Here is a 461,373-nt window from a genome sequence, read left to right on the forward strand (position 1 = left end):
ATCGGTAAATTTCAGCATCTTCCGACAATTCATCAAATTTTAATCATACACAGCTTGTTTTCAAATTTAAAATGTGTCACAATTAAGAATGTAATACATACTAATTATAAGTTTAACGTGTGCAATATGCTACATTTAAATGAACTATTGTACATCGCATGGATATGTATTATGTATGATATAAACCTGAGGAGGAAATCAAATGAAATTTTTCTTGGATACTGGTAACATTGAAGAAATCAAACGTATTGAACGTTTGGGTCTGGTTGATGGTGTAACAACGAACCCTTCACTGATCGCTAAAGAAGGTCGAGTGTTCAAGGAAGTCATTCAGGAGATTTGCAGTATCGTTGAAGGTCCTGTAAGTGCTGAGGTTATTGGCTTGAAGGCTGAAGATATGCTCAAAGAAGCATATGATATCGCCAAGTGGGCACCAAACGTGGTTATCAAGCTTCCTATGACCGAAGACGGCTTGTACGCTTGTAACGAGCTGACCAAGAACGGAATCAAAACGAATGTAACACTGATTTTCTCCGCGGCTCAAGGTTTGATGGCAGCCAAAGCTGGCGCTACTTTTATCAGCCCGTTCGTAGGGCGTCTGGATGATATCGCTGTTGATGGCATGAAGCTGATTCGTGAACTGAGACAAATTTTGGACATTCATGGTCTGAAATCCGAAATCATCGCCGCATCCATCCGTAATATTAAGCATGTAGAAGATGCTGCTCTGTCTGGTGCACATATTGCCACCATTCCAGGTTCCTTGCTCCCTTCTCTGTGGAAACACCCGCTGACAGACAGCGGTATCGAACGCTTCCTGAAGGACTGGGAAACTGTACCTAAAGCTTAATTCGCTAGTCATGGCAAAACGATACTATATCAACCCAAACAGCCCGTATTTTACGGGCTGTTTTTTTATTTTGACTTTAGTGATGGCAGAACCCAAAACGCTGCACAACTTTTTTTGACAAAATAACTTGTTGTTCATATAATTGTTATAACAACTAATTAATTTCGAAGTAATTTATGTACGGGAAACAGAAAGGAGTACCTATGAATAACTTGCCTCCCGATTGTTCCATTGGGATGTTGCTCGGGATTACTCATCGCAAAATGAGTCAGCAGCTCTTGCAGCGCCTCAAACCTTATGATATTTCCCCAGAGCAATGGTCGGTTCTGTACCAAATCTATCAGGCTGAGGGTTTAAATCAGAAAGAAATTGCAGCTAAGGCCGTGAAGGACCAGCCTACCACGACTCGAATTATTGATTTGTTAGACAAGAAGGGCTGGGTACGGCGTGTGAATAGTCCACAGGATCGTCGGGCCTATCTGCTTCATTTGACTGAAGCAGGCCGACAGCTTGTGGAGAAGACTCTTCCTGTCGAACTTGATGCCAATCACGATTTTGTAAAAGGAATTTCCTCGGCCGATCTGAAGCAATTCCGCCAGACTCTTTTACAAATTCACGCCAACATGACTGAATCAGAAAAACAAGGAGAGAACGATTAATATGCAACAAGGCAAGCAACCTCTTTGGACCAAGGAATTTATCGTTCTTACGGTTTCCAATTTATTTTTGTTTCTGGAATTACAGATGATCCTATCTTCCATTCCTTCTTATGTGAAAAATACATTCCACGCTAGTTCCGTTCAGGTCAGTCTCGTTACCACCTTATTCGCTTTAAGTGCGATTGCAGCACGACTCTTTTCAGCCCGTATGTTGGAAAAAGGGCACCGCAGTACCCTGATCTTCGTGGGACTGCTGTTTGCATTGGCAGGAACGCTGGGGTACAGTGTTTCGCCGACGATTACAGTGCTTCTGCTCATGCGGATGTTATTTGGGATCGGCTTCGGTATGAGTAGTACGGCCTTTCCAACGATGGCCTCTGACGTCATCCCGCCCAAACGTCTCGGTGAAGGAATGGGTTTTTTTAGTCTGTCCACCAGTCTAGCGATGTCGATTGGGCCAACCATCGGCATTTCGATGCTGCAATACGGGAGTTTCAACCTGCTTGCCTATACGACAGCAGCTGTAATTGTTGTGATATTCCCGTTGGCTTACTGGCTGATTCGTACACTACCCAAAGGGCACATCGAACCACCTATGGTTCCTTTGGAAGAAGGGCGAAAACCGGCATTTAACCGTAAATTGTGGATTCCCGCCTTGTTGAACATGCTGATGTCTATCACATATGGTGGGTTACTCGGCTTTATGGCGCTTTACGGGGATGAAGCAAATCTGGCGCACCCGGCCTACTTTTTCCTGTTTAATGCGGTATCCGTGCTGATCGTGCGTCCCTTCTCGGGCCGTATTTACGACAAAAAAGGGGCAAAAGCACTGCTCATCCCCGGCTCCCTGTTTTTAATTGGCGGTCTGATCCTGCTTTCCTACGCACGCAGTGATGTCTTCATGTATATGTCTGCTCTTTGCTACGGTATCGGGTTTGGTGTCATGCAGCCGACCCTGCAAACCTGGATGATTCAGGTCGTGTCTCCTAAACAGAGGGGCATGGCAAATGGTATGTTTCTCAATTCCCTCGATTTTGGGGTTGCAGCTGGAGCGCTTATACTTGGCATTATCGCCAAAGCAAGTGATTATGCGTGGATGTACCGTCTTTCCTCGCTGTTTATTGTACTGTTCTTGCTGATCTATGTTATACAAATCGTCGCAAGCCGTAAGCCTAAAACGCATGTCCCTCTAGAAGGGTAAGAGGAATCAAAAACACCCGTTACCATGATTTCATGGACAACGGGTGTTTTCTCTTTATTTCACAGGAGCTTTACGTCTTAGCTTGGGAGAAAGAGGCTTTTCTCGGGCCACGCCTTTTAGCTCCTCATTTACACTCATACAGTCACTGGACTTGTCATCTGCGGGTTCATCCTGCTTGGGTCTGACCGCAAACAGCATCAGCAGAGCTGCAATGCCTCCCACTGCGGCCATCACGCCAAAGAGCAGACCATGTCCACTGCGACCCAGCAGCAATGAAACAACCGGAGGACCTAGTGACACCCCGACAAAGCGCATGCTGCTATACAACGAAGTAATGGTTCCACGCTCCTCTTTTTCAATTCCCTTCGTAATGAGAGAATCCAAACAAGGCAGTGCGAGCCCAATTCCGCCGCCCCCTAACGTAAACAGCCCGATCACCGCATAAATATTTTGGAAAAATCCGAGAATGGCAAAGCTGATCGTCAATATGGCCAAACCGCTAAAACCGATCCACTTCATGCGCTTTTTGTGCTTGCCGATGATCTTGCCTCCTACATAAGAGCACAGACAGAGGGAGATCAACGGAATGGCTAACACAAAACCTTTCCACACTCCATGGAGGTTGTAACGACTTTCTAGTATGTCAGATAAGTAAAACAGGACGCCAAAAATGACAAACATACAAATACCGCCCATAGCAAAAATAGCATAGAGCCAGCGGCCTTTTTCGCCAAGCACCTGCTTTACATTTCCCACAAACTCTCGAAACATAATCGGTTGGTTTTTACGCTTGGGCACATGGATCAGCCAAAGCACTAAAATGAGAGAAATCAGACAGAGGCCCGGAATCACCGCCAATGGCAAAAACCACAGAACAGCTCCCAACGCGGCACCGAGTATCGGGCTTAACACTTTACCAAATGTGTTGTAGGTCTCAACTACCCCTAGGTTTTTGCTGGCCTCATCCTCGTTTTCGTACAGATCACCCACAAGCGGAATGACTATAGGAAAAGCCCCTGCCGCTCCCGCACCCTGAAGTAGGCGGCCTGCAATAATAGTCCAGTATGCTGCCGAATCGTGAAGCAGCCATGCTCCCGCCGCAGAAATCCCCCCTCCAATCACAGTCAGAATCAGACAGGGAACAATCACCGCCTTACGGCCAAATCGGTCGGAGAGATAGCCCGCAATCGGTATCAGTAAAATGGCCACCACCGCATATACAGTAATCAACATGCTAATCCGAAAAGAACTTACATGTAGCTTACGTCCGATTTCCGGTAAAACAGGAATCAGCATGGAATTACCCAGCGTCATCATCAGCGGGATGGAACCTAACGCAAGCAGATTCCCTTTATTTTGTTGCATCCCGTTACCACCTTTGCAAAAGTAATAACACAGCTGTTCTGATTCGTTCAACAGTTGTTATTGTGTTTACATTGGTGGGGATTTATGCGGCTACACTTTAAATCCACCGACCCTTGCATTCAGCAGTTGCGACATATCCGCCAGTGTATGAATGGATGATGCAATTTCCTCCATGGAAGCCAGTTGCTCTTCAGCCGCGGCACTGACGCTCTGGGTTCCCCCTGCCGACTGCTCTGCTACTTCACGAATACGCTCTACTGCTTCCACCATTCGCTCGGATCCGCCGGACATCTGTTCTACAGACCGATTTACGCTGTGAATCTGTTCACTGACCTGTTGAATGGAACTTCCAATCTGACGAAATGCGGATTCTGCGGATTGCATGACCTTTACGCCAGACTGCACTTCAACCGTCCCTGTCTGCATACTGGAAGCGACATTTCCAACATGCTCCTGAATATTTTGCACAAATTGTGTGATTTCTGCTGCTGAAACCGATACCTGCTCGGCCAATCTTCTTACCTCAGAGGCTACAACTGCAAATCCTTTGCCCTGCTCTCCGGCTCTTGCCGCTTCAATCGACGCGTTAAGCGCCAGCATTCCTGTCTGCTTGGCTATTCCGGTAATGACAGCTCCGATCATGCCAATCTGTTCGGCCTGTTCACTAAGTGAACGCACAGCACGTGCAGAGCTGTCTACACTTTCGCTGACCTTCTCCATCTGACGCATAGCCTGACCTATAGATTGTTCTCCTGCTTCTGCATCTTTAGCGGCTGTATCAGATAACTCGTACACCTGCTGGCTCGTGGCTGCAATATGCTCCAGTTCGTGGGCTAGCTCTTTCACGGTATCTGTAGTTTGTGTAATATCATCGACCTGATGCTCCATACCAGCCGCTAGTTCTTCCATTACACCGGAAGTATGACGATTGGCCTGATTCATTTCCTCTGTACTTACGCTAACCCGCTCTGCAGTTACGGTTAATGTACGCGCCGTATCCTGAGCATCCACTATAATACTGCGGAACCCCTCAATAAGCTTGTTGTAGGAGCTTGCAATCATACCGATTTCGTCTTTGGACGTAATATCCAGTCGGCTACGCAAATCTCCCCCACCTTCAGACATTTCCAACAGCTGCTCATTCATATGGTGTAATGGACGAATAGAACGGATCAAAACGATGGATTGAACAATACTGTAAATAATAACGAGAAGTCCTACAATACTCGTAATCAAGGATGTATTCGTCATCGTTTGGTGCGCTTGCTGTACTTTCACCGTTACCATATCTTCTTGAGCTTTGACAAAGGCTACTACCTTGGTATCAAGTTGCTTGCGCAACACCCGTTCGTTTTCAAAATCATCGAGCAAATCAGAAAATGGCGGGAAAGCATCATCTCTTGTACTCTGATACCCCGCTTTAGTCAGTAAACGATGAACTTGATTCATATAGGTATTAATCCCCGTCTTGAGATCAGTCATCTTTTTACTAGAATCCTCATTGCCTGTTCTAAGCAGAGCTTCTGTCTCCTGTAGCAACTTTGCAACTTCACTCTGCTTGTTTCCAATCTCTCGCCCGTACTGTTCATCACGAGTTAGCAAATATGCCCGCTCATCATTAGATATACCGTTTAACAAAAATTGAAGAGACTTCGAGTTATACGCAATAGCCTCTTCACGATTCATAATATCCTTGTACTCATTCTCACTATGTACGCTTAAAATGTAATTGGTTAGCAGCATGGCCGCAATCACACTCGGAATCAGTATCGCGCTAAGAATCATTTTGGCCTTAATTGTTAAATTCATGAATCGGTCCCCCAGTTATTTCTGAATAAAATGTCCAACTTACTTTATATCGTTTTATTCGATTGTTTTTTTGAATGAAACAGAAAAAGTGTATAGATTTTTAAATATATTTGTGTCTATTCAGTGAACATATATATCTTTTTTAATATCAAAAAACAAAAAAATTCAAAATTAGGTAAATGAACTGTTCTCAGTTTGTACTCTTCTCGTACCTTCGAATTTCGGACTATTAAAAATGATATACTATGTATTGGTATGCCAAAGCCTCAAGGAGGACCTGCATGGAAAGTTTGGAACTAAAACCACTTATTCACGTACTTAACGAGTTGGAAACCCGCAGCTGCCTTATTGAGCAGCAGGGAAACATGGTCATGAATTACTATCGTGAACCTCAAATTGCTAACGAACTCTATAAAATAAATTCCTGTACCAAAAGCGTGATTTCCGCATTAGTTAGTATCGCTATGGACCAGCAGCGAGGGCCGAAACCGGAGACGCCGATCCTCGAATTCTTTCCCCAGTTGGCCACAGATAGTGATTCTCGAAAGCGTGATATCACGATTGAACATCTGCTGACGATGTCCGCGGGCTTTAACTGGACGGAATTTGGCGGGCAAAATTCTTTTCCTACCATGAGCAAAACGTCAGACTGGGTGCAATTTGTGCTTTCACAGCCATTATCGGATGTGCCAGGCATGCGAATGGAATACAATTCTGGCTGTTCCCAACTTTTGGCCACCATACTACGTCATGTTTCTGGACAAACAGTTGCTGAATTTGCCGAGCAGCAATTATTCCAACCGCTCGGTATCGAAAGCTACCATTGGGAAACCGATCCTCAAGGTACGCATACTGGAGGCTTCGGACTGCATCTCAGGCCGATAGACATGCTCAAATTCGGGCGGCTTTATCTGAACGAAGGAGGCTGGGAAGGACGGCAGATCATCCAAACAGAGACAGTCCGATATTCAACCCGTCCGTTTCTTCCTGCTGCCAAACCACAAAAAGCATTTTACGGCTGGCACTGGTGGACTTCTTCCTTTTCAGATGAAACAGAGACAGGAACTGAAACGGACTATTTTTACGCTCTCGGCTTTGGTGGGCAATATATTGTTATCGTCCCGTCGTATGACATGGTTGTTGTCGTTACCGCTGATAAATTCAAAAAGAAACGGACTCCTGTGGATATTTTCCGGCAATATATTGTACCGCTGCTACTCCAGCAAAATGAATAGAATAGATACCGAAGCTAAAAGTCTAAAAGTTGAAACTGGTGGTCTCTATCAAAATTCTGCATCAAAAAGGGCTTGCCTGTTGAATCAGGCAAGCCCTTTTTTGCATATAATCGCTACATTGTGACATATTTCATCCACTTTCTAGCGCCTTACCTAGCCCAAGTGAATAGTAAGCTCTTGCTGTCCGCTGGAATCTGGTGTAATGATTACACCCTGTTCTCCCGGCTGGCTGCTGCCTTCCTCCACTTGAACAGCCTCGTGGATACCGCGCAGGACTATCGACCATGGTTTAACAGCACCTTCAGCCTTCACCGTAATGACAGAATCATTGCGGCTGGCAGTAACCGTTAGCTCTTCTTTACCTGACGTATTCACGATAACCGTTCGAGCCTGTTGTCCCTCACCAAGCTCAAACAAATGAAGTGTCACTTGATCAGCATAATCATAATCCGGACGACTGTTCTCATGACCGATTGCCAACAGTGTGTTCGGCTTCACGAGCACAGGCAAAGTTGTAAAATCATGATGCTCGTTAACCCAACGACCACCTGACACTCTCTCATTCGTAAGTAAATTTGTCCACTGACCCTCTGGTACATAATACTGCACATTGCCTTCTTTATTAAAGATCGGGGCTACCAAAATGGAATCCCCCAGCATGTATTGCAGATCCAACGTTGCGCAGGTTGGGTCCTGCGGAAATTCCAATACCATAGCCCGCATCATCGGCAGTCCCTTTACTGAGGATTCCACAGCAGAAGGATACAGATATGGCATCAGTGAGCATTTGAGTTTCGTAAAGCTACGCACCACGTCCACCGATTCTTCGTCAAATAGCCAAGGCACGCGATAGGATTCGTTTCCGTGTAAACGGCTATGGGAGGACAATAGTCCAAATTGTACCCAGCGTTTGTACACATCCGGCGCAGCCGTTAACTCAAAGCCGCTAATATCATGGCTCCAGAAGCCGAAGCCGCTCAAACCAAGCGATAAGCCGCCTCGCAAGGATTCGGCCATCGACTCATACGTCGACGAGCAGTCTCCGCCCCAGTGAACCGGGAACTGTTGCCCCCCGGCTGTAGCGGAACGCGCAAATAACGCGGCTTCATTTTTACCCAGCTTTTCCTCCAGTACATCAAATACAGCCTTGTTATACAAATGCGTATAATAGTTATGCATCTTCATCGGATCAGACCCGTCATGATATACCACATGAGTAGGGATGCGCTCGCCAAAATCAGTTTTGAAGCAATCTACCCCCTGATCTACCAACACCTTCAGCTTATCCTGGTACCAGACGACTGCAGCCGGATTCGTGAAGTCAACCAGCCCCATCCCCGCCTGCCACATATCCCATTGCCACACGCCACCATCGGCGGTTTTGACCAGATAACCATTCTCCATACCTTCATCAAATAAAATGGATTTTTCAGCAATATACGGATTGATCCATGCACAAATTTTGAGACCCTTTGCCTTCAATCTTTGCAGCATGCCTTCCGGGTCTGGGAACATGTCTTGATCCCACTGGAAATCGCACCATTGGTATTCCTTCATCCAGAAGCAGTCAAAATGGAATACCGAGAGTGGCAGATCCCGCTCAGCCATCCCGTCCACAAAATGGTTCACTGTTGCTTCATCATAATCTGTTGTGAACGAAGTGGTCAGCCACAAACCAAAGGTCCAGGCTGGTGGTAATGCAGGCTTGCCCGTCAGCTTGGTGTAATTGTCCAATACCTCTTTAGGGTTAGCTCCACCAATAATAAAATACTCTAACGACTCGCCTGAGACGCTAAACTGAACCTTTGATACATTTTCCGATGCAATCTCATAGGATACCTTTTCCGGATGGTTGACGAACACACCATACCCTTTATTAGATAGATAAAATGGAATGTTTTTATATGCCTGCTCACTGCTAGTCCCGCCATCTTCATTCCATATATCGACCACCTGGCCATTTTTTACGAACGGAGTGAAACGCTCTCCGAGTCCGTATACATACTCACCAATGCCCAGCTCCAGCTGTTCCCGGAAAAAAGGCTGATCCTGGGGGTCTGTAATATAACCTGGTCCCCGATGTCCGCTGCCTGTGACTTTGCGATCCTCGACATAAAAGCCTACATCCCAGCTCTTCCCACGGCCGACTCGCACACTCAGATCGCCGCTTTTCAGTACCGCTGCGTCCTCATCCACCGTAATGTCCACCTCTGTTGGCAAGGTGTGAATTTCAAAATTCGGTCCCAGATGCACCCGTCCCTTATGGTGGTTCAGACGCACCTGAATGACATTCGGCATAGGCGAGCTGTAGGTCGCTTTCAGCAACGCTCCATTCAGCGTATCTCCTTTGTGCTCGATCCGGTGGGTCGCTGCATATACCGTCATGGAAGCATCGTCCGTCACGATATCACGGATTTCAGCAGGATTTTGTATTTCATAGCCCTTGCGAACCAACCAATAGCCATCTGTAAATTTCATCTGTTCCTTCCTCCGTCTCGATCTTTATATTCTTGATTCCAAATCGCTTGTTGGATTTTTTCGAAATCCTTACTATAATAATATTGATTTATGTAAGGGTTTACTTCTTTTATTTTGACGTATTGTATCAATATTTTGATGTTTTCTATATAAATCAGTTTGCAGAAGAGGAGTCATAGAATGCAAAGAGAAATGTTGCGGGAAAATCGCATTCACGGCAATCCCATGTACCCAGTCAGCGTATATCCGAGCGTAGAACAGTTGAACGGAAATAGTATACTGGAGTCTCATTGGCATGAAGAGATGGAGTTTATCGTAGTGGAGCAGGGAAGCGCCATTTTTCAGACGGATATGGTCTATACGGAGGTGAACGAAGGTGAAGCTCTTTTTGTCAACAGCGGCGAGCTTCACGCAGGTTATTTACAAAAAAGCTCTCGTTGCGTATTCTCTGCGGTGGTGTTTCACCCCGACATACTGCACAGCCGCACGCAGGATACAGTGCAGACGCAGTTTATTGACCCATTTATCAGTAAAAAGCTTGTCCCTCCCCCTCATATTCGCGGCGTGCAGCCTTGGGAGCAGGAGGTACTGACTGCATTGCGACACATTATCACCAGCCATGAGCAGAATGCACCTGCCCGTGAACTGGCGACCAAGGCGCAGCTCTATAGCATGATTGCCTGCCTGTACCCACACATGACCCCCGCTAACGGAGAAGATGTGATTATGGCGGGTCAACGCAACAAAGTTGAACGGATCAAAAAGGCGCTGGCATATATTAATAGTCATGCTCATGAGCCTATGCGTTTACGGGAGATCGCAGATGAGATTGGGATGAGTGAAGGGCATTTTTGCCGTTTTTTTAAGCAGATGGTTCAGAAAAGTCCGGTAGAATATATTAACTATCATCGGATTCAAAAGGCTTGCAGGTTGCTGGAGCAAAGTGATCGCAAAGTGGTTGATATTGCGCTGGATGTTGGTTTTGACAATCTAAGCTATTTTATTGCGACCTTTAAAAAATGGAACGGCCTGACCCCTTCGCAGTACCGTAAGCAGCACGAAGCAGATCAGGCGCTTGCTGTCCCTTATATAACAGACTAATATGCATAGGATAAATCATTTATTTTTTTTGGGCTTCATAAATACTAAAATTATTTTTCTTCCTCTTAACTTAGTAAATATGTAGCCAGCTACTCCTCCTAAAACAGAGGGAATTAACCACCCTAATCCTACATTATATAATGGAAGAAGATGAGTGAAAAAATCATTAATTACATTAATTTTTATTCCAGCAGCATTCAAGCCATCAAATAAACTAATGATAAAGGTTAATATCAAACTGCCTTGATATACTTCTGACCTGCCTTTAAATACGGGATGTAAAAAAGTTAAAAATATTAGAGAAATAGCAATAGGATATATTGCCATTAATACTGGCGTTGAAACCTTAATGAGCTGTGTTAAACCTATGTTGGCTACAAGGGTACTAAATATAGATAACATGAGAGCAACTCTTTTGTAAGAGATTTTTGGAAATAATCCATGAAAAAAGGAAGAGCAGGAAGTGATAAGCCCCACACTTGTCGTTAAACACGCTACTGTAATCATTAAGCCTAATAGAATAGAACCATAAGATCCAAAATAATAGGAGGAAACCTTGGCTAACACCTCAGCACCATTTCCTAAAATCCCCAATTTTTCAACACTAGAAGCTCCCATGTATGAAAGAGACGTATAGATAAAAGCTAAGAGTGTAACCGCAATTGCTATCGCTTTGCCACAAATGATCATCAACTCTTTTTTTGTAGCAACTCCTCTATCCTTAATTGCATTCACAATGATAATTCCAAAAATAAAGGCTACAAGAGCGTCCAAAGTTAAGTAACCCTCTTGAAAGCCTTTGAAAAAGACATTGGATGTATAACCCTCCGCAGGTTCTTGGAATTTTCCTATTGGGTGAATAATAGCTACAATCACAAGTAATCCAATGAATGTTAATTTAATGGGTGTTAGAAACTTTCCGATGACATCAATAATTTTTGTAGGATTAAGTGATAACAAACATGCAACAGCAAAAAAGAGGATAGTAAATACAAAAAGTGCGACAGGATGATCTGCATTGTTAGAAAAAAAAGGTTTTACTCCAATTTCAAATGACACACTACCGGTTCTAGGAATTGCATATAAAGGCCCGATGGCTAGATAAAGGATTGTTGTAAAAACAATGCCGAATACAGGATGTACACGACTCGCTAAAGTTTGCAAATTGCTTTTGCCCGAAAAAACAAAGGCTGTGACGGCTAGTAATGGTAAGCCAACTCCGGTAACCAAGAAACCCGCATTGGCTATCCATACATTCTTTCCGGCCATTTGCCCAAGCATAGGTGGAAAGATTAGATTCCCTGCACCAAAAAATAAGGCAAATAGCATCGATCCTATAATGATAATAAAGGACGAAGAAACACTTTTCGACATAATAAATCCTCCAACTACGAACTCACAACATTTTGTTTTTATTCGTTTTCTTTTTAATTTGTATAATACATGTTAATAGGGACGCAGCCCATTGTTGCATCCAAAGAACGGTATCTGTAATCAATAAAACAATGGCAACTATAAAGACTGCCGTATCCTCGATTTCATCCTACTTCTATCTGGATGTTAGCAATGTCTATTGAGCCTAGTGATAACCGGTGCCTTTAGGATGAGTGGGTTTCGTCTTAACTCATCGTTACACAATACTCTATATACGATCACTGTTTCAAGTAACTTTGTACTTGCAGAATGAACTTAGTGAGCTTAATGAACTATAAGGGGATTTTATACTTAGGACTTATTTCTTACAAGATGTAGATGTAGTTACACACAGCATGTTCTCATGGTTCAATCTTTCACTATTCATCCCCTAACTATTCCTCTTCAACATATTTAAAATAGTTTGAGCCCCAATTTAATCCATACAGAATCTGCTGTTTTATTCGAATCATCAACTGATTGTAATAAGCACAGGAAATCTTGGGAAAATGCCCTATGGAAGCGAGTGAATAATCCTTACAATTAATAGTACAGACAATGCAAATGACGTTGAATGCAATTTGAGCGGCTACAATTTAAAGGGGTGCTTAAACATGATGAATTTGGCAAAACGCAACTATTGGTCTCTGAGTATTTTTAACTTCGCTTATCTTTTTACATGGTCTGCCGCCATGTCTTTTTTTGTCATTTGGCTGGGACAAAGCCTGGAAATTTCAGAAACCTACACGGGATTTCTATACGCGGCTAATTCAATCGTCGCCTTGATCATGCAGCCCCTGTTCGGTTACTTATCTGACAAGCTTGGCTTGAGAAAACATCTGCTGTACATACTCTTTACAATCCTTTTGCTCGTTGGACCCTTTTTTATCTATGTATACGGTCCATTGCTTCAAACGCAGTTCGTTATTGGTGCCATTGTTGGTGCGCTATTTATCGGCCTGGTGTTTAATGCAGGTAACGGGGTCGTCGATTCGTATATGGACAAAGTTTCGCGTAAATATGGCTTTGAATACGGACGGGTTCGTATGTGGGGTTCACTCGGGTGGGCGGCGGCTACTTTTGTTGCGGGACGGGTCATCAATATCAATGTAAATCTGACCTTCTGGATTGCCTCCGTATCTGCCGTTGTTGCCATGATCTGCATCTTCCTGACTAAAGTCGAAATTTCCGGACAGGAGCAGCAGAAAACAGAATCGTTGAAGCTCATTGATGTGCTGCATCTCGTACGTACCAAAAAGTTCTGGTTTCTTATGCTATTCATGGTTGGCGTGACCCAAATTTATGAGGTATATGACCAACAGTTTGCCACATACTTCGTATCACAGTTCAGTTCCAAAGCGGAAGGAAATCAATTCCTTGGCGATTTGAGCGCTGTACAGGTTTTCCTGGAATTTGTGTTCCTTTTCGTTACCCCTTGGTTTGTGAACAAAACGACCGCCAAATGGGCATTAATTATTGCCGGGTCGATTATGTCTTTGCGTATTATCGGCTCTTCGCTGCCATTCGGTTCTATATGGGTAGCTGCGATGAAGATGATTCACTCTCTGGAGAAACCGCTTATTCTGGTAGCCATCTTCAAGTACATTACCGTTAACTTTGACCAGCGCTTGTCCTCCACCATGTACCTGCTGTATTTGTTTATGGGCTCCCTGGTGGTTTCCATTTTCTCACCCATTGTCGGACATATGTATGAAGTATTAAATTTCCCGATTACTTATGTGATTCTGGGTTCCATTGCAGGCCTATTCACCATCATATCCTGCTTTACACTAACAGCAGACAAGAAGAATGGGGAGCGGTATCTGGAGGAACGTCGTAAACAGGATCTGAAAAGAGCAGCCAAAAAAGTTGAAGCAGTTCATTCGTAATCTAATGGTTTGAGCTTAACAAAACAGCGGCAGTCTAGGACTTTTTTCTCGTCCAAGGCTGCCGCTCTTAACTCCAGTTGATTTGAAGCTTATTTTAAATCTTGAATACTGACACCGTTTGATTCATCTCTTCCGCCCTCTTGGCAAGCATGTTAGCACCTGCAGACACTTCCTGCATGGATGCAGTAGTTTCCTCGACTACGCTTGCGACTGTTTGAGTAGAATCTGCTGCACGTTCGGAGATTTCAGCAATTTTCTTCATCGATTCCACCATAGAAACGGTTCCTTCATTTACGGATCTTGCTTCTACAGCCGCAGTGTCCACCTCATCGCTCACTTCTTCAACGGCACCTACAATCTCAGAAAAAACGTTACCTACACCTTCGACAAGCATCATGCCTTCATTCAGAGATTGAACACCTTCATTCATTGAAATCACAACTTCATCTGTTCTTAAGGCAATTTCGTTAACTAGAGAAGAGATCTTGCCCGTTGCTTCACTTGCTTGTGCCGACAGATTGCGTACTTCAAAAGCAACAACCGCAAACCCTTTTCCCTGCTCTCCCGCCCTCGCAGCTTCTATACTCGCATTTAGTGAAAGCAAGTTGGTACGAGCTGCTATATCACGGATCATAGCTGTGATCTGTCTAATCTCCGCAGACTTTTCTCCTAGAATATTTACCACTTCAGCGGATTGAGTTACCTTGGTATGCACATCTCTTATTTGCGAGACAGTGGAAGACATTTGGGTTTTGCCGTTGTTTGCTTTTTCTTGTGCTTGGGTTGTGAGATTCGCCACATTCACAAAGCGATTGGTTATGTTCTCTACACTTTTAGAAACGTCTACTGTGTAATTCAGCGTTTCAGCTATATCTGCAAGCTGTGTCTGAGATCCCTCTGCGACTTGAGTGGCACTTACAGCTATCTGCTCGGTAGCGATGCTTGTCTGTTCCGCACTGGCCGTTAACTGTTCAGCCGTAGAGGCAACCAGTAAGGAATTGTCCACTACTTCCTTTAAAAGATTGCGCAGCGAATCGCACATTTCATTAAAATCGGATGCTAGTTTCCCGACCTCATCTTTTGATCTGACCTTAAGGGGTTCCACTTGCAGGTTCCCCCCGGTTACCAGCTTCATCTGTTCCGCTATCTTTAATATCGGCTTAGTGAACGATTGAGCCAGTAAAAAAGAACCGATAATGCCAAGGATCGTACATATGATAGTCAGAGAAATCATAAACAGTTTACCTGAATAGTAGGAATCACTCGATTGATTAGCTGCATCCGTGGCATACTGCTCATTAAGTAGCTTCAGTTTATTTACATCGTCTAATGCTGCCTTATAAATAGAAGAATTTCCATGAATGATCATGTAGGCCATCACTTTGTCGTTTTCTTCCATCGCAGCGGAAACCACTTTGAGATGGCGAAGATACATTGCCCACTGACCATAAAAGTTGGTGAACAGTTCTTTTTCCTCTGCCGTAGAGGCTAAACTTTGATATTCATTTACACTCTTATCCATTGAAGCTGTAGCTTTGGTTAGCTCCTCTTGATGAGTGCTGCGAACGGCAGTATCCTCTTCGAGTATCATTCGAACGGTGAGTCTATCGATTTCTGTAATCTGCTTATCCATACCTTGAAGAAGAATAACCGCAGGTAAAGACTTGTTATTTACCTTATCAGAAGCCTCCCCCATTTCCGACATCTTAATGACGCCTATAACACTTGAAAGGGAAAGTACGATAACCAGTATGAGTGCTGCACTAATTATTTTTTTCTTTAATGTTAATTTAAACATCTTTATCTTCCTCCCGTGACTGGTCTCGTGTCATCACTGCTGAGCTTTCCAGTATATGCGTATTTGGCGCAACAGCTCGGCTTTATCTATCTTTCCACTGATGTAGCTTTGGATAGATGCTCCTGTGATGGCCCCATGATCAGGTGGAAGGGTTGCTATAAACGGCAGCGTCTTTCCGCTCGACATATATGACTTGATCGATTTACTCAAAGGATCGGTAGGCACCAAGTCAATATTCTTGAACGCCGGTATTACATTGGCCTTGTTAACCAAAGACTCTTGTCCAGACTTTTCGTACACCAGCCAGTTCAAAAACTTCTTCGCTTCCTCTTGCTGCTGAGGTGTGGTAGTTTTGGAGTCGATGAATATATACTTTGTCACACCGACTGTAATCTTAGCATTGTTGGGATCATCCGTATTATCGTTTAACGGAAGAGGCAAAAAACCATATTCCCCATTTGCCGTATCATTGCTCTTTATTCCATTCCAAGCCCAGTTGCCCATAAACCAAAGCCCTACCTTGCCCTCTCCCAAGGCTTTGGCTCCATCGTCATACGTACTGTCCAAAGGCGATTGCTTATTGATGCTGTTATCCTTGAGCAGGTCTAAAGTTTGTACCCATCCAGACATTACACTGTTATGGGACATATCGATGGAGTTGTTCTGCATACCTTTAACAAACTCTGAAAAACCCCCAGGTTGAACAGAATAAGACAAAGCTAAAAGATGAGAGCCAAGAGACCAGTCCATTGGTGAAAGCATGACCGGTGCTACTCCCGACTTCTGAATTTTAGCCATTAAGGCGTTCAGATTGCTTCTACTTTTCACCGAGGAAGCATCAAAAGCCCCCCCAATTGCTTTGTCCAGCACTTTCTTATTGTAAATTAATCCGTAGCCTTCAACTGCAAATGGAAATCCCAGCACAGCATCGTTTTTCTTGACGGCATCAAGTCCATTTTCTATCGTATCTGCTACCCACTTCTCTTTGCTTAAATCAACGGCTTTATCTAAGAATGTCTGCGTGTCTCCCGGATCAAGCATCGACATGGTTGCTGCACTTCCTGAGCCGTACATCGACATCAGCTTTTGATATGCAGACGTTCCCTCTGGAGCAGTTATAATTTCTAAAGATACCTGGGGGTGCTCTTGATTGTATTGTTTTGCTACTTCTTCTAATTGAGTTTTTATTTCAGCTTTGGAATTCAAAAATGTAATCTTGGTCGTCTGCTGTGATACTGGTGTGGCTGAACAACCTATAAACATCATTAAACATACTAGAGAAATCGCAACTTTTAGCTGTATTCTCATTAACTTTCCCCCTAAAGATCTACTTTGATAAAATTTATGAATAATATTCAATGTTATCGACATTATTCTCTGGGAAGATTAGGGTTTTTTTTGTTGGTAAATATCGGAAGTTAAAAATAGTACAAACAGGTTGTTACGTTAAGTTAACAGACAAGACAACGCAACGAATTTTATCCAGTCGCGTCTTAATATGGAGGAAAATTACTTCACAACAAATTTAATCAAAAAAGGAGCAACCAGTTATGAACATAGCATACTTTGGGGTTTTTCTTGCAATCTTTTTATTTATTTCATCGTCCACTACTTATGCAGCAGAAAATCAAATCAAAGTTGACGGTGTGACTACTACATCCGATGTGAAGCCCGAAATGAAGAACAACCGTTCAATGGTACCTCTACGTGTTATTAGTGAAAGTTTGGGGGCTAGCGTCGAATGGTCCAATCCCGAGGTTATTCTCGCTAAAAGCGATATGAAAGTAAAATTAGTAATAAACAGAAGCACAGCAGAGAAAAACGGTAAAAAGATACTGCTTGATGTAAAACCATACACAAAAAATAATCGCATATATGTTCCACTTCGTTTTATTGCAGAGGCGTTTGGCTGCAATGTCAATTACAGCAACTTTGCAGTGAATGTTGATACTAAACCATTGTTCATAAACGGTGTACAAGTAAAAGCACTTCAACAGGAATACCATATGACTTTGGGCGGCGTAGTTCAGCAAATTAATGGAAATGCATATAATGAAACCATTTATAATATTTTTACAAAAAACAAAGGTGAAAAGGTCGAAGCACCTGAAAACTATTCTTGGAGCTTCACTATTGACACACCTGGATCTTATTATAAAAATGCACAATACGATTTCTTAGACCAAAAAGGGAAAAGCTTAGCTCGTTTTGATATGTATTCTTTATATCCACCTGAACTTTCAACAGAATACCCAGAGACTTTGATTCATGATGTATCGAAAGATGAGTGGTATTTATTTAACGATACCGCAAGAAAATCCATTAATCAGTTAATGGATACCGCTGGGAAGAACGGTTTTCTGAAGATTATAAGTAACACAGTTGTATAATGTGATTTTTCCTTATTACACTTTTTCGTCTTCAAAAGATATAAGGCGAATTCCCAGCTGAACATACACAGCACAGGAATTCGCCTTTATTAATCGTATATAAGCTTAACTCTTCATTTTATATAGAAAGCGGAGTGACAGTTATTGTTCCATCTGTAGTATTTCTGACTCATAGGACTGGAATGCATTTTCCATACCCATCACTACATTTTTAATCTTCATGTATCCTTTGGTATACGGCTCCGAATCACGAATTTCTTCCCACATATAGTGATATTGCTTCATATCCTTCGTTTCGCATACAACGAAATCGGTGTAGTCCTTTCCAGGCAGTGCTTCTGCATCAAAAAAACGAACTTGAACATGTTCCCTATATTTTTGGATGGTAGCCTGCAAGGCACCCGCATGTTTTCGGCGTTCTTCTCGCGGCAAAGCCAACCAGGAAGGGTAGAATTCCAATAATACAATCATCATATAACGCATATGCCTATCTCCTTTTTTGGTGAAGCTTGAATGATTTATCGTTATTGTACGCTGCTTGTCTACAATTCGCATTAACATAGGTTAATGCGGATCACTACGCAGCAAACGACTAAGTGATACAGGGGAGACGCCTATGTACGAAGCTATATGATATTGGGCAACTCGTTTGTCCAATCCGGGGTATTTGAGAAGAAAAGCATGATAACGCTCCTTAGCGGAAAGATACAATAATTCGCGCTCCCGTTCCTCTTTTCGAATATAAAGTCTTTCTACACTTTTGCGCACGAATCTTTCCCATATATGGCTTGTATCCATAAGCTCCTTTAATACGTGATATGGAATTTCAATGACAACCGAATCTTCCATTGCCTCAATCGAAAAAGTGGATGGTTCTTCTTGGATCATAGCCCCATAAGAGGTTACGTAGTCATCTTCTGGCGAAAAACCAACATTATATTCTCTGCCATCTGCTAATGTATAGAATAAACGGAATAATCCCTCTGAACAAAAATAGGCATGTTTCACAGGCTCCCCCGTTTCAATGAGAAGCGTTCCCTGCTGAACATGCTTCACACGGGTTTGCTCTATAAACCTGTGCCAATCCTGCTCTATAATCGAGGCTTGATAAGCCATTTTTTCTAATGAACGATAATAGGGATGCATCTGCTCACCGCTCCTTGACTTTTATAAAGGAATCGAAGATATTTTTTGACTTCGTAAATGAAAAACAGGGGTTACCCCTCAGGTCTGGGCAGACCTGCAGGACAACCCCCAGCGACGTATTCTATCAGACTTCCGCAGCTTCCTCTTCCACGAAAAGAGATACCTTGCGGATGCCATCCGCTCCGATCACAACAAGCCCCTGATCCGACAGACGGATTTCAGGGATAACGACCAGTGCGAGCAGTGACAGTGTCATCAGCGCGTTGTTCAGCATGCAGCCGGATTGCTGAAGCGCCCGGCTGATACTTTCGGACTGCGCAGCCACCTCTGCAAACGGAGCTGGGGACATCAGCCCGGCGATAGGCAGCGGGAAGCGCGTCTCACCCGAGGCGGATACGACCACCACGCCACCACGTAGGGCAACAGCCTGCTTCGCCGCCTGGGTCATGAGCTCGTCATCATTACCAATGACGAGCAGGTTGTGGCTATCATGCGCGACGGTCATGGCAATCGCAGCCGGCTCGGTGAAGCCGACACCTGTCACAAGTGCAACCGCGTGACTGCCACTGGCATGATGGCGCTCGAAAACGGCTATTTTGCACAAATCCTGTGCAGGATCTGCCGTGACTTCTCCATTACGGACCGGAACGGTCATTCGCACTTCCTTCGTGTCCACGTGATTTTCCGTGACACGAATCACCCGTACAGGTACATTCCCCTTCTGTACTGGAGCCGCAATGCGAAAATCTGCAGCACTCAGCTCTCGTCCCAGATGGACCGTGTCCATCACTTCCGCAGGATAAACGAAGCCGTCCCAATCGGCGACCATTTGACCGTGCTCGGCCACCAGTTGGCCCGCTGCGATGGTAGCCGTCACATTCACTTCGGCCAATCGGCCATCAAGCAAAATAATGTCGGCAATCGCACCCGGAATGATCGATCCGATGTCCCGTGCCACGCCGAAGCGCTCTGCCGTATTCAGCGTGGCCATCTGAAACGCGGTTACGGGCTTGACGCCCTGTGCAATGGCATGGCGCACGACGAAGTCCATCTGCCCTTCATGGAGCAAGGATTCTGCGCTGCGGTCATCCGTTACCAGCATCATGCGGCGCGTGTCGAGACCCATTTCCGTGCTGGCTCGGATCGTCTCGGCCACATCATGCCATGCGGAGCCTTGCCGCATCTTGGCATACATGCCGAGCCGGATACGCTCGGCTACATCCTCGGGCGTGACACACTCGTGGTCGCCCGTAATTCCTGCGGCTGCATAAACCGGCAGCCGCCAATCATCGGAGGCCCAAGTAAAATGGCCATCCGCAACCTTGCCCGCGCGTAGCGTGGCCTGAATTTCCCCGATCATCACATCGTCTCCATAGACGACACCAGGGAAATTCATGACTTCACCCAGCCCGATCATATCCGGGCCCCAGCTTAATGCCTCTGCGACTTCCGCCGGGCCGAAGGAGGCACCCGTCGTTTCCAGCTCCGGACCTGTGGACGGCACGCAAGAAGCCACCTGCATGTAAGCAGCCAGCGGTGTCGTACGTGCTTCGTCCAGCATCAGACGAAGCCCCTTTAGACCGAGTACATTGGATATTTCATGCGGGTCAAAAAAACCACCCGTCACTCCCAGCGGCAGTACAGCCTTAGCGAACTCAGTTACTGTGAGCTGCGTGCTTTCGATGTGACAATGTCCGTCCAGTAACCCCGGTGCCATATAGCGGCCATCCGCTTCAATGATTATGGTGTCTTCTCCAATCGTATGACTAACGTCCCTACCGACGTAAGCGATACGAGCACCTTGTACAGCAATAGACATGCCTGGCAGCAACTCGCCCGATACCACATTGACCAGTGTTCCTCCGCGGATCACCAGCGATGCCTTGCGCTCTCCTCTAGCTGTAGCTACCAACTCGGGTACACAGTCCGCCAGCGGCGGGCGTTGAAATACACTTTTCATGTCCATTACGTTTGTAACCTCCGTTTATGCTTCTTACCTGTTTTGCTTATTTGCTTATGTTACTGGAATACGCTCCATAATGCCAGCCAACTCTATATCTATTCAAACATCGCAAAGGTTCCTGTGGCATTTGTTCCCCAGCTGATTGCCAATGTCCTATTATAGAACACGATCACTTTCTTCCACTTTGCGGGTATACGTATCCGAATCCCGTAAACTCACAAATGGCGTAATCTCCCCTATGCTATAAATATGCAGCAGATGCATCGCTCGCGTACAGGCGGTGTAGAATAACTTACGCTCACTCTCACGCTGGTATTGTTTCGCTGATCCGTCATAAATCAGGACGGCATCGAATTCCACGCCTTTTGCCAGGTAGGCCGGAATGATATGAATCCCCTTTTCAAAAGCGGGAGTTGTTTTCTTAATTAATTTTGGCTTCACTGACAGCTGTCCTTCCAGCGCTTCGTAGGCTGCCGCGCTTTCGTCAGCATTTTTACAGATCACCGCGATGGACTCATAGCCTTCTGCCAACAATTCTGTGACATTCCCAGTTATCCGTTGATGCAACTTTTCACGCGAACGCACCTCGGTTACAAGAGGCTTCTCACCCTTACGGTTAAAGGGTACAATGTGCTCTCCCCCAGCGACCATTCCCCGGGTAAATTCCACAATCTCCTGTGTTGAGCGATAGCTGCGTGTCAGGGAAATCATCTCGGTCTGATCTGCACCATACAAGTCATACAATGGCTCTGCATCCTGAAGCACCGAGGCATGGGCATAAATGGCCTGATTAAAATCACCCAGTGCCGTCATTTTAGCCTGTGGAAATAAACGCTTGAAGAAAGCCAGTTGGAATGGGGAATAGTCCTGTGCCTCATCAATAAACACGTGACGGATGTTGCTATTGGAACGGAAGCCCAGCATCAGCTCACGTAAATATAAAAAGGGTGTCACATCCTCATACGCTAACTCCCCAGCCTGAATTCGTTCCAGGGTTTGTCGACTAATTTCACCCCAGCTGACGGGCAGCTCTGCATGATTCGCCAGTTGGCTCAACAGCGTCTCGTTCATAAACAGTTCGCTGTAGAGACGGGTCGTATCCACGAAGCGAAGCGCCTTAATCCATTTGCGCAGGGGTTTTAAGCGGTCACTGACCACCATACGCGCCAATATCTCTCTTTCACGCGTAAAATCGTCGAAGGTATCGCCCTTATTCTTGGATTTACGGCGCATGCGGTTATAGGCACGCTGATAATCCTCCGGCTCCATCAGATCCATCTGTTGATCCACCCATGGGGCGGAGCATTCTTCCTTACCAAAGCGGGCCAGCTCTTTGAGCATCCAATCCCGCAGCAGTTCCAATCGGTTCGCCAGCCGCACCGTAGAGTCGAATTCATAAAACTTGCGTGCCATTTGCTCTACTGAAACCACCTCACGTCCCTGAAAGCGGATGGGTTTAAAACGCATTCCCTCCTGTTCCAGATACGTCTTGTAGCTTGTAATCACATGTAAGAACGTCTTGGACGACTTAAAGCGGATACCCTCCATCCTGGCTTCATACCCAGGCTGTAACGACGCTGAAAGCACATATTCCAGCTGTTCAAATGGATCTTCTAACTGAAACTCCCGGCCCAAACGCCGCTCCAAATATTCCTGAAACGTGGCCTGAAGCATATTTTCCTCACCCAATTCAGGCAATACTGTCGATACATAACTGTTAAACATCGGGTTAGGCGAAAATAACACGACCTGATCTGCTCGTAAGCGATCCCGGTACTTATACAGCAAATACGCTACTCTCTGAAGCGCAGCAGAGGTTTTGCCACTTCCTGCCGCCCCCTGAACAATGAGCATCCGGCTTCGATCATCACGGATGATGCGATTCTGCTCCCTTTGGATGGTAGCGACAATACTTTTCATTTGAGCATCCGAGCTGCGGCTCAATACTGCTTGAAGAAGTTCGTCTCCAATCGTCACCCCTGTATCGAACATAAAACGGATCTGTCCATCACGGATCGAGAATTGGCGCTTGAGCGTGAGTTCCCCTTCCATCTCCCCTGCCGGGGTCTTGTATGAAGCGGGCCCCGGCATGTTATCGTAATAAAGATTGGAAATAGGCGCACGCCAGTCATAGATCAGAAATTCCTCATCTTGATTATCCAGCAGGGAGGCAATCCCCAGATAAACACGTTCCGCAGTCTGCCCTTCCTCAGCAAAATCAATGCGTGCAAAATACGGTGAATCAAGCAACTTTTTCAAACGACCTAATGCCTCTGTGGAATGCTTGTGTCTTCGTTCCCGCTCAGACAAAATCTCAGACTGCTGACGCAAACTGGTGGATGTCTCGCCCACATCATCCGCCTCACTGAAATTGATCGTTACCTCATCCCAGAAGTCTTTACGCATATCGACGACATCTCCGCGCACAGAGCCAACCTCTGTCTCTAGCTTCCGAATACGCCCGCTAATTACTGCGGTCACATCTTCTACTCTTCGTTGTTCTTCATTCCATTGCTGTTCAGTAGTCACTGGCATCGCTCCTGTTCCGTTTCCTCCTGCTCCACGCAGGGCTCCCTTGCGTACAAACTATGCTCTATTATGGACCCGGGCATACTCACGGCATCCCCCTGATCCGGGAAAATTGACTAATCCTTTGAAGCATGCTATAATGTAACAAGAAGTGTAATTCACAACTTATGCATATGGTTTTACCATAAAACAGAGCATCCTCTATTGTAGCAAGTTCAGTCCCTGTTCGCAACCAGCGGGCTTTTTTTGTGTGTTCTGGCAACGTTCTATTAACCTGTTCTGGCATACTTGAATTCATTACATAAAAAAGCGACCGTTCATCTGATTGATGAATGCGGTCGCTTTTCTTTTAGGAAATTCGCCTATCTGCTCTCTTCCACAGGATGAATATGATCGGCCAATCTGCTCAATCTCTCCAGCTGATGACCATAGTCGTACATCGCCGCAGCCACAATGGAAAGCCGCAGCATTCCCTCCTGACAATGGTCAAAACGTGTAATCGCATGCTTCATAAATTCGCCGTTCGCCTGCTGGAACAATTCACTTTCGTCCTCGTTCGGTTTTAGTTTATTTTCGAATTTCAGCAGAGCATGCTCGTGAAAACGAATCAACAGCTCCAGATGACTGTCAAAAAAAGCATCCGTTCCCTTTGGCCGTAAAGACTGGAAGTAGTGCCTTTCCACCGCATCCAGTACCTCATATCCTTTGTGTAAACTTCCAAGCATTTGTTTGTATACTACCATTTGTCTCGTCTGACTAAAATTGGAGCGTTTGAGCTTCTTCTGCTCTTCCTCGAACAAATGATATTTGTCCGACAGCGATTTAATGGCTCCCTCCAGATTTCCTTTTTCCTCTTTAAAGACAGACTCCTTAATCTCATCTGAAATGGCAGTACGCAGCAGCAAGGACATGCTGTTAAATACATTTTGAATCTGATTGATAAACTGCCTTTTCGGTTTCGGGGGAAAAACGCTAACATTGATGACAAAAGCAGACACAATCCCAATCAAAGTGAGCGCAAAGCGGGTCACCGCAAATTTCCAGTCCCCTGAGGCTTCCATGACAGAAACAACGGTCACTAGTGTCAATCCAACTGTATCAGCCATATTTATTTTCAGACATATCATAAGTACCAATACACATACCAGTCCGACTGCAATCGGCTCATTCGAAAATACCATTCCGCCCAGCAATGCCATGATTGCACCTAGTGTGCTTGTTTGGAGTTGATCCAGAAAATAACGCCACGACCTATATATCGACGGTTGCATGGCAAAAATAGCGGCTATCGCTGCCCCCACAGGCGAATGGGTGTTCAAAAGCGTGCTCAGAAAAAGGGCGAGCGTCACTGCGATTCCCGTTTTTAACACCCGTGCTCCAAAAGCCAAAGCCATCCCTCCTGCTTACCTTTCAAATTTATTCATACCGAATTACTATAATGAAAATTCAATGTAAAGTCCATGCTTTATTATTATCCAAAACAATCGGAGATCAGGAATATTTATGAAATGTACAGTTCCTGATAGAATACATATCAACAGAATTAACTTATTTGCAACAACGTCACAGGAGGAACTCATCGTGTCATGGATTAGCAAAATGTTAGAAGAGCCCCGAAAGTGGCCGCGTAATATCCGATTGTTTTTTATGGCCAATCTACTGTACCAGATGGGTACAGGAATGTTTTCTGTGCTGTACAACCTGTATATCCAAAAGCTTGGCTTTGACGATGATATGAACGGCCAAGTGGTCAGCATGCAGGCGCTAGCGACGGCGTTGCTGTTCATTCCGGTCGGATTTTTGGGGGATCGGACGAGCCGCAAAAATATGCTGGTCATCGGCGCGTTATTCAGCGGCCTGGCCTTTCTCGCCCGTACTTTTACAGATACTAGCGGAAGCATGTTGGTATTTGCCGTAATCTCAGGTGTATTCGCCGCCTTTATTCAGGTACTGGCTGTGCCTTTTTTAGCGGAAAGCATAAGCAAAGCCCAACGTTTAAAAATATTCAGCTATTACTCAGCTCTTGTACTGGCATCCCAAGTCCTGGGCAGCTTCGGGGGTGGCGTACTCGCAGATGGGCTGCAGACGTGGGGAATCACACCGCTATCCAGTCTGCGGGTTGCTCTGTTCCTTGGAGGAATGGCGACATTGACCGCTTTTATTCCTCTATTGTTCATCACAAAAACTACAGCAACCTTAGAAGCACCAGCTCCTGCCGAATCTTCATCTCAAACAGAACAAGTACATACGCCGCATAGTACACCCGATATACCTGCCTCGGAGACGCCTGCTGCTTCTTCTGATCGCCGGGTTATTGGACAATTTGTTCTGGCACAGTTTTTTCTTGGGTTAGGTTCAGGTCTGGTCATCCCGTATCTTAATTTATATTTTACGAACCGCTTCTCCGTATCGCTCAGCGCGATGAGTTTACTGATTGCACTCGGCCAGCTCATGACCATCCTCTCCATGTTGATCGGACCTACCCTCGGCAGCCGAATTGGACTGGTTAGAGCTGTAGTTGGCTTCCAACTGCTTTCGCTACCGTTCCTTCTCATTACAGGCTTTACGAACGTGCTATGGATCGCTTCCATCAGCTTTCTATTCAGGCAAGCGCTAATGAATGCAGCCAATCCGCTGCAAACCGCCATTCTCGTCGAACGTGTGTCAGATAAAAATCGTGGCATTGCCAACTCCATTCTCCAGACGACCTGGATGCTAGGCACCGCAGGTATGGGACCTGTACAAGCCTATTTGGTTACAACTTATGGCAACTACTGGGGCTATGCCATCACTTTTAGCATGACAGGTGTTTTCTATATTTTGTCCTCCCTCGTCTATTACAGAATGTTCCGAGAAAAGCGCCCGTCCGCGGGCCAGCTTTTACAAAACCCGGCAAGCCCGTAAACAAAATCATGACACAATAAAAGCCGGAGCCTCCAAGCGGACTCCCCTGGAACGTCATAGGATAAATGAGAATGGCGGAGGAGGAATGAAGGCATGCTTCGAGTTGCATTATTTACGGACACGTATACGCCTGACGTGAATGGCGCTGCTCTGACCCTGGAACGATGGATTGGCTATCTGGAGACACATGGAGTATCTACGCTCGTCTTCGCACCGGAGGCAGACCATCAACTGCCCTCTGGGCCGGGTGTAGAGCGATTTCGGAGTATTCCCTTTTTGTTGTACCGGGAATGCAGACTTGCGATCCCCAACGCCAAACAGATCAACGAGCGTCTGTCAGCCTTTTCCCCGCATCTGATTCATGTCGCTACTCCATTTAACCTTGGCCTGTATGGAACAAGCTACGCAGCCAAACATCATATTCCACTCGTCGCTTCATATCACACCCACTTTGATAAATATCTCGAATATTACAAGCTTCGCTGGCTTGAACCTGCGTTATGGAAATACATGCTCTGGTTTCATAGACATTGCGAAAGGGTATATGTCCCTTCTCAATCAACCATGGAATTGTTGCACAATAAAGGAATGGGACAGCTCGAAATCTGGAGTAGAGGCATTGATACTGACCGATTTCAACCAAAGGTGGACCGTAATGCAGTATGGAAGAAATGGGGCGTTCATGCAGATGCATTTGTTATTTTGTATGTAGGCAGGCTTGCACCGGAAAAGGGGATAGACACGTTACTGGATTCCTATCTCCAGTTACCCGACGACGTGCGCGCAGCCTCTGTGCTGGTCATTGCAGGAGATGGACCATTGTATAAGTTCAAAACTGCAGCGGATCTAGGGGTGCCGGAGCATGCAGTCCACTGGTTTGGTTTTGTGAAAGGGCCGGAATTAGCTGAACTCTACGCCGCAGCCGACGTATTTCTCTTCCCTTCCACCACGGAAACCTTCGGCAACGTCGTATTGGAGGCTATGGCGAGCGGTACACCTGTGATCGGTGCCAATGAAGGCGGGGTAAAAGATAATCTGATCCATGGAAAAACAGGGCTATTGTGTCCTGCTGGGGACGCCGCTGCCTTTGCCAAAGCTGTACACCTGTTGTACGAGGATGCCTCACTTCGCGATTCTATGTCCAGAGCTGGTAGAGCATACAGCCTGGAGCAGACATGGGACCGCATTTTTGAACGGTTACTCGAAAGCTACATGGATGCAGCGACCCTGCATCTTGACAGCCGTCCCATGACGCGAATGTAACTCTGAGAACTTCATAGCTACAGATGCTAAAGGGTGGTTAGAAAATGCTCCTTCACGCATTCTGTAACCACCCTTTATCAGCTTAACAATTCCCCCGTCTAACTACAATTGCAGATAAAAGAAGAAGAGCCTTTGCTAATACCTTAATTGTTTCAGCAGCTTGTTATGTACCCCACTCAACAAAATCACTGCGGTCAAGGCGCCGATGAACGCAAGAAGCATATCCCATTGGGTGTCCCATACATCTCCCTGTGTGCCCAAAAAGGCTTCCGCTGCCGTTCCTGTTGCCTTGGCTACAGCAAACTCAATCAGCTCGTACACAGCGCTGATCGCAAGACACACACTAACCGTGAGGAAAGTGAGCCAGCTCCCGCTTCCCAAGGCCGTTTTACGCAACAGCACTTCCCTGACAATGAGTGCAGGTACAAAACCTTGTACAAAATGCCCAAGTCGATCATAATAATTGCGCTCCAGTCCCAACGTGTCCCGAATCCAGTTGAACAATGGCATTTCGGCATAGGTATAATGTCCGCCGACAATCAGGATCAAGGCATGCAGCCAGATTAGGGTGTATACCAGATTGGTAAACCGAAATCTACGGTACAGAGCCGCCAGCAGTACAGCTCCCATAACCGCCGGGAAAACTTCCAGTACCCATGTAAAATAATCCGCCGGACGAATCAAGGACCAAATGAGAGCAAGCGCCAGCAATACAAGTAAAACAAGCGGGTAGTGATCATTTTTAGACCATGCCGTTGCCTGGTTCATCTTCATTCCTCCTCAACCCAAAGCTCTATCTTTCGTTCGTTACGATATGTTTGACACGCCCAACCTGTCCGTCTGCCAAACGCACTTTGATTCCATGCGGATGACGCGGAGAGTTGGTTAAAATATCTTTCACCGTTCCTCGCGTCAGCTTACCAGTAGGCTGATCCTTTTTAAGTACAATATCTACCTGAAGACCAGCGCGGATATCGGATCGATTCTGTCCGTTCATTGTAGCTATTCCTCCTTTGTTTTTACATTTTTTGATGATATTCAGTCACTAGTTGTAACCAAATCACCAACGATGCCATTCGTCCTGGCGGCTGTTCCCCATCCAGACTACGCACATCGTGGATACATAGCTGACGAGCAAAATAACGAATACCATCCCGCTAAACTCCACAAAATGAGTGCGTTGCAAGGAGTCTGCCCATATGGAAGATACCTGTGCATACAGTTGGGAGGGCGCAGAAACAATATCCCATGTGTTCCCTCGAAAGAAACGGCCAATATAAATGCCCAGGCTGCTCAATAAGAGTACCGCCAGCATAAACAGCCAACTAACAAGCCCACCACGTGCACGTTGTACCAACTGTCGTACGGATTCGAGTGATACAAAACCCATTGTCAGGCCAAGTACGGCTACCAGCAACATCCCCAGTACATGATTCCAAAAGTACGGATTGCCCCAGAAACGTTGCTCCCCGAGAAATGGATATCTGGCGAATACATGCAGCAAATCTGTGATCAAATAGGGTGTATTGGGATAAAAGAAAAGCCATGCCGCCCCCGTAACCCAGAGTAAAAATGTCCTCGTTCCCCGCCCCCACGAGCTATACATTACATCAAGCAGCAGCGTCAACAGCATAGGAATCCAGGCCAGCATCATATTCCACCAAATAAAAAGATAAGGGCGACCCCCTGAGGGCAGTCGCACGTTCATAATCCACAATGTACTAATTACGGAGCATAAGGCCAGTGCTAAAAAAACATAGAGTTTTACTGGATAATTTAGCGATCTTAAACGGGCATACATACGTGTCTTTCCCTCCTTGTAACCGTCCTGCCTTCCTGACGTTCCAATTTACACCTGTTCTGGACAGTGTACACCACAATGGCTTCAAGCTCAATGGAAGCGCTCCACCTCTGCATAAATGAACATAAAAAAACATCTATTCTTTGGGAATTGACTTCATCCCCGAAAAATAGATGCTTACTGTGCTTTAGACTTCACTCACAGGTAAAGGCGACATACGAATGCGGATCGTATGATCAAACGGAGTCATCCAGTTAACCAGCAATGTATGGCAATCCATCGGGAGAGTAGCTCCCCTTACCGAATTAGCCCTATGCTCTACGGTTGTTCCCAGCAGCTCAAACCACGCATTCCCAGATTCATAGCGCGCCATACCGCCAGTCCAACATTGAACCGTTTCGTTAACCAGCCTGTATTCCCCGCAAGTGAAGCGTCCTTCGCGCCCAAAAACAAAACAAATCTGTGTCATGCAATCTACTGGACCCTCTGAGCGAAAACGAAGCGTCCACACATCACCCTGACGATCCACATCGACTTGAATTTCATGCTTTTGTTCATGGGTTAATGGCCGTTTGTAATGCGGAAGCAAGTACCACGGACTGACTTCCTCCTGCGAGGTAGGCGGCAGATCTAAGGCCGCTACAGGGCCATAATAACCTTTGGCCTGTGTGCCCGACAGAGTCCAACCATGTTCGTGAGCTGTCAGCTTCTGCATGGGTACAAAACCAGGCGAGAAATACGATGCAGCCTGAACTGCCAATAATCGTGCATCTCCGTGACGCAACGATAGGAACGATGAAGCCTCGGTCATCAGCGTGGCACTGGTATCCTCCTTCCGATATCGAACGACTGGCGCGCCAAAGTCCGTATGCAGCCGGCTATGATAAATCTGCTGGTGATGGCCTGCCTCATCCATTCGGCTCAGATAGTCAGCTCTTGGGAAATCTCCGTTCAGTAGTTGGTTATAGGTGACAGGTAATGTAGCTGGCGATACTTCACGAGTTTGCAAACGCGGATCTAGTAAAAAACGCACAGCCGCATTGATAGGAGCACCGCCCGGATGATCCATGACTTGGATGGCGGCGACAGCCATCGCTTCAAATATAGCGTCCTCATCCTCTGTAGCCAGCATGGCATATGGTAGAAGATAAGAAGATAAGTTCATGATCACCCCAAAATCCTGTCTTCCTGAATACTCTGTGACCACTTCGCCATCGGGATGGACAAGGTACACCATCATGCGTAAATTACGGCGTACCGACTCTAGTAGCTCCGGTAGTTTTAATAATCGGGCAGCATGAATCAACATAATATCGCTAACAGCATTATAAATTCCGTTGCTGCGCTCCGTCCATTCGCCATCTGGCGTCCCGTCCAGCCCTTCAGCTAGCCAAGCCTCGGCCCGCACGAGCGCCTCGGGCAGTTTAAACAGCTCATGTAGAAATCCCAGCGCGGCACACAATACCCAACGGTGATTTGGCGTATGGCAACCTCCGGTCAGCATGACCGGAATCGTCCGCTCTAGAAACAAGCGGATCGCATCAGTCACCCGGCGCAGCTCCAGCCAGTCGTCACCCACCAGCAGCTGATAGACCTGAGCGTAGCCTACCACCACGAACGCTGTATCCGGTGGCGAGTGAAAATTGGTCCAGCCCGGTGAAATAGAGCCGTCCTCATGCTGCACACGCAGCATGTACTGCGCAGCCAGCTCCAGTCGGATGAGTACATCCTCATTCCGATAATATGCAGAATCCGGATTGACAATCGCTGCCGCCCAGATCGCCATTGCAGCAGGAGTACCGACCGAATGATTAGGCCAGGCAATCCCATTCTCATCATCAGTTACCCCGCCGTAATAACGGCTGTCAGCATCCAGCACCTGATGGTCCATACCTGGTTTTACCCAGGCATCGTTGATCGCTACGATTTTACTATACATTCCTCTCAACCCCTGTAATATGCATAATCGTTTATCATCTTTGCGGCTGAAGCTTCGCTATCTTACTTGTCAGCAACTCATGGCTACGTTCAATATCCTCCGGCTGACAAGCTGCTTTCAGTTCATAGACCTTAATAGGGGCCTGGCGGATAATATTCACGAAACGATCAAAGAACTCCAGATCACCGCTATGAATATAAGGGCACCAGTGATCAGATAATCCAATGGTTTCATGAATATGAACACCGAGAATATAGTCGATCATTTCATTGGCTTCCTTCGCGTTGTCGTACAGTCCCATTCGGTCCATAATCATACCGTGTCCAATGTCATACCACAGATAGACAGGTGCACCTTTCAAACGATCTATAATCGTCTTTGCCTCCTGCAAGGTAGGCATCTGATAGCAGCGTGAACGCGTTTCAATGCCAATGGCTACATCATATCCCTTGGATGCGATGCGGTCACACACCTTTTCCAGACTGTCACGGATGCGTTGCACATAATGACCACTCAGTGAATTCCGACGCTCCAGCATTTGGGCCCACAACGTTTGATAAGCACCGGAATCCCTGCCCTGCTCATGGAAGATACCCTCCAGTTCCTCACTGATATCGTATGGAAATGGAACCTCTCCGGGATGCACAACTACCGCTTTTGCTCCATAACGATGCGCATATTCCGCAGATTGCACCAGCAGCTCTATCGCACGTTGTCGCTTGTTTTCATCGTCAAACCCGAGCAGAACGGAGTCCGTGCCGTAATCCGGGTCTGGTGTATAGGGAAATGTATTATGCACACTCGATATGCCGATTTCTCCCCGCTCAATCATAGGCTCAATCGTCGTCAGCATTTCCCGGGTAATGTTATAGTTCAACTCGACCCTGCTAAAGCCCAACTGACGGATTTCCTCTACAAGTTCTCGGCCGACCGTATGCTTTTTAATATTCCAACAGGTGGAAAAGGAATATTCCCCCTTCGCCTTCATGGTCATCACCCTTTCACCGCTCCGACCATCACGCCGCTGACAAAATATCTTTGCAGCCACGGATACACTAGCAGAATTGGAACCGTTGCAAAAATGACACTTGCTGCCTTCAATCCTTCGGGCGTAATTCTCGCGCCACTGGCTCCTTCCAGCCTGGTTAGCTCGGATACCATGTTATTTTGAATCATTTGATACAGCTTGAGCTGTAACGGGAACAAATCGGGGTTTTGGATATACATCAGTGTATCCTGAAATCCGTTCCAGCGTCCCACACCGTAAAACAGGCTTAATGTCGCAAGCACAGGCAGGGACAGCGGCAGTACAATCCGAAGCAAAGTGCCGAACTGGCTGCTGCCATCAATTTCTGCTGCTTCTCCCAAACTTTCGGGAATCCCATTAAAAAAAGAAATCAGAATAATCAGATAAAACGGGCTGATCAGTCCTGGTAAAATAAGGGACCACATATTATTCAGCAAATGCAGATCGCGCACCAGAATGTATTCAGGAATGATGCCGCCGCTGAAAAACATCGTTACCACAATAATGAACATTATCGTTTTGCGGCCCTTTAAGTTTTTCTTCGTTAATGGATATGCTGCAATAATCGTCATTAACATACTCAACACTGTCGTGATCAACGTCAGCATAACCGTAAACCCGAGCGAACGGATCATGCTCATATCGGAAAAGACCTTTCCGTATGCTTTTAAATTGAACTCAACCGGGAACAAAGTAACTTCCCCGGATGTAATGGCCCGGTTTGAGCTAAAGGAAATAGACAAAATGTGAATAAACGGGGCCAAGCACAGCAGTACAGCCACAGCCACCAACACGGTGGTTACGATATCAAAGGTGCGATTTGCAGTACGTTCACTCATCAGATGTCAGCTCCTTTACATAATACTTTCATCCGTCAGTTTCTTGGAGGCATAGTTAGCACCTAATACGAAGATGAGACCAACCACAGCCTGAAAAAGGCCCACCACTGTTGCCAGCGTATATTGCCCGGATTCCATCCCGATGCGATATACAAACGTGCTAAGTACATCGGAATAATCTCGAACTGCCACATTTCCAATTACATAAGGACGATCAAAGCCAATGGTGATCATATTGCCCAAATTAATGATAAGCAGCGTAGCAATTGTCGTTTTCATGCCAGGGATCGTAATATACCAAATTCTTTTCATGCGTCCTGCACCATCTACCTCGGCAGCTTCGAACAATTCCCGGTTAATCCCGGTCAAGGCAGCGAGGTACAAAATCGTTCCCCAGCCCGCACTTTGCCACACCCCTGTCAGCAGATAGGTGAGTACCCAGTCATTTTTATCTGTCAAAAATGGAATCGCCTGAAACCCAAGCGAAGTAAGCACATTATTGATCATGCCGGACTGCGTACCAAACACCTGGTACACAATCCCGCCAATAATCACCCACGAAATAAAATGGGGAACGTACAAAATCGTTTGCGACAGTTTTTTAAACCAGACTACTTTCATTTCATAGAGCAAAATCGCCAAAATTAAAGGTGCTGGAAAAGATACCAGCAAATCAAGCAGATTCAGGACGATGGTATTACGCAGCGTTCGATAAAAATCGTCCATACGAAACACTTCTCTAAACGCATCGAACCCAATCCACTCACTCCCTGTAATTCCCTGAAAAAAGTTGAAATCCTTAAACGCGATCTGTACGCCCCACATCGGACCATATTTGAACACAATGAAGTAGGCCAAGGGCAGCACAAGCAACGCGTATAATTGCCAATATCTGCGGAAGTAAACGTTCCCTTTCATGCGCTGTCTCCTCCTTTACTTTCCGCCTTCTTACTTGCCTGTCATGGCCTTATAAGCTTCGGTACGCTCATCCAGTATCGCTTGACCGCCGCTCACCATATAATCCTTCAACGCTGCTTCGAATGTTGCATCAAACTGCGCCGGAGGCACCATCACGGATTTAACGACCATTTCGTCAAACTTATCCAGCAATGAGTTACTGTATTTGGCTTCGGATTTAATCGGATGGTCAAATTTCACTGGTGAAATTGTGTCCGTGTTGGAAATATCCATCGCCTTGCGAACATCCTCCTGGAATTGAGATGGCATGCCCAAAACAAAGGCTTCCTTGTTTTTGTTGTCGTCTCCTGCAATCTTGCCATTCGCAATAATGACCACATCACCCTGATTATAGATACGATCCTGCGCTTCTTGTGTCGGTTTCTCCTTGGCAACTGGAATTCCGTCTTTCAAGGTATAGTTCTCGCCTTCCACACCGTTTTGCATATCAAGCAGCACCTTCTCGGAAGACATCCAGTCGAGATACTTGATCGCCTCAATCGCATGCTCACTGGATTTAGGTACCATAATGTAGAGTCCATTGGATGCAAATTCTGGCTTGGCGTGTTTACCCTCACTGTTGGTATAAGGGTCCATTGGAGTCAGCTTCGCTGTGGACTGGTTAGCCAACAGATTCGGATAGGCGGAGTCATTATAATAAATGTTGTCGTAATCTTCACTGAAAAAACCGGTATTTCCGCTTTGAATATCCTGAGTCAGCTGTTTTTTGTCCTTATCCAGACCGAAGTCCTTGCTGATCAGATTCTCATTGTAAAGCTTGTTCATAAACTGAACTCCATCCTTGAATCCAGGTAGCAGGATTGGATAGTCACGGGAACCCAGTTCTTGGGTTAGCGTATATTTCTGCTCATCTGTCACTGGCTTAATAAAAGACCACAACAGCGGATCATATTGCCCAGGCTCCATCGTCATCCCCAGCGGAACGACCTTGCCGCCGGTCTTACCAGGGTCTTTTTCCTTGAACGCTTTTAGCGTGTTGTATAATTCGTCTGTCGTTTTAGGAACAGGCATGTTCAGCGCATCGAGCCAATCCTGGCGAATAAAAGAGGAATATTTCCCTAAGATGGTACGCTTGCCAGGAATCGCGAACTGCTTGCCTTCCACCTGACCGTAGCTGAGCGTATCTTCACCGAGGAATTTTTTGAGATTTGGGCCGTACTCATTCAGCAGAGGGGTCAAGTCTGTCAGTCCACCCTGCTCCGCATACCGTTCAAAGGTTCCGGAATCATAAGTGAACACGATATCAGGTACATCACCACCGCTAGCCATCAGAACATTCAGCTTGGTAACTTCTTCGGAGCGCTGAACGGGCACGTACGTCAGATCAATATCGTTGGGTTTGCCAAAGTTTTCTTTTGCATAACGGGTTAAATAGCTGTCAGTAATGGTATAGCCCTGAGGTGTATTGCCTCTGTCAAAAATTTCAACCTTCAATGAACCACCCTTGTTTCCGGTAGCGGTCGAAGCCTTGTCCGCCTCACCCGACGAGCATCCACTCAATACAACCGACAGTGCAACCGTAGCTGCAAGCAGCAGACGAAGCTTCTTCAATGTTCCTCCAGCCTTATTCTCACTCATTCCTGAACACCCCTTTGTCTGCTTTTCCCGTTCGCGCCTCTCCTAATGAAGGAGGTTATGACATTTCATGCATCGGCATGAGTCTGTCCCTTTTGGTCCGGGATGTGCCTTAGTATGACATGACCGCAGGAAAACTGACAATAAACTAGTTTCCCAATCATAAACCGGTTGATTGAAAGCGATTACCGAATATGGTAAAGCGCTTACTTTTATCAAAAATCACTATTTTCCTGTGAATAAACCATTTTCTTTGTTCGTTTCGTGTGAGCTATAGTTCCATATCACGTGATTCAAAAGTTTTTCACACGAAAAAAAGAGCATCCTCTCCCTCATCAGGGGCGCGATGCTCACACTACATTTTTCTAATTTTAATGAAATACTAACGTCACTACTCCTACTGTGAAGTCTCTGAAGGAAGGCTCATGGATAGCTTGCGTACCTTCCCTGTTTTCCCATCCTTACGGCTGCGTGATACATAAACCATCATTAACGCCCCCAAGGTTGCGCTGATCAGACACGCCAGGTTCATTAATTGCGGCCCTCCAGCGTGAAGAAGAAAGCCATTTAACAAATTGCCTACAATCCCTGCCAGCCCGGCAAACACCATATTGAACACGCTTTGTCCGGTGGCTTGCATATCCTTTTCAGTTACATGTGAAACATACTCGACCGCTGCGATATAGAAAAATCCAAATGACAATCCGTGCAATACCTGCACAGCGATCATAACGGTAGGGTCGGGAAAAGCTAATTGAATTCCCCATCGAATCATATAAGCGACTGCCCCTAACAAAAGAGTTCTCTCTAACCCAATCTTTCGAATCACTCGCGAAGCGAGCAGCATGGAGGGGACATTCGTAATGGACGCAATCAGCAGAGCAACCCCGACCAAACTCGTAAGTCCTCCCGACATCTTAAACGCCAATACAAAATAGGTGTTGAATGCGGTTAACGTCTGATTTACTAAAAAACTCCCCCCCAAAAATATTAAAAACGTCCTGTTGCGGATCAATTGACCAATGCCGTCCGAAAACGATTTGCGCAACACAAGATCTTCCTCCGTATTTTTCGGCAACGCCAGCGCCGTCAGGGCCGCAAGACTGTTCAGCACCAAAAAAGGCACCCACATCATAGTCACAGATAAAAGCGATACAAATAGCCCCCCGGCGTAACCGCCCACCGCATTGCCTATACTCGCCATAAATCGTATGCTGCCATAGGTCGTTCCTGCCTTTTTGGCCGCCACAATCGCATAGGAATCCGCAATCGGCGCCTGCGTTGCCGTAAATATGGCCATAATGGAGTACACAAGCGCCATCAGAACAAAACGCTCCGACTGATAACACACAGCCATAATTCCCGGAACCGCTACACTCAAAATGAGTACCAGCCGCATTTGACGATATTGATCCACAATAATTCCCCATATCGGCTGTACTAAAATGGATACCAGCGTACCAATCGCCATCAGAACACCAACACTGCTGCTCGTCAACCCATTCTGAACCAGCAGTAGCGTCAAATAAGGATTAAACATGCCCCCTGCCAAACCAATAAACAAATAGAAGCTTCGTAGCTTCAGCATTTGTGAGCCTACCATCTGGAAACCTCCCTGTTGTTTAGCGTACCGAGCTGCCCAGTATTGTAGCCAGTGCTCCGATGGCTCCGGCTTCATTACCTAGCCCAGCAGGTACAATAGTACAAGGAATATCCGTCCATAAGGCTACTCTTTGCCGAATTTCATCCAAATAATACGTGTTACCTTCTGCTACACCGCCACCTACAACGATCATTTCCGGGTTCAGCAGGCTGATCACATTCGTCAAAGCCATCGCCATATGCGCTAGCGCAGGCTCCAAAATCATCTGTGCTTCTACATCCCCTTCGGACGCCGCTTGCAAAACATGTCTCGCCCCTACCTCATCCCTGCTTCCTCCTGCTAGCTGGATCATGTGTGTACCTGGTATGCCAGAGGCGAGTGCTAATTTTACACTGCGTGTGATCGCCGTACCCGATGTTAAAGATTCGAACACACCGAACTCGTTCGTCCTTTTTTGTTTTGCTGCTTGCCGTGCCTGTTCCTCGCCTGCAATCCAGTAGGCCATCTCACCTGCTCCGCCTGCGGCTCCCTTATACATCTCTCCATTTAAAATAAGGCCACAACCGATACCTGTTCCTACCGTTATCATCATCACATGCCGTAATCCCCGAGCTGCCCCTAACCATTGTTCTCCCAAAGCAGCCATATTCACATCATTATCCAGCACCAAGCGACCACTGTATCGGTGTGCAACAATAGATCGTATACTTTCATGCGTACTGTTGCCATGTATACGATCTTGAACACTCCATGGAATTGCCGGGGCGTGGGTAATCGTTCCGCTATCGTTATCTACCACACCAGGGAAGCCGATACCTATGCCTTTTAACTGTGCCAGCGACAAGCCTTCCTGTTTTAGACAATGTTCCAGCTCCTCGAATAGACTCTCAAAGAAAAAATGGGCATCCTTCGTATGAATCGTCGGAAATTTATGCCTCACCACTACTTGCTGTTCCGCTGTGCCGATACAGATCAGCGTCTTCGTCCCGCCAACATCAATGCCTGCGGCCCATCCGGAAGCCTTCGGCTCATCCCTGTGTTGCTTTTGTACATACCTGTCCGCCATAGCCATCCTCCGTCATTCCGGTTCGCCATCATGCCTGCCAATACATCGGCTGTTGACGCCCTGTAGGTTCAAGATATGGACATAAGTATCGCATTTGAACACCTGTGCCGCAATAAACTAAATTCCGCCCCATAAACTGACGCGCTTTACTCCCCCCTTTTGATGAAAAAACAAAAAAGGCGAGCGCCTATAGCGCTCCCCCTGTTAATGAATCCTCCGGTTTTAATCTCAGCTTGCGATAATCTCCCGGCGTTACGCCGACTACCCGCTTAAATACCCGCCCAAAGGTAATCGAATTGGCATAACCAACCTGAGTCGCAATATGCTGAACTGTTTCGGTCGTATTACACAGCATTTGCTGGGCATGATTCATACGGAGCCGAGTCAAAAAATCGACGAATTTCATATCAAATTCTGTTTTAAATAGATGACTGGCATATTTAGGTGACACATCAAAACGTTCACTCAAATGATTTAACGATAAATCCGGATTCGTATAGTGATCCTCAATATATCGCTTCATTTCGCTAACCATAGCCCGGTAGCTTTTGGTTTCACTGGCGGCAACGTAAGTCCGATACACAGTGGTCATGTGCTCCAGCATTAGCGTATGCATCACAGCCAATGAAGAAGCAGACTCGACCTCACATTTCCATCTTTCTGCTTCCGGCCCGTTAAAATAACGATCCAGCGCCCCCGATACATCCTTCATCTCACGCATTTCCCGTTCCAGCAGCTCTTGCATCCACTGCATTACCGTTAAAATATCTCCATCCTTCAGCTTGTCTGTTTCCATCGATCCAAATAGCCCTTCCAGCTGTACACGCCAATCGTGGCTCGCCAGCCGAAAAGAACGAATCGTCTCCGAAATCAGCGGCAAATAGGAGTATAATGGAATCTCATTGGCCTGCGGAACCTGATCACTGGTCACAATATCACGCACTCCAAGCGTTAACCGGTACCGTAGGGCAGAAATGGCGGACCGATAAGAATCCTGAATATGCTCCAACTCGTGAATCTGGCCGCCTATCCCAATCGTGAGCTGTACACCCAGATGCCCATGCAGCCACTCACAGCCTGTTTGTGCCATTTCTTGCAGCTTCGCACCCAGCAAACCTTCCCCATCACCCACCTCTTTCCGCAATAAAATGGAGATTCTTTCACGACTCATCCATTCTGCCCAGCCCTGCCATCCATAGGTAGCTGCTAGTTCCTGTACCACACCAAGCAACGACAGGCTTAAACGCTGATCTTCGCCTCCATGATCCTCTAAACGCCTGCTACCGTCTACTCTCTGTGGCAGATCCAGATCGTGCAGCTCTACCACCATGACAGCGTAGACCAGAGTAACACCTCTTTTCCCGCCATCCGCAAAAGGAGAAAGATCATTCAGCCGAAGCTCTACCGTTTCAGTGCCTGTACCTTCCATAAGATCAAGGAACAGCTGCCGCCGCCGAATGAGTATATTCGCTTGCTCCTGCTGTTCATAATCGATCGTTTGCCGAATCAGACTTTGCAACGCACGATCAATCATCCACAGCTCGTCCTTGTTGTTTTCCTCACCGGGACGGCTGGGCAGTTGTTGAATACGCTGCATCATCAGCTGGATTGGCTTGTAATTTCTACGAGTCACATAAATAATGTAGATCACCGCTAATATAACAACAGCCAATCCAACTACAATCCAGACGTAAGAGATAACAGACACCCACTCGAACAACTGCCCGGCACGAATGCCACTTTCAAAACTCCACCCTAGCCGGGGGGACATCAGATGAGTCAGTCGCTGCCCGTCCTCTGCTTTTACAGCATCTTTTGTACCGGGTGCAGCTGGATAAATGGTTTGACCACTAGCATCATTAATTACCAGATAGGAAACCGCCGGATTGGTCATTTGACCAATCATTTGTTCCAACGGATACACACCGATATTGATTACCAGCAGCCCTTGTCCTCCAAATGGCAACGGGAGCCGCTTATGCATCGTAATCACGCGTTCAGACGTATGTGTTCCCGGCTCCTTCCATTCCCGCACAGGTGACCACTGCCGATCCTCCGACCGAAGAGCCTGCTCAATATACGGATAATCACCGAATGTCGAAGCATCCTGAAGTCCACTTCTCGTTAACACCGTGTGATCCTTCGTTCGATAAATATAAACGGAATGTACCAGTTCATGATTATCCTTAAGCGCGCGCAGGCTTCCAACTAGCCCATACAGCATCGTGCTGCCACTTTGCGCCTGCCCATTCAGAAAAGAACTGTAGCTCTTGTTCATCTCCGCCTCGCTTAATACGTCCATTTCTACCTTTGTCAGCGACTTCTCCACACTGTCCATCACAAATCCAGTTGTAATCCGATTCGCCTTTCCAGTTTCATTGCGCGATATTTCGTTTACAATCAGGAAGGATAAAAAAATGAGGATCGACACCGTTAACATAAAAATCGGGAAATAAGAAAACAGCAATCTCCTGTACCAGCTCTTTCGCATCATGTTCTCCCCCCCTGCCGCCTAATGCTTTCATGACCCTCTCTATAGGGCTTCGCTCAACACTAAGCACACTCGTGATGTCAGTTTTAATACGGATTTGATTATACTTTGAACCTATTCTACCAAAATCAGATGCTAAATAGATAGATTTCTTACAAATGATCTGTTATCACTTAACTCCAAAGCTCTATTTTGTTATGTATACTAACATTATGAAAACGCTCTACATATCATGAAAATAAATTTATATTATAAAAAAAGCCTATCCATCATCTACTTAAAGACGGATAAGCTTTTTACTGTTGTCTAACCTTGTATCCAATTGACCAATGAATGTACTGTCAATGTACCCGGCGCAGCTGCCACAAATGCTGATGAACCGTTGCGCAAGGCCCAAAATTCCACTGTTTTCGGAATACCGGGAGCCAGATCCAGATGATTGTCACTGAAAATACCTTCCTGCTCTGCCGATAGCCACACGTGTCTGGCAAGTACATCCGAACACAGCATGAATCTGCTGCCCCCGCTTCCCTGAATCTCTGTCACTTCAATTTTTGCCTGCGGTAAATCCATCTCTTTCGTGTCTGCAAAATAAATTTCACTGGAGGTCACCTGTTCACTATTCTGCGTTAGACGCGCGACCAGCATGTGCTCCGCACGGTTCAGACCAGTCAGCCATTTGTCGATAGGCAGTATATGTACAATTCCTGCCCCGCCTGCTGGTTGCTTTACCTTAACGTTCTCTTCATGAATAGCCTGGCTGCTACGGATATGTAAAAGCGTCAGCCGCAGCGTACCTGATATCGGCTCTAGTGTATCGTTGACCAGATGCAAGGCCTTATTCCCCTGTTCTGTATCTGTTGCACTCAACAGCACATCGGCAAAGCTACGCTTAGCCGTATATTGGAGCGCCTTCCAACGACCAAAATAGTCCATACTCGACCAGGAGGCAACGGGCCAGCAATCATTCATTTGCCAGTATAATGTTCCCATGCAATAGGGCTTGTGACGACGATGCGCCTCTATAGCTGCTTTCATTGCTTCTGCCTGTAAAATTTGGCTCATGGGAAGAAAGCTCGTAAAATCCTTTGGCTCTCGCATGTACCGCTCCATATATTCTTTAATCAGACGATTGCCCGCACCGTTCTTCTGATGTGCCAGCATCACCGCAGATTCCAGTTCCAAATCCTTCTCTTCCGCATAAGTACGAACGGACTTGTATTCAGGAAAAGACTGAAAACCGTATTCACTCATAAAACGGCCCACATGTACATGATAATTCTCAAACGGTTCAGACGCGTGCCATACACCCCAATAATGAACATCACCTGCAGTTGAAGACCGATGGGCATGCTGGTTCCGATCTCTCGTCAGGTCAATTAGCGGGGAGGAGGGCCAATATGCTGTCTGCGCAGACCAGGTGTGTACCGCCTCCGGTAGAATCCGATGAAAGAGCGTTTCATAATCATCCCACAGGCGTTCCCGTTGCTCAGGTGTGTAGTCCTTTTTCCAGCCCCAGCCTCCATTCTCTTCATAATGCGCCCACGCAGAATCGATCTCATTGTTGCCGCACCATAAGGCAATGCAGGGATGATGACGCAGCCGCTTGATATTGTCCTCGGCTTCCTGTGCCACATTGTGCATAAAATCATCATCCCCCGGGTACATGCTGCAAGCGAACATAAAATCTTGCCACACAAGCAAACCGTATTCATCACAAAGCTCATAAAATACGTCTTGTTCATAAATACCGCCACCCCACACCCGCAACATATTCATATTCGAGGCGGCTGCACTGGCAATTTCATACCGATATCGTTCCATCGTAACTTCAGTGACAAAGCTGTCATTCGGAATATGGTTAGCCCCTTTTGCAAACACTGGAATTCCGTTCAGCTCAAAATAAAAGCTCTCTCCTGCTGTATCTCGTTCACGTACAAGACGGATGGAACGCAGTCCCGTTTTTACTGATTTTTCAGCGATTACAGCTCCTTGTTCTTGTTCCACCAATTCGGCCACAAACGTATATAGATGCGGCTCCCCCAGTCCACGGCACCACCACAGCTTCGGCTTCTTCATTTCCAGCTCCAGCTCCACCGTCTGCTTCCCCTTCAGCAGCCGAACTGGCTTGGACCACACCTTCCCGTCAGCGGAAATACGCAACTCGGCATCTCTAATCTCATCTGCATTTTCGATCTCTACCACTGCCACGAGTTTAGCCCCTACCGAATTCACCTCGTCTTGTCGAATAAACAAGTCTCTCACGATCAGACCTGACCACGCCTCGATCCGGACCTCTCTCCAGATACCGCTCGTCACCAGCCTCGGTCCCCAATCCCAACCATAGTGGTAGGGAGCCTTACGTGTGAAAACGCTTACCTTTTTGTCGGACAAACCACCTATTTCGGACTGATCATTGGGTGCAGGGAGTCCATAACCTAAGCTTTCCAGCTTGGGTACATCTTCAGCAATCGGAGAACGAAAACTGATTTCCAGCCGATTTCCCCCTTGCTGAACAAATGCCTTCACATCCCTTCTCCATACCCGAAACATATTATTGGCTGACAAGACAGATTGACCATTCACTTTTACATCCGCGTATGTGTCCAAACCTTCCAACACCAACTCTACACATTGACATTGAAGCTGATCTGCATTTATCTCAAAATGGGCTTCATATATCCAATCCTGCTTATCAATCCACTGTACCTCCATCTCGTTCACACCAATAAACGGGTCAGGAATTTTGCCATGTCGTAAAAGATCGGTATGCACACAACCCGGCACTTTCGCACTAAGCCACTCATCACTTTGTGCTTCCCTAAACCTCCAGCCATCCAATCCTATCACATTAACCATCGTCACAAGCCTCCCTATAAGCATGATTGGGAACATCTGGATTCGTCAGCAACATAACAAAAATAACATTAAGCTAACAAAATAGTCAATTGTTTTTTATAACAAATGACAAAATACAAAATAAAAGTCGCCCTCTGCCCCTAAACAGGCTAAAAGCGACCTCCTTCGTCTTCACGGTGTAGGTGTCAAACACGTATCTGGACATTAACTATATGTGATTGTGTTAATGGGACGCTCACGGTCATCATTTTCCCGACTGATTCGGGGTGCATGAGCTTCTCGTACGAATAGCTCAGCGTGTAGCAACTTTTTCTCGACAGGCGAGTCCGGGTTCGTTATGCGCCACAACAACTGGTCCACTGCACGCATTCCCAGCAATTCCTTATCCACTCTCACCGTGGCATAGATCGGCATTTGTTCATTCGTATCGTCAAACCCGGTCACTCCGCAACGCCTCGGAACGTCAATTCCCTTTTCTTTCAGCACATCCACGACTTGCGCAGCAGTCACATCATTAGCACATACAAAAACCTCAGGCAATTCGTCCTCGGACAACTTTTCCATTTCTTCAGCAAGCGCTTGCGCTCCTCTGTGAAGAAGGGCTTTATTCTGCCGCAATTCTACTCCGCTCATTTCCAGCGTGGAACGACAAGCTTCCCAGCGTTCGTAGAAACTGTGAGCGTCATCAATATGACCCACAAACTGAAAGCGGGTATAGCCTCTGCACAGCAAATCCTTCATTAATTCACTCATGCATGTGCGATTATCTGTAAACACCGTATCACTTAAAAATGCAGAATCCCAATGATCTACCATGACGACCGGAATCCCCATTCGATAAATGTTCAGCAACAACGAAGTTGAAATCGTCCCTACTGTGATAATCCCTTTAATCGACTCCGGATTCAGTAGAGAAAACATATCTTCAGTCGAGGGCTCCGTTAACGTGATCATATCCATCCCCTTACGGTTCAGACGCTCGGAAATCCCTTCAAATACAGGCCCCCAGTACCTGGATTCCCTGTTCTGGTACCTAATATTCGGAAATAACACTAGCACGGTACCCGACCATTCTCTGGAATCTGTGTCCCGAGGCTCTACCCCTGTCATTTTGGGATGACTGCGAAAATAGCCCATCTGGGCAGCGAGCTTGACCAGAACCGCCCTTGTCTCTTCACTTACACCAGGTTTGCCTGATAGTGCACGCGAAACAGCGAACTTCGAAACGCCCGCCGCATCCGCAATTTCTTGCAACGTTACTTTTCCACGCATCTTCTCACCCAACCCTATTCGGAATCTTTTTCTACCCTAACCTTTCTAATACACGGGTGTACCTATAAACTGGTACCATCGTAGCATACTTTGTTTTAGATCATCAAATGATAGATTTGTACAAATCCATACCCTCCACCAAAATATGTTTGCTTAATAAAAAAACAAACCGCATAACAAACAATTATAAATTACTTGACGTGCGGTTCTTTATTTCCTACAATTTACTATTGAAAGCACTTACATTATGTAAATCATACTTATTAAGGGGGATTTGCAAATGTTCAAGAACAGGTCGGTACGACAGAGCTCCATTCTACTCCTGTCTTTGCTGCTGCTCGTTACAACGGGTTGCGCGAATGGAACAGACGGTAAGGCAGAAAAGGAAGATCCTAATGACACCAGTCCCATTACACTTACTTTCTTTGGCGGTGATTCCAGCTCTAACTGGAACAACATGAAGGATGCTGTCGGGCAGGAAATTATCAAGAAAACGGGCGTTACGCTAAATGCCGAACATGCTGTCAATGGTCGAGGCGAGGAAAAGTTTGCTTTAATGGCAGCGAGCGGAGAGTATCCAGATCTCGTGTACCCCAAAGGAGACATTGGAAAGATGGTCGATGCCGGGGCACTCATTGACTTAACCGACCTCATAGACAAATACGGCCCTAACATTAAGAAAGTGTATGGAGACTATTTTAATCGTATTAAATATAGTAGCGAAGATCCAGCCATCTACACGATCCCGACCAATTTGGGTGTGGATCACATCGCGTTTGATGCACAAGCCGGCTTCGAAATCCAGCACCAGGCACTTAAGAAGCTCGGATACCCTAAAATCCGCACCGTTCAAGATTTTGAAAAAGCACTTAAAGATTATGTCGCCAAATATCCTACCACCAATGGTCAGCGAACCATCCCCTTATCTCTCGATGCCGAGGACTGGAAAATTCAAATTACAGTGACAAACCCGGCTGTTACTGCTACAGGTGGACCCGACGATGGCGAATATTATATTGATCCTAAAACACACAAAGCCATTCTTCACTACAAGCGCCCAGAAGAACGTGAATATTTCCGTTGGTTGAACCATATGTACAATGAAGGACTGTTGGATAAGGATACTTTTGTGCAAAAAAGTGATCAGTACAAGTCCAAAATCGCCGCAGGCCGTGTCATCGGACTCATTGATCAGGAATGGAACTATCAAGATGCCGAAAATGCGCTCAAGGCAGCAGGTAAGGATGAATTCACTTACGCCCATTTTCCAGTCACTTTAAATGAGAAGTACGAGGATCATTCCCTCCAGCCCATTGGGTTTGATACGGCATCCGGGATCGGAATTACAACCTCATGCGAAAATCCGGTGCGAGCTATCAAGTTTCTGGATTTTCTGGCCTCCGACGAAGGACAAATTTTACGCAATTGGGGAATTGAAGGCCAGCATTACAACGTAGAGAATGGCAAACGAGTCATTCCGGCGGATGTGCAACAACGTAAAAACACTGATAACGCTTCTTTTAGCAGAGAGTCAGGTATCGGTTTGTACTGGATATGGGGGCCACATTATGGCGATAGCGTGAAGGACCCTTCTGGCAACTATTACACAACCAATTATCCGGAGATGATAACCGAAAATTATAGTCAAGCCGAAAAAGAGTCCCTTCAGGCATACAAAGCCCAGACGTGGAAAGACCTGTTCCCGAACGAAAAGGATTTTCCGGTAAAAGAGTGGGGGGCTGCCTACAACATGCCTGTTCCGACCAATACGAATTACAATGTCATTTATCAAAAGTCGCAGGACATTGTACGCAAACGGATTCCTGAGGCCGTACTCGCCAAGCCAGATCAGTTCGACGCTGTGTATGACCGCATGCTCCAAGAGCTGGATCAGGCGGGTGTGCCTAAGGCTGAAGAAATCTACACTGGCCTAATCCAAAATCGGCTGAAGCTGTGGTACGGCGAAAAATAAAGTTTTGCTTTTTAATGAAATATTACAGGGCTGACAGACAATGCTGTTCAGCCCTTCTACATTAACTTTACATTAAATATTGTGTTTGGTTTCTTTTTCTCTCCAAGAATTATTTTTGCCTGAAACCCGATTGACGTAAAACAATAAAATGATTGGAATCAACGCAATCCCGCCACACATCACCCAAGATATTTGAATAGGTGTTTGATCGGAAGACAAATCCATAAAATTACGGCTGATGATCCCTGTCACGATTAAACCTACGCACATGCCTAATTGTGAAATCGCTGAATCCAGAGATAGTAGTGTAGAACGATACTCATTAGAGATTCTTTTGTTCAGAAAAATTTGTTTGGCAACCGGGTACATGCCGCGCCCAATTTCATAGATCAAAAAGGTAAGCAGTACAGGATAAAATGTGTTGAACGCACCAGCTAAAATGAGCCATACCCCAATCATGCCGCAAGCATACATGAGTATATGTACATCACTGAATCGTGCGCCTAGCTTTCGAACCAGGTAACTTCCCAAAGTCATACATAGTGAATACCCTGCCTTGATAAACCCCATAATCCAAATCCCTTGATCGGAAAGACCAACCAGACGTGGCTGTTGAAATGTATTCCCCGCCGAGTTGGAAAAGCTGATAAATAAACCAATTATAAACACAATCCAGATAGACTTATTTTCAAAACCGATACGGACACTTTCTCCGATAATCGTTTTAATGCGAGTAGTAGACGTCTTTCGATGAGCAACATTCTCCTCATCCATATAAAAGAAACATAGAAAAATGCATACAATAATAGATAAAATGCTGGCCGCCCATGGAAGTGAATAGTTAAAAGTTGCGAGGAAGGCCCCCAACAGACCACAAATAAATCCCGAAATGTACTGTATACTGTTAGAGGTTGTAAAAAGAACTTCCATGGGCTTATCACTATTTTCCACAACCCATGATTCCAACGAACCTGATTGTAAACATATAGCCAGACCCCCAAAGACTTGCGCAAACACAAGCACCCCGATATGATCAGTCCAAACGAATAACACACTGTAGACTAGAAAACAACAAAGTCCCAAAATAACAGAGATTTTTCTTCCATACTTGTCTGCAATCGCCCCTGTGGGTATCTCAAACAGAAAAATACTTACAAAGAATACAACTAGTAAGAAGTTCGCACTCTGCAAAGAAAGTCCTTTAGCTAATAAAAAAAGGATGAGCGTAGTTCCCGTGATTTCACTCATAAAAAATTGAAGAAAGCTGACGGAGTAATATAGCTTATGAGGGTGCACTCTCAGGATTCCGTCGCTTGCTCTGCAGCCTCATATTCACTTCGCAAAATCCCCATCTGAATGATGTCATAATATTGCCCTTCCCTGAACAGCTTTTCCCGTAGTCGCCCTTCCTCCTTGAAGCCGCAGGCCAAATAGCAACGGTGTGCACGTTCATTGAACGCATAGACCTCCAGCTCCAGTCGATGCAGATTCAGCGTATGAAATGCAAATTTTTGTAACAGCCGGATCGCTTCCCGTCCATAACCTTTACCCAGATCACCGTCACGCCCGATCACAATTCCAAGGGTGGCGTGCCGATTCACCCAGTTGATTTTAAATAAGTCCAGTTGTCCGATATAGTCCAGGGTGTCTTTGTGCGCAATGACAAAACCTTTGATCTCGGGGTTGCCGTCAATCATCATCTGCACAAAGGATTCGCTATTCACCTGTGAATGCGGGTAGATAAACACGTCGCTTAAACCACGTGTGATTTCCGGGTCATTGACCCATTTTCGGATATCCGGTATATCTTCTTGACGGTATTCTCTCAATACAATTCGTTTTCCAATGATATGTGGCATCGTAATCTTCCCTCCAATTATGTATTGGTTTTAAGCACCTTTACGCTTCCATTACTCTCACAAACTCCAGAAAACGTGTACCTTTATAATGAAGCTCCCCACGATCACCGATCACAATCATACCGAAGACCATATCCTTCACCTCCAGCTCCATACGCTCACCCCCGTCAAACTCAAAGGTGATATAATAATATGTCGAAGCTGAAAAATCGCCTGATCCCCCACGCACTCTCGTTCGTTTATCCACAACCTTACATGAACGTTGTACCCGTTCGGCTGCTTGATTGGACAGGCCCGCTCCGATCGTTTTGACAATTCCCATAATCATTACAAAAGCAATAAGTCCAAACACCGTAAAAAAGATAACATTAAACGGTTGAAATTCTATAAAATCACTTCCCATTTGCTACATCCTTTCTACAGTAAAATGTAAATTTTCCATTCTATTGCCCATTGACAAATGGTACATCTTCGCCTCTAAAAACTCCAATACTTTTTTAACATACTTACGAAAAAAAAGTTCTTTCGCTCTTTTCCGCACCCCGCTTGGACTTATACCTAATCTGGCTCCTCTGATCCCCTCTGGACCGATTGACAAAACTATATATAGATATAAAATAGAGAATGTACTCTAAATATAGTGTAAAAAACGTATTTATGCCCGATATCTTGAAGATACAGGTATGAAAATACATGTAAATATAGAGTCAAAAATCTTAAATGGCGCAGCCAGCAAGGGATTCCATCTATAATAGATCCCAGGCAATGCCGTTTTCTTTTTTCGTTAATTGTTTAAGGAGGTTGCATACCATGCTGATTGCATATGATTCCAAGACCGGCAATGTAAAAAGATTTATAAACAAGCTCAAGCTTCCAGCGGTTCAGATCGAGGAGCAAATGACTATAGAAGAACCTTACGTACTTATTACATATACAACTGGGTTTGGGCAGATACCTGAGAGGGTATCTTCCTTTTTGAAAAAGAATGCTCAAAACCTTGTTGGTGTAGCTGCAAGCGGCAACCGTAACTGGGGTGAGAAATTTGCCAAAAGTGCGGATTTGATTGCCGATCATTATAATGTCCCCGTGATTAGTAAATTTGAATTATCTGGAACGTTCGGAGATGTAGAGCGTTTTAAACAGGAGGTGAGCCGAGTTGCGGCATATTGAATTGAACAACATGTTGATGAAACGCGATACAGACGGCTTTTTCCAATTGGAAAAAGACCAAGAGGCTGTAGCAGAGTTTATGAAGGAAGTTCAGGAACGGAGTTTGAAGTTTGCTGACACAGCCGCTCAAGTGCTGTATATGATTGAGAATGATTATTACGAAAATTTCTATAACAGCTACACGGCTGACGAAATTAATGATATTTTCCATATCACTCATAGCTATAATTTTAAATTTCCTTCCTATATGGCAGCATCCAAGTTTTATACCGACTATGCAATGAAGAGTAACGACCGTAAAGTCTATCTGGAACATTACCCTGACCGGGTTGCTGCTGTCGCGCTGCATTTAGGACGCGGTAACGTCGATACGGCACGCCTGTTGTCCCGCTCGATGATGGAGCAACGTCTCCAGCCAGCGACACCAACCTTCCTGAATGCAGGCAAAAGCCGCCGTGGGGAACTGGTATCCTGCTTCCTGCTCGAAATGGACGATTCCCTGAACTCAATCAACTATGTGCTGAACACCTGCATGCAATTGTCCAAAATCGGGGGCGGTGTTGCGGTCAACCTGTCGAAGCTGCGGTCACGCGGCGAAGCGATTAAAGGCGTAGAAGGCGCAGCAAAAGGCATTATGCCTGTGCTGAAGCTGATGGAAGACGGCTTCTCCTATGCGGATCAAATGGGGCAACGTAAAGGCTCTGGGGCAGCCTATTACAACATTTTCGGATGGGACGTGCTGGAGTTCCTGGATAGTAAAAAAATCAATGCTGACGAAAGAGTACGTCTCAAGACACTTTCTATTGGATTGCTGGTGCCAAACCGCTTTTACAAGCTGGCTCAAGATAATGAACCGCTGCATGTATTTGCTCCTTACAGTGTGTTTAAAGCCTATGGAACGCATCTGGACGACATGGATTTGGATGAAATGTACGATACGCTCCTCGCCGATGATCGGGTGAAGAAAAAAATAGCGATGAGCGCACGTGACATGCTGACGAAAATTGCCATGATTCAGTTGGAGTCTGGTTATCCATATATCATGAACAAAAGCAACGCGAATCAGGCGCATGCTCTTAAAAACGTGGGTCAAGTCAAGATGTCGAACCTATGCACGGAAATCTTCCAGTTGCAGGAAACTTCCGAAATTACAGATTACGGCCAACAGGATACCATCCGTCGGGACGTGAGCTGTAATCTGGCTTCACTGAACATTGTCAATGTGATGGAACATGGCAAAATCCGCGAATCCGTTCATGAGGGTATGATCGCGCTCACCTCGGTCAGCGATATGACCCAAGTAGCTAATGCACCAGGTGTTGCGAAAGCGAACCGTGAAATGCACTCCGTCGGTCTGGGTGTCATGAACCTGCACGGCTACCTTGCCAAGAATAAAATTGCGTATGAAAGCAATGAAGCGAAAGACTTTGTTCGTACCTTCTTCATGACGATGAACTATCATTCCATCGAAAAGAGTATGGAAATCGCGAAAGCAGCTGGACAAAGCTTTTATGGATTTGAGGAATCGGATTATGCGACAGGCGTATATTTTGACCGATATCTGAACACAGATTATCGTCCAACAACTGCACGTGTGCAAGAGCTGTTCAAGGGCATCTATGTTCCGACTTCAGCGGACTGGGACAAATTAAAAGCAGATGTGATGAAAAATGGCCTGTACCACGCCTATCGGATGGCGATTGCGCCAACTGCTAGCATTTCGTACATTCAAAATGCAACATCCAGCGTTATGCCGATTGTTGAGCAGATTGAAACCCGTACCTATGCCAATTCGACGACTTACTATCCAATGCCTTATTTGCAAAAGGATAACGTGTTCTTCTATAAATCTGCTTATCAAATGGACCAGTTCAAAGTGCTTGATCTGATTGCAGAAATCCAGCCGCACGTGGACCAAGGAATTTCGACCGTGCTTCATGTGAATAGTGACGTAACTACGCGTCAGTTAGCACGTTGCTATCTATACGCCGCACACAAAGGACTTAAATCGTTATACTACACACGTACCAAAAAGCTGTCTGTAGAAGAGTGCCTCACCTGCTCCATCTAAAGCATAAATGGTAACAAGCTGTAGTATAAAAATTAGATTTTGAATAGATATGGATGCTTTGCATTAGAAGCTGTATCCAGCGTGTGGTTCAGACCTTTACGGGACTGGACAAGACCCTCGCGGATACAGCTTCCGTATGTCAAGCATACGATGATTCGCCTGCACTATTACATTGTGTGTTTCCAGGGAATCTCGCAAGCTGAAGGGAGAATGCTAACAATGACAGGTATACAAGCTGTAAACTGGAATCGCTCGGACGATGATTTCACACTGATGTTCTGGAACCAGAACATTATGCAATTTTGGACGGATGATGAAATTCCGTTGTCTGACGATAAAATGTCCTGGGTAACCCTCAGTGATATCGAAAAAGAAGCCTACATGAAGGTGCTGGGCGGATTGACGCTACTGGATACCATTCAAGGCGGCGTGGGTATGCCGCAAATTATGGAGCATGTGGACGGACTGCAACGCAAAGCCGTACTAAGCTTTATGGCGATGATGGAACAAATTCATGCCAAGTCGTACAGTAGCATCTTTACAACGCTAGCTTCCACGGAAGAAATTGACGGTGTATTCCGCTGGGTGGAAGAAAATCCACATCTCCAAACCAAGGCAGAAACCATTCGTCAGTATTATATGAATATCCATACACCCAAAGACCTGTATCTCGCGATGGCAGCGTCGGTGCTGTTAGAAAGCTATTTATTTTATAGCGGCTTCTTCTACCCTCTTTATCTGGCGGGCCAGGGCAAGCTGACATGCAGTGGAGAAATTATCGATTTGATCCTGCGGGATGAAAGTATTCACGGTGTGTACGTAGGTGTACTGGCACAGGAGATTTATGCAGAATTGGCCGAGGAAGAACAACGTGATCTTTACCAGACGCTGGTAGGCTTGCTGCGCTACTTGCACAATAACGAGGAACAATACACCGAGCAAATTTACACCCCTATTGGACTCGTAGACGATGTGAAAATCTTTTTGCGTTACAACGCCAACAAGGCCATGATGAACCTGGGCTTTGATCCACTGTTTGAAGAAGAAGAAGTTAATCCCATTGTATTCAACGGCATCAGCACCCACACTAAGCAGCATGATTTCTTTTCTAAAAAAGGAAACGGCTATGTGCGGGCGATGAATGTAGAGCCGCTGACAGATGATGATTTTAATTTTGGCGTATAAGTACAAATACGTGAAACTGTAAACAAATAGGGTTTTAGAACTTGTCCCTAAGTTCTGAAACCCTATTGCCTAAAGAAAGTAGATAGTTTACATATTTCAGGATTTTGCAAAATCCTCATTTACATGCGTTCGCTTATATAAAACTGGTATTGCCGCTGCTATAAGGATCATACCCATAAAAGCGGGTGCGGCATGACCAAGTGATACATAGATTTGACCTCCAATGATAGGCCCAATCATTCTTGCTAAAGCCTGAATAGATTGACTACCTCCTTGAATCCTCCCTTGTTCACTAGAATCAACAGACTTGGAGAGCATCCCATTAAATGAAGGCCCAAAGATCGAATCACCAAAACCAAATATAAACATGCCAGTGATAAAAAGAGGATAGAATGAGAACAAAGCCGATGCTGCAATAAGACTATAGCCTATAATCTCCGAAACCATTCCAAGAATGGCTATCTGTTTATCACTAAGTTTTCTCAAAAGCTTTGGCATGATGAAACCTTGTGAGATAATGTCTTGGACACCCATAATTGAGAACATAAGTCCGATTAGTGCAGGCTTCCAAGCGAAAGTATCCATTGTAAATTGTGAAAAAACGGCCTGTAAAGATCCGTTGGGTATCCAAAGTAAGAACGCCGAGATAAGTAGCCTGTTTAAGTTTTTCATGGAAAGCAGGTTTGCAAGCTGTATGAATGGATTAAGTCTTACAAAAGTAATTTCTTTCAGTCTATGTTTCTTGTCAAGGCTCTCAGGCATAAAAAAGACTCCATATATAACATTCACTAAAGTTATAATTGCTCCAAAATACATGGGTACAGAATAACCAAACTTGGCAAGTAATCCGCCTAAAGTTGGGCCAATGACGGTGCCTACACCTACAACCGCACTCACCCATCCAAAGTATTTGGTTCTCTGTTCTGGAGGAATGATGTCTGCAAAATAGGCGAAGATCGTGCTTATGCTCCCACCTGTTATACCTTCTATGATGCGTCCCGCAAATAGTACCCATAGAGCTCCTCCTATGCCAAAAACCAAGTACCCGATTGCGGAACCCAAAAGGCATACTAAGAGCAATGGACGACGGCCATATTTGTCACTCAGAGCTCCAAGCACGGGGGCCGCAAAAAACACGCAGAAGGCATAAACAGAAGTCAGCAGCGTGACAACGATAGCTTGTTCTCCCGGATTGCTTATATAAGGCTGTACTAAGAATGGGACGACAGGTGCTATGATACTGAAGCCTATTCCGCAAAGAAACACAGAGATAAGACCGAATATTAAAGCGTGTTTATCTACGGTTTGTTCTGTGTTCTGTTCATGGTGTGATCTAAATTTGAACATTAAATCTCCCCTCAAAAGCTATGTTTTTATTTCCTCGGAAGCAAAAATATCGTATCACAGTTTTTCTTCCTCGGCAACAAAATAATAACAAAAAAAGGCAGCCCGTTCTCAATAGAGCCCGGCTGCCTGTGATTTGATTTTCATTATTCAGATTTATTCCGACTTAATATCTATACCGTGTTTCTTTATTTCTGCATCCAAATGCCTATTATACTTTTCCACGAAGCTAAGCATACTATCAAATTGTTCATCGGTTACCTGCTCAAACACGGCTTTATCTCGCTCTTGAAACTCTTTGTGCAGTTCCTCATGGATTTTATAAATTACTTTCCCTTGCTCCGTAAGCCGAAAATAGATTTCTTTCTTGTTATCCGGCTTCTGGTAGCTTTCGATAATGCCTTTTTTTATGAGCTTCTTAGTTATTTTACTTATGGCACCGCTAGTCATATACTGGGACTCCGCAAGTTTTGTCACGTTGGAATCTACATTTCTTTCAATGTATTCGATGCAATGGACTTCAGAAGACTTATAACCCTTAAGACTGTCTTCCATCTTATCCTTATTAAGCCAAACCATCTTGTTATATAAGTCCCTGAAACCCATTATGACCTGTTCTTCTTTGCTCATGGCCTGTCCTCCCACCCGTTGGTGCATTAACAACATAATATAATATATTTTTGTTTCTATTTCAACAAGCGTCTAAGTATGCAGTAAATAAACCTAATCTACTAAACGGCAAGCAGGGTAAAAAAGATATCACTCCCTATGCTTTATGTATGTGTATTTATTTTTCAGACGAGGACATACACGCAAAAAAACGGCCAGATCGCTAAAGTAGCGGAATCGAGCCGTTTTCCATTTCTTAAGACCGAGCCTCTGTAAACATTTGAAAGGTGACACCAAACTTGTCTGTTACATTCCCATAAGCTGGACTAAAATGGGTTTCCTGCAAAGGCATTCCCACCTGTCCTCCTTGCTGTAGAGCATCAAACATTTTTTGAGCTTGCTCCACACTATCGGTTGTAATACAGATGCTCACCTGATTCCCGCTGCTAAAAGGCGATCCGGGAAAGGTATCAGAAAACATGAGCTCTGTCTCACCCACTTTAAGGGTAGCATGTCCCACACGTTCCTTGACTTCTGCGGGAATGGGAAAATCGGGGTTTTCCGGCATTTCCCCAAAGGTTTGAATAAAAAGCAGTTGAGCATCCAATGCCTCTTTATAAAATTCAATTGCTTCTTTTGCATTTCCATCCATCGTGATGTAAGGAATCAAACGTTTGGACATCTTCAACACAGCTCCTTTAATTCGAGGTGATTAACCCAGCCATTTCTCCTGTATTATATACAAAACTTGTCAAGAAAAACAAATCTGTATTCTTAGCTTTCATGCACTTGAACGCCAAGCTGCTTTAGTTCCTTTATCGCTTCCGTAACTTTACGCTGTGGATGAAGCGCAGAGATCATCTGTGCAGTGATCGGAACGCCGTTGAAAATCTGGCCTACCACTCCTAGAGAAATCGGCAACTCATAGTAACTTTCAGCCCAATCCTGATATTCCTCCGGTGTAACTATAATTTTCCCCAGCAAAAAGGATGATCCATCGTCATATCCCTCAGGAAAGTTCGCGTTGCCCATACTCCACTCCTTATCTCCCGCTTCCCTCCACATACAAAAGGTAACGTTCTCTTTCTCCAGCGCTTCGTCTTCCAAAAGCTCCATCATATCATCAGGCACACCGTCGTACATGCCCGGCCAGACCTCATATTCATCTCTCGCATGAGGACTTACAGGGGATTCGTGGTCAAAACCCTTCAACAGTACACCTCCACGCGTCCATAGCAAATGAATCGTATCTCCAGCGCCGTTGTTCACCTCACCCAGGCACACATCAACAGACCATTCAGACTGCATACGATACGTGCGTAACCAATCTTCTGGAGACAATATAATGTCCAGCGCTGACAGCAGCAGCATTCTATCTTTTAGACCATTCGGCGTTAGCTGTGCATCAAGCATCATATTCTTCATCATTCCTCCACCTTGTCCTTGCGTACTAAGAATTCATCTGTCCCTGCCTATACTTTCAAGCTTCGCCTGCTCAATCATCTGCCGAATGAACGGTACTTTGGCTTCGGTATACGCTGCACGGTCATATTTGAATGCATAGCTTTCTAAAAAATGCCTTCTAATCGTGCTTGGCACAAATCAGAAGGCATTCTCTTGTTTAAATTAAGAATCATTCAGCAACTCCAGCCCTATTATTCGGCTTCTCAATCACGATCAGACAGGTGCTGTCTGGCAAAGGAACCCGCTGGCCCTGCTCATCCATGAACTCAACACGGCTGGACAGCGCCTCGGCATAGCCCTCTTGTAAATAGTGGCGACTCACCCGGATAATCGCTTGTGATCCAAGTGTGTTACGGATACACTCTTCATACTGTGACGGGGTAAAATAACCAAACTGCTCCTGCACTTCATGCACATAGGCTTCCGCCCCCCATGTATAGGTATATAGAAATTCCATCGCATCGTTCACTGACAAAACAGCCTCATGCTCACCCACACGCTCTATTTCAATGTGGCGGCCCGCAAAATCTTGCGCATACCGCATCAGCCATTCCATTCCATCCGGCTCCAAGAATCGAATTCGTCTGCGCTGCTCTACTGGTTCGGTCATAATACCGTCACGAATGATGATACGCCCACCGGGTGCAAGCACACGATAGGCGCTCTGCAAAGCAGCCTCCACCGTTTGTGGATTGAACCGAATTCCATCTCGTTCGATGTAGGAATAGAGCTCGTGAAGAATCGAAGAGAAGATGACCGTGTCCATACTCCCCGTTTCCACATATTCCTCCAAACGAAGCGCATCTCCTTTGATGACATCCCAACGATGGCGCTCCAATTGCTTTTTACGTTTAAGTGCCTCAATGACATTCACAGAAATATCAAGACCTAATGGCTTCGCATCTGGTCTTTCCTGTTCGATCAGATCCAGCAGCACGCCCCCGCCGGGTCCAATATCCAGTATGCGGGTTCCAGTCACGTAATCCAAAATAACCCTTTTGTAATCTACGGTCTGGTTCATATCTGTAAGATACGTTTCCTCATTGTGAAAGCGATCATAAGCATCACGCCGTAACCCGAACAGATCGAACAGCAGTAGGACTGCTTTGTCATACAGAGGCGTTTTTTCTGCCTCAATACAAAAATCGATTAGTTTCTCAGCCGCAGATGAAAATACAAAATTAAAAAATACAGTACTCGGTAGCTCCTCTTTATGCTCCACGATCACACTCAAATGAGGATTATGCTTCCGTTTCCCTTTTGCGATGTCCTGCCAAGACAGTGCGCTTAAATATTTTTCTATCATTCGTTTTTTATATACGTTAATTTTCTTGACACCACGATAGTCATAATACATCGTATTCATGAGCGATTCGAAACTGATATGGCGAACGGTTGCAGGCTGTTCTTGCCCCGTGCCATCCCTCAATGTGAGTAAGAATACCTTTACCAGTTCTTGAAGTGAAAAATCCTGTAAAGCTGATTCTACATACCAAAGTGTCCGATTCTCCAACGGAGCCAGCGCCTTCTCTACATTCAACTCCCGCTCTAGTTCTGCGTAAGCCTGTTCGAACGGCTCCCCTTCATGAATCGAAACCGACCGTAATCTTTCCAGTCGTTCCTTTACACTCCAGACTACAGGTGCGTTATCCCATGCAATCCAGCCGATTAGTTGCTCCACTTCACTGCGTACTTGGTCCCATAATGCAGGTTCTACCCCGGCGATAATACACTCGTTCAGAGCCCTTAAAACAAGCTCCAGTTCCTCAGGGCTCAACCAGCCCTTACGAGTAATTTCAAGCAGCAGTCGATTTTCCGCAAAAGGAATTTCTCCCCGTATATATTGCCCGATCAATCCATGCGTCTCAATCAGAATTCGGGTCATGCTATTGCGCGGGTAAGCAGGTGACTCCGCTTGGGCCTGTCTGACATACAGTTGGGAGGAGCCGATATTATGTACAAATAAATTAATGCCCTCATGCTGCCAGCGTAGCCGTTCGCGGACTGTGCCTCCTTTGGCTGTCTCAGACCATACCAATACATCCTCCAGTAGCTCTTTAACCCAGAATGACAATGGAAGTCCGTCCAAAATAAGCAACGTACGCTCCACGTAATCTAGTACAGGATTGGCATCCTTTAACTCACCTATGGATCGAATGCGTTCCAAATTTACAATACGCTCCTCAGCCGAAACAAGCAGCTTTAACCAAGTCGGTGTATCCCAGGCCAAATCATTTTCTTTCCTGTAATTAGCAATGGCTTTTAACGATTGCAGCATTTTCTCACCTCGTGTGATTCGGATTCGGTATGCACAAGAGACTTTGGATAAGACATTTGGATAAAACCTTTGTATATACTACACTTTACCATACATTTGTAGCTTCCATCTCGTGGAAAATATTAAACATTTGTATTAATCAACCGCTTGACATACTTTCCAAACGCATACATAACCCTCAAGTGCACTAGACAGTGCCACCTCAGACAAAACAAATGACCGTAACTTCCACATAAGGAATTACGGTCAGCCTATTTACTTCCATATACAGTTTAACGGGAAGACTCCCACTACCTCCATCTTCCGAACTTATCATTCTGCACATCGTTAACCTGTCCAAAAAATACCTGCTTGATCTATTTCTACCTGTTTGAGCTGTTCTTCAAAGCACGGATTAGGTGCAATCTCTTTTACGCGTTGCCAGCTTTCAGCCTCTTGCCGGGCATATACATGCCAATGATTCTCCTCCCAGCGAAATTGGACAATGTCCGTGCGATCCCACGACTCCGTTTTATTAGAAGGCCTTTCCTCCGTCAAGATCAAACAGTTATCCTCTATTTGATAAATGAGCCGCACGTCAGAACGTACGTAGCCTGGCACCTTTAGCGCAATATAGCCATTCAGCAGGTATTCAACCTTTTTAACGGTAAACGGATCAATCCGCTCGTTCACGAGATTTCCACCCCTTGATCAATTCGTAAATATTACGATTTAAATATAGCAGAAATCGAAGTTTTTGAAAAGAGTCCTCCTTGCCGTCCCAAAAGCAAAAAGATATCCTCCAGCCTGAAGGCTTAGAAGATATCTTATTACTCTTGTTATGCGCAGCCGAATCATAATTGCATATGATTTCTAGAAAGTTACAGTGCGGCTGTGCAATACGTCAACCACCTATAATAGATTTCGCTTAATTATCAACAGAAACGCCATCTGGTACTGGAATACCAAAATCAGGTGTTCCATCTTCCTTCCAGTTGAACGGCTGAACACGTGTATGACGATTCGGATCATACAGCGGGTCACCTGTAATTTCCTTGTAATTCCGGGCATGATATACGATTACATCGCTACCGTCAGCAGCAACCGTAAAACTGTTATGACCTGGCCCGAATTGTCCTGTTTCCTCATTCGTGCAGAATACCGGCTCAGGTGATTTCGTCCATGATTTCGGATCAAGTAAATCCGCATTCTCATCTGCTGTCAACAAGCCCATGCAATAATTGTGGTCTGTAGCGCTAGCTGAATAACTGATAAAGATCCGTCCGTTCCGTTTCAGAACCGCTGCTCCTTCATTCACCTTAAAACCGATGATTTCCCAATCATATTCAGGAGTGGAGATCATGACCTGCTCACCGCGCAGCGTCCATGGATTGCTCATTTCAGAAATATACAGATTGGAATTACCGACGATGTCAGGGTCCTTCTGAGCCCACACATAATACAGAACTCCATTATGCTGGAAGGTTGTCGCATCGAGAGCGAACGTCTCCCAACGGGTTTTGATCTGTCCTTTTTCCACCCATTCCCCTTCCAGAGGATTAGCTGAATCATTTTCCAGCACGAACATCCGATGGTCGAACAGGCCTTCCTTCGTTTCTGTTGTACGAGCTGCTGCAAAATAAATGTACCATTTGTCGTTAATATAATGAATTTCCGGTGCCCAAATGTTCGCACTTAACGGGCCCGATTCATATTTGTGCCACACTGCGACAGGCTCTGCTGTACTCAAGCCTTGAATAGTACTTGCTCGTCGAACCTCAATGCGGTCATACTCTGGCACAGATCCGGTGAAATAATAGTATCCGTCACTATGCTTGTAAATCCAAGGGTCTGCCCGTTGCTCAATGACCGGATTATTTAAGGGTACAGTTTGATTCATGGATATCCTCTCCTCTATGTGTATGTAGTTCATACAATTAATCGCTGATACGTTTTCCCCAGATGGAAATTCCCTTTTTATTCATACCCGTGAAAATTAGAGTATGGCGACCAAGCTCCCAGTCCCATGAAGGAAGCAATAACAATTCTTCCTTTGTTCCTTCGGACGTATCGCTCCAATCCATTGTTAGAGTACGCTTGCCATCAAAGCTCCAGTGACCTTCAAGAGAACCACTGGTTGCCCGCCCTCCATCTTCCAGACGGAGCGGTTCAGCTTCCACCTGGCCGTCTACTTCCTGCCTTATCACGATGCGCTCCCAGTTGCCGGATAATAGCCTTTTGGGTATATCCTGCTCCTTTTCGCCCGCATAGCGCTCCGGAGAGACGACCGGCCAGCCCTCTGCCGTCCATAATATTTTGCGTACATGCAGGTACGGCCAGCTCTTGTCCGTTTCTCCCCGCGCATGATGTACAATATAATAATCCGCACCGTCCTTCAGGACAGAATTGTGACCTGGCGCAACCCAGCCTTCTCCTTCGCTGAACCGATAACCGCCCAATACCTTGTTTCCAATCTCGTATTGAGGCAAATAGCTGGTATCTGCCATATCATGTCCATTCATGTCCACATAAGGACCTGTGATAGAATCTGAGCGGGCAACGCGAACATTGTAATCCTCAAACAAAGAATCATACGAGACGAACAAGTAGTATTTACGGAACATTGGATTGTACACAATGTAAGGCCCTTCTACAGCACCGTCCTCAGTTGCCCGATCTCTGGCAGCGATATTTTTACCATAGCCAGATTCTTTGAGCTTTCCAGTCTGGGGATCGAGCGGTGTAATATAAATTCCTCCGAAAAAAGAGCCGTATACCATCCATGGATTTCCCTCTGCATCCAGCACCGGATTGGCATCAATCGCATTCAGCTTGTCATGCTCTCCCGTTTTAACGACCAGCCCCTCATCTTTCCAAGGACCTTCCGGGGAGCTGGATGTCTGCAATCCGATCGCTGACCGTGTGCTGCCAAAGGTAGAAGCGGAGTAATACATCCGATAGGTATCACCCATCTTGATGATGTCCGGTGCCCACAGATTGGTTGCTGATGACCACGCCTCCGCTTCCTTTGGAATGCCGGGGAGTGCATACTGAACCCAGTTCCAGTGAATCAGATCAGTCGATTTGCGTACCATGACACCAGGTCTTAATTCTCCACCTGTCTTTACATCCGTCGAGTAGACATAATAGCCTTGATCTGTTTTGAGAATCGCAGGGTCATGAGCATTGTTAATCGTCCAGCGCTGTTCATCGTTAATCGTACTTTGATCATACAAGTGATCGGGAGGCGGAGCCTGCGGATACACAGGGTCCGGAGTGTTATCCCCACAGCCAGAAAGACCCAGCATGAGCAGCATAACCATAACTGTTATTCTCCTCCTTCCTTTACCCATTTCATATTGTGACTGCCTTACATCATTCATGCGTACCCTCCAAGTGTCAATTAACCTTTGACACCCGAAATAGCAACCGATTCAATAATTTGTTTCTGGAAGATCAGGAATATAATCAGTACAGGTAACAAGGCTATAATTGATGCTGCCATTATAAGCGGATAGTCCGTCTGAATGGCGTAAGTCGCATTAAAATTCGCGATAACCAGCTGCAGTGTCTGCGTTTCTGGTGAGTTCAAGTAAATAATCGGTGCCAAATAATCGTTCCAAATCCCCATGAACCATAAAATAAGCTGTGCCGCAACAGCTGGCTTAATGAGCGGGAACGTAATCGACGAATAGAGTCGGAAATAAGAGCTTCCATCAATTTTGGCAGCTTCGATAATGGCATCCGGCACACTGAGTAAATACTGCCGCAGGAAAAAGATCATAACTACATTTCCGAACAAACCCGGAACGATCAGAGGCAAAAGTGTATCGACCCAGCCAAGTTTGGAAAACATCATAAACTGTGGAATCATAACCGTTGGGTATGGAATCATCATAGATGCGATGAGTGCCAAAAACAGTTTGTTTTTATGAGGGAATCTCAGCTTAGCAAATGCAAAAGCGGCCACACTGGATGTAAAGGTACCTACAACGGTAACACTTACAGCCACAATCACGCTGTTCTTGATCCCGCTTAACAAAGGCCCTGCTTCCCAAATTTCCTTATACTTGCCAAACTGGAACACCTCTGGTATCCATACTGGTGGAAGAGCAAAGACATCCTGCTTTTCTTTCACCGAAGTGGACAGCATCCAAAGTAGCGGTGCGATCATCACAATCGCTCCAATCGCTAGTGCAATAAAGATAATGATATTGGTAACTTTCGTTTTTTGACTATGGGACATAATCAGACTCACTCCTTTCCGCGAAAATCAATCCCCATCAAAGGACGATTTTTCATTCATTTTGAATTGAATCAAAGTTACGATAAAAATGAAGATGCCGAGAATCATAGCCATCGCGGAGGCATATCCCATTTGCAGGTTTTTAAATGCCTTATCCCAAATATAAAAGACGATTGAGGCCGATGAGTATTCCGGACCCCCTGTAGGTGTCATAATGTTCATTTCAGTAAAGATTTGCGAACCACCAATGATATTAGTTACGACCAGGAAGAAAGTTACTGGTTTCACCATTGGCCATGTAATATTGCGGAACATCTGGAATCCGCTAGCTCCATCTAGCTCTGCTGCTTCATAATAAGAGCGAGATACGCTTTGCAGGGCTGCCAAATATAGCAGCATCGTATATCCGAGACCCTTCCAGACGGTCATGAGAATCAAGGCCGGTTTGACCGTATCCTTATCCATCAGCCAGTTAGGACCCTTAATACCGAATATTTCGAGGAATTGGTTCACCAAACCATAGTCTCCGTTGTATGCCCAGTTCCACATAATAGAAACGGCAGCCAACGAAGAAATAACCGGGATATAGTAAATCACACGAAATGTTGTCGTACCTGGAATCTTGCGATTCAAACCTAGTGCCAGCAGTAAAGCTAGTACAAGACCGATTGGAATACCTAACATTAAGAAAAGAGTATTGTACATTGATTTATAAAAGAGCTCATCGCTAAATAAATCTTTAAAATTGTCGAGACCAATAAAGTTCATTTGTCCCAATCCGTCCCAGTCTGTAAAAGAGCCGTATAATGAATAGACAAACGGGAATAACGTAAAGATTAGCAGACCGAGAATAGGTGGAAGAATAAATAAGTATCCATATACCTTCTCTTTGCGGTAGAGATTAGATTTGGTTATCACAGGGCTCACCTCTGTTTCTAATTTGGAATGAAGATGATGTTAGCAGCATGATATTTAGCCACTAACATCATCCTTTTTTCCTCTATTTACGCATTATTTCTGTGATTTTTTCTCTTGCTCCACCGCTTTATCCAGCAGTTTCTGCATCTTCGGTTGTTCTTGCTTCAGATAATCTGCCGCCGTAATTTTACCGTCCAGTACAGGCTGAATATCTGTGAAGAAAATATCATACCATTCTGCGTTATACGTATAGTTGCCTGGTAATGAGCGTCCATAGTCATTTACGATATCAATAAATTCCTGTTTATTGTTAGGCTTGGTTTTCGTATCTTTGGACCATTCATCAGCCATGTCCAGCAGATTCGGAATTTGTACCTTGGCATCTACCAGCTGCTTCATTCCTTCTTTAGAAGTCGTCAGATAGTTAACCAGTTCTACAGCTTCATCTGGATATTTTGTTTTAGAGGAAACACCGATACCCAGGGAACCAATCCATGTTGCCGATTTTCCAGTCGATCCGGCTGGGAACGGCAGCAAATCATATTCGAATGGCAGTTTTTCAAATGTACTCATATCCCAAGGACCTACCGGGAAGAATGCCATTTCGCCCTTCATCCAACGTTGGTATGTGTCCAATGTTTGCGATTGTTCAATACCAGGGGTGATTTTATATTTGTTTTGCATGTCAGCAAAGTACTGAAGCGCTTCCGCAAATTTCGGATCATCAACCGTTACTTTAGTTTTGCTCTCATCCAGCCAATCCGCCCCATTACTCCATACAAACGCTTGCAATGCCCACTGAACGTTAAAACCTGTACCGTATTGATCCGGCTTGCCGTCACCATTTGTATCTTTGGTTAACTCTTGGTTGACCTTGATGAACTCATCCCATGTATACGGTTTGTCTTTATCAGGCAAAGGCACGCCCGCTTTTTCGAACATCGTTTTGTTGTAGCCAAGTGCGAATGGACCCAAGTCCTTCGGCATACCGTAAATATCTCCTTGACCGGCCATTTTACCGTCATAGCGATATAAATCCACACCGTATTTCCAAATGTTATCTAGGTTTATATCCTTGTTCTTCTCAATGTAAGGGGTGAGGTTCTTCAGCACCCCACTGTTTACATAAGCTTTCACATCTCCAGGGTTAAAATAAAAAACATCTGGAAGATTATTTCCTGTGATCGCAGCTCTAAGCTTTGTAGCATATTGGTCCGCTGCTGTCACGACCATTTTAACCTTTACGCCAGGATGTTCCGCTTCAAATTTCTTAATTACTTCCTTATAAGCCTTTTGCTCATCTGTTCCACCACGGAACATGAATGTCAGTTCCTTGCTTCCATCACTACTGGAACTTCCCCCGCCACAACCAGTCAATGCAGCCATCATTAACAACAGAACAACCATTGCTATTGCAAAACCTTTTTTCTTTATCAACGCGACCCCTCCTAAATTTAAATGAAACCGCATACATTTGGTGCTAAAATAACTTCATACCACTCGGCCTAATCCTTAACTGTGCGGTACACAACCCGTTGTTGATTGCCGCTGTGATTATCATCCCTCTCATGTACCATATAATTAACATTTCTCTTTATCAATAATGAATTCGTTTACAAACAAAATATAGCATGCCCTTCCTCGGTTCGTCAATGTATTTTTCAATCTTTTTAAATAATTATAAAACATAGATTTGAGTAACATAGAAAGCAAAATTAAATCGTATTTAAGTTATTTTTTCATCTAAAACCAAATAAATAAACTTAAATACGATTTATTTATGAAATAATCTCTAATTTGGAGTCCACTTCGCCCCCCTCTTTATTTAGTAAAAAAAATTTACAAAAAAGCAGTTTACTTCTTTTTGATTTTATTTTAACATAAATCAAAGTAAATATATAAGCGCTTACATCACAATTTTTATAGAAAAGGATGGTCTATAGCTATGATTTATATTAAGGACTTAATGTCAGGATTAGATATTTTTAAAGCACTGGGTTCAGAAATCCGCATTCAAATTCTCGAATTACTTGCCTATCAGGGACAAAGTATGAATGACATTGCCAACAAACTTAATTTGAGCAACGGTACCATTACAATGCATATTCGAAAATTGGAAGAATGCGGCCTTGTCGAGATCAATACTGTGAGTGGCAAGCACGGTACCCGAAAAATGTGTTATTTGAACAAGGATAAGCTGATGGTAGACTTGCGCAGCAGAGAACAAAAAAATGTGTATGAGGTTGAGATTCGCGTAGGTCATTATAGTAACTACCAAGCGTCCCCCACTTGTGGATTGGTGACCCGAGACAGCATTATCGGCGATTTTGATGATCCACGCTATTTTGCAGATCCCGGGCGGCTGGAGTCGGAAATGATCTGGATGGCCGAAGGCTTTTTGGAATACCGCATCCCCAACTATCTGAAAGCGAATCAATCCTTTAAAGAAATTCAATTCTCCGCAGAACTGGGCTCAGAAGCACCCTGCTATTGTGAGGAATATCCCTCCGACATTTGTTTTCATATCAATGGTATCCCTATTGGGCACTGGACCAGCGCCGGAGATTTTGGTGAAGTATCCGGGGTTCTGAATCCAGATTGGTGGCCACCGCATTTAAATCAATATGGTATGCTCAAATTAATTCGCATCAATCAGCATGGCAGCTTCATTGACGGGTGTCGCATTTCCGAGGTCACAATAGATGATATTAACCTTAACTATAAAAGCGATATTACACTCCGTTTATCTGTAACCGATCAATCGGAAAACAAAGGAGGGCTCACTATTTTTGGCAAAAGATTCGGGAATTTCAGTCAGGATCTGCTTGTACGCGTACTTTACGATGTGCACGGGGAGGACAACACCAACTCCTGACACTCTACATGTAAAAAATAGGCCGAAGCCTGTATTCATTGAATACATGTCCTCGGCCTAAACATCCTGACTCTTACTTAAAGAGATATAGATCAATAAATAAAAAATGACTACTATCCCAAACACCAGCCAGCAAAAGGACAGCAAATGAAGCCTTGGTCCTGCATGTACTCCCCATCTCCAAATATCCGTAAGGAGCATCAGTGGCTGCAATAATACATCCCAGCTATTCCAGCGAGCAAATCTGCCTATATATACGCCTATGCTGGCTAGCCACAACAACACAAAAACTACAGCCCATGCGAGCCCACCTGAACAAATCCTCTTCAGCATATGGTGGATCACCAATACACAAAGGGATGTAAGAAAAAGGCCAAGCCCTGCTGCTGAAAAAGACGTAAATAAGATTAGCCAAAATTGTGTATTCAACCAGAAACGTGTATCAGGATTCACATCGTAAAAACGAAACGCATGGAGTAATTCAGTCACCAGATAAAGAGCATTCGGCAGAAAAAACAACCATACAATTGAGGATAAGAATAAAAGTATACTTCTCACTTTTGTACTTCGCAGTCTGGATAATGCCATCATTCCCAGAGTGATAAAGACCGGAACCCAGGCCAGGAATATATCCCAATACAGAAATTTTGATATATCCTCGTTCCGCTTGTGGACTGTAAATACATAATGAGTCCGAAACAGCCCAACGTAGCTACAAGCAACACCCCCAACAAGTCGGGCAGCTTGTAACCCTTCCTTCTTAACAGCAAGTTTCCATCTACCTCCTGCCTGAGTTTGCGTATATACGTCTTTTTAAGACCTATTTTATAGCGCTTTCCTATTTAGAAAGAGGCTCTTTGTCTGTTTACTCCACGTTTCGTATGTCCTCGGATACATGGTTTGTTATCGTCAAGGCATCAAAGGTAACAGAACAGCCCTCCCCCACCGGGGATTGAGCAACAACTCCGACTTTTAGCTGGGTAGGAACATTCATACCAAAATACCTCGCCAGCTTCCAATGTTGACCGTCTGATGAATAATGAAATGCAAAGCAATTTCCAGCTCGTGCCACTCGTAAATACGGATTGGGCACGTCCATCCCCCCAGAGATACAATCATCGGATGTCTCCCGTGTGACCACACTAAGAATAGATGGAGTACTTTCAAAGTATTCAAAGCACAGCTTAGCCCAATGGGTATCATCCACCATCATCATCAAACATCCTGAATCATAAGGCTGCTTCATATCAACACGAACCCTCGTCCATATTGTAAAATCACCTTGAAGCGTTGTATGCAGAAAGGGTGCGGATGATTTAGTCTCTGCGCCGGACGGATCTCTAAAGAAATCTGCCTGCGAAGGTGCAGAAATTTGCAAAGACTTGGAATCATCGAATCTCCATTCAGCCGGCTCATTGATCCAGCTCCAATCCGCCGGCAAAACTTCACCGCTAAAGCGTTCAAATACGTTCATATGGATACCATTCCTCTCTGCCAATATAGTCATATAACACATTGAAATCTGGGGCAATAATCCCCTTGATACCACTATATACGTTATTTTCCAGTCGTCAATGATGATGATGTGTCTTTAAAGTTTATAAAAAAAGACTTGCCATCCTGAAATGTTGTGCTTATAATTACACCTAACTTGATACGGTAACAAATTTCAATGACGAGAACGAGTAAGCTATACAGCGGATTTGCAGAGAGTTGGGGCAGGTGAAAGCCAACATTCCGAGGGTAGCCGAACGCCATCTCTGAGAAGCGGGCTGAACCTGAAGTAAGCTCTGCCGCCTTTCCAGCGTTAACCGGAACACGTATTGATGGATACGTGAACTGAGTGTCATTTCCTATGGAATGAAACTAGGGTGGTAACACGGGTATAAACTCGTCCCTTTTACAGGGGCGGGTTTTTTTGTTTTTCAAAAAGGAGGAAATCATCATGACAAATGTATCGACAGTAGTATCTATAACCGATTTTTTGACTCCAGCTGTACGGGAAATGCCACCTTCAGGCATCCGTAAGTTTTTCGAATATAGTACAGGCAGACAAGATATTGTATCGCTTGGTGTCGGTGAACCTGACTTTGTAACCCCTCAACATGTCAGAAAGGCCTGTATCACCGCACTGGAAAATGGTAAAACATCATACACACCGAATGCTGGTCTTCCCGAGCTTCGGGAGGAGATTGCTGGGTATCTGGAGAGTAGCTTCAGCACATCCTACAACCCGACAGATGAAATCATGGTTACCATTGGAAGCAGTGAAGCACTGGATTTGGCACTACGCGCCCTGATCACCGTAAACGATGAAATACTCATTCCGGCTCCATGTTATATTTCGTATTCGCCCATCACGTTTCTGAACGGAGGACATACCGTAACGGTTGAAACCTCTGCGGATCAGCAGTTCAAGCTAACAGCTGAGGCACTCCAAGCCAAGCTGACTCCACGATCCAAAGTGCTTATTCTCTGTTATCCGAATAATCCGACGGGTGGAGTGATGACCTATGAGGATTGGCTACCGATTGCCCGCCTGGTTGAGGAGCACAATCTTGTCGTCATATCAGATGAAATTTATGCTGAACTGACCTATGGACAGAAGCATGTAAGCTTCGCTGCTCTGCCGGGAATGAAAGAGCGCACCCTGCTCATCAGCGGCTTTTCCAAAGCATTTGCGATGACAGGCTGGAGGGTCGGCTATGTGTGTGGCCCAAGAGAGTTGATTTCAGCTATGCTGAAGATTCATCAATATACCGCCATGTGCGCTCCTATTATCGGGCAAATTGCCGCTATTGAATCCCTGCGTAACGGGCTGGAGGAAAAAGATCGTATGATGGAATCCTACAATCTGCGTAGAAAATGGTTCGTTGAAGGCCTATGTCAGACAGGACTGCCATGTCACGAACCAAACGGTGCCTTCTATGCCTTTCCTTCCATTATACACACAGGGTTAAGCTCAGAGCAGTTTGCCAAGCGGTTGCTGGAAGAAGAAGGGGTCATTACTGTACCCGGTTCCGCATTTGGCCCAGGCGGCGAGGGCTTTATCCGCTGCTCGTATGCGTCATCGCGAGAACAGTTGGGAATGGCTTTGGAACGCATTAGCGCATTCTTAAAGCGCCTGTAAATACGATTTTCCATATCGTGAAATGAAAATGAGTATTGAATGAGCACTACTGTAGCAGCTTCTGAATAAGCTTTTTCTGGTGTGCTGGCAAGCCTTCCGGCCATTCCCCTACACGGCAATAACAAATGTCGGAGATTTCGGCGCTTGGTCGGAAAGTACCCGGGATAACCCGGCCTGTGAAAATGAGATCCACTCGGTTCGGCGTCTGGCCAAACTGGGCTTGTGCTAATGAGGTGATCTCTACCTCCAGCCCGGTTTCTTCCCGGACTTCGCGCTGTAGTGCGATTTCCGGCTGCTCTAGCTCCATCCAGCCACCGGGAATCCCCCACGGCTGCTTCCGGTATACGTGCTTTAATAGTAGCACTTCCCCGGCATCATTCGTAAAAATGCCCAACACAGCAATCAAAAATTTGTGCTGCGCCCGATACACCAATGCATTTTTCAATCGAGTGAACGGCGTGTGCTTATACATGAATACAAGCCAATCCCGTGGGATTTTATTTACCAGCTTAGCCAGCATCGTACACCTCCTGTTGAAAGTTGCGGCTGGATGCAGACGAGAGAGTCCCGCATATGAGCTATCCAGCGACACTACCTTTTAATAACAATGTGAAAACCCGGGATGTCCGGTCGTCCTAATCTTTAGGATGTCCGATATTCAGAACGCTTTGCACAAAATCAGTCTTGGCCTCCGTGTACGCTTCACGATCATGCTGATTTTCCATCGCCAGCCGCCTTTTTAATACATCATATTGCTGAATCAGCTCAGGCTGTTCACGAAGTCGGTTCCGAAACAATAGCTGCCGATCCCAATGCTCATCAGATTTCAGTATGAGATGCAGATGTCCCTTTCTTTGATCCTGATCCACTTTAACCAAAAATCTTCTCCATTCCCGACCGTCCAATTCAGGCGGAACATAGTTCCAGCCTGCTGGTTGTAAAGCAGACACGATCTGTTCCAGTTGATCCCAAGATTCTAATTTTGCCATTATATCAATAATGGGCTTAGCGGAAAGATTGGGAATTGCCGTGCTTCCTATATGTTCGATTTCCATCACCTTAAACGGCAGTAATAACTCCCGCAACTGGTGAATGATCTTTAAGCCCTGCTCTGACCAGGCAGGATCAGGATTCACTATTTTTACAGGCTCCGTAGCCCACACCGGCCAATGTTCCTGGTTTTGCTCCTCATGCATTCATGATCCCCCCTAATTTCTACTCATGTATTCTCTCATTCAACTGTATCTTTTTGAATATCGTTAACACCATCTTGTAACTTACGGCTGTATAACTGAGCATTTTCCGCATCAAAACAAACAAAAATAATCTCATTCAAAGCCGCATGTTCACGTTCAAAACGTGTCACTTCCTGTATAGCAATATCCGCCGCCTTTTCTTTCGGGAAACGGTAGATGCCTGTGCTGATATTCGGAAAGGCAATGCTTCGTGCATTCAGTTTTAAAGCTAATTGGAGTGCATTATGGTAGCATTTCGCCAATAGCTCCTCTTCCCGATGGTCGCCACCATTCCACACAGGGCCGACGGTATGAATAACATATTGGGCATCCAGCTTGCCAGCTGTGGTATAAACTGCCTCTCCTACGGGACATCCACCCTGCTTGTTTCTGATACTTACACAATCTTCTAAGATAGCCGGACCGCCAGCCCTATGAATCGCGCCATCTACGCCACCGCCACCCAGCAAGCTTGTATTGGCTGCATTGACAATAATATCCGCCTTACAACGGGTAATATCCCCTTGCATCACACGTATTGTCACGTTTAATAGTTCAATTTGGGTATTCATTAATCCTCCTCCTCTCGTAAAAAACAACTTCGTTATATAACCATTTTATAGTCAGCACAAGCGATTTCTAATATATCGTCATAGGTTTTCAGCATAAAGTGCTTTAGATTTTTCCCCCGTGCACTTGCTATTGTAGCCAATAACGGCGTATCTGTGAGCTCATCAAAGCTGCTGCCCTGCGTATATTCCCGCTCAGACAGATGCAAAGCGACGTCCAATTCAATCATGTTGAAGTAGTAGACTTCTGTGAATATCAGTTCATAGGGCACAAAACCATCTGCTGCTTCCGCTGCCAGCCCCCCATTAATCTCTCCCTTCAAAACTAGCTCCTTTTTCGAATAATTCATATGCACATGGTCCAAATAGATCGCATCTCGTCCATACAATGCTCCAATCGGGGTTTGAACGGCCTTTATCTGTGGCATCCCCGCTACCTCCCTGTATCTCTATTTCCCATCCAGTAATATAAGTAAAGTTGTAACCGACTGATCCACAAAAGAGCGCGCTGGACGCGATTTCATCATTACGGTAATCCCGATTAGCAAAGAGACCATCGTATGGGCCAGAGCTCGTGCGTCCATGCTAGCCTCCAGCTCTCCTGATCTTATACCACGCTCAAGGGTTTCCTGAAAGACGGCAGAAAGATACATCTGATGTTCTCTGGTTAAAATTTCAAATTTTTCATCATGAGGGGCTAATTCTACCATCGTATTAATACAAAAGCATCCCCTATTAGGCACATCCTCGTACTCTTCTGCCACGACTCCTCCGAAAAAATTGTAAAACGCTTCTTTTACAGAAGAATGGTTTTGTAGTCTAGAGCGTACATAAGCAGCGTGGGATTGCGTATATTTGCGCAGCGCGGCTTCGAATAACTGCTTCTTGTCTCCAAAAGCAGCGTAAATGCTAGGGCGCTGAATTCCCATTTTGGAGGTTAAATCGCTTAAAGATGTAGCCTCGAATCCCTTTTCCCAAAAAATTTGCATCGCTGCATCCAACGCTTGATCTTCATCAAATTCCCGTGGTCGAACCATAGGCAGCTCCTTCTTTTCATATCGTTCAGTATATTAAGATTGTATGATCACGATAAGAAACTGTCAAATATGTACATGATGAACTCTTGACATTTCATATGTACACGAGTTATATTGACCTAAATTCATTACATACCAATCGGTATATTATACTCAACGGTATGTAAATTACAGAAAGCGACGTGGTATGTGAAAATGAAGACGTCAGAAGAAAAAGTGGTACTCCTCCCTCATCAAACGGTAGCAAATGCCGCCGAAACAGCCCCCATTCCCTCCTTGTCCCGATCTGTGGCACTCTTGTTTGCCATAGCCTGTGGGCTGGCTGTTGCTAACATTTACTATGCACAGCCATTGCTGGATGCACTGGCAAACGAATTTGGCATTACGCACTCATCGGTAGGCATGGTCATTACTATCACGCAAATTTGTTATGCATTGGGATTATTGCTGCTCGTCCCGCTTGGCGATCTTTTGAATCGACGGCGACTGATTACAGGACAAATGCTGCTATCTGTGCTGGCACTAATCGTGGTTAGCTTTGCTCCTACCCGTACAATACTGCTTATGGGAATGGCAATGGTTGGTCTGCTGGCTGTAGTCACTCAAACACTCGTGGCTTTCGCCTCTACCTTGGCTAATCCGACTGAACGTGGGCGTATCGTAGGTCTGGTGACCAGTGGAGTCGTTATCGGCATTCTGCTGGCACGAACCGTGGCCGGTGTATTAACTGATCTGGCAGGCTGGCGTTCAGTTTACCTTGTTTCTGCTATACTTACGTTGTTTATGGCTGGAGCTCTGTTGCGGGTGTTGCCAAAGAACGAACCCACAAGTGCGACACTTTCCTATCCGCAGCTGCTCCGATCGGTTATCGTACTATTTTTGCAAGAACGAATTCTGCGCATTCGTGCTGTCCTTGCATTGCTCATTTTTACGGCGTTCAGCATATTGTGGACTTCGCTTGTGTTACCTCTCAGTGCACCCCCATTGTCTCTTTCACATACTGCTATCGGGGCCTTTGGTCTGGCTGGAGTGGCCGGAGCTTTAGCAGCAGCACGAGCAGGGCGTCTTGCCGATCAGGGCTTGGGACAACGGACGACGGGTATTGCCCTAGTTTTATTGCTGCTGTCCTGGTTACCTATCCGCTACACCGAGCATTCTCTATTCGCTTTAGCTCTGGGCGTCATTCTTTTGGACTTGGCGGTACAGGCTGTACATGTCACCAACCAAAGCTTGATTTTCAATGTGCGCCCTGAGGCACGGAGCCGACTTACTGCAGGCTACATGATATTTTATTCCATTGGTAGCGCCACCGGGGCCATTGCTTCCACTCATATGTACATCTATGCCGGATGGAACGGGGTGTGTCTATTAGGAGCTGGTGTCAGTGCTCTGGCTCTCATCTTTTGGGCTTTAACTCGACGTTCAACTTGATGGAGAGACTGCTATTGATTGAATCAGAAAAAACCGCCGGGTCCACGACAATGACCGGCGGTTCTCTTCTGTCACAACAAAATCATCACTTGATTGCAATATAAATCAAAACAGGTTCATCAGGACTGCCATACACTTCAAAATCACCTGTGTATGTCCGCTCCCCTTGTCCCGTGGCAGCCCACTGCCAGATCGTCTGCCATACACGGAAGACAGAAGAGGGTTCCTGAGTTGCCTGAAAAATGGCGTAGCGTGCACCCGGAATGACAAGTTCCTGAAGGTCATCAGGAGTCTGGAAATCCTTATCCGCTTCCTTTCCGATAAAAAACGTATACTCGCCCAAAGCTCCATTTTCATAGTCAGTATAGCAACCATAGACAGAAGCATGTCCTGCTTTTTCCTTTATCCGACCAGGCACGTCCTCACTCCAAAAACGTTCCCACATGTTTGGAATGATCCCGTGAGATGTTTGTTCCTTCTGATTATTTGTACGTGCTTTCAACCCAATTAAATGGATTTCACCTCGGTACTCCTCCCGAATGGGTCCATCTATTGTAAGCCCCGTATCCTCTGAGGACCGCCATCGTTTCAAAAACGGCAGGTAATTACGCAGCATCGAAGTCGCTTCTTCTTCCTGCATCCCCTTCTCTACCAGGAAAGGCACAGACTGCTGAATCATTCCCTCCATAGTCAATTCAGGCTGTACAAATTCGCCTTCCTTGTAACAATACTTGCAATACTCATCCGTTTTATGATGTTGTGCATCCGTTCCATATTGGTCCTCATGCTCTAGCGGCATCCCGCAACTTTGACAAGCTTTATCCATCCTCGTAAATCCCCTTTCGCTAACTGATATCAGGTATGCCACCAGTATAACGAAACAAACCTGACAACTATGGGTCAGGTTTGTTTTACTTTAATCTAAGATTTCCTTTATGAATCCCGAACTTCTTCATAATTAGACGCAATACGCAGCGCCATCTTATGAATCTTGTCTCGCAAATGGGCTGGTTCCTTGACAACCACATCCGGTCCCAGGCTTAAAATAAATCCGTACGCCCATGCATCCTCGGGAAACGGGACCGAAACCGTATAGATCCCTTCCTCCTGCTCGGTCAATGCTTCTACGCCAAACCAGTCCTCCGCCAGATGCCTTGAGTTACGGTTAAATTGCAGCGTAAATGGTTGTACAGCTCTGGCTGCCTCCATTCGTCCCTCATTCCACGGCAGCACTTCATAAGAAAGATCCCTGCGAGCGAAAACAGTCTCTGTAACCACAGGGTTACTCATACGGGAGAGTTTGAATAGACGAAACTGCTCCCTATCGGGACAATACGCATATACAAACCATTGTTGTCCTTTCAGAACGAGCGTATGCGGTTCAACATTCCGTTCCGTTATGGCTCCTCCCGCATTTCGATAGGTAAAAGCGATAGTACGCGCTTGGCTCATTGCTTCTTTTACCTTTATCAATTTACCTTCCTGCGCAGCCTGATTTCCCCATCCCGAATGATCAACGATAAACTGTGAGGCATGGACACTAAATTGCTCTTTCCCAGACTCTGGTATAATACTTTCAAATTTATGAAGTAACCGCGACACATTCGGGCCGCCCAACGACGAGGACAAACTCTGCAGCCCCATTACTATATCCTTGACATCATGATCCGTCAGCATACTACGATCCAGGCGGTATCCTTCCATCAGACCAATTCCCCCATTGGCTCCCTGATAAGTCACAACCGGAATACCTGCCATACTAATCGCTTCAATATCTCTATAGATCGTCCGGATCGAAACCTCATATAAATCAGCCAGTTCCTTCGCTTGTACTCTATTTTTCTTTAGCAGCAAAATGACGATAGAAAGCAATCGGTCAATTTTCATTTTTTCAAAACCTTTCACCCTTAACTTTCACCATTAATAAAAATAGGCCATGAACTCCTCATCATATCCCTGACCGTGATATTCCAAAGCATTCTTTTCTATACCATAGGTTTCAAATCCCAACTTCCTATACAGTTTAACAGCAGCTTGATTTGTGGTCACCACACTCAGGTTAATTTGCTTCAAACCTTCCAATTTTCTACCTTGGCTGATGACTTCCAATAAAAGTTTTTCAGCGATCCCCTAACCTCGGTAGGTCGAGGGTACATAAACTCCCCAAATCGTTCCTTTATGCTGCGTTTTTATTTTTTGCTCTCTTCTAAATCCAGTCATACCAGCCAGCTGATGATCCTTTGTAAATGCGCCCAAGTATGTAATGATCTCGTTTATTTTGTATCTGCTTCACCACATCAGACAATGTAACTTGTGCAGCTTCCTCATAGGAGGTTCCAAAAGCTTCAGGGTTCATTTGCAGGGCTTCCAGTCTCAAATTCCAATACGATTCAGCGTCTGCTGGTTGTATGTTCCTGATTAAAACCATGGCTTCCCGTCCCTCCAAATGTTTTCCTTCATCTTACTCTATCTCTTATCTAAAATGAATCTGTTATTCTTCGATTAAAATAACCTCAGGTACTCTATCCAGCCGGATAGAATGCCTGAGGTTTCAATAACTCCTTACAAATTATGACTCGTAGCGCTTCAGCACAATGACCGCATTATGACCACCGAAGCCGAAAGAATTAGATAACCCAATATTTAGTGGAACCTTGCGCGCTTCGTGAGGCACATAATCCAGATCGCAAGCAGGGTCCGGGTTGTCCAGGTTTATCGTTGGCGGGATGATGCCTTCTCGCAGGGTTTGTACCAGTGCAATCGCTTCGACGCCACCCGCAGCTCCCAGCATATGACCCAGCATGGACTTATTAGCGGTAACCGGGATTTGATAGGCATAGTCTCCAAATAACTTGCGGATCGCTAGCGTCTCCCCTACATCCCCTGGCAGCGTACTCGTTGCGTGGGCACTGAGCACGTCCACTTCTTCCGGGGAGATGCGGGCTGAATGAAGGGCCGCTTTCATTGCTAGATAAGCTCCGGTTCCTTCGGGATGCGGTGCAACCATGTGATAAGCATCCGAACTGGCTCCATAACCGATGACCTCACCATAGATTTCCGCACCACGCTGAGTAGCATGTTCCAGTGACTCCAGTACCAGAATACCTGCACCTTCGCTCATGACAAAGCCGTCCCGATCCTGATCAAAAGGTCGACTTGCTATAGAAGGCTCCTCGTTACGTGTGGACAAGGCAGTCGCATTAGCGAAGCTCGCCAAGGCCAATCTAGTCACTGCCGCTTCAGCTCCCCCCGCAAAAATGACATCCGCATCTCCTGTACGAATCGTCCGAAACGCCTCTCCAATTGCTGTATTTCCAATAGAGCAAGCCGTCACGGGTGAAAGCGTAGGTCCCATCGCTCCAAACGCAATACTAATTTGAGCAGCAGCCATATTCGAGATCATCATGGGTACCAGCGTCGGGCTAACTCTACCTGGTCCACGCTGTAGCAGAACATCTACATTGTCCACCAACGTATCCAAACCGCCGACTCCCGATCCCACATAGACACCGACACGCTCCAAATCGGTGTGATCCAGTTCCAGACCGGAATCCTTGAGCGCTTGCTCTGCCGCATATAATGCAAACTGAGTAAACCGATCCATTCGTCTAGCATCTTTACGTCCCCATTGCTTTTCTGCATCAAAATCCTGTACCAGTCCAGCAATCTGTGCTTTCAAATCGGACACATCGAATGTATCAATTTTACGTATACCTGAATTGCCTTCCAGCAAATTCTTCCACAACGTGTCCACTTCATTACCCAGTGGGGAAACGACACCCATACCTGTTATCACTACTCTTTGCATAAGCTATTCATTCCTCCTGCTCGGTTACTTACTTATAATCCTCATTTTACCCTCGTCTTATCCTATTACAAGTGTTTGTTTATCCTGGTATAATGAACACTACTATAGTACACGCCTTATTTGCTCACTTTGGATATACCCATTGAATGGAGAGAAAATACCTATGAAAACGGAAGCACGTCTGGAAGCACTATCTGTTTTTCTAAAAACAAAAAGAGCCCGCCTACACCCGCATATGGTTGGTCTCCCCCAAGGATCACGTCGCAGAACTCCGGGCTTGCGCAGAGAAGAAGTCGCTCAGCTGGCAGGTGTCAGTACGACCTGGTATACCTGGCTGGAGCAAGGACGAGATATTAAGGTGTCAGCCTCCGTGTTGGATGCTATTGCTGCCGCATTGCAGTTGAACACAGACGAGCGCAAATATTTGTATGATTTGGCGCTCGAAGCCGGATCTCACAGCCTTCCTGCTCCTGCAGAGCAAGCAGTCATTTCCCCCTCTCTGCAAAAAATCGTACAAGAGCTACACTACTGCCCTGCTATTATTTCAGATCGGCGCTGTCATATTGTCGGCTGGAACGCCGCTGCTGCTCATGTTTTTATGGATTTTGCCGAGCTACCACATGAACAACGCAATATGATTGAACTGCTATTTACCAAAAAGGAGTTTAAAAGTCTAGCCGTGAATTGGGAACACTTTGTAAAGGGGTTCCTTGCAATTTTCCGCGCTTATTATGGGCAATACGTGACTGACCCCTGGTATGCACAATTTATACAAAATATGAGCCAAGCTTACCCAGAGTTTAATGAGCTTTGGAATCAGAGTGAAGTAAGCTCCGCACCGGAAGTGCTCATTGAATTTCGTCATGCCAAGGCTGGCAAAATGCTATTTGACCTGACTTCCCTTCAGGTACAAGGCAGTGTTGATCTCCGTTGCAGCATCTATACCCCCAATGCGCAAAGCTCAACGGAAAGTAAACTTCAAAAGTTAATGGAAGGCAGCTAAAGGATTTCATCCCTCCTGTTATGAAGATATCTTTTTCCGTCCATACTACATCTACGATCTGTGCAAAAATAGATGCCACCTATGTGACAGAACAAAGAGCTTCAACTGTGCTACTACCAGGAGGGAGGGAATCATCATGAAAGCCAAATCGACAAGTTCCCCGCACATACACAATCAAGCGCCACTGCCTGTACCGGTGCAATTTGATCGAAGCTGGCAGGATGAGCTGGACCAACGCCTACGCAAAGGTGGCCCTTGGGGAGATTGGAATCTGTATCAGCTGGCCATTGAGGCTGAAAAAGTCAAGCTGGTGCCGAGCTTTGATGAGCTTCAATGTCTACAGCATTTGCAAGACCTCACTCCACTACCCCATCAGCTGGATACCGCTCGGAAGGTACTGTTTCAAATGTCCGGACGTGCCATTCTTGCCGATGAAGTCGGCCTAGGCAAAACGATCGAAGCTGGAATGATCCTAAAGGAATATCTGGTTCGCGGGCTGGCTTCCAAAGTGCTTATTCTTGTACCCGCATCCCTGGTCCTACAATGGGTGCGTGAGCTGAACAGCAAATTCGGTATCCCCGCTGTCGCCCAGAAAAAAGCATATTCTTGGTCTTCCGAGGTCGTTGTGGCCTCTATGGATACCGCCAAGCGGGAGCCCCATAGTAACATCCTACTAGATACCGATTATGACCTGCTCATTATAGACGAGGCCCATAAGCTGAAAAATAAAAAGACATCCAACTACCAGTTCATTATGAAGCTGCGTAAAAAATATTGTTTGCTCCTGACAGCGACACCTGTACAAAACGATCTGTCTGAGCTGTTTAACCTGATTACACTGCTCAAGCCCGGTCAATTGGGAAGACATGGCGATTTTTCAGCCAATTTTGTTGTGGATAAACGTCTGCCCAAAAATGAAGATCAGCTCAAGGATGAGCTGTCTAAAGTCATGATCCGCAATCGTCGCGGAGAAGGCCCAGTTCAATTCACCAAACGAAATGTTTCCAACATTCACTTAGAACTTTCGCCGGAAGAGCAAGCGCTTTACGATGGGGTGACCTCTTTTGTCAAGGAGCAATACCAGGCGAATGGCGGAAATTTAAGTAGCATGCTGTCTCTCGTCACCCTTCAACGGGAAGTGTGCAGCAGCCGGGACGCTGTGTTCGTGACGCTGGTCAATTTGTCTAAAAAGATGGCCCCAGACTCTCCCCTACGCGATCGTGTCTGGGATTTGGTTGCACATATTAAAGCGATCAAGGCCAATTCCAAAGCAGAAAAAGCGCTCGAGCTTATCCGTCAGATGAACGAAAAAGTGATCATTTTTACAGAATACCGAGCCACACAGGAGTATTTGCTGAACTATTTCCGTGACCGTGGCCTATCTGCTGTTCCGTACCGAGGCGGTATGAACCGTGGGCGCAAGGATTGGATGATGGATCTGTTCCGTGGGCGCATTCAGGTCATGATTGCCACTGAAGCGGGTGGTGAAGGCATTAACCTGCAATTTTGTCACCATATGATTAACTTCGACTTACCGTGGAATCCCATGCGTGTGGAGCAGCGGATCGGACGGGTACATCGACTTGGACAGACGCATGATGTTAATATTTTTAACTTGTCCACAACTGGAACGATTGAGGAGCATATCCTGCATCTGCTGCATGAAAAGATAAATATGTTTGAGATGGTCATTGGCGGATTGGACGTTATTCTGGAGAAGTTTGAGAAGAAAGAATCGATTGAAAAAAGTTTGTATAAAATTATGCTTGAATCCAGTAGCGATGATGAAATTCGCAAAAAAATGCAAAAGCTGGGCCACTCGCTGGATTCCATCAAACAGGAAATGGAACAACTGCGCACAGACCAGCCAAACACAGAGGATTTATTAGGCTTCGCAGGCAATACGGTTCCTCCGGGCAAAGCTCGACGCAGTGTGAAGGGAGGTCGCTAGTTTGACCATGAATGCACAGCAAGTCCAGCGTTTTGTCCATACCTATCTGGAAGCTACCGGATGCAGTGTTATTGAGAGGTCGCCCCACCATGTAACCGTCAAGCTTTCTCCAGAAGCGGATAAAGCCTTAACAAACCGCCCCTACTATTGGGGATACGTGGAGCGTACTGGCGTTCCAGCGCAGACGATGTCCTTCACTTTCATCTTTGATGGGGAAGCCTATCGCACAGAACAGGAACGTTTAGCGGACCATACACCCCCAACTCCAGCATCAGGCAACGCAGCACAAGATCAGGTCATGGGGCGTTACTTCGGTCATGTACCGACGTTACCACAATTGGGACCTGGACGTATTTTGCAGGAGGAGCTTCGATATGGAAGCCGTCGGCTACATCAAATTTTTGAAGCCGCACGGGATGGAGGAAAATATGTTTATTTGTTTGAGCAGCCTGATGCTCGCCAGCTGTCTGCCCGATCTCCCGTAGTCTATGAAGCTTGGCTCAGCATCTGCTATAAGATTGAATTCGCTTGTGATTTGAAGCGTGAGGAACTTCAGTGGCTAGGTATTTCGCTCAAAAGCGGCACCATTGTAACCGATTTTGGCGCCATGCTCGAAACTCGGCAGCTCAGCCCGCTGCTGGCGGGCAATATGCATGTACAACCTGCCAAGCTATCTGTCCCTGAAGCTTCCACCTCGCTTGAAAGCTACCTCACTGAACAACTCCGTCAGCAAGATTATGGGTGGGCTGAGCAGGCGAAGGAACGATTGCGCGAAGAATTGGAGGTTATTGACCACTACTACGATGATCTAATCAAGGAGCAGAAAGAGGAAGAGGAAAAAAAAGAAGCCATATCCGAGCAGCATCAAGCCCGCCGTAAAGAAATGGTATGGCAATATGAGCCAAAGGTACTCGTATCCGCCATTAACTGCGGGATATTTCATCTGCGGTAACCGATATCTCCCGCTCCTTCGCAGGAGAGTTGCAGAGATATCGTCAGCTTGTAACATCTTGCTTCAGCCTACATCAGTTTCCGCTGCTGTAACCACAAGTTTGGTTAAGCATGTCTCCTATGTATCGACAGCAAAAAGCGAACCTGGATACGACATTTGCGCCGACAAGGTGCAGCAGTCTTTTTATCGGACAGGCTGTATGCTGGATAAAAAAAGAATGCCTCCGTCGGGCAATCAAGCCGACAGAAAGGTGGATTACATTGAATAAGAATCATTCCGGGCACTATAGCATAGGTATGATCGCAGCTGTACTGATCGGCCTGTCCGCAGTCTGTCCGTTCGCTTCCATTCATGCGGCTCCCTCAGTCGCACAAGGCAACAATTTAAACTCGGTGTCTATCTACAACGAAGGCTCGTGGGTTCCTCCATTGAACTCCACGAGTCCCGCTACTCCTTCCCCGGGTGACGTTTCAGCAAGTTTTCCTACTGAGGAGCAAGGCGTGCCCGCAGACGTAAAACAGACTGCGGACAACACGGTACAATCCCTATCGTCGCAACCCCCTTTTTCCTTGTGGAAAGATGCTGAGCTGAGCTATCATCCGCTCGGACCTGGAACCCATAGTTGGCTTGTTCAAGTAAACCGTGCAGGAGAATACATCGGCTACCTGATTATCGGATCAGACCCAAACGGCGCATATCAACTCAACGAATATGGGAATGGTCCAGGTGGACCTTATAGTATGGATGTACTTCGCCAATCTCTGGTGTCGCTCACAGAAACCGATCTTTCATCTATCGACAAGCTGCAAATCACACCTATGTATGAGGAACCGCTACTAGCCTACTGGCTGGTGCGTTCCTCTACAGGCAGCGAAATATGTGTTGATGCTGTAACTGGCGATCCGTTACCTGTAGAAGTGGCGGATGGGAGTTGGAAACATAAGCTCCAGAACAACGCATTCTCTTCATCTGTACCCTTTTTGAAAACACAGGCGCAAGCGGTTACGGTCTCGTCTGCTCCTTTCGATCCCTATGACGATCTGGGGTGGCTTCAACCCAAGCAAAAACTTTCTGTCCGTAACACAGGCCAATTTATGGATACACTGAGTATTTCGCCGCGTATTATATTTTCTGCCACAGGTATCAATTTTGCCTTTGGAGGTCCCTTATCCATTAGTGGGTATCAGTCCTGGATATCCCCAGATCATCCGTCCCAACCCAATTTATATGCGTTAACCTACCATCATGGACTTTCCCGATTTGTACCACTAAAAAAGTTATTGTCAGCTGGCGAATTTTATCGTTTGGACTCCTAGTTATTAAGAAACACGAAAAGATCGGAATGATCCCTGCAACATAAAAAGAGACCTCAAATGGCATACCCTATGCCTCTTGTGGTCTCTTTGGCGAGTTTAATGTCGCTCCCTTCGCCCTCTGCGTGTGGATTTCATCCACATTTTCAGAGCGAGAGGCAACATGCCAAACCATTTGCTCACCCACGGCTCTCTGGCTTGTTTTTGACTGCGCCGAACATCACGCGGCGTTTCCATATAGCGAACAATCCGCTGCGTAATATACGTCACCAGTTCGTCACTCTTCGCCATCCTACATGACCTCCTCCAATCTGCGCCCATCCTTTCCATTTACGTTGCTTGGAAATATCGGATTTACACGTTAGGTGCAGATACAACTAGCTTGCTCATTTTCCAAAAGGTCTAACCCTGTGGGAATAACTATGCATGGTTTCCCTTAAATGGAACATACTATCTTCAACATAACAGTTACCCCCAGGCTAATTGTCATATTTGAGGGCAGCTACGCTGCTTTAGGTTTAATGCCTGTTATGCATGGCTTTTCAGTAAATAATCAATTCGTCCACTGGAGGAATAGAATGTGCGAAAAAAAAAGTTAAACAAGATATGGCTGATAGGGCTGGGGTTGAGTCTATGCATCCTTTGCAGTGCTGTATTTGCCCCATTTACCTATACAGCTGCTCAACCCAACGATAAAAGTAACGAACCGAACAAGTATACAGATGTTCCGCCCAACGTACATTCGTCCTATCACGCTTTTGCCAAGCCCGTTGTCCTGATTGATGTAGGCCATGGCGGTGTGGATGGTGGAACAAGTCACAAAGGAATTTTGGAAAAAGATATCAATCTCGCCATTGCTCAAAAGCTGTACTTGATTTTACGCTCCCAGGGATATCCTGCTGTTCTGAATCGGGACAAGGACTACGCACTGAGTGACGACAACCGTTGGCTACAGTCCAAATCCCGTCATCTTAAAGACCTCGCCCAACGTAAAAGCTTAACAGAACAACTGCCCACCGCTTTGGTTGTAAGCCTGCATGTCAATTGGACCAAACGTGCCGAAAAACGGGGACCCATTGTGCTGTATCAGGATGAAGGCAGCAGCTATCTGTTAGCTGAACGGATTCAGCATTCATTAAACCGCTTATTTTGCATGAATAGAAAAACAGTGTACGGAAAACCCTTTTATCTTTTGAATAAAATCCAGCACCCTGCTGTCATTGTAGAAACCGGATTTATAAGTAACGAACAGGACAGAGCTATGCTTTCCGAGGATCGTGGTCAAAAAAGCATTGCAGGAGCTATTGCCGAAGGCATTATTGCCCATCTGACGGCATGGTAGTGTTGATGGCTGGGTCTCCCGTCCATCCCCATACAGCTCGCACCAAATCGCTAATGCCCACAAATTTGGCGTGCTCCTGTAGCTTGGGAACTGACGAATGAAGAGCTGCGGATGTGTACATGCCAGACACGCCCACGTGTCCAATCGTTACACAGGTGTCGTGCTCACCCAGCCAATCAACCACTTTTGTAAGTTGCCGATTCACATGGGCGAGGGTATGAACATCATCCAGAAAAACATCATTACGCACTGGTGGCATTCCCTTTTTAGCGGCAAGTTCAGGCACCACTGACCAATAATTAGTACGGCTATCGACAAAAAATAGTCCATGCTCCTTACAAACATCAAGAACTATAGACATAATGCGCTTATCTGAAGTGACCTTGGAACCCATGTGGTTGTTCATTCCTATCGCATAAGGAACATCCTTAATGGCTGCTGTCACCTTAGCGCGAACTTCTTCATCCGTCATGTTAGCCTTAATTGCTCCGGGCCCAAGCCATTCGGGCTTTCCCTGTTTTGGCTCCATTGGAAGATGGACGATGACATCATGACCGCGCTTATGTGCTTCCATTGCGTCCTGCTTGGTTGTAGGCAGGAAGGGCATCACAGCAACGGTAATCTTAACGGGCAAATTTAAAATTTGCTCAGTCCCTTTCATGTTGTTTCCCAGATCGTCAATAATGACAGCAACCATCCTTTGCGGCTCGTCCTGTTTGTCTATTGCTTCTGCAACACCAGTACTACAGACCATGAATAACATGCATACCGAAATACAGAGTACTACAGTTCTTCGCATTTTGGAGCTTGAATGGAACACAGGTGCATAAGCTGGCTCTTTCCGAGCGCGAGATTCCTTTAAAGCCTTTTTTATTATATTTCTCATGTGCAGCTTCCGTCGTGTACTCATTGCGGGTCAGCCTCCTTCTCTGTCCCTTCATTGTGTGAGTAACCTCGTCTAAATATGTATAAGGCAGATCCATGGAATACGACCTGATCTGCCTCATCGTGCGTAGAACCCTATATTCAAGCCGCTTACCAGTTCTTATTAATAAATTCATCACGGCCTGATTGGGCCCGATCTTCCTTATAGTGCTTCACCTTTTTCTTGTGGTAATCCTGATGATAATCCTCTGCCGGATAAAAAATAGAAGCTGGAAGGATCTCCGTTACAATTGGCTTATCAAAGCGTCCACTTTGTGCCAACTGCTCCTTGGAATGTTGTGCAAGCTCACGTTGCTGCTCTGTATGATAGAAAATTGCGGGTTTATACTGTGTACCCCGGTCCTGAAATTGACCTTCCCCGTCGGTAGGATCTGTTTGCGGCCAATATAATTCGAGCAGCTTTTCATAAGGAAACAGCTCAGGCTCAAACGTAATCTGCACCACCTCGTAGTGACCTGTAGTTCCTGTTTTAACCTGCTCGTAGGTCGGGTCGGGAATTGTTCCTCCAGTGTATCCTGACACAATGCCATGAATGCCCGGCTGCTCCTCAAACGGAGTCACCATACACCAGAAGCATCCACCTGCAAAAGTCGCTTTCTCCATCTTACATCCAACCTTTCAATAACTTCATCATAAAGTGCGTTATTTTCTATCATATCTTAAAAGATAACCTTATAAAAGAATTGTTTATGAACTTGAGGAGATTGCAAAAATCCCACCTAAAAGAAATCAAGTAATTTGTCAGAATCCTTTATGGAAATCCATAGTTTGCGTGAAGACAAGAAACGTGTTCAGCTTAAACTATGAGCAAATCCTCAGAAATATAAGAAAAAGGTCTCTAAAACTGCTACGAGAGCAATTCTATAGACCTTTTCTAATGGATGCGGTCGAGAGGACTCGAACCTCCACGGGGGGTTAGCCCACACGGACCTGAATCTTGTATCCGATTCGGAACCAAGCGGAATCTAAGTCAATGGAACGGAATTGAGAAACCGTCAAAACCCTTGTGAAATCAGGGTTTCTGACGGTTTTTTCGTTCAAATCCAAGCGCCGCAAGGGGCTCCCGGCAATGCCGTAAAATGCGGCCGATTTTGGACGTTTGAGAGAACTCGGAGAGAACAACGAAAACCAGCCCACTCCCTGCCATTGACAAATTAACGAAGAGGACGCTTCGGGGAGGGTTAATATGAGACACGCAACGACGATCACCGTCGCTAATCAAAAAGGCGGCACTGGCAAAACGACCACCGCCTACAATTTGGCTTACGCCTTATCCAATGAAGAAAAAAAGGTTCTGCTGGTGGATTTCGACCCGCAGGGTAATCTGACCTTATGTTTCGGCATCGAGCAACCCGACAAGTTGAACGTTAGTATGTTCAACATCATGAACGCCGTCATGGAAGATGAGCCTCTCCCCGCCCCTGACCAATACCTTCATTCCCAAGGGAACTTTGACCTCATCCCGGGCAATCCCAGCTGCGCTCAGACAAATCACATCTTGGCCGGACGACCAGCTCTGCCTTCTTGGTCAGACTGCCCGGCTCGACCATGCTGAGACCGCAGCAGCTCGCCTTATATAGCCTCCCAAAAAAGAACGTCCCTTCTGCCAACCGGCACAAGGGACGTTCTTCGTCTCATTACACAAGTATGGAATTAATGCCCCATCATCATGGCAGTATCATTTAACTGTCAATTTTGTAGAGCTTAGCGAGCCCGCCTTCTGCAGTTTCACGGTAACGGCTACTCATGTCCAAGCCTGTTTCATACATGGTCTGTACAACCAGATCAAAAGATATCTTACGGGTATTCGACAAGAAATTTGCCAGGCTCAGCGCATTGATTGCCCGCATGGCACCCACGGCATTCCGCTCGATGCAAGGAATCTGAACCAGTCCGTTAATAGGATCACAGGTCAACCCCAAATGGTGCTCCAAGGCAACCTCCGCTGCATACTCAATTTGATCAATCCCCATATCTGACATGTCTGCCAGTGCAGCCGAGGCCATAGAGCAAGCAGTGCCAACCTCCCCCTGGCAGCCGCATTGAGCACCGCTGATGGAGGCATTCTGCTTGACCAGGTTGCCAATGAGCCCGCCTACGGCCAGAGCCCGGAGGACCTTCTCGTCCGGGACCTGTTTCTTTTGCTGCATATAAAAGGAGTGCGGCCGGCATGACACCGCTGGCTCCACAGGTCGGGGCCGTTACGATTGCACCGGCGGCGGCATTTTGTTCGCTGACGGCGAACGCATATGCGCTGACGATCCTGTTCTCCCGCGTCTCCGGGCTCTCATCAATATGCCGCTGATTATACAGAAGTTGCGCCTTGCGTTCGACCTGGAGACCGCCTTCCAGAATACCGGTGACTGAAATCCCTTCGTTGACCGAACGCTTCATCGCTTCCCAAATCCCATTGAGAAAATCCCATATCTGTTTGCCTTCACACTGCTCGACGTAATCGCTTAGGCGGATATGATTCGCTTTACAAATTTTACTGATTTCTGCAAAGCTGTTCTCTGGGTAGACATCGGGCGCCAGCATCTCCTCCCGTCCCTCAATAACGATGTCCCCGCCGCCGATACTTAAAGCACGCATGGATGTGGTTTGCTGCCCGTCTTTATGAGCGATAAAATCAACGGTATTGGGATGCGGCAGAGTAAAATCTGCGTGTGGAACAAATTCAATCTCCGTTGGAACGAGTGACAGTGCTCTAATAATGGCCTTGTCTGTCATATGTCCTTTGCCTGTTTTGGCAAGGGAACCATAAATCAGTGCCTTGAATCGTTCGGCATCCTCATTTTCTGATTTGAAGATTCTGGCGGCTTTCTCCGGCCCCATGGTATGGGAGCTGGATGGTCCAACTGCCAACCTTATAGAGTTCTGTCAACGATTTCATAGCACCCTTACACCCTTTCTGACTATTAGTCATTCCTCTGAAAACGTTCCTTGATGTTCAACAGCCTCTCATGTATACCCTCTTCATCAATGGCCATGTCATACAATTGGTGCGTAAGCTGGAGACCCTGATCGTTCGCAAGGGCTTTTTTCCATGAGCGCGACACAATCGGATGAGTAAGCTGTCTTACAGAGCGGGGGGCCTGCATGATCATCTCTGCCAGCTCCCACGCACGTGGAAGAAGCTTTTCACGAGGCAGTACCTCACTAACCAGACCAAGGTCTAATGCCGCTTGAGCATTAATGTTCATCCCCGTGTATGCGTAGTATGCCGCTTTCTTGGTTCCCAGTATATTCTGAAGTGCTAAGACGATTCCATCTCCAGGCGGTACACCGCCCAGGTAATGAGCATCAAAAAACTCTGTGCCTTCAGCACAAATGGTAATATCACAAAGCGTTCCCAGTTGCCAGTGTGAGCCTGTGCCATTGATCGCCCCAATGGTGGGAATGCCGATGCAATAGATCATATTTTCAATCATTCTGAGCGATTCATGATAGAAATCCAGTTTCCGGCTATTCGGCCAATCCATGAATTTTGTTGTCCAGACTTCAGGATTGCCTATTTGCCACAAATCTCCTGTCCCTGTAAGAATCATCACCTCATTCTCAGGGTCACGGCCAACATCTGACCATACATTGCCATATGCAGTTTGAGCCGTCCAGTCAAATTGAAGCGGTCCCCCGTGAGTGTGCATACGTACTTCGAGTATGCCGTCACGGCGGGTCATGAAGAACAAGTCCTTGTACTTCTCCGAGTATTCTTCGAATCGTGTAGGTCCCGCCATATCTCTATTGAACATCTTTGCCCATTAGACGTCCTTGCATTTTTTTCAGCCGCTCCAGAGCTCCTTCTTCATCAATGGCCATGTCATACATTTGGTGGGCAAGCTGGAACCCTTGATCACTGACCAGGGCTTGTTTCCATGGACGGGATATAATGGAATGGGACAGATGTCTCGTTGAACGCGGTGCCTGCATAATCATCTCCGCAAGCTCCCATGCGCGGGGAAGAAGCTTTTCGCGGGGCAGGACTTCACTAACGATGCCCAGGTCCAATGCGGTTTGACCATTGATATTCTTGCCGGTGTATGCGTAGTATGCTGCTTTCTTGAAACCGATCATGTTCTGCAGCGTGAGTAACATTCCATCTCCGGGAGGTGTGCCTCCCAGATAATGCGGATCAAAAAAGTCCGCGTCTTCTGTACAAATGGTAATATCACAGAGAGTTGCAAGTTCACAGTGCGTTCCCGGTCCATTGATCGCTCCGATTGTCGGGATGTCAATGCAGAATATCAAGTTCTCAAGCAGTCTCAGCGATTCATGATACTGTTCGAGCTTCTTTTGCTTCGGCCAGTCCATAAATTTTGTATTCCAGACATCAGGGTCCCCTATAACCCATTTATCCCCTGTTCCAGAAATAATCATTACTTCGTTCTCAGGGTCGCGGCCAATGTCTGACCATGCATGGGACCATGCCGTATGGGCTTCCCAAGAATGCTTGTACGGTCCTCCGTCGGTATGCAGCCGTACTTCGATGATTCCGTCACGACGTGTCATTAAAAGAAAGTCTTTGTACTTCACCGAATACTCATCAAATTTTGTTGGTCCAATCATACGTCTCTCTGTCATTTCAATTCCTCCTAGTTTTGTTTAGATATTATCTATTACTTTCAAGCCAATCTCTGGCGAAAGCAGCGTAAGCCGCAGCCCCTTTATAAAGCACCTCATCCGAGAACATCGTCTTTGGATGGTGCACAGGGTAACCATAACCTTCCTCGGTATTGCCTGCGTTAAGAAACACTGAGGTACTTGGCACCGCTTGTGATACAAATGCGAAGTCTTCCGATCCCATTAATTTACCGCCGGGTATCAATTGGGTTATACCGATAAAGGAACTGGCGCCAAAGGTGTTTGCAATAGTAGTTCTCATTTGACGGTTAAGCCCGTTGTCCGTTTGCACCTCAGGACATCCCCTGGTATAGATCACCTCCACCTTTGCCTGAAAAGTTTCTCCAATACCTGCAGAAATTTCGTGGATACGGGTTTCCATTTTATCCCGCAATGTGGCGTTAAATGAACGTACGCTTCCTTTCATTCTGGCCGTATCGGGAATCACGTTGTTTGTATTTCCGCCTTCCATCACTCCAATTGTAAGAACTGCATTATCAATTGGCGAAATTTCACGGCTTATGATTCCCTGCAGCGCCAGATGAAGATGAGCAGCTACATTTAATGGGTCTACTGCGGCGCTAGGCATCGCTCCATGTGCGCCCCTTCCGCGGATGATGACTTCGAACCAATCAGAAGAAGCTGAAATCGCTTCTCCGGCCTCAGGCAATACAAATTGCCCGACAGGAATCGGCATTCCAGTCAACACGTGTAGCATCATGGCTGCATCCACTTTAGGATTTTCGAGAATCCCATTCTCAAGCATCATCTTTGCCCCGTGCAGAGTCTCTTCACCCGGCTGAAACATAAGCTTAACCGTCCCGTGAAGCTGCTCTTCGTTAGTCTTCAGGATCTTCGCAGCTCCCAAGAGCATGGAAGTATGCAAGTCGTGGCCGCATGCATGCATGTTTCCGTTCAACGACGCAAAAGAAAGATCCGTTTCCTCTTGAATGGGCAGCCCATCCATATCCGCCCGGATAAGAATCACCTTCCCGGTATGTTGTCCGCCGATCGTAACCGTTAGACCTGACTCTCCTACGGGAGTGGGCTTAAGCCCCATCGACTCTAACACCTCTTTTACGTAGGCCGTTGTCCTGGGCAAACTTAAATCAAGTTCCGGAACCGCATGAAGATGATGCCTGTACATGACCAATTTTTCCTGCAGCTGATGGGCCATACCCAAAAAGTCTCCAGCTTCTTCAATCACAATGAACATCTCCCAAAACACATATTGAATGAACGTAAGAACAGAGTGAACATCCCCCCCTTTATATTTTAAGACTTTTTAAGAACACTTTTATCGTACTTTTAAAGGTATTCGATGTCAAGAGAAAACAAGACATTTTAAGAACACTATTTTGGAGGCTGCCGGAACATTGATATATCACATTTATTGTGATATAACTCTTTTGATTGAACTGTTTATGAAAGGAATCTACCATGAAAATCAAGCTGGGTATTATCACGCCTGAGACCCATATGGACTATTTCCGTGCCATTGAAGAAGAAATGCGGTCCTTATGTCAGTTCAGGTTTCTTACAATCAGCAACTTCCGGGAAACAACAGACATCTATCTCAAAAACTTAGGTTCGGTGGATGGATTTGTGATCAGTGGCAGGATGCTTTACGAGTCAATCGATAAGGAATGCCTGGATGAAAAAGTACCTGTTCACATTTTGCAGGATGATGAAAACCTACTTTATAGGGAACTTTTCCGGCTGCTGGTTACAGAACCTGGGCTTGATATATCCAGGATCTATGTGGATTATGCGTATATAATCGAGTCCTTCAGTGAATTCCAGCAATACCTTACTCATGAGGGAAAGCCCATTGACAGCGGAGATCTGCTCGAACGGGTGGAAACAATGCTCGACAACCATATCACTCTGTGGGAAGATAAGAAAATAGACCTGTCCATCACGGCGTTCGGCCACTTTGTTCCGGAACTCAAAAAGCACGGAGTCAGATATATCTTAATCCGGCCCACTTTGGAAAACGTTAAAGAGACCATAAGCGAGATTATCAACGAAATTACCATCCTCAAGCTTAAGAGCCAGAGGGCAGTTGTTGCATGCTTATCGGCCAAAACGGCGGAGTCGCCATCTGAAGAGCAGCTTCATGAGCTGAAAGTCCTTGTCGGCAGGTTTCTGCGCAGCGTAAATCTGGCAGACACGGCCCAAATTTCAGAAGGCTTTGTCAGACTATATACCACCTACGGAAATTTCATGAAAATCACCTCTAACGCGCATAACTGCACCCTGCTGGAGTATCTGGAAGGATACATAAGCGACAAGGTGAAAATCGGGTGGGGCTCGGGGCATGAATATTTTCAAGCTAACGTCAACGCCACCAAAGCTCACAGACAGGCGGAAGCCTTTACGGGCAGCTGCAGCTTTTTTATAAACGAGGATCAGAAGGTTATCGGCCCAATGCGGAGTATGAATGTCATACAGTTCTCTGAACAGGGGGACCCGGAAATCATGGCGTTAGCCAAAACCATCGGAATAAACAACATCAATTTGCAAAAAATCATGTCCTATGCAGAAATCATGAGAACCAATAAATTATCCTCTGAGGATGTTGCTGAGTGCCTGTACATGACCGTCAGAGGTGCAAACCGTATTCTTAACAAAATTGAAGAAAGTAAATACGTACAAACGGTATTTGAAAAACGGGACAACAGTAAAGGGCGGCCCAAAAAATACTACGAGCTGTTGTTTCTGGACAAAGAAGGGCGCAAAATAAGCAGATGATACGCATTGGCAAAAAAGGCACATTTTCAAAACTGAAAACGTGCCTTTTTTGCACTTATTTACCAAGTCAAATCATTTCCTGGTCGGACGACCAGCTCTGTACATGCTGCAGGAACCGCCGCGTTGCAGGGGAAGCATATTTCATCGAGTTGACCGCGATGCCAAGGGAACGGAAGCTGTGCTCCTCCAGCTCGAGCATGGCTACATGCTCATGCTGAAACCGGGTGACCAGCTCCGGTAGGATGCTGATGCCCAGGCCTTTCTCTACCATAGCTATGATCGCATAATCATCCCCGGCGGAGAACTTGATGTTCAGCTTAATCCCGGCCTTCTCCAGTACCCGCTGCACATCATAGTCCGAGCCGGGCTTCGGAATGATGAAGTCCTCGTAGGCAATCTGGGCCTGTGGCATATAAGTGGCTTTAATCAGCAGATGGTCGGTGGAGTGAGTCGCCAGCATCCGGTCCCGCTTTACCTGCTGCTTGAGCTGCTCATTCCATTTCAGATTCTCCCGGATGGGCTGAAGAACCTGTTTCCCGTTCACCGTCAGCTTCACACCAGAACGGCTGCGCACGAGCAGCGGGAAGCCGAATTCTTGCTCCAGGCTGCTGATCGTATGGCTGATGCCGGATTACGTGAAGCCCAGCGCCTCCGCCGCCTTCGTCAGACTGCCCAGCTCCACCACGCCAGGAACACTTCATAATGAGCAATACCTTGCAAATTTCGAGTATGCAAAAAGCCCTTGAATCTCCTCGACAGGAAACTCAAGAGCTCGTTCATTGTTAAATTGGTGCGGTCGAGAGGACTCGAACCTCCACGGGGGTTAGCCCACACGGACCTGAACCGTGCGCGTCTGCCAATTCCGCCACGACCGCATATAAATTGTCGTTTATCCTCGAAATATCAATCTTTCTTAGCGACAAGATAGATCTTACCATGCTCATATCAAGATGTCAAACCTTTTATGTTCGTTAATTTCCTCTTGATAAAAAAGGAATAATAAACTAAAATAAGAACATAAGTTCCCGGTAACAAAGATTCCTTTTTCAATCGGTTATGAATTATCATCACATTTTCCTAAGGCGGTGAATGGTAATGACCTCTTTAGATACTACTCAGCATGAATGGTCTCTTGTGAAAAGTTATCTGCTCCTTACCTTTATTCAAAAAGTATTTGAGCGGGACAGCCTAATTCTTGAAGAAAGCGGTATGCTGAAAACTCCTGATCTTTATGTCGAAATGGTTAACGCAGGTGTAGATCGTACCGGAATCCTGCTGTCTGAAATAAAACATGAATTTAATAAATATCACATTCATGTTCTGGACATACAACAAAACCACTCCGGCGTTCACGCCACCTATATAAGTAAAGGCAATCAAGAGCAGTTTAGTATGGCAATGCCAGCATTCCGTAAAGAAATGTATGAGCGGATGCGAGCATATCTGGGGCTCTCGACCTCCATGCCGCATACAGCCGCCCTTCCTTTACTAGAGAAACATCGCCCCGAATTACCAAACAATTCAACTTCCAAGCCTCTACGCATCATTGAACGAAGTTTGGTTACATCCTCTTTGGCCTATAAGCGTAAAACGTCTCGCCCTGCTGCTTTTGCTGCAAGCAGAAGAGCATAATCCCCGCACAACAAACACGCAAAAGAAAAAAGCTTCCGCAGACACCAACTGTGCTCGGAAGCTCCTTTCCATAACCATCATATATCCAAATTGATCTATATTCGCTTTCACGAAGTATAAGCATATCTATTAATGATTCGCTTTATTGCAACGCCTCCTGTACACGCGTAACCCCTTGGCTCAAAGCATGTCCTCCACCCACCGCTGCGGCTACAGCAATGGTCTCCATAATTTCCTGATCACTGGCACCTTTGGACCGCGCCTCGTCCACGTGATAAAATGTGCATACTTCATTGTTGGCAAATAAGCCAATACCTAGCGCAATCAGTTGCTTGGTTTTCTCATCTAAGCTGCCGGCTTGAAAGCACTCTCCAGTAAAGCGATGATATGCATGAACTACCTCAGGCAACTGATCTTCCAAATGGCTGATTTGATCCTTATATGCATGTACTTTTTCGTCCATAACCGTCATTGACACAGCACGTCCTCTCTGTTGGATTTTCCTTCATTACTGTGTCCGATTTAGAGTTTCTGTATGCCTAATGAATCACTCAGTTATTTTTATCCAACACCCATTTAGAACCATTCCTAATCCATATCTATCGGATTGTGACGCGGCTCGCTGAACGGCTGGTATGTATAGCTGCGATCCAATTTGACCACACGTCGATTCTGGCGGCGTATAAGCACCTGTTCATCATCCCATGCCAGTACGATGCCAACAACATCGTTGGACTCCAATCCATCACGTACGACACGCACCTTTTCACCGGAGAGTCGATAAGCATCCAATTCTTCGTCCATAATCATCCTTGTCCCCTCCTTATTCACTTTTTTTAACATAACGATCATGATTCTATATGCATGAAAAAAGTTTAAAAAGAGACCTAAACGAATCATTTAGGTCTCTTCTCTCTTACTACTTATATGGATTGCCAACAGAGCGACAAATTATCCCGACTGATTTACACTGTGATCATGTTCTTTTGTATCGTTCTTCTCGTACCAGAAGTCCAGCACTTGTGCAGACAACACTCGCTGATCTACATACTCCACTTGGTGAGCAGTAAATTCTTCTTTCCAAGAGAAGGACAATTCTTCGCATAGGTTAACCAACGTCAACAACTCAGACCAGGCCACATAGCGTTTATACCAAAAAAACTGAGGATGTTCAATCATATAGGGATACAAATCGTCGAATTCCGTATGCTTACAATCCAAGGCACGCTCAAAGTGTACTTTAGCCGCTGCCAGTTTTTCCAGAAAAAACTGTTCGGTCAATTGTTCTTTCCCCATGTTGCTGCCTCCTCTCCAAAACCTTATCTATATTATAAGCGAAATTGGAGCTCATGCAAAGGTTATTATTACAAATAAGAATCAGGAGTTTTGAATTGTTACTATTCAGCAAACTCAATCTTGCCGTCAGCTAACGACGAAATTTTGACCAATGACTCTACACGAATACCTTGCTCACGGATGGTTCTCGCTCCGGCCTGAAAGCTTTTTTCCACTGCCACACCGAACCCAACCAACTCCGCTCCGGAGCGTTGAATGATTTTAACCATGCCTCGCGCCGCATCACCATTAGCGATAATATCATCAATGAACAAAACACGGTCATCTTCGTGAATATATTGACGAGACAGCATAATATCCGTAACAATGCCTTTAGTAAACGAAGGTACGCGTTCACACAGCGCGTCTGGATCAGCTAATAGGGTCTTTTTACGACGAGCAAATACCAACGGTACACCCAATTCCAATGCTGTCGCAAACCCGATGGCAATGCCTGAGGACTCCACGGTCACTACTCTGGTAATCTTCTCTTCCTGGAAACGTGCTGCGAACTCTCGTCCCATTGCCATCGTCAGTTCTGGATCAACCTGGTGATTAAGCAAACCATCCAGCTTCAGCACCTGATCTGATGCAATCACGCCTTCATTTAAAATTCGTTTCTTTAATACTTCCATTACATGACCTCCCACGGCATTCCTATGCGGTAAAAGTACCATACTTCACCCGCCGCTTTCAAGCTACAGCTTCTTTCCATGCGATCATGTGACATTTTTTTTACGTTTGTTCCAGAACCATGCGGTGATTCCTCCCACAACGATTAAAAGAATAACGACCAGCCCTATCCGATGCGTCACCTTCTCCATTAACTTCGCCACCTGCTCCCAGTGCATGCCCACCGCATGTCCAATTCCCAAAAATGTACCGCACCACAGCAAAGCTCCTGCTGATGCATAACTGATATAGCGAAAAATGCCTAGACGGGTTGTACCTGCCAGATAAGAGGATACATGTCTCAAGCCGGGGACAAAATATCCGAACAGGATTCCCCATGTACCATAACGCCCAAACCAATTTTCAGAAGAGGCAATTCTAGAAGGCGTAAGCCTCACCCATTTTCCGTATCGATGCAAAAGTGGTTTGCCCAGCAGACGCCCCAGTGTGTAGCTAAGCATCATACCCGTCATACTACCGAAAAATGTGACTGCCAATGCAGCAATGAAGTTGTAGTGCCCTTGAGACACGAGCCCGCCGAAGGCGATCATTAGCACTTCGTCGGGTATCGGCATACCCGCTACTCCAAGTGCAAGCAAGCCGAACATTGCCAAATATCCGTATTCCAGTATCCATGCAAGGATTTGACCCATAAATTACGCTCCCGTCAAGCTATTCATTAATTCACTTTAATTATTTTCAGTCTCATCCAGTCATGTCCTATTTCAGTTGAACATAGTTTGTATTATATGCTCGCTGCAGCGTTATTCAAGCAGGCAAGGAGGGACTGGGGATGAAACGTAATATTCATGTTTTTCAGATTGCTTTTACATACATCGGTACAATCGTCGGTGCCGGATTTGCTACCGGACAAGAAATTCTGCAATTTTTTACGCAATATGGTCGTTGGGCTACACTCACTATTATGCTGTCCACAATCATATTTGTATGGTTGGGTACGAAAATGATGCTGATCGCTCATGATATTTCAGCCAAATCCTACGAGGACCTGAACAAACATCTTTTTGGCGCCAATGCCGGGAAATGGATTAGCTGGTTCACACTCATCGTGCTGATTGGCGTAAACAGTGTCATGCTGGCAGGAGCCGGCTCTGTTTTTGTAGAGCATCTTCATATGCATTACCAAACCGGACTGCTTATTACACTGATTGGAACTTATTTGCTGCTAAGTAAAGGCATTAAAGCCATCTTGCACATGAACACTGTGGTTGTTCCTTTAATGATCATCATGTCTCTTCTGCTCGTTCACAGCACGCTCTCTATGCCCAATCCTCAGAGTTTTATTACGAATACAACAGATCACAGTACATTTCGAACCTTGCTCTCTCCACTGCTGTACACATCCTTCAACCTAACTATGGCCCAAGCCGTGCTTGTACCCCTTGGTAGCCAAACCTTTTCCCGAAGAACCATCCGCTGGGGCGGAGTTTTGGGAGGAATTGGTGTCGGTTTTATGCTGATGGCTGCACACTTTGCCATGTCAGCACATATGCCGGGCATTCAGCAATTTGAAATCCCTATGGGAAGCATCGCTTACCGTCTGGGTGCCTTTGTCGAAATCATATACATTCTACTCATTTTCATGGAAATCTTCAGTACCTTTGTAGCCGACATTTATGGAGTCAGTCTGCAAATTCGTCAGCATGTCCAAATTTCGCCCAAGCTCATCACACTATTCATTATGCTCACCTGTTTTTTAATCAGTCAGTTCGGTTTCAGTTCACTGTTATCTGTCCTTTATCCTATTTTCGGAATGCTCAGTCTGATGTGGGTTAGTAAACTGATCATAGCAGGACGTGGGAGACCTTTCCGTTCCTCACGTCCTCGCTCCAGCTTTCGGCATTCTGATTCCAAACCAAGTGATACCCGTCATGGTTAATGTGGAAATTTCAAATACATTTTCTTCAACTCGTTAACCGCCCGACTTAAAGAATAGCTTGATTTAGCCTTATCGCAGGCAGATCTAGCCAACTCATAACGATAGGCAGGGTCAGCAATGACCTTTTCTAATGCGTCTGCCAGTGCCCTCGGATTGTCGGGTGGCACGAGCAGACCATTGACCCCGTTCTCAATCTGCTCAGGTATTCCTCCCACTTCTGTACCTACCAATGCCAGACAACTCAACGCTGCTTCCGCAAATACCGAACCAAAGGCCTCCGCCCGAGAAGGCAAAACAAATACATCAAAGAAGGGCATAAACTCTTCTGGATGAAGGGTATATCCATAAAAAATCGTCTCATGGTATATATCGAGCTGTCGCGCCATCTCTTCAAGCTCAGGGCGAACCGGACCGTCTCCAATAATATGAAGTACAAATTCCAGATTTCTTTTTTTAAGTTCAGCACAAGCCCGCAATAAAATATCCAGTCCTTTCGCCGGAACAAGGCGGCAAACGGTTATGAGCTGTGTCACTTCATTTTCGTGCGGAATGGGCTTGAAGCGCTTCTCATCATATCCATTCGGAATGACTGCAATGTCTTGCGGATTCTGAACGTAAGGAGTTAAGTAATGCTGAAAAGAATGAGATACGGCTATCAGGCGATCCGCCTTCTGCTCCATTTCCCCGTACAGTGACACCAAGAATTGGTGTTCAGGCCCGTTCTCCTCTATTTTCCCGTTTAGGATTAACTCCTTTTCATAGGAAGAGTGAATCGTCTGTACGAGCGGGATGTCAGGAAAAACAGTTTTCATAGCAATCCCGGCAATCGGATGATGAGCATGAATGAGGTCATAGGGCTTCTGAATACGAAGCCGGGTCCACCACAAATAGTCACGGTACGTCTGAATATATTTTTGAACGATTGGATATTGTTCATATCTCGTCCAGTCAAAGGTATCAAAAGTTACTTCGTCCCTACCCTTGTTGCGAATCCGTTTAGGGATTGAAAATAGTTCCATTTCCCAACGGGGGGATGTAAATCGCTCTTGCAGATATGGAATCATGGATGAAACGCCTCCCGGTTGCTCGGGTGGGAAAAAGAGAGCCTGTAGCAATTTCATGACGTGCTTCCCCTTTCAAGCATTAAACTGCCCGGATCACAGATTGTATGTATAGGTTTCCGGATTTTCTGAAAGATGATATATTGAGAATAAATGTTAGTCACAAAAGAAAATTATAACATTTTAAATGGGATAAATCCTGTCTATTGTATCGGGACGATATCATCCGTTCAATAGATTGACTATTTTTGCAAATGGAGTCGGTGATGTTGACGTTGTTGTCCTTATCGGGAACCTTAGATTTCCCATCTCTGGCCGAGGCCGTAAGTGCAGCCTGCGGTTTGTATATTATACTCATGATGGCACTGATGTGCGTGATCATATATAGCAGACAACGAAAAAAAGCCTATATCCTTTTTTCGGTTGCCGCTATTATTATTATGACATATGAAGCCATGAATCTCTATTCAGCAGGCGGAGGCAAGATACAACTCCAAGGAATCGTGTGGAAAAATGCGCTGGAGGCGTCTGCCTTTGTGCTCATTAATGCCGCCGTATTTCAACTCTACCGGAAGCTGAAACGTGTGCAGACATGGACCTTGCTACTGCTGGGTGCGTTATTGATATTGCCGGTTATTGCCTGGACTGCAGGTTTGTTGCCCGCTTGGATCAGCGCGGCGAAACTAGTTGGGTTTACTCTGTTTTATCGAATACTGGTACTTATACTGAGCCTTGTGTTCATCACCCCACGAATCGGGCAGCCAAAAAAGTATGTAGCGGGCTTATTCATGTATTTGCTCTGGCTCGGCTATTTGTGGCTACGAAATGACATCTCAGAAGAAGCTGGCAGGTCAAACACACTCCTATATATGTCATTTTTACCATTACTGTACTACACTACGTTATTCATCATTCTGTTTGAACGAATTGTGGAGCTGCTCCAAAGAATTTATCGTTCTTCTATCACCGATGGCCTGACAGGTCTATATAACCGTAAATATTTTTCGGGACGACTACGGCGATATATGGATCAAGGAATCCGCGTGTCGGTCATTTTTTGCGATATTGACAATTTCAAAAAGCTGAATGATACGCAGGGCCATGCTCGTGCGGATGAAGTACTCAAACAGGTGGCACAGATTATGGAGGATGAACTGGATGAAATCGGACTGACCGGACGATACGGTGGCGAGGAACTGGTCGCAATGGTTGTGGATCGACGTGCCAAGGTTGGACATGTCGCAGAACGTATCCGCGAGCGGGTCGCGGAAGAAAGCATTGTCACGATCAGTGTCGGACACAGTACAGTGAAGAAGGAAATGAACCCGGATGAACTGGTCAAGCAGGCCGATCAAGCGATGTACATATCCAAAACGACAGGTAAAAACAAGGTTACAGCTTATAAAGCAGCCGAAGTGAAAAAAAGTCGGGCAGCACGCGCACAATAATTTGCAAACTGCGATTCGTTGTTGAAAGTTGAGTTTGAATAATTCTCTGTCTGGTTGTCTATACCATAAAATGACGCACAGGAATCTCTTAAGAGCCTGTGCGTCATTTATATTTAATCTGTCTATCAAACTTCTGACGTTGCAGAGGCTATATCCCGGCCGATCCATGCCAGTTCTTCACTAGTCAGCTCTCGATAGCTGCCCAGTGGAAGCTGTTCATCCAGCTTCAATGGCCCCATGGCCGTTCTTTTCAAATAGGTCACCTTTTTACCAACCGCCTCGAACATACGCTTCACTTGATGAAACTTACCCTCATGGATTACAAGCGAAATATAGGAAATGACTTCTCCATCTGCCTGGTACGGATGTTCGTGGCGAAGAATGGTCAACTGCGCGGGAAGGGTAACATACCCATCATCCAGTTCCACCCCTGCTGTAAATTGATGAATATCCTCCTCCGTGACATGACCCGACACGGTAGCCTCATACGTTTTAGGGACATGTCGCCGTGGAGAAAGTAGTTCGTGCGCTAGCTTACCGTCGTTGGTCAACAACAATAGCCCTTCTGTATCTTTGTCTAAGCGTCCTACTGGAAAAGGCTCAAAGTGTCGTTCCTCCGCATTCAGCAAATCCAGTACCGTCCGCTCCCTTGTATCTTCGGTTGCAGATATAACACCCGGTGGCTTGTGCAGCATGATGTAAATATACTCCCGAAAAACAACACGTTCGCCGTTCACTTCAATCTGATCCTGGTATGGATGAACCTGTAAGCCGCTATCCTTGATGGTACTCCCGTTAACCGTGATCATCCCTTGCTTCACCTGTCGCTTGATATCACTACGGGAGCCATATCCCATATGGGTTAAAACTTTATCCAAACGTTGCGTTTGTCTCCCTTTTCCACTCATACCGATGTCCACCTCCAGCCTGTAGGGTATTCATTTTTGAGCATGCCGTCCTGCCACTTGCCCCACCCAGCCGAATAACCATCAATGCACACGAGAGTGTAGCCTTTGGGCTGGGCTTCGTTCCGCAGTGCCATTCTCTCAACGGGGATGGACAAGGTCTCCCCTTTTAAATACCGGATGGCCTCAGCATCTGAACTGGAGAGATTGATACTTCTAACCGCCTCTGAAGGGCGTAATGCCACCGCCAGCGGGTGTGAAGGCACAAAGCGACCATTCTTGTCGGCACCCATAAACCAGCCTGGTCGCACCACCTTAAGGCCGTCCAAACGATGTGATGCCAGTGGCGACTGATAAATGCGATCTCCGTAGACCACCGTATAGCCTGTAAAGGACACCTCCAGCTGCTCCTTAACAAATTGGTGATAGGACTCCAGCACATCCTGTGGAGAGCGTGCAGCGGATTTTACATTCTCTTTGCCAGAACGGGACTTATTGCCACCCAAGCCGCGCGCAGACTTTCCTTTACCGGACTTCCCGTCCATTCCTTTTCCACTTCGTTTAGGCTCACCAGTTGCATGTCTTCCTTGACCGCTTGGCGTCTGCGCTTCCTTGACGGACAAAAACTGCTTCTTCCGTGGATACGCTGCATCTATGTTCAACGCCCTGTCATTCTTGTCCTCACGTTCAGCCAATTCCCCGGATTCAGTGTGATCTTCTGTCCCAGCGGCATGACCACCCTGGTGTTGCAACACAGCGATAAAATGGCCTTCTCCCTCTACGAGATGCGGCCAAAGACGTGCTGTTCCCCGCAGTTCGGGGTGTGCTGCCGCGACCACTTCACTCATCCATTCCGGGTGGCCTGGTGCAAAACCTGCTTCCGATGGAACAGGGACTACGTCAAAATCGGGATGAGCCTCCAGAAATTCTGCGATCATTCCTTCATTTTCTTCTGGCGCAAAGGTGCAGGTCGAATAGACAATTCTCCCTCCAGCGCTCAGCATTGAGGCCGCTACACGCAAAATGTCCCGTTGCATGACTACACATTTATCTACCGAATGCGTTTCCCATTGTTTTGCCATGTCCTCATCCTTGCGGAACATACCTTCTCCCGAGCAAGGTGCGTCAATTAGTATCTTGTCAAAAAAATGTGGAAAGGCATCGGCGATTCGATCCGGGCTTTCATTCAGTACCACGGCATTACGCACACCGTACAATTCCACATTTTTAGCCAACGCTTTAGTTCGGTCCGCGCTAATATCATTTGTCACCAATACGCCGCTTCCTTGTAGTTTGGCAGCTATTTGGGTCGATTTCCCACCCGGTGCAGCGCATAAGTCCAATACAGCTTCGTCCTGAGCTACATTGAGCAGCTCAACTGGAGACATTGCACTCGGTTCCTGTACATAGTACAGCCCCGCATGGTAGTAAGGATGTAATCCCGGCTTTGTACCGTGCGGAATGTAAAAACCCGTGCCACACCACGGAATCGGCCGCAGCTCGAACGGAGAACGTTCCTTAAAGTCCTCGACCGGAATTTTTAACGTATTGACGCGAATCCCGGCATGGGGCGTGTGGTCATAGGTGGTCATAAATGCTTCAAATTCGTCGCCGAGCAATTGCTCCATGCGCTTTACAAATGCTGTGGGGAGCTGTACACCCATAATCGTGATCATCCTGTCCTTTTAAAATAAATTTTATTGTACCATATTCAACCTGTTATTCTGCAATATCCGTGTGATTTACAAACTTTCACTACAAGCTGTAATGTTGTATAATAATGAGATTCATAGCTACATATTTTGAATTTTGATAGGAGAGATTGCATTGAACGCACAAAAATCCAACAAAAAAAAGCTTATACCTGTCATCGGCTTTTTTGTTGTGCTGGTCATTTTGCTTGGAGTGCTGCTCGCTTTAAATTCAGGCACTAAAAACAAGCTGTATGGCGTTTCCACAGCCTCGTTAAATCCTGCTACTCAAGAGCTGCTGAATGACCCGAACTATCAGCAAATCATTAAGCCGGAAGATCTACAGAGCAAAATTGACAAAAAGGAAAACTTTTTCGTCTATCATTTCGCGTCCGACTGTGTGCATTGCCGCGCTACTACTCCCAAGCTCTTGCCTTTGAGCAAGCAGGAGAACATCACGATGCACGAATTTAACCTGCGTGAGTATGAGGATGGCTGGGACAAGTATAAGATTGAGTATACCCCTACGCTCATTTATTACGAAAAAGGCGTGGAAAAGGAACGTATGGTAGGCGGGTTGAAGGAAAGTCCTTCGGACAATGGGTACACACTCGACGATTTCAAAGCCTTCTTTGAGAAATATAAAAAGAACGTAACCTCCTAGACAAACGTTCACACACCTGAAAACGATAAAGCAGCCCGATCCCCATGAAACGGATCGGGCTGCTTGCTTAGCATGTGCTTCAAACTCAAGGCGCATTCTTCGTTTCCGCCGTGACAGAGCCTGAGCCGTCAGCGGCCTGTCTTCGCCTAATTGAAGCTGCCAGCGCCTGCTGACGCTGCTCATGCTTTTCCCCACGCCGAGGACCCCTCTGCTGTGGGATGTTGACTGGAATGGACGACGATGCCTTCTCCACGGCCCGGCGCAGCCCAGGCTCGACGATTTCAATCGTCAAATCCCGATAAACCGGCGGTTGATGCTGAAGCTCTTCCGTACCGGTCATAACAGCTTCAGCAAGCTGACGGGCGCAAACGCGCGCCTCATCCACCAGCTTTGCCATATTAATGCCTAGCAACTGTGAAGGAGCATGCTCCAGTCTGTGGACCGCACTGTCCAGCATCATATGTCCACCACGATAGTTACCATTCCGAAAATGATACAGTCCTACAGCAACTTGCAGCAAACCTTTATATACAGGGTCACGGTCCAGCTTAAGCCACAGCTCTTCCAGTACCTCATGACATTCAAAGTAATCCCGATCCCGATTGAAGTATACCAAATAAGTCACGTACAGCGGTTCGTAGGAAAGGTGTGCCATTTAATACTCATCCCTGTCTTCTTCCTTGGTAGAGGCTTCTAGCATCTCCTTGACCTCATCGTGAAGCAGCTTAATTCCTTCCATGTCGTGCCGTTCCCACAGTTCATTAAATCTGCGCTGCGCATCAATCGTTTCACTGATCTTATGGTAGAAATACAGCCGATGCATGCCTGTTAGCACTTTGGATACGATATTGGCTTCATCCTCAAACTTTTTCTGCGCTTCCAATATTTCAAGACGCATGGAAGACATCTCATTATCCAATACAAAGGCTGCCTCAGCTGCCTTTTTCAACCGTGTGCGCATATTGTCAGGCAAGCTTTCACGATACTTATAGCTAAGAGAATGCTCTATGGTTGCCCAAAAATTCATAGCCAAGGTACGGATTTGAATTTCTGCGAGTACGATTTTCAGCCCCACTGCTGTCTGAACCGGATACTCCACAATCATATGAAAGCTGCGATAGCCGCTGTCTTTATAATTGGTGATATAGTCCTTTTCATACAGTACGGTCAAATCCTTACGTCTTCTGATATATTCGGCCACCCGCCGAATATCCTCTACAAATTGACACATAATGCGAATGCCTGCAATATCCTCGATTCCCGTCTCCAGCTGATCAGAAGGAACCTGTAATCTCTTCGCCTTATCGAGGATGCTTGATATTTTTTTAACCCGTCCGGTTACGAATTCGATAGGAGCGTATTCCTCGCGCTTTTTCAGCTCCGCACGCATTGTTTTGAACTTGACCTTAAGCTCTTCCACCGCCTGATCGTATGGCAGTAAAAACGTTCCCCAGTCTCTTCCGTCCATCCCCGTACCTCCTGTCTCTTCCGACAAACACTTTTTTATCTGTGATCTGCACCAACAGCCTCGGTAATGTGTCTAAAGCCGTCCTTTCGAAGCAGCTCACGTAGGCCAGCATGTATAGCTCTATTTACTTCCGGCCCTTCGTAGATCAATGCTGTATAAATTTCAATCAGACTTGCGCCTGCTTTAATTTTGTCATAGGCATCACGACTCGTGAAAATACCGCCTGATCCGATAATAGGCAGCTTGCCTTCCGTCTGGCGGTACACCCGTCCGATGACCTCTGTGGAACGGTCACGCAGCGGCTTACCACTCAGCCCTCCTGTTTCACTCGCATTTCGGTGCGTCAGACCAGCTCTGGATATTGTTGTATTGGTCGCAATAATGCCGTCTACTCCACTGGCAGCAATCGCATCTGTCATATATTCCAATTCCTCATCCGATACATCCGGCGCAATTTTAACCAGTACAGACTTGGCATTGCCATACTTTTTCGCCTGGACTCCCATCTCTGCCCGAACCGCTTCCAATAGCGACTTCAGTTCATTACCATGCTGGAGCTTTCGTAAATCCGGCGTATTCGGCGAGCTAATATTCACTACAAAGAAGTCCGCATACGGATACAGTGCGGAAATACACTTTTCATAGTCCTTATGAGCATCCTCATTGGGTGTGTTTTTATTTTTGCCGATATTAACTGCGACCGGAACAGGCCGATGTTTGAGTGCAGCCAGACGTTTGGCCATGCTCTCAGCACCCAGATTGTTAAAGCCCATCCGATTGACTAACGCCTCATCGGGAGGCAGTCGGAACAAACGGGGCCGATCATTGCCGGGCTGTCCCACAGGTGTCACCGTTCCCACTTCCATAAATCCAAACCCGATAGAAGAAAAACCAGTAACCGCTTCTGCATTTTTATCCAGTCCTGCAGCCAGTCCAATCGGGTTGGGAAAATGAATGCCAAACAGATCAACGGCAAGCTCCTCCGTTTCCTTGACTCCATACATCCCTCGCAGTGTCGCTGCTCCACCAGGAAGTGAGCCCGCATGTTTTAAACCGTCAATGACTACATGATGGGCCGTCTCTGGACTCATTTTAAAAAAAACAGGTTTCGCAATCCTTCGATACAACACGATTCATCCACTCCGTTCTATGCCCTTGCACAATCCTAAAAAAACATCTCTACAAAATAGTTTAGCTTTTTCCATACCAAAAAGAAAGTAATTTGCGAGGTGCAGTATCAGAACAATTCAGTTGTCATGGAGATGTCATTGAAAATGTATAATCAAACCATTTACAATGGACATAGTAAGACAAGACCTTAGCCCGTTAGAAAAGAGGGATTGCTGATATGAAGACCAAGCGCAAGCCGCCCAGTCTGCAAAAGAAAAAGGATGAGGTGAACAAGAAAGCGATTGTATGGACCGCCGTCAGCTTTGTTCTCCTCATCATTGTGATTATTCTGATCGTTGTTTTAGCACAAGCAGGAAATCGTTAAACACCAAGTAGCAATAGCATCAAAACGTTAATTTAGCCAGTGATAGGTTTTGCGGGGATTCGTCTGGTCATGCTGCGGCTCACTTGTAAATCGAGAACCAGGCACAAGCACTTGATCAGGCAATCCCCCGTTACCAATGACCACCTCCGTACCCGAAGGTACGAGTGCAAACAATTCCTCCACATCCTCTTTACCCATTCGGACGCAACCTAACGACTCATTTTTGCCAATACTGTCCGGCTCGTTCGTGCCATGAATGGCATAATTCGTTGCAGACAGTTGCATTCCACGACTGCCAAACTCACCGTTGGATTTGCCGTTCGGATTTACTACTTTATCGGTAATCACAAATTTCCCTTCTGGTGTTCTTTCTCCACCCAAACCGATAGGATAATTTCGAATAAGTATATTGCCACTTACCAGGGCGAGCCTGTGCTTGGATTTGTCCACCACAATTCTCAGCGGTTGCCCCAGAAAAGGCCGTCCGTGCAATGACGATGCCAGTAATGGACTGCCTCCAGCCGACGAGTCAGCGTCTAAATCTACTGCCTTCCCTGTTCCCTGTCCAGGTGAAGCAAGTAAATTACGCATAAGTGTAAAAGCCTTCTTCATCCCGTCTGTCGTACCGTACATCGTGTTAGCGGGAAAGTCTCGAGTCAGTTCATCAAGACTCTGGGGAAGACGTTGATGCTGTGAGCGAAAAGCACGCATGGAGCTATTCAGCACAGCCAATTCCTCCTGTCCAGCAGCCCATTTTAGACCTGCTTTGCGAAGATTTTCACTGTCTGACGGCTTGCAAGCACACGCAGCGGCGTCGTAAGACTGAACAGCTAATCCCCCGTTCCCTTTGTTCTGTACACTAAGTAGTGGCTTCATACCCTCTCTCCAGAGCAGCCACGAGCCCCCTTGCTCCATACCCAACACCGTAGTCTTGGACGGCAGTCGGCTAGTCTTAGCCAACAAATCAGTAAGCCCCGTTCCAGCTCCACTCCCTTTTCGAGCTTGAGCCGTAAACACACCACCAACCACACGAATCTGGGCCATCCCTTTTGGATCAGCGGTGGCCACTTTTGCAACTTCAATATTATCAATTGCTGCCTGCTCCGTTCCGGATGGCACAAATGCATTCTCATTTGAAGGTCTCGGTGAATTGGCTGAAGGAACCCATATGAGCAGTAGTACCATTAACGCAGTTAACAGGTGGCGTGTTCGAGCCGTCCTTCGCTCCTTCTCCTTGGACATCTGAACCAGTTTATCCTGATATTCCATCCATACGTCTGCCGGAATCTGTTTATGCTCGAAGGCTTCGAACACTTCTCCTGCGCGATTAAAGCAATAATTTGCTTTGCCCTCCTGACCGCTGCTCTCATACTCTTTGCCGAGTAAATACCAGGCCATTTTATTATCAGGGTGTTTTTTTACATACGATTTAAGATGAGGCGAATGGTTCATCGGATCCTCCTGATCGTGTAATCTTGCATACTTCCTATTATGTATATCGGTCAAAATAGACTCGATGGACAGCACATAAAAAAAACGTCTATCGACGTACTTTCGGAAGCCAGACCGCGCTTGGCAGAAGTTTTTCTTGCGATTATAGAATAGTTCAGCTCTGCTGAACCATTCTATAATCTAAAAAAAAACAGCACCAACAGCTTACTTTCACCGTTATACGGCGAAGGGAGCTGTCGGTGCTGTGCCTATCGAAGAAGCCTACGCTTAACCTTCTTTATTGAACGGCTCGTCTGCTACTTTAATGGAATCTGTAGGGCAACCGTCACAAGCATCCTGCATATCATCAAACAAATCATCCGAGATTGCCTTGATGCCTTGGTTTGCATCCCCTTCAAAGATCACTTCAGCCAAACCTTCATCATCATAATCATAAATGTCAGGTGCTGTAGCGCCACAGGCTCCGCAAGCAATGCATGTATCTTTTTCTACCCAAGTGTATTTAGCCATAACTTTTCTCTTCCTCCTATACAATCAAACAAACCAGCTTTTACATTCTATTCACATATTAATACAAACCCAATATTATTACAAATTATTTTCCTTTATCTTTCGTGCAAAAAATACTTATAACGTAAGCTTCTGATGCTTGCAATAATCTATCCAAAAGTTCACTCCGGAGTTGGTAGATTGTCTTTTTGCAGCGAAGTTCCGCGCAGCTTGGAGTTGCGAAGAAGTACCGAAGGATCATCTCCCAGCATCCCAGCAGTCAAAATTGCATTTTCACCAAACTTGTCACGCAGTGCATCCATCGTCTTCAATAAGCTTTCTTTCTTAGGCTGATCCTGATATTCAAATAGATCCATTTGAACGGCCGCTTCCTCCTTTGGAATGAGCTGCTGTAGCGTAATCCCCAGCAAGCGCACAGGCTTATCTTCTCCCCAATGGCGACGATACAATGCACAAGCTTCCTTATATATGTCCTCTGCACTTTCCGTAGGAGTGTTCCTGACTTGAGAACGCGTAAAGGTCTTCATATCCGGCGTCCGAATCGTCAATTGTATACCTCCTGCCAGCATACCGTGTCGTCGTAGCCGCCGGGCTACCTGATCACTAATGTTAAGGAGTATCCGTTGGGCTTCTTCCAGCTTAACCACGTCCATAGGCAGGGTAGTCGTGTGACCGATGGACTTGTTTGGCTCCCGTTCAGTGCTAACTGGAGAATGGTTAATTCCGTTAGCGGCCAATTTTAACCACGAACCCGTCACACCAAATACGCCAACCAGCATATGCTCATCGGCCTTAGCCAGTTGTCCAATGGTACGAATATTCATTTGTAGAAGCTTATCTGCCGTTTTGCGGCCCACTCCAAACAATTGACCACAAGGAAGGTTCCATAAAATATTGGGTACATCACGCAAACGTAGAACAGAGATCCCGCGTGGTTTTTTCAGATCAGAGGCCATTTTGGCCAGCAACTTGTTGGGAGCAACTCCAATTGAACAGGGCAGACCCAGCTCGTCTTCTACTCTGCGCTGGATTTCTTCAGCAATTTCCATAGGTGTTCCAAATTGTTTGGATCCAGAAATATCCAGATAGCACTCATCAATTGAAGTTGCTTCAAGCATAGGCGTATACGAATATGCAATGCTCATAAATGCTTTGGAATAACGACGATACAAGTGAAAATCAGGCTGTATTACGATGAGCTGCGGACAGATCCGGCGTGCCTGCTGAACGACCATCCCTGTTGAAATGCCCAATCGCCGGGCTTCATAAGAGCAGGTCACAATTACACCTTTGCGCAGCTCACTACTCCCTGCCACCGCGGTAGGCAGTCCCTTATATTTCTCCGGCTCCTCCGCTGCATGAACGGAACAATAAAATGCGTTCATATCCACATGCAGAATAACTCGCCCACCAGCCGGATAATAAGCATTCACATCTTTCATGCTCAACCCTTCTTTTTAACTGTAAATTACCCGTCATAGCGGGAAGATGTCTTCTGATTTTATACTTGAGATACCCTTAAATGCTATTTCTATTTTACATAAAAAATTAAGGTTTTGCGGCTAAAAATGATAATTATATATTACAATCGAAGTCATAAGTTGATATAATCGACTAACATACGAACACGACAAACTAACGCTTTCCTGTTTTTAAGCGTTAAACAACTAAATTAATATGCTTAAAAAAGCAGAGCATCAACCAATCTGAGCAATCCGCAAAGGAGGAGTCCCTCATGTCCACCGCTATTTCTATCTTTGACACAACGCTGCGAGACGGCACTCAAGGAGAAGGAATTAGCTTGTCTGCTGACGACAAACTGAAAATCGCCAAAAAACTCGATGATCTCGGTGTTCATTATATTGAAGGCGGGATTCCCGGAAGCAACAGCAAGGATATCGAATTTTTCAAACGGGTACAAGAACTGGGCCTTCGGGCAAAGATTGTCGCCTTCGGCAGCACGCGCCGCAAAGATAGCATCGCAGCACAGGATGTCAATCTGCAACGAATTCTGGAATCCGGCGCTCAGGCTGCTACACTTGTGGGTAAATCATGGGATTTTCATGTACACACCGCCTTACAGACGACACTGGAGGAAAATCTGTCTATGATTTACGACTCCATCGCCTTTTTAAAGCAAGGGGGCATGGAGGTTATTTTTGATGCCGAACATTTTTTCGACGGATATAAAAACAATCCCGAGTATGCACTCGCCGTTATGAAAAAGGCAGAAGAAGCAGGCGCGGATTGGCTCGTGATGTGCGATACAAATGGCGGTACCCTGCCGCATGAGATTCAGGAAATAGTCACTATGCTGCAAAGCCAAATAACGAGGTCACAGTTGGGTATTCACACACACAATGACTGCGAATTGGCAGTAGCAAACTCTCTAAGCGCTGTACAAGCAGGCGCAAGGCAGGTTCAGGGTACCATCAACGGCTACGGTGAACGGTGTGGTAACGCTAACCTGTGCTCCGTCATTCCTAATTTGCAGCTCAAGCTGGGCTACGACTGTCTAGATACTGAGAAGTTAAATCAACTCCACAATACAGCCCGCTTTGTGAGCGAAGTCGCCAACGTCAATATGCCTGTGAACCAGCCTTATGTGGGGAATGCAGCTTTTGCCCATAAGGGGGGCATCCACGTGTCAGCCATTCTGCGTGACTCGCGAACTTATGAGCACATCGCTCCTGAACTCGTGGGGAACAAGCAGCGGGTCTTGGTCTCCGAACTGGCCGGGCAGAGCAACGTGGTATCCAAAGCGCAAGAGCTAGGTATCACCCTTGACCCATCCAGTGATGAGGCACGTGGCGTGATTAGTCGTATCAAAGAACTAGAGCATCAGGGATACCAGTTTGAAGGCGCGGATGCTTCGCTGGAACTGCTCATTCGTGAAGCAGGTGGTGAAGTGAAGGAAATGTTCTCTTTTGAGTCCTTCAAAGTGCTGGTAGAGAAAACAGCCGGTCGCCCGGTCGTATCCGAGGCATTCTTGAAACTGAATGTCGCAGGGACGAGTGTCTATACCGCAGCTGAAGGCAACGGCCCTGTCAACGCGCTCGATAACGCACTCCGTAAGGCTCTTTCTCAATATTTCCCTGCCTTGCGGGACATGCATTTGGCTGACTACAAGGTACGTGTGCTTGACGAAAAGGATGCCACTGCCGCCAAGGTACGTGTGCTCATTGAGTCCAAAAATTACGAGGACGTCTGGAGTAACGTAGGCGTATCCGAAAATGTAATTGAAGCCAGTTGGGAAGCTCTCTTGGACAGCTTCCGTTACGCGTTGTTGGAAGCACCAACTCCAAAAAACGATCAGGCAGAGCTAACTCATCATGGATTAGTTAATCACTAAATAAGTGCTCGCATGAGCTTATAAGGTGCCTTTGGCGGTCTACTCGGCTCCCAAAGACACCTTCTTTTTTTGAAGAGTTTCTATTTTGCGTTCCATCTCCTTCTCACTGAGCATGCCGATGATGATTTCGCGGACCTGTCCATGAGGATCAACCATTACATGAGTCGGAAAAGCCACCCCTCCAAATCGTTCAAACAATGCTCCTTGCTCATCAAGTAAAATGGGAAATTGGAGATCCAAAGAGCGGGAGAACCTATGCACATCCTCCAATCGATCATAGCGAGTTACATTGATACCATACACATCCACATCATCTTTGTACTTACTATACAACTCATTCAGCATAGGCGCTTCTAATCGGCACGGATCGCACCATGAAGCCCAAAAGCTAATAACCAAAGCTTTATTGCGCGTGGCCCCTACATCGTAGGTCTTGCCGTTTAACCCCTTTAAAATCATAGAAGGAAGCCGTTGACCGAGCTTTATCTTTTTAAGTACCTCTACCGCATCTGTTTCAGCCTTTACCTCTATCTTAGCTTCAAGTCTTCCTCTACCATATTTCTCTTTTAATGGTTCAATTTTCATGGGCAGGCTTGCTGCATAAGCTGTGTTTGCAATAACTCCCCATGAAGCCCCAACCACAACCAGCATAACCATCGCTCTGATGAAAATGAATCTTTTCACAGTCTTATCACCTGTCTTTCATCTAAATGACCCTTACCTTCTCCATAGGATGCCCATACTGCTCCCACCTCTAACCTTCTAAATCTCAACAGGACGCAAAAAACAGCAAACCCACGAAAATCGCGAACTTGCTGTTTTTATGTGTATATGAATGCTATGCCTCGCACTGAATCAGGCATGACTTAAATGCGCGTAGACATCTGCCAAATTAGTCACGTTACGCTTCAACATTTCCTGAACATACGCAACCCACAGCTTAGCCGTCATTTTCGCATCCTCTAACGCATGGTGCCGCCCTTCAATCGGAATGGATTGGTAGGTCAACAATTCATCCAAACTGTAGGTTTGATGTTGCTGTGGCTCAAGCCATTTGGCAAGCATCATCGTATCCAGAACACGATGAGTCAATTGGACTTTAGATGTTTTCCATAATGCAGCATTCAAAAAGGCCTTATCATGAGCGCTAGCATGTGCTACAAGTACTCGCCCACCTACAAAGGACATAAAGTCGTGCAGTCCATTCATAAGTGGTGGAGCTTCATCCGTCATTTCCCGGGTAATCCCAGTTAGCTCAGTAATGTGCTCAGGAATCACAGTCCGTGGATTAACAAGCGTATAAAATTGCTCTTTTTCCATAATCATGTCCCCGACAACCCGAATCGCCCCGAACGATAAAATCTCATCTCCATGCTGTGCTGAAAATCCCGTTGTCTCCAGATCAAAAACGACCGTCTCCAAACGATCCAGCGGGGTCCGCAATACTTCAGAGCGCCGTTGCTCCCGGGTTAAGGAGCGAATAAACGCCATCTGCTGAGCCGTAGGAGCCCCCATTACAGATGCGATTGCAGACGGCACTCCTCCTCTTCGGAGAGCGCTCCAGAAGCCACTTCCCTGCGCTGGTTCCTTCATGACCTTCTCCCTTCCATAAATCGCAACTGCCTTTGCAACGCACGATGCAGCCGTCGTACCGTCGAAAGCGCCTCACGCAACTCATGCCAGCCTTTACCTTGTTTCAGCGGCTTTACAGCCAGGTAGCCATTGCCGACCAGCAATCCATCATTCTCCTTCACTGGCGTAGCCATTCGTAGCTGAAGCGCAATCCGAAAGGCACGCTCGCAAGCATCAAGTAAAGGCAACGGTGCCGCTTCCAGTGATGCGAGACGACTGAGCCTTTTGAAGGTGGAGGTTTCCTCTACACCATGTTGCAACGCCAAAAAACGGACTGCGTTCACCAGCGGGATGTACAACCCGTATTTCACATCAAAATCGCCCGCATGCTCACCGAAGCGCTCGGTAACGATCTGACCTAAAATATTAAGTGTCGCTTTATGCCTCACTGTGTTCCTAAGTACCGCCGAGGGTAAATCAGGATGTTTTCGGAACAACTCATAAAAACTTCGTTTCCAGTTTGCAGATAGTCGTTCATCTCCAGCGATATGCCTCATATCAGACGAGATAATCAGATAACGGATCGGCTCCCAAGCAAAATCGTCCGACCATTTTGTTAGCTGTTTTTGCCATTCAGATAATGTTTGACGCCACAACGGCTCCGAACACATTACTTTCCCCTCACATTTGGGATATCCCAAATACTCTAACATCGCAGACACTCTGCGACCAAACTCTCTAAAATACAATTCTTTGTCAGCAGATATTATGTCACTGATAATCATACCGTTATCCTGGTCACTCCACAGCGTCGATTCCGAGCGCCCCATGCTTCCGAAGGCTATAAATGCGTAAGGGACGGGAGGAGGGCCGAAGCCATCCTCAACCATCCCTTTTTCACACATTTGTACAGCTCTGGCCGCGATGCGGTCATGCATTTCATTCGCCGTTCGTAACCAGTCTGATAACGGAGCGGAGGCTTGGGAAGCCAGCAGCCATTTTTGAGAGTCGACCCTGGCCTGCCTTAGCGATTCAGGCGTATCTGCTTGATCAATCGCTTCGGCGGAACTCACCCAAGGGGCCATATTTTGCAGTTCCATACTTCCATCTCCTCCGCTCATCCATACTGATTCTTTATATTTTACATATTAGTTCACAATTCCAGAACGCTTTTCAGCCTCGGCAACCAACTTCATTTGCTCAGGATAGCCGTACGTACCGTGTTCACTGATATCCAGCCCCATCGTTTCTTCCTCTTCTGTAACGCGAATGCCCATAATTGCTTTCATCGCACCCAAAATAATGAAGGAAATGACGAACACGAAAGCCAAAGTGCCAATCAGTCCAAGCAGCTGTACTCCTAATTGGGTAAATCCACCACCATAGAATAGACCCGCTTGACCTACACCAGTTATTTTTACAAGCTCAGGAGTAGCGAAGAACCCTGTGGACACTGCGCCCCACATCCCTGCAACACCGTGCACGGAGAAAGCATATACCGGGTCGTCTACTCTTGCACGCTCGAACCATTGCGCTGTGAAGAAAGTGACGATCCCTGCAACTGCACCAATGACCAATGCCGCCCAAGGGGCTACAAAGGCACAAGAACCAGTAATAGCAACCAAAGCCGCCAGCACACCGTTTAGCATAGCAGGAATATCTGCCTTTCCGTATACCATCCAGGATACGAGCAAAGCGAAAACCCCACCTGCCGCAGCAGCAATATTGGTAGTCAAGGCCACATATCCAAAGAATCCGTCGTTCATAGCCGATACAGCACTACCCGGATTAAACCCAAACCAACCAAACCAGAGAATAATAACACCCAAGATAGAGTACACCTGATTATGACCAGGGATAATGTTCGGCTTGCCATCTTTATTGAACTTGCCCAGACGCGGTTTGAGCAGCAGTGTAGCGACGAGTGCCGCCGTAGCGCCTGTCAAATGGACTACCGTCGAACCGGCATAATCCTGCATGCCCAACTTACCAAGCCATCCGCCGCCCCACACCCAGTGAGCTACAACCGGATAGATCACGATAGAGAACAAAATACCGAAGATAATGTATACACTTAATTTTGCACGCTCTGCCATCCCCCCACATGCGATAGAAAGTGATACCGCAGCGAAAGCAAAGTGGAACAAAAACATAATTGTAATCGGAACATCCAGAGCTGAGAGAGCATCAAACGATGCAGCCGCATCCGTACCACTCATGAAGAAACCCGTCAGTCCCATAAATCCGTTTCCACCATCATTGCCAAAGCCGAATCCAAATCCAAGTGCCCAGAAGGACAAAGCCGCAACACCCGTGGTGAGAATCGTTTTACCAGCGACATGACCCGCATTCTTCATTCGTGTCGAGCCTGCCTCCAGCAATGCAAATCCCGCTTGCATAAAAAATACAAGTATAAATGCCAAGAACGTAAAGGCCGTGTTTAGCCCGGCTTGAAGTTGAATATTTGTCGGACCGTCAGCAGCAAACGCACCTACCGGAAAAGCTAATACTGTCAGCATGGCCAATAATATAACTAACCACTTTTTTCTCATGAAGCCCACTCCCTCGAATGTTAAGTTTCTTTACATTTCGTGAAATTCTTATTGTCATTATAATCAGAATACATGAAAGTTGACAAGATTTTTTTTATTATGTTAAAAAAACGCAGTCTCAAACACCCCATGTCATATTTACTAACTATAAAAGTAGCTTGTTTCTGTCCGAAAAAAGCATAACGTTTGACTGTATGGTTGGGAATCATGTAAAATATTCTTTATAAACACTCCGTATGCAAATGCTAATATTGAAGGTTGAACGAAGAGCGCGAGGTGAAGACAGATGGGGATATGAAGCTGTATCGAATTGGTGAGCTAGCCAAGGCGGCTGGTGTCAGCGAACGAACTATTGATTATTACACAAAGCTTGGTTTGATCACACCTGAAGAACGATCATTGAAAAATTATCGGCTTTATAATGATGAAACCTTAAACAGGCTTGAACGTATTAACCAAATGAAACAAGAGAAGTATAGCCTTGAGGAAATCAGACAGACACTGATTAAATGGAACTCGGTCGCGGGGGAAGAGCACGTCACTGACAAACTAACGAGTCTGGAGATGCACATGCAGCGTCTAGAACGTGAAGTCAATGAACTACAGCCTCTTTTGGGGCAACTCAAGCCCGTTCAAGCGCGCAAGTTGCTTACTGGTCTACTACCACAAAGCGCCGCTTGTATCGAAGCTCTGAAGTATCTGTTGGAGCATAGTTCTATGATGTAGATGCCCAGGCTAGTATGATGAACAATATTGGAGGGTTGCTTTATGATGGGTATGTATATATTGATTATTCTTGCGTTCGGATTATCCTTATGGGCGCAATTCCGTGTAAAAGGTACTTTTAATAAATGGTCTGATGTACCAAATGAAAATGGGTTGACCGGTTATGATGCAGCACGGCACATGCTGGATCGCAATGGTTTGCATGATGTGCCTATTGAACCAGTACCTGGTGCGTTATCTGACCATTATGATCCAATGCAAAGAGTCGTACGGCTGTCCGAGCCCGTTTATTACGAAAAATCCATTTCCGCAGTTGCCGTAGCTTGTCACGAGGTCGGTCATGCCATTCAGCATAAAGAGCATTATCCCATGTTGGCACTCCGTCACCGGATCTTTCCGATCGTAAACTTCGCTTCCGGGATTGCACCGTTTCTGCTGATTGCCGGTTTCTTATTCAGCTACACAAACCTGATTGGCCTAGGTATTATCTTTTTCTCGGCCACTGTTGCTTTTCAATTAATTACATTACCGGTTGAATTCAATGCTTCCAACCGGGCCCGAGAAATTATGGTTTCCGAAGGGTTTATCCGCAGTGATGAAGAACGGGGTATAGCCAAAGTATTAAATGCTGCAGCGTTAACTTATGTGGCCGCTGCTCTCGTTTCCTTGCTGGAACTAATCCGCTTAATCGGTATCTTTAACAGCCGGGATTAATTGCTTATGTCGCAAAAAAGGTTGTTCCTCCACCAAGTTAACGGTAGAGGAACAACCTTTTTTCTTTATCTAAAACCAATCAGCTATACTCACTGTCCTAAATCTGCTTTTGCACTTCCATTCGGAGTAGCAACACTACCTTTAAGGCCAAAATATTGCAACAAAAAAGTTCGGAATGACTTTGCAACTAATGGTAGTTTGTCATCTCTGCGATGAATCAAGCCAATAGTTCGCGTGACTTCTGGATCAACAATCGACACTCTTGCAGGTTGAAGTGGGTTGGTCTGAAACAACGCCATTTCAGGCAAAAGACTGACTCCCATACCAGCTGCAACTAATCCGCGAATCGTATCTGTCTCTTCACCTTCAAAAGCAATATCCGGCGTAAACCCTGCCTCCAGACAAGCCTGCCAGACAATCGGACGTAACGAATATCCATCTCTGAACAGGATGAATTTTTCTCCTTTAAGCTGACTCAGCGTGATGTGTTTGGCCGTAGCTAAAGGATGATTGGGCGGGAGAACAGCAAACAACTCCTCGGTCAGCACCACATCCCCCTCTACATGATCATGACGATCCGGAAAAGGAGATACAAAAGCCAAATCCACCTCACCCGCTAACACATCACGAATTAAACTCGGGTACATCCCCTGTTTAAACCTGAATTTAACATTGGGATACCGCTTTCGGAATTCAGCCACCACCGTAGGAATAAGATGAATCCCCAAACTGTGCGGAAAACCGATGCGGATTTCGCCCCCCTCAGGATCCAAAAACTCATGAACTTCCAAAACAGCTCGCTCTAGATCTTTTATAATCGTCTCAACCCGTTTGCAAAATAGTTGTCCCACTGGCGTAAGCTGCAAATTGCGACCCTTTTGCATAAAAAGATTGACTCCCAGCTCCTCTTCAAGCTGATGAATTTGCCGACTTACCGCAGATTGCGCCACATGTAGCTCCTCGGCTGCCTGAGTGACATGTTCTTTTTGCGCTACCTTCATGAAGTATTGCAACTGTCGTAATTCCACTCCGATATTCGCTCCAATCTGTTTTTCAACATCCGGAAGAAGACGTCAATCGAACATCATCCTCTTTCTTCCCCTGCTAATTTACGGTAAAACTGTCTTTAGTGACGTTTGCGTTGGCCAGTTAATCTGATCATTAATCCATAAAGGAAAAACCCACTGAGCAATCCCCCGAAGTGAGCGGTCCAGTTAATGTTCGCTACAGCGAAAGAAAACAGGATACCAAACCCAAGCAGCGTGTACAGTGTTTTGCGCGAAGCATCATCCATCAGTGACCGCTGGAACAGGGCAACGTATAGGAATGCTCCATAGATGCCATAAATCGCTCCTGAGGCTCCTACAGAGACTGTCGTTTCCGCCACCATGTTGTAATGCGCGATGGACAGTATGTTCCCTACAATACCCGTAACCAGATACAATAACACATAGCGGAAGGACCCCAGCAAACGCTCCAGCGGAGGAGCGAAGACGAGTATGGCGAAGGAATTGAACAGAAGATGATCAAACCCTGCATGTAAAAACATGGCTGATACATATCGCCACAGTTGATCAGTGAATGGCGCTTCATTGATCAAAGCTCCATATCGGATCAGCGTCAAACTATTTTCCGATCCACCCTGTACGGTGAGTACAATAAACATCACAATATTAATGAGCAAAATCAGACAGGTTACTGGGTAAAACTTCAAATAACTTTTCCAGTTCTCATAACGTAAAAAAATCAAGGCAATCCTTCCTTCATGGGTGTCTCCACCTTATTCAAATTGGACAATGTCTTTTATAAAAGATTATAATAGATTTCGGCAACGATAACCAATGCTAAAAACCAAGGAGGCTATTACATATGGCACAAGAACGTACAGGAGCTGCTACTTTTAAAGGCAATCCTTTGACACTCTTAGGTCCTGAACTGAAGGTTGGAGACCAGGCACCTGATTTCAAATTACAGAAAAACCTGCTAGAAGCAGCTACGCTCCAAGACTTTGCAGGCAAAGTCAAACTGATCAGTGTTGTTCCTTCTTTGGATACAGGCGTATGTGACGCACAGACTCGACGTTTTAACCAGGAAGCTGATTCCCTTGGGGATCAAGTCGTGGTGCTGACTGTCAGCGTCGATCTGCCTTTCGCTCAAGCTCGTTGGTGTGGTGCTGCCGGTATCGACCGCGTATTGACACTGTCCGACTATAAGGATCATTCCTTCGGCGAAGCTTATGGTGTGTTCATCAAAGAATTCCATTTGGATCATAGAGCTATTTTTGTGATTGATCAAAATGACAAAATTGCTTACGTAGAATACTTGAGCGAAATGTCCGAACACCCTGACTATGATCAAGCGATTGCAGCAGTGAAAAAACTCGTCTAAATCAAGACTGCGTATTAAAAAAGCGAGTGAAGGGTTGCCTTCCTCGCTTTTTTTGACGTTTGTCTGCCACATCACTGCTCACACATTTACAATCACTGCACGACCTTATGAGCAGACAGCTTCTTGTCAATCACAGCGAACAGTTGCAAAATGATGCGGTAATTTGCGCCCAAGTCCCCTAGCGATCCGCGTGAAGCAGAATAAATATCCACTGCACTCCGAACTGGCGAGACGGACAATATAGAAACGGTAATGTCGACAGTTCTACCGAATGCCGTTCGCTTCTCTAACGTAATCTCACCTACGGATGCTACCTCATGGAGTACCTTGTAGCCAGGAATTTTTTTCAAAATAGATGATACTTCTTCCCAAGCCTTGTCTCTCGATAAGTTATAATAGCGTGTCTTCATTTGGGGGTCCTTGACCCGGTCGCTTGTACCTTCTTGGCTGCGCACAATCCCTACCAGAGTCCTCTTCAACGACAAGACATTTCCTCCTTCACGATAATCGTTGCCATAATGCAGCACATCGGTTTTTTTGCTGCAAGCGCTTTATAAAACGTTAAACAACAAAAGTTAACCGACCATACCTGTGGTATGCGACCTTAGTACCTCATGTCTTAGTTTAACATTGTTGCATACAAAAAACACCCTGTTTCTGCACGAAGCATGAACAGAGTGTATTCGTTATCTTTGGAGTACCCGCCGATGCCGTCCGACCATAGCGTCTTCTGAACCTGCTTTAGCAGGTGGGTGACCGCAGAATAAACTTTTGAAGTCCCCTTGTCAGGAATTGACAGGGCTTTTCAGCTATTCATCCGTATAGATCTCCCTAGACATTGTCATTGGTTCAAAACAACAAATGACCGTAACGTGCATCGCAGGATGTGACCTTATTATAGCGCTTCTCACTCAGAAAGTAAATGCTAGGAGAAATATGTTTTATTTTTAGAGGTTATCACTTTTCTTGTCTTCAATGCTTGCCGTATCTTCATCTTTCTGCTTCATCTTTTCCATTTGATCCTGCATTTTGAGGAATGTTCCGTAAAAATTAAAGAAAGCGAACCAGGCAACCACGCTGCCGATGAAGAATAGGAAAAGCACCGGATATTTGACTCCGATAAATATAACAACAGCGCTGCCGAGCATGGTGGAAAATACACGGAATGGTCGAATCAGCGTCAGTAAAACCGCATTTTTAATAATTTGTCCGGTGGACATATGATAATGAGCCACCATCGAAAAGAAGTTAAACATAGACACAAGCAAAATAATAATAAGAATGAGCATAATTACGCCCACGATTTGCAAGTTGCTGAGTTGTGTCATATATACGGTATAATCCACATACATGATGACAAACAATAACGTGTAAAAGATACCCCCGATCAGACTCTGCTTATAGTTCTCTTTGTACCCTTTAAAAAAGGTACGAAACACGCCTGTATCGGTATCCCCCATTACCCATTTGCGAACCACTGTGAACATAGCCGATGTGGCTGGAAATAAAGTAAGCGGTGCCAAAACAGCCATCGCCCAATTCATTTGTAAAGATTCATTAGCCAAATTCTGATTCATTACAAGTAGTTTCAGTATGAGGCAGAACACAAAAGGCGACGAACATAACACCCATAACAAATTTGTAGCCGCCAGTCGGGTAATCCACTCGGTCAGGCGGTAAATACCACCCATAGCTCCTTTAAACTCCAATGTCAGTCTCTCCCTCCGCAAGCCTTGGCAGTTCCAAGACTCATGTTGCTATGCCTATAAATTCCGGCTCTTGGCTATATCATACCGTATTTCAGCCCTAATGCGCCAGTGAAATCAATAAGTGCCTCATTAAAGTAGATTGCTAAAAGGTTCATACATACTGATTCAATCATAACAAAAAAGCCGAAGCTTCATCTGCTTCGACTTTTCATTATTTCATTTCTTATTCGGAAGAGGAATCTTCACGTCTTGCAGGACGACGAGTTTCTCCATTGCTGCTCGGGCGCGGTTTGCGATCTCCGCTGTAGCGGCTTCCGGAATCACGGTTGTAGCCACCGCCTTCTTTGCCACGGTTGTAACCGCCATATCCACCTTTGCTTCCACTACCGCCGCTACCGCCAGAACGGTTGGAATTGTAACCACCGTTGCTGCGACCGCTGTAGTTGGAAGGCTTGCGACCGCCAGAACGCACGTCTGGTTTACGTCGTTTTGCACGGATCGGATCTTCTGGAGTCAGTTCAATCGATGCTTCTCTCTTCTCACCAGTCATCAGCTTCAGAGCTGCGGAGAGAAGTTGTACAGAATCATATTGCTCCAGCATTTGAATAGCCAAACCTTTATACTCGTTCAGCTCACCGCTTTCTACAGCCTCTAGGAGACGTTCAGCAATGATACGTTGTTTGCCTTCCAAAGCTTCAGCCAACGTTGGAAGCGGCTTACGTGGAATGCGGTGACGAGTTACACGTTCGATAAAGTGCAAATGGTCAATTTCACGAGGCGTTACGAAAGACCAAGCTTCCCCTTCTTTACCTGCACGTCCAGTACGTCCAATACGGTGAACATAGCTTTCTGGATCTTGCGGAAGGTCAAAGTTAACAACGTGAGTTACGCCGGAAACGTCCAAACCACGGGCAGCTACATCAGTCGCCACGAGCACATCGATGCTTCCGTCACGGAATTTACGCATTACAGCATCACGTTGGTTTTGAGACAAGTCACCATGCAAACCGTCTGCAGAATATCCGCGTTTTTGCAGAGCTTCAGCCAGCTCGTCTACCCGACGCTTGGTACGGCCAAATACGATAGCAAGTTCTGGGGATTCCATGTCGATCAAACGGCTCAATGCTTCGAATTTTTGACGCTCAGGAACTTCGATATAGGCCTGATCAATCAGTGGAGCACTAACTTGTTTAGGAATAACTGAAACATGCTCAGGATTTTTGAGGAATTGCTCAGCCAATCTTTTAATATTAGGAGGCATTGTAGCCGAGAAAAGCATCGTTTGACGCTCGTCTGGAACTTGCTTCAGAATGGATTGAATATCTTCCATAAAACCCATATCCAACATTTCATCTGCTTCATCCAAAACAACTGTGTTTACATCTTCCAGCTTGATGGTTTTGCGATTAATATGGTCAAGCAAGCGTCCTGGCGTACCAATAATAATTTGAGGTTTCTTTTTCAAAGCGCGAATCTGGCGTACGATATCTTGTCCACCATAGATTGGCAAAGTACGAAGACCTTTGAAACGGGAGAGTTTTTCGATTTCTTCAGCTACCTGGATAGCTAGCTCACGTGTTGGTGCCATGATCAGGGCTCTGATTTTTTCGTCGCTTCTAGAAATTTTGTTGATCAGCGGAATACCAAACGCAGCAGTTTTACCAGTACCTGTTTGGGCTTGGCCAATCATGTCTCTGCCTTGTAGTGCAATCGGGATGGATTGCGATTGAATTGGTGTTGCTTCTTCAAAACCCAGTTCTGTAATCGCCTGAATTACTTTCGGTTCAAGATCAAATTCTGCAAATGTCGTCAAATTTATTCAAACTCCTTCTTAATGGTGGATGTGGTGGACAATCCACAATGTTGTCTGTATTCTTAAGTAGCGATATTATTGTATAAGTTTTCCCCAATACAGTGACAGTTTATTTAGACCTATAACTGCATCTTTCTGTAATGAATTTGGGGAACCTATCCGATACATCTTAAACGAATTTATCCTTTTTAAAACAGTTTAAATTTTAAGTGTTTCTCTGGACATAGGTCCCTACTCAAGAATATCCACATCGCATTATAGCACAGAACAATTCATGAATACCAGCAAGTTGCTTCCCGTATAATTTAAATGAGGTGAAAATAAGTTGTTAAAAATGGTGTTAAACTGCTTAACTGTCATTCTTGGAGCCGCTGCCATTGCATGCGGTTTTAATCTGTTTCTCGTGCCACACCACTTGCTGAGCGGTGGAGTAGCTGGGCTTTCCATGTTGATCGGCTACTTCACAAAATTTGATATCAGCGCGATGTATTTTATTATCAATATCCCGATGCTTATTGCAGGCTGGTTTATTTTAGGCAAGCGTTTTATTAGTCTGAGCATTTTATCGGTTGTCGTTACAACGTGGATTTTGGCCTGGGTGCCGGTACAATCTGTCGTGTCGGATCCCCTGCTGGCCTCCGTTTTTGGTGGGGTGATGATCGGCGTTGGAGCAGGAATTTCCTTTCGGGTAGGAGGGTCTACGGGCGGTTTTGACATTATCGGGTCCATCGTCACTCGTTATCGTGACTTCCCCGTAGGAACTGTACTTGTTGGCATGAATGGACTGGTCATTCTTGCAGCAGGATATTTGAACGATGATTGGAATATTGCACTTGCCTCGATGCTATCTATTTTTGTGACTGGCAAAGTGTTGGATCAAATCTATGTCAGTCATACGAAGATCACCGTCTACATTATTACAGGGCACACCGACAGGCTACTGGAACGGATGTTGACCACACCACGCGGTGTTAGCAAAATAAAAATTGAAGGCGCATTTTCACATACCGAGAAGGACATGCTGATGACTGTCACGACACGCTACGAGCTAGTTGAATTAAAACGGATCATTAAAGAAGTGGACCCTTCAGCTTTTGTCAATATTGTGGAAACGGTTGGGGTGATGGGTTCATTTCGCCGAAGATAAGCACAAACCCAAGTGTCAAAATACAGTTTCTATGGTACACTATATGTGCGCTGTTCCCATAGTATATAAAGACCAGCTTTACCTGCTATTTCACAGGCACTTTGCTTTTCCGAATCGTATTGAATGATTCTTTTGGAATGATTCCGAGCAGGAAAGGGTGATTTTTGTGGAAATGGAAACGGTAAAACTGTCCGACATTGTCTTAAGATGGTACCCGGAAATGCTCCCTTCTCTCAAAAAGAATGAGCTGAACTCGATGATTGTGCTTCGGGACGGAATGTCCATACTCAAGCCAACGGATGCGCTAGAAATTATTCAGTACAGTATTTGCGAGCATCAAGACAATAATTATCTTCAATAAATTTCTTTACCAAGTGCCGCTTCTTCCGGTTGCTTCTACAACCGCGAAGAGAGCGGCATTATTTATGCATTTTTATGGATTCAATGAACACGGGTTGGGTTAATCATGTAAGACTGTGCCTGATGATTCCAGTATTGGTTACAAGCGTGTTGTTTTTTCGATACATAACTTTACGTATAATCAGGTAAGCGACATACATAAGGGAGAGAGTTAGGAAATGAATATGATCTGGGCAATTATGCTATTGGCGATGGGGATCGGTGGAAACGGGGATCAGTCAGCCAACGCTCCAAATGTAAAAGATACGGTGGCAACAACAATTAGCAGCGCCATGATTCAGGCTCAGCACAATAAAATGAAGGTGGATGCCTCCAATCCTCCGGTTAAAATTGACCCACAACCGACGACTCCTGCTATCAAGGGCATCTATGTCACGGCTTATAGCGCAGGCGGTTCACGTATGACCCAGCTGCTTGAACTGCTTGACAAGACAGAGCTCAATTCCATGGTTATTGATATTAAAGACGATGCAGGTTACATCACTTATCCAACGACCAATCCCGATCTGCTCAAATTGGGCAAGCCGCAAAAATTCATTCGGGATATTTCCGGTTTGATGGACCGACTGAAAAAGCATGATGTTTACCCGATTGCTCGTATTGTCGTATTTAAAGATACGGTACTGGCCAACAAAAATCCCGAGATGTCTTTCCGTAATCCTGACGGCTCTGTCTGGAAAAACGGCAAGGGAGACGGGTTCGTCAATCCCTATAATAAAGAAGTATGGAATTATAATATAGCCATCGCTAAGGAAGCAGCCAAACTTGGTTTTAAGGAAATTCAATTTGACTATGTACGTTTCCCCGAAGGCTTTGAGAAAAGAGCAGACAAGCTGAAATATACCAAATCAGATCAATCCCGCTCGGATGCAGTCGCTGAATTCGTACAATATGCCCGAAAAGAGCTTGCTCCATTAGGTGTACGAGTATCCGTAGATATTTTCGGATATGCCGCATCCGTTCCTGCTGCGGAGGGAATCGGACAGGATTTCACTAAAATCTCCGAAAATGTGGATGTCATTTCACCCATGGTTTATCCAAGTCACTACACCACAGGCTGGTTCGGCGTAAAAGACCCTGATAAGAATCCCTACCAGACAATTAAAGGCTCCATGGCCGATACACACAAAAAGCTCGATCCGACGGGCAAGCTAAAACCAATTATTCGTCCTTGGATCCAGGATTTTACTGCAAGTTGGTTAGGAAGCGGACATTATGCTAAGTATGGAAAAACTCAAGTAGAGGACCAACTTCGAGCGCTTAAGGATATGAAAGTGGATGAATATTTACTCTGGAATGCCTCAAACCGCTATTCAAGCGGAGTAACTTACAAATAATTTATCTCTCCGGACTTCTCGTTCTCTTATACAAAATTTAGAAATTATATAATTATTTCGAAGGCTGTCCCGTTGTTTGGCGAACGGGTGCAGTCTTTTTTATTACTGTTCAAATGTAGCGGTATCCCTTACAATAAATACTTACATGTTATGATATATACAAATAATCAATCCCTAGTAAATGAGGAAAACTAATATGCAATTGACACTAACAACGGGGCAGAAATGGAAGCAACTTGTCTACATTTTGCTCCCTATCCTGATTACCCAGCTTGCACTATCTGCCATGACTTTTTTCGATACGAATATGTCGGGACACTTTTCCCCTGCCGATCTGGCTGGAGTAGCCATTGGAGTAAGCCTATGGGTCCCTGTGCAAACAGGCCTTAATGGAATACTTATGGCTATCACGCCCATTGTATCTCAATTGGTAGGAGCACAGCGCAAAAATAAAGTCTCCTACTATGTCATCCAAGCACTTTGGCTCTCCCTCGCCCTGTCTATGGTCGTTATGGTTGCTGGCATTATTTTAGTCAAACCTATTTTGAACGGTATGAATTTGGAATTGAGAGTTCATAATGTGGCCCTGTACTACCTTTGTGCGATGGCCTTTGGCATTGTTCCTCTATTTGCCTACACTGTGCTCCGAAGCTTTATGGATGCATTGGGACAAACCCGCTTTACGATGTTAATCACGCTCATGTCGTTGCCCATCAATGTATTGTTGAACTATCTACTTATTTATGGAAACTGGGGTTTTCCGCGTCTAGGGGGTGTGGGCTCCGGGGTGGCAACGGCAACCACCTACTGGATCATCATGCTGGTCGCCGGTATCACTGCGCATCGCGGAAAAATATTTGCCGAATACCGAATCTTCAGCAAAATATACTGGATTGCTGCTGGTGCTTTGAAAGAGCTCATCAAGATTGGAGTACCGATTGGATTTGCAATATTTTTTGAGACTGCCGTCTTTTCAGCCGTCACTCTCTTCATGAGTAGCTATAATACAGCTACCATAGCCGCTCATCAGGCCGCCATGAACTTTGCATCTACGTTGTATATGATTCCACTCAGCATTTGTATGGCACTTACGATTTTAGTCGGCTATGAAACAGGAGCTAAACGTCCGCGAGATGCCAGAGCTTATAGTGTAATGGGTATCAGCAGCGCAGTAGGACTATCACTGATTACAGCTATTGTACTGCTTATCTGGGGTGAACAGGTCGCTCGACTTTACTCCACCGATCCGCAGGTCATTCAATTGGCACAACATTTTCTAATCTATGCGATTTTCTTTCAGATATCCGATGCTGTCGCTACCCCCACACAAGGAGCGCTACGCGGGTATAAAGATGTCAATCCAGCCTTTTTGCTCACATTCCTCTCCTATTGGGTCATTGGGCTTCCTGTAGGATATATACTGGCACGCTGGACTTCATTGGGGCCCTACGGCTACTGGATCGGTTTGATTACAGGGTTGGCAGTAGGCGCTATTTTACTTCTCTGGCGCCTAGTGAGAGTACAACGTCGTTTCACCGAAAAAAAACAACACGCAGAGGCTATTTAGCCTTTGCGTGTCTCGATTACATATGCTGCGCCTAAAGTTATTCGTTTTTTCTCCACAATAGCCACTTCGTTCAGCTTGGGAGGATATAGAAAGTGTCTCTCCACATGTTGTTCAATCTCCTCAAATGCCTGTTCTTCATTTTCAGCAGCGAGAATGACGGTCAGCGCTCCTTCCGAACTGTCCACTTCGATTTTGAATAGGTACATGTATGACTACCTCCTGATAGGACTCAAAGCTAAAAAATAGCGGATGACTCGGGTCATCCGCATAATTTTGATCTTTTCCAATATCAGAACCGATCTACTGTACGTAAAAGGCTCTCATTATTGGGACAAACGCAAGGCCAGCTCATAAAGCTCCATATTGAAATCTTTTTTGGTATTTACAACCTTATCAATATCTGTAGCTACCAACTTACCGTCGATCGTTCCGCAAGCCTTGTCAGATATGCCCTCGATCAATTGGCGAACAGCAAAGTCACCCAAACGACTCGCCAGGTTGCGGTCAAACGCTGTTGGTGTGCCGCCACGTTGGATGTGTCCAAGCACTGTAACACGAGGCTCATAATCCGGACAGTTTTCTTGGATTACCTGTGCTACATTTTCGCCTTTGCCTACGCCTTCCGCAACGATAATAATACTGTGGCGCTTGCCATGCTTGAAATTTTGTTTCATACGATCGGAAACTTCGTTCAGGTCAAATTCTACCTCAGGCACCAAAATTGTTTCTGCGCCAGAAGCCAGACCCGCATGCAGAGCAATATCACCACAATGACGTCCCATAACTTCAACAATGGAAGAACGTTCATGAGATGACATTGTATCACGCAGCTTGTTGATTGCGTCCACTACGATACTAACCGCTGTATCAAAACCAATCGTGTAGTCCGTGAAGGAAATGTCATTGTCAATCGTACCCGGAAGACACATGGTTTTAATGCCTTGCTTGGTCAGTTTGTTAGCTCCTTGGTAGGAACCGTCTCCACCAATCACGACTACGCCGTCAATCCCACGGTCACGCAAAATTTGCGCGCCTTTTTTCTGCCCTTCTTCAGTCGTAAATTCCAGGCATCTTGCAGATTGAAGTACAGTACCCCCACGTTGGATAATATCTCCGACGCTTCTCAGATCCATTGGAAAAATATCGTCGTTCAAAAGGCCTTGATAACCACGTTGAATCCCGAATACTTCCAGTCCAAAATACAATCCGCTGCGTACGACGGCGCGAACTGCCGCGTTCATCCCTTGTGAATCTCCACCACTTGTTAATACTGCAATTTTCTTAACTGCTGTCATGGTTTATGACCTCCTCAAAATAATCATATAAGCCTTCTTATCCATCGACTGTTTAATAAGAAAAATAAACGCATGAGCGGACTATTTTTCATTAAACGTCTCGAAACAGCGCGAACGTCTTGCTGCTCGCTAACTTTAGGGTCGGATAAATATAAAGCCAGCAATCCCTCGATAATCATCCGGTGAAAGGAGCTGGCAGGGACATCTGCAATATCAGCCCGCGCCCGATTCACAACGTAGGCGATCCGGTCTAGCATCATGTCGGTATCTTCATAATAATTGCAAAAGTTAAGATCTCCGCCCTTCCGGTCTTCGTCTTGATCGATTAGATAATCCAGCAAAATATGAAGACTGCACACATGTGGAAAATACGATGCATGTATTGAGGCAGCCCCCGCATCTGTCAGATGCTGGTCGCTGGCAGCAAGAAACAGCATAAAGACCCCCAGAGTTGAACCGGTAGCCGCTGCAAACTCATTCCAACGCAACTCTGGTGTACGGTCTTTATGAAGCGACCACCAGTCCAAAAGCGCTTGTTCCCGCAGCTCGGGTTTAATATGCTTGTATACTTGCAAATCCGTGTATAATCGCGCCAAATCCTGAACGTAAGGCATTGCCGCCTCATAGCCCGGAAGCCTGCTTACACAAGACTGACAGGTTGTCACCAGCCCAGTCAAATAACCGCCATCCTCCTGCTCACGACGCAACTCATAATAATTCACTGGCCTAGCCGTCGGATTAACCGCATCCAGCATAGCCTGATGCAGCAGCCTGAAATCATCCGGGTCCATGGACGTACTGCGATCACACAGGTTGTCCAGATAATCACTAATAGTCTGATACGCTACGATCAGCGGAATTAGCGTCTGTCGGGCAGACATATTGGCTGCGGCATAAACCGCCCCACCCACGCAGTGAAACGTCTTATCCGCTATGCTCGCAAGCGCCTGGCTTCGCAGCTCAGGGTCCGGAATTTGTTCGGCCTTGCTCTTCCAGTTACTCAATTCTTGTTTCGTTTCAGGGAGAATGTGCTTGTACATTCGGCTCATTAGACCTATGGGGCCTCTCGGTACTTGATAACGTCCTTGCTCAACATAACTCAAATGACGGTGCCTCCACATTGTTGTCTACGTAATTATACCTATCCAAACCATATCCATTATAATATGATCGTCCTTTTAGCACAAATGAACAACCTCACTTTTTTCTTTAAAATTCAAGAAAAATGAGCTTTTCTTACAAAAAGACTTTATACATGTAATGTTTAATTAGTCGAAAATAGGAGTTACACAAAATCTATCCTTATAAGACTTTAATCGCAAATAGTATAAATGACCTACCTATCCCTTATCCTCTGCTGGCTTCACGCCTTGGAGTCCCTCTCCCATACTTGCCTGCTTCCATTTCCCGAAAGCATAATAGAAAATGACTGCTACAGCAGAGATAGCAAAACCAACAGGAAAGCTCCACCATATAGCATCTAGACCATACTTATCGACAAATGCATAGGCCAAAGGTATACGAATGCCCCATAATGAAATAATGGTAATTAAAAGCGGTATCATTACGGAACCCGTTGATCGAACAACACCTGTAATGACATTGGTAACACCGAATATAACAAAAGACCACAAGGTGATCATATTAATCCGCATTCCCAATTCCAATGCCCCGGCCTTCAATCAGGGAAGGCTTACGACTAGCATCTGCTGCACTCATTTTCTCAACTCCTTCAATTTAAAATGTCTTATGCCTAGTTTTATTACGTATAACACCCTATTCCTGCTCAATCTTCTCATATCATAAACGTATTTACGCAAAAAAGCGCAGTTCCTTAAATTTAAGGAACTGCGCTCTCAATTCATAGTTTAACCGTAATATATAAGACATCCGTAGAAACGGAACCATTCTTACAATTCAGTTACACTTACAGTTTGATTACGTTAGCTGCTTGGGGTCCACGGTTACCTTCAGTAATTTCGAATTCAACCGCTTGACCTTCTTCCAAAGTTTTAAAGCCGTCGCCTTGGATTGCGGAGAAATGTACGAATACGTCCTCGCCACCATCCATTTGAATGAAGCCATAACCTTTTTCTGCGTTAAACCATTTAACTGTACCTTTCAAGTGAACAACCTCCTAAAAATACCGCCATCTATGGCGAATATCCATATTATACTTCATGCTTTTTCACAATGCAATTGATGTTTTTCCGGTTTTTTTGGGCTGGAATGATTTGCTTTTGCGGCGGAAACTGCGGTATCATGAACCAAAACATCTATAAAATCGGAGACATGCATATGATGAAAAAACACGAAATATACAAAAAAGACAATTGGAACATGATGACTGTCGAGGTGCAGGGCCGTTACATCGTTCTACGGGAAATATCCGATGATTGGGGCGAGGAAGCCCACACGTTTTTAAGCCGTCCGGCGCTGATGCATTGGGCTCAAAATAGGTTTCCCAAGCAGTCCTTTCAAGATAATGAGGAAGAGTGGCAGCGGATCATGAACGCTTTCAAACAGGTCTAGCCTATTCATGGTGTCCAACAGCTATCTCATCTTCATTATTCTGGCCTTCACGCTGGGCGGAGTGCTGATCATGAAGCGTGATACGATACCGACTCCTCTCAAAAAGTGGATGGCCCTCACTGCTGTAATCATGGTTTGCCTTGCCTTTTATCTCATTGTATACAGCTTATTAAATATAGGTTCCAACCCACAGTAAGGAAAATTATACTTTCGGGCGTAAGAGGTCATACTATGGCATAACAAGCCATGGTATAAGGAGGATCTGCCGTTACATGCATCCTGTAAAACCTCTTGCCCTGCTGCTTACGGTAAGCGTGGCGGTTTCTTCGTTTTGGCATCCGTCCCTTACTGCCGCAGCCCTACCCCACATTACGTTCGATCAGAGGAGGCTCTCCATGAGTGAAATTGTAAAACGCGCTGATGCGCCAGTGGAAAATACATGGAAACTGGAAGATTTGTTTCCCAACCGCAAAGCATGGGATCAAGAATACGAAGAAGTCAAACAACTAGCCAAAAAGGCTGAACAATTCCAAGGCAAGCTCAATTCAGCAGAATCGATTGGCAACTGCTTTAAATTGGAAGATGAATTGTCGCTCAAAACCGAGCGTGTATATGTGTACGCACATCTGCATCATGATGAGGATACAGCTGAACCTACATACCAGGGTCTCTCGCAAAAAGCCAAAAAATTAGGCGTTGAGGTTAGCGAGTCTCTTTCTTTTGTGACACCTGAAATTTTGGCACTGCCGGATCATCAGCTCGATGCCTTCATTGAAGATCCGAAGCTTGCAGATTATCGGTTCACCCTTCAAGAAATGAAGCGGGAAAAAGCACATGTTTTGGGCAAAACAGAAGAAGCTCTGCTCGCTCAGGTTGGCAATCTGGCTCAAGCCCCGCAAACGATTTTCGGCATGCTCAACAATGCTGATCTGAAGTTTCCAAAAATTAAGGATGAGAACGGCAAAGAGGTTGAGCTGACTCATGGCAGCTACATTCAATTTCTCGAAAGTCCGCACCGCGAAGTACGCGAACGTGCTTTTAAAGCGGTATATGACACGTATGCCAAAAATAAAAATACAATTGCTTCTACGCTAAGTGCCAATGTAAACAAAAATATTTTTTATTCACGTGTTCGCAAATACCCTTCTGTACTGGAAATGTCACTATACGGTGACAATATTCCGAAGGAAGTGTATACGAATCTCATTGACACCATTCATGAAAGCTTGCCCCTGCTCCATCGTTACATGAAGCTGCGTAAAAAGTTGTTAGGTGTGGATGAACTCCATATGTATGATTTGTTCGCTCCGCTTGTGGACGAATACAAGATGGACATTACGTATGAAGACGCCAAAAAGCAAACAAAGGAAGGCCTTAAGCCACTGGGCGCAGACTATCTGGCTTCGTTGCAAAAAGGCTATGATGAGCGCTGGATTGATGTATACGAAAATGAAAACAAACGTACGGGTGCATACAGTTGGGGAGCTTATGGTACCCACCCCTATGTGCTGCTGAACCATAAAAATAACCTGAACAGCATGTTCACACTTGCTCATGAAATGGGGCATGCGTTGCATTCGTACTATTCAGACAACGCATTGAAATATAGAGATGCACAGTACACTATTTTCCTGGCTGAAGTGGCATCCACAACCAATGAAGCGTTGCTAATGGACTACCTACTGAACAAATCAACCGATCCAAAAGAGAAAATGTACCTTCTCACCTACTATGCAGATCAATTCCGCACAACGGTATTCCGTCAAACCATGTTTGCGGAATTTGAGAAAATTGTACATGAACGCGCTGAACAGGGGGAATCCCTTACACCGCAGCTTTTATCAGAGATTTACTATGATCTGAATGTGAAATACCATGGGCCTGGCATGAAGGTAGATAAAGACATTGAAATGGAATGGGCACGAATCCCTCATTTTTATAACAGTTTTTACGTCTACAAATATGCTACTGGCTTCTCGGCAGCAACCAGTTTCTCGAAACAGATTCTGGAAGAAGGCCAGCCAGCCGTTGACCGTTACTTGGGCTTCTTGAAGAGCGGGGGCAGTGATTATTCAATCAATATTTTGAAAAAAGCTGGCGTTGACATGTCCTCTCCGCAGCCGATTCGCGAAGCGATGAGCGTATTCGAAGAAGTCATTACGGAAATGGAAAAGCTAACTGAAGGAAAGTAAAACCGTGCGCACTTAAAATCCAGCATTGAAATGATGCACGGATAAATCCCTTGTCCATGGCGGGCAAGGGATTTTATAATGTAACGGGAGGAGGTGGCATTTTGAAAACACAATGGTCTTTGATCGCAGCTCTTGTTATTGCTTTGTTAACGGCTGTATTTGCTGTTATTAATGTGAATTCGGTTCAAGTGAACCTTCTATTCAGTATGGTTAGCATTCCTTTGATTCTGCTTATTCTCGGTTGCACTCTTCTAGGTGGACTTATTGTCGGTTCTTTCGGTATTTTCCGCCAATATAGGCTTCAGAGAGAGATTAAACGTCTGACTACTCAGCTTCATACACTACAAGAAGAGCACACATCCACGGCGGAAGCAAACGCGGATGTGACCTATGACACGACTGGTTCTTCCAGCACAGGGTCTACATCCGACCAAGATATAGAGCAACCGTCCTCTAACTCTGATCGGTTGTCCAAATGAGGAGGAGCAACAAATGACGATTCAATTAAATGAGAATTATATGATGAACTTTTTAAATCAGCTACTGAACACACCCAGTCCCAGTGGGTATACACACCATGTGATGGAGCTGATTCGTAAAGAAGCGGAAAGCCTCGGAGTACAAATAGAATGGAATGCAAAAGGCGGTGCCATCTTGACTCTGGAAGGTCAGGAAATGGACCGTACGGTGGCGCTGAGCGCACATGTGGATACATTGGGCGCAATGGTGCGTTCAATTACAGCACAAGGCACCCTACGTCTGACATCCGTCGGCGGCTTCATGATGAACAGTATTGAGAACGAATACTGCCTTATTCATACCAGAAGCGGACAAACGTATACGGGCACTATTCTGTCCATCCATCCATCTGTGCACGTCTATGATGATGCACGGAGCTTTGAGCGCAAGGAGAGCCATATGGAGGTTCGCATTGATGAGCTTGTCGAGTCAAAAGAAGACGTGCTTCAGCTCGGTATTGCGGTGGGCGATTTTATTTCGTTCGATGCGCGTCCAGTCGTAACACCGAGTGGTTTTATCAAGTCACGGCATCTGGATGATAAAGCTAGTGTAGCTGCGCTGTTTGGTTTACTGGAATCTGCTGTACATGGAAACTGGAAGCCTCGACATACCGTAAAATTGCTCATTTCCAACTACGAGGAAGTGGGGCACGGAGCGGCTTACATACCTGAAGGAATCAGTGAGATGATAGCTGTCGATATGGGCTGTATGGGTGAAGATCTGAGCTGCAAGGAAACGGATGTTTCCATCTGTGCTAAAGATTCCTCCGGGCCTTACGACTATACTATGACGACTCGTCTAATTGAGCTGGCCAAAGAGCTGAATATTCCGCATGCGGTAGATATTTATCCGCACTACGGTTCGGACGCTTCGGCCGCACTAAGAGCAGGTAATAACATCCGTGCTGCGTTGATCGGCCCTGGCGTACACGCCTCCCATGCAATGGAGCGCACGCACAAACAGGCCGTGGTGAACACTGCACGTCTGCTTGCAGCTTATGTGACAGTTTAATTCGAACGATAAAAACCGACCTGTTCCACTGGAGAATAGGTCGGTGAAGGCTTAGTGAAAGGTAGATCAGCCTCTGGCAGTCTGATGGTTAATGCCTTATTCCATTTTCAATTCCTCCCCTCCATATGCAACCCATTATACCCACTGTAATTTAATATTAGAAATATATAATTCACATACCCTTAATATGAAAAACGCATTAATATTTCGATAAAAAAAGCAAGCCCCACTCTGAATGGTAACTTGCTTTTGTATTTTAAGATTTACTTTGTTCAATCTGCTCGGCTAGCTCATTCAGGTAGGTCCAGCGTTCCATTTGGTGCTCCAAATGCTGTTCGGCCTTCGCTTGCTCAGCCATGAGCTCCTGTAGTCGTGCTGAATCACTGAAAGACTCTTCCATCTGCCGCTGAATGTCGGCCAACTTCTGTTCGGCTTGTTCAATCAGCTCATCAATTTGCTCATATTCCCGCTGTTCCTTAAAGGTGAATTTAAGCTTGGTTTTACTTGTCTCCTTGACTGAATCGGAAGGACCCGCAGACTTAGGCGCGGAAGAGCGATTCGAGGAAGCCGTACTCGTCGAGACAGACGTATTCACAGAAGATTGAGCATTTTTACTGATCCATTCTGCATACTCACTATAATCGCCTACATGTACACGTACCTGTCCATCCCCTTCAAACGCCAGTATTTTGTCCACTGTTCGATCCAGGAAATAGCGATCATGAGAAACAATAAATACCACGCCCGGGAATTCATCCAGATAGTCTTCCAAAACGGAAAGGGTTTGAATATCCAGATCATTTGTTGGTTCATCCAGCAATAGCACATTCGGTGCCGACATCAGAACACGAAGCAGATACAAGCGCCGTTTTTCACCCCCGGACAGTCTGGAAATAACCGTCCATTGCGCGCTTGGTGCGAACAGGAATCGCTCCAGCATTTGTGCAGCTGTAATCGTCGAACCGTCTGCTGTACGAATCACTTCAGCTTCTTCCTTAATATATTCAATAACACGTAATGATTCGTTCATTTCCTGATGTTCCTGAGTAAAATAGCCAAGCTTCACCGTCGGTCCCAGCACAACGTTGCCGGAATCCGGTTCTATATGCTGGGCAATCATTTGGAGCAGAGTGGATTTCCCACTACCGTTAGGACCTAGGATACCAACACGATCACCAGGAACCGCAATGTAGCTCAAATCCTGTATCAGCTTACGGGAATCTGCCGATTTGGACAAATGCTCGATCTCCAAGATCTTTTTACCCAGACGTGTGGAGGCGACGGACATATCTACAGATCCAGAACGAGCTTCCGGTTGCTGATCCCTAAGCTGCTCATATCGGTCAATACGCGCTTTCTGCTTGGTGGAACGAGCCTTTGCTCCACGGCGAATCCATGCCAGTTCATTACGCAGCAGGTTCTTCCTTTTTTGTTCCGTAGACGCTTCCCGCTCCTCACGTTCTGCCTTCAGCTCCAGAAAACGGGTATAGTTAGCCTCATAACGGAAAAGGCGGCCATGATCCAGCTCCAGCATGACATTTGCAACTCTATCCAGAAAATAGCGATCATGCGTGATCATTAACAACGCACCACGTCTTTTTTGCAAATACTGCTCCAACCATTCAACGGACTCGTTATCAATATGGTTTGTAGGCTCGTCCAGAATGAGCAATTCGCAGGGTTGGATCAAAGCCGCCGCCAAGGCCACCCGCTTACGCTGCCCGCCAGATAGAACGCCCATACGAGACTCAAACTGGGTGATCCCCAGTCGGGTAAGTATATTTTTGGCCTCACTCTCTAGCTGCCATGCCTGGAACGTATCCATTTGCTGACTTGCTCGCAATAGACGGTTTTGAAGTTCCTCGCTACCGGGATTTAAATCCAACAACTCCATGGTTTCTGTATATTCCCGGACCGCTTTCATCTCAGGCTGATTGCCATGAAAAATATGCTGGAGTACCTTCATTTCAGGATCAAACTCTGGATTTTGTGCTAGATACTGAATTCGCACATCGTTGTTCACTGCAATGTTGCCATCATCTGGCGGCTCTAAGCCGGAAATTACCCGTAAAAACGTTGATTTACCGGTGCCATTTACACCGACGACTCCTATTTTGTCACGTTCATCCATACCAAAGGAAGCATCCTCAAACAACATTTTCTCGCCATAGCTTTTCGTTATATGTTCAACGGTCATAATATTCATACGGATTCCCTACTCTTCCCCAATTTTGTGATGCATCCTGTTTATTTTAACACAGACACAGCCAATGATTAAAAAAACCGTTACCTGAACGAATTCAGTACGGTTTCTTAGCAATAAGATGTCAGGATTTTTGTATTCCGGCTTTACAGCCATGCATAAATAAGTTCGCTGCTAGTTCAGCCGTCTGATCCACGTCACATTCACGGAAATCTTTATTCAATAAAATATCCATTTTTAGGCGTTCCAACATACCAATGAATGCCTTCGCATGAAACTCGGACTGCTGTACACCCTCTGACGCCAGTTTATTTTTGACCAAATCAGTATAGCCCTGAATAAATCCCCACATAAACTCCATTAGATCGGGGTCACTGTTGGGGGTCATAAAAAATAATTTAGTATGCTGCTTGCGCTTGAAATAGTAGTGCAGATGCAAATTCGCCATCCGTAGCAGTCCCTCTCCCAAAGTACGATTGATTAATGCACCTTTCATTTCGGCTAGGTATTGCTCGCAATCTCTACGTGTGACTGCTGTAAATAGCTGTTCTTTGCTTTTAAAGTACAAGTATACTGTGCCTTTGGCAACTCCTGCTTGTTCTGCAATCTCGGAAATTTTGCTTTCATAAAAGCCTTTGGTGCCAAAGACTGTGTATGCGGCGTCCAAAATAGCTTCATGTTTATCTCCGTGTATATCGCCCATCTCAGCACCTCCTTATACAAGGATTGAAACACGGTCAATTCTTATAACATTTATTTCCTTGTAACGTTCTCCAGCCCCGTGTTCAGAGTATTAAAAAAACACCTGCAAGAGCGACCAATCCTCCGAAAATAGAACTAATGCTATTCACCCGATCATTACTCATCCAACGCCAGCCTCGCACATAGACCGTCGTTTGTCCACAATGTGAGTTTACTTCTACTTCCCGTCCGCAAACCGTGCAGGAACGCATCATTTGCACCGTAGCACCAAGATAGGAATCAGCAAAGGCCCCGGCGCTACCCGATATACCTCCAACCAGTGCCCACAGCCAAAACGGCAAGCTCGGCGTTCCTATGGCATGTCCAAAGCCCCATGCACCTATGCCGATCAGTACACCCCCAGCCAAGGCCGCAGCCGTTCCCAATACAGATACTCCTCCTGAGGTTCCGGGTGCCAGCACCTTCCCGTTAAGCACCGAACGGGGTGGTCTACGACTCAGGCTGCCAAATTCCGTTGCCCACGTATCGGATGTGACCGTAGCCATGACACCGACAAAAGCCAGCTGCCACGTAACATGGGGCCATATCGCATAACCCAGGCATAACAGCATACCCAATCCCCCATTGGCCCATACTTGGCCTGCATCCCGGTTGCCGGTTTTGGCATACGATTTTTCCAGCTCAGCCTTGCGCTCCTTTTTGAACCTCGACAAGAGGGTCGACGTGATAAAGAACAAGAGCAATGTGCCGAACCAGAACAGGTTACCCGCCCCATAATATACAGTTCCCATCAGTACAGCCGCGGCAAAGCCAGATAAGGTTAAGGATTTTTTATAATATGCAGCTCCGGCCACCACAGCAGCACAAAGCAATCCGATGATCCAGTCCATGATATACCTCCGCTTTTGAAATGAATCTCCGTTTTCATGTTTCGTTCTGTATATTATTGTACAACGCTCTACGCTTATATAAAAGCCGTGTCCCATGCTTTGGCACAGGACACGGCCTTCACAATGCTTATCTACGGGAATCGCTCTTTACTTCCCAACCACCAAGAACTTCCCTTTTTTACTCCTCTTCATAGGTGCCGTTCACAAATTTATGCGATGGTGAAGCTTCCCTGACGATCACTCCCCCAGAAAAGCTCAAAGCGATCCCCGCTTGCTGTAGGCCCTACTCCTGCTGGAGTACCTGTAAAAATAATATCTCCTTCACCCAACCCATAATGAGTCGCTATATATTCAACGATGTGCTGAATAGAAAAAATCATATCCTTGACATGTCCACGCTGCACTTCCTGTCCATTTTTGAGCAAGGAAAAATCCTGCTGCTCCAGCATGTCCAATTTTTCTAAAGGCAGGAATGGTGTCACGGGAGCAGACGATTTAAAGCCTTTGGCGGCGGTCCATGGATGGCCTTTTTTCTTGAGAACACTTTGTACATCACGCAGGGTAAAATCGATGCCGAATGCAAATGCGTTCAGACACGTATCTGCGGACATGCCTGGTTCGTATTTACGTCCTACAGCTACAACCAGCTCAGTCTCAAAATGAATATCACCCTGCCCCTGCGGAAGCTCCAGCGTGGCGCCATCCAGCGGCACAACCGCATGAGACGGCTTCAAAAAAATCATCGGTTCTACGGGAACCTCATTACCCAGCTCCTCCGCATGCAGTTTATAATTGCGCCCAACACAGTAAACATTACGAATATCCACGTTCATTACGACCCTTCACCCTTCCCGCGTATGTAGTCCGATTATTAACGAATAAGTTTACGTATATAGTGCCACATCCGGTGCTTGGAAAGCAAAAAAACCTGTTCCCAGCGATCCGGCCAATTGGTGCAAATCATCAATTCAGGATGCAATGAGGACAATCTCCGCATGATACGGCGGTCATCCACCGTCCACGCCATGACAGTAATACCGCGTCCAGTGAGATCTTTCATCAAGTTTCGATCCAAACGCGGATAGCCCATAGATAAAAAAGTGCATTGTAGCTGTTCCAATTGCTTTGCCAAGTCATCTGGACGCGCATCAATAATCAATCCGGTACGGATCTCAGGAGACAGCTCCTTAGCCCGGCGTAATGCAGCACGTTCAAAAGAGGTTAATACCACCTCTCCCTCCATCCCTCTCATCACAATTTCACGGAGCACGGCTTTCTCCAGTCCCGGATACATATCTCCCGCTGTTTTAAGCTCAATATTGAGCGATACGCGGCCACGACATAAATCTAGTACTTGTGCGAGGGAAGGGATCACTTCTCCACGGTATTCTGCACTTTTCCAGCTACCAGCATCAAGTTGTTGCAATGCTTTCCAGTCCGAATCCTTTACTCGTCCTGTACCATTCGTCGTTCGCTCCAGTGTAAAATCATGAATTATCACCGGAACACCGTCCTTTGACAGCTGTACATCCAGCTCAACCCAGTGTACAAACGGCTGCTCCAACGCAAGCTTAAAGGCTGCCATCGTATTCTCGGGAGCAATCCCCGAAAAACCGCGGTGAGCCACGCACAAATGATTCATCTTGTTATGACCTCCATCCACAAAGGAGTCCCTCATACGATCGTTCCGTCAATTCCCATATAAACAATTTCTTTTCGAACTTCTATTGAGCGCTTACTGTACCATCCGTCCCGATCGAGACATTTCCCGGTGACAGTGCCGCCACTCTCTGCAAAATTTTACTGGCCTCCGTATCCTTCAATGGGATCGGTTGACCTAGCTCCGCTCGGTAAGGGGTCAGCTTCATTTCGCAAGCCCCTTTTCGGGTACAGGTTGCCTGAAATATCGCTGTATCCCAAGTGGCTGGCACCGTTGATTTAGAAAAAATAAAATTGCCTGTGCTGTATGCAATCCATTTACCTTTATATTGCTCCATCCCTTGAAGCACATGTGGATGACCGCCAATGACAAGATCAGCTCCAGCATCAATAAAAGCGTGCGATAACTCGGTTTGATGGGGTTCAAGTGCAGTAGCACGCTCCTTCCCCCAATGGGCAATGACAATCACCAGATCGGCCTGCATTCGTGCCTCACGGATGGACTTTACGATAGCGGTCGAATCATAGGCTCCTGCTACACCGGGCAGTTTGGCGCCCGCATTCCAGTTGGCTTCAGGCATGACACGTGTAGTCCCCAACAACGCAATTTTAATCCCTTTACGTTCAAAATAATGCGACGCATACGCTTCTTTTGCATTACGTCCAGCTCCAGCATGGGCAATACCTTTTTCATCCAGATATTTAAGTGTATCCAGTAATCCGCCTGTGCCCTGATCCAAAATGTGATTGTTGGCCAAATTGACAGCGTCTATCCCTGCCGCAGCCAACGCAGTTAACGCCTTGGGCGAAGATTTATACACATACGTTTTATTTAACGCACCCACACCATTCGTTGTCACGGGCGTTTCCAGATTGGCCATCGTCAGATCGTCTTTATGAAACAAGTTTCCGAGATATTGATACGGAAAATCAAACCCATTCTGCTCCAATCGCTGCTCAACTTTACCGGAAAATTGCACATCCCCTACAAAGTGAAGCGTGACTGTCGGAGAATCTGCACCGTCTGTTTTTGATTTTCTCACATCCTCCGTTCCTTCCTTATCGGCGGATAGAGTACCGTCGTATACATCCTTATTGGACGTATCGTTCTGTGCTTGCCCGTCTTTCCCCGAGGACAATTTTGCTTCTGAGGAACTGCCTTTGGGAGCATTTGTGTCAGACGTTGTCGCGGGACGATTGCTTGTGTCTGAAGCAGCAAATTGCTTTGTTTCATCGTCAGCAAATTGCTTTTCTGCATTGGAGCCTTCGTCCAGCTGTTTATTTGACAAGGCTGTAACATTTTCACTGACCGAGGGAGTAGACCGATCTTCACTAGCAGATCCTGTTTGGATTTTCTTCTCCGTTTGCGAATACACGGCATTTTCCGCAAGAGAGCCACTGTTGTCGTGTTCAAATATGTAATAATAACCGAAAAGACCCACAATCATAAGCAGTAGGACCAGATTTGTAATGATCCAAGTCTTGCCTATTTTTGGTTTTCTTGCTTTTTTGCGACCTTCATTACGCTGTGATCTGGGAGGGTACATTCTTCACTCCTTCTATGCTATTGCATTTGCATAACTTCTCTATTACTGCGAATTTTACACCTTCTCCATTATATATCAAATTTCAATATAAATAGAACCCCTCGTCTGGATTGCGAAGGGTTCATCGTCGAACATTTATACCTGTACCTTGACCACTTCCTGCTGTGTTGTTTGGACGGCATTGGAGGCCCATTCCTTAGCCTGACGGATGCAATCCGGTAAGCCAATTGCATCATAACCAGCGCCCAAAACATACACTCCCGGCATGGCAGTGCGTAACTCTTCTCGCAGATCAGCTATAGCCTGCGGGTGCCCTACTGGATATTGTGGCATGGAATTGCGAAGACGTGTAATTTCCGTGAACAACGGAGTCGCTGTAACTCCCATCATCTCTTTCAAATCCTTACGTACCAGTGCAATCAACTCATCATTCGGCAACTCTACCGTGTCTTCAGCTCCTGCTCGCCCTACATAACAGCGCAACAGCACCTTATCGTCCGGGCTGGTATGAAGCCACTTGGCAGACGTCCATGTACAAGCGGTCACGCTGCGCCCTTCTTTACGAGGAACCAGAAAACCAGAACCGTCAAAGACGTTCTCAATATCTGTTTTATCGAAGGCTAAGACCACGTTTGCTACGGAGACGTAATTAACAGCTTCCAGTGCAGCCACATTGACATGATCTCGCAATAGCGGCGCAGCAGCAAAGTTGGGAGTCGTTACAAAAATATCATCCGCCTCCAGCATCTCTCCATTGTCCAGCATAACGCGATATGGGCTGCCTTCCTTTTCCGGTGTCTTTGTGAATTCTGTAACAGCAATTCCGGTGCGTAAATCACAGTCATACAAATCATTCAGTAACGCATGCACCAAACTTTGCAAGCCTTGACGGAAGGTCAAAAAGGCGCTTTTTTTCGTACCCGTATGTGTTTCAGCTGGTTTTCGACCTGTCATCATTCCGTGAATGAGGCTCCCGTATTGCTGCTCTACCTCAGCAAATTGTGGGAAGGTCGCTTGCAAACTTAGCGTCTTCATGTTCGCAGCATAAATCCCTGCCAGCAGTGGCTCGGTTACATTTTCTAGCACTTCTTTGCCCAGTCGGCGTTCAATAAAATCACCCAACGCCTCATCTCCCGGTACACGGCGAGGAGGAATGACAAAATCCATCATAGCCCGCATTTTCCCGCCTAAAGAGATCAAGCCGCTGCGCAAAAAGGGTTTCAGCTCCGTTGGAATCCCCAGCACCAGTCCAGGGGGCATCGGATGAAGCTGTCCTTCATGCAAAATGTATGTCTTTTTAGCCTCAGGATTCGTGCTCACCAGTTCATGATCCAGCTCCAGCTCTTTTGCCAGGTCTATCATGGCCGTTTTACGGGCCAGAAAGGAATCTGGCCCCTTTTCAATTACAAAACCATCTTTATGCAGTGTTTCAATTTTTCCGCCCAGCACGGAAGCTTTCTCCACCAGCGTAATTCGAGGTGTGTAGCCAGCTTCTTTGTACATTTTTCGTGTATAAAAAGCAGTGCTAAGCCCGGTCAAGCCTCCGCCTACAATCACAATATTACGTAACCTTTGCTCCATTATGTCCTCATCCCTTTTTCCATTGGTCTATGATGACATCACTAAGCGTCTCCATATACAGTGGATCACTGTTGAGTGAATCAATACGCTGAAAACGCATATCCAATTCCTTCGCCAACGCCTGTGCTTCAATATCCAGATCGTATAACACCTCTAAGTGATCAGAAACAAAGCCAACTGGCGCAGCCAGCACATACTCCACTTGCTCCTCTTTAAGACTGTGCATGGTATCCAAAATGTCAGGTCCCAGCCATGGTTCTGCTGTACGACCCGCACTTTGCCACGTAAACTGCCAGTTGGTAATCCCCGCCTTGTCCGCAACAGCCTGCGAAGTAGCCATTAATTGCTCTACATAAGGATCACCCATAGCCAAAATCCGCTCAGGCAAGCTGTGCGCACTAAATAGAACACGAACCTCATCCCGCTTGGCTCCAGCTTCTTCAAAAAGCGCCAGCTTGGCGTTCACACGCTCAGTTAGCGTCTTAATCAGCTTTGGATGAAGATAATAGCTCTCCACAAATGATATGGCCAGATCCAGTTCCTGTGCCTTAGCCTGTGCACGCTTAATATAAGTGCCTACACTCATAACGGAATAATGCGGAGCCAGCACGACACCCACCGCTGCACGAATGCCATCTTGCACCATGGCTTCCACACCGTCCTCAATAAACGGTTTTGCATGTTTGAGTCCCTGATAACAGACAAATTCAATGTCAGGGTTGCGATTTTCCCGATTTAAGGTTTCCTGCAGGTTTTGAACCTGCCGATCCGTATTCTGCCGCAACGGAAACACACCGCCCACAATAGCTTCATAACGATCCTTTAATTCCTTTAATTGCTCCGGCGAGGGAGCATTACCGCGACGGATATGTGTATAATAGGCTTCCACCTGATCCAGACTCTCTGGCGTCCCGTAGGACATGACCAGTACACCCACTTTGGTTTTCATTAGCAGATCACCTCTTAACATTTCTAATGATTTAATTCTTTGACAAAACCGAGCTGGAATACTCATGTACATAATTAGTAAGCTCTCTTAGCTTATCTAGCGAGGCTTCAGGAAATAAACCGTGACCGAGATTGAAAATGTAACCCGGCTCCAAGACGCCTTCATCTACAATGGTTTTTGCATACTGTTTGATAACATCAATCGGCGCAGTAAGCACATAAGGATCCAGATTCCCCTGTACTCCAAAACCGTTGCCCAAGCGACGACGTCCTTCAGGTATACTGACCCGCCAGTCCAGCCCAATCACATCGGCTTTTAACCCATTCAAGTATGGGAGCAATTCACCAGAGCTTACGCCCGGGAAATAAATTTTAGGTACATCCAGATCAGATAATTCATGGAAAATACGCGTGATAGTAGGCAGCACAAAAGTTTGAAAATCATAAGGCGAGAGCGCACCTACCCAGCTATCAAACAATTGAAAAGCCTTACCGCCATTAGCGATATGAGCTCGCACGTATGTAATAACCATGTCCCCTAGCTTATCCATCAGGCGATGCCACAACTCAGGCTCTCCATACATCATCGCTTTGGTGCGAATATATCCTTTGGAGGGTCTTCCTTCTATTAAATAACTTGCAATGGTAAAAGGCGCTCCAGCGAACGTAATCAATGGCACGTTCAGTTCACGGTCTAAAATACGGATCGTTTCCAAAATATGACCCAAATCGCGTTCCACATCAATCGGACGCAACTTGTCTACGTCTGCAGCTGACCGGATCGGATTATCAATAACCGGACCAATATTTTTGACAATATCAAAATCAACCCCTAGCGAGGCTACCGGATTCATAATATCAGAATATAAAATTGCAGCGTCTACCCCAAGCTTGCGCACGGGCATCAAAGTCACTTCTGCGGCCAGCTCGGGCTGGCGGCATATTTCAAGCAACGTGTATTTTTCTTTAATTTTGCGATACTCAGGGTCATACCTTCCGGCCTGCCGCATGTACCATACGGGAATATGATCCACAGCTTGCTTGCGGCAAGCGCGGATAAAAGTATCATTGTAGGTCATGACTTCAGCCTCCAGTTCGAATCATAAATACTATATTTTATTATGCCCTTTTTCAAGAGTCGTAACAACCGCAGCTCTCGAACAAACCATGACAAACCCATGACATTTGGATAAAGTTTCAATGAAGTGTGCTATACTAGAGAAATGGCTTTTTTAAAGCTCGGGAGAAGTTATGCTTGATAAGTAGGATTTATAACAGGATGAGAATGGGCAGAAAGGAAGTGAAAGCACATTGAAAACGTGGGAGACATGGAAAATCAATCTCATTGTGCTTTGGTTCGGTCAGTTTCTGGTCAATGCGGGTATTACGATGATTACTCCGTTCCTCGCCCTGTATCTGGCTCAGGACCTTCATGTGAAGGGCGAGCACGATATTGGTCTATGGGCCGGAGTTATTTTTGCCGCTAACTTTTTGACCTCATTTATGTTCCAGCCTTTGTGGGGTAAGCTGGCTGACCGATATGGACGTAAAGTCATGCTGCTTCGTTCAGGCTTTGGTATGGCTTTGGTCATCGGATGTATGGGTTTGGTTACCCACCCGTGGCAACTGCTGGCACTTCGCCTGCTGAACGGTACGATTTCGGGTTTCAATCCGGCATCGATTTCCCTAGTGTCGGGTACCACTCCCAAAGAGCGAACCGGATTCGCTATGGGGATTATGCAATCCGGTCAGATGGCTGGCACGATTCTCGGGCCTCTGCTAGGCGGATTTTTGGCTGACTGGGTCGGATTCAGACCGATCTTTTATATTACAGGAGCTCTAATTTTTATAGCATCGCTTATCGCAATGTTTCTGGTTAAAGAAAATTTCAGCAAAACGGAAGCTGCACGCATACCGCAAATTTCAGTTCTTGCCGGATTAAAGGAGCTAAGCCATACGCCCCAGCTTCCGGCTTTGTTCACTGTAACGTTTCTGCTCCAGTTTGCCATGATTAGTACGGTATCTCTGCTGCCGTTGTATGTGCAAAAGCTGTATGGATCGGCAGAAGGAATTGCGCTGATTGCCGGGTTCGTTACGGCTATTACAGGTGTATCCAATATGGTTGCTGCACCGCTCCTTGGAAGATTGAGTGACAAGATAGGAGCGCACAAGATCTTGACCATTGCACTGCTCGGAACGGCGGTTATGCTCATTCCGCAGGCTTTTGTCAATGAAGTATGGCAACTTGTCATTATCCGTTTTTTCATGGGTGTATTTATGGGCGGTCTGCTGCCAAGCGTAAATGCGCTGATTCGCACGTATACACCGGAAGGAATGGAAAGCCGTTCTTTCGGCTTCAATACCAGTTCGCTGGCGCTCGGGAATATGCTGGGTGCTGTCATTGGCGGGGTGCTATCCGGGTTTATCGGCATCGAGGGACTGTTTATCATGTCAGGTGTCCTGTTAATCGTCAACATATTCTGGGTACGCATGAAGCTCTTTGATCGTAAGGCTACGCCTGATTTCAGGTAAGATAACCTTCGGGTAAGACAAGCCTGCCTTAAAGACAAGAACCTCCTTGTCCACGCTACCGTGGACAAGGAGGTTCTTTCTTTATATGTGGCTATACATGGGGAATGAACGCTATTTAACTCTAGCTAGCGCCAATCCATCGTAAGCTGGCAATAGCGTGCTGACCAGCCGCGGATCTGTTGCTATCGTTTCGTTAAACCGTCTCACGGCCTGGACGGCAGGGCCGTTCTTATCCGTATTCAGCGTCCGTCCACGAAGGAAACAGTTGTCTCCCGCAATAATGGCACCCGGATTCGCCAGAGCAATCGCATATTCCAGATACACCGGGTAATTTTCCTTATCTGCATCTATGAAGAAAAAATCGAAAGTTCTTCCCTCTTCCTGAAGTTCCTTCAAGCTGTCCGCTGCGGGTCCGATACGATATTCGACACGGTCACCGTAGCCGTTGTTTTCCATATGTCGTTGTGCCAGCGCTGCGTACGCCTCTTTCAGCTCCAGTGACACAATGCGACCCTTTTCTCCCAGCCCACGGGCCAGACATAATCCGCTGTAGCCGCCTAATGCGCCAATTTCCAGTACATGCTGTGCGCCAGACACTTCAATTAGAAAGGTCAATAGTTTTCCGTAAGGATGAGCAACGGATACTTCCGGCATACCTTCTTTAACGATAGCCTCCCTGATACTGCGCAGTGCTTCATCCTCTTGTACCAGCTGGTCTACATATTGTTCAGGCGTCATATTGGGTGTAATTTCCACGGTTCATCTCTCCTTCTTGCTTAATCATAACGCAGGTTGGACGTGGTGTCCTTCGTAAACTTTTTACCTTAATGATTTGTCTCTTCGAGTACAATGACCTATACTATAGGGATTGAACCAAGCTTACATGAATATGGAGACGGAGTGAATACGTTTAATGACTCAACTGCAACTAATTGCAACTGCGCCAATGGGACTTGAAGCCGTTGTGGCCCGGGAACTCAGAGAACTCGGGTACGAGGATCTGACCGTTGAAAATGGCCGCGTCGTTTTTACCGGAGATTATATAGATATCTGCCGGTGTAACCTGTGGCTTCGCACATCAGACCGCGTGCTTATAAAAATGGGTGAATTTGCTGCAACTACCTTCGATGAGCTGTTCGAGGGTACCAAAGCATTGCCTTGGCAGGATTGGATTCCTGTAGATGGTGAATTTCCCGTAGAGGGACGTTCGCACAAATCACAGCTTAGTAGCGTACCAGCCAGTCAGGGAATCGTCAAGAAGGCGATTGTAGAGAAGCTCAAGGAAACCTACCACACAGATTGGTTTGCTGAAGATGGCCCTCGTTACGTCATTGAGGTCATTCTATTAAATGATCGTGCGTTGCTGACACTTGATACGACCGGTCCAGGACTGCACAAACGCGGCTACCGTAAGCTCGTTACAGAGGCGCCTCTCAAAGAAACGATGGCTTCTGCTCTTATTCAGCTTAGTCGCTGGAGCCCTGACCGGCCCTTCTATGACCCATGCTGCGGTTCCGGTACTTTATTAGTCGAAGCTGCCATGCAAGCCTGGAACATTGCGCCAGGCCTGAGACGTACCTTTAACTCGGAAGACTGGCCTGTCATTGGTAGAGAATTATGGGATCAGGCTCGCGACGAAGCGATGGATTTGACCCGCGATGACATTCCTTTTGAAATTGCAGGTAGCGATATCGATCCAAATGCCATACAAGTTGCTGAGGCAGCTGTAAAAGCAGCAGGCTTTGCTAAAGACATCCCTCTTAAGGTGATGCCTGTAACTAAAGTCAGACTCGAAGGACAATATGGTGTGATGATTACAAACCCACCTTATGGCGAGAGACTGAGCGAGCAATCCGAGGTGGAAAAGCTGATCCGTTCACTCGCACGCACGGCAGCCGAGATGAAGACTTGGTCCTTCTTTGCCATCAGCTCCACCAAGCAATTTGAGCATTATTGGGGCCGTAAAGCAGACAAGCGCCGGAAGTTGTTTAACGGCCGGATCGAATGCCAATACTATCAGTACTTAGGCCCTCTGCCTCCGCGCCGCAAAGACACTTCGCCGTTGCAGCCTTAAATATGATGAAGCTTAGGCCAGGAAACGAACCCTCTGTTCGTTCTTCTGGCCTGATTTGTGCTGTGTTTTCTTTACTTAATCATTGAAATGCGCGAGATGAGCGCTATAATAATTAAAGGCATTTCGGTTTTAACATTACGTTAATATGTAGTTTATACTAGCCGAACATTTCTGCCGGAGGGGGTAAAGTGTTGTTTATTCGCACGTCCAGTGCAAGTCGCACTGGTAACACGTTCAGCAGAATGCTGCTGTCTCGATATTTTGGACTAGGTCTGTTTTTTGTGCTTATGATCGGCAAGCTCGTACTGATTCACTATAACTTGCATGCCCAAAATATTGATATGAATCCGCTGGATTATGTCATCGCTATTGGTTCGCTTTTACTTGTGAGCTTCTGGACCTTATGGCTGCCACGTCGCGGACGTTTGATTGCTCTTGTGGTGCTCGATATTTTGCTCACCGCGCTCATTTATTCCGACATGGTTTATTATCGGTATTTCCAGGATTTCATTACGATTCCCGTCTTACTTCAAGCCGGACAAGTTGATTCTCTGGGCGGAAGTATCGCATCCCTTATGTACTGGTGGGACATTCTCTTTTTTGCAGACTGGATTCTATTCATTCCGTATGTCATATTTGTGGCTTCCTTACGACGTCGACTTACAACGAATGATACTTATTTAGAAGCATCCCGAAGCTCCTTCACAAAGAGGTTCCTGCTTCGCTTCTCCAAAGGAGCATTGGCCTTCCTGATTGGCTATGTACTAACATTTGGGCCGATCAAATATTATACCTCCACGTGGGCAACTGGCATATTTGTCGGCAACTGGTGGTCGATGGCCTTGTACAACGTAACCGGATTGATCGGATTTCATGGTTATGACATCTACCGCTATGGTCAGGATCACCTTGGTCCCCAGCCTACATTGGCTCAAGCGGAATCCGATAAGGATAAGGAATGGTTTAATCAGCACCAAAAGTTGCTTCAGGTAAAAAATGATCTATCTGGCAAGTATAAGGGCAAAAACGTGATGGTCATTCAAGCCGAAGCGTTCATGAACTTTTTTATCGGCAAACAGATCAACGGTCAAGCGATTACACCTAACTTTGACAAACTGACGAAGGAAAGCATGTATTTCAACAACTATTTTCACCAGACTGCGCAGGGCCGTACTTCGGACGCGGACTTCTCTACACATGCTTCGCTGCATCCGCTCCCTACAGGCTCCGTGTTTATCCGTTATGCGGACCATAAATTCGATACGTTACCTTCCATTTTGAAGGATACTGGATATAGTCCCAATGCGTTTCACGTGTATGACAGCAGCTTCTGGAACCGCTACACTATGTATAAGGCAATGAACTATGACAAGTTCTACAGTAAAAAAGATTTTAAAATTGATGAGCCATTGGGCTGGTCCCTGGGAGACAAATCCTTTTTCCGTCAAACGCTCAATGATCTCACTACCGAAGTTAAGCAGCCATTCTACGCTTATATGGTCGGTATCTCGAGCCATCATCCGTACAATCTGTCACCTGACGCGGTAGATTTAGACGTTGGCGAGTTTGAAGGTACCATGTTCGGAGACTATCTAAAATCTGTCCATTATGTAGACGAAGCACTGGGCGAATTGGTAGATCAGATGAAGAAAGACGGACTGTGGGATGATACGATCCTGATGTTTTATGGAGATCATGACAATTCTATTAAAGACAAAGCACTGTATGAGAAATTCTTAGGCAAGCCACTTACGGATCTGGACATGCAGAAAATCATGAATCAGGTGCCATTACTTGTGCATCTTCCTGATGGAAGTCAGGCGGGTACGTATACAGAACCAGCAGGTCAATTGGACTTGACACCTTCCGTAATGCACCTGCTTGGGATTTCTACAAAACCATATCATTTTATGGGGAACGACCTGTTTAGTGGAAAGCCTCGTATGGTTGTGCTACGTACTGGTGCTTTCACGGATGGACGAGTGTACTACATTCCATCTGAGGACGGTACATTCTCCAAAGGGACCTGCTACAACCTGAGTACAGGCCAGCCTACAGACGTAAACGCCTGCGGACCGGGATATACCGAAGCTCTCAATCGGTTGAACATATCCGATCAGGTTATCACATACGATCTTATTCGCGAATGGGAACCACAAACAAAGAAGTAACTCCTTCTGTATCTGTATCTAATAGACTTTCTGTGGGAGGTTGCTGACATAGCATTCTCCCCGGACTCCCTTAAGGATGTCGATCGCATAACTGCCTTGTATATAACAAAAAAGCACGATCCATCAGCTTGTAGGTGCTGAGGATCGTGCTTTTTTATATGGATTGTTAGTCGACTGCGCTCGTTACCATTCACAACTGCTTAGGAACGCAACGTTTTTTTAGCCTGTTCAAGCCGTTGTACCTCTTCACCAAGCATGTCCTCCGCAACTTCTACTGAGTCGTCACCAAGGCTATCCTTCGCCTGCTGTATGGCATGTTCAGCATGAGTGCGAGATTGCTCCGCCTGTTCAATCAGGTGCTCAGCCGGATGTGACAATGCCTGAGAGACGGCATTGTGGAGCCTGTCCACCGAGTTTTGTGTTTGAGCCTCAACACTGTGATTGTCGAGATTGGAATCATATTGGGCCATGAGTCACTCCTCCTTCTGGGCAGTGTTCTACATCCATTAGCATGGATCAGAAGAAGGGGAACTATTCAAAAATTGCAAATGCTGCGTACTGGAACTATTTGATAAAGCGCGCAGCCTTCTCCAATACTTCATCCTCTGTGGCCGCACTCACATAACGTCCGTTCACATACACAAACGCCCGTTTTCCACAAGGACCGCAATACGATTTGCAGCCGATTTTGATCTCGGCATCGGGTGCCATCTTTTGCAACTTGGGCAAGATCGTTTTCAAGCGGATATGATTGCATTCATCACATACGCGAATATCATTCGCCATCTGTCATCCCTCCGAGCTCCGGCTTAGTGGTCGCCGTGATTACCTTGGGAAGGGTTAGTAATGACAAATCCTTCTTCGGGGAAGTACAAGTAATCAATTTTTACACCATCCAGCAGCGGCTGGCCGTTTTCCAAAATGACGTCAATGCCTTTATCTGTAGATACGACAGTATCTGTTTCTTTAGGCGTGTCCAAATCCAGCCCGTAATGAGCATGATCTCCATGAGCATGAGTAATAACAACGCGTAGACTCTTCCCTTGGTTCTCTTCCTTATCCAGTTCAAGCTTCAATACTTTAGCTGCGTTACGAGTAATTTTGCAGTTCATCAAACTTCATCTCCTTCATATTCATTAAATGAAATGTGGTTCATTGGATACATATCCACACCACACAACCTAGCGGGTAAAATCAACAACTCAAATAATTAGCCTCTATCCCAGAGGGAAAGAGGTACTACGGCAGCACAGCTGCGTCTGAAACATCATCATGAGCCGATAGATCACAATTATGTTCAGCATAGCAAAAGGCAATATTCCTATTGTAAAGAAAATCGTGAAAAATCGCAATCACGAAATTCATAAGCTTATCTACCGAACACGTACATGCTGTTTTTCAAGCACATCTGGATATTTTCGTTCGGCACGGGTGACAAACCAATTCATAAGCAATAGCGTCACACCAATATCGTCGATGGGCATAAACGGCATGACATCAGGTAATACCCAATAGAGCAACACAGGCACCGCAAAGAGTAATTTTTCTCCCAGCGGAATCCTTGATGAAGTAATAAATCGGGGCATACGACGAAATACATGTGACCATTGACGGAGAGATAGTAGTCTTTTCCACTTCATAGGTTGTTCACTCCATTTCCAATGCTCCTAAGTATATATACCCCATTGAAGGGACATGTAAAGAGGAACACTTATAAAAAACGTGTTCCTCCTAATACGCGCAAATGATTCGATACGTTTCAGTAGGCCGAATTTTTTACCATGACAGCACTGTTGCCATTAACATGCCCACTTCTGCTGCAATATCATCGTAATCACGCATGGGCAGCGGATTTACACCTAGACCGACTTCAACGGTAAACCCTGGTTTACCAAACCGCTGTATAAACCAATCCTTGTACCCTGCATCGCTACCACCCAACTTTACTGCCCGGTACCCTGTTGCGGCAGCTAGCCGTAAAGCCCAATCTCGGCTCTCCTTAGGCTCTAGATCCCGATAATTCCAATAGATCTCCTGTCCCTGACTGTGTATGGATAACACCATGTCGAACTGTTCGCGCTCCGTCAGATCGGCAAGCGCCTTAGACTCCGGTTCAGACAAAGGTGCAGGCCCTGGATAGTCTCGTCGAGACGGACCTGTTTTACCGCGTCTGCGCACCTCTTCTTCCCAATATGCCGGAAATTGATCGTTGAGGTCGACACCACGAATATTGGCCTTCCAACCGCGATAATCAGCACGTCCTTCATTCCACTTTTTGAGGTCATGATACAACGGATGAGTTGGGAGTATACCTTGTTGCACCAGCTCTACCCCATCTGGGTTGACCATCGGAACCACCCATAGGGATGTATGCTCCAGCAAATCCCGCGGAGAACCTCCATACACCCATTGAGTGGCCCCTACATGTTCTTCAGTCTCATCGATCCCTTGTGCATATTGCTCTATAAAACGCAGCAAACAAGGCGTCGTCAGCCATTCATTAGCATGAACAGAAGCATTGGCATGAATTTTACGCGTTCCCTGCCCAATACGTACATAAGGAATATCCTTCCCCATGACACTGGTGCCAATGCTGCCAACTTCAATAAACGGATATCTGTGGGCCAAGGCCACTAGGTCTTCCTTTAAATCTTCATATCCATACTCTCCACGTAATCGTACAATCTGATCCTGATGGTCTTCAGGAATAACAATTGTTTTTCCTTCCGTAAAATCATGCTCCGCAAGTCCTGGATTGGCTAGCCGTAACTCATCAAGCTCCACACCAAACTGCTTGGCAATCTGTCTTGCATACTCACCAGGCTGAATAACGTATTTACGATCCGTAGACGGACGAATATATAACACTTGACCACTAATCAGATAGGGTTGCGTGGCGGCCCACGGATTATCTACGATCAAAGTATCCGCCGATAGTTTAAAAGCCGAGGCGACCCGGTACAATGTATCTCCTTTTTGAACGATATATTCCCTCATCTTACTACGCCCCTTCCATCTGCCTTACTGCATGTTATGCAGACGCGGCGTGTCTTGATGTAGCGAAAAGCAAAACAGCCGACTTCTTTTGTCCCATGACAAAAAAAGTCGGCTGTCTCGTTAATCCAAATTGGTGACTTGCCAGACGACAGGCGTTTGGCGAATTTGCTCCCCGAGCCACTGTGCGGCAATACGCTGGAACAATTCAGGATCGCCGGAACAAAAAAGCTGATGTACCGGCGTTTCATCCCCAGCTTCCAACTTGCCTTTATTATACAAAATGGTACTCGTCTCACGCGCCGTTTCATCTGCCGAGCTAATGAGCTTTACTGCAGGCCCCATGACTTCTTGAATCGTTTCCTTCAAAAAAGGATAATGCGTACAACCAAGAATCAGACAATCAATCGGATACGTTTGAATAGGTCTCAATGTCTCCTCCACAACCTGCGATGTCGTCTTCGAGCGGAACAACCCTTGTTCCACCAATGGAACAAGCGCAGGACAAGCATGGCTCACCACGTCTACATAAGGAGACAATTGCTTGAGCGCAGCTGTATACGCTCCGCTTCGAATCGTACCGACAGTCCCAATCACCCCGACATGCCCGGTAGCAGTTGCGCTGATTGCAGCACGAGCCCCGGGATGGATGACTCCGATCACCGGAATGGATACCTTTTGGCTTATATAGTCCAATGCCGCGGCAGTAGCCGTGTTACAAGCAATAATAATGACTTTCGGATCAAATTGAATCAGAAAATCAACCATTTGCTCTGTAAATTTTTTAACCTCTTCCGATGGTCGGGGGCCATACGGAGTGCGCGCAGTGTCTCCAAAATAAATGATTTTTTCCCGCGGAAGCTGACGCATAACTTCTTTTACAACCGTCAAACCTCCTACACCGGAATCCAATATTGCAATCGCTTGCTGCACGTACACACCGCTTCCTTTTTTGTTCAAATATGAGTTGTTTCATCTCGGAAAGCTATCCGTTGCTACATACTTATGTCGTATTCGTGTAAAAGGTACCCCAAAAGATTACCCTAAAACGAGGAAGTGATCAATAAAAAGGCTCCATCCCAACGGGAGAAGCCACGAATTCAAACTGTATTCAGTGTTTCACCTACGTTTTACAAACCGTTACAGAGCATCTTTTTCCGTATCTTCTTGAACAGTCGCTGATGAAATACTAACCTCAGGAATAATTTCACCTTTTTTACGCCATTGCCCGATTTCATGAATGACGGCTGAGGCTGTCTCCTTAATTTTGTCAGTATACTCAATTGAGGTGTCTGAAATTTTCACCGCTAGCTCCTGTCCCTTATCACTTACGTTGCGCGCCTGATCTGTAATATTCTGACGCAGCTCACGACCTGACTTAGGGGCAAATAATAAAGCAGCAACCGAACCAACAATGCTGCCTGCCAACGCGCCTCGGATAAAACTTTTGCAGTTCTCCTTCATCATCATCTCTCCCTTATGCCCGGGCGAATGCCCATCTGTTAGTGCATTATAAGCATGGAGAGCTTGTCATGATACAGAAAACAAGCCTGAAAAGTTTTACTTTTTTTTAGAGCGGATACGATACAGGCAACAACGACCCCCATCCGCCAAACAATCCTCACGAACAACCTCGGCATCAAGCAGCTCCTCAAACATTTGCTGCTCGCATTCACAAGCCTTGCGGTAACGGCCTGCAATTTGAGAGATAGGACAATTGTATTCCACAATAGAGTAGCTACCATCCTCTTCCTCGCGCCATTCTGCCATATATCCGGAAGCATTCTGGATGCCCGAAAGCTTTTCCACACGTGAAGCCAGTGTAGTCTCCCCCTCTATATGAGGGGCGTAGCGCTTCATCATTTTACGTTTTCTACCATCAAACAGCGAGTAAACAGCTTCCATTCCCTGCTCTTCATCCAGTTCCTCTAACAGTTCCAGTAACAGATGATCATAATTACGAGGAAACTGCTCGCTTCCCTGCTCGCTCAGACTGTATAAAAACGTCGGGCGTCCCATCGCCTGTCTCACGATCGTAGCCACGATCAGACCATCCTGCTCCATCAATTTGAGATGCCTGCGCACTCCCATTTCGGTAATGCCCAATTGAGCTGCCAAGCTTCCGACGCCCACAGGTCCCTGGGTTTTTAATAATGTCATGATCATGCGCCTAGTGGGCATTTCGGGTACGATATACTTATCCGTCACTTTTGCCTTTACACTCCCTCGGGCTGGGGACCCAATTCCTTATTTAAATAATCATGTACATTAGATGCAAAAAGCTCCAGCAAACCAGGCAGCTTAGTTGTAAGCGGGTGAAGGCTTGTCCGGTCCCAATGGAAATACTCCTGTACTAAGGGTTTACGTAAGCCTACCAGCTCTACTAGCGAATGAAATACGGTATCATCCAGTACACCTTCCTCATGAATGATACCGATAATATCCTCATAGCTACTGGCGTCACGCATAATAAATCCGTCGATGATATAGCTTCCTACGTCCGTTACCGTCTCAATTGCCAGATGAAGGCAGCGCTCCTGCACTAGCCCCTGCAACAGATCACCGTTCCAGGCAGCAGATGTCTGCCGAAGTCCGGCGACAATGTCAGGAACAGCCCCTAATCGAAGCTCAATTTGTTCCCGGTTGACATAATACAAGGTCCTTCACCTCCAGTACCGCTTTAGATTTCATAATCAACTGCGATAGATACATCCTTCACTTCATTCATGTGTACAATAATTTCCTGGTGCACAGGGTGTACCTGATACGTTTGCAAATCCTCCAGTGTTTCGACAACAGCGGTAAGGGAAATATCATAAGAACGTTCCGAACGAATCACATCCGTACCTACTTCGAGTGACAGCAGCTCTTTGATTTTGCCGTTCATGCTGCGCAAAATGGATGCTGTGTGCTCAATGCTTTCGGGGGAGCGGTCTTTCAATTTGAACAAAACAATATGTTTAATCATGCGTATAGGCTCCTTATCTTAAAATGTTCTCTTGAAAATTTTATCATAACGCCCCACATACGGAAAGAAACTTTGTAATTCTAGCGATCTTTTCCACCATTTTTACCATCAGACTCCTTGTCCTTTAATAGGGCAAAAAAATTCTTGAGCTTCGGTGGGAGCGGCAGACCCATTCGTGAACAGTTTTCCGTAATAGAGATTAATTCATTGGATAAATAAAAATACGTCGCCGCCCCTTTCATGATTTCGGTACCCATCAGGAGGTCCACATGATGCGCCAAAGAAATCACCATTAGCATTAAAGCCTTTCTCGCCAGCCCCCAAAAGCCGGCTTTACTGCTTAAACCTTGCCCAGTCTTAATTGCTGCGGCGACTCCAGTCACATAATCAACAGCCATTGCAACCGTGAATAGCACCATTAGCTGATTCCAGCCGCCAAAGGCAAACGTAATAAGGGCTCCTGCGGTAGCACAAATCATACTAAACATACTCGGATTAATATTCATACCTCTCCTCCTCTCGGGGCGGTTACTGTAATATATGCAGCGACGTGGAAACCCGTAAAGTCATATGACCTGTGCATAGACATGAATTCATAGATTCATATAAAGCATGCTGCAAACTTCACATTTTCGAGCAAATACAACAAAAAGACACCTTCCAAGCCACTATATAAATGGTTGAAAAGGTGTCTTTTTTTCTTTCATGCTATTCAATTAACGATGATCATTCCAAAAATTAAGCGGAGTCATGTTATCATTCAACGGCTCGAACGAATAGCCTTCTTTCTGCAAAGCAGCCATGATTTGTGGAAGCACCTTGATCGTAGATGGCTTATCATGCATAAGAACAACTGGTGTTCTGCCTTGCTTTTTCAATCTCTTTATATCACTTAGGACAGTCTGTACAAAATGCTGTGGATTTTTAGTATAACGCCAATCATTGGAATCGATATTCCAGTCCCAAATATGATAGCCTGCACCCGTCAGTTGATCACGGTACGCTTTCTTCAAATAGGGTTTGCTGCCATAAGGTGTACGAATCAAAGAAGTGCGTTTCCCTGTAGCCTTAAATAAAATTTCGTTATCCTGATTCATTTCTGCTAATGCTGCTGCCGGGGATGCATAGATTTTCTTCACCTGATGCGTCATCCCATGGAGGCCCAAACCATGCCCTGCGTCTACCATTCTCTTCATCACTGCGCTATGTTGACGAATCTCAGGTCCCAGCATGAAGAAAGTAGCCTTCGCATTATATTTATCTAAAATATCCAGCAGCTGCGACGTATGCGCCGTTGGGCCATCATCGAAGCTCAAATAAATTGTACGGCTGGATGATGAGGCAGTTCCCTTGTTGCCTGTATTGCCGGCTTTGCCCGGTTTGACAGCTGCATACTGTTTAATTTCTGCCTCGAATGTATTCAAGAACTGAGCATCAGACAAACTAGCATTTGCGTTCTGAATTCGATACAGATTACTTGTTGGAAGCGTAATAGTGAAGCCAAACGCATCGGTCAAAGTGCGAATTGGCACCATTGTACGTCCTTCATGCTCGAACACATCCCCCTTGTTTAAATCCAGCATAAAGCTGCGATTATGTCCAGTCAGTACCAATGTATTTCCGTTGGCCGAAGTAGAAATCCCCATCTTTTGCCCTAATGTAACGATAGGAACATACAACTTATCATTTTTCATTACGGGCTGAATTGTATTCGAATCTAGTAACACATCATTGACCCCTAATAAAGGAGCCTTCGCTTGTGCACTCGCCGTATTCGTATGTATACCTAGCAAACCCAAACAACAGATTGCCATCAAACATACAGCCATCCACTTTGCATTTAAAAGCTTCATTCATTACACCATCCTGTGCTGTATTTTATAATGTGCGGGAGCTATCTCTAGCTTGTCTATGAAGTTATACAGACATGACGATATAGACATGGCAATATAGACATTCACTCAACATATAGAACATAAACGCATATGAACCGACTGAACCTGACGTCTTTTCGTTCCCCCTATATATATTACTAGATTACCAGACTATAGTAGGTAAATATAGTAAAACAATTTAAAAACAATCTCGCAATCCCCCTGCCAGAGAAGGTTACAAAGTTGTGAATAAATTGGAGACTCCTTACCCTAATTGCTCGGGTGCGATATTCTTAGTTTTCCTCTTATGCATCTCATCCAGATACAAGGTATATTTGGAATCTCCGCTATATGTAAGAAACAACCACTCAAGCGCACGGGTCATGCCAATATATAGGAGAGAGACCTCTCTTTCTTCAATCTCTTCTCTCTTAAATGGCATGTTCTCAATCGCCACAATAAAGACAGCACGAAAATCCAGACCTTTAGCACTGTCGAGAGTAGATATTTTTACTGTCTCTTCTTCTCTTATAAAATTACGTTTGGATTCACGGCTTTCAGTCATCCAAGTATAAGGTACCTGATGCTTCTCTAAGCTGCTTCTGATCTCATTAATATAAGAAAGTTTATAATTGTTCTGCACCCTATATAAGATAGCTATATCATTAAGCGGAATAGCCTTTTCTTGACGAAGAAATGTAATAGTTTCAATAATAAAATCCATCTCATCACAAATATTTCGGCATCTGCGGAAGATAGGTTCAGGTCCCTTGCGCTTTGTTGACTGTGGGGGAATAATTTCTACTCCTTCGAGTGACCCGCTTTGAACCTTGTTTTGTAGTTGTGAATGGCTGCGATAAAAGTCCCAAGCAAACCGTACAATTTGGGCGGTATTTCGATAGTTAATAGAAAGGATTTTCGATCTCCCTCGAAAATCCAAACCCGTTTCTTGTGCAAGGCTATTCTTCCTTTTAAAGATAGATTGTGCCCGATCCTCTACTAACAGTAGGGACTCCGTATCAGGATTGAGACAATGACTGACTAAACGCAACCATTCTGGTTCAAAGTCCTGTCCTTCATCAATGAGTATGGCATCGTAGATGGGAACAATAGCTTCAAATTTGTTCAATTTCTCTAATAACTCAGGTATCCCATTGTCCTTGATCCGCATATGACTACCAAGCCATTCATGAAAGTTATATACTTCAACATTTGAAGGCGCCCATTCACATTCTGTATTATCAAAATTAAATAAATCTTCTGACTCCATCATTTTTTGGTAGATCCACTGTTTAAGAGTGCGAGATAGGGGAATACCATAGCAAAGAACAAGAATTTTCCAATCAGGATGCGCTTGAGCCAGCATTTTAGCTCGACTGACAAGAACCAACGTTTTTCCACTACCTGCTACGCCACGAATAAGACGATGTCTGTCTCCCAATTGCTTAGCCATATTCTCTTGGTGGAGATCCATGGTTTTGATGTTATGAAGAGATAGTAGCAACTGATCCTGATAAGGTACAGGTTCTTTGAACTCTGCGCTAATCCGTACTTCAGGAAATAAATGAAATCGGATAGCCTGAATATCCTCATCTGTAAGCGTATAACGACGTTTGCTTTGAATCGTGAACATACCAAACAGCTTTTCCATTAATGTTTCATTTGAAAATCCATCATCATCTGTATCAATCTCATCTCTACACAACACAAAAGAAGGATCTATGACATTGTATAGTCCTAATTTAATGAAATCCTCTTGCTTCAAACGTGTAAATACCGTACCGTATCCATAGGAAAACTTTAGATAACCAGATAGACCTTGAAGTAAGTCTTTATCTTTTTTCAATTGGTCCGAAATAAGTCGGGCATTGTCCCGTGCCTGTTTGAGAGGACTTTTCACCGTTCGTGTCTCACCGGCTGAGGTATGCAGCATCCATTCGTCCTGATTAATTTGATGCAACGTGCTTTTTGTATAATCTTTTACTTCAAGAACAATGAGTCCAATATCCGGACCGATAATAACAAAATCAGGTCGTCTTCCCCGAATTTCCGGTTCATAATAAATAATGTAATCACTAGGTAAATACCTCTTTAAGGTTTCAAACAGAAGTCGTTCTCCTGCTGTCGCCTTCTTCGGTATATACTCCGGTACCATATAGGCCATGTGTCCTGTCTCTCCATTTCGTGGTTCTTCCACAGTAATGTATAGATTTCAACATCATTTTACATATATAGTATATCAAATATCTCCCAAAGAGCGAATTAAGGCTCTTCGCTATACTTGGTGGTTAATGACACGTTTGATAGGTTGGTAGAGCGATTTGACATGAAGCCTCTGCGGACATGACTACTCGCAGAAGCCGCGAAGCATAGGGACTTCGCGATGCTAACCAGCTTATTATATCCGCCCCTCCATATAAAATTGCAGTCTATTTTACCCATGCGGAATAGCGAGGAGGGCCGAATTAAAACTATATATTTCTCTCTGTAATCCTTAGAATCGTAAGAGAAGAACATATTACCTCCATTTCCATTAATAATGTCACATTTTAATATATCGACACCTTAAACTTCCATTTTTATAGGCCAAATGGACCTTATTTTCCATAAACCGGTTAAGCCCATGGGATTAAAAGAAAATCAGGAGAGGAGTCACTTGCAAACCCCCCTTCGGGTATAGTAGTATGTGTTTAAAAAAATCGGAGGGTATATGCCTAAACAACAAGATAAACATTCCATTCAGGCGTGGTCTCTGATCAATCGCAAATATTTGGGAAAAGGCGTGCGTGTCAAACGTTTTCGTAAACCAACACGCTGTCAAGTGCGCAATCGCGTTTTGCTTGCCGTTTTGATGGCTAATGACATTAAACTGTCCCAACTTGCCGAGGAGCTTTCCATTTCCTCCCGTAGTGTCAGTGCGTGGGTATATGAAGGTCGTATTCCCGGCAACACTAATCTGGAAAAGACGTGTAATACACTTGGTTATCCGCACCATATTCTATTTAATGAAGAGGTTGTCCGGCGTTCACCACTCATCTGTCAACCAGCGCCGTCCCGTTTTATGAAACGGACTGTGACTCGTTCTCCGGTTAAAAATCGGATTTTGGCGGGTCTATGCATGGTACATGATATTTCGGTGACCGATGTGAGTCATTGGATTGGCGTTCACCCCGGTACATTTCGGAAATGGTTGCATCAGGGTACCGTTCCTTCGCAAACCTTCCAGGATCAGGCGGAACAGTTTTTCCGTATTCCAAAATCCATTTTGTTTGCTGATGCCATGCTGAAAAAGTAAAAATGTCCGTAAAAGAGAAATGATTGTAATTTTCATGAAAGTCTTTGAAAGGAACGCATTACCATCTTTCATTCGCTGAGACTTTCACATCATGTAATTTCACAGAATATAAAATGCAAAAAGCACAGTCTGCCGATTCCTCGGCGTACTGTGCTTTTTAGATAACAGAGCTTTAAATACTTCTTGCTTATATTTTGTCAGCTTCTTAAGAATGGATGCTTGCCGTTTCAGTTGAACGTCCGGCTTCTTCCTTGATGGACTTCAGCTTTTTCATCACCGGGTTGCCTCCACGTCCCAAGTAGTCGTGAAGACGGCTGTATTCCTCGTACAGCTTATCATACACGGCCGCGTTCTCAGGGATCGGCTTGAAGCTCCCGTCCCGTACACGTGCCATATGACGCGCTGCTTTGACGATATCGTCGTACCCTCTATCTTCAGCTCCCGTAGCCACTGCTGCAAACATGGCCGCACCCAGCGCAGGAGTTTGGGTGGAGCTGCAACCTTAATTTCCCGTCCGGTTACGTCGGCATAAATTTGCAGCAGCAGTTGATTTTTCTGCGGCAATCAACTTCACGATACAATACGCCTACTGGCACGCCGTTATGATGGAATGCATCGATAATTTTACGTGTTCCGAACGCAGTTGCTTCCAGCAATGTACAGTACACTTCCTCTGGCTTTGTCAGCAACGTATATCCGACAATCAGTCCCGTCAAGTTGGTGTCAACCAATAGAGAACGGTTACCGTTCCACCAATCCAGCGCCAGCAACCCGGTTTCCCCCGGCTTATATCTGCAATGGAGGAGGTGACTGAAACCAGCCTCAAATGAAAAATTACAGGCGGGTCGTAACGACCCTTTATCCTTGGTTCCGCTTTTATTATAAGATTGTACGTACAACTTAGCCAGTCCTTTTTTATGTATTTTTCGATAGATTTATGTACTCATTCTCAGAAAAAACGTAGTAAAAACAGCCTATTTCTGCAATCCAGAAAACAGACTGTTCGGTATGGCGAGAGATATGCCCATCAAATATGAAGCGTTAAAGCTGTATACTTACTAACTTGTCCCTACATGTTAAGTAATAAAAACGACTGATCTCCCAGCCTAGTGTTCTCCAGGCATTGCCTGGACAGGCCCCGTAGATTCACGAACGATGAGCTCAGGCGATAGAATTAACTGACGATCTTCTTCATGGTACCCCTTCTCTTCAATCATCGACAGCATGGTATCGGCAGCACGTAACCCCAATTCTTCCTTTGGATGCCGAATTGTCGTTAGCTTGATTTCTGTTGCTGTCGCCAAAAATGAATCATCAAACCCAACCAGCGATAGATCATGGGGAATATTCAGACCCGCCGAACGTACTATATCCAGAAGTCGAACAGCCAACTCATCATTGTAGGTCACCCATCCAGTAGGACGCTCTCCCGTCTCTATCGCCAATAGCTCCGACGCACGTTGTAGCGGAATCTCATTTTTTTCTTCAGTCCGGTAAGTCGTTACTGCATTCGGATGTAATGTCACTCCATATTTACGGTGAGCGGCTACAAATCCCTTCATACGAAGAATCCCCTGCATATCATCGGTTTTGAAAAATCCGGCCAAGCGTCGGTGCCCCAGCTTAATCAGATGCTCTGCCGCCAAAAAACCACCCTTCTCATCATCTACTCGCAGACAGGGCGCATCCATTTCCTCATAACGCGCATTGATCATCAAATAAGGGATTAGGCGATTTTCCACGGTTAAATAATAGCTCAGATTGGGGTTACGCTCTCCACTTTTCGTCGGTTCAATAATAATTCCGCTCAGCGGTTGACTCAACAGCATTTCCAAGCACTGACTTTCTTGCTCAGGGTCATTACCTGTGCTTGACAGCAGCATCTTGTATCCCTGGCGACTCAATTTGGATTCAATTCCCTGTACAATGGATGGGAAAATATAATCCGAAATATAGGTTGTAATGACTCCAATAATCTTTGGATCTTCGGGCTGTTTACTGTCACGTGTCGCGACAAAGGTTCCCTTGCCCTGCATTCGAAATAGCCATCCTTCCTGCACCAGCTCACCCAGCGCCTGACGCACCGTTTGCCGACTAACGGCAAATTGTTCAGACATTTCATGCTCAGATGGAAGCTGGCTTTGTGGTTCCAGTTTGGACGAATGAATCCAGGACAAAATTTCCTGTTTAACTTGTATATATTTGGGCGCCATAATTTCCTCCGTACTCGAAATATCGTGTACCTGTTCATATTCCACGATTATAGCATACCGTTCATTTGTACATACAAATGTTGCAGGAGCAGGATATCCTCGTATTGCTGCCGGAGGTGTAAACCCATTCGCTTATCCCTTCCTTGCCACACAAGATTGGCTGAATATCTAAGGACAATTTGCGTAGATGTTGCACATTACGAACGAAGTAATTGATGTTCATTCATATACTTAAGTCCTGTATAGCGATCACGCAAGGTATGAGCGGTGCGCAATGCACGAGCGAGCTGTTCCTCCGTAACTCCCAGCTCGGCAATGGTAGATGGGCCTCCGACCTGAGCCAGCCATGCACGCATCTGCTCCGACGTAGGCAAAGCCCGATACACCTTAAAAGCCTCTACATCCTGGCTGGCTGCTAAATCCCTGTACAGGTCAGACAGCAATGCGGATGCTACGCCTACTTTGGCACCATGCAAAACTTGCTTGCGTCCCTCTGCAATAAAATCCATTTCAATTCGGTGGGAAATATGGTGCTCTCCCCCTGACGCTGGACGAGAGTGATCTATCATCAGCATCGAAATACCGGATGCAATCAGCGCATTCATCAATACCTCCACACCAGCCTTGCTGCCTGCCGCAATCTCATCGACATGCTCTACACAGGCACGCAGAGCCTCCTCAGTAATGCGATTAGCCACAGGTGAATATGGCTCGTTTCCCAAATCTCTGGATACATGCCAGTCCGCTAGTGAGGTGAACTTACCGAGCATATCGCCAAAACCTGCGGCAGTCATCGTCTGTGGCGCATTTTCCAGCACGGACAAATCAGCAAAGATCGCCTCTGGCGGAACTGCTTGGAACGTCTGCTTGCTGCCGTCCACAATCAGTGGTGCGCCTGCGGAGGTAAAACCATCCACCGAAGCAGCCGTCGGTACTGACAAGAACGGACGATTCATTTTATAACATACGAAGCGAACCAGATCATGAATCGTGCCGGAGCCTACAGCAAGTACAGCCTGACTCTTATCCGCCACACCCAGCAGCACCTTCATAATGTAGGTTTCATCAGCAATCACATCCCCTACAGCATTCGGAGGTAAGCGGACTACATCAACTGTCAAACCTGCTTCACGGATCAGCTCAGCCACTTTTGTTCCTGCCGCCACCGAAGTATGCTCATCTTCTACCAGGGTTACATGACGATAATCCTTTTGATTCAGATAAGGAGCAACAGAGTCTAGTGCTCCATCCCGTACCTCAATAAACAATTCAACCTTTCGGTGAGGATGATCAGCGTTACTAGCCTGCGCCTCTTCGTTCCACAGCTTGATCTGTTCATTCATATTCATTTCATCAGCCTCCTGAAAAAGGAATAATTTGCACAAGAATGCTCCATAATAATTAATAGATTTCGTTTGAAAACGATTACTATTTAATTGTACGCACAAGTGTGTGTCCAAGTCCAGAGAAAAAGTACAAGTTGCTTTTTAATTTATACATTCGAAAGGAACATGTTTATGAAATTTGGAACAGATATTGCCTGTGCACTTGGGTTACTGGCAGGTACAACATTTGGCAGTGGTATTGCTTTTTTGTTCGGCTGGCAAGCTTATCGGGCCCTGACTTCTGTTGCAGTCTTTGGCATTGCGGGGATTATCATTACCATTGCCGTTTTTCGCTTGCTGCATCGTAAGTCGCTTTCCACGTCTAATTCTCGATAAATGCTGTTAGTGAAACGAGTGCAACTTGTATTTTGCTAGAATACATAAAAAAACGGGTCTCTTAAGCCAATTGCATCGCTTGAGAGTACCCGTTTCTATTTTACACATATTTACTTATGAAGTCGTGTCTACCTCTGGATTAACGTCTAATTCATAATCAATTTCATCAAACCCGAATCCAAATAATTGGAGGAAATCCAGACGGTATTGTTCGAGATCGCCCAATTCAGATACATTTTCTGTAGTGATTTCGGACCAAGCTGCTTTGACAGCCTGCTGTACATCGTCTCTCATTTCCCAGTTATCCAGACGAATGCGTCCTTCTTCATCCGTTTCCACAGTGGACCCACTGTATAGCGTCTCAAACAGACGTTGTGCCTGCTCAATACAACCCTCGTGCAGTCCCTTTTCTTTCATGACCTTAAACAGCAAAGAAATATACAATGGTACGACTGGAATAGCCGAACTGGATTGTGTAACCAAAGCTTTATTCACAGAAACGTAGGCTTTCCCATGATAACGTTCCAGTTGCTTTGTTAGAGTATGTGCTGTAGCTTCCAAATCATTTTTAGCTTGGCCAATGGTTCCTTTACGATAGATAGCCTCCGTAATTTCGGGACCAATATACGAGTAAGCCAGTGTGGTTACCCCTTCAGCCAGCAGATCGGCTTCTTCCAACGCTTTTAACCACAAGGACCAATCTTCGCCACCCATTACCGTGATGGTGTTCTCAATTTCCTCCTGCGTAGCCGGTTCCAGCGTAATTTCTGATACGACACCTGTATTCGTATTCACTGTTTTATTAGAAAAAGACTGTCCGATAGGCTTGAGAACGGAATTAAAGGTTTCACCCGTATCGGGATGTGTCCGTCGCGGTGAAGCGACACTATACACAATCAGGTCTACCTTGCCCAGCTTTTCCTTTACCAGCTTCAATGTCTCCTGCTTAATTTCATGAGAAAAAGCATCTCCATTAATGCTTTCTGCTATGTAGCCAGCTGCTCTGGCCGCTCTTTCAAAGGCTACTGTATTATACCAGCCTGCTGAAGCCGTGCGCCCCTCTGATGCGGGACGTTCATAGGATACCCCTATGGTATCAGCTCCTAGACCGAAACTCGCAGCAATACGAGAAGCCAGTCCATATCCAGTAGATGCTCCGATCACAAGTACCTTTTTAGCTCCTTGTATTGATGTGCTGTCTTTAATGTAGTTGATCTGACGGTTAACATGAGCTGCGCATCCTGCAGGATGTGCAGTCGTACATATGAAACCACGAATTTTCGGTTTAATAATCATTGCAAGGGTCCCCCTACTTTGGCATTCATTTAATATGGATGGAATGGTTGTCCAGTCATAACTATATAGCAAATCAGCTTGCGGCTCAACACATAACATAGCACTTGAAGGCGGTCAAAGGAAACCGCCGTAAACACTATTCATTTTGAATCATTTTCTAACAACATCACATCTTCTCCTTGCTGTTGTCTTATTTTGATATTAACTCTTCCCCAAGAACACATTAAGTCAATAATTTCATTTGCTGTAATTCCATATTCCGTTATATAATACTCCACTTTTGGAGGCATTTGATTATACACATGTCTACCTATGATACCATCCTTTTCAAGTTCGCGAAGTTGCTGTATAAGAACCTTTTGAGAAATGCCCGGAATACTACGCTGTAATTCACTTGTCCTTTTTCTACCAGACATTAATAAACATATGATTAATGATTTCCATTTACCTCCGATGATCTCAAGTGTTGCTTCTATGCCTAAATTATATTGTTTCATAGTGTCACCTCTTCAACGCTAAAAATAACAAAGGTTATCTAATTAAATCTATAATTGCATATCTTCACTCTAAGTCCAATGCACACTTTCAAGTAACTATCTTACTTTATTGTGTGTATTTACTTTTTTTGAAGCATACAGAATAATAATAGAGCATCTACAAAGGCAAATATGTTACGTAAGAAAGGTGATTTATGATGAAAACTCTTGTGATTTTAGCTCATCCCAATATTGAAGATTCTAGAGTAAATAACAGATGGAAACGAGAATTACTTCAATATACCAATGAAATTACAATTCATGAGATCTATAAAGAGTATCCAAACTGGAGCATTGATGTTTTGAAAGAACAAAAGTTACTTGAAACACATAGTAATATCATATTCCAATTCCCTTTATATTGGTATAGTTACCCACCTTTATTAAAAAAGTGGTTTGATGATGTTTTTACTCACGGATGGGCTTATGGTTCACAAGGTTATAAGTTAAAAGGAAAGAAGCTAGGGATAGCCATGTCTATTGGCGATAAAAAAGAAAATTACTTACCTACTGGTTCCGTTTCTTTTACTGCAGATGAAGTTATAGCACCTTTTAAAGCAAGCGCAGTCCATGTTGGCGCCATAACATTACCCTTTTTCGCTGTCTTTGGAGCCTCGTTTCAAGCAAGCGACGAAGACATTAATCAGAGTGCAAAGGACTATATTAAATATATATTTCAGTATAAATAAAATAGTTATAATAGTACACGCATCTTTACCATATAAAAACAGGCTCTTGGTGGCATCCAGCCAATCCAAGAACCTGTAAATGTTAGGCAATGATGCGGTCGAGAGGACTCGAACCTCCACGGGGGGTTAGCCCACACGGACCTGAACCGTGCGCGTCTGCCAATTCCGCCACGACCGCATATTATGTACTCACACCGATATTTTCAATCACGGTAATTTAGATTATATCTTCCATAGAACATAAAATCAAGCTATTTTTATATTATATTTTCTATGAATCATTCCCGTAAATATAAGAAAATCACTGGATATCACAAACCAGATATGGTAAAATGGGTTCATCAGGAAAGGAGGTGCGTCAACATCAATAATCACATGTTGAGCGTATCCCTTACCCGGTCCGTTATTCTCTAATTTACAGAGTTGACGGAGGCGCGGGATACGGATCAAAGCTTTAATTAAGCGCCACGGGTAAAAAGACCGTCCTCGGACGGTCTTTTTTATTTCAACATCATTTATAAGATTACATACTGCACTGTGAAAGAGGAGACACGATGTCGATTAGACCCGCAAATGTGGAAGAGCTCAACGAGTTGGCAGCCATCTGGCTAGATGCTTCCATGGAAGCCCATCATTCTATTGCTCCGCAGTATTGGGCATCACAAGTTACCGAGATGGAAAACAGGTACCTTCCTCTCGCTCAAAACTACGTTATCATACAAGATGATCATAGCATTGGCGGCTTCGTTTCCATGTTGGATGGATACCTGGCGGCTCTGTTTATACGTGTTGATTCTCAAAGGAAAGGCTATGGCAAGTTGCTACTAGATTGGATCAAGAAGCAACATAATGAAATTCAATTAAAGGTATACCGGTCGAACACGAAAGCATTTAACTTTTATACTAAAAATGGTTTTACCATTCAGGCAGAATCAGTGGATGCTGAAACTGACGAGAAGGAATTTGTGATGATATGGACAAAACATGAACGATAATGAAGACCTTTAGCTATACAGTCTTCTTATTTAACCCATAGACCTCGGTATATAAAATCTCTTTAAACGGAGCAAAATCCTGTTCAGCCAGCGTACTTGGATAGCTCATAATTTGAAGCCGCAGATCAGCCTGTCCTTCTCTTAAAGGGGGCTGTACATAGTCAAAATGGTTCAGATGAAATCCCAAACGTTCGTAAAAACCAATCCTTCTCCGTGTCCATTCGTCCCCTGGTGGCTCAACCTCCAGTACTACCGGTTTACCGGACTGTGAAATAAACTTGCTCATAAGCTCTTTACCTAACCCGCCACCCCGTATAGCCGAATCTACGGCAATATGCTCTACAAACCGAAAATCTGTAAACTCCCAGCCCGCCAAAAAAACAATTGTTTGCCCTTGTTCGTCTTTTTTGGTAAGTAAACGATAACACGGATGATGAAGAAGAGCCCTCTGGGACTCGAATGTCCTGCATTCCGTTTCAGGAAAAGAAGCCTCCATAATCGCATATACTTGAGAGAATTCAAGTTCATTCATTTATACTTTCAACTCCTCTAACGTTAACTTGATGGTCTACTAATGTCATTTACATTAGGGTCCTAACCCTTTAGACCTTGTTTAATTCCATAAGCGTCAGCAATATGTGTTCCAACAGCTCTGGAATGTCTTCCATCTGATCTTCGTTAATTTGTCTGGAAAATCGGAGTTCAATCCTGTTTTGATATGTAGATGTCTTCTCTCCGTAAATCTGACTAAGCGTTTGTAAAGGCCGAAGATCGGGCTTCCAAATTTCGGTCAGTATATTTTCAATCCGGCTGCATTGTGACTCAATATCACGAATTTCCATGTAAAAACTCAGCAACAAGACACATCCCGGAATTTGATCTTTGATTTCCAAAATTTCCGCAGCCAAGTTGTTTAAATCTGCCTTTAGTTGAATCTCTGCTGTCACACTCGGGTGTTCTCTCAGTCTGAATTGGACAGCAAATTCACGTGACATCACAGACATTTCCAATCTGTCGATCCGCTGTGTAATGTCAATACGTGAATCCAAATTATCCAGATCGTAAACTGTATTTTCCATAGCCACTTTTAAATTATCAAAAACGGTCGGGTCGAACATGTATTTTTCACCTCCAATTATGGAGTATAACATAACACCTGTTACTTCCAAAATAAGATACCCCTTTTCACTAAAGCATATTAAGATGGGATTTTATAGTATACAGTAAGTTGGTCGATTCCTATGTCGAAGTTTAGTGAATATATTTGTAAAAACACATAATTGTAACAAAAAAATATATTTTTTTGATTATTATCCTTTTTATATTCCAATATATTGGAATATACTATATAATACTGGATGGGATTGGTTATACATATTCATATAAATCCCAAAATAAAAGAAGGGAAGAGATTATTAAATGAAAAAGGCAGTCTTTTCTACACTAGGTCTTGCACTTCTATTAAGCACATCCACCGCCGTTGCATCTGCTCAAGAAGCAACACCCACACTACAAAAGGAACCTATCCAGATTTCTTCATCTTCATGGTACCCCGACGTAGAGCCTAATAACTGGTTTGATGAAGTTACCAGCGAAATAACAGTAGGGGATGGAATCGATATCTATGGGAGCTTAGGAAGAAAAATTCCTGGAGGATATGCAGGCTATTATGACTTTGGCGATTATTATAAGTTTACAGCTCCTCGGTCTGGATTTTATGAATTTAACATTCAAGGAGAAATATATCCCAAAGCATGGATGATGCTTAGTGTGGCTGATAACAAAGGAAGCATCAAAAGAAGTGCAGAAGATCGTCAATACAGTTTAGGTTTAAATCTTAAAGCTGGAGAAACTTACTACTTGTTAGTAGAAGCAACCAATGCTGAGATTGGTCAATTGTTCGACTACAGAGTTACTTCCACGATCAAATAGATCAAACAGCCAATTGACAGGAGAACAAAAACGTGATCCTTTTTATAAGGGCCACGTTTTTACATCTTTGAACACCTATTATCTTACGACAAATGCAGCTATATCCTCGTAGAAGAACGGATGGTTTACGTTCATACCTCCTTCGTGCTTGTGGTTCGTTTATACTTTTTCACCTTAGAAAAATCTTCACCTTGAAACAATTTTATTATATTTAATCAATATAACTATTTCTTTTGTTGTGTATCGTATAGCTAGTGAATAATATATAAATACTAATGTAAATGAATATAAGCCCAAAGAAGAGAGGTTGTTTATTCATGAAAAAAACATTGATAGCTTCATTAGGTCTTACACTTATGCTGAGTACTACTGCCAGTGTCGCTTTAGCCGAAGAAGCAAATCCTGTACCAGTAGCAAAGGAATCAACTCTAACCTCTGTACTTGAATATAATGAACAGGAGCCAAATGATAGTTTTGAACAAGCTAACTATTTTTTTATAGGTGATGCTGTCATCGGAACCCTTGGTAAAGAGGTTCAAGGAGGCTGGGAAGCCTACGATGTATTTAAAATTAAGGCTTTTAGATCGAACGAAGTTCAGTTTATAATTGAAGGCAACAAATACCCTGATTCTTGGATGGAACTAACTCTTTACGATAGTAATGGTACACGAATTAAACGTTCAAAAAACGCCCAATATTCTTTAAATGCTAATCTTGAAAAAGGTAAGGAATACTACCTAGCTGTCGATGTACCAGGACTTCAATATGGAGGAAACGTATTTTACTATAAAATCTCTACTGAAGTTATAAGGTAGCCTAAATAAATTTATGTAACTTTCCAAATAGTTAAATTATTATTTACTGCCTGCTGTTGTGTTGGATACATACAAAAGGCGCGTACAAAAATCAAAAAACTCTAACTACACCAAGAGCCTAACCCCTTTTTTAAGGAGCTAGGCTCTTTTTTAAGATCATGCAATTGGTACACTCTGTTATTTCACATTACCCTTGTCTTATGACAAACGTGAGCTAAAGTCCTCGTAGGAGAACTGACGAATTACCTTAATGCCTTCTTCATCGTTGTAGCTGGCGATCGCTGGCAGGTTGACTCCGTTGAACATGTGGTTTTTGACCATCGTGTAATGGGCCATGTCGCAGAATACAAGCTTGTCTCCCGGCTTCAATGGCTCTTTAAAGGAATAGTCTCCAATCACATCTCCAGCCAAGCACGTAAGTCCACCAAGTCTGTAAGTATGTGCATACTCACCAGGCTTGCCTGCATCAATGATATTCGGGCGATATGGCATAGCCAGCACGTCAGGCATATGACATTCAGCCGAAGTATCCAGAATGGCAATATCCATTCCGTTTTTCATCGTATCCAATACAGTAGCAACCAGATATCCAGTATTCAAAGCAATAGCTTCGCCCGGCTCCAAATAAACCTGCACACCATATTTATCCTGGAAATATTGAATACAGCGTACCAGCGTGTCCAGATCATAGTCTTCTCTGGTAATATGGTGACCGCCGCCGAAATTGAGCCATTTCATGTTCTTAATGTATGGCCCGAATTTCTCATCCACGACTTTAATGGTACGCTCCAGCGTATCTGAATTCTGTTCACACATCGTATGAAAATGAATACCGTCCACTCCATCCAGATCCTCAGGTCTAAAGTTAGCCAGAGTCACACCCATTCTGGAGTTGTTGTAGCAAGGATCATACAACGGCGTTTCGATTTCCGAATATTCCGGATTCACCCGAATGCCGATGTCGATTTTTTTGGAAGTTACGCCTTGCACTCTGCTTTTGTAGCGTTTCAATTGATCAAAAGAGTTGAAAACAATATGGTCAACATACTCCAATAGCTCATCAAATTCACTGTCAACATAAGCAGGTGCGTATACGTGAACCTCTTTGTCCATTTTTTCGCGACCAAGTCTTGCCTCGAACAAGGAACTGGAGGTTACGCCTTTTAGGTATTTGCCAACCAGAGGAAAGGTCGAGAACATCGAAAATCCCTTAAGAGCGAGCAAAATACTGCAGCCTGTCCGCTCTTGAACAGAATTTAAAACCTCAAGGTTTTTGACAAGAAGTCTTTCGTCAACAAGATAACAAGGTGATGGAAGTCCTGTAATATCAATATTCATCGCAGACCTCAATCAAGCAACGTTGGCGTAAAGTTCTCTTGCCATGGCAATCCGTGTTTATTTAGTGCTTCCATAAATGGATCTGGATCAAATTCCTCAACGTTGTAAACCCCTGGTTTTTTCCAGATACCTTTGATGATAAGCATTGCGCCGATCATGGCAGGAACACCAGTTGTGTAAGAAATGGCTTGGGAGCCAACCTCTGCATAACATTCCTCATGATCACAAACATTGTAAACATAATACGTTTTTGGTTTTCCATCTTTCACTCCTTGGATGATGCAACCAATGTTCGTTTTGCCTTTTGTTCTTGGTCCCAAAGAAGCCGGGTCTGGCAAAATAGCTTTCAGGAATTGCAGTGGAATGATTTGTTGTCCTTCGTAATCAATAGGCTCGATCGAAGTCATGCCTACGTTTTGAAGTACATTCAAATGATTCAGATAATTGTCCGAGAAGGTCATCCAGAAGCGGATTTTTTTCACTCCTTTAATATTCACTGCAAGAGATTCCAGTTCTTCATGGTACAAAAGATATATATTTTTCGGTCCAATTTCAGGAAGATCGTATACCTTTTTCTCAGAAAGTGGCTCAGTTTCAATCCATTCTCCGTTTTCAAAGTAACGACCCTTCGCCGTAATTTCACGAATATTGATTTCCGGATTAAAATTAGTTGCAAAAGGATATCCGTGGTCCCCTGCATTCGCATCCACAATATCAATCGTATGAATTTCATCAAAGTAGTGCTTTTGAGCATAAGCTGTAAATACTCCAGTCACGCCTGGATCAAAACCACTGCCCAGCAGAGCTGTAATTCCTGCTTTTTCGAATCTTTCTTTGTAGGCCCATTGCCAGCTGTATTCAAACTTCGGCGTATCCGGCGGTTCATAGTTCGCCGTATCAACGTAATGAACACCTGTCTCAAGGCAAGCATCCATTATCGTCAAATCCTGATAAGGGAGAGCCACATTGATAACTACATCCGGTTGAAAGCTTCGAATCAAGTCAATGACCATGTCGGTGTTGTCAGCATCAAGCTGAGCCGTTTGTATCTTCGTACGACCTCCACCCAGCTTCTCTTTAAGCGCATCGCATTTCTCAACAGTTCTGCTCGCGATACAAATTTCTTCAAATACATCTGGGTTTTGGCAACATTTATGCACCACAACGCTGGCCACGCCACCGGCGCCAATAATCAATGCTTTTCCCAAAATAAATAACCTCCTTATTCCATACGCTAATCGCTAATCATTCTTGCAAACAAAATGATTATAAAGACATCCCACCAAATAATCAAGAAAAACGACAATTTGCTGTATCAAAATTCACAGGAATATGTCACAAAAACTTTACAAAACCCAAAATTAGGCATAAAAACTCCGTAAAGTGAGCAGAAAACAAACATTACCCCAACACTCCAGGGAAGTCAGCACACCCTTACCGGAAGTTTTTTTGTATATAATGCTCATAGCCCTAAAGAATTAATATTATCTTATTTCTAAACAAAAGACCACCCCTCCGCATCCTATGAAGAAGATTCATGGGGTGGTAAAATAATGGGCTGATAACGTAATGCCTCATCTACGATCTCTGCCGCACTCAAGTCACGGTCATCCCAGTAGATCATATCACTGATCCCCGGATGGGGCGTATTTTGCATCACTATGGTCAGCATACTGTCGATTTCCTCTTCTGTTCCCTCACCTCTGATGATTTTTTCCACCAACTGTATAAGCTCACTTCGTTCTAAACGGTCTAAATTTTGGAGTTCCTGGTTGGCTTGATCCAAGCTCATATATTTGCCCTCCTTTAATTGAGTATGATCGGCAATGTGTGGGCCCATCCCTTCTTCTGTAAGCGCTATATGATCTATTATGAAGCTTTAAGAAGCGTTTATGATAAATAAAGCCGCCCCCAGGACGGGAACGGCTCTATACATTAATAATGCTTGTTAAACCATGATTTTGCAAATATCGTTCGTGAATTCAACCGGATCTTGCAGCGGCAAGCCTTCGATCAACAAAGCCTGATTATACAGTAATGCCGTATAGAGGTTTACTTTCTCCTTATTCTCGGCAAAAGCTTCTTTCAAAGAGTTGAACACCGCATGATTTACGTTGATTTCCAGCACTTTATTCGCTTTAACATCGGCGTTATTAGGCATAGCGTTCAAGATTTTCTCCATCTCAATCGTCACTTCGCCGTCTGCGGATAGACATACTGGATGTGTCTTCAAGCGCTTAGAGGCTTTAACACTAGATACCTTGCCTTCCAGCAAGCCCTTCATGTACTCGAACAGCTCTTTGTTGTCGTTTTGTTCTGCTTCTGTTTCTTTCTCGTTCTCGTCAGGCTCAATGCCCAGATCGCCGCTCGATACAGATTTGAATTCTTTCTCTTTGTAGCTTAAGAGCATTTTAATAGCGAACTCATCAATATCATCGGTGAAGTACAGAATTTCGTATCCTTTATCGGCCACCATTTCGGTTTGCGGCAGTTTTTCAATACGCTCGTTGGACTCGCCGGAAGCATAATAGATATACTTCTGATCCTCTGGCATACGCGATACGTATTCGTCCAAAGTAACCTGCTTTTTCTCTGTAGAAGAGTAGAACATGAGCAGATCCTGCAGAGTTTCTTTATGTCTGCCGTAATCGTTGTAGACACCAAATTTCAATTGTCTGCCAAATGATTTGTAGAATTGATCATATTTCTCCCGGTCATTTTTGAGCAAGGTCAGTAATTGGCCTTTGATTTTGCTTTCGATATTTTTGGCAATCAGCTTCAGCTGACGGTCATGCTGCAGCATTTCTCTGGAAATGTTGAGTGACAGGCTTTCGGAGTCAACCATACCTTTGACAAAGCTAAAATAATCCGGCAGCAGGTCAGGAGATTTTTCCATAATCAGCACACCGTTGGCATACAACTCCAGCCCTTTTTCATATTCCTTGGAATAGAAATCAAACGGGATATTCTCAGGAATAAACAAAATAGCTTGGTACACTACCGCACCGTCTGCACTGACGTGGATATGCTGGAGCGGCTTGTCGTAGCCATAGCGTTTTTCCGCATAGAAATTTTGATAATCCTCGTCGGTCAGCTCGCTTTTGTTTTTTCTCCAGATAGGAACCATGCTGTTGATACGCTGCTCTTCTTCGTAATCCTCGAACTCGTTGTCGCTTCCCTCTTTCAGGCGCTTGCCTGTAATATCCATTTTAATCGGATAGCGGATAAAGTCGGAGTATTTTTTAATCAGTGCTTTTAAACGATACTCGTCCAAATATTCGTCGTAGGACTCATCTTCGGTGTTTGCCTTGATTTTCAGAACTATCTCGGTTCCGACCTCGTCCTTTTCAGCTTCCTCAATGGTATACCCGTCTGCACCTGTGGATTCCCATTTATATGCAGTATCGCTTCCCAAAGCCTTGGTAGTCACTGTAACCACATCTGCTACCATGAAAGCTGAGTAGAAACCGACACCGAATTGACCGATGATGTCATGACCATCCTTGGATTCATTTTCATTTTTGAATGCCAGCGAGCCGCTTTTAGCAATAACACCCAGGTTATTTTCTAGTTCTTCCTTGGTCATACCAATCCCGGTATCACGCAGGGTTAGCGTTCTGTTATCCTTATCGGCAGTGACTTTGATATAATAATTTTCTTTGTCAAAGACCAGTTGATCATCCGTCAATGCTTTGTAATAAATTTTGTCAATCGCATCACTTGCATTGGAGATCAGCTCTCTTAGGAAAATTTCCTTTTGCGTGTAAATCGAGTTAATCATCATTTCGAGCAGACGCTTGGACTCAGCCTGAAACTGTTTTTTCTCCATTCGGATATCTCCTTTCAGATATGAACCTATGTAAGGCCAGCAGATATGAGCTATGCAAACGATTCTACTTTGTTAGCACTCCCATCTTTCGAGTGCTAGCCTACCTTTTTTATAACATTCCTCATTTTTTATGTCAATATCTCGGTTGGCTGAGCAGTAAAATTACATTTTAGGAAATCGCTAGTGTCTAATGTGCTTAAACATCACGTTAAACATTTCGATAGAAGAGGGAAACAGCCCCTGTACATGGGGAAGCAGATTACTTCTAATCCGTAGCTCATCCTCATCCAAATGCTGTAGATCCTCATGAAAGAACCAAACAATAGGATAATCGCCGTCCTTATGTCTGCTGCCTGCATTTAAACAAACGGGACCCTGATCGTCCTCTGCTATTGCAAAAGGAATGTAGCCTGCTGACAGCAGAGGTGACCACTGATCGAGCAAATCATAAAATGCCTTTAAGCCCCGACCTACAGGCAGACGTGGAAACTCAACAAACGTACAATCGCTCCAGTATACTCCCGGAATGGATTCATTATCGAATTGTAAAGATACATAATGGTAGGACATGATAAAACTCCTTAGCAGGGGCGGCAGCTCAAAATGGTATTTTTCCTCCATCTCCCGAACTTCCTGTTCAGTAATCTGTGAAGGGAGAGGCTTCCACTTGATCCATCCCTCCTCGTCGACATTCCCATCACGCATTTCAATCGGTACATTTTCTTCCACATCCATAAAAAAGGCTTCATCCATCTGAGCAAATAGTTCCTTCATGGATGTACGAATATCCGCTTTCTTGTCCATGTCCTCACACCTCTTTCCTCTCTATTCACATTTTGCATCATGGGTTAATGCCAAATGCCCTCTATCTGAAAATAGCATTGTAATCATGTGTTACTACACTTTTTAAGTTCAGCTTATCAGAACTTGCTTTTATCACCATTTGCGGAATATTAGTATTACCAGCGCAATGGCTCATAGTTCCGCCAGATCACCCAACGCGCTGTCTCGTGAATTGGTGCGGTGCCAATGCTATATTCGTCCTTCGTGCCGCTCTGCAAATCAATCAAATGTAGCATACCGCCATACGTTCCAACCGCCAACATGCCTTCATCGGGTGTAACTGTCAGCCCTGATATCGTACTGCCGACAAAATAGCGCCAAAGTTCGGAACCCTTCCTGTCAATCAGACGGAGATAACCGTAGGCATCACCCAAAATAGATCCTTGTGTCAGCGCTGTTGCAGCGTATACTCGCATTTCTTCATTCATCATCGGCCATTCTTCCTTATTCTGAGCAAGACCCTGCTCCACCTCAGCAATCGACACTTGAATGGTGGCGCCGTTGTAGAAATGACAGGCATTGTACCAGACATCCAAATCATCTTTGGAAAATAGAGCATAATGCGGATAACTAGAATTTGGCTCCAATGTATGCACCGTCTTATCGGACAGATCCATAAGCATATGCTCACTCATCTGGCTGCCGTAAGCGATCCAGCGTCCATCCCTCGACACAGCTCCATGGGCCATATCCACAATCGTATCTTCCAGCCCTAGTTCTCTTCGTTCAGACGCCTTGGGATGGACCAAATCCACCTGATCACCAGCCAGCAAATAAACGCCGTAACCGCATACCAGCAGAAGTCGCTGTCCATCACCCAACGGAATTACTTCATCTAATATATCTTCAGGATGCTCCTCATCTCCCAAGCACTCCAAATCAGGAATGGATGCTTTTAAGTGTCCTTGTATATCCTTCCACTGAAAATGTGCGGTCTCTTCTCCTTGCAGATTTCGGTCCGGTTGACGAACAATACGAATCCCCTGTCCATCCACTAACGCAAAATAAGTCCCGTCCGGCGAACAACCTACTCGATGCAGTCCGGGGATTTGCAAGATTCTATCTTTTCCCGCCACATAGATCGTCCCACGTTCCCGAGGATTGCCCGCATGTAGAATGACTTCATTGCCTCCATTTATAAAAGCTATCGGCCTAACGGCCTGCAAAGATTCCTCGAACGCTGGTGTAAGCGGCCAAGACGCCGCCGGAATCTCTCGACGTAACTGCTCTATTTCACCCGCCTGATTCGCCTCCTGAATCATACGAAAAATATCTTTGGCCATCTTGGGGCGTTCGTCCTGCTTTGGCTCTGATTGCTCCTGCTGCCATTCACTTTCCATGCCGACTCTGACAAATTCATTCACATCTGCAGCATACCTTTTTCCTTCCTGTCGCCACTTTGCTGCCATTTCATGATTCAACCAACTCATTTGCTTCCCCCATCCAGTGTATGTATGCCCCGTTTGTTCTACAGGATTTGTTCATTCTGTTAGGTGGTTTCTCACCTTTGTCAGCACAGACCACAGGTCTATCACTGCCTTTACTTCCTCATAGTCCAGATAGGCATCGCGCTTGGCATAATATTTTACTGCTACAATCACCTTCTGAAGCGTCACTGGCTGTCCGGCAGCCTTAAGGACTTCCACAATACTTTCGAAGGTCGCCAACTCAAACCAGGTCTGAACCTGACGATCCGGCACCCACTTGGGAATAGACTCGTCCTGTTCGTTGGTTACGGCTGTACCCTCCTCTGCACATTCCTCTAGCCAATGCTCATCCCAATAATAAATCGGTGTGTGAACCGGGTCCTGATCCCATTGATCCACATTCACATATAACCAGTTATTATGCAGTTGCCCCACGCTACGCACCAATTCCTGCAATCCTTCAAATTCACGATAAGACGGGCGCTCTCTGCGACGGTAATCCTCAAGTCTTGTCTCATACCTGCTCATCTCCAACCTCCCGCTTCCTATATCAGCTAAACACTCAAAATTCGCATAACATACATTTACAACCTATAAAACCCGATATAATTACAAGCACCTCGTAAAGTGTCAAGACTACATAAGGAGATTGATCTATTCATGAAAAGAATCACCGCACTTGTTATCCTGTCCTTGCTATTACTTGTATCCCCGATCTACGCTGCTGCCCCAGCACCTATGCTGGTCTATGTGGACCAGAGTAACCACTCCTTCATCCCGCTTCGTCTCCTGAACAGCTATGAAGGGATCACATTTAACATAACGGCAGCGGACAAAAAAATAGAAATTGCGCAAGGCAATACCCGGATCACCCTATTTACCGGAAAATCCACTGCCAAAGTGAATGATCAGACGATCCGTTTGCAAAATGCTCCTTTTACCGATAATGGTTCGACCTATGTACCCTTGCAGTTCATCAGCCAATATCTAAATCTGCAAGTCTCATGGCAAAAGGAAACCTCAGCTGTACGCATTAAGCAGGGTACAACGTCCGTCACGCTTCCGGTACTTACCGGTAAGCTACCCGGAAATACTACACCCATTACGACGGCTCATAAAAGCTTTAAGGTCGGATCTCGTACCTTTTCCGCTAAGGTGGTCACTATCTCTATGCTCCATCCCAAGGTAAGCCTGGATGTGGCTCTGGCAGGCAATACAATCGGCAAAGTGGAAGACTTAAGTAGTCTCGCCAAACGTAATCAAGCGGTTGTAGCCATCAATGGTACATTCTTTGACGCCTATACCAAAAGCTCCTACAAAACGCCTTACGGCTACCTAGTCAGTCACGGAAAGATGTTGAAAAAAAGCTCCGGCGACCAACGGACGGTCTTCACCTACGATGCTAACCATTTAGCCGAGCTGGTGTCAGGTTCTGCCTTTGAACAAAGATTAAGCCAAGGTAACGTCGAAGGTGCCCTGCAAGCTGGGCCTCGTCTGGTCACAAATGGACAGGTTTCCCTAAATGTCAAAGCCGAAGGCTTCAAGGACCCTAAAATATTAACAGGCGGCGGCGCCCGCAGCGCACTCGGAATGAGTCGGGATCATAAGCTGATCCTCCTGACCACAAGCGGAGCGACTATACCGCAGCTCGCCCAAATGATGAAGCAGGCCGGCGCTTATCAGGCCATGAATCTGGACGGCGGTGCTTCCAGCGGGCTGTATTACAACGGCGCCTACCTCACCACACCCGGCCGCCAAATCAGCAATGCCATTATTGTAAAGTATCAATAGACGGATAAAGGGCTGTCTTCACGGACCTATGAGCCGTGGGGATAGCCTTTTTTTCATTTTCTCTAGCTTCGGTTGTTCCTGCTTTCACCTGTTGAGGCAGCTTGTATGGGGCGTTCGGGTTGCCTGCAACCTACAATCGAATCAGACCTGTAAAGCTATTACTGCCTTCGCTTCCTTTTTTTAAAGAAAGGTAAATACGGTTGTCTTCTCTGCTCGCCGAGCATTCATAAAGTCCGGGTTGCACAGACAGGAACGTCCCTCCCCATACACATTCAGGCTCCAGACCGCCACTTGTGGCTTCCTCTCCTGCTCCAATAAATAGGTTGCCTGAGGGAACCTTCAAAAACAGCCGCACAGTAGGCTTGTCGATATGATCTGTCATCAAAACCTCATAGGTCCCGTCGGCTCCCAGATTCAAGAAAGCTACATTTCCTTTGTTCAACTCGCCCAGCTCGTCCTCTTCGATGGACCACCAATCTGGATCATCGTCCAAACGATGCTTAAGTGCTTGCGTATCAAATAAGCAAAGAGTCGCCGTGTCTGTTGTAAATTGAAATGGACTGCTTGCCGTATGCATCATGCGATCCTCCTGATTTTGGTCAGCTAATTTCTGTTTTTCCACGTCTTACGCTATCCGTATTGAAATATACATGAGGGAAAATCTCCCTGTATGTAAAGTATAGCAATGCTTGCAGGACCAGACAACATGTTGGGCTAACACCCTTTCTGCATAAAAAGCCTTCCCTCACGATGTCGTGAAAGAAGGCAGCTTTGTGGATTTAAGCAATACTAATCTGCTGTTAGATCAGAAAAGACTTAGTAATAATTACCAGCAAAATGAACAATACCAAAATCGCTCCTGTGGATGTCCATGCTCCACCGTAACCTACTTCACCCATGTCTGAATCCCTCCTTGCGTTAAAGCATACTCTTATCGTATGAAGAAAAGCGGATAACGACAGGGCGGATTGGCAAGTTTATTTGCCATAGAGGGGCTTCTTAGAAAATGGACTGATACGTCTCGGATGGATCGCTAATCACTCGGGATGACAACTGGCTGAGAATGTCGTCCGTTCTTCGCAGTAGCCTGCTCACATCCTTGTGCTTCATCTTTTGAAGGAGAGAGGTTTCTAGCTGGGATGAAAGAAATTGAGTGGTGCCTATAAATACGACAACATCCAATCCGGGGTTGGTTTCGGTATGTAATAAGTGCAGTAGATCAGTCATAGACAGGAATCCGGGAGGGAAAAGGCTGTTGTTTTCTTTCATATATAGTGCTTTTAACATGGAGGTCAAAGCCCAGTCACATAGGATAATGCAGCATTGGACTTGATTGTGCTTATGCAGAATTTGAGCTAGTTTCATGTGGTATTGGGATAGAGTGTGGAAATCGGTTATTGATTTATGTAGGTGTTGTGAGGGTCTGGACGGTTGAGTAGGACTTAGAATAAAGCTAGAAGGAGCTTCTTTCATATCTATTCCTCCAGAGAATTTTAAGAATAGTCTTATTATACTCCAAAATAATACTTATAGATATAATTTATGCTAAATATACGATTCTTAATCTCATGTTTACCCAAGAAAATCTTGTCTACACTTTTTAGTATGAAGGGGTGTAGATAAATGCAGGACAAAGAAGTATTAAAACTAGTTGGTGCTAGAATAAGAGTGTTACGCAAAGAAAAAGGCCTCTCACAAGAAGCTCTTGGGGAAAAAGGTGGATTTCATTTTACATACATTGGACAGATCGAACGTGGAGAAAAGAATGTTTCTTTGATAAATGTAGCTAAGATCGCAAAAGCTCTAGACGTAAATTTAAATCAGTTATTTTCATATGTAAGCGAAGACCCCAAAATTGTGGAGTCTGATGAAGATATTATAGAAATTATTACAATGCTCAAAAAGTCGAGTCCAGAAAAAGTACGCTTGGCGAGGAATGTGATAAGGGAGATTACAAATTAAAAGGATTTTTCTGTTCTCAAAATTATGAAAACAAAATAAGCCCACCTGTTTCTTAAATACAGATGGGTTCTTCGACTATAATTGTCTCCACACTCCAATATGATGAGAGACAAATATTTTGCATATTAAGTAAACCCTTCTTAGTATATCTCTCGTATATTGCCCACAAGCACTTTCACGTGTGTCGAGATGATAGGAAGAAACACAATTCCTTTTATTGAATTTTTAGATAAATTAAATCAAAAAATGTTCCTCCTCTCAACAACCTTAGTTTCAGAAAGACCCTCTCTCCCTCCAAAAACATACATTGTCCCCCCCTAATTAATGGGTCATTCTGTAAACTTTTAACTTAGGCCAAAGTTGCATTCATGTGCAGCTTCTATGATTCAGAAATGATTTAAGATAATAGAATTAATCAAGAAGACAGCAATCACATTTGAAAAGGAGAGATGAATCCACTTGAGCGTATTGTCAGAAGCAATCGGATATGAAAGTCTACGATTTTTTATGGTCTCTGAGGTCTCCAAGAAAACGAAATGATTTACTCCTAAAAATGGATATAATAAAACATCATCAGTCCAGCACTGCATTTTTTCACATTTTTTTATTTCCTTTTTTTAATTTCAGCTTATTAAATTGAATACTGGAATGTTCACTCCAGAAAGAACATTCAAACCAAGACTTCTAGCGATTCCCAAATAGAAGACTGTTTTCTCACTTCTAGTCGTTATATAACAATCCATATCCAAGAACAAACTTCGCTCATCTTCAACATTATCATTTAATACTAAAATATCTGGCAGATTCTCATGATCATCGAGTAGATTTTCAATGCGATTTACATTTTTGTGGAAATTCAAATCGTTATCTATACGTAACACTAATGAAATTTCATCTTCTGAGGAAAAAGAGCTAATAAATTCATTTATAACTTTTTTCCATAATGGATAAGGATCGTGAAAATCAGGAAAGAATATAACAGAATATTTTTTCTTATTCATCTCTATTTTTGATGGTAATAGTGGTTCAAAATAAAACCTATCTATAAATCTTTTAATTTCCAAAGAAAAAAAATTACTGTTCTCTTGTATAACACTATTTGTCCAGTTCCACCAGCCTATTTCCAATAATTTATGAATTTGATCTTCTTCAAACCTAAATTTAATAACCTTAGCTGGGTTTCCTCCCACAATTGCATAACTGGGGACATCTTTTGTTACAACAGACCCAGCACCAATTACTGCTCCATCCCCTATTTTAATACCTGACAGTAAAGTAACTCCATTACCGATCCATACATCATTTCCAATGATAATTTCAAACTTCCCATTAATCTTCATATTATTAAAATCAACTTTAAAGATAGATGAGGTTGATGTCGATACAGACTTATAATCATGTAACAAATTAAGTATTGCTGTTACATGATAACCAATAGAGCAAAAATTACCTACTTGCAAATTAGCATACTCAATCCCTGGCACCATAAAAATAGTCATATCATTTATATAACTGTGTCTACCAATTACTCCAAATTTAAATCCTTGATTTTGTTTGCTATCATATACTAGTGCACGACTCTCATTAGAAGCCACCATATGATTTATATTAATCAATATATTTTCATTCCTTTCTATATAACAAACTTAAAACCAGATTTAAGTCTAACATAGATGTTCAATAATTTGCAGAGGGTGCTGTTTTACCCTTTCTACTGTCCACCTCAGGGCAATTCTCTATTACAATGCATGAAGGTAACAGCGTTACCATCAACAGTCCGAGAAATGTGCAGATTCAGGGTCACGTGAAGCTTAATGCCGGGCGGGAACTGTCACTAAGGTACTGGAACCGCAATATACTTATAAGAGGGGGCGGCAGCATGATGCTGCATGGTGAGATGAATAAAAAAGTCCATTGACTTATTAGGAAAATACAGTGAAGACGCCTGTTTTCGTATCAGACCTCCCTCCTCTGCTGGGCTTACCACTCATGGGCATAAAGGCATATGAAGCTGCCCAAACTTCATTATTAGTCAAGACATCATCTAGCTGCACTCCTACAGTAAAAATCAATTCTTCAACAGGCGCATGCATTTATGACTATGGTGTCCCAGCTATTAGCACCATTCTGGTGATAAGAAAAGCGGCTGGTGTGACGTTGCATACGGCTGGTGGCTCCGCATGTAAAGTAGCAGCAACTGTTTTACGAAACCACCGCATCGATCCCATTCGAAGTAAAGGTACATCTACCGTGAAGCCATAAGAAATTAGGATTACATCCGCTCAAACACTTGGCTGGTTAGCCATGCAAGGGTTGATTAGTGAGTTTGAGCATAAGCGAGTCAAAGAAACATGAGAATTCAAAACTTGCATTATGGAGAGAAATAAAAATTAGTAATCACGACTTTATTAGAATTTTATATTCAATTGGTGGTCCGAGGAACTCTCAATGCCATAGTAAATAGATTAGTAGCTATGAGAATAATCTCAACAAATGCTATTGAGTTGGAAAGAGAAAATGGATACACTCTTATTACTCGAAACAATCAGGTTCATCGGGAATAAATCAGGAGACTACTTGGAGAGACATATCTAAGTGATTTAATCGAGGCGACCTATGGAGTGGTAGGAGCTCGTATCGGTATGGAGTCATCGGAAAGCCTTCTGCTAGACCTAGCCAACCAGCTATTCAGAGAAGCCACCTGTAAAACCCAACCCAAAAGTTGTCCAGGTGAAACAGACCGATTGATAATTAGGGCAAATTCAGATAGATCTAGACGACGCCTAATCAACAAATTCGAGTAACCTCCTGGAGGTACGCTAAAAGCTCCTAACGTTGGTAAAGCAACTGAGGAAAAAGTTTTAAAAGATAATGGTAAAGCTGCTGGTGACTTAAACGTAGTGACAGAGGTAAAGATTATTGAAGTTAAAGCTAAAGGTGTTGTTGTTAGGTTTTATAACAAAAAACACGCCCACAAGTGGCGTGTTTTTTGTTTGAGAACCTATAACCCTTACTTCCAAATCTCATCCGCAATCTCTTTAATGAAAGCAAGCTTTTTCCACTGCTGTTCTTCTGTCAGAATATTGCCCTCTTCTGTCGAAGCAAAGCCGCATTGTGGGCTGAGGCAGATGTGGTTGATGTCGACGAATTGAGTCGCTTCCTTAATACGGTTAATGACCGTCTGCTTGTCTTCCAGTTCACCTGTTTTGGAGGAAACGAGGCCCAGTACGACCTGCTTTTGATCTTTCAGATGCTTAAGCGGTGTGAAATCACCTGCACGGTCGGTATCGAATTCGAGGTAGTAGCCGTCGATGTTGTCGATGCCGAACAGAGTTTCGGCTACAGGCTCATAGCCGCCAGAAGATGCCCAGGTGGAATGGTAGTTACCACGGCACACATGGGTTGTAACGACCAAATCGGCTGGAAGATCCTTCACCGTTTCCTGATTCACACGGGCAAACAGCTTTTTGGTATCTTCCACATTCTCACCCGCATGCTGTCTAGCTTCCCAATAGTTTTTATCACAGAGCATCCCCCATGTGCAATCATCCAATTGCAAGCTGCGGCAGCCCTCATTGTACAACGCTTGGATCACGGATTTGTAGGCTTTGGCGATATCCGTCACCAGTTCATCCAGATTGCTGTAATACGTATCGGTTGTTTCTTTATTTTCTCCGCGCAACAGCTCGGCCAGGAACTGTGCAGGTGCCGGGATTGTTTGGCGCGCGATGGCATCCTCACCTGCTGCTTGCTTCAGGAATTTGAAATCTTCAATGAAAGGATGACGAGAATGTCCGATTTTACCGGACAAACGTGCGGTTTCCGCTCTTGTTTCCACACCTTGGAATTGGTAGCCGTTCGAAAGCTGTACCTTTTCCACGCCATCCAGACCCCACATAAAATCAAGATGCCACCAGGATCGTCTGAATTCACCGTCTGTCACGGCTTGAAGTCCTACGGATTTTTGCTTTTCCACTAGCTTGATAATTTCGTTATCTTCAATCTTTCTCAGCTCATCCGCAGAGATTTCATTGTTTTGAAATTGAATTCTGGCGTCTTTAATCGCTTGCGGGCGCAAAAAGCTGCCGACCATATCGTGTCTAAAAGGGGTCACTTTACGTTGGGATGCATTATCAAGGATGCTGCTCATTAGGGTTATCTCCTTTTTCGCTTCTATAGTGAAGTTCTTGTAAGAAAGATAACATACATTTTCAGTTATAAGGTAACTCCAATAAACTATAGCTAGTTATAGCCTAAGGCTATACCCAATCTTTTATTCCCCTATCGCCTCATGCAGCGCTTCAACGTAGACGGTGGCAAGCTTGGAGAGCGCAGCGTTTTTATGGCAAATCCATCCCACATTAATAGACTCATCACATTCCAGAGGGACGGAAATAATGTCGTTACCGTTCAGATCCGCACTGATCACTCCGGTAGAAATGGTATAGCCGTTCAAACCAATGAGCAGATTAAAAAGGGTTGCTCGGTCATGGACGCGAATGCTTTTGGGATGCGATAACGTACTGAGAATCTCCTCGGAAAAGTGAAAGGAATTGTACTCCCCTTGTTCAAAGGACAAATACGGATACGGATGAAGCTGGTCAATGGTCACGATGGACTGTCGGGATAGCGGATTATTGGCACTGATAAAAATGTGCGGCTTGGCCGTAAACAGGCTGTTGAATTGCAGATTTGCATCTTTTAGCAGCTTGTTAATGACCTTGGCGTTAAATTCGTTCAGATACAGAATTCCGATCTCACTACGCAAGCTTTTGACATCCTGTATGATTTCATGGGTTTTGGTCTCTCGCAGAGCCAATTCATACTCCTCTTGACCATATTGATTCACCAGATTTACGAATGCATTTACAGCAAAAGCGTAATGCTGCGTGGACACAGCAAAATGCTGAGGTGAAGGCTTGGCATCCAGATAGCGACTTTCCAGTAGCTCCGCCTGCTCAACGACCTGACGTGCATAACCGAGAAATTCCACGCCTTCCTTGGACAAAGAAATCCCCTTATTGGTACGCTCAAAAATGGTGATATGAATTTCTTCCTCCAGATCACGAATCGCGTTCGACAGACTGGGCTGGGAAATGAACAACCGCTTCGCCGCCTCATTCATGGAGCCACGATTGGCAACCTCAATGACATATTTTAATTGTTGTAAGGTCAATGCATGATGTCCTTTCCGTTTGTGTTTCTTCTATTATATAATATACGATCACACTTCTGGGAAAGGAGTAATGGATGCTTGAATGAAATCAGACTCTCCCCCAAGGCTACAAATACAAGCACCCCCTCAAAATGGTAACATCCATTTCAAGGAGGTGCTTTTTCACGGCTGCTTTAATTAACGAATTTCACCGTTTGTGGAGATCAGCTTTTGATACCAATAGAAGCTTTGTTTACGAATACGACGCAGATCTTTTAGATCAAACTCCTCACGATCCACATAGATAAACCCATAACGCTTGCTGGAGCCCTGATGAGTACTGACAAGATCAATCGCAGACCACGGACAGAAGCCGAATACTTCTACACCGTCTGTAATAGCCAGTTGAATCTGCTCGATATGTTTCTTGAAAAAGTCAATGCGGTAAGGATCATTCACTACATCCCCTTCTTCAAGCTTGTCGAAAGCACCCAAGCCGTTCTCTGTCACGATTAAAGGCAAGTGGTAGCGAGAATAAATTTGGCGTAATGTGGTTCTAAAACCGACCGGATCAATCTCCCAACCAAACTCCGTCGTTTGCAGGTTGGGGTTGACGGAACCTCGATATGCTCCGGGTTCACCCACAATTTCATGCTGATCTCCTGTATGTGAAAAATCATTTCCGTCATCTAAACTTTCTCCTACGGTTTGAGAGGTATAATAGTTAAATGCGATAAAGTCCGGGTTCCCCTTCGCTAAAATGTCCATATCCCCTTCTTCAATGACAGGCTCATAGCCTTTCTCGACCAAATAGCTCCAGGCAATGTGATTGTAACGGCCAAATACAGCCATATCCAGATAGAGCCAGTTGCGAATGGCTGCATAGTTATCAGCCGCCAGTGTATCTTCCGGCTTGGAACTGGCTGGATAGATCACCCCGATATTCGGCGCTGGTCCAATTTTCGCGTCAGGTAGCATTTCATGGCACAATACCATCGCTTTCGCCTGCGCGACTAACATATGATGATTTTGTTGGTACAGTACCTTTTGCGGATTTTCCAGGCTTGTATCCAATGTGCCAATAGAACCGGGATGGAGAATCAGCATGTTCTGCTCATTAATGGTTAACCAATATTTCACCCTGTCTCCAAAATTCTCAAACAGTGTTTTGGCATACTGTTCGAAGGCATCAATTGTCTCCCTCTTCGACCAACCGCCTTGTTGTTCAAGAGCATAAGGCAGATCAAAATGATACATAGTAACAATCGGTTCAATCCCGTATTTAATTAGTTCGTCAATTAATGAGCTGTAAAACGCGATTCCCTTCTGATTCACTTCACCTGCACCCATGGGATAAATACGTGTCCATGCAATCGAGAAACGATATGCTTTAAAGCCCATTTCAGCCATCAGGGCTACGTCTTCTGTGAACATATGGTAATGATCACTGGTTACCTTAAAATCAGTGACCCCTTCGACGTGATTAGCCATGTCAATGACAGAAGGCCCTTTTCCATCTTCGTCCCATGCACCCTCTACTTGATAAGCGGAAGTGGAACCTCCCCAGAAAAAGTTTTCAGGAAATGCCTTCAATTGATTATGTTTCATGATATAGTCCCTCCAGTTATCGTTATATCCTTCTGATGTTCGCCATTCATGTATGTGGTAATGATGCTTGCCAGTATCACACAACCAACGTTAACAATACTTCATTTTTTTGAATCTGCTCCTGATTTGTCTCAAATACGTCCACTTTATTTTTCGTGAGTGTGACGATGACAGGCGTTACGATTTCGTATCCTGCTTCAATAATTTGCTCCCTGTCAAACTGGATTAGCAAATCGCCCCGTTTCACGCTGTCGCCTTCTTTAACCACTGGATTAAAATGCTTCCCTTTCAGCGCAACGGTATTAATTCCGATATGAATTAATATCTCTGTACCCGCATTGGAAGTCAATCCTATGGCATGTCCTGTGGGAAACAGCGAGGTTACGACTCCATCTATTGGCGCTACAACCTCACCGACAGACGGTTCAATGGCTAATCCTTTTCCCATGGCCCCTGTAGAAAATGCAGAATCATTCACTTGACTCAATGGTCTGGTCGTGCCTGTGATCGGGCTGTATATCGTTTCTTTCTTGATATCAACGGCCTTGGTTGCTGTAACAACAGGCTCTGGTTCTGCTGTTTTCACGGATTCAACTGTTTCTGGGGTCTCCTCCTTCACCTTGCTTTCATACCCAAAAATAAGGGTTAGTACGGTTGCTGCCGCGAATGAGCAGGCAATGGCAATCACGTAAACCAAGGTTGGCGTATACACTGGAATCGCAAAAATGTTGTGAAAAACATAAGCCGTCATTTTTACCCCAAAATGTCCATTGATGGCACCGCCTATAGCTCCTGCGATAATGACAATCGGAATGACACGTTTATAGCGAAGCACCAGACCATACACAATCGGCTCTGTCACACCCGCCAGCAATCCTGTAATACTCGTGGAACCGGCAAGAGTTCTAAGTGTTTTATCTTTTCTCGCCTTCAGGAAGATACCAAATGCTACCCCAATTTGAGCAAATACAGCTGCTGCAGCCATCGCCTCAATCGGATCCCCGCCAACACTGATATTTTGAATCGTGATGGGTGTAAAACCCCAGTGAAGTCCGAAGACGACCATAAAGGTCATAAAACCGCCAAGAACAATCCCTGACAAAATGCCGCTTACACCAATTAACCATGTCACACCCGAAGAAATCCAATCTCCTACCGTTGTACCGAACGGCCCAAATGCCATCGCAGATAGCGGAACCATAATCATTAAAGCCAGCATCGGAACTAAAAAAAGCTGTAAATCCTTAAGAATGATCTTCTTCAAAAACTTATCCACCAACGCGTATATGCTAATCGATATGAATATCGGGAAAACACTGGCTGAGTAGTTCATCATGACCACCGGTATTCCTAAAAACGATACATCAGAGCCCTTGTCCATCAGTCCTGTAAAGTTAGGTTCCATGAGAGCCGCACCGATCACACCAGCTACATAAGGATTCGCCTTCAGCTTTATACCGAGCGTAATCCCTAGTAAAATCGGCAAGAAGTAAAATACAGCATTCCCAGCAGCAGACAGGATCAGATAGGTATCACTTGTTGCAGACATCCAACCTAGCAAGGTCAAAACCGTTAGGAGTGCTTTTATCATTCCTGAGCCCGCCATCGCTGGAATCAATGGGGAGAAACTACCGGAAATGACTTCAAAGATTGTGGATATGACCGATGTTTTTTTACCACTGGATTCACTGGCTGCAGGGGAATTCGATCCAAAATCCCTGTTTTTCATGATTTCCGCATATACATAGGCAACATGGCTGCCAATAACAACTTGAAATTGTCCTCCGCTTTCAACAACTGTAATGATTCCCTCATGCTTCTCAAGCGCTTCTCTTTCGGCTTTTCGTGAATCCTTCAGGTCAAATCGGAGTCGTGTAGCACAATGGACAAGCCCATTGATATTTTCTTCTCCTCCAACGAGACGTACGATGTCTTCGCCCATTTTCTTATGGTCCATGTTCATTCTCCTCTTGGGCAGATTGCCTGAAAACAAAAAAATACCTAAACGAAAGGCCTGTATGATCAAAGAAAATGATCACTGCCATTCATTTAGGTATCGCCTGCTTAACCAGTAACAATCCTTATATTTAAGTTGTGAGCCTACTATAAATCACTTAGAAATCGTTTGCAAGCTTTTTTTCTAAGAACTAGCTATATCATTTCTGGAGGTTACACGCTGTATATGAATCGTCAAATACACTTTTTCGTCAATCGACATAGCACTTTCATGCTTTAACTCCAAATATTGATTGATTAATTGGGTGCATTGAAAAGCCCTCTCGTATTTATCTTTGACTTGGTCATACAAGAAATTATCCCCTGAAGCTAGTTGTTCTTGTTCATTGCTCAGCAATCGTTGGGCAAAGTACTGCAAATGAGTAATAAACCGAGAATAATTGAACGAAGTTTCATCCAGTGTAATCTGATAGTAATCGGTTACAATGTTGAAAATGTCATCAATGACCTCGGTAATCTCAACCGTTTGTTTCATTCCCTGACCATCTTGTCTTGCGTTTACAAAATGCATAGCAATAAAGCTTGCTTCATGCTCATCCATTTGGATGCCAAATTGAGCATGGATGATGTCCAACGCATTCATACCGATCATAAATTCTTTTTTGTAAAATTTTTTGATCTGCCATAACAGTGAATTTTTAAGCCCCACAGATTTTCTGTATCGAGAGATGGCAAATTGGATATGGTCAATCAGAGAAATATAGATATTGTCACTAAAAATATCTCCCATTTCCTTTTTTGCGCTGCCTACAATTTCATCCGCCACCTTTAAATACTCTACAGATGTTTCCCCAATAAGATCTATTAATTTTTGTGGAATTTTATCGGACTTTAATACAAAGGTTTTTTCTATTTTGTCCTCATCGACCCGCTGGCCATTTTTCTTTTTAAAGCCTAGACCATTCCCTATGACAACAAATTCATGACCCACCTGATTTTCGACTCGGATGACATTGTTGTTAAAAATTTGCCGGATGATCATTTATCTGCTCACCTCATTGATGTAATGACAAAGTTAGTAATAACAAAAAAAACCAAATAACGACTAAATCAATTAGTCATTATTTGGGTATCGCCTGCTTACCAGTAACAATCCCGAGAGGCACTTCACCCCTCATTCAATTACTCTTACTATACCGCTTTCAAAGCAGAATAACAATACAATCATGCTGAAAAGTCTTCCGGGAAGATCGTTTATGAACAAATCAGATAAAAATACTGAGTATCATCACGATACCAAAAGCACTGAACCCGAGAATGGTTTCCATGACTGTCCACGTTTTCAGGGTTTGAGGTACGGACAGGTTCATGTATTCTTTAACAATCCAGAAGCCGGAGTCATTCACGTGGGACAAAATGATCGAGCCTGCTCCGGTAGCCAACACCAGTAGCTCCGGGCTCACCCCCGGCATCGTGACTGCAATCGGAGCGACAATACCTGCCGCCGTCGTCATGGCTACCGTGGCGGAACCAACGGCGGCCCGGATAAGACCTGCAATCACAAAGGCCAATACAAGCGGCGACAAATGTGCATGCTGGGCAAAACCTGCAATCGCATCACCCACACCGCTGGCAGTCAAAATCTTGTTGAAACCACCGCCTGCACCGATCAGCAGGATGATAGAAGCAACCGGACCCAGGCAATCATTCGTAAATTTCAATAGCTGCTTGCTATCGAAGTTGCGTGCATAACCAAAAGAGTAAAGCGAGAACAATAAAGCAATCAGCAAAGCAATGATCGGACTGCCGATGAAATCAACGACCTGTCTGAAGCCGTTGGCTTCTGGCAAAATCAGATCTACTATCGTCGCCAGCAGCATCAAAATAACGGGCAACATAATGGTGAAGAGTGTAATGCCAAAGCCTGGCAATTCTCTTTCTTTCGTTTCCGTAAATTGCTCCATCAATTCACTCGAAGTCTCCACCTTGATACGCTTGGAAATCCAGCTTCCGTAGATCGGACCCGCAATCGTTGCGGCCGGCAATGCTACGATAAGCGCAAGGAAGATCGTTTTACCAATATTCGCGTTAAAAATACCTACGGCCAGCATCGCTGCCGGATGCGGAGGGATAAGACTATGCACAACCGCCAAGCCAGCTACAAGAGAAATCCCGATTTTAATGAGCGAAGTCCCGGTGTGCTTGGCAATAACGAATACGAGCGGGAACAACAGTACGATACCTACCTGAATGAATACTGGGATACCACAAATGACAGCGACCACCATCATGGCCCAATGGACATTTTTCTCACCGAACACCCGCACCATGGTCTTGGCAACCTGCTCCGCACCACCAGACTCAGCCATCAGCTTACCCAACATCGTACCTAGACCAAGCACAATAGCTATAAAGCCTAGCACACTGGCTACACCTTCCTGATAAGCTGTCACGATACTTTTCAGCGGCATACCTGCAATAAGACCCATGAACACGGCACCGACGATGAGCGCGACAAACGGGTTCATTTTGACCTTAGCGATCAGCAGAATCAGTCCAATAATAGAAATAAGTGCATACAATAACAAACTTGCATCATGACTGAGTCCGAATACGGAATACATGTTATAACCCCCTCATTTAAGTAAGCGCTCTCTAAGTTTGTTGAAAACAGGGGTTAACCCTGTACGTTTTCGATTTTCTCTACAGTTTCCAGCAATGTTCGTTCTCCGCCCACATTACCAGGGAACACGATATACGGAATGCCACTGAATTTGGCTTCTTCTCCGGTCAGCCACACAGGGATGCCTGCCGCAACCTGGCCGAGTACACGTGCTTTGCGGATCGCAAGCCCTTTGGTAGCCACATCACTGGAAGTAATGCCACCCTTGGCGATGATAAACTTGGGCACCGTCTCAAGCGACTGTACGATTTCGACCAGTGCACCGGATACCGTTTGACTAATTTTGAAATTAACAGATATATTATCTACCGCAATGAGTTTGCGGCTACTGTATACCACCACATTGTTGCCCGCAGCCAGTTGTGTATTGGCTTCTGCGATAACACGGCTTAATTCCTGTGTGTAGCCCTCAGAATCCAACACCCGTTCCACATCAATTTCAAGACCCACAATTTCCGGGTACGTAAGTAACTGCTCCAGCTGTTTTGTTGTTTTTTGAACATAGGAACCGACGACCACAATACCGCCGTGACCTTCCTGACCACTTGCAATCAGTCGTTCCTTTGGCAAATATTCCTGGTCAGATATCCCGGCATACGATTTCACAAAAGAAGCAGCTGTGCGGAAAATAAACGTTTTCCCTTGCTCTTCTGCTTTCAGCAGCCCCAGTGATACTACATCCATATCCGCATACGAAAGCACGTTGACGATGATTGGTACGTTATCCTTCGCTTGTAGCAATACTTCTTGCACAGCGTCTGGTCCCTTGCGAATCTGTTCCAGTGAAATAACAAGACATTCCGAGGCATGAATACGGCCTTCTGTCTTTTCTTCCACCCATGCCGCCAAATCACCGTTTTCATAGCCAAATACCTTATCCTTGGCAAACTCCGACTCATGTACGGGAATTAGCGTATCGTCCTCCACCATATAGTGGGTGTTGCCTCCAGTTACTCGCCCAGCTTCGAAAAAGGCTGGAATGATCAAATGTCCGTGGTAGCTCCGTCCACTTTGACGCGATCCTTCTTCTGCCAGTACGTCCGTTTCCAGAGGATAATACCCTCGCAGCATGGAATCACTGCGGCTGACAAAGGTAAATGATTTGCCCTTTTCGGTGGCAACAGCCTGTACGTTGCGGGCAATTTCGCGGTTAATCTGTTCTGCGGTCTGCGCATCAAGTCCGCGTGTATTGGTCAGGATATAAAAAAGCGTTTTCGGTGAATCGAATGCTTCACGAAGCAATGCTTCATCCCACTGCGTCAAAACGTCGATATCGTGAACGGTTTGTACCCCGGTCGGATCATCGTCCAATACGATAATTTTCCGCCCTCTGGCGTCATTAATCCGGCGAATTTCCTGACGCAATCCTTTGCTGTCCCATTCAGGAGGCAATTCTGCTTGGAGGGCTGACAATGAGGTATATCCTGTGTTTACATTCATGTGATCTCCACCTTATTCGTATTCTGGGTTAGCATGCTCTTCCTACTCTGCTTTACCTGTACGCCTGCGAGTTTTTCAAAATACTGGACGATTCCGCCGTGATCATCCGCCGCTTTACCATCCACTTTGAGTGCGTGGAATATTTCCAGCAGTTGGCTACTAAGCGGCAACGGTACACCGATGTCATGCGCGGTTTCCATAACGTTCGTGATGTCCTTGAGGTTAATATCAATCCGACCCCCAGCTACAAAATTCCGTTGCAAGATCAGAGGAACTTTAGCATCCAGTACCGCACTGCCTGCCAATCCACCACGAATCGCCTGCACCATTTTCTCAATATTAATGCCTGCCTTGGCTGCAAACACAAGCGCTTCGGACATGGCCGCGATATTCAGGTTCACCATGATCTGATTAGCCAGCTTTGCCGTTGCACCGCAACCGTTATCACCAACCAAGGTGACATCCTGACCCAGCACATGCAGAACATCCAAGACATGCTCAAACACTGACTCTTTACCACCAACCATGATTGCCAATGTCCCATCAATTGCTTTCGGTTCGCCACCACTGACAGGAGCATCCAGCATGTGCAGACCAGCCTCAGCGGCTTTCACCGACAGCTCTTTGGAGACGACTGGAGATATCGAGCTCATATCTACGATAGCGCTTCCAATACTAGCCCCTTTTAAAATCCCGTTCTCACCCAAAATGACTTCTTTCACATGATTGGAATTCGGCAGCATCGTAAAGATGATTTCACTGCGCTCTGCAACCTCCTTCGGGGATGACGCTGCATGTGCGCCTGATGCAACCAAAGCTGTGACGGCCTCCTGATTAATATCAAATACGGTCAGCTCATAATTCGCTTTCAAAAGATTTAACGACATCGGACGACCCATAATACCTAATCCAATAAATCCAATTTTCTTTGTCATGTTAAAGTCCCTCCATAGCTTTTCAAATTCGATTTCCTATTCATGTTTTTTAGAAAAACCCATTTGTAAACGCTTTTTATCACATGTAAGCGCTATTAATTTGTATTTACATTTGCGATTGTACACAATAAATTCATTTTTGTATACAAAAATTTAAATTTTGTATCAATTTTTTATTGAATATATAGGATAGACATTGTTTAACCTCCATCTTTTCGCTAAAGTAGACGTAGAGGTGAATGACATGCAGTACAGCAGCAATAACTCTCGAACGGCACACCAGCAATCTTATGAAACACTGCGTGATATGATCCTGAACGGAACCATCCCTCAAGGAACCAAGTTGGTCGAGGAAAAGCTTGCCACGCAGCTCGGTGTAAGCCGCACGCCTATCCGTGAATCCATCCGCAAATTGGAGCAGGAAGGGCTTATCGTCAATAAACGTGTAGTCAAGCTATCTGAAACCGATCTGCGTAACACCTTTGAGCTACGGATGCTGCTTGAAGGACATGCGGCGCGCAGCGCGGCTGCCTACTTGTCCGAGACAGAGCTGCTGGCTTTGGAGCAATGTGTGAGCATCGGGCGTTCCGGCTCGCTGGATGAGGTAATGCAAGCGAACAAAGAGTTTCATGAGATCATTATGAAGGCCAGCAATAATTCGATGATGATTGATTTATTTGATCGGATGCAATCCGTTATTTATTTATTCCGTCATACGGTCGTCTACTATCATCGTCCCTTTCTGATTGATGAGCACCAGCATATTTGTGAGGCTATCCGGGCACATGACGGCGATACAGCAGAACGACTGATGAAGGAGCATCTCCAGGCTGATCTGGACTTTTGCCTGCATCTGATCAGATAGTCCTTCGCTTCTCCATTTCTATGCCATGCCAAAAAACCGCCAAACACTCGGAATCCCTTGTGCTTAGCGGTTTTTTAGGCTCATGCTTAACTCTCTTTTTATTTGCAGAATACGTCTTTGGCAACCTGAATAGCTGAGGCTGCCCTGGGCCATCCTACATAAAAAGCAAGCTGTGTAATGACCTCAACCAGTTCTTCCTCCGAAATCCCGTTCTCCTTGGCCAGTTTCAGATGATAAGGAAGTTGATTTACATGCTCACCCGCTACCAATGCGGAGACGGTAATGAGACTCCGTTCTCTGAGAGATAGCTCACTTCTTCTCCATACATCGCCAAAAAGGACATCTTCCGTATAGCTTACAAAAGCAGGTGCAAAATTACCGATCGTTTCCCGAACACTCGATCTGATCAATTTATGCTTCATACAATCATCTGGGCAAGTCCGTTGCCAAAGGACCAATCCTCTAATTCAGTCTCTACCAGTGTCACAAATACATCCTCCGGTCTAACCTTACATTCAATGGATAAGAGTTCCGCTAACTTTTGGTAGAAACTCTTTTTTTGTTCCGTAGTTCTACCCGATCCCATTGTAATTTGGATGTACAGCAGCTTGTCTGTTCTGGATACATTCAAATAATCGGGACTATAATAAAACTCGCTTTGCTTATGAGCATGAAAAACCTGAAAGTAATCTTTTTCCGGAACCTGAAAATGTTCGATCAAAGCGTTCATGATACAGCGGCTAATCCAAGGTAACTCTTGCTCTGTGTATTGTTGTTCCATATAGCCAACTCTTACAAATGGCATGTTCATCTCTCCTATCCGTTGGGATAAAATGATTGTACTCCTCTTATTTTCATCTGTATAATTGAAAATAATTATAAATATATTCATTTTTACCGATGGAGATGAGCGTGCGTGGATCTGAAAGAATTAACTACATTTCGTACCATAATTGAAGAAGGAACGTTTTCAAAAGCTGCTGCCAAATTAAACTACGCTCAGTCTACAGTCACGAGCCAAATACAGAGGCTAGAGAAAGAGCTGGGATTTCAGCTTTTTAAAAGGGGCTGGGATGCGGAGTTAACGTCCCCAGGCAAACTATATGCCGAGGAGGTAGACGGGCTTATTCAGCATTGGAAATTTGTAATGGACCAGGCGAAGTCGCTGAAAAAGGAGGAAATTGGCACGCTCCATATCGGTGTGATTGAAACGGTGGCGGCTACCGTACTGCCCTTAGTTCTACGTCAGTTTCGAGAGCATAAACCAAATATTACATGCCATTTTACAGTTGGAAACACGGATACTCTCGCACATGCTTTGATGGACGGTACACTGGATTTTGCAATCTCTGGGGAACCTCACTCGATTCCTTCCTTACACTTTGAACCCTTGTATAATGAACACATCGCCTTTATTGTATCCCGTAATCATCCCTTCGCGGCTAAAAATGAGCTTCATCTCGAAGATCTGTACGAGTATCCGCTTATCGTCGGAGGTAAGAACTGCTTGTACCATATACGACTGGAGAAAGAGCTTTCACGCTTTCAGTCGATGCCGTTTTTTTATACTGTCAGTCAAATCTCATCGATCCCCACATTCGTAAAAACGATTCCTTCAGTTGGAGTGGTTCTATCGTCAATGCCTATGCAGGAGGAACTGGTCCCCGTCCCCCTCCAGTTATCAGACCCGAATATTCCTATTGGACTCCTACAAAACAACCATCACCAGCAGTATATGTCTTCGGCCCGAAGGCTGTTTATGCAGTTGGTTAAGGAGCTTTGTAGGATATAGCTCCAATGCAATAACTAATAATAAGCCTATATTGGCAAAGCCGACACCTTTACATAAAGAAAAAGCCGCCAAACACTCAGAAACCTGGTGTTTAGCGGCTTTACTATTTTAAAGGCCAAAGGAAATCTGTCCCTTTTATTTTTATACTCTGGTGATACCCGTTATTTCGCTTCGAGCGGTTTTTTCCACAGTCCCAGAATGAGCGCGGAAATCACGGAGCCAATCGCGACTGCAAGCAAGAACAGCAAAGCATGATTGGCAAGAGCTGCTACAAAAATTCCGCCATGTGGAGCTGGAAGATTGATTTGCCAGAACTGCGTCAGACCACCAGCAATCGCTGAACCTACAATACAAGAGGTCAGGACACGCAGAGGATCAGCAGCTGCGAATGGAATGGCTCCTTCCGTAATGAAGGACAATCCAAGTACATAGTTCGTCAAGCCAGACTTGCGCTCTTGCTCAGTAAACTTATTTTTGAAGAACGTCGAAGCTAATGCGATTGCCAGCGGAGGTACCATGCCGCCCGCCATAACAGCCGCCATCATAGCTCCGTTCGTGTTACCACTGGAAGTAAAGACACCGATCGAAAATGCATAAGCAGCTTTGTTAAAAGGTCCACCCATGTCGATCGACATCATTCCGCCTAGAATCAGACCCAAAATAACCGCATTACCTGTTCCCAAATTGTTCAGAACATTGACAAGCCACGTATTAATACCACCGAAAATCGGATCGAACAGGTAGAACATAATCGCGCCTGAAATTAGGAGTCCAAATACAGGGTATAACAAGATTGGTTTTAAACCATCCAGCGCTTTTGGCAGACCTGCAAAAGCTTTACGCAGGAAGATCACCACATAACCAGCCATGAAACCAGCTGCCAGACCGCCAAGGAAGCCTGCATTAGAGTTTACAGCCATCAGACCACCAACCATACCTGGCATCAGTGCCGGGCGGTCTCCAATGCTCATCGCGATAAATCCGGCCAGTATCGGAATCAGGAAGTGGAACGCACCGGTTCCGCCGCCAATTGTTTGTAACAGTTGGAAGAATACATTATCTTCTCCCGCTACCTGTTCAATCAAGAAGGAAATGGCTAACAAAATCCCCCCGCCTACAACGAATGGCAGCATATGAGAAATACCGTTCATTAAATCCTTGTAGATTTTGCTGCCCACGCTGCTCTTCTCCGCTTTCGACTCATCAGCGCTGCCATTACCTTCACTACGATAAATTGGGGCATCGCCGTTGAGCGCTTTGCGGATTAGTTCCTCAGATTTACGGATACCGTCGCTTACCGGTCTTTGCAATACAGGTTTACCATCAAATCTGGCCATTTCAACCTTTTTGTCAGCAGCAACGATTACACCTTTGGCACGGCGAATTTCATCCGCTGTCAGTACGTTTTGCGCACCTTCCGAGCCATTCGTTTCTACCCGGATGTTAACACCCATTTCTGTCGCTTTCTTAATGAGAGCGTCTTCAGCCATAAACGTATGTGCAATACCTGTAGGGCAAGCGGTCACTGCAACCACAAACTCGTCAGAATTCGGATTGCCAACGATAACGTCTGGCGTTTGCTGCGCTTTGGCAGCCTCTTTCTTAGCCTCTTTTGCTTTCTTGGCAGCTTCTTCTTCCGCCTGCTTGGTATCAAACAGCACAGATACTTCATCCGGTGTTTGCGTATTCATCAGCTTGTTGATGAAATCGGTATCAATTAGAAGCCGGGAAAGAGCCGCTAGTGTGCGAAGATGCGTATTTGCTGCTCCCTCTGGAGCCGCAATCATGAAGAATACTTTCGCCGGCTCACCGTCCAACGATTCGAATTCTACGCCTTTACTGCTTTTGGCGAAAACGACGGTCGCTTCATTCACGGCTTTGGTCTTGGCATGCGGCATCGCAATGCCGCCGCCAATTCCAGTGCTGGATTCTGCTTCGCGTTTGTAAATCATTTCTTTAAACAACGCCGGGTCATTAATACGTCCACTTGCTTCGAGACTGGCGATGAGTTCCTCAATCGCCCCGTCTTTTGTCGTCGCCTGCAGGTCCATGATCATCGTTTCTTTAATCATCAGGTCTGTTATTCTCATTTTTCACACTCTCCTAAGTTCGATCAGCGTGTTGACACACGCATAATAAGCTCATGATGCAGATGGATTACCGTTTTGAAATCGTGACTTGCGGCCGTAATTGTTCAATTTTCTCTCTAGTAGCCAGATCATCGGAGAACGCAGTCGCGCTTCCGGATGCCACTCCTGCACGGAATGCTTCGATCGGATCGCCATGAAGAGCCAGCGTACCCACGAATCCAGCAATCATTGAATCACCTGCGCCTACAGAATTTTTCACCGTTCCTGCTGGTACATTTGCGTGATACACTTCATCTCCCGTAATGAACAAAGCCCCTTCTCCTGCCATGGAAATCAGTACATTTTTTGCACCTGCTTCCAGCAGTTTACGACCGTAAGTGACGATCTCCTCCTTTGAATGAATCGTTACATCAAACAACTCAGCCAGCTCATGATGATTCGGCTTGATGAGCAGCGGTTTATGAACCAGTGCCTTCATCAGTGCCTCACCTGTGGTGTCGATGACGAATTCAGCCCCGGTTTGCTGGCATACGCGAATCAACCGATCATAGAAGTCTCCTCCAAGTGACGGCGGTATACTTCCTGACAAGACGACTATGTCATTTTTCTGGAGACCCGCCAGCTTTTGTACCAACGCATCGGCCTCTTGCTCACGAATCGCAGGTCCCAAACCGTTAATTTCCGTTTCATCGCCATGCTTGAGCTTAATGTTGATCCGTGTATCATCTTCGATCATTACAAAATCAGTTTTAATGGATTCTTCCCGCAATGTATCGTCGATAAACCTGCCTGTGAATCCTCCGAGAAAACCGATCGCCGTGCTGTCTGCTCCCAATTGGTTCAGTACACGTGATACATTAATCCCCTTGCCACCTGGCAGTTTCAAATCACGTTTCATCCGGTTTAAGTCACCAAGCTTCAAATCGTCAACTTCCACGATATAATCAATGGAAGGGTTCAGCGTTACTGTATATATCATTGTTATCCCTCGATTATCTTAGTTTTCTGAGCGATGGATCGGCGTGAGCGTTCAGGCACCGATTCGGTAATCAGGATAGCTTCCTTGAGCTCAAACAGTTTGGCGAAGGTTACTTCTCCAATTTTGCTGGAATCGGCCAACACATACGTTTTGCCGGACAGCTGGTGGGCACGCCGCTTTATCAGCGCTTCTTCAGGATCAGGAGTCGTATACCCCATTTCCACATCCACCCCGTTCGTTCCCAGAAAGCACTTGTCGAATCGAAAATTGTCCAAATTTTGTAGGGCAATACTCCCGATTACGGCTTTGGTATGAATTTTCATCATCCCTCCCAGTAGATAGCTTCTGATTCGTTTGCTTACCAGTGCTTCTACGTGGGACAGACCATTCGTCACGACCGTCACGTCTTTAGCTTCAATGTAAGGAATCATCGCCATCGTTGTTGTTCCCGCATCCAGATAAATACATTCGCCATCCAAAATTTCTTTGGCTGCCATACGGGCGACTACGCTTTTTTGTTGAACGTTTTTGAATGTTTTTTCTTCTATGCCAGGTTCCTGACTTTTCTGATTCAGCAAGGTTGCCCCACCATGAATCCGCTTTAGCAACTGACGGCCTTCAAGATCTATCAAATCACGCCGAATCGTTGACTCAGAAGCTCCCAACAGATCAGCCAATTCCTGCAACTTTACAACACCACATTCTTGTAAGCGCTGTATTATTAACTTGTATCTTTCTTCCGTCAGCATCTTCATTCCCCCAACTGTTCATATCGTACCACAAACTTGATAAAAAACAATCATTTTTCTCCAAAAAAATTCAAAAAAATTCATACCCGCTTCATTTTTTTACAAAATGGTGAATTCCCGCTCCAATCTACATGATTGCGTTTACATTTTAAAGAAAATTCATCTACTTTTATGTAAATTCATTCTTCTTACATAGGAATTCAGCAATAAACGTTCAAAAACGTTCTGATGCTTCCATCAGCACCCATTTTACCATTAAGCGCACAAATCGTCCCAACCTTCTCTACTCAGAAAAAAGCTAAACACCGGGAACTCTCCCCTCTGTGTTTAGCCAATCGAGACGCTTAGCGTTCAGCCCTTAACGATTCCAATGACGAAACCGTCATACCCCTTGCTCCCCACGGTTTGGATAGCTGTAGCTGTAATTCTTGATTCCTCAGCCAGCATATCATAAAACTTTCTTACTCCCTGCACACGAGGGTCTGTGCTATAAGCTCGAACCACTTCTCCTTCACGGATAACATTATCACCGATAATAACGGTGCCAGGATGCGAGAAGCGAAGTGCCCATTCCAGATAAAATGGATTATTGGGTTTATCCGCATCGATAAAAATAAGATCAAAGGGGCCAACGCCCTCCTCTTTCATCTGTACTAACTGCTCTAAAGCGTCTCCCTCCCGAAGTTCCACCATTTCATCCAACTGAGCCAACGATATATTCGACCGGGCAATTTTAGCATGGATCGGATTGGCTTCCAGTGTTAATATTTCTCCATCCTTCGGCAACGCCCTTCCCAACCAGATTGTACTGTAGCCTCCCAAAGTACCAATCTCCAGCACACGTCGCGCTCCCTGCATTTGAGCAAGGATATTTAATAGCTTTCCCTGATTGGGGGAGACATCATGCGGAGGTAGTCCCGCCTTTTGGTTAGCAGCCAACACTTGTTCCAAGACAGCATCATGCGGAATGAGACACTCCGAGATATACTGGTCTACTTGATCCCACGTGTTCGTTTGATTCATTCGCTCCACTCTCCTTTGGATTAACTTACAATTGGATTGTAAATGAATTATTATTATAAAAATAATATATGTTTTTGCTCTATTCATAATCTGCATGTATGAATCTGCTGGAAAGGGAGTGTGGTCTTGAACCTGCATGCATTACGCTTATTTCACGTGGTCGCCTCTACAGGGAGTGTGACACGTGCCTCTGAACTTTTAAATATTAGCCAACCTGCGATTACCGCCCAAATTAAAAAATTTGAAAAAGAAATATCTCTCACACTGCTCATGCCGCTAGGAAGAGGGATTACCTTAACGGATGCTGGTGAAAAGCTTGCTGTACTCGCCAAACGGCTCTTTGCCATCGAACAGCAGATTGAACAATTTTCACAAGATTATCGTGATGGAGCCCATGGTCATATCCGGCTAGCGGCTACTTATTTACCGGCTCATTTTCTCATTCCGGCCTGGATTGCAAAATTCAAACAACAATATGAACATGTTGAAATGACGATTAACACCACGAATTCCAATGATGCTTTGCAGCAACTATTGAATATAGAAGTGGATTTAGCCATCTATGGGGGGCTACCGGAGCAATATCCCGATACGATTCAGACCGAAGAACTATTTCGTGATGAGCTGTGGTTCGTGGTAGCTCCAGATCATCGGTATGCAAATCAGCAGGTTTCTTTACTGGAAATGATGCATGAACCCTTTGTTATGCGTGAAAAGGGGAGCTCGACACGGGAGAGATTATTTTCCTTATGTCGAACCTACAATGCCCCCGCCCCCCAAGTCACCCTAAACTTCACAGGGCTGCATGAGGCGATTACTGCAGTTATTGCCGGATATGGCGCCAACTTTGTGTCTTCACTGGTCGTGCGTGAATATGTAGAACGCGGCGAGCTGTGCCGGGTATACGTAGAAGACATCCAGCTTCTCAATTCAATCGCCATCTGTACCCGCAAAAACGAACCCCTATCTACCGCTACTCTAAATCTCATTCAGCTCATTCGTAACCATTCCTGATGAGCATTATGCATCTGTGTACACTAGCGCTGTATTTTAAAATAACAAGAGCCATGACCGCGTGCATACCGCATTCATGGCTCACCTCGCTATGATAAATATTCACCCTCAATAATCTTCTCCAGATAATCTTCCGGCTGTGCAAGAAACTCGGCAAAGCTGCACACATCCGCATATTCCTGATGCTCCTCGTCATAATAACCCAGGCACTTCTGCTTCGGATTCCACACCAATATAATATCCGAGTAATTATCTACTTTTAGAGACAGACGCAGCAGCTTTTGCCGACCTACCTTCATCTCAACCGTATCTATGAATGAGAAGAAATCAACAAATTGAATATCAAGATCATTTTCTGGCAGATCCACACGGAGCTGATCCCCCATCAGAAAGGCTGTAAGATCCTTTGGAAGCTTGTAGCTTTTTAAAGCATGTCGTTTATTTTCCAGATTGTGAAATGCCGGAGGCTCAACGGACTTTAAATACTCAGCCATTTTCACGTTTTTATTACTTAGTGCAATCGTATATGCCCTTTCTCCATCTTTTTCTGCCAGCGCCACATCTGCGCCTTGCTGAACCAAATACTTCACCATTGCAAAATCGTTGTTGCGTGCCGCCACTGTCAAAGGCGTGGCTTTATAAGGATATACCATATTAGGGGCATTGAAATTAATATCTACGCCATGTTCCAGTAGTAATGCTACTGTTTTTAGGTCATGCTTACTAACTGCGTTGCGGAGTGTTGCTCCAGCATGCTGCTTCATATCGAGGCCAAGCTCATGGATAAGCAGGATATTATTTTTGTTACCGTAGTAGGCTTGCTCATAGGCACCGGATTTGACATGATTTTTCCCGTCCAGCTTGGCGCCATGGGCAACCACATAACGGACAATCTCTTCGGTACCATAGCGAACAGCCGTCAGGAATGCGGGATTATCCTTCACATTAAGTTGAACCCTCTCATCGACCAGTAGCTTCAAGACTTCCATTTGCTCAGTGATGAGTGTAATATCCAATGGACTTAATGTCGTATATTTGCTGAGTACGATTCCTTGCTCTATATCCCAGCCTTCGGTCAGCGCTTGGCGTAAAGCGGATATATTGCCTTGAACGATATGCATCGCTACCTCAGGAAGAACCTCGAAATTGCCTATATCTTTTAATTTGATCATCGTTATTCCCTCACTCTTTATGTATCTGCTATCAATCATGTATATCTATTTTATACCAACCTCTCCTTTATATAAATCCAACAGATTCCCCAAAAATTCATTATTCACTCTAGCGCAAACAAGTGAGTAATAGCGGCCAAAATACCTTAGAGAAGCTATCATTGTATTATGATTCCGTATACCCTGTGCAACGAAAAGGGGCTCCCGGGCTCCATCCCATCCAATCCATATCTAGAATATTCACATAAACTATAATATTTATCTGGAATATTAGGAATGGAGGAATTCCTATGTCTATTATTCGAATCTATCTGGAAGCAGACAGTATCGTATCTGGAAACATTGCTATCACAACAAGCATCAATGTCACTCCAGCGGTTAATCGTTACACAGCTATTGTCGTGCTGGGTGATATATTAGGAGGAGTGACCACCATCCCAGCACAAAGTTTTACAAATGATAGTGGTACTTCAGTCGCGGCAAACAGTCTTGTTGTTCCGACTAGTAGCGGATACTACAATGTATTTGTAAATGGGACGTTGCAGCGAGGCGGCTTAACAACGCTTTCTGCTACAAATCTAATTATAAATACAGGCCTGATTGTTGGTGCAACAGTAGTCGTTGAGGTTGTTAATTTCAACTCTAGTGCTTCCTCAACCTCTGTCAACAATGTCACAGTGACGACTACCATAAGCGACTGAGAGAAAGCCATCGTTAAATCACTATAAAAAACCGCCAAACACAGGGTTTACCCTCGTCTTTAGCGGTTTTTTTCTCTTTGAACCTCGTAATTCATCGATAATGTAATTTATACGCACTTTTCCTTGATGGATACAGACAATTCTTCTGTTACATAGCTAAAACTAAATATTTAAATCTTGAAGTTCTCCACAAGCACCTGAAGCTTCTCAGCAAGTGATGAGAGAAGCGCTGCGGAGGATTCCACTTCTTGCATGGCAGCAAGCTGTTGCTCCGATGAGACGGACAGGGACTCCGCCCCTTTAGCCGTATGGTTAGAGACTATTACGGTATTCTGAATGGCTTCAACAAGCCCTTCAGAGATCAGCGCCAGATTCCGAACTGTGGCTGATATTTGCTCGCTTTGGGAAGACATATCTGAGATGGAGACTTCGATCTCGGAAAAGGAGCGCCCGGCCGATATGATCAACTCCTTGCCCTGCATCATTTCATCCGTGGAACGCTTCATAGTTTCTCCCGCCTTGTCCATTTGGGCGATAATTAGACTGATCAACTCGCTGATTTGTGTGGCAGATTTGGCAGAACGCTCGGCCAGCTTGCGGACAGAGCCAGCGACAACGGCAAAGCCTTGGCCTTCTTCTCCGGCGTGTGCAGCTTCTATCGCTGCATTCAAGGACAGCAAGTTGGTCTCCTCGGCGATGCTGGCAATGGTGCCGACAATGTTCTCAATCTCCTTGGAATGGCTGCCAAGCGTATGAATAATGCTTGAGAGATCGCTGATGCTTTCACTGACAACTCCCATTTGGGAGGTGGTGGAATCCATCGATTCCCGGCCAAGGCGTGCTTTCTGGACATTATCTGCGGCCTTGTTCATTGCTATGTCCGCATTGCCTGCAATATCGCTGATGAAGCGTGACATATTCTGAACAGCTTTATAGCTTCCTTCCAGATTCTCCAGTTGGGTATGCGCCCCATCAGCCAGCTCAATTGTAACATTCACGCTATGCTCTCCAGCACGGTTCGTTGCCTGTGCGCTGGCAGACAGCTCTTGAGAGGAAGAAGCGACCAGCATAGAGGTGTCATTGACCTGAGTAATCAGGTTGCGCAGGTTCATTGTCATATCGTTGAAGTCGCGGGCCAGCGTCCCGATTTCATCCTTGCTTTTGAAAAGAAGCGGTTTATGAGTAAGGTCGCCCTTGGTAATGGTATTCACAGAGGCTGACAGCTTGGTAAGCGGACTTACCATATGGCGAATCAGCAGGTAAACAACAAGGATAGCCACGATGAAAATGGAGCCGCCAATAATAAAGGGCTGAACAATAATATCCAACGTCCGTTCCTGAATTAACGAGCCGTCAAAATTGATGGCCATCAGTGCAACAATGGGCTTAGTGGGATCATGGTCCTGATAAATGGGACCGTATCCAGTTTTGAGCAAAGTTCCTTCATATGTATAAACCTTGGAATATGCTGAATGCTTCATAGTAGTTATCATTTCTTTGTCTTCGTCCGTGAAGTAGAAGGAATCGCCAGCTTGATAGCCTCTTTGCTTGAAGTTGGCATCGGCAGCCAGGATTTTTCCATCCAAAGAGATAATGAAAGCCTCTTTAAAAATAGGCTTATGTGCTACAATCCAACCGATTCGGTCTTCAATGGCAGCAAGTTTGCTGTTATCTCCACTGACCAGAGCCGATATATCCGCAGGATCTATAAGGCCGGTCGTAATATTGGCGCAACCCACCAGCTCGATCCCAGCAGCTTCATCCACTTGATGATATGCAGTACGATATCCGAAGTATCCAATGGAGGAGCCTACCAGAAGCAGTATGATGAGCATCATCCAGGTTAATTTTGTTGCTAGCTTCATTATTTGAACCACCAATCCTGACTCTAATAAATTTTTGTGACAATCCGTTTTCATTGCTACGATTATAGCCTATCAACACTTCCTATAATATGGCATTCCAGTGTCGGAATATGTCGTTTTTTGTGAGAATAGTCACTGTTTTTTGTAAACGGGGACGTTGCAGCGAACGGCAGTCATTAATGGCGTGGTGACGACTACCATAAGCAACTGAGGTGAGTGCCTCTGTTGAATTACGACAAAAAAACTGCTAAACACAGAGGTTTATCCTCGTTTTTAGCAGTTTGGTTTGTTTTCTATGAATCATGTGTTTCATCGGTAACCTATTTTCGATTTTTATAGCTGTATTCAGCTTTATTTTTTGTGGGCTAATAAGAGATTAACTATGGTATCCAGCTGAAGCTCCAATGAATAAGGATCTTCCATCACAAACTCATCCTCTTTATTGCTGAATGAACCGTACATATAAACCTGTCCTTTTTTCACAACCGGAAGGCCTTTCCATAGCTCACTATGCAGAATCTGATTAGCCCCCTCATCTTCTGAGCCGTATACAAAGATGTGATCTCCCATATACTCGGGTAAAACCTCAAGTGAGATATTTTCAAATCCTTCTTTCATATTCAATGCCTTCTTGGTAGGTGGTAGCTTTAGCATCTTCATTCTCACAAGCAATCGATTGTATCCAACTTCCTCTGAACAGTTTAAAACCATTAATTATGTATGTATATATAAAAATATAAGTAAAAAAGCCCTGGAAAAGGGCTATCTTTCTTGCGATTCATTCTACTGTCGCTTAAAGCCTACATGTATGACTATGTTCCAAATCGTTTGCGGTACCCGCATTTTCGGCATAACTCTTCTACCGCTTCTCTCTTGGAAAACCCGAAGTACAGACGATTTGCACGCTCCCCTTCCACAATGTCGGAAAAAGATTGCTCATGCACGTTACCTAAATTAATGACACCTTCTCCATCAAGACAGCAAGGAACCACCGTTCCATCCACCAATACCGCCGCCTGGCTACGGAGTGCATGGCAAAAGCCTTTTCCGTCATCTTCCGGGGCACTGAGGCTCGGCCATTCAAACTCATGGTCCTGATTCAAGTAAACGTTTGGTGCGATTTTGACCCCACTGCCCGGTATCACCTTTTCCTCAATCCGATAGTCCAGTCCAAATTCTTGCTCCAGTCGTTCAAGTGTTTCCCGGTTTCGCTGACGCTGCACATTAGTCAAATTATCTTCAGTCAAGTTCCAGAGACGGAACGAAACAATGACATTATGTTTCACCGCTTCTCTTACAAACGTGAAAATATTACCCAGATATCCTTCTCGATCCACGGAGCCTTCATGCCCGTCAAAACTGTGGAGAGAGAAGTTCATCTGACGCAGCGCTGGTTGCCCAAGCAGCTTATGTCCAGTCTTCGGCAGCAAGGTACCATTGGTAGTAATATTGACCTTCAAGCCTTTCTCATGAGCACTTTCCAGCAAAAGATCAATTTTCGGATGGAGCAACGGCTCTCCTTTTACATGCAAATAGATATAATCTGTATGTGGTTTGACCTGATCAAGCACATTTCGAAAGACTTCCGGATCAATAAATTTTTTGACACGCTGTGTTTGAGGACAAAAGCTGCATGCGAGATTGCAAATGCTCGTTATCTCAATGTATACCTTTTTAAAAGTTTTCAACATAATTTCCCCATTCTAACCTTCATCCTGAGTATCTTTGTATATGCTCACTAATCTTATGATTATAACGGGTTATCACCGACAGGTAAACTCTCCAGTCTCCCCCTGGTATGGGCATCAAATGCTCGACACATACGCCTATCCAGGATTTGATTTGATATTTTCTATTGACCCTAGGTCTGACCTAAGGTTTATAGTGGAGTTATTCAACTATCAGTAAGGAGTCCTGTCATTGAAAGAACACATTACGATCAGCCAGCTTGCTCAGCTTATGAATGTATCTGTACATCAACTGCGATATTTTGAAGAAAAGGGAATCCTCTATCCATCACATACTGAAGAAAATCAATATCGGATGTACGGGCTTCATGAGATTTATCAGCTTTCGCATATTTTATTACTACGTAAATTAAATGTCCCTGTCGGTCAGATTCAAGAATGTATGACTTCCTATACTGCCGATGATTATAACCAGCTTTTAGAGCATTCGTTGCAAAAGGTACAAGCTGAAATAGCTAACTTAAAGATGCATGAACAGTTTATTCACAAAGTGTTAAAAGAACATAATAATCGGACCCAGCAGGGCGATGAGTATCAAGTCAAACGATTAGGTCCCCGTCATTTAAAGCTATGGTTTGCATTGGAGAATGGTCAGGAGCTCACTGCTGGAAACCTATTTGGACACCACCCTGCCCCACCTCGATTATTTGAAAATAACCTGCATTACTTGTCTGATGCTGGACAGTTGAAGCTGTGTTATGAAACGGCGGATGTGGCTGACTATATTCTGGAAGAAGGCAACTATCTTTATAAGCATCTTTCCGTCATTGAAGAAGCTGAGATTGATTATGAAATCAAGCAAATGGAACGATATGTAGCTCTTCACCAATATAACTGCCAAAGCAAGATTGTTCTAGTAGAAAAATCTTATCTTTCGATGTTCGACAACAACAAGCTGCAATACGAAATTCAAGTTAAAGTAGAAAATCTTGGAGGGTGCTAAATGAGTGTAAAATCCTTTGACATTGTTGCTTACCAGAAACAAGACCATGAAGCTGTTTGCAGTCTTTTAGTCGAATCGTTTAAAGCAAAATTCCAATCTCTTGTTACACTGGAGGATCAAGCTATACAGCAGTTGTTAATGCAGGTTTGGGTTCAAAATCCTTATTCTACATCTATGAAACAATTTGTAGCCAAAGAAAACGAAGAAGTTATCGGTGTTCTTTCCCTTAAATGGAAACCCTCCTACTCTTCACTTCCTGAAACAAACCCCATTTCTTGGACTCCGCTCCTAAAACAGTTTGGTTGCTTTAATGTATTTAAATTTTTGAGAGGCATGCATGCACTGGAATATAAGCCTGCCATAGATGAGTGTTACATTGATCATTTGGCGATTCGTTCAAGTCATCGTAATCAGGGGATAGGACGCCATCTTCTAGCTTTCGCACAGCATTTTACGGTTGAATCAGGTTTTCATGCATTGACGCTTCATGTAGCGCATAAGAACCAAGGGGCTATCCGTTTGTATCACAAACTGGCGTTTGAAGTAGAACAATCCAAATATAATGGGTTACGACATTTTTGGTTCAAGGAGCCTGTATGGCATCTGATGAGTTGGAAAGAGGACCTGCATTCGAGGAGAGAACATCGTTGAAAAAAACATTCAAGCTTACTTTTGCTATTGTGGCAGCTCTAGCTGTTGCCTTGATACTAATTGTTCTATATCAGAATTCCTACAAGATGACAGAAGAAAAAATACAAATAACGACACCTAAAGGGCTGTTAACAGGTACATTAGCTTTGCCTAAGAACTACTCGGGAAAGGTTGGATTGGTTGTTTTTGTCCATGGGGATGGTCCTATTAATGACACATATGATGATGGATACAAACCACTGTGGGAAAAGTTCGCTTCCAAGGGTTATGCCTCTCTGTCACTGAATAAGCCCGGTATTAACAGCGCTCCTGGCAATTGGCTGGACCAAAGCATGGAGGACCGCGCACAGGAGATCCGATATGCAATAGACTGGGCAAGAAGTTTACCTATGATCGATAAGCAAAAAATCGGCCTATGGGGAGCCAGTCAAGCAGGCTGGGTCATTCCAAAGATCGTTAAAGAGGAGCATGATATTGCATTCAGCATCCTTGTATCGCCTGCCGTGAACTGGATTTCCCAAGGACAATTTAATACCAGGAAAGAGTTGGAACAAGAAGGAGCTAGCCCGCAGCAAATTAAAAAGAGACTGGACTACGACCAAAAGGTTCTACAATTACTGAAAGATCATGCTTCCTATGAAGAGTACCTAAGCATAGCCGATCCTGACGATATAATTTCCAAAGAAAGATGGAGCTTTATAGGCAAAAATTTTCTGTCTGATTCCACCAAAGAATTAAGTCACTTTCATTCTTCTGTACTCTTGGTTCTGGCTGGTAAAGATATTAATGTTGATATAAAGGATACCGAGCGAGTCTATCGCCAGAAAATCCCCGCAGAGCTGCTGTCCGTGATTCGTTTACCTGAAGCCGACCACTCCATGATGGATGAAAAAATCGCGCGTTCAAAATCTCTAACTTTTTTAACAGCCGTATTCGCCCCAAGAAAATTGGTGAATGACGAGTATCTCAAAATCCTTGCCGATTATGTCAGTCAGCGTTAAACAAGGTTGTTTTTTTTCCATACTTCTTTTGAATATGCTAATGAAAACCCCATCGAAAAATAAAAGGGCTGATCAGAACCCACAAAGATTCTTTCTGCACCTTTGTCCTTGACTCTTTTTATGGCTTCATAAATAACGGCTTTTCCAAGCCCCATTTTTCTATACTTTGGTATCGTACCTACAGGCTCCAGTATTCCTATTTTATTCAGCTCGTCGTACCAGATTGTAGTGAAAGAAGCCACTTCATTATTATGATCTAGGATGACTACATCGAATTCCGGTATATAATCAGGAGCATTTCTCAATGATATATAACATCGCTCAGCGACATTATGATCTGGATAATCACCCTTGTAATACCCAAATGCTCTTCCATGAGCAAACCCTTTTTCAAAATCCCCCACTTCATTCGCATCCGAAATTCTAAACCCGTTTGGTAATTCCAGCTTAACATCATGCGGTACATTCATACAGGATGTCGTTTCTTTCCCATCTTGCAAGATGTACCCTCTTTTTTTCAAAAGCTCTTTCAGTTGCTCTCCATCCTCGTTTACGATTATATCTAAAGTAGCTACATTCTCACCATGTAAAGCTATTTTCAATTCAGCATAATCTATTAATTCATTTAGAAATTCATTTGAAAAATCACGATCTGCAAGCTGGAAATAAGCTTCACCTATGTTATCTTCTCCTTCAGGGTGAACAACAGCAACTATTTCTTGATGTTCATCCTCCCAAATCCCAACAGTTTCAGGCCACGTTTCAAATGTATTGTGCATGATTTGTCCCCAATATCTACAGAAATTCCAGCGATCTATGAACCAATTTTTAAGGTCAGGATTACTTTTCAGGGAGTGTTTCAAAAAATCTCTAATCCTTAAAAAGTCATGCGTTTCAAATTTTTTCTGAGTATACTTCATTATTTGCCTCCTGCTCTTCTGTAATAACCTTATTGTAAAGATTCTGGAACTTCAGATATATGCCAAGTTCTTTTATCAAGTGTTTGTAACGTTCTGCTTATATATGCGGACAACAAAAAACCCACAGATCATCTCTGCGGGCACATTTTTTATTTTTTGGAGTATACGATTTTCTTAATGCGGTCTACAGACAATCCGTATTGTTCTGAGAGTTCTTCAATGGGCACCCTCTCGCTGAATCTTGCACGTATCTCTTCATTTCGAATGAGATAATAAAGGGCCGCACCTGAGCTTTCTCCCCATCTCCTACGCCCACTTGGACGACTTGGGATATAAATAAGTTCTCCTTGTATATACCGCTGAACTTCCTTAAGCAAATCATCAGGAAGCAGATCAGTTGCCTTCAAATAATTCATGTAGGGCTCGCTCCTTAAAATAAATTTTACATTTTAAGGGCAAAGCCTGCGTCTGCCAATAACTAATCCTTACAGGCGAAATATTTTCGCTCCATACCAAGCTTCGCCTTGTTTATTCCGCAGGCTTTGCATGGAGCAGATTGAGTACGAAATCAATGATACGATACATCGTTCCCCCTCCTTTTTGACATCACATTGGTTTTCACTTAGCCCAGTTCCATGATTAGGAACTCAACTCATGTTATTGTAAAATACGAGCTGCGATGAAACAACGATCAAAGTTACACTCGTAAACAATGGGTTGCTATTCAAAATCGAGTCTATTTCCTGTAGGATTTGTTTTCTGTGCAGTCAGTTACGCGCTCATTCAACCCATAACTGTTCTCGGGTAGATTGGGAATAGATCTATAAACAACAAAAAAACGGCATCTCTGCCGTTTTTCTAAAAGGATGGACTCTCAGGGACTCGAACCCTGGACCAATTGATTAAGAGTCAACTGCTCTACCAACTGAGCTAAGAGTCCATAATAAAAGTTTGGTGGAGCCTAGGGGGATCGAACCCCTGACCTCATCGCTGCCAGCGATGCGCTCTCCCAGCTGAGCTAAGGCCCCATCATAAGCAAGTTAATCAACGTTTCAAGCGACTTCTATATCATATAAAATTTTTATTCCTGTGTCAATACTTTTATAAAAAAAATATAATCATCTTCCCATCTTGACTCAAGAAAGATACAGTCAGCGATCAGTCGCTGGCTGTATCTTTAGATAACAGAGTTTTCAGTTCCTTCATAAACATATTGATGTCTTTAAACTGACGATAGACGGACGCAAAACGTACGTAGGCGACTTCATCCACTGGGTAGAGCTGTTCCATGACCAGCTCACCAATCTGCTGGCTATCCACTTCTGTGGCTGCTGTGTTGCGGATAGCGTTCTCCACCTGGGATACGATCATATCCAGTTGCTCGACGGATACTGGGCGCTTCTCGCAGGCCCGAATGAGACCGCGCAGCATTTTATCACGACTAAACTCTTCACGGCTACCGTCTTTTTTGATGACCATGAGTGGGGTTTCCTCCACCATTTCAAAGGTGGTAAAACGCCTGGCACACTGCTCACATTCACGACGGCGACGAATGGACTTGTTATCATTCGCAGGTCGCGAATCCAACACTTTCGTGCCATTGTAGGCACAATACGGACATTTCATAATCTCACCACTTTCTTTTTCCAATAAATTCCCGAAGATTTTTAGTAATAATTTTGTCAAAACGGATCATAATATGTTTACCACATCGCGAGGAGGTGAACAACAATGGCACAAGGAAACAATGGCAACTCCAACAATCTGGTAGTCAGCAGATCCTCCGGCGCTCTGGAGCAAATGAAATATGAAATCGCTCAAGAGCTGGGTATCAGCATTCCTCAAGATGGATACCAAGGTAACATGACTTCCTATGAGAACGGTTCGATCGGGGGCTACATCACAAAACGCCTCGTAACGATCGCCGAACAACAATTGGCAGGTCAATACCAATAATCGCGGTAATAATGCAGAAATAACAGATAAAGTGTATGGATGGGCTGCTAAAAACAGCCTGTCCTGCGCTTTTTTCATTTTAAAGCGAAAAGGCTCATCATGTTATTAACTTGTCATTTAAAAATCATTATAAATTTTCGTGTACTGCCTATAGTAATAAATGACCCGCTGTACATAATGTCGTGTCTCACCAAAAGGGATTTGCTTAATGGACTCTTCTTTTCCATCCCACACCCCCTTATCCAGCCACTCCTGAACTTTACCCGGCCCTGCATTGTAAGCAGCTACGATTGCTACAGGATTATCCTGAAACTTTATGGATAGGTTATGCAAATACCAGGTTCCCAGCTCAATATTGGTGCCAGGCTCGTGCTTGACACTGTCCAGCGGAACCTTTTGAATCTGGGCGCTGTCCATAATCCAATTTGCCGTATTCGGCATAATCTGCATCAGCCCTAGCGCCCCCTTATGCGACTGCTTGCTGGTTTTAAAATTGGTTTCTACGCGGATAATAGACGCCACCAAAAATGGGTCCACTTCATACGTCTGTGAATACTGCCGAATCTCATCCTTATATTGAATCGGATAGAACCAGGACATCCAATTTGAATTAAGGAACAGAATCAGGACAAACCCGACAAACAAAGTGAGCAGGACTCTTTTCTTTCGCAAAATATTCATGCAAGTCCCTTCCGCTGCCAAAATTGATCAATTTGTCGTTTCGTCTCAGTCTGTGTTCCGCTATTATCGATAACGATATCGGCCAAGCTTTTCTTTTGTTCAATATCCATTTGTGCGGACAGCCGAAGTCCGGCTTGCTCCTCCGTCAGACCGTCTCTGTGCATCAGACGCTGGAGCTGAATATCACGTGGTACGTACACAACCATAATTTCCTCGTACAAGCTCTCCAGCCCGGACTCGTACAGTAACGGGATATCTGCCAAAACAAGCTTGTCCGGCTGTTCACGTTCATATGCTTCCATGCGCATACGCATTTCCTCACGAATAGCAGGATGTGTAATATCGTTAAGTGCCTGCCGCTGGGCAGGGTCTCCGAATACAATCTCACCCAGTTTTTTGCGGTGCAGGGTTCCGTCACTGTTCACTATTGCTTGTCCAAAATGCTGTATGACCGCCGCCAGCACCGGATGCCCCGGAAGCATCACTTCCCGGGCAATGGCATCTGCGTCGATCAGCAGCGCACCTTTGGCGACCAAAAGAGCCGACACGGTGCTTTTTCCGGTAGCAATACCTCCGGTTAATCCGATATTCATGCTCTTTCACCTCATAACAGCTTCAATATGCCCATCATAATCAGTAATAATGCCGGCAATACACCCAACGCCTTCATAAATCGAAATGCTGATAGAAAGAAACCTGCCTTCATCCCTGCAATCAAAAATGTTCCACTGAATAACGTAATAGCCAGCGCAGTAGACAGTGGTTGAAAACCAAGCATAGCTGCCCCTAATCCCGCTCCGAACGCATCGACCGATAATGCAATACCTAGCCAAACCGCTTCGGTAGCAGATATACTGCCAGAGCGGTCCATATCCGCAGCAGACGGGCTTCGAAGAATCCGAATAACAAGCCCCCATTTGCGGAACTCCAGAGAAAATAACGTTCGCTCCTCCTGCTGCTCCACCGAAGCTTCTGTCGACAGATCTTTTCTTGAGCTAAGGAAAGACTCTGTATCAGCATTCTCTGCACTCCTCTTCACCCCAAGAACAGATCTGCTCACTGGATCAGTCTGTTCTTTAAGAAGCAGGCCCCGAGGGACCTCCGCTGAATCCTCCGGCAAATCCTCTTTGCGGTGCAGAGCTTGAAACAAAGAGTAACAGCCGATACAGATCAGGATGACAGCGCCGAAAACGGTCGTATATACAGGAGACAGAACACGAGATAGTAATGCGCCCAATTGCATGGATATGCCGATCACCAAACCTGAACATATGGAGATGATAGCAATCGACAACAGTGGAATTTTCATTTTGCGCAGACCATATGTAACACCGACTCCGAAACTGTCCAAACTTAGCGCAAATGCCAGTAACAGCAGGGCTCCCCAATGATTAGCCACTCCAATTCCCTCCCATTGCGAAGGCAGGGCCTTATAACAACCGAAACCCTCCGCAGTATTGGTACTTGGAACAATATATGAGAGGGATGGGCTTGGGGTGACTGTGCCTTCTTAGCGCAGAGGCTGACAGACCGGACAATGATGTGTGCCACGTCCAGCTACGACAGATTTTTCGATCAATGTACCACAGTTAATACAAGGCTTCGCGTTACGTCCATAGATTTGCAATTGATGCTGGAAGTCACCCGTTTTGCCCTGTCCATTAACAAACGATTTAATGGACGAGCCTCCAACCTGAATGGACGCACCCAGCGTGGAGACAATCGCCTCATGCAAGACATGAAATTGGCTATCCGTTAGGCTTTTGGCTGGCTGTGCTGGATGAATACCCGCCTTAAACAACGATTCATCTACATAAATATTCCCGATGCCCACCACATATGACTGGTTTAACAGCGCTGCCTTGATCGAAGTCGAACGAGTTCCAACAGCGGCACGCAACATTTCCGGTGTAAAGGCCTCGTCCATTGGCTCCAAACCAAGCTTGTTCAGCGGCTTTTCCAGCAAATCCTGTCCTGCCGGAAATAAGTGCATCGTGCCAAACTGGCGCACATCCTGATAACGCAGCTCCGTACCATCTTTAAAATGAAAGATGACATGGGTATGCTTTTCCACAGGATCTTCATGTGAATACAATCCATATCGCCCTTCCATTCGAAGATGGGAGACCAGCACCAGCCCGTCCAGCAAAATCCGCAGAAACTTTCCGCGTCTCTCCACCCCTATAATTCGGTGATCGGCCAACTCCATCGCAAAAGCGTGGATATCATCGGGCCGTTGAATGATACGCGGCAAATTCACGGTCACATGATCTATATGTTTATCAACGATAAGCTCGTTTAGCGTTCGTTTAATCGTTTCTACTTCCGGTAATTCCGGCATGATGTCTTCACCTCACCCTATATTATAACGGAAGCAGCGTCAAATTGGGACTATCTACTCATTGAAATATCTTACTTGGCCTCATACCAATTGCTGCCATAGCTTACTTCAGCTTTGAGCGGCACCGCCAGCTTCAATGCGGCTTCCATGGTAGCCGGGACAAGCTTTTTCATCGTTTCCATTTCCTCAGGCGGAACCTCGAACACAAGCTCATCATGTACTTGGAGCAGCATTCTGCTGCGAAGATTACGTTCACGTAGCGCCTTATCCATCTGTACCATCGCCAATTTGATAATATCAGCTGCAGTACCTTGAATCGGCGTATTCATCGCTGTACGCTCAGCGAATGAACGCAGGTTGAAATTGCTGGCGTTAATTTCTGGCAAATAGCGTCTGCGTTCCAACAGCGTTTTTACGTAGCCGTCCCGCTTCGCATCCTTCACAATATCATCCATGTAACGGCGGACACCTTGGAACACATCAAAATACTGGTCGATAAAGCGAGCCGCTTCCTTCCGCGTAATATTCAAATTTTGTGACAAACCATAATCACTGATCCCGTAGACAATCCCAAAGTTGACTGCCTTCGCAGAACGCCGCATATTGGAGTCCACATCTTCCGCTGCTACACCGAACACATCTGATGCGGTCTTGGTATGGATGTCCATATCGTGGACAAAAGCCTCTTTCAAACGCTCATCATCCGAAATATCAGCCAGCACCCGCAGCTCGATCTGTGAGTAGTCTGCCGCCAAAATAGACCAGCCCGGTTCGGACGGAACAAATACTTTGCGGATTTTGCGACCTTCCTCAAGACGAATCGGAATGTTTTGCAAATTCGGAAATTGACTGCTCAAGCGTCCAGTTGCTGCAACCGTCTGCCGGAAATACGTATGCACCTTACCCGTTTTCTTCGAAATTTCTTTCAGCAATCCTTCGACATACGTCGATTGGAGTTTGGCAATGGTACGGTACTGCAAAATGTTTTGTACAATATCATGATAGGGGGCCAGCTTTTCCAGTACCTCCGCATCGGTCGAGTACCCCGTTTTCGTCTTTTTAATGACAGGCAAACCCAGTTTATCAAACAAAATCTCACCCAACTGCTTGGGCGAATTCAGATTGAACTCTACTCCGGCAATGCTGTAGATTTCACCCACCAACGTTGCAATCTGGGCTTCAAATTCTTTTCCCAAAGCGCGCAGTTCTTCTACGTTCACTAAAATGCCCTGCTTCTCCATATCCGCCAAAATGCGGGACAACGGCATCTCCAGCTCATGAAACAGCTTGTGCATTTCCGTTTTCTCGAGCTCAGCCTGCTGCACAGGCACCAAAGCTTCAATCACCGCTGCCTTACGCGCCACATGATCGGACAGTACATCCACGTCAGGAACTTTATATTTAGCTCCTTTGCCGAACACTTCCTCGTCTGGACGAATCGAAGACAAGCCATATTTGGCTGCTAATCCGCTCAATGTCTGGTTTGCATCGGTTGGGTCCAGCAAGTACCCTGCCAATTGCACATCAAACTCGGCACCTGCAAACTCAATTCCATGCCAGTGTAAAGCCAAATCCGTACGATGCAGATCATGACCGCGTTTTTTGCATTCAGGGTCAGCAAGCCAATCGCGAATTGGTGTAGCTGCATCGCTTTGCAGTACATCCAGTGTCATAAAAAACTGCTGTCCCGTTGCGGCAAATATCAGACCTACGATGTCAGCATGATGCGGATTATCACCATGCGTTTCAACATGCAGCACATCCACATGATCCAACACTTCTACCAATTCGCTAATCCGCTGCTCATCCAGCACTGTTACGTCAGCCGCGGCTTCCTCTACGTCTACCCTAGTACTGCCAACCTCACCTGAAAAAGATAAACGCTCCAGCAAGGACTTGAACTCCAGCTTCGCCAAAGCTGGCCCGGCCGTTTCTGCTTGCAGCCCGCCGAAGACCACATCTTCCAGCTGCTTGTCCAACGTTACATCCCGGTAAATGGTCGCCAAATCTTTGCTCATTCGCGCATCGTCAGCATGTGTCTCTACGCGTTCTTTCATTTTGCCCTTCAGCTCATTCGTGTGCGCCAGCACTTCTTCGACTGAACCGTATTGATGCAACAGCTTGAGCGCTGTTTTTTCACCTACGCCAGGAATACCAGGAATATTGTCCGACGTATCGCCCATCAGACCCTTAAGGTCAATAATTTGCAGCGGCTTCAGGCCATATCGTTCCTGAATTTGCTCAGGTCCATACGTCTCCACCTCCGTAACCCCTTTGCGAGTCAAGCCGACTGTGACATGGTCTGAAGCCAATTGAAGCATATCCTTGTCCCCGGTCACGACTAGCACATTGAAACCCGCTTCGTCCGCTGTCTTGGAGAGGGTGCCTATAATATCGTCCGCCTCATATCCATCTAGTTCAAACTGAGCAATGCCGAAAGCGGTCAATAGCTCTTTCAGCAACGGAAATTGCTGGGACAGCTCTGGCGGTGTTTTCTCCCGTCCACCTTTGTAATCCTCGTATCCTTTATGGCGAAACGTTATTTTACCAGCATCAAAAGCAACCAGAATATGCGTTGGTTTGTGCTCCTCTAAGAGCCGCAATAACATCGTCGTAAATCCGTACACCGCGTTCGTCTGCTGCCCGCTCGAATTCGTTAATGGTGGCATAGCAAAAAACGCCCGGTAAATGATACTGTTACCATCTATAAGCATGAGTTTATCCATTTAGCACCTCGCAAGTTCATCAATGCATTCGTAACATTCTTACGTTTTACGCATTCCTCTTCCTATCTTAACATACAAGACTCCTTTTTCAGAAAAAAACGGCTGCTTCCTAACCAAATTTGCCTTTTGCTCAAAGACAAGTCTGGGTCAGAAACAACCGCTATATACCTGAAAGCTCTACTGGTTCAAATCTGGTCTCTCCCCTGTCACGAGATATACAGTGCTCTCACCGATATTCGTAGCATGGTCACCAATTCGTTCAATGTATCGTCCTACAAGCAGTTGCAGCATGGCTTGTGAAGCCTCTGCCGGCTTTTCTACCATAAAGGCGTACAGATCGCTGATCATGTGGCTATACATGGAATCCACACGATCATCCTCTTTGGCCATTTTATAGGCCAGATCTGTATTTTCATCCAAATAGGATTTGATCGCATCGTCTATCATTTCTTTAACAATGGAAGCCATGTGCGGAATATCCACCAGCGGCTTAATGATCTGCTGCCCTTCCAAACGAAGTGTCACCTTGGCAATATCAAGTGCCAAATCGCCCATCCGTTCCAGATCACTGGAAATTTTAAATGCAACAATGATCCGGCGCAAATCCTTCGCTACCGGCTGCTGGGTAATAATGAGCTTGGAACCCATATCGAGAATATTCTCTTCCAGCGTATTAAGGGATGCATCATTTTTGACCACCTGCTGAGCCAATTCTGTGTTTTTGGTTTGTAAACATTCAATGGCCTGATCGAGCGCCTTCGAAACGTGTGCACCCATTTCGCGCAATACGGCTCTCAGTTCTTCTAATCCTTCATCAAAACCTTTTCTACGTATCATTTCGAAGTCACCCCTTCTGGCATAATCTCTGGTAGGCTTTAGCCAAATCGCCCTGAAATATAATCTTCCGTACGTGAATCTTGCGGCGTGGAAAACATCGTCTCTGTATCTGCCGCTTCCACCACAACACCATTCAAAAAGAACGCAGTTCGACCGGACACACGCGCTGCCTGATGCATGTTATGCGTCACCATGACAATGGTATACGTGTCTCGCAATTCCTGAACCAGTTCTTCAATTTTCATCGTGGAGATCGGATCTAGCGCAGATGTCGCCTCATCCATAAGCAAAATATCTGGCTGTACAGCAAGCGCCCGGGCAATGCACAACCGCTGCTGTTGTCCACCGGACAAGCTCAGAGCAGAACGCTTCAGAAAGTCCTTGACCTCTTCCCAGAGTGCCGCCTGCCGCAGGCTTTGCTCGACCAATTCGTCCAACTTGTCCTTTTGCCGAATTCCATGCAGACGCGGGCCGTAGGCCACGTTATCATAAATCGATTTGGGAAATGGGTTAGGTTGTTGAAAAACCATTCCCACCTGCTTGCGCAGGGTTTCTACTTCCATAGTGTCGCCGTATATATCCTGACCTGCGATGCTCACGGTGCCTTCAATACGTGTTCCCGGTATCATGTCATTCATCCGGTTCAGCGTACGGAGCAGGGTTGATTTGCCGCAGCCGGACGGGCCGATAAAGGCTGTTACCGTTTTTTCAGGAATATCGAGGTTTATATGTTTCAGCGCGTGAAATTTCTCATAATACAAATTCAGCTTATCAATCCGAATTACGGAATCATTCATGGATTTATGATCTCCTTCGTGTTGCAGTTATGATCCTCAAGCATTGCACCTGATTTGCACAATATGAAGATTATATAAGCTGTGTGTAAATTTAGTGTGGTGGATTTGTTAACGGTATGTAAAATGATTAAGAACTTAGCATGAGCTCAAGCTCCTGCGCAATTTCGGCTGCATTCAGAGCCGCTTCCTCTGCGGAACGGGACATCTCGCTGTTTTTGGCTTCAATTTCATTGACAGCCTGCAGTAGTTTGGCAAAAGTTTGTGTTCCAGCAGATATATATTGAGAGCCTGTATGAATCTGCTGCATACTTGTATCCGTCAGCTCAGCGGTGTCACGCAGCATTTGCTCGATATGGGTGAGTAAACCTGTAATCTGCGTGGAAAAAGCTTTCGTCTGGAGTGACATATTCCGCACCTCCTGAGACACAATCTGGAAGCCTCGTCCGTGTTCGCCAGCATGTGCCGCTTCAATGGACGCATTGATCGCCAGCAGTCCGCTGTGATCTGCCAGTGCACGAATGGATGAGGCCATGCCCGCAATGTCATTCAGCGATTGGGTCAACGCCGTCATCTGCTCATGCTGGCGTTTCATTTGCTCCGTGACTGCACGATAGGAGAGCAAAACATCCTCCAGTTCTACTTTGCCACGGCGGGATAATTCACTCATTGAGCGGGTTAGCCGCACACTGTCATCGGCCTCTTTAGCTGCATCCAGCACAGTCAGCTGAATACGCTGGACTCCGTCATAGCTATGTCGAATCACATCGCCCCGCTCTTCGCCTGCTTCTCTTTGCATTCGCTGCACGACGGACAGGATATCACGAATCGTGAGTACGCCGAGTAACCTTGTTCCTTCTTTAACCAACACACAATCATAAAAACGCTGATCTTCGCGCAACATCGCCAGTTCCACAATGTCCGATGCCCGGCTTTTCAAATCCACAATTAATGTATCGGGATCGGCAAATATGGCCGCAGGCTTGTCATAGAACAACGCCGCAGCAAATCTGCCCGTAAAATGGCGATTATACGCATCTCTCATAATAATGCCCAATGGAAGATCATTTTTATCCACAACAATGACACAAGGGATATCTTCCTGTGTTTTCATAAGTCCTAACAGTTCTTTACAAGTCATATCCGTACCAATGATCGGAACCTCCCGGCATGGCACATAGGTAGTAATCGGCTTGTATGCTTCACGTTCAATCACGGCAGTGGAACTCGGCTGGGTCTTTGGTTCCGTTATCATCGTTCTGAAGTCCCCTTTTTTTAACTAACTTGGAGTGACGGAAACATCATATCGGTCATTTGTTGATTCTAGCGACTGGTTTTGTTAATGAAATGTAAAATCACAAAATGGACACAAAGGTCCCCGGACACTGCCCTGAATAAAGAAAAACGCTCCTCATTTATAATAAATGAGAAGCGCTTCTTTTTTTATTTACAACCAGCTTGTATCCCACTCCACGGATCGAATCAATATGAACCGAGTCGGGATCCAGCTCCAGCTTTTTGCGTAAGGAACTGACGTGCACATCTACGGTCCGTTGCCCGCCAATGTAGTCAAAACCCCAAACAGCATTCATTAGATCATCTCGGGTCAATACCACACCTGGCTTACGGGACAAATAAAGAAGTACCTCAAATTCCTTTGGTCTGAGGCTGATGGACTGACCTCCAAGAATGACTTCATATTTTTCAGGGTAAATCTCCAGCTCGCCCAATTGAATTTTGGAGCTATCTTTCTGATCAGACAACACTCCTTCATCCCCGCCGGAAGTTCTTCGCAGCACAGCCGTCACGCGGGCCAACAGCTCAGAAACGCCAAAAGGCTTCGTGATGTAATCATCCGCACCCGACTTCAGCCCTTGGACAACCTCGGCTTCACCGTTTTTGGCCGTTAAGATAATGATAGGCGTCGTCAGCCCCTGATGGCGAAGTCTGCTCAGAATGTCCAGTCCGTTCATTCCCGGCAGCATTAAATCCAGCAGGATCAAATCGTAGGACTCTCTGGAGGCTTTCTCAAACCCGGCACTGCCATGATCCTCCGTGTCCACTTCGAAGCCTTCTTGTATCAAATTGTAGGATAGCAATCTGGCAAGCGTTGGTTCATCCTCAATAACCAGCAAGCGTTGTCCCATAAATAACTTCATCTCCTGTTTACCTGTTAAAGGCGCATTGGTCAAAATCCTGAAACCTTTTCCATACTCATGCGACACCCGTTTATTTTATCACGGCATTGTTAACAGAATGTAAAAAATATTCTAGTTCATTCTTCCTGTTGCAATAGCGGTAATTCAACGGTAAATGTCGTACCTATTCCAAGCTCACTTTCTACCGAAAGTGTGCCATGATGCAAATCAACCAAGTGTTTGACGATCGACAATCCCAGCCCCGTTCCGCCAGAGTTGCGCGAGCGACCTTTGTCCACCCGGTAAAAACGCTCAAAGATACGTGGCAGGTCCTTCTTCGGAATTCCAATACCTGTATCACTGACTGTAAATACGACTTTTTCCGTGTCATTCTCCCGCTGTATCGTTAGAACCTTAATCTTTACCTTGCCACCATCAAGTGTATAGTTGATGCCATTAGACAAAAGATTCAGGAAAATCTGCTGAAGCTTATCTTCATCTGCCTCCATAAACAGCTCATCCGGGATATCCATGTGTAGCGTAATTCTTTTTTTGGCAGCTACATTGTTCAGTTTTTCCAGCAATGATTCCATAAACGACGAAACATGCACCGGCGAGCAATCCAGCGGAGAACGCTTGGATTCAATTTTGGATAGCTCCAGAATGTCACCAATCAGCCGATTTAGCCGTTCACTTTCATCATATATAATTTGCAAAAATGAACGGGCCGTCTCTTCATCTTTAACCCCGCCACCAAGTAACGTCTCGGCAAAACCCTTGACCGCGGCAATCGGTGTTTTTAGCTCATGAGAAACGTTAGCCACAAATTCGCTCCGCATATTTTCCAACCGTCGAATAGCTGTAATATCCTGTAAAAGGAACAGCATCCCCCGATATCCGCCTTCATCCTCATACATCGGAACACCGTCCAGCAACACGAGTCTCTCCTCGGGATTGTACAAATGAACCTCACCATGCAGCCTTTCTCGGCTTTGTATGCTGCCCTCAATTAGCTTTGTGAGCTCATAGTGCTTCTTCAGCTCATGATACGGCTTGTCCGTCACCCGTTTACCCACGACACCGAGCATTCGCTCAGACTCACGGTTTACAAGCGCAATACACTCACTTGCATCAATCATTAGAATCCCGCCTGTCATATTACTCATGACGCTCTGGAGTAGATCCTCATTGTCACGTATCGTTTTCATTTGGTTTTGGAGACTGTCAGCCATACGATTAATGGCATCACCCAGTTGCCCTACCTCGTCCCGGCGCTGCACACCAACCCTTGCGTCATAATCCAGTCCTGAAATGCGGTTGGCTACCCCTGTAATATGTTCAATAGGCGAGGTCAAACTGCGAGCAATACGATAGCTCACCAATCCAGCAGCAAGGAACAGCAACACGAGTCCAATCCCGATGGCCGTCCAGCCGCGCCGCACCCCCTCCTCCACCGCTTTCAGACTCATGGACAAACGGATATATCCGTCAAAGCCCTTGTTCGATACAACAGGCTCTGCAACGTATAGCATGTTCCGCTGCAAGGTTTCGCTGTAACGAATCGTGCGTCCGATTCCCTCTGTTGAGGCTTGCTGAATTTCTTCACGAGATGCGTGGTTTTCCATCTTACGCGGATCACTTAACGAATCACCAACCACCGTCCCGTCCTTGCGAATGAAGGTCACCCGCGAGTCCGTCAGACGAGCAATTTCCTTCGCCTTTTGAGAATAATAGGAGACATAATCCGTGCTGGACAGGGCATCTGCATTAACAAAAGGGAATGTAGCGCGAAGCAGGTCGATCTCCCGTCCCATGTTCTCCTCTAGCACCTTCATATTCGAATTTTTAAAAATTTGTCCCATCGTGATTCCAGCAGCAAGGACAGATACGCCAATCAAAATCAGCATGATCAGGGTAAGCCTGAAACGAAACGATTTCATAAAATATGCCCATCCTTTATGTAAGTTAAGTCTCATTCTACAGGCTACCTTCATTATGTTCCACTGTGAAAATAAAAAAGGCCAGGGCATAACACGGCCCCAGCCTCTCCCTTGTCCTCTTATCCGTTTATAACTTCACCGCCGTTGATATGAATAACCTGTCCGCTTACATATGAAGAATCGTCTGAAGCAAGGTACACATAGGCCGGCGCCAATTCTTCCGGCTGACCTGGGCGCTTCATTGGCTGTGCTCCTCCAAACTCGCTGACCGTCTTGGCATCAAATGTAGACGGAATTAACGGTGTCCAGATCGGCCCCGGTGCTACAGCGTTCACCCGAATGCCTTGATCTGCCAAATTGAGTGAAAGGGAACGAGTAAAGGATGTGATTGCCCCTTTGGTCGATGAATAATCAATGAGTGTCTTGTTCCCAGCGTACGCGGTAATCGATGTTGTGTTGACGATTGTGCTTCCTTTCTTCAAGTGCGGCAATGCTGCTTGTGTCAGGAAGAACATACCAAAAATATTCGTACGGAAAGTGCGCTCCAGCTGTTCCTTGGTGATATCCTCCAGCTTTTGTTGTGGATGCTGCTCTGCTGCATTGTTCACGACGATGTCGAGCTTGCCCAGTTCGTTAACTGTCTGTTGAACCGCTTTTTTGGCAAATTGATCATCTCCGATATCGCCAGGAATCAACACGCATTTGCGTCCCTCCTGTTCCACCTGACGTTTTGTTTCTTCCGCATCCTTATGCTCATTCAAGTAGATGATAGCTACGTCCGCACCTTCTTTAGCATACGTGACAGCTACAGCCCGTCCAATTCCACTGTCTCCACCAGTAATAAGTGCAACTTTACCTGTTAGCTTGCCAGCGGCTTTGTAAGTTGGTTTTTCAAACTGGGGTGCAGGCGACATTTTGGACTCAATCCCCGGTTGCTGGTCCTGATGCTGTGGGGGCAAGGTTTGCTGAGGTTGGTTACTTTTAGTCATTATACATTCTCCCTTCAAAATCAGATATTTTTTAGGATGCAACATTTGCATCCACTCTACTCCTGATTTACCACACAAAGTTATCCGTTAAACGAAAAAAGAAAAATGCAGTGATTTGAGCGCACAAAAAAAACGGCCTATGCTTATTCAGCACAGACCGTTTTTTCAATTTAGCATTTGTCATCATTCGATTATAGGCTCTCACCAAATGCATAATTAAATAATATGGCTGTATACCATTAAAAACGTAATTAAAATCAGGAAGACGGCAAGCAGCGTACTGAACATTCGCATTTTGCCAGCGTATTGCGTAATAGGCTGTTGGCTACGAATCGCTTCCAGCGACAGCCGTAACGGCTTACCCATGGCTCCCGCGATACCAGAAATAGCGAGAAACAACAGCAAAACAACAACGATCCATGCTACCGAATAAGAATCCCAGGCAAAAATCATATAGATACCGCTAACAAGCACTAGGATCAACGCAAATTGAGCCAAACGGTTCAATAGCTGAACAGCCGATATCGTTCCCTCCTGCACGCTAGGAGCCAATTTGTCAATTTTGCCCACAACGAAGGGGAGCAATAAATAAAAACCCATCGCCAGTGATCCAATAATGTGAATAAAAAACATTCTTTACAACCTCCATTTCTTTGTTTTCTTACAAACTTTTTTTTCCATAGAACGATCATATTCCAACGAATGACTAGCATTTTTGCAATGTTTTGGGACATGCTTTTCTATGTAACTATCAATGCATATGAACTCTATTATACCGGGGAAGTGGGTCAAAGCAAAGGAATATGACGGGGAAAATTTCAGCTTGGGTGGTGCTTGGGAGAGGCTCCGCGAACAAAACGTTGCTACCATCGCTGCTGTCTCCGGATTTATATGAATATATTTTATAGGGTATAAATCCGGAGACAAAGGCGAGCGCTTACGCTTGTCCGCAATCGTTCCGTTCGCTCCGCTGGTGCCAGCAAATCCAAACTGAAATTTTCAACATTAAAGGAAGAAAACGAATAGATTCCTTATATTTAAAAGAGATGTCCGTCGGCCATGACTATGACCTGGGGACACCTCTTCAAGTAAAAGTACACCGTTTTAGTAGAAAATTGAATCTATACGGTAACTATTTTAATCACACTGCGGACCGATTCGGCGGATTGATCGAGCGCTGCTTTTTCTTCGGCTGTCAATTCTAACTCGAACACTTTTTCGATGCCATTGCCGCCAAGAAGTGTTGGTACGCCAAGGAATAAATCCTGATAGCCGTACTCTCCCTCCAGATAGGCAATGACCGGGATAATCCGTTTTTTATCTTTTACAATCGCTTCTGTCATCTGTGCAAGCGAAGCTGCCGGTGCATAATATGCGCTACCATTACCCAGCAGGTTGACGATCTCTCCGCCACCGCTACGTGTACGTTGTACAATCGCTTCGATACGTTCCTGTGAAATCAGGGTTTCGATAGGTATACCTCCAACGCTGGAATAGCGTACCAGGGGCACCATATCATCACCGTGACCACCCATAACAAAGCCGCGCACGTCTTCGACAGAAACGTTCAGTTCTTGTGCAATAAAGGTACAATATCGCGCTGTATCCAGCACACCTGATTGGCCAATAACCCGATTTTTCGGGAACCCAAGCGTTTGATAGGCAGTATAGGTCATAGCATCTACCGGATTACTTAGAATAATGACGATAGAATCCGGCGCATACTTCTTCACGTTCTCACAAACGGATTTTACAATTCCTGCGTTCGTATTTACCAAATCATCACGGCTCATACCCGGCTTGCGTGCAATCCCGGCTGTAATAATGACGATATCCGAGTTTGCTGCATCCTCGTAATTGGAAGTGCCCGTGATCTGGCTGTCAAATCCCTGTACCGGACCGGCCTCCAAAATATCAAGCGCCTTGCCTTTGGTCGGATTCTCTAGTTGCGGAATATCGATGAGTACGATATCACCTAGCTCCTTTTGAGCCAGCAGCAATGCGGTAGTGGCACCGGTAAAACCGGCGCCAACAATGGATATTTTTTTACGTTGAATGGACAAGTGGTATTCCCCTTCCTTACAGGTTACTAATAATGGTATCTGCGAACTCGGAGCATTTCACTTGTGTAGCACCATCCATCAGACGAGCAAAGTCATAAGTTACAATCTTCTTATTAATGGACGTCTCCAGCCCTTTGTAAATCAGGTCAGCCGCTTCTTGCCAACCCAAGTGTTCAAGCAACATTACGCCCGACAGAATTACGGAACCAGGGTTCACTACGTCTTTGTCGGCGTATTTTGGAGCTGTACCATGTGTAGCTTCAAAGATAGCATGCCCTGTTACATAGTTAATGTTCGCACCTGGCGCAATACCAATTCCACCAACTTGGGCAGCAAGAGCATCGGACAGATAGTCCCCGTTCAGGTTGAGCGTAGCAATCACATCAAATTCAGAAGGACGAGTCAGTACTTGCTGAAGTGCAATATCAGCAATCGCATCCTTGATAATGATTTTGCCTGCATCTTCAGCTGCTTTTTGAGCTGCATTCGCCGCATCCTCACCGTCTTTTTCCTTAATTACATCATATTGGGCCCAAGTAAATACTTTATCTGCAAATTCTTCCTCAGCCACTTCATAACCCCAGTTTTTGAAGGCACCCTCGGTAAATTTCATAATGTTACCTTTGTGTACGAGCGTTACACTCTTGCGTCCGTGGTCAACAGCATACTGAATGGCAGCCCGCACCAGACGCTTTGAACCCTCGGAAGAAACTGGCTTAATACCAATACCAGAGGTTTCAGGGAAACGGATTTTGTTCACACCCAGCTCTTGCTGGAGGAACTGAATAACCTTTTTCACGTCTTCGGACCCTTCAGCATACTCGATCCCCGCGTAAATATCTTCTGTGTTCTCACGGAAAATAACCATGTCTACCAATTCAGGACGTTTCACTGGAGAAGGAACACCGTTAAAATAACGAACAGGACGAAGGCATACGTATAAATCCAGTTCCTGACGCAGTGCCACATTCAACGAACGGATACCACCGCCAATAGGTGTCGTAAGTGGACCTTTGATGGCTACAATATACTCACGGATGGCTTCCAAAGTATCGTTAGGGAGCCATTCGCCGTATGTATTGAAAGCTTTCTCACCAGCGAATACTTCATACCAGGCAATCTTTTTGCTGCCGTTATATGCTTTTTCTACAGCTGCGTCCAGTACGCGCTTGGAAGCTTTCCAGATATCGCGACCCGTGCCGTCACCTTCGATAAACGGAATTACCGGATGGTTCGGGACCTGTAGTTGACCGTTATCAATCGTAATTTTTTCGCCTTCAGTTGGGAGCTCAAACTTTTCAAATTTCGCCATAAGTTCCTTTTCCTCCTCAGATATGAATGGGTACAGGACGAAAGACATGATCTTTATCACTGACAAAAACGTACATCTCTCGTCGTCCCCTCTATTGTACCTTATTTTTTAAATTCAGGGTATACAACCTCAATCTTCCTTCGACAAGGGGTTAGCGCAACTCTGGTGATACATATTTTTGATCCATTGGCCCTGTATATTCGGCGCGAGGACGAATCAGGCGGTTATTTTCATATTGCTCTAAAATATGTGCGGTCCACCCAGATACACGACTCACAGCAAAAATAGGTGTAAAAAGGTCTCTCTTGATACCCAACTGGGTATACACAGAGGCAGAATAAAAATCCACATTGGGTTTCAAGCCTTTTTGCCCAGTTACAATTCCCTCAATGCGAACTGACATATCAAACAACGTTGTGTCGCCGTTCATTTCCCCCAGCTCGCGGGACATTTTGTGCAAGTGCTTGGCACGCGGATCACCGTTTTTATAGACTCGGTGTCCAAAGCCCATAATTTTTTCGCGGTTATCCAGTTTCGCCTGAATATAGGAGTCCACCTGATCCAAACCACCAATCTCCTCCAGCGTTTTAGCCACAGCCTCATTAGCCCCACCATGCAGTGGTCCTTTTAAAGCTCCAATAGCAGACGTGATTCCAGAATAAATATCCGACAATGTGGCTACCGTTACACGCGCAGCAAAGGTAGAAGCATTTAATTCATGATCGGCGTGCAGCACGAGAGCCTGATTGAACGCTTTAATAGCCGTCTCCTCGGGATCCTTGCCAGTCAGCTGATACAAAAAGTTTTCAGCGATGGAAATACCTTTTTTAGGCGCAATCGGCTCCAAGCCCTCGCGTATACGTGCTATAGCTGCCACAATGGTAGGCAATTGCGCCTGAAGCTTGACGGTTTTGGTCACATTAGACTCTCTCGACATATCATCCGCCTCTGGGTCATACAAAGCGAGAGACGATACGGCTGATCTCAAGGCAGCCATCGTGCTCAAATCTTTCGGATATAACTTTAATTGAGTAACAATTTCATCCGGAATAGCAGCGTATTCGCTTAACTGGTTGCGAAGCTCCTGCAATTGCTCTTTATCAGGTAATTTCCCAAACCACAACAAATAAGCTACCTCTTCAAAATCGGCGTTAACAGCCAAATCATCAATGTTATAACCCCGGTACGTGAGAACGCCATCTACGATAGAGCTTATGGAGGAAGTGGTCGCTACGATCCCTTCCAGACCTTTAGTCGCTGTCATCGTTACATCTCTCCTTTGTAAAAACATTGTGAACGGACTTGCAATGTAAACATTTTCAAAAGTAAGATATGCCTTTTAAATAGCTGAGTAATGTTAACGCCATATGTCAATATTTAAACCTTCTTTCACTATACTGGATTTTGTCGTTTATGTGAACATTGAGGGCTATTCCAACACATTCAAATGTTTTATCGCTTCCATAAAGAAATTTTTGAAACCCCTTACAAAAATTATTGATTCATTTGCACTTTTTTACACAGGTCTTGTCTCCCCCCTTTCCCGCATATGTATAGTAGAGCATTTATTTTATGAAAAACTATCGCAAAAGAAAGGAGCCGTGAGAGCTTGAGCCGATTAATCCTGAATCGCATATTTCGTGCTCTATGGGTGGCAATTGTGATTGTAGCTCTGTTACTGGGCATATATGCGCTTTTCCCTCTCATCTATCCTTTCCTATTCGCCTGGCTTGTGGCTTATGCCATGAATCCACTGGTTGGTTTTCTGCGTAATAAAGCCCGTATGCCACGTTGGACGGCTGTCACGGTCTCATTATTTGTATATTTAGGTGGAATTGCAATTATCCTATCTGCGGCAATCACCCGCATGGTCCGAGAAGTTATAAAGCTGGCCATGACTTTTGACGGGCATATTGAGCGTTTTAAAAGTCTGTTTATCGATTGGACACAAAGCGATTTGATTCAAAATGTAATTATTGAAATTAACCATTTTATTCGGGATAATCCGGATTACCAACATACCATTAACAGTAATATTGATAAAACAACTCAAACCGTCAGTTCGGCTGTCACTACGCTAGTCGCTCAATTTTTTAATGGAGTTTTGAACTTGCTGACCTCTCTGCCTAATATGGGAGCAGTTCTAATGGTTATTGTATTAGCAGCCTTTTTTATTAGTAAGGACTGGGACCGACATAGTCGGATGCTCTCAAATACGGTTCCTGATACGATTCGCAAACCATTGTCGGATATATGGCACGATCTGCGTAAAGCACTGTACGGCTATTTGCGCGCACAGTTTATTATCATCTCCATTACGGCATTAACAGTCATTGTTGGGCTGTTCATATTGCGTGTGGAATCCGCCTTTACCATCGGTTTGATGATTGGGCTGGTGGACTTGCTACCTTATTTGGGAGTTGGCATTGTGATGATTCCGTGGATACTGTATGCGTATATGTCTGGTAATTTGGCACTAGGGGTAGGATTGTCAATCCTTTATATCATCCTGTTGATTGGACGACAGATCGTGGAGCCTAAGGTGCTGGCCAGCAGCGTGGGCTTGAACCCGCTTCCCACCCTCATCGGTATGTTCATCGGGCTCAAGCTGTTTGGCGTTTTAGGACTAATTATCGGACCTGTATCACTGATTGTCGTTGATGCACTGAATCGCGCGAATGTCATTCAGGACTTGCGCAACTATATTCTCGCTGGAAGAGTCCGCTAGATCATGGATAGGAAAAACGGCAGCTCACGTCAAAACCGCCGAAACGTAATACTGCCGTTTTTCATTTTTTTCTCCAGCCACTTCAGTAAAAAGCGTCGGTACAACGCTCGTGTTAAAGGAAACACCAACGTAAAACCAATAATATCTGTTAAAAATCCGGGGATAAGCAGCAAGCTCCCACCGAAAAAGACACATAATCCATCCAGCATTTTGCGGCCGGGCATTTGCCCCCGGTTCATTTCATTTTTCGCATCGGCAATCACCTTACGACCTTCAAATTGCATCATGGCAGCCCCGATTAGGGTCGTCAGAATGATGAGTAAAATCGTTTTGCCCGCTCCAATCCAGTGACTTACCCATATAAACCCGTACAGCTCCGCCAAAGGAATGAGCAGCAGCAACAGCCACAGACGTTTACGCATCATCATGAATTCTGTCCCTCCCCGCCTGTGAAAGCAAACCTTAATGCAGTGTACAGCTCAGGTAGCGCCTGATCCAGTCGAACAGGCTTCCATTCGGTGTTCAACCATACGTGCCGTGTCATCCCTGTGACAAGCAGCTCTCCCGGCAGCGTGTCTGCCTGGGTCCATACCTTTTCCAGATACCTTTGATGCTCATCTTCCGTTACCCGTCGAACCTCATAGATATAGTTTAGACGTAGTCTGGAGAAGTCCGTAATTGCGGTATAAATGGTAATTAAATCATCATATCGAGCAGGACTCGCATATTTCGCATTGATTTCAATAACTGGCAGTAAGACTCCTCGTTCCTCCATACTCCGATAGTTAAAGCCCGCCTGTCGGATCATTTCGGTACGCCCGATCTCAAACCAGTTCAAATAATTTGCATGATATACGACCCCCATCTGGTCGCTTTCCTGATAACGGACACGTAGCGTTGCGCCATACCAGCGTAATTCCGTTTGCTTCTCCTCTTGAGTCATACAAGCTCTCCTATCTTTGTGCATCTTTATCTCTATTTTGCCCTCTCTCCATTAAACCATATTTACAGCCCGGGAACAAAAAGAGGGCAGACCGACCGGTCCGCCCTCGCAAATCATATATAATAATGATGCCTTTATTATTGTGGCAGCGGCTTGGACAATTTATAATATCCGCTATCCGAAGCCAGTTTCAGCAAGCTCTTAGCCTGGCTTCCCGCCCAAGCGTAACCAAGTCGTCTTTCCTCACTAATTTTCATGATGTCGGTATACTTTTTGCCATCCCGATCTGAAAAGAAATACTTGTTGTCTTCCACATTATAGAACCGATACCACATTACGCTCGATGGGTCCTTTTGGAAAAACTCCGGACCTTGACGATTGTATTTGATTCCGTCGTTTCGGTTCGCGTCAAACCATTTCAAAGCACTTTGAGCTGCTTTTTTCACTTCAGCGGTTTGCGGCTGGGACATGAGAAAAGCAGTAATGCCTACTGATTCCGTAGTTGTTTTGGAAGGTAGCTCAAATGCCCGAGCCTCAACCGATGCATAAGTAGCGGGATCGTGCTGTGCACCCCAGATTGTCGGTGTACCATTATTTACAATTTGAGACTTGACTGTGTACTGGATACCTTTGTTTAGCGCTTGCTGAAGTCTGGAGCGATAAGTGTTATCCAGAATGTCGCTATCAAACGGCTGTTTCTTGTTCACAATATCGTCAGCCAAAACCATAACTCTGACCATCGCATCATCATTATAAGTTACAGCATCGGAATAATTACCACGTTTAGGGTATACCTGAGGCCAGCCACCCGAGGAATATTGAGAGGTGAGTACGAAATCAATTGCTTTTTGTACACTGTTCTTAATGTCTTTATTTTTGGTTTTTTTGTATACATCCGCTAAAAAGCGAATCTCGGTTGTCGTGGCCTCATTATCGAACGTTCCGAGCTCAACACCATCCTTGCTCTTCCATGTGGAGCGAGCAGCTTTGCCATCCCATTTGGATTTATAATTCTTTTCCATAGCTTTGAAGAATCCGCCATGTGGTAATTGCCAGGATACAATATTTAAGGCAAGCGTAGTATCCTTGGATGTATTCCCCGTAGAAAACTTGCTAAAGTCGCGCATCTTGTTTAAGAGGCTGTCTATATTGACAACAGCGGCTGGCTTCGCCACAGCCGACAGCCCAAATAATTGTTCACGATCCATAACACCTGAATTTACATCGTCACCATAAACGTCCCGTCCCACAGCTGAATCTGTGGTAAGCTCATAAGAAGCAGTCGCCGATTCACGTCCCGAATCGTATGTAGCCGGCACCATCTCCTGTGCCGCAGCCCATGAGGGACTTAGGAGTCCTGACGTTACTGTAATCGCCAAACCTGAAAGCGCTATCACTTTTGCAGTTGGACACATCTTCTTCTTCATTTGAACCTCTCCCTTATTTTGAGTTGGGTCATTGCGTTCAGTTGAACCCTATATGTTCTTGCTGAAGATTCTATTTGATAGCGAGGGGAACTGATCCACTATTTATACATGATAAATAGTTAGTTGTATTATATGAAAATATACCCAATTGATCAATATATTTTAATTTACTAATAGATTAAAAAAGTTACAAAACGTTGAAAACAATAAAAATCCTCTTACTAATGCTGGATTAGTAAGAGGATTTTACGTGCAGCTAATATATAGTAGGTCGATGAGCAACATCGCTTAACCAAATCGACCCATGATGTACTCCTGAGTCAGCTCATTTTCAGGATTCGTGAAAATATCGTTCGTTTTCCCATGTTCAATCAGACTTCCGATATAAAAATAAGCAGTATAATCGGAAATCCGTGCAGCCTGCTGCATGTTGTGCGTCACAATAACGATGCGCAGTTCTTTTTTCAATTCGGTAATAAGCTCTTCCACCTTGCCTGTAGACACAGGATCTAGCGCGGAGGCTGGCTCGTCAAGCAACAGTATTTTCGGTTGAACGGATAGTGCACGTGCAATGCAGAGCCGCTGCTGTTGCCCGCCAGACAGCGCCAGAGCGGAATCGTGAAGGCGGTCCTTAACCTCATCCCATAACGCTGCTTTACGCAGGCTACTTTCGACGATTTCATCAAGCTGCTTCTTTTTGCGCACCCCACGGTATTTGGGACCGAAGGCGATATTATTGTAAATGGATTTGTAAAAAGGGTTGGGACGTTGCCACACCATGCCAATTTGCTGACGCAGCTTGATCACGTCCGTTTCTGGTGCCGTCAAATCCTGTCCATCCATCCAGATGTGCCCCGTTGTAGAGGAAGACGCAATCTCATCATTCATCCGATTAAGGGAGCGCAAAAAGGTTGATTTACCACAGCCGGAAGGCCCGATCAGGGCAGTCACTGTCTGCTCGGGAAAGGCCAAATTCACTTTTTTCACAGCCTCAAAGCTTCCGTAATAAATACTTAGATCCTCGGTACTAAACGGGTGTGGAGGTTGCCCCACAAGTTGTTCCGAGCGCGTAGATTGCACAGATGTTGCTGGTCTTGCTGTTCGCGTAATAACTTGTTCCATTGTTCTCCATCCCCTTTCTAATCCATTCGTTTGGCTGCTGTCAGGCGGCGATAGACGACTCTTCCGAACCATCTTGCACTCAGGTTGAAGACAAGTACGAGCAGTACCAATACTGCGGAAGCGCCTGCTGCAATATCTTTGGAGTCAGGAGCAATACCTTCACTATTGACCTTCCAAATATGAACAGCCAATGTTTCAGCAGGTCGCATCGGGTTAATAGGCGATCTGGCATGCAATGGATTCCAATCGGTAAAATCAAGCGGCGGCGTACTCATCCCTGCTGTAAACAGCAATGCGGCGGCTTCCCCGAAAATACGGCCTGCAGCCAATATCGTACCCGTAATCAAGCTTGGCAGCGCAGCTGGTAACAAAATGGAGGTGATGATTTTCCACTTGGACAATCCGAGTGCAAGTCCGGCTTCCTTTTGCTCCTTCGGCACAGCTCGGAAAGCCTGCTCCGTTGTGCGAACCATCAGCGGCAGGTTGAATACGGCCAAAGCCAAGGCTCCTGACAAAAGGGAAAAGCCAAAATCAAACGTATTTACGATAAGTAATAGTCCAAACAATCCGATGACGATAGACGGGAACGAGGACAATACTTCGACGACAAGTCGTATAAAGTCCGTAATTTTCCCCGGCTTTGCATATTGCGCCATGTAAATACCTGCGCCCCAGCCAATCGGAATGGTGATAATCAAAGTTAAGATTAACAAAAATACGGAATTAAATAGTTGTGGACCAATGCCACCACCTGCACGTAATGTTTGGGGAGCACTGGTTAAAAAGTCAAAAGAAATATGACTGACTCCGCGGGCCAAAATGAAGCCCAGTAATCCCACCAAAAGTGCAACAATGAACAAGGCGAAGAAACAGATTACAAATGTAGCGATCTTGTCGGTCGTTTTAGCTTTCATCAAACCCGGTTTCTCCTTTCAAGCAGCCTCACCAGCAGCACGAAAATGAATGTCATGAGCAGAAGAACAAGCGCCATGCTCCAGAGAGCATTGTTATGAACGGAGCCCATCGCTGTATTGCCCATGCTTAGTGTAATGACGCTGGTCAAGGTCGAAGCGGATTCCAGCAAGGAATGCGGTATGTGCGGAGCATTCCCGATTACCATCTGTACAGCCAACGCTTCTCCGAAGGCACGAGCCATACCGAGAATAATTCCTGTTAAAAGAGCAGGCAACAGCGTCGGAATAATAACACGGGCAATCGTCTGCCAACGGGTAGCACCCAAAGCATAGGAGGATTCACGCAGCCCCCCAGGTAAGGAAGACAACGCATCCGCCATAATACTCGTAATCGTCGGCAAAATCATGACTGACAACACTAGGCAGCCTGCCAGAATGCCTATGCCTTGTCCTCCAAACACGTTCCGTAACAGCGGGACGATTACGGTCAAGCCGACAAAGCCATATACAACAGACGGAATACCGGATAATAATTCAATCGCGGGTTGAAGGATACGTTTTCCCGATTTCGGCACGATTTCCGTCATAAATAAAGCCGCACATAAGCTGAGCGGACTGGCAATTAAAGCCGCCAGTATGGTTACTGCAAAAGAACCCGTAATAAATGGAAGCGCGCCGAAGGACTTAGGTTCGCCATCTGGGCTCCATTTGGTTCCAAAGAAAAACTCTCGCAGACTGACTCCATTCACCGCAAATGTAGCTACACCTTTGGAGGCAACAAAATATACGATGGAGACAATGACTGCAACTAAAAAAACGACACAAACCGACGTATATATGCGGCCGGTCCATTCTTCCCAGTAATGTCTTTCTTTCATAACTCGGGATCGTTTATTCTGTTCCATGTATGCCTTCCCTTCAATTGGTTCCATACTGTAACTCCTTTAACCGAAGAATAGAGGCCGGACGCTAGTCCGCCTCTTCTTCGTGAATATACTCGCGTTAGCTGCGTTCATCGAACAGGAGGTGTGACTCTCCTTATTTCGTGATATTACCGTCAGCATCACGTTTCACTTGCATACCTGCCACTGGAATGTATCCCAAGTCTACAACATCCGTTTTTTGGATTTCATCTGACAGAATGTAGTCCAGGAATGCTTTCACATGCTCTTTCGGCTCACCTTTAGTGTACATATGCTCGTAAGCCCATACTGGATATTTACCTTGTTCTACATTTTCAACGTTAGCTTCAACGCCATCGTATTTCAAAGTAGTTACTGTGTTGTCGATATAGGACAGAGCCAGATAACCAATCGCACCCGGTGTTTCAGCAATCAGCTTTTTCACAGTACCGGAGGAATCTTCTTGAATGGAGCCCGGCAGATCTTCCGTTTTTTGTCCCAATGCGTATTTTTCAAATGTTGCCCGAGTACCGGAGCTGCTTGGACGGTTTACGATAACGATTTTTTGATCTGCACCGCCAACTTCTTTCCAGTTCGTGATTTTACCTGTAAAGATTTGTACCAATTGATCTTTTTTCAGGTCTGTAACGCCTACTTTAGGATTCGCTACCGCTGACATGGCTACAACAGCTACTTGGTGATCGACCAGCTCATCTGCGCCGCTCTCCAGTTTTTCTTTTGCAAACACGTCGGAGTTACCGATGTCCGCTTGTCCGCCGGAAACCTGAGTCAAGCCAGTACCGCTACCGCCGCCCTGTACTTGAACTGCAATGCCTTTATATTTATCGACAGCCATAAATTTTTGTCCCGCTTGCTCTACCAATGGTTGAAGTGCAGTGGAGCCAACAGCCAGAATGTTTCCTGTCAGTTCAGCAGCTGCTTTATTGTCTGTTCCTGTAGCAGCTTCTCCTTGTGGTGCAGCATTGTTACCTGATCCGCAAGCTGCAAGTGCAAATACCATGGTGAGAGTCATCAGAATGAACGGCCATTTTTTCAACATTTTTTATTGTCCTCCCCTTAGTTAAGTGACGGTTTTTTATTTATGACCATCAACACTTTTACATTGTAGGCCTGGAATGTTAGACGAACGACGTGGTTTTGTAAAACAAATATAAAATATTGATAGATAAATTATTTTTCGGTATATAATTAATCTATAGTTTGAAATTCACATATGAATGACATATAAGGAGAACTGTGGATTCCATGAATATTCTAAAATTACGTATCTTGATGCTGATCGACAAATTTCATAAGGCGACGGATGTGGCCGAAGCTTTGCAAGTCAAACAACCTACCGTCAGCTTTCATATGAAAAGCTTGGAAAAGGAAATGGGTGTTTCCCTATTCTCTCTTCAACAAGGCAGGATTATGCTAACGGAAGCTGGAAAAAAATTATTACCTTACGCAAAGCAGATCATCTCTCTGGAGCAAGAAGCTAGACAAGCTGTAGATGAACTGACAGAAGAGTCACAGGGTCAATTACATCTGGGTGCTGAGTCGATATCAGGTACGTATCTCCTCCCCACTTTGATGGCTAAGTTTGCTGAGCGGTATCCAGATTGTCGTATTCAGTTGGAAATCCAATCCCCGGATGCCATTAAGCAGCTACTGAAACAGGGAGACATTGATTTTGCTTTTCTCGACGATAGAGATCTTCTTACAGAGTATACGGTGGCAGAGCCTGTGGCTTCAGATCAAGTAGGAGTTATCCGTTCTGCATCTGCACGTGCACCTGAAGTCAAATTAGAGGAGTTCGATGGAACCGATATGCTGGACAAGCACACATGGGTAAAATATAGCGGTTCATCCGTTGTAGATCTGTATTCCTCGTTAGTTAAGCCCCATCTGGAAATCAACTCTTGGGAAGCGGTAAAGCAAATCGTAAGCGGCGGAGGAGTGCTTGCCTTCTTTCCTGCAAGCGGAGTCGATAATCATGAAAATGCTGTTCCCTCGGTGGAATGGCTTCCTTATCCCGAGGCTGATAACAAAAGGAGCCATTATCAAATCAACATCGTGTATCAACAAGATACACATATGAACTTGATGCAACAGGCATTCCTTGATTTCATACGACAAGAAGGACTAGAAATAAAAAGCTAGAGAACATAAAAAAAGAGCATCCAAGTCTTATTGACTTGAATGCTCTTTTTGTTGTAACGATACATACAGCCTCGGTATTATTTCACGGAGGCTTTAATTATGCTTGTGCTGGAACGCAGCTAATTTTGATCAGGTTCGTAGAACCGGAATCACCAAGAGGTACGCCCGCAGTAATCACAACCAAATCGCCCTCTTTAACGAGGCCAGATTTGCGACCACCTTCCAGCGCGTTGTCAAACAGACTGTCTGTTGTGTCAACGATTGGTCTGCCTTGTACTGCATGTACGCCCCAGATCAGAGCCAAACGGCGAACTGTTCTTTCCTGTGTTGTCACAGCAATAATCGGAGCTTCTGGACGGTATTTAGAAATCATACGCGCCGTTGTTCCGCTTTGTGTGGACGTCAGAATCGCTTTAGCATGCAGGTCAAGTGCAGAAATAGAAACGGATTGGCTGATTGCTTCTGTGATACTAATTTCTTGAGCCGTTCTTTGTTTTTTGAACAAATCACGGTAGTTCAGAGAGGACTCAGCTTTTTCTGCAATACGTGACATCGTCAATACGGATTCTACTGGATATTTACCCGCAGCTGTTTCGCCGGACAGCATAATTGCGTCTGTTCCGTCAAAAATAGCATTCGCCACGTCACTTGCTTCCGCACGAGTCGGACGCGGGTTACGTTGCATGGAATCCAGCATTTGTGTTGCCGTAATAACAGGCTTGCCAGCTACATTACATTTGTTAATCATCAATTTTTGCGCCAGAGGCACTTCTTCAGCAGGAATTTCCACACCAAGGTCACCACGAGCAACCATCAGGCCATCCGAAGCTTCCAAAATTTCGTCCAGGTTGTCCACACCTTGCTGATTTTCGATTTTGGAAATGATTTGAATATGACTTGCGTTGTGTTTCGCCAGCAATTCACGAATTTCCAGTACATCACTTGCTTTACGAACAAAAGAAGCTGCGATGAAATCAATGTCCTGCTCAATACCGAAAATGATATCATTAGCATCTTTCTCCGTAATACCAGGCAAAGAAATTGCAACGCCTGGAACGTTAACGCCCTTCTTGCTTTTGATCGTTCCGCCATTGACAATGCGGCATTTGATTTCAGTGCCTGATACTTCAATAACGGTGAGTCCGATCAGACCATCGTCGATCAGAATGGTGGAGCCGGGCTCCACGTCCGAGGGAAGATCCTTGTACGTAATGGAAATACGATCTTGCGTACCGAGAATTTCTTCCGTTGTCAGCGTAATGAACTCGTCCTGAACAAGCTCAATAGGTTCAACTTCGAGCTTTCCTGTCCGGATTTCCGGCCCCTTCGTATCGAGCAAAATAGCAACGTTTTTGTTAAGCTCCTTACAAGCTTGACGGATGTTTTTAATCCGGTTGCCATGCTCCTCGAAATCACCGTGAGAGAAATTCAGGCGGGCTACGTTCATACCAGCCAAAATCAGTTTCTTCACATTTTCCAATGACTCACTGGAAGGACCGATGGTACATACAATCTTAGTTTTGCGCATTTGGGTTTTTCCTCCGTTTTCAAAGGTGCTACTCTTTATATCTTTTTCCAACAATTAAATCTACTATACTTTTTCCTATTTGTATAGGAAGTTCGTCATATTTATTGTTACCCGTTTACAGCGTATTACAACATAGGTTCAGTTTCCGAAGATTTCAAGAAGGTGTATTGACCTATTTTGCGGAATTTCTGATACCGATCTTCCCTCAATTCATCGCAGCTCATATTGGTAAGTTCCGCCAAATGACGTTCCAATAGCTCCTTGATTGCGGCAGCGGTCACTTCATAGTTACGATGCGCGCCCCCTTTCGGCTCCGGCACAATATCCTCGATAATTTCCATGCGCAGGAGGTCATTAGCCGTAATCTTCATGGCTTCAGCTGCCTGATCGGCCTTGGAAGCATCTTTCCATAGAATCGAGGCTGCACCGTTTGGAGAAATGGCCGAATAAATGGCATGTTCCAGCATCAGCACACGGTTACCGACTGCAAACGCAAGCGCACCGCCGCTTCCACCCTCGCCGATGACCACACAAATAACAGGCACCGAAAGCTTTGCCATCTCCCGCAAGTTGCGGGCAATCGCTTCCGATTGACCTCTCTCCTCTGCTGTATTACCCGGATAAGCGCCCTTCGTATCAATGAATGTAATAATAGGACGTTTAAATTTCTCAGCCTGCTGCATCAGACGCAAGCCTTTACGGAATCCTTCCGGATGAGCACTGCCAAAAAAACGTGCAATGTTATCTTTCGTATCCTTACCACGCTGCTGGCCAATGACGGTCACCGGAATACCATTCAGCTTGGCAATCCCGCCTACAACCGCCAAATCATCTCCAAACAAGCGGTCGCCGTGTAATTCAATAAAATCCGTAAACACCTGCTCTATCAAATCAAGAGACGTTGGTCTTTGATGATGACGGGCCAAATGCATTTTTTGTGGTGCTGTAATGTTCGAATATATTTCTTCTTCCATCTCGAGATAACGCTCCTCGAGACGGTTGATTTCATCTGTAAAATCAATTTGCTTATCCTGCCCGAATTGCTTGAGTTCTTCGATCTTCTGTCGCATCTCGACCAGGGGCTTTTCATAAGGCAATTCACCAGCCATCTATTCCACCCCTTTCACACTGTGCAGATCAAGCAGTTGCCCGAGGGTATCACGCAGTTCCTTGCGGTGTACAACCATATCCAATTGTCCATGCTGCAAATTAAATTCGGATGTTTGAAAATCATCCGGCAACTTCTGTCTGATTGTCTGTTCAATTACAATACGCCCTGCAAAGCCGAATACAGCTCCTGGCTCCGCGATATTAATATCTCCAAGCGTAGCAAAGCTGGCGGATACTCCACCTGTAGTCGGGTCGGTGATAACAGAAATATAGAGCAAGCCCTGCTCATCCAGACGAGCAAGAGCAGCACTTGTTTTTGCCATCTGCATCAAGCTTAAAATACTTTCCTGCATACGTGCCCCGCCGGAAGTTGAGAAAATAATTAGCGGCAGACGCTTGTCTATTGCTTGCTCAATGGCGCGGGTAATTTTCTCTCCTACGACCGAACCCATACTGCCGGTAAAAAAATCAAAGCTCATCACAGCAACGACAACAGGATGTCCATAAATAAGGCCGTCGCCCGTAACGACAGCCTCTCGCAAGCCAGATTTCAGGGTCTGTTGCTCCAGCTTGCTCGCATATCCCGGAAAGTCCAGCGGGTCAACCGAAATCATATCGGCATCATATTCCGTAAACGTGTCTTCGTCGAGCACCATGCGAATGCGATCCATTGCATTCAAACGCATATGGTATCCGCACACCGGACACACTTTCAAATTTTTCTCTAGTTCTTTGCTGTATTGAATACTTCCGCACTTGCCACATTTGGTCATAAGACCTTCGGGAATTTCCCGTTTGGGACGATCCGGCATGTCCGCTTGATCGCCGCTCAGCGCCCGTTCCGAAGGGATGGTCGCGTATTTACGCTTCTTTTGGAATAAATCTTTAAACACAACTACACCTCTCCAGCCGTTTATTTGTCAGCCGTAACCGATACAAGGTCCTCTACCGTCTATGCGGCACCTCTAAGCATTATGTTCATACACACGTCAACGCCTGTTCCTAAAACATTACCGCCGATCGTGCATCCTTTGTTCCACTCATGCTGCTGTATCACTTCCGCCGTTCCGGACTCAAGGGCGCAAAATCGAATTAAGCACTTCCTGAATTTCTTCGACTTCACCCGAAGGCACAAGTATCTCAAACTGTTGCTTGGATGCGCTGATGGCCCGGGCCTGCACCATAAAACCTTCTTCAGACAGTTTGAGCTTAATCATGTCAGCCAGTCTGGCCGTCGGTGCAATATAAATCACCGTCCACATGCCTTGTTTCTACCCCCTAAGCCTCAAGTTTTGAGCCCATATAATAGACTCATGATAACATACCTTACTTTTTTCCCGCAACAAAAGCCCTCCTGATCATTCAAGTTCCGTCGGAGGGCCTAGAAAATCATCAACTCTGTTTACACAGGTCAATTAAGCGTCCAATGATGCAGGATAATGCTTGGCATGGAGACTCCGATGTGCAATGCGGGAAGAAGCAGCGGCAGCCAATCCAGCGACAAGATCGTCTAAAAACACATGAATACCACTGCCTTTTTGGTTCAGCTGTTCGATAACCCCCGTCTTTTCCTTATCCAGATAACCAAAACTGGTTAAGCCGATCATGCCGTACACACTCGTAATTCCAAGAGCTAGTGTCTCGTCCACTCCGTACAGCGGTTCGTCTGCCTCCATAATGGCTTGCAGCGGCTGGGGGAGAAGTTTTTTTTCAGCCAATTCATCGAGCGCAATGCCTGTGAGCAACGTATATTGAACCTCGCGCTTTTGCAAAACCGCTTTGACACTGTCTATACATTCTTCCATCGTCAAATGAGGATAATATTTTAGCTGAAGCTGAAAAACAATGTCCGCAATGGACTCGATACGAATGCCTCTGCGATTTAACAAAGTTTCTGCATATTCATAGGACATAATTTCCCTCCCGCTTTCACCGTGCAGTTCTATTCTTTCACCGTGCGGGACCCTATGGTGCAGGGTACGTGTTGAACCCCTGTTCCGCCAGTTTTCCAAGTGTATGCGGGAGGGAAGGAAAATGTTCATTAAACCGTTACAATAAGGGCGGGTTACTGTGTGCCTATCATTTGACTTTCACCGTGCCTTCACCCAACATCGACTCCATTTGATCAAACAGCTGTGGAGAGGGCTTAATGCTGTAAGCATCGCTTAACGCCAGCAGACGCTGGTTACTCTCATAAAAAAGTACGGTAGGCATAGCACCGGGATGCTCCTGTAGCAGCGCCTTGAGACTGACCAGCAAGCTGGCGTCCTTCTCGGCCTGGCGGGTGATTTTGACAAACACCCGCTGACGAGTGGTCGGCTCCGCGCTGCGCGGGACTGGCACCTGCTCACCGCGAGCCGCTTCGGCTCCGCGCGGTGAAGCCGCCGTCACAGGACGGGCCGCCTTCGGTTGAGGCGAAGCAGATGCAGTGGCTGCCGAAGGCGGGGACGACACACGCGACGCGCTCCCGCCCGGGCCGCCAGCAGCAGAACCAGCAGCTGGTACGGAGGCTCCGGCTGCGGCGGACGAGCGCGTACTGGCACGTCGGCGCTGGAGGAGCCGTGCCAGCGAGTCTTCCGCCAGCGGGGCGGCCTCATCCGCAAGGAGCTTGAAGTGCTCGTCCTGCTGCTGCATCTTGGCTCGAAGCGTAAGCAAAGCTCCCTTTTCAATCCACTGCTGGCTTCGCTTCCATACCTCAGGAAACAGCACAACCTCACAGCGCTCAATCTGGTCCTCCAGCTCTATGAAGGCCATGGCCTTACCCTGCTTGGTCGTGATCGTTTTGAGTGACACTACCATGCCTGCGGTCACAACAACCGTTTCATCTGGGACATCGCCCAGCTCCATCAGACGATCCGCCTCGCTGCTTTCCAACAGCGACTCAAAATCATCTAACGGGTGCCCGGATAAATACAGTCCCAGCAGTTCGCGTTCCAGCTCTAACTGCTGGCTGGCACTAAATTTGGGTACATTGGGATATTCGATATCCCAATTGGGCATTTCCACAAAACCAAACATATCAATTTGCAAGTCATCCCGTTCCTTGCGCCACTTGACAGCTGCATCCACCGTTTCATCCAGCATGGCAAGCAACTGTGCCCGATGACCCGTCAATGAATCAAAGGCTCCTGCCTGAATAAGCGATTCAATCACTCTCTTATTACATACCCGCAAATCGACACGTCGACAAAAATCGAGCAGGCTGTCGAAAGGCCGTTCCTTGCGAACAGCGAGAATGCTCTCCATCGCCTGTGTGCCGACATTTTTAATCGCAGCCAGACCGAAGCGGATGCCTCCCTGCTGTAACGGAGTAAACAACACCCCGCTCTCATTCACATCAGGCGGCAATACTGCGATATCCATACGACGGCATTCGACGACATATTCAGCCACTTTCCGATGACTTCCCATCACAGCTGTCAGCATTGAAGCCATAAATTGTACCGGATAATGGGCCTTTAGATAAGCCGTCTGAAATGCTAGCACACCATAAGCAGCTGCATGGGCACGCGGGAAGCCGTAGTCAGCAAAACGGACAATCATATCGTAAACCCTTCCGGCCTCCTCCTCCGTGTATCCCTGCTTGATACTGCCTTCGACAAAATGCCCGCGCTCCAGATCCAGCACTTCGCGCTTTTTCTTGGACACAGCCCGGCGTAACAGATCGGCTTCTCCCAGGGAAAAGCCCGCCATGCGCGAAGCAATCTGCATGATTTGCTCCTGATACACAATAATACCGTACGTATCCTTTAAGATCGGTTCCAGGTCAGGATGCGGATAAGAAATCTCAATCTGACCATGCTTGGCCTGTATAAAGTTAGGAATAAAGCCCATCGGGCCAGGACGATACAAAGCCAGAACAGAAATGATATCCTCAAATACACTCGGCTTCAAGTCCTTGAGTACCCGGCGTACACCAGCCGACTCCAGTTGGAATACGCCTCCTGTATCTCCTTTGCCCAGCAAGTCATAGGTATGCGGATCATTATCGGGAACACGGCTAAAATCAGGCGTTTCTCCATGCTCTTCCGCAATCCAGTGTATGCACCGTTCAATAATGGAGAGCGTACGCAGCCCAAGGAAATCCATTTTAAGCAAACCAATGCGCTCTAGATTTTCCATCGAGTACTGCGTCAAAGGTACCCCTTCGCTCCCCTCCTGAAGCGGAACCGCATCGGTCAATGGAGTCCGCGAAATGACAACACCTGCTGCATGTGTCGAAGCATGACGAGGCATTCCTTCAACCTTGATCGCCATATCCAGCAGTTCACGTGTCTTGGGCTTCGTTTCATATAGCGTTTTCAGCTCCGGGGTAATTTCCAGCGCATGACGGATATTAATACCTAGCTGCGCCGGAATCAGCTTTGCTGCCTTGTCCACCTCGCCATACGGCACGTTCAATACACGGCCGACGTCACGGACAGCGGCTCTTGCCGCCAGCGTTCCAAAGGTAATAATTTGCGCTACATGCTCATTTCCATACTTCTGTACTACATAGTCAATAACCTCGTCACGCCGCTCATCACTAAAATCAATATCTATATCCGGCATACTAATTCGTTCGGGATTCAGAAACCGTTCAAAGAGCAGGTTGTATTTCATCGGATCGACATTCGTGATGTTAAGCACATAGGCAACCAAACTGCCTGCTGAGGAACCCCGCCCCGGTCCCGTTGCAATCTTATGCTTATGTGCAAAGGCAATAAAATCCCATACAATCAGGAAATAATCGCTGAAACCCATACTGTCAATGGTATTTAACTCATAGTTTAGCCGTTGATTCAGCCTTTCCCGTTCCTCCGGTTGCTCCCATCCGGGATCGCTTCCATAGCGACGCTCCAGCCCTTGCACGCACAGATTGCGTAAATAGGGCGAAGAGGTCATTCCTTCCGGTAGCGGGCGATATTCAGGCAAAATGGATTGACCGAATTCCAACTCCAGTTCGCATTTTTCAGCAATACGCACCGTGTTGGCGATGGCTTCTGCTACATGCGGAAATAAACGAGCCATATCCTCCTGACTTTTCAGATACAACTGACGTGTTGGTATACGCAAGCGCTCCTCATCGTCAACTGTCTTCCCTGTCCCGATACAGATTAGAACGTCCTGCACGTCCGCATCCGGCTCAGTCAAGTAATGCACGTCATTCGTCGCCACCAGTGGAATATTCAGTTCCTTCGCCAGTGCGATCAAGAGAGGATTTACGCGTTTTTGCTCCGAAAGACCATGATCCTGAAGTTCCAGATAAAAATCATCGCCAAAAATGTTACGATATCGCTCCGCTGCTCGTCGTGCTTCGGCTTCCCGACCATGCAGTAAATGCTGCGGCACTTCACCGCCCAAACAAGCGCTCAGGCATATGATGCCTTCATGATGGGCAGCCAAAGCCTCCATGTCGATGCGCGGCTTGTAATGAAAGCCCTCCAAATGGCCGATGGAGCACAACTTCATCAGATTTTGATAGCCTGTTTTATTTTTGGCGAGCAAAATTAAATGATATATGGGCTGATCCTTCCGGCTGCCACGCTCCTTGCGCGATCCTGCCGTCATATAGGCCTCACACCCAATAATCGGCTTAATGCCGTTCTCTACACACGCTCTATAAAAAGGAATGGCACCGTACATGACCCCGTGATCTGTAAGGGCCAGCGCCTTCATTCCATAAGCTGATGCCTGTTTGACCAACTCCGCGGTACGAGCCGCGCCGTCCAGCAGGCTGTACTCGCTATGAACATGCAAATGCACAAATGAACTCATGCGCTTCTCTTCCTTTCACCGCTTGATTTTCTTCAAACTATTTTATCATATCCGCGTTAGTAGCGCCCATAGAATAAAAGTACAGACCACGGCGGACAAGCGCGGTCCTGATTCGTATACCTAAGGAGGAAAAGAGCATGAGCACTTTTATATCCAAAGCGATTCTCGACTTCTTCATAGCCTTCGGCATCGTGCTCGGGGGAGCCATGCTCGGCGGAATGGGAGCTGTGGTATCGCTTCAGCCGCCTACCCAGACGATGCTGGAGGTTGCCGGAAGAATTAAAATATGGGCGCTTGCCGCCGCTGTGGGGGGGACGATGGACCCGATCCGGGTCATTGAAAGCAATATGTTGGATGGTAATTTGTCACCTGCCATTAAGCAGATATTGTATTTGATTTTCGCCTTTTTAGGCGCTCATATGGGTGCAGAGCTGGTCAAGTGGGTATGCGGCAACGGACGGCCGTGAGGTGAAACGACTATGAGAGTCCCCCCCTTTGAGCGCCTGCGCCCTTTTATGCAATTATCCTCCGTCTTTGTACTCGGTATGATTACGGGAGGAATGATCTACAACGCCATCTGGCATGCCAGCTTCAATCAGCTGTGGACGAACAACCAGGATCTTCAATTCCAGCTCCAGCAAGCCGAGGAGGACAACAAAACATTGCGCAAATACAGCAAGCGCCAAACTGTTGTTAAAGAAATTAAGCTGATCGCGGAGGAAGCTTCAGCCGAAAAAATTGATTCTATCAACCTGAAGGAACTTCTTCGCCGTGTCAGTCGTGATCTGGAGGTGCTGCGTGGCAGAGATATGTTTGAGATTGACTCTGACAGCAAGCTGGTACGTATGTTGCTGCACCAAAAAAAATACACCGTTCGTGACAAGGAGTATACGATCCAGGTCAAAACGATGCTTGTAATGGAAGGTGTGCTGCAAATTTGGCTGGAAGCAAAAGAAAGATTGCCTGAAAGCCACTAAGTCGATCTATTCGACTTTACACCTTGCTCCAATCCATGGGTAGACTAACCATGTTCAATGGATTGAAGCGTCATCACTGCTTTGCATACCAAATGATTTTCCCGTGAAATTGCAATTTCTAGCTTGCAGGTGCGGCGACTCATCTCGAGCAGCAACGGACGAAGAACGACAGCATCCTCTATCTGTACGGGTCTAATAAAATAAGTCGTCAAATTGTCCAGCACGTAATCCTTGCCAGTCATGTCTCTAGCTGCCCGGTAGCCCGCCTGTGTCATCACGTTGACCAGTACGCCTTCCGAGATCGTACCTAAATTAGTTGCCATTTGCGGAATGATAAAACCGCGAAAAAATAACGATCCATCCTCATTACGCTCTTCAGCAAACCCGTTCCATATCAACTGGTCGAATGTCTCGCCAAGTTGTGGCTGCTTTTGGGCGTTACGCAGCGCCTCCAGCACCTCACGCCGTGTAACGGACCCGAGCAGCTTGCGGTTGCGGTCCACGACCGGCAAGTAATCCACACCTTCCCACGCCATCATCTGCGCGGCTGAGGCCAGCGAGGTCTGGTAGGTGACCGTTATCGGATTGCGGATCAGACATTTATCCATCGTATGCTCAGGTTGAAGCCCCTCCACATCTTTGCGGCTGACGATACCAATTAAACGATTCCATTCATCCACTATTGCAAAATGATGATGTCCGGTCGTCACCGAAAGTTCTTCAAACTCGGTAAGCGTGCTGTTGATTTTCAAGGTCAACGTTTTCGGTTTGCCTGCTGTAATGTCTTCAATCAGCATAATTTTCTTTTTGATCAAGCGGTCAAATATGGCTCTATTAATCATAGATGCCACTGTAAAAGTATCATGGCGTGAGGAAATAATCGGCAGACTGATCTTGTCTGCGAGCTGCTTAACCTCTCGGCTCGTACCGAAGCCCCCTGTAATCAGCACACCTGCCCCCTGCTCCAATGCAAGTGAATGCGCATCCTCACGGTTACCTACGATCAGCAAACTGCCTGCGTCAATATAACGGGCCATAGCTTCCTCGCGCATCGCTCCGATCACATACTTGTGCAAGGGCTTCTCCAGCCCCTCACTTCCGCCCAGCACATGTCCCTCTACAATATTCACGACATCTGCAAAGGTCAGCTGCTCGGACAAGCCGCGCGGGCGCTTCTCCACTCGTACAGTTCCGATCCGTTCCTTGGTAATGACGATTCCCAGGTTCTCGGCTTCCTTCACGGCCCGATAGGCCGTTCCTTCGCTGACGCTCATTTCTTTAGCCAACCTGCGCACAGAAATTTTGGAGCCTATTTTCAACTGCTCGATATGTCGCAATAGCTGCTCATGCTTCGTAACTGTTTCATCTAGCCCGTCCAACTCTGTTACACCCCCAACGTTCAATCTGTATCATTCTGTATCTATTATAGCACAAAATCCCTTTATTTTAGACCTTTGTTCATTTTGAGTTCTCTGCTTCGGAAATAGCAAAAAAGCGATCCCCTCTTTTACAAGGACCGCTTCTTACTATGATTGATTTGTAAGCTGGGAGACAAGCCCAGAACAAGCTGAAAAAAACTCACTGCATGCTACCTTTGTCAGCTTTTTTATCCCACTTCATCTGCCACTGCTGCATTTTGGCCCGCCGCACACGCTCCAACGTTTTACGCTTTTCCTCGTCCACACCCAGCAAAAAATGCATGTTCGCTCCGATGACTAGCAGTGCAAAAAGTACCCATACCATCCCAAAGCCGTTGACCCAATTCAACCCGCCTGCAAGCGAGATGCGTGGTAACGCGACCAAGACCATAGCTAGGGCAATCAGTGTGTACAAACCGTGTTTCCATTTCTTAAATGAACCCAATCGTATCCCTTCCTCTCCCTGTGACTCTATGTATCTAGTCTATGAGAGGACAGGAAGGAATATGAGACAAACTTACAGAGATGAACCGTACAAATCTTGAAGACTGTCTGCAATAATTTTGTTAACGTCCTCAATAATCACGCTCAGGCGACGTTCAGCGTCGAACAGGCGACGAATGTTGAGATTCAAGCTAAGTACCTCAAACAGCTTCTCCATCTTTTCCATCTCTTCCTGTGCTGGCATATCGCCGCTCATCATCCGTTGCTGTACTTCCATTTGGCGTTCACGGAAATCGTCGAGCATTTTCTTGGCTTCTGGATCGGTTTCGATCAGCTTCATGGCTGACGTAATTTCCTCTACCTCTTTGCTTTCCTTCAATGCTTTCGCTAAATCATGGGCTTTGTCATAGATGTTCATGATTGTTTATTCCTCCAATACAAGTTTAGTGTCAACATTTCACATTGTCCGTCAATCACCAAGGGATATATGTCCTCATATGATGAATCAGTGCTATTACAGCCCATTCACGTTTCCCGTTACTTTCAAGACATCAAGTTGCTGCCCGGAAGGAGATCCACGATGTCCATCAAAAAAACAACGATTCAAATCATCGGATCGGGCATCTTGCAGGATGACGTACTCATGGTCGGCGAGTCCCTGCTTCGCAAATGGAAAATATCCGCTGGCCACCCCGTTCAGCTCGCCTTCGGTTCGTTCCGCCAAGAGGTTACCGTCATATCGGTGCCCCGCTACAGCGGCCTACGTGTGGGAAGCGTGCTAGCCCGAAAAATGGGGCTTCATGCCAATTGTGATCTGCGAGTAACCTACAGCCGAGGTCGCCGGACACTTCGAGTGGGCCCACTTATTAGCGTGCTGGTCAGTCGGGACTATCCCGAACAGCCCGACAAGCCTTTCGGGTCGATCACCCTGTTCTGCCGTGAACTAGTCGGGGAATGCCGCAGACAAGGAGCATATGTGTATTTTTTCACCCCGGAGCATATCGGAAGTCAGCCCGGGCGAGTTCAGGGATGGGTGTATGACGGAGGCTGGAAAAAGACGGTCATGCCCGCCGGTGATGTCGTCAATAACCGGCTTACCTCCCGTAAACTCGAGAACAGAACTAGCGTACAGCATTTCATGAAAGAAGTAAAATCGCAGTACGGCACGGCCATTTTTAATGAAAAGTTTCTGGATAAGAATGAAGTGTTTGATGCGCTTAAATCTAATTCTTCCCTGCGCAAGTATTTACCCGAGTCCCACTTGCTGCAAACCTTTGCTGTTTTCAAAAAAATGTGCAACCAGTATCCCGCTGTTTTTCTCAAGCCAGTGCGCGGAAGCCTGGGTAAAGGCATAATGCGCATTAACAAGCAAACCGATGGCACCTTTTCGGTGCTATCCACAACAGCGGGCACACCCCGCAAGCAAACGTATGCCAACGTAGATAAGCTGTACAAAAGCTTAGCGGGAAAAATGAAAACAACACGCTTTCAACTCCAACAGGGACTTACCTTGATTGATCACGGTAAGCGTCCGGTCGACTTTCGTGCGCTTGTGCAGAAAAATTCGTCCGGAACCTGGACCGTAACATCCATTGTCGCCCGGATCGCCGGAGGCAGCCACTTTGTGTCCAATCTGGCAAGAGGAGGCACGCTGAGTACAGTCAAGGAAGCACTTGCCAAAACCACGCTGCCCGCAACCGTCAAATCGAATGGGCATACCTCTCTCAAAACAGCAGCACTGGATATCGCAAGCGGAGTAGAAAAAGCAATTCCCGCCCATTTCGCGGAATTTGGTATTGATCTGGCAATAGACAGCACGGGGCGTATCTGGTTGCTGGAGGTCAATTCGAAGCCATCGAAGAATGACAACACACCGTTAAATGATCAGAAAACTCGCCCGTCCGTTAAAAAAATGATTGAATATTGCTGTTATTCAGCCGGCTTCAAATGAATTCATCTCTTCCAGAGTCTGGCTGCCAAAGGAGCTGTTGTCGGTGTCTCTTGTTGTGCCAGGCACGCTGGGCGTGCTTGTTAGCCGGAATCAGGCCGCCACTCCCCCTATTACCGAAGCCGATTTTTGCCGCAGGCTAAGTCTGTTGGGCAGGCGCTCTGGTCTTAGCGTAATGGCGTTTACCGCCGAAGGAGTTTCACCTGAAGATCACTCCATTCAAGGTTATGTTTATCGTAACGGAGTATGGACATCCGGCCGTTTTCCGTTGCCGGACATTGTGTATAACCGCTGTCTCCATGCCCACGAGAGCCAGAATGCCAGGCGCACACTGGGAGATATGGCGGAGCAAAAATCGCGCAAGCTCATCTACTGGTCGCGTAACTTACCTGGCAAATGGCAGGTGTATCGCGCTTTGCATGCGGTAGATAAAGTGCGTCCCTTTGTGCCGCCTACGGCGCCTTACCGGGACACGGCCCAGCTTGTGGAATGGCTACGACGCCATTCGGAGCTGTTTATGAAGCCACAGGCCGGAACACATGGCAAGAGCACACTGTATCTCCGGCTGGCAGAAGGAGGCCAGGGACTACTTGTACAGGGTAGAGACTCCCGTAACCGCCCGTTCCGGCGTTTGTTTCCCGAACTGGATGCAGGATTGTCATGGATCCACGGAATTGCACACAAACGCGCTTATATCGTGCAGCCTTATTTGAAATTAACAAGCCAAGACAATCATCCCTTTGATGTTCGCGCACTCATGCAAAAGGATGGCAACGGCTATTGGCGCCTGACGGGCTTTGCCGTAAGAGAAGGCAGACAAGGAACTCTGACTTCTAATCTTCACGGTGGGGGCGAAGCCCATCCGGCTGAGCCTTATCTACGTGAACAATTTGGCGCGGACACCACGCGTCTCATCATCGGACAGATGATGGCGCTGTCCTCGACCATTACCAGGGCGCTGGAGGAACGTTATGGCCGCCTTGGCGAGTTGGGAATTGATTACGGTATTGACCGGAGCGGGCACATCTGGCTATTGGAGGTTAATTCCCGACCTGGTCGGGCCTCCTTTTTTCAGACCCGTCAGTCAGAGTGCGCTTTCCAGTCGGTCAACCGCCCGCTCGAATATGCTCGATATTTAATGACCCATTCCAAAGCGACAGGGCCAAAGGGCGCGGGCGCCTCCCTTGAACATACGGTATAGGAGGATAAACAGATGAGTTTAACGCATTGCAATGTGCATTTCTCACAGCAGCCCGACAAGGTGGCGTATATATCCACTGCCTTGTTGAAAAGCCTTAAATTATCCGGAGCCAAGTCCGTTCGTCTGCGGCTCGGTAAGGATCAGATTCCCGCTACAGTAAAACCAATTCAGAAGGCGGGACGCCATCTATACTTGACCTCCGGCTTACGTAATGCAATCCGTGTTCCCAAAAGCGGGTCCATCTATTTACGAAATCTGGATGGGGATATACAGCTAGGGCCGTTGATTGGCGTGCTGTCTGACGGTACCAGCTCCACCACTCGCCCTTTCGGATCACGCACAGGCTTTATTAAGCAACTGCTGAAGGAAGGCAGTAAAAAATCTTATATTTTTGCCTTCACCCCTCGGGATATCAACTGGCAAAATGATACGATTAACGGCTATTTTCTGTCATCCAACGGAGAATTCACACGTAAACTTGTACCTTTGCCGGACGTGATCTATAACCGTTTGCCGAGCCGACGCTCTGATTTTTCCCCGGCGATCAATCAACTACGCGAACGCTTTTCCCGCAAACGAATTCCCTTCTTTAACTGGAGCTTTTTCAATAAGTCCGATATCTATAATCTGCTGGAAAATAATCCAGATGTTAACCGCTATGTCCCTGAATCATATATGAATCCCAGCTCTGAACGTATCCGAGGTATGTTGGAGCGACATCAATTTGCTTATTACAAGCCAAGTGGAGGCAGCCTCGGTAAAGGAATCTACCGTCTGTCCCATGTTCCCAAGCAAGGCTATTTTGTGAGGTACCGCAAGAAAAATAGCAATGTATTGCTAAAATTCACCTCTTTTAACTCCATGCTCAGGATGCTTCACTCCAATCAGGGACAGATGTTAAAGGGGTATGTCATTCAACAGGGTATCCAGCTGATTGAGATTGACAATTGCCCGATTGATTTCCGCTTTCACATGCATAAAAATGGAAATAATCAATGGGTCGTCGTCGGCATTGGAGCCAAAAAAGCCGGACGTGGCAGTGTCACGACCCATATCAAAAATGGCGGCTCCCTTATGACACCTGAACAGGCGTTGAACCGGGTATTCGGAGACCGGGCGGGTGAAGTGCTTCAACGTGCCAAGAACGTAGCAGTTACGCTCGCTGAAGCCATTGAACACCACCACCAGCATCTACTGGGTGAAATCGGCTTTGATCTGGGTATTGATCAGGATGAAAAGGTATGGATGTTTGAAGCCAACTCCAAGCCAGGCCGATCCATTTTTCAGCATCCATCGTTGCGTGCGGAGGGTAAAGCATCCGTGGAGCATATTTTGGACCACTGTCTTTACCTCAGTAAATTCCGCAGAAAAGAGGAACTATGAATACCCGGGCGGAGCATAAGCCAGTCGTTGCTGTATTGACTGTGCACGACGAAGGGCAATTTTTCAAGGGTAATCAGCGCAATTTCAGGGATATTCTTGAAACGGGAACACGGATGGGATACCAAGTGTACATTGTTACCGTCAGGGACCTGAAACTGGCAGATGAGACGGTTAAGGGCTATGTCTTCAACAAGAGCTTACAGACGTGGGAGGAACAGAATTTTCCACCTCCACAGGTCATTTATAATCGCATCCCTAACCGTAATTATGAACTTAAAACCTCTGTGCGCACAAAGTTGGATGAAATTTCACATGCTTCAGGCATTGAACTGTACAATCCAGGCTTTTTTAACAAATGGGAACTGTTCAAGTGGTTGCGTACCTCGGAAACCACTCGTCAGCTTGTTCCGGCAACCAAACGGTTAAGCAACCTGTCTTCCTTAGGAAAAATGCTGTCTGCGTATCCATACCTGTATCTCAAGCCGGAAAACGGTAAGGCCGGAAAAGGGATTATGATTCTTAAATTCCGCCCGGAACATCTAATGGCTTACAGACTGACCATTCAGCATGACAAAAAAAGTGTAACCTACAGATCTGTATCGCTATCCCGGCTGTGGGGACGTATCCGCCGGGAAGCGGGCAACTCGCCTTATATCATTCAACAGGGTATCGATCTGGCAACCTATCAGAAAAAACCCTTCGACCTGCGTATCCTGGTACAAAAAAATATCCGTGGCTCCTGGAGTATAACCGGGGTCGGTGCCAGACTGGCGGGTAAAGGGAGCATTACCACACATGTCCCGCGTGGCGGGAGTGTAGAAGACCCGTTCAAGCTACTGTCCTCACTGTTTGGGCCTGAGGACAGCACGGATCTACTGAACAAAGTTAAAAGTACGGCCATACAGATTGCACGACAAATTGAACGCGCATCCGGTCTTTCTCATGGCGAAATGTCCATGGATTTGGGCGTGGATACGCTCGGAACCCTCTGGTTTTTTGAGGCCAATGCCAAACCGATGAAATTTGACGAGCCGGAAATCCGCCAAAAGTCGCTTAGACGCATATTCCAGTACAGCTCCTTTTTGGCCGGACGAATGAAATCATGATCAAGGAAGTGGAATCATGCCGCAAATTAGCGATGTTCAACATTTGCCTGCCCGGAGCTGGCTGCTGAGACGACGACAGTTACTGTTTCTGGCCCGCAGCTCAGGGGGCATGCGCATTACTCGTAATGCTCTGCGGCAGTTGGCTGTTTTGACGCCGGAGCAATTGAACACCCCTGGTTCCTCCCTCCTGTGCGCATATGTGCGCACGGAGAAGGGGCTGCGGATTGCGGGATTTTCCCTCGCTCTGAATTACGGGAAGGATGCTTGCATCGTAATTGTTCGTCCGCTTTACCGGGGCCGCAGACTGGGCGCTAGACTGCTGTCCGCCCAGCTCAAACAGCTGCGCCGTCTGACGTGCAGCGTAGCCGCCGACAATATGGCCAGTCTCAAAACCTGTTTCCGCGCTGGACTGGTTGCGCATGAAATGACGACTGGACCGACTGGGAAACCCACGCTGATATTTCACGGAGAGTTATCCCAAGATAAGCAGACGGCAGAGGAAGGTGGAATGCTGTGCCAAAACCTGTCCTAGGCATCATGACCTTGTATTTGAACAACAAGAAGCAATTGGAGGAACGCGACATATATGAGCGCATGATTGCAGAAGGGAAAAGGCTGGGGCTGGATATGTATGTATTCACTCCTGCGGATGTCCATAAGGATCGCAGGCTGCTCCTTGCCCAAATCTATGATCCACACAGCGGAAAATGGACCCGAAAATGGCGAGAGTTTCCAGATATGATTTTCGACCGTTGCCGGGTACAGCGCAGTGAGCGATATCGTCAGTTGAAGCAGTTCCGATTGCAATACACAGACCTTGTATATTTAAACCGACCGCTGAGTAACAAGTGGGTCATTCATCAGCAGCTTGCGAGAAGGTCTGCCTTTCGCCCCCATTTGCCTGCAACAGAGCTGTTCAATGGATTTCATAGTGTAAAACGGATGCTCAAACAGAATTCACTAGTGTACCTCAAGCCGATTAACGGTACGGGAGGACGCGGCATTTTACGTATTGAACCTGTTAACAAGCAAGGGGGCCTGTATCTGATTGAAGGCCGCAATCGCAAACGCCATATTATTCCCCAGCAGCGGGTACGTCTAGACCGTCTGGAGCCGCGTCTGAGCAGTTGGAACATGGATAACTACATTGTTCAGGAAGGCATTCCTGTGCAGTTGCCGAATGGCAGGGTCCATGATTACCGTATGCTGGTACAGAAAAATAGCCAAGGAGTATGGGAGCTAACCGGATGCGCCGGGCGAATCGGGGCACATCGGAGTGTCACTTCCAACCTGCATGGTGGAGGCAAGGCGGTACCGATGAACCAATTGCTGACGCAATGGATTCGTGATGAGGGCCATAGAGAGAAAATCATCAAGCAAGGGGAAAAACTCGGACTGGACATCGCTGCGTATCTGGAAGAAAGCTACGGGGCATTGTGCGAGCTTGCGCTCGATTTGGCAATTAATAAGGACGGTCATATATACGTGCTGGAAGTCAACCCGAAACCAGCCCGCGAGGTATTTTCACGTATTGGAGAAAAAGATACCTATCGCCGTTCCATCGCCAAGCCCATGGAATACGCCCTGTGGGTCTACCACACTCAGATTAATCCAAAGCCTCAGACGGACCACAAAGCAGAAGATAAAACAGAAGATAAAGCAGAAAATAAGACAGAGAATAAGACAAAGGAAGGCTCCGCGTAAAGTGGCTGCCTTCCTTTCTTTTTTCGTCTGCCCGACAGTACCAGCATGTTTTAATTATATGGTGCGTCGAGCCTATTTATAACCAATTACCTGTGTTTCACAGTTACTCGGCGTTTTTATAAAGTGTAAGCAGTTGCGTAAAGTCTGTAATAATCGCATCGGATCCCTTCAACTCATCGTTCACACCAAATCCCGCATAAGCACAACCGATCACCGTCTGTCCGTTCTTTTTGCCTGCTTCCACATCTGAGGAACGATCTCCTACCATCCATACATTTGAAATATCGTGCTTGCTCAACAGAATTTCCAGCAAATTCACTTTGGAAAGCGTGCTGTACTCCCCAGCGCTGTACAGTCCTTCAAAAATGGGAACCATTTCGTACGCAGCAGCGATCCCCTTTACATAATCCTCCAGCCCGTTACTGGCTACGAACAATCGGACACCTTGCTCATGAAGGGCCTGGAGTGTTTCTTTTACATGTGGATACAGGGCATGACTTCCGTTCTTCAATCCCTCCAGTTCCAGCTGAAGCAGCAGCTCGTCCGCTCTTCTGTGGGCCGCTTCGCTGGCTTCCGGCATCACTCTTCTCCAGATTTCATCCAGCAGCATACCCAAACTATTCAAAATAAGCTCCTCGGGAGGAGTCTCTCCTTCATAAAGCCCTTCGGCGCGCAGCGTATCAAACAGCTTGTGGTACGCAGGAAGCAATAGCGTCTCCGTCTGAAAAAGTGTACCGTCCATATCAAATACCATAGCCTCAGGTTTCTTCAACACAGGTGCATTGTTCATGTAGTTATCAGTCATTCCTTTCCTATGTAGGTTTACAACTCTAACCCCTCTCATGATAAGCAATAAGAGAGGTCCGTGTAAACCTCATTGCGCATACCGCTAACTCTTATATTTTTTTAAAACAGTCCTGAAACAATGCAAACCGCCCCACATATCCGTGTGTAAAGCACCCTGTGGTAGCTTGAAATCCACACCATTCCAATACGAAAATCCCGCCTGCTCTATCCATTGCTCCATCGCTGATAGGTCCACTGTAGGGTAATCGAACGTCAGCAAAAGCATTCCGTCATCCCGTAAGGTCCGGTGAAATTCACGTAAGGCTGCCAAAGATTCGTCAGGTGTTAAATGCTCCAGCACCGAAATACATACAATTTTGTCAAAACTGGCATCCTCATAGGGCAGAGCCGTCAGATTGGCATGTGCGGAGTGGAGACGAACTGGTAAAATCTCCTGAATGCGCTCGGCAGCCTCCTCTCCGATATCCCGTCGCACCTCGGCCAAGATGGCATCCACGGAAACGATCCGTATATCCAGATCGCAGGCATAGACCTGAGCGCAACGGCGGGCCAATTCAAATTTGAATGGATGTGGGATTCCACATGCTGCGTCTAGCACTGTATCTTGACCGGACATAAATTGGAGACACCACTCATACTCATAGGGGCGACTCCACCAGCTTTGGGGGAGTCTGTAAATTATGCTGGAGGAGTTGGGATCAGAATATACAAAAAAGCGAGACAGATACGGGTCGGACATGTTCATGGATGCTGCCTCCTTTTGGGCATGATTAAATTACTCTTGCGACACAGCACAGTTCATGACCCCGTTTCTCGCCTTGAAGTTTAGCCAGCAATCCCATTTGCTCCGTAAAGGCAAGATCACCGTACAAAGGATGGGCTTGCAGCAAGGCATCCAAACCAGAGGGAAGCTGGCGGGTGAACATAGCCACCGAGCGCAACCCAGACTTTTCCAGTAAGAGCGCCAGCGTATGCTCAGAATAATGATATAAATGATCTTCCTCCGTAAATAAAGGTGAATAAACGCCATAAGCCTCATTGGTGAACGAGTTTTTGTTGGGCACTGTAATATATAACGTCCCGTCAGGTTGAAGCTGTTCGCGTAAATCTGTCAAAAATGCAACAGGGTCCGCAATATGCTCCAGCACATGCCAGCATGCTACGGCCTCGTATTTATGATCCAGTGGTAATTCAGTATCTTCTTCTGCTTCTTGTATTTCTTGTGCTTCATTCAATTCCTGTATATCACATGCTTCATCGGTTTCAGTATCTTCTTCGGTTTCACCGTTCCAGTAACCCGGCAATAAATCCACGTCATATTTGTGTTTGGCGTAAGCACGCGAGTCTATGGAAGGTTCAATGCCCACTGCATCCCAGCCGGCTTGAAGGGCAGCATGGATAAATTCTCCGGTACCTGATCCAATCTCAAGCAATTTTCCTTTACCGGAACTGAACATATCCAGTAGCATGAGTCCAAAAAGGGCATGATCTCCATAAGTTGAAGCTGCTGCACTATCCCGCATAGCAACCCATTCGGCATTATAAATTTTTGCAATCATATCCTCTGGCTGTATATGATCCACATCATTACGAAAAACCAATCCACAGGAACCGCATCCCATCAAGGTAAAGCGTTCATAGCTATGAAATACTGCCGTGTCAGATGAGCCACACAGTTTGCATTTCATACCATGCTCCGCTCCTTTCTCCTTGCCTTTACCATAAAGTACGTCTTTTGTTTCACTTTTTATTTGTAGATCGGAATTATTCATAACCTGAACACTCGAAATCTCGGCAACATCCATGTCGTTTACCTGGTGGGCAGCTTCATATTCTGGTGCAGTTTCTTTTTCTGCATTTATGTTGTCCTGATCTACCCAGAGCGTAAGTCGGGGGTTCGGGTCCAAAATAGATTCATATTGCTCTTTCCAGCCATAACGAGCACTTGGATCAAGCAACTGGTACCGCTGAAATTTGGCCATGCGAATAGCAGGTGTACACCATCCCCAATGCTGGATGCGGTAGTTGCTGATTTCACTGGGAAGGTCAAGCACATTTTCGGGAAATCTCCCACAGTGTAGGGACTGCTCCTTCCATTTATAAGAGAACCCTTCCTTATATCGAATTAAAAAAGGACGGTAATACTGATGAGCCTGCCAATAATCATCATCGCGGTAATGCGTGGAAGTCCACATATCAAACAACCTGAAACAAATCGTATCCGCTTTCGTTCCCGCTAACAACGAATGTACCCCTTGAGCAAAACCGGGTTCGAACATTTCGTCAGCATCCATGTTTAATATCCATTCCGGTAAAGAAGCCAACGTCTCTCTCCACTGCTGCTTACGCAGCTCCACTTCATTGGTAAAAGAAGCTGTTTCATTGCGTATTAAACGCAATGGGATTCCCTTCAGGATCTCCCGGCACAACTCTCCGCTATCATCCTGACTGCCATCATCAATAATGACCGCTTCATCAATATATTCCCGATGACTCCTCAGCACGTCAATGAGCTTGCGATCTGCCTCATTGTATACCGTCATAGTCAGCGTCAATTTGGGTTTGGAGACAGGCGGCGTATGAAGTTCACTTTGTCGTGGACCAGAGAACGTTTGTGGTGCAGCAAAAGAATCTGCATTGTACTTGGCAAAGACAGCTGACTCACGGAGATGATACGGTATAACAGGAGGTTCAGGGAAATTAGAGGGACTTGCTGATGCAGAACGATTGAAGTCAGGAGAGTTAGTAGAAGTATCGGAATGATCCAGATATGCTAAATGTTCTGAATGGTCTTTATGAACAGCGCTCGTTGTAAAATACTTTAGGGTGAATAGTAGCTGCTCCGCCTTCATTCTGTCCGCTTCCCGGTACAGATGCATCGCTGGATAGTGTGTATCGACAAAAAGTGGAAATCCAAATGCAGCTGCCCGAATACAGAAATGTCGATCTTCTCCCCAATAGGAAACGTTTTTGATTTTACCAAAGTGAATCCCTGCTTCCAGTGCACGTCTGCGGATCAGGGTGCAAGCGCCTAAACCACCCACCTCATACAAACCAGGAACGTGCAATTGGTGTATGAAATGCAACTCGCGTTGCGCTCGCTCCTCTGCCGACAACACTTCGCCTTCTTCACGATGGAACAAATTATATTCATCACTAACCCACACCTGAGGCAATAGCGGCCCCTCCGGCTGCCAGCGTGTCCAGAAAATCTCAGATACAATATCCTTCTCCGCTTCTACCAGCTTACATAAGGTACGGGAATGGAGAATCAGGTCTGAATCGACCAAAAACAGCGCGTCATAATTATGCTGAAGTGCATAATCAATAAGACGATTTTTAAAGCCAGCCACTTTCCAGACGAGGGCAGGCGGCCAATAATGAGTGTGCTCATCACTTCGGTTCTCCACTTGCTGTGAGCCTGTCAACAAGGGCAAAACCCTGCCCGGCAGCCGATTGGAAAAATCAGCAAGCCATTGGCTTGAAGTGGGATTGTCATTATCATCGACAAATAAATAATCGGGCAGCACGTCAGGTGCCTCCAGTCGCTCCAAAGCTTGAAGAAATAAAGACAATATCTCCGGCTTCTGGTGCACCGGGCTACCGATTAGTATACGCATGATTCAACGCCTCCATCAGGTAGAAGCCTCATAACCGTTCCCCCTCCATGTCCTAAGGCATACCATAATTGCGACCAAGCGATATGGGAGTGAGCGTGGTATGAATGGACTTACACCTGGAAATATCAATGAAAACGACATCAATACAAAAATACAATTTTACCATCTAGACAACTACTCTTTTTCGGTTTTCTACCCATTTTCCAACTACATTTAGCCATCAAATTTATTTCCCGGTCGCACTTGATAATTCGAATTCCGCATAATCTCCTCCCCTTCGTATCAGGCTTTGATTTTCTAATTTATTAGAGCAAGGATGAATTTATGATCATCACACATCCTCTAAACGATCCATCGGAATTACTACATAATGAGCAAGCTATCCTACATAAAATGGAGATTATATTAAGTTTTTTGGGAGGGACAAAGAGCATGGTAACTGTCAGCTTATGTATGATTGTCAAAAATGAAGAAGAAGCACTTCATACCTGTCTGAAATCAGTCCATGACCTGGTAGATGAAATCATTATCGTTGATACTGGCTCTACCGACAGTACCCAAGAGGTAGCTGCATCGTTCAACGCCCGCATATACCCTTTTGAATGGTGTGATGATTTTTCCGCAGCCCGCAATTATGCGTTTGATCAAGCAACACAGGAATATCAATTTTGGTTGGATGCCGACGACATCCTAGAAGAGCAAGACCGACTGGCATTTCTCAACTGGAAAAAACAAGCCACCGTCTCGTATGACAGCATTACGATGGATTATGTGCTATCTGTAGATGAACAGGGGCAGCCACTGCATAAGCTTAAAAGAAACCGGATTGTACGCCGAGACCGTAATTACAGATGGATCGGATTTGTTCACGAATTTCTGAATGTGACAGGCAGTACCTTTCACAGTAATATGGCGGTGACTCATAAAAAGACACGCGCTTACACTGATCGTAATTTGCATATATATCTCAAGCATCGGGAGCAGGGCACCGCATTTTCTGAGCGAGATCACTACTACTTCGCTAATGAACTTTATGATAATGGACGAATACTAGAAGCCATCCAGCAGTACACACACTATCTGGGGCTAGATCTCGGATGGATTGAAGATCGGATTGCTGCTTGCTTTAAGCTAGCGGGTTGCTACGCTCACCAGGGTCAAAAACAGGAACAGCGCATGGCTCTGCTTCGCACACTTAACCTTGATGTACCACGCGCCCAGTTCTGCTGTGTCTTTGGCAATTTGTTGATTGAAGACGAACAGTACGCTCTAGCCATTTACTGGTTTCGCCAGGCGACGCTGATAGAGCCTCCACAAGATGTGATGGCCTTAACCAATTCGTCGTATTATACCTGGTTTCCACACTTGCAATTATGCCTGTGTTACGACCGAATCGGTGACATCGAAAAGGCAAAATCGCATCATCGCATAGCTCAGTTGCACCATCCTACCCATCCAAGCGTGCTATATAACGAGAAGTATTTCGCACAACTGAAGCAATAGAGATAAGAAAGACGCGCCGGGGAAGGTCGTTATTACTTCAAAAGAAAAAAAGTCTCCTGCAAGCTTAAGCTCACCAAGAGACCTCGTGTATCATTTTCTCAGAACACTTTCTTCCGGTCTCTTTCCCCCTTCAAAATTTCAACTGACTCACGGAAACGCAGCGAATGAATCACTTCACGTTCACGCAGAAACTTCAGACTATCCTGCAAATCCACATCATCTGTCAGATCAATCAGCCACTGATATGTAGCCCTCGCCTTTTCCTCTGCTGCAATATCTTCATAGAGATCAGCGATAGGATCGCCCTTGGCTTGGATATAGGCCGCCGTAAAAGGAACACCGCCTGCGTTTTGATAATATAGCGCATGATCATGCGCTGCGTAATATTCCCCTAGCCCAGCCGCCTTCATTTGCTCCACACTCGCATCCTTGGTCAGCTTATAAATCATAGTCGCAATCATCTCGAGGTGCGCAAATTCCTCCGTGCCTATGTCGTTCAGTACACCAATCACCTTATCGGGAATCGTATATCGCTGATTCAGATAGCGCAATGCCGCTGCCAGCTCGCCATCCGCTCCACCATACTGCTCCATTAGCAGTTTGGCCATATGAGGATCACATTTGCTGACACGTACGGGATATTGCAGTTTCTTCTCATATACCCACATTCATGTTCCTCCTTTATAAAAGGTTGTACCTACCTATACCTGCCACGGCCAAGGAGATTGACTCCACTCCCAAGGATACTTGGAATAGGCACGACCAAAATTTTGTAAAGGCCCATATAGCATCTGATACTCGTTAGCAATCGCCGTTCTTTCTTGCGTCAGCTTATTGAATTGTTCGATAGCCTGTAAATCATCTGGGTGTGTATTGAGATACAAATTCAGCTCCACCAACACAAAATCCACCGCTTGGAGCTTCTCCAGCAACGCATAAAACTGAGCATCGCCCGGCTTGGTTTGGGGCGTGCAGTCTTGGGCCGGATTTCCGGCTTGACTATAGTCCTGAGCTTGGCCCTGATACTGGTTCTGATATGGATATGGATTTGAATAAGGGCTTTGATACGGATTCGGCTGTTGATACCCACCCTCATACTGAATTTGCTGTTGGAATGGGTTTGGAGACTGACCTTGTTTTGGATTCTCCATTCTATTCGCCTCCCCCCTGGTTTCTCATAGGCTCATAAGGGCTGTAAAGTAGAGGCCATAGCGTCCCCTTCGTCAGCGCCTCATCTGGACTGAATTGCGGTAGACCAGGGGGCTGAAATTGTACAAATAAGTTTGGTGGAAGCACATAAGTCTTGCACAGGACGGGCGGACACGGATCGAACGGGCCGATAAACGGGGCATACTCACCTTGCTGTGGAAATTTCACGGGCCGGGACCTCCTTTGATTGATCCATCTGCTTTACTATTCAACATATGCCGCATCGCCCAAGTCTCGAACAAAAAATCACAGATAAAAATAATTGTTCAAAGAAAATAACTATAGAACTGTTTCTAATCAAAAAAGAGCCTTTAAAACCACGGTACGTGGATCTAAAAGCTCTTTCTTCAGCACTCTATAATAACTTACATACCTGAACTGATCTTACCTTACCTATATCTGTAGATCAGGAATCAATCGGTAGAAAGCTCATCTTCAATCACAGGCTCAGGCTTGCGGTGAATCTTCACTCTCATGATGCGAAGCCTTGTTGCTTCCTCCACCTCAAAGGTAAGGTTATAAAACTCAATTTTCTTCCCTTTCACCGGAATGCCTTCCAATTCCTTGAACAGCCATCCCCCGATGGAATCCACCTCGTCGTCTTCAATATTCACTCCAGTCAAATCATTGACATCCTCAATGAGCATACGACCGTCCACAGAGATGAAGTTCTCCTTGATTTCCACGCTTGGGCGTTCATCCTCAAACTCATCATAGAGATCCCCGACGATTTCCTCCAAAATTTCCTCCGCTGTCAGCAACCCGGCCGTTCCGCCGTACTCATCCACCACGAGAGTCATTTGGGAATGTTTTTTCTGCATAAGGCGTAGCACGTGACTCACTTCCATAGACTCTGGCACATTCAAAATAGGCCGTACCACCGAAGCCAGATCCAGTTGCTCTCCCTGCTCAGCTAGCAGAAGATCCGTAATATGGACAAAACCGATAATCTGGTCCTTATCCTCAACCGCTACCGGGTAGCGGGAATGCTTGGTCTCGCTGATAATCTTGAGATTTTCCTTAAACGACAAATTCGTATACAAACAATCCATATCTGTACGCGGCAGCATGATTTCACGGGCAAGCAAGTCGGAAAAATCAAAAATATTATCCATCAGCTTAATTTCGTCCTTATCAATCACACCGCTTTTGGCGCTCTGATTCATCAATATCCGAATCTCTTCCTCCGAATGAGCCGCTTCGGCTTCACTCGCCGGCTGAATGCCGAATGCACGTAGCAGCAAGTTTGCCGCAGCATTCAATACCCAGATCACAGGCAGAAAGACCTTATAAAAAAGCAGTAAAGGCGCCGATAAAAACAACGCCACACCTTCAGTCTTCTGAATCGCTAAAGACTTGGGGGCCAATTCCCCCAATACAATATGCAAAAAGGTAATTACGCAAAATCCGACGACAACGGATATCGTTGTGATCAGGGTACCGTCAGTTACACCGAGTTTGTGCATGAGTGGCTCTATCAGGTAGCCGGATATTGCTGGTTCTCCAATCCAACCCAAGCCCAATGAAGCCAGCGTAATGCCTAATTGGGTGGCGGACAGATAAGCATCCAACTTTTGGTTCACCTTTAGCGCATAGCCTGCCAGGCGATGACCCTCGCTTTGGAGCTGCGTCAATCGGGATTGGCGCATTTTGACCAGCGAAAATTCTGCGGCCACAAATACACCATTTAGAAAGACAAGCAGCAGTACCAAGAGGAGATTCACAGCTAGCAATCCCCAATGAAACTCGGTATGACCATCCAATACGAACTCCCCATTTCTATAATTGTAATGCTTTTCTTGATTTAAAGTCTATTCCTTTGTAATACATATCCGCCACGAGCAGGTTCGGTCCACAACAGGCAGCGGCATCACAATGACAGTTCACAGTCTGATTCAACGGATGCTCATTCAGCCATTCACCAAAAATATCGTCCAGACTGTCTTCCTGAATGTTTCCGAAAGCCGGAATGTCTGCAAAATCCGTCACATACACGCTACCCGTGAACATATTCACATTCACGCGGTTTCTTCCGTCCGGATCATTACGCACCGTAATATTCGGTTCCTGACGCAAGCGGCGAAGCAGTTTGCGGTCTTCTTCCCGATCCGAACAAGCAAAGAACGGTAATGTGCCAAACAACATCCACATGTCCTGATTACGTACATCCAGCAACTTATGGATAGAGTTCCGCATGTCGTCGAGTGAAAGCACAGGCAAAGCAGAGGCAAAATTCGACGCGTACATTGGATGAACCTCATGCCGTCGGCATCCTATTTCGTTGATCAACTGATGAATGCCCTCCAGCTTCGTGTGTGTCCGATAATTAATCATGGATTCAGCTGAAATGAACATCCCCATTTCACTCAATCTACGGGCATTTTCCAGCATTTTTTCATACAAGCGAACAGCACCCGCACGTGGAGTCGGCCGTCCGGTATTCGCAAAACCCACTTCATAAAAATCGTCCGCATTCAAATAGTTAAACGAAATATGCATCACATCCAGATAAGGAAGCATCTTCTCATATCTGCGAATATCTAACGTCAGATTGGAGTTGATTTGCGAGCGAATACCGCGCTCTTTGGCATATTTCAGCAGTGGAACGATCACTTCATCCACTGTTTTATCGAGTAAAGCAGGTTCCCCGCCTGTAATACTGATCGTCTCCAGATGCTCGACTTCATCCAGACGCTTCAGCATTAGGTCTAACGGCAGGAAAGGGGCCTCCTTCATAACCAGCATGTCGCCAACAGCGCAATGCTCACAGCGCATATTACATAGATGCGTTACGGTCATTTCCACACTCGTAAGCAAATGACGACCATGTGTACGCAGTGAGACAATCGGGTCCCACGGATCATAGGTTGGCGATATTTGGGGTAACGTGTTATTTTGTAGAACTGTCATTATGTTTTCACCTTATTTCTGTTATTAACCTCAAAAGACGTATAATTATCATATCATGATGTGTAAAGTGTCTGCATGCTTTCTTCCACATCATCTGCTAATCTACGTGTACTCCTCCGAAAGGGGCGGCAGTAGCGCCCAATGTGTTTGTAATCATAACCGAGAGGGATACGGACAAATCCACATCATAAGGTGCCTTCACTTCCTGCCCATCCTGGTCCCTTACAATGCGAATGACGGGTCTTTGCGGGATTTTGGGATGTATACGCACCACAACCCCCTCTTCCCCCGTGTTGAGCACCACAGAGAGTCCCAGGGGGTAAATAGCTACACAGTCACGAAAGGCTTCCAGCATTCGCTGCTCATATAACGTTCCTGCCCCGGCGTACAGCACTTCCATCGCTTCATAAGGCAACAAAGCCTGTTTGTATATCCGACTTGCTGTCATTGCGTCGTACGAGTCTGCCAGACCAATCCATTTCGCATATTCGTGGATCTGGTCCTTTTTCCAACCGTGTGGGTATCCGCTGCCGTCGATACGCTCATGATGCTGTAATGCACAGTGAGCCGACAACAAGGGAATCCCAGGTTCGTCTTTGAGCAGCTTGTAGCCGATCACCGTGTGTGTTTTCATATGCTCATATTCCTCATCCGTCAATTTACCCGGCTTATAGAGTACTTGAGGTGAAATTTTCATTTTACCGATATCGTGTAGTAGTGAACCTATCCCCAGCTCCATGAGCTGATTATTATCGTAGCCATTGGATATTCCAAGTACTAGTGAATACAAACATACGTTCAAAGAATGATGATACAAATCCTGATCCGCGGCCCCGATATCCATCAACATAATGACGGCGTCCTGACGGCCTCCTATATCGTCCAGAATGGATTCCATCACCTTATAAAATGACTTGCCAAAATATTTGTGCTTATGATCTACGGAGTAGGATGACAACCCTTGAAACTGCTTTTTGATTTCCTGTAGCGCCGCGGCCCTTGTCTGTTCATGGATCATCTCAGGAATGACGATATCTTCTGTCACAGCATCCTCAATGTATACATATCCAATACCGACTTGGCCTAGACGTTCAATCAATCGCGAAGTAAGCTCAACACCTTCCGAGAGCAGCACCATTCCATTTTCATTGTATATTTTTTTGCCCAGCTTCATGCCGGCTCTCAATAATGTAACAGGTACCAGTCGCAGCTTAATCCTCTCCCGATTGTTTTGATACCTGAAGCCACCTAGCTGCAAAACATTCTTCCATCGCGCCCGGACGCTTCAACTCCATTTCAATCAAATCCCGTAAAAATTCTGGAAGCATAAATCGGAGATCTGTTCCGTTCGCAAGCACCTCATAACCTGCTTTGAAAGTGAACATATCCAACGTGCCCACTGTGTATTCCTCATGTTCTTCCAAAGGTTGACCCGCTACACGAATGTCCGTCACTTTTTCATAAGGAGCACGGCCAGGGTCATACTGAATGGCCAAGCCTTCCACGCACATCGTGCCAAGCACTTTACCTCTGAAGCCAAAGCCCGTCATGGGCTTGTCTGTAAATTCAGGCAGCAAGGACTGCTCCAGCGCCAACCGAATATCTCTTCCCCGCAACTTCATAACACAGGCATTAATCGGCGAAGGACATAAGGAATGTAGTATTCCTTTGCTAATATCCCCTTGAGGTAATGGGCCGAGCAGTTGTCCCGCATTGACGAGGGCAATTTCTGTTCCTGTAAAATGGGACACCGATTGTGCCAGCATATTCCCGAAAGGGGATTCCTGATCATATGCAATCTCCAGTTTCCGATCCGTTACCGCAACCGTGCTCTCCATGGCACGATCTGCTTGTCTGCGATGCACCACAATGGCCGATGCCACTTTTTCGTCAAGTAGTGTCTGATCTACAGGAATTACGCCGCCTGACGTAACCCGAAACGGTTCAAGGCTATTGTTACGACTTAGCGTCACTTCACCCAGCAGCGTTCCGAACTTACCCGCCCCACATAAAGCTGTTTTTCCGATCCAAAGCGGTTCCTCCAGCACATGATGGGTATGCCCCCCAAGGATAACGTCAATTTCAGGAAACTGCGACGCTAATTTTTTATCGGAAGGTAGACCCAGGTGGGACAGCACGACCAAAACATCAACCTGCTTTCTCAGTGCCGCGATCTGCTTCCCCAGCACCTCAAACGGATTGAGCACATCCCAGCCCAGCAATTGATAAAATTCTACAAAAGGGGCCGTCACACCGAGTAAACCGACCTTGATTCCTGCTTTGTCTACGATAAGGGATTCCTTCATCCACGAAGGGCTCATCCCCGTGGCACGCTCTGTCATATTGCCGCATACGACCGGACAATGAATCCCCGCATATGCCTGTTCAATGATATCCGGGGTAAAAGTCAGTCCCTCATTGTTACCGATCGTAATTGCATCGTATCCTGTTAGATTAATCACATCCACATTTGCCCCACCGAGCGTTCCTTCCGTTTCGGGGGCCATCCGGTCCATGTGGTCTCCTATGTCAAGCACAAGTAGCGCATCCCCTAATGCAGCTCTTCGTTCATTAATCATCGCGGCTATCGAAGGCATACTGCCAAAATGGCTATGGATATCATTGGTATGCAAAATGGTCAACGTTTGCCGAGTCGTCATCTCCATAACCGCCCTCCTCTATATTTTATATATCGACTTTGGAGCTTCTAATGTTTAAGCATATCATGTTATTTAACAATATGGTACATATGGATGGACATAGTCCTTAAGCTTCGCTGTAGTCTCTGGGCAATCTCATATTATAAACATAGTGAAAAGTATTGACGTTATCTACTGTAGGTATCTGATAGGAATCGGGTTCCTAGGACCTATTTTACAGCTTGGAATAATAGTAAATTAGTCGTTGTCATCCCATATAATTCTTGATATATTAAGTTTGTTTCGTATTTTCGACAAATTTACGACAATAAGGAGGTTAGCGCATGAGAGTACACGTTACCGATGCCAAGCCGGGAGATCGCCTCAAATCCGATACATACAATGGGCACGGTGTACCTGTCATGGTTCAGGGCACCGAGCTACAGCATGACGATATTTCCAAGCTCATTATGCACGGTGTCGATTATATCGACATTGATGCCGGTTCTGCGAGCATTCCGGTTGACTTTGCCCCCGATGTTCCAGCTTCCCCCGAGTCCCTCAAACGTGCCGTTCCTCTCATGGAGCAGACGATCAGTGGCTTTGAAAGCATGTTTCTCGAAGCTTCCTCAACTGGCAAATTTGATGAATATCGAGTTGATGAGCTGTTCGGCCCTCTCGTTTCAGAGCTGGCTCGTCAAAAAGATGTCGTATCTCTGCTGTTAATTATGGAACGGGGAGATCACTATACCTATAATCATTCTCTCCAAGTAGGCGTACTGTCATATTACATTGCCACATGGCTTGGATATACGGAAGAAGAAGCATATGCCGCTGGTAAAGCTGGATATTTACATGATATAGGCAAGTCCATGATACCCGATGAAATTTTGAACAAACCGGATAAACTGACACCTGAAGAATTTCATGAAATGAAGAAGCATTCGCTATATGGCTATGATATTATTCGCAATTCAACCAGCGATGAGATTTCTGCAATTGTCGCCTTGCAGCATCATGAGCGTGAAGATGGAAGTGGATATCCTCATGGTCTGTTCAAGGAAGAAATTCATCCTTTTGCCAGCATAACAGCTATTGCCGACGTATATAGCGCGATGATTTCCAATCGTGTGTATCAGACGAAGCAGGAGCTACTCACCGTATTACGCGAGCTGCACAGCATGAGTTTTGGACATCTAAACCCAGAAGCTACCCAAGTGTTCATCAGACACATGCTTCCTAATTTCATTAATAAGCAGGTTCTGTTGACTACAGGTCAGACAGGAACGATAATTCTGAACAATCCTGCTGATTACTTCAGACCCTTAGTAAGAATTAACGATGATGAATATGTAGATTTGTCTAGGGACCGCCATGTATCCATTGATGAAATTTATTTGGAATCCTGATCCGCTACTGCCTCCCGGCGTTACTTCGGTGGAACGAAATGTTTTGCCGAAGCACAGACTACGCGAATAAAAAGAGACTGTCCTTGATTCGTAGGTTCTTCTACGAAGGACAGCCTCTTTTTATGTTACGGATATTAACGTTACTATCCTTATTTATTTGTTTAATCCTAAGTGTTAAGGTCATGTAGACCTGGGCTATGTTCATTAGGCAATTCAGGCATATACGGAAGAGGAAAACCTTCTGGAGGATCCATTACACTCAAATCCCCACCGTTTCTGCTTGGAGTTTGCCCATTGAATATTTCTCCAATACGGGTAGAATCCAATCGGAAATTAAACTGCGCATTGTGAAAGCCCATTTCAACATACTTCTGGCATTCTGGATACTTGTTAATATCGTAGTTTGGAACCGGGAACAATTTTCCCCAATCCACTCCAAGTGTCTCTAACGCTTTGGCAAATGCGTTTTGATGAGCATTATCCCGCACAATCAAAAAAGCCAACGTTTCCCGGAATGTTTTGTTCGAGCTCATTTCGTAAATTCGGGATTTTTGCAGAACCCCTGTAGATTCGAGTACGAGATTATCAAGCAAATCACTAATCAGGTTGCCGTGGGAATAAACATAACTACCTAGCCAAGGATTTCCACTTGCATCAACAGGTAAAGAACTTTGAGCTCCCATAATAAAATGATGAGGATTTGCGTGTTTTATCGCCTCATCTAAAGGTGCATGATCTATTCCCGCATCACCGGCTTGGTCTGCACCTGAGCCAGTAAGAAGCTGATTTATAGTATGTTGGACCAGTTCAACATGACTAAGCTCCTCTAGAAAAACTCCTCGTATCAAATCCCTATACTGCACAGCATTACCACGAAAATTATTGCTTTGAAAGAAAAACTGCATCATAGTACGCATTTCTCCGAATCGACCACCTAATACTTCTTGAATCACTTTAGCAGCAGCAGGGTCAGGCTTATCAGGTACTATTAAGTTAATTAAATCTTCTTTATAAAAATACAATTCAAATACCCTCCTTAGACTCTTTATTTTAAAGTGAAACATAGGCTTCCCTCTTAAATAATTTTTATACAAACCAAACAAACAGAAAGTTAAATATAAAGACCCCTATCAGATTGTTGTTATGCTGCTCCTCGTTTTATTACATCTTGAAGAGGTTAAATACAGTTAGAATTCACTAAGCTGCTTTAGCTATAGGAGGAGTATATATGTTTAGACATCAAAAAGAGTTGCAGTTTGAAGTGAAAGTAGAGCGTCCTGATCCTCTTTTTGCCCGGCAGGTACAAGAAGTTTTGGGAGGACAATTTGGAGAAATGACCGTGATGATGCAATATTTATTTCAAGGATTTAACTGTCGCGGTGATGAAAAATATAAAGATATGCTAATGGATATCGGAACTGAAGAAGTAGGGCATGTGGAGATGCTGTGTGCTTTAATTAGTCAACTACTTGATGGGGCTAAACCAGAAGATCAAGAACAAGCTGCAAAAGACCCTGTCACAGCTGCCATAATGGGGGGAATTAACCCGCAGCACTTGCTGGTCAGCGGTCTAGGCGGATTGCCTACTAATTCAAATGGAGTTCCATGGAACGGCTCTTACATTGTAGCTAGTGGTAATCTTTTGGCGGATATGCGGTCCAATTTGCACGCAGAGAGTCAGGGTCGATTGCAGGTAGCAAGGCTATATCATATGACACAAGATGAAAGCGTCAGAGCTACACTACGGAAAATGCTAGCACGTGACCGCTATCACCAGTATCAATGGATGGCGGCAATCCAAGAATTAGAAGAAAAAAATGGTGTTGTGGTCCCAGCTTCTTTTCCTCCTGAAGCAGAGCAAGAGTCTCAGCCTGAAGCTTATGAGTTTTGGAATTTGTCTGATGGCGAAGAATCTAGTGAAGGTTTATGGGCAACAGGGAGTGCGCCGGATGGAAGCGGGAGCTATGTATACATTTCTAAGCCTGTTGCTAAAGGACAAATCTATAGTGCCAAAATACCAGCAACCGAATTACATCATGACTTAGACCATAAAACTTCTGATAAATAAACAAGTAGCAGACGAGCTGTCCCAACATTAAAGATTGCTTATTGGTGATACTGCCATAAAAATGAAACAAAAAATATATACTTAAAATTCGAATAAAACGGCTTATCATAAGGCATAAAATCATAGCCGGTCATAAATCATGAAGTACAGAATTAATGTAAGACTAAAAGCCCTGCCGACCAATTATGGTTAGCAGAGCTTTTTGATTTATTTCGAGTAATTTACACATCACTGAAAAATCGAAGTCGATGCTCTCATTCTGTATGAGCAGATGTCTATAACAAACATTTGTGTTACCTCAGCTTCGGTCAAACCACCGTTCATTAAATAAGAGGTGCCTGAATCAATGTTGCAAAATTAAACTGGTGTACATGACCATCATTTAATGTAGTTTGGCCCGTAACAAAATGTACGTGTTTTCCATTTCCGACTGGAATAGCTGGTCCTGTTCTAATTTTTTTGAGATTATGAAAGTGGTTCACGAAATCAGTTTTTGTAAGATCGATTTCATGGACATGACTTCTTCCAACTCGAATTGCTTGCCCAGTAACACCTGCAAAGCGGTGGTTATGTCGGTCTGCGCCTTCTTCAGCCAGTTTGGTACTACCTTCAAATTCATGTACATGCCTCTGTGTCTGTTTAGAAGAGAGGGTTCTCTTCTCCACTCCAATTTTATTCTTCTGCATCTGTTGGTATGCCTCCTTATGTTTATGTCACTCACAACATCCTATTAAGCAAACATACATAAGTGCTAGGCAACTATCTGCGGTCTTAAGAATAAATTTTTTTATGTAGTAGAAAGAAGGCTTATGGGCTTAGGCATCACAGAAAAAATAAAAGGAGACGAACTTAAAAAGTTCGTCTCCTATGCTAGCAGGAAATCCGAGTCGGCACAAAATCGGCATGACTCCAATTTAACAGCTTTAGATTACCTCAAGAACCTTGTCTGACCAAGGGTTACGGCGTTTTAACCAATACTGCCTTCCATCTCGAACTTGATCAAACGGTTCATTTCTACCGCATATTCCATCGGCAGTTCTTTTGTGAACGGCTCAATAAAGCCCATAACGATCATTTGTGTTGCCTCTGCTTCAGTCAAACCACGGCTCATCAGATAGAACAGCTGATCTTCCGATACCTTGGAAACCGTTGCTTCATGCTCAAGCGTGATGTCGTCATTCATGATTTCATTATAAGGAATAGTATCTGAAGTTGATTGATTATCCAAAATCAACGTATCACACTTGATATTCGATTTTGCACCTTGAGCCTGACGACCGAATGAAGCTAATCCGCGATACGTTACTTTACCGCCGTGCTTACTGATCGACTTGGATACAATTGTGGACGTGGTGTCCGGTGCCAAGTGGATCATTTTCGCACCTGCATCCTGATGCTGGCCTTTGCCTGCAACAGCGATGGACAACACCATCCCTTTCGCTCCACGGCCTTTCAATACAACGGCTGGATACTTCATCGTCAACTTGGAACCGATGTTACCATCGACCCATTCCATCGTTGCATTTTCTTCTGCAACCGCACGTTTGGTTACCAGGTTATAGATGTTTGGTGCCCAGTTCTGGATCGTTGTATAACGAACGCGTGCATTCTTCTTACAAATAATTTCGACCACGGCACTATGCAGCGAGTTCGTGCTGTAAATTGGAGCCGTACAGCCCTCTACATAATGCACAAAGCTGTCTTCGTCGGCAATAATGAGCGTACGCTCAAATTGACCCATGTTTTCCGAGTTGATACGGAAATAAGCCTGCAATGGAACTTCACATTTCACACCTTTTGGTACATAGATGAAGCTCCCGCCTGACCATACCGCACTGTTCAGTGCTGCAAACTTATTGTCTGCAGGAGGTACAACTGTTGCAAAATACTCTTTCAGAATCTCAGGATGCTCACGCAACGCCGTATCGGTATCCATGAAAATAACGCCCTGATCTTCCAGTTCCTTTTGCATACTGTGGTAGACAACCTCGGATTCATACTGTGCGGATACACCAGCCAAAAACTTCTGCTCCGCCTCAGGAATACCCAGTTTATCAAAGGTTTCTTTAATTTCTGTCGGAACTTCTTCCCATGTCTTCCCTTGTTTCTCGGAAGGTCTTACATAGTACTGGATATCGTTGAAATCCAGTTCACCCATATCTCCGCCCCAGTTTGGCATTGGCATTTTTTCAAACTGCTTCAGTGCCTTCAGACGGAACTCCAGCATCCATTCTGGCTCATCCTTAATTTTGGAGATTTCCTTTACAATTTCCGGAGTGAGACCCTTACCTGTTTGGAAAATGGACTTGTGCTCGTCACGAAAGCCATATTTATACTCTTCCATTTCCGGTGCTTTCTTGGCCATGTTTCTCAAACCTCCTCTGTTCTATTTAAATTATTTATCTTCATCAATCCCTTTGCGCAGTGCGTTCCAAGCCAGTGTCGCACATTTAATGCGGGCCGGGAACTTATTCACGCCTGACAAAGCTTCCAATTCTTCATAATCATCGAATTCAACGGCTTCTCCCTTCATTAAAGAAGAGAAGCGGCTCGCCATATCCAGTGCCTGATCAATCGTTTTTCCTTTGACCGCTTCAGTCATCATCGAAGCCGAGGACATACTAATTGAGCAGCCTTCACCCGTAAAACGGGCATCTTCGACCACGCCGTCTTTCGTTTTGAGTTGAAGGGAAATTCGGTCACCACACGTAGGATTATTCAAATCCACCGTAACGGCATCATCCTCAAAACGTCCGCGATTGCGCGGATTTTTATAATGATCCATAATCACGCGTCGGTACAAGTCATCAAGTTGCATCGCCAAAATACTCCTTTGTTTGGATTAAGGCGCTGACCAGAGCGTCGACTTCTTCTTCCGTGTTATAGAGATAAAAGCTAGCACGTGCAGTTGCACTGGCTTTCAGCCAGCGCATTAACGGCTGGCAGCAATGATGCCCCGCACGTATAGCTACCCCTTTGCTATCCAGTACAGTAGCTACATCATGCGGATGCACATCATCCAGGTTAAAGGTTACGAGCCCGACATGACGTTCAGCAGGTCCGTAAATCGTCAACCCCTCCACTTCACGGAGACGTTTGAGTGCATAGTTCGATAGACGGCTCTCATGCTGTGCAATAGCATCCAGTCCGATGCTTTCCAGAAAATCAATAGCAGCTCCCAAACCAACAGCTCCAGCTATAATCGGGGTTCCACCTTCGAATTTCCAAGGAAGTTCCTTCCATGTGGATTCATATAATCCCACATCGTCGATCATTTCACCGCCAAACTCAATGGGCTCCATGTTTTCCAGTAGCGCCTTCTTGCCATACAGTGCCCCAATCCCAGTAGGAGCACACATTTTGTGACCCGAAAAGGCATAAAAGTCAGCATCGATGTCTTGCACGTCTACTCTCATATGTGGTGTGCTTTGTGCACCGTCTATAACGATGACTGCGCCTTTGCGATGCGCAATAGCTGCAATCTCTTTAACAGGGTTCACAACACCAAGCACATTGGAGACATGCGCAATCGCTACAATTTTCGTGTTTTCTGTAATGGTATTCTCCACATCAGCAAGATCAACGCTACCATCCTCTTGAAGTGGAATATATTTTAAAGTTGCGCCTGTGGCTTTGGCTACCTGTTGCCACGGAATCAGATTACTGTGATGCTCCATTTGTGTGATGACAATTTCATCACCCTCCTTACAGTTAGCTCTACCATAAGAAGAAGCCACCAGATTCAGCGCCGTTGTTGTTCCGCGTGTAAAAATAATTTCCTGACTGCGCTTGGCATTCAGAAAGCGGGCTACCTTCTCCCGCGCACCTTCATAAGCATCCGTCGCGCGGCTCCCCAAGGTATGCACACCACGGTGAACATTTGAATTATCATATTCGTAGTAGTGCTTGATCGCCTCGATGACCGCCAGCGGTTTTTGCGAAGTGGCCGCATTATCCAAATAAACTAGCGGATGACCGTTAATCTCCTGATGTAAAATCGGGAATTGTTCACGGATCAATGCAGTATTCATTGGCCCAACTTCCTTTCAACAAGGCTTTGCAGCTGATGTTGAAGTCCTTCGAGCGGAATCTCAGATACGACAGGTGCCAAGAAACCATAAATAATCAGACGTTCAGCTTCTGCACGGCTAATTCCTCGGGACATCAAGTAATACACTTGTTCACGGTTAACCTGACCAACCGATGCTGCGTGACCTGCTGTTACATCATCTTCATCAATCAGCAGGATTGGGTTAGCGTCACCACGCGCTTTCGGGCTGAGCATCAGAACACGTTCTGTTTGCTGACCATCTGATTTGGTAGCACCTTTTTCAATTTTTGTAATTCCGTTAATGATGGAAGACGCTTCTTCACGCATCACTGCGCGCGTAATCATCTGACTGGCGGAATTTTTGCCAAAATGCTGTGCTTGTGTCGTATAGTTCAGCTTTTGTGAGCCGGAACCTACAGCAATGATCTTGGCATCCGAATTGGAGCCATTGCCTTTAAGCACGGACATGGTATTGCTTGCTGTATTGCCGTTGTTCATTTCGCCCACAATCCATTCGATAGCTGCGTCATTTCCCAACGTGGCACGACGAATCGAAATATCCGTTACTTGCTCTCCAAACTGATGGACTGTCGCATAACGTACTTTAGCTCCTGCATTTGCAACAACTTCTACCGCACCGTTATGAAGAACAGGTGCCGCCAAATCCGCAGATACATAGTTGTCTACGTACGTCACGGAACTGTGGCTTTCGACAATAAGAAGCACATGCGGTGCAAACGTTGCAGTCGCATCGTCTGTCAGGAATACAGCTTGAAGCGGAACGTTCAGTTCTATATTTTTAGGCACATAAGCAAATACTCCACCGTTCCAGAGTGCCGCGTGCAATGCAGATAATGAATTTTCTTCTGCCTTAATAACTGTGTTCAGATGAGCTTTAACCAAATCAGCATGCTCTTTAACCGCTGTTTGCAAATCCGTGAAAATGACGCCTTGCGCCGCCAATTCCTCGCTCAGCTTCACATATACCGCGCCGGAGTTGCGCTGAATAATCAGACCGCCCTCCTGTTGCTCTTTGACCAGATCAGCAATCGCTGCAGGAACCTGCCCTACCGATGTAATGACCTCGCTCTGTTTATGTTGACCGTAATCATTTAATTTCCAACGTTCGATTTTTGTTTTTTCAAATACCGGAAGCTCCAGTTTGCCTGCAAGCTCAAGTGCTTTTTGTCTGTCTTCGGCCAGCCAAGATGGTTCGCCGTTACGTTCGGACAGAACACGCAGTTGCTCGGAATCTACCGGAAGGATTGTTTGTGTAGTCATTAGTTTTCCTCCTCGCTTCCGGCTTACGCCTCTTGTCCTACAGTTTCATCAACGATACCCAGTTCTTCCTTGATCCAGTCGTAACCGTCTGCTTCCAGACGCTCAGCAAGCTCAGGACCCCCGGATTTAACGATACGTCCTTGCATCATCACATGAACATAATCTGGTTTAACGTAGTTTAACAGACGTTGATAGTGAGTAATGATAAGGAAACCACGCTCTTCGGAACGCATAGCGTTAACACCGCTAGCCACGATTCTCAAAGCATCGATATCCAAACCGGAGTCGATTTCATCAAGAATGACAATTTTCGGATCAATCATCATCATTTGCAAAATTTCATTCCGTTTTTTCTCACCACCAGAGAAGCCTTCGTTCAGGTAACGGTGAGCAAACTCAGGGTTCATTTCAAGCTCTTTCATTTTGCTTTCCATTTGACGGATAAACTTAATCAAGGAGATTTCTTGTCCTTCTTCACGGCGCGCGTTGATTGCACTACGCAAAAAGTCGGAGTTCGTTACCCCTGCAATTTCACTCGGGTACTGCATCGCCAAGAACAATCCTGCACGTGCACGCTCATCCACTTCCATATCCAGCACGTCTTCTCCATCCAAAGTTACATTGCCATCTGTGACTTCATATTTAGGATGACCCATCAAAGCAGACGCGAGTGTACTTTTACCCGTACCGTTAGGACCCATGATGGCATGGATTTCTCCGCCCTTCATTTCGAGGTTAATACCTTTCAAAATTTCCTTGCCTTCAATGGTCGCTTTGAGACCTTCAATCTTAAAGTTTGTAGCCATATTCGCAATACCCTCCAAAAAATGTAGTGTGGTGTCGAAATCAGAAAGTATATTTAAACAGGGGAGCCCCCTGATTTCAAGTAATATTTAAAAATTTATTTATAATCATTCTAAACTGATTCTCAATGATTCTCAAGTTATTTTATAATAAATATCTTGAAGGGTGCAACCAACAGACACACGTTATCCAACTTTCTTCATAAAATGTTCACCCTACCAAGCACACAAATGGCAAAATACATCCTGCGAATGTTTATATAATTATAAATTTGTACAAAAAACATGGGATGCATGATCTCTTTCCAGCCATAAAAACGCTACTGACAGCATGATGTCAGTAGCGTTTTACATGTAGAGGGTTTATTTCAGAGCGTAACCCCATCACTATGGAGTGGAATTAAATTCACCGAACTAGGCATAAGTGATGAATCGAAATTCTGCCAATTAGCCCAAATAAGAGCGAAGCATCCACATATGTTTTTCCAGATCCGCTTTATAACCGATCAGCAAATCTGCAGTTGGCTGGTCGGAATTGCTTTCCGCCAGTTCGATACCTTCCTGAAACTCCTCGCATACCGTTGCAAAATCCTCGATCAAGGTTTGTACCATCTTGGGAGCATCTTCGTTGCCGGTTGCTTCCTGGATCGACGACAGCTCCAGGTATTCCTTCAACGTTGCGGAAGGAGAACCTTTCAACGCGAGCAAGCGCTCGGCGATCTCATCCATTTTCAATGTCACTTCATTGTATAACTCTTCAAATTTAACATGGAGTGTGTAGAAACTGGAGCCTTTCACGTACCAGTGATAGTTATGAATTTTTACATATAACACATTGAGGTTAGCGACTTGACGGTTTAAAAGTTCCTCCACCGATTTGGTTTGCGTATTTTTCGAGTTACTTGTTGTTTTAGCCATCATAAATCCCTTCCTTTTCCATCAAATTGACTTTCAGGAACGTTTACGTATCCATCACCGTCATTACTGACGGTAAGACGCCAGCGGGCATCCTAATATCACCTGCCGGACGTCTGCTTCATATTTACCCTCTCAATACAGATACGAAACAAAAAGAAGAGTTCTCCTCCTCTCTTTTAATCCTTCATAAAAAAAGTGTACAAAACTTCAATGATTTTCGTTATACTTTCTCTATCCTATCAAAATACTTGGTTTAATATTGTGATATTTTCAAACTGTTTACATGCGCACAATTTATGGAGGTGACTTCGTTGTCCCAATATCATCCTTTAACGACTGAAGAAGCAATCGAATTCGTGAAGAACATCCCCGGATTTTTTAGTCAGGAAGCCCGTCTGGAATGCCGGGAAATCGGTGATGGTAACTTAAATCTGGTTTTTCATATTACGGATTCTGAATCTGACAAGAGTATCATTGCCAAGCAGGCACTCCCCTATGTAAAAATTGTGGGTGAATCCTGGCCGCTTTCACTGGATCGTGCCCGTATTGAACGCGAGGCACTTCAGCAGGAACACCACATTTGCCCCGAATTGGTTCCTGCAGTACTGGCGTATGACGCTGAGCTTGCGTTGACTGTGATGGAGGATCTTAGCTCACACACCATCATGCGCAAGGGACTAATAGAAGGAAACACATATCCATATTTCGCTAATCATATTGGGGAGTTTCTGGCACGTACGCTCTTCTTCACCTCAGATTTGGGCATGAATCAGCAGGATAAAAAAGACCTGGTCAAACGCTTTATTAACCCGGATCTCTGCAAAATAACTGAGGATCTGATTCTGGATGAACCATATCGGTTCTCAGATAATAACAACTATGGTGCGTACATCGAAGATGAAGCAGAGGCACTCCGTACAGATCAAATGCTTCACCTGGAAGTGGCTTTGCTGCGAGAAAAGTTTTTGACACGAACCGAAGCGCTTCTGCACGGTGATCTTCATACTGGTAGCATTTTTGTAACGACCGAATCGACTAAAGTCATTGATCCTGAATTTGCCTACTACGGACCCATGGGCTTTGATATCGGAGCGGTGATCGCCAATCTGCTGTTGAACTACGCAGCACAACCCGGATGGACCTCTGGCGAGAAGGCATTAAATGAAAGACGTGATTGGGTTCTGGAGACCGCCATTCAGGTATGGGAGCAGTTTGAGCGTAGGTTCCGCAAACTATGGGACGAGCATGTCACCGATCATATGGCACGTACAGCAGGATATCAGGACTTGTATCTCCAGAAAGTACTGCAAGATACGATTGGTTTTGCAGGGTGCAAAGTGATTCGCCGTATCATCAGCCTGTCGCATGTAGCAGATATCGACACCATTGCCGATCCTGCTATCAAGGAAGCTGCGGAACGTCTGGCGTTATCTATCGGTAAATCCTTGGTTCTTCGCAATCGCGAGCTTCATTCGATTCGGGAACTGGGAGACATTGTTCGGACAGCAACAGCTGCCCAAACTAAAGGAGCTTAATGAATATGAGTGAAAAGAAAGAATCGGCGCCCGTAACCTCCGGGAAAGCTGCAGTGTCCAGGCAGGCTCTATCTTCGCTGGTGTGGAAAGGCAACCATTTGTCCATGCTGGATCAGCGTCTGCTCCCCGAAACGATTGTCATGCTGGATTTATTCACGGCCGATGAAGTTTGGGATGGCATACATGCCATGAAGGTACGTGGTGCGCCCGCCATCGGAATGGCTGCGGCCTACGGCGTTGTGCTAGGAGCTACCGCCTACGACGGCTCTGACGATGCTGGGTGGCTGCAGCATGTACACGACGTGTGCGGACATTTGGCTACTTCACGCCCGACGGCAGTGAACCTGTTCTGGGCCTTGGACCGCATGAAAAAGCGGGCCGGCGAACTCATCGCTGATGCTAGCGGAGGCCAGATCGAAGACTGGAATGCCGAGCTGGAGCGCGAAGCTATAGCCATTCAGGCAGAGGATGAAGAAGTATGCCGTCAGATCGGCATCCATGCTTTACCTCTGTTCGAGGACGGGATGGGCGTACTCACCCACTGCAATGCAGGCGGATTGGCGACAGCGAAATACGGAACAGCGCTCGCGCCGATGTATCTCGCGCAGGAGAACGGCATCCACCTCAAAGTATTTGCCGACGAAACCCGCCCCGTGCTGCAGGGTGCGCGCCTGACCGCTTTCGAGCTTCAGCAGGCAGGCATTGATGTCACCCTGCTCTGTGACAGTATGGCGGGCATGGTGATGTCCAAAGGATGGGTACAGGCCGTTATTGTCGGCACAGATAGAGTCGCTGCTAATGGAGATGTGGCCAACAAAATCGGCACTTATAGTCTAGCTGTGCTAGCGAAGGCGCATGGCATTCCTTTTTATGTCGCCTCACCACTATCTACCATTGATTTGCAGACCGCAACAGGCGCAGATATTCCGATTGAGGAACGTTCAGCGGAGGAAGTTACCGAAAGCTTTGGTAAACGGACCGCCCCGCAGGGCATCAAAGTCTACAATCCAGCTTTCGATGTTACACCTCATGAGTACATTACCGCCATCATTACCGAAAAAGGGATTGTCCAAGCACCCTTTAGCGACAACCTCCCCGCTTTGTTTGCCGAATAATTGTTCTTGCAGATCATACCGTTCGTATATAATTCAAAGAATTCTACTCGATAGAATAAAACTTTTCATAGAAAAAAACCGGAGCCAAAAAGTCCGGTTTTTTTCGTTTCTTCTACTTTTATACAACATGTGCACATAGGCTTCATTACACCAGTTTCAATAATGCTTCGTAGCCTGGCATCCCCGGCTTAATCCCCAGCTGCTCGGCTTCTGTCGTCACCGAATCCAACGGCGCTTCCAATAATTCCTTCAGCGTTTTTACCCCTACAGCACGTGCAGCAAGAATTTTCCGATCCGCCAGCCGTTCATTGAGCAATCCAACATCCAGTGCACCACACATGATGTAACCACGGGAGTTGGAGATAGTCAGCAGCGTTGTTTTAGGCAGTTTGACTTCGACTCCGATAAATGTATGCTCACCCACTTGTATGGGTTCCATGTGTATCATAGTTATTACATGCACCTCCTCTAAGTTCACCCGGGATATTTTATGCAGCATTTCCGGGTAAGTGTGGACACCCGTGGATACATTCAAAATATTAGGAGGATTATTTATGTATAGAAAAACATGCTATATCAAAAAGACTAGACGAATCATTCCATCTAGTCTCTTGATCAATCGTTAATGTTCTAGGTTTACGCTTTGTTCAAACTTCTTTAAGTACTGTGGGGGGATAAGGTCGGCAAGCCACACACCATGATTGGCTTTATAAAACTTTACTTGATTGGCTAATGCCTCTTCAGTGTCTACTTCGAGGATCACTAGTTCCCCACGTCTTTTGCCTGCTAAAATTGCAAACTCAAGGGATTCCGACAGATGTACATACTTTCTGCCCATTGGCTTAATTCCTTCAGCGAAAATATTATGAATTACCTTTGTGTTTGTACCGTGATAGAGGATCGCTGGTGGAATAGCTTCCTTATAATCCAATCTGCCTGCACTGTGCCCATAATTAGCTCTTATGTACCCATTAACAATCTCATATCTTTGTTTTGGACAATGGCTTACTACTTGCTTGATATCCGACTCGCTAACATCAGACCATCTATTCTCTGATCTTATTCCTTGAATCAGTTCTTGAATGTCACAATAACCCTCATGGTCTAGCTCAAGACCAAACTGTTCTGGTGTATGTCTCAGAATCTTACTCATAAACTTACTGAGGCTCTCTTCTTGTTTTAGTGTTAACATTGTATACTCCTTTAATAAAATGTTTGTCTATCTATAATAACCTATCCGATGATTCATAGCGCCTTGTGAAGTAAAGCCCCAAACCTCCGATAAGGAAAGATGTAGCTCCAATTAAAAAACCTCTTAGACTGTATCTGTTATAAGCCTCCAATATTTTTGCAAGTCCCAGCCCACAATGAAAATAACCGAAAATACCTCTTATCAAATCCATGATAAAAAATTTCCGATTCTTAAATCCCTCCTCTCTAATAGTTGTCCGATGAAAATAAAGATTTAGATTGGGTTTGTTGATCCTAAGCTGATTCTGAATTGCTAAATCGTCAGACTTGGAATAATAAGTTTTAGACTGATCCAAATATAAAACCAGCGCAGTCAAGGATCTGAAAATAAAGTCCTAGACTGCCGCTGGTTTATTGAACTAACGTTCTCTGTTAGCGTAACAAGTGGTGCAAAATTATTTCATGCGATAAGACTGGCTGTTTTGATAAAGTTTATTTGATACAAGATGAGGTTCTTGTCATCCGCCGTACCGATCCAGCCAGTCGCGCTGCCACGCCTCGAAGGACTTGTCACTTATACTCTGCAGCGGCTTGCCACGGGGGAGCGAGAACATCCATCCCCGTTGATATCTACAACCGTTTCGGTGCTGCCGATCGGCTTGCCGTCAGTAAGAAACACCGAGGCGATAAATTCTCCCTGAATCGCTAGGCTTCCAATCGCCTAATCGTTCTACCTCTATGGTTTTGCCGAAATAATCGACTGGATCAACGTCTTCCATCAGTCCCCATTCGACCATATCTGGCGTACGGGTCAGCACTTTCCGATACGACTGTCGAGAATCCACTCTATCGCTGGATATTCCTCGAATCTTCGTTCGATGAAATGTTGAATAACCGCCCCGTAAGGGGGCGGTTTTCTTAGGCTTGCATAAATGCTTCTAACGGTTCCAGAGTCGCGAACGTCTTCTTTGCATCCTTCTTCCGTTGCTCATCATAGAGTTTGGTCAACTCTTCGACTGATTTAGCTTTAATCTTCGTATAACTCGATTTGGTGTATCTGATTATGTACGTCTTTACCCCTTCCTCTTCACTCCACTCGTAAACGACATCATATTTGTCCCTCAAATTCTTTAAATGAAGTGACCGGCGCAACACTGCAAAGTGTTCTTTAATGGCTTCATCACATTCCTCCATAATCTTCTCGTATGTGCAGCCAACTCGCATCAGAATCTCCAATGCCCGTTCATCGCCGTATCTCGCGAGAAATTCCTTCAACGAAACCAGCGCATATAGCATTATTTGTTCCTTGTCATTCGGATTCCTGTATTCATAACAGCCTACAACCAAATTGCGGTCGGTCATTTCCTCCTTACTGAATTGCATATTAAACAAATACTCGAGTGTCTTTTGCTTCATAACGGTTTCCAACATCTGTTCTTTATCAATCCTGATGCCCGTTGTCACCCACGGAAACGGTAGTTGGCCGTTACTTTCACGCGGTATGCTACCCCTAAGATTCAAAATCGGCATACCCGTAGCCATTGCGTACGACCTGTTATATCCGTCGCCCGCGAATATTTCCTGTTCTTCTTGCATGTGTCCTGCCCCTCCTTTTAGTACCAAGTTCCATTCGGCGCGTAGTGCCACCAGTTGTCTGCGAAGGGAATCTCCACTCGATTCCAGCGAATTGCGATCCAAATTATCCTCCGCACTTTCCAGTAATTTCTTGGTTAAGCAATAGTTCTCCGTTCGTATTATGAGCTGTGACCTACGCTTATGGGCTTTGTCACTTCACTTCCGCTCTTCCAGTCCCGCTATGTCCATTGTCAGGCAACACTTTTATTTCCATCTCTCCAGGCACTTCATGAATCTCCGTTACAATCGGTTAGACGATCCGAGGAATAAGATCCTATAGTAGACTATTGCATATCCATAAAACTACCACTTTTTTGTGTTGGTCTCCTATTAGTTCATCACCGCTGCTTTTCATTAACCCGCGAAGATACTTCTGGGATAAATTGTATCATATGAGAACCATAAGTCCATCTAATGGTTGCGTTATCCTGCCCGTTGGCTAATGCCGGCTGCCAGTCTACAACTTTATTTTTCACGGTCTAATGCTTTGTTTTTCAGTCTAACACTTTATTTTCACAGAACAATAGTCTCATTAGACTATTTTGTTCTTCCCATAATTTTAAGAATGTATCATACTTCATAACATTCACGCACCTTCCGTATACTTTACCCATATCGCTAAGTTAGTAGCCTGATTGAAGACTCTCCTGTTAAACCCGCCTCTTAATTCTTAGGTGCATGCAAATTATCTTCTTTATCAGATAAATTATTATGAAAAAAGCTTGCTCCCATTTTATTATTAAAGGAGCAAGCTTATAGATATTCATTAATCGTTGTGAATTATATTGATTTAGGATTTTTATAGCACCAGTTTGGATCATAGGGCAGAGATCTGAACTTCTGCATATCTTCCCGACTGTAGACCCAATCGTAATCAGGAATCCAAAAATAGTCAGTAGGATTTAGCTTGAGATATTCATATATAAATCGAAAAATCAGCTCTTCAACACCATAAACATCTTCAATACATCCTACTTGATACAAGGACAAGCTTGAATCTAATCCACTAATATCCTCATCATGCTCATAATTAATTTCGTAATTATAAATTCCATCAATATAGAATATAAACTGCTGGTTGTTTTCAGCACCTAGTGGGTTATAAGATATATTTAGAGTTGTTGAAAAAAACTGTTCGTTCTTATATTTTTTATCATTGTCAAAATATAATCCAGCATCTGCATGAAAGGCAGCTACGATTGCATCTCCTAGTAATTTCTCAGGTGTATATTTTTCTCGTTCTATTAAAATAAAAGCCGAAATCCATGTTATTTATTGTAATTGGAATATTACCATCAGCGTAAACATTCCTAGAGAACGAGCCATCAAACAAATTAATTCCATTGAACTCAGTATTGCTAGTTATACCATCAATATGATCAAGCAATTCAACCATCTCATTAAGAATATTCTCTTTATCACTATTTTGTAGTGTCCCATTTTCCTTCTGAATAATTAGTTCCCTGATTCTATGCAAAGAATCATTAACACTTGCCAAGGCTCCATCTGCTGTTTGTAGGAGAGAAATACCATCTTGAGCATTACGTGAAGATTGATGTAATCCACGAATCTGCGCTCCATGCTCTCTGATATTGCTAAACCAGCCGCATCGTCAGACGCACGATTAATACGTAGTCCTGATGATAACTTCTCCATCGTTTTATTGACAAAACCTGTACGCTTTTTTAAGTTGTTACTTGCAACTGTTGCCACAATGTTCGTATTGATAATCATATGTTCTCCCGTAATTCTCTGTCTTCATAAGAGTTTTAAGTACATTATATTGTTTCAGAAAACCATCGTTTTGCTACTGGAGTCTCCAGTATCTAGTTTTCTGAAGCGATAAGCTTTTCAGCCTTACGATCCTTTTTAATCACTTTACCGTTATTTCTATAATCGTCCCATGAATCGAGACTCAAATAAGGCTCCGCTTCAATTATATCTTTTACCTTACTATGTTGCTGCGCTTGAAATAGTTCAATCATTTTAATTAAATCGTTGCGATCCAACAGTTTCACTCCATTAAAACTGGCCAACTTTTCACATGAAGGAGTGTATTTACTTGAAGTAATGACAATAGATTTCTTAGCTCTATAAAATCGCATAGAACTATACACTTCCTGAACTGCGCTCAAACCAACAGGATTGCTTATTGCATACCGTTTAGCCTGAATGACATTGCGGTATCCTTCTCTATCCGTAAATACCAAATCTGTTCCAAAATCTCCGCTGTCTTGTGTTTTATACGCATCACCATAGCCTAAACACAGGAACAACCTGAACAGATACATTTCAAAGTCCTTGCCATCCTCCATACGATCTATTTCGTTAATGCTAATTTTATAAGGATCAATATCCTGCGTTACTTTATATCGCTCTTGAACTCTAGGCTCTTTAAATAGGCGTAGCAATACCAAAGCAATTAATACAACAATGACACACACTATCACAAATGTAGACAACAATGCTCCTCCTTAGCTACTCGAAACCCTTTTTACACTTCCTTATAATACAACAGATAGGGACAATTTCCCAATTATTTTTGGATAACTATAGTAAATTGAGAATAAATAACGCCTATTGCTAGATGCTTAGTTACAAAAAATTATTCAGTATAACCAAGCTCCCAGGAAAGGAGTAGATGATGGAACTTATAATTATAAACATCATGAAAGTAATTAAAAGGAAAAGATCATCCTCAACTCAGTGGAAAATACTCAATTGAGGAGGATGATCTAAATTATTCATTTTTCCAAATAATAGACCCGTCAGAATATGTGATCATGCTAGGGGGGTCATCATGCAGAGAAATTTCAATAAAGGAGCTTTTTCCTTTTTGTAACCAATTATATATACTTCCTTCATCGGTAATCGGCTTAGATACTATTTTTTTAACTTCAACAACCGCAGCATCATATTCAATGAACCCATTATCATCTTCATCTAAGCCATTGTTTGTTTCATAGATGGTGTCCCTAGTACCAATAATCTTTAATCCACTTTCCCAATAAATAGTTAATTCTTCTTTTGGTACTGAAATAATAGCTTTAATTAAAGAATCATATCCCATAATATTCCTCCTTGGTTTAAGGCGCTGCTGGTACAATATGTGCGCCATCTTTACTGTAATGAATAATTCCTTTTGTGGTTTCCTCGAACATACCAGTATCTCTATTATAGTATTTCCCAATAGGTTTTCCGAAATCAATCCTTTCCCGTCCGGCCTTAAACATATCACCTTCTCCAGAATAACTATCAAGTAATTCTTGTGCGGTTTTGTTATCACCATAGAGAATACTCTTGTTCTTACCATTTGCTAAGTCTTGTTTGTAGTTGGGTGTCCCCACAATATGCTTCTCCTGATCCCCATGTTTTACTTTTACAGGGTAACCGTCTACTTCACGGTAAGGACCTGATGGAACCGATTTCTTCCCATAAGAAGGAGCACCTTCCCCTTTTACCATTTGCCATAGTTCCGCTGTTTTTTCTCCTACTCCATTTGCACTTTTAACCGCAGTTGTAGCTCCATGTGCCGCCAAAGCTGCCGATCCAATTAATCCAGGTACTCCGATTATACTCCCTACACCTGTAGATGAAACAGCAACTGATAATCCTTCTCCACCCAATCCAACTACTACCTCACCAGCCCCCTGCAATGTTGTAGCTACATTGCCGAGAATTTCTCCTACTTTAGCTGCTATGGGATGATCATAATCCCGTTCTTTATCAGGCAGCATCCCTAAGGTTAAATTTCCCTGAATAGCACTTTTTGCTCCCTGTGCAGTGTCCCAAAGGATTTCTCCTTGAAGTTTGCTAGCTTCCATTTGAGCCTCAGCCTTAGTGATCTCAGCTTGTCCAATCTGTTCAAAGATTTTATGTAACCAACCTTCACCTGTGGATGCCGTCTTAACAGGGGCTCCGAGCCACGGCACATCCAGTACAACTTTTTCCCCGTCCACCTTTGTAAAGTTTTTTGAAATAAAAATAAGTTCTTGTGCTACTGTCGATAGTCGTTCAATCGTCACACTCATGGATTGTCGAGAAACCTGAAATTCCTGAAAAAATCTCTCTTGGGTAGCCCCAGACCAGCCTTGTTGGACAAAATCAATTCGTCCACTCAAAAAACTCAGCATACGTTCCATTTCATGCTTTCCGTGTAAGAACTGATCAGCCACTTCCATCAATTTGTCAGGTGGAACTAAAATTCTCCCCATTCTACCACGCCCACTTTAATTTTGATGGAAATAATGTTATCAGAAGGGGTGATTTAGGGAAATCCAACTACTATCCTGTTATTTCCTTTTAAATCATGTGACATTTGAACTGAAATAAACAGATTTTTATGTCTTAAGTATCATGCTCCCTTGTTATAAGATACATCGATCAACTTGGCACTATTAGCTTTCAATTTACTAACCTAACCATACCCTGCAACCCAGGAATCCGTGCCAGGAGTTTCTTGTAATTATGTAGCTGCATTTTGTGATGCCAAGTTCCTGAATGATATCAGCTTGTGTTCTGGCAAAGAGATTAAAGTTATTTATCTCCCTATCAGCGTCTGGTTATTTCTATTTTGATTACCATAAATCCTTTCTAGCTCAACAATACACTTATAAATATTATATATATTAAAAAGGCTAGACAGATCCTTCCCTCTAACCTTTTTGAGAATAGTTGTAATCAGCTTACTCTTCCTCTTCGTTAACCGCTTTAATCAGATCTCCATAGACTGCCCTCGTATGAGCAGATGCATGTTCTTTAAAATGTGTAAACAACCTCATACATCTGACTGCTTGTATTCTATTATTAGCTTCAGCAGACTTTTCCAAACAGCTAAACAAAAATGTGAAGCCTTCTGAAAACCTCCCCTTACGCAAAAGATAGATCGCCAATTCCCTTAAAAAATGAGTAACACGTTCTGTAGTAAATTGTTGATTGTACACCCCCATACACTCAGGCTTATCCAGCAACGTGAAGATTTCCTTTTCAAATTGCTTTAGAATATGATCAATATCTAAACGAAATCGATTTGCAGCTTCAATTATATTTTCTAATCCAGGAAGTATCTCTTCACTCCTGGAAGAAAAGGACGCTACATAATCATCCAAAACACCAATTTCACCAGCGTGAAGTTTATTTACATAAGCGTTGGCTTCAGACCACTCTTCATACCGCTTTTTCCATTCCAAGCTGATTTCATCGGTTTCCTTCACCCAACTTAAATCAGCATATTTGTACGTATGTTGAAGCGCTTTCTCATAATCTTTATGTGCTTCACAAACTTCAGCACGAAGCAGATGAGAAAACGCCCAGTAAGCAAAAGGTGGAGAAACAGGTTTCTTCAAGTTCTCTTTTTTTACGTCATGAGCTTGGTCTAACTTATATTGAATATCTGCTTTAATCTCCAGAGCTTTAGCGAATAGTTCTACTTTATCCCATTTTCGTAACGAACGGTATGTATTCGCCAAGTCTTTTAACACCTCTAACTGATCTATCTCATCTAACCGATCAACGTAAGGCTCAAATTGAATGGCTGCATCATAGTTTTTCTCTTGATCGTCTCCAATACGAATCGTAAACAATCGATACTGGCAAACCGCTAATCGTTCTGAATACTGATACTTTTCCCCTTCTGACACGTTTTCATAAAGGAACGCCGCTGCTTCAGTATAACCCTTTTTAAAAGAATCCTCGGCTACTTCAAAAAGTGAAGGAAGATAAACAGGATTATCTAGCAACATACCTACAACTCTTCGCAAGCAATCAAGTCGTCCTAACTCCACGCATCGGTACAAAAAAGGGCTGATTCTTCGCCAGTTGAGCGGTTCTTCTTCAATACATTCATCAATATAACGTTCATAAAAATAATCCGGTGGCAAATTCATACCCATAGTGATGCGATCTAGCTGGTGAACTGAAATTGATCGGTTGCCCGTCACAATGCCACTAACTGTTCCTACATTCAAATCAATAATGTGACCAAACTCGGTCATGGTTAAGCTTTTTCTTATCAGATAGGTTTGAACTTCTGCTCTAATCGTAGGTATGATCTCCATAGATAAACCACCCTTTCAACGTGGACTCGGCATATGATACATAATTAAACCATGTAATGATAAACAGTTAGTAAAAATTACTTTAGCCCATCATTGTCTTTTGGAACAAAGTCATATACCCTTCAGTTGTTTACAACAGCACACATAACATTTTTGCACTTTTTACATATATTTCTCAAAAGAAGATTTCCTCATATTGCTTATATACCGCAAAACACGCAATAAAAAGGCTAGACGGATCATTCCATCTAACCTGTTCCATTATCCATTAATTTTAACGATATATACCATTTAATTGCTTTAAATACCAAGCATCTTTTTCCTATTAGAAATAATTACATTTCGCCATGCTGTGCAGGTTGATAGTTATGTTCAGAATCCTGATAACCTGCTGAAGGATTTACTAATGTCAACAACATAAAACTTGTTACCAATAAGGTTAAAATTATTTTACGCTTCATCCTTATCCACCTCATTAATCAATTTTCTGTATGCTGTCTTCACATCAAATGATGCATACTCTCGATAAGACTCATACAGCTTCATACATTTAATTATATATGATTTATTATTGATTAATGTAGATTTTTCCAAACAACTTATTAAAAATTTGAAGCCATCAGAATATCTTTTCTTGGTCAAATAGTAGATCGATAATTCCTTAGAAAAATGCATAAAACGTTCTGTTATGAAACGCTTAGTATAAAAGCTCTCAATTTTTTGTTGCTCCAGAAGAGATAAAATTTCTCCTTCGAATTGCTTTAAAATAACATCCACATCAAAATGGTATCTATTAGCCGAATCTACTATAATATCAAGTGCAGGAAGAATCTCATCTTTTCTTGATGATATATAAACTACATAATCAGATAGAACGCAAATTTCGCCAGCAAGAATCTTATTTAAATAGGTATTCCCCACAGCCCACTCTTCATATTGCCTTTTCCACTTCAAAGTAGTTTCATCAGTTTCTTTCACCCAACTTAAGTCACCATATTTGTACGTATGCTGAAGTGCCTTCTCATAATCTTTATGGGCCTCACAAACTTCTGCACGAAGTAAATGTGAGAATGCCCAATAAGCAAACAAAGGAAAGCTTGGTTTCTTTGAATTTTCTTTTTTCACATGATGCCGCTGTTGTTCCAGTTTGTATTGAATTTTAGCTTTGTCTCCCAAAGTCTTAGCGAACAGTTCTACTTTGTCCCATTTACGTAACGAACGGTATGTATTCGCCAAATCTTTTAACGCTTCTAACTGATCTATCTCATCTAGTCGCTCAACATATATTTCAAATTGAACGGCTGCTTCATAATTTTTCTCTTGATTATCTCCTTGCCTTGTATGGAACAAACGGTACTGACACATAGCGAGGCGTTCTGAGTATTGTTTTTTCTCACTTACAGCTACATTTTCATAAAGTATGGCTGCCGCTTGGTACATCTTTTCATGAAATAATTCTTCCGCAAGCTCAAATAAGGATTCTGAATAGCCCAACTTATCCATCAATAGATTGACCACATCATGAATGCAGTCCAGTTTGTTTAATTTCGCACAATTATGTATAAAAGGACTCATTCGACGCCAATTCGGATTAGCCTCTGTTAGATACTCAGACACATACCGTTCGTAGTAATAGCCAACGGGATGCCCCATTGCTTTTGTAATTCGGTCTAGCTGATCCACTGAAAGAGTGCGGTTCCCATTAATAATACTGCTCATGGTTCCCGGATTCATTTCTGCCTCTCTGGCAAGATCACTAAGGATTAAATCTTTATCTTTCATATGTTTTGTTATCTCTGTGAGTATCGTGGTTGTTGTGTTGTACAAAGTAACCACCCCTTGTCAGGAACTTAGTAGGATATCAACTCATTAAAAAAGGACTATTGCAATCCGATGATTGTATAGCCTTTCCGCAATCCATTGTACCATCTTTTGGAACTATATCATATACCTTTCAGAACCTTACTTAAGATCCCTTTTCGGATAGTGTACAAAGAAATCAAGCTCTATAAATCCTGAGACATACGAATCATATCTCTACACTGTATGCCATTCTCATAAATTTCTTCTAGATAGTTGTGTCTGACAAAGAAATCTAGATCTACACCAACAATTCTGAACCCACATTTTTGGTAAAGAGCTAATTGCCCAATGCTAGAGTTTCCTGTGCCCATCTCCATCCTTTTATAACCTTGTGTCTTGGCTGTTTTAATTGCATGTGTTACTAATTGTCTGCCTATTCCTTTACCATGCATATCTTCTGATACTGCTATATTCACTAACTCAACTGTTTCAGGTCTTGTAGGTAAAAGAACATAGACTCCAACAATATGTTGGTCAATCTCTGCTACAAAACACTGCCCTCTTTTTAAGTATTCCTCAACAAGTTGGTGCGAAGGATCAGCTAGTAACAAGAGCTCTATCGGATATTTTTCATTTGAATTAAGTAGTCTAATTTTCATATATTCTCTCCTATATGTATTATGGACCCCGGATTCCCCCCTTATTGTAAGCTTTATTCCAGAAATCCGGGGGTGCTGGCGATGAGATGAAGCCTTAACTCAGGTTGATCTCAATTCATACAAACCATTATGCAGTGAAAGACTGCCAGAGCATGGAGCTTCAAACAAGACACTGGTGTTAAATACGGCTGGAAGCCTATCATCAGGAAACCAAAGCCGTTGCTTGTCTATGACTATAAATGATCCTTCTACATCCCCTAGCGGTGCAAATTCCTGTCCAGCCCCTCCCCATGAATTAAGTTGGAACGTTTCGGTAATTATTCTAGAACTCTCTGGGACATCATCGACCGGAAGACCAATCTCGCTTATACGAAGTATAGAGTGAGATCCGAAAGCTTCAGCGACTGCATTATCGAGTGTATGGTGGGCAATGAATTCAACGAGGTTTTGATCCGGATCATAGAAGTAAAACGCGGTTGCATTCCAGTTTTCGAAAAAAAACTCATCTTCTTGGTTCCTTGAAATCAACGAAATTCCTCGGTTGATAGCCCACTGTTTGGCTTCTATAAATTTATTCGTTGGAATGGTAACCGCAATATGATAAAACTCATTTTTCATGTGGGAGGATTCCTGAAAAGCAAGAACCGATTCCCCTACTTGAAACGACAACCGCGAAGGGCTTTCCTCCACAACCTGCAAATCCAAGAGAGAGCCGTAAAAAGCTTTTATCGCTTCGTAACTGTGGGTGCCTAAGAGCACTTCTTTTAATTTCAATGCATTGGTCCTCCCCATAAATAATATTGAAGCCCATTGTCCGTCGTATCCAGATCAGTATTTTATCTCAGACTGTATGAGGTCATTACATTGGTTATTGATTATCCTTTAAATCGCTTAGAAATTTGGCATTCACATCTAACGTCGTAAATTGAAGTAGTATATCCTGTTCATCCAGAGCTTTACTTTTTGCCATTTCAAGATAAAGCTTGGGCTGGTCCCGAAATGCTCTTGCACTCCCAATCGAGTATGCCTTCTGGAGATATTCATGAGCTAATACAGGCTTGCTCTGAAGAAGAAGCGTTTCCGCCATCTGAATATAAGGTTCAGCATGTATAATCCGGTATCCTGCACCTTCCAAATCTAAAATCTCCTCATTTAAAAGCTCTACTGAGCGCTGAGTATCCCCGTTATAATTGAGAATTTGAACGTATTGATGCAAGGTTACACCTGTGATGCCCCATGTGTGCTTAGGCTCTGGTATTAGATCCCAAGCCTTCTGTGCTTTTTCCACAGCCAAGTTGCTATCTAATGGGAGTGTATGAGATGCATCCTCTCCAAGCTCCCAAATCTCTTCTTCCAATCGAGCCTCCAGATCGTGGTACATTCGAATATTCATCTATTCCTCCCAATTGGATAATATAAGTTCAACACATAGAGATGTCTACTCCTCATTGCGATTAGCGAAAACGCTTGAATAAGGATATCACTCCCCAGATGAGCAACGCCAAGATCCCGCTAACGATTACGAATGTCATTAAGATCGAAGTCCATACGAAATGCAATCAACATCACCCCATGTATTATTTTATGGTCATAATGTAGAGTACTCTTCTAATGTCTCTCCATATTTTAACGCACGTTGGCTTCCGCTGCATTTGAATTGAACAATTTTATTTTTATAATCATAGATAAGAATGCTAGCAGCGCAAACATCATTCCGCTCCAGATGAGCTGGTGTATTCCCAAGTGAGAGATAAACCACCCGCCCATAGTAGCCCCTATCGTAATGCCAAGGTTAGAAAATGAGACAAACAGACTGTTACCAAACTCTGGAGCTTCTTTCGCTTCAGTGATTAACCATGTTTGACTAATAATAAGCCCCCCAGAATGCACGGCCCCCCAAATGAGCACAACCACAATCATCGGTAGGAAAGAAGCCCCGAGAGCATAAGTGAATACGTAAATGACCATATATAGCAATGGGAACATGATGACGGTCTTTGTCAGATTTTTATGTAATAATCCTCCAAATAAAAAGTTTCCAAAAATCATGACGATTCCAAAGACCATCAACATCATACTGATCCATGACCCGTTCATAAGAGTTACTTCTCCAAGATATTCGGCAAAGTAGCTATACACCGAAAACATAGCTGCAAAGATAAAAATAACAGTCACAATGTTGAACCACAATTGAGGTTTACGTAATATACCAAGCTGTTTGCCATAAGACATCTTTTCCTGAACCGGCAGGGAAGGAAGCCATACGAGTATTCCTACAAATGCAGTCATGCTTACGACAGCTCCAAATAAGAAAGCAGCTTCTAACGATATCTTTTCAGCAAGATAGGAAGTCAAAGGCACGCCAAACGCAAATCCTACCGTAATTCCAGCGAAAACCTTGGTGACGGCTTTACTGCTCTTTTCACGGGGGACAAGATGAGATGCCGTCACGAGAGCAACCGAAAAAAAGACAGGATGAAAAATAGCGGGAAGAACACGAAAAATGAGCATGACCTCAAAATGAGTGGTATAGGCATAGACAATATTAGAAATAACAAAACTGAATACAGCGATTAATAGAATGATTTTACGATTCATCCCGGAAACGAGTAAGGTCAAGAATGGACCTGAAATGGCAACAACTAAAGAAAAAATACTGACGAGCCAACCAGCCTGGGCAGCTGATACATTGAATTTTTGAGTTACTTGAGGGAGAACGCCTATAATTCCCATTTCCGTTGTAATAATGCCGAATACACCTAAAGCCAGAATGATAATAAGTAACGGGTTAACCTTTTTCATTTTAAGTATAAGCCTCCAATTTAATTATATATATAGATTTGTAGATATGTTATGTGAAAAAAAACCTCCTTTCTGTTTATAGTTCCTTTTGAACGTACTCGGCAAATTCCCGGATTGTTTTTTCATTCCGACGATAGTACGTCCACTTCCCAATACGCTCAGACTCTAACAAACCGGATTTTTGCATCGTTAATAAATAACTTGAAATCACAGACTGCGCAAGTCCCGCTTTAGCCTGAATATCTCCCACACATACACCAATTTGAAAATTAAGTCCTTGCTTTAGATAAGCCTGTTCATCAAAAAACTCTTCCGGTTTTTTTAACCACAACATAATTAGACGACGAGTTTCGTTTGACAATGCTTTATAAATCAATGACGGTTCCATATAAAACATTATATCTATTTTATTAGATTTGTAAATGTAAAGTCCAATGATTACGTAGAAAAATAAATAATAAAGGCTGTCTCTCCACGGGAAATCCGTTGGGAAACAGCCTGTTCAAGTACATATTCAACTACACTGACTTACTCTTATTGGAGCGATACATCAAGTACAGGAAATACGGTGCACCAATCAGTGCGATCAGCAATCCGGAAGGAATTTCAGTCGGCGCAAGCACTGTCCGTCCAATTGTATCAGCCAGCACCAGCATTACCGCTCCCAAGATGCTAGACAGAACGATAGAGCGACGTACATGGTGCCCGATCAACGTACGCACGATATGCGGAGCAATCAGACCGATGAAACCAACTGTACCCACACAGGCCACCGCTCCGCCCGCCAGCAGCACACCCACTGCCATGGCCAGCAGCCGGGTGCGGCGCACCGGAAGTCCCAGTCCCATGGCGCTGCTATCGTCAAATACCAAAAGATCGAAGCGGCGAGCTAGCCACCAGGCTATTGGCAACAACACGAGCAGAAAAGCCAGAATCGTCGCCACCTGCTCCCAGTTTCGAGCGTAGGTACTACCCGTCAGCCAAATATAGCCTGTGCTGCCCCAAAGCGAACCTTGGATAATCAGTATCTGAATGCCAGCTGCTCCGATCGCTGATACGGCAATCCCAAGTAGGATGACCACAGACGGGTTTAGGTGCTTGTTCCATGATAAAAAGAAGATCACCGCCGCCGACACCGTCGCTCCAGCAATCGCCGCGATGGGCAGCATATAAACAGGCAGCCCCGGCCAAACGATAATCACTGCAAGCGCGCCGAAACCAGCCCCTGAAGAAACACCAATGATCGAGGCATCCGCTAAGGGATTACGAACGGCTAATTGGATCAAGACACCGCTGACCGCAAGCGCGATACCAGCCCCGGCTGCCACCAGCGTGCGCGGAATTCTAAACTGCAGCAAAGCCGAATTTGCGTTCTCACCGCCGAACAGGCCGGACAGCAAATCGCCGACCGGAATTCGCATTCCTCCAAACATCAGGCTGAATACGGTCAACAGCACGGCACCGCACCCAAGCAACATGACGAGCCTGCCATACGGTAATTTCCGAGAGCGCACACCTATGTTCATGGAAGATTGCCCACTAATACCAGAAGGCAGCTTCATCTTCCACAGAATCAACCAAATTAACCAAGGAGCCCCAATCAAGGCCATCATTGCTCCGGTCGGCAGATCCATGCTTGATTGGTGGACCATCTTCGCCAGCACGTCAGCGCTGGTCAACAATAATGCCCCCCACAGGAAGGAACCAGGCAGCACCCAGCGATGCATTTTTAGGCCGCTTAAGCGCACCAAATGTGGAGCTACCAAACCCACAAAACCAATAGGTCCAATGACGCTGACTGTAATGGTCGACAGCAGGACAGCCAATACAATTCCCACCGCCCGGGTCAAGCTAACCTTTTGTCCAAGTGACGTGGATGTGGACTCATCCAGATCCAGAACATCAAACTGTCTTGACAGCAGAACGGCAATGATCGAGAGTCCTACGACCCAGGGCCAGGCGTAAGTCGTCCCGCTCCAGTCGTTTTGCACAAGCGAGCCAGAACCCCAGAGAAACAGTCCCTGCGTTTCAAATGAATAAAAGATATGTAAAGCTCCGGTAAACGAACCGAGAACCATGGATACAATCAAGCCCGCAAGCGCCAACCGAATCGGACTTCCAGCTCGTCCCCCGCCCATGAAGTAAGCCAGCACCGCTGCAAGCAGGCCCCCGACAGCGGCAAATAGAAACGGCGCCTGATGCAGCAATCCGGGAAACATCACCGCGCCAAGGACGACCACAAAGTAGGCACCAGCGTTAATTCCTAGTGTATCAGAAGCCGCCAGCGGATTTTTGGTGATGGCCTGGAGCAAAGCACCAGCGATGGCAAGCGCACCCCCAGCCAGGATTCCGATGACCGTACGCGGCATCCGAAGATCCCACACCATGTTATGTTCAAGCGTATCCTGACGCTGGGTCAACGCCTCAATTACCGTGTGAAGCGGGATCGAAGCCTCTCCATAACACAAGCTTACAAAAAAAAGCACGATGAGGACGACCAATCCGCCCCCAAAAATGCTTCCTACACGCCAAGTCTTCGATAACCCCGTTGTGTCTGTTCGGGTCATTTCGTCAGAACTCCAACTACTTGATCAACCAGTACTTTGGATGAGATTGGGCCGCCGAACGTCCATGTTGTTCCGTCCAGTGGGTAGGTCCGTTTTTCTTTGACAAAGTTTAGTCCGTTCCATACCGAGTTGTTCTTCATCGCGGCTCCAAATACATCGTCCGTCTTTTGCGTAATATAGATAAAATTGCTGTTCTGCACAGCTGGTAGAGCTTCAATGCCAACGGTGCTAAACCCATATTTCTCGGTCTTGTCTGACTTCCAGTCGTTCACCATGCCGATTTTCGCAAGCGTTCCCACTACAACCGAATTTTCTTTGAACATTCGCAGACTGGCAGCATTTTGAGCTGTGAAGGCCTGTGTCAGCGCATAGTGAAAGTCTGCTTTGCCCGCTTTCTCTAATGTAGCCTTTGCCTCTACATAGTGCTGGTCAAGTTCGCTTAGGACCTTATCAGCTTGTTCTGTTTTACCAGTAGCTACAGCTACTTGCTTGAAAATCTCGACCATACGGTCGTAATCATAGCCGTTCCCCTTGTAAGGATCGAATTCTATCGTTGGTGCAATCCCCTTTAGCTGTGCATAGATCGCTGCATTGTTATCGGCGTTAGTGATAATAAGATCCGGCTTGAGCGCCGCAATCGCTTCTAGATTCGGTTCGCCCCGTGTGCCGATATCAGTTACGGTATCAGCCAACTTCGCCTCCGGTGTTACCCACAGCTTGTAGTCTTCATTGTCCGCATTGCCGACAGGCTGTACGCCGAGTGCAATGAGGTCCTCGGTAAACGTCCATTCGAGTACAACGACACGTTCCGCTGGCTTGTCCAGCTTGACTTCCCCGTGGTCGTCCTTAACCGTAACAGGACCAGCCGTTGTGGATGTCTGCTCAGACCCTACAGTACCTTCCGTCTTAGAGCTATCCCCAGCCGCACCGCAGCCCGCCAATACAATAGTAAAAACTACAAATAATAATAGGCTATTCAACATCTTTTTCATTTCTCTCAATCACCCCTGTATGTATATTGCATTGGAAAATGATAATCATTATCAGTAAAAGATTATAGGGCTTAGTGACTTTTGTCAATATGGATAAATCAAAAATTGAATCACAAACAGGTTCCGTATATGATAGCTTTATCATTGTTTAAGGGAGGCTTCATTTACGTGGCAGTATTAATCAACGAGCAAATTAAAGCTGACGAAGTGGTACTCACTGGACTCGCAGGGGAGAAGCTCGGCGTTGTCTCCAAGTCAGAGGCCTTGGCCTTGGCCCGATCCAAAGGGGTGGACCTGGTCTGCACCTCACTGATGAGCAGTCCACCACCCTGTAGCTTGGTCGCAAAGGGCAAAGGAAAAGCGCTTGCGCAAAAAGAAGCCGCAGCAAGCAAAAATGTCGGCAGAGCCGCAAGAAACAGCGGCAAAGAAAAGATCAAGGAGCTTCGCTTCACTGCTCATATTGAGGAACATGATTACGACACGAAGCTGCGTCAGGCAGACAAACATCTGCGTTCCGGCAAACCGGTGCAGTTGGTCGTTAAAGCGTCTGGTGCAAAAGAAGCACCTGTCGCCAAAGCGGTACTAGAGCGGCTACTAGTCGATTTGAAGGAAGCCGGAGTGAAGGATACTGGAATCCAGACGGGCGGCAAGGGCTCACAAGTGAAATTAAACCCTCGCTGAATGGCGAATCAGTAAATTGGACAAGTCACTTAGACCGTAGGAAACAGAGGGGGATCACTAATGAACATGAATGGACCTGTCAACATTTCTCGAAGTGAGAGACTTCAGACTTGCCACGATATAGCTGCGAGGTTACATGAAGTATACAGAGACAAACATTCTTCTTAAAATTACTTCTACTGTTGAGGGCGATTGGCCGTTGACACATGGACCCTTCTTTTCCCCACGTCGTCTGTATGATCCTAAAGGCTTTTTTTCTATATTAAAGGAAGCGGCCGAATCCCCAACAAAGGAAGATTTCAGGCATGCCATCAACGAAGTGCTTGTAGGTGAAATGTACGAGTTTATAGGAAAGCTTAGAAATGTCCGTGTAAATGGCCCTCATACCTACTTGCCGTACTTGGTCATGCAGTTTGCCCAATATGGGGCTATGTTAGTTGGGTTGCACAATCAGAAGCTTTTCTCAACAGGTTCAATGGTTCTACCGGAGGCACTGGAACTGCCGAGTCGTCCAGAAGGCTTTGATCATGTAGTTGAGTTGGTTATGTCCGGAGATTTAGCTGAACCAGCGAAGATCATTTCAGCCTGTGAAGATTTCTGGGGTGGTCTTGTGCGTTGGGCAGTCGAACATGACTACCTTATTCGATCACAACGAATCCCATTTTAATTGAATATAAAATTCGCTTTAATTGCGCTTACTATAATATATCATGTTTTTAATATACCCAGTCCCCCTTTCGTTAAGGGGGATTTTACTTTTCTTCCGGTGGATGAAATCCTTATTTGTGATACTTTTCCACTGTAATATATTTAAAATTTAAACTACTTGATTTCACCCACTACCTCCTTTATTCTCTGTATATGTAACTCTGGTTTTGCTTATCTATATCCGATGCTCACATACTGTCCTCATTCGTATACACATGCAAAAAATGTACAATTCCAGTGTACTCCATTAAAATTTTACACATAGGGCTTTATATAGATTTTATTTTTGTTAATATCCAACAACAGGGCCCTAGGCACTATGATAGATTACGTTTTAATGATATATTGATAGGTACTATAAAAGACTAATTACCCATGGCTTGGGCTGGAGGAAGTATGAAAAAGGAATCAAATCAAGACGAAACCAGTTATTTATTTAATGTAGATGTATTAGTTAAAGGCCGTTCGAACGTAGAGGCCCTTCAGTTCCTGCTTAATCTCTTGAGCCAAAATGAACACATTGCGGATAGCCGGATTCAATCCGGTATCGAACTTGGCAATTTAATTGAAGCTGCACTGTACCTAAAAAAACAGTCAGCCGTGAATAGCCCATCTGATGCAGCCGCTACGCTCGCGGAAAAGTTCTCTAAAAAGAAATCAGCCGCAATTACGAACAAACCACCAGTCGTTCAAGAGATCAAACAATCCCACGTACAGCCAAAGCCTGCAACACAACAAGACCTTAGTACGTATGAATGGATCAAACGCTATATACATGATAATACGCTTGTACGGTTAATCGTAAACCGTTATGGCGGACAACGCAGCATTCCTTGCCGCATCCTCAATCTGGATCATGATAATAGCCTGCTGAGTGTGTATCATGTAGATGAGAAGCAAGTGTACTCCTTTAAAATGAATGAGATCGATGAAATCACATCGTAAATGTAAATACTTCACAAAAAAACGAAGCATGAAAAAAGAGAACGGGCAGGAAAAACATGACGTCTTTCTTGCCATTCTCTTTTTTTGCATTATCCGAAAAGAACTCTAATCCTCTTTCTTCAGACCCATGGCAGCCCATGCCAGCAATATCCATCCTGCAATAAAGCACACGCCTCCTAAGGGGGTGATAGCCCCCAGCACACGGATTCCGGTCAGACTTAGCACATACAAGCTGCCAGAAAACAAAATGATACCCGTTAATAACAGACGCGCTGCCCATCTTAAACGGTTGGAAGAACCCCACTGTCCGGCAGCCAACGCAATGATCAGCAAACCGGCAGCGTGAATCATATGATATTTCACACCTGTTTCATACACGGCCAAAGCATCCGCGTCGATCCGGGCTTTCACAATATGTGCCCCGAACGCTCCAATGGCTACCGCCAACATCATCATTATAGATCCCACAAATATCCATTTTCGTTGCATGTTTGTGTACTCCTTTTCATCTCATCCTTTTAGCCGAATGTTCTTCTTATTTTATCGAAACCGTATGAAGTTTACCAGCCAGCGTGTGTGAACAGACCGCATACAGAATTGGATGATTAGACCCTGTCTTTTGAAGGGTAATGTGTAAGGTGGCTTGCTTTTTTGTTTATTTTGTGGAAAATTAGTACCTGTTCGGACTATGTTCAAGGAGTTGAAAAAATGAGTTACCAAGATCCTAATTTGCAAAAGCCTGCTGAGCCTGAGGAGCACCCTGTTTTTTCAGAAACTCCTGTGTTCCAGCCTCCGGTCAAGCTCAAACATTCCGGTCCCGGAATTGCTTCTTTTATTATGTCGCTTGTCAGCCTGATCGGATATATTATTCTGGCTATTATGGTTATTAATCTGCTGGCTCATTTCGGCCAATACCAAACGATGAACCCGGAAGTCGCTCTGCAGCAAACCGGAACGGTACTGCTTCCTTTTATTTTTTTAGGCAGCCTGTTGCTGAATTGTAGCGGACTTGTGGTCGGTATCATTGGAATTGCGTTAAAAAACCGTAAGAAAACCTTTGCTATTACAGGCTTAATCATTAATGCACTTATTATTGTCGGCTTTATTGCTCTTCTGGCCATCGGTCTTTCCGTTCCGAATAGCACAGCGGATATCTATCCTTCCTCCGTGCAATCTTTATAATTTTTCTGCATCACACAGAGAGGATTCAATGTATGAACAAAATTAAAATTTTCGCCGACAGTACCAGTGATGTTCCTGCTCACTGGCGTCAACAGTACGAGATTAGCATTGTGCCATTGTATACAGTATTTGGTGATGAGGCATTGCAGGATGGGGTGAACATTCACCCAGAACAATTATTTCAACGTGTAAGCCGCGAGGGACATTTACCGCGTACCGCCGCACCTTCTCCGTCGGATTTTATTCAAGCCTTTGTGCCCTACATAGAACAAGGGGACGACATTTTATATATTAGTCTGTCTTCCGAGCTATCATCGACGTACCAGAATGCGCTACTCGCTGCCTCCGAATTTCCGGAAGGTCGCATTACGGTTTTTGATTCCTTGAATTTGTCGTGTGGCTTTGGCCTGCTCGTGATGAAAGCTGCTCGTGCGGCAGCCAACGGCCATACGATAGAGCAGATTGTAGACATGTTGACGAAAACCAGGCCGTTAATAGACACGGAATTTGTCATTGATACACTTGAATACCTATATAAAGGCGGAAGATGCTCAGGCATGCAAAACCTGATCGGCAGTCTGCTCAAAATTCGTCCGGTGATCAAAGTGATTGACGGAAAAATGACGCCTGCCTACAAAGTCCGCGGCAAACGTGAAAAAGCACTGGATCAGATGCTGCAAAACGCTCTGAATCAACGAGAGCAGATGGATAACGATATCATTATTGTCGTGCACGCTTTGGCCGAGGAAGATGCGCTGATGCTGCAAGCACGCTTGAAAGAAGAAACGAACGCACAAGAGGTCCTGCTAACGACAGCAGGCTGTGTCATTTCCAGTCATTGTGGTCCACAGACTATCGGTATTATGTATGCCAAAAAAGCATAGTTTATCCAATATCAAACCCGTTGCCGCATAGGTGGCGGGTTTTTTGGTGTTTTTCCAGCAATTTAGCAATGAATAACCTTCCTCTTTTTGATAGTATTATTGGTCGAGTGACGAACTATGAATCTACAATCTATCATAAAAAAGAAGGTTATTTGGTATGAGTTCCAAACGATCACGTTGGTTAACCAGGCTCACCCTATCCGCAACTGCAGCCATCACAATATTCACAACATTCACTTCATACTTAGCTGCTCCGGCAGCAGCATCTGGGGCTGCATTCCAAGATATTGCACACAGCTATGCCTATCAGTCTATTATTTCCCTGCACGCTAAAGGAATTTTGAACGGTACACAACCTGGTTACTTCTCTCCTAAAAAGGCTGTTACCAGAGCCGAATGGGTTACCGCACTGGACCGTACACTTGGTCTGGAGCCTGTACAAGCGGCCGTTTCCTCCTACCGAGATGTTGCCAAAAAGACGTGGTACTATGGATGGATTGAAGCAGCTTCTCAACTCAATATCGTTCAGGGGGGAACGTCTGCCACATTCCAACCTAATAGTCCTATAACCCGTCAAGAAGCGGCCTTGATGATCGCACGTCTCATCCGCTCTTCGGGCGGATCAGGAGATGCTACTTCCTCCTTCACAGATACTGACGAAATTGCAGGTTGGGCTCTAGATGCGGTAACCACCGTAAATCGTTACGGCTTTATGAAAGGTGAAAGTAACAATTTTCGCCCTGCATCCTCTCTGACCCGTGAAGAAACAGCGGTCTTACTGGAGCGACTGCTAACGTATTCAACAAAGCATGCTAACCAAACTGCTTCCACCGCTTCTTCCATCCGAATAGGCTGGCAATATGATCAAACCGTTCAACAGTTTGAAAATACGGTGCTTCAATCCAACATCAACACCCTGTCACCACGTTGGTTTTTTCTGAATGAAACAGGTATTATCAGCGATTATACCAATTCATCGCTGCTTGCCTGGTCCAAACAGCATCATAAAAATATCTGGGCGATGGTAGGCAACCGTTCCAACCTGGCACTGACGCACCAAATTCTGTCCAGTGAGGTTCTACGAAATACAACCATAACTCAGCTTGCTAATGCTGTATCTGTATACGGTTTGAACGGACTTGTCATTGATTTTGAAAATGTAGATGGTCAGGATCGTGCCAATTTAACATTATTCGTCCAACAATTAAAAGCTAAGTTGAAGAGTCAGAATGCGGTACTGGCGATTTGTGTATCTCCTGATTACGGAACGGACTGGACTGCCGCCTTTGATTACAAACGCCTTGGCGCTGCGGCAGACTATCTGATTCTGATGGGATATGACGAGCATTGGGGAGGCAGCTCGATCCCCGGCTCTGTGTCCTCACTGCCATGGCTCCGTGAAAGCGTGCGGCGTTTTGTACAAACCACCTATCCGGAGAAAGCGATCTTGGCCTTGCCATTATTTACACGGAACTGGACGCTTAACGCTAGCGGACAATCAATCGCTTCCTCTGATATTTCACTAGATCAGCAAAACCAGCTAGTATCCCGTTCCGCCTCCAAACCAATCTGGAATGAGGATATTCAGCAGTATACCGTGTCTTATAAAGACACGCAGTTTCATAAGCTGTGGCTAGAGGAAGGACGATCCTTCACTCGTAAGTATCGCTTGGGGCAGGATGCTGGGTTTGCTGGCTTCGCCTATTGGTATCCAGGCGGAGCAAGTTCTGATCTGTGGTCCAGTGTAAAAAACGCAGACCGATTTATACAGCGTGGTTTGTAAAATACGAAGCCTTCAACCTCACATGAAAAGTGAAGTTGAAGGCTTTTGGCATATATACTTATCCCCAGCCTATGACCGATATGCAACTTTCCCGTTTACAACGGTCATTCGTACCTTAACATCAAGTAAAGCTTGCGGGCTTTCCGATACATCACGGTCAATGACTGTAAAGTCAGCGGCTTTCCCTTCAGCTATCGTCCCTCTTTCATCAGCCTCACCGGCTGCTACTGCGCTTCCCGTGGTAAACAAACGAATGGCTTCATGTACATCCAGCTTTTCAGCGAGAAGATAGCCCTCATGCATTTCTTCCGGCTTGGCGCGAGTCACTGCCGCATGAATACCAAGAAAAGGGTTTAACGGCTCAATCGGCGCGTCACTACCTCCAGCACATGGAATGCCTGCTTCCAGCAGCTTTTTCCAGGCATATAAATATTCAGTCCGTTCTTTCCCCACCCGATCCAGTACCCAAGGGAAGTCACTTGCGACAAAACGGGGCTGGATGTCCGCAATCAGCGGCAGCTTCGCCATTCTCTTGACCAGATCCCTCCTAAGCACTTGTCCATGGATCAGGCGATCTGGCAAACCGCTTTTCTCCGTAAGCGCATGGGCCTCCATTGCTGTCAAAATCATGTGCGCTGCCCCATCCCCTATGGCATGCACAGCCACCGGATAGCCTGCTGCTCTGACCGCAGCCACCATCTGATTCAGCTCTGGCTGCGGTTGGATCGCCATTCCACAGGTATGTGGAGCATCACTATAAGGTTCGGATAATAATGCCGTTCTTCCACCAATAGCGCCATCGGCAAACATTTTTATCGCACCGATTTTAAACCACTCATTTCCGGTACCTGCACGCAGCCCTTGCACTTTCGCTTCTTCCAAAAATGGATGATAGATGAGCTGGTGTGTGCGAAAAGGAAGACCTTCTTCCCTCAGCTCCCTGTAAATTTGATGCATCGTCTCCACGCTGCCCAAAAAACGTAAATCCTCTGTGTGCGCAGCAGTCAAACCAAGCCTTAGCGCATCCAGGCAAGCCCGCCGAATCGTATCCTTCTTAACTGAATAATCCGGCTCTGGCTGCACGCTAGTAAAGGCAAAGGATGCTTCCTCATAAATCAATCCGTTCAACCGTCCATCTGCATCTCGCCCATAGGCTCCCGAAGCCGGGTCAGGGGTGTCCTCGTTAATACCCGCACGTCGAAATGCCTCTGAATTGGCCAAGAACGTATGAAAGCACGTACGAGTGAGATATACCGGATGCTGATCTGTAATGGCATCCAGCTCGGCTATATCCGGTATTTCAACAGGAATAAACGCATTTTCATTCCAGTTGAGTCCTAAAATCCACTCTCCCGGCGGTGTTACAGCGACCCGTTTGCGTAGCATAGCCAGCATCTCGTCCTTGGAGGTAGCTGATGTTAAATCGAGCATAGATAACTTCATACCATGCATAGACAAATGCATATGTGAATCGGTTAAGCCTGGCAGTACATAGGCGTCTTCCCAATCCACGGTTTCATATTCCTTACCGGACAACTGCAATTCAAGCTCCCGAGCATATCCGACGGCCTGTATCCGACCCTGCTGTACAACGATGGAGTCTCCTTTGGAAGCCCACTTCCCATACAACCGGCCGTGCTTGAACAAAACGAATGTCAACGCCACTCATCTCCTTTTTCAACTATACGCATATCCACTACATATTAAGCCTGTGTTGCCACTTCCAAGCTTAGTGTATTTATATCTATCTGCTGTACCTGCTGGGCAAATTGATCATGAGCTGCACAGACAGCCATTTTATAATCCTGATCCAGCTCATACTGTTTAAAATGACAATACTCGGTGGTAAAGCCCTCTGTCGTGAAGCCTATGAACGGCTGTTCCTTCAACTCGAATGAAAAAGACTTTAACGGCAGGGTTAGTCCCTGCCCTTCGGCCTTCACAAAGCTTTCCTTAAGCGTCCATAGATCGTAAAAATAAGATAATCGGCTGTCTGCATCCTGACGCATTAACGCATCATATTCTGTGTCCGAAAAGCACACTCTACCTACCTCAAAATCAATAGGACGAAGCTGCTCAATGTCGATTCCAAGCGGATGATCATCAATAGCGCATACCACCCATTTTCCCGAGTGAGAAACATTAAAATGGAATGCGGGTGCATTTATCAAGGAAGGCTTACCAAAAGCATTGTATGTAAATTGAAGACTGGCATTAGGTACCTTCAATTGCTGGCAGGCCAACCATCTTAGCAGCACATCGGCATATAAGCCCCTCAAAGCATCTTCCCGATGTAAAAAACGATCTAACTTGTGCTGCTTTTCTAGTGAAACCCGATGTACCAGTAATTCGTAATGCTCCTCAGCTTCCGGCTTGCTCGTATCAATCGCGTATATTTTCATGGTCGCCTCCTGTATACCTAATGAATATCAGCCAGTTTGTAACACTCACCGTTCGATTGAAGTCTGTTAGATATCGATGGCGTGTGCCGTGTACATGGTCAATATACTACTCTAGCACTTTCAATTCAATATGGATACAATTGGGATAAGCAGCTCTATTAAAACTGCTTTATAGAGTCCATAAATGAAAGCGCTTTAAAATAAAGCATACAGAGGAGGACGAAACAATGAAATATGATTTTGCCCGCTTGCTGTGTATTATGCTCTCTATTTTGCTGACGTTGAGCATTTTTCAGATGTTTTCACCTAAGGTCGCTTCAGCCGCTTCAGAGAATGTCGTGAATGGCATTCAGTTTAAAGATACAAATGGAAACGTGGTCCATGCCCATGGGGGTGGTATGATTAAAGTAGACGATTACTATTATTGGTTTGGTGAAAATCGTAATCCCAACGGCACATTCAAGGCGGTATCCGCCTACCGTTCCTCTGATTTAAAAAACTGGGAGTTTCGTAAAAACGTACTGACCAGCAGCTCGGCCGTAGAACTGAATGTTTCGAATATTGAACGTCCGAAAGTGATTTACAATGAAAAAACACGTAAATACGTATTATGGATGCATAAGGAGAATGGGGTTAATTACAACGAGGCCCGAGTGGCTGTCGCCTCTTCCGATACCGTGGACGGCGATTACACGTATCAGGGCAGCTTCCGTCCTCTGGATTACGATTCGCGCGATATGACCGTATACAATGATAACGGTACAGCTTACCTGATTTCAGCTACCCGGGTAAACGCGGATCTGAACATTTATCGTCTGACACCGGATTTTCTGCAAGTTGAATCGCTAGTGACTACACTTTGGCCAGGACAATATCGTGAAGCTCCGGCGATGTTCAAAAAAGGAGACGTCTACTTCCTGATTACATCCGGGGCAACCGGCTGGAATCCCAATCAGGCCAAGTATGCTACTGCATCCAGCATTGAAGGAACCTGGAGTAATACGATAAACTTCGGGGATGGTACGACTTATGGTTCACAGTCGGCTTACGTGATTCCTGTTGAAGGTGCCCAGACGACTTCATACCTGTATTTGGGCGACCGTTGGGCAGGTGCGTGGAGCGGTCCTGTGCAGGATTCTCAATATGTATGGTTGCCACTGCGTTTTCCAACAGCGACTTCATTAGCCATGGATTGGTTCGACAGCATTAATATTGACACCGCCAGTGGTGTGGTCGAGGGGATAACAACGCCAATTGCCATTGATCCGGATGCCTATTATCAGCTAGTGAACCGCAAGAGTAATAAGCCACTAAGCATTATTGGCAATGCAACGACGGACGGCGCAGATCTGGAGCAGCGTGCAGATTCCGGAACAGCAAGCCAGCAATGGCAGCTCAAGGATGTAGGCAGCGGATATTATAAAATTGTGAATCGCAACAGCGGAAAGCTAATTGGTGTTGAAAGCGGTACTACAACAGACGGTACAGTTATTGAGCAGTGGAGTGATGGAGGCTGGTCCAGTCAGCATTGGCAATTAGTATCCGTAACCGGTGGTTATTACAAGCTGAAAAATCGGGCAACCGGTAAGCTGATCGATATTTCTGAAGGCGCCACCGCCGATGGAGCCAAAGCCATTCAATGGGGCGATAATGGTGGGACGAATCAGCATTTCCGTGTAGTTAAAGTAGAATAGCTTAAGTTATTTTCAAAAGGAGCCGTATTCCGAGCAGATCATGGTGACTGCTAACGGAAAAAACGGCTCCTTTTTACGTAAAACGATGAAATTGATGATCTCTAGTACGTTACAGTTCCCACGGATAATCTGTTGTCAGAAAACTAGCCAGCTGCTTGCTTTCTTCCCTCCGCTGACGCCGTATGGCTGCGCGTGATGGAGCCGTCTGGTGCAATTGTAACTGCTCTTCTGTTTCTGGAATCACCTGCGGGACAGTCACTTTACGGTTGTTCTCGTCCAATGCCACAAAGGTCAGGAAGGCGGTGGCTGCGATTTTTCGGTCGCCAGTCATCAGTCCTTCACGAATCACCTTTACGAACACCTCCATCGAGCTGCGGCCTGTCCAGGTTACGAACGCTTCCAGCGTGACAGAATCACTCGGATGGATAGGTAGCAAAAAATCCACCGAATCCGTAGAGGCTGTAACTGTGTTCGTTCGACACAGCTTAGCAGCTGCAATAGATGCGATATCGTCGATATACGACATCAATCGGCCGCCGAAGAGCGTGTTATGATTGTTGATATCGTTGGGAAATACTCGGGACGTCTTGAAGCAGTAGGTTTCTCGGATGTACTTGCTTTCCATGGGTTCTTTCCTCTCTTTTCCTCGTTGCTCTCTTTTTATATCTCAGGATTTTGCAAAATCCTGAGGTGGAAGCCTGTTTTAGACTATGCTAATCATCCCACTAATCCGCATAATAAATCAATACATAAAAATCGGCATCCTCATCCGAATCATTGCGGTAGGTATGTATGTCAGATACTTGAAATTGTACAGCATCCCCTGCACTCAGCTTGAGCTGTTGCCCCTGCATTTCAAAGTACATTTCCCCACGGATCATGAGAATCGTTTCCTCTCCCAGATGCTTCTCTGCCTGATGTGTAAAGCCTGGCTTCAGACTTACCGTGAACACCTCAAACTTCTTTTCAGCGTGATACGGGAATACAGGGTAAACAAAATAATTACCGTCCTCATCAATAACCGGATGCAGGTCTTCCCTCCGAATCTTCGTGATTTGCGGCGGGTCTTCTTTAAGAAAGGTAGAGAAGGATACGTGCAGACCGTTCGCAATTTTCCAAAGGGTTGTTACCGTAGGATTGGATTTCCCCTTCTCAATCTGAGCCAGCATCCCTTTGCTGACCCCTGTCAGTTCAGCCACCTTATCCAAACTTAATCCTCTAGTCTTCCTGATTTGAGCCAAATTAGAGCCAATAATATACTGCATTGAATCCACGGACGATGCCTCCTTGTATCCAAAAGTCTATATAAGAAGAATACACAAAAGACTGTGTGTTCGCTATATATAGAAGCCGATCAAGGTATATACAAAGCTTAAACGGGAAGTAGGCATGCTACAATTTACTGTAATATGGTCAGGTTCCTCGTTAACTTCAACATGCGAATAAAAACATTTGACATTGAATATAAATGTCCTTAAACTTCACTTATTAAAACGTTTTTTAAAACTATTGTAATATCCTGAAGGAGGGCTGCTATCCTATGACTTTTCCGTCCCTGAACACCCAACAGGTGAGAAAACCAACGTTGACTATCTAGGAGGGACTACATTTGAATCCGCAAACCCGCAAGTCCCGTTACATGTATACGATGCAACTGGCGACAATTTTTATTGGCTTTATTGTATTTGGCATCTCGGAAAATATTAAAGGCCCTGCCATTCCACGCATTCAATTCAACTTCAATCTGGATGAACAGCAGCTCGGAACATTGTTGTCTCTAAACGCACTTGGTTATTTGATTGCCTGCTCGTTCACCGCCGTTCTTGTCCGTAAGTGGGGAATCAAAGCGGTCAGCATCATTTCCTTTGCTTCCATGATCATCTCGGGAGTGTTCATCTATCTGTCGCACACGTATCCTTTCTTCGCTTCGTCCTACTTCTTGATGTATATCGGGAACGGCATGCTGGAGATTGCGCTCGCCATTTTGGGGGCGAGGATTTTTGTGAAAAATACCGGCACGATGATGAATTTGTCCCACTTTTTCTATGGGCTCAGCTCAACAGTCGCCCCTTTGCTGGCGACGGGAGTCATGTCACTGACGGTATTTGGACATACGCTGGACTGGCGGGGGATGTATCTGGCTATGTTGTCGCTCTGTCTGCTGCCGATTGTGGCCGCGCTGCTCAGCACCTTCCCGGGAGACGATCTACAGCATGAGGAACGGACCTCACTCAAGACCCTAACCCGCGATCCGGCACTCTGGATGATGGTAATGATTCTGTCGTTTGGAGTAGTCTCTGAGCTTGCAGTTGGAGGCTGGCTGGTCAACTTCTTAGAGAAAGCGTATTCATGGAGCACGGTGAAGGCGTCCAGCATGCTCTCAGCGTTCTTTCTTACCTTCTCGTTGGGGCGCCTGTTACTTGGTCCGCTCACTGACCGGATGGGGTTTGTGCTATCGACAATTCTATTCTCTGCCTTCTCAGCGATATGTACGTTCGCAGCAATCGTGGGTGGGGAGAGACTGGCGTTTCTCTTTGCCGTATCGGGTGCAGGCATTGCAATGATCTATCCGACCGGGATGGCGTTCATAGCACGGAGATATCCGAAGGACAGTGATACAGCTATTACGTTCGTCGTCACGTTGATGGGTATAGGTAGTGTCATTGGCAACTATGTGATCGGCTGGGTAATCGAAGGGGTCAAGATAGTCTACGGCGCAACTACTGAGCTTGGTATACTGCGCGGGCTTCAGGCGGGATATGGAGTTATCGGTCTATGCGCAGCCATCTGCGCGGTCTCGGGAATTATTCTCTACAGATATCTGAAAAAACGGCAGGAGCTTATATAAGTCACCATCTTAGGGTTGTCCCATAAGTCATGAACTGACTGGGACGCCCTTTTTTATTACGAACTCCCCATTCAGTCAAAACAGTCCTTGTATGAACACATCCGATTTGAACACCGCTTTTGGATGACTGGCTGCTGCCAAATCATCTGGAGCCGGAACACGAGCGAAGCTTTTTGGTAAATACATAGCCTTCCTTGGGTTATCATAGTAAATCAAACAGCTTTTTAAGGGCAATTCTCCTGTATTCTACTCTATTAGGCTGTAATTTTTCTGAATAGAAGAGTGTAGCCGAGAGCGGACAATAAGACTGTGTGTTCGCTATAGGTGATATTCAATATAACATACAAACGTATAATATATTGATACTTTACAACTTCCGTTATATACTATTATAAAAATTTATATATTGGAGGTAAGGTTAAAATGTCCATAGCTTCGGAGTTGAGCGGAACGAAGCCCGATTCACTCAGCTTTTTACAAGGGGTTAAAGATTGCATTCCTACATTGCTTGGTTATGTATGCATTGGGTTCGCGGCAGGGATTGTGGGCGCTTCGTCAGGGGTTAGCACCATGGAAATTGCCCTGATGTCGGCGCTTGTATACGCAGGAGCCTCACAGTTTATTATGTGCTCCATGCTGGCTGTAGCCAGTCCTCCATCCGTCATTATTTTAACGACATTCATTGTGAATGCCCGCCATCTGTTGCTAAGTGCGTCGCTAGCTCCTTACTTTTCTAAATATTCATTGTGGAAAAACATAGGCATTGGCGTTCTTTTGACGGACGAATCCTTTGGGGTAGCGTCGGATAAATTGGCTAAAGGCGGGCAGGTCAGTGACCGCTGGATGAACGGGCTTAATATTACAGCTTATCTCGCTTGGATTGCATCCTGTGTGGCGGGAGGGGTTCTCGGGAACTGGATTTCCCGGCCGGAGGCTTTTGGTCTGGACTTTGCCTTGCCAGCGATGTTTCTTGCCCTGCTCATTTCCCAGCTCCAAAGTGTCCAGACCTCCAAACTCAAGCATCGTCTAATGCTTGTGCTGTGTATGGCTGTGCTGATGTACCTATTGTCCTGGTGGGTACCATCACATATCGCCGTCATTGTAGCGACCATGATCACCGCAACGATTGGAGTGTTAACCGACAAATGAACATTAATCCCCATGTCCTGTATATCATAATCGGTGCCATGATTGTCACGGCGATCCCAAGGATCATTCCCTTTGTCGTGCTGCAAAGGCTGGCGCTACCCAAGCCAGTGCTACAATGGCTTTCCTATATTCCCATCTGCATATTCACGGCCCTCGTGATGGAAAATCTGCTCGTCCGAACCGAGACCTCCGTCACTTTTAATGGGCAAGTGCTTATGGCTGTCTTTCCTACGCTAGTGACCGCCTTGTGGAGCAAAAACCTGCTGGCTACCGTCGTTGTCGGTATTGTGAGTATGGCTGTAATTCGACTTTTGTGGTGAAGAAAAAAATTACCCTCCTACAATAGGAGGGCATCTGTCCTTTCTTAGGCTCCACCTGTCGTCCTTACTAACGAGGGCGACAGATTTTCTTCCTCAAAACCACGTTCTCGTTGTGAAAGATACGAGGAGGCTTGCAGCCTAAACATTTCTGCATACACTCCGTCTATATCCATTAAGTGTTCATGGCTACCTGCTTCCACAATTTTTCCCTCCTCCATTAAAATAATGGTATCCGCCATACGTGCGGAGGACAGTCTGTGTGAAATAAACACTCCAATTTTCTCATGAATAAGCTGATCAAACTTTTGAAAAACCTCTTTCTCCGCATGTGGATCCAAAAAAGAGCTTGGTTCATCTAAGACATAGATATCGGCATTCCTCATAAAGGCCCTGGCTATTGCAATACGCTGCCACTGTCCTCCAGATAGCTGCTGTCCATCTTCAAACCATTTTCCAAGCAAGGTATTCATTTTATCAGGCAGGCCGACTATCAAATCTGTAATCCCCGCCTTATCTATAGCTGTCCAAATGGCCTCATCATTTTCTCTGGAAGCCACATGACCAAAGCCTATATTATCTCTAACAGCCATCTCATAATGTACAAAATCCTGAAAAACAACACCTATCTTTTCTCTAAAACTGTCTTTATCCAACTCATGAATAGAGTGTCCATTAATTAAGATTTCTCCTTCAAAATTGGAATACAAATGAGTCATTAACTTCACGATCGTTGATTTACCCGATCCATTTCTCCCTACAATGGCCAGCTTCTCTCCTTGATGGAGCTTGAAGCTAACATTAGAAATGGCATTCTCTTCCGTGTTCGGGTATCTAAACGATACATTCCGAAATTCAATACTGTGAATAGCGAACAAAGGCAATTGCTGAACCGATTTTTGTACTTTTGCCTCTTCCGGCATATCCAAAAAGTCAAATAGTTGCTTGATATACAAATTATTTTGACACAAGCTTAAAATTCCTTGCACAATGCTCTGCGATGTTGACTGGGTTAACGTGATACCCTGAATTAAGCTCACCAAGTTCCCCACTAAAATTTGACCAACATAAGTGGCTTGTATGGCCATGAAAATAATAAATGCACACGCCCCCTGATTTACAATCTGAAATACAAGAGAAGTATAGGATCTACGAACCGCTAGCACTTTATCCTCGCGATAAAACCCTTCGAGTATCGTTTTGTATCTTTTTCGCAGATAGTCTCCCAGCTGAAATATTTTCACTTCTTTAAAACTATTATCCCTTGTCACTAAAAACGACAAATACCAGGATTCACGTTGTCTTCCTGCTCTTTGAAAGTGAACATTAAATTCTCTTTGCCCAATACGTAAAAAAGAATAAAAGGACAAGCATGGAATGAGAAAAATGAATAAGAATGCCCACCATCTCCATGCGATGAGAATTGCACCCGTCGAAAATAAAGTTACAACACTGCTAATAATGGCAAGGATTTGCGTAAATATTTCAAAAGGTCTGTAATCTGCCTCTCCCTGAGCACGTTGAAGCATATTTTGCACATCTGCATCCTCAAACGACTGCAAAGACATCTTTTGTGCTTTTTCAATAATTGTGATATTTACCTGGTTCGATAGCCGGCTTTGAAACATTTTACGAAAAAAGCTTTCGCCAATGTTAATCAGATCATACAGCAAATTGACACCGATCAAGACGCCAAAAGCTATAAAGACAGGTTGAAAGCTCCCCCCTGACGCTCCGGCCACGACACTGTTGATTAATTCTCTCGTAGTTAAAAGGATAATAGCAGGAATTGCACCCTTCAACAAATTCGTAATGAGTATAGCAATCAAAAAGGAAGGATGTGTGTCCCAAAGCAGCCTGAATATACGAGGCCAAAATAAAAAGGTACGAAATATATTTTTATAGGACAAAGAGATCAGGTCATTGGTTTGTCCATTAGACTGTGACATAGCTTACCCCTTTCCGATGCAACAGGTTAGCTACTGTGTGCTTAGCTAAAGCCATACATTTTATTTCTCGCTCCCTATTTACACCCAGCAGACGATTCAAATGCATATGAATGATGCTGCCTAAAATATCATCAGGATGATTGGTAAGCTCGTGATTATTTTTAGCTAGAATTATCGCTTGAGCATACTGCTGAATCATAGTCTGTCTTTTTTCTACAAGTGCTAAGAATGCGACCTGTGTGACCGTATCTGCTTGTCCAAGCCATTCATAATTCGCTTCTACAGCGGTAATCAATGTTTTTTTGACATCCCTAAACGCCTTCATATGAGGCTTGCAATCAATTCTCTCTTCTAGCCAGTTCACTTGCTCCTGAATTGTTAAGCCAAAACCACTCAGATAATGAATAATGTTAATCACAGCCACTATCTCTATGTCCAGATCAAAAGCTTTAGAACGAATCCCCCTCATATAGGCGACAACCCATTGACTATCCACGTCAAAAATCTGTTCCGCCAGCTCCATAAGTGTCCGTCCCCCATACCTCTCATACTCAGGAAAGTACGTATCAAGGACCATATTTGTTATTAGCCCCTCTTCACGCAACTCGGCTGCCCACTGATTTAATTGCGCCAAACCTGCTGTCCAAAGCTTATCGGGCTCTCCCTGAAAACGTAAACGGATATGATGTTCAGGATCAACGTATCGCAAAAAGTAAAATTTTTGACTCCAATCCTTAAAACCCGGCTGTTTTAAGAGATGCCCTAGGCTTAAGCCTACCAGATCAGTCTCTCTTTCCTTGACTCCGTACAATTTAAGGTATAGCCACTCCCCTCCTGGAAATATGCCTCTATGAATGCTGGAAGGAGTATGAGCAATGAAATTTTGAGAATCCATATGGTTTTGTGAACTAGGAATACTCGGTTTCACCTTTATTTTTTTCTTCTTTAGCGGAAATACAAATTCCCCCATATATCTTTCTGCCGCCCCCTGCAATGGGGTATGGAAGGGATTACCCAAACACTCAGTAAGGAGAAGTTCCTGTCCTTCGCGTATCTTGCTCACCTCACGTAGCAATTCTTTGATATGGAAGAGGTTGCATAGGTCTAATAAAAGTCGATTATCCCCCATCGTTAGGTAAACATAGCGCGGTACATTCCATTGTTGTCTCCACACATGGAAAAGTTTTTCTCCTTCTTTGGACTCGCATGATTCTGAAATATTCAATGAAGCTTTGCTCAGTTTCCACTGCGCAGCACTAATAATGATCTTTTTATATACTAGTCTTGGCAAAAAAGGGGACTGCTCTAATGGCCCCCAGTCAAAATAAGACCACGTACCAATCTCTTTATTAGTAATATCCGTTAGAAATCTGAATATATGTGGTGAAAGCTTGTAATTCAGCATGTGTGTTTGCAAGGGGATTATTTCCTTACCCAAACGTCTGGACTTGACATAAAAACGATCATGAGTAGCACCCACGACTAAATCATCAATACAAAGCGTATGGTCCTCATCTTTAGAAGACGTGGTTCCCGATACAATCTCATATTCCATTAAATTTTTGCTTAATGAGATGTTGGATATTTTCCCTTGTTCCGGCATAAAAACCATCTCTGACAATAACGCATCGGGATGGAAGCATCGGTGATGTTCATATATTTCAGAGAATTTTTGTACAAACTCCTCACTAAACATATCCAGAAAACGTCCAAAGGTTTTACCCGCTCTATTCGAGCCAGCACTGGCTCCAAGTAACAGCGAATAGTCTCCAGAATCAACTTTTTCAGGAGAATCAGCAAATATACTATAATAGATCTCCATTGATTCTGGGGAAGTGTCGTAGTTATCAGAAATCATCAGTTGCTCTAACTGTTCATCTGTAAGGGCGAGTTCAATTTCATGATTAGAGATGGCATTCGAAACCCATTGAAAGAGAACAGCGTTGCGTTTAAATGCCTCCATGCCCATTGATTTTTTTTCATTTGAACGATACATTTCCGGTATACCCAGACCCCAATCCTCATCAAATAGTTCATGAATAGGAATCTCCTGATACACACCGTACTTTTCCAAGAAACGATTCAAATATTCAGCCAATTCATCCGTTTTGGGGGATGCATACAATTTGCACATGACTTCAGCCCCTAATGAAACCTCATCAAGCACATGTTTCGGCAGCGTTACTTCTTTATCCAATTTAACATCAACTTGTACAGGTGTTTTTACAGAAATGATTTCCAGCATTTTGTCGCATAATTTCCGATAGACCTTCTCTCCTTCTCCAATCGTGCATTGATTATATTGAAGTAATAAAGCATTAATTTCGTGTAAAATGTGAATCCAATGATCGGAGTTATCCAACGTATTAATTTTTTCGAATATGTAATGAAAGGGTGAGTGATCCATTAACGGAGGTCTAAGCTCGCTTAAAATAAACTCTTGCTCTACTAGTTGCTGCAAGTAACTAGCTATGATTTCCAAAGTAGCGTCAGGGAATGCCTTTAATAGTATTTCTTTGAGTTCCATCACTCGAATGGGATGTTCAGCAGCTTCAAACGTCATTCGAACAACGTCAGTAAGCCAAATGGAATTAAAAATTTCTGCCGAGTCATCAGCTTCTGCTGCTCCATGCTTAGGTCGGAATGGTAATTTGGCTCGATTTCCTTTGATCATAACCGTTTTGTTTAGGAAGACCTTTAGTTGATTAAATACGGCCGGATCAGCTTCTACTTTTTGAATCAGTTTATATATCCATTCCATGTCGGGTCTGGCTCTCTTCAGATGCTTAGGATAGTTACCAATATCCAGATTGGTAGTCTTCCCGCAAATCCCCTGACCCACTCCTGAAAACAACCCAAATGGAGTCGTTCGGGTAGTCATCCGAATAAAATAACGATAAAAGCTGTTCAGCGTCTTCTCATACTTTTGTAGCTCTCCTTTATCATCCAAAGCATGGCCATCATTTAAATAATGTAGAAACTGCATTAGGGACGGAGAGGCTAATGATATGGCTTCTTGAACAACAGCTTCTTGGGATGCCAACTTTAATCGACGAGTTATTTCCTCCAATGCAAGCTGGCTGTCTACATCTTGATCCGAAAACACCTGCAAATATTGGTCTAGCGGAAGTAATGGAGCTCTGATTAGAAAAAAATCACATGCACTGAACCATCTTTCATCCTGATCTCTCACTTCATTATGTAGTTTATGCGCATCAGTGTAATGCAGTTGTCTCTTCACAACTGACCACCTCCAAGTTTTTAGGGAATATATTCAACTTGTAACCGATTCCATGACATGTTACCAGAATTTTCGGATGACTCGGATCATCTTCTATTTTTTCTCTCAATTTTCGGATGTGCACATACACCGTATTAGACGTAGTAAAAGCATCCACTCCCCAGACTCTGTCTATAATGTGATCAATCGTAGAAGCACACTCTTTTGTAGTAAGAAGGTACATTAATAATCGAAATTCCATCATAGTCAGCATGTGCTCATGCCCTTGCTTCCAAATAACCTTTCCAGCAGGATCAAAAATGACATTGGGTGATAAACTAATAGCCTGCTGTTCTCTTTCCATTCCATTTTCAGATGAAGCCATTGAAAACAATTGTTTGAGGAGATCCAATTGCCGTTGATCATCACTATGATAGGAAAGAAAGATAAATGGAACCGTAAATTTTTCTTTAACGGTGTGCCAGTAAGACAAGTCCTCTAGCGTTATACGATCCTGATTCAAAGCTACACCGATACACTTCTCATCAATCTCCGGTAGAGCCTGGTAAAGCGAATCATAAAACATGATTCGAATGTTTTCTGGAGTGCTTAAAGTCTCAAAAAAATGCTTAATCTTTCTAAAAGATGATATAACCATAAATTTTTGTTTCATCTAATCCCCCCAAAACCAATGCTTCAGATAAAGCAATAAGGCAGTGCCCTCAAGAAATTAGAAACAATTCACTCCATCTCCCTGAATATTCAGGATGTTCTTTCCCAATTCCATAGTCCAGCAAGCTTAACCCAATCCCTGCTGCTCCTTGCAATATTCCTACATTATGAACATGAGTTGTCCCCTCCAAGTCCCGGTATCCAAATGGGAGCTCTTCATCGTATAAATTTACTAACTTTAAAGCTATCTGATCGGCAAAGCGTAACGCTGCTATATTACCGGTTAAGCTATAGAATCTATGAGCCATATGAAGCAAACCGGCCAACCCGTGACAGAAAGTAGGGGATAGCGCATTTAATAGCTCATCATCTAAGCAAAATATGGATTTCACAGCTTGTTCCGCTATCTTTTTCCATTCTTCATTACTGCACTCGATTCCTGCTCTGAATAATGTCCAAGCTATTCCAAAGGTTCCGTGACACCAGCCTTCAATTTCTCTCATCCCTACTTTGTCACTCTTGTTCATCGAAAGCACTTGAGAGTTTACAGGCCAATACAAACCATATTGATCCTCCTGAATTTGAATAAGCAAAAAATCGGCTATATATTTTATAGCCTCCTGTAATCCTTTAACTTCGATCTTTTTTTGTAGGGCAGTGACTAGCAGTGCAAGTATTCCGGTGATACCATGCGCCAAACCTAAATGGATCGAAGCCGAACCTTCCCTTGACGACAAATGTATATATTCAGGTATGAAGCGCGTAATGGTATCTAATAATTGACGCGACAGATCACACATTGTCTTGTCTTCAGCAACCTCCAGTGTGTATCTGCCCACTCCAAGCAGTCCATTGATGATATCCATTTGCCTACTAAACTCTCTATTTGTGCCAACTGCAGGTAAATCCCCCCACTTTAATTCAATATACTTATTAAGCTGAGAGATTAGTTTGTTATAATTTGCTCTGTTATTGGAAGCTAGCAATATGCCATAAGCCACTCCTGTTGTTCCGTAATAAAGAGAAATACGAGGCAGCAATAATAGAGAGTTAGCATGTAAGTACCGTAACTGACTATGCACATGCTCTGCCCAATTTTGATCAGGTTCCAGGTAACCCCATTCAGACAACAGCACTAACATACCCGGAACTCCATCGGCAAGCGAGTCAGGATTCCAAGGGGACTTTCCACGTGAAGGCGAAAGGTTGTTTGTATCATTAACTATCTTTTCTGTATATGATAGGTCTATTAGCTTTTGTGCTATATGCTTACTGATTTCAATTGATCTCCCCTGCAAATCTTCAACCATAAATCCTTCCCTCATTTTCATAACTGGAAAAGACACGGTTATAGAAACCGTGCCTTTTTTCCATGTATTTTCGTTATTAACACGTTTTGCAGAAGGTAAGACTAACTTGACAATTCAAAGTACCTGTTGCACATGAAGGAGTACAGATAAGACCACTGGCTGGTTGAACCCCTTTTGGAGCAACCTCATTTTTGGCTACTTGCAAATCCAGATCAAATTGATTTTTCATCTTGTTACCTCCTTTTTTTTTTACAATTTTATTATAAGTCATACAATCTTAACTAGTCTTTATATAACCCTTACATTTTTCTTAATTTCAACAAGTATATTTAAGATAAGTCTCTATTTTTTTTTATTATTTTTAAGGACAACTCACTAATTTTTAGTGACAATATAATGAGGAATAAATAATGGAGGCATTTATATGAAAATTGATAGTTTTGTTATACAACAATCCGATCAAGCTCGTGCAAGAGATATTAATAAAAAAATTGCTTTACGTCTATGCGAGCCCGAATCCGTCTATGCAGCAGTCCATGCGGAACACAATGTTTCGCCAGAAACAAAGTACCACCCATGGGGAGAAACTTCACTTTCGCATGGTTATCCTGGTAACATTCATTTACTATCGCAATGGCGTGCTATAGACCCTTCGTATGATTGGAATAGGGCCATACATTTAAATATGGCTCAAATCCAAGCTTCACTTGCTAAAAATGGTCTTAACGATGTCTCGCTTTACAGTGGATGGGCAGGCATCGCTTCTTCCGTAAGTGAGGCTTCAAATCATGGTCAATACTACAGCAATTTCTTACGGCAAATACATCAATGGATGATGCCTCTAACAGAGCAATGGCTTCAATCGAATACAGAACAATTAAGCCTTCACGAAGGTATGCCCATGCAATCCTTTGACACCATTTCAGGAGCTTCTGGGATTGGAAGATATATTTTGATGAACTCATCCGATCCTATTTGTACTCCTCTTGTAGAGCCAATTCTTCAATTTCTCACCGATCTTACACATCCCATACATATTCACAATCATTATGTCCCAGGATGGTACTCCCCGCAAAAGTTTCAATTTTTAGACCGGGATAAACGTAACTATCCTCAGGGCAATTTTAATTGTGGAATGGCACACGGTATTCCTGGACCGTTAGCTTTGTTGTCCTTGGCTTACAGTTCTGGAATTGAAGTAAAAGGCCAATATCAAGCGATTGAAACCATTACGGAATGGTTGCTTAAGTATAAATATGAGGATGAATATGGCAGCTACTGGCCTCATATTGTTCCATTCGAAGCTGAAACAGGCTCTCTACAGTTTGATTTGGAACGAGCAAGAGAAGCATGGTGTTATGGTACCCCCGGTATCGCCTGCTCCCTATTTCTTGCCGGAAAGGCTCTCCATAATGAGGAACTGCAAAAATTGGCTGTAAAAGCTTGTATCGGTGCACTCTCCTATGAGATAGCTAAGCGGGAAATGGACTCTTCTGCACTCTGCCACGGTCTTGCCGGATTACTTACCATCTCTTGGCGAATGTGGTGTCACAGTAAAGAGCCTGCGTTTCTCCCGCTTATTCAACAGTTAACAAATTGTCTGCTTGATCGCTTTCAAATGGATAGCCCTCTTGGGTATCTGGATCCCGAGCCAAGGTCAGATGGCTCTTTGACTTGGCTGACAAAAGCGGGCATGCTTGAAGGTGTTGCTGGGATTGCTGCTGCTTTATTAAGTGTTTCTGAGAACAAAGAGATCGGTTGGGATTACATCCTCATGCTATCCTAACTACAACCAATCCCTATTCACAAACATCTTTCTCCCACCATACAGATAGGCTAAAAACGTAAGAATGACAATCAATCCTAGGCTGTAAGGTTCAACTCTGGGTGCATAAGTCGCTGTTTGCGGCATCATAATATAATAAGGGATCGTAAAAGGAAACCACGCACCTATGGAAGAGTGAAAGCCTGTTATGACAATATTAGGAACCACACAACAAATAGACATTCCCAGAGAAGCGCCAAAATTCCGAATTTTTATCGAGAGCATAAGCTGTAATGCTGCCAGGGGAAAAATCCCGAGCCATCCTCCCAAGCTGGTAGAAAGAACGACAGACCAAGGGATTTCTCCTGGAGCACCTGCTATATTTCCGCTTACAAAATAGCCTACTATAAATATAAGCTGATCAAGACCTAGTATGAGAATAAGCAATATATATTTTGCATAATAAATTTGCTGACGAGGATACGGGCTGCTTAATAAAATCTTCCATCCCCCATCCCGATGCTCATACGCACACAAAAGAGAAGCGATAATTCCACAATAGAGCGGATAAAAAAACATAGAGTGAAATTGCGCTGAATAAGTATATAAAGTTAACCAGCTAGGCGAAAAAAACTGCTTCAAATCATTCAACTCCAAGACTCCCATTAAAGAATTTATGACCGCATCCAATATAATGAGAATCCATATCATGATCCATTGAAGCTTTATCGTCTCCACGCGTAAAATAGAGCCCATGTATCTTCTCCTCTCTATTTGAATTCATGTTTGGTAAACTGTAATGTACCAAGTCCCGTAAAGATGACTCCTGCACTTAAAGCAACGATCACCCAAATCATGTGTTCCTTCATCAAAGGACTTGATAGTGCAGGGTACGACCAAGGCAATATTTTAATCCACAGAATACTTGTGCGTGCCAAAAACAAGCTTGCAATAGAACCGAATATACCAAACGCTAATGGGAATGCCTGATTAGTGAAAAGCGTAGACAGCCAAAGTTGAATTGCAAGTACTGGTAGGGTAGCCAAACTTGCATTAATCGGCTGTAACAGCATGATTCGCCAAGGAATGGGTTCGTTTGTATATAACACCCAGATGAGGCTCATACCTGCTACAGTGATCAAGGCGGTACCCAACTGCAGAATCACGATCCATACGATTTTGGATAAATAGATATAGCTTCTGGGAACAGGCATGGCCATAAGCTGCTTCCATGTTTGAGTATCATGCTCTGTACCAGCCATAATGCTCGCCAAAAGTGTACCGCCAAGCAGCATCACAAACGAAAGGAACATAAACATAACGGCAAAACCAGCATAGACACCTCCTGGTCCTTGCCGAAAGTAAAGATACCATTCTACGGCAGTCATGCCTGTAAGTACACACCCCTGTATAAGAGGAATCCACCAGCATATTTTCTTCAGCTTAAGCCCCTCTGCTTTTATAACCCGGAGTATCATAAGCTTCGCTCCTTACCTGTCAGTTCCAGGAATATCTCCTCCAATGTCTTTTTCTTCTCTGTGACCCGATAAATGGGATGATTGTGTTCCACAAGCACCTTGATCATCTCCCAAGATTGTTGTCGATCTACAATAGGAGTCACAACCTCATTTTGTTCAATCGATTCTGCTCCGGCCGTCCACCCATGCTGAATCAGTGCACCGGCAGCCAGAACAGGATCTGAGGTTTCAATGAATAATTGAGGCTTGCTTTTGGCGTTGAGTTCCTTCATCGCTCCCTGGAAGATCATTTCACCCTGATTAATAATTCCTACATAGGTTGCAATCTGCTCAATTTCGCTTAATAAATGGCTCGAAACCAGTACCGTCATTCCGTAAGCGCCAGGGAGGCTCATAATTAACTCCCGAATTTCCTGAATACCAGACGGGTCCAAACCATTCGTCGGTTCATCTAGTATCAATAATTTGGGGTTGGCAATAAGTGCCATAGCAATCCCCAGTCTTTGTCGCATCCCCAAGGAATATCCCTTTACCGGACGATACGCATCCTTGGTTAATCTCACTAAATCCAGCACTTCATGAATTCTTCGGGTCGGCAGTCCACGCATGGTTGTAACGATTTCCAAATTTCGATATGCGGATAAATGGGCATAATAGGCAGGTGATTCAACCAAGGAGCCAACATCCTTCAATATTTCCATACGCTGATCCTTTAGCTTTTTCCCGAATATCTCAATTTCTCCGGATGTGGATTTAATCAGCCCAAGTAGCATACGAATCGTGGTTGTTTTACCCGCCCCATTAGGTCCTAAAAATCCATAAATCTGCTGTCCGGGTACCTGGAGATTTATTCGTTTTACAAATTCCCGTTTTCCAAAACGCCTAGTTAGCTGCTGTGTATGTATTACATATTCAGACATTTCCTGATCTCCTCTCGACTTCTAATGCTGAAGATTAAGTTACATACAGTTTACTGAAGTAAAGTAAACATCAGGTAAACAGTCCCTAAACAACAGGCAAAAAAATCGAGCAAACTGTAAAATGTGAGGTTAGATGTTAAAAAATTAGATGTTTAGCGGCAGTGAAATCTCCATCCTTGTACCCGCTTTACTGCCTGGAAGGATACGAAGCGTTCCTTTATGCGCCTCAATAAAGCTTTTGGCAATAGGTATTCCATGCCCTTGGGAGTGAGATACCTGCATGAACTCATTGGAATTCATTCCTATTCCGTCGTCTTCGATAGTAATTTGAAGCTTATCATTCGCTTTGCTTACTTCCATGGAAATGTGTGTACCTGGAGGATTATGAATGATAGCGTTAATCAAAAAATTCTGTAGCGCTCTGCCTAATAACTTGCTATCGAAGGGCATAATACATGCCGCCTCCATGGACGTAAAAGAAAATTCGTATTGCTCGCCCGAAGGATGGTTAGCGATATCTATGACCGCACTACGGAGAAACTCCACAATGTCCTCCTTCTCCAATTGGATTGGCAATGAACCTTCCTTAAGCTGCATAGAAGCATTCAAATCCTGAATCAACTGCTTCATTTCCGTCACTTTCTCACTGATACCCATACTAAAGCTTCTTCTTTCTTCATCAGACCAGTCATACTCTTGAGCAGTCAGCATGACCGCATATCCTTCAATATAAGATAATGGTGTTTTCAGATCATGGCTTACACCTGCTACCCACTGCTGTTTTCGTTTCTCTATTTCCACTCTCTCTTCCTCATTGCTGCGCAATTGAGCCGATAAGATGTTCATTTGTTCAAAAACTTCTTTATACAATTGATACGGAGGTTTATAACTATTTTTCTGATTTTTTTTGCCCTCTGGTAGTTCCAGTTCACTTAGCGGCGCTTGGAATTCCCCTGTCGCAATATTTCCAATCCATTTGATTACATACACCAAAGGTTTGCCTATATACCATCCGTAAGCAACTATGAACACAACACTTTGCACGATACCAAGTCCTGTCCAGAATAGATTAATATTTATATTTTGAGATGCTCCAAATATACTTTTTATAAAAATATATAAGATCGTGCAAATAACAAAACATAGGACATAGGCCAGTACAAAGCATAACGTTACTTTCATAAAACGAAAGGACATCTTAACTAGAGAGTTCATTCTTGCTCCTCCATCTTGACTGACATCATTTTATAACCAAGTCCTCTTACATTGATTAAAAATTGCGGGTGCTTGGGATCAGGTTCAATTTTTTTCCGCAAACGGGAAATATGAATCACTACAGTCTTCTCATCACCCAAGAAAGCCTCGCTCCATATCGCCTCGTAAAGCTGCCGTACACTGAAAATACGGTTAGGATGCTTGCACAAAAATACTAGCAGTAGCCATTCACGTGCCGGACACTCGACCTGCTTGTCCCCTACAAACAACACACCGGATTCCAGTTCCAGTCGGAAATATCCAAAATCTAAAGTGCCTAAGGTCTGCTTCATGGCCACTGTCGAAGCTTTCCGATATTTCATTCGAGCTTTCATACGGGCAACGACTTCCAGCGGGTTAAACGGTTTGGTAATATAGTCGTCTCCTCCGATACCGAACCCCATTAATTTGTCTAGGTCTGTATCTCTTGCCGTCAAAAAAAGAATAGGGGCATCGGTATATAGTCGCATTTGACGACATATCTCAAACCCATCGCTATCAGGCAGCATAACATCAAGTACAATCACATCTATATGAGATTCCATCACGACTTGCAGCGCTTCCCGCCCCGTTGCAGCATGCTTGACTTGAAGGAACCCTTCTTTTTTTAACACTGTTGTCAGCATATCCCGCAACCCCTGCTCATCGTCTACTATAAGTACTGCAATTTCTTCCATAACCCAAGGTTCTCCATTCTTTTTTTACATTTTTTACTTTCATTATAAAAGCAAACGGGCATAATTTAAATCAAGTTCCATCACATATCGTTCATCCCCGTGAATATACTTAATAACCAACAAGGCCAAACTGTGCCGTGTATCCACTTGGGGGGTGCCTAATAATGCCGGAACCACGCCAGCCATATTCATTCGTCGTATCCCGCGAAGATTGGTCGCTGCATCGCAAAGGGTACCAGGACCAGCAACGTCATCAGCAGAAGGTCAAAGATGTCATTAAGCAAAATCTACCCGATCTGATTACGGAAGAAAATATTATTATGTCGGACGGTCAACAGATTATTAAAGTGCCGATTCGCAGTCTGGATGAATATCGTTTCATTTATAACTATCAAAAGCAAAAGCATGTAGGCCAAGGGGATGGAGATAGTCAGGTGGGGGATGTCATCGGACGTGATCCTGCCTCCCAGAAGCCTGGTAAAGGTGAGAAAGCCGGTGACCAGCCGGGACACGATATTATGGAAACGGAAGTCAGCATAGAGGAACTGGAAGATATGCTGTTCGAGGAAATGGAATTGCCGAATTTACAGCAAAAAGACAAGGATCAAATTGAGGTTGAATCTATCGTGTTCAATGATATACGTAAAAAAGGCATGCAAGCGAACATTGACAAGAAACGAACCATTCTCGAAAATCTGCGCCGCAACGCCCGTGAAGGGAAACCGGGCATTCATCATATTAGTCCGGACGATCTTCGTTACAAAACATGGGAAGAGAAGACCATTCCCCAATCCAACGCGGTGATTATAGCCATGATGGACACATCGGGCTCGATGGGCTCTTTTGAAAAATATTGCGCTCGCAGCTTCTTTTTCTGGATGACCCGCTTTTTGCGCCGTCAGTATGAAAAGGTGGAAATTGTCTTTCTCGCGCATCATACCGAGGCTAAAGAGGTTACGGAGGAAGAATTTTTTACCCGCGGAGAAAGTGGCGGCACGATCTGCTCTTCCGCTTATTTGAAAGCACTGGAGATTATCGACAAACGATATCCTCCTTCCAGCTACAATATTTATCCCTTCCATTTCTCGGATGGCGATAACCTGACCTCGGACAATGAGCGGTGCGTGAAGCTAATCGAGGAACTTATAAAGCGGAGCAATATGTTCGGCTACGGCGAAGTGAATCAATATAATCGCAGCAGCACGCTGATGTCAGCCTACAAGAATATTAAAAAGGATCAGTTTATGTACTATGTCATCAAGGAAAAAGGTGAGGTATACCAAGCCTTACGTACCTTTTTTCGCAAACGGGAAGGGGGAACGGTGGGATGAGCACCGACCAAAAAGAGCTAGAATATGCGATATCAGAAATTATGGAGATTGCAGATGGATTCGGGCTCGACTACTACCCGATGCGGTATGAGATTTGTCCGGCGGATATTGTATACACATTCGGAGCCTATGGTATGCCCACGCGCTTCAGCCACTGGAGCTTTGGAAAAACGTTTCACAAGATGAAAATGCAGTACGATTTTGGATTGAGCAAAATCTATGAGCTGGTCATTAACTCCAATCCCTGCTATGCCTTCCTGCTGGAAGGAAATTCTTTGGTGCAAAATAAACTGATTGTCGCCCATGTACTGGCACACTGTGATTTTTTCAAACACAACGCCCGCTTTTCAGCTTCTAATCGCAATATGGTGGAGAGTATGTCGGCCACAGCAGATCGAATCAACAGCTATGAAATGGAGTACGGTTCAAAGGCTGTGGAATCCTTCATTGACTCTGTACTGGCGATACAAGAGCATGTGGATCCACAGATCATCAAACCAAGGCATCTGGATAAGCAACGCTACATGGAGCTCAAAATTCGGGAGCAGAAAGAACCCGGAAAACGCCAACGTCCCCCTGGGCCTTATGATGATCTATGGTCACTGGAAACAGCGAAGCAGCATGATCCGACCGAGACCGAGGGCGTCAAGGTACGCAAGTTCCCACCGGAACCTGAAAAAGATATCGTCTGGTTTATTCAGGAATTCTCCGAGGTACTGGAGGACTGGCAGCGAGATATTATGACGATGCTGCGGGACGAAATGCTGTATTTCTGGCCCCAAATGGAGACCAAAATCATGAATGAAGGCTGGGCCTCCTATTGGCACCAGCGGATTGTAAGGGAACTAGATTTGACCGGGGAGGAAACCGTTGAATTTGCGATGCTGAACGCTTCTGTCGTACAGCCTTCCAAGCAAAGCCTGAACCCATACTATTTGGGGCTGAAAATATTTGAGGATATTGAAAAACGATGGGATAACCCAACCCGTGAGGAGCAAGAGCGACAAGGACGCAAACCGGGCGAGGGTCGAGCTAAAATGTTCGAGGTACGAGAGTTTGACTCGGACACCTCTTTTATACGTAACTACATGACCAAGAAACTGACAGAGGATTTGGATCTGTACGTGTTTGAAAAACGGGGACCCGATTGGAAAATTACCGATAAATCCTGGGAAAACATACGGGATCAGCTTGTGTTTTCACGTGTGAATGGAGGCTCACCTTATATCGTCGTCGAGGATGGAGATTATCTGCATACGGGCGAGTTAAAGCTCAAGCACCAGTACGAAGGCATTGAGCTGGATTTAAAGTATATGGAGCGCACACTTCCGTATGTATATCAGCTGTGGGGACGCACCGTTCATTTGGAAACATTGATTGAGGGTAAGCTCGCCTTATTCTCATATGACGGCAAGAAACATCATCGCAAGTTTGTATAGTCATATAAGATCTAATAGCCAGCCTGCATTTAAAAAGGCGCATTCCGAACAAACGGATATGCGCCTTTTACTACTTCCCCTTAAATTCGACGATGTAGCTTTGATTGAGCTGTTTTCCACCTTCCGAAATGTTCTGATACATGGATAAAAAACGGGCGGATGGGCTCCATACCGTTGGGCTGTCATAGGATTGGATATCGGTCGTAATTGGAGTGGTTTTACCCGTGGACTGGTCAAACACATACAGCCCTCTCATGCCTTGCTGATCCTCATCATAAATGGAAAAAGCAAGCTTGGACCCGTCACTGGACCAGCTTCCACGACTCATTAAAGTACCTTGCCCGACGATTCCTTTCTCTTTGCCCTGTTCATCCAAAATGATCATACGGGCTGGTTCGGATGTATTCCATTTCCGCTTTTCAATGGCGATAGACTTACCGTCAGGCGACACGGCAAAGGACATGGCACCCTCTGCAATGGTCACAGCCTGAGGATGATTGAGGGTGAACCGATTCAGCACTGGATACCCTTGTTTATCACTGCCTGTATAAAATATGGCGTTACCCACTTTTTCAACATGAGACATCAATTCAGAGCGATTCGGATCTTGAAAACTCAATTCTTCAGCTTTTCCGTCCAGACCAATCAGCTGGATTTTACCATCCGGTGTGCCTGCAATGAGATGATTCTCGTCGCTCCAACTCACTTCATTAGTCATATCCAGCTTGCCAATCGATGTAAGCTTACCACTGCTTAGTTCCAAAATGTAGCCCTGAATATCATATTTGCTGCTGGTGCTACCTTCAGTAAAAAAGACATGGCGCTGATCCGGTGATACCACAGCAAGTAACTGTGGAGCCTTACGACCTGGTGTTAAAATCCGCTCCTTGTCTGTCTCTACATTATGAATCCACAGCTGGGTTTTACGCTCCACAATCAGCTCTTCGTCGCTCAGCCAAGACCTCGCGTAGACATCCCCCAGCCTGTCGATAGACGATACCACCAGCTCGTCCGTTACTTGCTTCTGGGCTGCATCCGTGTCAATCACAGTAAGCTGTTGGCCCGGTTTCATACCGAATGCTGGATTTGTCTCTCCTGCGCTCTTCATGCCGCAACCGCTGAGCAATCCCCCGGCGATTAAGCCGGTCATAAGCAGCCCCGTGGCTTTCTGTCTGGAAACTCTTGTACGGAAATCTTCGCGATGAGAGGAGCCGTTCTTTTGCCCATAGCTGTCTATGTTTTTCTTTATCATGTACAACGGCCTCCTAGTTAACGATACCCCCAGTTTAATGCTCGGACATCTCATAAATACATCGAATTGTTTCCAAGTTGTAAACAAGACACCATTCTAGCCCTGTGCTAACAATCGGCCGTTTATAGGGAGCTATCGTGAACCAAGAGGGGGAGTCTAAGCGAAAATTCATTCCCACTTACAGTATGGCCGTTGCCATTTTCCAAGCTACTATGATCTGAAGCTGTAAGCTGCAACTCTCCCCCCATGCGCTCCGCCAGTCTGCGCGCCAGAGGAAGACCGAGTCCCGTACCGCTGTCCTGACGAGATCGATCACGACTTAAGGTAGCGAACGGCTCAAAAATCATGTCCCATTGCTCCCTAGGAATCCATGGACCAGAATTGCGTATACACACAATCACGGTATCCTGTTCTACCCGATTCGATAACGTAATCCATCCACCCTCCCGATTGTACTTTACTGCATTATCCAGCAAATTCAGTACAATATGCATCAAATGTTTAGGGTCTCCCCACACCTTGGCAAGAACGGTATCTATCGAGAAATTCAGTCTACGAGCTGCCGCCTTTCCTCGAATACGACTCCCTGCATCTTCCAGTAACGAATGCAGTTCCACAGCCTGTGTATGCAATTCAAAATCATATTTATCCAACACAGATAGCCGCAGCGAGTCCTCGACAAGCTCGTACAACCGCTTTGTTTCCTTACTGATGCTTTCTCTCGCTTCACGCACCAGTTCAGGATCATCCCCATACATATCCAGTAAATCAGCATAAGCTTGAATAGAGGTTAACGGGGTCTTTAGTTCATGGCTGATATTTCCAATAAAAGATTTTTGCTGCTGCTCTAGCTCTCTCAAACGCTGAACCGCTTCTTCCAGCCGGAGCTTTTCGTTTTCCAGTGCGGTAATGCTCTCTTGGATCACATGACTCATCTGGAGCATTCCTTCATCCAGTCTTCCCAGCTCATCCTGCCGCCGCAGCAGTCTGGCTTCCAGATATTGCCCTGCCGATATCTGTTCGGAAGCGCGAGTCAGTCGTCCGATGTCCCTCGTCTGGCGGCTGACATAGCCTAAACCCAAAATAAAGCTCAATACCAGCACCGCACCCCCCGTCCATAGAAACAAATGGGCGATGGCTCGGTAGAACTGCTGCTGCGCTTCTGTTGAGCTGTGAAGCTGTACCACTCCCAGCAAGCCGTCTGGACCTTGAAGCGGAGCCAAATAAGTGATTGCACTTCCTTCTGTAATATACGCAATTTTGTCTTGGATCGCATAGGAGAGCGCCTGGCTGACATCTGTTCTAAAAGCCAGCGGTAGAGAATTGCCAACCTCATGCCCCTGACTATCATATAAAATAACGCGCATATTACTGGATACGCCCAATTCCACTGCGAGCCCAGGTGCCTGCTTCTTCATAAAGTCTTCCGGTGATTGGCGCACTCCCAACAGGTAAGACTGTTTTACACGCATTTCTACAATTTCGGCCTGACGCTTTAAGCTGCGTTCCATTTGATCTGTCTGGTTAGCGCGAATACCAGTAAGCACGAGCCAGCTCAGCACACCCACAGTAAACAGCAGCAAAGCCGCCAGTACCAGCGGAAATTTCCAACGCAGGCTCAAGCCTGTAGGTTTGCGTTTGCGCTTCTGTTGGTCGGTGGACCGCAAGCTTCCTTGCTGATGGAGTGAATGATGTTCGTTCACGTTATTTTCTCTGCCTTATAGCCGATACCATACACGGTCTGCAATATCGCTTGATGCGGCTCAAGCTTCTTGCGCAAGCGCTGGATATGAATATCCACCGTCCGCGTTCCACCCACATAATCAAAGCTCCATACCTGCTCCAGCAGCTCGTCCCGTGTATACACCCTTCCGGCATGGGACACCAACAGCGCCAGCACATCAAACTCCTTCGGGGTCAGCTCCAGCGCTATGGCTCCAAGTTCAGCCGTTCGGCTGGACGGACGTACCCGTAATGGACCGAGTACCACTTCCGTTCCTTCCGGGACAGGCGCTCCTTCTCGCTCCAGCCTCCGTACCAATGCTTTAATACGTGCGAGCAGCTCCCTCAGGTCAAACGGCTTGCTCATAAAATCGTCCGCGCCCAGCTCCAGTCCGAGTACCTTATCAACGATATCGTTTTTGGCGGTCAGCAATAAAATACCGATGCCCTTCCGACTTTCTAAACGGCGGCACACCTCATATCCACCCAGTTTGGGCATCATCACATCCAGTATGAGCACATCTGGATGAAACAAATGCACTTTTTCCAAGGCATCCTCCCCGTCAACGGCGGTTTCCACCAAAAAACCCTCTCGCTTTAACGCATAAGCCAGCGCATTTCGAATGCTCGCCTCATCGTCCGCTATCAGTATTTTTTTATCCATGTCCTGCCCTCCCTGCATAAAAAAACCGCTCCAGCTACCTATGTTCCCGCAAATAATAATGAATCAGACATGTATGACATATAAACTGCTCACGTGGATTGTTAAGATCAAAATCTGTCATGTCGCGTATCCGTTCCAATCTGTATTTTACTGAGTTACGATGTATAAAAAGATAATTGGCTGTATCTACCAGACTTCCCCTGTTTTCCAAATAATAAAATAACGTTTTGAGTAAGTCACTGCCATGTGAGCGATCATATTGCTGAAGTCTCCCCAGCTTGCGTTCAAATAAATTTGAAAATTCCTCTTTGTCCATCGCTTCTCCAAGCATATAGTGCATCTCTATATCGCTGTATTTGCATACACGTTGATCAGGATACAGCCGCTGAGCTACAGTAATGGCACGACGTGCTTCATTGTAGCTTTGCAGCAGTTCCCATAACTTTTTGGCACTTCCGATGCCTAAATAATAATCGGCGGTACCCCAGGCCTTTTCAGTCGACCAGTTTTTCAGCGTATCACTCCAGGACATTTCCTGATCAGAGCCAGGTACGTTCTGGTAATCATTCGGCTGAAGAGTTGGCAGAAATAATATCGCACGATTCGAACGGAACTCAATATGAGACACCACACGCCGTCGGGTCGATTCCATACTCAGTAGCCCGGAAAGAATCTCTTCTGGCGGAGCCGCAGCACTTTCCAGTACAGCCACCTCCCAGTCATATTCCGGGTTAAATCCCAATTGACGACCTCTCCGCTCAACCTCATGCCGCAACGGCAATGGAGGTGTCATTAGCTCATCTATAAAGTTCCCCCGTAGTCGGCTTTCCGTATCTTCTACCGCCTTTTCACGCATTAATTCCAACGCCATCACCAGCCGTGCCTGCTCAATACCAACCTGCTCCATATCATCCAGCTCATTGCGGGCAATAACCAACTTGGCAACTGTACGTTTATCCACATTAATGGGAAAATGACGAGCATCTTGTACCTTCGCCCAATCCCATTCTTGTGGTGAAGTGACAATGGCTTGACCTCCATTATCAATCAAAGCAACCGGAGCTTTAAAAAGCTCTGCTATATTATCACTTACAGCCTGTATGCCACTGTTCTCCAGCACCATCGTCGTTAACGTTCGATAGATTTCTTCCGAACGTCGCAGCAGCTCTGCCTGTCGGTTCAACACCATATCCATGACACGCTGCGTAATATCCGTATAGGGAATATCGGCTGGAATCTCAATCACAGGAAGGCCGCAGGCATTGCTTTCTTCAAGCGCACTGCGAGGAATTTCCGTGAGAAAGCGGGTAGGCTTGATCACAAGCGCCGCCGCCCCGCCCTGATGTAGTAATTGAATAATTTGACACAATACCTCAGGCTCATGACGGATCGAATAGGCCGTTGTCATCAACAATACACCTTCCCGGACCCAGCCTTTCAGGTCAGGGACTTCCATAATGTCAATAAACCGGACAACCCGGCTTAGCCCTTGCTCTCCGCTTAATACCTTTGCCTCCTTCAACACGGGTATTGCCATGAGCTCTTGAACTGTTACACCCGGTATTTTCATAATGACAGACCACCCTGCTATTTATTTTGCAAAATCCTTACTTCATCTAATTTTCAGGATAGTGTACCAAAAAAGTGTACAAAACAAAACCTTTTACCGCTTGGTCAAGTCTATCCACACCAGCCCCATTCCTATTTTTAGGAGCTCAATGGAACATAAATAAACCGCCCTTTTCTGGAAAAGGCGGTTTATTTTAATATTGAACTATTTATGATGAAGTTTAAGAACTATCCTGCTTGTACCCCACACGAAGTGGCTGCTAGCGTACCGAAACGGCTGCACCCAACGCCACAATCGGGTCAATAGCCCGAATCCCTAGTGTACGCTCCAGCTCTGGCGCAAAGTTCATCGTTACAAAACCTGTGCAGGCAAGTACGATGACCTCAGCCCCCTTCTCCTGAAGCCGCAACGCTGCTGCCATAGCCGCCTCTTTACCTTGTGGAGTGTTCAAGTCCAGTGTCGTCTGCACACCTATGGGACGCTCTGTACCGATATAGGAATTGCCCAAAATGTGGCGAATCAGCGGCGGAGCCTCCTCCAAAATGGTCAACACGCCTACACAGCTGGCCGATGTCAAAGCCAAGAGTGCCGCACAGGACCCCGCCCCGTATACAGGTACAGATACAGCTTGACGAGTTTCTTCTAGCGCCGGATCAGCCGCGCAGCTAATACCGATAGACGTACAGCCTTGTTCAACGAGTTGTTGCGCCGCGAGCACAATTTTAGGCACCGCTTCCCGGTCTGTGATATCATCATAGATTCCTTTCGGCTGATCGGGAATACATACACTGGTGACAGGCAGCCCGTAGCGCTGCTCAATGACCCGGCCGTGAAGGTCGATAGCTGCTTTGTCCTGCATGGTAAGCACTCTGATCATTCCAAGCATGATAACTTCCTCCCTTTTATCTCTCTAGCAACTGACCAGCCTTCATCATCAGACGATCATCCAGATATACATCCGGCTTTTGTACGACTCCGTCAATATGTACACCTGCAGCGACAGTTCCCCCGAAGGTATTATTGCTGCCAAAAGCGACATGAATCGTGCCATATACTTTCTCGTCCTCTAACACAACACCTGTAATGCGAGCTTTATCATTCGTTCCAATACCAAATTCGGCCAGCATTCTACCATCGCCTTCACCGAGCATATCCAACAGGGACTGTCCGGCTTCCCCTTCTGCGGCGATTAATCTGCCATTTTGCACCGTCAGTAGCAGCGGCTCTTTTAAGGCACCGATTCCTGCTACAGAACCGTCCACCATAATCTGACCCTGTGCCGTTCCTTCCAGCGGAGCAATATACGCTTCACCGGAAGGCAGGTTGCCCGATTCGCCAGGATTCAAATACATACCTGTGCTGGGAACGCCGTTGCGCCCTTCTATGGTAAAGTTCAGACTATATCCATCCTTTTCAATCCGTACCTGCTTGGCAGCAGTCAGCAATGCGGTCACCTCTTCAGTCAGCGCCTTGACCTTCGGATAATCAGCAGCAATTGCTCCATTCATGAACATATCGTCTGTCATCCCAGGCATGGTCGCCAGGCGTGCTCCAGCAGCTGCGGCTTGCTTACGGGCACTTGTATGTGTTAGCGAATACCGGGTGACACATACAACAACGTTGGAGCGAAGCATGGCTTCGGCAACAGGGGCCGGAGGCTCCTCGCCCGATTTGGAGCGAACCTTCATCGTCAAAATAGCTGCTTCTGCTCCCAGTGCCTTGCCAGCTTCATATATGGACTCGCCCAATTCTTTTTTATCATCGTCGGTTACGACCAGAAGCGTCTCCCCAGCGGTAAGTCCCAAACATTTTTGCAATACATTTTTACTGATTTCAATACGTTGTTGACTCATATATTTTACCTCCAATTTATGTTTCCTCACACCATTTCCGATACCAGTTTGCCAATCAAGGCATTGGACAATACAACGGGAACCCCCGAGTAATGCGCCGCTAGCTCTCTATGCGTTTCTGTATAGCCCATACAATCCAGCACGATCAGATCGGCTTGATTCTTGAACTGTCCTGCTGCTCGGCGAAATTCTTCCTCACTGCCACTGTAAGGCGAGACCGCCGCAAACTCTGGATTCAATCCATAAGGACTGAATTTAAGCTTGAGATTGTTCTTCTGTTCTTCGAGCGGTCCAATGAGACCCAGTCTTCTTCCGCTGGACATGGCCTTTAGTACAGGGGGAAGCACATGATCTGGCTCAATTAGAAAAGCGCTTCGGGTATGCAATCCAGGAAACACACCGGTACAGAGTAGCAATATAGTACGTATGCCTTGCTCCTCCAAACGTGTGATTTTGTCCTGGAGCAGTGGCTGGATTTTTTCGCGTGAAATGACCACCGACTCCCCGTTCGTCAAGCGCGAGGTTAATACATATTCTCCCGGTGACGGTGATAGATGCTGTTGTATATAGTCCAATGAGAGCCCATCCAGCGCACCGGCCTGCACCAGCTCTGCCCGTCCTTCCAAGGCCTTTTCTACGATAGGGGCCACATCTGACCGGGGGGCTTGCCCAATCGTAATCATCCCAAGCTTATGCATTTTGAATCCCTGCTTTCGCTTCATTTTATTTTACGCTCCTGGCGACAAAGGGCAAGCCCGTGGCCTGCCCTTTGTGCATCAGCCGTGGCTTTGAGCATTACCTGCTGTTTGAAGTATTTTCATGGAAACGTCCCATTCGTAAATTCCTTGGCAGTCTCAATTGTAAATCTCACGGCAGTGGCAATATCAATCTCATGACTCGCTCCAATCACTCTTTTAACCGTTACTTCAAATATTCTCGTATCCAGTAAAAAGCTGTTTTACTCGCTCTCCGTTCACTTAGGCGCTATCCAGTGCTTCGAATACAGTCAATGTTTCTTGAAGTGCCATGGTTGCGTTCCTCACGCTCATTTCATAAATAGGACAGTATGGGTTTATGGATAATTTCCTCAATCGGCTGCAACAATTTGCTGTTAAACATAGTCGTACTCAACAGGAGCTGTTCCTTACGTACTGCAATGATTGCCAGGCGTTGCCCTTGGGCTACAGCAGCTGTGATAACAGGTCTTCCTGTGTCCATATCCAATGTCATGATCAGGTCTGGAAATGTTGCTAACCGTTCACCATCAAGCTCCAGGGACATGTATTCATTCCAAAAAGTCATTTCGTAGGTTCGACCGCTATCCGCTATACGAACCACCCCGGCGTCAAACCCTCCTGATGTTTCGAGCCGGCATTCCGTGACCTCACCTGCAGCGATGACCTTGCCGCCCAGTTCCGTAGTCACAGCAGCAATTGCAGCTTCGCCCTGATGTGCCAGCATCGCTTCTCCGACAGCGATTGCCCGGGAAATGGCTCCCGGGGCGCCATTGGCTCTCGCATAAGCAGCTGTCACCGGATTCCGCGCGACCGCTACTAATCCTCCAGCTTCCACCGAGACTTTACGAACCAACGAAGCTGCATGATCTAAAGATCCTGTAATGCCTACTTCCATATAGCGCTCTCCGCGCCCACCTACCGCAGCCTGATGGCTGACGTAATTCGGTAGCTCAGTCAAGTTCATTGAACCCATCGTTCCTGTGGGATGCGCACGACCATTACATGCAAAATCCACAACCGGAATACCGGTCAAGGCCGACTGAAACCAGCCATTAATGGTTGTTTCACCACCATTTTCATTCGTGTGCAAAGCCCGGATACCCTTTCCTGTCATGGAAGACACCATTTCCAGCGCTTTTACATAATGAACGGGCTTTACATATTTATCTGGCGCAGCCGGGGCACCAACGACAGCCACAGTGACAAAGAGATCGTCGTCTGCAAAGCTGTCTATAGGAACTAGTAGTGGCTGTCCTGCTTCCAAGGCCAGCTTTCCGATCCGCAGCCCTTCTTCAACCCAGCCTCCGCCTCCACCACCCAAGACAGCACCGCCATAAACGGCATATTCAACAATTCTTTCATCCAGTTTCAAAGCGTCCATCTGCATCATCTCACTTTTTTAGTTTAAATACCGAGTTAAAGAAGTTGTAGAGTGCATCTCCTGCGATAAAACCAGCAGCCAGAATCGTCATGGAAGCCACGGCCTCCTGTTTTGCAAAACGAGTTACGAGAAAACGGATCGCTATGCCGACCAGCACGGCCCAGCATGCGTTTGCGGTCGCAATCAGCAGCCCCGTTGCGAACATGACGCCCAATTGGCGCTTAGAGCCACCGATGAGCTGGAGAATCGCTCCGGGAATCGCCCATAGCAAAAGCTGATTTGCGACACCCGGTGTTGCCCCGGCCTGAATTGTGGACACATACACCTTATCAATCGGCGGAACCAGATTTTGTGCAAAATAACTCGGGTAAGCCAGTGCCACAGTCACCAGTGCAACTGCAAAAGCAATCAGAGCCGTTATATACTGCTGCTTTCTTCCTTCCCTTTCCAGCTCTTTATCTTTGCCATTGCCGCGCAGGATATAGCCTGTTTTCAAATCGAAGCCCATATCAGCAAAAGCAGGACCAGTAGCTGCGCTAAATCCAGCTAGCAATGCCAGTGCCACAGGTGGAAAACCGATCATCATTCCGCCAAGCAAGGTAATAAAAGCGACCGCAAAGGCAGGAAACCAACCGGAATGCATAGCCGCAATGCCGACGATAATTTCATGCACAAACGCGGCAAAGGCCGCAAATACAATAAAGCCGATCAACATGCCTACCGACATGTGCGTAACCAATCCACCGATAATGGCAATCAGCAGCGAAATGACCAGATAAGCAATAAACCCGAGTCCAAGCGTACGACGGGCCTCTGCAATCGGGCGGGTGTATTCTGCATCCGAAGCTTTTTCCGAACGTGTAGTGGTGTCTCCCTTTTTCTTGCCGGACACTCCGAACACGAGTATAGCAGCCTGAACTAACGCCACAATGCCCGCCCCAATCATCACGCCATGAGCAATATAGAGCGCATTAACGTCAATCTGGAACAGTGGCATGGAATACTGGCGAATCAGTAGACCGACCCCAAACATACCGAGCGCCCAGATATTGCCGATAAACGCAACCCCAAACGCAGACATTGGAATACTTAGATAGGAGCCTACTACCCCGATGAGTGCCCCAATCCCTAGCAAACCGGCACGTTTACCGCCTTTATCTCCAGCTTTAATGGATTCTGCCGTTGCAACACCCGGTGCCCAGGTGCCCGAGGCAGGAAACAGCTTGGAATCAAAAATTTTATAAAGTATTGTTGCATCTGCAAACATAGCTAACGCCGCTCCCAGCAGCATCGGTACAATCAAATCAGGCGTACCCATGAGATAAGGGATTCCAATTGGAATGAGCAGGCTGTTAGCCGCCCCGAAAGTAGCAGAGGAGATCGCAGTTTGTACCAAATTTTGACGATGAACGGATTTATAGCGCAAAAACCAGTTGATTGGAATACGTGCAATCAGCATCGCGACTAACGCTCCAATGATGGCCGTATTCGGGGTCACCCCCAGGCTGGTAACGATCTGCATCCCGATAATCGCTCCCAGAATGCTCGTAGCCACAATCAGAATAAATGCAAAAGGCTCAAATGTTTTCGGATGACGTTTTTCTTGTTCGTTTTCCATATGACCCTCCTGTGACTAGAAATGATGTATTTCGCTTCTGGTGAATAGTTTTAACTTATGTTACTGCAACTTTCCTTACATAGACAATGTTCGTCCTGACCAAAACAAAGGCATGTTTGTTGTGCATAAAGGATAAAAAAATAAAAACATAACGCTATCATTACATTTTATTCCTTTTTAATGTTAAGGAATATGACGCAGTATAAATATCTCTTCCCTCACTGCCCTGCGCTTTGAAGTGTCTTACCTGTCCGTATATGCTAAAATACTTCCGTATCGGCTATTCGCCTACAGGAGGGCATGATCATGAAACAATCTATTTTGATCGTAGAAGACGAAGAGAAGATTGCCCGTCTTCTAGAGATCGAGCTTCAATTTGAAGGCTATCAAGTATGTAAAGAAAAAAACGGAATTGATGGGCTGGAGACGTATTGCAAAGGCAATTGGGATCTAGTATTGCTGGATATTATGATTCCCGGTCTCAATGGCATCGAGCTGCTTCGGAGAATTCGTAAGCATGATGCAAACGTCCCTGTCATTTTGTTGACGGCTAAAAGTTCCATTGCAGATAAGGTCGAGGGACTCGATTTGGGAGCCAATGACTATGTTACCAAACCGTTTGTGATCGAAGAGCTGCTTGCACGTGTACGGGCCGCGCTTAGAGTGGGTGCAACGAAAGACATGGCTCCACAAGTGGTAGATCAATGGCTTAGTGCCGGGGATTTACGTCTCCATGAAGGTACTCGTGAAGTTCTTCGAGGAGAGCATAACATTGGGCTTACACCGCGAGAGTTTGACTTGCTCGTTCATTTACTCAGACACCAGCGGCAGGTACTTAGCCGTGAACAATTGCTAGAGAATGTATGGGGCATAGATTATATGGGCGATACCAATGTGGTCGATGTGTATATTCGCTACGTGCGCAATAAAATCAACCCTACGCGCCAGCTCCCTGAGCTGATCCATACTGTACGAGGAATTGGTTACGTTCTGAAGGAATCCTTATGAAGCTACAAAACAAAATCCATACGTACACCTCGTTATTATTCGCGGTCTTACTTGTAGCCATTAATTTTTCGATCTATTTCCTATTCAGCCAACTTTCGATAGACAGTCGAAAAGACCAGGTAGAGGCTGCAGCAGAGAACATAGTTCGTGGGATTCAACGTGCTCCGGTATCCGTAGCCGCTGAGGATCTTCTCCGAGCCTATGTACCGCTGGATGGCATGCTTCGGCTGATGAAACCAGAAGGCGACTTTCTTCCCCCTATCACCTCTTCTTCCGAGCAATCTCTTAGCTTGATGAAGGGCGTTTTTGATGAAACACGGCAGGTTCGCATGATTACCTATGAAAGCAAGCATTACATTCTTGTATCGCTCCCCATGATTTGGACCAATGGCGAGGTTGTCAATCTCCAGGTGACCGAAAGTCTGCAACCAACGATGCAGACGCTACAGGTACTCAGAATCGTACTTGTTGCTGTCACTGGAATTGCGCTCATTCCTGTCGTGGTATCGGGAAGGCTGCTCGGCAGACTGATCACACGTCCAATTACATCTATGATTAGCACGATGAAAGAAATTCAGCGCAGCGGAAAATTTAAACGTCTTCCGCTCAATTCAACATCACGTGACGAACTGGTCGAAATGGGTGAAACATTTAATGACATGATTGAACTGCTGGAGCGGAATTTCGTCAGGCAAGAACAATTTGTATCTAATGCGTCCCATGAATTGAAGACACCGCTCACCATTATTGAAAGTTATGCCAGCCTGCTCAAACGGCGGGGGTTGCAGCATCCCAACATTTTCGCCGAATCCGTTGAAGCGATCCATTCCGAGGCGATCCGAATGAAGGACATGGCAGAGCAGCTTCTTCTGTTGGCCAGAAACGAAGAACAATGGAACGTCGTGCTGGAGCCTGTACGCCTGACCAGAATAGCGACAGAATTAAAAGCTACATTCGAAAATGCCTTCGCCCGACAAATTCAACTGGATGTACAGGCAGACTGCATTGGCTATACCGATGAAAATAAGCTAAAGCAGCTCCTATTTATCTTTTTGGATAATGCACGCAAATACAGTGACGAGCCGATACACCTGATGATTGATACCGTGGACGGTACAACTCAACCCTGCATAAGAATCACAGATCAAGGAATTGGAATCCCGGAAGAAAAGTTATCTAAAGTATTCGACCGCTTCTATCGTGTGGATGAAGCCAGAAGCCGCGAGGAAGGTGGGGCTGGGCTAGGCTTATCATTGGCTACAGGAATTGCACAAGCTATACATGCTCAAATTGGACTAGAAAGTGTAGAAGGAAGCGGAACAACGGCAACGATCATCCTTCCTACCGTTCCAAAATAATAAGCCAAAGGAGGGAATAACGATGAAAGCCATCTATGTGTGGATGATTGGAGGTACGCTGGGGGCTGTATTGATCACAATTTGTCTTTTACAGTGGCCTTGGGCACGTTCGTTAGCAGCTTCTCCATTGGAAGAAAAGGCCGTCATCCAATCCATTTTGCATCAGTATCCCGGCGAGGTGCTCGAATCTCAACGCTCGGGTGATTTTTATCTGATCAAGCTGGAACACGCTAAAGGCAAGTACGACATAAAGGCCAATGCCTATAACGGTGCCATCGAATCCATTAAGCGGACACAGGCTTATACAGATGCGAAGCAGGAGCCCCAGGACCACAAGCCCGGTACCTCACCAACCAGAGACACATCGAATCCAGCTAATAAACCTGACCCGGTTTCTCTCGTCATTACAGAGAAGGAGGCAGCCGAGCTTGCTGCCCAAGCAGTTAACGGAACATCCGATGATATTGAGCTTCACCGCAACGACAAAAGCCTCTATTATCTGGTTGAGGTTGAGGTAAAAGACGGGCGCGAAGCAGTGGTGCAGGTCAATGCAGTATCGGGCTCTATCGACTCTATAACTTGGGAAAAAGAAAAACAGGAGCACAACGAATCATGACGACTTGATGATCATCTCAGCTCATGTTTTCTCATGGTTTTCTCATGATTCTATTATGTTCCTCTCATGTTCAAGAGATAAACTGTATTCATGCTTATAGCACAAGGAGGAATGATGTAATGAAAAAAAACTATACATTAGGAATTATGGCAGCCACGGTTCTGCTTGGAGTTACGGTTACGGGTGTCTCAGCGAATGCCGTATGGGCCGCTAAACCTACGGGTCTTATTGGAGCGACCGCCGCTGCCAACATTGCCAAGAAAGCTGTGGGGAATAATGCACAAGTTGAAGATGTCGAACTGGAGCGCAAGAACGGAAAAGTCTACTATGAGGTGGATCTCCAACAAGGGGATAAAGATTGGGATATAGATGTTGATGCTTATACTGGGAAAACCATCCGTTCCCATTCTGAGGTTGATCATGACTCGAATGACGAGTCCTCCCTCAACAAGCCAAATCACACCCTCCTGACTGAAAAGCAGGCTGGACAAATTGCGCTTAAGCACGTGCCCGGGAGCACCCTTTTGTCTTCTAAATTGGATAAGGAAGATGGAAAATTCATCTACGAGGTAAAGGTACTCACCAACGAAGGAACCGTTGAGCTTGAAATCCATGCATCATCTGGCGCAATCGTGGATACAGACGAAGATGATGATGACAACGAATATTAATCACCCAGGTCATAATCAGGGTAACTAAATGTAGAGCTAATTAAAACGGAGCAGCGAACTTTCGCTGCTCCGTTTTTTTGACCAATGTGACAGGAAAAGAACGAAGATGGCTCCATAAAACTGCACCTATTATACCCTCATGAATAGACTGATAACTAACAGAGGATTACCCTTTTCTTCAATCCAAAGTCAAGTGAGGTTCTTATGGCGAAATCCTATACAAAAGCACAGATTCGCAAAATCACCCGTCGTTTCGGCCTGATCCCGTTGAAATCAAGCTTAGTCTCATCATTATACCGAAAAAATGCAGTGATCCAGGTGAAAACGAAAAAAGGAACTTATGCATTAAAACCCTTTAGTCGTACAAAGATGGTCCGTTCAAATACGATTCAACAAATGGAACGAGTTGCCAGCCATATCAGGCTTTTGAAAAAGAGAAAGTATACCTACATGCCCGCATGGCTCCCCACTCATTCCGGCAAGTTATGGACTCTACATCAAGGAACGCCATTTTATGTAAGTCAGTGGATCAAAGGACGGGGACTGGAGACCGCTGAAGATTTCGAAAAACTGGGAGTGGCCCTTGCCACACTTCACGCCACCTCTACCGGCTTGCATCGGATGGATAAAGGAAAGTCCCCTCCGACCATTCAACAATTGCGGGTATGGAAAAACCAGGATCGTCTTTTTCAAAGAAAAATGACAAAAACCAGTCGCCATGATAAAACGTACCGCAACTGGTACAATGCTCACGGCGAAGACTGCAAACGTTTATCCAGGCGAGCATGGAAGGATTTGCAGGACGCATCCATTATAAGGCTGCTTCGGATGGAACAACGGCATCCCTCCTTGATACACAGTGATATCACTACCCCGAATGTCATTATTTCGGATAACGGTCATCTCAAAATCATTGATTGGGATCGGGTTAAGATCGGCTCAGTCTATGCTGATTTGGCAAAGGCCCTTATGAATACGACTCAATTCAACCCTGAATTTGTGCAATCCTTGCTGAAGGGATACCAAAAACGAAAACCACTCAGCCGTACTGAACGGAAGATTGTTACAGCTTTATATAAACTACCACGAGAAGCCTGGCATGCTTCCCGACACCCGAATCGTTCAAGAGATCGCGAAATCCTGGACAATTGGGATCAGTCGTGGCCTCTTCGATTACAAATCATCCATATTTTGCAGGAGTGGGCTCATGTATAAAAGAAAGTGAGGAGCAAAATGTCGATTTTATCGAGCGTTGAGCAAATGTACGGAATCAAAATTCAGCGTAGCCGCCAAATGAAGGACATTCACAAGATTGAAACCGCTAATACAACTTATTGCTTAAAGCCCTACAAATTCCCCGAAGAAGAGATTCGTTTTATTACACGTGTCTTGTCCTACCTGGATGAGCGCGGGTTTACACGTAGCCAAAAGGTCTATCCAACCGTACAGCAAACAGCCTACATGACCTATGAAGGTGTTTCGTATACACTAACTAATTGGGTTCATGGACCCAGACCGGAATTTACAAAAAGAATAGACTTCAAAAAGGGGATTTCTACTTTAGCCAAATTCCACACCAGTGCCGTAGGCTTTCCTGTCACGGAAGCGCCGCCTGCCAGAATCCGTTATGAAGGCTTGAGCGATGAAATAGCTGGATACAAAAAACGCCTCATTCCATACAGAGGCACAGCACATCTCGTAGCTCTTTGTGAAGAAGTGTCCCATCGCCTACAGCAGCCCAAAGTTAGAGAAGCAATCGCTCAGGAGCAAAAAGCCGCCGTATTTATACACGGCGACTATAATTATCCCAATCTGATTAAAGACAAACAGCTCAAAATCCATTTGATCGACTTTGAAAATTGCTCCCTACATGTAAGGATGAAGGATCTCTCCCATCTTCTTCATCGGAATTGTCTTTGGAATGGGACTAAGATGCTGCGCGCGATAGATTACTATCAACGATATCGTCCATTGAGCACCCATGATTTGCATCTGCTTCACGCACTATTAATCTCTCCCTATCATGTGGTCCGCAATATCAGAATAGGCGGCTTCCGTTCTGCCAAGCGAGTCATTCCGTCGTTCATGCATTTGAACAAATACCGACGTGAACTTAGATCACTATTATAATCTGTCGCTTGGAACTAAACAAAAAAACAGACCCGAAGAAACGGTCTGTTTTTTTGTGTTCTGACAACAACTACAGGAAAAACGCATGCCGCTAAAGCCAATCGACTTGCTAACTGTACCGGTACAACCAAAAATTTATAGCATTGTAAACAGCACTCCCCCCTTCTACAATGATGCTAAGACTCAATGCTCAATGGTTTCAAGAAGAGAATTTGGGAAACTAACAATAGAGGTGATTGTACATGTACACCATGACAAAAGAAGAAATAAAAGCTTATTTAAACAGAATCGGAATTTCCGAAATTCAGCCTCCTACCCTTTCCTATTTAGTTGAGCTGCATAAGGCTCATGTAAAACATCTTTCATGGCAAACATTGGATATTTTTGCAAGGAAGCCGGCAGCCATTGGTTTTCAAGAATCCGTTCAACTCATTCTACATGGGAGAAGTGGCTATTGTTTTCATCTGAATGGTGCCTTTAGTGCACTACTATATTCACTAGGGTACAAAGTTTCTCTGCATCGTGCCGGGGTACAACCTCTGGGAGCTGAACCACGCATTAATTCATTTCATCTTGGACTAACAGTGAACTTGCTAAATGAGCATCATGAAGATGAAGTATGGATTGTTGATGTCGGGCTGGGCGATATGCCATATGAGCCTCTTCCACTCCGTATGGGGACTTATGAACAAACCCCTCTTCATTATAAAGTTATGGAATCCGGGGTTGTTACAAAAGGTTGGCGCTTAGAGCATGACTCGCTTGCTTCATTTGTTGGCGTTGATTTTGCCCCTACGGTTGTTCAGGACTTAGAAGAATTTATGCCGAAACATCATTTCTATAGCCGCTCAGCGGAATCTCCATGGTTTAACCTGTTTCTAATTCGGCAAAGGCAAGCATTAGAAGCGAATGAACTCAGAGGATGTATTTGGAAAAAACGCGGGCTAAACGGTTTGGAAAAAATAGAGCTGGATAAGAAGTCGCAGTGGCTGGAAGTGTTGGCAGATGTATTTGGCGAGCCGCTCGTTAACTACAGTCACCAGGAACGGGACGAGTTATGGAAAAGAGTACTTGCGGCTCATTTGGAATGGAAAAAATCTTCGACTGAGGCGCTACAATAGAGAGTCTTCCAAAGTAGGAATACCATTCAAGCTACATCTCATACCTCCATCATTTCCGAGGAATGCTGCAACATTTCCAATTCTTTCACCATGTTTTCGATCAGCTTTGTGAACGAAGCCAATTCCTCTGAGCTCGAAGCCTGTTGCCGGGCACTGGCTGTTGTAGCAGCTGTTTCGGATTGCACACTGTCAAGCATACGGGCAATATCCAGTACCTTGCGCTGAATTTGCTCCTGTGCTTGCTTCGAATTAGATGCAAGCTTTCGCACCTCCTGAGCCACAATTTGAAACCCGCGTCCTGATTCCTGTGCATGGGCTGCCTCAATCGCCGCATTTAGTCCCAGCAGATGAGTCTGATCGGACAGTTCCCGGATTGTACCGCTCATCTGCTCAATATGCTTAATCTCGTCACTCAAATGCTGTACCAATTCCTCTGTATGTTCCTGCGAAGAAGCAGTGTTGCAGGCACTCTCCGCGATATTATCCGTATTTTCTCTAAGCTCTGCAATCATCCCGGTCAAATTTTGCGCAATTCGGGACACAACGGTCAGCACCTGCGTTTGTTCGTCGGCCAGCTCGTTGATTTGTTCCTTTTCCTTTTCCTGATAAGCTTCCAGTACAAGCTGGGAATCCAGGTTGAACATTTTGGAAAGAGCATGCACAATAGAATACCAATCCTCTATCCCCGAACGCTTTAAAATGTCCACTGCAATATCAAGATAAGCAATGTACGTGCCCAAATAATAATCGGAAGACAATCCGATTCGGGAATGCACCTGCCCCACAAAAAGACGGTGTTCGATAAACTGATCATCTATTTTCCCATCTGCGAGAGAAAGCCAGTATTCACGTTGTGTTTGTTTTAGTCGTTCAATATTCGACCATTTGGAAATAATCGACATGAGATGCGGAACCTTTTCTACATGCTCATAAAACCGATCGACCACCTCATTCACAATAGATTGAAATAGTCCCTGATAATGATGCAATAAAGCCAAATCATCATCAGTAATACCAATATATTGTATCTGTTTTAATCTATTCTCCGCGACATGAATCATAAGTTCCTCCAAATAATAGTTTACATAGATTTTACATTACCATATTTATCGGCAACTTTTTAGATAATGTTAAAAAAGTAGAAGATTGATTATGATTTTTTTTATAGAAATTTCAGAAAAATATATAAACACAACTGACTACTGATACAAAAAAAGAATCCGGCAGCACCTGAAATCCCCTGTGCTTACCGAATTCCCTCTAAAACACGTTGATCGGATACCTCACAACCGTGTGGCACCATCCAGATCAACCCATGGTTTCACCATACTGTACTTGTTTATTATTTTCGTCTTACCGATTCAGGAGGCTACCTACATACCTCAGCAGATCGTTGGCGCTGGCTCCTGTGTAGCCATGCTCCTCAATCAGTCGCTTAATCACCTCATTCATCCGTTTGAGCTGATTAGCGTCAGGCGTTTTGGTCGAAGTCGTAATCTTCACAATATCCTTCAAATCGGCGAACAGCTTCTTCTCAATGGCTTCTCTTAGCCGATCATGATGATGATACTCAAACTTCCGTCCCTTGCGAGAATACGCGGAAATACGGATTAATATTTCTTCACGGAACGCTTTTTTTGCATTTTCCGACACCCCGATTTGCTCCTCAATGGAGCGCATGAGCCGCTCATCCGGGTCGAGTTCCTCATCTGTGAGCGGATCGCGAATTTTCGCCCAATTGCAAAAAGCTTCGATGTTATCCAAGTAGTTGTCAAACAGCGTCTTGGCTGATTCCTCGAAAGAGTACACAAAGGCCTTCTGCACTTCTTTTTTCGCCAACTCGTCATACTCCTTACGAGCCACGGAAATGAAATTCAGATAGCGCTCCCGTTCTTCCTTTGTGATGGAGGCATGTTGATCCAGACCATCCTTAATCGCTCGTAAAATGTCCAGGGCATTGATGGATTCCACATTTTGCTTAATCAATGCACTGGAAATACGATTAATGACGTACCGCGGATCTACCCCGGACATCCCTTCCTCCAGGAACTCACTTTGCATTTCTTTCAGATCGGCTTCCTTGTATCCTTCGACCTCTTCACCGTCATACATGCGCATCTTTTTGACCAGATCCATTCCCTGTTTCTTCGTCTCCTTCAAGCGGGTAAGCACGGAGAAAATGGCAGCCGTTCGCAGCGCATGAGGCGCAATGTGGATATGTCTCATATCACTTTGTTCAATGAGCTTGGCGTAAATCTTTTCTTCCTCAGATACTTTCAGGTTATAAGGAATCGGCATTACAATCATCCGTGATTGCAACGCCTCGTTCTTTTTGTTTGCAATAAAGCTTTTATACTCGGATTCATTGGTGTGAGCCACGATCAGTTCATCTGCACTGATGAGCGCAAACCGCCCAGCCTTGAAATTTCCCTCTTGGGTTAGAGAAAGCAAATTCCACAAAAACTTCTCATCGCATTTCAGCATTTCCTGAAACTCCATCAGTCCACGATTCGCTTTGTTCAATTCTCCGTCAAACCGATACGCACGCGGGTCGGATTCCGAACCATACTCCGTAATCGTGGAAAAGTCGATGCTGCCCGTCAAATCAGCAATATCCTGTGACTTCGGATCAGAAGGACTGAACGTACCAATACCAATCCGGTTTTCTTCCGATATAAACACCCGCTCCACGCGGACCTTTTCAATATCACCATCAAATTCCGTGCGCAATCTCATCTGGCAGGATGGGCAGAGATTACCTTCAATCCGTACACCCAACTCCTTTTCAAAATCGGGACGCAGCTCATGGGGAATCAGATGAAGCGGGTCCTCGTGCATGGGGCAGCCTTCAATCGCGTATACGGCTCCCTGATCCGTTCTCGAAAATTTCTCCAGACCACGTTTTAGCAACGTGACTAGTGTCGATTTCCCCCCACTGACGGGTCCCATCAAAAGAAGGATACGCTTGCGCACATCGAGCCGCCTGGCTGAGGAATGGAAATATTCCTCCACCAACTTTTCCAGCGCTCGATCTAGTCCAAAGATCTCCTGCTCAAAAAATTTGTATCGCTTATGTCCCCCAACCTCTTCTACACCAAAAGATTCAATCATCTTGTAAACCCGTGCATGAGCTGTCATCGCCGGCGTCGGGTCTTTCTTGAGTATCTCAATATACTCTCTAAAAGTGCCGCTCCAGGCCAGACGGTTGTTTTCCGCCCGGTACTCCGCAACGCGTTCAAAAATATTCATGCTCGGTTCCTCCCATGACTGCGTAATGACTATCCTCCACTCCTGATGATTATGGCTACACGTCACGCCTTTCAGGATATGATGCAATCCCCTTAAAAAAAAGTGTAATACATACCTATGCAGATTGATTTCAGAATTGACCTTTTTTTTGTGACAGGACTCTCTGCTTTTTCGAAAAAACCAAGGGATACACTGTGCTAAAATATACAACAACGATGCGGACCTGACGCATTATGGTACAATATAAGCTCGGAATAATGGGATAAAGGAGCGGGAGAAGTCATGGCGGTTCGGCATGAGACGGAGCTGTACGCTCCGGTGAAAGCCTTTTTTGAGAACTTGGGATATGAAGTCAAAGGCGAGGTGCGCAACTGCGATTTGGTGGGTATCAAGCCAGGGCAACAGACACCACTGATTGTGGAGATCAAAAAGACGTTTAACCTGGCGCTTGTGCTGCAAGGCATGCAGCGTTTGAAACTAAGCAGCAATGTATATGTAGCTGTAGAACGGAATCGTGCCAAAAAAGGGGCCGTGAATCAGCGCTGGAACGAGCTGGTCGGACTGTGCCGCCAGTTGGGACTTGGCTTGCTCACCGTCACCCATTTTAAAACGAAGCCGCCGCTCGTTGAGGTACTGTGTAAGCCTGCGGCGCCTAGCGACAATGTCCACAATGCAGCAACGGTACGCCCCGGCTCGCGCAAGGAAAAGCTGCTGCGGGAATTTCACGCACGCAGCGGTGACCACAATATCGGCGGCAGCACTCGGCGCAAGCTGGTCACTGCCTATCGGGAAAAAGCGCTGCGCGTAGCCGCAGCCTTGCAAAGCTTGGAGGAAGCCGCTCCGGCGCAGCTCGCCCGCATAGCAGCCGTCAGCACAGCTGCTGCCGTACTTCAGCACAACTATTACGGCTGGTTTGAGCGCGTATCCCGCGGCCGCTATCGACTGACTCCGTTTGGCGAAGCTGCCCTGACCGAGTATGCAGCAGTGCTGCAAGAGCATGGCATTAAAACGGCCACTGGAATGGCCACAGAGCTTGACGAGGACAGTGGACAGCGGCAGATTGCGGAAGCGCCAATCACTTACTCCATCGTTGCTGCGGAATCGGAGGATGACTGACATGGGGCGATGGTTTTGTTAGCTCCGCGCAGTAAATTCACTAATCGTCTCACCGATCAGATTCATGCCCATAAGCAATTGCTCACGGCCTGGATGGCTAAAATTGAGGCGGATATGGGACGCGCCTTCACTGCCAACCGCACATAGCGCACCTGGCATAAAGGCTACGCCTTTGGGTAACGCCGCCTTTAGCAGCAATGCGCTGTCCAGCCCATCGGGCAACTGCACCCATACATACATGCCACCGGACGGAATATGATACGTCACGTCTTTCCAAAACGGACGCTTGAGCAACTCCAAGATTAATTGAAGTCGAGTCGAATATTCCTTATTCAGCATCGCTAAGTGCTCGTGCCATTGAAAACGCGAGCTGGTCAACAATTGGAACAGCAGCCGTTGGTTCATCGTACTGGATTGCATATCAGCCAGCTGCTTCAAGGCGTACATCCCTTCAATTAGCGGCGCAGGACCAGCAGCCCAACCCGTTCTCAGCGCCGGAGCAACTGTTTTATTGAACGAACCGATATAGAGCACTTGACCGCCCTGACCCGCATGATCCAGCGCAAATAGTGAGGGGTAAGTCTCTGCAAATTTTCGACTCTGACCATGCGGACTCTTGTCATGGGACTCATTTTTTTGCTTCAAATGCAATTCACCATAAGAATCATCCTCAACTACTAGTACCTCATGATGCCTGCACAGGTCCAAAATTTCCTGCCGCCTAGCCGCGCTCCACAAGGAGCCCGTCGGGTTCGTAAACGTTGGCGTGGCAAAAAAAAGCTTGGGTCGATAACGGATCATTAAAGCTTCAAGCTTATCAGGAATGACACCTTCCCCATCTGATTCTACAGGAACGATCTGCGCACCCTGCATAGATAGCACTTGTAAACATCCAGGAGATGTAGGGTTTTCGACCAATACCGGATCACGCTCATCTACCATCAGCCTTATAATCAGGTCAATGGCCTGTTGACTACCTGTCGTGAGAAGGATTTGACCTGGTGGTACTCTTACTCCTTTACGCTGTTCCCACTCACCCGCAAGCCATGCCCGCAAAGGGAAATAGCCCTCCGGTTCACCATACTGGAGGGCATCAGGGCCGGAGCCAAACACATCATGGGCCGCTTCTTCCAGCAACTTCACCGGAAACAGCTCTTGTGCAGGTAATTCTTCAGCCAGAGATATAAAGGAGTGTCTTCTCGCATTTTCCCGGATATGACGCACTGGAGAAGCCAACATCGCAGCCGTTCGTGAAGCAAAGGAATATTGCATGAACATCCTCCTTCTCCTTAAAAATAGGTCATGATCTCCGGGCTGACGCATCAGGCATATAGCTGCTTCCTCTGACGCGCATATAAGGCATAACGTTCAATCGCCTGCGCCCGGCTGGACACGCCTAATTTTGCATAAATTTTACGTAGATAATTATCAATGGAGCGTCGGCTAACTTCGATCTCGATAGCAATTTTGTCATATGTAATTCCTTGTACGATACGTTCCATTATAAACACTTCGGTTTGTGTCAATTCGTCAAAAGGCTCGGATGCCATTAACGGCATAAAGGGCCAGTTTCCATACCGAATCCAATCCATCGGTAAAGAAGCAAATCCTTCGCGTAAACCGTTGATCAGATGGATTAACTGGCTCGGTGATGCCTGTTTGGATAACATTCCATTTGCGCCGAGCGAAATTAGCTGCTGAAACAACGTAATATTATCCTCATCCGTCATAATAACAATATGGCTGTCCGGAGACAAGGCCCGCATTTGTGTCAAAAATGGTTCTGCCGTTCCCTCAGGCAACCTGTAGTCCATTAAAATGATTTCCGGTCGAATGGAGCAAGCCAGCTCCAAGCCTTCCGTTCCGGAGGAAGACATCCCTCTGACAAGCAAATCCTGCTGGTCTTCCAAAATAAGCTTTGTTCCCAGCATACTTGTAGGATGGATATCTATGATGACCACCTGCCATACTTTTCTCATATCTAAACCTCCTGATTTTACAAAAAAATACATAATTAGTAGCGAAAATAATCCTAAAATTGGTGACTGCATATGTAGAAATTGCGCGAATGTGAACGTATAGGAAGCGAAAAACGTTTAAGGAAATTGTATCCTAGGACTTCCTTCCGATGCAATCTCTTTTTCCAATATTTTTATATGACTATTTCACTTTTGCGAAATAAATAGGCCCATGATAGAATTGGTACTGCAAATAATGACTGGAAATTTGACTTTACACGGGAGTTGAAAATCGTATGCAAGCTTCACCTGAACGCCCTCCTGCCGAAGCTCGGCGGAGCAATTCAAGAAAGGGGTTACCCGTAAAGGCTTTTCTGCTATTTTGGTTCATTTTTATTATACTAGGTGCTCTCGCAACCTATCTGTATAGCAATCACTTGAAGCAGCAAATGCTAAACGAGATGCAAACCCATACAGACCAACAGATTCAAGCACTCAAATCTGACTATGAAAAGCAACTGACTGCTCTTTCCAAGGAAGTTAGCGGATTGCAAGGCAAAGTCCAGTCCTTCAATGAACTACTGACCTTTACGAAGGATAATGCAAACAATAAGACCGATAACAGCAATAAACTGTATACCCAATTAAACGAAGTTAAGCAGCAACTCAATACACTCCAGAAAAAAATGGACTTGCTAAAATGAATGTAGACGCAAAACAAGTGAACCGGTTCTTTATGTTGGCCCTTGCTCCTTTTATCGGTTTGTTAGGGTGTATTTTGTTAGTGCATCCCTCATTGAGCTTTCCTGGGTCTACTTCTTCAAGTCTGCAAAAAGCTGAAGTCACTCTACAAACGCAATCAGTAGGCAAGCAGCTTGATGAAGCCAAGCAAACGGCAACGTACACCTTATCTACAATTCGCCGGACTTCTGAGTTATATAAGCAAACGACCCAAACGATGAATCAGCTTGTCGTGACTGCCTCTACGCAGTCCAAGCGGCCCGCGGTCATCTATGATCGACGCATCACCGCCAAATTGGGGGTTCCCTATGAACGGGTAGATAGCAACCGGATTACCATTGAATTGTTTAAGGTAAACCCGGGAATTTATCATGGCTACGCTATGAAGGTCAAACTTAAAGATCCTACTGCTATGAAAATGTCTTTGGGAAGTGACAAATTGGGTGGCTCTGAAACCACCATGCGTGCAGTCTTGAGGCATGGAGCTATTGCAGGCATCAATGCAGGCGGCTTTGCGGATGGAGACGGCAAACGCTATCCGTTAAGCACTACTGTCTTGAACGGCCACTACCTTACTGGCTTTCAGTCCAGTTTTAAGGATTTATCCTTCGTCGGACTAAGTAACGATGGCAAGCTTATCGGTGGCAAATTCTACAGTCAAGGTGCTCTTGACAGCTTAAGGCCTGCCTTCGGGGCTACCTTCGTTCCCGTCCTGCTGCAAAGGGGACAAAAAATGCCTATTCCTGAAAAATGGAAAGTCTCCCCCAAGCGGGCTCCACGTACGGTCATTGGCAACTATAAAGATGATCAGTTGCTCATTATTGTCGTAGACGGCTACAATGAAAGCGGGGGTTCGGGCGCGACGCTCGAAGAACTGCAAGGGAAAATGTACAATCTAGGTGTTCAAGATGCCTATAATTTGGACGGAGGCGGTTCATCGTCACTTATACTTAATGGTCGAATCGTAAACAAACCGTCCGATGGTAATTTGCGTCCAGTCCCTACTCATTTTTTGTTCTATAAATAGCTACCTGTAGTCTACTACTAAATTAAATATGCTAGCCGACGTACGGGCCTATCCGAAAAAAAGCATCACGAACGAATGTCGTGATGCTTTTGCCTCATTTAGGAGGAATACTGTGTCATTTCTGTCAGGCATTGAGCACAAATATAACGGTCTTTGAAATCGTTCACTTGTTCTACTGACCCGCAGAATACACATTTTGGACGGTAACGCTCCAAAATAATGTGGTCACCCTGAACCAAAATTTCGACAGGATCTCCCTCATTCATTTGATATCTTTTACGCAGTGACTTAGGCAAAACTATTCTCCCCAGCTGATCAACTTTACGTACCACACCGGCAGGTTTCATCGTGATCGTACACCTCTCCTATTGAGTAATAACTTACAAATTTCTTACCATGCGAAAAACTAGGTACAAAGACACTATTCTTTATGTAGTATTCGCTGTCTTTTTGTCGAATCCTGCTGATCACAGGAAATTTTATTACATTTTTTCATAAAATCATGAACCATATCAAAGTATGGTACAGAATGTCTATAATATTTTTATCGACCGGAAAGCCAATTATCATTAGCCCTCACTGAGAAATTTCGCAAATTTTCGACCATACAAGCTTTATTTAAGCTCCACTGTCATGTACCTTTGAGCAACAAAGGTGAAACTTTTATTAGCAACTAAGGTCCTGGTTCTTTATTCGCATTTATACTTGTTCACTCAATGCTCTTTATGATAAATCCGGAAAATCCATTTGTCTCAGCGCTTCATATACAATAATCGCAGCGGAATTCGACAAGTTTAGAGATCTTACTTTATCAGACATAGGCATCTTGATACATGTATCTGGATTAGCAGCTAACAGCTCAGGTGGCAAACCTTTCGTTTCTTTACCAAACACCAAGAAGTCTCCATCCTGAAATGCAATATCACTATACCGCTGATTTGCTTTGGTCGTCGCATAAAAAAAGCGGCCTTCCTGATATTTCTCCTGCACTTCAGCAAAAGACTCGTGATATTCAATGTGGACAGCATACCAATAATCAAGTCCGGCCCGTTTTAACGTGGCATCGTCGGTACGGAAGCCTAGTGGCTTCACCAAATGCAGATGTGTTCCGGTTGCAGCGCACGTTCTGGCAATATTCCCTGTGTTAGCCGGGATTTCCGGCTCGACAAGCACAATATGTAATGGCATCACGTTTCGTTCCTTTCATCATTAAATTCATCAGACAAATAACCTACAGTTTAACCAAAGTGTATACACTGAAAACATACACATTCTTTTATTTTAACAAAATCAGACAGATATGAACATCAAACGACAAAAATTTCAACCTACACCACTAAAAGCCTTCCCCTATACACATTCAGGGAAGGCTCTACATGTACTTTTTCGAATTCAAATATCGTGTATCGAAATATATATCCGCGTAATCAACTGTTACGTTGCTTGAATCCGTCCATAAACTCGGCTAATGCTTGACAGTTCTCCAATGGAACAGCATTGTAGATCGAGGCGCGAAGCCCTCCTACACTGCGATGTCCCTTCAGTCCGATGAACCCGGCCTGTTCGGATTCCTTAATAAATTGTTTTTCCAGATCCTCATTCGCGAGGCGGAAGGTTACATTCATAATAGAGCGATCAGCGTTGTCCACACAACCACGATAGAAGCCTTCGCTACTGTCAATACGGTCGTATAGTAAAGCAGCCTTCTGCTGGTTCACACGCTCAATACCTTCCAAACCGCCTTCTTCCTGAATCCATTTCAGCACTTCATTCACCATGTATATGGCAAAGGATGGGGGAGTATTGTAGAGAGAGTTATTTTTTTCATATGTGCTATAACGCAACATCGTAGGAATATTGTCCGGTGAGGAAGTCAGCAATTCTTCACGGGCAATCACGACCGTCACACCAGAAGGTCCCAGATTTTTTTGTGCGCCAGCATAAATCAATCCAAATTGAGTAACATCAAAAGGCTTGCAAAAAATATCACTGGACATGTCCACAATCAAGGGTACGGAGCCCGTATCCGGGAATTGCTTAAATTGTGTACCTTCAATCGTTTCGTTGGACGTCATATGCACATAAGCAGTATTCTCAGGCAAGTCCAAGGAATCCACATTCGGAAGTCGCATGTACTTCTCATCAGCGGAGGAAGCGGCAATATGAGCCTTGCCCAGCAACTTAGCTTCTTTATATGCCTTGTCCGACCAGCTACCTGTCATTACATAGCTCCCAGTCTGTCCTTCGCGCAAGAAATTTAAAGGCAGCATTGCAAACTGCGTACTTGCGCCCCCTTGTAGGAATAACACCTTGTAGCCTTGTGGATTGCCCAGCAGAGATAACAGGCGTTCCTGTGCCTCATTATGAACAGATTCATACACAGCTCCACGGTGAGACATTTCCATGATCGACATCCCTGTTCCCTGGAAATCTACGAATTCAGCTTGTACACGTTCCAGTACTTTGAGCGGCAATGCCGCTGGTCCCGCATTAAAATTGTAGGCTCTCTTACTCAACAATTTCCCATCCCTTCTCTACTCTGGTGTGGATATTATCGCTATGATAGCAGTATTCATAAATGCGTTCAAGACTTGTATAAAAATGTTTTCAATTTCATTTATGATGTGACAAAGTTGTGAATGTTAACATATTTAACATCTTTATTCTGTAATTTTCATTTTAATATTAAAAGGTCTCCGGCATAAGACCGGAGACCTTTCTTGAATAACAACTGTTACGCCCGTAAGCTAATACTCGTTATTCAAAGCAGCTATGCTATCAATTGATTAGCAGTCAAAATACAGGCTGTATTCGTGTGGATGAACACGGATGTTCACCGATTTAGCTTCAGAACGTTTGAACTCTACATAGTTATCAATGAAGTCCTTCGTAAATACGCCGCCTTCAGTCAAGAATTCGTAGTCAGCTTCCAGAGCATCCAGAGCCTCATCCAATGAACCAGGTACACTACGGATTTTACCTTTTTCAGCGTCAGACAGCTCGTAGATGTTGGTGTCAAGTGGACCATAGCCCAATTCGATTGGGTTCAATTTACGCTTGATACCATCCAGACCCGCCATCAGCATCGCTGAGAAGGCAAGGTAAGGGTTAGCAGTGGAGTCCGGTGTACGGAACTCGATCCGACAGCCTTTTGGAGTAACAGCCGCTACTGGAATACGTACAGCCGCAGAACGGTTACCTTTGGAGAATACCAGATTAACTGGTGCTTCGTAGCCAGGAACGAGACGTTTGAACGAGTTTGTGCTTGGATTTGTCAAAGCGATCAACGCAGGTGCATGGTACAGAATACCACCAATGTAATGAAGAGCCATTTCGCTCAGATTAGCATAAGCACCTTTTTCGTAGAACAAAGGAGTGTCGCCATCGAAAATGGATTGGTGAACGTGCATACCGCTTCCGTTGTCTCCGAAGATTGGTTTCGGCATGAATGTTGCCACTTTACCATATTGACGAGCTGTGTTGTGTACAATGTATTTATAAACGAGCAGGTTATCTGCTGTTTTCTTGAGTGTATCAAAACGGAAGTTGATTTCCGCTTGGCCTGCTGTAGCCACTTCATGGTGATGGCGCTCAATTCTCAGACCTGCTTCTTCAAGCAAACGGCACATTTCACTACGGATATCTTGTTGGGTGTCTACTGGCGCTACAGGTACATAACCGCCCTTCACTCCCACTTTAAAGCCCAGGTTGCCGCCTTCTTCCTTACGGTTCGTGTTCCAAGCTGCTTCCTCGGAATCTACGAAGAAGGAGGAGCTATTCATGCCGCTTTCGTAGCGAACATCATCAAAGATGAAAAACTCGGACTCAGGTGCAAAAAATGCTGCTGTGCCCACTCCTGCGGATTGCAGAAATGCCTCAGCTTTTTTTGCGATGCCGCGAGGATCGCGGTCGTATTTTTCGCCATCTGGCGTAGCAATGTCACACAGAATATTCAGTGTAGGATGCTGAGTGAAAGGGTCGATAAAAACCGCTTCTGGATCGGGCAGCATAACCATGTCGGACTCCTCGATGCCACGATAGCCGGGAATGGAAGAACCGTCGAAAGCAACACCGTTAACAAATGTTTCTGCATCTACTTCGGAAGCTGGCAATGAAATATGGTGAGCACGACCAGACAAATCTACAAAACGAAAATCTACCCACTCAATATTATTTTCCTGAATTGTTTTCAATACGTTTTCAACGGACATGTCTTCTTCCTCCCAATTTTTCCGAACATTAAGTCTTATACAACCCTGAAATGTTCATGATCGAATGTTTTTTTCTGTCGTCATTATAAATCTCAAACATGACACGGGTCAATAGCTATGTAAGGTATTTTTTAAACTAATGTTAGATATGCTTACGCCCTTGATAACATTTGGATAGCACAAAAAGCCCGAAACATCGGGCTTTTAGGCAATTTAAATCTCACTACTGCGTTGCAGCAAAACTTTTATGCATTAATGTTAAACATTGGTTTTAGGCAATGGTACTAGGCGTGTGAAATGTTTTCCCCACAGCAGGAGCCAATATTTCCAAATCTTTCAGCAAATCTGAAAATTGATCTGGGAACAGGGATTGCACACCATCGCCCGTCATTGAGTTGTCGGGATCTGTATGCATTTCAATAATTAGTCCGTCCGCTCCGGCAGCGACCGAAGCCTTCGTCATAGGAACAACCAATTCACGTCTACCCGTGCCATGGCTAGGATCAGAAATAACTGGCAAATGGCTCAATTGTTGCAACACAGGGATCGCAGACAAATCGAGTGTATTTCTGGTGTAGGTTTCAAATGTGCGGATACCGCGCTCACACAGCATAACATTCGGATTGCCACCTGCCAGGATGTACTCGGCAGCATTCAAAAACTCGTCATAAGTCGAGCTAAAACCGCGTTTGAGCAACACTGGCTTGCCGCAAGTTCCCAACTTGCGCAGCAGATCAAAGTTTTGCATATTACGTGTACCTACTTGCAGGATATCGGCATATTCCGCACAAATGTCTACGTATTCAGGTGTCATGACCTCTGTGATGGTCAGGAGGTCGTGCTTTTGGCCGGCCTCAGCCATCATAATCAAACCTTCTACACCAGTTCCCTGGAAGCTGTAAGGCCCTGTACGTGGCTTAAAAGCACCTCCACGGAGAACTTGCGCACCTGCTGCTTTGACCAATCCGGCAATTTCATCTATCTGTGCAGCAGACTCAACGGCACATGGTCCACCCATAATGACAAGCTCGCCCCCGCCGATATTTACACCTTTAATGGAGATAACCGTGTTTTCCGGATGAAAATCACGGCTGGCCAATTTGTAGGACTTCGATATTTTAACCACATTTTCTACGCCTTTCATTTGACGCAGATGTTCAGCCAGCTTGGGCTCTACGCTACCGATCAGTCCGATAATCGTGCGATCCGATCCCCTTGATACATGAGCCTGCAATCCTTCTTTCTCAATAACTTCAACAATAGCTTGAATATGCTCTTCAGGTGTTTGAACACCAGCGATAACGATCATTTTTTTCTTCCTCTCTATGAAACATATTTTATTAACCAATAATAGATTGATATTATGACACTTAGACGCTTGTTCGCTTTTAAGCTTTTATTCGTTAAAGCAAATATACCTGTTTTAGCTATACTCGTCAAGGTTTAATTATCCCGAATTATTCAATATTTTAACTTAGGGAAGCTAACCGGGTAATATCTATAAATTAAAACAATTTGAAAAACCGCTATCCGGATGTTTATATCCGAATAACGGCTGTAATCAATCACATACTATTTCGTCGTTTTTGACTTCTCTCGTACAGGAGGCAGCAGTTTTTTCATATCTATGGTTCGCTGAATCTCCCAAGTATCCGGGTTAGCTGCATCATACTGCTCCAAATACGTAATAACCTCTTTGGTAATCAGTGTCGGTGTGGAAGCCCCTGAAGTCACAGCCACTTTGGCTACGCCCTCAAGCCACTCCCTCTTCAGTTCGGTTACATCAGAAATACGATAAGCTGTTGTACCGGCAATTTCCTCCGACACCTGAGCCAGTCGGTTTGAATTGTTACTGCGCGGATCACCGACAACGATCACCAGATCCGCCTGTCCAGCCTGCTCAGCTACCGCTTCCTGACGTACCTGCGTCGCCAAACAGATTTCATTGTGTATCTCAGCACCCGGGAACTTCTCCAGTAGCTTCTTCATAATGTGCTTAATGTCCCATTGACTCATGGTCGTCTGATTCGTGATAAGGATTTTGCCAGCTGGCAACGTAAGACTGTCGATCTCTTCTTCCTTTTCAATCAGATGAACATGATCAGGAGCAATACCGATAGCTCCCTCCGGCTCTGGATGATTCTTTTTGCCAATATAAACAATCTGATAGCCTTCGGCAGACTTCTCCCGAATCAGATCATGCGTTTTTGTGACGTCAGGGCAAGTCGCGTCCACCGTAGTCAGCCCCTTGTCTCGTGCCAGCTTGCGAACCTCAGGTGATACGCCATGGGCAGTGAAGATAACAGTGCCGCTCTCTACCTGGCTTAAAATCTCCATACGGTTCGGGCCGTCCAGTGTAATAATCCCTTCGTCTTCAAAGGAATTGGTGACATGACTGTTATGCACAATCATGCCCAATATATAAATAGGCCGGGGTAAGTCCAGATTTCTGGCTGCCTGACGAGCCAATACCATGGCATCGACTACGCCGTAGCAGTAACCCCGGGGCGAAATTCTGAGTACTTCCAAAATGAGCCCCCGCTTTCTTCGACACAGTATACAGCTCCAATAACTGGGCAGCTGTGGGCTTCCACGCCTCTACCGGCCAATTCTATGATGTAGTTGCCTTCCTATTATAGCCTATTCTAAAGGCGCGGAAAAGCTGACCGGAAGCCAGATGACAAATGTCGTTCCTTCTCCTTGCCGCGTAACCACTTCCACAGACCCGTGATGTTCATCAATAATCCACTTGGCAATAGATAGCCCCAACCCAATTCCCTCTGTCACCCCGCGTGACTCATCTGCCCGGTAAAAGCGGTCAAAAATAAAGGGAACCTCACTCTTGTCCATTCCAATGCCCGTATCACTGATCCGTAGCCCCACCTGTCCTTGATAAACAATGGCATCAAATCGGACTGTGCCTTCAGGTGTGTATTTGAATGCATTATCAATGAAAATGAATAGCATTTGCTGCAAATAATCCTTGCTGCCATCCATATAAATACCATTCAGCAACGAAAAATCTCCCACATTCCATTCGGCCGTTCTCTCTAAAAACTGAGCACGACGGGCAACCTCACTTACAAGCGGTTCCAGCGCAACGGGAGTCTTATCGAACGTTTTCCCTGTGTCCGCTCTCGCGAGTGACAACATATCACTCACCAAACGGCTCATCCGTTTGCCTTCATCCGCCATGTCATTTAATGCCTCCATAGAAAGCTCACGAATCATCTCTTCATCCATATTCGGTCGCTCTCCTGGTTCGGTAGTCCACATTTTGAGCAAAAAATCAACGTTGCCACGGATCGTCGTTAGCGGCGTACGAAGCTCATGGGAAGCATCAGCTACAAAACGGCGCTGTGCACCGTACGCATCTTCCAGCTCCTTGTAAAACACCTCTGTACGCCCCAACATGTTGTTAACCGTCCCGATTAATTGTCCAATTTCATCTGGTGGTCCGTCATATTCAATCCGAACGCTCAAATCATTACTGGATTGAATCTGATTAGCCCCCTCAATGACCTTCACCAGCGGCTTCATAGACTTGCGAGCCAGAAAGAGACCTGAGGTCGCAGCAGCGAGTAATGCAAACAACGAACCGTATACAAGCACATTTTGTAACCTGTTCATGAGTCGGTCCTGAGAGCCCGTGAATTGTCCTACCTGTAGCAACCCGACCACCAAGCCCAACTCCTCGGATTTGATCGGCTGTTGAATAATCATAAAGGAATCCCCATTTACATTCACACGCCGAATTCCCTCATTTTGAACTGCTCCTGCCGCTGTAGATGGAACAGGGAAGGTGATATTGAGGTCTTTCATATTTTGGGTGGTTTTGGTAACCCCGGACGTATAATTGTAAATTTGTACATATAGCTGTGAGTCATCTATTCCACGTCCCTGCTCCAATCCCAAATCCAGGTTAGGGACTTCAAACAATCCCCCCTTAATAATAAGGCGTAATTGCTTGTTAATCTGTGGCGCCTGAGTCATAAGCTGACTTTTCACTTCATTATATGTGTAGTAATATACTAGTCCGTAAGTAACCAGACCAAAAATGACTAGTACTATAGCCAAGATGCTCGAATACCAGGCTGTCAGCCGCCACCGAATAGACATATTACACATCACCTCTTAAAATATAGCCAGCTCCCCGAATGGTACGAATGAGTCGTTTGCCGCCATCCTGCTCCGTTTTTTGTCGTAGCATGGCAATATATACTTCGAGCACATTCGATTCTCCGCTATAGTCATAGCCCCAAATTTTGTCCATAATCAGATCACGCGACAGAACACGCTTCGGGTTTTGCATGAACAAATGGAGCAGTTCAAATTCTTTGGCCGTCAGTTCCAAGCGTTTGCCGCCACGAACCACTTCACGGGATTCGTTATCCAGTTGTAAATCCTCGAAGGTAAGCCGGTTTCCGTTATGGTCCTGTTGTTCGGTTTTACGCCGCAAAAGCGCTCGCACCCGTGCCAGCAGCTCCTCCAGAGCAAACGGCTTGACGAGATAATCATCAGCCCCTAGATCCAAACCCTTAACCCGATTCTCAACCTCATCCTTGGCTGTAAGCATCAGGACAGGTACCGTGCTTCCACCCTCCCGCATGCGACGGCATACCTCAAAACCATCGACCTGCGGCATCATTACATCCAGCACGACCACATCAGGCTCAGCTGTCAACATTTTATTTAATCCCTCTGCTCCATTGGCGGCTGTCAGCACTTCATAGCCTTCAAATGCCAGCCCTCTGCGCAGCATGGAAACAATTTTTTCATCGTCATCAATGATTAGAATAGTAGAACGCATACACGATCGAACTCCTTTATCTCTTCTTTTCCTTCTATTGTAGCAGGAGTAGACGCGTGTAGCATCTGGCTGCTTCATACAGCAAGAAACGGAAGGGATCTTCCTTCCGTTTCTTGCGTGCACATGTTCATTTTTGTAGATTTATCATCTTACTGTTGAAGCGTTGAGCTAAAATCATTTTTGTTGCCTATTTTCAGCTGAACATCTTTTTTCTGCCCAGCTCGTTCGATGTTAAGCGTCAGTGCTGTACCCACTTTTTGTTTTTGAATGAACTGGATCAGCTCTTGTGATGTGCTATAAGGCGTGCCATTCGCTCCAATAATCACATCGTAAGGGCGCAGATCGGCCTGATAAGCTGGTGATTTGTATATAATATCCCGTACAACCGAGCCTTCAGTCAGGGATGTACCCAGTTCTTTGGCTACTTCAGGACTCAAATTCAACAGACTTGCACCAATGAAAGGTACAGGCTCTTTCGGGATAGGCTGGTTATTTTTCAACTTATCGACGACTTCCAAAATTGTATTGGACGGAATCGCAAACCCGATTCCCTGTGCATCTGCACTAACAGCTACGTTCATACCGATAACCTGCCCTTGCAGATTTAACAGCGGTCCGCCAGAGTTACCAGGGTTAATGGACGCATCCGTCTGAATGAGATGCTTGTATTGTGTCGGTTTTCCAGTCGATTCACTATTGATGGTGATCGTACGTTCTTTCGCACTTAGCACCCCGGCTGTTACCGAATGCTCAAAGCCTTCAGGGTTGCCGATCGCGACCATCCACTCGCCGACTTTAGCGTTATCGGAGTTACCCAAAGTTACTGTCGGAAAGTTATTTTTGCCTTCAATTTTAAGTACCGCCAAATCGAGATCAGCATTTTTGCCCAAGACTTTGGCTTCGTAAGGCTTATTAGTCCCCTCTACTGTAACCTGAACCACACTCGCGCCTTCAACAACATGGTTGTTGGTCAAGACGTAACCCGATTTATCAAAAATAAAACCGGAACCAATACCTAGCGGAGTTAACTGCCCGCTGTTGCTACCTTCATTTTCATTACTGTTACCGCTGCTGCCACTGTCACCATACTGATTACCGAAAAAGTATTGATACAGCGGGTCATTGTAATAAGGGCTGCTTTGTCTGCCGCTGCTGCCACTGGTTTGTTTGGCAAGCGTTTCGATTTTGACGACTGCCGGTCCAGCCTTAGCCACAACAGATTGAACATCAGCGGTACCTGAAGGCATCACAGCCGGAACTGCGCTTGGAGCCGAGCTGGTTGTTCCTGAATTAGTCGTTTCTCCGCTTTCAGCTGCCGCCGAAGTCAACGCCGTCTCGGGTGTGAACATATTTGTTCGGTCAGCTGTATACATCAATACCGTAATGACCAGCATCCCGGCCAAAAAAGATAAGAAAATTGTTTTCACCTGCGACTTGGGCTTATTCGGTTTGAATTGCCAGTTTCCTCCATTCCGACCCGAACCATCCTGTTGCTCAGGCATAGCGCGATGGTATGAGGGAGGAAGAGGTCTCACTGCCTGCGGTGGCGTAATTTCAACATCCTTTTCCACCGACTGCCCTTCCTTACGTTGTCCGTCCGATTGAACTGAAGAAAAAGGGCCGTAAGAATAATAATATGAGGAACCATTTGAATCGTTTTGCCGAGTTGCGTTATCGGTATCAACCTGATCGTTGTCGTTCCGGCGTCCGGAGTTATTATTTTTAAATTCGTCCATTGTATATCTCCTCCCAAACCCTATGCTTCAAGGTGGTGTTGTTTAACTGACTTTATTTTGCACTTTAAACCTTAATTCCACCTTAAAAACAATTAAAAAGGAGATAAAACCTTAGACCTATTGTACCTAATCACTTTCACTTAAAACGAAATGCCCCGGATATAATCCGGAGCATTATCGATTGTATATGCTTTTTTATTTCGTGTTAAAGTTTTCGTCGAACTTTTCGTTCGGTGTTTGAGCATTGTTTTGAATTTTGTTGCGACTGGAGTTTTGAACTTTTTGCGCTACCGCGCCTGTACCGCCTAGATCTGTTGCAAATTCTTCATCATACTTCTCATTTGGTGTCTGGAAGTTGTCTTGAATTTTATTTTGTTCAGACTGCTTTACCTTTTGTGAAACAACACCTACCGTATTGTCTTGTGCAAATTCCGCTTTGAACTGATTTCCTGTGCTTGCCTTGAAGCCTTTGTTCGTGAAAGAACTTCCGCCTTGATTTGGCATAATTCTCAACCTCCCAGTATGTTTTGCGGGATAAGCTCATCCCGCAACATAGTATGTGATGTTGGAAAAAACAATATTCAAGGATTATATGGAAGCATCCAGTGTCGCGGTCGGAATGGTTTTATGCGTTTCTATCGCCTTTTGGAGCGATTTCACCATCTTTTCTGTACATTTTCCGTTCCCTTTTTTTATAATTTGAACATCCACATCTTTCTTGCCCCATTCAGAATATACCTGCCGAGTTGTTTTAAAATACAAGTCAATTTTATTGCCCTTAATCGCAGAACCTGTATCTGCTACAATCCCGTATCCATAACCTGGAATGTACAATATGCTTCCCAAAGGAAACGTTTTGGGGTCAGCCGCAATCGTAGACAGTGTATTCTTGTCACGACGCACTTTTACACCGGAATACGTGATACCATAACCGGGATGACTTGGCCGTTTGCCAGTCGATTCATAGCCTGCTGTATATCCTGTTGCCGTGACCGTCATGGTCGTAATAACCTGCTCTTCGCGTGGAGCTAAAACAGGTGTGGACTGCCATTTTTTATGCTGGACCGGTTCTTTGTGACCGTAAACTTCATTGCCGGGCAATACCAGATAGGTTGCAATTAACACGGTTCCCAAAATCCGTTTCCATACCAACATGGATCTCATAAAAAACCTCCCCTTGAGGCAAAGGCTTTCCAGAAATCCATTGGTTTATACGAACAGATTATTATTTTTGAACATCCTGACCTGGGTAAAGTCTGCTCAGCTTCACTTTATCTTCAAAAATATGCAGGAGTGTCCGCACTATGGGGGTGTGCTCATCGTCTGTGTGCAATATAATGGAAGCAGGAGAAATCGAAATAAGGGTGCTCACGATTCGATCCTCGACCTCCATTTCCAGTTCAATGCCTGGCATCTCGACAATGATGTCATCTGCATCGGGAGTCGGTATGGGCACCATGGCACTATCCAGAATCGTAAAATTATGTCCGCCTTGGTGAAGTACGTGTACGAGCGGAACTTTACTTTCCTGAAAAAAAACAAAATATTTAAGCAACCCCATAAATTCTTCGTATTGCCGATCTGCCCAGAATTCTTCCATAGCATAGTCGACGATTTCTTCAAGCTCTTTTTTATACGCATGGAGCCTAAATTGAATCAGTCCTTCCAAATTGATCACACGAAGCTCCTTGAAATCCTTTTCCAGGAGAGTGGTCAGCTTACCATGACGCTTCAAACGACCTCTGGGGCCATCATCGTTTAACAGTGAGCGAATCATGCTGCGAATTTGCTCTGTATCCTCTTTCTCCAGCAGCGAACAGGCTTTGGTGAGAATGAGATTGAGCAGCCCCCACTCCCTGATTTCGATAATATAATCCGCTATTGCCGAAGACATGATGCTGTATACACAGGGGAGAAAGCTTTCAAACGCCGAATTGCTTTCTGTGCCCTTGCAGGTCCATGCCACTTTGTTGTCCAGCTGTCTGAAAGTGAATCGAAATCCGCGCCGTGACATATGTAGTCCCTTTGTTCTACTTTTGACCACTTCGTAAAACCGGTCGGTTTCCTGATCTCCGTCTGTATTGGTCCACACTGTAAACAGTTCCATTGGCTCACTCCTTTCGATCACTGCTTTCAGTATATGGCGGCCTCTGAAGGGTTATACGAAGTGAACGACTGGAAACAGAAAGACATATTCAAAAGAGGATGATCAGGTTTCAAAAAGCTGGTTGGCGTGTTATAAACAATTACTGTGATATAGGAAAAAAACCGAAAGACGTTTGAATATTTAGGGTGGGGTATGTTAAGGTTATAGTAATATGAATTTTTCACAAGAGGGAGGAGATAAGATGTCAACGATGCTGAACATGCTGCGTACATTCATGATCGTCATATTGAGCTTCGTTCAGATTTTGTCCCTTCCTGTGACGTTTCATGCGGAAGACACCACTCAATCCCTTCAGTTTACTACGGGATCTTCTGTTGTGTCTCATGCTGATGTTTCCTCGTTAGAAACAGACTCTCACGGTCTAGAGCACCATTCCAAACCAGCTATACGCAAATCCTCCCCTTTACTTCATCTGGTGATCGCTGGGGCCAAATCACTTCCCTTTGTCATTTTGATAGCGCTTGTGCTGCTATTGAGCATCCCTAAACTACGTCTGCCTTTTATTCCTGTCATTTGCAAACTAAAGAAGCAATTGTACTTGTTCCCCATCAAATTTACCTCTAGTTATGTGGCTTAACCTTCCTTTGCATGCACATCACCACATTCGCATGTCTATTTGTTAACCGTTCCCAATAAGTGTAATACGTAGAGTATATTATCAGGTTTTTCATGTTAATTTATAAAATTTAATACAAAAAGAAAGTTTCCATGTCACTCCCAAAGTATGTGATTTATTTCCCATACCATTCATTTAAATAACGTATCGTACAGGAGGCTTTACAAATGGATATTCGAGAGTCTATTTTGCCAGGAATCGGGATTAAGTATCGAATAGATGCAGAGAGTGGCGACCGAATTGTCATTATTATTCATGATGATGGCAGGCGTGAGTTGTATCACTTTGATTACGAGGATCTGGAACAAAGTATTTCTATGACAACCCTGAATGATCAGGAAGCGCGATTGGTAGCTTCCATCATCGGTGGTATGACCTATAAGCCCAAACAGCTTGAAAGTGTAGAAATGACATTTGACGATTTTATTATCGAATGGTATCGAGTGGAATCTCACTATGCAAGTGTCGGCAAATCCATCGGTGAGCTAGATGTAAGGCAAAATTCAGGAGCCACTGTTATTGCCATTGTGGAGAAAAAAGGAAAGAAATATGTAAATCCTGGTCCTGAAGTGATTATTAATGATGATGCGACTGTAGTCGTTGTGGGGGAACGCGATCAACAAAAGCGCTTTAAACAAATCCTTATGAACGGAAGCGGGTGATTGGATGGATCATCTGGTATTTGAGGTTGGATTGGCTATTGCTCTTATCGCTGCAGCCGGACTTATTTCCTCCAAACTGCGCTTCTCAGTCATCCCTTTTTATATCCTTATCGGAATGGCAGTTGGACCGCATGCGATGGAGCTATGGCATTTTGATTTTCGCTTTATCGAAAGCGCCCCATTTATTGATTTTATGGGAAGAATCGGAGTGCTGTTTCTTCTCTTCTACTTGGGTCTCGAGTTCTCAGTAGGTCGGTTAATTAAATCAGGCCGTTCCATTGCTGTGGGCGGAACCATTTATATTGGCATCAATTTTACACTGGGGCTGGCTCTTGGCTTCCTGAGCGGCTTTCCTGTAGCAGAGACACTGGTTATCGCCGGAATTACAACAATATCATCCAGTGCTATTGCTGCGAAGGTGCTGGTAGATCTCAAGCGGACTGCCAATGCTGAAACTGAAATGATTTTGGGCATTATTATGTTCGAGGATGTTTTCCTCGCCGTATACATCTCCATCCTCTCCGGATTGGTTCTTAGCGATTCATCCTCATTCGGGGGTGTGCTGCTATCAGCGCTAATCGCGCTAGGCTTTATGCTTGCAGTCATTATTATCGGCCGTAAGGCCGTCCCTCTGTTAAATCGGATTCTCCGTATTCGCTCCAATGAGGTATTCGGACTTGTTGTTTTCGGCTCTCTGTTTCTGGTAGCTGGTTTTTCGGAAACGATTCATGTGGCGGAAGCTATCGGCGCCCTGTTGGTCGGTCTGGTACTGGCCGAAACGGAACATGCCAAACGGATCGAGCATTTAATTGTTCCTTTCCGCGATTTCTTTGGCGCCCTGTTTTTCTTCAGCTTTGGACTATCTATTGATCCACTGTCCCTAGGAGGAAACGCGATATGGCTTGCGCTGGCAGCAGTCGTCCTCACGTTGTTTGGTAACATTTGGGCAGGAATGCTGGCTGGGCGTACGGCCTCCTTATCTCCCAAAGCGTCAGCAAATATTGGCCTGACCATTGTGGCACGGGGTGAATTTTCGATCATCATGGCCAACTTGGGTAAAGAAGGCGGTTTGCTTGATATTGTTCAACCCTTTGCAGCCATCTATGTACTCATACTAGCGATTCTTGGGCCACTTCTGACAAAGCAGTCAAAACCTATTTTTAATATATTAAATAAAATATTCAAGTTCAAGGATCCCCGCCTACGAAAAGAAGAAAGTAACTCGGCATAACTGCAAAAGCTGGATACGACAATCCATAGGAGGGAAGGCTATGCCGCACGCTGTAAAACATGCCGAAACTCTATGAGGCGGCTTGTGAAGCCCGCTTCAGGAGATGCGAGCAGGTTACCTGTCTTTTATACGGTGATTGGTGGAATTACGGCATCCGTCGGTCTGGAATTGTTTTTACATCCGCATGATATGATCGCTGGAGGCGTCACGGGGATCTCCAGACTCATGTCGCTTTATACACAAGAGCATTTTGGGTTACTGCTATTCGTTTTGAACTTGCCACTCATGCTGCTGTATTCTCTGTCTACTCACAAACCCATGCTGCTTCGGGCACTACCCGGCTTGTTCGCCTTTTCGGGCTCAGCCATTATTCTTTCGCCTTTTCCGGCAGTGAGTGGCCATCCGGTCGTATGCGCTTTGGGAGGCGGAATCTGTATCGGTCTTGGCGCAGGGCTGGCAGCTCGTCATGGTGGTCTGCTCGATTCACTAGGACTTAACGAATCTGACGATGGCCGTCCATCCACATTGTTGCTAACACACCGCAAGATTCCATTAATACAGATTGTTATGCTGTGTAATGGTCTACTGCTCATTACAGCCGGCTTTGTGCTAGGCTGGGAGCCAGCTCTCTATTCAGCCTTATCCTGCCTCGCTGCCTATGAAACGACCCGGCTGATGTTTACCGGTCTGACGCGTATGGTTTGTGTTGTCAGCAAGAAGCAGCAAACCGTCGAGGATGCCATATATCGCAGGCTGCGTATACACAGCACACCTGTTGGAGGCTCTGCCCAGATAGAGAGCAAGATTAAAAGCGAGTCTGAGGATAAAAAAGAACAAATGGTTATCGTTTACAGCGTTCATCTGTTGGATTTGCAGCGCTTTAAGGCTGTCATCCAAATGGCAGACCCGCAGGCTGAGATCATGTATATGAAACGATGGAAAGTATAGCAAATTAACACATCAAAAAACGCTTATCTATACTAATCCTTGTACATAGGATAGTGATGGATAAGCGTTTTGTAATGAACAATATATTAGTGGATATTAATTTTGCATGATAAAATCATGTTCAATACTGCTGGCACTGTCAAAAGTACGAATAATATCATAACGGGTATTACGCTGTGCTGGAATGTGACCCGTCTCGCGGATCAACTGTAAAATGGATTCAATGTTAACCTTATACGTTGCGCCTGCAGCGGAAACTACGTTTTCCTCAATCATGGTGCTGCCAAAATCATCACAACCGTAGTACAACGATTTTTTACCGATTTCCGGTCCCATGGTTACCCATGAGGATTGAATATGCTTGATGTTATCCAATACAAGGCGACTGATTGCAACGGTCTTCAGATATTCCTCCGGCGTCTGGCGTTCCTTCTTCAGATTAGTGTTGTCTGGCTGGAAGGTCCAAGGAATAAAGGATAAAAATCCTTCAGAATTATATTTGTTTTCAATGCATTCGTCCTGAGCATCACGAACACGCAACAAATGCAGCGCACGCTCCTCCATCAACTCGCCAAAGCCGATAACCATCGTAGCAGTCGTGTTCATCCCAACCTTGTGAGCCGTTTGCATGACATCCATCCAATCACGCCAAGAGCCTTTGAGACGGCTAATTTTGCGGCGTGTGCGGTCATCCAATATTTCTCCGCCTCCACCTGGAAGCGAATCCAATCCAGCTTCATGAATGGCTCGGATCGTGTCTTCCATGGATAGACCGGATTTTTCCTTCATTTTGTGAATTTCAGCTGGCGAGAAGGAGTGCATCGTAATATCGGGAAAACGCTCCTTGATACCTTTCAGCAAATCGGTATAATAACTGAACGGCAGATTCGGGTTCACACCGCCTTGCATTAGAATTTCGGTGCCACCTACATCCTGCGTTTCCTTGATCTTCTGAAAGATCACCTCATCCGGCAAAACATAACCTTCATCGGAACCCGGCCTACGGTAAAAAGCGCAGAAGCGACAGTATACGTCACACACGTTTGTATAGTTAATATTTCGTCCGATAACGAAGGTTTTAACGGGATCGGGATGCATGCGATTCATGACTTTATTCGCCGCATGGCCGATTTTTTCTACCTCGTCTGATTCGAACAAAGCAACGGTATCCTCTAAGTTCAGGCGTTCGCCGCGTAGGGCTTTATCTAAAATATGGTCGATTACACTCATGGTGTATCCTCCTTCGCTGTCACAGGGCGACGAAATGAACGACAGGACTTATGAACGAGAATGCTTTCACAAACCTGCGTTCGAACCCTGTCGTAATGTATGTTCATGACTGGCCTTGTATGTTGTCTGTGCTATTTAGCATAGTAAAACCTAATGATAATACTAACATATCTTTAGGTAAGGAACCATACTTATTCCCGCTTCTTTCTGCTTTTCACCTAGGAAAACAGGCAACTGCCAAGCTTATCTCAACATTGCATAAAGCCAAGAAATAAGAAAACAGAACTGAAAAGTGGCTTTTTTCACACTGTCCTTCATGTCATTCTTATAGAAAACAGCAAGCCTCCTGAAATATTGGAAACTTGCTGTTTAGTACTGTACATATTTGTTCCCGGCGTGAAAACGACAAAGATGCTGCGGATGTGCTATCGCTCTAGCGCAGTGCCTCATCCAGATCGCTGATCAGGTCGTCAATATCCTCCAGACCTACGGAGAAACGAAGTAGTCCGTCCGTAATCCCGCGCTCCAATCGTACACTATGGGGCATAGCCGCATGTGACATCATCGCCGGATACGACAAGATGCTTTCCACAGCCCCCAGACTCACCGCTACAATTGGAATACGTACGCGGCTGAGGACTTCTTTTGCACGCTCACCAGAACCCACATCAAACGATATCACTGCACCATAACCGCTGGATTGACGCTCATGAACTTCACGCCCTGGATGATTCCCCAGACCCGGGTAGTATACCGCCTCAATGTCGTTACGCTCGTTCAGCCAGTTAGCGAGCTTCGCTGCACTCTTTTCGCTGTGAGCCATACGAGCCTCCAGTGTCTTCATACCGCGCATGAGCAACCATGACTCCTGCGGAGCCAACACGGTACCCAGTCCATTTTGGAGCTGCTTGATTTGTCTTCCCAACGATTCGGTACGCGCTACCGCAAGTCCTGCCAGCACATCGCTGTGTCCGCCCAAAAACTTGGTCGCACTGTGCAATACAATATCAACTCCCTGCTCAATCGGACGTTGATAATAAGGTGTCATAAAAGTATTATCCAATAACGTTAAAAGCCCGTTGTCCTGTGCCCAAGAAGTTATTCCTGCCACATTGGTAATTTTGAGTGTCGGATTGGACGGAGTTTCCATATATACAGCCCTTGTATTCTCCTGCAACGCATCTTTCACAAGGTTGAGGTCCGTCATGTCGACGAAAGTCGTTTCGATATTCATCCGTTTCAAAATGGAGGTCAGCAGTCGATATGTTCCTCCATATACGTCCTCGGAAACAATGACATGATCTCCAGCAGACAAGAGCATAAATGTAGTAGAGATGGCCGCCATACCTGATGCAAAGGCAAAACCGCTGGCTCCTCCTTCTAATAAGGCGATGTAATCCTCCAAAGCTTGTCGTGTCGGATTACCTGAACGACTATAGTCATGCTGTGGAGGATTAAAAATATCATGATGGTGAAAGGTAGAAGCCTGATAGATCGGGACGCTCGATGCTCCCGTAACGCTGTCAATTTCAGAACCAAAATGCAGCAACTTGGTAGCGAACTTCCGCTCTTTGTTCAGATCCTGCCCGATCCTCCTCGCATCCTCTATCATTGCAGCTCTCCCCCTTCTACTTCTTGACGTGCTGCTTCCAACGCCGAACGCAAATCTTCAATTAAGTCGTCTGTATGCTCAATGCCTACGGAGAAACGCAACAGCCTGTCATCTACCCCGACTGCATCCCGAATTTCTGCTGGTATGTCCGCATGTGTCTGCACAGCGGGATAGGTCATTAACGATTCCACACCGCCGAGACTTTCCGCAAACGCAATGAGCTTGATGTGACGAAGCAAAGGTTCCACATAACGAGCATCCTTTACTTTAAAGGAGAAGATACCCGTATTTCCGCTGGATTGTTTATTTTGAATCTCACGACCTGGATGGCCTTCGAGAGCTGGATAAAATACTTCCGCCACCGCCGGATGCGTCAGTAAATAGTTAGACAGCACTGTTGCATTATGCTCATGTCGATCCATACGCAGCGCTAACGTCTTCATGCCCTTCATCAACTGGTAGCAGTCGCTTGGGGAAAGCACGGCCCCTATGGAATTGTGCAGGAATGCAATTTCAGCTGATAGCTCTTTGCCTTTGGTTACGATCAACCCTGCCAGCACATCGTTGTGTCCGCCCAAATATTTGGTTGCGCTATGTACCACAATATCCGCGCCCAGTTCCAATGGCCGCTGGAAATATGGCGTTAGCAGCGTATTATCTACAATAGTAAGCAACTGATGTTGTGATGCCCATTTAGCCACCGCTCGAATATCAGTAATCATCATTAACGGATTTGTAGGCGTTTCTATGAATACAGCTTTTGTATTCGGTCGACATGACTGTTCGAGCGCTTCAAGATCGTTCGTATCCACATAACTGGCTGTTACACCAAATTTAGATAAAATACGCTCCAGCAAACGATACGTCCCGCCATACAGATCCAGCGATACTATGAGGTGATCTCCCTGTCCAAACAATGCAAATACCGTTTGCAGCGCGGCCATACCTGAGCTGCATGCAAAGCCTGCATCACCCGATTCAAGTGCAGCAGAAGCCTCTTCCAGTACCTTTCGCGTGGGATTGATCGTCCGAATGTAATCAAATCCTGTGCTTTGACCCAGACGGGGATGGCGGAACGCCGTAGATTGGTAAATCGGGTAATTAACAGCCCCGGTTACTGGCTCCTCTACTGAACCGATTTGTGCCAATCTGCTTTCGATTTTCCACTGTTTCTCACTCATATGAATCCTCCTGTTAACTTCCATAGTGGGTGCTATAACATATCCTGCAAAAATGGATGTCAAAGACTATAACGCTGCGCTACTGCAAGGTGGTACTGTGCAAAGGTAAACTACAAGCCCCTTTTTAGATCTGGGGCCCGATATCGTAAGGTGTTTCTTGGTATACATAATAGTTCAGCCAATTCGAGAATAATAAATTGGCGTGCGCCCGCCAAATTGAGGGGGGGGTGCGCTCAGGATCATCATTTGGGAAATAATTTTTAGGGACTTCAATATCCATTCCTTTGGCCACATCGCGGTCGTATTCCCATTTCAGTGAAAGCGGGTCATATTCAGAATGCCCAGTTACGAAAATTTGTTTACCGTCAAGCGTGGCTACAAGGTACACTCCAGCTTCCTCGGATTCGGATAAAACTTCTAATTCGGCAATATGATCAATATCTTCCCGCCGAACCTCCGTATGTCTGGAGTGAGGAGCATAAAACAGTTCATCAAAGCCGCGTAGCAATTTTACTTTAGGTTTAATCACGGTGTGTGGAAATACGCCAAAGCATTTGTAGTCGAGCCCGTATTTCGGGACATTGAAATGATGGTATAAGCCTGCCTGTGAGGCCCAGCAGATATGCATGGTCGAAGTTACATTCGTTTTCGTCCATTCAAAGATTTGCCGGATCTCCTCCCAGTAGTTCACATCCTCAAACTCAAGCTGTTCTACCGGGGCTCCTGTAATGACCATGCCGTCAAAACGACTGTTCTTGATCTCGTCAAACGTTTTATAGAACATGTTCAAATATTCTTGCGATGTATTTTTGGATACATGAGACTTCATATGAACCAGCGTGACGTCCACTTGCAGCGGCGTATTGCCGACCAAGCGCAACAGTTGGGTTTCGGTCGTTTCCTTTGTAGGCATCAAATTCAAAATGGCGATACGCAACGGACGAATGTCCTGATGATAAGCCAGGCTTTCATCCATTACGAAAATATTTTCGCCCTCCAGCACTTCCTTGGCAGGTAGCGTGTCTGGGATTTTAATCGGCATGTAAACTCACTCCTTGTTCGGTAAGTTTTGCGAAAATCGTCTTGTTGAGATGCCGGGCATATAATAAAAAGACCTTTCTCTGGTTAGAGAAAGGTCATATTTGTATCCATATGCGCCTCTCTCATCTGTCAGGGCAACGCTCTTTGTACAAAGCGCGCGTCCTGCAAGAATTAGCACCGTGCGATTAAAATCGCCGGTTGCCGGGTATCATCGGGCTAGTCCCTCCACCTGCTCTTGATAAGATTTCGCTATATTCATTTTGGGTCACAAAGTTCTTGTTGTTCACTTTAATGCATCGGCTGGGCTTCGTCAAGATGGGACTTGTAAATTTGTAACCTGCATTCACATTTTGTCTACCTTTTCCATAGGTTAAATCATATCCCTCCTATCGCTGAAGCTCTTACCACTACTGTTGATTTTGCCCATGATTTTGCGCTTGAAAGGCCGTAGGCCGAGCGTTATACTATACAAGTGCTATTAGGTAAAAATATGGAGCAGTAGTGCAGATTTGAGTGTTTCCTGCGATACTGTGGCAATCTAAAAAAGAACATTTGAGAGGTGAATCCGGAATGGAAGGCGACCCGAGTCCGAATAGGCGGCGATCCCTGAATAACAGCATAGGAATGACTTCAGCTTGCCGAAAGACGGGACGCCTGGCTCTGCATGCTCCAAAAGCCTCCGGCTTTTAATGAGAATGCACGCTTACCCGCACCGGCTAACTGGCTACTGAGTTCATTCCTTATGCTTAAGGTAAACGTATTTCCGTTACGACGGAGCATAAGGAGTGACATATATGAAAATCCGTTTGGTCAACAACGGGGTTTTTACCCCTGTCGAAGAAATTGAAATGGCGCTTACTGCACCGGCAGAAGGTTTTTATTGGATTGATGCCGATGTCGATGATCTGGCAGTGCTCCAGCCTTTATTTTCCATGCATGATCTTGCAGTAGAAGACTGTTTGAGTGAAGAAGAACAGCGTCCGAAGATTGAAATTTATGAAAGTCATTATTTTATCGTTGTAAATAGCATTCGTTTTGATGATGAAGAAATATTTTTGCGAGCTTTGAACATTTTTCTCGGCCGCCATTTTATCATTACGGTGACCAAGCAGAAAATCAATGAGCTTCGTACCCTCAAGCCTATGCTGTGGGAGCAAGAAGTCAGTCAGCCTGACCGTTTTATGTATCTGTTGGTCGACTTGATTGTTGACAACTATTTTCTGGTTGGTGACCGGATTGAAGTTCGCATTGAAAAGCTGGAAGAAGATATTCTAATGCATACGAAAAAGTCGCATTTGAACGAAATCATCGGCTTACGCAGTGAGATTCTGTGGCTGAAAAAAGTGTTAGGTCCACAAAAGGAAGTCATCAATACCCTGAACAAACGGGATTTGCGGCTCATCGACGATCAATTGCAAAAATATTTCAGCGATATTTATGAAAATGCTGTGAAAATTTCGGAGACTTTTGAAACTTACCGCGACTTGATGGGTAACCTTCGAGAAGCTTATCAATCCAGTATCGCCAACCGTGCCAATGAAATTATGCGTGTGTTTACGGCAATTACGACTGTATTTATGCCATTGACGGTCATTACCGGAATATATGGGATGAACTTCGATAATATGCCTGAGCTTCATACACGTTATGGCTATTTTGTCGTCATTGGTATCATGGTAGCATTAGGTGTCAGTATGTTCTGTATTTTCCGCAAGAAAGACTGGGTTTAAAAAGAAAAGGGAAAAAAGTCCCCGAGTTGGATTCTTATTTTCGATTTTCAAGCTTGGTCATAAAAAGCAGCAGCCGTGTCCTGTGAGGAACTGGCTGCTGCTTTTTAGTATGTTGGACCCTGAATATACTTTAATACCTAGCTTTATCCAACCAGTTCTATATTATCCAACATGTCGGTCGGGTACCTGCTGATGACGAAACCGTATACGGATCAGACGTAGACGCTCATAAATCTGATCCAGTCCTGTTTCCGTTGCCTTTTCTTCCCCATACACTTTCAGCATGACGGGCTTGAGCAACGTATCCCCCAACTCTTCATAAGCAGACCAGATAGCTGCCTGCTCCTCCTCAGATACATTCACCAATTCCTTGTGGATCAGCTTCTCCATATCAATACCATCTCTATCCAAATGCTCCACAGCTTCAACCATCTCTCTACGATGCAAACCTGTCTTCATTCCGATATGCTCCAGTGAAAGACCGTCCGAAATGCCTTCAATAATCGTTCTAGTTAAGCTGAATTTGTTCAGCTCCTGCCTGTACTGGTTTTCTTTTTGCTTGTATAGCCATGACAAAAAAACTTCTTCTTCCAGCGTCTCTGTTACCCAGTTCAACGGAAATGGCGTGGTGCGGTCATTTTGTGTCGTAATAGCCAATAGCTCCGTCCCATATTGCGACACCTTACCCTGACCCATACCAGGCAGCTCCAACAGTTCTTCTTCGGTATGGGGAAGATAAACGCTAATGAGCCGAAGTAGTCGATTCGTAGCGATAAAATAAGGTGCTTTTCGTTCCGTTGCTGCTTTTTGCCTTCTCCACATCGTCAATTGCTCATACACTTCATCACGTGGAAACAAATCACTGTAGCAATACAGCTTTTGCAGCGTTTGTCCTCGCCCTGATGATTCTTCTTGCTCATGAAATACGCCATGGATTAGGGGCCTGTAGCCCTCAGCCATTTTGAGCGCCAGCTCATGACGGTATACATGCAGCAATTCCTGCCACAAACTGCCCTCATACCAAAGGTCGTCTATACTTTCATCCGGGACATGGTGTGTGCTCCAGCCTGCACTCCATCCCCCTTCATGCTGCCCAATCCATACCTGAGCAAAGTCCTCATAGCCCTGTTCATTCCGTTTGGACAAGCGATTTAAAAATACTATCTCCATGATTTCTTCCTCCCTCATATCGTTGAAAGACAGTCCCGCACAACACAAAAACGCAAAAAAAAGCACCTATCCTGCGTATTCGCAAGAAAGGTGCTTCCCTTTTTGAGCCGTACTATACTGTTGCCTATATAATAACCGTACCTTGGAGTGCCGTCAACCCTAAATTCTAATGATTCAGCTTTTCCTTTGCCAATGCCAGAGCACCACACAATCCAGCATTGTCACCCAATCCTGGAGATACGATATATTTCTCAATATCTGTTGTCAGACTCGAATGCTGCACGTATCCGTTCAAAAGTTCTTGTAGTTTGGTACGAATGAGCGGGAACAATTGGTCTTGCTTCATTACTCCCCCGCCCATAATAATTTTTTGCGGGGACAGGATTAATACATAGCTCATTAAAGCCTGTGCCAGATAGTGCGCTTCCATTTCCCAGGCCGGGTGATCGACAGAAAGCTCATGTCCTTTAACCTTCCATCTTTTTTCGAGCGCAGGACCTGCTGCCAGACCCTCCAAACAATCTCCGTGATAAGGACATGTCCCCTCATAAGTATCTTCTGGGTGACGACGTACCAGAATATGCCCCATTTCCGGGTGAGATAATCCATGTATCAGCTTTCCACCAACCAAAGCACCTGCCCCGATGCCTGTACCTATCGTAATATACAGACAGTTGTCCAATCCTTTGGCGGCACCCCAAATAGACTCACCAAGTGCTGCTCCATTCACATCCGTATCAAACCCCATAGGCACATCAAAATGCTCTTTCAGTTTACCAATCAGATTGTAATTTCCCCAATGCGGCTTTGGCGTTGTTGTAATATAACCATATGTATCACTACCTTCGATAGGATCAATCGGCCCGAACGAGCCTACGCCCAATGCTTCGATGCCCTTGCCTTCAAAAAATGCGATGACATTCTCCATTGTTTCTGCTGGTGTGGTTGTTGGAAAGCTCGCTCGTTCCAGTACCTCTCCATGTTCGTTGCCAATTCCACATACAAATTTAGTACCGCCTGCCTCAATTGCTCCCAATACTGTCATAGTTGCTGTTGTCCCCTTTCAATAATCCGGTTCTCTCTCCACTATATTCACCTGAAATGTACCTGAGGTCAATCCCCCTATCGCAATTGTATATAATCTTTCACAAGACAATATAGTTCCGTTGACATAACGGTATATAAATAAGGACACTAACGCACCCAGCGTCAGCATCCCTACATAACTTACTTTACTTAAATTGTCCGTACCGAGCCTAACAGCTTGATTATGACCCGGTTGCGACACCCATCAATGTACACAAGCTTTTCATTTCAAGCTGCTCGAACTTGTCTACAATTTGCACATGATCCAGCGTCAGCAGACAGCTATCCAAAGCACATGCTACAGGTACACCACAGTGAATTTCAGCAAGTTTGCGTGAAAGATGCATCATATCCAAATCGCTCTCAATTTTTTTGCGGACCGATGGTGTTAATTGATCCAGATTCTCCAGAATACCTTCAATGGAGTCGTATTCCTGCACCAGCTTGAGTGCCGTTTTCTCACCGATACCTCGAACTCCTGGATAATTATCGCTTGCATCCCCCATCAGACCTTTAAGGTCCACCACTTGGCGTGGCTTAAGCCCTTTTTCAGTCAGCAGGGTCTCCGGGGTGTATACCATATAATTGCCGTGGCCTTTTTTCATAATAATGACCCGTGTCCGCTCATCCACTAATTGAAGTAAATCATGATCTCCCGAGAGAATCATTACATCCATGTCCTCATTTTGCGAATAATGGCGTGCGAGCGTACCGATGCAATCATCGGCTTCAAAGCCTTCCGCTCCAATGTTGGGAATGCCGAGGCTGTCCGTCACTTCACGAATCAATGTAAATTGGGGAATCAAATCATCTGGTGCGTCGGCTCGGTTTCCTTTATACGCAGCAAAATGTTCCCCACGGAATGTCGTTCCGCCCATATCCCAGCAGCAAATGACATGTGTAGGATTAAACGTTTGGACTGCATCCCAAAAATATCGAATAAAACCATATATGGCGTTCGTTGGCACCCCAGCTTTTGTACGACGGATATAACCGTTTGCGGCGGTTGCATAATAAGCGCGAAATAGCAGGGCCATGCCGTCAACCAGCATTACGGATTGTTCATTGCGTTGTGTCACAGATTGTATTGCTCCCATTCATCATAATATTTAACCCCCACAGTATAACATATCGTGGGGGTAAATTGGGCGTTATTGAGTTCCCCATGTGCCCTCAAATGTTTCCTCTTTGAATCCTATCGTTACTTTGTTCCCGTCTGTTACAATCGGGCGTTTAATTAATCTTCCATTCGAGGATAAAAGCGAAATTTGCTCTTCACGGCTCATGTCTCCAAGCTTATCTTTCAGCTTTAACTCTTTGTACACCTCACCGCTTGTATTAAAAAACTTTTTCAGCTCCAGCCCGCTTTTTCGAATTAAGTCTTCCAATTCCTCCGGTCCGGGCGGTTGTTCAAAAATAGGAATAAGTTCCGTCTCATGCCCCTTGTTTTGCAGCCATTTCACTGCATTACGACAGGTACTACATTTAGAATACTGATATACTTTCAGTTGGCTCATCGCTAGATTAACCTCCATTTGGTTTTCATCGCTTATTTATATTTTATTCTGAAAGATATTGCGCTCTTAATATCTTCTGCATTTCAGCCATATCGTCAGGTAGAGGAGCATAGAACGTCAGCCGCTCCCCGGTTACAGGATGCTCCAAGGACAGCTCTGAGGCATGCAAGGCTTGTCGAGGCATCCTGGCATCAAGCTGGTCATATCGTTCACATTGCGCAGCATCATCAGGTGTAATCCGGTACATTTTATCTCCGATCAACGGACAACCGATATAGGTCATATGCACTCGAATTTGGTGCGTACGCCCGGATTCCAACTTTAGTCCGATGCGGCTTCCCCCGTTCCACACTTCCTCCAGCTTATACAGCGTAAGGGCAGGATAACCATCTGGGGTCACCATACGTAAATGCGGATCATCCGGGTTGCGGTCAATCGGTCCGTCTACCTTACCTTCATGCAGCTCAGGGCGCCCATGTACCAGAGCCGTATAGCGCTTATCCACCGTTCCCGCAATCATCTGCTCAGAAATATGCTGGTGTACATACGGATTTTTAGCTACTACCAGCACACCCGTCGTCTCCTGATCAAGACGATGAACAGGACGAAACCGGAACAGTTCTCCCTTGGCCTGCCAATAATGCACAACCCCGTTAGCCAGTGTTCCTGTGTAATGACCGTGAGTCGGATGGACAATCATGCCCGCCGCCTTGTTCACCACTAACAGATGTTCGTCCTCAAACAATATTTCAAAGGGAATGGGTTCAGGTAAAATATCATCAGAACGCTCGCGCTCCATGCGAATTTCTACTCGATCCCCAGACTTCACCTTTACACTGATGTACACACGTGTCCCGTTCAGCATAATACCTTGCTCGGTCAGCTTGAGTTTAGATATTAACTTTCGAGAAATGCTCATACGTTTTTGTAAAATAGTCTTCAACAGCATGCCCTCCTCCTCAGGAGGGATCGTATATACGATAGGTTCATAATACAAGCTCATCACAAATTCCCAGTTGCCTCCTTATTTGCGGAACACTTTTTTGCTGCGCACATATTCGACATCGGGCACGCCCTGACGGACATTCGCTGTGCGAGCGACGGCAAAGAAATAATCGGAAAGGCGGTTCAAATACCGACGTACCGCCGGATTGATGTCCGTATGTTTACCTAGTGTAACAGCACGGCGTTCCGCGCGTCGGCAAACCGTACGGCAAACATGAAGCGTTGAGGATAATGTGCTACCACCCGGTATAATAAAACGCTCTACCTTCGGATTTTCCTCCTGGCATGCATCAATCCAGCCTTCTAGACGCTCTGCCAGCTCGTCTTTCACCTTATATTTGCTTTCACTGATTTTAACAAATGCCAAATCCGAACCACAATCAAACAGCTCCTGCTGTATTTCTTCTAATTGAGTCCGAATATCAGTAAACTCTTCCCCTTCAGCAAAGCTGATCGCTTGTCCCACAAAACTGTTCAGCTCGTCAATTGTACCGTATGCCTCCACACGGTCATCATCTTTGGACACTCGACCGCCGATCACAGAAGTTTGTCCTTCATCACCTGTTCTGGTATAGATTCCCACTTTATTCCATCCCCTTTATCATTCCGTAAGTGCTTTCAGCACCTTAATGGCTTCTTCCTTATTGCTTGTACGAGGCGGCACGGTGGCAAATAATGTTTTTGAGTTATATTTTAGCTCCTTAAACATCTTCATCTGCTCCACTGGAATTCCAAACAAATGAGTTTCCTTGCTTACATCTGTTCCCTCTTCTTCCTGCCCCTTCTTCTTAAATACGCCGCCCTCGAACACGCCCCGGGCATACGTCTTCTTGTCAAAAGCATCATCTAACGGCAGATTCGAGCCATTCTGTCCATACAGCTTCATGTCCTCTTCCGGCAAAAGAAACAGATCATGCTCCCCGGCCGCATATTCTACAACCAGCTTCTGCTGGTTATACAGCGGACTAACTGAAATCTCAATAGTCGGAGCCTGTTCGCCCAGCTTATCCTTAAGCTTCTGTGCCAGCTCTTCACGGATGACCGAAGCATCCCCTTTATCCATAATAAAAATGGAGAAGCTGTCCTTGTCCCGTCCTCCACATCCAGCCAATAATACAAGTGCCAGCATTCCGATGACCCATGGCGATAGCCTTTTTAGCCCTGCTCTCATATTTACCCCCCTCTTCCATGCCATTAATATATCATAAGTTGTGAACGCAAAAAAAGAAGGCCCTATGGCCTTCTTCTTACCTTCGGCTGACTTCACACGGTTACACCTTGCATTCCGTACCATACAGCTTCATGTATTCATTGATTTTCAAATCGAGCTTGCAACTGATCTCGATGACAAGATCAGAGGTGAAGGACTGCTCTTCCTGAAACGTCCGCATCATCTCATTGCGCAGGAGCAAAATTTCATCTTCCAGAGAAATGTCGTATCCTATTGAACTAGACGAATTATATCCAACATATGACATGAGCATTCCTCCTACAATTGAAAAATTGAACTTCCTGCTTCCGATTTCAAATTATAGCATAGAAATTTAGAAATAAAAGACTATTTTTTATGAATTACCCATTAAAAAATAATTTTAACCTTCTTTTCTTACTTTTTCTATAAAATGACCAATTCGATCCAGTGCCTCCGTCAGCTGAGCAACCGAAGTCGCGTAGGAGCAACGAAGATAGCCTTCGCCTCCCAAACCGAACACATTACCCGGTACAGCCGCAACTTTAGCCTCTGCCAAAAGACGCTGTGCAAATTCATCTGAGCTGAGTCCCGTGCTTTGAATACTGGGGAAAACGTAAAAAGCCCCTCTTGGCTCATGGCACTCCAGGCCAATTTCCCGGAACCCTTCAACCATCAGACGGCGACGCTGATTATAGGCTTCTACCATACGATCTTTCTCACCCAAACCATTACGCAAGCCTTCCAGTGCCGCAACTTGCCCCATAGAAGGCGCACACATTACGGTGTACTGATGGATTTTGAGCATAGCAGCAATCAGATCTGGATGTCCGCATGTATATCCAATACGCCAGCCTGTCATGGCGAAGGCTTTGGAAAAACCACTGACGAGAATCGTACGATCCATCATACCAGGCATAGCGGCAAAACTGACATGCTTCTCTCCATAATTCAATTCAGCATAAATTTCATCAGAAATGACGATCAAATCATGCTTTTCCACGACTTCCGCAATCGGAAGCCAATCTTCATAAGTCATCGTAGCCCCAGTTGGATTGCTCGGATAGCATAAAATCAACACCTTGGATTTAGGTGTAATTTTTGCCTCCAGTGCCTCAGCCGTCAGCTTGAATTCATTCTTAGCAAATGTTTCAATACCTACCGGAATCCCGCCTCCAATCGAAGTGATTGGAGAATATGAAATGTAGCACGGCTCGGGCACGAGAATTTCGTCGCCAGGTACAATTAACGCACGCAAAGCAAGATCAATCGCCTCGCTTCCCCCAACGGTCACGATAATCTCATTTTTAGGATCATAACGGACTTCAAATTGCTCATTCAGATAATCACTAATCGCTTCACGAAGTTCTGGCGTTCCCGCATTAGACGTATAGCTGGTAAAACCTCGCTCTAATGAATAGACACAGGCTTCCCGCATATGCCAAGGGGTTGTAAAATCCGGTTCGCCTACACCAAGGGTAATAATATCCTTGTTGCCACCCACCAAGTCAAAAAACTTACGGATGCCCGAAGATGGGATCTCGCGCACCAACGGGGACAAATAGGAACTCATGGCTTTGTTACTATCGGTAAATGCTTCTGTTTTGAGATTCATCATGATCTTCCTTTACGGCGAAATCACCAGACGATTATCTTCCTGATGATCCTCAAAGATAATTCCGTCCTGCTTGTATTTTTTAAGCGTAAAATTGGTCTTGGTGGACAAGACCGAGTCAATAGGAGACAGTTTCTCCGACACAAAATTAGCGACCTCACGGAGGTTGCGGCCTTCAACTTCTACCAGCAAGTCGTATGCTCCCGACATGAGATAAACTGATTTAACTTGCGGATATAAATAAATCCGTTCTGCAATACCTTCAAATCCTCTTCCACGCTCGGGTGTAATCTGTACTTCAATCAAAGCAGTAACCTTTTCGTCGTCGACTTTATCCCAATTGACTACGGCGGCGTACTTAACGATTACATGTTGGTCTTCGAGCTCTTTAATTGAGGTGCGTACATCCTGCTCGTCAACCCCTAGTAAAGTAGCCAACAAAGTCGGTGTTCTTCTTGCATCTTCTTTTAACAATTCCAGCACTTTTAATTTCAAACCATTTAGCTCTGTCATTCTACATAAGGCCTCCATCGAAAGAGATTACTATACATCATACAATACGCACTTTAAACCTGCAAAGAAAAACCGTCCACTCCGGTAAACCCGGCAGATGGACGGCTGTTATGGGAATCTGCTTCAAAAACGGAAAATCCCGTTTACATATAATAAGGGTTGTTTTGATGAGTAGACTGGCCTTGCTGGTGCATAGATTGACCATATACTCCCGCGGATGCCGACTTTTGCTGAATGAACTGTTGGCATTCTTGTTGGGTCTTGCGAGCTTCTTGAATCTGTTTGTCCAAATCGATGCGCAGCGCTTTAGTCGGAGTGGCGTACATATTGTTTTGGCTCATCAGATGATACAAATCACCTTGCAGACGCAATGTATCATTCGTAAGGTCGGTGAACATCTGACGCACAGACGGACAATTGGATTCTGTCGTCGCCGTTGTGTACTCGCGCACTGTACGTTTCATATCAGCAAGAATGGTATAGAGCAAATCTTCTTCGGGCATAAATGACATATTGTTTTGTGAATACATTCTGTCAAACCTCCTTTATTGTAAATCCAAATTACTGCTGCGGTTGCATTGGGGCAAGCTGCTGATGCTGTTGAAGAGCATTAGAAAGCAGATTCAAGTGGTGCTCATGAGTTCTTGCCAGTTGCAAACAGGCTTGTTGGATGGCTGGGTGCTGAATAGACGCCGCTGTGGCCGCACATTGTTTGAGTAGTAGTTCTTCATTGGAAATGGAGTCCACGATGTACTCCAGCTCTTTGCCTGACAAGGGTTGCATGTTCGTAGATTGCATAATCTCTGTGCCTCCTTAGATGTTTTGTTGCACGCTGGTTATCTTGTCCGTTTGTCGAAATACTATGTACACATAAGAGATACTACATATTGCCTATGAGGAGAGCTATTTTATATGGAATTGATAAGCGGGAACACATATTGGCCGAATTCCTTGGAGCAGACACTGGATTTTCCGCCTTTGGCAGAGGATTTAATTTGTGATGTATTGATCATCGGAGGAGGGATGGGAGGGGCCATCTGCTCCCGGTTATTGGGAGAGCGACAAGTAGACACCGTGGTTATTGACAAACGCAAGCTGGTAACTGGAAGCTCTTCGGCCAATGCTGGCCTGCTGCAATATAGCAATGACAAGACCTTAACCTCTTTCATTAATACGTTTGGTGAAACGAACGGCGTACTGTTTTACCGCATGAGTAAAGATGCATTGGATCAGTTAGATAAGCTGGCTGCTACACTGGATACAGACCCTTCCTTTATTCGGCGCAGCAGCCTGTACTATGCAAGTACATCGGAGGATATACAGGTGCTTCAGGAAGAGTACAGACAGCTAACCCGGTTTGGATTTCCAGCGGAGTACTGGGATGAGCAAAAGGTTGCTGCCCGATTTCCTTTTCGAAAACCGGCAGCCTTGTACACACACGAAGATGCTGAGGTTAATCCATTTTTGTTTGCCCAGGGCCTGCTGCAATCTGCCAACCGTCTCGGTGTTCGCTTATATGAGCATACGGAAGCCAAGCATTTTGAATTCCATGATAATGAGGTCGTTTGTCATACTAACGGTGGAATGATCCGAGCAAAAAAGGTTGTTTTTGCAACAGGTTATGAAACACAAGAGATTAAAACCGATCGGGGAGCCGTTCTGCAGAGCTCTTATGCTATCGCCACCAATCCAATCGGAGATGCTCCCTTGTGGCATGAGCAGTGTCTGATCTGGGAAACTGCCCGTCCTTATCTATATATGCGCTCCACACCGCAAGGACGCATCATTATTGGTGGTTTGGATGAACCTATATTGGACGCCAACCAGCGTGAAATCAGGCTGCTACACCAACAGCAAAAGCTGCTGCAAGCACTACAGGAGCATTTTCCCGGAGTACCCTTTCAGATCGACTATGCTTGGGCGGCTGTATTCGGCTCCTCTCACGATGGCTTGCCGTATATTGGTCCACATCCGCGTTTTCCAAACTGCTACTTTTTGGAGGGTTATGGAGGGAATGGATCGGTTACGAATATGATGGCCGCACAGCTATTGGCTGATGAACTGACGGGCACACACCGACCTGAAATGGAGCTGTATTCTCTGACCCGTACGACCAAATCCTCGCCAGAAACAACGGAACCGATGGTTTAACATATGAATACAAAAAGAACCTCCTTTCGCCTATATAAGTGAATTCTGAGGTTCTTTTTGTGTTGATTTTTCATGTTATTCCGTTTGCTTGCGCCAGCGTTGTGCGTGGGAATGAGACTTGTTCTGCTTCGTCTTTTGTTCCATTTTCAGCACACTTCGCATAAAAAACCATCCGAGCACTGGCATCAATGCAAGTCCAATCAATAACCAGATCATCGCCGTAGGAGCCTTGCTGATGCTTAGGACGCCCAAGAAAATGAGTGTTCCGGTCAACCGGCCTACCATTAAGCATAGTTCGCGCAGTACAACCAGTTCCACTCTCTGATTGGCATCTCCTTTACTCGTACCCATTAGATCAAAGCTCGCAGAAATCATGGGAATTAAATACAAGGGCATAAACAATGCGGTACCGATCCCCATAATCAGTAGCGTACTATACTCCATACGCCACAATAACGGTAAAAGCGCGATCACCAACAACACGGCACCCAACAGCATACCCGCCGAACGATAGTGTGGCTTGAGCCATTTTCCGACAGCCCAAAAGCTGAAAAATGAAACCGCCGATGTAATAAGTGAAAACTGCGCCAGCTTCCATTCCTGTTGAGTAGCTACATATACGAGCAGCGTGATCAGGAAGGCAAACACCCCTTCGCGAATGCCCTGGGCAATAAGCGATAGCGACAACGGACGCCACATACTCCCTTTTTGTGACAATCGTTGCTTGGGTTCCTTCCAATTGTAATTTCCTGTCGGCTTACGCTTGCGAAGAAAGAAACTAAGCACCACTCCTACGACATAAAAGGCCAAGGAAATACTGAATATCACGCGATAACCTGCATCATCCTCCATACGGGCAATAATCCAACCGGACAGCCAAGGACCCACTATACCCGAAAACGAGCCCAGCAGACCCACCCATCCGTTAAAATGATCACGGCTTGCCTGGTCCGTGACTTCGAAAAAAATGACATTAAACGCCAGCCAGAATAAACCTAATGCTGCACCCAGCAGCATCCCGAGCGGCCATATGTAGTTCACAGCCTGCGGTCCCGTATATAACACGATCAGATAAAATAGGCCGGATAATGCGGTCCCCACGCGCAGGGCATTCATTTTGTTATGTTCCTTGACCCATTTTCCAGCCACCCAGACCATAATTCCCAGCGCAATTTGTTGACTGACATTAAACCAGCCGATCATCGCGTAATCCTGCCTGCTTTTCCACAGATACACGTTAAGAAATGTGCCTGACAATGCTGCTGCAAACACAAACAATCCATTCAAGCTTAATAGCAGAATGGATTGTCCGTTCAGGTTTGATTTCAATGCAGTTCCCCCTAACCGAAAAATCACCAATCAGCTTATTTCAAGCCAGCTTGTTCAAAGATTTCTTCGATTTAAGATGCCCGTATTGAGCTTGGGCCTATTCGGGGGATTGCTATTTAATTGCTGGAAATACCGCTGAGCTTCTCCAGCATCCGCAGTCGGTCATTCTCTGACAGTGTCTGCTGTACATGGAAGCAGCTAGGACACACATAAACATTCAAGACGAACGGCAACTCCAGAACAGGCTTGCCAAGCGCTGGAGACATCGAAGGTTCAAAGCCTTCTTTGGTTACGGTTTGCGAACCCGCATGTAGCATGTACTCTCCACATTGGGAACATTCAAGAACCTCATCTTGTCTGTCGAGTATTTGTTCAGCGCCTTGTTCATAAGCCATCAGATCCGCACCGCTTTCTTCAAATTTTTGCAAAGTGTGCAGCACAGGCAGCTTATGAAGCTCATTATCCTGCAACAACGGTGCATCAACCGGTTTTTCAACTACGATTTCATCCTCTGCCTCATATAAAATATCCTGCTCCTCATCATCACCGAGCTGAATACTCAAGGTACGATAACCCTTCAGGTCTTCTTTTCCATGAGCGTGGGGCGCCGGGGTTACAGAAGCCACATGATCATGTTTCGTCTCTTCATGTCCATGCTCACCGGCATGTCTATGAACAGGTGGAGAAACAGACTCATCTTCATCATCGGTGATGTCAGAGTACCCTTTCAGATCATTATGGCAATAAGGACACTCTTCCTCAGGTCCCAATTCTTCATCCCAAATAATTTCCATGTTACACCATGGGCAAATAGTCATTTCCAAGCTTATCATCCTTCCGTTCCAAGCGTATACCAAGCTCTAGTATACAGGATGTGTCAAGTTACGCTAGCACCGATCACATAAGATAACGATATTGAAATAATCATGGAGAACAAGCCGACAGCACGGTTATCCTCTTTAATCTGTTGATCGATAGAAAATACCGGTGTCAGAAACTCAAAAAGAAAGTACGCCGCAAGTAGCAGTAAAAAGCCAACGAACGACCAAATCATCGTATCATACACACTGGATTTGGCTTCCATCGCAAAGCGGAGCACGTTGCAAATACCGAACATTTTCCCCCCCGTAGCCATGGCTACCGAAACATTGCCGCGCTTGATCTCTTCCCAGCATTTATAGCGGGTTACCAGCTCAAAACACGACAAAAATACAATTAGCTCCAGCACCGCCACCGAGAAATAACCCAGCATCATCCCCAACGGATGTGACAGCAATTCATCAATCGCCATCTTCACTTCGTCCCTCCCGTTCTACCAAGCGTTCCCGGGCAAAGCCGGCAACCCATAGCTATTCCAATTCAGCAACTGTTACGCCTGTGCCGCCTTCATTGTAATTACCAATACGGTAGCTTTTCACATGTTTATGCTTGCGGAGGTACTCCTGAATACCGGTTCTCAGGACACCCGTACCTTTGCCATGAATAATGTGTACCTGACCCAGATTGGCCAGAAACGCTTCATCCATGAATCGGTCCACTTCCATCAAGGCTTCCTCCACGTTTGCCCCCCGAAGATCAAGTTCACTTCGTACGTTATCATCCCGTGTCCGCTTAACGCCAGTCACTGGTTTTTGAACTCTTGGAGTCGTTGCTTGGGAAGGTTGCAGTAGTTCCAGATCATCCAGACTGACCTTCATCTTCATGATCCCCAGTTGAACCACAGCTTCCTTGGTACCGGACAGTTCAACCACGTGGCCTTTTTTATTCAGACTGTGAACGGATACTTCATCGCCAGCCATGATAGAACGAGTACGCGTAGCGGCCGGGCGTTTGACGGTACTTTTCTTGCGTTGCTTCGGTTCAGCCTCATCCAGTTCTCTGCGAGCTGCAATCAGCTTATGCTCCTTAACCGAGGCCCCTTCTTCCTGAGCCAATTTACGCAAATCAGTAATGATTTTCTCTGCTTCACTACGAGCCTTATCCACGAGAACTCTTGCTTCGTCCTCAGCTTTTTCCAGCATACGGTCCCGTTGGGACTCCAGCTTATCCAACTCCGTCTGATGACGGCTACGCAATGCTTCCATTTCCTTACGCAGCTGCTCCGCTTTTTCCCGTTCTTGCTCAGCTGTTAAACGGTTCTGCTCCAGTGACGCGATCATGTGCTCGACGCGCTGGTCTTCTTCCGTTACCTCACCACGGGCATAGTCTAAAATACGCCCTGGCAATCCCAATCGCTCGGCAATAGCAAATGCATTACTTCGTCCGGGAACACCGACCAGAAGGCGGTAAGTCGGGCTTAATGTAGCGACATCAAACTCCATGCTTGCATTAATAATTCCTTTACGCTCATAGGCATACGCCTTCAATTCACTATAGTGAGTCGTGGCAACCATACGGCAACCCATAGCATGTATATGCTCCAAAATGGATATAGCTAGAGCCGAACCTTCCGCGGGGTCCGTTCCTGCCCCCACTTCGTCAAGCAATACAAGACTTTTTGGCGTCATATTTTTCAGGATGCTAATAATATTGGTCATGTGACTGGAAAATGTACTCAAGTTTTGTTCAATGCTCTGCTCGTCACCAATATCGGCATAGATTGCATCAAATACACACAGCTGGCTTTCGTCCTCAACAGGTACAAACAGTCCAGACATCGCCATCAAACTAAGCAGACCGATGGTTTTCAGAGTAACGGTTTTCCCTCCTGTGTTCGGTCCGGTAACGATAATGGAGGTGTATGAATTGCCCAGCTCCACATCAATGGGAACAACCTGCTCCAACGGAATTAGGGGATGTCTACCCTTTTTCAGCTTCAAGTACCCGCGGTCATTCATTAAAGGCAAGGTTGCCTTCATTTCACGAGCGAGACGCGCTTTTGCAAAAATAAAATCAAGATTGCCCAAAATGTCCACATCATACAGCAACATATCCGCTTGTTCTGCGACGAGTGCGGTCAGCTTTTGTAAAATGACTTCAATTTCACGCTCTTCTCTCAGCCTTGTTTCCCTCAGCTTATTGTTCATGGCTACGATGGATTCAGGCTCGATAAACAATGTTGCACCAGACCCGGATTGATCATGAACAATTCCGCCAAAATAAGAACGGTATTCGGCCTTAACCGGGATCACAAACCGATCTCCACGGATCGTAATCAACTGATCTTGAAGCATTTTGGAGACAGTTGAGGAACGAATCATGGAATCCAGCTTTTCACGAATACGCACTTCTCCCGAGCGCAGCTCCCGACGGATTTGAGAAAGCTCTGTGCTGGCAGAATCCAGCACCTCTGCATTTTCGTCAATACAGCCTTTAATGGAGTTTTCTAAACCTCTTTGCTCCGAAAGCTGCTCGCTCCAATACAGCAATGTTTCGACAGGATTTTCCTCATGCAGACTTGCCACGTATACCTGTATACGGCGTGCGGCCTGAACTGTTGTCCGAATGCCAAGCAACTCCTGCGGGCTTAATGTTCCACCAATACGGGCACGCTTCACCGCTGGAGTGATATCCACTACTCCGTTAAATGAAGGCACTCCTTTGAGGCGATCAGCAGCATAGGCCTCATCCGTGCCTTTCAGCATTTTCTTGATATGCTCCAAATCATCACTGGGCTGTAGTCGAAGGGCTGTCTGTTGTCCTGTTGCCGTTTGGGCATAGTGACTTAGTTTATTTAGAATTTTTTGATATTCAAGGGTTTTGAAAATTTTAGAGTCCAACTTCACTACTCCTTTCACTTATATCTATATTATACCGAAAGCAGCAAACTTACGCTATTTGCCAACTCTGTTTTACACATAAGAAAGCTCTTCATGCCACACACTAACCTTTGTCTAACCCTGTAAATTCAAAACACAAAGGAGGTTATTCCGTGAGCATTCTCGGGCACATTGTACGTTTCATCGTTGCCGCTCTGGTGCTGATGGTCGTAAGCTGGATCGTTCCCGGATTTAGTGTAGGCGGCTTTTGGAGCGCGCTGATTCTTGCCATTGTCATTGCCTTGGTTGGTTACATCATCGAGGCAGTGTTTGGCCGACGTGTTTCTCCATTTGGACGCGGTATCGTAGGTTTTCTTGTGAGCGCTCTGGTTATCTGGATCGCTCAATATGTCGTGACCAATGTCAGTGTTTCCGTTCTGGGCGCACTGCTCGCTGCATTGGTTATCGGGATTATCGACCTGTTCATTCCGGTATCGACCCCGTTTGAAGCCGGTCGTAAAGACGCGAAATAATTTTAGTAGACACTCCCGGCAAAGCTGTCCCGAAGCAGATTTCGTCTGCCAAAGGACAGCTTTTTGTCATAAACACTTCTGAGTGGATACAATAAGCAAATAATCCCCGGCGATAAGCAGCCGGGGATTGCCTTACATTTATAATCCGTATCTACTGATCCTGTTCGATAAGTTCAATCCATTCATTGTACTCCGTTTGAAGCTTGGTATATTCTTCCTGTAATTGACGTAATTCCGCAGAAATCTTCTCCGTATTTTCTCGATCTACGTCCTGTTGCACTTGTAGTAGACGAAGCTGATGCGCCGCCATTTCATATTTTTGCCCCACTTCGTCCAATTCAGACTGCAAGGCCATTCGTTCCTGCTCTATGGACTGCTGTTCAGCTTTCGCCGTTTTGGCAGCTTCAACCGCCAAACGAGTCTCCTCCTGGAGCTGTTCCTTTTGTTCAACCGTTACCGCTATTTCCCGTTCCCAAGATGCAAATTCTTCCTTACGGGCAGCATCTTCAGCTTCCAGACGTTCCGCTTCTGCCTTCAACTGATCGTATTTAAGTTGCCACTCCAGAGATTCTTCCTCAGCACGTTCCAGTTCACTCCGCCGTTCGCGATCTTCCTGTTGGAGCTGCTTGATATTTTGCTCCAGCTGCCCAGCTCGGGTCTTCATGCTTCCATATTGTTCCTGAAGCGATTGATACGCCTTAGCTCCCTCTTGCTCTCGGACTTTGGCTTTCTCAAGCTCATCCTGAACGCGAATCAGCTCAGGTGAAAGCTCCTTGATTCTCGCTTCGAGTTGAACTAGCCGTTGCTGTTGTGAAGCAAATTTATCATTAATAGCTTCGAGCTCAGCCGTTGCGTGCTGTAATTGCTCCTGTATCGCTTCCTTCTGTTCACGTGCTTCCAGCAGGGAAAGCTCCAGCTCATCAACTGCCAACTGGCGTTCTTCTGCAAGTTTCTTCCATGACTTCTCGCTTTCAGCTAACGTAGTCAGCTCACTTTGCAGCTTGCGAGAAGATACGTGAGCTTGCTCCAGCAGCTTCTGCATCCGACGCTGTTCTTCCTCCAGCTTAGCCGTCTGCTGCTGCGTAGCCTTGGCTTCAGCTTCTAATTGATCATATCGGCTTTGCAGTTCTTCACGCGCAAGCGTATCTGCCTGCTCTCGCTCTATCGCAACCTGTCGCTGTGTTTCCAGCACAGACTCCAGCTCGGACTGTTGTTGCTTCAGTACTCTTGCTTGCTCTTGAGCCTCTCCCAGACGAGAAGAAAGCTCTGTACTGCCTGCCTGTACTTGTTCTAATTGTTCCTGAAGCTCCTCGACCCGAATCTCCTGCTCCAGTGCAGCTTCATCAGCTCGTTTCTGCGCTTCCTGATGCTGGAGCTTTTCTTCATTCAACGCCAATTCAGCCTGTTTACGTTCCTGCTCCAGCTGCTCATTCAGCCCGGAGCACTTGGTCTGCCATTCGCTTACCTTCTTGTTATGCTCTTGCTGCAAAGCAGATCGTAGCTTGTCCAGTTCTGTATTCTTTTGCTCCTGATGAATCTTTTCTGCAGCTGACAGCTTGGCTTCAGCCTGTTTAGCCGCTTCAGCTACTTCCTTCTTCATCTGCTCTTCTATCTGCCGGATACGAGCATTGGCCGCCTCCTGCTGCTCTTTCAGCTTCCGAGAAGCTTCTTGACGAGACTCCTCCAATTCACGCTTAGCTTGTTTTTGTCCATTTTCAAGTTCAGCCGCTTTTTTCTCCTGCTGTTCCAGCTTTGCCTTCAATTGGGCAATCTCCTTGGCTGATACAGATTCGGTTTCCATCAGCTTCTTCTGCGTTGCTTCCTTTTCTTCCTTTAGCTGAATAAGAGATTGATGCATATCTGTATTTTTTTGCTGCTGTTCCCCTAGAGCCGTCTGAAGTTGCGCCAGATCTCCCCGGAGCTCTGCTCGTTCCGCTGCTAAACGGTTCATATGACTCTGAATTTCCTGGATTTGTACAGCTTCTTCTGCCATATGAACCGCAGCCAGTACGGCAATTCGGGGCATATCCAGACGCGAATGAGCTTGAGAAATGCTGTGCATACGCTCATCCACGTAATTGGCAACCTGCTTCATATAATCGGTATTGCTGCCGACGAGTTTATAAGAAGTACCGTAGATCTCTACAGTGACGCGAGTACGATCTGGTGTAGTCACAATTATGCCCTCCTTCAATACTACTGTATGTTGATTCTAAGGTGCGTCCGGTACTATGGTAACCCGCCTTCCGTGAAGCGTTCAACCTTATTAGTCCGGCTTCCCCGCAGCGGGTAAATATCAGAGTAAGAGAGCTTCTATGATGATAGGCCAAAAAGCCGTATCGAACCTCTGTCACTAAGATTCGATACGGCTTCCCGCATTTCCTGCTACTTTCTCAATTCCGCTCCAAAAGTTTGTTCCAGAGACGTAACGACAGGAGTATGCGCCGCATTGATCTCTTCATCCGTCAACGTATGCTCCCAATGACGATAGGTCAGAGAGATAGCTACGCTCTTCTTATCTTCACCAAGCTTGCTGCCCGTAAATACATCAAACACCCGTGCATCCTGCAATAGCTCTCCGCCTGCAGCGTGAATAACACGAAGCAGTTCCCCTGCCTCAACGTCTTTATTCACCACGAGGGCAATGTCACGTTCCACGGATGGGAAGCGAGCCAGCTCTCTGAACTGAATATGAGAGTTTGCGTGTTCAACGACCTGTTGCAGCGCAATTTCCGCTACATACGTATCATTCAGCCCATAGGATTGTTGCAGCTCCGGATGAATCTGCCCAATGGTACCGATCCGTTGAGAGTTTCCATTCACATCCAGCCATACCGAAGCGGAACGGCCCGGGTGGTAGCTTTGCGGTTGGTCGGCCACATAACGAATGCTGGCACTTAATCCGAAATAGTCAAACACCGTTTCAAGCGCGCCTTTAATATCAAAGAAATCAACCTTTTCAGCACCAATATTCCATTGTTTTTCACGGCGTACCCCAGTCAGCAGTAGACTAAGCACTTGAATTTCCTGCGGCTGACGGGTTAATGTTTGTTCCTCTGTATAAAATACCGTTCCCATCTCAAAAATCGACAGATTGTCTTGCTTGCGATTCATGTTGTACACCGCTGTATCCAGCATCTGTGGAATAATACTCGTACGCAAAACACTACGGTCTTCGCTCATAGGCATAGCCAAACGTACCGGATGGCTACCTTCTGTCAGGGCATTAAATAACCCCGTACTTTGCGGATGTACAAAAGAGTAGCTGATCGTCTCCTGCCAACCACCATGAGCCAGCAATCTGCGCAGGGAGCGGCGCAATGATTGCGATGCTGTCAAAGCTCCCGGAGTTGTAGGACCTTCAATCGGCGTGGTCGGGATATTGTCGTAACCATACAGACGAGCTACCTCTTCGATTAAGTCCACGTCAATGGTGATATCTCCACGGCGTGTAGGAACTTGAACTTCCAGTACCCCTTGCTCTGCGTCGCCACATCCGAAATGAAGTCTACCAAAAATCGTTTTCACCTCAAGCAGCGACAGTTCGGTTCCCAAATATCTGTTTATTTTATCTAGCGACAGCTTGATAATGCGGTTTTCAGCTTTTGCAGACGCAGATTCTACGATGCCCTGGTGTACAGTGCCTCCCGCATAACGCTGAATCAGCGCAGCTGCACGATTCACAGCAGGCACAACAGCGCCTGGATCAACCTCTTTTTCAAAACGCAGACTTGCTTCTGAACGCAGTCCAAGTTGACGAGACGTTTTGCGAACTGTACCGCCGTCAAACTTCGCAGATTCCAGCGCAATGCTGACCGTCGCATCCGTAACCTCGGAATTGGCTCCACCCATCACGCCTGCCAATGCTATTGGTTTCACACCGTCTGTAATCAGCAGCATATGCGGCTCCAGCTTACGCTCCTGATCGTCAAGTGTAATCAATGTTTCGCCTGCACGAGCGAGTCGAACTTCAATATTTCCATTTTCCAGCTTATCCGCATCAAAAGCATGCAGCGGCTGACCGTATTCCAGCATGACGTAGTTCGTAATATCTACGATGTTGTTGATCGGACGAACACCTGCCGCCATCAGGCGGTTTTGAATCCATAACGGAGAAGCCCCCACTTTTACACCTGTAATATAACGGGCCGCATAGTGCGTACACAGTTCAGGAGTATCTACCTTCACAGACAGATGATCTGCCGCTGCATCGCTAATTTCCACCAGATCCTTAGCCGGATCAGCCAGCGAAATATCACGTCCCAGAATCGCACTCACTTCATATGCTGCTCCGTGCATGCTCAGGCAATCCGAACGGTTGGGTGTCAGATCAAAATCCAGCACTTGATCATCTAGCGCCAGCAGCTTCGTAATTGGCATACCAATTTCAGCATCCTCAGGCAGCACCAAAATACCTTCTTGCAATTCCTTTGGAAGCAGCTTGTCATTCATGCCCAGTTCTTTGGCCGAGCAGATCATGCCCATGGACACAACACCACGCAGCTTGGCCTTTTTAATGTGGAAATCTCCTGGCAACTTTGCACCTACAACTGCAACAGGAACCTTTTGACCTGCGTCCACGTTTTTGGCACCACACACGATTTGCAGATCTTCCTCCTGACCTGCATCAACAATACACACATTCAGCTTATCCGCATCTGGATGCTTTTCCTTGCTTTTAACATAGCCGACAACGACGCCAGTAATCCCTTGATTGCGCTGCTCGACCTCATCAATTTCTATACCCGAACGGGTGATTTTCTCTGCCAGATCCTCCGCGCTTACCTGATCCAGCGATACATACTCGGACAGCCACTCGAATGATACTTTCATATGGGTTCACTTCCCTTGATATAGTTGTTTATTGACGCGCAAACTGTTTCAGGAACGACAGGTCGCTGTTATAAAAATGACGAATATCGTCGATGCCGTATTTCAAAATAGCAATTCGCTCCACACCCATACCGAATGCAAAGCCGCTGTACACCTCAGGATCAAAACCGCCCATCTCCAGCACCTTCGGATGCACCATGCCACAGCCCAAAATTTCGATCCATACGCGTTCGCCATTCTTCTTCACAAAAGTCACGTCTACTTCAGCACTCGGCTCTGTGAACGGAAAGAAGCTTGGGCGCAAACGGATTTCGGTCGATTCTCCGAACATTTCGCGTGCAAATTGAAGTAAGGTTCCTTTCAAATCACTCATACGAATGTCTTTTCCAATAACAAGTCCTTCAATTTGGTGGAATTGGAAAGAATGCGTTGCATCGTCATCATCACGTCGGAAAACCGTACCCGGACAAATAACCTTAATAGGCGTTTCGCCCTTCATTGCTTCCATGGCACGAATCTGAACCGGTGACGTATGGGTACGCATCAACAGATCCTCGGTCAGATAAAATGAATCCTGCATATCCCGTGCGGGGTGATTTTTAGGCAGGTTCAATGCTTCGAAGTTGTAATAATCCGTCTCTGCCTGAGGACCCTCAGCCACTCGATATCCCATACCTGTAAAAATATCCTCGATTTGCTCAATCACTTTGTTGAGCGGGTGCAATCCACCTTGCGGCAGCGCGCGTCCAGGCAGCGTAACGTCGATCTTTTCCGCTTGCAGGCGTTCATTCGTTTCCGCTTTTGTGAACTCGTCCTGCTTTCGGTTAACGACTTCTTCAATCGCCTCGCGCACCTCATTGGCTACCTGTCCAACAACCGGACGCTCTTCCGCGCTCAGCTTGCCCATACCGCGCAAGATTTCAGTCAATGCGCCCTTTTTCCCCGAATATTTGACCCGTAGATCAGCCAGTTCCTTGGGTGTTGCCACCTTCTCCAATACTTCCAGTGCCTCTTCCTTCAAGGCCAGCAAATGTTCCTTCATTTGGATGGTTTCGCTCATCGCCTGTTCAGTCCCCTTTCTTCATATCCAGCTTTTCAGACAACAAAAAAAGGTCTTTTCTCCCGGTAAGGGACGAAAAGACCGTGGTACCACCCTCGTTAGACAATAAGCTCAGCTCACCCGGTGTTCTACCTTACGGCAACTAGTTACAGGTGATTGTTCATGCTATGCATCATTGTCTCGCTCTACACGTTGTAACGGTCGTGAACCGGTATCCCCTACTTGCACATTCGCCATTCACATGGCGCCTGAGGTTCAAGGAACTGCTCCGGAGCGAACTTCAACAGCCCAGTATTTGCAGAAACGCTCTCAATCCTACGGCGCTTCCTCCCTGTTCAATCGGACACTGCCTACTCTTCTCCATCAAGACATTTTCAAAATTTCAAACTATTGTTCATTATTATATGCAAACTACCGCGCTTTGGCAAGCAGGGCCTACGTTTCATTCCTTTAGATATTGGGATCATCCAACCGATCCAGCTTTGCACGAATGCGCCTGATTTCGCTCAACAGCTCCTCATTTTCGTCACTCGTGCTCGTCATCCCCATCAATTCTGTAAGACGAAATTGTAATCGAAGACGTTCCTCCCGCTGCTCCTGATCCTCTGGCTCCCGTTGACGGCTCCGTTCATCTTCTTGCTTTTCGTCGGCTGTCCCCTCATAGGTTTCATATCCGCCCCTCGGCTTCATATCGAGTAACCGAGTTGCCGTGCACCGCACCAGTTCCCGGTCATGCGAGACGAGCACCAGTGCTCCATCATAGTTGCGCAAAGAATCCTCTACAATTTCACGGGTTTCAATGTCAAAATAATTCGTCGGTTCATCCAGCACCAGCAGATTGGCTCCACTAAAGTACAAGCGCAGAAAGGCCACCCTGCATTTCTCCCCCATACTGAGCGTCCCTATCTTTTTAAACACATCATCTTTGGCAAAAAGAAAGCAGCCCAGCACCGTTCTCGCTTCTGTTTGCGTCATCGTCGGGAGCGCAAGCAGACTATCCAGCAACGTCTGATCCTCCGGAAGCTGCTCCAGCTCCTGTGAAAAATATCCGATGTTCAACTGTGGGTTGGCTGTGATTTTTCCTGTCTGCGGCTCCAGTTGACCTGTTAATAACCGAAGCAGCGTCGTCTTGCCAATTCCATTCGGCCCCCGAACAGCCAGACGGTCGCCACGTGCAACGATCAGATTTAGATTTTTCACAATGATACGGTCGTCGTAGCTAAAGTCAACCTGCTCAGCACGCAACAAATATTTTGCCTGAAATCCGCTGTCACTTAATTTCATGTGCAAAGACGCAGCCTCACGCGGTTGCTCTACTCTATTGGCCTCCAGTCGCTCCAGTTCCTTCTCCTTCGCATGATAACGGGAAATATTTTTTTTAGCCTTGGCCTTATAAAAGCTCTGCGTAACGGCCATCTCAACCTTGGATGCGCCACGATGCGCCTGATGAAACCATTCCCTGTAATTTCGAATCGTTTCCTCCAGCGCCTGTTTCGCCAGCTCCTGCTTCCGATAGCTGGCTTCCTGCTCTCGCAGTTCCCGCTCCTTTTGCGCCTTATATTCCTTATAGCCGCCTTTATAGCGCCCAATACCTGTCGATGTGAGCTCAACTATACTCGTAGCTACCCGATCCAAAAAGGCTCTGTCATGCGATACAAACAGCAGCGTTCCCGGATACGTGGACAGCCACTGCTCCAGCCAAAGCAAGCTTTCGGCATCCAAATGGTTGGTCGGCTCATCCAGCACCAGCAGCTTCGGCTGCCTGACCATGAGTCCGGCCAATCGCACTCTCGTCTTCTGTCCGCCACTCAGGTCACCATAAACAATGGACCACGTCTGGACAGGCATCCCCATTCGAGTGAGCGTCTTTTCCACCTCAGACTCCCAGGCAAAGCCTTGCAGGCGTTCGTATTCATCCATCAGTTCGCCGTAACGCTCCAAATGATGCTCCATATCCTCCCCAGCATGGGCTAGGTCAGCTTCCAGCTGTCCCAACGCTTGCTTGAGACGCCAATGCCGAGGGCTGGCCTGCTGTGTAGCCTCCAGTGCGGTTCGAGACCCATCCACCGTATCCTGCTGCTTCAGCCACCCCGCTCCTCCAGTGGCAAATCATGCTCTACCTGACCAGAGGTTGGCGCTTCATCTCCCAGCAATATTCGCAATAGCGTCGTTTTACCTGCTCCATTTCTTCCAAACAGTGCGAGTCGTTCTCCCTCCATCACATCCAACGACACATTCTCAAATAAAGATGTCCCGTTCCAATCCTTTACTACATTGCGAATACGCAAAATCGTTCTCATACCACGATCATCCTTTCCCAGTCCGGTTTTTTAATCCCGGAAACAATAAAAAAAGCCGCAGAAGGCTGCGGCTTGCATACAAGGAATATAGAATGACTGTTATGAATCGTTTCAGGACATACGCTTATGAAAAATAGCACCGCAAACGAATAAGCCAAATCCCGTTCCGGAATAAACGCATACGTCCCTGCATTCATTTTCAGACACACTTCTCCCGTTGCAGCTTACAGCCGCCTGCCAGTAACTGTGCAGTTAAGTGGGAAAATCAGTGTGCTTACTTCATCGGACGTATGGTTACCTTCCTTTTCATGGGATACTTACTTGCGGTCAGTATAGCAGATCACAACACATTTGCAAATAACCCTCGTTATTTTCCAAATACCAAAGTTGTATTCGACGAGCCTGCATATTTCGTTACAAACTCTTTAGTATATTCAGGAGTCTGAACTTGATAGCTATAGTTCTTGCTTGGATTCCAGTTGGTTACACGCGATTTTTGATTGTTGATGGTGGGAAAACTCCCCACATCTTTAAACTCGCCATTGCCTTTATCATCAAGAATACCGCCCTTTTCACTACCTTTTCCAAAGTAGTTGTACTCAGAATAGATTCTTGCATTCGTAGCAATGGTATAAGCAAGCTGAAAATTATTAATATAATTATTTTTAACATGAAAATATCCATATCTCATGAGTCCTGGACCACGTACAAGTAAGTTTTCAAAATAATTATTAGCGATCGTGATATGGGGCATGCCATCATAATTTTTATTGCCATCATCAGGATATCCCAAAATAAGACCATATTTATGATTAGCAAATTTGGAGTTACTAATGGTTACATAATCAGCCGATTGGCCTATGTACAAAAGTTTGTCCAGATCCGAGCCATTTGCATTATAACTGTGACCTGCAAACGTAACATGATCAATCCAATAATTTGTGCCCGCAGTAAGATAAAGTTGGATGTCATCGTTACCGTTAATGTTGGCACTGTGCTCAAAAGTTAAATTTTGAAAGATCACATTTCCCGAATTATTGGTTGTTTTCAAATGAATGTTAACCAGTTTGTTTTGCGCATAAGAACCAATGAGTGATTTGTTAGTACCAATGTTGACCACGGTTTTAGAGGAGGCAGAAATATTTTTTTCGATGACCAGAATTTTAGGAGTTGAATCTCCTAACTGGTTTTTCAAATCGTTTAGATTATTGATATAGATGACCTTACCGCCTTTTCCCCCTGTCGTGGCAGGCTTAGTAGCTCCATTTTCACTTTTTGCTTGTCCGGCAAAACCAGTCATTCCATTCGTCGACGTATTCGGAAAATCAGCAGCGGCGAACGTAGAACTTGCAGGAAAAGTAAGCAGCACCAAAGTTAATGCTAAAAACAGAAAAGAAATTTTCCTCATTGCAACTACACCATCCTTTTTTTAGTTAAATCCCAACAATGCGACTATACTTATTTTTTAGTAAATGGTAAATAGTTCTTTTTATCTGTTTATTTATAGCATATAAGCTAAATATTTTATATTTTATTTTGTGTGGCAATGTAAAAATAGTTCGTAAGAACGCAAAAAGCCGTGATACCCCGTTGGTACCCCGGCTATAATGCATTTATCTAGCTCCAAACAAAACAAAAAAACCCTTGCGTCACAAGGGTTCCGAACTTCTTAAAACAGTAAGCGGGTGATGGGAATCGAACCCACGCTATCAGCTTGGAAGGCTGAAGTTCTACCATTGAACTACACCCGCATTTTACAACATCTCGATTCTTATGTATGACACGCTTAACCTATTGTCAATCAGCTGAATCAGGATGTTATTTAGTATAACTTACCTTTCAGCAAAATGCAAGCATACTACATACTATCCTGAACCAGCCAATTCATAGGTTTACGTAAAAACAAATTTTCAAATACTTCTGCAGGAATGGGGCGACTAAAGTAATATCCCTGACCCTCATGACAATCCTGTGCCTGCAAAAAATGAAGTTGCTCCTCATTTTCCACCCCTTCAGCCGTAACCTTCAGCTTCAAATGGTGAGCCATGGAGGCAATAGTAGATACAATTGCGGCATTTTTGCTGTCGACCAGTACCTCATTTACAAAGGAACGGTCAATTTTTAGACGATCAATCGGGAGATTCTTCAAATAATGCAATGAGCTATAACCAGTTCCAAAATCATCAATACTGATTGCGACACCAATAGCCTTTATTTTTTTCAACTGTTCAAAGGCCCGATCCTTATCAAAGGTCATACTCTCGGTAATTTCCAGCTCTAAATAGCGTGCTTCAAGTTTGGTATAGGCCAAAATGCCGCTAATTACATCCACCAGCTTTTTTTGCTGAAATTGGCGCATGGATAAATTGACCGAAATCGGGATTGATGGGTACCCGAGCTCCTGCCACTGCTTATTTTGCAGACATGCCTCCCTTAACACCCATTCCCCCAAGGGCACAATTAAACCACTTTCTTCAGCCACCGGAATAAAATCGCCCGGCATCACCATCCCACGATGGGGATGATTCCAACGCACCAGCGCCTCCAAACTCGTTAACTCGCCACTTTGCAGGTGGACACGTGGTTGATACACCAATGAAAATTCCTCATTTTCAAGCGCTCGCCGCAGATCATTTTCCAGCTGGAGTCTTTCATGCGCTCGCATCTGCATCGCGCTAGCATACCGCTGAAAATTCACTCCCTGCTCTTTGGCACTATGGACAGCCGTATCTGCCTGCTGAATAAGCTGTTCGCTCTGATTCGCATCCAACGGGTACAAAGCTATACCGACGCTCACCATCACATGATAAGACTCACCATTAATATCGAAAGGCTGATCGAACAGCTTCACCATATCATCAATACGATTTCTCATAGCATCTGTATCTTCATATCCCGTTAGAAGAAAGGCAAATTCATCTCCGCCCATGCTAAAGACAGCTTCCCCTTCATGGCTAAAATGCCCCAATCGTTCGCCTACCGCATACAGCAAATAATTCCCTGCCGTATGTCCAAGCGAATCATTAATCGCCTTGAAACGATCAATATTTAGCACTAAAAGCGCTACTGTCTCATCCGATTTTAATGATTTGCGCAATATTTTATCTAAGCGTTGGGAAAGGCGACGACGATTGGGGAGTCCTGTTATATCATCATTATAAGCAATGTGATTAAACTCAGATTCTGCTGCCTGCTTTTCACGATAAGGAACCAGAACCATCAACCTGACTAGCCCGCTCAACATATTATAAAATGCTATCGCGTTGGTCAAAAGTCCCAAAAGGTGATTGATATCGCTCATTTGCTCAGAAAATAAATAGAACAACTGACTCACAACACACAGCCCAATCCCACGAACTATAAGCAACATACCCAACTCCGCCGGGCGGGCTTTCCGATATTTTCGTATGCCGAAAATAAAAGTGAGCACAAGCAGTAACATGACAGCCAGATTTAACGTCCAGCCCAGGTTGCCTATTTCGTATCGTATACGTAGATCCGGTAAGCCTGCACCAAATGTCTTGATTACTGCTAGAATCAGCAAAGTGCAGCCTATCCCTGCCCACAAAGCCACCGTCTTGTATTCAGACTTCGTCTTGCTATACGGGAGGAAACAAATACATAAGAGCAGGACAGAGGTAAAGGCACGATTTACAAATAGCAGCCATAACGAAATGCCCGGAGACAAAGCAAAGTCCGTCAGGCTTACGAAACTAAAAGAAACAATATGAACAAGGTAAAGCAGACCAGCCACCAAAAACGTCGGGGCAATAAGAAGTCTCTGCAAGGACAACTGTTCCAGTAAAACGGACCAGGATTGATAAAAAATAGAAAAACAAATCGCCGCACATGCAAACCCTATAGTCGGATATAACAAGAAAAAAACATTATGGGAGTATATCTTATTCAAAGTTACGTGAAATAACTGAACCAAGACAAACAAAACTATCGAAGCAATGCCAATACCTATCGTTTTTTTTACTTCCAGCCGTATACTCATTCAGCCTCTTCAGCCCCCTGCATATCGGAGATTCCGATCATCTAAGACGTTTGACAGCTTTGGAAGCCGTTGTTTAAGTCTATAGTATCAAAAATAATGTTGTATTCTGGTATATAATAGCATTTAATCTGTGAAAGGTGAATCATTTTTTTGTCTTAAATTCATGAATTCATTTTCGCATTTACGCAAATAACCAAGCTTACAGCACCAAAAAAGCGCATCATCTTGTCAGATTATGCGCTTCAGACAACCTTTTCCAAAAGGTGATACCTATACCCCAACGCTGCACAACATAAAAGAAATAGTATGTACAGGACCCCTCTGCGAAAACCTCCCCATGTTAAACTACAGGAAGCGTGATTTTGAATTGTGTGCCAATTCCATGTTTACTGTCTACATGTATGAAGCCTCCGTGATTTTTGATAATTCGATAGCTCACAGCCAACCCCAATCCGGTTCCACTTTCTTTTGTTGTAAAAAAAGGATCAAATAAACGCGCCAATGTATTGTGATCCATACCTAATCCGTTATCTTCAATACAAATGTGAACATAATTGCCTTCGAGCACTGTATGGATATCGATGCAGCCCTCTCGTTCCCCACGGATGCTTTCAATGGCATCCATCGCATTTTTAATCATATTGAGGATAACCTGCTTAATCTGCTTCACGTCAATGGAAACCTTCATGAGCTCATCATTTTCGTCCAATGCAATCTGACAACCCTTCATCAACGCTTCGCTTTCTGTCAGCATCACTACCTCTTTCAGCAAGCCCATCACAGATACAGCCGTTTTTTGCGGAGCCGAAGGCTTGGACGAATTTAAGAACTCATAAATAATGTCGTTCGCACGATCAATTTCTGTTAATATAATGCGGGCATACTCATCCCTGCCCAACTCCACCAAATGCGGCCGAAGCAATTGAATAAAGCCTCGGATTGCGGTAAGCGGGTTACGGATTTCATGGGCGATAGAGGCAGAGATGCGTCCCAGCATCGCCAGCTTATCGTTTTGATACGCCGTCTGCTCAATCTGCTTATAATCCGACACATCCTTGACGCTAAACAGAAAATCCCCATCCATCTGATCACCATAGGTCACTGTTATCAACCAATGCCGACCATACTCATCAATCAGCTCATGATAGCGCTTTCTATGAAAGATAGTTTCTTTATAAATCCGCATGATTTTCTTCTTCTTAAACCGACTTAACTCAGGATGATGCAAAATTTGCATCAAATTGCGACCTGCTAGCGAACTCCGTGGTAGCTCCAGCAATTTCGCCATTTGCACGTTAATAAAGGTCAGTACCCCGTCACTGTCAAACAGCATGATACCACTATCCAGGTTCTCCAGCACATTTTCATACTTGTTATTGGCGATCTGTGTGGAAGGACAAGCTCCCACGGTATCAAGCAAGGCTTCTTGGAATTCACTGATCATGCCAGGCTTCCCCCTTGTTTCGGAATGACAAACTGGCCGTTTCGGACGCGTAATAATCTTGAAGAAGAGAAAGGCATCTATCGACTACCCTTCAATGGTGTGGAAAACAGTTTCACAGAAATCCGACCATCTCTTTCCAATTCGAGTCTTATTTTATGATAGACAAGATTAAGGATCGCAGTCAATCGGAAAAAGTGTCGAATCCAAATTTTTATCCTGTTTTCTTTCGTCATAATATCTGCGCAACATTACCAAAATGAAAGATTAAGTTAGGAACAAGCGCCCTACACACCAAAGAAGCTCTCCAGAATTGAGAGCTTCTTTGGTGTGTAGGATGTCAGCTGCCGCTCTTATTATGTTGAAGCCGGGATCGTCTTTGGCTCATAACGGCCAGTCTTCTCTTAAGCTCTCCCTGCCATTTTTCATCATTCATCTGTTTGGCTACCATCAATAAATCCAGGGATATGTCAATTTGACGCTTCACAATTTCGAACGCATCTTCACTTTCACGATTCACACAATTTTCAAATATCGTATCATCGTCTTCCATGACATAATCCTGAAAATCAATCTCGGTTGCCCCATCTCCATGTGCATATTCAGCCAAAATTTCATACTCATTTTCAACTTTATAATGAACTTCAATGCGACGACATACCGGGCAAAACAGCAAAGGAACATTATGAACTTGGGTGCGGTAATGCTTCAGCGTTCCCTTGGTTCCTACCATGCTTGCTCCACAGCAATAACTCATCCGGGCTCAGCCTCCTCTGAACAAAACCTGTTCTGCCTTGTTTATCTTCTACAATACCTTATTCGCTTTCGTCTGGCAAAATTCCTCCAGAACACAACAACATTTCCATAATTATTTGTTACTTCACTCTGTATTGCCTCATTCAAACAGGCTATCCTCATATCTTCCGCTGCACAGCGCAGGCAAGCAAGCCCCCAATAACGGCAGAATAACCGCTTGTTGGGGGCTTGCTTGTTTAATTTCAACTTGTGAAGCTTATATTACAGATTTTGATCGCCTGGTTTCCAGTTCATTGGGCACAAGCCACCGGATTGCAAAGCCTGCAGCACACGCAATGTTTCTTCCACACTGCGACCTACATCGTTGTGGTTAACCACTTGATATTTCAATTCGCCTTCTGGATCAATGATGAACAAGCCGCGCAATGCAACTCCTTCTTCTTCGATCAGAACACCATAATCGCTTGCTGTTTTTTTCGTAATGTCAGAAGCCAATGGGAAGTTCAGTTTGCCCAGACCGTTGTTTTCTTTAGCTGTGTTAATCCATGCTTTGTGGCTGTGCACGGAGTCTACACTGATACCCAGAATTTCAGTATCCAGCTCTTTGAATTGGTCAGCAGCATCGCTCAACGCTGTAATTTCCGTAGGGCACACAAAAGTGAAATCCAGTGGATAGAAGAAAAATACGAGCCACTTGCCACGGTAATCGGAAAGCTTCACCGAACCAAATTCTTGACCGTCTCCAGTCACTGTTTCCAATGCAAAATCAGGGGCGGGTCTTCCTACCAATCTTTCTGCCATAATAATGAAATCCTCCTTTAAAATATGTAAGAAAAACACCGAATGTGCTTTTCTCAATCATCCGTATTGTAATGAACAACTTACTTGATAAATGTTATCATTCGCTGAAATCAAAGTCAATATTGTAACCATTACTTTTTTATAATAATTTTAAACTAGCTTAAAAATTCATAATTTATTCACATTTTGAACTTTCGAATATACAAGTAGCTCCTGATTGCTCAGGAGCTACTGTGCCAAACATTTGTCGAAAAGGCTGTACTGTATAACCTTACTATATAAATAGGAAGCTTTTTTTCAGAACAGGTGCATTTACGGAGCTTTTAACGAATAGCTGCTGCAATCAGATCGCCCATTTGAGTTGTCGAGATCGCTTGAGATTTAACCACCGCAATATCCGCCGTACGGTGCCCTGCATCCAGTACCTCAGCTACCGCTTTCTCAATGGCATCAGCTGCCTTCTCGTACCCAAAGGTGAGACGGAACATCAAAGCAACGGACAAAATCGTTGCAATGGGATTCGCCAGTCCTTGACCTGCAATGTCAGGCGCCGAGCCATGTACCGGCTCGTATAGGCCGAAGCTGCCTTCTCCAAGTGATGCGGAGGAGAGCATGCCGATGGATCCGGTCAGCATAGCCGCTTCATCACTGAGAATGTCACCAAACATATTTTCCGTCACGATGACGTCGAAGCTAGATGGACGACGCAGCAACTGCATGGCGCAGTTATCAACCAATACATGTTCCAGCTCGACATCCGGGTAGTCTACAGCAACCCGGTTCACTACTTCACGCCATAAACGGGAAGTTTCCAGTACATTAGCCTTATCCACCGATGCAAGTTTTTTGCGACGTTTTTGTGCAATTTCGAAAGATTGGCGCACTATACGCTCTACTTCTGTTACATTATATGCACAAGTATCGACTGCTTCCTCACCCTGAGGACTTTCTCGTCTGAACTTTTCGCCGAAATAAATGCCGCCCGTCAGTTCGCGCACCACGATCAGGTCCGTTCCTTCCAACACTTCCGGTTTCAATGTAGACGCGTCCTTGAGACAGTCAAAGACGACAGCAGGACGAAGATTCGAAAACAGACCAAGCTCTTTGCGAATGCCCAGCAGTCCGGTTTCAGGACGAAGCTCCTTTGGATTGTTGTCCCATTGTGGTCCTCCTACCGCCCCCAGCAGAACAGCATCTGCAGATTGACATACTGCCAGTGTTTCTTCCGGCAATGGTGTGCCCTTCTTATCAATGGCAATACCGCCGAACAGTGCATGCTCCGTTTCAAATGAAAGGCCGAACACTTCTTCCGTACGTTTCAAAATTTTCTCTGCCTCTGCGACCACTTCAGGTCCAATTCCATCTCCCGCTATTACTGCAATCTTTTTAACGTCTGCCATCACGTACACTCCTCTTGTTATACAGCTATACAACCGTATTTTTCATACCTTCTTTGTAACATATATGGCAGGGCTTTGACCAAGATATAGAATCTATCAATTCAATAGGCACAGCCTATAAGCTGGTTTTTTCATCAAAAAAAAGAAAACAGGACCGGAAAAACCCGATCCTGTAAACCCAACTCTCAAGTCTGCAAAAAAATTAAGATTTATAATCTACGCGATTGCTGTAGTTTTTACGCTTGTCGATTAAACCATTCAGCGCATCCACGTAAGCTCGAGCACTTGCTTCCAGAATATCGGTGCTTACCCCGCGTCCCTGTACAGACAGTCCGTTTTGGGTCAGCACTACATGGACTTCACCCAGAGCGTCCTTGCCATGGGTAACAGACTTGATGGAGTAATCTGAAAGTACAACGCTCTCGCTGCTGGCTTGGTCAATCGCATTATAGATCGCATCGACTGAACCATTTCCTTCAGCTTCTGTCTCAATAACCTGACCTTCATCGTTAACCAGACGCACTTGTGCGGAAGGCGTAGCCTTGTTCCCGTAGGTAACAAAAATGGTTTCCAGCTTGAAGACTTCAGGTGCATCGGCCAATTTTTCTTCCAGCAATGCCAAAATATCATCGTCCGAAACTTCCTTCTTCTTATCAGCCAAATCCTTGAACTGCCCGAAAGCGCGATTCAAATCTTCTTCTTTCAATTCGTAGCCCAACTCGATCAAACGCTCACGGAAAGCATGACGACCTGAGTGCTTACCGAGTACCAGCTTGCTTTCTTTCAGACCAATACTTTCTGGTGTCATGATTTCATAAGTCGTTTTCTCTTTCAGCATACCGTCTTGATGAATACCTGATTCGTGCGCAAAAGCATTGGCTCCAACAATCGCCTTGTTGCCCGGCACCACCATCCCCGTCAAACGGCTAACCAAACGGCTCGTGCGCGCAATTTCAGATAATTGCAGAGACGTTTTGGCCTGAAAAAATTCCTGTCTCGTCTCCAGTGCCATGGCGATTTCCTCAATGGCCGTGTTTCCAGCGCGTTCACCGATACCGTTAATGGTCCCCTCAATCTGATCCGCACCGTTCAGGATGGCAGCAAGTGTATTGGCGGTAGCCATTCCCAGGTCATTGTGGCAATGTGCACTCAATTGAATCTTCTCCACATCGGCCACATTTTCCTTAACATGTTTGAATATATTTCCATACTCGTAGGGTGTCAAGTAACCTACCGTATCTGGAATGTTGACGACAGAAGCCCCTTCTTGTACAGCCATGGTGACCATTTCAACTACAAAATCAAGCTCTGTACGACCTGCATCCTCCAAAGAAAACTCCACTTTAGGCAAATATTTCAACCCATAGCGTATGGCAGCACGAGCAGTTTCCAATACCTGTGCCTTCTCCATCCGCAGCTTATGTTGACGGTGAATAGGTGAAGTTGCTAAAAAGATATGGATACACGGGTCCTGAGCTCCCTTGAGTGCCTCGCGTACCGCATCAATATCCTGTTCCCTTGCACGCGAAAGACCAATCACCGTCGAATTTTTTACAGCTTTTGCTACAGCATTAACAGCTGCCAGATCACCCGGAGAAGCAGCCGGGAACCCAGCCTCCATACGATCGATTCCCAGCTTCTCCAACTGATGAGCAATCTCCACTTTTTCACGAGTATTCAAGTTCACGCCAGGTGACTGTTCTCCGTCTCTCAACGTTGTGTCAAATATATATATTTTGCGCAACCCAACGCACCTCCCCAGGATTAGGACCCTTAAATTACAATGCGGCTCACGCAATAAGCAGGGCCGCATTGTAATTAATATTTATAAATAATTCATGTTGTCGTATTTATAGTACAAAAGATTATTACTTTTTGATCCAATGCATCATTTCACGCAATTGTCCGCCCACCACTTCAATCGGATGGTTAGCTTCATTACGACGAGTAGCCGTCAGGAATGCACGTCCAGATTGATTTTCAAGGATGAAGTCACGAGCAAATTTACCTTGTTGAATGTCAGTCAATACATCCTTCATGGCTTTCTTCGTATCTTCCGTTACCACGCGTGGTCCAGTTACATAATCGCCATATTCCGCTGTATTACTGATGGAATCACGCATCGTTGCCAATCCACCTTCATACATCAGGTCAACGATCAGCTTAAGCTCATGCAAGCATTCAAAGTATGCCATCTCAGGAGCATATCCTGCTTCAGTCAATGTTTCAAAGCCCGCTTTTACGAGTGCGCTCACGCCGCCACACAATACCGCCTGCTCACCGAACAGATCCGTCTCCGTTTCTTCACGGAAGGAGGTTTCAATTACGCCCGCACGTGTACAGCCAATGCCTTTAGCGTAAGCAAGACCGATTTCTTTGGCTTGACCCGTTGCGTCCTGCTCAATTGCGATCAACCCCGGTACTCCAAACCCTTCTACATAGGTACGACGTACCATATGTCCTGGGGATTTTGGAGCAACCAGCAATACATCGCTATCTTTAGGAGCTACGATTTGTCCAAAATGAACGTTAAAACCATGGGAGAACAAAAGAGCTGCGCCTTTTTTCAGGTTAGGTTCAATTTCATTTTTGTACACAGAAGCTTGAGTTTCATCAGGTAACAAAATTTGAACCACATCTGCACGGCTTGTTGCATCAGCTACGTTCAGAACTTCAAAACCGTCGTTTCTTGCGACATCAGCTGATTTGCCTTCACGCAAACCAATAACAACATTCACACCACTGTCACGCAAGTTTTGTGCTTGAGCATGTCCTTGGCTACCGTAACCGATAACGGCCACCGTCTTTCCTTTCAATACGCTGAGTTCTGCATCTTTTTCGTAGTACGTTGTAACTGCCATGGTTAATTTCCTCCTTTTAATTGGACCCTTCATAATGAGCGGGTACTCCAAGAGACTCGTAATTAGTATCTAAAAATCTCTTCGAGCCCCCGCTCTTATGCGGGCGGTTCTTTATTGATGTAATGCGCTATAAGCGGTAATTCGTTAAAGCTCCATATTAAGCATTGCCACGTATCATAGCTGTAACCCCGGTTCGAGTCAACTCCCGAATACCGTAAGGCTTCAACAACTCGATCATGGCATCAATTTTTTCTGTATCGCCAATGACCTGTACGATCAAGCTCGTCGTTCCAACATCAATTACAGCTGCTCTGAATGTTTCTACTACGCCCATAATCTCTGGCCGTTGAGGCGGTTCTGCCTTTACTTTTATCATCGCCAATTCCCGGGCTACCATTGGCTTGGAACTGAGATCGATGACCTTGATCACATCAACCAGCTTGTAAAGCTGCTTTTCAATCTGCTCCAGGTTATTCTCATCCCCTACAGTCACAATGACCATACGGGATAATCCAACTTCTTCCGATTGTCCCACAGTTATGCTCTCAATGTTAAAGCCGCGGCGACCGAACAGGCCAGACACACGTTGCAAAACGCCGGGTTGATCATTTACCAGTACAGCAATGGTATTTTTTGTTGTCATTTTACTCGTCCCCCATCAGCATTTGATCAATTGTCGAACCTTGCGTCACCATCGGATATACATTCTCTTCCTTGCTGACTACAAACTCGACAACGACCGGTCCGGGTGTATCAAGCGCCTCCTGCCAAGCCCGACGTGCCTCTTCCTTATTCGTAGCACGCAGTCCTTTGACTCCGTATGCTTCGGCAAGTTTCACAAAATCCGGACTTCCCGCCAGGTCAATGTGACTATACCGATTGTTATAGATCAATTCCTGCCATTGGCGAACCATTCCAAGCACCTGGTTGTTGATAATTACGATTTTAACCGGAATGTTATTGATTGCACAGATGGCTAATTCCTGCGAACACATCTGCATACCGCCGTCCCCGTTAATCGATATTACCAATCTGTCGGGATTGGCCATCTGAGCACCGATTGCGGAAGGGAAACCAAATCCCATTGTACCGAGTCCACCAGAGGTGACCCATGAGCGTGGCTGATTGAATTTGTAATACTGCGCTGCCCACATTTGATGCTGTCCCACGTCCGTCGTTACGATTGCGCCGCCCTTGGTCGTTTCATCCAACATCTCAACAACCCATTGTGGTTTAAGCACCGTTTCAGAATCCTTATAAGAATAAGGTTTCTCATTCTTCCATTGCTGAATTTGCGCTCTCCATGCATCAGCCAGGTCCGCACGTTTCACATCTTGATTCAGCAATTCCAGCACTGCCTTCACATCACCCACGATAGGAATATCCGCTGCAACATTTTTTCCAATTTCAGCAGGATCGATATCAATGTGGACGATTTTAGCTTGAGGAGCAAACCCATCTAACTTGCCTGTTACCCGATCATCAAAGCGGGCTCCGATACAGATCAACAGATCTGACTGTTGAATCGCCTGATTGGAGGTGTATGTTCCATGCATCCCCGGCATCCCCGTCCACAGTTCATGTCCACTTGGGAAACCACCCAATCCGAGCAATGTTGTCGTAATGGGAATTTCCGTTTTACGAACAAACTCGTAAAGTGCTTCATGTCCACCGGAGTATACAACTCCTCCACCTGCCAGAATGAATGGACGTTCTGCTTCGGAAATAGCTTGGGTTAGCTTGTCTAGTTGAATTTTGTTGGGCAACACTTTCGGGTTATACCCCCGCATGGTCACAGGTTCGGTTTGTGGAACAAACAACGTCTGGGCTGCAGAAATATCCTTTGGAATATCAATCAGCACTGGTCCCTTCCGACCTGTGTTGGCAATATGAAATGCCTCATGGATGATTCGCGGCAGATCCTCTACATCTCTTACCAGATAGCTGTGCTTCGTAATCGGCATTGTAATTCCCGTGATATCGGCTTCTTGGAAAGCATCCGTACCGATCAGGGAAGATACAACGTTACCCGTGATGACCACCAACGGCACCGAATCCATAAAAGCCGTCGCAATACCAGTTACCAGGTTTGTCGCTCCAGGTCCAGAGGTCGCGATACAGACGCCCACTTTACCGCTCGCCCGTGCATAACCATCTGCCGCATGAATAGCTCCTTGTTCGTGACGAGTGAGGACATGCTTGAAATCCTTAAAGCCATACATGGCATCATAGATATAAAGCACTGCACCACCAGGATATCCGAAGACACATTCTACTCCCTCCAGCAACAGGCTACGGAGTAAAATTTCCGAACCTGTAATCACTTCAGGCTTCATCCACTTTTCACGTAATTCATTGGTTGACCTAACTTCAGGAATTTGTGCACTCATTGGTCATCCTCCTTTACAAAATTTACATACATCTGACATTTGTAAAAACAAAAAAACCTTTCATCCCTAGAACAGACTTGCTGTTACTGAGGGACGAAAGGCTGTAGCTTCCGTGGTACCACCCGTGTTTGCCCGATATTTCGCAATATCGAACCTTGGCAGGTACAGAAATCGCAAAGGATTTCCATATCTGGCGTCTGTAACGTAGACCGTACGATTTTCCCTAATAGGTGATTCAGCGCACCGCTACTATCATCGGGCCCAAATACTTTTCAGGAAAACAGCTCCAAGGTGAGCTCGTTAAAAAGGGATTTTGGTGAAGCTTGCAGCTAATGCCTCACTCTCTGAACAAAAGAGCCCTAATCACTTCGTCCTCTTCATTGCCGTTGAGTTCATGTCATTCTTTCAAATGTTTAGACACATTATATGTCTCCCATCTGGGATAGTCAATACCCATATTTCATAAAAATTTATGTTTCTTTTCTGAAGCACCTCAGAGTCGCACGCTTGTAAGAGGTACCCGCATACTATAAAAAAAGACCACACGATGAGACAGTGCACTCCTCCAAAGCCACGTCTTATCTTGTTAAAAGGGTAGAAAAGGAGGCCCGTTTATGATTCGAAAACGCAGCTCTCAAGATGACACCATCATCTTTCGTCTCATCGAGCAAGAGCTTGTCCCCCTATCGCATTTAAGTGCCCCAGAAATGGAACAAATACGCAAAGAATTACCCCGGCGCTTAAACCGGGGCATCACTTTTGTAGCTTGCAGACCGGATAATGCACAGGTTGTTGGCTTCATTCATGTTATGCTGCATGGCGAACTATTATACATTGATTTGATCGCAATCTCTTCGGCTCATCAAGGTATGCGATACGGAAAAAAACTGCTGGAGCATGCCGAACACTACGGACGACTGCGTCGCTGCAAGCGGGCTAAAGTGATGGTGGACGAAGACAATATCAGGGGGATCCACTTTTATCTGCGTCATCAATATCAAATGCTGCGATACGTAGCTCTGAGCCGATGCCACGAACTCGAAAAGTTACTGTAAAAAGTATCTTTTTCGGGCTCAAGATTTTGTATGACTAAAATAAATTAGGGTAATACGGATATCCTACCCCGGGGTATCCCCCGTCTGTATACGGGCCTGGCTGCGGACCATATCCTGGTCCTCCATAACCTGGACCGTAGCCACCATATCCCCCACCATAGGCACCAATGTATGGAGCTGTGCCGATGGCAAGCAAGTCAAACAGCACCAGAGGAATAATCGCCTTCGTGTTTACTTTTTTCTTGCGGTTTGGTTGAAGAACCAGTCGGTTACCCGAAATACGAATCAGCTTGCCGCTGACCTGGGAACCATCCTTGCGAGTAGCAAAGATGACTTTGCCCACAAGCTTCTCCACCTGCTTTCTGGTTACTGCCTGTTTCATCGTATTTCCTCCTTCTTCTCAACGGATGGACAGATTGAACGGCTCCTTGATAGCTCATCACCACCACAAAATAGACCGGAGCTGACAGGGGCCGAGCGTCCCGTCCAATCTGCATAGCACAGTCTATTCCATTCATACCAGTAGCGTATGTTTAAATGCCTGCACAATAAAAAAAATCTGGTACCTGCACATGCAGATACCAGATTTTTATACACCAGGATTTTGCAAAATTCGATTCCAGTCGCTCCGAAGTGCAAGATATAGACGAACTAAACCATTTCGATCTATATCTTGTTCATTTGAAGTCGCTTATGGGATTTTTGCAAAATCCTCACACCAATGTACATTTTTCAAAACATACACATCAGCTGTTTATAAGTTTTAACGCTTGCTTGGATCATAAAGTTGACCCAAAGCGGCCGGAGCGCGTGAACGTCCGACAGCCGCTACCAGTACAATAATCGTCAGGAGATACGGCAACATAAAAATAATTTCCTGGGGAATACTTTGCGACCATGCAAACAGCTGCACATAATTGCGAATGGCTTGTGAAAAACCAAAAAACACTGCTGCGCCAAAAGCGCCGAGCGGATTCCATTTACCAAAAATCATAGCGGCAATAGCAATATATCCCTGCCCCGAAACTGTATTGTGCGAGAACATGTTGGTTGTAGTCAGAGTGATTGTAGCTCCACCAATCCCAGCCAACGCCCCACTGATCATAACACCAATATAACGAAGACGATTTACTTTAATACCCACTGTATCGGCCGCTCCTGGATGCTCCCCAACGGAACGCAAACGTAAGCCAAACGGTGTTTTATACAAAGTAAAATAGCCAATAATAACTAATAGAATGGCTAAATATGTTGTCGGGTAGGCTTGGAAAAAGGCTTTTCCTGCAATCGGGATATCCACAAGGTAAGGGATGGATATTTCGTTAAAACCCTGAATCCGACCGGTGTCTCCATCGCCCTCAAATAAGAGCTTGACCATATACAGTGTACTACCTGCTGCCAGAAAGTTAATCACTATACCGCTTATTACCTGATCGGCTTTAAACGTAATAGAGGCTACAGCATGAATTAGCGAAACCAAAATACCGAACACCGCAGCTGACAGCACACCTACCCAAGCCGCAGAGGTGCCTCCTAGTCCAGCTTGCTCGGCATAAAATCCTCCAACCCCCGCTGCAAACGCTCCAAATACCATAAGTCCTTCCAACCCGAGGTTCGTTACACCGGATTTTTCTGAAAAAACTCCGCCGAGAGACGCAAAAATAATCGCCGTCGCAAAAACGAGCGTTGTATGGATTAATTCACCAAGTGTTAACCAACTCATTTTACAACACCTTCTCTTTCTTCCGCTTGGAGTAGAGCGGCTTCACAACCCAACGTACAATACCTTGGGCCGCAATGAAGAAAATAATCGAGCCAATGACAACCCGGATAATCTCGGGCGGTACATCTGCGCTAAAGCTCATCCCCGCAGAACCATACGTAAGCGTTCCGAACAAAACAGAACCGAGCAGCACACCGAATGGGTTATTCATCCCAATCAGAGCTACAGCGATACCGTCAAAGCCGGTTCCCGGTGATCCTGCCATGACAGATTGATAATGGAATACTCCCAGCACTTCAAAGGCGCCTGCCAATCCGGCAAAAACCCCACTAATGAACATCGCTTTTATGATATTACGATTTACATTCATACCTGCATAACGGGATGCATCCTGATTAAATCCGACAGCCCGAAGCTCATAGCCTTGCTTTGTTTTCCACATGAAAATGTAGAAAAAGACTGCCGCCAGCACAGCAATAACTGTGCCCCAATGTACCCGAGCATTCCCCATCATCTGAGACAGCCATTCGATGGAAATTGAAGCAGAAGGCTGAATATCCACAGAACGATTTTCACCATCCATAAGTGCGAACTGATTGATCACCAAATTAGCCAAATACAGGCCGATCCAGTTCATCATAATACATGTAATAACTTCATTCACGCCTCGTTTGGCCTTCAAATAGCCAGCGATCGCAGCCCATAGGCCTCCGAAAACTGCGCCTGCAATCACAGCTAGCGGTGCATGAATGATAGCTGGCAGCCCATGGAGTTTAATGCCTACAATCGAAGCAGCTGTCATACCTACCAGAAACTGACCTTCGCCGCCAATATTGAACAATCCGGCGCGGGCCGCAAAAGCAAATGCCAACCCCGTTAAAATCAGCGGAGTCATCTCACGGATAGCCTCTCCAAAGTTATAGGAATCTCCGTACACACGACTAAACAAAGCAGAGTAGGCCACAATAGGATCATACCCGCCAATCAGCATCACGACAGCACCCAGAAGGAGGCCCAAAATAATAGAGACCAGTGCCAGTACAAAGGAGTCTTTTGTGAATATTTTCAATAGGTTAGCCATTCTCTACTCCTTTCTTCACTGCACTTCCTGCCATCATCAGTCCCAGTTCCTGGTCATTCGTTTCTTCCGGCAGCACTTCCCCGACAATCTTGCCCTCATAGATGACAGCAATTCGATCGGATACATTCATAATCTCGTCCAGTTCAAAAGATATGAGCAACACAGCTTTACCTTGGTCCCGCTGGGCAATCAGTTGTTTCTGGACAAATTCAATAGCTCCGACATCCAGACCGCGTGTAGGCTGGGCGGCAATAAGAAGGTCTGGATTTTTATCAATTTCACGCGCAATGATAGCCTTCTGCTGGTTCCCACCAGATAATGCTCTTGCCTTGGTGTGAATATCCGGTGTTCTTACATCAAACTTTTCGATAAGACTTTTGGCCTGTTTCTCTATAGCATCTTTGTTCAAAAAGCCATTTTTACTGTAAGGCGCCTGGTAATACGTCTCCAGCACCATATTTTCACTCATAGAAAAATCGAGCACCAGCCCATGCTTATGACGGTCCTCTGGTATATGCGAAACGCCTGCCTCTGAAATTTTGCGTGGTGGCTGATTGGCCACCTCTTGTCCGAGCAAACGAATGCTCCCGCCATCTACCTTGCGTAAGCCTGTCAAAGCTTCGATCAGCTCACTCTGTCCATTGCCATCCACTCCGGCAATCCCCAAAATCTCGCCCGCCTTGACCTGCAGGTTCAACTCATTTAGAACATTAATGCCATCCTTGTTTTTAGAAATTACATTGTTCATTTCCAGTACCGTTTGTCCTGGTTGCGCAAGCTGCTTGTCCACTTTAAAGGACACACGACGGCCCACCATTTTCTCAGCCAGCTCATTTGGTGTTGTTTCAGACGTCTTGACCGTATCAATAACCTGACCTCGGCGAATGATCGTAACGGTATCTGCAATTTGCATGATTTCTTTAAGTTTATGAGTAATAAGAATAATTGATTTGCCTTCAGCCACCAAGCGTTTCATAATGTCCAGCAACTCAGTGATCTCCTGTGGTGTCAGTACAGCTGTAGGCTCATCGAAAATCAGAATATCTGCACCACGATAGAGCGTTTTGATAATTTCTACACGTTGCTGCATACCAACAGATATATCCTCAATTTTGGCATTCGGATTTACCTGAAGGCCGTACTGCTCAGACAACCGCTGTACTTCTGCGGCTGCCTTTTTATAATTGATTTTCAGACCCTTACGTGGCTCCGAGCCCAGGACAATATTTTCGGTAACGGTAAACGGCTGTACGAGTTTAAAATGCTGATGCACCATGCCAATCCCCAGATCAATCGCCTTATTTGGACTATCAATCTGTACGGGTTTACCTCCGATTTCAATGGTCCCTTCATCCGGCTGATACAGTCCGAAAAGAATATTCATAAGCGTAGATTTACCCGCGCCATTCTCACCCAAAAGGGCATGAATTTCTCCCTTATGCAGCTTGATGCTGATGGAGTCGTTGGCAACGATGCCGGGGAATCGTTTTGTAATTTGCTTTAACTCAACGACGGGGGTCGCTGCATCCATGAGATCACCCTTATACACTTTATAGTATGTGCTCCAATGAGCTGATTTTGCCCGTTATAATCCATATAACTCCAGACGTAAGAACAAGGCTAGTCTTATGAACCAGCCTTGTCGCTACTTCTATGTTCTTCAAGCCAAAACTTATTTCGAAGGAACTGTAATTTCGCCTTTAATAATTTTTTGCTTGTATTGTTCTACAAGATCAAGCACATCTTTAGGTACGTTTTTCGTTGATGTGTCTGCCAAGCCAATACCATTATCCTTCAGAGCCAGTGTCTCGACACCGCCCTTAAATTTACCATCAATCACTTCTTTAGATACACGTTTTACAGCTTCATCTACACGTTTTACCATCGAAGTCAATGTTACGTCGTCACCAAACTCAAGCGATTGGTCTTTATCTACGCCAATAACCCATACTTGCTGACCTTGTTGCTTACGTGCGAGTGCTTCGTTAAATACACCTGTACCAGATCCGCCAGCTGCATGGAAAATAATATCCGCACCGCTGTTATAGATCGTTGCAGCGGCTGCTTTACCCAGGTCCGGTTTATCAAATGCACCTGTATAGTTAACTTCCAATTTTGCATTTGGATTTACAGCTTTAATTCCTGCTTCGAAGCCTTTTTCAAAACGCTTGATCAGCGGGCTGTCTTGTCCACCCACAAAACCAATTTTGTTTGTTTTGGTAAGCTTACCAGCTACAACTCCCACCAAGAAGGAACCTTCATTCTCAGCAAAAACAACTGATTTTACGTTAGGCGCATCCACGACACTGTCAATGATCGCCAAATTTTTGCTTGGGTTGTCTTTCGCTACTTGTCCAATCGCATTTGCCAGATTAAAACCGATTCCCCAAGTCAGGTTAAAATCACCCTTAACAAATTGGTTCAGGTTAGGAATATAATCTTGATCGGATTTACTTTGCAGGTATTTAACTTTAGCGCCCGATTCTTTCTCAGTGGCTTGTAGGGCCTCCCAAGCAGATTGGTTAAACGATTTGTCGTTTACTCCACCCACATCTGTAACCATGCCGATTTGGACATTCGATGTTTTGGCAGAACCACCTGTGTCTCCACCGTTTGCGTTGGACGCACCTTGATTTTTGTTACCGCAGCCTGCGAGAATGACCGAGATCGCCAGCAGCATAACCAAAGACATACTGAACATTTTCTTCATGCTGATACTGTTCCCCCTTAGTGTTAGATCCCTGGACTGTCTCTTTTCTTTGAACATGTACATGCTCATGCATGTCATTTACTGACGAGACAGATCGTACAGAAGACTTACTTTAGAGATTATACAATTATGATCGGCTAAAATCTAGACAATTAATAACCTTGGGTCAATTTTTTTTAGAATCCCATCAATGTAAGCGCTACAAAGTTAAAAAAAACATACATTCTTCCATCTCACGTCATATTTATTCGTATTTTGGAGAAAACAAAGTCTTTTCCGTAACATTGAGTATGTACAAAAAAAGGCATCCCTACACAGCGTACTGCTTGGGATACCTTTTTACCACTTTCGCGGTTACACGCCTTCATTATTAATAATTAAGCGTTGATTTTGCCTTTAGCAACAGTTGCCAAAGAGTTGAATGCATTAATATCATTGACTGCAAGATCAGCCAAGATTTTGCGGTTAATGTCCACACCAGCCAATTTCAGGCCGTGCATCAATTTGCTGTAAGACAAACCGTTCAAACGAGCTGCTGCGTTGATACGCACGATCCACAGTCTGCGGAAGTTACGTTTCGTCTGACGACGGTCACGGTATGCGTAAACAAGCGATTTCATTACCTGCTCGTTAGCTGTTTTAAAAATGCGGTGTTTGGAACCAAAATAACCTTTAGCAAGCTTCAATACTTTTTTATGACGACGACGAACGACGAATCCGCCCTTTACTCTTGCCATATCAATAGACCTCCCAAATAATGTTTATACTTCATTCATTGCAGTGCTAGTGCTATTTCAGGTTAGCAAGACCTTGTTTCAGACGTTTAACGTCCCCAGGTGCCATCTCAGGGTTAGTACCCAGAACGCGTTTTGCACGTTTGGATTTGTGGGAAAGCAAATGGTTTTTGTAAGCTTTGTAACGCATTACTTTACCAGTACCGGTAATTTTGAAGCGGCCTTTAAGGCTGCTATGTGTTTTCATTTTAGGCATTGAACTTCCTCCTTAATTTGTCATTGACTCTTTGGAGCCAATATCATAATCATGCTGCGTCCTTCGAGCTTGGGTTGGCGCTCCACGGTACAAAGATCAGCAACTTCCAATTTCACACGTTCGAGAATTTTTTGACCCACATTAGCATGGGTAATTTCGCGGCCGCGGAAACGAACGGAGCATTTCACCTTGTCCCCTTCATTCAGGAACTTCACCACATTGCGAAACTTGGTTTGGTAGTCATGTTCCTCGATGTTGGAACGGAACCATACCTCTTTGATGTCAACGATCTTCTGGTTTTTACGGGCTTCCTTTTCTTTCTTCTGTTGCTCATAGCGGAATTTACCGTAATCCATAATCCGACACACGGGCGGCTTCGCTTGAGGCGCCACGTTCACGAGATCCAAGTTTGCGTCAATCGCCATTTGCAAAGCTTCACGCGTCGGTGTAATCCCGATTTGTTCCCCATTCGCACCAACTAGACGTACTTCTCTCACTCGAATCTCATCATTGATCATATGTTCCTTACTAATAACCCTCCACCTCCAGAACCTGTTATTGTTGTATTGTGTTTAAGCACAAAAAAGGGATGACGACTACACAGCCGACATCCCTGTCTGATACTCAATTCATCATGAAAGTTCAATTCACAAATCATTGGATCATGACCAGCCGGCAATACCGGGCAGGTGAGAAGTCGGACCTTCTACTTGTTAATCCATACTTTTCAATTAACATACTCAAATATCTTATCACGATGCAATCGAGGTGTCAATACTTTTATAAAAGTTGATGACACCGATCTCTAGTCCTATTTCACCGTCTAATTAACCTTGCTTGCTCTGAACCTCTTCTAGGCGAACGACACGCGTATGCTGGGTATGGCTCCATTGCTTGTTGTTCTGCGTGAAGAACGCATAGACCGTAATCGGATACCACGATATCGCATAGACCGGGAACAGCAATAAGTACAGATATACTTTTTTGAATGTGACCTTTTCCAAAATCATTGCGAGCACAAAAGTAGCAACATTCAGACCAATAGCTATAACACCGGTCCAAGCTGGTAACTGTACATAGATGTTCTCGATATTAGGTCCACCAAAGAAGGCGATATCTATCCACATAGCTACTGTCATCAAGAAGGTGAGCAGTACGATATACACGTTCAGACCATAAAGAGCCATATCGAATTTGATCAGGCTTCTATGCTTGATGCTTTGCCACAGCAACGGGAAGAAATAACGACGAGCGACCGTGAAGTGACCTTGCATCCAGCGCAGACGCTGTCTTGACGAGGCCTTGAATGTCAACGGCTTTTCATCATATACCTTGGCATCGTAATTAAATCTTGGATATACGTTGCGCTGCGTGCAGCGCATGGTGAATTCCAAATCTTCTACGAGACTTGTCGCACCCCAGCCCATTTCCTTAAGCAGATTTGTTTCAAAGCACATGCCTGTACCACCGAGGAAATTAGCCATGTTCAGATTGTGACGTGACAGCTGCCACAAACGGTTGATGTACCAATAAGATACCCCGTATGCCGCTGTAATCCAAGAATCCTCAGGATTCTTAGTATCAATGTACCCCTGGATAACACGGGCCCCTGTACACAGATCATTATTCATTTCACTCAAGAAATTGGTATGCGCCAAATTGTCAGCATCAAACATGACAATGGCATCATATTGGCGTGGCATAGCCCATAATTCCTTGAGCATCCACTCAATAGCGTAGCCTTTACCACGCAGATTCGGATTCGTACGTTCACAAGCATTCATGCCGTGAGCGCGAACGATGTCCGCAGTCTTATCTGTGCAGTTATCACAGATTACGAACACATCGTAAAGTTCCTTCGGATAATCAAGTTGCTTCAAATTTTCCATCAATGCTCCGACAACCTGTTCTTCATTGTGGGCAGCGACTAAAATGGCAAATGATTTTTCTGGAGCCGCGTGCCCTTTCCTTTTCTTGCGAACCAATCCGAACAAGGAGAATGCAAACTGATAGACTGCGATCACCGCCAGTATGACCTGGAGCGTCACAAAAATAGCGTCTAACATGATCTCTTGTTACCCCCTTTTTATACCCCTTAAAATCTTGCGTTTGTTTGTTTTCTATCTGTGTAGCGCAAGTTGCGGCGCTTTGCGCGCCTTTTCTGTAGTTTGTGACCCGACCCTTGCTTTCTTCATTGGCTGTGCGCAGCCCCCTTTTGGCTGACACAGGAACGCCATTACGATTTTCGTTGGTTTTCAATCTTTTGTCAAAGCCCTTAAACCGGTCTCAGCAGCAAAAAAACACAACAAACTCCCGTTTAAACCGGGAATGCAGCGCTGCACTTCTCATTCATGACGTTTAGGTCTTATTTTCATCCATTTGCTAACTTTTTATTTCTTTGGTCCCTCCTTTTTGTGGGCCAATTAGCAACCACTTCTAAACACTCTATCTTATTAGACGGATGAACGCAAAGAAAGTTATACAATACGGCTTATATTCCATTAACATTTTTGTGTAGAATTGAACCAAGTAAGTTATGAATCTTTAGTGATTCTTGAAATGAACAGCGTTTAAAAATATGATGAGAGCAAGAGAATAATTACTTATGGTCTGATTATGTCAAAATGACTCAAAATATTTGCCGACTGACCTGAACCGGCAACCGGAGGAAACCAAATGCAACGTCTAGTCGTAAAACTTGTAAGTCTAGAGCAGCAGTTGTTCAAATGGATCAACGGACGCTTACACAACCGTTTTTTGAACTTCTGGCTTTATTATCTCACACATTTAGGCGGGGCTACCTTTACTATAGCCTCCACACTCCTTATTTGGTGGCTCGCTCCGAACCCGTGGAAAGATTCCGGTATGAAGGGAGCCATCGCTCTCGGGGTCAGTCACATCCCCGTAGCTATCGTTAAAAAGCTGTACCCGCGGATTCGCCCGTATTTAGCGCTACCAGGTACAAATACATTCCGCAACCCCTTGTCGGACCATTCTTTTCCCTCAGGGCACACGACCGCTATTTTTTCAGCTGCCGTGCCTTTTATGCTACAGTCACCGATGCTAACACTGCTGCTGTTGCCTGTAGCGACAATTGTAGGTTTTTCTCGGATTTATCTAGGTCTCCACTACCCAACGGATGTACTTGCAGGAGCCGTGATCGGAACGTCTGCAGCAATAGGAACGGTTGCATTCTGGCCTTAAAGCCGATATGGTATGATTGAGAACATCCCAGCAGGAACAGGTGAAATGAGAGTGGCTAAAAAACGAGTGTTATTATTATCGGAAGGTTTCGGTGCCGGACATACTCAAGCTGCCTACGCGCTCTCAAGCAGTTTGCGGAAGCTTTCTCCGAATGTGCAGACAAGAGTGCTGGAGCTGGGGAGTTTTTTGAATCCAAGAATGGCCCCCCTTATTATTACAGCATACAAGAAGACTGTCGTATCGCAGCCTCGTCTAGTCGGATTGGTTTACCGTCATCAGTACAAAAAATCATTAAACCGTCTTACAACGCTCGCTTTGCACCGTCTGTTCTACACGCAGACCCGAAACATTCTCCGGCAGCTTCGTCCCGATTTGGTGGTATGTACTCATCCCATCCCAAGCGCAGTAATTTCACGTTTGAAGCGCTTAGGTTTACATGTTCCGCTTTGTACTGTTATTACAGACTACGATGCACATGGAACATGGATTAGTCCCGAGGTTGACCGGTACTTTGTATCTACGCCTGAAGTCATGCGTAAGCTGCGAGCACGCGGAGTACCCGTCTCGAAAATCCAGGTGACCGGCATTCCCGTTCATCCAAATTTTTGGGAACATCCTGGGCACGATGAAATTAGAGAACAATTTGGACTTAAACCCATCCCGACCGTACTCGTTATGGGTGGCGGCTGGGGCCTTATGAATGACGAAGTCATACATCGTTCGCTTACTCAGTGGAGAGAAAACATTCAGTTTATTTTTTGTTTGGGGCATAATGATAAAATTCGTCGTAAAATGCAATTAGATCCCAGGTTTAATCATCCAAATATTCATATCTTCGGATTTACACGGGAAATCGACAAATTAATGGAGGTATCGAATCTGCTCATCACCAAACCCGGCGGAATGACATGCACCGAGGGATTGGCCAAAGGGATTCCGATGCTGTTTCACAAACCTCTCCCTGGACAGGAGGAGGAAAATTGTCAATACTTTACGGCTCAAGGCTACGGAGAACCTATTACTTCGCTGGATGTTGTCGTTAAATGGATGAACCGACTGCTACACGATTTTCCAGAAATCGTCCGCAAGCGACAGGAGCACGTCCACAATGTGGCGCGATATTATCCTCTTCAGAGCGCACAGAGTATTTTGGATATACTGGAACCGAACAGGGTGCTTTCCTAAAAGGAAGCACCCTGTCTTATTTTATCCATTTGATCTATTTTTTATTTCCCGTACTTTTCAAGGCGTGTTTTTCCGTACTCTTCCAAAGCATCTTTGCCGATCAGCACCTCGACTCGATGAATATTCATACCCTTGCCCATGAACTTTTGTTCATATTCCGTCATGACATGCTCCTCGTTGATCCCCTCACGATGAAGGTTTAACGAAATATTCGTCATTTGTAAACCGCTATCGGCAAACGAATTCAAAGAAAACTCAAACAGTGTCTCCGAATCAGTCTTAAAATGAATTTGTCCTTTGCTGTTCAAAAGCTGACGGTACTTGTCCAAAAAACGCGGATGCGTCAAACGACGACGTGCATGCTTGGCTTTAGGCCAGGGATCACTAAAATTCAGATAAATGCGTTCAATTTCTCCTGGTTCAAAAACATTCTCGATCTGTTCAATGTTTGCCAGTGCCAATTTAATATTAGGCGGCGTATCAACCTCTGAATTACTCCAGGCCAGACGAGACTTTTCTGTTGCACGGCGAACCAGCTCATCATACATATCAAAGCCAATATAGTTAACCTCCGGATTCCGGAAGCTCATTTGACTTATAAATTGCCCTTTACCCATACCGAACTCTACATGAATGGGACGATCATTACCAAAAAGCTGTTGCCATTTCCCCTTATACTGTGCCGGCTCCAAGATGACTAGGTCCTGCTGTTCTTCCAGACTTTCCCGTATTCCTTTTCTTCCGCGTAAACGCATGTTACTCCTCCATATACTCTGTTATCAAGGAAAAAGGAATTTCACCCCCGCTTGAAGATACGGAAATGAAATTCCTTTTTCAATATATTTGGATTGGGGTCCAACTAATTTAATTGTTCATAGTCTACCCTATCAGCAGGTGAAAAATCAATTGTCTTTTGGCAAGCCGCTCTGATTTTTTGACGTGCGGTCGTTCCAATCTGACGATCCTGCCCAAAACGGACACCAGTCAATGCCAACGCCTCATCAAAGGTTAACTCAACAGTAACTTTATCCATACGCGTCTTATCCTGCGCATTCATAAAAGATCACCTCACGGGTTATTTGTGATGGAACCGACGTGCACTTACCCTAAAACAGGCGATAGAAACAGCATAGCTGCCTCCCTGAAGAATAATCATTAGCAACGGATAACTTTTATCTTCAGGATCGAAAACAGTCCTTTTATCGTATGTCTGGTACCGCTTACAATATAACACATTGTGTAACCTTTTTCAATCCGCAACGCCATAAAATACGCACATTTTATTGACTTGTTCGGTCAAATGATTCCCAATGAAGACCGATTTTTGTTACAATAGGGTGATCGTAAAAAAAGGAGTACACCCATGAAAACAGATTTATTGCCTGCTCCTCTCCTGTGGGGAGATAAACGGTTCCATACTTGGAATTACGAAATGCGTGAGCAATTTCAAAATAAAGTATTCAAAGTCATGCTGGATGCGGGTTTTACCTGTCCGAATCGCGATGGTTCCATCGCTAAAGGCGGTTGCACCTTTTGTAGCGCACGCGGATCGGGTGATTTTGCCGGGCGTCGCCGTGATGATCTGGTCACCCAGTTTAATACGATTCGGGATCGGCAGCATCTAAAATGGCCAAACGCCAAATATATTGGCTATTTCCAAGCCTATACTAATACCTATGCCCCGGTTGAGGAACTGCGAGAATATTTTGAGGTTATTCTGGAGCAGCCCGGCGTTGTCGGTCTGTCCATCGCTACACGTCCTGATTGCCTGCCTGACGATGTAGTGGATTACCTTGCCGAGCTAAACGAACGCACGTACCTGTGGGTCGAAATGGGTCTGCAAACTGTCCATGAATCGACCTCAGAGCTGATTAACCGCGCTCATGATACTCAATGCTATCTGGATGCGGTGGAAAAGCTGCGCAAGCGGAATATCCGCGTGTGCGCCCACATTATTTATGGTCTGCCCCAAGAGACGCATGAAATGATGCTTGATACAGGACGTGCAGTAGCGGCTATGGATGTGCAGGGCATCAAAATCCATCTGCTGCATCTCATGCGCAAAACGCCTATGGTCAAGCAGTATGAAGCGGGATTGCTACGCTTTCTGGAAAAGGACGAATACGTGAAGCTGATTGTTGATACGCTAGAGTTTTTACCTCCCGAAATGATCGTTCATCGGTTGACCGGAGATGCCCCGCGCGATTTGTTAGTTGGACCCATGTGGTCGCTTAAAAAATGGGAAGTGCTTAATGCCATTGATCATGAACTGAAGTCACGCGAAACGTGGCAGGGAAAATACTGGAGGCAACCTTAAATGGGGTTCCTATCCGTCCTGAGCTACGCTCATCAATTGGTGGCTACGCGGGTGCAGCCAGGCGATACTGCTATAGACGCTACCGTCGGTACAGGAGCAGATACGTTGTTTCTGGCAAAAACTGCTGGCAAACGGGGTCGTGTCTATGGCTTTGACATCCAGCAAGAAGCACTGCATTGCGCCCGTCGTCGACTGGAAGAAAACGCTTCACCTTCATTAGCAGAAGTATCGCTACTACTACAAGGGCATGAGCAAATGCGGGAGGCCGTTCCAGACATGCTGCATGGCAAAGTCGCTGCGGTCATGTTTAACCTCGGCTACTTGCCGTCCGAAGGCGCCGATCCGACTGTTATCACGCATACAGACAGCACGCTCGTCGCACTTGATGCTGCCTTACAATTACTACGACCACGTGGCATTCTGACTGCCGTACTCTATCCAGGGCACGCTGGAGGTAGTGAAGAAGCAGATGCCGTTCTTCAATGGGCTTCTGCTCTCCCGGTCTCCAGCGGTCAAAGCATTATTTATCGTCAATTACAACGAGCCGCTTCCCCTTACGTAGTAGCGGTTGAGAAGAAATAATGTCGGATTTTAAACTCAGGTTATGAGCGGCTTTTTAGCCGCCTTACATATATCATTTTATAAGCTCGTTTGGGCGCTATTCATCCCAGTTTATTGCCCCAGCGGCACGTTATTGATTTCCCTATTCTGTTAGTTCGCACTCATTACTCATTATGGAGGAGAGAAATTATGCTAAAGCCATACCCGCTGCAATTTCAACCTGAGTTCAAAGAGAGAGTTTGGGGAGGACGGGCCTTAGAACAATTTGGTCTAACCCCACCAGAAGGACATATCGGGGAAGGATGGATGATTGCCGATCATCCAAACGGAACAACAACGGTCATCAATGGTGAGCTGGCAGGCAAAGGACTGGATGAAATCCGCGAGACCTACGGGCAGGATTGGCTCGGGGCCAAGGGTGTATCTGAAAAAGGCGGACGATTCCCACTTTTGATCAAACTACTGGATTGTAATGATGACTTATCCGTTCAGGTGCATCCGACAGATGATTACGCAGGACTTCCAGCCGGAGAATTAGGAAAAACTGAAATGTGGTACGTGCTTGATGCCAAGCCAGATGCCAAGATTATTTATGGTCTGACCGAAGGTGTAACCCGCGAGAGTCTGCGTACAGCTCTTGAAAGTGGGGACATCCTCGGCAGTTTGCGCCAGGTTCCAGTCGAAGCAGGTGATACGTTCTTCATCCCCGCCGGAACCGTACATGCATTGTGTGCAGGCGTTGTCGTTGCTGAAATTCAGCAGAATTCGGATACTACCTATCGTTTATATGACTATAATCGCCCCGGACTGGACGGCAAGCCTCGTGAGTTGCATATCGAGGATTCCCTTAATGTAACCTCCTACGAAGGTGCAGGCGCAACAACGATGAAAACGGACGGCTTACAGCCTGGAAAATGGCTCCAACTGGCAGCCTGTGAGTATTTTGTTGTGGAAAAGGGTATCGTAGATGGAAGTTGGGCACTTTCTACAACGGAAGCCAGCTTCACCATTCTCGTGATTTGTGAAGGCAGTGGGACCATAACATGGAACAATAATACCGAGTCTCTTTCCTGTAAAGCTGGAGATTGCTTCCTGTTGCCCGCTAACCTGAGCGGTTACACGCTGAATGACGGAATGACCGTACTTAGATCTTATCTTCCTTAAAGCTTAAAGGATGTGATGTCTAATTATGCGGGAATACACCTTCACCATCGCTGAAAATGACGGAACAGAGCTTTTTGCCTACCGCTGGCTGCCTGATCAGAATTTGCCCATTAAGGGGATTGTACAAATTTCGCATGGTATGTGCGAGACGTCCTATCGCTACATCCGGCTGGCCGAAAAGCTTACTGCTTGCGGTTATGGTGTGTATGCCAACGATCATATTGGTCACGGGCGCACGGCTGGTGATCCTGATAAGCTGGGTATGCCAGGAGCTAATGCGTTTAATCGAATGGCAAATGGCATGCTGGAGCTAGGCGAAATTGCGGCTAAGGAATTCCCTGATCAGTCTCGTTTTTTGCTGGGTCACAGCATGGGGTCCTTTTTAACCCAGAAAATTATGTATGATGATCGGCAAACGTATCACGGGTTTATTTTATCGGGAACTAACGGACGACGTGGTCTTCTAAAACTCGGAGAGCAAGTTGCTCTACTGCAAGCCAAGCTGCAAGGCATGGATCATCGCAGCATGCTGCTCAACGCAATGGTCTTTGGCGGCTTTAATCGTGCTTTTCGTCCGGTACGTACAGCGTTTGACTGGCTGTCCCGTGATCCTGAGGAAGTAGATCAGTTCGTACATGACCCATTATGTGGAGCTATTTGCACGACTGGCTTTTTTCTGGATTTTTTCAGGCTATTGCAAGAAATCCACTGGCCTTCCTCGCTGAAACACATCAATCCCAAACTGCCAGTTTATATTTTTGCCGGGGATCGTGATCCAGTGGGTTTGTTCGGTAAAGGTGTGTTGTCACTAGTGGAGATGTATCGAAGCCTGGAGCTTCAGGACATGGAGTATCGCCTCTATCCTGATGGTCGCCATGAGATGCTTCATGAAACAAACCGCGACGAGGTGATGAGTGACATCGTGGACTGGCTCGACCGGCATGTTAACACAGGGGTAACCTCTGTTTCCGCATTGTCTGGAACCTCCGAGGCACCTGAACAATCAACCTCAGCCAAATCATCAGCCTTGTGAGGGAATAAGAAAAGAAACCTTTAAAACCACGATTAAAGTGGGATTGAAGGTTTCTTTTCTTATTCCTTTATATTTTCATTTGGGTATAGTTTAAAATCACCATGCATTCCGTTCTCTCAGGGAAGTAATATGAGCTGTGTGATGCTTGCCATGCCAGGCATAGATGCCGATGTTTCGTTCCAGGCGGATCGTCTGGCCCGATTCAGGATGAATAAATGTTCGGTGTAGCTGATCCTCTCCCAACGATCGCAACACGGTCACCCACCGTTCATGCAATCCTTCCAGCAATTGCAATGAAGGTTCAAGCGGAAGCTCCCTGGCGTCTGGTATTTCGGCCCAACGCCCCTCATCATATGGCTTGATCGTTGGTGTATCCTCCGTCAGCGCCAGCTTAAAACGGATATAGCTGTTCATATGGCTGTCTGCCACATGATGAACTACCTGCCGAATCGTCCAGCCCCCTTCGCGATAAGGCGTATTTAGCTGCTGCTCATTCAGTCCTTCGACCGCCTGACGCAGCTGTGCAGGCAATTCAGCAATGTCGTGAATCCATGCGATAAGCTGTTCTTCTGTAATGGTATCTGGAACAACAAATGATCCTATCGGATAGCGCAAATCTTTGTCCAAAACAGTTCCCGCCCTTCTCTACATCTACTGCCTGTAATATCAGTTGCCTTATGTTATAACTATGCAGGAAAAAAAGCAGACTCGCAAGAGTCTGCTTTTGTCATACCCGTAAAGAGGAGATCCACTTGCCCGATTTATTTTATCCTTCGAGTAACAATGATTCCGGATCTTCCAGCAATTCTTTGACCGTTACCAGGAAACGAACCGCCTCACTACCATCAATAATCCGGTGATCGTAGGATAACGCGATATACATCATCGGACGATTTTCCATACGTTCCTCGTCGATGGCAATCGGGCGAATTTGAATTTTATGCATTCCCAAAATACCCACTTGCGGCGTATTGAGAATTGGCGTAGACAGCAGGGAACCGAAAATACCTCCATTGGTTATAGTAAAGGTTCCTCCTTGCAAGTCGGCCAGAGAAAGCGAATTGGAGCGTGCTTTGCCAGCCAAATCTGCAATGCTCTTCTCAATTTCAGCAAAGCCAAGACGATCAGCGTCCCGCACAACTGGCACGACCAAACCTTCCTTGGCAGATACAGCGATCCCGATATCATAGTATTTTTTCAGTACGATATCATCGCCGTTAATTTCTGCATTCACTGTAGGGAAGCGCTTGAGTGCACCAACCACTGCCTTTGTAAAGAAAGACATAAAACCCAAGCCTACATCATGTTTTTCCTTAAACTTATCTTTACGGCGTTTACGCACATCGAGAATGGCGGTCATATCCACTTCATTAAAAGTGGTGAGCATGGCAGCTGTTTGCTGTGCTTCAACAAGACGCTTCGCGATCGTCGCTCTGCGACGAGACATCCGCTGGCGTTCTACAGGCTTGCTGTACTCCGTTTGAGCTGGAGACGGAGGCGCAGGCTTGCTAGTAGCGGGAGACGCAGGTACAGATGCTGCACGTGACACTTCAGCACTATTATGCGTTTTTACATCCTCCTGGAAAACGCGTCCGAGCGGGTCCTTTCCCTGTACCTGCTCAAGATCAATCCCGCGCTCACGCGCCAACTTCCGGGCGGATGGTGATGCCGTCTGGCTATTTCCGTCGCCATTCGACGAAATAGGCGGTGCAGACTTTTGTTCTGCTTTACCGCCGCCTTCTACGGAAGACGGTGAAGTCGCTACGGACGGCGCTTCAGGCGCTGGAGTCGCTGCAACTTCTCCAGCACCGGTTGAATCCGCACTCCCACTGCCGCTTCCGATCAAGCCAACAGCTTCACCGATGACCACAGTATCTCCCTCCTGACGAAGGATTTTCTGGACCACACCTGCTTCTTCCGCACTAATTTCCAGATTGACCTTATCGGTTTCCAGCTCCAGTAGAACATCTCCCTGTCCTACGGAATCCCCTTCCTTCACAAGCCATTTGGAGATTGTTCCTTCCGTGATGGATTCTCCCATTGCTGGCACTATAATATCGCTCACAGCCGCTACCTCCCCAGTGTAATATTGTTTTTGGAATCCTGCTTCAACGCCGATTGAATAATTCGCTGTTGTTCTAGGCTGTGTACTTGCTGATAACCGCTCGCCGGGCTTGAGCGATCTGGTCTGCCTGCGTAACGAATTTCCGCTCCCTGTGGCACAACATTCCGCAGACGAGGTTCAATGTAACTCCAAGCACCCATATTTTTAGGTTCTTCCTGAGCCCATACGAACTCCTTAACATGCGGGAAGCGGCCGAAAATATTCCGAATTTCTTCTTCCGGGAAAGGGTATAACTGCTCCACACGAATAATATGCAGACGCTCTTCTGCCTCATTCTTATCCTTTTCCAATGCTTCTTCGAGATCAATGGCAATCTTGCCACTGCACAGTACAATGCGCTCTACACGATCCGGACGTGCACCCAGACCAGGCTGTTCCAACACAGGACGGAATGCTCCTTCGCTGAATTCAGAAGCAGGCGAAGCGACACGATTGTTACGAATCAGGCTCTTCGGCGACATCATCACAAGCGGACGGGCTTCCTCACTTTCGCTTAATGCAGCCTGACGGCGCAGCAGATGGAAATACTGTGAGGCACTGCTCAAATTAGCGACAGTCCAGTTATTTTGTGCGGACAACTGGAGAAAACGCTCCAGACGTGCGCTCGTATGCTCCGGTCCTTGTCCTTCGCTACCATGCGGTAACAGCATCACCAGACTCGATTTCTGTCTCCATTTGGCACGGCCCGCAGAAATGAATTGGTCAAAAATAACCTGTGCACAGTTGGCAAAATCGCCGAATTGTGCTTCCCAAATCACTAACGTTTCAGGAGAATACACGTTATAGCCATATTCAAAGCCGAGGACAGATGCCTCAGACAATGGACTGTTATGAATACTGAACGAAGCACGTGCTTCCGGCAATGTATGCAACGGGCAATGTGTACGGCCTGTTTCAGGCTCATGCAGCACAAGGTTACGGTGAGCAAATGTAGCTCGCTCCGCATCCTGACCTGTCATACGAATAGGCTTGCCGTCTGCAAGAATGGTGGCCAAAGCCAGCGTCTCCGCCAAGCTCCAATCTACCTTTTCACCCTCGTTCAGAGCAGTTTTTCTACGTTGTAAAATTCGATCCAGCTTCGGATATACATGAAAAGACTGCGGCCATTTGAGTAAGTTTTCATTGATCTGGCGCAGTTTTTTCAATTCCACTGCAGTACGTACCATAGAATTCTGATTCTTTTTCGCCTTCACAGGACTCATTTCCGGCTCTTGTTCCGGTTGATTCTTCACATGCTCATGCGCTTCCTTCAGTCTGTTTTGGACCTTTTCAATGAGGCTGGCACTAAACGCTTCATCCACAATCCCCTGCTTCATCAGCTTTTGAGCATACAATTTGCTCACCGTCGGATGATTCTTCACCTTACGATATACCAGCGGTTGTGTTGTTTCCGGGTCATCAGATTCATTGTGACCATAACGACGGTAACCAATCAGATCAATCAGAAAATCCTTCTTGAAACGATTGCGGTATTCGCCAGCCATACGAGCTGCTGCAATACAAGCTTCAGGATTATCCGCATTCACATGCACAATTGGAATTTCATAGCCTTTAGCCAGATCACTGGCATAACGGGTCGAACGGGAATCGACACTTTCCGTCGTAAAACCCAGACGATTATTCACAATAATATGAACTGAACCGCCATTGCGGAAGCCGCGCAAATTCGTGAAATTAAGTGATTCTGCCACGATACCTTCACCTGGGAAAGCCGCATCACCGTGCATAATAATTGTAGCTGCCTTGCTCACATCCAGCTTCGGATAACCGGCCTCACTGCGGTCTTCCTGTGCAGCTCGTGAAAATCCTTGTACCACCGGATTCACATATTCCAAGTGACTCGGGTTATTCGCCAATGTCAGACGAGCCTGCACCGCTTCCCCATCTTTTACAAAACGATCAGCACCCAGATGATATTTCACATCGCCAGTCCAGCCGTAGTTAATTCCTGTGGAACCTTCCGACGGGATCAAATCTTTATTCGGCGAATGATGAAATTCAGAGAAAATCTTACTGTAAGGCTTGCCCAGCACATGAGCCAGTACATTCAAACGGCCGCGATGCGCCATACCCATCAGAACATGACTTGCTCCTGCATTTGTGGTTAGACGAATAATCTCGTCGAGTACAGGGACAAGCACATCATTACCCTCAATGGAAAAACGTTTCTGTCCGACGAATGTTTTATGCAAAAACTCTTCGAACTGTTCTACTTCTACCAATCTGCCCAGCAACGACTTGCGTTCCTGTGTTGTGAGTGGCTTGGAGGACCAGCCAGATTCTGCATAGCTGTTCAGCCAGCGGCGCTCCTCCTCGTTATGAATATGACTAAATTCATAGGCAATCGGACCTGTGTATGCCACACGTAACCGTTGAATGGCTTCCCATCCGTTAAGTGTTCCCGCAGGAGCGTTATCCCATATTAAAGAGGCTGGAAAAGCCTTCAAGTCTTGTTCAGTTAAACCGTAAGATGCTGGATTAAGCAAGCGTGTATCCTGCTCTGCATCCAGTTCCAGCGGATCGATTTGGGCGGCTAAATGTCCGTATTCACGGATATTCCATACCATTTTCCCCGCTGTAACCGCTTTCTGTAATGTGTTCGAATCAAGGTGCCCCAAAGCACTTGTGGGGGGGCCTTGCAATTTGTTGTCTATCATGGAAGCAGCCGAGTATTCGGATTGTGGCGGCTCACCCCATTGATCAAATAGCTCGCGGTAAGCCGGATCAACCGTTCCGGGGTCCGCTACATACTTTTCATACTGGTCCTGCACATAACCTAGATTAGGTCCATAATACGCCTGCCAAGGTACCTGTCTGCTGCTCTCTTCCATTGTCATCTCGTTCCCTCCGTCAAATTTTGAAATTCATAGCTGGACGGAAATCATTTTCATTTTTTATTAAGCCTTTAATTTAAGTTGTTCACAATATGCTCACATTATATGAAATCCTGCATCAAAAGTCGAATTTCACAGTTCTTATTCCTCTTCCATTGTATAAAGTTTTCTAGCTATGAGCATTTCCTTTTTCTCAACATATCCATGCGTAAATGAGATGAATCGGGCTATTCTGTAATCAAACACCTGGCAACTTAAATAACCAGCCGTCGGATATCAACCGACGGCTGGTTATTTAAGTTTATGTTGCTCCTCATACTACGCCAAACCATTTTGAAAACAACTTCCCAGTCCACCCCCACTATGATTATCGTGAACAGCAGAATATAAAAGGTAGAGGGTCCGATACGATGCAAATTCAAACTTAAAGTGACATTAAAGTCACTTTTCTGTACAATATTCCTACTTTTCACTATTATTTTAATTAGGCATCTAAAAACCGCTTTGAAAGCGAAAGGGATGGAACTGTGACTGGATTAAAACAAATACTCAGAAACAAGAATTATGTCAGGTTTTTTCTGGCAACCTTCGCCTCACAAATGGGAGGAATTATCGGGGTTACTGCATTCATGTTTTATTTGTTGAAACGGTTTACAAATCAGCCATACTATGCAACGCTTGCCGAGTTAATGTATTCGCTTCCGATGCTGGTAGTATTTCTCGTGGTTGGAGTGCTGGCAGATCGGATGGACCGACAAAAAATTGCTGTTAATTGTGACTGGATCAGCGCTTTTTTATCCTTATGTTTGCTTATTTTTATTTGGGTCGATTCGATTCCTTTGATATTTGCCCTCCTCTTCATCCGTAGTGCTGCCTCCAAATTTTTCTTCCCAGCCGAAAGTGCCATTATACAGGGGATATTAAGCGAAGATGATTACACCATTGCCGCAGGTCTCAATCAAATGATGGGGAGTCTTTTCATGTTATTTGGAGGAACTCTGGGGGCCGTCGTTTACTGGCACTTTGGAATTACTGGAGCCATCCTAATTGATGCAATTTCTTTTATTGTGTCTGCACTGCTTATTCGTTCTTGCAAAATTCCAAAGGAAGTACGCCTTCCGAACGGGGCACATCAATTTAAACAATTAAAATTCAAACTTGTCATGATCGATTTTAAACAAGGGTTTCTTTACATATTACGCAACAGACTACTGCTTTGGTTGGTTTCAGGCTTTTTTATGTTCGGTATTTTAAATGGTGGATTTAGCGTTTTACCGATGTTTATTCTTAAATATAAGCTAGCTCCAGGCAACTATGAGCAGTATATGGTTTGGACAGGTATTATTTTTGGAGCTGGTGTGTTGCTTGGTACCCTAATCGCATCTCTCATCTCCGCCAAGCTAAAGCTACACCAAATGATTGCAGCGGGAGTTCTGGTAGCCGGAATGGGAATGTGCACACTTGGATTTGTTAACCACCTCTATGCTTTTCTGATTATCAATTTTGTCATTGCACTGATACTTCCGTTCATTAACATTGGTATAGGAGGATGGCTTCCTCGTATTGTAGATCCTCAAATGATGGGACGTGTGCAAGGTTTAATTAATCCGTTAATGATGCTGTCCCAGTCTCTTACATTAGGTTTCATTGCTGTAAGCTTCCCTTCATTTATTTCAATTGAGCTCTTGTTTTTATTAGTTGGGGTCTGTACCGTTATTGTAGGAATATACTACACTATTGTGCTTCCCCGTTATGCTGATTACAGCACTTCTTCCAAGACCCTTCAGGAATCTTTATAGGCAAATTAAAAAAGTCAAACAGCAGACCATTTCCGCCAGCGATTGTTGAGTTGCCACTTCTGCCTCCATATCCAGTGCAGAGGTGGCTTCATCATATCTCCTCTCAAATGCTCCACAAGTACATACATTCGTTGCATACGACTAGCTCGTCACAACCCAGTAGATACATAGACCGATAGGGTATGTAATATTCAAAAAAAAATGCCCGGCAGACGCATTAGCTGCATCAGCAGGACATTTTGATAAAAATCGGAGTAGCGGGATTCGAACCCACGACCTCACCCACCCCAAGGGTGCGCGCTACCTGACTGCGCTATACCCCGATAACCCAGTGTATGTAGATCGATGCTGTTATTTACCATTATATTCTGGTCATAAAATCCTGTAAAGGGTTTATTTCCCCATCATTCTGTTGCATTTTTAAGTTGTTTTCATTATGGTAGATACAAAAGTTAAGAGGTCAAAAACAGAGATCTTAGGAGCTAACCATGCAAAGCAAAAAAGTGCTTATACCCGTTGCATTACTTCTTTTAATACAGTTAATTGTTCCTATGTGCTATACCTTTGCACAGGATAACCTTGTCATAGATCATGAAACGAAAGAGAGAATCAAAGAACAATATGGCTTGGATGAACCAGAATTTCCTTCATCAAAGCAGCAGCAAAACATATTATTGGGAGGTGATTTTGGATTTACTCCCTCTGGTGATGCTGTTGTGGTGGAATTGACCATATTGATTCGTTATCCGCTCATTTTTATCAGTCAACAACTGGTACATTCACTGAAATCATAATTTTTTTCTACAAGTTCCATGATATAGAGCATAAGAATCATTTATTTCGTAGCAAGTTGTCTGCCACTTGGGTTCACTTCATCCTTCTTATTGAAAAGGTTTAATTCAATGGGTCCCCTCCCATGTAGCCACAGCAGTTCATCGAATAAAAATGTCAGTCCATCCTTAGCGCGTAAGCGTTCGATGATCTCCGTGACAACTTGCATAACTTCCCCTTGTACACCCTCAGCCAGTTGCAAGCCTCCGCTCTCTCCATCCAGATAAAGATGCGTATGATATGATTGCTCCACCTTCTTCACATGGCGCAAACACAGTATGCCATTTTCGAGGTAAAAGAAGTATTGATGGTCATACAGAATTCCTTCGCATATTTCATACATATGAGGTAAATCATACGGCCCCTGAACCATGGATACCCGTTCCAATCCCATTACCCATTCTGTCATACATCCTCGCTCCATTCCTTTGTTCAAAATTTCTTATTTACCAATATACTTTCTTCTCCAGGTAGTTTTTCAAACTAGGTGGTTGAACGATAATTAATTGCTAATTGTAAAACGTTTTGGTACGATAAGCATATTACTACGACGTTCACAAATAACATTTCAATAAACCAAATGCACATTACAGTGTTATTTTTGTTGTTTTCAGAATACATCGAACAGTGTTTATTGTCAATACTTTGATGTTGCTTTTTAACACTATAGAATGCATTTAGCTGGAGGAAAATATGATAAAGATTCATCTTTCCCGTATTATGGGCGAAAAACGAATAAATATTGCCGAGCTTTCCCGCATGACTGGATTACATAGAAACGGAATCACCAAACTTTACAACGAAGAAACAGACGGTGTGAAATTTGATACGCTAGATAAAATCTGTAAAGCTCTAGACTGCCATGTTCAAGATGTTATCGAGTATGTAGAGGATGGTGCAGACTAGATCCCTTTCGTTTATTTCCCCCTCCTCACGCATTTATTTGTTTAGGATTATCAAAATAGTGACTGTTGCTAATTATAAAGCATTTTGATACTATGAAGACATCAAATTAGTTTACTTATAATCTTGTTAACTAGATTACTTATTTACAAATATACGCTTCTATTCTATACATGTCAACTAGTTTACTTGATTACTTCTTGGAGGAATTGTTGTGATTAGATTTTCTCTTGATAAAATTATGAAGGATCGTGGACTCGAACAGAAAGATATTGTTTCTATTACGGGAATTAATAGAAATACGGTTAAAGCTTTGGCCTCCAACGCAAACGCCCGAATTGACTTCCCAACCTTGAATACACTTTGTAGAACCCTTGGCGTACTCCCTGGTGAACTGATCGAATACTTGCCAGAAGACGACGAAGAGAGCCGTTAACATGTTAACGGCTCTCTGTTCTTTGTATAATATTTAAAATACTTTTTTACCGATCTTCCCACTCAATTAGATTTCACACCGTAATCCCTTTCTATAAGGCGATTTTAAATATATTTCTCCCACGTATGATAAATGTCCAATAAAGCATTAGGATTACGCTCACCGTCTAAAACTCAATACATTTTATTCGTTAAGATCATGATCACATCCATATCTATTTCCTTAGTCAAACCAGTGATAACAGGACGATTTACGCTAAAATAAGACTTTGGTTCCTGAATGATCCTCTTCTAACTCCAAAGCACTTTTACTTTGAATCTGTACATTCCCTAGATACCATTCCCAAATATCTATGTGCAAAAAGGTGGTTGCATTAATTTATATTCCATTTCAAAATCCCTTCTTGCTTTGCTATCTTAATTCGAAGAAAAATCCACGGTGACACCACCTGATACCAAGATCGTTAAAAGATCCATAAAATATTGCCGTGGTGAAAATCCATAACTTCTCTCATCTTGATCCCATTCTTCCTCGAATCTTTCCAAAAAATAATGTGCGTTTTTCCAATGGATCGTGAACGGTCCTACTGTCCCAAAACCTCCACAGAGACAGTCCGATATACTGTCCAAGCTAAATCCATAGTACCCTCCGGGGCCATTAATCGCTTCACCAAGTGCTATAAAAAATGTTGTAAAATCAGATATGTATTCGCCGTCCAAGGTGTAAACTTCTCCTCGTTTATCCAGTCTGGCAAAATGATTAGATTCAGAATGTATTCTAGTTACGTTTAGCCACCCGGACCGTTCTTCTTTAGAAAAGCCTTGCCATATATTATTTTCAAGCGACTGAGCACCCTTTAAAAACTCCCATAATCTTAATTCCACAGGGGAGGGCTTCGTTTCAAGTATACCTGTTAACTCCAGATTGAAGTTTCCTTTATTATAATTTAGTTTATGGATTATGTAGGATTCAGGTAGATGATAATAATAGCTTCCAATCACTGTTTCTTCATCATTTAAAATAGCAATGTACAAGTTGTGTACAGATTGTTTTGTCTTTGTTATGTTTCCTATGAAATCCTCATTAAAGACAAAGTGCTCAAAAATGACCTTTTCATATGTTTCGACAATGATATCACCCGTTAAACCAACCACATCTCTACAATAACCAACTGTGAGCCCACTTTCATCGTCAATGACAGCAAATCTATATTTCATATCATATCTCCTCACAATAATTTTAAGGAATGTAACATTTTAAGGCATCACTTTTAGCTTCTTGCAAATCTGTTCTTCCTAAGAATACATTAATTCGATACCTATCAAATTGAACAAAGTTTATTTTGCTATTTAACCAGCCCATGCGTGAGTATGAATCATAGGAATCATGTAATTGTTTATTATCCTCACTTATTGTAAAAACATTGTTATAAAAAGTACTTTTAAATTCCTTGGCAGCATTATTTGGAAGTTGGACTCCAGTGTCTCATCGTTCCAAATTCCATCAAAAAATCTGGATGCACTAGTTCCTTTGTACAACTTACCTAGTGAAAATATTTGTACTGTAATATCAAGGCAACTTATCCCTATGAATATCAGCTATTATTATTCCTCTAGGGATGTTGATCGTCAAAGCTGTTCTCTCTCGGCTTCGTATGCGGAGCTCTCTCCGTTTCCATTGTAAGATGATTCCCTCTGGCATCATACGAATAAGCATCCTGATTTGGGTCGTGCTTTTCTATTTCGAGATAAAAAGAAACCACATGCAAGAGTTTTACATGTGGTTAATATAGAAAACCATAATTATTATTATCTTCCTCTAATCCCTTTAAAATCTCTTACTATTTCTTTATATGGATTTAGGCAAAACTTCATTCCTACTAGGCATGACAATCCATTATGGTTCATTCAATTATCTCACTTTTTTCAGCTACTATACCTAATAATTTATTTCCTGATAACAAGTAGCTTATTCCACTTTGCGATACTTCTAGTTCTACGTTACTTTTTCTCGATAACCAGATAATATATCCATCCTCAAGTTGTTCAATGACTACATCACCATCAATTGAAGATATCTCGAAAGAAGGTGTCCCATCAATCCATTCGTCAAGATGAAAATATGTTGAAATTCCATTTTTGAAACTCTTTGGACAAATACATTCAATCTCTCCGAGTTGCCCTTTCTCATTTAGCCAAATGCAACATCCATTGCCAAGCTGGGTAGGTTTACAATCATCCGTCATATTATCTGTGACAATATTGTAGGTTTCAATAGACGGAGTGTATGTGCATGACACCCTAGAGGTACCGTGGTTTGTATCAATCTCTTTTAATAGCACTACTAAAGTTCTCCTTTCGTTCTATTTGAAACTGCCAGGTTGAACTCCAACAATCTCTTTACTTGTTGGATTGACATAGACCTTAGTACCAGTTGATGGATTAGTATATATCACGCTTCCTGGCTCACCCGGAGTTGGCTTTTTACTAAGTGCTGTTGTGATATCATCTGGCATAATATCTTTGCGACCTGACTTAAATAGCCTATTGTAAGCATGTTGATTCATTTTGAATCCTTGACCACCGACTTCGACACCATTCTCCATCCACTTATCAAATACAGGCCGTCTGGTCGCCCTTAACTCAGCATTTCCATCTGCACTGAAAATTTTGGCTTTAGCTTGTCCTGTGTTCCTACTATTACTAGGTCCAAACATGGAACCCACAGTACCAACAAGACCAGAGGACTCATAAACATATCCTGTGATATAAGCACTATAAGCCTCTAGTAGGTAACTCTTAGCCCAATCCGCCTTCTTTTTACTATTTCCATAAGGGCTTGTTTGGGTCGCTAACCCAAATAAAAATTTAAATTCATTGTTATTGTCATTATACACAGGAGCAAAAATACTACCTATTTCTTCTCTCCACAGCCAATAATCGGCCTGCTTTTTAGAATGTACGTCCTTCATAGCTAGTTCTAATTCATATTTAAACTGTTCCAATGGTCCAGTTGAAATATAATGCCCGCTAGGATCAATATAAATCAACGGATTGTTTTGGACATACGTATATAAATTCAAACTCAATGTATCATTAACTTCCCCATCGTACGTATCCTCATTGATAAACCTTCCACTATCAGGATCATACCATCTGGCACGAAGGTATTGTAGTTCCGTTGTATCATCCCATAACTCGCCTGAATACCGGAATGGATTGTGAACTTTTTCTTCCTTGACCTCTTCATTGCCCCAGATATCATATTGATATTGATTCAGCAAAGCTCCGGAGGAATCCCTGATTTCAATAATATCTCCGTGACCATTATAGACAGGATAGGCTTCTGTTTGATCTGCATAGGCTATAGCGTCTAATTTCAGACCTCGAATATAATTAGCTTTTAAAACAGGCTTTCCATTTTCAATCGTAGCTTCTGCTATGATTTGCGCACTGTTTCCATCGTAGTAGTATCGGGTATGAACGCCATCCTGTATACGGTCTGTCAGCAATCCATCCCCGTTGTATCGGTACTCAACAAGTTTTCCGTCAACCTTGACTTGAGTCAATCGGTTCTGATCGTCAAAGCTGTTCTCACGTGGCTTCGTATGAGGAGGTCTCTCCGTTTCCATCGTGAAACGATTCCCTCTGGCATCATACGAATAAGCATCCTGATTTTCGGTGGAGGTAGCAATCCGATTCAGCTTGTCATACGTAAATGAATCCTCTACACCATTTTGAGTACGCTTCGTAATATTTTTACCAGGATCGTAGCTATATTGAAAGCTGTTCGTTTCCGCATCAGATCGTGTGTGCTTTAATTCAACTAACTCAATCCCATTATATTTGTTTTGCTGGCGATAACCATTTGCAGATACGGTTGTGTCCAGCAATCCATTTTTGGTATAAGAATATTCCGAAACAGGCTTATCTTTTGTGTTGCCTACGGTCTTCAATCTGTTCAATTGATCATACGTGTAGTTTACTTGCTCGCCAAATGGTCCTGTCATTTCGGTTCGATTCCCATTAGCATCATACTGATTGGAGAGCTTTAGTCCATCCGGGTAAGACAAGGTATCTAATTGCTCTGTATACGGATCATACGCATAGGAAGTTGTACCCGTCTGATCTGTCATGCTTAGGCGTTTGCCTGCAGCGTCATATACGTAGCTGACTGTCTCATCTTTTCCCACACGCGACTTCAACCGATTACGGCTATCGTATTCAAATGAAGTGACGTTCCCGTTGCGATCTGTTTTCTTGGATAAGTTCCCGTTGGTATCAAAATAACGCTTCTCTACCTGGTTTTTCTCATCCTTGGTTTGAATCACTCTACCCAATTCATCATACGCCTTCACCTTGGCATGACCATCCGGATATGTGATCTGAGTGAGATTGCCCAGCATATCGTAAGTGTACTTCGTCGTTTCGCCGTTTGGCTCCGTCACAGATGTTTGGTCACCCAAAGCATTATATGAAAATAGAGTTTCATTACCATTAGCATCGGTTTGTTTTAAAATCTGGTCGTTTACAGTATCATACTCTACTTTGGAATTTATCTTCTCAATACCGTCCATTGCTGATTTTTCTTTGTTTTGCACCAGACGATTCCATTTATCGTAGATTTGAATTTGTTCATTAAGCTCGCCATCTTGTTGAGTTACTTGACGAAGAGCATCATTATACTCGACTACTGCTTGTGATCCGTCCGCGTAGGCTGTTGACGTTGTACGGCTCCAAGCATCATAGCCATAACGTGTCAGGTGCCCAAGCGCATCTTCACTGGATACTAGTCTGCCGTTAGCGTCATAAGCTGATTTGGACTTAATCACGTAATCGTTACCTTCATACAGACCTGACTCGATATTCCAACCCAAAGCATTGTAACGTGTTTTTGTTCTTATCCCCAGCTCATTCGTAACCGTTACGGTGTTCTCAAGATCATCGTAGGCTACATGGATGCTTTTACCGTCCGGATAGGTTACTGCCTTTACGCGGTCAAGAGCATCATATTGATACCCGGTTTTCTGACCTTTCCCATCCAGCGAGGAAGTGATTAAACCAGTTGGCTTATCATACTCTGACTGAATGGTTACCGTAGATTTTTCTCCATCAATATTTGTAACCTCTACACTTTGTTTCGTAGGAAAAGCATGGTCGTAGCCACTGCTGTATTCCGTGGTTGTAGTCACGGACTTGTTACCGTTCGTAATCGTCTGAACCGTTGTATTTCCGTAAGCATCAATACCTGAATAATTTACTTTTTGTAGTAGTTCTCCCCCAGAATGATCCTTGGAGACGATGGCCTGTGTTACTTTCCCCTGCGGGTTTCGAGTGTACTCTGTAACTCCAGTGCTGTTAGAATCAATCGGTTCCGTAATGGTTTTAATCCTATGCTTGTCGTCATACGTATACGCAGTTTGTGAACCTTTTTCATCCACTGAGCTTGTCATATTACCGTAATCATCATATTCAGCAGCAGTTGTCAAAACGTCTCCATTTTGATTATTGCTGGACGAGGTACGCGTTGGAACAGGTACAGTATAGGCTTTGCCTGTCACCTGCTTACCGTATTGATAAGCTGTGCTTTTTTCAGAATCTCCTGCTTTAAACACAGATTGATCCAGGTAATACTGTGGTGGCGTGTCTGCACTAATAAACTTTTTAGTATAATTGAAGGTCGAACGAACTAATCCATTGTCTGTTACAGTAGAGAACGAAGTATCTTTCACATAGCTCTCACCCATATCAGAATTATAATGAATCGTTTCCTGATTATAGTTTTCCGTTTGATTATTTTGATAAATGATTTGATCTACACGTGAGTCCGCTCGATATGCCTCGTTTACCGAATTGGAGCCAATATAGCGTTTTACTGGTTGGTCTTCGTAAGTATACAAAGTAGAGGCTCCAGTAGGATGAAATACTTTGGTTAACAAAGCGTACGGATTAGAGATTTGTCTTTCTGGGTGTGACGCACTCAAATTAAACTTGGCAGGTGCCAATGTATAGGAATATGTCGTTTTTCTGCCTTCAGCATCTGTAACTGAATCCAGTAATTCAACACCTTGTTCTGTATGTTTATGATAGACAACTGTGCGGTTTCCTTTAGACAAAGTAACGTCTGTAGCCGTATATTGAATATCAATCGAGTTACCGATCGCATCTTCTACCTTACTAAGCAATTTGCGTTTATAAGTAGCATTGAGTTCATAATTGAACTTTATCGTGTTATGATATGCATCTTCAATTTGCAGCAACTGACCGTCTTTGGAGAAATATTGTTTTTTCGTTCCATCCACAGAAGTTAATACATATGATGAATTTTCTCCATTAACTGTTACTGAAGTATCAGGAGTGAAGGTGAGTCCTTTCCAGTCGTAACCTTTGAGCTGGTCACCCTCAATTTCATAGCTTCCACCATCCCCCAAGTGTATGTACTGCTTGCCCTCTTTGGTTTCTACATAAGGTAAATTCCAGGACCACCCCTTGCCAAGAGGGCTCAATTGATCTTCCAGGGCAGGATAGGTACGGTTTTGAAAAATAAATGAAGGTTGATAGGCTACAATCTCAGCAAAGACGGTAGCATCCGCATCTGCTGCAATATAATATTTATTCCCATCGTCACCCGGAATTTCAGTCTGAGGATTGCTGTTAATTAAATCCCTATAGTACTCAGCCTCAGCAATGGTTGTGAACAGCGCTGTCTGTCGGCGAACAGCCGTTTCAAGCCCCTCAGAAACAATCGTTTCAATTTGCGGTGAGCCCTCCATGGTAAAGGCCGTTCTTGTCCTTCCGCCTTTTCCGTTGCTAGTCCACTCGCTATAACCAATATCGCTGGTATAACCAGGCTTAGTAACGGTTCCGCTATAATCTTGCCTCCATTCTCGGGTATCAGCAGTTCCCTTATTGAACACTGTTCCTGAATAATACGCTGTTCCGTACTCGCTACACATGATTCTACCAGGAGAAAAGCTAGGGCATCTTTGAGGAACAATCATACCTGTTAAGGACAAATCCCCTTCATATGAGTCCCTGTCGTAATGTAATTTAGAGTCTCCACATGACGAACCACTTGGATAATTCCGTGTTATATTTCCAGCACTATCATAAAAGAACGTATTCATAACACTACACTGTTCCCCGAATACATTTTTAAAACTTGGAGCTGTATATGATCCCTTGATGACTCTGGCTTGTCCATCTTTGTTTAAGGTTCCTGTAAATCCATCTTTGCTGTACTTTATTGAATCAGGAAAAGCCTTCTCCCATTTTCCCGTTTGAGAGTCCTTTTCTACTCTGGACTCCGGAGCTGTAGTATAGGTTATTTTTTGTCCCACTGCTTGACTAGCAGCTTCATAGGTTGTGTATGTGCCTATAACTTTGGTTTCCGGCTGAAGATTATAGGTATTCACATCAACATTCCCATCACCGTCTGTGTCCTCTTGCACCCATCTTTTTTGCTGATAGGCTACCTTGTACGACTTGGTAACAGGTTTCATCATCGCCTTAAAGTAGACATAATAATTTTGCACAGCAGCACTGTTGTCAACAATTTCAGCGCCTTTGTCAAAAAATTGAGCACGATTTGTATCATATTGACGCGTCAAAGAAAAGCCCAGTCCATTTCGTCCAGGCAGAGTTAAATCTGTGTTTTGCAGCGATAAGCTACCTGATAAAGTGGATATTGATTCTTTATCGTCGCCAACAGAATAAGGTGCTTCATTAAAGGAAGATTTATTGTAAACGGGCGCTTCCTCTCTAATAGGTGGAAGCTGTGGCACATTCGCCATGAGATTTAGTTTCAGGAAATCCGCCTTATATACATCTTCAGTGACTTTGTTCGTAGGAACAGGATCATCAGTTGGATAAACATCATCTGTAACACTATGAGAAATCAGGTTATCTAGTGGAGCATCCGATAGCTTATTATATACGTCACTTGTTACAGTCTGTGATTGGTTTTCCTCTGAAGGAAATAACGAAGCTACTGCCTGATCGTAGCTTATATGATCCTGTTCAGCCATATATAACGCTGTATAAATTTGATTTAATGAATAACCTTTCTTTAATTGTTCCGAAAGAAAAGATGATGTGACTCCAAATCGGGCAGCCATTTGATCCGCCGAATATTGCGAATTGTCCTTCCCTGCACCGAATACATTTGGAGGAACAAGGCCGCTAATTGTGCCAAAAATAAATGTAATAATCATGATTAGCGCTATATGACGTCTTACTGTTCTAAATCGCAAGTTCTTCTCTCCATTCCCGACTTTAAATTGTATTACATATCATTTATTGGGAACTGCTCACTTTATGATCTGTATAAGGTTACCATTAGAGTCATAATGATATTGGAAAACAACCTGACCATCCTGTTCAATATGCTCAAGCCTTCCATTAGCATCATAAATATATTTATATTTTCTGGATAAGCCGCTTTTGACACTATTGCTAAACTCCGAATAGTTTCCAGCCGCATCTCTGGCTTTCACTGCAAACCTGTAAATTTTCTGAGGCTCTAACTGGTTCACTTGAAAGGTTAATTCTCCGGTATTACCTATCATTTGACTATCCCGATACACATCATAGCTAACGACTCCAACATCATCGGTAGATGCTTCCCATGTTAAAACGATGCTGTTCGGTGCAGGCCTGGAGCCGGTTAACTTTTTAGGTTTGGAAGGACTTGTTATATCCTTGGGCAAATCATCAATAGCCGGTATACGATCTAATCGGTCGTTAAGCTGTTGTTTGTCTGCATCATTGAGATGCACTAGTAAAGTGCGAGCCATATTAATCTCAGTTTGTAATTTTGAAGCCTCCGCTTTTTCAACTGCGTGCGTAGCTATCGCCAATTGCTCAGTATAGGCAGCTTTTGCATCAATGATTTTTTGTATTGCTACTACTCTTTCAACAAGCTTGCCCTTGTCCTGATCACGAAGTTTGTTTATTAACTCTATAGCTGCATTTACATCCGTCTGTAATTGGGTTGTCTCTGCTTGTGCCACCGCTGCTTCAGCTTTGGCCAATTGTTCTATATATTTGGTATCCAAAACTTTTACAACAAAATTCTGCGATACAGACTTACCTAACGGGTCTGTAGCTGTTATGGTTATCGTCGATTCTCCCGAACTTTGGGGCTGCAAATTCAGTAGTGAGGTATTCCCCCTTGAGTCCTTGACCAATTGGTGGATGACTACGACTGAGTTGGAATTTGTACCCGAATATTGAAGCTGCTGCTGGTCAGGGTCTGTAAAATATTCGGATAGATCTTTATTTGAGGCTCCCTCATCCATTTCAATCGTGGTAGCTGGAATGCCCTTAATCGTTACTGGCGTTCTATTAATCAAATTTATTACCGATTCCGTAACTTGCGACACATTTCCGGCACTATCTGTTGCGCGTGCCTGTATGCGCGTTCCATACTCATTGACATCAATGGGAGAGTTATACACCTTCCATTCGCTTTGATTAACACGGTATTCCCTTGTCGCTGCATCAGTAGGATAGTTGATTGTCACTCTGATATTATTTGCTACTTCATTCGGAGGGCTATTACTAAATGACGGTGGGGCAGGTGGTGTTTTATCAATGTTGCTAATCACCAATGAATTCTCAGTGCTGAGGTTTCCGTATTTATCTGTATAACAAGCAAAAATAGTAGTGTTTTCAGACACCTGAAATGGATTACTGTATGGAGTCCACGTACCGTTCACACCGATTTTGTACTCGCTTTTAGAATTAGCAGGTACACTATCCAATTGGATAAGAACATTTTGATTCGTCATCCCTGTAATATTGGAACTTATGTGTGGACTGGCTGGAGTGGTTAAGACAATTCCTGAGTATGTAAAAGTTCCTGAGGATTTGGATCCATTCCACTCATTTATATAAAAGTAATTTACCGTTATAGCATTGGAAGATACCGAGACATTGTAAAATTTAACCGATAATGCAGCCCCAAGATTTTTGGAATAAACGACTACATTGTTTCGAATGAAATTGATATAAGGGGAACTTGCCTGCACATGTACAATCGAACCATCCGACAACGTTACAGTTTCATGTGTAGACGATGGTTCTGAAGGCGTTGGCTTTTCTTCAGGAGGCCCAATTGATCCGCCCCTGTTTGGTGGTGGATAAAGATTTGGTATCCCACCTGTAAAAGCTGCTGACACTACTGCCTGAGAAAGCACAGCTATGCTCCACGGAGATAAAAAAACAAATAGGCCAAGCATTGTTAAAACGAATGTCTTAGCATTCTTTCCTTTCCCTCGCTGCCTCACTTCGTTTAAAAAAAATTTCATTTTCAAAATCATCCCCCTGCATATAGTGGTAATGCCTAGTTAGAAGAATACTAAAATTAAAAATAATTTATAATTCAATCATATTTCGCCCTCTTTCAGAAAAATGTATTTTGATTTACATATGATAACAATGTCGTATTAAATTTGTATATAGCGAAGATTGTCGAAATAAAGAAAAATATATAAATATTTTTAAATTGCCATAAATTATGTTTAAAACAATAACATCCTTTTTTAAACATTATATGAATTTGAATATCCAGTATACTTTTAGAATCCTCCCACTCATTGATTTAAAATAAACAAAATGTTATATTGTCTATAATATAATCATCATTCAATCGAGGTGTTTGCTAAAATGGATTATTCCGAACTATTCTGGAATGCTGGTATCGAAGAACTGAAGCGTGGATATATTCGCCAAGGAGAGCAGGTAATTTGCCTGTTGGACGGACAACGATATGAGCAAGGCATCATATATCAGGATCAAGGGGTATTGTATGACGCGGAGAGGTACATGCGGCTTCATATTGAGCGGACGTATGGTTCAGTCTTTGACTATTTGATTGGTCTGGACAAAAAGCTGACCGGGCTGACGGATCATCAGAATCGGTTGCTTCAGTTATTTTATCAAGGCATGGGCGATGCAGATATTCAAAAGGAAACCGGAATCGGCAGCGCATCCACCATACGCAACCATCGCTTTGGTCTCAAAGAAAAAGAACGGCAGGCCAAAGTATTTCTCACATTAATGGAGCTGCTAAAGGAGAAAGACCGTCACGCTCCCGCCATTGTAGAAGTACCCATAGGAGCACGGATGGTGGACGAACGTTACAACATTACGGAAGACGAAAGGCAAAAGGTGCTCACGAAGTATTTTCCGAATGGTACAGACGGGCGCCTTAAGACCTTTAAAATGCAAGAAAAGCACAAGCTGATTGTGCTGCGTGAAATTGCGGACCGTTTTGTAAAGGGACAAATATATCATGAGAAAGATATCAATGCGATTTTACAGGAAGTGTATGACGATTATGTCACGGTGCGAAGATATATGATTGAATACAATCT

Annotated in this window: 422 protein-coding genes, 6 tRNA genes, 1 other RNA gene, 8 pseudogenes, 1 riboswitch and 1 other annotated feature (2 of these 439 only partly in view); of the genes and pseudogenes, 118 read left to right on the forward strand and 319 right to left on the reverse strand. The window is 45.2% G+C overall.

The window, feature by feature from the left end:
- On the reverse strand, nt 1–18 hold the beginning of the coding sequence (locus tag AC5ELV_RS01890) for a CBS domain-containing protein (RefSeq protein WP_493429336.1). The gene continues 693 nt to the left of window position 1, outside the view; only the first 18 of its 711 coding nucleotides appear in the window; its start codon is at nt 16–18; the stop codon falls past the left edge of the window.
- Between the two features lie 184 nt (nt 19–202).
- Here AC5ELV_RS01890 and fsa point away from each other — a divergent pair, with 184 nt between their 5' ends.
- The 3 genes from fsa (at nt 203) to AC5ELV_RS01905 (ending at nt 2,710) form a co-directional block, all read left to right on the forward strand.
- On the forward strand, nt 203–850 hold the full coding sequence (fsa, locus tag AC5ELV_RS01895) for a fructose-6-phosphate aldolase (protein ID WP_013309811.1): 648 nt from the start codon (nt 203–205) through the stop codon (nt 848–850).
- 203 nt (nt 851–1,053) lie between these two features.
- Entirely contained in the window at nt 1,054–1,509 is a 456-nt protein-coding gene (locus tag AC5ELV_RS01900; protein ID WP_250244617.1) for a MarR family winged helix-turn-helix transcriptional regulator, read from the forward strand.
- A 1-nt stretch (nt 1,510) separates the two neighbouring features.
- The gene (locus AC5ELV_RS01905; protein WP_493428915.1) at nt 1,511–2,710 is read left to right on the forward strand and encodes an MFS transporter; all 1,200 of its coding nucleotides are present in this window, start codon (nt 1,511–1,513) and stop codon (nt 2,708–2,710) included.
- A 54-nt stretch (nt 2,711–2,764) separates the two neighbouring features.
- Here the strand turns inward: AC5ELV_RS01905 and AC5ELV_RS01910 are convergent, their stop codons facing one another.
- Nucleotides 2,765–4,075: an MFS transporter gene (locus AC5ELV_RS01910; RefSeq protein WP_493428916.1), complete on the reverse strand. Its 1,311-nt coding sequence runs from the start codon at nt 4,073–4,075 to the stop codon at nt 2,765–2,767.
- A gap of 90 nt (nt 4,076–4,165) precedes the next feature.
- On the reverse strand, nt 4,166–5,884 hold the full coding sequence (locus AC5ELV_RS01915) for a methyl-accepting chemotaxis protein (protein ID WP_493428917.1): 1,719 nt from the start codon (nt 5,882–5,884) through the stop codon (nt 4,166–4,168).
- Nucleotides 5,885–6,165: 281 nt separating this feature from the next.
- On the opposite strand from AC5ELV_RS01915, the gene AC5ELV_RS01920 reads away from it, so the two are divergent.
- Nucleotides 6,166–7,119: a serine hydrolase domain-containing protein gene (locus AC5ELV_RS01920; protein WP_493428918.1), complete on the forward strand. Its 954-nt coding sequence runs from the start codon at nt 6,166–6,168 to the stop codon at nt 7,117–7,119.
- Nucleotides 7,120–7,272: 153 nt separating this feature from the next.
- On the opposite strand, the gene yicI is transcribed toward AC5ELV_RS01920, so the two are convergent.
- The gene (yicI, locus tag AC5ELV_RS01925; protein WP_493428919.1) at nt 7,273–9,597 is read right to left on the reverse strand and encodes an alpha-xylosidase; all 2,325 of its coding nucleotides are present in this window, start codon (nt 9,595–9,597) and stop codon (nt 7,273–7,275) included.
- 180 nt (nt 9,598–9,777) lie between these two features.
- Here yicI and AC5ELV_RS01930 point away from each other — a divergent pair, with 180 nt between their 5' ends.
- Nucleotides 9,778–10,698 carry a helix-turn-helix domain-containing protein gene (locus tag AC5ELV_RS01930; RefSeq protein ID WP_493428920.1) on the forward strand — a complete coding sequence of 307 codons (921 nt, stop codon included), beginning with the start codon at nt 9,778–9,780 and terminating at the stop codon, nt 10,696–10,698.
- 15 nt (nt 10,699–10,713) lie between these two features.
- Here AC5ELV_RS01930 and brnQ read toward each other — a convergent pair whose 3' ends face one another.
- Nucleotides 10,714–12,072 (reverse strand): branched-chain amino acid transport system II carrier protein, encoded by a 1,359-nt coding sequence (gene brnQ, locus AC5ELV_RS01935; protein WP_493428921.1) that lies wholly within the window; start codon nt 12,070–12,072, stop codon nt 10,714–10,716.
- 653 nt (nt 12,073–12,725) lie between these two features.
- Here brnQ and AC5ELV_RS01940 point away from each other — a divergent pair.
- On the forward strand, nt 12,726–14,000 hold the full coding sequence (locus tag AC5ELV_RS01940; RefSeq protein WP_493428922.1) for an oligosaccharide MFS transporter: 1,275 nt from the start codon (nt 12,726–12,728) through the stop codon (nt 13,998–14,000).
- A gap of 94 nt (nt 14,001–14,094) precedes the next feature.
- Here the strand turns inward: AC5ELV_RS01940 and AC5ELV_RS01945 are convergent, their stop codons facing one another.
- Together AC5ELV_RS01945 and AC5ELV_RS01950 are read right to left on the reverse strand one after the other, a co-directional pair.
- Nucleotides 14,095–15,798, reverse strand: a complete 1,704-nt coding sequence (locus AC5ELV_RS01945; RefSeq protein ID WP_493428923.1) for a methyl-accepting chemotaxis protein — start codon at nt 15,796–15,798, stop codon at nt 14,095–14,097.
- Between the two features lie 33 nt (nt 15,799–15,831).
- Nucleotides 15,832–17,106 carry an ABC transporter substrate-binding protein gene (locus AC5ELV_RS01950; protein ID WP_493428924.1) on the reverse strand — a complete coding sequence of 425 codons (1,275 nt, stop codon included), beginning with the start codon at nt 17,104–17,106 and terminating at the stop codon, nt 15,832–15,834.
- 242 nt (nt 17,107–17,348) lie between these two features.
- On the opposite strand from AC5ELV_RS01950, the gene AC5ELV_RS01955 reads away from it, so the two are divergent.
- Complete coding sequence (locus AC5ELV_RS01955; protein WP_493428925.1) at nt 17,349–18,188, forward strand: copper amine oxidase N-terminal domain-containing protein; 840 nt, start codon at nt 17,349–17,351, stop codon at nt 18,186–18,188.
- A 141-nt stretch (nt 18,189–18,329) separates the two neighbouring features.
- On the opposite strand, the gene AC5ELV_RS01960 is transcribed toward AC5ELV_RS01955, so the two are convergent.
- The 5 genes from AC5ELV_RS01960 to AC5ELV_RS01980 all read right to left on the reverse strand — a co-directional run bounded on the left by AC5ELV_RS01960 (nt 18,330) and on the right by AC5ELV_RS01980 (nt 25,220).
- On the reverse strand, nt 18,330–18,671 hold the full coding sequence (locus AC5ELV_RS01960) for a darcynin family protein (protein ID WP_493428926.1): 342 nt from the start codon (nt 18,669–18,671) through the stop codon (nt 18,330–18,332).
- An 81-nt stretch (nt 18,672–18,752) separates the two neighbouring features.
- Nucleotides 18,753–19,334: a Crp/Fnr family transcriptional regulator gene (locus AC5ELV_RS01965; protein ID WP_493428927.1), complete on the reverse strand. Its 582-nt coding sequence runs from the start codon at nt 19,332–19,334 to the stop codon at nt 18,753–18,755.
- Between the two features lie 124 nt (nt 19,335–19,458).
- Nucleotides 19,459–21,300, reverse strand: a complete 1,842-nt coding sequence (locus AC5ELV_RS01970; protein WP_493428928.1) for an adenine deaminase — start codon at nt 21,298–21,300, stop codon at nt 19,459–19,461.
- A 153-nt stretch (nt 21,301–21,453) separates the two neighbouring features.
- Entirely contained in the window at nt 21,454–23,832 is a 2,379-nt protein-coding gene (helD, locus tag AC5ELV_RS01975; RefSeq protein WP_493428929.1) for an RNA polymerase recycling motor HelD, read from the reverse strand.
- Nucleotides 23,833–24,188: 356 nt separating this feature from the next.
- Nucleotides 24,189–25,220 (reverse strand): FUSC family protein, encoded by a 1,032-nt coding sequence (locus AC5ELV_RS01980; RefSeq protein ID WP_493428930.1) that lies wholly within the window; start codon nt 25,218–25,220, stop codon nt 24,189–24,191.
- A 187-nt stretch (nt 25,221–25,407) separates the two neighbouring features.
- Between AC5ELV_RS01980 and AC5ELV_RS01985 the strand changes: the two genes are divergently transcribed.
- Nucleotides 25,408–26,730 (forward strand): MFS transporter, encoded by a 1,323-nt coding sequence (locus AC5ELV_RS01985; protein ID WP_493428931.1) that lies wholly within the window; start codon nt 25,408–25,410, stop codon nt 26,728–26,730.
- Between the two features lie 93 nt (nt 26,731–26,823).
- Nucleotides 26,824–27,993: a glycosyltransferase family 4 protein gene (locus AC5ELV_RS01990; RefSeq protein WP_493428932.1), complete on the forward strand. Its 1,170-nt coding sequence runs from the start codon at nt 26,824–26,826 to the stop codon at nt 27,991–27,993.
- A gap of 135 nt (nt 27,994–28,128) precedes the next feature.
- On the opposite strand, the gene AC5ELV_RS01995 is transcribed toward AC5ELV_RS01990, so the two are convergent.
- From AC5ELV_RS01995 to AC5ELV_RS02055, 13 genes are all read right to left on the reverse strand, one after another.
- Nucleotides 28,129–28,761, reverse strand: coding sequence for a DUF2238 domain-containing protein (locus AC5ELV_RS01995; RefSeq protein ID WP_493428933.1), 633 nt, complete (start codon nt 28,759–28,761; stop codon nt 28,129–28,131).
- Nucleotides 28,762–28,786: 25 nt separating this feature from the next.
- Nucleotides 28,787–28,990 carry a YwbE family protein gene (locus tag AC5ELV_RS02000; protein WP_493428934.1) on the reverse strand — a complete coding sequence of 68 codons (204 nt, stop codon included), beginning with the start codon at nt 28,988–28,990 and terminating at the stop codon, nt 28,787–28,789.
- A 63-nt stretch (nt 28,991–29,053) separates the two neighbouring features.
- Complete coding sequence (locus AC5ELV_RS02005) at nt 29,054–29,794, reverse strand: DUF1361 domain-containing protein (RefSeq protein ID WP_493428935.1); 741 nt, start codon at nt 29,792–29,794, stop codon at nt 29,054–29,056.
- A gap of 187 nt (nt 29,795–29,981) precedes the next feature.
- The gene (locus tag AC5ELV_RS02010; RefSeq protein WP_493428936.1) at nt 29,982–31,733 is read right to left on the reverse strand and encodes a hypothetical protein; all 1,752 of its coding nucleotides are present in this window, start codon (nt 31,731–31,733) and stop codon (nt 29,982–29,984) included.
- Between the two features lie 34 nt (nt 31,734–31,767).
- Nucleotides 31,768–32,730 (reverse strand): sugar phosphate isomerase/epimerase family protein, encoded by a 963-nt coding sequence (locus AC5ELV_RS02015; protein ID WP_493428937.1) that lies wholly within the window; start codon nt 32,728–32,730, stop codon nt 31,768–31,770.
- Complete coding sequence (locus AC5ELV_RS02020) at nt 32,727–33,599, reverse strand: carbohydrate ABC transporter permease (protein ID WP_322157286.1); 873 nt, start codon at nt 33,597–33,599, stop codon at nt 32,727–32,729. The genes AC5ELV_RS02015 and AC5ELV_RS02020 overlap by 4 nt, the downstream gene beginning before the upstream one ends.
- Before the next feature lie 15 nt (nt 33,600–33,614).
- Nucleotides 33,615–34,517, reverse strand: a complete 903-nt coding sequence (locus tag AC5ELV_RS02025) for an ABC transporter permease (RefSeq protein WP_025721738.1) — start codon at nt 34,515–34,517, stop codon at nt 33,615–33,617.
- Between the two features lie 30 nt (nt 34,518–34,547).
- Nucleotides 34,548–36,155, reverse strand: a complete 1,608-nt coding sequence (locus tag AC5ELV_RS02030) for an extracellular solute-binding protein (protein ID WP_493428938.1) — start codon at nt 36,153–36,155, stop codon at nt 34,548–34,550.
- A 394-nt stretch (nt 36,156–36,549) separates the two neighbouring features.
- Nucleotides 36,550–37,755 (reverse strand): MFS transporter, encoded by a 1,206-nt coding sequence (locus tag AC5ELV_RS02035; RefSeq protein WP_076292595.1) that lies wholly within the window; start codon nt 37,753–37,755, stop codon nt 36,550–36,552.
- A gap of 19 nt (nt 37,756–37,774) precedes the next feature.
- On the reverse strand, nt 37,775–38,821 hold the full coding sequence (locus AC5ELV_RS02040) for an ROK family protein (protein WP_493428939.1): 1,047 nt from the start codon (nt 38,819–38,821) through the stop codon (nt 37,775–37,777).
- A 187-nt stretch (nt 38,822–39,008) separates the two neighbouring features.
- The gene (locus AC5ELV_RS02045) at nt 39,009–41,315 is read right to left on the reverse strand and encodes a helix-turn-helix domain-containing protein (protein WP_493428940.1); all 2,307 of its coding nucleotides are present in this window, start codon (nt 41,313–41,315) and stop codon (nt 39,009–39,011) included.
- A gap of 303 nt (nt 41,316–41,618) precedes the next feature.
- Complete coding sequence (locus AC5ELV_RS02050; protein ID WP_493428941.1) at nt 41,619–44,171, reverse strand: beta-mannosidase; 2,553 nt, start codon at nt 44,169–44,171, stop codon at nt 41,619–41,621.
- Between the two features lie 204 nt (nt 44,172–44,375).
- Nucleotides 44,376–45,443, reverse strand: coding sequence for a LacI family DNA-binding transcriptional regulator (locus tag AC5ELV_RS02055; RefSeq protein WP_493428942.1), 1,068 nt, complete (start codon nt 45,441–45,443; stop codon nt 44,376–44,378).
- 280 nt (nt 45,444–45,723) lie between these two features.
- Here AC5ELV_RS02055 and AC5ELV_RS02060 point away from each other — a divergent pair, with 280 nt between their 5' ends.
- Complete coding sequence (locus tag AC5ELV_RS02060; RefSeq protein ID WP_493428943.1) at nt 45,724–47,415, forward strand: ABC transporter substrate-binding protein; 1,692 nt, start codon at nt 45,724–45,726, stop codon at nt 47,413–47,415.
- Between the two features lie 72 nt (nt 47,416–47,487).
- Here AC5ELV_RS02060 and AC5ELV_RS02065 read toward each other — a convergent pair whose 3' ends face one another.
- The 3 genes from AC5ELV_RS02065 to AC5ELV_RS02075 are packed head-to-tail and all read right to left on the reverse strand — an operon-like array spanning nt 47,488 to nt 49,677.
- Nucleotides 47,488–48,711, reverse strand: a complete 1,224-nt coding sequence (locus AC5ELV_RS02065) for an MFS transporter (RefSeq protein ID WP_493428944.1) — start codon at nt 48,709–48,711, stop codon at nt 47,488–47,490.
- Nucleotides 48,712–48,713: 2 nt separating this feature from the next.
- Entirely contained in the window at nt 48,714–49,274 is a 561-nt protein-coding gene (locus AC5ELV_RS02070) for a GNAT family N-acetyltransferase (protein ID WP_493428945.1), read from the reverse strand.
- 40 nt (nt 49,275–49,314) lie between these two features.
- Nucleotides 49,315–49,677 carry a DUF2500 domain-containing protein gene (locus AC5ELV_RS02075; RefSeq protein WP_493428946.1) on the reverse strand — a complete coding sequence of 121 codons (363 nt, stop codon included), beginning with the start codon at nt 49,675–49,677 and terminating at the stop codon, nt 49,315–49,317.
- Between the two features lie 407 nt (nt 49,678–50,084).
- On the opposite strand from AC5ELV_RS02075, the gene nrdI reads away from it, so the two are divergent.
- From nrdI to nrdF, 3 genes are all read left to right on the forward strand, one after another.
- Nucleotides 50,085–50,444 (forward strand): class Ib ribonucleoside-diphosphate reductase assembly flavoprotein NrdI, encoded by a 360-nt coding sequence (gene nrdI, locus AC5ELV_RS02080; protein WP_016819181.1) that lies wholly within the window; start codon nt 50,085–50,087, stop codon nt 50,442–50,444.
- Entirely contained in the window at nt 50,431–52,515 is a 2,085-nt protein-coding gene (gene nrdE, locus AC5ELV_RS02085; protein ID WP_493428947.1) for a class 1b ribonucleoside-diphosphate reductase subunit alpha, read from the forward strand. Before nrdI ends, nrdE begins: the two co-directional genes overlap by 14 nt.
- Before the next feature lie 219 nt (nt 52,516–52,734).
- A complete protein-coding gene (gene nrdF / locus AC5ELV_RS02090) occupies nt 52,735–53,700 on the forward strand; it encodes a class 1b ribonucleoside-diphosphate reductase subunit beta (RefSeq protein WP_493428948.1) in 966 nt (321 codons plus the stop codon).
- Between the two features lie 96 nt (nt 53,701–53,796).
- Here nrdF and AC5ELV_RS02095 read toward each other — a convergent pair whose 3' ends face one another.
- From AC5ELV_RS02095 to AC5ELV_RS02145, 11 genes are all read right to left on the reverse strand, one after another.
- Nucleotides 53,797–55,047, reverse strand: coding sequence for an MFS transporter (locus AC5ELV_RS02095; protein WP_493428949.1), 1,251 nt, complete (start codon nt 55,045–55,047; stop codon nt 53,797–53,799).
- Nucleotides 55,048–55,200: 153 nt separating this feature from the next.
- Nucleotides 55,201–55,674, reverse strand: a complete 474-nt coding sequence (locus tag AC5ELV_RS02100; RefSeq protein WP_493428950.1) for a MarR family transcriptional regulator — start codon at nt 55,672–55,674, stop codon at nt 55,201–55,203.
- 235 nt (nt 55,675–55,909) lie between these two features.
- The gene (locus AC5ELV_RS02105) at nt 55,910–56,335 is read right to left on the reverse strand and encodes a VOC family protein (protein WP_235308060.1); all 426 of its coding nucleotides are present in this window, start codon (nt 56,333–56,335) and stop codon (nt 55,910–55,912) included.
- A gap of 92 nt (nt 56,336–56,427) precedes the next feature.
- Complete coding sequence (locus AC5ELV_RS02110; RefSeq protein ID WP_493428951.1) at nt 56,428–57,081, reverse strand: hypothetical protein; 654 nt, start codon at nt 57,079–57,081, stop codon at nt 56,428–56,430.
- 205 nt (nt 57,082–57,286) lie between these two features.
- The gene (locus AC5ELV_RS02115) at nt 57,287–59,395 is read right to left on the reverse strand and encodes a class I SAM-dependent methyltransferase (RefSeq protein ID WP_493428952.1); all 2,109 of its coding nucleotides are present in this window, start codon (nt 59,393–59,395) and stop codon (nt 57,287–57,289) included.
- Nucleotides 59,396–59,722: 327 nt separating this feature from the next.
- Entirely contained in the window at nt 59,723–60,067 is a 345-nt protein-coding gene (locus tag AC5ELV_RS02120) for a DUF3024 domain-containing protein (RefSeq protein WP_493428953.1), read from the reverse strand.
- Between the two features lie 235 nt (nt 60,068–60,302).
- Nucleotides 60,303–61,274, reverse strand: coding sequence for a glycoside hydrolase family 43 protein (locus tag AC5ELV_RS02125; protein ID WP_493428954.1), 972 nt, complete (start codon nt 61,272–61,274; stop codon nt 60,303–60,305).
- Nucleotides 61,275–61,311: 37 nt separating this feature from the next.
- On the reverse strand, nt 61,312–62,697 hold the full coding sequence (locus AC5ELV_RS02130; RefSeq protein WP_493429337.1) for an arabinan endo-1,5-alpha-L-arabinosidase: 1,386 nt from the start codon (nt 62,695–62,697) through the stop codon (nt 61,312–61,314).
- A gap of 80 nt (nt 62,698–62,777) precedes the next feature.
- Nucleotides 62,778–63,620: a carbohydrate ABC transporter permease gene (locus AC5ELV_RS02135; protein WP_029516751.1), complete on the reverse strand. Its 843-nt coding sequence runs from the start codon at nt 63,618–63,620 to the stop codon at nt 62,778–62,780.
- Between the two features lie 27 nt (nt 63,621–63,647).
- Entirely contained in the window at nt 63,648–64,538 is an 891-nt protein-coding gene (locus tag AC5ELV_RS02140; RefSeq protein ID WP_013309768.1) for a carbohydrate ABC transporter permease, read from the reverse strand.
- Nucleotides 64,539–64,631: 93 nt separating this feature from the next.
- Complete coding sequence (locus tag AC5ELV_RS02145) at nt 64,632–65,975, reverse strand: ABC transporter substrate-binding protein (RefSeq protein WP_023988070.1); 1,344 nt, start codon at nt 65,973–65,975, stop codon at nt 64,632–64,634.
- Between the two features lie 508 nt (nt 65,976–66,483).
- Between AC5ELV_RS02145 and AC5ELV_RS02150 the strand changes: the two genes are divergently transcribed.
- A complete protein-coding gene (locus AC5ELV_RS02150) occupies nt 66,484–67,413 on the forward strand; it encodes an ArsR/SmtB family transcription factor (protein ID WP_493428955.1) in 930 nt (309 codons plus the stop codon).
- Nucleotides 67,414–67,470: 57 nt separating this feature from the next.
- Here AC5ELV_RS02150 and AC5ELV_RS02155 read toward each other — a convergent pair.
- Together AC5ELV_RS02155 and AC5ELV_RS02160 are read right to left on the reverse strand one after the other, a co-directional pair.
- Nucleotides 67,471–68,183, reverse strand: a pseudogene (locus AC5ELV_RS02155) (DUF1361 domain-containing protein).
- A 95-nt stretch (nt 68,184–68,278) separates the two neighbouring features.
- Entirely contained in the window at nt 68,279–68,887 is a 609-nt protein-coding gene (locus AC5ELV_RS02160) for a DUF1349 domain-containing protein (RefSeq protein WP_493428956.1), read from the reverse strand.
- Between the two features lie 189 nt (nt 68,888–69,076).
- Nucleotides 69,077–69,315 (forward strand) — a binding site (T-box leader).
- A 43-nt stretch (nt 69,316–69,358) separates the two neighbouring features.
- Here AC5ELV_RS02160 and AC5ELV_RS02165 point away from each other — a divergent pair.
- Complete coding sequence (locus tag AC5ELV_RS02165; RefSeq protein WP_493428957.1) at nt 69,359–70,543, forward strand: aminotransferase class I/II-fold pyridoxal phosphate-dependent enzyme; 1,185 nt, start codon at nt 69,359–69,361, stop codon at nt 70,541–70,543.
- A gap of 46 nt (nt 70,544–70,589) precedes the next feature.
- Here AC5ELV_RS02165 and AC5ELV_RS02170 read toward each other — a convergent pair whose 3' ends face one another.
- The 5 genes from AC5ELV_RS02170 to AC5ELV_RS02190 all read right to left on the reverse strand — a co-directional run bounded on the left by AC5ELV_RS02170 (nt 70,590) and on the right by AC5ELV_RS02190 (nt 73,384).
- Entirely contained in the window at nt 70,590–71,063 is a 474-nt protein-coding gene (locus tag AC5ELV_RS02170; RefSeq protein WP_069011350.1) for an NUDIX hydrolase, read from the reverse strand.
- A 115-nt stretch (nt 71,064–71,178) separates the two neighbouring features.
- Complete coding sequence (locus AC5ELV_RS02175; RefSeq protein ID WP_493428958.1) at nt 71,179–71,739, reverse strand: GrpB family protein; 561 nt, start codon at nt 71,737–71,739, stop codon at nt 71,179–71,181.
- A gap of 35 nt (nt 71,740–71,774) precedes the next feature.
- Entirely contained in the window at nt 71,775–72,350 is a 576-nt protein-coding gene (locus AC5ELV_RS02180; RefSeq protein ID WP_493428959.1) for an O-acetyl-ADP-ribose deacetylase, read from the reverse strand.
- Nucleotides 72,351–72,382: 32 nt separating this feature from the next.
- Nucleotides 72,383–72,775: a hypothetical protein gene (locus AC5ELV_RS02185; protein WP_493428960.1), complete on the reverse strand. Its 393-nt coding sequence runs from the start codon at nt 72,773–72,775 to the stop codon at nt 72,383–72,385.
- Between the two features lie 21 nt (nt 72,776–72,796).
- Entirely contained in the window at nt 72,797–73,384 is a 588-nt protein-coding gene (locus AC5ELV_RS02190; protein ID WP_493428961.1) for a TetR/AcrR family transcriptional regulator, read from the reverse strand.
- Between the two features lie 195 nt (nt 73,385–73,579).
- On the opposite strand from AC5ELV_RS02190, the gene AC5ELV_RS02195 reads away from it, so the two are divergent.
- Nucleotides 73,580–74,815 carry an MFS transporter gene (locus AC5ELV_RS02195; protein ID WP_493428962.1) on the forward strand — a complete coding sequence of 412 codons (1,236 nt, stop codon included), beginning with the start codon at nt 73,580–73,582 and terminating at the stop codon, nt 74,813–74,815.
- Nucleotides 74,816–74,900: 85 nt separating this feature from the next.
- Here the strand turns inward: AC5ELV_RS02195 and AC5ELV_RS02200 are convergent, their stop codons facing one another.
- The 5 genes from AC5ELV_RS02200 to fabF form a co-directional block, all read right to left on the reverse strand.
- The gene (locus tag AC5ELV_RS02200; protein ID WP_493428963.1) at nt 74,901–75,641 is read right to left on the reverse strand and encodes a zinc ribbon domain-containing protein; all 741 of its coding nucleotides are present in this window, start codon (nt 75,639–75,641) and stop codon (nt 74,901–74,903) included.
- A 107-nt stretch (nt 75,642–75,748) separates the two neighbouring features.
- Nucleotides 75,749–76,702 carry a helix-turn-helix transcriptional regulator gene (locus tag AC5ELV_RS02205; protein ID WP_493429338.1) on the reverse strand — a complete coding sequence of 318 codons (954 nt, stop codon included), beginning with the start codon at nt 76,700–76,702 and terminating at the stop codon, nt 75,749–75,751.
- 33 nt (nt 76,703–76,735) lie between these two features.
- Nucleotides 76,736–76,924 (reverse strand): GNAT family N-acetyltransferase, encoded by a 189-nt coding sequence (locus AC5ELV_RS02210; RefSeq protein ID WP_493428964.1) that lies wholly within the window; start codon nt 76,922–76,924, stop codon nt 76,736–76,738.
- Nucleotides 76,925–77,021: 97 nt separating this feature from the next.
- Nucleotides 77,022–77,243 carry a hypothetical protein gene (locus AC5ELV_RS02215; protein WP_493428965.1) on the reverse strand — a complete coding sequence of 74 codons (222 nt, stop codon included), beginning with the start codon at nt 77,241–77,243 and terminating at the stop codon, nt 77,022–77,024.
- A 141-nt stretch (nt 77,244–77,384) separates the two neighbouring features.
- Complete coding sequence (fabF, locus tag AC5ELV_RS02220; protein ID WP_493428966.1) at nt 77,385–78,623, reverse strand: beta-ketoacyl-ACP synthase II; 1,239 nt, start codon at nt 78,621–78,623, stop codon at nt 77,385–77,387.
- 163 nt (nt 78,624–78,786) lie between these two features.
- Between fabF and AC5ELV_RS02225 the strand changes: the two genes are divergently transcribed.
- The 5 genes from AC5ELV_RS02225 (at nt 78,787) to AC5ELV_RS02245 (ending at nt 83,845) form a co-directional block, all read left to right on the forward strand.
- Nucleotides 78,787–79,626, forward strand: coding sequence for a helix-turn-helix transcriptional regulator (locus AC5ELV_RS02225; RefSeq protein WP_493428967.1), 840 nt, complete (start codon nt 78,787–78,789; stop codon nt 79,624–79,626).
- Between the two features lie 136 nt (nt 79,627–79,762).
- The gene (locus AC5ELV_RS02230; RefSeq protein WP_493428968.1) at nt 79,763–81,577 is read left to right on the forward strand and encodes a DEAD/DEAH box helicase; all 1,815 of its coding nucleotides are present in this window, start codon (nt 79,763–79,765) and stop codon (nt 81,575–81,577) included.
- A 1-nt stretch (nt 81,578) separates the two neighbouring features.
- Entirely contained in the window at nt 81,579–82,529 is a 951-nt protein-coding gene (locus AC5ELV_RS02235; RefSeq protein ID WP_493428969.1) for a YqhG family protein, read from the forward strand.
- Between the two features lie 58 nt (nt 82,530–82,587).
- Nucleotides 82,588–82,797 (forward strand): hypothetical protein, encoded by a 210-nt coding sequence (locus tag AC5ELV_RS02240; RefSeq protein ID WP_493428970.1) that lies wholly within the window; start codon nt 82,588–82,590, stop codon nt 82,795–82,797.
- Complete coding sequence (locus tag AC5ELV_RS02245; RefSeq protein WP_493428971.1) at nt 82,790–83,845, forward strand: hypothetical protein; 1,056 nt, start codon at nt 82,790–82,792, stop codon at nt 83,843–83,845. The genes AC5ELV_RS02240 and AC5ELV_RS02245 overlap by 8 nt, the downstream gene beginning before the upstream one ends.
- Nucleotides 83,846–83,941: 96 nt before the next feature.
- Here the strand turns inward: AC5ELV_RS02245 and AC5ELV_RS02250 are convergent, their stop codons facing one another.
- Nucleotides 83,942–84,133, reverse strand: coding sequence for a YqzE family protein (locus tag AC5ELV_RS02250; protein WP_071640287.1), 192 nt, complete (start codon nt 84,131–84,133; stop codon nt 83,942–83,944).
- 289 nt (nt 84,134–84,422) lie between these two features.
- On the opposite strand from AC5ELV_RS02250, the gene AC5ELV_RS02255 reads away from it, so the two are divergent.
- Nucleotides 84,423–85,184 carry an N-acetylmuramoyl-L-alanine amidase gene (locus AC5ELV_RS02255; RefSeq protein ID WP_493428972.1) on the forward strand — a complete coding sequence of 254 codons (762 nt, stop codon included), beginning with the start codon at nt 84,423–84,425 and terminating at the stop codon, nt 85,182–85,184.
- Here the strand turns inward: AC5ELV_RS02255 and AC5ELV_RS02260 are convergent.
- Both AC5ELV_RS02260 and msrA read right to left on the reverse strand, forming a co-directional pair.
- Nucleotides 85,159–86,094, reverse strand: coding sequence for a divergent polysaccharide deacetylase family protein (locus AC5ELV_RS02260; protein WP_493428973.1), 936 nt, complete (start codon nt 86,092–86,094; stop codon nt 85,159–85,161). The genes AC5ELV_RS02255 and AC5ELV_RS02260 overlap by 26 nt on opposite strands.
- 125 nt (nt 86,095–86,219) lie before the next feature.
- Nucleotides 86,220–86,732 (reverse strand): peptide-methionine (S)-S-oxide reductase MsrA, encoded by a 513-nt coding sequence (msrA, locus tag AC5ELV_RS02265; protein WP_493428974.1) that lies wholly within the window; start codon nt 86,730–86,732, stop codon nt 86,220–86,222.
- A gap of 583 nt (nt 86,733–87,315) precedes the next feature.
- Here msrA and AC5ELV_RS02270 point away from each other — a divergent pair.
- Nucleotides 87,316–87,684, forward strand: a complete 369-nt coding sequence (locus AC5ELV_RS02270; RefSeq protein WP_493428975.1) for a ParA family protein — start codon at nt 87,316–87,318, stop codon at nt 87,682–87,684.
- Nucleotides 87,685–87,811: 127 nt separating this feature from the next.
- Here the strand turns inward: AC5ELV_RS02270 and AC5ELV_RS02275 are convergent, their stop codons facing one another.
- From AC5ELV_RS02275 to AC5ELV_RS02295, 5 genes and pseudogenes are all read right to left on the reverse strand, one after another.
- Nucleotides 87,812–88,279 carry an L-serine ammonia-lyase, iron-sulfur-dependent, subunit alpha gene (locus AC5ELV_RS02275; protein WP_493428976.1) on the reverse strand — a complete coding sequence of 156 codons (468 nt, stop codon included), beginning with the start codon at nt 88,277–88,279 and terminating at the stop codon, nt 87,812–87,814.
- A gap of 52 nt (nt 88,280–88,331) precedes the next feature.
- Nucleotides 88,332–88,964: pseudogene (locus AC5ELV_RS02280) on the reverse strand (serine dehydratase beta chain); the annotation flags it as partial.
- 83 nt (nt 88,965–89,047) lie between these two features.
- A complete protein-coding gene (locus tag AC5ELV_RS02285) occupies nt 89,048–89,881 on the reverse strand; it encodes an enoyl-CoA hydratase/isomerase family protein (protein WP_493428977.1) in 834 nt (277 codons plus the stop codon).
- Nucleotides 89,871–90,710 carry an enoyl-CoA hydratase/isomerase family protein gene (locus AC5ELV_RS02290; RefSeq protein WP_250244562.1) on the reverse strand — a complete coding sequence of 280 codons (840 nt, stop codon included), beginning with the start codon at nt 90,708–90,710 and terminating at the stop codon, nt 89,871–89,873. Before AC5ELV_RS02290 ends, AC5ELV_RS02285 begins: the two co-directional genes overlap by 11 nt.
- Before the next feature lie 28 nt (nt 90,711–90,738).
- Nucleotides 90,739–91,965, reverse strand: coding sequence for a M20 metallopeptidase family protein (locus AC5ELV_RS02295; protein ID WP_493428978.1), 1,227 nt, complete (start codon nt 91,963–91,965; stop codon nt 90,739–90,741).
- A gap of 224 nt (nt 91,966–92,189) precedes the next feature.
- Here AC5ELV_RS02295 and AC5ELV_RS02300 point away from each other — a divergent pair, with 224 nt between their 5' ends.
- Nucleotides 92,190–93,503, forward strand: a complete 1,314-nt coding sequence (locus AC5ELV_RS02300) for a transcriptional regulator (protein ID WP_493428979.1) — start codon at nt 92,190–92,192, stop codon at nt 93,501–93,503.
- Nucleotides 93,504–93,570: 67 nt separating this feature from the next.
- Here the strand turns inward: AC5ELV_RS02300 and AC5ELV_RS02305 are convergent, their stop codons facing one another.
- The 3 genes and pseudogenes from AC5ELV_RS02305 to AC5ELV_RS02315 all read right to left on the reverse strand — a co-directional run bounded on the left by AC5ELV_RS02305 (nt 93,571) and on the right by AC5ELV_RS02315 (nt 94,378).
- Nucleotides 93,571–94,047: a LysR family transcriptional regulator substrate-binding protein gene (locus AC5ELV_RS02305; RefSeq protein WP_348635857.1), complete on the reverse strand. Its 477-nt coding sequence runs from the start codon at nt 94,045–94,047 to the stop codon at nt 93,571–93,573.
- A gap of 36 nt (nt 94,048–94,083) precedes the next feature.
- Nucleotides 94,084–94,128: pseudogene (locus tag AC5ELV_RS02310) on the reverse strand (hypothetical protein); the annotation flags it as partial.
- Nucleotides 94,129–94,291: 163 nt separating this feature from the next.
- A tRNA-Leu gene (locus AC5ELV_RS02315) sits at nt 94,292–94,378 on the reverse strand.
- 220 nt (nt 94,379–94,598) lie between these two features.
- Between AC5ELV_RS02315 and AC5ELV_RS02320 the strand changes: the two genes are divergently transcribed.
- Nucleotides 94,599–95,135, forward strand: a complete 537-nt coding sequence (locus AC5ELV_RS02320; RefSeq protein WP_493428980.1) for a YhjD family protein — start codon at nt 94,599–94,601, stop codon at nt 95,133–95,135.
- 142 nt (nt 95,136–95,277) lie between these two features.
- On the opposite strand, the gene AC5ELV_RS02325 is transcribed toward AC5ELV_RS02320, so the two are convergent.
- The 5 genes from AC5ELV_RS02325 to AC5ELV_RS02345 form a co-directional block, all read right to left on the reverse strand.
- Complete coding sequence (locus AC5ELV_RS02325) at nt 95,278–95,607, reverse strand: carboxymuconolactone decarboxylase family protein (RefSeq protein WP_493429339.1); 330 nt, start codon at nt 95,605–95,607, stop codon at nt 95,278–95,280.
- Between the two features lie 116 nt (nt 95,608–95,723).
- Nucleotides 95,724–95,945, reverse strand: a complete 222-nt coding sequence (locus AC5ELV_RS02330) for a hypothetical protein (RefSeq protein ID WP_493428981.1) — start codon at nt 95,943–95,945, stop codon at nt 95,724–95,726.
- A 141-nt stretch (nt 95,946–96,086) separates the two neighbouring features.
- Nucleotides 96,087–96,431, reverse strand: coding sequence for a hypothetical protein (locus AC5ELV_RS02335; RefSeq protein ID WP_007429850.1), 345 nt, complete (start codon nt 96,429–96,431; stop codon nt 96,087–96,089).
- A gap of 101 nt (nt 96,432–96,532) precedes the next feature.
- Entirely contained in the window at nt 96,533–97,105 is a 573-nt protein-coding gene (locus AC5ELV_RS02340; protein WP_493428982.1) for a xanthine phosphoribosyltransferase, read from the reverse strand.
- Nucleotides 97,106–97,189: 84 nt separating this feature from the next.
- The gene (locus tag AC5ELV_RS02345) at nt 97,190–97,795 is read right to left on the reverse strand and encodes a DedA family protein (protein WP_493428983.1); all 606 of its coding nucleotides are present in this window, start codon (nt 97,793–97,795) and stop codon (nt 97,190–97,192) included.
- 140 nt (nt 97,796–97,935) lie between these two features.
- Between AC5ELV_RS02345 and AC5ELV_RS02350 the strand changes: the two genes are divergently transcribed.
- Complete coding sequence (locus AC5ELV_RS02350) at nt 97,936–99,042, forward strand: YkvI family membrane protein (RefSeq protein WP_493428984.1); 1,107 nt, start codon at nt 97,936–97,938, stop codon at nt 99,040–99,042.
- Here the strand turns inward: AC5ELV_RS02350 and AC5ELV_RS02355 are convergent.
- Nucleotides 99,039–100,163, reverse strand: a complete 1,125-nt coding sequence (locus tag AC5ELV_RS02355; RefSeq protein WP_493428985.1) for a glycosyltransferase family 4 protein — start codon at nt 100,161–100,163, stop codon at nt 99,039–99,041. The genes AC5ELV_RS02350 and AC5ELV_RS02355 overlap by 4 nt on opposite strands.
- A 206-nt stretch (nt 100,164–100,369) precedes the next feature.
- Between AC5ELV_RS02355 and AC5ELV_RS02360 the strand changes: the two genes are divergently transcribed.
- The gene (locus AC5ELV_RS02360; RefSeq protein WP_493428986.1) at nt 100,370–101,551 is read left to right on the forward strand and encodes a GGDEF domain-containing protein; all 1,182 of its coding nucleotides are present in this window, start codon (nt 100,370–100,372) and stop codon (nt 101,549–101,551) included.
- 125 nt (nt 101,552–101,676) lie between these two features.
- On the opposite strand, the gene AC5ELV_RS02365 is transcribed toward AC5ELV_RS02360, so the two are convergent.
- Together AC5ELV_RS02365 and AC5ELV_RS02370 are read right to left on the reverse strand one after the other, a co-directional pair.
- Nucleotides 101,677–102,459 (reverse strand): pseudouridine synthase, encoded by a 783-nt coding sequence (locus tag AC5ELV_RS02365; protein ID WP_493428987.1) that lies wholly within the window; start codon nt 102,457–102,459, stop codon nt 101,677–101,679.
- Complete coding sequence (locus tag AC5ELV_RS02370; protein ID WP_493428988.1) at nt 102,456–104,120, reverse strand: RsmB/NOP family class I SAM-dependent RNA methyltransferase; 1,665 nt, start codon at nt 104,118–104,120, stop codon at nt 102,456–102,458. The genes AC5ELV_RS02365 and AC5ELV_RS02370 overlap by 4 nt, the downstream gene beginning before the upstream one ends.
- A 163-nt stretch (nt 104,121–104,283) precedes the next feature.
- On the opposite strand from AC5ELV_RS02370, the gene AC5ELV_RS02375 reads away from it, so the two are divergent.
- Nucleotides 104,284–104,811 (forward strand): thioredoxin family protein, encoded by a 528-nt coding sequence (locus AC5ELV_RS02375; protein WP_013309735.1) that lies wholly within the window; start codon nt 104,284–104,286, stop codon nt 104,809–104,811.
- A gap of 85 nt (nt 104,812–104,896) precedes the next feature.
- Here the strand turns inward: AC5ELV_RS02375 and AC5ELV_RS02380 are convergent, their stop codons facing one another.
- The 3 genes from AC5ELV_RS02380 to AC5ELV_RS02390 are packed head-to-tail and all read right to left on the reverse strand — an operon-like array spanning nt 104,897 to nt 107,409.
- A complete protein-coding gene (locus AC5ELV_RS02380; protein WP_493428989.1) occupies nt 104,897–105,466 on the reverse strand; it encodes a DUF309 domain-containing protein in 570 nt (189 codons plus the stop codon).
- Nucleotides 105,467–106,279, reverse strand: a complete 813-nt coding sequence (gene yjbM, locus AC5ELV_RS02385; protein ID WP_023988035.1) for a GTP diphosphokinase — start codon at nt 106,277–106,279, stop codon at nt 105,467–105,469. It abuts the gene before it with no gap.
- Between the two features lie 35 nt (nt 106,280–106,314).
- On the reverse strand, nt 106,315–107,409 hold the full coding sequence (locus AC5ELV_RS02390; protein WP_493428990.1) for a quinone-dependent dihydroorotate dehydrogenase: 1,095 nt from the start codon (nt 107,407–107,409) through the stop codon (nt 106,315–106,317).
- A 218-nt stretch (nt 107,410–107,627) separates the two neighbouring features.
- Between AC5ELV_RS02390 and AC5ELV_RS02395 the strand changes: the two genes are divergently transcribed.
- Nucleotides 107,628–107,774, forward strand: coding sequence for a hypothetical protein (locus AC5ELV_RS02395; protein ID WP_493428991.1), 147 nt, complete (start codon nt 107,628–107,630; stop codon nt 107,772–107,774).
- A 27-nt stretch (nt 107,775–107,801) separates the two neighbouring features.
- Here the strand turns inward: AC5ELV_RS02395 and AC5ELV_RS02400 are convergent, their stop codons facing one another.
- The 3 genes from AC5ELV_RS02400 to AC5ELV_RS02410 form a co-directional block, all read right to left on the reverse strand.
- The gene (locus AC5ELV_RS02400) at nt 107,802–109,226 is read right to left on the reverse strand and encodes a L,D-transpeptidase (RefSeq protein ID WP_493428992.1); all 1,425 of its coding nucleotides are present in this window, start codon (nt 109,224–109,226) and stop codon (nt 107,802–107,804) included.
- A gap of 267 nt (nt 109,227–109,493) precedes the next feature.
- Nucleotides 109,494–109,736, reverse strand: coding sequence for a ferredoxin (locus AC5ELV_RS02405; RefSeq protein WP_023988031.1), 243 nt, complete (start codon nt 109,734–109,736; stop codon nt 109,494–109,496).
- 161 nt (nt 109,737–109,897) lie between these two features.
- The gene (locus AC5ELV_RS02410) at nt 109,898–111,178 is read right to left on the reverse strand and encodes a DNA polymerase IV (protein ID WP_493428993.1); all 1,281 of its coding nucleotides are present in this window, start codon (nt 111,176–111,178) and stop codon (nt 109,898–109,900) included.
- 293 nt (nt 111,179–111,471) lie between these two features.
- Between AC5ELV_RS02410 and cimA the strand changes: the two genes are divergently transcribed.
- The gene (gene cimA, locus AC5ELV_RS02415; RefSeq protein WP_493428994.1) at nt 111,472–113,088 is read left to right on the forward strand and encodes a citramalate synthase; all 1,617 of its coding nucleotides are present in this window, start codon (nt 111,472–111,474) and stop codon (nt 113,086–113,088) included.
- 39 nt (nt 113,089–113,127) lie between these two features.
- Here cimA and AC5ELV_RS02420 read toward each other — a convergent pair whose 3' ends face one another.
- The 4 genes from AC5ELV_RS02420 to AC5ELV_RS02435 form a co-directional block, all read right to left on the reverse strand.
- Nucleotides 113,128–113,772 (reverse strand): TlpA family protein disulfide reductase, encoded by a 645-nt coding sequence (locus tag AC5ELV_RS02420; RefSeq protein ID WP_493428995.1) that lies wholly within the window; start codon nt 113,770–113,772, stop codon nt 113,128–113,130.
- Nucleotides 113,773–113,943: 171 nt separating this feature from the next.
- Entirely contained in the window at nt 113,944–114,681 is a 738-nt protein-coding gene (locus AC5ELV_RS02425) for an exonuclease domain-containing protein (RefSeq protein WP_061828597.1), read from the reverse strand.
- A complete protein-coding gene (locus tag AC5ELV_RS02430) occupies nt 114,678–115,760 on the reverse strand; it encodes a DUF294 nucleotidyltransferase-like domain-containing protein (protein ID WP_493428996.1) in 1,083 nt (360 codons plus the stop codon). Before AC5ELV_RS02430 ends, AC5ELV_RS02425 begins: the two co-directional genes overlap by 4 nt.
- A gap of 48 nt (nt 115,761–115,808) precedes the next feature.
- Nucleotides 115,809–117,212 (reverse strand): ammonium transporter, encoded by a 1,404-nt coding sequence (locus tag AC5ELV_RS02435; RefSeq protein ID WP_493428997.1) that lies wholly within the window; start codon nt 117,210–117,212, stop codon nt 115,809–115,811.
- 294 nt (nt 117,213–117,506) lie between these two features.
- Here AC5ELV_RS02435 and AC5ELV_RS02440 point away from each other — a divergent pair, with 294 nt between their 5' ends.
- The gene (locus tag AC5ELV_RS02440) at nt 117,507–117,938 is read left to right on the forward strand and encodes a MerR family transcriptional regulator (protein ID WP_023988024.1); all 432 of its coding nucleotides are present in this window, start codon (nt 117,507–117,509) and stop codon (nt 117,936–117,938) included.
- Nucleotides 117,939–117,980: 42 nt separating this feature from the next.
- Nucleotides 117,981–118,652 (forward strand): zinc metallopeptidase, encoded by a 672-nt coding sequence (locus tag AC5ELV_RS02445; RefSeq protein WP_023988023.1) that lies wholly within the window; start codon nt 117,981–117,983, stop codon nt 118,650–118,652.
- Between the two features lie 89 nt (nt 118,653–118,741).
- Here AC5ELV_RS02445 and gltC read toward each other — a convergent pair whose 3' ends face one another.
- Together gltC and AC5ELV_RS02455 are read right to left on the reverse strand one after the other, a co-directional pair.
- Nucleotides 118,742–119,680, reverse strand: coding sequence for a glutamate biosynthesis transcriptional regulator GltC (gltC, locus tag AC5ELV_RS02450; protein ID WP_069011084.1), 939 nt, complete (start codon nt 119,678–119,680; stop codon nt 118,742–118,744).
- Nucleotides 119,681–119,778: 98 nt separating this feature from the next.
- Nucleotides 119,779–120,402: a rhomboid family intramembrane serine protease gene (locus tag AC5ELV_RS02455; protein ID WP_480282348.1), complete on the reverse strand. Its 624-nt coding sequence runs from the start codon at nt 120,400–120,402 to the stop codon at nt 119,779–119,781.
- Between the two features lie 119 nt (nt 120,403–120,521).
- On the opposite strand from AC5ELV_RS02455, the gene tpx reads away from it, so the two are divergent.
- On the forward strand, nt 120,522–121,040 hold the full coding sequence (tpx, locus tag AC5ELV_RS02460; protein WP_023988020.1) for a thiol peroxidase: 519 nt from the start codon (nt 120,522–120,524) through the stop codon (nt 121,038–121,040).
- 92 nt (nt 121,041–121,132) lie between these two features.
- On the opposite strand, the gene AC5ELV_RS02465 is transcribed toward tpx, so the two are convergent.
- The 4 genes from AC5ELV_RS02465 to cshA form a co-directional block, all read right to left on the reverse strand.
- Complete coding sequence (locus tag AC5ELV_RS02465) at nt 121,133–121,525, reverse strand: DUF1499 domain-containing protein (protein ID WP_013309718.1); 393 nt, start codon at nt 121,523–121,525, stop codon at nt 121,133–121,135.
- A gap of 209 nt (nt 121,526–121,734) precedes the next feature.
- A non-coding RNA gene (gene ssrS, locus AC5ELV_RS02470) (6S RNA) lies at nt 121,735–121,929 on the reverse strand.
- Between the two features lie 58 nt (nt 121,930–121,987).
- The gene (locus tag AC5ELV_RS02475; RefSeq protein ID WP_029516710.1) at nt 121,988–122,749 is read right to left on the reverse strand and encodes a YesL family protein; all 762 of its coding nucleotides are present in this window, start codon (nt 122,747–122,749) and stop codon (nt 121,988–121,990) included.
- Between the two features lie 223 nt (nt 122,750–122,972).
- Complete coding sequence (gene cshA, locus AC5ELV_RS02480) at nt 122,973–124,562, reverse strand: degradosome RNA helicase CshA (RefSeq protein ID WP_029516709.1); 1,590 nt, start codon at nt 124,560–124,562, stop codon at nt 122,973–122,975.
- Nucleotides 124,563–124,887: 325 nt separating this feature from the next.
- On the opposite strand from cshA, the gene AC5ELV_RS02485 reads away from it, so the two are divergent.
- From AC5ELV_RS02485 to AC5ELV_RS02500, 4 genes are all read left to right on the forward strand, one after another.
- On the forward strand, nt 124,888–125,709 hold the full coding sequence (locus AC5ELV_RS02485) for a YitT family protein (protein WP_493428998.1): 822 nt from the start codon (nt 124,888–124,890) through the stop codon (nt 125,707–125,709).
- Nucleotides 125,710–125,881: 172 nt separating this feature from the next.
- On the forward strand, nt 125,882–126,070 hold the full coding sequence (locus AC5ELV_RS02490; protein WP_442434261.1) for a hypothetical protein: 189 nt from the start codon (nt 125,882–125,884) through the stop codon (nt 126,068–126,070).
- A gap of 217 nt (nt 126,071–126,287) precedes the next feature.
- Complete coding sequence (locus tag AC5ELV_RS02495) at nt 126,288–127,466, forward strand: putative glycoside hydrolase (protein ID WP_493428999.1); 1,179 nt, start codon at nt 126,288–126,290, stop codon at nt 127,464–127,466.
- A gap of 196 nt (nt 127,467–127,662) precedes the next feature.
- Nucleotides 127,663–129,033: an MATE family efflux transporter gene (locus AC5ELV_RS02500; RefSeq protein WP_493429000.1), complete on the forward strand. Its 1,371-nt coding sequence runs from the start codon at nt 127,663–127,665 to the stop codon at nt 129,031–129,033.
- On the opposite strand, the gene AC5ELV_RS02505 is transcribed toward AC5ELV_RS02500, so the two are convergent.
- The 5 genes and pseudogenes from AC5ELV_RS02505 to AC5ELV_RS02525 form a co-directional block, all read right to left on the reverse strand.
- Nucleotides 129,030–129,239: a DUF3906 family protein gene (locus AC5ELV_RS02505; RefSeq protein WP_013309710.1), complete on the reverse strand. Its 210-nt coding sequence runs from the start codon at nt 129,237–129,239 to the stop codon at nt 129,030–129,032. The two genes, AC5ELV_RS02500 and AC5ELV_RS02505, sit on opposite strands and share 4 nt — an antisense overlap.
- Nucleotides 129,240–129,356: 117 nt before the next feature.
- A complete protein-coding gene (gene pfkA / locus AC5ELV_RS02510) occupies nt 129,357–130,328 on the reverse strand; it encodes a 6-phosphofructokinase (RefSeq protein ID WP_493429001.1) in 972 nt (323 codons plus the stop codon).
- 23 nt (nt 130,329–130,351) lie between these two features.
- On the reverse strand, nt 130,352–131,431 hold the full coding sequence (locus AC5ELV_RS02515; protein WP_493429002.1) for a tetraprenyl-beta-curcumene synthase family protein: 1,080 nt from the start codon (nt 131,429–131,431) through the stop codon (nt 130,352–130,354).
- A 237-nt stretch (nt 131,432–131,668) separates the two neighbouring features.
- Nucleotides 131,669–132,001, reverse strand: a pseudogene (locus tag AC5ELV_RS02520) (MATE family efflux transporter); the annotation flags it as partial.
- Nucleotides 132,002–132,255: 254 nt separating this feature from the next.
- The gene (locus tag AC5ELV_RS02525) at nt 132,256–132,453 is read right to left on the reverse strand and encodes a cold shock domain-containing protein (RefSeq protein WP_013309706.1); all 198 of its coding nucleotides are present in this window, start codon (nt 132,451–132,453) and stop codon (nt 132,256–132,258) included.
- Nucleotides 132,454–132,626: 173 nt separating this feature from the next.
- On the opposite strand from AC5ELV_RS02525, the gene AC5ELV_RS02530 reads away from it, so the two are divergent.
- The 5 genes from AC5ELV_RS02530 to AC5ELV_RS02550 all read left to right on the forward strand — a co-directional run bounded on the left by AC5ELV_RS02530 (nt 132,627) and on the right by AC5ELV_RS02550 (nt 136,582).
- Nucleotides 132,627–132,860 carry a hypothetical protein gene (locus AC5ELV_RS02530; protein WP_013309704.1) on the forward strand — a complete coding sequence of 78 codons (234 nt, stop codon included), beginning with the start codon at nt 132,627–132,629 and terminating at the stop codon, nt 132,858–132,860.
- A gap of 7 nt (nt 132,861–132,867) precedes the next feature.
- The gene (locus tag AC5ELV_RS02535) at nt 132,868–133,056 is read left to right on the forward strand and encodes a hypothetical protein (protein WP_025715827.1); all 189 of its coding nucleotides are present in this window, start codon (nt 132,868–132,870) and stop codon (nt 133,054–133,056) included.
- Between the two features lie 199 nt (nt 133,057–133,255).
- Nucleotides 133,256–135,052, forward strand: a complete 1,797-nt coding sequence (gene pepF, locus AC5ELV_RS02540) for an oligoendopeptidase F (RefSeq protein ID WP_493429003.1) — start codon at nt 133,256–133,258, stop codon at nt 135,050–135,052.
- A 56-nt stretch (nt 135,053–135,108) separates the two neighbouring features.
- On the forward strand, nt 135,109–135,531 hold the full coding sequence (locus AC5ELV_RS02545) for a LapA family protein (RefSeq protein ID WP_493429004.1): 423 nt from the start codon (nt 135,109–135,111) through the stop codon (nt 135,529–135,531).
- A 13-nt stretch (nt 135,532–135,544) separates the two neighbouring features.
- Nucleotides 135,545–136,582, forward strand: a complete 1,038-nt coding sequence (locus AC5ELV_RS02550) for a M42 family metallopeptidase (RefSeq protein ID WP_493429005.1) — start codon at nt 135,545–135,547, stop codon at nt 136,580–136,582.
- A 256-nt stretch (nt 136,583–136,838) separates the two neighbouring features.
- Here the strand turns inward: AC5ELV_RS02550 and AC5ELV_RS02555 are convergent, their stop codons facing one another.
- The 9 genes from AC5ELV_RS02555 to hemE form a co-directional block, all read right to left on the reverse strand.
- A complete protein-coding gene (locus AC5ELV_RS02555; RefSeq protein WP_493429006.1) occupies nt 136,839–138,788 on the reverse strand; it encodes an ABC-F family ATP-binding cassette domain-containing protein in 1,950 nt (649 codons plus the stop codon).
- 121 nt (nt 138,789–138,909) lie between these two features.
- Nucleotides 138,910–139,488, reverse strand: coding sequence for a TetR/AcrR family transcriptional regulator (locus AC5ELV_RS02560; protein ID WP_493429007.1), 579 nt, complete (start codon nt 139,486–139,488; stop codon nt 138,910–138,912).
- An 82-nt stretch (nt 139,489–139,570) separates the two neighbouring features.
- Nucleotides 139,571–140,377 carry a DUF92 domain-containing protein gene (locus tag AC5ELV_RS02565; RefSeq protein ID WP_493429008.1) on the reverse strand — a complete coding sequence of 269 codons (807 nt, stop codon included), beginning with the start codon at nt 140,375–140,377 and terminating at the stop codon, nt 139,571–139,573.
- 209 nt (nt 140,378–140,586) lie between these two features.
- Nucleotides 140,587–141,210, reverse strand: a complete 624-nt coding sequence (locus AC5ELV_RS02570; protein WP_493429009.1) for a fumarylacetoacetate hydrolase family protein — start codon at nt 141,208–141,210, stop codon at nt 140,587–140,589.
- A gap of 38 nt (nt 141,211–141,248) precedes the next feature.
- Nucleotides 141,249–142,019, reverse strand: coding sequence for a glycerophosphodiester phosphodiesterase (locus AC5ELV_RS02575; protein WP_493429010.1), 771 nt, complete (start codon nt 142,017–142,019; stop codon nt 141,249–141,251).
- Between the two features lie 82 nt (nt 142,020–142,101).
- The gene (locus tag AC5ELV_RS02580) at nt 142,102–143,583 is read right to left on the reverse strand and encodes a CapA family protein (RefSeq protein WP_493429011.1); all 1,482 of its coding nucleotides are present in this window, start codon (nt 143,581–143,583) and stop codon (nt 142,102–142,104) included.
- Nucleotides 143,584–143,718: 135 nt separating this feature from the next.
- The gene (gene hemG / locus AC5ELV_RS02585; RefSeq protein WP_493429012.1) at nt 143,719–145,164 is read right to left on the reverse strand and encodes a protoporphyrinogen oxidase; all 1,446 of its coding nucleotides are present in this window, start codon (nt 145,162–145,164) and stop codon (nt 143,719–143,721) included.
- Nucleotides 145,165–145,171: 7 nt separating this feature from the next.
- Entirely contained in the window at nt 145,172–146,113 is a 942-nt protein-coding gene (gene hemH / locus AC5ELV_RS02590; RefSeq protein WP_025722312.1) for a ferrochelatase, read from the reverse strand.
- Between the two features lie 31 nt (nt 146,114–146,144).
- Nucleotides 146,145–147,191, reverse strand: coding sequence for a uroporphyrinogen decarboxylase (hemE, locus tag AC5ELV_RS02595; protein WP_493429013.1), 1,047 nt, complete (start codon nt 147,189–147,191; stop codon nt 146,145–146,147).
- Between the two features lie 232 nt (nt 147,192–147,423).
- Between hemE and AC5ELV_RS02600 the strand changes: the two genes are divergently transcribed.
- Entirely contained in the window at nt 147,424–148,644 is a 1,221-nt protein-coding gene (locus tag AC5ELV_RS02600; RefSeq protein WP_013309691.1) for an MFS transporter, read from the forward strand.
- A 111-nt stretch (nt 148,645–148,755) separates the two neighbouring features.
- Here AC5ELV_RS02600 and AC5ELV_RS02605 read toward each other — a convergent pair whose 3' ends face one another.
- The gene (locus AC5ELV_RS02605; protein WP_493429014.1) at nt 148,756–149,400 is read right to left on the reverse strand and encodes an O-methyltransferase; all 645 of its coding nucleotides are present in this window, start codon (nt 149,398–149,400) and stop codon (nt 148,756–148,758) included.
- A 157-nt stretch (nt 149,401–149,557) separates the two neighbouring features.
- On the opposite strand from AC5ELV_RS02605, the gene AC5ELV_RS02610 reads away from it, so the two are divergent.
- Both AC5ELV_RS02610 and AC5ELV_RS02615 read left to right on the forward strand, forming a co-directional pair.
- On the forward strand, nt 149,558–150,718 hold the full coding sequence (locus tag AC5ELV_RS02610) for a THUMP domain-containing class I SAM-dependent RNA methyltransferase (RefSeq protein WP_493429015.1): 1,161 nt from the start codon (nt 149,558–149,560) through the stop codon (nt 150,716–150,718).
- Between the two features lie 188 nt (nt 150,719–150,906).
- A complete protein-coding gene (locus AC5ELV_RS02615; protein WP_493429016.1) occupies nt 150,907–152,889 on the forward strand; it encodes an LTA synthase family protein in 1,983 nt (660 codons plus the stop codon).
- 200 nt (nt 152,890–153,089) lie between these two features.
- On the opposite strand, the gene AC5ELV_RS02620 is transcribed toward AC5ELV_RS02615, so the two are convergent.
- From AC5ELV_RS02620 to AC5ELV_RS02680, 13 genes are all read right to left on the reverse strand, one after another.
- Nucleotides 153,090–153,359: a hypothetical protein gene (locus AC5ELV_RS02620; protein WP_493429017.1), complete on the reverse strand. Its 270-nt coding sequence runs from the start codon at nt 153,357–153,359 to the stop codon at nt 153,090–153,092.
- Between the two features lie 94 nt (nt 153,360–153,453).
- Entirely contained in the window at nt 153,454–153,675 is a 222-nt protein-coding gene (locus tag AC5ELV_RS02625; protein ID WP_007429791.1) for a YuzB family protein, read from the reverse strand.
- A gap of 23 nt (nt 153,676–153,698) precedes the next feature.
- The gene (locus AC5ELV_RS02630; protein WP_013309686.1) at nt 153,699–154,001 is read right to left on the reverse strand and encodes an iron-sulfur cluster assembly accessory protein; all 303 of its coding nucleotides are present in this window, start codon (nt 153,999–154,001) and stop codon (nt 153,699–153,701) included.
- A 261-nt stretch (nt 154,002–154,262) separates the two neighbouring features.
- Nucleotides 154,263–154,529 (reverse strand): hypothetical protein, encoded by a 267-nt coding sequence (locus AC5ELV_RS02635; RefSeq protein ID WP_023987991.1) that lies wholly within the window; start codon nt 154,527–154,529, stop codon nt 154,263–154,265.
- A gap of 136 nt (nt 154,530–154,665) precedes the next feature.
- Entirely contained in the window at nt 154,666–155,886 is a 1,221-nt protein-coding gene (locus AC5ELV_RS02640; RefSeq protein ID WP_493429018.1) for a M14 family zinc carboxypeptidase, read from the reverse strand.
- Between the two features lie 120 nt (nt 155,887–156,006).
- A complete protein-coding gene (racE, locus tag AC5ELV_RS02645; protein WP_023987989.1) occupies nt 156,007–156,816 on the reverse strand; it encodes a glutamate racemase in 810 nt (269 codons plus the stop codon).
- 207 nt (nt 156,817–157,023) lie between these two features.
- Nucleotides 157,024–157,347 carry a YtxH domain-containing protein gene (locus tag AC5ELV_RS02650; RefSeq protein ID WP_493429019.1) on the reverse strand — a complete coding sequence of 108 codons (324 nt, stop codon included), beginning with the start codon at nt 157,345–157,347 and terminating at the stop codon, nt 157,024–157,026.
- 96 nt (nt 157,348–157,443) lie between these two features.
- The gene (locus tag AC5ELV_RS02655) at nt 157,444–158,091 is read right to left on the reverse strand and encodes a helix-turn-helix transcriptional regulator (protein WP_029516682.1); all 648 of its coding nucleotides are present in this window, start codon (nt 158,089–158,091) and stop codon (nt 157,444–157,446) included.
- A gap of 8 nt (nt 158,092–158,099) precedes the next feature.
- Nucleotides 158,100–158,540 (reverse strand): DUF86 domain-containing protein, encoded by a 441-nt coding sequence (locus AC5ELV_RS02660; RefSeq protein ID WP_493429020.1) that lies wholly within the window; start codon nt 158,538–158,540, stop codon nt 158,100–158,102.
- A gap of 23 nt (nt 158,541–158,563) precedes the next feature.
- Complete coding sequence (locus AC5ELV_RS02665; RefSeq protein WP_013309679.1) at nt 158,564–158,851, reverse strand: Dabb family protein; 288 nt, start codon at nt 158,849–158,851, stop codon at nt 158,564–158,566.
- An 80-nt stretch (nt 158,852–158,931) separates the two neighbouring features.
- On the reverse strand, nt 158,932–159,357 hold the full coding sequence (locus tag AC5ELV_RS02670; protein ID WP_013309678.1) for a phage holin family protein: 426 nt from the start codon (nt 159,355–159,357) through the stop codon (nt 158,932–158,934).
- 210 nt (nt 159,358–159,567) lie between these two features.
- Complete coding sequence (locus tag AC5ELV_RS02675) at nt 159,568–160,704, reverse strand: polysaccharide deacetylase family protein (RefSeq protein WP_493429021.1); 1,137 nt, start codon at nt 160,702–160,704, stop codon at nt 159,568–159,570.
- A gap of 286 nt (nt 160,705–160,990) precedes the next feature.
- Nucleotides 160,991–162,889: a 3'-5' exonuclease gene (locus AC5ELV_RS02680; protein WP_493429022.1), complete on the reverse strand. Its 1,899-nt coding sequence runs from the start codon at nt 162,887–162,889 to the stop codon at nt 160,991–160,993.
- A 546-nt stretch (nt 162,890–163,435) separates the two neighbouring features.
- On the opposite strand from AC5ELV_RS02680, the gene AC5ELV_RS02685 reads away from it, so the two are divergent.
- Nucleotides 163,436–164,020, forward strand: coding sequence for a helix-turn-helix domain-containing protein (locus AC5ELV_RS02685; RefSeq protein WP_007429779.1), 585 nt, complete (start codon nt 163,436–163,438; stop codon nt 164,018–164,020).
- A gap of 205 nt (nt 164,021–164,225) precedes the next feature.
- Here the strand turns inward: AC5ELV_RS02685 and AC5ELV_RS02690 are convergent.
- The 3 genes and pseudogenes from AC5ELV_RS02690 to AC5ELV_RS02700 form a co-directional block, all read right to left on the reverse strand.
- A pseudogene (locus AC5ELV_RS02690) lies at nt 164,226–164,811 on the reverse strand (FGGY-family carbohydrate kinase); the annotation flags it as partial.
- Nucleotides 164,812–165,126: 315 nt separating this feature from the next.
- On the reverse strand, nt 165,127–166,233 hold the full coding sequence (locus AC5ELV_RS02695; RefSeq protein WP_493429023.1) for a GntR family transcriptional regulator: 1,107 nt from the start codon (nt 166,231–166,233) through the stop codon (nt 165,127–165,129).
- 197 nt (nt 166,234–166,430) lie between these two features.
- Nucleotides 166,431–167,582, reverse strand: coding sequence for a sn-glycerol-1-phosphate dehydrogenase (locus tag AC5ELV_RS02700; protein ID WP_493429024.1), 1,152 nt, complete (start codon nt 167,580–167,582; stop codon nt 166,431–166,433).
- A 168-nt stretch (nt 167,583–167,750) separates the two neighbouring features.
- On the opposite strand from AC5ELV_RS02700, the gene AC5ELV_RS02705 reads away from it, so the two are divergent.
- The gene (locus AC5ELV_RS02705; protein ID WP_075154015.1) at nt 167,751–167,954 is read left to right on the forward strand and encodes a hypothetical protein; all 204 of its coding nucleotides are present in this window, start codon (nt 167,751–167,753) and stop codon (nt 167,952–167,954) included.
- Between the two features lie 114 nt (nt 167,955–168,068).
- Here the strand turns inward: AC5ELV_RS02705 and fabV are convergent, their stop codons facing one another.
- Both fabV and AC5ELV_RS02715 read right to left on the reverse strand, forming a co-directional pair.
- Nucleotides 168,069–169,250 (reverse strand): enoyl-ACP reductase FabV, encoded by a 1,182-nt coding sequence (gene fabV / locus AC5ELV_RS02710; RefSeq protein ID WP_341071873.1) that lies wholly within the window; start codon nt 169,248–169,250, stop codon nt 168,069–168,071.
- 140 nt (nt 169,251–169,390) lie between these two features.
- Nucleotides 169,391–169,747 (reverse strand): winged helix-turn-helix transcriptional regulator, encoded by a 357-nt coding sequence (locus AC5ELV_RS02715; protein ID WP_493429025.1) that lies wholly within the window; start codon nt 169,745–169,747, stop codon nt 169,391–169,393.
- Between the two features lie 197 nt (nt 169,748–169,944).
- Here AC5ELV_RS02715 and AC5ELV_RS02720 point away from each other — a divergent pair, with 197 nt between their 5' ends.
- Nucleotides 169,945–170,475, forward strand: a complete 531-nt coding sequence (locus AC5ELV_RS02720) for an NAD(P)H-dependent oxidoreductase (protein WP_493429340.1) — start codon at nt 169,945–169,947, stop codon at nt 170,473–170,475.
- A gap of 93 nt (nt 170,476–170,568) precedes the next feature.
- On the opposite strand, the gene AC5ELV_RS02725 is transcribed toward AC5ELV_RS02720, so the two are convergent.
- Nucleotides 170,569–170,653, reverse strand: a tRNA-Leu gene (locus tag AC5ELV_RS02725).
- A gap of 376 nt (nt 170,654–171,029) precedes the next feature.
- Between AC5ELV_RS02725 and AC5ELV_RS02730 the strand changes: the two genes are divergently transcribed.
- The gene (locus tag AC5ELV_RS02730) at nt 171,030–171,470 is read left to right on the forward strand and encodes a GNAT family N-acetyltransferase (protein WP_493429026.1); all 441 of its coding nucleotides are present in this window, start codon (nt 171,030–171,032) and stop codon (nt 171,468–171,470) included.
- A gap of 13 nt (nt 171,471–171,483) precedes the next feature.
- On the opposite strand, the gene AC5ELV_RS02735 is transcribed toward AC5ELV_RS02730, so the two are convergent.
- Nucleotides 171,484–172,002, reverse strand: a complete 519-nt coding sequence (locus AC5ELV_RS02735) for a GNAT family N-acetyltransferase (protein ID WP_493429027.1) — start codon at nt 172,000–172,002, stop codon at nt 171,484–171,486.
- Nucleotides 172,003–172,072: 70 nt separating this feature from the next.
- Nucleotides 172,073–172,588 carry a hypothetical protein gene (locus AC5ELV_RS02740; protein WP_493429028.1) on the reverse strand — a complete coding sequence of 172 codons (516 nt, stop codon included), beginning with the start codon at nt 172,586–172,588 and terminating at the stop codon, nt 172,073–172,075.
- A 301-nt stretch (nt 172,589–172,889) separates the two neighbouring features.
- Between AC5ELV_RS02740 and AC5ELV_RS02745 the strand changes: the two genes are divergently transcribed.
- On the forward strand, nt 172,890–173,402 hold the full coding sequence (locus tag AC5ELV_RS02745) for a hypothetical protein (RefSeq protein WP_493429029.1): 513 nt from the start codon (nt 172,890–172,892) through the stop codon (nt 173,400–173,402).
- A 317-nt stretch (nt 173,403–173,719) separates the two neighbouring features.
- Nucleotides 173,720–174,217, forward strand: coding sequence for a hypothetical protein (locus tag AC5ELV_RS02750; protein WP_493429030.1), 498 nt, complete (start codon nt 173,720–173,722; stop codon nt 174,215–174,217).
- Between the two features lie 198 nt (nt 174,218–174,415).
- Here the strand turns inward: AC5ELV_RS02750 and nspC are convergent, their stop codons facing one another.
- The 7 genes from nspC to AC5ELV_RS02785 all read right to left on the reverse strand — a co-directional run bounded on the left by nspC (nt 174,416) and on the right by AC5ELV_RS02785 (nt 182,182).
- Nucleotides 174,416–175,555: a carboxynorspermidine decarboxylase gene (gene nspC, locus AC5ELV_RS02755; protein ID WP_029516665.1), complete on the reverse strand. Its 1,140-nt coding sequence runs from the start codon at nt 175,553–175,555 to the stop codon at nt 174,416–174,418.
- Between the two features lie 8 nt (nt 175,556–175,563).
- Nucleotides 175,564–176,763, reverse strand: a complete 1,200-nt coding sequence (locus AC5ELV_RS02760; RefSeq protein ID WP_013309649.1) for a saccharopine dehydrogenase family protein — start codon at nt 176,761–176,763, stop codon at nt 175,564–175,566.
- A 314-nt stretch (nt 176,764–177,077) separates the two neighbouring features.
- Nucleotides 177,078–177,347 carry a bacteriocin immunity protein gene (locus AC5ELV_RS02765; protein WP_493429031.1) on the reverse strand — a complete coding sequence of 90 codons (270 nt, stop codon included), beginning with the start codon at nt 177,345–177,347 and terminating at the stop codon, nt 177,078–177,080.
- Nucleotides 177,348–177,503: 156 nt separating this feature from the next.
- On the reverse strand, nt 177,504–179,384 hold the full coding sequence (gene htpG, locus AC5ELV_RS02770; RefSeq protein ID WP_493429032.1) for a molecular chaperone HtpG: 1,881 nt from the start codon (nt 179,382–179,384) through the stop codon (nt 177,504–177,506).
- A gap of 180 nt (nt 179,385–179,564) precedes the next feature.
- On the reverse strand, nt 179,565–180,188 hold the full coding sequence (locus AC5ELV_RS02775) for an SMI1/KNR4 family protein (RefSeq protein WP_493429033.1): 624 nt from the start codon (nt 180,186–180,188) through the stop codon (nt 179,565–179,567).
- A 155-nt stretch (nt 180,189–180,343) separates the two neighbouring features.
- A complete protein-coding gene (locus AC5ELV_RS02780; RefSeq protein ID WP_493429034.1) occupies nt 180,344–181,657 on the reverse strand; it encodes a hypothetical protein in 1,314 nt (437 codons plus the stop codon).
- A gap of 51 nt (nt 181,658–181,708) precedes the next feature.
- The gene (locus tag AC5ELV_RS02785) at nt 181,709–182,182 is read right to left on the reverse strand and encodes a DUF7716 domain-containing protein (RefSeq protein WP_493429035.1); all 474 of its coding nucleotides are present in this window, start codon (nt 182,180–182,182) and stop codon (nt 181,709–181,711) included.
- A 132-nt stretch (nt 182,183–182,314) separates the two neighbouring features.
- On the opposite strand from AC5ELV_RS02785, the gene AC5ELV_RS02790 reads away from it, so the two are divergent.
- Nucleotides 182,315–183,445, forward strand: a complete 1,131-nt coding sequence (locus AC5ELV_RS02790) for a phosphodiester glycosidase family protein (RefSeq protein ID WP_493429036.1) — start codon at nt 182,315–182,317, stop codon at nt 183,443–183,445.
- Nucleotides 183,446–183,575: 130 nt separating this feature from the next.
- Here the strand turns inward: AC5ELV_RS02790 and AC5ELV_RS02795 are convergent, their stop codons facing one another.
- The 3 genes from AC5ELV_RS02795 to AC5ELV_RS02805 all read right to left on the reverse strand — a co-directional run bounded on the left by AC5ELV_RS02795 (nt 183,576) and on the right by AC5ELV_RS02805 (nt 184,672).
- A complete protein-coding gene (locus AC5ELV_RS02795; RefSeq protein WP_493429037.1) occupies nt 183,576–184,025 on the reverse strand; it encodes a DUF6386 family protein in 450 nt (149 codons plus the stop codon).
- Nucleotides 184,026–184,245: 220 nt separating this feature from the next.
- The gene (locus AC5ELV_RS02800) at nt 184,246–184,344 is read right to left on the reverse strand and encodes a hypothetical protein (protein ID WP_014599622.1); all 99 of its coding nucleotides are present in this window, start codon (nt 184,342–184,344) and stop codon (nt 184,246–184,248) included.
- 100 nt (nt 184,345–184,444) lie between these two features.
- Entirely contained in the window at nt 184,445–184,672 is a 228-nt protein-coding gene (locus AC5ELV_RS02805) for a hypothetical protein (RefSeq protein WP_493429038.1), read from the reverse strand.
- Nucleotides 184,673–185,068: 396 nt separating this feature from the next.
- Here AC5ELV_RS02805 and AC5ELV_RS02810 point away from each other — a divergent pair, with 396 nt between their 5' ends.
- Nucleotides 185,069–185,407 carry a helix-turn-helix domain-containing protein gene (locus AC5ELV_RS02810; RefSeq protein WP_493429039.1) on the forward strand — a complete coding sequence of 113 codons (339 nt, stop codon included), beginning with the start codon at nt 185,069–185,071 and terminating at the stop codon, nt 185,405–185,407.
- A gap of 623 nt (nt 185,408–186,030) precedes the next feature.
- Here the strand turns inward: AC5ELV_RS02810 and AC5ELV_RS02815 are convergent.
- The 9 genes from AC5ELV_RS02815 to garR form a co-directional block, all read right to left on the reverse strand.
- Nucleotides 186,031–187,023 (reverse strand): CatB-related O-acetyltransferase, encoded by a 993-nt coding sequence (locus AC5ELV_RS02815; protein ID WP_493429040.1) that lies wholly within the window; start codon nt 187,021–187,023, stop codon nt 186,031–186,033.
- Nucleotides 187,024–188,417: 1,394 nt separating this feature from the next.
- Nucleotides 188,418–189,557 (reverse strand): 5-methyltetrahydropteroyltriglutamate--homocysteine S-methyltransferase, encoded by a 1,140-nt coding sequence (locus tag AC5ELV_RS02820; protein WP_061828650.1) that lies wholly within the window; start codon nt 189,555–189,557, stop codon nt 188,418–188,420.
- A 123-nt stretch (nt 189,558–189,680) separates the two neighbouring features.
- A complete protein-coding gene (locus AC5ELV_RS02825; protein ID WP_023987954.1) occupies nt 189,681–190,583 on the reverse strand; it encodes a LysR family transcriptional regulator in 903 nt (300 codons plus the stop codon).
- 177 nt (nt 190,584–190,760) lie between these two features.
- On the reverse strand, nt 190,761–192,170 hold the full coding sequence (locus AC5ELV_RS02830) for a glycoside hydrolase family 1 protein (RefSeq protein ID WP_493429041.1): 1,410 nt from the start codon (nt 192,168–192,170) through the stop codon (nt 190,761–190,763).
- 76 nt (nt 192,171–192,246) lie between these two features.
- Nucleotides 192,247–194,127: a beta-glucoside-specific PTS transporter subunit IIABC gene (locus AC5ELV_RS02835; protein WP_493429042.1), complete on the reverse strand. Its 1,881-nt coding sequence runs from the start codon at nt 194,125–194,127 to the stop codon at nt 192,247–192,249.
- Between the two features lie 183 nt (nt 194,128–194,310).
- Nucleotides 194,311–195,168 carry a BglG family transcription antiterminator LicT gene (gene licT / locus AC5ELV_RS02840; protein ID WP_493429043.1) on the reverse strand — a complete coding sequence of 286 codons (858 nt, stop codon included), beginning with the start codon at nt 195,166–195,168 and terminating at the stop codon, nt 194,311–194,313.
- A 223-nt stretch (nt 195,169–195,391) separates the two neighbouring features.
- Complete coding sequence (locus tag AC5ELV_RS02845; RefSeq protein ID WP_493429044.1) at nt 195,392–196,750, reverse strand: GntP family permease; 1,359 nt, start codon at nt 196,748–196,750, stop codon at nt 195,392–195,394.
- 53 nt (nt 196,751–196,803) lie between these two features.
- A complete protein-coding gene (locus tag AC5ELV_RS02850; RefSeq protein WP_493429045.1) occupies nt 196,804–198,249 on the reverse strand; it encodes a four-carbon acid sugar kinase family protein in 1,446 nt (481 codons plus the stop codon).
- Nucleotides 198,246–199,184: a 2-hydroxy-3-oxopropionate reductase gene (gene garR / locus AC5ELV_RS02855; RefSeq protein ID WP_493429046.1), complete on the reverse strand. Its 939-nt coding sequence runs from the start codon at nt 199,182–199,184 to the stop codon at nt 198,246–198,248. The genes AC5ELV_RS02850 and garR overlap by 4 nt, the downstream gene beginning before the upstream one ends.
- A 244-nt stretch (nt 199,185–199,428) precedes the next feature.
- Here garR and AC5ELV_RS02860 point away from each other — a divergent pair, with 244 nt between their 5' ends.
- Entirely contained in the window at nt 199,429–200,049 is a 621-nt protein-coding gene (locus AC5ELV_RS02860) for a GntR family transcriptional regulator (RefSeq protein ID WP_322157658.1), read from the forward strand.
- A gap of 98 nt (nt 200,050–200,147) precedes the next feature.
- Here AC5ELV_RS02860 and AC5ELV_RS02865 read toward each other — a convergent pair whose 3' ends face one another.
- Together AC5ELV_RS02865 and AC5ELV_RS02870 are read right to left on the reverse strand one after the other, a co-directional pair.
- Nucleotides 200,148–200,471 carry a carboxymuconolactone decarboxylase family protein gene (locus tag AC5ELV_RS02865; RefSeq protein ID WP_493429047.1) on the reverse strand — a complete coding sequence of 108 codons (324 nt, stop codon included), beginning with the start codon at nt 200,469–200,471 and terminating at the stop codon, nt 200,148–200,150.
- Complete coding sequence (locus AC5ELV_RS02870; protein ID WP_493429048.1) at nt 200,468–200,854, reverse strand: tautomerase family protein; 387 nt, start codon at nt 200,852–200,854, stop codon at nt 200,468–200,470. The genes AC5ELV_RS02865 and AC5ELV_RS02870 overlap by 4 nt, the downstream gene beginning before the upstream one ends.
- Nucleotides 200,855–200,965: 111 nt before the next feature.
- Here AC5ELV_RS02870 and AC5ELV_RS02875 point away from each other — a divergent pair, with 111 nt between their 5' ends.
- Nucleotides 200,966–201,841: a LysR family transcriptional regulator gene (locus tag AC5ELV_RS02875; RefSeq protein WP_493429049.1), complete on the forward strand. Its 876-nt coding sequence runs from the start codon at nt 200,966–200,968 to the stop codon at nt 201,839–201,841.
- 161 nt (nt 201,842–202,002) lie between these two features.
- Here AC5ELV_RS02875 and AC5ELV_RS02880 read toward each other — a convergent pair whose 3' ends face one another.
- From AC5ELV_RS02880 to AC5ELV_RS02895, 4 genes are all read right to left on the reverse strand, one after another.
- A complete protein-coding gene (locus tag AC5ELV_RS02880) occupies nt 202,003–203,931 on the reverse strand; it encodes a PTS fructose transporter subunit IIABC (protein WP_493429050.1) in 1,929 nt (642 codons plus the stop codon).
- Nucleotides 203,932–203,998: 67 nt separating this feature from the next.
- A complete protein-coding gene (gene pfkB / locus AC5ELV_RS02885; RefSeq protein WP_493429051.1) occupies nt 203,999–204,910 on the reverse strand; it encodes a 1-phosphofructokinase in 912 nt (303 codons plus the stop codon).
- A 2-nt stretch (nt 204,911–204,912) separates the two neighbouring features.
- A complete protein-coding gene (locus tag AC5ELV_RS02890) occupies nt 204,913–205,659 on the reverse strand; it encodes a DeoR/GlpR family DNA-binding transcription regulator (protein ID WP_493429052.1) in 747 nt (248 codons plus the stop codon).
- A 351-nt stretch (nt 205,660–206,010) separates the two neighbouring features.
- The gene (locus tag AC5ELV_RS02895) at nt 206,011–206,682 is read right to left on the reverse strand and encodes an O-methyltransferase (RefSeq protein ID WP_493429053.1); all 672 of its coding nucleotides are present in this window, start codon (nt 206,680–206,682) and stop codon (nt 206,011–206,013) included.
- Nucleotides 206,683–206,808: 126 nt separating this feature from the next.
- Here AC5ELV_RS02895 and AC5ELV_RS02900 point away from each other — a divergent pair, with 126 nt between their 5' ends.
- Complete coding sequence (locus AC5ELV_RS02900) at nt 206,809–207,696, forward strand: LysR family transcriptional regulator (protein ID WP_493429054.1); 888 nt, start codon at nt 206,809–206,811, stop codon at nt 207,694–207,696.
- 89 nt (nt 207,697–207,785) lie between these two features.
- On the opposite strand, the gene AC5ELV_RS02905 is transcribed toward AC5ELV_RS02900, so the two are convergent.
- Nucleotides 207,786–208,868, reverse strand: a complete 1,083-nt coding sequence (locus AC5ELV_RS02905; protein WP_493429055.1) for an ankyrin repeat domain-containing protein — start codon at nt 208,866–208,868, stop codon at nt 207,786–207,788.
- Nucleotides 208,869–209,158: 290 nt separating this feature from the next.
- On the opposite strand from AC5ELV_RS02905, the gene AC5ELV_RS02910 reads away from it, so the two are divergent.
- Complete coding sequence (locus tag AC5ELV_RS02910; protein ID WP_493429056.1) at nt 209,159–209,569, forward strand: DUF4183 domain-containing protein; 411 nt, start codon at nt 209,159–209,161, stop codon at nt 209,567–209,569.
- A 170-nt stretch (nt 209,570–209,739) separates the two neighbouring features.
- On the opposite strand, the gene AC5ELV_RS02915 is transcribed toward AC5ELV_RS02910, so the two are convergent.
- From AC5ELV_RS02915 to AC5ELV_RS02925, 3 genes are all read right to left on the reverse strand, one after another.
- Nucleotides 209,740–211,434: a methyl-accepting chemotaxis protein gene (locus AC5ELV_RS02915; protein ID WP_493429057.1), complete on the reverse strand. Its 1,695-nt coding sequence runs from the start codon at nt 211,432–211,434 to the stop codon at nt 209,740–209,742.
- Nucleotides 211,435–211,785: 351 nt separating this feature from the next.
- Complete coding sequence (locus AC5ELV_RS02920; protein WP_493429058.1) at nt 211,786–212,052, reverse strand: hypothetical protein; 267 nt, start codon at nt 212,050–212,052, stop codon at nt 211,786–211,788.
- A 194-nt stretch (nt 212,053–212,246) separates the two neighbouring features.
- Nucleotides 212,247–213,125 carry a radical SAM/SPASM domain-containing protein gene (locus tag AC5ELV_RS02925; RefSeq protein ID WP_493429059.1) on the reverse strand — a complete coding sequence of 293 codons (879 nt, stop codon included), beginning with the start codon at nt 213,123–213,125 and terminating at the stop codon, nt 212,247–212,249.
- 229 nt (nt 213,126–213,354) lie between these two features.
- Between AC5ELV_RS02925 and AC5ELV_RS02930 the strand changes: the two genes are divergently transcribed.
- The 3 genes from AC5ELV_RS02930 to AC5ELV_RS02940 are packed head-to-tail and all read left to right on the forward strand — an operon-like array spanning nt 213,355 to nt 215,777.
- Nucleotides 213,355–214,125 carry a helix-turn-helix domain-containing protein gene (locus tag AC5ELV_RS02930; protein ID WP_493429060.1) on the forward strand — a complete coding sequence of 257 codons (771 nt, stop codon included), beginning with the start codon at nt 213,355–213,357 and terminating at the stop codon, nt 214,123–214,125.
- On the forward strand, nt 214,126–214,776 hold the full coding sequence (locus AC5ELV_RS02935) for a GNAT family N-acetyltransferase (RefSeq protein WP_493429061.1): 651 nt from the start codon (nt 214,126–214,128) through the stop codon (nt 214,774–214,776).
- Nucleotides 214,773–215,777: an alpha/beta hydrolase family protein gene (locus tag AC5ELV_RS02940; protein WP_493429062.1), complete on the forward strand. Its 1,005-nt coding sequence runs from the start codon at nt 214,773–214,775 to the stop codon at nt 215,775–215,777. Before AC5ELV_RS02935 ends, AC5ELV_RS02940 begins: the two co-directional genes overlap by 4 nt.
- Here the strand turns inward: AC5ELV_RS02940 and AC5ELV_RS02945 are convergent.
- The 5 genes from AC5ELV_RS02945 to nrdR form a co-directional block, all read right to left on the reverse strand.
- Entirely contained in the window at nt 215,774–216,697 is a 924-nt protein-coding gene (locus tag AC5ELV_RS02945) for a GNAT family N-acetyltransferase (RefSeq protein WP_493429063.1), read from the reverse strand. The genes AC5ELV_RS02940 and AC5ELV_RS02945 overlap by 4 nt on opposite strands.
- Before the next feature lie 149 nt (nt 216,698–216,846).
- Nucleotides 216,847–217,113 carry a CD3324 family protein gene (locus AC5ELV_RS02950; RefSeq protein ID WP_493429064.1) on the reverse strand — a complete coding sequence of 89 codons (267 nt, stop codon included), beginning with the start codon at nt 217,111–217,113 and terminating at the stop codon, nt 216,847–216,849.
- 451 nt (nt 217,114–217,564) lie between these two features.
- Nucleotides 217,565–217,637, reverse strand: a tRNA-Lys gene (locus AC5ELV_RS02955).
- A gap of 12 nt (nt 217,638–217,649) precedes the next feature.
- Nucleotides 217,650–217,725 (reverse strand) — tRNA-Ala (locus AC5ELV_RS02960).
- 130 nt (nt 217,726–217,855) lie between these two features.
- Nucleotides 217,856–218,323 carry a transcriptional regulator NrdR gene (gene nrdR / locus AC5ELV_RS02965; protein ID WP_013309614.1) on the reverse strand — a complete coding sequence of 156 codons (468 nt, stop codon included), beginning with the start codon at nt 218,321–218,323 and terminating at the stop codon, nt 217,856–217,858.
- 105 nt (nt 218,324–218,428) lie between these two features.
- Here nrdR and AC5ELV_RS02970 point away from each other — a divergent pair, with 105 nt between their 5' ends.
- On the forward strand, nt 218,429–218,653 hold the full coding sequence (locus AC5ELV_RS02970) for an alpha/beta-type small acid-soluble spore protein (protein WP_013309613.1): 225 nt from the start codon (nt 218,429–218,431) through the stop codon (nt 218,651–218,653).
- Nucleotides 218,654–218,770: 117 nt separating this feature from the next.
- On the opposite strand, the gene AC5ELV_RS02975 is transcribed toward AC5ELV_RS02970, so the two are convergent.
- The 15 genes from AC5ELV_RS02975 to citZ form a co-directional block, all read right to left on the reverse strand.
- Entirely contained in the window at nt 218,771–219,334 is a 564-nt protein-coding gene (locus tag AC5ELV_RS02975; RefSeq protein WP_061828669.1) for a lytic transglycosylase domain-containing protein, read from the reverse strand.
- Nucleotides 219,331–219,927, reverse strand: coding sequence for a dephospho-CoA kinase (gene coaE, locus AC5ELV_RS02980; RefSeq protein WP_493429065.1), 597 nt, complete (start codon nt 219,925–219,927; stop codon nt 219,331–219,333). The genes AC5ELV_RS02975 and coaE overlap by 4 nt, the downstream gene beginning before the upstream one ends.
- Nucleotides 219,928–219,938: 11 nt before the next feature.
- Nucleotides 219,939–220,733 carry an MntP/YtaF family protein gene (locus tag AC5ELV_RS02985; RefSeq protein WP_493429066.1) on the reverse strand — a complete coding sequence of 265 codons (795 nt, stop codon included), beginning with the start codon at nt 220,731–220,733 and terminating at the stop codon, nt 219,939–219,941.
- A gap of 111 nt (nt 220,734–220,844) precedes the next feature.
- Nucleotides 220,845–221,675 (reverse strand): DNA-formamidopyrimidine glycosylase, encoded by an 831-nt coding sequence (gene mutM / locus AC5ELV_RS02990; protein WP_493429067.1) that lies wholly within the window; start codon nt 221,673–221,675, stop codon nt 220,845–220,847.
- A gap of 71 nt (nt 221,676–221,746) precedes the next feature.
- Complete coding sequence (gene polA, locus AC5ELV_RS02995) at nt 221,747–224,401, reverse strand: DNA polymerase I (RefSeq protein ID WP_493429068.1); 2,655 nt, start codon at nt 224,399–224,401, stop codon at nt 221,747–221,749.
- Nucleotides 224,402–224,578: 177 nt separating this feature from the next.
- The gene (gene phoU / locus AC5ELV_RS03000) at nt 224,579–225,238 is read right to left on the reverse strand and encodes a phosphate signaling complex protein PhoU (RefSeq protein WP_493429069.1); all 660 of its coding nucleotides are present in this window, start codon (nt 225,236–225,238) and stop codon (nt 224,579–224,581) included.
- Nucleotides 225,239–225,276: 38 nt separating this feature from the next.
- The gene (pstB, locus tag AC5ELV_RS03005) at nt 225,277–226,035 is read right to left on the reverse strand and encodes a phosphate ABC transporter ATP-binding protein PstB (protein ID WP_013309606.1); all 759 of its coding nucleotides are present in this window, start codon (nt 226,033–226,035) and stop codon (nt 225,277–225,279) included.
- Nucleotides 226,036–226,162: 127 nt separating this feature from the next.
- A complete protein-coding gene (locus AC5ELV_RS03010) occupies nt 226,163–227,287 on the reverse strand; it encodes a methyl-accepting chemotaxis protein (protein WP_493429070.1) in 1,125 nt (374 codons plus the stop codon).
- A gap of 160 nt (nt 227,288–227,447) precedes the next feature.
- A complete protein-coding gene (locus AC5ELV_RS03015) occupies nt 227,448–228,179 on the reverse strand; it encodes a response regulator transcription factor (protein ID WP_013309604.1) in 732 nt (243 codons plus the stop codon).
- A gap of 128 nt (nt 228,180–228,307) precedes the next feature.
- Nucleotides 228,308–230,110 carry a two-component system histidine kinase PnpS gene (pnpS, locus tag AC5ELV_RS03020; protein WP_493429071.1) on the reverse strand — a complete coding sequence of 601 codons (1,803 nt, stop codon included), beginning with the start codon at nt 230,108–230,110 and terminating at the stop codon, nt 228,308–228,310.
- A 119-nt stretch (nt 230,111–230,229) separates the two neighbouring features.
- A complete protein-coding gene (locus tag AC5ELV_RS03025; RefSeq protein ID WP_493429072.1) occupies nt 230,230–231,099 on the reverse strand; it encodes an SDR family oxidoreductase in 870 nt (289 codons plus the stop codon).
- 216 nt (nt 231,100–231,315) lie between these two features.
- A complete protein-coding gene (locus AC5ELV_RS03030) occupies nt 231,316–231,732 on the reverse strand; it encodes a hypothetical protein (RefSeq protein WP_493429073.1) in 417 nt (138 codons plus the stop codon).
- A gap of 488 nt (nt 231,733–232,220) precedes the next feature.
- On the reverse strand, nt 232,221–233,162 hold the full coding sequence (gene mdh / locus AC5ELV_RS03035; RefSeq protein ID WP_493429074.1) for a malate dehydrogenase: 942 nt from the start codon (nt 233,160–233,162) through the stop codon (nt 232,221–232,223).
- Between the two features lie 16 nt (nt 233,163–233,178).
- Nucleotides 233,179–234,474 carry an NADP-dependent isocitrate dehydrogenase gene (gene icd / locus AC5ELV_RS03040; RefSeq protein ID WP_023987916.1) on the reverse strand — a complete coding sequence of 432 codons (1,296 nt, stop codon included), beginning with the start codon at nt 234,472–234,474 and terminating at the stop codon, nt 233,179–233,181.
- A 151-nt stretch (nt 234,475–234,625) separates the two neighbouring features.
- The gene (gene citZ, locus AC5ELV_RS03045; protein ID WP_493429075.1) at nt 234,626–235,738 is read right to left on the reverse strand and encodes a citrate synthase; all 1,113 of its coding nucleotides are present in this window, start codon (nt 235,736–235,738) and stop codon (nt 234,626–234,628) included.
- A gap of 345 nt (nt 235,739–236,083) precedes the next feature.
- On the opposite strand from citZ, the gene ytvI reads away from it, so the two are divergent.
- The gene (gene ytvI / locus AC5ELV_RS03050) at nt 236,084–237,202 is read left to right on the forward strand and encodes a sporulation integral membrane protein YtvI (protein WP_071640165.1); all 1,119 of its coding nucleotides are present in this window, start codon (nt 236,084–236,086) and stop codon (nt 237,200–237,202) included.
- Nucleotides 237,203–237,231: 29 nt separating this feature from the next.
- Here the strand turns inward: ytvI and AC5ELV_RS03055 are convergent, their stop codons facing one another.
- The 7 genes from AC5ELV_RS03055 to AC5ELV_RS03085 form a co-directional block, all read right to left on the reverse strand.
- Complete coding sequence (locus tag AC5ELV_RS03055) at nt 237,232–237,630, reverse strand: FxsA family protein (RefSeq protein WP_013309596.1); 399 nt, start codon at nt 237,628–237,630, stop codon at nt 237,232–237,234.
- Nucleotides 237,627–238,145, reverse strand: a complete 519-nt coding sequence (locus AC5ELV_RS03060) for an acyl-CoA thioesterase (RefSeq protein WP_493429076.1) — start codon at nt 238,143–238,145, stop codon at nt 237,627–237,629. The genes AC5ELV_RS03055 and AC5ELV_RS03060 overlap by 4 nt, the downstream gene beginning before the upstream one ends.
- 137 nt (nt 238,146–238,282) lie before the next feature.
- On the reverse strand, nt 238,283–239,572 hold the full coding sequence (gene pelA / locus AC5ELV_RS03065) for a pectate lyase (RefSeq protein ID WP_493429077.1): 1,290 nt from the start codon (nt 239,570–239,572) through the stop codon (nt 238,283–238,285).
- A 288-nt stretch (nt 239,573–239,860) separates the two neighbouring features.
- Nucleotides 239,861–240,694 carry a phosphate ABC transporter ATP-binding protein PstB gene (gene pstB / locus AC5ELV_RS03070; protein ID WP_493429078.1) on the reverse strand — a complete coding sequence of 278 codons (834 nt, stop codon included), beginning with the start codon at nt 240,692–240,694 and terminating at the stop codon, nt 239,861–239,863.
- A 17-nt stretch (nt 240,695–240,711) separates the two neighbouring features.
- Nucleotides 240,712–241,608, reverse strand: coding sequence for a phosphate ABC transporter permease PstA (gene pstA / locus AC5ELV_RS03075; protein WP_013309592.1), 897 nt, complete (start codon nt 241,606–241,608; stop codon nt 240,712–240,714).
- Nucleotides 241,608–242,540, reverse strand: coding sequence for a phosphate ABC transporter permease subunit PstC (pstC, locus tag AC5ELV_RS03080; protein ID WP_013370343.1), 933 nt, complete (start codon nt 242,538–242,540; stop codon nt 241,608–241,610). Before pstC ends, pstA begins: the two co-directional genes overlap by 1 nt.
- A 106-nt stretch (nt 242,541–242,646) precedes the next feature.
- Nucleotides 242,647–243,570, reverse strand: coding sequence for a phosphate ABC transporter substrate-binding protein PstS family protein (locus tag AC5ELV_RS03085; protein ID WP_025722004.1), 924 nt, complete (start codon nt 243,568–243,570; stop codon nt 242,647–242,649).
- Between the two features lie 206 nt (nt 243,571–243,776).
- On the opposite strand from AC5ELV_RS03085, the gene AC5ELV_RS03090 reads away from it, so the two are divergent.
- Complete coding sequence (locus AC5ELV_RS03090) at nt 243,777–244,673, forward strand: LysR substrate-binding domain-containing protein (protein ID WP_493429079.1); 897 nt, start codon at nt 243,777–243,779, stop codon at nt 244,671–244,673.
- A 97-nt stretch (nt 244,674–244,770) separates the two neighbouring features.
- Here the strand turns inward: AC5ELV_RS03090 and pyk are convergent, their stop codons facing one another.
- The 6 genes from pyk to AC5ELV_RS03120 form a co-directional block, all read right to left on the reverse strand.
- Nucleotides 244,771–246,201, reverse strand: a complete 1,431-nt coding sequence (gene pyk, locus AC5ELV_RS03095; RefSeq protein ID WP_165145285.1) for a pyruvate kinase — start codon at nt 246,199–246,201, stop codon at nt 244,771–244,773.
- Nucleotides 246,202–246,326: 125 nt separating this feature from the next.
- Nucleotides 246,327–247,310 (reverse strand): acetyl-CoA carboxylase carboxyltransferase subunit alpha, encoded by a 984-nt coding sequence (locus tag AC5ELV_RS03100; protein ID WP_039269886.1) that lies wholly within the window; start codon nt 247,308–247,310, stop codon nt 246,327–246,329.
- Entirely contained in the window at nt 247,311–248,204 is an 894-nt protein-coding gene (gene accD / locus AC5ELV_RS03105; RefSeq protein WP_013309586.1) for an acetyl-CoA carboxylase, carboxyltransferase subunit beta, read from the reverse strand.
- 180 nt (nt 248,205–248,384) lie between these two features.
- Nucleotides 248,385–248,573, reverse strand: a complete 189-nt coding sequence (locus AC5ELV_RS03110; RefSeq protein ID WP_013309585.1) for a hypothetical protein — start codon at nt 248,571–248,573, stop codon at nt 248,385–248,387.
- A gap of 153 nt (nt 248,574–248,726) precedes the next feature.
- Complete coding sequence (locus tag AC5ELV_RS03115; RefSeq protein WP_493429080.1) at nt 248,727–249,224, reverse strand: phosphatidylglycerophosphatase A family protein; 498 nt, start codon at nt 249,222–249,224, stop codon at nt 248,727–248,729.
- A 166-nt stretch (nt 249,225–249,390) separates the two neighbouring features.
- Nucleotides 249,391–253,068: a DNA polymerase III subunit alpha gene (locus tag AC5ELV_RS03120; protein ID WP_493429081.1), complete on the reverse strand. Its 3,678-nt coding sequence runs from the start codon at nt 253,066–253,068 to the stop codon at nt 249,391–249,393.
- A gap of 137 nt (nt 253,069–253,205) precedes the next feature.
- Here AC5ELV_RS03120 and AC5ELV_RS03125 point away from each other — a divergent pair, with 137 nt between their 5' ends.
- Nucleotides 253,206–253,535: a YtrH family sporulation protein gene (locus AC5ELV_RS03125; RefSeq protein WP_013309582.1), complete on the forward strand. Its 330-nt coding sequence runs from the start codon at nt 253,206–253,208 to the stop codon at nt 253,533–253,535.
- Nucleotides 253,536–253,547: 12 nt separating this feature from the next.
- Nucleotides 253,548–254,045, forward strand: a complete 498-nt coding sequence (locus AC5ELV_RS03130) for a sporulation membrane protein YtrI (protein ID WP_061831708.1) — start codon at nt 253,548–253,550, stop codon at nt 254,043–254,045.
- A 44-nt stretch (nt 254,046–254,089) separates the two neighbouring features.
- Here AC5ELV_RS03130 and AC5ELV_RS03135 read toward each other — a convergent pair whose 3' ends face one another.
- The 3 genes from AC5ELV_RS03135 to AC5ELV_RS03145 all read right to left on the reverse strand — a co-directional run bounded on the left by AC5ELV_RS03135 (nt 254,090) and on the right by AC5ELV_RS03145 (nt 256,325).
- Nucleotides 254,090–255,424 (reverse strand): DRTGG domain-containing protein, encoded by a 1,335-nt coding sequence (locus AC5ELV_RS03135; RefSeq protein ID WP_493429341.1) that lies wholly within the window; start codon nt 255,422–255,424, stop codon nt 254,090–254,092.
- Nucleotides 255,425–255,623: 199 nt separating this feature from the next.
- Complete coding sequence (locus AC5ELV_RS03140) at nt 255,624–255,908, reverse strand: hypothetical protein (RefSeq protein ID WP_250244350.1); 285 nt, start codon at nt 255,906–255,908, stop codon at nt 255,624–255,626.
- A 72-nt stretch (nt 255,909–255,980) separates the two neighbouring features.
- Nucleotides 255,981–256,325, reverse strand: a complete 345-nt coding sequence (locus AC5ELV_RS03145; protein ID WP_013309578.1) for a YlbF/YmcA family competence regulator — start codon at nt 256,323–256,325, stop codon at nt 255,981–255,983.
- Nucleotides 256,326–256,487: 162 nt separating this feature from the next.
- Here AC5ELV_RS03145 and AC5ELV_RS03150 point away from each other — a divergent pair, with 162 nt between their 5' ends.
- Genes AC5ELV_RS03150 through AC5ELV_RS03175 form a run of 6 tightly spaced genes read left to right on the forward strand, consistent with a single transcriptional unit; the run spans nt 256,488 to nt 263,249 of the window.
- On the forward strand, nt 256,488–257,858 hold the full coding sequence (locus tag AC5ELV_RS03150) for a YheC/YheD family endospore coat-associated protein (protein WP_493429082.1): 1,371 nt from the start codon (nt 256,488–256,490) through the stop codon (nt 257,856–257,858).
- A gap of 43 nt (nt 257,859–257,901) precedes the next feature.
- On the forward strand, nt 257,902–259,056 hold the full coding sequence (locus AC5ELV_RS03155; protein WP_493429083.1) for a YheC/YheD family endospore coat-associated protein: 1,155 nt from the start codon (nt 257,902–257,904) through the stop codon (nt 259,054–259,056).
- 12 nt (nt 259,057–259,068) lie between these two features.
- The gene (locus AC5ELV_RS03160) at nt 259,069–260,439 is read left to right on the forward strand and encodes a YheC/YheD family endospore coat-associated protein (protein WP_493429084.1); all 1,371 of its coding nucleotides are present in this window, start codon (nt 259,069–259,071) and stop codon (nt 260,437–260,439) included.
- Complete coding sequence (locus tag AC5ELV_RS03165; protein WP_493429085.1) at nt 260,436–261,545, forward strand: YheC/YheD family endospore coat-associated protein; 1,110 nt, start codon at nt 260,436–260,438, stop codon at nt 261,543–261,545. The genes AC5ELV_RS03160 and AC5ELV_RS03165 overlap by 4 nt, the downstream gene beginning before the upstream one ends.
- Nucleotides 261,546–261,561: 16 nt before the next feature.
- Complete coding sequence (locus AC5ELV_RS03170) at nt 261,562–262,077, forward strand: GNAT family protein (protein ID WP_061831701.1); 516 nt, start codon at nt 261,562–261,564, stop codon at nt 262,075–262,077.
- A complete protein-coding gene (locus AC5ELV_RS03175) occupies nt 262,059–263,249 on the forward strand; it encodes a YheC/YheD family endospore coat-associated protein (RefSeq protein ID WP_493429086.1) in 1,191 nt (396 codons plus the stop codon). Before AC5ELV_RS03170 ends, AC5ELV_RS03175 begins: the two co-directional genes overlap by 19 nt.
- A gap of 103 nt (nt 263,250–263,352) precedes the next feature.
- Here AC5ELV_RS03175 and AC5ELV_RS03180 read toward each other — a convergent pair whose 3' ends face one another.
- From AC5ELV_RS03180 to AC5ELV_RS03190, 3 genes are all read right to left on the reverse strand, one after another.
- A complete protein-coding gene (locus tag AC5ELV_RS03180; protein ID WP_025717655.1) occupies nt 263,353–264,054 on the reverse strand; it encodes an HAD family hydrolase in 702 nt (233 codons plus the stop codon).
- Between the two features lie 84 nt (nt 264,055–264,138).
- On the reverse strand, nt 264,139–264,801 hold the full coding sequence (locus AC5ELV_RS03185; RefSeq protein WP_493429087.1) for a class I SAM-dependent methyltransferase: 663 nt from the start codon (nt 264,799–264,801) through the stop codon (nt 264,139–264,141).
- Between the two features lie 25 nt (nt 264,802–264,826).
- Entirely contained in the window at nt 264,827–267,676 is a 2,850-nt protein-coding gene (locus AC5ELV_RS03190; RefSeq protein WP_493429088.1) for a methyltransferase domain-containing protein, read from the reverse strand.
- Nucleotides 267,677–268,108: 432 nt separating this feature from the next.
- Here AC5ELV_RS03190 and AC5ELV_RS03195 point away from each other — a divergent pair, with 432 nt between their 5' ends.
- Nucleotides 268,109–269,179 (forward strand): glycosyltransferase family 2 protein, encoded by a 1,071-nt coding sequence (locus AC5ELV_RS03195; protein WP_493429089.1) that lies wholly within the window; start codon nt 268,109–268,111, stop codon nt 269,177–269,179.
- Between the two features lie 98 nt (nt 269,180–269,277).
- On the opposite strand, the gene AC5ELV_RS03200 is transcribed toward AC5ELV_RS03195, so the two are convergent.
- The 7 genes from AC5ELV_RS03200 to AC5ELV_RS03230 form a co-directional block, all read right to left on the reverse strand.
- Entirely contained in the window at nt 269,278–269,847 is a 570-nt protein-coding gene (locus tag AC5ELV_RS03200) for a manganese catalase family protein (protein WP_061831696.1), read from the reverse strand.
- Nucleotides 269,848–269,880: 33 nt separating this feature from the next.
- Nucleotides 269,881–270,330, reverse strand: a complete 450-nt coding sequence (locus tag AC5ELV_RS03205; protein ID WP_493429090.1) for a spore coat protein CotJB — start codon at nt 270,328–270,330, stop codon at nt 269,881–269,883.
- 1 nt (nt 270,331) lies between these two features.
- Nucleotides 270,332–270,556 carry a spore coat associated protein CotJA gene (locus AC5ELV_RS03210; protein WP_493429091.1) on the reverse strand — a complete coding sequence of 75 codons (225 nt, stop codon included), beginning with the start codon at nt 270,554–270,556 and terminating at the stop codon, nt 270,332–270,334.
- Nucleotides 270,557–270,801: 245 nt separating this feature from the next.
- Complete coding sequence (locus tag AC5ELV_RS03215; protein WP_493429092.1) at nt 270,802–272,151, reverse strand: hemolysin family protein; 1,350 nt, start codon at nt 272,149–272,151, stop codon at nt 270,802–270,804.
- 16 nt (nt 272,152–272,167) lie between these two features.
- Nucleotides 272,168–273,298: a radical SAM/CxCxxxxC motif protein YfkAB gene (yfkAB, locus tag AC5ELV_RS03220; RefSeq protein WP_493429093.1), complete on the reverse strand. Its 1,131-nt coding sequence runs from the start codon at nt 273,296–273,298 to the stop codon at nt 272,168–272,170.
- A 97-nt stretch (nt 273,299–273,395) separates the two neighbouring features.
- On the reverse strand, nt 273,396–274,556 hold the full coding sequence (locus AC5ELV_RS03225) for an HD-GYP domain-containing protein (protein WP_493429094.1): 1,161 nt from the start codon (nt 274,554–274,556) through the stop codon (nt 273,396–273,398).
- Entirely contained in the window at nt 274,510–275,964 is a 1,455-nt protein-coding gene (locus tag AC5ELV_RS03230; RefSeq protein WP_493429095.1) for a bifunctional metallophosphatase/5'-nucleotidase, read from the reverse strand. Before AC5ELV_RS03230 ends, AC5ELV_RS03225 begins: the two co-directional genes overlap by 47 nt.
- Nucleotides 275,965–276,281: 317 nt before the next feature.
- Between AC5ELV_RS03230 and AC5ELV_RS03235 the strand changes: the two genes are divergently transcribed.
- Nucleotides 276,282–277,346, forward strand: coding sequence for an HD-GYP domain-containing protein (locus tag AC5ELV_RS03235; protein WP_493429096.1), 1,065 nt, complete (start codon nt 276,282–276,284; stop codon nt 277,344–277,346).
- Between the two features lie 167 nt (nt 277,347–277,513).
- On the opposite strand, the gene AC5ELV_RS03240 is transcribed toward AC5ELV_RS03235, so the two are convergent.
- Nucleotides 277,514–278,368 carry a manganese catalase family protein gene (locus tag AC5ELV_RS03240; RefSeq protein ID WP_493429097.1) on the reverse strand — a complete coding sequence of 285 codons (855 nt, stop codon included), beginning with the start codon at nt 278,366–278,368 and terminating at the stop codon, nt 277,514–277,516.
- A gap of 206 nt (nt 278,369–278,574) precedes the next feature.
- Here AC5ELV_RS03240 and AC5ELV_RS03245 point away from each other — a divergent pair, with 206 nt between their 5' ends.
- A complete protein-coding gene (locus AC5ELV_RS03245; RefSeq protein WP_493429098.1) occupies nt 278,575–279,414 on the forward strand; it encodes a manganese catalase in 840 nt (279 codons plus the stop codon).
- 323 nt (nt 279,415–279,737) lie between these two features.
- On the opposite strand, the gene AC5ELV_RS03250 is transcribed toward AC5ELV_RS03245, so the two are convergent.
- The 7 genes from AC5ELV_RS03250 to AC5ELV_RS03280 form a co-directional block, all read right to left on the reverse strand.
- Nucleotides 279,738–280,100 (reverse strand): YmaF family protein, encoded by a 363-nt coding sequence (locus AC5ELV_RS03250; protein ID WP_493429099.1) that lies wholly within the window; start codon nt 280,098–280,100, stop codon nt 279,738–279,740.
- A 281-nt stretch (nt 280,101–280,381) separates the two neighbouring features.
- Nucleotides 280,382–281,779 carry a Fe-S cluster assembly protein SufB gene (sufB, locus tag AC5ELV_RS03255; RefSeq protein ID WP_493429100.1) on the reverse strand — a complete coding sequence of 466 codons (1,398 nt, stop codon included), beginning with the start codon at nt 281,777–281,779 and terminating at the stop codon, nt 280,382–280,384.
- Between the two features lie 30 nt (nt 281,780–281,809).
- On the reverse strand, nt 281,810–282,232 hold the full coding sequence (gene sufU, locus AC5ELV_RS03260) for a Fe-S cluster assembly sulfur transfer protein SufU (protein WP_013309555.1): 423 nt from the start codon (nt 282,230–282,232) through the stop codon (nt 281,810–281,812).
- A complete protein-coding gene (locus tag AC5ELV_RS03265; RefSeq protein WP_493429101.1) occupies nt 282,222–283,445 on the reverse strand; it encodes a cysteine desulfurase in 1,224 nt (407 codons plus the stop codon). The genes sufU and AC5ELV_RS03265 overlap by 11 nt, the downstream gene beginning before the upstream one ends.
- Nucleotides 283,442–284,746: a Fe-S cluster assembly protein SufD gene (gene sufD, locus AC5ELV_RS03270; RefSeq protein ID WP_493429102.1), complete on the reverse strand. Its 1,305-nt coding sequence runs from the start codon at nt 284,744–284,746 to the stop codon at nt 283,442–283,444. The genes AC5ELV_RS03265 and sufD overlap by 4 nt, the downstream gene beginning before the upstream one ends.
- Nucleotides 284,747–284,769: 23 nt before the next feature.
- Nucleotides 284,770–285,552 carry a Fe-S cluster assembly ATPase SufC gene (gene sufC, locus AC5ELV_RS03275; protein WP_493429103.1) on the reverse strand — a complete coding sequence of 261 codons (783 nt, stop codon included), beginning with the start codon at nt 285,550–285,552 and terminating at the stop codon, nt 284,770–284,772.
- Nucleotides 285,553–285,996: 444 nt separating this feature from the next.
- A complete protein-coding gene (locus AC5ELV_RS03280) occupies nt 285,997–286,467 on the reverse strand; it encodes a Dps family protein (protein WP_013309551.1) in 471 nt (156 codons plus the stop codon).
- A gap of 311 nt (nt 286,468–286,778) precedes the next feature.
- Here AC5ELV_RS03280 and mtnK point away from each other — a divergent pair, with 311 nt between their 5' ends.
- Both mtnK and mtnA read left to right on the forward strand, forming a co-directional pair.
- A complete protein-coding gene (gene mtnK, locus AC5ELV_RS03285; protein ID WP_493429104.1) occupies nt 286,779–288,002 on the forward strand; it encodes an S-methyl-5-thioribose kinase in 1,224 nt (407 codons plus the stop codon).
- A gap of 5 nt (nt 288,003–288,007) precedes the next feature.
- A complete protein-coding gene (gene mtnA / locus AC5ELV_RS03290) occupies nt 288,008–289,117 on the forward strand; it encodes an S-methyl-5-thioribose-1-phosphate isomerase (protein WP_493429105.1) in 1,110 nt (369 codons plus the stop codon).
- A 145-nt stretch (nt 289,118–289,262) separates the two neighbouring features.
- On the opposite strand, the gene AC5ELV_RS03295 is transcribed toward mtnA, so the two are convergent.
- From AC5ELV_RS03295 to AC5ELV_RS03380, 18 genes and pseudogenes are all read right to left on the reverse strand, one after another.
- Nucleotides 289,263–289,565 (reverse strand): YunC family protein, encoded by a 303-nt coding sequence (locus AC5ELV_RS03295; RefSeq protein WP_493429106.1) that lies wholly within the window; start codon nt 289,563–289,565, stop codon nt 289,263–289,265.
- Nucleotides 289,566–289,739: 174 nt separating this feature from the next.
- Nucleotides 289,740–290,309, reverse strand: coding sequence for an RNA 2'-phosphotransferase (locus AC5ELV_RS03300; RefSeq protein ID WP_493429107.1), 570 nt, complete (start codon nt 290,307–290,309; stop codon nt 289,740–289,742).
- Nucleotides 290,310–290,973: 664 nt separating this feature from the next.
- Nucleotides 290,974–291,153, reverse strand: a complete 180-nt coding sequence (locus AC5ELV_RS03305; protein ID WP_493429108.1) for a hypothetical protein — start codon at nt 291,151–291,153, stop codon at nt 290,974–290,976.
- 73 nt (nt 291,154–291,226) lie between these two features.
- Nucleotides 291,227–292,006, reverse strand: coding sequence for a hypothetical protein (locus AC5ELV_RS03310; RefSeq protein WP_342428516.1), 780 nt, complete (start codon nt 292,004–292,006; stop codon nt 291,227–291,229).
- Nucleotides 292,007–293,162: 1,156 nt separating this feature from the next.
- Nucleotides 293,163–293,677 (reverse strand): annotated as a pseudogene (locus tag AC5ELV_RS03315) (flagellin).
- A 92-nt stretch (nt 293,678–293,769) separates the two neighbouring features.
- The gene (locus tag AC5ELV_RS03320; protein WP_493429109.1) at nt 293,770–294,405 is read right to left on the reverse strand and encodes a restriction endonuclease; all 636 of its coding nucleotides are present in this window, start codon (nt 294,403–294,405) and stop codon (nt 293,770–293,772) included.
- 278 nt (nt 294,406–294,683) lie between these two features.
- Nucleotides 294,684–295,013 carry a hypothetical protein gene (locus AC5ELV_RS03325; RefSeq protein WP_493429110.1) on the reverse strand — a complete coding sequence of 110 codons (330 nt, stop codon included), beginning with the start codon at nt 295,011–295,013 and terminating at the stop codon, nt 294,684–294,686.
- A gap of 16 nt (nt 295,014–295,029) precedes the next feature.
- Nucleotides 295,030–296,157, reverse strand: coding sequence for a polymorphic toxin type 50 domain-containing protein (locus AC5ELV_RS03330; protein WP_493429111.1), 1,128 nt, complete (start codon nt 296,155–296,157; stop codon nt 295,030–295,032).
- A gap of 471 nt (nt 296,158–296,628) precedes the next feature.
- Nucleotides 296,629–297,999 carry a transcriptional regulator gene (locus AC5ELV_RS03335; protein ID WP_493429112.1) on the reverse strand — a complete coding sequence of 457 codons (1,371 nt, stop codon included), beginning with the start codon at nt 297,997–297,999 and terminating at the stop codon, nt 296,629–296,631.
- Between the two features lie 335 nt (nt 298,000–298,334).
- Nucleotides 298,335–298,460, reverse strand: coding sequence for a hypothetical protein (locus tag AC5ELV_RS03340; protein ID WP_493429113.1), 126 nt, complete (start codon nt 298,458–298,460; stop codon nt 298,335–298,337).
- Nucleotides 298,450–299,781 (reverse strand): helix-turn-helix domain-containing protein, encoded by a 1,332-nt coding sequence (locus AC5ELV_RS03345; protein ID WP_493429114.1) that lies wholly within the window; start codon nt 299,779–299,781, stop codon nt 298,450–298,452. The genes AC5ELV_RS03340 and AC5ELV_RS03345 overlap by 11 nt, the downstream gene beginning before the upstream one ends.
- A gap of 224 nt (nt 299,782–300,005) precedes the next feature.
- A complete protein-coding gene (locus AC5ELV_RS03350; protein ID WP_493429115.1) occupies nt 300,006–300,461 on the reverse strand; it encodes a GNAT family N-acetyltransferase in 456 nt (151 codons plus the stop codon).
- Nucleotides 300,462–300,560: 99 nt separating this feature from the next.
- The gene (locus tag AC5ELV_RS03355) at nt 300,561–301,235 is read right to left on the reverse strand and encodes a VOC family protein (protein WP_493429116.1); all 675 of its coding nucleotides are present in this window, start codon (nt 301,233–301,235) and stop codon (nt 300,561–300,563) included.
- Nucleotides 301,236–301,329: 94 nt separating this feature from the next.
- Nucleotides 301,330–301,854, reverse strand: coding sequence for a hypothetical protein (locus tag AC5ELV_RS03360; protein ID WP_493429117.1), 525 nt, complete (start codon nt 301,852–301,854; stop codon nt 301,330–301,332).
- Nucleotides 301,855–302,087: 233 nt separating this feature from the next.
- Nucleotides 302,088–303,263, reverse strand: coding sequence for an MFS transporter (locus AC5ELV_RS03365; RefSeq protein WP_493429118.1), 1,176 nt, complete (start codon nt 303,261–303,263; stop codon nt 302,088–302,090).
- 76 nt (nt 303,264–303,339) lie between these two features.
- Nucleotides 303,340–303,651, reverse strand: coding sequence for an ArsR/SmtB family transcription factor (locus AC5ELV_RS03370; RefSeq protein ID WP_023987858.1), 312 nt, complete (start codon nt 303,649–303,651; stop codon nt 303,340–303,342).
- A 130-nt stretch (nt 303,652–303,781) separates the two neighbouring features.
- Entirely contained in the window at nt 303,782–305,830 is a 2,049-nt protein-coding gene (locus AC5ELV_RS03375; protein ID WP_493429119.1) for an iron ABC transporter permease, read from the reverse strand.
- Nucleotides 305,827–306,822 (reverse strand): ABC transporter substrate-binding protein, encoded by a 996-nt coding sequence (locus tag AC5ELV_RS03380; RefSeq protein WP_493429120.1) that lies wholly within the window; start codon nt 306,820–306,822, stop codon nt 305,827–305,829. The genes AC5ELV_RS03375 and AC5ELV_RS03380 overlap by 4 nt, the downstream gene beginning before the upstream one ends.
- 168 nt (nt 306,823–306,990) lie before the next feature.
- Between AC5ELV_RS03380 and infC (AC5ELV_RS03385) the strand changes: the two genes are divergently transcribed.
- The 3 genes and pseudogenes from infC (AC5ELV_RS03385) to AC5ELV_RS03395 all read left to right on the forward strand — a co-directional run bounded on the left by infC (AC5ELV_RS03385) (nt 306,991) and on the right by AC5ELV_RS03395 (nt 309,156).
- Nucleotides 306,991–307,503, forward strand: a complete 513-nt coding sequence (infC, locus tag AC5ELV_RS03385) for a translation initiation factor IF-3 (RefSeq protein WP_493429121.1) — start codon at nt 306,991–306,993, stop codon at nt 307,501–307,503.
- A 60-nt stretch (nt 307,504–307,563) separates the two neighbouring features.
- Nucleotides 307,564–308,170, forward strand: a pseudogene (locus AC5ELV_RS03390) (kanamycin nucleotidyltransferase C-terminal domain-containing protein).
- Between the two features lie 437 nt (nt 308,171–308,607).
- A complete protein-coding gene (locus tag AC5ELV_RS03395) occupies nt 308,608–309,156 on the forward strand; it encodes a hypothetical protein (protein WP_029516552.1) in 549 nt (182 codons plus the stop codon).
- Between the two features lie 105 nt (nt 309,157–309,261).
- Here AC5ELV_RS03395 and AC5ELV_RS03400 read toward each other — a convergent pair whose 3' ends face one another.
- Nucleotides 309,262–309,645, reverse strand: a complete 384-nt coding sequence (locus tag AC5ELV_RS03400; protein ID WP_493429122.1) for a DUF423 domain-containing protein — start codon at nt 309,643–309,645, stop codon at nt 309,262–309,264.
- A 219-nt stretch (nt 309,646–309,864) separates the two neighbouring features.
- Between AC5ELV_RS03400 and AC5ELV_RS03405 the strand changes: the two genes are divergently transcribed.
- The 3 genes from AC5ELV_RS03405 (at nt 309,865) to AC5ELV_RS03415 (ending at nt 313,005) form a co-directional block, all read left to right on the forward strand.
- Nucleotides 309,865–310,338 carry a hypothetical protein gene (locus tag AC5ELV_RS03405; RefSeq protein ID WP_493429123.1) on the forward strand — a complete coding sequence of 158 codons (474 nt, stop codon included), beginning with the start codon at nt 309,865–309,867 and terminating at the stop codon, nt 310,336–310,338.
- 32 nt (nt 310,339–310,370) lie between these two features.
- Entirely contained in the window at nt 310,371–311,222 is an 852-nt protein-coding gene (locus AC5ELV_RS03410; RefSeq protein ID WP_493429124.1) for a DegV family protein, read from the forward strand.
- 157 nt (nt 311,223–311,379) lie between these two features.
- Nucleotides 311,380–313,005, forward strand: a complete 1,626-nt coding sequence (locus AC5ELV_RS03415) for an S-layer homology domain-containing protein (protein ID WP_493429125.1) — start codon at nt 311,380–311,382, stop codon at nt 313,003–313,005.
- A gap of 69 nt (nt 313,006–313,074) precedes the next feature.
- Here the strand turns inward: AC5ELV_RS03415 and AC5ELV_RS03420 are convergent, their stop codons facing one another.
- Nucleotides 313,075–314,664: an amidohydrolase gene (locus AC5ELV_RS03420; protein WP_493429126.1), complete on the reverse strand. Its 1,590-nt coding sequence runs from the start codon at nt 314,662–314,664 to the stop codon at nt 313,075–313,077.
- A 44-nt stretch (nt 314,665–314,708) separates the two neighbouring features.
- Nucleotides 314,709–315,407 carry a 4'-phosphopantetheinyl transferase family protein gene (locus tag AC5ELV_RS03425; RefSeq protein ID WP_493429127.1) on the reverse strand — a complete coding sequence of 233 codons (699 nt, stop codon included), beginning with the start codon at nt 315,405–315,407 and terminating at the stop codon, nt 314,709–314,711.
- 227 nt (nt 315,408–315,634) lie between these two features.
- Between AC5ELV_RS03425 and AC5ELV_RS03430 the strand changes: the two genes are divergently transcribed.
- On the forward strand, nt 315,635–317,101 hold the full coding sequence (locus AC5ELV_RS03430; RefSeq protein WP_493429128.1) for an RICIN domain-containing protein: 1,467 nt from the start codon (nt 315,635–315,637) through the stop codon (nt 317,099–317,101).
- A gap of 109 nt (nt 317,102–317,210) precedes the next feature.
- On the opposite strand, the gene AC5ELV_RS03435 is transcribed toward AC5ELV_RS03430, so the two are convergent.
- Together AC5ELV_RS03435 and AC5ELV_RS03440 are read right to left on the reverse strand one after the other, a co-directional pair.
- Nucleotides 317,211–317,726, reverse strand: a complete 516-nt coding sequence (locus tag AC5ELV_RS03435) for an acyl-CoA thioesterase (protein ID WP_013309488.1) — start codon at nt 317,724–317,726, stop codon at nt 317,211–317,213.
- Nucleotides 317,727–317,826: 100 nt separating this feature from the next.
- Nucleotides 317,827–318,375 carry a helix-turn-helix domain-containing protein gene (locus AC5ELV_RS03440; protein WP_029516544.1) on the reverse strand — a complete coding sequence of 183 codons (549 nt, stop codon included), beginning with the start codon at nt 318,373–318,375 and terminating at the stop codon, nt 317,827–317,829.
- Nucleotides 318,376–318,710: 335 nt separating this feature from the next.
- On the opposite strand from AC5ELV_RS03440, the gene AC5ELV_RS03445 reads away from it, so the two are divergent.
- The 3 genes from AC5ELV_RS03445 to AC5ELV_RS03455 all read left to right on the forward strand — a co-directional run bounded on the left by AC5ELV_RS03445 (nt 318,711) and on the right by AC5ELV_RS03455 (nt 321,418).
- Nucleotides 318,711–319,949 carry an MFS transporter gene (locus AC5ELV_RS03445; protein WP_493429129.1) on the forward strand — a complete coding sequence of 413 codons (1,239 nt, stop codon included), beginning with the start codon at nt 318,711–318,713 and terminating at the stop codon, nt 319,947–319,949.
- Between the two features lie 423 nt (nt 319,950–320,372).
- Nucleotides 320,373–321,098: an AzlC family ABC transporter permease gene (locus AC5ELV_RS03450; protein ID WP_493429130.1), complete on the forward strand. Its 726-nt coding sequence runs from the start codon at nt 320,373–320,375 to the stop codon at nt 321,096–321,098.
- On the forward strand, nt 321,095–321,418 hold the full coding sequence (locus AC5ELV_RS03455; protein WP_340884868.1) for an AzlD domain-containing protein: 324 nt from the start codon (nt 321,095–321,097) through the stop codon (nt 321,416–321,418). Before AC5ELV_RS03450 ends, AC5ELV_RS03455 begins: the two co-directional genes overlap by 4 nt.
- 44 nt (nt 321,419–321,462) lie before the next feature.
- On the opposite strand, the gene AC5ELV_RS03460 is transcribed toward AC5ELV_RS03455, so the two are convergent.
- The 5 genes from AC5ELV_RS03460 to AC5ELV_RS03480 form a co-directional block, all read right to left on the reverse strand.
- Nucleotides 321,463–323,088 carry an ABC transporter ATP-binding protein gene (locus AC5ELV_RS03460; RefSeq protein WP_493429131.1) on the reverse strand — a complete coding sequence of 542 codons (1,626 nt, stop codon included), beginning with the start codon at nt 323,086–323,088 and terminating at the stop codon, nt 321,463–321,465.
- 262 nt (nt 323,089–323,350) lie between these two features.
- Nucleotides 323,351–326,605, reverse strand: a complete 3,255-nt coding sequence (locus tag AC5ELV_RS03465; RefSeq protein ID WP_493429132.1) for a lantibiotic dehydratase — start codon at nt 326,603–326,605, stop codon at nt 323,351–323,353.
- Entirely contained in the window at nt 326,580–327,257 is a 678-nt protein-coding gene (locus tag AC5ELV_RS03470; RefSeq protein ID WP_493429133.1) for a winged helix-turn-helix domain-containing protein, read from the reverse strand. Before AC5ELV_RS03470 ends, AC5ELV_RS03465 begins: the two co-directional genes overlap by 26 nt.
- Nucleotides 327,258–327,306: 49 nt before the next feature.
- On the reverse strand, nt 327,307–328,566 hold the full coding sequence (locus AC5ELV_RS03475) for a lanthionine synthetase C family protein (RefSeq protein ID WP_493429134.1): 1,260 nt from the start codon (nt 328,564–328,566) through the stop codon (nt 327,307–327,309).
- 76 nt (nt 328,567–328,642) lie between these two features.
- Nucleotides 328,643–328,795 (reverse strand): gallidermin family lantibiotic, encoded by a 153-nt coding sequence (locus AC5ELV_RS03480; RefSeq protein ID WP_103048208.1) that lies wholly within the window; start codon nt 328,793–328,795, stop codon nt 328,643–328,645.
- A gap of 195 nt (nt 328,796–328,990) precedes the next feature.
- Between AC5ELV_RS03480 and AC5ELV_RS03485 the strand changes: the two genes are divergently transcribed.
- Nucleotides 328,991–330,352: a lanthionine synthetase C family protein gene (locus AC5ELV_RS03485; protein WP_493429135.1), complete on the forward strand. Its 1,362-nt coding sequence runs from the start codon at nt 328,991–328,993 to the stop codon at nt 330,350–330,352.
- On the opposite strand, the gene AC5ELV_RS03490 is transcribed toward AC5ELV_RS03485, so the two are convergent.
- The 5 genes from AC5ELV_RS03490 to AC5ELV_RS03510 all read right to left on the reverse strand — a co-directional run bounded on the left by AC5ELV_RS03490 (nt 330,353) and on the right by AC5ELV_RS03510 (nt 334,660).
- Entirely contained in the window at nt 330,353–331,087 is a 735-nt protein-coding gene (locus tag AC5ELV_RS03490; protein WP_493429136.1) for an ABC transporter permease, read from the reverse strand.
- A 14-nt stretch (nt 331,088–331,101) separates the two neighbouring features.
- Nucleotides 331,102–331,809, reverse strand: a complete 708-nt coding sequence (locus AC5ELV_RS03495) for an ABC transporter permease (RefSeq protein ID WP_023987832.1) — start codon at nt 331,807–331,809, stop codon at nt 331,102–331,104.
- The gene (locus tag AC5ELV_RS03500; protein ID WP_493429137.1) at nt 331,806–332,729 is read right to left on the reverse strand and encodes an ABC transporter ATP-binding protein; all 924 of its coding nucleotides are present in this window, start codon (nt 332,727–332,729) and stop codon (nt 331,806–331,808) included. The genes AC5ELV_RS03495 and AC5ELV_RS03500 overlap by 4 nt, the downstream gene beginning before the upstream one ends.
- A 144-nt stretch (nt 332,730–332,873) precedes the next feature.
- Nucleotides 332,874–333,944: a sensor histidine kinase gene (locus AC5ELV_RS03505; protein ID WP_493429138.1), complete on the reverse strand. Its 1,071-nt coding sequence runs from the start codon at nt 333,942–333,944 to the stop codon at nt 332,874–332,876.
- The gene (locus tag AC5ELV_RS03510; RefSeq protein ID WP_493429139.1) at nt 333,941–334,660 is read right to left on the reverse strand and encodes a response regulator transcription factor; all 720 of its coding nucleotides are present in this window, start codon (nt 334,658–334,660) and stop codon (nt 333,941–333,943) included. The genes AC5ELV_RS03505 and AC5ELV_RS03510 overlap by 4 nt, the downstream gene beginning before the upstream one ends.
- 164 nt (nt 334,661–334,824) lie before the next feature.
- Here AC5ELV_RS03510 and yhbH point away from each other — a divergent pair, with 164 nt between their 5' ends.
- Nucleotides 334,825–335,991 (forward strand): sporulation protein YhbH, encoded by a 1,167-nt coding sequence (gene yhbH / locus AC5ELV_RS03515; RefSeq protein WP_025723949.1) that lies wholly within the window; start codon nt 334,825–334,827, stop codon nt 335,989–335,991.
- Entirely contained in the window at nt 335,988–337,430 is a 1,443-nt protein-coding gene (locus tag AC5ELV_RS03520) for a SpoVR family protein (protein WP_328802196.1), read from the forward strand. Before yhbH ends, AC5ELV_RS03520 begins: the two co-directional genes overlap by 4 nt.
- A 70-nt stretch (nt 337,431–337,500) precedes the next feature.
- On the opposite strand, the gene AC5ELV_RS03525 is transcribed toward AC5ELV_RS03520, so the two are convergent.
- The 9 genes from AC5ELV_RS03525 to AC5ELV_RS03565 form a co-directional block, all read right to left on the reverse strand.
- A complete protein-coding gene (locus AC5ELV_RS03525) occupies nt 337,501–338,682 on the reverse strand; it encodes a TolB-like translocation protein (RefSeq protein WP_493429140.1) in 1,182 nt (393 codons plus the stop codon).
- 122 nt (nt 338,683–338,804) lie between these two features.
- A complete protein-coding gene (locus tag AC5ELV_RS03530; protein WP_493429141.1) occupies nt 338,805–340,385 on the reverse strand; it encodes a sensor histidine kinase in 1,581 nt (526 codons plus the stop codon).
- Complete coding sequence (locus AC5ELV_RS03535) at nt 340,382–341,068, reverse strand: response regulator transcription factor (protein ID WP_493429142.1); 687 nt, start codon at nt 341,066–341,068, stop codon at nt 340,382–340,384. Before AC5ELV_RS03535 ends, AC5ELV_RS03530 begins: the two co-directional genes overlap by 4 nt.
- Nucleotides 341,069–341,102: 34 nt before the next feature.
- Entirely contained in the window at nt 341,103–342,638 is a 1,536-nt protein-coding gene (locus tag AC5ELV_RS03540) for a PucR family transcriptional regulator (RefSeq protein ID WP_493429143.1), read from the reverse strand.
- Nucleotides 342,639–342,897: 259 nt separating this feature from the next.
- A complete protein-coding gene (locus tag AC5ELV_RS03545) occupies nt 342,898–343,524 on the reverse strand; it encodes an aspartate/glutamate racemase family protein (RefSeq protein ID WP_493429144.1) in 627 nt (208 codons plus the stop codon).
- Between the two features lie 16 nt (nt 343,525–343,540).
- The gene (locus AC5ELV_RS03550; protein WP_493429145.1) at nt 343,541–344,491 is read right to left on the reverse strand and encodes an aminopeptidase; all 951 of its coding nucleotides are present in this window, start codon (nt 344,489–344,491) and stop codon (nt 343,541–343,543) included.
- A 26-nt stretch (nt 344,492–344,517) separates the two neighbouring features.
- Entirely contained in the window at nt 344,518–345,213 is a 696-nt protein-coding gene (locus AC5ELV_RS03555) for an AroM family protein (protein WP_493429146.1), read from the reverse strand.
- A 328-nt stretch (nt 345,214–345,541) separates the two neighbouring features.
- The gene (locus AC5ELV_RS03560; RefSeq protein ID WP_493429147.1) at nt 345,542–346,609 is read right to left on the reverse strand and encodes an S-methyl thiohydantoin desulfurase family protein; all 1,068 of its coding nucleotides are present in this window, start codon (nt 346,607–346,609) and stop codon (nt 345,542–345,544) included.
- Nucleotides 346,610–346,619: 10 nt separating this feature from the next.
- The gene (locus AC5ELV_RS03565; RefSeq protein WP_493429148.1) at nt 346,620–348,227 is read right to left on the reverse strand and encodes an OPT/YSL family transporter; all 1,608 of its coding nucleotides are present in this window, start codon (nt 348,225–348,227) and stop codon (nt 346,620–346,622) included.
- 306 nt (nt 348,228–348,533) lie between these two features.
- On the opposite strand from AC5ELV_RS03565, the gene AC5ELV_RS03570 reads away from it, so the two are divergent.
- The 7 genes from AC5ELV_RS03570 (at nt 348,534) to AC5ELV_RS03600 (ending at nt 355,131) form a co-directional block, all read left to right on the forward strand.
- The gene (locus tag AC5ELV_RS03570) at nt 348,534–349,235 is read left to right on the forward strand and encodes a response regulator transcription factor (protein ID WP_493429149.1); all 702 of its coding nucleotides are present in this window, start codon (nt 348,534–348,536) and stop codon (nt 349,233–349,235) included.
- On the forward strand, nt 349,232–350,593 hold the full coding sequence (locus tag AC5ELV_RS03575; protein WP_493429150.1) for a sensor histidine kinase: 1,362 nt from the start codon (nt 349,232–349,234) through the stop codon (nt 350,591–350,593). Before AC5ELV_RS03570 ends, AC5ELV_RS03575 begins: the two co-directional genes overlap by 4 nt.
- A 22-nt stretch (nt 350,594–350,615) precedes the next feature.
- The gene (locus AC5ELV_RS03580; protein ID WP_493429151.1) at nt 350,616–351,209 is read left to right on the forward strand and encodes a PepSY domain-containing protein; all 594 of its coding nucleotides are present in this window, start codon (nt 350,616–350,618) and stop codon (nt 351,207–351,209) included.
- Nucleotides 351,210–351,328: 119 nt separating this feature from the next.
- Nucleotides 351,329–351,880 (forward strand): PepSY domain-containing protein, encoded by a 552-nt coding sequence (locus tag AC5ELV_RS03585; RefSeq protein WP_493429152.1) that lies wholly within the window; start codon nt 351,329–351,331, stop codon nt 351,878–351,880.
- Nucleotides 351,881–352,084: 204 nt separating this feature from the next.
- Nucleotides 352,085–353,095 (forward strand): phosphotransferase, encoded by a 1,011-nt coding sequence (locus tag AC5ELV_RS03590; RefSeq protein ID WP_493429153.1) that lies wholly within the window; start codon nt 352,085–352,087, stop codon nt 353,093–353,095.
- A gap of 18 nt (nt 353,096–353,113) precedes the next feature.
- A complete protein-coding gene (locus AC5ELV_RS03595) occupies nt 353,114–354,010 on the forward strand; it encodes a phosphotransferase (protein WP_493429154.1) in 897 nt (298 codons plus the stop codon).
- Between the two features lie 242 nt (nt 354,011–354,252).
- Nucleotides 354,253–355,131, forward strand: a complete 879-nt coding sequence (locus AC5ELV_RS03600; RefSeq protein ID WP_493429155.1) for an arylamine N-acetyltransferase family protein — start codon at nt 354,253–354,255, stop codon at nt 355,129–355,131.
- 38 nt (nt 355,132–355,169) lie between these two features.
- Here the strand turns inward: AC5ELV_RS03600 and AC5ELV_RS03605 are convergent, their stop codons facing one another.
- Both AC5ELV_RS03605 and AC5ELV_RS03610 read right to left on the reverse strand, forming a co-directional pair.
- Nucleotides 355,170–356,192: a protoglobin domain-containing protein gene (locus AC5ELV_RS03605; protein ID WP_493429156.1), complete on the reverse strand. Its 1,023-nt coding sequence runs from the start codon at nt 356,190–356,192 to the stop codon at nt 355,170–355,172.
- 292 nt (nt 356,193–356,484) lie between these two features.
- A complete protein-coding gene (locus AC5ELV_RS03610; protein ID WP_493429157.1) occupies nt 356,485–358,380 on the reverse strand; it encodes a PrkA family serine protein kinase in 1,896 nt (631 codons plus the stop codon).
- A gap of 282 nt (nt 358,381–358,662) precedes the next feature.
- On the opposite strand from AC5ELV_RS03610, the gene AC5ELV_RS03615 reads away from it, so the two are divergent.
- Nucleotides 358,663–359,496 (forward strand): DUF2161 domain-containing phosphodiesterase, encoded by an 834-nt coding sequence (locus tag AC5ELV_RS03615; protein ID WP_493429158.1) that lies wholly within the window; start codon nt 358,663–358,665, stop codon nt 359,494–359,496.
- 18 nt (nt 359,497–359,514) lie between these two features.
- Here the strand turns inward: AC5ELV_RS03615 and AC5ELV_RS03620 are convergent, their stop codons facing one another.
- Together AC5ELV_RS03620 and AC5ELV_RS03625 are read right to left on the reverse strand one after the other, a co-directional pair.
- Nucleotides 359,515–360,768, reverse strand: coding sequence for an aminotransferase-like domain-containing protein (locus AC5ELV_RS03620; protein ID WP_029516518.1), 1,254 nt, complete (start codon nt 360,766–360,768; stop codon nt 359,515–359,517).
- 50 nt (nt 360,769–360,818) lie between these two features.
- Nucleotides 360,819–361,475 (reverse strand): response regulator transcription factor, encoded by a 657-nt coding sequence (locus AC5ELV_RS03625; protein WP_013309442.1) that lies wholly within the window; start codon nt 361,473–361,475, stop codon nt 360,819–360,821.
- Between the two features lie 275 nt (nt 361,476–361,750).
- Here AC5ELV_RS03625 and AC5ELV_RS03630 point away from each other — a divergent pair, with 275 nt between their 5' ends.
- Both AC5ELV_RS03630 and AC5ELV_RS03635 read left to right on the forward strand, forming a co-directional pair.
- On the forward strand, nt 361,751–362,158 hold the full coding sequence (locus AC5ELV_RS03630) for a hypothetical protein (RefSeq protein ID WP_493429159.1): 408 nt from the start codon (nt 361,751–361,753) through the stop codon (nt 362,156–362,158).
- Nucleotides 362,155–363,222 (forward strand): phosphodiester glycosidase family protein, encoded by a 1,068-nt coding sequence (locus AC5ELV_RS03635; protein ID WP_493429160.1) that lies wholly within the window; start codon nt 362,155–362,157, stop codon nt 363,220–363,222. Before AC5ELV_RS03630 ends, AC5ELV_RS03635 begins: the two co-directional genes overlap by 4 nt.
- A gap of 98 nt (nt 363,223–363,320) precedes the next feature.
- On the opposite strand, the gene AC5ELV_RS03640 is transcribed toward AC5ELV_RS03635, so the two are convergent.
- The 12 genes from AC5ELV_RS03640 to AC5ELV_RS03695 all read right to left on the reverse strand — a co-directional run bounded on the left by AC5ELV_RS03640 (nt 363,321) and on the right by AC5ELV_RS03695 (nt 376,086).
- A complete protein-coding gene (locus tag AC5ELV_RS03640; protein WP_013309439.1) occupies nt 363,321–363,569 on the reverse strand; it encodes an AbrB/MazE/SpoVT family DNA-binding domain-containing protein in 249 nt (82 codons plus the stop codon).
- A 376-nt stretch (nt 363,570–363,945) separates the two neighbouring features.
- Nucleotides 363,946–364,410, reverse strand: a complete 465-nt coding sequence (gene trmL, locus AC5ELV_RS03645) for a tRNA (uridine(34)/cytosine(34)/5-carboxymethylaminomethyluridine(34)-2'-O)-methyltransferase TrmL (protein WP_023987805.1) — start codon at nt 364,408–364,410, stop codon at nt 363,946–363,948.
- 239 nt (nt 364,411–364,649) lie between these two features.
- Nucleotides 364,650–365,741 (reverse strand): 3-phosphoserine/phosphohydroxythreonine transaminase, encoded by a 1,092-nt coding sequence (gene serC / locus AC5ELV_RS03650; RefSeq protein WP_493429161.1) that lies wholly within the window; start codon nt 365,739–365,741, stop codon nt 364,650–364,652.
- Between the two features lie 267 nt (nt 365,742–366,008).
- Nucleotides 366,009–367,433: a type I glutamate--ammonia ligase gene (gene glnA / locus AC5ELV_RS03655; protein ID WP_023987803.1), complete on the reverse strand. Its 1,425-nt coding sequence runs from the start codon at nt 367,431–367,433 to the stop codon at nt 366,009–366,011.
- A gap of 271 nt (nt 367,434–367,704) precedes the next feature.
- A complete protein-coding gene (gene aroF, locus AC5ELV_RS03660) occupies nt 367,705–368,742 on the reverse strand; it encodes a 3-deoxy-7-phosphoheptulonate synthase (RefSeq protein ID WP_023987802.1) in 1,038 nt (345 codons plus the stop codon).
- Between the two features lie 263 nt (nt 368,743–369,005).
- Entirely contained in the window at nt 369,006–369,962 is a 957-nt protein-coding gene (locus tag AC5ELV_RS03665) for a 4-hydroxy-3-methylbut-2-enyl diphosphate reductase (protein WP_013309434.1), read from the reverse strand.
- Nucleotides 369,963–370,073: 111 nt separating this feature from the next.
- Nucleotides 370,074–371,552, reverse strand: a complete 1,479-nt coding sequence (locus tag AC5ELV_RS03670) for a sensor histidine kinase (RefSeq protein ID WP_061829156.1) — start codon at nt 371,550–371,552, stop codon at nt 370,074–370,076.
- 1 nt (nt 371,553) lies between these two features.
- Nucleotides 371,554–372,243, reverse strand: coding sequence for a response regulator transcription factor (locus tag AC5ELV_RS03675; RefSeq protein ID WP_493429162.1), 690 nt, complete (start codon nt 372,241–372,243; stop codon nt 371,554–371,556).
- Between the two features lie 149 nt (nt 372,244–372,392).
- Nucleotides 372,393–373,979, reverse strand: a complete 1,587-nt coding sequence (locus AC5ELV_RS03680; RefSeq protein WP_493429163.1) for a S1C family serine protease — start codon at nt 373,977–373,979, stop codon at nt 372,393–372,395.
- A gap of 195 nt (nt 373,980–374,174) precedes the next feature.
- Complete coding sequence (locus AC5ELV_RS03685) at nt 374,175–374,483, reverse strand: hypothetical protein (RefSeq protein WP_493429164.1); 309 nt, start codon at nt 374,481–374,483, stop codon at nt 374,175–374,177.
- An 84-nt stretch (nt 374,484–374,567) separates the two neighbouring features.
- On the reverse strand, nt 374,568–375,143 hold the full coding sequence (locus AC5ELV_RS03690) for a 3D domain-containing protein (protein ID WP_493429165.1): 576 nt from the start codon (nt 375,141–375,143) through the stop codon (nt 374,568–374,570).
- Nucleotides 375,144–375,204: 61 nt separating this feature from the next.
- Nucleotides 375,205–376,086: a putative sporulation protein YtxC gene (locus AC5ELV_RS03695; protein WP_493429166.1), complete on the reverse strand. Its 882-nt coding sequence runs from the start codon at nt 376,084–376,086 to the stop codon at nt 375,205–375,207.
- A 241-nt stretch (nt 376,087–376,327) separates the two neighbouring features.
- On the opposite strand from AC5ELV_RS03695, the gene AC5ELV_RS03700 reads away from it, so the two are divergent.
- The 4 genes from AC5ELV_RS03700 (at nt 376,328) to AC5ELV_RS03715 (ending at nt 379,603) form a co-directional block, all read left to right on the forward strand.
- The gene (locus tag AC5ELV_RS03700) at nt 376,328–376,723 is read left to right on the forward strand and encodes a hypothetical protein (RefSeq protein ID WP_493429167.1); all 396 of its coding nucleotides are present in this window, start codon (nt 376,328–376,330) and stop codon (nt 376,721–376,723) included.
- A gap of 206 nt (nt 376,724–376,929) precedes the next feature.
- The gene (locus AC5ELV_RS03705; RefSeq protein WP_025723302.1) at nt 376,930–377,424 is read left to right on the forward strand and encodes a cation:proton antiporter regulatory subunit; all 495 of its coding nucleotides are present in this window, start codon (nt 376,930–376,932) and stop codon (nt 377,422–377,424) included.
- Between the two features lie 4 nt (nt 377,425–377,428).
- Nucleotides 377,429–378,655 carry a cation:proton antiporter gene (locus AC5ELV_RS03710; RefSeq protein ID WP_493429168.1) on the forward strand — a complete coding sequence of 409 codons (1,227 nt, stop codon included), beginning with the start codon at nt 377,429–377,431 and terminating at the stop codon, nt 378,653–378,655.
- 84 nt (nt 378,656–378,739) lie between these two features.
- Nucleotides 378,740–379,603 (forward strand): YitT family protein, encoded by an 864-nt coding sequence (locus AC5ELV_RS03715; protein WP_493429169.1) that lies wholly within the window; start codon nt 378,740–378,742, stop codon nt 379,601–379,603.
- Nucleotides 379,604–379,699: 96 nt separating this feature from the next.
- On the opposite strand, the gene mqnC is transcribed toward AC5ELV_RS03715, so the two are convergent.
- From mqnC to metA, 4 genes are all read right to left on the reverse strand, one after another.
- Nucleotides 379,700–380,833, reverse strand: a complete 1,134-nt coding sequence (mqnC, locus tag AC5ELV_RS03720; protein ID WP_493429170.1) for a cyclic dehypoxanthinyl futalosine synthase — start codon at nt 380,831–380,833, stop codon at nt 379,700–379,702.
- 433 nt (nt 380,834–381,266) lie between these two features.
- Nucleotides 381,267–382,445, reverse strand: a complete 1,179-nt coding sequence (locus AC5ELV_RS03725; protein ID WP_493429171.1) for an aminotransferase class I/II-fold pyridoxal phosphate-dependent enzyme — start codon at nt 382,443–382,445, stop codon at nt 381,267–381,269.
- Nucleotides 382,442–383,626, reverse strand: a complete 1,185-nt coding sequence (locus AC5ELV_RS03730; RefSeq protein ID WP_069012830.1) for a PLP-dependent transferase — start codon at nt 383,624–383,626, stop codon at nt 382,442–382,444. Before AC5ELV_RS03730 ends, AC5ELV_RS03725 begins: the two co-directional genes overlap by 4 nt.
- A 124-nt stretch (nt 383,627–383,750) precedes the next feature.
- Nucleotides 383,751–384,668 (reverse strand): homoserine O-acetyltransferase MetA, encoded by a 918-nt coding sequence (gene metA, locus AC5ELV_RS03735; protein ID WP_061829145.1) that lies wholly within the window; start codon nt 384,666–384,668, stop codon nt 383,751–383,753.
- 118 nt (nt 384,669–384,786) lie between these two features.
- Nucleotides 384,787–384,912: riboswitch (SAM riboswitch) on the reverse strand.
- A 549-nt stretch (nt 384,913–385,461) separates the two neighbouring features.
- Between metA and corA the strand changes: the two genes are divergently transcribed.
- Complete coding sequence (gene corA, locus AC5ELV_RS03740) at nt 385,462–386,397, forward strand: magnesium/cobalt transporter CorA (RefSeq protein ID WP_023987788.1); 936 nt, start codon at nt 385,462–385,464, stop codon at nt 386,395–386,397.
- A gap of 162 nt (nt 386,398–386,559) precedes the next feature.
- Here the strand turns inward: corA and AC5ELV_RS03745 are convergent, their stop codons facing one another.
- From AC5ELV_RS03745 to AC5ELV_RS03800, 12 genes are all read right to left on the reverse strand, one after another.
- A complete protein-coding gene (locus tag AC5ELV_RS03745; protein ID WP_493429172.1) occupies nt 386,560–387,567 on the reverse strand; it encodes an HRDC domain-containing protein in 1,008 nt (335 codons plus the stop codon).
- Nucleotides 387,568–387,733: 166 nt separating this feature from the next.
- Complete coding sequence (locus tag AC5ELV_RS03750; RefSeq protein ID WP_493429173.1) at nt 387,734–388,612, reverse strand: ROK family protein; 879 nt, start codon at nt 388,610–388,612, stop codon at nt 387,734–387,736.
- Nucleotides 388,613–388,835: 223 nt separating this feature from the next.
- Complete coding sequence (locus AC5ELV_RS03755; RefSeq protein WP_493429174.1) at nt 388,836–389,732, reverse strand: 5'-3' exonuclease; 897 nt, start codon at nt 389,730–389,732, stop codon at nt 388,836–388,838.
- A 72-nt stretch (nt 389,733–389,804) separates the two neighbouring features.
- On the reverse strand, nt 389,805–390,170 hold the full coding sequence (locus AC5ELV_RS03760; RefSeq protein WP_493429175.1) for an arsenate reductase family protein: 366 nt from the start codon (nt 390,168–390,170) through the stop codon (nt 389,805–389,807).
- 43 nt (nt 390,171–390,213) lie between these two features.
- Complete coding sequence (locus tag AC5ELV_RS03765) at nt 390,214–391,173, reverse strand: RluA family pseudouridine synthase (RefSeq protein WP_493429342.1); 960 nt, start codon at nt 391,171–391,173, stop codon at nt 390,214–390,216.
- A 21-nt stretch (nt 391,174–391,194) separates the two neighbouring features.
- A complete protein-coding gene (locus AC5ELV_RS03770; RefSeq protein ID WP_061829140.1) occupies nt 391,195–391,758 on the reverse strand; it encodes a cob(I)yrinic acid a,c-diamide adenosyltransferase in 564 nt (187 codons plus the stop codon).
- 18 nt (nt 391,759–391,776) lie between these two features.
- A complete protein-coding gene (locus AC5ELV_RS03775; protein WP_493429176.1) occupies nt 391,777–392,346 on the reverse strand; it encodes a hypothetical protein in 570 nt (189 codons plus the stop codon).
- Between the two features lie 100 nt (nt 392,347–392,446).
- Nucleotides 392,447–392,653 carry an aspartyl-phosphate phosphatase Spo0E family protein gene (locus AC5ELV_RS03780; protein WP_493429177.1) on the reverse strand — a complete coding sequence of 69 codons (207 nt, stop codon included), beginning with the start codon at nt 392,651–392,653 and terminating at the stop codon, nt 392,447–392,449.
- A 114-nt stretch (nt 392,654–392,767) separates the two neighbouring features.
- Complete coding sequence (locus AC5ELV_RS03785; protein WP_493429343.1) at nt 392,768–393,979, reverse strand: aminotransferase class I/II-fold pyridoxal phosphate-dependent enzyme; 1,212 nt, start codon at nt 393,977–393,979, stop codon at nt 392,768–392,770.
- 12 nt (nt 393,980–393,991) lie between these two features.
- Nucleotides 393,992–394,492 carry an Lrp/AsnC family transcriptional regulator gene (locus tag AC5ELV_RS03790; protein WP_023987779.1) on the reverse strand — a complete coding sequence of 167 codons (501 nt, stop codon included), beginning with the start codon at nt 394,490–394,492 and terminating at the stop codon, nt 393,992–393,994.
- 143 nt (nt 394,493–394,635) lie between these two features.
- Nucleotides 394,636–395,022, reverse strand: a complete 387-nt coding sequence (locus tag AC5ELV_RS03795) for a spore coat protein (RefSeq protein ID WP_029516490.1) — start codon at nt 395,020–395,022, stop codon at nt 394,636–394,638.
- Between the two features lie 31 nt (nt 395,023–395,053).
- A complete protein-coding gene (locus tag AC5ELV_RS03800; RefSeq protein ID WP_013370103.1) occupies nt 395,054–395,290 on the reverse strand; it encodes a hypothetical protein in 237 nt (78 codons plus the stop codon).
- Between the two features lie 114 nt (nt 395,291–395,404).
- Here AC5ELV_RS03800 and AC5ELV_RS03805 point away from each other — a divergent pair, with 114 nt between their 5' ends.
- Nucleotides 395,405–396,643, forward strand: coding sequence for an NAD(P)/FAD-dependent oxidoreductase (locus AC5ELV_RS03805; protein ID WP_493429178.1), 1,239 nt, complete (start codon nt 395,405–395,407; stop codon nt 396,641–396,643).
- A 75-nt stretch (nt 396,644–396,718) separates the two neighbouring features.
- Here AC5ELV_RS03805 and AC5ELV_RS03810 read toward each other — a convergent pair whose 3' ends face one another.
- The 4 genes from AC5ELV_RS03810 to AC5ELV_RS03825 all read right to left on the reverse strand — a co-directional run bounded on the left by AC5ELV_RS03810 (nt 396,719) and on the right by AC5ELV_RS03825 (nt 401,691).
- A complete protein-coding gene (locus tag AC5ELV_RS03810) occupies nt 396,719–397,972 on the reverse strand; it encodes an MFS transporter (protein ID WP_493429179.1) in 1,254 nt (417 codons plus the stop codon).
- A 116-nt stretch (nt 397,973–398,088) separates the two neighbouring features.
- Nucleotides 398,089–398,796 carry a hypothetical protein gene (locus AC5ELV_RS03815; protein WP_493429180.1) on the reverse strand — a complete coding sequence of 236 codons (708 nt, stop codon included), beginning with the start codon at nt 398,794–398,796 and terminating at the stop codon, nt 398,089–398,091.
- 53 nt (nt 398,797–398,849) lie between these two features.
- Entirely contained in the window at nt 398,850–399,263 is a 414-nt protein-coding gene (locus AC5ELV_RS03820) for a DUF350 domain-containing protein (RefSeq protein ID WP_013309402.1), read from the reverse strand.
- A gap of 58 nt (nt 399,264–399,321) precedes the next feature.
- Nucleotides 399,322–401,691, reverse strand: coding sequence for an endonuclease MutS2 (locus tag AC5ELV_RS03825; RefSeq protein ID WP_493429181.1), 2,370 nt, complete (start codon nt 401,689–401,691; stop codon nt 399,322–399,324).
- A gap of 152 nt (nt 401,692–401,843) precedes the next feature.
- On the opposite strand from AC5ELV_RS03825, the gene AC5ELV_RS03830 reads away from it, so the two are divergent.
- Nucleotides 401,844–402,203, forward strand: coding sequence for a phage holin family protein (locus AC5ELV_RS03830; RefSeq protein ID WP_493429182.1), 360 nt, complete (start codon nt 401,844–401,846; stop codon nt 402,201–402,203).
- 151 nt (nt 402,204–402,354) lie between these two features.
- Here AC5ELV_RS03830 and zapA read toward each other — a convergent pair whose 3' ends face one another.
- The 16 genes and pseudogenes from zapA to ilvB form a co-directional block, all read right to left on the reverse strand.
- Complete coding sequence (gene zapA, locus AC5ELV_RS03835; protein ID WP_493429183.1) at nt 402,355–404,379, reverse strand: cell division protein ZapA; 2,025 nt, start codon at nt 404,377–404,379, stop codon at nt 402,355–402,357.
- A 209-nt stretch (nt 404,380–404,588) separates the two neighbouring features.
- Nucleotides 404,589–407,036 carry a phenylalanine--tRNA ligase subunit beta gene (pheT, locus tag AC5ELV_RS03840; RefSeq protein ID WP_493429184.1) on the reverse strand — a complete coding sequence of 816 codons (2,448 nt, stop codon included), beginning with the start codon at nt 407,034–407,036 and terminating at the stop codon, nt 404,589–404,591.
- A gap of 28 nt (nt 407,037–407,064) precedes the next feature.
- Nucleotides 407,065–408,096: a phenylalanine--tRNA ligase subunit alpha gene (gene pheS / locus AC5ELV_RS03845; protein WP_269321413.1), complete on the reverse strand. Its 1,032-nt coding sequence runs from the start codon at nt 408,094–408,096 to the stop codon at nt 407,065–407,067.
- Between the two features lie 450 nt (nt 408,097–408,546).
- Nucleotides 408,547–410,396 (reverse strand): annotated as a pseudogene (abc-f, locus tag AC5ELV_RS03850) (ribosomal protection-like ABC-F family protein).
- Nucleotides 410,393–410,593 carry a hypothetical protein gene (locus AC5ELV_RS03855; protein WP_493429185.1) on the reverse strand — a complete coding sequence of 67 codons (201 nt, stop codon included), beginning with the start codon at nt 410,591–410,593 and terminating at the stop codon, nt 410,393–410,395. Before AC5ELV_RS03855 ends, abc-f begins: the two are co-directional and overlap by 4 nt.
- Before the next feature lie 170 nt (nt 410,594–410,763).
- Entirely contained in the window at nt 410,764–411,804 is a 1,041-nt protein-coding gene (locus AC5ELV_RS03860) for a polysaccharide lyase family 1 protein (protein WP_493429186.1), read from the reverse strand.
- Between the two features lie 272 nt (nt 411,805–412,076).
- Nucleotides 412,077–412,147, reverse strand: a tRNA-Gly gene (locus AC5ELV_RS03865).
- Nucleotides 412,148–412,254: 107 nt separating this feature from the next.
- On the reverse strand, nt 412,255–414,396 hold the full coding sequence (locus AC5ELV_RS03870; RefSeq protein WP_493429187.1) for a bifunctional diguanylate cyclase/phosphodiesterase: 2,142 nt from the start codon (nt 414,394–414,396) through the stop codon (nt 412,255–412,257).
- Nucleotides 414,397–414,736: 340 nt separating this feature from the next.
- Nucleotides 414,737–415,840 carry an ATP-binding protein gene (locus AC5ELV_RS03875; RefSeq protein ID WP_250244028.1) on the reverse strand — a complete coding sequence of 368 codons (1,104 nt, stop codon included), beginning with the start codon at nt 415,838–415,840 and terminating at the stop codon, nt 414,737–414,739.
- Between the two features lie 337 nt (nt 415,841–416,177).
- Nucleotides 416,178–416,594, reverse strand: coding sequence for a hypothetical protein (locus AC5ELV_RS03880; RefSeq protein WP_013309391.1), 417 nt, complete (start codon nt 416,592–416,594; stop codon nt 416,178–416,180).
- A 260-nt stretch (nt 416,595–416,854) separates the two neighbouring features.
- On the reverse strand, nt 416,855–417,394 hold the full coding sequence (locus AC5ELV_RS03885; protein WP_023987763.1) for a peroxiredoxin: 540 nt from the start codon (nt 417,392–417,394) through the stop codon (nt 416,855–416,857).
- A 323-nt stretch (nt 417,395–417,717) separates the two neighbouring features.
- Complete coding sequence (leuB, locus tag AC5ELV_RS03890; protein ID WP_493429188.1) at nt 417,718–418,794, reverse strand: 3-isopropylmalate dehydrogenase; 1,077 nt, start codon at nt 418,792–418,794, stop codon at nt 417,718–417,720.
- A gap of 202 nt (nt 418,795–418,996) precedes the next feature.
- The gene (locus AC5ELV_RS03895) at nt 418,997–420,538 is read right to left on the reverse strand and encodes a 2-isopropylmalate synthase (RefSeq protein WP_493429189.1); all 1,542 of its coding nucleotides are present in this window, start codon (nt 420,536–420,538) and stop codon (nt 418,997–418,999) included.
- 124 nt (nt 420,539–420,662) lie between these two features.
- Complete coding sequence (gene ilvC / locus AC5ELV_RS03900; RefSeq protein ID WP_013309387.1) at nt 420,663–421,655, reverse strand: ketol-acid reductoisomerase; 993 nt, start codon at nt 421,653–421,655, stop codon at nt 420,663–420,665.
- A gap of 157 nt (nt 421,656–421,812) precedes the next feature.
- Nucleotides 421,813–422,298 (reverse strand): acetolactate synthase small subunit, encoded by a 486-nt coding sequence (ilvN, locus tag AC5ELV_RS03905; RefSeq protein WP_023987760.1) that lies wholly within the window; start codon nt 422,296–422,298, stop codon nt 421,813–421,815.
- A 1-nt stretch (nt 422,299) separates the two neighbouring features.
- On the reverse strand, nt 422,300–424,045 hold the full coding sequence (ilvB, locus tag AC5ELV_RS03910) for a biosynthetic-type acetolactate synthase large subunit (protein WP_493429190.1): 1,746 nt from the start codon (nt 424,043–424,045) through the stop codon (nt 422,300–422,302).
- 614 nt (nt 424,046–424,659) lie between these two features.
- Here ilvB and AC5ELV_RS03915 point away from each other — a divergent pair.
- Entirely contained in the window at nt 424,660–425,100 is a 441-nt protein-coding gene (locus tag AC5ELV_RS03915; protein ID WP_493429191.1) for a GNAT family N-acetyltransferase, read from the forward strand.
- Nucleotides 425,101–425,134: 34 nt separating this feature from the next.
- Here the strand turns inward: AC5ELV_RS03915 and AC5ELV_RS03920 are convergent, their stop codons facing one another.
- The 9 genes from AC5ELV_RS03920 to AC5ELV_RS03960 form a co-directional block, all read right to left on the reverse strand.
- Nucleotides 425,135–425,482, reverse strand: coding sequence for a hypothetical protein (locus AC5ELV_RS03920; RefSeq protein ID WP_023987757.1), 348 nt, complete (start codon nt 425,480–425,482; stop codon nt 425,135–425,137).
- Nucleotides 425,483–425,863: 381 nt separating this feature from the next.
- Complete coding sequence (locus AC5ELV_RS03925) at nt 425,864–426,823, reverse strand: ABC transporter permease (RefSeq protein WP_010349245.1); 960 nt, start codon at nt 426,821–426,823, stop codon at nt 425,864–425,866.
- 1 nt (nt 426,824) lies between these two features.
- The gene (locus AC5ELV_RS03930; protein ID WP_272640221.1) at nt 426,825–427,904 is read right to left on the reverse strand and encodes an ABC transporter permease; all 1,080 of its coding nucleotides are present in this window, start codon (nt 427,902–427,904) and stop codon (nt 426,825–426,827) included.
- Nucleotides 427,897–429,435: an ABC transporter ATP-binding protein gene (locus AC5ELV_RS03935; protein WP_023987756.1), complete on the reverse strand. Its 1,539-nt coding sequence runs from the start codon at nt 429,433–429,435 to the stop codon at nt 427,897–427,899. Before AC5ELV_RS03935 ends, AC5ELV_RS03930 begins: the two co-directional genes overlap by 8 nt.
- A 141-nt stretch (nt 429,436–429,576) precedes the next feature.
- Complete coding sequence (locus tag AC5ELV_RS03940) at nt 429,577–430,614, reverse strand: BMP family lipoprotein (protein WP_023987755.1); 1,038 nt, start codon at nt 430,612–430,614, stop codon at nt 429,577–429,579.
- 377 nt (nt 430,615–430,991) lie between these two features.
- A complete protein-coding gene (gene rplT, locus AC5ELV_RS03945) occupies nt 430,992–431,351 on the reverse strand; it encodes a 50S ribosomal protein L20 (protein ID WP_007429517.1) in 360 nt (119 codons plus the stop codon).
- Between the two features lie 52 nt (nt 431,352–431,403).
- The gene (gene rpmI / locus AC5ELV_RS03950) at nt 431,404–431,604 is read right to left on the reverse strand and encodes a 50S ribosomal protein L35 (RefSeq protein ID WP_013309379.1); all 201 of its coding nucleotides are present in this window, start codon (nt 431,602–431,604) and stop codon (nt 431,404–431,406) included.
- Nucleotides 431,605–431,624: 20 nt separating this feature from the next.
- A complete protein-coding gene (gene infC, locus AC5ELV_RS03955; protein WP_013309378.1) occupies nt 431,625–432,122 on the reverse strand; it encodes a translation initiation factor IF-3 in 498 nt (165 codons plus the stop codon).
- A gap of 309 nt (nt 432,123–432,431) precedes the next feature.
- On the reverse strand, nt 432,432–433,670 hold the full coding sequence (locus AC5ELV_RS03960; protein ID WP_203055899.1) for a glycosyltransferase family 2 protein: 1,239 nt from the start codon (nt 433,668–433,670) through the stop codon (nt 432,432–432,434).
- 610 nt (nt 433,671–434,280) lie between these two features.
- Here AC5ELV_RS03960 and AC5ELV_RS03965 point away from each other — a divergent pair.
- Nucleotides 434,281–434,808, forward strand: coding sequence for a phosphatase PAP2 family protein (locus AC5ELV_RS03965; protein WP_203055900.1), 528 nt, complete (start codon nt 434,281–434,283; stop codon nt 434,806–434,808).
- Nucleotides 434,809–434,859: 51 nt separating this feature from the next.
- Complete coding sequence (locus AC5ELV_RS03970) at nt 434,860–435,993, forward strand: MGDG synthase family glycosyltransferase (protein ID WP_029516468.1); 1,134 nt, start codon at nt 434,860–434,862, stop codon at nt 435,991–435,993.
- A 41-nt stretch (nt 435,994–436,034) separates the two neighbouring features.
- Here AC5ELV_RS03970 and trmB read toward each other — a convergent pair whose 3' ends face one another.
- Both trmB and AC5ELV_RS03980 read right to left on the reverse strand, forming a co-directional pair.
- Nucleotides 436,035–436,748, reverse strand: a complete 714-nt coding sequence (gene trmB / locus AC5ELV_RS03975; RefSeq protein ID WP_013309374.1) for a tRNA (guanosine(46)-N7)-methyltransferase TrmB — start codon at nt 436,746–436,748, stop codon at nt 436,035–436,037.
- A gap of 104 nt (nt 436,749–436,852) precedes the next feature.
- Nucleotides 436,853–437,050 (reverse strand): hypothetical protein, encoded by a 198-nt coding sequence (locus tag AC5ELV_RS03980; protein WP_203055902.1) that lies wholly within the window; start codon nt 437,048–437,050, stop codon nt 436,853–436,855.
- A gap of 306 nt (nt 437,051–437,356) precedes the next feature.
- Between AC5ELV_RS03980 and mnmL the strand changes: the two genes are divergently transcribed.
- From mnmL to AC5ELV_RS04000, 4 genes are all read left to right on the forward strand, one after another.
- Nucleotides 437,357–438,310 carry a tRNA modification radical SAM protein MnmL/YtqA gene (gene mnmL, locus AC5ELV_RS03985; protein WP_068940000.1) on the forward strand — a complete coding sequence of 318 codons (954 nt, stop codon included), beginning with the start codon at nt 437,357–437,359 and terminating at the stop codon, nt 438,308–438,310.
- Nucleotides 438,311–438,892 carry a tRNA 5-(aminomethyl)-2-thiouridylate-methyltransferase MnmM gene (gene mnmM, locus AC5ELV_RS03990; RefSeq protein WP_493429192.1) on the forward strand — a complete coding sequence of 194 codons (582 nt, stop codon included), beginning with the start codon at nt 438,311–438,313 and terminating at the stop codon, nt 438,890–438,892. It abuts the gene before it with no gap.
- A gap of 168 nt (nt 438,893–439,060) precedes the next feature.
- The gene (locus AC5ELV_RS03995) at nt 439,061–440,035 is read left to right on the forward strand and encodes a type I phosphomannose isomerase catalytic subunit (RefSeq protein WP_493429193.1); all 975 of its coding nucleotides are present in this window, start codon (nt 439,061–439,063) and stop codon (nt 440,033–440,035) included.
- A gap of 25 nt (nt 440,036–440,060) precedes the next feature.
- Nucleotides 440,061–441,068: an alpha/beta fold hydrolase gene (locus tag AC5ELV_RS04000; protein WP_493429194.1), complete on the forward strand. Its 1,008-nt coding sequence runs from the start codon at nt 440,061–440,063 to the stop codon at nt 441,066–441,068.
- Nucleotides 441,069–441,164: 96 nt separating this feature from the next.
- On the opposite strand, the gene AC5ELV_RS04005 is transcribed toward AC5ELV_RS04000, so the two are convergent.
- From AC5ELV_RS04005 to AC5ELV_RS04015, 3 genes are all read right to left on the reverse strand, one after another.
- Complete coding sequence (locus tag AC5ELV_RS04005) at nt 441,165–441,695, reverse strand: YfiT family bacillithiol transferase (protein ID WP_165176181.1); 531 nt, start codon at nt 441,693–441,695, stop codon at nt 441,165–441,167.
- A gap of 139 nt (nt 441,696–441,834) precedes the next feature.
- Nucleotides 441,835–443,133: a 2-oxoglutarate dehydrogenase complex dihydrolipoyllysine-residue succinyltransferase gene (odhB, locus tag AC5ELV_RS04010; protein WP_493429195.1), complete on the reverse strand. Its 1,299-nt coding sequence runs from the start codon at nt 443,131–443,133 to the stop codon at nt 441,835–441,837.
- A 5-nt stretch (nt 443,134–443,138) separates the two neighbouring features.
- Nucleotides 443,139–446,030, reverse strand: a complete 2,892-nt coding sequence (locus tag AC5ELV_RS04015) for a 2-oxoglutarate dehydrogenase E1 component (protein ID WP_493429196.1) — start codon at nt 446,028–446,030, stop codon at nt 443,139–443,141.
- Nucleotides 446,031–446,554: 524 nt separating this feature from the next.
- On the opposite strand from AC5ELV_RS04015, the gene AC5ELV_RS04020 reads away from it, so the two are divergent.
- Nucleotides 446,555–447,826 carry an MFS transporter gene (locus AC5ELV_RS04020; RefSeq protein ID WP_493429197.1) on the forward strand — a complete coding sequence of 424 codons (1,272 nt, stop codon included), beginning with the start codon at nt 446,555–446,557 and terminating at the stop codon, nt 447,824–447,826.
- 249 nt (nt 447,827–448,075) lie between these two features.
- On the opposite strand, the gene AC5ELV_RS04025 is transcribed toward AC5ELV_RS04020, so the two are convergent.
- Nucleotides 448,076–448,149, reverse strand: a tRNA-Pro gene (locus AC5ELV_RS04025).
- A gap of 165 nt (nt 448,150–448,314) precedes the next feature.
- Between AC5ELV_RS04025 and AC5ELV_RS04030 the strand changes: the two genes are divergently transcribed.
- Nucleotides 448,315–448,620 (forward strand): hypothetical protein, encoded by a 306-nt coding sequence (locus AC5ELV_RS04030; RefSeq protein ID WP_493429198.1) that lies wholly within the window; start codon nt 448,315–448,317, stop codon nt 448,618–448,620.
- Between the two features lie 41 nt (nt 448,621–448,661).
- Here AC5ELV_RS04030 and AC5ELV_RS04035 read toward each other — a convergent pair whose 3' ends face one another.
- Nucleotides 448,662–449,066: a hypothetical protein gene (locus AC5ELV_RS04035; protein ID WP_493429199.1), complete on the reverse strand. Its 405-nt coding sequence runs from the start codon at nt 449,064–449,066 to the stop codon at nt 448,662–448,664.
- Nucleotides 449,067–449,350: 284 nt separating this feature from the next.
- Between AC5ELV_RS04035 and AC5ELV_RS04040 the strand changes: the two genes are divergently transcribed.
- Nucleotides 449,351–449,563 (forward strand): helix-turn-helix domain-containing protein, encoded by a 213-nt coding sequence (locus tag AC5ELV_RS04040; protein WP_493429200.1) that lies wholly within the window; start codon nt 449,351–449,353, stop codon nt 449,561–449,563.
- 211 nt (nt 449,564–449,774) lie between these two features.
- Nucleotides 449,775–449,996: a helix-turn-helix domain-containing protein gene (locus tag AC5ELV_RS04045; RefSeq protein ID WP_010349271.1), complete on the forward strand. Its 222-nt coding sequence runs from the start codon at nt 449,775–449,777 to the stop codon at nt 449,994–449,996.
- 416 nt (nt 449,997–450,412) lie between these two features.
- Here the strand turns inward: AC5ELV_RS04045 and AC5ELV_RS04050 are convergent, their stop codons facing one another.
- From AC5ELV_RS04050 to AC5ELV_RS04065, 4 genes are all read right to left on the reverse strand, one after another.
- The gene (locus AC5ELV_RS04050; protein WP_493429201.1) at nt 450,413–451,213 is read right to left on the reverse strand and encodes a barstar family protein; all 801 of its coding nucleotides are present in this window, start codon (nt 451,211–451,213) and stop codon (nt 450,413–450,415) included.
- A gap of 686 nt (nt 451,214–451,899) precedes the next feature.
- Nucleotides 451,900–452,337: a hypothetical protein gene (locus AC5ELV_RS04055; RefSeq protein ID WP_493429202.1), complete on the reverse strand. Its 438-nt coding sequence runs from the start codon at nt 452,335–452,337 to the stop codon at nt 451,900–451,902.
- A 21-nt stretch (nt 452,338–452,358) separates the two neighbouring features.
- Complete coding sequence (locus AC5ELV_RS04060; RefSeq protein ID WP_493429344.1) at nt 452,359–458,208, reverse strand: RHS repeat-associated core domain-containing protein; 5,850 nt, start codon at nt 458,206–458,208, stop codon at nt 452,359–452,361.
- A gap of 96 nt (nt 458,209–458,304) precedes the next feature.
- Nucleotides 458,305–460,305: a fibronectin type III domain-containing protein gene (locus tag AC5ELV_RS04065; RefSeq protein WP_493429345.1), complete on the reverse strand. Its 2,001-nt coding sequence runs from the start codon at nt 460,303–460,305 to the stop codon at nt 458,305–458,307.
- 358 nt (nt 460,306–460,663) lie between these two features.
- Here AC5ELV_RS04065 and AC5ELV_RS04070 point away from each other — a divergent pair, with 358 nt between their 5' ends.
- Nucleotides 460,664–461,373, forward strand: the 5' portion of a protein-coding gene (locus tag AC5ELV_RS04070; RefSeq protein WP_493429203.1) for a DUF2087 domain-containing protein. 49 nt of this gene lie beyond the right edge of the window; only the first 710 of its 759 coding nucleotides appear in the window; it begins with the start codon at nt 460,664–460,666; the stop codon falls past the right edge of the window.

The sequence above is a fragment of the Paenibacillus sp. NMA1017 genome, assembly GCF_058895805.1.

What these genes read in the sequence shown, in the direction of transcription:
- AC5ELV_RS02045 (WP_493428940.1), bottom strand. Translation starts at nt 41,315, where the DNA reads ATGATGCGAAAGAGCTGGTACAGGAGATTGCTGTTTTCTTATTTCCCG.
- AC5ELV_RS02530 (WP_013309704.1), top strand. Translation starts at nt 132,627, where the DNA reads ATGATGAAAAAACACGAAATATACAAAAAAGACAATTGGAACATGATG.
- AC5ELV_RS02170 (WP_069011350.1), bottom strand. Translation starts at nt 71,063, where the DNA reads ATGCTGGCTAAGCTGGTAAATAAAATCCCACGGGATTGGCTTGTATTC.
- AC5ELV_RS01980 (WP_493428930.1), bottom strand. Translation starts at nt 25,220, where the DNA reads ATGGCTTTGGCTTTTGGAGCACGGGTGTTAAAAACGGGAATCGCAGTG.
- AC5ELV_RS03450 (WP_493429130.1), top strand. Translation starts at nt 320,373, where the DNA reads ATGTCCATAGCTTCGGAGTTGAGCGGAACGAAGCCCGATTCACTCAGC.
- AC5ELV_RS02565 (WP_493429008.1), bottom strand. Translation starts at nt 140,377, where the DNA reads ATGGACTGGATCATCGGATTGCTTTGTGCTGCTGTGGTGGCCGGAGCT.
- AC5ELV_RS02365 (WP_493428987.1), bottom strand. Translation starts at nt 102,459, where the DNA reads ATGAGTGGAAAAGGGAGACAAACGCAACGTTTGGATAAAGTTTTAACC.
- AC5ELV_RS03860 (WP_493429186.1), bottom strand. Translation starts at nt 411,804, where the DNA reads ATGAGGAAAATTTCTTTTCTGTTTTTAGCATTAACTTTGGTGCTGCTT.
- AC5ELV_RS03060 (WP_493429076.1), bottom strand. Translation starts at nt 238,145, where the DNA reads ATGACTCAAGAGGAGAAGCAAACGGAATTACGCTGGTATGGCGCAACG.
- mqnC (WP_493429170.1), bottom strand. Translation starts at nt 380,833, where the DNA reads ATGAGTGTAATCGACCATATTTTAGATAAAGCCCTACGCGGCGAACGC.
- AC5ELV_RS03185 (WP_493429087.1), bottom strand. Translation starts at nt 264,801, where the DNA reads ATGAACATGTCCGACCCGTATCTGTCTCGCTTTTTTGTATATTCTGAT.
- AC5ELV_RS02800 (WP_014599622.1), bottom strand. Translation starts at nt 184,344, where the DNA reads ATGGGTGAAGTAGGTTACGGTGGAGCATGGACATCCACAGGAGCGATT.
- AC5ELV_RS01905 (WP_493428915.1), top strand. Translation starts at nt 1,511, where the DNA reads ATGCAACAAGGCAAGCAACCTCTTTGGACCAAGGAATTTATCGTTCTT.
- pyk (WP_165145285.1), bottom strand. Translation starts at nt 246,201, where the DNA reads ATGCGCAAAACTAAGATTGTATGTACCATCGGTCCTTCCAGTGAGTCA.
- AC5ELV_RS02110 (WP_493428951.1), bottom strand. Translation starts at nt 57,081, where the DNA reads ATGATGAAGAATATGATGCTTGATGCACAGCTAACGCCGAATGGTCTA.
- AC5ELV_RS02735 (WP_493429027.1), bottom strand. Translation starts at nt 172,002, where the DNA reads ATGAATGAACTTGAATTCTCTCAAGTATATGCGATTATGGAGGCTTCT.
- AC5ELV_RS02340 (WP_493428982.1), bottom strand. Translation starts at nt 97,105, where the DNA reads ATGGAAGTATTAAAGAAACGAATTTTAAATGAAGGCGTGATTGCATCA.
- AC5ELV_RS01900 (WP_250244617.1), top strand. Translation starts at nt 1,054, where the DNA reads ATGAATAACTTGCCTCCCGATTGTTCCATTGGGATGTTGCTCGGGATT.
- AC5ELV_RS03500 (WP_493429137.1), bottom strand. Translation starts at nt 332,729, where the DNA reads ATGTCTGAATATGTAATACATACACAGCAGCTAACTAGGCGTTTTGGA.
- fabF (WP_493428966.1), bottom strand. Translation starts at nt 78,623, where the DNA reads ATGCAAAGAGTAGTGATAACAGGTATGGGTGTCGTTTCCCCACTGGGT.
- AC5ELV_RS02325 (WP_493429339.1), bottom strand. Translation starts at nt 95,607, where the DNA reads ATGACGGTTATGGACGAAAAAGTACATGCATATAAGGATCAAATCAGC.
- AC5ELV_RS02230 (WP_493428968.1), top strand. Translation starts at nt 79,763, where the DNA reads ATGAAAGCCAAATCGACAAGTTCCCCGCACATACACAATCAAGCGCCA.
- AC5ELV_RS02380 (WP_493428989.1), bottom strand. Translation starts at nt 105,466, where the DNA reads ATGGCACACCTTTCCTACGAACCGCTGTACGTGACTTATTTGGTATAC.
- AC5ELV_RS02790 (WP_493429036.1), top strand. Translation starts at nt 182,315, where the DNA reads ATGAAAAGAATCACCGCACTTGTTATCCTGTCCTTGCTATTACTTGTA.
- AC5ELV_RS02200 (WP_493428963.1), bottom strand. Translation starts at nt 75,641, where the DNA reads ATGGATAAAGCTTGTCAAAGTTGCGGGATGCCGCTAGAGCATGAGGAC.
- pfkB (WP_493429051.1), bottom strand. Translation starts at nt 204,910, where the DNA reads ATGATATATACAGTAACGCTGAACCCTTCCATTGATTATATCGTGGAA.
- AC5ELV_RS03025 (WP_493429072.1), bottom strand. Translation starts at nt 231,099, where the DNA reads ATGACTAAAAGTAACCAACCTCAGCAAACCTTGCCCCCACAGCATCAG.
- AC5ELV_RS02580 (WP_493429011.1), bottom strand. Translation starts at nt 143,583, where the DNA reads ATGTACCCTCCCAGATCACAGCGTAATGAAGGTCGCAAAAAAGCAAGA.
- AC5ELV_RS03400 (WP_493429122.1), bottom strand. Translation starts at nt 309,645, where the DNA reads ATGCAACGAAAATGGATATTTGTGGGATCTATAATGATGATGTTGGCG.
- pfkA (WP_493429001.1), bottom strand. Translation starts at nt 130,328, where the DNA reads ATGACAGCAGTTAAGAAAATTGCAGTATTAACAAGTGGTGGAGATTCA.
- infC (WP_013309378.1), bottom strand. Translation starts at nt 432,122, where the DNA reads ATGATCAATGATGAGATTCGAGTGAGAGAAGTACGTCTAGTTGGTGCG.
- AC5ELV_RS02975 (WP_061828669.1), bottom strand. Translation starts at nt 219,334, where the DNA reads ATGAATATTTTGCGAAAGAAAAGAGTCCTGCTCACTTTGTTTGTCGGG.
- AC5ELV_RS02500 (WP_493429000.1), top strand. Translation starts at nt 127,663, where the DNA reads ATGCAATTGACACTAACAACGGGGCAGAAATGGAAGCAACTTGTCTAC.
- helD (WP_493428929.1), bottom strand. Translation starts at nt 23,832, where the DNA reads ATGCCAGTGACTACTGAACAGCAATGGAATGAAGAACAACGAAGAGTA.
- AC5ELV_RS02640 (WP_493429018.1), bottom strand. Translation starts at nt 155,886, where the DNA reads ATGAGGGAATATATCGTTCAAAAAGGAGATACATTGTACCGGGTCGCC.
- ilvC (WP_013309387.1), bottom strand. Translation starts at nt 421,655, where the DNA reads ATGGCAGTTACAACGTACTACGAAAAAGATGCAGAACTCAGCGTATTG.
- AC5ELV_RS03995 (WP_493429193.1), top strand. Translation starts at nt 439,061, where the DNA reads ATGCTAAAGCCATACCCGCTGCAATTTCAACCTGAGTTCAAAGAGAGA.
- AC5ELV_RS03010 (WP_493429070.1), bottom strand. Translation starts at nt 227,287, where the DNA reads ATGATAACGGAACCAAAGACCCAGCCGAGTTCCACTGCCGTGATTGAA.
- AC5ELV_RS02705 (WP_075154015.1), top strand. Translation starts at nt 167,751, where the DNA reads ATGAAATTTGGAACAGATATTGCCTGTGCACTTGGGTTACTGGCAGGT.
- nspC (WP_029516665.1), bottom strand. Translation starts at nt 175,555, where the DNA reads ATGAATATTGATATTACAGGACTTCCATCACCTTGTTATCTTGTTGAC.
- AC5ELV_RS01955 (WP_493428925.1), top strand. Translation starts at nt 17,349, where the DNA reads ATGAACATAGCATACTTTGGGGTTTTTCTTGCAATCTTTTTATTTATT.
- nrdR (WP_013309614.1), bottom strand. Translation starts at nt 218,323, where the DNA reads ATGAAATGTCCGTATTGTGCCTACAATGGCACGAAAGTGTTGGATTCG.
- AC5ELV_RS02100 (WP_493428950.1), bottom strand. Translation starts at nt 55,674, where the DNA reads ATGAGCAAAGAAGAACAGGTCATAATGGGTTTCAGGGACTTATATAAC.
- AC5ELV_RS02000 (WP_493428934.1), bottom strand. Translation starts at nt 28,990, where the DNA reads ATGAACGGACAGAATCGATCCGATATCCGCGCTGGTCTTCAGGTAGAT.
- AC5ELV_RS03780 (WP_493429177.1), bottom strand. Translation starts at nt 392,653, where the DNA reads ATGTCATATGTTGGATATAATTCGTCTAGTTCAATAGGATACGACATT.
- brnQ (WP_493428921.1), bottom strand. Translation starts at nt 12,072, where the DNA reads ATGTCGAAAAGTGTTTCTTCGTCCTTTATTATCATTATAGGATCGATG.
- AC5ELV_RS03820 (WP_013309402.1), bottom strand. Translation starts at nt 399,263, where the DNA reads ATGGCGATTGATGAATTGCTGTCACATCCGTTGGGGATGATGCTGGGT.
- AC5ELV_RS03300 (WP_493429107.1), bottom strand. Translation starts at nt 290,309, where the DNA reads ATGTTAACACTAAAACAAGAAGAGAGCCTCAGTAAGTTTATGAGTAAG.
- AC5ELV_RS01995 (WP_493428933.1), bottom strand. Translation starts at nt 28,761, where the DNA reads ATGAACCAGGCAACGGCATGGTCTAAAAATGATCACTACCCGCTTGTT.
- AC5ELV_RS03370 (WP_023987858.1), bottom strand. Translation starts at nt 303,651, where the DNA reads ATGGAACCGTCATTGATTTATAAAGCATTGTCAAACGAAACTCGTCGT.
- AC5ELV_RS03925 (WP_010349245.1), bottom strand. Translation starts at nt 426,823, where the DNA reads ATGAGTTGGTTAACACTTGGTGAATTAATCCATACAACGCTCGTTTTT.
- cimA (WP_493428994.1), top strand. Translation starts at nt 111,472, where the DNA reads ATGTCCACCGCTATTTCTATCTTTGACACAACGCTGCGAGACGGCACT.
- AC5ELV_RS03475 (WP_493429134.1), bottom strand. Translation starts at nt 328,566, where the DNA reads ATGGTTGAAGATTTGCAGGGGAGATCAATTGAAATCAGTAAGCATATA.
- AC5ELV_RS03870 (WP_493429187.1), bottom strand. Translation starts at nt 414,396, where the DNA reads ATGAGTATACGGCTGGAAGTAAAAAAAACGATAGGTATTGGCATTGCT.
- AC5ELV_RS02550 (WP_493429005.1), top strand. Translation starts at nt 135,545, where the DNA reads ATGACGATTCAATTAAATGAGAATTATATGATGAACTTTTTAAATCAG.
- AC5ELV_RS03395 (WP_029516552.1), top strand. Translation starts at nt 308,608, where the DNA reads ATGAAAAAGGAATCAAATCAAGACGAAACCAGTTATTTATTTAATGTA.
- AC5ELV_RS02860 (WP_322157658.1), top strand. Translation starts at nt 199,429, where the DNA reads ATGCAGTACAGCAGCAATAACTCTCGAACGGCACACCAGCAATCTTAT.
- AC5ELV_RS02445 (WP_023988023.1), top strand. Translation starts at nt 117,981, where the DNA reads ATGATGGGTATGTATATATTGATTATTCTTGCGTTCGGATTATCCTTA.
- AC5ELV_RS02720 (WP_493429340.1), top strand. Translation starts at nt 169,945, where the DNA reads ATGAAAACTCTTGTGATTTTAGCTCATCCCAATATTGAAGATTCTAGA.
- AC5ELV_RS02060 (WP_493428943.1), top strand. Translation starts at nt 45,724, where the DNA reads ATGTTCAAGAACAGGTCGGTACGACAGAGCTCCATTCTACTCCTGTCT.
- AC5ELV_RS03200 (WP_061831696.1), bottom strand. Translation starts at nt 269,847, where the DNA reads ATGTGGGTATATGAGAAGAAACTGCAATATCCCGTACGTGTCAGCAAA.
- AC5ELV_RS02135 (WP_029516751.1), bottom strand. Translation starts at nt 63,620, where the DNA reads ATGTCCCATAGTCAAAAAACGAAAGTTACCAATATCATTATCTTTATT.
- phoU (WP_493429069.1), bottom strand. Translation starts at nt 225,238, where the DNA reads ATGATACGTAGAAAAGGTTTTGATGAAGGATTAGAAGAACTGAGAGCC.
- AC5ELV_RS03885 (WP_023987763.1), bottom strand. Translation starts at nt 417,394, where the DNA reads ATGGCAGAAAGATTGGTAGGAAGACCCGCCCCTGATTTTGCATTGGAA.
- sufC (WP_493429103.1), bottom strand. Translation starts at nt 285,552, where the DNA reads ATGGCTACAAACTTTAAGATTGAAGGTCTCAAAGCGACCATTGAAGGC.
- AC5ELV_RS02915 (WP_493429057.1), bottom strand. Translation starts at nt 211,434, where the DNA reads ATGAAGCTAGCAACAAAATTAACCTGGATGATGCTCATCATACTGCTT.
- AC5ELV_RS02005 (WP_493428935.1), bottom strand. Translation starts at nt 29,794, where the DNA reads ATGTATGCCCGTTTAAGATCGCTAAATTATCCAGTAAAACTCTATGTT.
- AC5ELV_RS02010 (WP_493428936.1), bottom strand. Translation starts at nt 31,733, where the DNA reads ATGTATAGTAAAATCGTAGCGATCAACGATGCCTGGGTAAAACCAGGT.
- AC5ELV_RS03325 (WP_493429110.1), bottom strand. Translation starts at nt 295,013, where the DNA reads ATGGGATATGATTCTTTAATTAAAGCTATTATTTCAGTACCAAAAGAA.
- AC5ELV_RS03425 (WP_493429127.1), bottom strand. Translation starts at nt 315,407, where the DNA reads ATGAAAATATACGCGATTGATACGAGCAAGCCGGAAGCTGAGGAGCAT.
- AC5ELV_RS03525 (WP_493429140.1), bottom strand. Translation starts at nt 338,682, where the DNA reads ATGATAAAGAAAAACATAGACAGCTATGGGCAAAAGAACGGCTCCTCT.
- AC5ELV_RS02680 (WP_493429022.1), bottom strand. Translation starts at nt 162,889, where the DNA reads ATGGCCTATATGGTACCGGAGTATATACCGAAGAAGGCGACAGCAGGA.
- AC5ELV_RS03760 (WP_493429175.1), bottom strand. Translation starts at nt 390,170, where the DNA reads ATGAGCCAACTGAAAGTATATCAGTATTCTAAATGTAGTACCTGTCGT.
- AC5ELV_RS02290 (WP_250244562.1), bottom strand. Translation starts at nt 90,710, where the DNA reads ATGACAGAGAGACGTATGATTGGACCAACAAAATTTGATGAGTATTCG.
- hemH (WP_025722312.1), bottom strand. Translation starts at nt 146,113, where the DNA reads ATGAAAACCAAAGTGGGTGTACTGGTCATGTCCTACGGGACGCCAGAG.
- AC5ELV_RS03775 (WP_493429176.1), bottom strand. Translation starts at nt 392,346, where the DNA reads ATGAGAGCAGGGCTAAAAAGGCTATCGCCATGGGTCATCGGAATGCTG.
- AC5ELV_RS03520 (WP_328802196.1), top strand. Translation starts at nt 335,988, where the DNA reads ATGAGCACCGACCAAAAAGAGCTAGAATATGCGATATCAGAAATTATG.
- AC5ELV_RS02630 (WP_013309686.1), bottom strand. Translation starts at nt 154,001, where the DNA reads ATGAACTGCAAAATTACTCGTAACGCAGCTAAAGTATTGAAGCTTGAA.
- pheS (WP_269321413.1), bottom strand. Translation starts at nt 408,096, where the DNA reads ATGAGCGAAACCATCCAAATGAAGGAACATTTGCTGGCCTTGAAGGAA.
- AC5ELV_RS02370 (WP_493428988.1), bottom strand. Translation starts at nt 104,120, where the DNA reads ATGGGTGTACAGCTCCCCACAGCATTTGTAAAGCGCATGGAGCAATTG.
- AC5ELV_RS03430 (WP_493429128.1), top strand. Translation starts at nt 315,635, where the DNA reads ATGAAATATGATTTTGCCCGCTTGCTGTGTATTATGCTCTCTATTTTG.
- AC5ELV_RS02125 (WP_493428954.1), bottom strand. Translation starts at nt 61,274, where the DNA reads ATGAATCAAACTGTACCCTTAAATAATCCGGTCATTGAGCAACGGGCA.
- AC5ELV_RS02020 (WP_322157286.1), bottom strand. Translation starts at nt 33,599, where the DNA reads ATGAGTGAACGTACTGCAAATCGCACCTTTGATATCGTAACCACCGTG.
- AC5ELV_RS03490 (WP_493429136.1), bottom strand. Translation starts at nt 331,087, where the DNA reads ATGGGCTCTATTTTACGCGTGGAGACGATAAAGCTTCAATGGATCATG.
- AC5ELV_RS02030 (WP_493428938.1), bottom strand. Translation starts at nt 36,155, where the DNA reads ATGAGTGAGAATAAGGCTGGAGGAACATTGAAGAAGCTTCGTCTGCTG.
- nrdI (WP_016819181.1), top strand. Translation starts at nt 50,085, where the DNA reads ATGCTGATTGCATATGATTCCAAGACCGGCAATGTAAAAAGATTTATA.
- pelA (WP_493429077.1), bottom strand. Translation starts at nt 239,572, where the DNA reads ATGAAGAAGAAGATGTGTCCAACTGCAAAAGTGATAGCGCTTTCAGGT.
- AC5ELV_RS01960 (WP_493428926.1), bottom strand. Translation starts at nt 18,671, where the DNA reads ATGCGTTATATGATGATTGTATTATTGGAATTCTACCCTTCCTGGTTG.
- AC5ELV_RS02570 (WP_493429009.1), bottom strand. Translation starts at nt 141,210, where the DNA reads ATGAACGTGGATATTCGTAATGTTTACTGTGTTGGGCGCAATTATAAA.
- AC5ELV_RS03635 (WP_493429160.1), top strand. Translation starts at nt 362,155, where the DNA reads ATGAATGTAGACGCAAAACAAGTGAACCGGTTCTTTATGTTGGCCCTT.
- AC5ELV_RS02165 (WP_493428957.1), top strand. Translation starts at nt 69,359, where the DNA reads ATGACAAATGTATCGACAGTAGTATCTATAACCGATTTTTTGACTCCA.
- AC5ELV_RS02115 (WP_493428952.1), bottom strand. Translation starts at nt 59,395, where the DNA reads ATGCTGCAATCGTTAAAAGCCATTGCTAATTACAGGAAAGAAAATGAT.
- AC5ELV_RS04035 (WP_493429199.1), bottom strand. Translation starts at nt 449,066, where the DNA reads ATGACAGAATGGGTAATGGGATTGGAACGGGTATCCATGGTTCAGGGG.
- AC5ELV_RS02320 (WP_493428980.1), top strand. Translation starts at nt 94,599, where the DNA reads ATGACCTCTTTAGATACTACTCAGCATGAATGGTCTCTTGTGAAAAGT.
- AC5ELV_RS02075 (WP_493428946.1), bottom strand. Translation starts at nt 49,677, where the DNA reads ATGGGAAGTGATTTTATAGAATTTCAACCGTTTAATGTTATCTTTTTT.
- hemG (WP_493429012.1), bottom strand. Translation starts at nt 145,164, where the DNA reads ATGGAGCAAAGGTTACGTAATATTGTGATTGTAGGCGGAGGCTTGACC.
- AC5ELV_RS03335 (WP_493429112.1), bottom strand. Translation starts at nt 297,999, where the DNA reads ATGGAGATCATACCTACGATTAGAGCAGAAGTTCAAACCTATCTGATA.
- AC5ELV_RS02405 (WP_023988031.1), bottom strand. Translation starts at nt 109,736, where the DNA reads ATGGCTAAATACACTTGGGTAGAAAAAGATACATGCATTGCTTGCGGA.
- AC5ELV_RS03030 (WP_493429073.1), bottom strand. Translation starts at nt 231,732, where the DNA reads ATGTTTTTTATTCACATTATTGGATCACTGGCGATGGGTTTTTATTTA.
- AC5ELV_RS02225 (WP_493428967.1), top strand. Translation starts at nt 78,787, where the DNA reads ATGAAAACGGAAGCACGTCTGGAAGCACTATCTGTTTTTCTAAAAACA.
- AC5ELV_RS03585 (WP_493429152.1), top strand. Translation starts at nt 351,329, where the DNA reads ATGAAAAAAAACTATACATTAGGAATTATGGCAGCCACGGTTCTGCTT.
- AC5ELV_RS02160 (WP_493428956.1), bottom strand. Translation starts at nt 68,887, where the DNA reads ATGAACGTATTTGAACGCTTTAGCGGTGAAGTTTTGCCGGCGGATTGG.
- AC5ELV_RS03180 (WP_025717655.1), bottom strand. Translation starts at nt 264,054, where the DNA reads ATGACTGATAACTACATGAACAATGCACCTGTGTTGAAGAAACCTGAG.
- pstB (WP_013309606.1), bottom strand. Translation starts at nt 226,035, where the DNA reads ATGAATGATTCCGTAATTCGGATTGATAAGCTGAATTTGTATTATGAG.
- AC5ELV_RS03630 (WP_493429159.1), top strand. Translation starts at nt 361,751, where the DNA reads ATGCAAGCTTCACCTGAACGCCCTCCTGCCGAAGCTCGGCGGAGCAAT.
- AC5ELV_RS02625 (WP_007429791.1), bottom strand. Translation starts at nt 153,675, where the DNA reads ATGGCGAATGATATTCGCGTATGTGATGAATGCAATCATATCCGCTTG.
- AC5ELV_RS02665 (WP_013309679.1), bottom strand. Translation starts at nt 158,851, where the DNA reads ATGATTAAACATATTGTTTTGTTCAAATTGAAAGACCGCTCCCCCGAA.
- AC5ELV_RS03610 (WP_493429157.1), bottom strand. Translation starts at nt 358,380, where the DNA reads ATGAATATTTTTGAACGCGTTGCGGAGTACCGGGCGGAAAACAACCGT.
- AC5ELV_RS03380 (WP_493429120.1), bottom strand. Translation starts at nt 306,822, where the DNA reads ATGAAAAAGATGTTGAATAGCCTATTATTATTTGTAGTTTTTACTATT.
- AC5ELV_RS03125 (WP_013309582.1), top strand. Translation starts at nt 253,206, where the DNA reads ATGAGCACTTTTATATCCAAAGCGATTCTCGACTTCTTCATAGCCTTC.
- AC5ELV_RS03600 (WP_493429155.1), top strand. Translation starts at nt 354,253, where the DNA reads ATGTACACCATGACAAAAGAAGAAATAAAAGCTTATTTAAACAGAATC.
- AC5ELV_RS03790 (WP_023987779.1), bottom strand. Translation starts at nt 394,492, where the DNA reads ATGACAGAGCTAAATGGTTTGAAATTAAAAGTGCTGGAATTGTTAAAA.
- AC5ELV_RS03480 (WP_103048208.1), bottom strand. Translation starts at nt 328,795, where the DNA reads ATGAAAAATCAATTTGATCTGGATTTGCAAGTAGCCAAAAATGAGGTT.
- AC5ELV_RS02260 (WP_493428973.1), bottom strand. Translation starts at nt 86,094, where the DNA reads ATGAGTACACGACGGAAGCTGCACATGAGAAATATAATAAAAAAGGCT.
- AC5ELV_RS03495 (WP_023987832.1), bottom strand. Translation starts at nt 331,809, where the DNA reads ATGATACTCCGGGTTATAAAAGCAGAGGGGCTTAAGCTGAAGAAAATA.
- AC5ELV_RS02035 (WP_076292595.1), bottom strand. Translation starts at nt 37,755, where the DNA reads ATGGTAGGCTCACAAATGCTGAAGCTACGAAGCTTCTATTTGTTTATT.
- AC5ELV_RS02095 (WP_493428949.1), bottom strand. Translation starts at nt 55,047, where the DNA reads ATGTTCAAATTTAGATCACACCATGAACAGAACACAGAACAAACCGTA.
- AC5ELV_RS02430 (WP_493428996.1), bottom strand. Translation starts at nt 115,760, where the DNA reads ATGGAACTGCAAAATATGGCCCCTTGGGTGAGTTCCGCCGAAGCGATT.
- AC5ELV_RS02880 (WP_493429050.1), bottom strand. Translation starts at nt 203,931, where the DNA reads ATGAGAATAACAGACCTGATGATTAAAGAAACGATGATCATGGACCTG.
- AC5ELV_RS03470 (WP_493429133.1), bottom strand. Translation starts at nt 327,257, where the DNA reads ATGAAACAAAAATTTATGGTTATATCATCTTTTAGAAAGATTAAGCAT.
- AC5ELV_RS03545 (WP_493429144.1), bottom strand. Translation starts at nt 343,524, where the DNA reads ATGCTTGGAATGATCAGAGTGCTTACCATGCAGGACAAAGCAGCTATC.
- AC5ELV_RS03695 (WP_493429166.1), bottom strand. Translation starts at nt 376,086, where the DNA reads ATGGAACTGTTTACAGTGTGGACCAATACAGACGGAGATCAGGAAACC.
- AC5ELV_RS02715 (WP_493429025.1), bottom strand. Translation starts at nt 169,747, where the DNA reads ATGAAACAATATAATTTAGGCATAGAAGCAACACTTGAGATCATCGGA.
- AC5ELV_RS02555 (WP_493429006.1), bottom strand. Translation starts at nt 138,788, where the DNA reads ATGAATATTATGACCGTTGAACATATAACGAAAAGCTATGGCGAGAAA.
- AC5ELV_RS04030 (WP_493429198.1), top strand. Translation starts at nt 448,315, where the DNA reads ATGCAAAGCAAAAAAGTGCTTATACCCGTTGCATTACTTCTTTTAATA.
- AC5ELV_RS02835 (WP_493429042.1), bottom strand. Translation starts at nt 194,127, where the DNA reads ATGGACCATAAGAAAATGGGCGAAGACATCGTACGTCTCGTTGGAGGA.
- AC5ELV_RS02895 (WP_493429053.1), bottom strand. Translation starts at nt 206,682, where the DNA reads ATGAATCAAACGAACACGTGGGATCAAGTAGACCAGTATATCTCGGAG.
- AC5ELV_RS03115 (WP_493429080.1), bottom strand. Translation starts at nt 249,224, where the DNA reads ATGTCCTATGAATATGCAGAAACTTTGTTAAATCGCAGAGGCATTCGT.
- AC5ELV_RS01915 (WP_493428917.1), bottom strand. Translation starts at nt 5,884, where the DNA reads ATGAATTTAACAATTAAGGCCAAAATGATTCTTAGCGCGATACTGATT.
- yjbM (WP_023988035.1), bottom strand. Translation starts at nt 106,279, where the DNA reads ATGGACGGAAGAGACTGGGGAACGTTTTTACTGCCATACGATCAGGCG.
- AC5ELV_RS02495 (WP_493428999.1), top strand. Translation starts at nt 126,288, where the DNA reads ATGAATATGATCTGGGCAATTATGCTATTGGCGATGGGGATCGGTGGA.
- AC5ELV_RS03505 (WP_493429138.1), bottom strand. Translation starts at nt 333,944, where the DNA reads ATGAACTCTCTAGTTAAGATGTCCTTTCGTTTTATGAAAGTAACGTTA.
- fsa (WP_013309811.1), top strand. Translation starts at nt 203, where the DNA reads ATGAAATTTTTCTTGGATACTGGTAACATTGAAGAAATCAAACGTATT.
- AC5ELV_RS04050 (WP_493429201.1), bottom strand. Translation starts at nt 451,213, where the DNA reads ATGAAATATAGATTTGCTGTCATTGACGATGAAAGTGGGCTCACAGTT.
- yhbH (WP_025723949.1), top strand. Translation starts at nt 334,825, where the DNA reads ATGCCGGAACCACGCCAGCCATATTCATTCGTCGTATCCCGCGAAGAT.
- AC5ELV_RS02920 (WP_493429058.1), bottom strand. Translation starts at nt 212,052, where the DNA reads ATGAAAGAAGGATTTGAAAATATCTCACTTGAGGTTTTACCCGAGTAT.
- pstC (WP_013370343.1), bottom strand. Translation starts at nt 242,540, where the DNA reads ATGGAACCAATTGAAGGGAAGGCATACATGGAACAGAATAAACGATCC.
- AC5ELV_RS02345 (WP_493428983.1), bottom strand. Translation starts at nt 97,795, where the DNA reads ATGGGTCAAATCCTTGCATGGATACTGGAATACGGATATTTGGCAATG.
- AC5ELV_RS03615 (WP_493429158.1), top strand. Translation starts at nt 358,663, where the DNA reads ATGGCGGTTCGGCATGAGACGGAGCTGTACGCTCCGGTGAAAGCCTTT.
- AC5ELV_RS01990 (WP_493428932.1), top strand. Translation starts at nt 26,824, where the DNA reads ATGCTTCGAGTTGCATTATTTACGGACACGTATACGCCTGACGTGAAT.
- AC5ELV_RS03015 (WP_013309604.1), bottom strand. Translation starts at nt 228,179, where the DNA reads ATGGGACAACGCTTGCTGGTTATTGAGGATGAACCAACGCTTGCCAGA.
- AC5ELV_RS01970 (WP_493428928.1), bottom strand. Translation starts at nt 21,300, where the DNA reads ATGGACATGAAAAGTGTATTTCAACGCCCGCCGCTGGCGGACTGTGTA.
- garR (WP_493429046.1), bottom strand. Translation starts at nt 199,184, where the DNA reads ATGACAAAGAAAATTGGATTTATTGGATTAGGTATTATGGGTCGTCCG.
- pstB (WP_493429078.1), bottom strand. Translation starts at nt 240,694, where the DNA reads ATGGAACAAGTTATTACGCGAACAGCAAGACCAGCAACATCTGTGCAA.
- mtnA (WP_493429105.1), top strand. Translation starts at nt 288,008, where the DNA reads ATGAGTGAAAAGAAAGAATCGGCGCCCGTAACCTCCGGGAAAGCTGCA.
- AC5ELV_RS02275 (WP_493428976.1), bottom strand. Translation starts at nt 88,279, where the DNA reads ATGCAGCAAAAGAAACAGGTCCCGGACGAGAAGGTCCTCCGGGCTCTG.
- AC5ELV_RS03745 (WP_493429172.1), bottom strand. Translation starts at nt 387,567, where the DNA reads ATGGAGATAGTATTTTTAAATCGCTTGTCCAAACGGAATGAACAGGGC.
- AC5ELV_RS02805 (WP_493429038.1), bottom strand. Translation starts at nt 184,672, where the DNA reads ATGACTGATCTACTGCACTTATTACATACCGAAACCAACCCCGGATTG.
- pstA (WP_013309592.1), bottom strand. Translation starts at nt 241,608, where the DNA reads ATGAAAGCTAAAACGACCGACAAGATCGCTACATTTGTAATCTGTTTC.
- AC5ELV_RS02795 (WP_493429037.1), bottom strand. Translation starts at nt 184,025, where the DNA reads ATGATGCATACGGCAAGCAGTCCATTTCAATTTACAACAGACACGGCG.
- AC5ELV_RS03145 (WP_013309578.1), bottom strand. Translation starts at nt 256,325, where the DNA reads ATGAACATCTATGACAAAGCCCATGATTTAGCGAAAGCATTGAAGGAA.
- rplT (WP_007429517.1), bottom strand. Translation starts at nt 431,351, where the DNA reads ATGGCAAGAGTAAAGGGCGGATTCGTCGTTCGTCGTCGTCATAAAAAA.
- AC5ELV_RS03340 (WP_493429113.1), bottom strand. Translation starts at nt 298,460, where the DNA reads ATGAAGCGTAAAATAATTTTAACCTTATTGGTAACAAGTTTTATGTTG.
- AC5ELV_RS02575 (WP_493429010.1), bottom strand. Translation starts at nt 142,019, where the DNA reads ATGAATCATTTGTGCGTGGCTCACCGCGGTTTTTCGGGGATTGCTCCC.
- pheT (WP_493429184.1), bottom strand. Translation starts at nt 407,036, where the DNA reads ATGAAAGTATCATTCGAGTGGCTGTCCGAGTATGTATCGCTGGATCAG.
- AC5ELV_RS03580 (WP_493429151.1), top strand. Translation starts at nt 350,616, where the DNA reads ATGAAAGCCATCTATGTGTGGATGATTGGAGGTACGCTGGGGGCTGTA.
- AC5ELV_RS02820 (WP_061828650.1), bottom strand. Translation starts at nt 189,557, where the DNA reads ATGAGCAGCATCCTTGATAATGCATCCCAACGTAAAGTGACCCCTTTT.
- AC5ELV_RS02205 (WP_493429338.1), bottom strand. Translation starts at nt 76,702, where the DNA reads ATGAAAATTGACCGATTGCTTTCTATCGTCATTTTGCTGCTAAAGAAA.
- AC5ELV_RS03365 (WP_493429118.1), bottom strand. Translation starts at nt 303,263, where the DNA reads ATGAAAAAGGTTAACCCGTTACTTATTATCATTCTGGCTTTAGGTGTA.
- AC5ELV_RS02535 (WP_025715827.1), top strand. Translation starts at nt 132,868, where the DNA reads ATGGTGTCCAACAGCTATCTCATCTTCATTATTCTGGCCTTCACGCTG.
- AC5ELV_RS03280 (WP_013309551.1), bottom strand. Translation starts at nt 286,467, where the DNA reads ATGGCTAAAACAACAAGTAACTCGAAAAATACGCAAACCAAATCGGTG.
- AC5ELV_RS01965 (WP_493428927.1), bottom strand. Translation starts at nt 19,334, where the DNA reads ATGCATCCCTATTATCGTTCATTAGAAAAAATGGCTTATCAAGCCTCG.
- ilvN (WP_023987760.1), bottom strand. Translation starts at nt 422,298, where the DNA reads ATGACAACAAAAAATACCATTGCTGTACTGGTAAATGATCAACCCGGC.
- AC5ELV_RS03805 (WP_493429178.1), top strand. Translation starts at nt 395,405, where the DNA reads ATGGAATTGATAAGCGGGAACACATATTGGCCGAATTCCTTGGAGCAG.
- AC5ELV_RS03205 (WP_493429090.1), bottom strand. Translation starts at nt 270,330, where the DNA reads ATGGAGAATCCAAAACAAGGTCAGTCTCCAAACCCATTCCAACAGCAA.
- AC5ELV_RS02950 (WP_493429064.1), bottom strand. Translation starts at nt 217,113, where the DNA reads ATGAATTATTTGAAGGCAACTGATCTGCTTCCTGATGATTTGCTTAAG.
- AC5ELV_RS02850 (WP_493429045.1), bottom strand. Translation starts at nt 198,249, where the DNA reads ATGAATGTAAACACAGGATATACCTCATTGTCAGCCCTCCAAGCAGAA.
- AC5ELV_RS03100 (WP_039269886.1), bottom strand. Translation starts at nt 247,310, where the DNA reads ATGGCTGGTGAATTGCCTTATGAAAAGCCCCTGGTCGAGATGCGACAG.
- AC5ELV_RS02295 (WP_493428978.1), bottom strand. Translation starts at nt 91,965, where the DNA reads ATGTTCATTGTGATTGAAGAAGCTGGAGACTTTTTGGGTATGGCCCAT.
- AC5ELV_RS02505 (WP_013309710.1), bottom strand. Translation starts at nt 129,239, where the DNA reads ATGTACCTATTCAAAATCGAAGTGGACAGTTCGGAAGGAGCGCTGACC.
- AC5ELV_RS03605 (WP_493429156.1), bottom strand. Translation starts at nt 356,192, where the DNA reads ATGATTCATGTCGCGGAGAATAGATTAAAACAGATACAATATATTGGT.
- rpmI (WP_013309379.1), bottom strand. Translation starts at nt 431,604, where the DNA reads ATGCCTAAAATGAAAACACATAGCAGCCTTAAAGGCCGCTTCAAAATT.
- AC5ELV_RS02425 (WP_061828597.1), bottom strand. Translation starts at nt 114,681, where the DNA reads ATGAAGGAACCAGCGCAGGGAAGTGGCTTCTGGAGCGCTCTCCGAAGA.
- AC5ELV_RS03090 (WP_493429079.1), top strand. Translation starts at nt 243,777, where the DNA reads ATGAATATTCTAAAATTACGTATCTTGATGCTGATCGACAAATTTCAT.
- citZ (WP_493429075.1), bottom strand. Translation starts at nt 235,738, where the DNA reads ATGACAGCGACTAAAGGTCTGGAAGGGATCGTAGCGACCACTTCCTCC.
- AC5ELV_RS03250 (WP_493429099.1), bottom strand. Translation starts at nt 280,100, where the DNA reads ATGCAGAAGAATAAAATTGGAGTGGAGAAGAGAACCCTCTCTTCTAAA.
- AC5ELV_RS02925 (WP_493429059.1), bottom strand. Translation starts at nt 213,125, where the DNA reads ATGTTGAAAACTTTTAAAAAGGTATACATTGAGATAACGAGCATTTGC.
- AC5ELV_RS03350 (WP_493429115.1), bottom strand. Translation starts at nt 300,461, where the DNA reads ATGAAAATTAGACTACTTAATTCAAATGAAAAATATCCGATAGAGCTC.
- AC5ELV_RS03230 (WP_493429095.1), bottom strand. Translation starts at nt 275,964, where the DNA reads ATGGAGATGACGACTCGGCAAACGTTGACCATTTTGCATACCAATGAT.
- glnA (WP_023987803.1), bottom strand. Translation starts at nt 367,433, where the DNA reads ATGTCCGTTGAAAACGTATTGAAAACAATTCAGGAAAATAATATTGAG.
- AC5ELV_RS02435 (WP_493428997.1), bottom strand. Translation starts at nt 117,212, where the DNA reads ATGAGAAAAAAGTGGTTAGTTATATTATTGGCCATGCTGACAGTATTA.
- tpx (WP_023988020.1), top strand. Translation starts at nt 120,522, where the DNA reads ATGGCACAAGAACGTACAGGAGCTGCTACTTTTAAAGGCAATCCTTTG.
- AC5ELV_RS03295 (WP_493429106.1), bottom strand. Translation starts at nt 289,565, where the DNA reads ATGATACACATGGAACCCATACAAGTGGGTGAGCATACATTTATCGGA.
- sufD (WP_493429102.1), bottom strand. Translation starts at nt 284,746, where the DNA reads ATGACTACACAAACAATCCTTCCGGTAGATTCCGAGCAACTGCGTGTT.
- AC5ELV_RS03960 (WP_203055899.1), bottom strand. Translation starts at nt 433,670, where the DNA reads ATGTTAGACGCTATTTTTGTGACGCTCCAGGTCATACTGGCGGTGATC.
- AC5ELV_RS02350 (WP_493428984.1), top strand. Translation starts at nt 97,936, where the DNA reads ATGAAACGTAATATTCATGTTTTTCAGATTGCTTTTACATACATCGGT.
- AC5ELV_RS02335 (WP_007429850.1), bottom strand. Translation starts at nt 96,431, where the DNA reads ATGGGGAAAGAACAATTGACCGAACAGTTTTTTCTGGAAAAACTGGCA.
- AC5ELV_RS02490 (WP_442434261.1), top strand. Translation starts at nt 125,882, where the DNA reads ATGGAAACGGTAAAACTGTCCGACATTGTCTTAAGATGGTACCCGGAA.
- AC5ELV_RS02190 (WP_493428961.1), bottom strand. Translation starts at nt 73,384, where the DNA reads ATGGTTCGACCACGGGAATTTGATGAAGATCAAGCGTTGGATGCAGCG.
- AC5ELV_RS01920 (WP_493428918.1), top strand. Translation starts at nt 6,166, where the DNA reads ATGGAAAGTTTGGAACTAAAACCACTTATTCACGTACTTAACGAGTTG.
- AC5ELV_RS02970 (WP_013309613.1), top strand. Translation starts at nt 218,429, where the DNA reads ATGGCACAAGGAAACAATGGCAACTCCAACAATCTGGTAGTCAGCAGA.
- polA (WP_493429068.1), bottom strand. Translation starts at nt 224,401, where the DNA reads ATGGATAAACTCATGCTTATAGATGGTAACAGTATCATTTACCGGGCG.
- AC5ELV_RS02040 (WP_493428939.1), bottom strand. Translation starts at nt 38,821, where the DNA reads ATGGCGGACAGGTATGTACAAAAGCAACACAGGGATGAGCCGAAGGCT.
- htpG (WP_493429032.1), bottom strand. Translation starts at nt 179,384, where the DNA reads ATGGAGAAAAAACAGTTTCAGGCTGAGTCCAAGCGTCTGCTCGAAATG.
- AC5ELV_RS02765 (WP_493429031.1), bottom strand. Translation starts at nt 177,347, where the DNA reads ATGAGCTTGGATCAAGCCAACCAGGAACTCCAAAATTTAGACCGTTTA.
- coaE (WP_493429065.1), bottom strand. Translation starts at nt 219,927, where the DNA reads ATGAATATCGGATTAACCGGAGGTATTGCTACCGGAAAAAGCACCGTG.
- AC5ELV_RS03510 (WP_493429139.1), bottom strand. Translation starts at nt 334,660, where the DNA reads ATGGAAGAAATTGCAGTACTTATAGTAGACGATGAGCAGGGGTTGCGG.
- AC5ELV_RS03750 (WP_493429173.1), bottom strand. Translation starts at nt 388,612, where the DNA reads ATGACAGTATTGGGAGCAATTGAGGCAGGCGGTACTAAATTTGTATGT.
- licT (WP_493429043.1), bottom strand. Translation starts at nt 195,168, where the DNA reads ATGATCATCCGGCAAATTTTTAACAACAATGTCATCCGAGTCGAAAAT.
- AC5ELV_RS03540 (WP_493429143.1), bottom strand. Translation starts at nt 342,638, where the DNA reads ATGAAAATACCGGGTGTAACAGTTCAAGAGCTCATGGCAATACCCGTG.
- AC5ELV_RS03725 (WP_493429171.1), bottom strand. Translation starts at nt 382,445, where the DNA reads ATGATAGAGGATGCGAGGAGGATCGGGCAGGATCTGAACAAAGAGCGG.
- AC5ELV_RS02945 (WP_493429063.1), bottom strand. Translation starts at nt 216,697, where the DNA reads ATGAAGTATACTCAGAAAAAATTTGAAACGCATGACTTTTTAAGGATT.
- AC5ELV_RS03640 (WP_013309439.1), bottom strand. Translation starts at nt 363,569, where the DNA reads ATGAAACCTGCCGGTGTGGTACGTAAAGTTGATCAGCTGGGGAGAATA.
- AC5ELV_RS04040 (WP_493429200.1), top strand. Translation starts at nt 449,351, where the DNA reads ATGATAAAGATTCATCTTTCCCGTATTATGGGCGAAAAACGAATAAAT.
- AC5ELV_RS02695 (WP_493429023.1), bottom strand. Translation starts at nt 166,233, where the DNA reads ATGGCGCCCAAATATATACAAGTTAAACAGGAAATTTTGTCCTGGATT.
- AC5ELV_RS02745 (WP_493429029.1), top strand. Translation starts at nt 172,890, where the DNA reads ATGAAAAAGGCAGTCTTTTCTACACTAGGTCTTGCACTTCTATTAAGC.
- AC5ELV_RS02270 (WP_493428975.1), top strand. Translation starts at nt 87,316, where the DNA reads ATGAGACACGCAACGACGATCACCGTCGCTAATCAAAAAGGCGGCACT.
- AC5ELV_RS02785 (WP_493429035.1), bottom strand. Translation starts at nt 182,182, where the DNA reads ATGAGCAGGTATGAGACAAGACTTGAGGATTACCGTCGCAGAGAGCGC.
- AC5ELV_RS03875 (WP_250244028.1), bottom strand. Translation starts at nt 415,840, where the DNA reads ATGATCAGTGAATTCCAAGAAGCCTTGCTTGATACCGTGGGAGCTTGT.
- AC5ELV_RS04060 (WP_493429344.1), bottom strand. Translation starts at nt 458,208, where the DNA reads ATGATTATTACATTTATTTTTGGCACAATTAGCGGCCTTGTTCCTCCA.
- AC5ELV_RS03680 (WP_493429163.1), bottom strand. Translation starts at nt 373,979, where the DNA reads ATGGACGAATTTAAAAATAATAACTCCGGACGCCGGAACGACAACGAT.
- AC5ELV_RS02905 (WP_493429055.1), bottom strand. Translation starts at nt 208,868, where the DNA reads ATGATCAAATTAAAAGATATAGGCAATTTCGAGGTTCTTCCTGAGGTA.
- AC5ELV_RS02830 (WP_493429041.1), bottom strand. Translation starts at nt 192,170, where the DNA reads ATGAAACATAATCAATTGAAGGCATTTCCTGAAAACTTTTTCTGGGGA.
- AC5ELV_RS02650 (WP_493429019.1), bottom strand. Translation starts at nt 157,347, where the DNA reads ATGAAGGAGAACTGCAAAAGTTTTATCCGAGGCGCGTTGGCAGGCAGC.
- AC5ELV_RS01950 (WP_493428924.1), bottom strand. Translation starts at nt 17,106, where the DNA reads ATGAGAATACAGCTAAAAGTTGCGATTTCTCTAGTATGTTTAATGATG.
- AC5ELV_RS03730 (WP_069012830.1), bottom strand. Translation starts at nt 383,626, where the DNA reads ATGAGTGAGAAACAGTGGAAAATCGAAAGCAGATTGGCACAAATCGGT.
- AC5ELV_RS03085 (WP_025722004.1), bottom strand. Translation starts at nt 243,570, where the DNA reads ATGTTGAAAAAATGGCCGTTCATTCTGATGACTCTCACCATGGTATTT.
- sufU (WP_013309555.1), bottom strand. Translation starts at nt 282,232, where the DNA reads ATGCAACTTGATGACTTGTACCGACGCGTGATTATGGATCATTATAAA.
- AC5ELV_RS04065 (WP_493429345.1), bottom strand. Translation starts at nt 460,305, where the DNA reads ATGAAATTTTTTTTAAACGAAGTGAGGCAGCGAGGGAAAGGAAAGAAT.
- AC5ELV_RS03920 (WP_023987757.1), bottom strand. Translation starts at nt 425,482, where the DNA reads ATGAAACAGGCAGTAACCAGAAAGCAGGTGGAGAAGCTTGTGGGCAAA.
- AC5ELV_RS03485 (WP_493429135.1), top strand. Translation starts at nt 328,991, where the DNA reads ATGAAAATTGATAGTTTTGTTATACAACAATCCGATCAAGCTCGTGCA.
- AC5ELV_RS02780 (WP_493429034.1), bottom strand. Translation starts at nt 181,657, where the DNA reads ATGAGTTGGTTGAATCATGAAATGGCAGCAAAGTGGCGACAGGAAGGA.
- leuB (WP_493429188.1), bottom strand. Translation starts at nt 418,794, where the DNA reads ATGGCAGACGTTAAAAAGATTGCAGTAATAGCGGGAGATGGAATTGGA.
- AC5ELV_RS04000 (WP_493429194.1), top strand. Translation starts at nt 440,061, where the DNA reads ATGCGGGAATACACCTTCACCATCGCTGAAAATGACGGAACAGAGCTT.
- AC5ELV_RS03575 (WP_493429150.1), top strand. Translation starts at nt 349,232, where the DNA reads ATGAAGCTACAAAACAAAATCCATACGTACACCTCGTTATTATTCGCG.
- AC5ELV_RS03595 (WP_493429154.1), top strand. Translation starts at nt 353,114, where the DNA reads ATGTCGATTTTATCGAGCGTTGAGCAAATGTACGGAATCAAAATTCAG.
- AC5ELV_RS02810 (WP_493429039.1), top strand. Translation starts at nt 185,069, where the DNA reads ATGCAGGACAAAGAAGTATTAAAACTAGTTGGTGCTAGAATAAGAGTG.
- AC5ELV_RS01945 (WP_493428923.1), bottom strand. Translation starts at nt 15,798, where the DNA reads ATGTTTAAATTAACATTAAAGAAAAAAATAATTAGTGCAGCACTCATA.
- AC5ELV_RS02560 (WP_493429007.1), bottom strand. Translation starts at nt 139,488, where the DNA reads ATGGGCGATATACACGGAGATAAACATGAAGCTATTTTGGACGCCGCA.
- AC5ELV_RS03345 (WP_493429114.1), bottom strand. Translation starts at nt 299,781, where the DNA reads ATGAAAGATAAAGATTTAATCCTTAGTGATCTTGCCAGAGAGGCAGAA.
- AC5ELV_RS03620 (WP_029516518.1), bottom strand. Translation starts at nt 360,768, where the DNA reads ATGCAATATTCCTTTGCTTCACGAACGGCTGCGATGTTGGCTTCTCCA.
- AC5ELV_RS03700 (WP_493429167.1), top strand. Translation starts at nt 376,328, where the DNA reads ATGTCAACGATGCTGAACATGCTGCGTACATTCATGATCGTCATATTG.
- AC5ELV_RS02150 (WP_493428955.1), top strand. Translation starts at nt 66,484, where the DNA reads ATGATTTATATTAAGGACTTAATGTCAGGATTAGATATTTTTAAAGCA.
- AC5ELV_RS02185 (WP_493428960.1), bottom strand. Translation starts at nt 72,775, where the DNA reads ATGCCACAGATAAAGGCCGTTCAAACCCCGATTGGAGCATTGTATGGA.
- AC5ELV_RS03435 (WP_013309488.1), bottom strand. Translation starts at nt 317,726, where the DNA reads ATGGAAAGCAAGTACATCCGAGAAACCTACTGCTTCAAGACGTCCCGA.
- AC5ELV_RS02285 (WP_493428977.1), bottom strand. Translation starts at nt 89,881, where the DNA reads ATGTTCAATAGAGATATGGCGGGACCTACACGATTCGAAGAATACTCG.
- AC5ELV_RS03360 (WP_493429117.1), bottom strand. Translation starts at nt 301,854, where the DNA reads ATGAATATTCGAATGTACCACGATCTGGAGGCTCGATTGGAAGAAGAG.
- AC5ELV_RS02360 (WP_493428986.1), top strand. Translation starts at nt 100,370, where the DNA reads ATGTTGACGTTGTTGTCCTTATCGGGAACCTTAGATTTCCCATCTCTG.
- AC5ELV_RS03265 (WP_493429101.1), bottom strand. Translation starts at nt 283,445, where the DNA reads ATGAATACTGCATTGATCCGTGAACAATTCCCGATTTTACATCAGGAG.
- AC5ELV_RS02055 (WP_493428942.1), bottom strand. Translation starts at nt 45,443, where the DNA reads ATGCGTGGAAAAGTAACGTTGCAAGAAATTGCGGATGCGGCGGGCGTT.
- AC5ELV_RS02330 (WP_493428981.1), bottom strand. Translation starts at nt 95,945, where the DNA reads ATGATTATGGACGAAGAATTGGATGCTTATCGACTCTCCGGTGAAAAG.
- mnmM (WP_493429192.1), top strand. Translation starts at nt 438,311, where the DNA reads ATGGGGTTCCTATCCGTCCTGAGCTACGCTCATCAATTGGTGGCTACG.
- AC5ELV_RS03195 (WP_493429089.1), top strand. Translation starts at nt 268,109, where the DNA reads ATGGTAACTGTCAGCTTATGTATGATTGTCAAAAATGAAGAAGAAGCA.
- AC5ELV_RS03415 (WP_493429125.1), top strand. Translation starts at nt 311,380, where the DNA reads ATGAGTTCCAAACGATCACGTTGGTTAACCAGGCTCACCCTATCCGCA.
- trmB (WP_013309374.1), bottom strand. Translation starts at nt 436,748, where the DNA reads ATGCGTTTACGCGGAAGAAAAGGAATACGGGAAAGTCTGGAAGAACAG.
- AC5ELV_RS03375 (WP_493429119.1), bottom strand. Translation starts at nt 305,830, where the DNA reads ATGACCCGAACAGACACAACGGGGTTATCGAAGACTTGGCGTGTAGGA.
- AC5ELV_RS03150 (WP_493429082.1), top strand. Translation starts at nt 256,488, where the DNA reads ATGTCCATCAAAAAAACAACGATTCAAATCATCGGATCGGGCATCTTG.
- AC5ELV_RS03800 (WP_013370103.1), bottom strand. Translation starts at nt 395,290, where the DNA reads ATGCAATCTACGAACATGCAACCCTTGTCAGGCAAAGAGCTGGAGTAC.
- AC5ELV_RS02670 (WP_013309678.1), bottom strand. Translation starts at nt 159,357, where the DNA reads ATGAATATTAATCCGAGTATGTTTAGTATGATTTGTGCTACCGCAGGA.
- pepF (WP_493429003.1), top strand. Translation starts at nt 133,256, where the DNA reads ATGAGTGAAATTGTAAAACGCGCTGATGCGCCAGTGGAAAATACATGG.
- AC5ELV_RS03110 (WP_013309585.1), bottom strand. Translation starts at nt 248,573, where the DNA reads ATGTGGACGGTGATTTATATTGCACCGACGGCCAGACTGGCTGACATG.
- AC5ELV_RS03670 (WP_061829156.1), bottom strand. Translation starts at nt 371,552, where the DNA reads ATGTCTATTCGGTGGCGGCTGACAGCCTGGTATTCGAGCATCTTGGCT.
- yfkAB (WP_493429093.1), bottom strand. Translation starts at nt 273,298, where the DNA reads ATGACAGTTCTACAAAATAACACGTTACCCCAAATATCGCCAACCTAT.
- AC5ELV_RS03535 (WP_493429142.1), bottom strand. Translation starts at nt 341,068, where the DNA reads ATGGATAAAAAAATACTGATAGCGGACGATGAGGCGAGCATTCGAAAT.
- fabV (WP_341071873.1), bottom strand. Translation starts at nt 169,250, where the DNA reads ATGATTATTAAACCGAAAATTCGTGGTTTCATATGTACGACTGCACAT.
- AC5ELV_RS03330 (WP_493429111.1), bottom strand. Translation starts at nt 296,157, where the DNA reads ATGGGGAGAATTTTAGTTCCACCTGACAAATTGATGGAAGTGGCTGAT.
- AC5ELV_RS02300 (WP_493428979.1), top strand. Translation starts at nt 92,190, where the DNA reads ATGAAAATCAAGCTGGGTATTATCACGCCTGAGACCCATATGGACTAT.
- AC5ELV_RS02740 (WP_493429028.1), bottom strand. Translation starts at nt 172,588, where the DNA reads ATGTTCGACCCGACCGTTTTTGATAATTTAAAAGTGGCTATGGAAAAT.
- AC5ELV_RS02545 (WP_493429004.1), top strand. Translation starts at nt 135,109, where the DNA reads ATGGCGGGCAAGGGATTTTATAATGTAACGGGAGGAGGTGGCATTTTG.
- AC5ELV_RS02685 (WP_007429779.1), top strand. Translation starts at nt 163,436, where the DNA reads ATGCCTAAACAACAAGATAAACATTCCATTCAGGCGTGGTCTCTGATC.
- AC5ELV_RS03565 (WP_493429148.1), bottom strand. Translation starts at nt 348,227, where the DNA reads ATGGAAAACGAACAAGAAAAACGTCATCCGAAAACATTTGAGCCTTTT.
- AC5ELV_RS02250 (WP_071640287.1), bottom strand. Translation starts at nt 84,133, where the DNA reads ATGGCGAAGAGTGACGAACTGGTGACGTATATTACGCAGCGGATTGTT.
- AC5ELV_RS03705 (WP_025723302.1), top strand. Translation starts at nt 376,930, where the DNA reads ATGGATATTCGAGAGTCTATTTTGCCAGGAATCGGGATTAAGTATCGA.
- AC5ELV_RS03675 (WP_493429162.1), bottom strand. Translation starts at nt 372,243, where the DNA reads ATGCGTTCTACTATTCTAATCATTGATGACGATGAAAAAATTGTTTCC.
- AC5ELV_RS02890 (WP_493429052.1), bottom strand. Translation starts at nt 205,659, where the DNA reads ATGCTGACGGAAGAAAGATACAAGTTAATAATACAGCGCTTACAAGAA.
- AC5ELV_RS02395 (WP_493428991.1), top strand. Translation starts at nt 107,628, where the DNA reads ATGAAGACCAAGCGCAAGCCGCCCAGTCTGCAAAAGAAAAAGGATGAG.
- AC5ELV_RS02410 (WP_493428993.1), bottom strand. Translation starts at nt 111,178, where the DNA reads ATGAAAGATGTGAATGCTTATTATCCGGCTGGTGGGCGAGTTATTCTG.
- AC5ELV_RS03590 (WP_493429153.1), top strand. Translation starts at nt 352,085, where the DNA reads ATGGCGAAATCCTATACAAAAGCACAGATTCGCAAAATCACCCGTCGT.
- AC5ELV_RS02750 (WP_493429030.1), top strand. Translation starts at nt 173,720, where the DNA reads ATGAAAAAAACATTGATAGCTTCATTAGGTCTTACACTTATGCTGAGT.
- AC5ELV_RS02635 (WP_023987991.1), bottom strand. Translation starts at nt 154,529, where the DNA reads ATGAAGTGGAAAAGACTACTATCTCTCCGTCAATGGTCACATGTATTT.
- AC5ELV_RS01910 (WP_493428916.1), bottom strand. Translation starts at nt 4,075, where the DNA reads ATGCAACAAAATAAAGGGAATCTGCTTGCGTTAGGTTCCATCCCGCTG.
- AC5ELV_RS02025 (WP_025721738.1), bottom strand. Translation starts at nt 34,517, where the DNA reads ATGAAAGGGAACGTTTACTTCCGCAGATATTGGCAATTATACGCGTTG.
- AC5ELV_RS02675 (WP_493429021.1), bottom strand. Translation starts at nt 160,704, where the DNA reads ATGAAGCTTTTAAATGCAAAGTGGATGGCTGTATGTTTGATGGCAATC.
- sufB (WP_493429100.1), bottom strand. Translation starts at nt 281,779, where the DNA reads ATGGCCAAGAAAGCACCGGAAATGGAAGAGTATAAATATGGCTTTCGT.
- AC5ELV_RS02610 (WP_493429015.1), top strand. Translation starts at nt 149,558, where the DNA reads ATGACTCAACTGCAACTAATTGCAACTGCGCCAATGGGACTTGAAGCC.
- AC5ELV_RS03170 (WP_061831701.1), top strand. Translation starts at nt 261,562, where the DNA reads ATGCCGCAAATTAGCGATGTTCAACATTTGCCTGCCCGGAGCTGGCTG.
- AC5ELV_RS03765 (WP_493429342.1), bottom strand. Translation starts at nt 391,173, where the DNA reads ATGAGCTTGTATTATGAACCTATCGTATATACGATCCCTCCTGAGGAG.
- AC5ELV_RS03880 (WP_013309391.1), bottom strand. Translation starts at nt 416,594, where the DNA reads ATGAGTTATTGCTGTGGAGCAAGCATGGTAGGAACCAAGGGAACGCTG.
- icd (WP_023987916.1), bottom strand. Translation starts at nt 234,474, where the DNA reads ATGGCGAAATTTGAAAAGTTTGAGCTCCCAACTGAAGGCGAAAAAATT.
- AC5ELV_RS03570 (WP_493429149.1), top strand. Translation starts at nt 348,534, where the DNA reads ATGAAACAATCTATTTTGATCGTAGAAGACGAAGAGAAGATTGCCCGT.
- AC5ELV_RS03235 (WP_493429096.1), top strand. Translation starts at nt 276,282, where the DNA reads ATGAGAGTACACGTTACCGATGCCAAGCCGGGAGATCGCCTCAAATCC.
- yicI (WP_493428919.1), bottom strand. Translation starts at nt 9,597, where the DNA reads ATGAAATTTACAGATGGCTATTGGTTGGTTCGCAAGGGCTATGAAATA.
- AC5ELV_RS03550 (WP_493429145.1), bottom strand. Translation starts at nt 344,491, where the DNA reads ATGAGTCAACAACGTATTGAAATCAGTAAAAATGTATTGCAAAAATGT.
- AC5ELV_RS02845 (WP_493429044.1), bottom strand. Translation starts at nt 196,750, where the DNA reads ATGTATTCCGTATTCGGACTCAGTCATGATGCAAGTTTGTTATTGTAT.
- AC5ELV_RS03560 (WP_493429147.1), bottom strand. Translation starts at nt 346,609, where the DNA reads ATGGACGCTTTGAAACTGGATGAAAGAATTGTTGAATATGCCGTTTAT.
- AC5ELV_RS03625 (WP_013309442.1), bottom strand. Translation starts at nt 361,475, where the DNA reads ATGAGAAAAGTATGGCAGGTGGTCATCATAGATATCCATCCTACAAGT.
- AC5ELV_RS02175 (WP_493428958.1), bottom strand. Translation starts at nt 71,739, where the DNA reads ATGCATGAGGAGCAAAACCAGGAACATTGGCCGGTGTGGGCTACGGAG.
- AC5ELV_RS03165 (WP_493429085.1), top strand. Translation starts at nt 260,436, where the DNA reads ATGAATACCCGGGCGGAGCATAAGCCAGTCGTTGCTGTATTGACTGTG.
- AC5ELV_RS03055 (WP_013309596.1), bottom strand. Translation starts at nt 237,630, where the DNA reads ATGATGATGCGTAAACGTCTGTGGCTGTTGCTGCTGCTCATTCCTTTG.
- msrA (WP_493428974.1), bottom strand. Translation starts at nt 86,732, where the DNA reads ATGGAGAAAGCGACTTTTGCAGGTGGATGCTTCTGGTGTATGGTGACT.
- AC5ELV_RS02870 (WP_493429048.1), bottom strand. Translation starts at nt 200,854, where the DNA reads ATGCCATTTGTAAGAGTTGGCTATATGGAACAACAATACACAGAGCAA.
- AC5ELV_RS02865 (WP_493429047.1), bottom strand. Translation starts at nt 200,471, where the DNA reads ATGAAGCATAAATTGATCAGATCGAGTGTTCGGGAAACGATCGGTAAT.
- AC5ELV_RS04015 (WP_493429196.1), bottom strand. Translation starts at nt 446,030, where the DNA reads ATGACAATGGAAGAGAGCAGCAGACAGGTACCTTGGCAGGCGTATTAT.
- AC5ELV_RS02730 (WP_493429026.1), top strand. Translation starts at nt 171,030, where the DNA reads ATGTCGATTAGACCCGCAAATGTGGAAGAGCTCAACGAGTTGGCAGCC.
- AC5ELV_RS03795 (WP_029516490.1), bottom strand. Translation starts at nt 395,022, where the DNA reads ATGTATTCACAAAACAATATGTCATTTATGCCCGAAGAAGATTTGCTC.
- AC5ELV_RS03190 (WP_493429088.1), bottom strand. Translation starts at nt 267,676, where the DNA reads ATGCGTATACTAATCGGTAGCCCGGTGCACCAGAAGCCGGAGATATTG.
- AC5ELV_RS02910 (WP_493429056.1), top strand. Translation starts at nt 209,159, where the DNA reads ATGTCTATTATTCGAATCTATCTGGAAGCAGACAGTATCGTATCTGGA.
- AC5ELV_RS03915 (WP_493429191.1), top strand. Translation starts at nt 424,660, where the DNA reads ATGATTCGAAAACGCAGCTCTCAAGATGACACCATCATCTTTCGTCTC.
- AC5ELV_RS03785 (WP_493429343.1), bottom strand. Translation starts at nt 393,979, where the DNA reads ATGAATCTCAAAACAGAAGCATTTACCGATAGTAACAAAGCCATGAGT.
- AC5ELV_RS02775 (WP_493429033.1), bottom strand. Translation starts at nt 180,188, where the DNA reads ATGGACAAGAAAGCGGATATTCGTACATCCATGAAGGAACTATTTGCT.
- AC5ELV_RS02070 (WP_493428945.1), bottom strand. Translation starts at nt 49,274, where the DNA reads ATGCCACATATCATTGGAAAACGAATTGTATTGAGAGAATACCGTCAA.
- AC5ELV_RS02355 (WP_493428985.1), bottom strand. Translation starts at nt 100,163, where the DNA reads ATGAAATTGCTACAGGCTCTCTTTTTCCCACCCGAGCAACCGGGAGGC.
- trmL (WP_023987805.1), bottom strand. Translation starts at nt 364,410, where the DNA reads ATGCCATTACATATTGTGCTTGTCGAGCCGGAAATCCCGGCTAACACA.
- AC5ELV_RS02935 (WP_493429061.1), top strand. Translation starts at nt 214,126, where the DNA reads ATGAGTGTAAAATCCTTTGACATTGTTGCTTACCAGAAACAAGACCAT.
- pnpS (WP_493429071.1), bottom strand. Translation starts at nt 230,110, where the DNA reads ATGAAATCGTTTCGTTTCAGGCTTACCCTGATCATGCTGATTTTGATT.
- aroF (WP_023987802.1), bottom strand. Translation starts at nt 368,742, where the DNA reads ATGATCGTTATCGCTGGTGTTCAAACACCTGAAGAGCATATTCAAGCT.
- nrdF (WP_493428948.1), top strand. Translation starts at nt 52,735, where the DNA reads ATGACAGGTATACAAGCTGTAAACTGGAATCGCTCGGACGATGATTTC.
- AC5ELV_RS02215 (WP_493428965.1), bottom strand. Translation starts at nt 77,243, where the DNA reads ATGGTTTTAATCAGGAACATACAACCAGCAGACGCTGAATCGTATTGG.
- AC5ELV_RS02400 (WP_493428992.1), bottom strand. Translation starts at nt 109,226, where the DNA reads ATGAACCATTCGCCTCATCTTAAATCGTATGTAAAAAAACACCCTGAT.
- AC5ELV_RS03935 (WP_023987756.1), bottom strand. Translation starts at nt 429,435, where the DNA reads ATGGATGCAGCGACCCCCGTCGTTGAGTTAAAGCAAATTACAAAACGA.
- AC5ELV_RS03690 (WP_493429165.1), bottom strand. Translation starts at nt 375,143, where the DNA reads ATGAGATCCATGTTGGTATGGAAACGGATTTTGGGAACCGTGTTAATT.
- AC5ELV_RS03685 (WP_493429164.1), bottom strand. Translation starts at nt 374,483, where the DNA reads ATGCCAAATCAAGGCGGAAGTTCTTTCACGAACAAAGGCTTCAAGGCA.
- AC5ELV_RS03555 (WP_493429146.1), bottom strand. Translation starts at nt 345,213, where the DNA reads ATGAAGCGAAAGCAGGGATTCAAAATGCATAAGCTTGGGATGATTACG.
- AC5ELV_RS02620 (WP_493429017.1), bottom strand. Translation starts at nt 153,359, where the DNA reads ATGGCCCAATATGATTCCAATCTCGACAATCACAGTGTTGAGGCTCAA.
- AC5ELV_RS03160 (WP_493429084.1), top strand. Translation starts at nt 259,069, where the DNA reads ATGAGTTTAACGCATTGCAATGTGCATTTCTCACAGCAGCCCGACAAG.
- AC5ELV_RS03980 (WP_203055902.1), bottom strand. Translation starts at nt 437,050, where the DNA reads ATGAATGCGCAGGATAAGACGCGTATGGATAAAGTTACTGTTGAGTTA.
- mutM (WP_493429067.1), bottom strand. Translation starts at nt 221,675, where the DNA reads ATGCCGGAATTACCGGAAGTAGAAACGATTAAACGAACGCTAAACGAG.
- AC5ELV_RS03930 (WP_272640221.1), bottom strand. Translation starts at nt 427,904, where the DNA reads ATGGCTAACCTATTGAAAATATTCACAAAAGACTCCTTTGTACTGGCA.
- AC5ELV_RS03710 (WP_493429168.1), top strand. Translation starts at nt 377,429, where the DNA reads ATGGATCATCTGGTATTTGAGGTTGGATTGGCTATTGCTCTTATCGCT.
- AC5ELV_RS03120 (WP_493429081.1), bottom strand. Translation starts at nt 253,068, where the DNA reads ATGAGTTCATTTGTGCATTTGCATGTTCATAGCGAGTACAGCCTGCTG.
- mnmL (WP_068940000.1), top strand. Translation starts at nt 437,357, where the DNA reads ATGAAAACAGATTTATTGCCTGCTCCTCTCCTGTGGGGAGATAAACGG.
- AC5ELV_RS01930 (WP_493428920.1), top strand. Translation starts at nt 9,778, where the DNA reads ATGCAAAGAGAAATGTTGCGGGAAAATCGCATTCACGGCAATCCCATG.
- AC5ELV_RS03855 (WP_493429185.1), bottom strand. Translation starts at nt 410,593, where the DNA reads ATGAATGCAGGGACGTATGCGTTTATTCCGGAACGGGATTTGGCTTAT.
- hemE (WP_493429013.1), bottom strand. Translation starts at nt 147,191, where the DNA reads ATGACCTACAATGATACTTTTATCCGCGCTTGCCGCAAGCAAGCTGTG.
- ilvB (WP_493429190.1), bottom strand. Translation starts at nt 424,045, where the DNA reads ATGAGTGCACAAATTCCTGAAGTTAGGTCAACCAATGAATTACGTGAA.
- AC5ELV_RS03965 (WP_203055900.1), top strand. Translation starts at nt 434,281, where the DNA reads ATGCAACGTCTAGTCGTAAAACTTGTAAGTCTAGAGCAGCAGTTGTTC.
- AC5ELV_RS02130 (WP_493429337.1), bottom strand. Translation starts at nt 62,697, where the DNA reads ATGGTTATGCTGCTCATGCTGGGTCTTTCTGGCTGTGGGGATAACACT.
- AC5ELV_RS02700 (WP_493429024.1), bottom strand. Translation starts at nt 167,582, where the DNA reads ATGAATATGAATGAACAGATCAAGCTGTGGAACGAAGAGGCGCAGGCT.
- corA (WP_023987788.1), top strand. Translation starts at nt 385,462, where the DNA reads ATGAAAATCCGTTTGGTCAACAACGGGGTTTTTACCCCTGTCGAAGAA.
- AC5ELV_RS03410 (WP_493429124.1), top strand. Translation starts at nt 310,371, where the DNA reads ATGAACAAAATTAAAATTTTCGCCGACAGTACCAGTGATGTTCCTGCT.
- AC5ELV_RS02105 (WP_235308060.1), bottom strand. Translation starts at nt 56,335, where the DNA reads ATGTCCAAACGTTTGATTCCTTACATCACGATGGATGGAAATGCAAAA.
- AC5ELV_RS03130 (WP_061831708.1), top strand. Translation starts at nt 253,548, where the DNA reads ATGAGAGTCCCCCCCTTTGAGCGCCTGCGCCCTTTTATGCAATTATCC.
- AC5ELV_RS03245 (WP_493429098.1), top strand. Translation starts at nt 278,575, where the DNA reads ATGTTTAGACATCAAAAAGAGTTGCAGTTTGAAGTGAAAGTAGAGCGT.
- AC5ELV_RS02440 (WP_023988024.1), top strand. Translation starts at nt 117,507, where the DNA reads ATGAAGCTGTATCGAATTGGTGAGCTAGCCAAGGCGGCTGGTGTCAGC.
- metA (WP_061829145.1), bottom strand. Translation starts at nt 384,668, where the DNA reads ATGCCGATTAAAATCCCAGACACGCTACCTGCCAAGGAAGTGCTGGAG.
- AC5ELV_RS02180 (WP_493428959.1), bottom strand. Translation starts at nt 72,350, where the DNA reads ATGAATACCCAAATTGAACTATTAAACGTGACAATACGTGTGATGCAA.
- AC5ELV_RS03405 (WP_493429123.1), top strand. Translation starts at nt 309,865, where the DNA reads ATGAGTTACCAAGATCCTAATTTGCAAAAGCCTGCTGAGCCTGAGGAG.
- AC5ELV_RS03455 (WP_340884868.1), top strand. Translation starts at nt 321,095, where the DNA reads ATGAACATTAATCCCCATGTCCTGTATATCATAATCGGTGCCATGATT.
- AC5ELV_RS01940 (WP_493428922.1), top strand. Translation starts at nt 12,726, where the DNA reads ATGATGAATTTGGCAAAACGCAACTATTGGTCTCTGAGTATTTTTAAC.
- AC5ELV_RS03940 (WP_023987755.1), bottom strand. Translation starts at nt 430,614, where the DNA reads ATGAAGAAAATGTTCAGTATGTCTTTGGTTATGCTGCTGGCGATCTCG.
- AC5ELV_RS02195 (WP_493428962.1), top strand. Translation starts at nt 73,580, where the DNA reads ATGAAGACGTCAGAAGAAAAAGTGGTACTCCTCCCTCATCAAACGGTA.
- AC5ELV_RS02050 (WP_493428941.1), bottom strand. Translation starts at nt 44,171, where the DNA reads ATGGTTAATGTGATAGGATTGGATGGCTGGAGGTTTAGGGAAGCACAA.